This is a genomic window from Rhizobium sp. LjRoot30, from assembly GCF_964253915.1.
Lineage (GTDB): Bacteria > Pseudomonadota > Alphaproteobacteria > Rhizobiales > Rhizobiaceae > Metarhizobium.
The window spans coordinates 112,613-555,885 of the sequence record NZ_CAXUSG020000001.1 but is presented as its reverse complement, the minus strand read 5'-3'; the positions used below and the strand labels follow the sequence as shown (position 1 = coordinate 555,885).

The 443,273-nt window shown below is 62.1% G+C and carries 439 protein-coding genes, 6 tRNA genes, 5 pseudogenes and 1 riboswitch (2 of these 451 running past the window's edge); of the genes and pseudogenes, 222 read left to right on the top strand and 228 right to left on the bottom strand.

The features are described from left to right. Together ACSQ3I_RS02800 and ACSQ3I_RS02795 are read left to right on the top strand one after the other, a co-directional pair. Positions 1 to 268 carry the end of an ABC transporter ATP-binding protein gene (locus ACSQ3I_RS02800; RefSeq protein ID WP_435995835.1) on the top strand. Its footprint begins 482 nt before the window's first position, so the window shows 268 of its 750 coding nt (coding positions 483-750); the start codon falls outside the window, past its left edge; it ends in the stop codon at positions 266 to 268. Further along, positions 268 to 951, top strand: coding sequence for an ABC transporter ATP-binding protein (locus ACSQ3I_RS02795; RefSeq protein WP_435995833.1), 684 nt, complete (start codon positions 268 to 270; stop codon positions 949 to 951). The genes ACSQ3I_RS02800 and ACSQ3I_RS02795 overlap by 1 nt, the downstream gene beginning before the upstream one ends. 22 nt (positions 952 to 973) lie before the next feature. Here ACSQ3I_RS02795 and galE (ACSQ3I_RS02790) read toward each other — a convergent pair whose 3' ends face one another. The 3 genes from galE (ACSQ3I_RS02790) to ACSQ3I_RS02780 form a co-directional block, all read right to left on the bottom strand. Continuing rightward, positions 974 to 1,957 (bottom strand): UDP-glucose 4-epimerase GalE, encoded by a 984-nt coding sequence (gene galE / locus ACSQ3I_RS02790; RefSeq protein ID WP_435995831.1) that lies wholly within the window; start codon positions 1,955 to 1,957, stop codon positions 974 to 976. Between the two features lie 120 nt (positions 1,958 to 2,077). Beyond that, entirely contained in the window at positions 2,078 to 3,292 is a 1,215-nt protein-coding gene (locus ACSQ3I_RS02785) for an adenylosuccinate synthetase (protein WP_435995830.1), read from the bottom strand. Between the two features lie 28 nt (positions 3,293 to 3,320). After that, entirely contained in the window at positions 3,321 to 4,226 is a 906-nt protein-coding gene (locus tag ACSQ3I_RS02780) for a hypothetical protein (protein ID WP_435995828.1), read from the bottom strand. A gap of 142 nt (positions 4,227 to 4,368) precedes the next feature. Here ACSQ3I_RS02780 and ACSQ3I_RS02775 point away from each other — a divergent pair, with 142 nt between their 5' ends. After that, positions 4,369 to 5,037: an NUDIX hydrolase gene (locus tag ACSQ3I_RS02775; RefSeq protein ID WP_435995826.1), complete on the top strand. Its 669-nt coding sequence runs from the start codon at positions 4,369 to 4,371 to the stop codon at positions 5,035 to 5,037. Between the two features lie 9 nt (positions 5,038 to 5,046). Here ACSQ3I_RS02775 and ACSQ3I_RS02770 read toward each other — a convergent pair whose 3' ends face one another. Beyond that, positions 5,047 to 6,996: an ATP-binding protein gene (locus tag ACSQ3I_RS02770; RefSeq protein WP_435995824.1), complete on the bottom strand. Its 1,950-nt coding sequence runs from the start codon at positions 6,994 to 6,996 to the stop codon at positions 5,047 to 5,049. Positions 6,997 to 7,580: 584 nt separating this feature from the next. Here ACSQ3I_RS02770 and ACSQ3I_RS02765 point away from each other — a divergent pair. After that, a complete protein-coding gene (locus ACSQ3I_RS02765; RefSeq protein ID WP_435995823.1) occupies positions 7,581 to 8,852 on the top strand; it encodes a glycosyltransferase in 1,272 nt (423 codons plus the stop codon). A gap of 24 nt (positions 8,853 to 8,876) precedes the next feature. Here ACSQ3I_RS02765 and ACSQ3I_RS02760 read toward each other — a convergent pair whose 3' ends face one another. Beyond that, positions 8,877 to 9,560, bottom strand: a complete 684-nt coding sequence (locus tag ACSQ3I_RS02760) for a GntR family transcriptional regulator (protein ID WP_435995821.1) — start codon at positions 9,558 to 9,560, stop codon at positions 8,877 to 8,879. A 142-nt stretch (positions 9,561 to 9,702) separates the two neighbouring features. On the opposite strand from ACSQ3I_RS02760, the gene ACSQ3I_RS02755 reads away from it, so the two are divergent. The 7 genes from ACSQ3I_RS02755 (at position 9,703) to ACSQ3I_RS02725 (ending at position 16,259) form a co-directional block, all read left to right on the top strand. After that, complete coding sequence (locus ACSQ3I_RS02755; protein WP_435995819.1) at positions 9,703 to 11,217, top strand: aldehyde dehydrogenase family protein; 1,515 nt, start codon at positions 9,703 to 9,705, stop codon at positions 11,215 to 11,217. Positions 11,218 to 11,430: 213 nt separating this feature from the next. Next, the gene (locus tag ACSQ3I_RS02750; protein WP_435995817.1) at positions 11,431 to 12,381 is read left to right on the top strand and encodes a sugar ABC transporter substrate-binding protein; all 951 of its coding nucleotides are present in this window, start codon (positions 11,431 to 11,433) and stop codon (positions 12,379 to 12,381) included. 105 nt (positions 12,382 to 12,486) lie between these two features. Continuing rightward, the gene (locus tag ACSQ3I_RS02745) at positions 12,487 to 13,506 is read left to right on the top strand and encodes an ABC transporter permease (RefSeq protein ID WP_435995815.1); all 1,020 of its coding nucleotides are present in this window, start codon (positions 12,487 to 12,489) and stop codon (positions 13,504 to 13,506) included. Further along, entirely contained in the window at positions 13,506 to 14,243 is a 738-nt protein-coding gene (locus ACSQ3I_RS02740) for an ATP-binding cassette domain-containing protein (RefSeq protein ID WP_435995813.1), read from the top strand. The genes ACSQ3I_RS02745 and ACSQ3I_RS02740 overlap by 1 nt, the downstream gene beginning before the upstream one ends. 80 nt (positions 14,244 to 14,323) lie before the next feature. Beyond that, on the top strand, positions 14,324 to 15,166 hold the full coding sequence (gene kduI / locus ACSQ3I_RS02735) for a 5-dehydro-4-deoxy-D-glucuronate isomerase (RefSeq protein WP_435995811.1): 843 nt from the start codon (positions 14,324 to 14,326) through the stop codon (positions 15,164 to 15,166). Continuing rightward, positions 15,163 to 15,918 carry a 2-dehydro-3-deoxy-D-gluconate 5-dehydrogenase KduD gene (gene kduD, locus ACSQ3I_RS02730; protein ID WP_435995810.1) on the top strand — a complete coding sequence of 252 codons (756 nt, stop codon included), beginning with the start codon at positions 15,163 to 15,165 and terminating at the stop codon, positions 15,916 to 15,918. Before kduI ends, kduD begins: the two co-directional genes overlap by 4 nt. Before the next feature lie 11 nt (positions 15,919 to 15,929). Next, positions 15,930 to 16,259, top strand: a complete 330-nt coding sequence (locus ACSQ3I_RS02725) for a cupin domain-containing protein (RefSeq protein WP_435995808.1) — start codon at positions 15,930 to 15,932, stop codon at positions 16,257 to 16,259. A gap of 94 nt (positions 16,260 to 16,353) precedes the next feature. Here the strand turns inward: ACSQ3I_RS02725 and ACSQ3I_RS02720 are convergent, their stop codons facing one another. Together ACSQ3I_RS02720 and ACSQ3I_RS02715 are read right to left on the bottom strand one after the other, a co-directional pair. Next, the gene (locus ACSQ3I_RS02720) at positions 16,354 to 17,052 is read right to left on the bottom strand and encodes a hypothetical protein (RefSeq protein WP_435995807.1); all 699 of its coding nucleotides are present in this window, start codon (positions 17,050 to 17,052) and stop codon (positions 16,354 to 16,356) included. A 153-nt stretch (positions 17,053 to 17,205) separates the two neighbouring features. Then, complete coding sequence (locus tag ACSQ3I_RS02715) at positions 17,206 to 17,484, bottom strand: Arc family DNA-binding protein (RefSeq protein ID WP_435995806.1); 279 nt, start codon at positions 17,482 to 17,484, stop codon at positions 17,206 to 17,208. Positions 17,485 to 17,783: 299 nt separating this feature from the next. Here ACSQ3I_RS02715 and ACSQ3I_RS02710 point away from each other — a divergent pair, with 299 nt between their 5' ends. From ACSQ3I_RS02710 to ACSQ3I_RS02660, 11 genes and pseudogenes are all read left to right on the top strand, one after another. After that, complete coding sequence (locus ACSQ3I_RS02710) at positions 17,784 to 18,443, top strand: LuxR C-terminal-related transcriptional regulator (RefSeq protein WP_435995804.1); 660 nt, start codon at positions 17,784 to 17,786, stop codon at positions 18,441 to 18,443. After that, a pseudogene (locus ACSQ3I_RS02705) lies at positions 18,430 to 20,007 on the top strand (MASE1 domain-containing protein); the annotation flags it as partial. The gene ACSQ3I_RS02710 and the pseudogene ACSQ3I_RS02705, both read left to right, overlap by 14 nt. A gap of 55 nt (positions 20,008 to 20,062) precedes the next feature. Beyond that, positions 20,063 to 20,239: pseudogene (locus ACSQ3I_RS02700) on the top strand (IS630 family transposase); the annotation flags it as partial. A 452-nt stretch (positions 20,240 to 20,691) separates the two neighbouring features. After that, a complete protein-coding gene (locus ACSQ3I_RS02695; RefSeq protein ID WP_435995802.1) occupies positions 20,692 to 22,584 on the top strand; it encodes a DNA primase family protein in 1,893 nt (630 codons plus the stop codon). Between the two features lie 787 nt (positions 22,585 to 23,371). Continuing rightward, positions 23,372 to 23,776 (top strand): hypothetical protein, encoded by a 405-nt coding sequence (locus ACSQ3I_RS02690; protein ID WP_435995800.1) that lies wholly within the window; start codon positions 23,372 to 23,374, stop codon positions 23,774 to 23,776. 1 nt (position 23,777) lies between these two features. Next, positions 23,778 to 24,521 carry a hypothetical protein gene (locus tag ACSQ3I_RS02685; protein WP_435995798.1) on the top strand — a complete coding sequence of 248 codons (744 nt, stop codon included), beginning with the start codon at positions 23,778 to 23,780 and terminating at the stop codon, positions 24,519 to 24,521. Further along, positions 24,518 to 25,204, top strand: coding sequence for an HK97 family phage prohead protease (locus ACSQ3I_RS02680; RefSeq protein WP_435995796.1), 687 nt, complete (start codon positions 24,518 to 24,520; stop codon positions 25,202 to 25,204). The genes ACSQ3I_RS02685 and ACSQ3I_RS02680 overlap by 4 nt, the downstream gene beginning before the upstream one ends. Before the next feature lie 95 nt (positions 25,205 to 25,299). After that, positions 25,300 to 25,494, top strand: coding sequence for a hypothetical protein (locus tag ACSQ3I_RS02675; RefSeq protein ID WP_435995795.1), 195 nt, complete (start codon positions 25,300 to 25,302; stop codon positions 25,492 to 25,494). Between the two features lie 99 nt (positions 25,495 to 25,593). Beyond that, positions 25,594 to 26,193, top strand: coding sequence for a hypothetical protein (locus tag ACSQ3I_RS02670; RefSeq protein ID WP_435995793.1), 600 nt, complete (start codon positions 25,594 to 25,596; stop codon positions 26,191 to 26,193). A 10-nt stretch (positions 26,194 to 26,203) separates the two neighbouring features. After that, positions 26,204 to 26,734, top strand: coding sequence for an ImmA/IrrE family metallo-endopeptidase (locus ACSQ3I_RS02665; protein WP_435995792.1), 531 nt, complete (start codon positions 26,204 to 26,206; stop codon positions 26,732 to 26,734). Continuing rightward, positions 26,734 to 27,756, top strand: coding sequence for a beta family protein (locus ACSQ3I_RS02660; RefSeq protein ID WP_435995791.1), 1,023 nt, complete (start codon positions 26,734 to 26,736; stop codon positions 27,754 to 27,756). Before ACSQ3I_RS02665 ends, ACSQ3I_RS02660 begins: the two co-directional genes overlap by 1 nt. On the opposite strand, the gene ACSQ3I_RS02655 is transcribed toward ACSQ3I_RS02660, so the two are convergent. Then, positions 27,757 to 28,224, bottom strand: coding sequence for an Arc family DNA-binding protein (locus ACSQ3I_RS02655; protein ID WP_435995789.1), 468 nt, complete (start codon positions 28,222 to 28,224; stop codon positions 27,757 to 27,759). An 83-nt stretch (positions 28,225 to 28,307) separates the two neighbouring features. On the opposite strand from ACSQ3I_RS02655, the gene ACSQ3I_RS02650 reads away from it, so the two are divergent. The 17 genes from ACSQ3I_RS02650 (at position 28,308) to ACSQ3I_RS02570 (ending at position 41,415) form a co-directional block, all read left to right on the top strand. After that, entirely contained in the window at positions 28,308 to 28,487 is a 180-nt protein-coding gene (locus tag ACSQ3I_RS02650) for an Arc family DNA-binding protein (protein WP_435995787.1), read from the top strand. Positions 28,488 to 28,493: 6 nt separating this feature from the next. Beyond that, positions 28,494 to 29,228, top strand: coding sequence for a hypothetical protein (locus ACSQ3I_RS02645; RefSeq protein WP_435995785.1), 735 nt, complete (start codon positions 28,494 to 28,496; stop codon positions 29,226 to 29,228). A gap of 24 nt (positions 29,229 to 29,252) precedes the next feature. Continuing rightward, positions 29,253 to 29,501: a hypothetical protein gene (locus ACSQ3I_RS02640; RefSeq protein WP_435995783.1), complete on the top strand. Its 249-nt coding sequence runs from the start codon at positions 29,253 to 29,255 to the stop codon at positions 29,499 to 29,501. Next, on the top strand, positions 29,501 to 30,595 hold the full coding sequence (locus tag ACSQ3I_RS02635; RefSeq protein WP_435995782.1) for a tyrosine-type recombinase/integrase: 1,095 nt from the start codon (positions 29,501 to 29,503) through the stop codon (positions 30,593 to 30,595). Before ACSQ3I_RS02640 ends, ACSQ3I_RS02635 begins: the two co-directional genes overlap by 1 nt. A 220-nt stretch (positions 30,596 to 30,815) precedes the next feature. Next, on the top strand, positions 30,816 to 31,169 hold the full coding sequence (locus ACSQ3I_RS02630) for a hypothetical protein (RefSeq protein ID WP_435995781.1): 354 nt from the start codon (positions 30,816 to 30,818) through the stop codon (positions 31,167 to 31,169). Continuing rightward, positions 31,150 to 31,551, top strand: a complete 402-nt coding sequence (locus ACSQ3I_RS02625) for a hypothetical protein (protein ID WP_435995780.1) — start codon at positions 31,150 to 31,152, stop codon at positions 31,549 to 31,551. The genes ACSQ3I_RS02630 and ACSQ3I_RS02625 overlap by 20 nt, the downstream gene beginning before the upstream one ends. After that, complete coding sequence (locus tag ACSQ3I_RS02620) at positions 31,538 to 32,842, top strand: AAA family ATPase (protein ID WP_435995779.1); 1,305 nt, start codon at positions 31,538 to 31,540, stop codon at positions 32,840 to 32,842. Before ACSQ3I_RS02625 ends, ACSQ3I_RS02620 begins: the two co-directional genes overlap by 14 nt. 271 nt (positions 32,843 to 33,113) lie before the next feature. Continuing rightward, entirely contained in the window at positions 33,114 to 33,368 is a 255-nt protein-coding gene (locus ACSQ3I_RS02615) for a hypothetical protein (protein WP_435995778.1), read from the top strand. Between the two features lie 554 nt (positions 33,369 to 33,922). Beyond that, positions 33,923 to 34,984: a hypothetical protein gene (locus ACSQ3I_RS02610; RefSeq protein WP_435995777.1), complete on the top strand. Its 1,062-nt coding sequence runs from the start codon at positions 33,923 to 33,925 to the stop codon at positions 34,982 to 34,984. Positions 34,985 to 35,249: 265 nt separating this feature from the next. Beyond that, positions 35,250 to 35,651, top strand: coding sequence for a hypothetical protein (locus tag ACSQ3I_RS02605; RefSeq protein ID WP_435995776.1), 402 nt, complete (start codon positions 35,250 to 35,252; stop codon positions 35,649 to 35,651). Beyond that, on the top strand, positions 35,644 to 37,026 hold the full coding sequence (locus ACSQ3I_RS02600) for a phage portal protein (protein WP_435995775.1): 1,383 nt from the start codon (positions 35,644 to 35,646) through the stop codon (positions 37,024 to 37,026). The genes ACSQ3I_RS02605 and ACSQ3I_RS02600 overlap by 8 nt, the downstream gene beginning before the upstream one ends. Positions 37,027 to 37,040: 14 nt before the next feature. Then, the gene (locus ACSQ3I_RS02595; RefSeq protein ID WP_435995774.1) at positions 37,041 to 38,801 is read left to right on the top strand and encodes a phage major capsid protein; all 1,761 of its coding nucleotides are present in this window, start codon (positions 37,041 to 37,043) and stop codon (positions 38,799 to 38,801) included. Next, entirely contained in the window at positions 38,801 to 39,022 is a 222-nt protein-coding gene (locus ACSQ3I_RS02590; protein WP_435995773.1) for a phage head-tail joining protein, read from the top strand. Before ACSQ3I_RS02595 ends, ACSQ3I_RS02590 begins: the two co-directional genes overlap by 1 nt. After that, the gene (locus tag ACSQ3I_RS02585) at positions 39,019 to 39,390 is read left to right on the top strand and encodes a DUF2190 family protein (RefSeq protein ID WP_435995772.1); all 372 of its coding nucleotides are present in this window, start codon (positions 39,019 to 39,021) and stop codon (positions 39,388 to 39,390) included. The genes ACSQ3I_RS02590 and ACSQ3I_RS02585 overlap by 4 nt, the downstream gene beginning before the upstream one ends. A 1-nt stretch (position 39,391) precedes the next feature. Further along, positions 39,392 to 39,754, top strand: a complete 363-nt coding sequence (locus tag ACSQ3I_RS02580; protein WP_435995771.1) for a hypothetical protein — start codon at positions 39,392 to 39,394, stop codon at positions 39,752 to 39,754. Positions 39,755 to 39,823: 69 nt separating this feature from the next. Continuing rightward, positions 39,824 to 39,979, top strand: coding sequence for a hypothetical protein (locus ACSQ3I_RS02575; RefSeq protein WP_435995770.1), 156 nt, complete (start codon positions 39,824 to 39,826; stop codon positions 39,977 to 39,979). Further along, on the top strand, positions 39,979 to 41,415 hold the full coding sequence (locus ACSQ3I_RS02570; RefSeq protein ID WP_435995769.1) for a WD40 repeat domain-containing protein: 1,437 nt from the start codon (positions 39,979 to 39,981) through the stop codon (positions 41,413 to 41,415). The genes ACSQ3I_RS02575 and ACSQ3I_RS02570 overlap by 1 nt, the downstream gene beginning before the upstream one ends. Positions 41,416 to 41,603: 188 nt before the next feature. Here ACSQ3I_RS02570 and ACSQ3I_RS02565 read toward each other — a convergent pair whose 3' ends face one another. Continuing rightward, complete coding sequence (locus tag ACSQ3I_RS02565) at positions 41,604 to 41,909, bottom strand: hypothetical protein (RefSeq protein WP_435995768.1); 306 nt, start codon at positions 41,907 to 41,909, stop codon at positions 41,604 to 41,606. Positions 41,910 to 42,108: 199 nt separating this feature from the next. Between ACSQ3I_RS02565 and ACSQ3I_RS02560 the strand changes: the two genes are divergently transcribed. From ACSQ3I_RS02560 to ACSQ3I_RS02550, 3 genes are read left to right on the top strand one after another with little or no spacing between them, the layout of a single operon-like run. Next, positions 42,109 to 42,603 carry a hypothetical protein gene (locus ACSQ3I_RS02560; protein ID WP_435995767.1) on the top strand — a complete coding sequence of 165 codons (495 nt, stop codon included), beginning with the start codon at positions 42,109 to 42,111 and terminating at the stop codon, positions 42,601 to 42,603. Continuing rightward, a complete protein-coding gene (locus tag ACSQ3I_RS02555) occupies positions 42,551 to 44,302 on the top strand; it encodes a phage terminase large subunit family protein (protein WP_435995766.1) in 1,752 nt (583 codons plus the stop codon). Before ACSQ3I_RS02560 ends, ACSQ3I_RS02555 begins: the two co-directional genes overlap by 53 nt. Before the next feature lie 17 nt (positions 44,303 to 44,319). Continuing rightward, a complete protein-coding gene (locus ACSQ3I_RS02550; RefSeq protein WP_435995765.1) occupies positions 44,320 to 44,676 on the top strand; it encodes a hypothetical protein in 357 nt (118 codons plus the stop codon). On the opposite strand, the gene ACSQ3I_RS02545 is transcribed toward ACSQ3I_RS02550, so the two are convergent. The 3 genes from ACSQ3I_RS02545 to ACSQ3I_RS02535 form a co-directional block, all read right to left on the bottom strand. Beyond that, positions 44,673 to 44,909 (bottom strand): hypothetical protein, encoded by a 237-nt coding sequence (locus ACSQ3I_RS02545; RefSeq protein ID WP_435995764.1) that lies wholly within the window; start codon positions 44,907 to 44,909, stop codon positions 44,673 to 44,675. The two genes, ACSQ3I_RS02550 and ACSQ3I_RS02545, sit on opposite strands and share 4 nt — an antisense overlap. A 739-nt stretch (positions 44,910 to 45,648) precedes the next feature. After that, on the bottom strand, positions 45,649 to 45,984 hold the full coding sequence (locus ACSQ3I_RS02540) for a hypothetical protein (RefSeq protein ID WP_435995763.1): 336 nt from the start codon (positions 45,982 to 45,984) through the stop codon (positions 45,649 to 45,651). Positions 45,985 to 46,438: 454 nt separating this feature from the next. Further along, on the bottom strand, positions 46,439 to 46,975 hold the full coding sequence (locus tag ACSQ3I_RS02535; protein WP_435995762.1) for a hypothetical protein: 537 nt from the start codon (positions 46,973 to 46,975) through the stop codon (positions 46,439 to 46,441). A gap of 129 nt (positions 46,976 to 47,104) precedes the next feature. Here ACSQ3I_RS02535 and ACSQ3I_RS02530 point away from each other — a divergent pair, with 129 nt between their 5' ends. Both ACSQ3I_RS02530 and ACSQ3I_RS02525 read left to right on the top strand, forming a co-directional pair. After that, complete coding sequence (locus ACSQ3I_RS02530; RefSeq protein ID WP_435995761.1) at positions 47,105 to 47,671, top strand: hypothetical protein; 567 nt, start codon at positions 47,105 to 47,107, stop codon at positions 47,669 to 47,671. Positions 47,672 to 47,967: 296 nt separating this feature from the next. Then, complete coding sequence (locus ACSQ3I_RS02525) at positions 47,968 to 49,032, top strand: tyrosine-type recombinase/integrase (RefSeq protein ID WP_435995760.1); 1,065 nt, start codon at positions 47,968 to 47,970, stop codon at positions 49,030 to 49,032. 84 nt (positions 49,033 to 49,116) lie between these two features. On the opposite strand, the gene ACSQ3I_RS02520 is transcribed toward ACSQ3I_RS02525, so the two are convergent. From ACSQ3I_RS02520 to ACSQ3I_RS02475, 10 genes are all read right to left on the bottom strand, one after another. Continuing rightward, positions 49,117 to 49,192 (bottom strand) — tRNA-Phe (locus tag ACSQ3I_RS02520). Between the two features lie 238 nt (positions 49,193 to 49,430). Then, positions 49,431 to 49,637: a DNA gyrase inhibitor YacG gene (gene yacG / locus ACSQ3I_RS02515; protein WP_435995759.1), complete on the bottom strand. Its 207-nt coding sequence runs from the start codon at positions 49,635 to 49,637 to the stop codon at positions 49,431 to 49,433. A gap of 2 nt (positions 49,638 to 49,639) precedes the next feature. Beyond that, the gene (locus ACSQ3I_RS02510; RefSeq protein ID WP_435995758.1) at positions 49,640 to 50,260 is read right to left on the bottom strand and encodes a Maf-like protein; all 621 of its coding nucleotides are present in this window, start codon (positions 50,258 to 50,260) and stop codon (positions 49,640 to 49,642) included. Positions 50,261 to 50,297: 37 nt separating this feature from the next. Further along, complete coding sequence (gene infA, locus ACSQ3I_RS02505; protein WP_004117876.1) at positions 50,298 to 50,516, bottom strand: translation initiation factor IF-1; 219 nt, start codon at positions 50,514 to 50,516, stop codon at positions 50,298 to 50,300. Positions 50,517 to 50,646: 130 nt separating this feature from the next. Continuing rightward, on the bottom strand, positions 50,647 to 51,120 hold the full coding sequence (locus tag ACSQ3I_RS02500) for a low molecular weight phosphatase family protein (RefSeq protein ID WP_435995757.1): 474 nt from the start codon (positions 51,118 to 51,120) through the stop codon (positions 50,647 to 50,649). A 4-nt stretch (positions 51,121 to 51,124) separates the two neighbouring features. Continuing rightward, on the bottom strand, positions 51,125 to 51,601 hold the full coding sequence (locus ACSQ3I_RS02495; protein ID WP_435995756.1) for a UPF0262 family protein: 477 nt from the start codon (positions 51,599 to 51,601) through the stop codon (positions 51,125 to 51,127). A 3-nt stretch (positions 51,602 to 51,604) separates the two neighbouring features. Then, on the bottom strand, positions 51,605 to 52,903 hold the full coding sequence (gene hisD / locus ACSQ3I_RS02490; RefSeq protein ID WP_435995755.1) for a histidinol dehydrogenase: 1,299 nt from the start codon (positions 52,901 to 52,903) through the stop codon (positions 51,605 to 51,607). A 39-nt stretch (positions 52,904 to 52,942) separates the two neighbouring features. Further along, positions 52,943 to 53,377: a DUF2948 family protein gene (locus ACSQ3I_RS02485; RefSeq protein ID WP_435995754.1), complete on the bottom strand. Its 435-nt coding sequence runs from the start codon at positions 53,375 to 53,377 to the stop codon at positions 52,943 to 52,945. A 122-nt stretch (positions 53,378 to 53,499) separates the two neighbouring features. Then, positions 53,500 to 54,792 carry a UDP-N-acetylglucosamine 1-carboxyvinyltransferase gene (gene murA / locus ACSQ3I_RS02480; protein ID WP_435995753.1) on the bottom strand — a complete coding sequence of 431 codons (1,293 nt, stop codon included), beginning with the start codon at positions 54,790 to 54,792 and terminating at the stop codon, positions 53,500 to 53,502. 110 nt (positions 54,793 to 54,902) lie between these two features. Then, the gene (locus ACSQ3I_RS02475; RefSeq protein WP_435996267.1) at positions 54,903 to 55,112 is read right to left on the bottom strand and encodes a hypothetical protein; all 210 of its coding nucleotides are present in this window, start codon (positions 55,110 to 55,112) and stop codon (positions 54,903 to 54,905) included. Between the two features lie 217 nt (positions 55,113 to 55,329). On the opposite strand from ACSQ3I_RS02475, the gene ACSQ3I_RS02470 reads away from it, so the two are divergent. Next, a tRNA-Thr gene (locus ACSQ3I_RS02470) sits at positions 55,330 to 55,404 on the top strand. 51 nt (positions 55,405 to 55,455) lie between these two features. On the opposite strand, the gene ACSQ3I_RS02465 is transcribed toward ACSQ3I_RS02470, so the two are convergent. Both ACSQ3I_RS02465 and ACSQ3I_RS02460 read right to left on the bottom strand, forming a co-directional pair. Next, positions 55,456 to 57,498, bottom strand: coding sequence for a DUF4214 domain-containing protein (locus ACSQ3I_RS02465; RefSeq protein ID WP_435995752.1), 2,043 nt, complete (start codon positions 57,496 to 57,498; stop codon positions 55,456 to 55,458). Between the two features lie 228 nt (positions 57,499 to 57,726). Next, the gene (locus ACSQ3I_RS02460; RefSeq protein WP_435995751.1) at positions 57,727 to 58,140 is read right to left on the bottom strand and encodes a BA14K family protein; all 414 of its coding nucleotides are present in this window, start codon (positions 58,138 to 58,140) and stop codon (positions 57,727 to 57,729) included. A gap of 295 nt (positions 58,141 to 58,435) precedes the next feature. Here ACSQ3I_RS02460 and ACSQ3I_RS02455 point away from each other — a divergent pair, with 295 nt between their 5' ends. Beyond that, positions 58,436 to 59,494, top strand: a complete 1,059-nt coding sequence (locus ACSQ3I_RS02455; RefSeq protein ID WP_435995750.1) for a dipeptidase — start codon at positions 58,436 to 58,438, stop codon at positions 59,492 to 59,494. Between the two features lie 10 nt (positions 59,495 to 59,504). Here the strand turns inward: ACSQ3I_RS02455 and ACSQ3I_RS02450 are convergent, their stop codons facing one another. Next, positions 59,505 to 61,466: a putative bifunctional diguanylate cyclase/phosphodiesterase gene (locus ACSQ3I_RS02450; protein ID WP_435995749.1), complete on the bottom strand. Its 1,962-nt coding sequence runs from the start codon at positions 61,464 to 61,466 to the stop codon at positions 59,505 to 59,507. A 309-nt stretch (positions 61,467 to 61,775) separates the two neighbouring features. On the opposite strand from ACSQ3I_RS02450, the gene ACSQ3I_RS02445 reads away from it, so the two are divergent. The 4 genes from ACSQ3I_RS02445 to ACSQ3I_RS02430 are packed head-to-tail and all read left to right on the top strand — an operon-like array spanning position 61,776 to position 65,764. After that, positions 61,776 to 62,945 carry a hypothetical protein gene (locus ACSQ3I_RS02445; protein WP_435995748.1) on the top strand — a complete coding sequence of 390 codons (1,170 nt, stop codon included), beginning with the start codon at positions 61,776 to 61,778 and terminating at the stop codon, positions 62,943 to 62,945. After that, complete coding sequence (locus ACSQ3I_RS02440) at positions 62,942 to 63,859, top strand: NAD-dependent epimerase/dehydratase family protein (RefSeq protein ID WP_435995747.1); 918 nt, start codon at positions 62,942 to 62,944, stop codon at positions 63,857 to 63,859. Before ACSQ3I_RS02445 ends, ACSQ3I_RS02440 begins: the two co-directional genes overlap by 4 nt. Continuing rightward, entirely contained in the window at positions 63,825 to 65,000 is a 1,176-nt protein-coding gene (locus ACSQ3I_RS02435; RefSeq protein ID WP_435995746.1) for a class I SAM-dependent methyltransferase, read from the top strand. Before ACSQ3I_RS02440 ends, ACSQ3I_RS02435 begins: the two co-directional genes overlap by 35 nt. Next, on the top strand, positions 64,997 to 65,764 hold the full coding sequence (locus tag ACSQ3I_RS02430; RefSeq protein ID WP_435995745.1) for a cephalosporin hydroxylase family protein: 768 nt from the start codon (positions 64,997 to 64,999) through the stop codon (positions 65,762 to 65,764). The genes ACSQ3I_RS02435 and ACSQ3I_RS02430 overlap by 4 nt, the downstream gene beginning before the upstream one ends. Before the next feature lie 258 nt (positions 65,765 to 66,022). On the opposite strand, the gene ACSQ3I_RS02425 is transcribed toward ACSQ3I_RS02430, so the two are convergent. The 7 genes from ACSQ3I_RS02425 to mscL all read right to left on the bottom strand — a co-directional run bounded on the left by ACSQ3I_RS02425 (position 66,023) and on the right by mscL (position 72,797). Then, on the bottom strand, positions 66,023 to 67,249 hold the full coding sequence (locus ACSQ3I_RS02425) for a methyltransferase domain-containing protein (protein ID WP_435995744.1): 1,227 nt from the start codon (positions 67,247 to 67,249) through the stop codon (positions 66,023 to 66,025). Beyond that, positions 67,246 to 67,806 carry a dTDP-4-dehydrorhamnose 3,5-epimerase family protein gene (locus tag ACSQ3I_RS02420; RefSeq protein WP_435995743.1) on the bottom strand — a complete coding sequence of 187 codons (561 nt, stop codon included), beginning with the start codon at positions 67,804 to 67,806 and terminating at the stop codon, positions 67,246 to 67,248. The genes ACSQ3I_RS02425 and ACSQ3I_RS02420 overlap by 4 nt, the downstream gene beginning before the upstream one ends. Further along, on the bottom strand, positions 67,803 to 68,882 hold the full coding sequence (rfbG, locus tag ACSQ3I_RS02415; RefSeq protein WP_435995742.1) for a CDP-glucose 4,6-dehydratase: 1,080 nt from the start codon (positions 68,880 to 68,882) through the stop codon (positions 67,803 to 67,805). Before rfbG ends, ACSQ3I_RS02420 begins: the two co-directional genes overlap by 4 nt. A 1-nt stretch (position 68,883) precedes the next feature. Further along, positions 68,884 to 69,654 (bottom strand): glucose-1-phosphate cytidylyltransferase, encoded by a 771-nt coding sequence (gene rfbF, locus ACSQ3I_RS02410; protein WP_435995741.1) that lies wholly within the window; start codon positions 69,652 to 69,654, stop codon positions 68,884 to 68,886. A 202-nt stretch (positions 69,655 to 69,856) separates the two neighbouring features. After that, positions 69,857 to 70,891: a UDP-glucose 4-epimerase GalE gene (gene galE / locus ACSQ3I_RS02405; protein ID WP_435995740.1), complete on the bottom strand. Its 1,035-nt coding sequence runs from the start codon at positions 70,889 to 70,891 to the stop codon at positions 69,857 to 69,859. A 178-nt stretch (positions 70,892 to 71,069) separates the two neighbouring features. Next, positions 71,070 to 72,236, bottom strand: coding sequence for a pyridoxal phosphate-dependent aminotransferase (locus ACSQ3I_RS02400; protein ID WP_435995739.1), 1,167 nt, complete (start codon positions 72,234 to 72,236; stop codon positions 71,070 to 71,072). A gap of 135 nt (positions 72,237 to 72,371) precedes the next feature. Beyond that, positions 72,372 to 72,797: a large conductance mechanosensitive channel protein MscL gene (gene mscL, locus ACSQ3I_RS02395; protein WP_435995738.1), complete on the bottom strand. Its 426-nt coding sequence runs from the start codon at positions 72,795 to 72,797 to the stop codon at positions 72,372 to 72,374. Between the two features lie 198 nt (positions 72,798 to 72,995). On the opposite strand from mscL, the gene ACSQ3I_RS02390 reads away from it, so the two are divergent. Next, positions 72,996 to 76,499 carry a hybrid sensor histidine kinase/response regulator gene (locus ACSQ3I_RS02390; RefSeq protein WP_435995737.1) on the top strand — a complete coding sequence of 1,168 codons (3,504 nt, stop codon included), beginning with the start codon at positions 72,996 to 72,998 and terminating at the stop codon, positions 76,497 to 76,499. A 102-nt stretch (positions 76,500 to 76,601) separates the two neighbouring features. Here ACSQ3I_RS02390 and ACSQ3I_RS02385 read toward each other — a convergent pair whose 3' ends face one another. Both ACSQ3I_RS02385 and ACSQ3I_RS02380 read right to left on the bottom strand, forming a co-directional pair. Continuing rightward, positions 76,602 to 78,608, bottom strand: coding sequence for a DEAD/DEAH box helicase (locus tag ACSQ3I_RS02385; RefSeq protein WP_435995736.1), 2,007 nt, complete (start codon positions 78,606 to 78,608; stop codon positions 76,602 to 76,604). A 232-nt stretch (positions 78,609 to 78,840) separates the two neighbouring features. Then, positions 78,841 to 79,734, bottom strand: a complete 894-nt coding sequence (locus tag ACSQ3I_RS02380; protein ID WP_435995735.1) for an NAD(P)-dependent oxidoreductase — start codon at positions 79,732 to 79,734, stop codon at positions 78,841 to 78,843. A 209-nt stretch (positions 79,735 to 79,943) separates the two neighbouring features. Between ACSQ3I_RS02380 and ACSQ3I_RS02375 the strand changes: the two genes are divergently transcribed. Further along, entirely contained in the window at positions 79,944 to 81,149 is a 1,206-nt protein-coding gene (locus ACSQ3I_RS02375; protein ID WP_435995734.1) for an amidohydrolase family protein, read from the top strand. Between the two features lie 211 nt (positions 81,150 to 81,360). Here ACSQ3I_RS02375 and ACSQ3I_RS02370 read toward each other — a convergent pair whose 3' ends face one another. From ACSQ3I_RS02370 to ACSQ3I_RS02360, 3 genes are all read right to left on the bottom strand, one after another. After that, positions 81,361 to 83,571 carry an FAD-dependent oxidoreductase gene (locus ACSQ3I_RS02370; RefSeq protein WP_435995733.1) on the bottom strand — a complete coding sequence of 737 codons (2,211 nt, stop codon included), beginning with the start codon at positions 83,569 to 83,571 and terminating at the stop codon, positions 81,361 to 81,363. A gap of 13 nt (positions 83,572 to 83,584) precedes the next feature. Beyond that, the gene (locus ACSQ3I_RS02365; RefSeq protein ID WP_435995732.1) at positions 83,585 to 84,793 is read right to left on the bottom strand and encodes an acetyl-CoA C-acetyltransferase; all 1,209 of its coding nucleotides are present in this window, start codon (positions 84,791 to 84,793) and stop codon (positions 83,585 to 83,587) included. Between the two features lie 155 nt (positions 84,794 to 84,948). Continuing rightward, on the bottom strand, positions 84,949 to 86,742 hold the full coding sequence (locus ACSQ3I_RS02360) for an acyl-CoA dehydrogenase C-terminal domain-containing protein (RefSeq protein WP_435995731.1): 1,794 nt from the start codon (positions 86,740 to 86,742) through the stop codon (positions 84,949 to 84,951). Positions 86,743 to 87,114: 372 nt separating this feature from the next. On the opposite strand from ACSQ3I_RS02360, the gene ACSQ3I_RS02355 reads away from it, so the two are divergent. The 3 genes from ACSQ3I_RS02355 to ACSQ3I_RS02345 all read left to right on the top strand — a co-directional run bounded on the left by ACSQ3I_RS02355 (position 87,115) and on the right by ACSQ3I_RS02345 (position 91,127). Continuing rightward, a complete protein-coding gene (locus ACSQ3I_RS02355) occupies positions 87,115 to 89,625 on the top strand; it encodes a ligase-associated DNA damage response DEXH box helicase (RefSeq protein WP_435995730.1) in 2,511 nt (836 codons plus the stop codon). Positions 89,626 to 89,650: 25 nt separating this feature from the next. After that, complete coding sequence (pdeM, locus tag ACSQ3I_RS02350) at positions 89,651 to 90,376, top strand: ligase-associated DNA damage response endonuclease PdeM (RefSeq protein WP_435996265.1); 726 nt, start codon at positions 89,651 to 89,653, stop codon at positions 90,374 to 90,376. Between the two features lie 283 nt (positions 90,377 to 90,659). Continuing rightward, positions 90,660 to 91,127, top strand: a complete 468-nt coding sequence (locus ACSQ3I_RS02345; RefSeq protein WP_435995729.1) for a cupin domain-containing protein — start codon at positions 90,660 to 90,662, stop codon at positions 91,125 to 91,127. 128 nt (positions 91,128 to 91,255) lie between these two features. Here ACSQ3I_RS02345 and ACSQ3I_RS02340 read toward each other — a convergent pair whose 3' ends face one another. From ACSQ3I_RS02340 to ACSQ3I_RS02320, 5 genes are all read right to left on the bottom strand, one after another. Continuing rightward, positions 91,256 to 92,056, bottom strand: a complete 801-nt coding sequence (locus ACSQ3I_RS02340) for a TIGR02186 family protein (RefSeq protein WP_435995728.1) — start codon at positions 92,054 to 92,056, stop codon at positions 91,256 to 91,258. After that, positions 92,056 to 92,982 carry a sulfite exporter TauE/SafE family protein gene (locus ACSQ3I_RS02335; protein WP_435995727.1) on the bottom strand — a complete coding sequence of 309 codons (927 nt, stop codon included), beginning with the start codon at positions 92,980 to 92,982 and terminating at the stop codon, positions 92,056 to 92,058. Before ACSQ3I_RS02335 ends, ACSQ3I_RS02340 begins: the two co-directional genes overlap by 1 nt. Positions 92,983 to 93,204: 222 nt before the next feature. Beyond that, the gene (locus ACSQ3I_RS02330; protein WP_435995726.1) at positions 93,205 to 97,029 is read right to left on the bottom strand and encodes a peptidoglycan-binding protein; all 3,825 of its coding nucleotides are present in this window, start codon (positions 97,027 to 97,029) and stop codon (positions 93,205 to 93,207) included. Between the two features lie 239 nt (positions 97,030 to 97,268). Beyond that, a complete protein-coding gene (locus ACSQ3I_RS02325) occupies positions 97,269 to 97,904 on the bottom strand; it encodes a YitT family protein (RefSeq protein ID WP_435995725.1) in 636 nt (211 codons plus the stop codon). Positions 97,905 to 98,124: 220 nt separating this feature from the next. Then, positions 98,125 to 99,057: a class I SAM-dependent DNA methyltransferase gene (locus tag ACSQ3I_RS02320; RefSeq protein WP_435995724.1), complete on the bottom strand. Its 933-nt coding sequence runs from the start codon at positions 99,055 to 99,057 to the stop codon at positions 98,125 to 98,127. A 189-nt stretch (positions 99,058 to 99,246) separates the two neighbouring features. Between ACSQ3I_RS02320 and ACSQ3I_RS02315 the strand changes: the two genes are divergently transcribed. Genes ACSQ3I_RS02315 through ACSQ3I_RS02305 form a run of 3 tightly spaced genes read left to right on the top strand, consistent with a single transcriptional unit; the run spans position 99,247 to position 101,411 of the window. Then, positions 99,247 to 99,513, top strand: a complete 267-nt coding sequence (locus ACSQ3I_RS02315; RefSeq protein ID WP_435995723.1) for a DUF6460 domain-containing protein — start codon at positions 99,247 to 99,249, stop codon at positions 99,511 to 99,513. Beyond that, positions 99,510 to 100,016 (top strand): CAP domain-containing protein, encoded by a 507-nt coding sequence (locus ACSQ3I_RS02310; RefSeq protein WP_435995722.1) that lies wholly within the window; start codon positions 99,510 to 99,512, stop codon positions 100,014 to 100,016. The genes ACSQ3I_RS02315 and ACSQ3I_RS02310 overlap by 4 nt, the downstream gene beginning before the upstream one ends. A 33-nt stretch (positions 100,017 to 100,049) precedes the next feature. Next, positions 100,050 to 101,411, top strand: coding sequence for an MATE family efflux transporter (locus ACSQ3I_RS02305; RefSeq protein ID WP_435995721.1), 1,362 nt, complete (start codon positions 100,050 to 100,052; stop codon positions 101,409 to 101,411). On the opposite strand, the gene ACSQ3I_RS02300 is transcribed toward ACSQ3I_RS02305, so the two are convergent. Both ACSQ3I_RS02300 and ACSQ3I_RS02295 read right to left on the bottom strand, forming a co-directional pair. After that, the gene (locus tag ACSQ3I_RS02300; protein ID WP_435995720.1) at positions 101,387 to 102,475 is read right to left on the bottom strand and encodes a quinone-dependent dihydroorotate dehydrogenase; all 1,089 of its coding nucleotides are present in this window, start codon (positions 102,473 to 102,475) and stop codon (positions 101,387 to 101,389) included. The two genes, ACSQ3I_RS02305 and ACSQ3I_RS02300, sit on opposite strands and share 25 nt — an antisense overlap. Further along, a complete protein-coding gene (locus ACSQ3I_RS02295) occupies positions 102,472 to 102,819 on the bottom strand; it encodes a DUF952 domain-containing protein (protein WP_435995719.1) in 348 nt (115 codons plus the stop codon). Before ACSQ3I_RS02295 ends, ACSQ3I_RS02300 begins: the two co-directional genes overlap by 4 nt. A 119-nt stretch (positions 102,820 to 102,938) precedes the next feature. On the opposite strand from ACSQ3I_RS02295, the gene ACSQ3I_RS02290 reads away from it, so the two are divergent. From ACSQ3I_RS02290 to ACSQ3I_RS02270, 5 genes are all read left to right on the top strand, one after another. Continuing rightward, the gene (locus tag ACSQ3I_RS02290) at positions 102,939 to 103,364 is read left to right on the top strand and encodes a hypothetical protein (RefSeq protein WP_435996263.1); all 426 of its coding nucleotides are present in this window, start codon (positions 102,939 to 102,941) and stop codon (positions 103,362 to 103,364) included. A 72-nt stretch (positions 103,365 to 103,436) separates the two neighbouring features. Beyond that, entirely contained in the window at positions 103,437 to 104,084 is a 648-nt protein-coding gene (locus ACSQ3I_RS02285; protein ID WP_435995718.1) for a response regulator, read from the top strand. 116 nt (positions 104,085 to 104,200) lie between these two features. Beyond that, entirely contained in the window at positions 104,201 to 104,866 is a 666-nt protein-coding gene (locus ACSQ3I_RS02280) for a S24 family peptidase (RefSeq protein WP_435995717.1), read from the top strand. 11 nt (positions 104,867 to 104,877) lie between these two features. Next, positions 104,878 to 105,738, top strand: coding sequence for a hypothetical protein (locus ACSQ3I_RS02275; protein ID WP_435995716.1), 861 nt, complete (start codon positions 104,878 to 104,880; stop codon positions 105,736 to 105,738). Between the two features lie 62 nt (positions 105,739 to 105,800). Continuing rightward, positions 105,801 to 106,214, top strand: coding sequence for a tellurite resistance TerB family protein (locus tag ACSQ3I_RS02270; protein WP_435995715.1), 414 nt, complete (start codon positions 105,801 to 105,803; stop codon positions 106,212 to 106,214). A 9-nt stretch (positions 106,215 to 106,223) separates the two neighbouring features. Here the strand turns inward: ACSQ3I_RS02270 and ACSQ3I_RS02265 are convergent, their stop codons facing one another. Beyond that, positions 106,224 to 107,102, bottom strand: a complete 879-nt coding sequence (locus tag ACSQ3I_RS02265; protein ID WP_435996261.1) for a transporter substrate-binding domain-containing protein — start codon at positions 107,100 to 107,102, stop codon at positions 106,224 to 106,226. Between the two features lie 267 nt (positions 107,103 to 107,369). Here ACSQ3I_RS02265 and ACSQ3I_RS02260 point away from each other — a divergent pair, with 267 nt between their 5' ends. From ACSQ3I_RS02260 to ACSQ3I_RS02240, 5 genes and pseudogenes are all read left to right on the top strand, one after another. Next, the gene (locus ACSQ3I_RS02260) at positions 107,370 to 109,130 is read left to right on the top strand and encodes a glycosyltransferase family 2 protein (protein WP_435995714.1); all 1,761 of its coding nucleotides are present in this window, start codon (positions 107,370 to 107,372) and stop codon (positions 109,128 to 109,130) included. 212 nt (positions 109,131 to 109,342) lie between these two features. Continuing rightward, complete coding sequence (locus tag ACSQ3I_RS02255) at positions 109,343 to 111,343, top strand: methyl-accepting chemotaxis protein (RefSeq protein ID WP_435995713.1); 2,001 nt, start codon at positions 109,343 to 109,345, stop codon at positions 111,341 to 111,343. Positions 111,344 to 111,450: 107 nt separating this feature from the next. After that, the gene (locus tag ACSQ3I_RS02250; RefSeq protein ID WP_435995712.1) at positions 111,451 to 111,588 is read left to right on the top strand and encodes a hypothetical protein; all 138 of its coding nucleotides are present in this window, start codon (positions 111,451 to 111,453) and stop codon (positions 111,586 to 111,588) included. Positions 111,589 to 111,629: 41 nt separating this feature from the next. Further along, on the top strand, positions 111,630 to 112,640 hold the full coding sequence (locus tag ACSQ3I_RS02245) for a DUF3626 domain-containing protein (protein ID WP_435995711.1): 1,011 nt from the start codon (positions 111,630 to 111,632) through the stop codon (positions 112,638 to 112,640). 39 nt (positions 112,641 to 112,679) lie between these two features. Beyond that, positions 112,680 to 112,793 (top strand): annotated as a pseudogene (locus ACSQ3I_RS02240) (short-chain dehydrogenase); the annotation flags it as partial. Between the two features lie 146 nt (positions 112,794 to 112,939). On the opposite strand, the gene ACSQ3I_RS02235 reads toward ACSQ3I_RS02240, so the two are convergent. The 3 genes from ACSQ3I_RS02235 to ACSQ3I_RS02225 form a co-directional block, all read right to left on the bottom strand. Then, entirely contained in the window at positions 112,940 to 113,686 is a 747-nt protein-coding gene (locus ACSQ3I_RS02235) for a F0F1 ATP synthase subunit A (RefSeq protein WP_435995710.1), read from the bottom strand. 461 nt (positions 113,687 to 114,147) lie between these two features. Further along, the gene (locus tag ACSQ3I_RS02230; RefSeq protein ID WP_435995709.1) at positions 114,148 to 114,729 is read right to left on the bottom strand and encodes a hypothetical protein; all 582 of its coding nucleotides are present in this window, start codon (positions 114,727 to 114,729) and stop codon (positions 114,148 to 114,150) included. 151 nt (positions 114,730 to 114,880) lie between these two features. Further along, a tRNA-Gly gene (locus tag ACSQ3I_RS02225) sits at positions 114,881 to 114,954 on the bottom strand. Positions 114,955 to 115,086: 132 nt separating this feature from the next. Between ACSQ3I_RS02225 and ACSQ3I_RS02220 the strand changes: the two genes are divergently transcribed. Further along, positions 115,087 to 115,536, top strand: coding sequence for a hypothetical protein (locus tag ACSQ3I_RS02220; RefSeq protein WP_435995708.1), 450 nt, complete (start codon positions 115,087 to 115,089; stop codon positions 115,534 to 115,536). A gap of 36 nt (positions 115,537 to 115,572) precedes the next feature. Here ACSQ3I_RS02220 and ACSQ3I_RS02215 read toward each other — a convergent pair whose 3' ends face one another. Then, positions 115,573 to 116,670 carry a 2'-deoxycytidine 5'-triphosphate deaminase gene (locus tag ACSQ3I_RS02215; protein WP_435995707.1) on the bottom strand — a complete coding sequence of 366 codons (1,098 nt, stop codon included), beginning with the start codon at positions 116,668 to 116,670 and terminating at the stop codon, positions 115,573 to 115,575. Positions 116,671 to 116,743: 73 nt separating this feature from the next. Further along, positions 116,744 to 116,822, top strand: a riboswitch (SAM riboswitch). A gap of 45 nt (positions 116,823 to 116,867) precedes the next feature. Between ACSQ3I_RS02215 and ACSQ3I_RS02210 the strand changes: the two genes are divergently transcribed. Next, on the top strand, positions 116,868 to 118,052 hold the full coding sequence (locus tag ACSQ3I_RS02210; protein ID WP_435995706.1) for an O-succinylhomoserine sulfhydrylase: 1,185 nt from the start codon (positions 116,868 to 116,870) through the stop codon (positions 118,050 to 118,052). Between the two features lie 218 nt (positions 118,053 to 118,270). Further along, a complete protein-coding gene (gene apaG, locus ACSQ3I_RS02205; protein ID WP_435995705.1) occupies positions 118,271 to 118,663 on the top strand; it encodes a Co2+/Mg2+ efflux protein ApaG in 393 nt (130 codons plus the stop codon). A 114-nt stretch (positions 118,664 to 118,777) separates the two neighbouring features. Here the strand turns inward: apaG and ACSQ3I_RS02200 are convergent, their stop codons facing one another. The 3 genes from ACSQ3I_RS02200 to ACSQ3I_RS02190 all read right to left on the bottom strand — a co-directional run bounded on the left by ACSQ3I_RS02200 (position 118,778) and on the right by ACSQ3I_RS02190 (position 122,123). Then, positions 118,778 to 119,764 (bottom strand): Hsp33 family molecular chaperone, encoded by a 987-nt coding sequence (locus ACSQ3I_RS02200; RefSeq protein WP_435995704.1) that lies wholly within the window; start codon positions 119,762 to 119,764, stop codon positions 118,778 to 118,780. A 220-nt stretch (positions 119,765 to 119,984) separates the two neighbouring features. Next, positions 119,985 to 120,902, bottom strand: a complete 918-nt coding sequence (gene argF, locus ACSQ3I_RS02195; protein WP_435995703.1) for an ornithine carbamoyltransferase — start codon at positions 120,900 to 120,902, stop codon at positions 119,985 to 119,987. Positions 120,903 to 120,923: 21 nt separating this feature from the next. After that, a complete protein-coding gene (locus ACSQ3I_RS02190) occupies positions 120,924 to 122,123 on the bottom strand; it encodes an aspartate aminotransferase family protein (protein WP_435995702.1) in 1,200 nt (399 codons plus the stop codon). 415 nt (positions 122,124 to 122,538) lie between these two features. Here ACSQ3I_RS02190 and ACSQ3I_RS02185 point away from each other — a divergent pair, with 415 nt between their 5' ends. Beyond that, the gene (locus ACSQ3I_RS02185) at positions 122,539 to 123,060 is read left to right on the top strand and encodes a GcrA family cell cycle regulator (protein ID WP_435995701.1); all 522 of its coding nucleotides are present in this window, start codon (positions 122,539 to 122,541) and stop codon (positions 123,058 to 123,060) included. A gap of 106 nt (positions 123,061 to 123,166) precedes the next feature. Continuing rightward, the gene (locus ACSQ3I_RS02180) at positions 123,167 to 123,670 is read left to right on the top strand and encodes a hypothetical protein (protein WP_435995700.1); all 504 of its coding nucleotides are present in this window, start codon (positions 123,167 to 123,169) and stop codon (positions 123,668 to 123,670) included. Between the two features lie 3 nt (positions 123,671 to 123,673). Here the strand turns inward: ACSQ3I_RS02180 and ACSQ3I_RS02175 are convergent, their stop codons facing one another. Beyond that, positions 123,674 to 126,382 carry a bifunctional diguanylate cyclase/phosphodiesterase gene (locus tag ACSQ3I_RS02175; protein WP_435996259.1) on the bottom strand — a complete coding sequence of 903 codons (2,709 nt, stop codon included), beginning with the start codon at positions 126,380 to 126,382 and terminating at the stop codon, positions 123,674 to 123,676. 168 nt (positions 126,383 to 126,550) lie between these two features. Next, entirely contained in the window at positions 126,551 to 126,943 is a 393-nt protein-coding gene (locus tag ACSQ3I_RS02170; protein ID WP_435995699.1) for a PRC-barrel domain-containing protein, read from the bottom strand. Positions 126,944 to 127,124: 181 nt separating this feature from the next. Between ACSQ3I_RS02170 and ACSQ3I_RS02165 the strand changes: the two genes are divergently transcribed. Both ACSQ3I_RS02165 and pgi read left to right on the top strand, forming a co-directional pair. Beyond that, positions 127,125 to 128,822: a long-chain-fatty-acid--CoA ligase gene (locus tag ACSQ3I_RS02165; protein WP_435995698.1), complete on the top strand. Its 1,698-nt coding sequence runs from the start codon at positions 127,125 to 127,127 to the stop codon at positions 128,820 to 128,822. Positions 128,823 to 128,973: 151 nt separating this feature from the next. Continuing rightward, entirely contained in the window at positions 128,974 to 130,599 is a 1,626-nt protein-coding gene (gene pgi / locus ACSQ3I_RS02160) for a glucose-6-phosphate isomerase (protein WP_435995697.1), read from the top strand. Positions 130,600 to 130,854: 255 nt separating this feature from the next. Here pgi and ACSQ3I_RS02155 read toward each other — a convergent pair whose 3' ends face one another. The 3 genes from ACSQ3I_RS02155 to ACSQ3I_RS02145 all read right to left on the bottom strand — a co-directional run bounded on the left by ACSQ3I_RS02155 (position 130,855) and on the right by ACSQ3I_RS02145 (position 135,301). Further along, entirely contained in the window at positions 130,855 to 132,909 is a 2,055-nt protein-coding gene (locus ACSQ3I_RS02155; protein ID WP_435995696.1) for a bifunctional aldolase/short-chain dehydrogenase, read from the bottom strand. A 71-nt stretch (positions 132,910 to 132,980) separates the two neighbouring features. After that, positions 132,981 to 133,952, bottom strand: a complete 972-nt coding sequence (locus tag ACSQ3I_RS02150) for a sugar-binding transcriptional regulator (protein WP_435995695.1) — start codon at positions 133,950 to 133,952, stop codon at positions 132,981 to 132,983. Positions 133,953 to 134,107: 155 nt separating this feature from the next. After that, a complete protein-coding gene (locus ACSQ3I_RS02145) occupies positions 134,108 to 135,301 on the bottom strand; it encodes an MFS transporter (protein ID WP_435995694.1) in 1,194 nt (397 codons plus the stop codon). 118 nt (positions 135,302 to 135,419) lie between these two features. Here ACSQ3I_RS02145 and ACSQ3I_RS02140 point away from each other — a divergent pair, with 118 nt between their 5' ends. Further along, positions 135,420 to 136,232, top strand: coding sequence for an AraC family transcriptional regulator (locus ACSQ3I_RS02140; protein WP_435995693.1), 813 nt, complete (start codon positions 135,420 to 135,422; stop codon positions 136,230 to 136,232). A 12-nt stretch (positions 136,233 to 136,244) separates the two neighbouring features. Here the strand turns inward: ACSQ3I_RS02140 and cydX are convergent, their stop codons facing one another. The 6 genes from cydX to ACSQ3I_RS02110 all read right to left on the bottom strand — a co-directional run bounded on the left by cydX (position 136,245) and on the right by ACSQ3I_RS02110 (position 143,224). Continuing rightward, complete coding sequence (gene cydX, locus ACSQ3I_RS02135) at positions 136,245 to 136,367, bottom strand: cytochrome bd-I oxidase subunit CydX (protein ID WP_435995692.1); 123 nt, start codon at positions 136,365 to 136,367, stop codon at positions 136,245 to 136,247. 14 nt (positions 136,368 to 136,381) lie between these two features. Next, on the bottom strand, positions 136,382 to 137,536 hold the full coding sequence (cydB, locus tag ACSQ3I_RS02130) for a cytochrome d ubiquinol oxidase subunit II (RefSeq protein WP_435995691.1): 1,155 nt from the start codon (positions 137,534 to 137,536) through the stop codon (positions 136,382 to 136,384). Positions 137,537 to 137,542: 6 nt separating this feature from the next. After that, entirely contained in the window at positions 137,543 to 139,123 is a 1,581-nt protein-coding gene (locus ACSQ3I_RS02125; protein WP_435995690.1) for a cytochrome ubiquinol oxidase subunit I, read from the bottom strand. Between the two features lie 74 nt (positions 139,124 to 139,197). Next, positions 139,198 to 140,883 (bottom strand): amino acid ABC transporter ATP-binding/permease protein, encoded by a 1,686-nt coding sequence (locus ACSQ3I_RS02120; protein ID WP_435995689.1) that lies wholly within the window; start codon positions 140,881 to 140,883, stop codon positions 139,198 to 139,200. Next, positions 140,883 to 142,646 carry a thiol reductant ABC exporter subunit CydD gene (gene cydD / locus ACSQ3I_RS02115; protein ID WP_435996257.1) on the bottom strand — a complete coding sequence of 588 codons (1,764 nt, stop codon included), beginning with the start codon at positions 142,644 to 142,646 and terminating at the stop codon, positions 140,883 to 140,885. The genes ACSQ3I_RS02120 and cydD overlap by 1 nt, the downstream gene beginning before the upstream one ends. Before the next feature lie 5 nt (positions 142,647 to 142,651). Continuing rightward, positions 142,652 to 143,224: a GbsR/MarR family transcriptional regulator gene (locus ACSQ3I_RS02110; protein WP_435995688.1), complete on the bottom strand. Its 573-nt coding sequence runs from the start codon at positions 143,222 to 143,224 to the stop codon at positions 142,652 to 142,654. Here ACSQ3I_RS02110 and ACSQ3I_RS02105 point away from each other — a divergent pair. Beyond that, the gene (locus tag ACSQ3I_RS02105; RefSeq protein WP_435995687.1) at positions 143,223 to 143,372 is read left to right on the top strand and encodes a hypothetical protein; all 150 of its coding nucleotides are present in this window, start codon (positions 143,223 to 143,225) and stop codon (positions 143,370 to 143,372) included. The genes ACSQ3I_RS02110 and ACSQ3I_RS02105 overlap by 2 nt on opposite strands. A gap of 223 nt (positions 143,373 to 143,595) precedes the next feature. Continuing rightward, the gene (locus ACSQ3I_RS02100; protein ID WP_435995686.1) at positions 143,596 to 144,981 is read left to right on the top strand and encodes an alpha/beta hydrolase; all 1,386 of its coding nucleotides are present in this window, start codon (positions 143,596 to 143,598) and stop codon (positions 144,979 to 144,981) included. Here the strand turns inward: ACSQ3I_RS02100 and ACSQ3I_RS02095 are convergent. The 4 genes from ACSQ3I_RS02095 to ACSQ3I_RS02080 are packed head-to-tail and all read right to left on the bottom strand — an operon-like array spanning position 144,944 to position 147,914. After that, a complete protein-coding gene (locus tag ACSQ3I_RS02095; protein WP_435995685.1) occupies positions 144,944 to 145,327 on the bottom strand; it encodes a hypothetical protein in 384 nt (127 codons plus the stop codon). The genes ACSQ3I_RS02100 and ACSQ3I_RS02095 overlap by 38 nt on opposite strands. After that, on the bottom strand, positions 145,324 to 146,682 hold the full coding sequence (gene accC / locus ACSQ3I_RS02090) for an acetyl-CoA carboxylase biotin carboxylase subunit (protein WP_435995684.1): 1,359 nt from the start codon (positions 146,680 to 146,682) through the stop codon (positions 145,324 to 145,326). Before accC ends, ACSQ3I_RS02095 begins: the two co-directional genes overlap by 4 nt. Before the next feature lie 3 nt (positions 146,683 to 146,685). Beyond that, positions 146,686 to 147,138, bottom strand: coding sequence for an acetyl-CoA carboxylase biotin carboxyl carrier protein (gene accB, locus ACSQ3I_RS02085; protein ID WP_435995683.1), 453 nt, complete (start codon positions 147,136 to 147,138; stop codon positions 146,686 to 146,688). A gap of 14 nt (positions 147,139 to 147,152) precedes the next feature. After that, positions 147,153 to 147,914 (bottom strand): LamB/YcsF family protein, encoded by a 762-nt coding sequence (locus tag ACSQ3I_RS02080; RefSeq protein ID WP_435995682.1) that lies wholly within the window; start codon positions 147,912 to 147,914, stop codon positions 147,153 to 147,155. 134 nt (positions 147,915 to 148,048) lie between these two features. Between ACSQ3I_RS02080 and pxpB the strand changes: the two genes are divergently transcribed. The 5 genes from pxpB to ACSQ3I_RS02055 all read left to right on the top strand — a co-directional run bounded on the left by pxpB (position 148,049) and on the right by ACSQ3I_RS02055 (position 152,933). Beyond that, entirely contained in the window at positions 148,049 to 148,735 is a 687-nt protein-coding gene (gene pxpB / locus ACSQ3I_RS02075; protein WP_435995681.1) for a 5-oxoprolinase subunit PxpB, read from the top strand. Further along, positions 148,732 to 149,748: a biotin-dependent carboxyltransferase family protein gene (locus tag ACSQ3I_RS02070; protein ID WP_435995680.1), complete on the top strand. Its 1,017-nt coding sequence runs from the start codon at positions 148,732 to 148,734 to the stop codon at positions 149,746 to 149,748. Before pxpB ends, ACSQ3I_RS02070 begins: the two co-directional genes overlap by 4 nt. After that, a complete protein-coding gene (locus ACSQ3I_RS02065) occupies positions 149,745 to 150,995 on the top strand; it encodes an NAD(P)/FAD-dependent oxidoreductase (RefSeq protein ID WP_435995679.1) in 1,251 nt (416 codons plus the stop codon). Before ACSQ3I_RS02070 ends, ACSQ3I_RS02065 begins: the two co-directional genes overlap by 4 nt. Before the next feature lie 64 nt (positions 150,996 to 151,059). Beyond that, on the top strand, positions 151,060 to 152,112 hold the full coding sequence (locus tag ACSQ3I_RS02060) for a 4-hydroxyproline epimerase (protein WP_435995678.1): 1,053 nt from the start codon (positions 151,060 to 151,062) through the stop codon (positions 152,110 to 152,112). Between the two features lie 98 nt (positions 152,113 to 152,210). Then, positions 152,211 to 152,933, top strand: a complete 723-nt coding sequence (locus ACSQ3I_RS02055; protein WP_435995677.1) for a Crp/Fnr family transcriptional regulator — start codon at positions 152,211 to 152,213, stop codon at positions 152,931 to 152,933. A gap of 4 nt (positions 152,934 to 152,937) precedes the next feature. Here the strand turns inward: ACSQ3I_RS02055 and ACSQ3I_RS02050 are convergent, their stop codons facing one another. Both ACSQ3I_RS02050 and ACSQ3I_RS02045 read right to left on the bottom strand, forming a co-directional pair. Beyond that, complete coding sequence (locus tag ACSQ3I_RS02050) at positions 152,938 to 153,525, bottom strand: hypothetical protein (RefSeq protein WP_435995676.1); 588 nt, start codon at positions 153,523 to 153,525, stop codon at positions 152,938 to 152,940. 424 nt (positions 153,526 to 153,949) lie between these two features. Continuing rightward, positions 153,950 to 154,888 (bottom strand): tetratricopeptide repeat protein, encoded by a 939-nt coding sequence (locus ACSQ3I_RS02045; protein ID WP_435995675.1) that lies wholly within the window; start codon positions 154,886 to 154,888, stop codon positions 153,950 to 153,952. Positions 154,889 to 155,071: 183 nt separating this feature from the next. Here ACSQ3I_RS02045 and ACSQ3I_RS02040 point away from each other — a divergent pair, with 183 nt between their 5' ends. Further along, positions 155,072 to 155,710, top strand: a complete 639-nt coding sequence (locus tag ACSQ3I_RS02040) for a FecR family protein (protein WP_435995674.1) — start codon at positions 155,072 to 155,074, stop codon at positions 155,708 to 155,710. On the opposite strand, the gene ACSQ3I_RS02035 is transcribed toward ACSQ3I_RS02040, so the two are convergent. From ACSQ3I_RS02035 to ACSQ3I_RS02020, 4 genes are all read right to left on the bottom strand, one after another. After that, positions 155,711 to 157,591: a CHASE2 domain-containing protein gene (locus tag ACSQ3I_RS02035; RefSeq protein WP_435995673.1), complete on the bottom strand. Its 1,881-nt coding sequence runs from the start codon at positions 157,589 to 157,591 to the stop codon at positions 155,711 to 155,713. It abuts the gene before it with no gap. Positions 157,592 to 157,606: 15 nt separating this feature from the next. Continuing rightward, the gene (locus ACSQ3I_RS02030) at positions 157,607 to 158,311 is read right to left on the bottom strand and encodes a Crp/Fnr family transcriptional regulator (protein ID WP_435995672.1); all 705 of its coding nucleotides are present in this window, start codon (positions 158,309 to 158,311) and stop codon (positions 157,607 to 157,609) included. 138 nt (positions 158,312 to 158,449) lie between these two features. Next, positions 158,450 to 158,677, bottom strand: a complete 228-nt coding sequence (locus ACSQ3I_RS02025) for a hypothetical protein (protein WP_435995671.1) — start codon at positions 158,675 to 158,677, stop codon at positions 158,450 to 158,452. A gap of 123 nt (positions 158,678 to 158,800) precedes the next feature. Next, the gene (locus ACSQ3I_RS02020) at positions 158,801 to 160,051 is read right to left on the bottom strand and encodes an ROK family transcriptional regulator (RefSeq protein WP_435995670.1); all 1,251 of its coding nucleotides are present in this window, start codon (positions 160,049 to 160,051) and stop codon (positions 158,801 to 158,803) included. A gap of 244 nt (positions 160,052 to 160,295) precedes the next feature. Between ACSQ3I_RS02020 and ACSQ3I_RS02015 the strand changes: the two genes are divergently transcribed. The 8 genes from ACSQ3I_RS02015 to ACSQ3I_RS01980 all read left to right on the top strand — a co-directional run bounded on the left by ACSQ3I_RS02015 (position 160,296) and on the right by ACSQ3I_RS01980 (position 167,500). Then, positions 160,296 to 161,321: a sugar ABC transporter substrate-binding protein gene (locus tag ACSQ3I_RS02015; RefSeq protein ID WP_435995669.1), complete on the top strand. Its 1,026-nt coding sequence runs from the start codon at positions 160,296 to 160,298 to the stop codon at positions 161,319 to 161,321. A 203-nt stretch (positions 161,322 to 161,524) separates the two neighbouring features. After that, positions 161,525 to 162,607, top strand: coding sequence for an ABC transporter permease (locus tag ACSQ3I_RS02010; RefSeq protein ID WP_435995668.1), 1,083 nt, complete (start codon positions 161,525 to 161,527; stop codon positions 162,605 to 162,607). Then, positions 162,607 to 163,389 carry an ATP-binding cassette domain-containing protein gene (locus ACSQ3I_RS02005; protein WP_435995667.1) on the top strand — a complete coding sequence of 261 codons (783 nt, stop codon included), beginning with the start codon at positions 162,607 to 162,609 and terminating at the stop codon, positions 163,387 to 163,389. Before ACSQ3I_RS02010 ends, ACSQ3I_RS02005 begins: the two co-directional genes overlap by 1 nt. Next, on the top strand, positions 163,390 to 164,013 hold the full coding sequence (locus ACSQ3I_RS02000) for a nucleoside triphosphate hydrolase (RefSeq protein ID WP_435995666.1): 624 nt from the start codon (positions 163,390 to 163,392) through the stop codon (positions 164,011 to 164,013). 92 nt (positions 164,014 to 164,105) lie between these two features. Continuing rightward, entirely contained in the window at positions 164,106 to 165,146 is a 1,041-nt protein-coding gene (gene pyrC / locus ACSQ3I_RS01995) for a dihydroorotase (RefSeq protein WP_435996255.1), read from the top strand. A 136-nt stretch (positions 165,147 to 165,282) separates the two neighbouring features. Continuing rightward, on the top strand, positions 165,283 to 165,630 hold the full coding sequence (locus ACSQ3I_RS01990) for a DUF805 domain-containing protein (RefSeq protein WP_435995665.1): 348 nt from the start codon (positions 165,283 to 165,285) through the stop codon (positions 165,628 to 165,630). Between the two features lie 175 nt (positions 165,631 to 165,805). Then, positions 165,806 to 166,495 (top strand): orotate phosphoribosyltransferase, encoded by a 690-nt coding sequence (locus ACSQ3I_RS01985; protein ID WP_435995664.1) that lies wholly within the window; start codon positions 165,806 to 165,808, stop codon positions 166,493 to 166,495. Positions 166,496 to 166,573: 78 nt separating this feature from the next. Beyond that, complete coding sequence (locus ACSQ3I_RS01980; protein WP_435995663.1) at positions 166,574 to 167,500, top strand: carbohydrate kinase family protein; 927 nt, start codon at positions 166,574 to 166,576, stop codon at positions 167,498 to 167,500. 15 nt (positions 167,501 to 167,515) lie between these two features. Here ACSQ3I_RS01980 and ACSQ3I_RS01975 read toward each other — a convergent pair whose 3' ends face one another. From ACSQ3I_RS01975 to ACSQ3I_RS01955, 5 genes are all read right to left on the bottom strand, one after another. After that, entirely contained in the window at positions 167,516 to 167,800 is a 285-nt protein-coding gene (locus ACSQ3I_RS01975) for an addiction module antidote protein (protein WP_435995662.1), read from the bottom strand. Position 167,801: 1 nt separating this feature from the next. Continuing rightward, complete coding sequence (locus tag ACSQ3I_RS01970) at positions 167,802 to 168,095, bottom strand: type II toxin-antitoxin system RelE/ParE family toxin (RefSeq protein WP_435995661.1); 294 nt, start codon at positions 168,093 to 168,095, stop codon at positions 167,802 to 167,804. Positions 168,096 to 168,205: 110 nt separating this feature from the next. After that, positions 168,206 to 169,258 carry a substrate-binding domain-containing protein gene (locus ACSQ3I_RS01965; protein WP_435995660.1) on the bottom strand — a complete coding sequence of 351 codons (1,053 nt, stop codon included), beginning with the start codon at positions 169,256 to 169,258 and terminating at the stop codon, positions 168,206 to 168,208. A 59-nt stretch (positions 169,259 to 169,317) separates the two neighbouring features. Further along, positions 169,318 to 170,373 (bottom strand): ABC transporter permease, encoded by a 1,056-nt coding sequence (locus ACSQ3I_RS01960; protein ID WP_435995659.1) that lies wholly within the window; start codon positions 170,371 to 170,373, stop codon positions 169,318 to 169,320. Beyond that, positions 170,374 to 171,882, bottom strand: coding sequence for a sugar ABC transporter ATP-binding protein (locus ACSQ3I_RS01955; RefSeq protein ID WP_435995658.1), 1,509 nt, complete (start codon positions 171,880 to 171,882; stop codon positions 170,374 to 170,376). 146 nt (positions 171,883 to 172,028) lie between these two features. Between ACSQ3I_RS01955 and mtnK the strand changes: the two genes are divergently transcribed. The 6 genes from mtnK to ACSQ3I_RS01925 all read left to right on the top strand — a co-directional run bounded on the left by mtnK (position 172,029) and on the right by ACSQ3I_RS01925 (position 177,958). Continuing rightward, positions 172,029 to 173,291 (top strand): S-methyl-5-thioribose kinase, encoded by a 1,263-nt coding sequence (gene mtnK, locus ACSQ3I_RS01950; protein ID WP_435995657.1) that lies wholly within the window; start codon positions 172,029 to 172,031, stop codon positions 173,289 to 173,291. Next, positions 173,288 to 174,382 carry an S-methyl-5-thioribose-1-phosphate isomerase gene (gene mtnA, locus ACSQ3I_RS01945; RefSeq protein WP_435995656.1) on the top strand — a complete coding sequence of 365 codons (1,095 nt, stop codon included), beginning with the start codon at positions 173,288 to 173,290 and terminating at the stop codon, positions 174,380 to 174,382. The genes mtnK and mtnA overlap by 4 nt, the downstream gene beginning before the upstream one ends. A 4-nt stretch (positions 174,383 to 174,386) precedes the next feature. After that, positions 174,387 to 175,322, top strand: a complete 936-nt coding sequence (locus ACSQ3I_RS01940) for a 1-deoxy-D-xylulose-5-phosphate synthase N-terminal domain-containing protein (protein ID WP_435995655.1) — start codon at positions 174,387 to 174,389, stop codon at positions 175,320 to 175,322. 2 nt (positions 175,323 to 175,324) lie between these two features. Beyond that, a complete protein-coding gene (locus ACSQ3I_RS01935) occupies positions 175,325 to 176,326 on the top strand; it encodes a transketolase family protein (RefSeq protein ID WP_435995654.1) in 1,002 nt (333 codons plus the stop codon). After that, positions 176,326 to 177,450, top strand: coding sequence for a RuBisCO large subunit C-terminal-like domain-containing protein (locus ACSQ3I_RS01930; protein WP_435995653.1), 1,125 nt, complete (start codon positions 176,326 to 176,328; stop codon positions 177,448 to 177,450). The genes ACSQ3I_RS01935 and ACSQ3I_RS01930 overlap by 1 nt, the downstream gene beginning before the upstream one ends. Before the next feature lie 109 nt (positions 177,451 to 177,559). Further along, positions 177,560 to 177,958, top strand: a complete 399-nt coding sequence (locus ACSQ3I_RS01925) for a (R)-mandelonitrile lyase (protein ID WP_435995652.1) — start codon at positions 177,560 to 177,562, stop codon at positions 177,956 to 177,958. A gap of 59 nt (positions 177,959 to 178,017) precedes the next feature. Here ACSQ3I_RS01925 and ACSQ3I_RS01920 read toward each other — a convergent pair whose 3' ends face one another. Continuing rightward, positions 178,018 to 178,257 (bottom strand): DUF2188 domain-containing protein, encoded by a 240-nt coding sequence (locus ACSQ3I_RS01920; RefSeq protein WP_435995651.1) that lies wholly within the window; start codon positions 178,255 to 178,257, stop codon positions 178,018 to 178,020. 61 nt (positions 178,258 to 178,318) lie between these two features. Beyond that, positions 178,319 to 178,579 carry a hypothetical protein gene (locus ACSQ3I_RS01915; protein ID WP_435995650.1) on the bottom strand — a complete coding sequence of 87 codons (261 nt, stop codon included), beginning with the start codon at positions 178,577 to 178,579 and terminating at the stop codon, positions 178,319 to 178,321. Between the two features lie 145 nt (positions 178,580 to 178,724). On the opposite strand from ACSQ3I_RS01915, the gene ACSQ3I_RS01910 reads away from it, so the two are divergent. Next, a complete protein-coding gene (locus ACSQ3I_RS01910) occupies positions 178,725 to 178,892 on the top strand; it encodes a hypothetical protein (protein ID WP_435995649.1) in 168 nt (55 codons plus the stop codon). 63 nt (positions 178,893 to 178,955) lie between these two features. Then, positions 178,956 to 179,450, top strand: a complete 495-nt coding sequence (locus tag ACSQ3I_RS01905; protein WP_435995648.1) for a pyridoxamine 5'-phosphate oxidase family protein — start codon at positions 178,956 to 178,958, stop codon at positions 179,448 to 179,450. A 78-nt stretch (positions 179,451 to 179,528) separates the two neighbouring features. On the opposite strand, the gene ACSQ3I_RS01900 is transcribed toward ACSQ3I_RS01905, so the two are convergent. The 4 genes from ACSQ3I_RS01900 to ACSQ3I_RS01885 form a co-directional block, all read right to left on the bottom strand. Further along, positions 179,529 to 182,669, bottom strand: a complete 3,141-nt coding sequence (locus tag ACSQ3I_RS01900; protein WP_435995647.1) for an efflux RND transporter permease subunit — start codon at positions 182,667 to 182,669, stop codon at positions 179,529 to 179,531. Between the two features lie 26 nt (positions 182,670 to 182,695). Then, a complete protein-coding gene (locus tag ACSQ3I_RS01895) occupies positions 182,696 to 183,820 on the bottom strand; it encodes an efflux RND transporter periplasmic adaptor subunit (RefSeq protein WP_435995646.1) in 1,125 nt (374 codons plus the stop codon). Between the two features lie 70 nt (positions 183,821 to 183,890). Next, positions 183,891 to 184,493: a TetR family transcriptional regulator gene (locus ACSQ3I_RS01890; RefSeq protein WP_435995645.1), complete on the bottom strand. Its 603-nt coding sequence runs from the start codon at positions 184,491 to 184,493 to the stop codon at positions 183,891 to 183,893. 165 nt (positions 184,494 to 184,658) lie between these two features. After that, positions 184,659 to 185,864 (bottom strand): multidrug effflux MFS transporter, encoded by a 1,206-nt coding sequence (locus tag ACSQ3I_RS01885; protein WP_435995644.1) that lies wholly within the window; start codon positions 185,862 to 185,864, stop codon positions 184,659 to 184,661. A 208-nt stretch (positions 185,865 to 186,072) separates the two neighbouring features. Between ACSQ3I_RS01885 and ACSQ3I_RS01880 the strand changes: the two genes are divergently transcribed. Continuing rightward, a complete protein-coding gene (locus tag ACSQ3I_RS01880; RefSeq protein ID WP_435995643.1) occupies positions 186,073 to 186,762 on the top strand; it encodes a TetR/AcrR family transcriptional regulator C-terminal domain-containing protein in 690 nt (229 codons plus the stop codon). Positions 186,763 to 186,872: 110 nt separating this feature from the next. Beyond that, positions 186,873 to 187,226: a DUF1428 domain-containing protein gene (locus ACSQ3I_RS01875; RefSeq protein WP_435995642.1), complete on the top strand. Its 354-nt coding sequence runs from the start codon at positions 186,873 to 186,875 to the stop codon at positions 187,224 to 187,226. 98 nt (positions 187,227 to 187,324) lie between these two features. On the opposite strand, the gene ACSQ3I_RS01870 is transcribed toward ACSQ3I_RS01875, so the two are convergent. Continuing rightward, on the bottom strand, positions 187,325 to 188,566 hold the full coding sequence (locus tag ACSQ3I_RS01870; RefSeq protein WP_435995641.1) for a class I SAM-dependent methyltransferase: 1,242 nt from the start codon (positions 188,564 to 188,566) through the stop codon (positions 187,325 to 187,327). A 361-nt stretch (positions 188,567 to 188,927) separates the two neighbouring features. Here ACSQ3I_RS01870 and ACSQ3I_RS01865 point away from each other — a divergent pair, with 361 nt between their 5' ends. Beyond that, the gene (locus tag ACSQ3I_RS01865; protein WP_435995640.1) at positions 188,928 to 189,386 is read left to right on the top strand and encodes a YbaK/EbsC family protein; all 459 of its coding nucleotides are present in this window, start codon (positions 188,928 to 188,930) and stop codon (positions 189,384 to 189,386) included. 6 nt (positions 189,387 to 189,392) lie between these two features. On the opposite strand, the gene ACSQ3I_RS01860 is transcribed toward ACSQ3I_RS01865, so the two are convergent. Both ACSQ3I_RS01860 and ACSQ3I_RS01855 read right to left on the bottom strand, forming a co-directional pair. Beyond that, positions 189,393 to 189,749 carry a cupin domain-containing protein gene (locus ACSQ3I_RS01860; RefSeq protein ID WP_435995639.1) on the bottom strand — a complete coding sequence of 119 codons (357 nt, stop codon included), beginning with the start codon at positions 189,747 to 189,749 and terminating at the stop codon, positions 189,393 to 189,395. A 21-nt stretch (positions 189,750 to 189,770) separates the two neighbouring features. Further along, the gene (locus tag ACSQ3I_RS01855; RefSeq protein ID WP_435996253.1) at positions 189,771 to 191,153 is read right to left on the bottom strand and encodes an NAD(P)/FAD-dependent oxidoreductase; all 1,383 of its coding nucleotides are present in this window, start codon (positions 191,151 to 191,153) and stop codon (positions 189,771 to 189,773) included. 267 nt (positions 191,154 to 191,420) lie between these two features. On the opposite strand from ACSQ3I_RS01855, the gene ACSQ3I_RS01850 reads away from it, so the two are divergent. Together ACSQ3I_RS01850 and ACSQ3I_RS01845 are read left to right on the top strand one after the other, a co-directional pair. Next, a complete protein-coding gene (locus tag ACSQ3I_RS01850) occupies positions 191,421 to 192,779 on the top strand; it encodes a DUF4214 domain-containing protein (RefSeq protein ID WP_435995638.1) in 1,359 nt (452 codons plus the stop codon). A gap of 103 nt (positions 192,780 to 192,882) precedes the next feature. Then, positions 192,883 to 193,095 (top strand): hypothetical protein, encoded by a 213-nt coding sequence (locus ACSQ3I_RS01845; protein WP_435995637.1) that lies wholly within the window; start codon positions 192,883 to 192,885, stop codon positions 193,093 to 193,095. 54 nt (positions 193,096 to 193,149) lie between these two features. Here ACSQ3I_RS01845 and ACSQ3I_RS01840 read toward each other — a convergent pair. The 4 genes from ACSQ3I_RS01840 to ACSQ3I_RS01825 all read right to left on the bottom strand — a co-directional run bounded on the left by ACSQ3I_RS01840 (position 193,150) and on the right by ACSQ3I_RS01825 (position 198,500). Next, a tRNA-Arg gene (locus ACSQ3I_RS01840) sits at positions 193,150 to 193,226 on the bottom strand. A gap of 169 nt (positions 193,227 to 193,395) precedes the next feature. Beyond that, a complete protein-coding gene (locus tag ACSQ3I_RS01835) occupies positions 193,396 to 194,880 on the bottom strand; it encodes an ATP-binding protein (RefSeq protein WP_435995636.1) in 1,485 nt (494 codons plus the stop codon). Between the two features lie 26 nt (positions 194,881 to 194,906). Beyond that, positions 194,907 to 196,328 carry a dihydrolipoyl dehydrogenase family protein gene (locus ACSQ3I_RS01830; RefSeq protein ID WP_435995635.1) on the bottom strand — a complete coding sequence of 474 codons (1,422 nt, stop codon included), beginning with the start codon at positions 196,326 to 196,328 and terminating at the stop codon, positions 194,907 to 194,909. A 171-nt stretch (positions 196,329 to 196,499) separates the two neighbouring features. Next, positions 196,500 to 198,500, bottom strand: a complete 2,001-nt coding sequence (locus ACSQ3I_RS01825) for a methyl-accepting chemotaxis protein (protein WP_435995634.1) — start codon at positions 198,498 to 198,500, stop codon at positions 196,500 to 196,502. 437 nt (positions 198,501 to 198,937) lie between these two features. On the opposite strand from ACSQ3I_RS01825, the gene rpmH reads away from it, so the two are divergent. From rpmH to yihA, 5 genes are all read left to right on the top strand, one after another. Continuing rightward, positions 198,938 to 199,072 (top strand): 50S ribosomal protein L34, encoded by a 135-nt coding sequence (rpmH, locus tag ACSQ3I_RS01820; protein ID WP_109458303.1) that lies wholly within the window; start codon positions 198,938 to 198,940, stop codon positions 199,070 to 199,072. 33 nt (positions 199,073 to 199,105) lie between these two features. After that, positions 199,106 to 199,495, top strand: coding sequence for a ribonuclease P protein component (gene rnpA, locus ACSQ3I_RS01815; RefSeq protein ID WP_435995633.1), 390 nt, complete (start codon positions 199,106 to 199,108; stop codon positions 199,493 to 199,495). Continuing rightward, positions 199,495 to 201,303 carry a membrane protein insertase YidC gene (yidC, locus tag ACSQ3I_RS01810; protein ID WP_435996252.1) on the top strand — a complete coding sequence of 603 codons (1,809 nt, stop codon included), beginning with the start codon at positions 199,495 to 199,497 and terminating at the stop codon, positions 201,301 to 201,303. The genes rnpA and yidC overlap by 1 nt, the downstream gene beginning before the upstream one ends. A gap of 158 nt (positions 201,304 to 201,461) precedes the next feature. Next, on the top strand, positions 201,462 to 202,379 hold the full coding sequence (locus tag ACSQ3I_RS01805; protein ID WP_435995632.1) for a DMT family transporter: 918 nt from the start codon (positions 201,462 to 201,464) through the stop codon (positions 202,377 to 202,379). Between the two features lie 82 nt (positions 202,380 to 202,461). After that, entirely contained in the window at positions 202,462 to 203,121 is a 660-nt protein-coding gene (gene yihA, locus ACSQ3I_RS01800) for a ribosome biogenesis GTP-binding protein YihA/YsxC (protein ID WP_435995631.1), read from the top strand. A 3-nt stretch (positions 203,122 to 203,124) separates the two neighbouring features. On the opposite strand, the gene msrB is transcribed toward yihA, so the two are convergent. The 4 genes from msrB to ACSQ3I_RS01780 form a co-directional block, all read right to left on the bottom strand. Further along, the gene (gene msrB / locus ACSQ3I_RS01795) at positions 203,125 to 203,613 is read right to left on the bottom strand and encodes a peptide-methionine (R)-S-oxide reductase MsrB (protein WP_435995630.1); all 489 of its coding nucleotides are present in this window, start codon (positions 203,611 to 203,613) and stop codon (positions 203,125 to 203,127) included. 69 nt (positions 203,614 to 203,682) lie between these two features. Next, complete coding sequence (locus ACSQ3I_RS01790) at positions 203,683 to 204,240, bottom strand: fasciclin domain-containing protein (RefSeq protein WP_435995629.1); 558 nt, start codon at positions 204,238 to 204,240, stop codon at positions 203,683 to 203,685. Between the two features lie 211 nt (positions 204,241 to 204,451). Then, complete coding sequence (locus ACSQ3I_RS01785; protein WP_435995628.1) at positions 204,452 to 205,168, bottom strand: anti-sigma factor; 717 nt, start codon at positions 205,166 to 205,168, stop codon at positions 204,452 to 204,454. Then, positions 205,165 to 205,704 (bottom strand): sigma-70 family RNA polymerase sigma factor, encoded by a 540-nt coding sequence (locus tag ACSQ3I_RS01780; protein ID WP_435995627.1) that lies wholly within the window; start codon positions 205,702 to 205,704, stop codon positions 205,165 to 205,167. The genes ACSQ3I_RS01785 and ACSQ3I_RS01780 overlap by 4 nt, the downstream gene beginning before the upstream one ends. Before the next feature lie 171 nt (positions 205,705 to 205,875). Between ACSQ3I_RS01780 and argB the strand changes: the two genes are divergently transcribed. Next, positions 205,876 to 206,763 carry an acetylglutamate kinase gene (gene argB, locus ACSQ3I_RS01775; RefSeq protein WP_435995626.1) on the top strand — a complete coding sequence of 296 codons (888 nt, stop codon included), beginning with the start codon at positions 205,876 to 205,878 and terminating at the stop codon, positions 206,761 to 206,763. Between the two features lie 18 nt (positions 206,764 to 206,781). Here the strand turns inward: argB and ACSQ3I_RS01770 are convergent, their stop codons facing one another. From ACSQ3I_RS01770 to ACSQ3I_RS01760, 3 genes are all read right to left on the bottom strand, one after another. Continuing rightward, positions 206,782 to 207,552 (bottom strand): isocitrate lyase/PEP mutase family protein, encoded by a 771-nt coding sequence (locus ACSQ3I_RS01770; RefSeq protein WP_435995625.1) that lies wholly within the window; start codon positions 207,550 to 207,552, stop codon positions 206,782 to 206,784. Further along, a complete protein-coding gene (locus ACSQ3I_RS01765) occupies positions 207,553 to 208,098 on the bottom strand; it encodes a methylated-DNA--[protein]-cysteine S-methyltransferase (protein WP_435995624.1) in 546 nt (181 codons plus the stop codon). 71 nt (positions 208,099 to 208,169) lie between these two features. Next, on the bottom strand, positions 208,170 to 209,072 hold the full coding sequence (locus tag ACSQ3I_RS01760; protein ID WP_435995623.1) for an EamA family transporter: 903 nt from the start codon (positions 209,070 to 209,072) through the stop codon (positions 208,170 to 208,172). Positions 209,073 to 209,173: 101 nt separating this feature from the next. On the opposite strand from ACSQ3I_RS01760, the gene ACSQ3I_RS01755 reads away from it, so the two are divergent. Both ACSQ3I_RS01755 and ACSQ3I_RS01750 read left to right on the top strand, forming a co-directional pair. Further along, positions 209,174 to 209,875 carry a pyrimidine 5'-nucleotidase gene (locus tag ACSQ3I_RS01755; protein ID WP_435995622.1) on the top strand — a complete coding sequence of 234 codons (702 nt, stop codon included), beginning with the start codon at positions 209,174 to 209,176 and terminating at the stop codon, positions 209,873 to 209,875. A 102-nt stretch (positions 209,876 to 209,977) separates the two neighbouring features. Further along, positions 209,978 to 210,553 (top strand): EF-hand domain-containing protein, encoded by a 576-nt coding sequence (locus ACSQ3I_RS01750; RefSeq protein ID WP_435995621.1) that lies wholly within the window; start codon positions 209,978 to 209,980, stop codon positions 210,551 to 210,553. 71 nt (positions 210,554 to 210,624) lie between these two features. Here ACSQ3I_RS01750 and ACSQ3I_RS01745 read toward each other — a convergent pair whose 3' ends face one another. After that, positions 210,625 to 211,488 (bottom strand): LOG family protein, encoded by an 864-nt coding sequence (locus ACSQ3I_RS01745; RefSeq protein WP_435995620.1) that lies wholly within the window; start codon positions 211,486 to 211,488, stop codon positions 210,625 to 210,627. A gap of 164 nt (positions 211,489 to 211,652) precedes the next feature. Between ACSQ3I_RS01745 and dapD the strand changes: the two genes are divergently transcribed. After that, on the top strand, positions 211,653 to 212,510 hold the full coding sequence (dapD, locus tag ACSQ3I_RS01740) for a 2,3,4,5-tetrahydropyridine-2,6-dicarboxylate N-succinyltransferase (RefSeq protein ID WP_435995619.1): 858 nt from the start codon (positions 211,653 to 211,655) through the stop codon (positions 212,508 to 212,510). Between the two features lie 104 nt (positions 212,511 to 212,614). Here the strand turns inward: dapD and ACSQ3I_RS01735 are convergent, their stop codons facing one another. Continuing rightward, on the bottom strand, positions 212,615 to 213,940 hold the full coding sequence (locus ACSQ3I_RS01735) for a DUF4214 domain-containing protein (protein WP_435995618.1): 1,326 nt from the start codon (positions 213,938 to 213,940) through the stop codon (positions 212,615 to 212,617). Positions 213,941 to 214,350: 410 nt separating this feature from the next. Here ACSQ3I_RS01735 and dapE point away from each other — a divergent pair, with 410 nt between their 5' ends. Together dapE and ACSQ3I_RS01725 are read left to right on the top strand one after the other, a co-directional pair. Continuing rightward, entirely contained in the window at positions 214,351 to 215,544 is a 1,194-nt protein-coding gene (dapE, locus tag ACSQ3I_RS01730; RefSeq protein ID WP_435996250.1) for a succinyl-diaminopimelate desuccinylase, read from the top strand. Continuing rightward, positions 215,531 to 216,127, top strand: coding sequence for a hypothetical protein (locus ACSQ3I_RS01725; protein WP_435995617.1), 597 nt, complete (start codon positions 215,531 to 215,533; stop codon positions 216,125 to 216,127). Before dapE ends, ACSQ3I_RS01725 begins: the two co-directional genes overlap by 14 nt. Here the strand turns inward: ACSQ3I_RS01725 and arsC are convergent. From arsC to def, 6 genes and pseudogenes are all read right to left on the bottom strand, one after another. Then, on the bottom strand, positions 216,115 to 216,537 hold the full coding sequence (arsC, locus tag ACSQ3I_RS01720) for an arsenate reductase (glutaredoxin) (RefSeq protein WP_435995616.1): 423 nt from the start codon (positions 216,535 to 216,537) through the stop codon (positions 216,115 to 216,117). The genes ACSQ3I_RS01725 and arsC overlap by 13 nt on opposite strands. Then, positions 216,515 to 217,321, bottom strand: a complete 807-nt coding sequence (truA, locus tag ACSQ3I_RS01715; RefSeq protein WP_435995615.1) for a tRNA pseudouridine(38-40) synthase TruA — start codon at positions 217,319 to 217,321, stop codon at positions 216,515 to 216,517. Before truA ends, arsC begins: the two co-directional genes overlap by 23 nt. Then, the gene (gene fmt, locus ACSQ3I_RS01710; RefSeq protein WP_435995614.1) at positions 217,321 to 218,256 is read right to left on the bottom strand and encodes a methionyl-tRNA formyltransferase; all 936 of its coding nucleotides are present in this window, start codon (positions 218,254 to 218,256) and stop codon (positions 217,321 to 217,323) included. The genes truA and fmt overlap by 1 nt, the downstream gene beginning before the upstream one ends. 20 nt (positions 218,257 to 218,276) lie before the next feature. Continuing rightward, a pseudogene (locus ACSQ3I_RS01705) lies at positions 218,277 to 218,700 on the bottom strand (type II toxin-antitoxin system VapC family toxin). Next, a complete protein-coding gene (locus ACSQ3I_RS01700; RefSeq protein ID WP_435995613.1) occupies positions 218,697 to 218,981 on the bottom strand; it encodes a FitA-like ribbon-helix-helix domain-containing protein in 285 nt (94 codons plus the stop codon). The pseudogene ACSQ3I_RS01705 and the gene ACSQ3I_RS01700 overlap by 4 nt, the downstream one beginning before the upstream one ends. 65 nt (positions 218,982 to 219,046) lie before the next feature. Continuing rightward, positions 219,047 to 219,562 carry a peptide deformylase gene (gene def / locus ACSQ3I_RS01695; protein ID WP_435995612.1) on the bottom strand — a complete coding sequence of 172 codons (516 nt, stop codon included), beginning with the start codon at positions 219,560 to 219,562 and terminating at the stop codon, positions 219,047 to 219,049. A gap of 162 nt (positions 219,563 to 219,724) precedes the next feature. Between def and ACSQ3I_RS01690 the strand changes: the two genes are divergently transcribed. The 3 genes from ACSQ3I_RS01690 (at position 219,725) to ACSQ3I_RS01680 (ending at position 224,453) form a co-directional block, all read left to right on the top strand. Further along, the gene (locus ACSQ3I_RS01690) at positions 219,725 to 220,945 is read left to right on the top strand and encodes a DNA recombination protein RmuC (protein ID WP_435995611.1); all 1,221 of its coding nucleotides are present in this window, start codon (positions 219,725 to 219,727) and stop codon (positions 220,943 to 220,945) included. Positions 220,946 to 220,997: 52 nt separating this feature from the next. After that, complete coding sequence (locus tag ACSQ3I_RS01685; protein WP_435995610.1) at positions 220,998 to 221,897, top strand: ribokinase; 900 nt, start codon at positions 220,998 to 221,000, stop codon at positions 221,895 to 221,897. A gap of 219 nt (positions 221,898 to 222,116) precedes the next feature. Continuing rightward, complete coding sequence (locus ACSQ3I_RS01680; protein WP_435995609.1) at positions 222,117 to 224,453, top strand: methyl-accepting chemotaxis protein; 2,337 nt, start codon at positions 222,117 to 222,119, stop codon at positions 224,451 to 224,453. A gap of 83 nt (positions 224,454 to 224,536) precedes the next feature. Here the strand turns inward: ACSQ3I_RS01680 and ACSQ3I_RS01675 are convergent, their stop codons facing one another. Then, on the bottom strand, positions 224,537 to 225,478 hold the full coding sequence (locus tag ACSQ3I_RS01675; RefSeq protein WP_435995608.1) for a nucleoside hydrolase: 942 nt from the start codon (positions 225,476 to 225,478) through the stop codon (positions 224,537 to 224,539). Between the two features lie 206 nt (positions 225,479 to 225,684). Here ACSQ3I_RS01675 and ACSQ3I_RS01670 point away from each other — a divergent pair, with 206 nt between their 5' ends. Together ACSQ3I_RS01670 and ACSQ3I_RS01665 are read left to right on the top strand one after the other, a co-directional pair. Beyond that, complete coding sequence (locus ACSQ3I_RS01670; protein WP_435995607.1) at positions 225,685 to 226,116, top strand: Hsp20 family protein; 432 nt, start codon at positions 225,685 to 225,687, stop codon at positions 226,114 to 226,116. Between the two features lie 47 nt (positions 226,117 to 226,163). Further along, positions 226,164 to 226,421: a DUF1150 family protein gene (locus tag ACSQ3I_RS01665; RefSeq protein ID WP_435995606.1), complete on the top strand. Its 258-nt coding sequence runs from the start codon at positions 226,164 to 226,166 to the stop codon at positions 226,419 to 226,421. Positions 226,422 to 226,433: 12 nt separating this feature from the next. Here ACSQ3I_RS01665 and trmB read toward each other — a convergent pair whose 3' ends face one another. From trmB to ACSQ3I_RS01570, 19 genes are all read right to left on the bottom strand, one after another. Then, positions 226,434 to 227,135 carry a tRNA (guanine(46)-N(7))-methyltransferase TrmB gene (gene trmB, locus ACSQ3I_RS01660; protein ID WP_435995605.1) on the bottom strand — a complete coding sequence of 234 codons (702 nt, stop codon included), beginning with the start codon at positions 227,133 to 227,135 and terminating at the stop codon, positions 226,434 to 226,436. A gap of 8 nt (positions 227,136 to 227,143) precedes the next feature. Further along, on the bottom strand, positions 227,144 to 228,382 hold the full coding sequence (gene metK / locus ACSQ3I_RS01655; protein WP_435995604.1) for a methionine adenosyltransferase: 1,239 nt from the start codon (positions 228,380 to 228,382) through the stop codon (positions 227,144 to 227,146). A 173-nt stretch (positions 228,383 to 228,555) separates the two neighbouring features. Continuing rightward, complete coding sequence (locus ACSQ3I_RS01650; RefSeq protein ID WP_435995603.1) at positions 228,556 to 228,975, bottom strand: helix-turn-helix domain-containing protein; 420 nt, start codon at positions 228,973 to 228,975, stop codon at positions 228,556 to 228,558. A 132-nt stretch (positions 228,976 to 229,107) separates the two neighbouring features. Further along, positions 229,108 to 230,718, bottom strand: a complete 1,611-nt coding sequence (gene lnt, locus ACSQ3I_RS01645; protein WP_435995602.1) for an apolipoprotein N-acyltransferase — start codon at positions 230,716 to 230,718, stop codon at positions 229,108 to 229,110. Between the two features lie 96 nt (positions 230,719 to 230,814). Continuing rightward, positions 230,815 to 231,996: a hemolysin family protein gene (locus tag ACSQ3I_RS01640; RefSeq protein WP_435995601.1), complete on the bottom strand. Its 1,182-nt coding sequence runs from the start codon at positions 231,994 to 231,996 to the stop codon at positions 230,815 to 230,817. 12 nt (positions 231,997 to 232,008) lie between these two features. Continuing rightward, complete coding sequence (gene ybeY, locus ACSQ3I_RS01635) at positions 232,009 to 232,515, bottom strand: rRNA maturation RNase YbeY (RefSeq protein ID WP_435996248.1); 507 nt, start codon at positions 232,513 to 232,515, stop codon at positions 232,009 to 232,011. A gap of 17 nt (positions 232,516 to 232,532) precedes the next feature. Next, the gene (locus ACSQ3I_RS01630; RefSeq protein WP_435995600.1) at positions 232,533 to 233,588 is read right to left on the bottom strand and encodes a PhoH family protein; all 1,056 of its coding nucleotides are present in this window, start codon (positions 233,586 to 233,588) and stop codon (positions 232,533 to 232,535) included. A gap of 107 nt (positions 233,589 to 233,695) precedes the next feature. Beyond that, positions 233,696 to 235,099 carry a tRNA (N6-isopentenyl adenosine(37)-C2)-methylthiotransferase MiaB gene (miaB, locus tag ACSQ3I_RS01625; RefSeq protein ID WP_435995599.1) on the bottom strand — a complete coding sequence of 468 codons (1,404 nt, stop codon included), beginning with the start codon at positions 235,097 to 235,099 and terminating at the stop codon, positions 233,696 to 233,698. Between the two features lie 70 nt (positions 235,100 to 235,169). After that, a complete protein-coding gene (locus ACSQ3I_RS01620; protein ID WP_435995598.1) occupies positions 235,170 to 235,967 on the bottom strand; it encodes a lysophospholipid acyltransferase family protein in 798 nt (265 codons plus the stop codon). Between the two features lie 31 nt (positions 235,968 to 235,998). After that, on the bottom strand, positions 235,999 to 236,427 hold the full coding sequence (locus ACSQ3I_RS01615; protein WP_109458656.1) for a Fur family transcriptional regulator: 429 nt from the start codon (positions 236,425 to 236,427) through the stop codon (positions 235,999 to 236,001). 140 nt (positions 236,428 to 236,567) lie between these two features. Then, positions 236,568 to 237,062, bottom strand: coding sequence for a GNAT family N-acetyltransferase (locus ACSQ3I_RS01610; protein WP_435995597.1), 495 nt, complete (start codon positions 237,060 to 237,062; stop codon positions 236,568 to 236,570). A gap of 6 nt (positions 237,063 to 237,068) precedes the next feature. Continuing rightward, the gene (gene tsaB, locus ACSQ3I_RS01605; RefSeq protein ID WP_435995596.1) at positions 237,069 to 237,728 is read right to left on the bottom strand and encodes a tRNA (adenosine(37)-N6)-threonylcarbamoyltransferase complex dimerization subunit type 1 TsaB; all 660 of its coding nucleotides are present in this window, start codon (positions 237,726 to 237,728) and stop codon (positions 237,069 to 237,071) included. 25 nt (positions 237,729 to 237,753) lie between these two features. Further along, entirely contained in the window at positions 237,754 to 238,320 is a 567-nt protein-coding gene (locus ACSQ3I_RS01600; protein WP_435995595.1) for a NifU family protein, read from the bottom strand. Between the two features lie 168 nt (positions 238,321 to 238,488). Then, positions 238,489 to 238,980: a universal stress protein gene (locus ACSQ3I_RS01595; protein ID WP_435995594.1), complete on the bottom strand. Its 492-nt coding sequence runs from the start codon at positions 238,978 to 238,980 to the stop codon at positions 238,489 to 238,491. Between the two features lie 84 nt (positions 238,981 to 239,064). Further along, positions 239,065 to 240,129, bottom strand: a complete 1,065-nt coding sequence (gene trpS, locus ACSQ3I_RS01590) for a tryptophan--tRNA ligase (RefSeq protein WP_435995593.1) — start codon at positions 240,127 to 240,129, stop codon at positions 239,065 to 239,067. A 134-nt stretch (positions 240,130 to 240,263) separates the two neighbouring features. Further along, a complete protein-coding gene (locus tag ACSQ3I_RS01585; protein ID WP_435995592.1) occupies positions 240,264 to 240,683 on the bottom strand; it encodes a VOC family protein in 420 nt (139 codons plus the stop codon). After that, positions 240,676 to 242,271 carry a murein biosynthesis integral membrane protein MurJ gene (gene murJ / locus ACSQ3I_RS01580; RefSeq protein ID WP_435995591.1) on the bottom strand — a complete coding sequence of 532 codons (1,596 nt, stop codon included), beginning with the start codon at positions 242,269 to 242,271 and terminating at the stop codon, positions 240,676 to 240,678. The genes ACSQ3I_RS01585 and murJ overlap by 8 nt, the downstream gene beginning before the upstream one ends. After that, entirely contained in the window at positions 242,268 to 245,171 is a 2,904-nt protein-coding gene (locus tag ACSQ3I_RS01575; RefSeq protein ID WP_435995590.1) for a [protein-PII] uridylyltransferase, read from the bottom strand. The genes murJ and ACSQ3I_RS01575 overlap by 4 nt, the downstream gene beginning before the upstream one ends. A gap of 98 nt (positions 245,172 to 245,269) precedes the next feature. Beyond that, the gene (locus ACSQ3I_RS01570; RefSeq protein ID WP_435995589.1) at positions 245,270 to 246,268 is read right to left on the bottom strand and encodes a helix-turn-helix domain-containing protein; all 999 of its coding nucleotides are present in this window, start codon (positions 246,266 to 246,268) and stop codon (positions 245,270 to 245,272) included. Positions 246,269 to 246,393: 125 nt separating this feature from the next. Between ACSQ3I_RS01570 and ACSQ3I_RS01565 the strand changes: the two genes are divergently transcribed. Next, a complete protein-coding gene (locus tag ACSQ3I_RS01565; RefSeq protein ID WP_435995588.1) occupies positions 246,394 to 247,437 on the top strand; it encodes an alpha/beta hydrolase family protein in 1,044 nt (347 codons plus the stop codon). 178 nt (positions 247,438 to 247,615) lie between these two features. Here ACSQ3I_RS01565 and mutS read toward each other — a convergent pair whose 3' ends face one another. After that, the gene (mutS, locus tag ACSQ3I_RS01560; protein WP_435996246.1) at positions 247,616 to 250,273 is read right to left on the bottom strand and encodes a DNA mismatch repair protein MutS; all 2,658 of its coding nucleotides are present in this window, start codon (positions 250,271 to 250,273) and stop codon (positions 247,616 to 247,618) included. Between the two features lie 196 nt (positions 250,274 to 250,469). Here mutS and ACSQ3I_RS01555 point away from each other — a divergent pair, with 196 nt between their 5' ends. Beyond that, positions 250,470 to 252,755: an NADP-dependent malic enzyme gene (locus ACSQ3I_RS01555; RefSeq protein WP_435995587.1), complete on the top strand. Its 2,286-nt coding sequence runs from the start codon at positions 250,470 to 250,472 to the stop codon at positions 252,753 to 252,755. Between the two features lie 195 nt (positions 252,756 to 252,950). Here ACSQ3I_RS01555 and ACSQ3I_RS01550 read toward each other — a convergent pair whose 3' ends face one another. The 5 genes from ACSQ3I_RS01550 to ACSQ3I_RS01530 form a co-directional block, all read right to left on the bottom strand. Next, complete coding sequence (locus tag ACSQ3I_RS01550; RefSeq protein WP_435995586.1) at positions 252,951 to 253,826, bottom strand: GNAT family N-acetyltransferase; 876 nt, start codon at positions 253,824 to 253,826, stop codon at positions 252,951 to 252,953. A gap of 90 nt (positions 253,827 to 253,916) precedes the next feature. Beyond that, positions 253,917 to 256,250, bottom strand: coding sequence for an ATP-binding response regulator (locus ACSQ3I_RS01545; RefSeq protein ID WP_435995585.1), 2,334 nt, complete (start codon positions 256,248 to 256,250; stop codon positions 253,917 to 253,919). A 55-nt stretch (positions 256,251 to 256,305) separates the two neighbouring features. Continuing rightward, the gene (gene lspA / locus ACSQ3I_RS01540; RefSeq protein WP_435995584.1) at positions 256,306 to 256,800 is read right to left on the bottom strand and encodes a signal peptidase II; all 495 of its coding nucleotides are present in this window, start codon (positions 256,798 to 256,800) and stop codon (positions 256,306 to 256,308) included. After that, on the bottom strand, positions 256,797 to 257,657 hold the full coding sequence (locus ACSQ3I_RS01535; RefSeq protein ID WP_435995583.1) for a TrmH family RNA methyltransferase: 861 nt from the start codon (positions 257,655 to 257,657) through the stop codon (positions 256,797 to 256,799). The genes lspA and ACSQ3I_RS01535 overlap by 4 nt, the downstream gene beginning before the upstream one ends. Beyond that, positions 257,654 to 258,823, bottom strand: coding sequence for a class I SAM-dependent methyltransferase (locus tag ACSQ3I_RS01530; protein ID WP_435995582.1), 1,170 nt, complete (start codon positions 258,821 to 258,823; stop codon positions 257,654 to 257,656). Before ACSQ3I_RS01530 ends, ACSQ3I_RS01535 begins: the two co-directional genes overlap by 4 nt. 67 nt (positions 258,824 to 258,890) lie before the next feature. Between ACSQ3I_RS01530 and ACSQ3I_RS01525 the strand changes: the two genes are divergently transcribed. Beyond that, entirely contained in the window at positions 258,891 to 259,349 is a 459-nt protein-coding gene (locus ACSQ3I_RS01525) for a CoxG family protein (RefSeq protein WP_435995581.1), read from the top strand. Between the two features lie 12 nt (positions 259,350 to 259,361). Here the strand turns inward: ACSQ3I_RS01525 and ACSQ3I_RS01520 are convergent, their stop codons facing one another. The 3 genes from ACSQ3I_RS01520 to sppA form a co-directional block, all read right to left on the bottom strand. Continuing rightward, a complete protein-coding gene (locus tag ACSQ3I_RS01520) occupies positions 259,362 to 259,712 on the bottom strand; it encodes a DUF1049 domain-containing protein (RefSeq protein WP_435995580.1) in 351 nt (116 codons plus the stop codon). Positions 259,713 to 259,785: 73 nt separating this feature from the next. Beyond that, entirely contained in the window at positions 259,786 to 260,091 is a 306-nt protein-coding gene (locus tag ACSQ3I_RS01515; protein WP_435995579.1) for an integration host factor subunit beta, read from the bottom strand. Between the two features lie 27 nt (positions 260,092 to 260,118). Next, the gene (gene sppA / locus ACSQ3I_RS01510) at positions 260,119 to 261,066 is read right to left on the bottom strand and encodes a signal peptide peptidase SppA (RefSeq protein ID WP_435995578.1); all 948 of its coding nucleotides are present in this window, start codon (positions 261,064 to 261,066) and stop codon (positions 260,119 to 260,121) included. 187 nt (positions 261,067 to 261,253) lie between these two features. Between sppA and lptC the strand changes: the two genes are divergently transcribed. From lptC to ptsN, 6 genes are all read left to right on the top strand, one after another. Further along, positions 261,254 to 261,922, top strand: a complete 669-nt coding sequence (gene lptC / locus ACSQ3I_RS01505) for an LPS export ABC transporter periplasmic protein LptC (RefSeq protein ID WP_435995577.1) — start codon at positions 261,254 to 261,256, stop codon at positions 261,920 to 261,922. 11 nt (positions 261,923 to 261,933) lie between these two features. Further along, positions 261,934 to 262,500: an LptA/OstA family protein gene (locus ACSQ3I_RS01500; RefSeq protein WP_435995576.1), complete on the top strand. Its 567-nt coding sequence runs from the start codon at positions 261,934 to 261,936 to the stop codon at positions 262,498 to 262,500. 17 nt (positions 262,501 to 262,517) lie between these two features. After that, on the top strand, positions 262,518 to 263,327 hold the full coding sequence (gene lptB / locus ACSQ3I_RS01495) for an LPS export ABC transporter ATP-binding protein (protein WP_435996244.1): 810 nt from the start codon (positions 262,518 to 262,520) through the stop codon (positions 263,325 to 263,327). 156 nt (positions 263,328 to 263,483) lie between these two features. Then, a complete protein-coding gene (rpoN, locus tag ACSQ3I_RS01490) occupies positions 263,484 to 265,046 on the top strand; it encodes an RNA polymerase factor sigma-54 (protein WP_435995575.1) in 1,563 nt (520 codons plus the stop codon). A gap of 228 nt (positions 265,047 to 265,274) precedes the next feature. Further along, positions 265,275 to 265,850: a ribosome hibernation-promoting factor, HPF/YfiA family gene (gene hpf / locus ACSQ3I_RS01485; RefSeq protein ID WP_435995574.1), complete on the top strand. Its 576-nt coding sequence runs from the start codon at positions 265,275 to 265,277 to the stop codon at positions 265,848 to 265,850. A gap of 79 nt (positions 265,851 to 265,929) precedes the next feature. Further along, complete coding sequence (gene ptsN / locus ACSQ3I_RS01480; protein WP_435995573.1) at positions 265,930 to 266,394, top strand: PTS IIA-like nitrogen regulatory protein PtsN; 465 nt, start codon at positions 265,930 to 265,932, stop codon at positions 266,392 to 266,394. A 142-nt stretch (positions 266,395 to 266,536) separates the two neighbouring features. Here the strand turns inward: ptsN and grpE are convergent, their stop codons facing one another. The 3 genes from grpE to ACSQ3I_RS01465 all read right to left on the bottom strand — a co-directional run bounded on the left by grpE (position 266,537) and on the right by ACSQ3I_RS01465 (position 268,836). Further along, positions 266,537 to 267,160 carry a nucleotide exchange factor GrpE gene (gene grpE, locus ACSQ3I_RS01475; protein WP_435995572.1) on the bottom strand — a complete coding sequence of 208 codons (624 nt, stop codon included), beginning with the start codon at positions 267,158 to 267,160 and terminating at the stop codon, positions 266,537 to 266,539. Between the two features lie 110 nt (positions 267,161 to 267,270). Then, positions 267,271 to 268,359 (bottom strand): heat-inducible transcriptional repressor HrcA, encoded by a 1,089-nt coding sequence (hrcA, locus tag ACSQ3I_RS01470; RefSeq protein ID WP_435995571.1) that lies wholly within the window; start codon positions 268,357 to 268,359, stop codon positions 267,271 to 267,273. A 93-nt stretch (positions 268,360 to 268,452) separates the two neighbouring features. Further along, a complete protein-coding gene (locus ACSQ3I_RS01465) occupies positions 268,453 to 268,836 on the bottom strand; it encodes a GFA family protein (protein ID WP_435995570.1) in 384 nt (127 codons plus the stop codon). Positions 268,837 to 269,018: 182 nt separating this feature from the next. Between ACSQ3I_RS01465 and rph the strand changes: the two genes are divergently transcribed. Genes rph through hemW form a run of 4 tightly spaced genes read left to right on the top strand, consistent with a single transcriptional unit; the run spans position 269,019 to position 272,018 of the window. Further along, positions 269,019 to 269,735 (top strand): ribonuclease PH, encoded by a 717-nt coding sequence (rph, locus tag ACSQ3I_RS01460; protein ID WP_435995569.1) that lies wholly within the window; start codon positions 269,019 to 269,021, stop codon positions 269,733 to 269,735. A gap of 21 nt (positions 269,736 to 269,756) precedes the next feature. Beyond that, positions 269,757 to 270,179: a VOC family protein gene (locus ACSQ3I_RS01455; protein WP_435995568.1), complete on the top strand. Its 423-nt coding sequence runs from the start codon at positions 269,757 to 269,759 to the stop codon at positions 270,177 to 270,179. Positions 270,180 to 270,187: 8 nt separating this feature from the next. Further along, the gene (rdgB, locus tag ACSQ3I_RS01450) at positions 270,188 to 270,832 is read left to right on the top strand and encodes an RdgB/HAM1 family non-canonical purine NTP pyrophosphatase (protein WP_435995567.1); all 645 of its coding nucleotides are present in this window, start codon (positions 270,188 to 270,190) and stop codon (positions 270,830 to 270,832) included. Then, positions 270,822 to 272,018 carry a radical SAM family heme chaperone HemW gene (gene hemW, locus ACSQ3I_RS01445; RefSeq protein ID WP_435995566.1) on the top strand — a complete coding sequence of 399 codons (1,197 nt, stop codon included), beginning with the start codon at positions 270,822 to 270,824 and terminating at the stop codon, positions 272,016 to 272,018. Before rdgB ends, hemW begins: the two co-directional genes overlap by 11 nt. A 15-nt stretch (positions 272,019 to 272,033) precedes the next feature. Here hemW and ACSQ3I_RS01440 read toward each other — a convergent pair whose 3' ends face one another. Then, positions 272,034 to 272,960 (bottom strand): DMT family transporter, encoded by a 927-nt coding sequence (locus tag ACSQ3I_RS01440; protein ID WP_435995565.1) that lies wholly within the window; start codon positions 272,958 to 272,960, stop codon positions 272,034 to 272,036. A 145-nt stretch (positions 272,961 to 273,105) separates the two neighbouring features. On the opposite strand from ACSQ3I_RS01440, the gene gcvA reads away from it, so the two are divergent. The 3 genes from gcvA (at position 273,106) to ACSQ3I_RS01425 (ending at position 275,078) form a co-directional block, all read left to right on the top strand. Further along, entirely contained in the window at positions 273,106 to 273,999 is an 894-nt protein-coding gene (gene gcvA, locus ACSQ3I_RS01435; protein WP_435995564.1) for a transcriptional regulator GcvA, read from the top strand. Positions 274,000 to 274,118: 119 nt separating this feature from the next. After that, positions 274,119 to 274,850, top strand: a complete 732-nt coding sequence (locus ACSQ3I_RS01430; protein ID WP_435995563.1) for a class I SAM-dependent methyltransferase — start codon at positions 274,119 to 274,121, stop codon at positions 274,848 to 274,850. A gap of 75 nt (positions 274,851 to 274,925) precedes the next feature. Beyond that, positions 274,926 to 275,078 carry a hypothetical protein gene (locus ACSQ3I_RS01425; protein ID WP_435995562.1) on the top strand — a complete coding sequence of 51 codons (153 nt, stop codon included), beginning with the start codon at positions 274,926 to 274,928 and terminating at the stop codon, positions 275,076 to 275,078. On the opposite strand, the gene dnaA is transcribed toward ACSQ3I_RS01425, so the two are convergent. The 3 genes from dnaA to mutM form a co-directional block, all read right to left on the bottom strand. Then, positions 275,068 to 276,606, bottom strand: coding sequence for a chromosomal replication initiator protein DnaA (dnaA, locus tag ACSQ3I_RS01420; protein ID WP_435995561.1), 1,539 nt, complete (start codon positions 276,604 to 276,606; stop codon positions 275,068 to 275,070). The genes ACSQ3I_RS01425 and dnaA overlap by 11 nt on opposite strands. Positions 276,607 to 277,442: 836 nt before the next feature. Then, a complete protein-coding gene (gene rpsT, locus ACSQ3I_RS01415) occupies positions 277,443 to 277,709 on the bottom strand; it encodes a 30S ribosomal protein S20 (RefSeq protein ID WP_435995560.1) in 267 nt (88 codons plus the stop codon). Between the two features lie 203 nt (positions 277,710 to 277,912). Beyond that, a complete protein-coding gene (gene mutM / locus ACSQ3I_RS01410; protein ID WP_435995559.1) occupies positions 277,913 to 278,803 on the bottom strand; it encodes a bifunctional DNA-formamidopyrimidine glycosylase/DNA-(apurinic or apyrimidinic site) lyase in 891 nt (296 codons plus the stop codon). Positions 278,804 to 278,952: 149 nt separating this feature from the next. On the opposite strand from mutM, the gene ubiE reads away from it, so the two are divergent. From ubiE to ACSQ3I_RS01395, 3 genes are all read left to right on the top strand, one after another. After that, positions 278,953 to 279,729 carry a bifunctional demethylmenaquinone methyltransferase/2-methoxy-6-polyprenyl-1,4-benzoquinol methylase UbiE gene (ubiE, locus tag ACSQ3I_RS01405; protein ID WP_435995558.1) on the top strand — a complete coding sequence of 259 codons (777 nt, stop codon included), beginning with the start codon at positions 278,953 to 278,955 and terminating at the stop codon, positions 279,727 to 279,729. A 48-nt stretch (positions 279,730 to 279,777) separates the two neighbouring features. After that, positions 279,778 to 281,349 (top strand): 2-polyprenylphenol 6-hydroxylase, encoded by a 1,572-nt coding sequence (gene ubiB / locus ACSQ3I_RS01400; RefSeq protein WP_435995557.1) that lies wholly within the window; start codon positions 279,778 to 279,780, stop codon positions 281,347 to 281,349. Positions 281,350 to 281,697: 348 nt separating this feature from the next. After that, complete coding sequence (locus tag ACSQ3I_RS01395; RefSeq protein ID WP_435995556.1) at positions 281,698 to 282,210, top strand: DUF1993 domain-containing protein; 513 nt, start codon at positions 281,698 to 281,700, stop codon at positions 282,208 to 282,210. A 24-nt stretch (positions 282,211 to 282,234) separates the two neighbouring features. Here ACSQ3I_RS01395 and ACSQ3I_RS01390 read toward each other — a convergent pair whose 3' ends face one another. Next, positions 282,235 to 283,434 (bottom strand): LysR family transcriptional regulator, encoded by a 1,200-nt coding sequence (locus ACSQ3I_RS01390; protein ID WP_435996242.1) that lies wholly within the window; start codon positions 283,432 to 283,434, stop codon positions 282,235 to 282,237. A 109-nt stretch (positions 283,435 to 283,543) separates the two neighbouring features. Here ACSQ3I_RS01390 and ACSQ3I_RS01385 point away from each other — a divergent pair, with 109 nt between their 5' ends. From ACSQ3I_RS01385 to ACSQ3I_RS01365, 5 genes are all read left to right on the top strand, one after another. Further along, a complete protein-coding gene (locus ACSQ3I_RS01385) occupies positions 283,544 to 285,127 on the top strand; it encodes an aromatic amino acid lyase (RefSeq protein WP_435995555.1) in 1,584 nt (527 codons plus the stop codon). 27 nt (positions 285,128 to 285,154) lie between these two features. Continuing rightward, positions 285,155 to 286,531 carry a dihydroorotase gene (locus tag ACSQ3I_RS01380; RefSeq protein WP_435995554.1) on the top strand — a complete coding sequence of 459 codons (1,377 nt, stop codon included), beginning with the start codon at positions 285,155 to 285,157 and terminating at the stop codon, positions 286,529 to 286,531. Positions 286,532 to 286,535: 4 nt separating this feature from the next. Further along, the gene (locus ACSQ3I_RS01375; protein ID WP_435995553.1) at positions 286,536 to 287,825 is read left to right on the top strand and encodes a Zn-dependent hydrolase; all 1,290 of its coding nucleotides are present in this window, start codon (positions 286,536 to 286,538) and stop codon (positions 287,823 to 287,825) included. Continuing rightward, on the top strand, positions 287,806 to 288,894 hold the full coding sequence (locus ACSQ3I_RS01370) for a DUF917 domain-containing protein (protein WP_435995552.1): 1,089 nt from the start codon (positions 287,806 to 287,808) through the stop codon (positions 288,892 to 288,894). Before ACSQ3I_RS01375 ends, ACSQ3I_RS01370 begins: the two co-directional genes overlap by 20 nt. Before the next feature lie 199 nt (positions 288,895 to 289,093). Continuing rightward, on the top strand, positions 289,094 to 290,755 hold the full coding sequence (locus ACSQ3I_RS01365) for a urocanate hydratase (RefSeq protein WP_435995551.1): 1,662 nt from the start codon (positions 289,094 to 289,096) through the stop codon (positions 290,753 to 290,755). A 51-nt stretch (positions 290,756 to 290,806) separates the two neighbouring features. Here the strand turns inward: ACSQ3I_RS01365 and ACSQ3I_RS01360 are convergent, their stop codons facing one another. From ACSQ3I_RS01360 to ACSQ3I_RS01320, 9 genes are all read right to left on the bottom strand, one after another. Next, a complete protein-coding gene (locus tag ACSQ3I_RS01360) occupies positions 290,807 to 291,898 on the bottom strand; it encodes a hypothetical protein (RefSeq protein WP_435995550.1) in 1,092 nt (363 codons plus the stop codon). Then, entirely contained in the window at positions 291,895 to 293,031 is a 1,137-nt protein-coding gene (locus tag ACSQ3I_RS01355; RefSeq protein WP_435995549.1) for a cache domain-containing protein, read from the bottom strand. The genes ACSQ3I_RS01360 and ACSQ3I_RS01355 overlap by 4 nt, the downstream gene beginning before the upstream one ends. 247 nt (positions 293,032 to 293,278) lie before the next feature. Then, a complete protein-coding gene (locus ACSQ3I_RS01350) occupies positions 293,279 to 293,851 on the bottom strand; it encodes a glyoxalase superfamily protein (protein ID WP_435995548.1) in 573 nt (190 codons plus the stop codon). Positions 293,852 to 294,055: 204 nt separating this feature from the next. Beyond that, complete coding sequence (locus tag ACSQ3I_RS01345; RefSeq protein ID WP_435995547.1) at positions 294,056 to 295,306, bottom strand: cysteine desulfurase-like protein; 1,251 nt, start codon at positions 295,304 to 295,306, stop codon at positions 294,056 to 294,058. Between the two features lie 79 nt (positions 295,307 to 295,385). After that, entirely contained in the window at positions 295,386 to 296,069 is a 684-nt protein-coding gene (locus ACSQ3I_RS01340; RefSeq protein ID WP_435995546.1) for a GntR family transcriptional regulator, read from the bottom strand. A gap of 99 nt (positions 296,070 to 296,168) precedes the next feature. Further along, entirely contained in the window at positions 296,169 to 296,468 is a 300-nt protein-coding gene (locus ACSQ3I_RS01335) for a CcdB family protein (protein ID WP_435995545.1), read from the bottom strand. Further along, on the bottom strand, positions 296,468 to 296,698 hold the full coding sequence (locus tag ACSQ3I_RS01330) for a type II toxin-antitoxin system CcdA family antitoxin (protein WP_435996240.1): 231 nt from the start codon (positions 296,696 to 296,698) through the stop codon (positions 296,468 to 296,470). Before ACSQ3I_RS01330 ends, ACSQ3I_RS01335 begins: the two co-directional genes overlap by 1 nt. A 57-nt stretch (positions 296,699 to 296,755) precedes the next feature. Further along, positions 296,756 to 298,582: a translation elongation factor 4 gene (lepA, locus tag ACSQ3I_RS01325; RefSeq protein ID WP_435995544.1), complete on the bottom strand. Its 1,827-nt coding sequence runs from the start codon at positions 298,580 to 298,582 to the stop codon at positions 296,756 to 296,758. Positions 298,583 to 298,657: 75 nt separating this feature from the next. Beyond that, positions 298,658 to 299,920, bottom strand: coding sequence for an MFS transporter (locus ACSQ3I_RS01320; RefSeq protein WP_435995543.1), 1,263 nt, complete (start codon positions 299,918 to 299,920; stop codon positions 298,658 to 298,660). A gap of 205 nt (positions 299,921 to 300,125) precedes the next feature. On the opposite strand from ACSQ3I_RS01320, the gene ACSQ3I_RS01315 reads away from it, so the two are divergent. From ACSQ3I_RS01315 to ACSQ3I_RS01300, 4 genes are all read left to right on the top strand, one after another. Beyond that, positions 300,126 to 300,680, top strand: coding sequence for a helix-turn-helix domain-containing protein (locus tag ACSQ3I_RS01315; protein ID WP_435995542.1), 555 nt, complete (start codon positions 300,126 to 300,128; stop codon positions 300,678 to 300,680). A 21-nt stretch (positions 300,681 to 300,701) separates the two neighbouring features. Continuing rightward, positions 300,702 to 301,229: an N-acetyltransferase family protein gene (locus ACSQ3I_RS01310; RefSeq protein ID WP_435995541.1), complete on the top strand. Its 528-nt coding sequence runs from the start codon at positions 300,702 to 300,704 to the stop codon at positions 301,227 to 301,229. Positions 301,230 to 301,335: 106 nt separating this feature from the next. Then, positions 301,336 to 301,731 carry a hypothetical protein gene (locus ACSQ3I_RS01305; RefSeq protein ID WP_435995540.1) on the top strand — a complete coding sequence of 132 codons (396 nt, stop codon included), beginning with the start codon at positions 301,336 to 301,338 and terminating at the stop codon, positions 301,729 to 301,731. A 120-nt stretch (positions 301,732 to 301,851) separates the two neighbouring features. Continuing rightward, on the top strand, positions 301,852 to 302,877 hold the full coding sequence (locus ACSQ3I_RS01300; RefSeq protein ID WP_435995539.1) for a histone deacetylase family protein: 1,026 nt from the start codon (positions 301,852 to 301,854) through the stop codon (positions 302,875 to 302,877). A 199-nt stretch (positions 302,878 to 303,076) separates the two neighbouring features. Here the strand turns inward: ACSQ3I_RS01300 and ACSQ3I_RS01295 are convergent, their stop codons facing one another. After that, a complete protein-coding gene (locus ACSQ3I_RS01295) occupies positions 303,077 to 303,907 on the bottom strand; it encodes a tetratricopeptide repeat protein (RefSeq protein WP_435995538.1) in 831 nt (276 codons plus the stop codon). 130 nt (positions 303,908 to 304,037) lie between these two features. Here ACSQ3I_RS01295 and ACSQ3I_RS01290 point away from each other — a divergent pair, with 130 nt between their 5' ends. From ACSQ3I_RS01290 to ACSQ3I_RS01270, 5 genes are all read left to right on the top strand, one after another. After that, positions 304,038 to 305,429 (top strand): leucyl aminopeptidase family protein, encoded by a 1,392-nt coding sequence (locus ACSQ3I_RS01290; RefSeq protein ID WP_435995537.1) that lies wholly within the window; start codon positions 304,038 to 304,040, stop codon positions 305,427 to 305,429. A 159-nt stretch (positions 305,430 to 305,588) separates the two neighbouring features. Beyond that, entirely contained in the window at positions 305,589 to 305,939 is a 351-nt protein-coding gene (locus tag ACSQ3I_RS01285; RefSeq protein WP_435995535.1) for a MarR family transcriptional regulator, read from the top strand. A gap of 240 nt (positions 305,940 to 306,179) precedes the next feature. Then, on the top strand, positions 306,180 to 307,031 hold the full coding sequence (locus tag ACSQ3I_RS01280) for an NlpC/P60 family protein (protein ID WP_435995533.1): 852 nt from the start codon (positions 306,180 to 306,182) through the stop codon (positions 307,029 to 307,031). A gap of 100 nt (positions 307,032 to 307,131) precedes the next feature. Beyond that, positions 307,132 to 307,482, top strand: a complete 351-nt coding sequence (locus ACSQ3I_RS01275; protein ID WP_435995531.1) for a hypothetical protein — start codon at positions 307,132 to 307,134, stop codon at positions 307,480 to 307,482. Positions 307,483 to 307,573: 91 nt separating this feature from the next. Continuing rightward, positions 307,574 to 308,605: a hydroxyacid dehydrogenase gene (locus tag ACSQ3I_RS01270; protein ID WP_435995529.1), complete on the top strand. Its 1,032-nt coding sequence runs from the start codon at positions 307,574 to 307,576 to the stop codon at positions 308,603 to 308,605. Positions 308,606 to 308,741: 136 nt separating this feature from the next. On the opposite strand, the gene ACSQ3I_RS01265 is transcribed toward ACSQ3I_RS01270, so the two are convergent. After that, a complete protein-coding gene (locus tag ACSQ3I_RS01265; RefSeq protein WP_435995527.1) occupies positions 308,742 to 310,097 on the bottom strand; it encodes a DUF4214 domain-containing protein in 1,356 nt (451 codons plus the stop codon). A 233-nt stretch (positions 310,098 to 310,330) separates the two neighbouring features. Next, positions 310,331 to 311,686, bottom strand: a complete 1,356-nt coding sequence (locus ACSQ3I_RS01260) for a DUF4214 domain-containing protein (protein ID WP_435995525.1) — start codon at positions 311,684 to 311,686, stop codon at positions 310,331 to 310,333. 525 nt (positions 311,687 to 312,211) lie between these two features. Here ACSQ3I_RS01260 and ACSQ3I_RS01255 point away from each other — a divergent pair. The 4 genes from ACSQ3I_RS01255 (at position 312,212) to ACSQ3I_RS01240 (ending at position 314,966) form a co-directional block, all read left to right on the top strand. Then, positions 312,212 to 312,835 (top strand): MarR family winged helix-turn-helix transcriptional regulator, encoded by a 624-nt coding sequence (locus ACSQ3I_RS01255; RefSeq protein WP_435995523.1) that lies wholly within the window; start codon positions 312,212 to 312,214, stop codon positions 312,833 to 312,835. A 158-nt stretch (positions 312,836 to 312,993) separates the two neighbouring features. Next, the gene (locus tag ACSQ3I_RS01250; RefSeq protein WP_435995521.1) at positions 312,994 to 313,542 is read left to right on the top strand and encodes a carboxymuconolactone decarboxylase family protein; all 549 of its coding nucleotides are present in this window, start codon (positions 312,994 to 312,996) and stop codon (positions 313,540 to 313,542) included. 63 nt (positions 313,543 to 313,605) lie between these two features. Then, complete coding sequence (locus ACSQ3I_RS01245) at positions 313,606 to 314,175, top strand: redoxin family protein (protein WP_435995519.1); 570 nt, start codon at positions 313,606 to 313,608, stop codon at positions 314,173 to 314,175. Between the two features lie 101 nt (positions 314,176 to 314,276). Next, positions 314,277 to 314,966, top strand: a complete 690-nt coding sequence (locus tag ACSQ3I_RS01240) for an MOSC domain-containing protein (RefSeq protein WP_435995517.1) — start codon at positions 314,277 to 314,279, stop codon at positions 314,964 to 314,966. 27 nt (positions 314,967 to 314,993) lie between these two features. On the opposite strand, the gene ACSQ3I_RS01235 is transcribed toward ACSQ3I_RS01240, so the two are convergent. The 6 genes from ACSQ3I_RS01235 to ACSQ3I_RS01210 all read right to left on the bottom strand — a co-directional run bounded on the left by ACSQ3I_RS01235 (position 314,994) and on the right by ACSQ3I_RS01210 (position 320,448). Further along, the gene (locus ACSQ3I_RS01235) at positions 314,994 to 315,467 is read right to left on the bottom strand and encodes a VOC family protein (protein WP_435995515.1); all 474 of its coding nucleotides are present in this window, start codon (positions 315,465 to 315,467) and stop codon (positions 314,994 to 314,996) included. A gap of 163 nt (positions 315,468 to 315,630) precedes the next feature. Then, positions 315,631 to 316,851 (bottom strand): MFS transporter, encoded by a 1,221-nt coding sequence (locus ACSQ3I_RS01230; protein ID WP_435995513.1) that lies wholly within the window; start codon positions 316,849 to 316,851, stop codon positions 315,631 to 315,633. A gap of 41 nt (positions 316,852 to 316,892) precedes the next feature. Further along, positions 316,893 to 317,792: a dihydrodipicolinate synthase family protein gene (locus ACSQ3I_RS01225; RefSeq protein ID WP_435995511.1), complete on the bottom strand. Its 900-nt coding sequence runs from the start codon at positions 317,790 to 317,792 to the stop codon at positions 316,893 to 316,895. Positions 317,793 to 317,813: 21 nt separating this feature from the next. After that, complete coding sequence (locus ACSQ3I_RS01220) at positions 317,814 to 318,446, bottom strand: LysE family translocator (protein WP_435995508.1); 633 nt, start codon at positions 318,444 to 318,446, stop codon at positions 317,814 to 317,816. Positions 318,447 to 318,578: 132 nt separating this feature from the next. Beyond that, positions 318,579 to 320,018 (bottom strand): PLP-dependent aminotransferase family protein, encoded by a 1,440-nt coding sequence (locus tag ACSQ3I_RS01215; RefSeq protein WP_435995506.1) that lies wholly within the window; start codon positions 320,016 to 320,018, stop codon positions 318,579 to 318,581. 151 nt (positions 320,019 to 320,169) lie between these two features. After that, positions 320,170 to 320,448 carry an Arc family DNA-binding protein gene (locus ACSQ3I_RS01210; protein ID WP_435995504.1) on the bottom strand — a complete coding sequence of 93 codons (279 nt, stop codon included), beginning with the start codon at positions 320,446 to 320,448 and terminating at the stop codon, positions 320,170 to 320,172. A 354-nt stretch (positions 320,449 to 320,802) separates the two neighbouring features. On the opposite strand from ACSQ3I_RS01210, the gene ACSQ3I_RS01205 reads away from it, so the two are divergent. From ACSQ3I_RS01205 to ACSQ3I_RS01190, 4 genes are all read left to right on the top strand, one after another. Then, entirely contained in the window at positions 320,803 to 321,897 is a 1,095-nt protein-coding gene (locus ACSQ3I_RS01205) for a helix-turn-helix transcriptional regulator (protein ID WP_435995502.1), read from the top strand. 316 nt (positions 321,898 to 322,213) lie between these two features. Further along, complete coding sequence (locus ACSQ3I_RS01200) at positions 322,214 to 323,245, top strand: extracellular solute-binding protein (protein WP_435995500.1); 1,032 nt, start codon at positions 322,214 to 322,216, stop codon at positions 323,243 to 323,245. Between the two features lie 118 nt (positions 323,246 to 323,363). Then, positions 323,364 to 324,749, top strand: coding sequence for an amidase (locus tag ACSQ3I_RS01195; protein WP_435995498.1), 1,386 nt, complete (start codon positions 323,364 to 323,366; stop codon positions 324,747 to 324,749). An 18-nt stretch (positions 324,750 to 324,767) separates the two neighbouring features. Beyond that, on the top strand, positions 324,768 to 325,526 hold the full coding sequence (locus ACSQ3I_RS01190; protein ID WP_435995496.1) for a TetR/AcrR family transcriptional regulator: 759 nt from the start codon (positions 324,768 to 324,770) through the stop codon (positions 325,524 to 325,526). Between the two features lie 204 nt (positions 325,527 to 325,730). Here the strand turns inward: ACSQ3I_RS01190 and ACSQ3I_RS01185 are convergent. Further along, positions 325,731 to 325,817, bottom strand: a tRNA-Leu gene (locus ACSQ3I_RS01185). Between the two features lie 80 nt (positions 325,818 to 325,897). Then, a complete protein-coding gene (locus ACSQ3I_RS01180) occupies positions 325,898 to 327,331 on the bottom strand; it encodes a phosphomannomutase (protein ID WP_435995494.1) in 1,434 nt (477 codons plus the stop codon). Between the two features lie 259 nt (positions 327,332 to 327,590). Here ACSQ3I_RS01180 and ACSQ3I_RS01175 point away from each other — a divergent pair, with 259 nt between their 5' ends. Next, complete coding sequence (locus tag ACSQ3I_RS01175; protein ID WP_435995492.1) at positions 327,591 to 327,956, top strand: BA14K family protein; 366 nt, start codon at positions 327,591 to 327,593, stop codon at positions 327,954 to 327,956. 62 nt (positions 327,957 to 328,018) lie between these two features. Here the strand turns inward: ACSQ3I_RS01175 and ACSQ3I_RS01170 are convergent, their stop codons facing one another. Then, entirely contained in the window at positions 328,019 to 328,312 is a 294-nt protein-coding gene (locus ACSQ3I_RS01170; RefSeq protein ID WP_435995490.1) for a SelT/SelW/SelH family protein, read from the bottom strand. Positions 328,313 to 328,491: 179 nt separating this feature from the next. Here ACSQ3I_RS01170 and ACSQ3I_RS01165 point away from each other — a divergent pair, with 179 nt between their 5' ends. Then, positions 328,492 to 328,932, top strand: coding sequence for a DoxX family protein (locus ACSQ3I_RS01165; protein ID WP_435995488.1), 441 nt, complete (start codon positions 328,492 to 328,494; stop codon positions 328,930 to 328,932). A 120-nt stretch (positions 328,933 to 329,052) separates the two neighbouring features. Next, positions 329,053 to 329,796: a type 1 glutamine amidotransferase gene (locus ACSQ3I_RS01160; protein WP_435996238.1), complete on the top strand. Its 744-nt coding sequence runs from the start codon at positions 329,053 to 329,055 to the stop codon at positions 329,794 to 329,796. Positions 329,797 to 329,871: 75 nt separating this feature from the next. Here the strand turns inward: ACSQ3I_RS01160 and pheT are convergent, their stop codons facing one another. The 5 genes from pheT to infC form a co-directional block, all read right to left on the bottom strand. Continuing rightward, positions 329,872 to 332,295, bottom strand: coding sequence for a phenylalanine--tRNA ligase subunit beta (pheT, locus tag ACSQ3I_RS01155; protein WP_435995486.1), 2,424 nt, complete (start codon positions 332,293 to 332,295; stop codon positions 329,872 to 329,874). A 25-nt stretch (positions 332,296 to 332,320) separates the two neighbouring features. Next, positions 332,321 to 333,403, bottom strand: a complete 1,083-nt coding sequence (pheS, locus tag ACSQ3I_RS01150) for a phenylalanine--tRNA ligase subunit alpha (RefSeq protein WP_435995484.1) — start codon at positions 333,401 to 333,403, stop codon at positions 332,321 to 332,323. 130 nt (positions 333,404 to 333,533) lie between these two features. Beyond that, positions 333,534 to 333,938: a 50S ribosomal protein L20 gene (gene rplT / locus ACSQ3I_RS01145; protein ID WP_435995482.1), complete on the bottom strand. Its 405-nt coding sequence runs from the start codon at positions 333,936 to 333,938 to the stop codon at positions 333,534 to 333,536. A gap of 43 nt (positions 333,939 to 333,981) precedes the next feature. Further along, a complete protein-coding gene (gene rpmI / locus ACSQ3I_RS01140; protein WP_109458430.1) occupies positions 333,982 to 334,185 on the bottom strand; it encodes a 50S ribosomal protein L35 in 204 nt (67 codons plus the stop codon). A gap of 213 nt (positions 334,186 to 334,398) precedes the next feature. Then, the gene (gene infC, locus ACSQ3I_RS01135; protein WP_435996236.1) at positions 334,399 to 334,935 is read right to left on the bottom strand and encodes a translation initiation factor IF-3; all 537 of its coding nucleotides are present in this window, start codon (positions 334,933 to 334,935) and stop codon (positions 334,399 to 334,401) included. A 183-nt stretch (positions 334,936 to 335,118) separates the two neighbouring features. On the opposite strand from infC, the gene ACSQ3I_RS01130 reads away from it, so the two are divergent. Both ACSQ3I_RS01130 and ACSQ3I_RS01125 read left to right on the top strand, forming a co-directional pair. Further along, positions 335,119 to 335,922: an alpha/beta hydrolase gene (locus ACSQ3I_RS01130; RefSeq protein WP_435995479.1), complete on the top strand. Its 804-nt coding sequence runs from the start codon at positions 335,119 to 335,121 to the stop codon at positions 335,920 to 335,922. A gap of 123 nt (positions 335,923 to 336,045) precedes the next feature. After that, positions 336,046 to 336,648: a transglutaminase-like cysteine peptidase gene (locus ACSQ3I_RS01125; protein ID WP_109458427.1), complete on the top strand. Its 603-nt coding sequence runs from the start codon at positions 336,046 to 336,048 to the stop codon at positions 336,646 to 336,648. Positions 336,649 to 336,725: 77 nt separating this feature from the next. Here ACSQ3I_RS01125 and mbfA read toward each other — a convergent pair whose 3' ends face one another. Beyond that, a complete protein-coding gene (gene mbfA / locus ACSQ3I_RS01120; protein WP_435995477.1) occupies positions 336,726 to 337,709 on the bottom strand; it encodes an iron exporter MbfA in 984 nt (327 codons plus the stop codon). A gap of 220 nt (positions 337,710 to 337,929) precedes the next feature. On the opposite strand from mbfA, the gene pcaF reads away from it, so the two are divergent. Then, the gene (gene pcaF / locus ACSQ3I_RS01115; protein WP_435996234.1) at positions 337,930 to 339,135 is read left to right on the top strand and encodes a 3-oxoadipyl-CoA thiolase; all 1,206 of its coding nucleotides are present in this window, start codon (positions 337,930 to 337,932) and stop codon (positions 339,133 to 339,135) included. Positions 339,136 to 339,634: 499 nt separating this feature from the next. Then, the gene (locus ACSQ3I_RS01110) at positions 339,635 to 340,630 is read left to right on the top strand and encodes a diguanylate cyclase (RefSeq protein ID WP_435995475.1); all 996 of its coding nucleotides are present in this window, start codon (positions 339,635 to 339,637) and stop codon (positions 340,628 to 340,630) included. Here ACSQ3I_RS01110 and ACSQ3I_RS01105 read toward each other — a convergent pair. The 3 genes from ACSQ3I_RS01105 to ACSQ3I_RS01095 form a co-directional block, all read right to left on the bottom strand. Beyond that, positions 340,627 to 341,031 (bottom strand): GFA family protein, encoded by a 405-nt coding sequence (locus ACSQ3I_RS01105; RefSeq protein WP_435995473.1) that lies wholly within the window; start codon positions 341,029 to 341,031, stop codon positions 340,627 to 340,629. The genes ACSQ3I_RS01110 and ACSQ3I_RS01105 overlap by 4 nt on opposite strands. A gap of 6 nt (positions 341,032 to 341,037) precedes the next feature. Then, on the bottom strand, positions 341,038 to 341,469 hold the full coding sequence (locus tag ACSQ3I_RS01100) for a DUF3237 family protein (protein ID WP_435995471.1): 432 nt from the start codon (positions 341,467 to 341,469) through the stop codon (positions 341,038 to 341,040). Positions 341,470 to 341,585: 116 nt separating this feature from the next. Then, entirely contained in the window at positions 341,586 to 342,230 is a 645-nt protein-coding gene (locus ACSQ3I_RS01095; RefSeq protein ID WP_435995470.1) for a glutathione S-transferase family protein, read from the bottom strand. Between the two features lie 261 nt (positions 342,231 to 342,491). Between ACSQ3I_RS01095 and ACSQ3I_RS01090 the strand changes: the two are divergent. Next, a pseudogene (locus tag ACSQ3I_RS01090) lies at positions 342,492 to 343,316 on the top strand (class II glutamine amidotransferase). On the opposite strand, the gene ACSQ3I_RS01085 reads toward ACSQ3I_RS01090, so the two are convergent. Next, the gene (locus tag ACSQ3I_RS01085; RefSeq protein ID WP_435995469.1) at positions 343,297 to 343,677 is read right to left on the bottom strand and encodes an MmcQ/YjbR family DNA-binding protein; all 381 of its coding nucleotides are present in this window, start codon (positions 343,675 to 343,677) and stop codon (positions 343,297 to 343,299) included. The pseudogene ACSQ3I_RS01090 and the gene ACSQ3I_RS01085 sit on opposite strands and share 20 nt — an antisense overlap. Beyond that, complete coding sequence (gene coaBC / locus ACSQ3I_RS01080; protein ID WP_435995468.1) at positions 343,674 to 344,894, bottom strand: bifunctional phosphopantothenoylcysteine decarboxylase/phosphopantothenate--cysteine ligase CoaBC; 1,221 nt, start codon at positions 344,892 to 344,894, stop codon at positions 343,674 to 343,676. The genes ACSQ3I_RS01085 and coaBC overlap by 4 nt, the downstream gene beginning before the upstream one ends. Between coaBC and ACSQ3I_RS01075 the strand changes: the two genes are divergently transcribed. Together ACSQ3I_RS01075 and ACSQ3I_RS01070 are read left to right on the top strand one after the other, a co-directional pair. Next, complete coding sequence (locus ACSQ3I_RS01075; protein WP_435995467.1) at positions 344,893 to 345,039, top strand: hypothetical protein; 147 nt, start codon at positions 344,893 to 344,895, stop codon at positions 345,037 to 345,039. The two genes, coaBC and ACSQ3I_RS01075, sit on opposite strands and share 2 nt — an antisense overlap. 98 nt (positions 345,040 to 345,137) lie before the next feature. After that, entirely contained in the window at positions 345,138 to 345,857 is a 720-nt protein-coding gene (locus ACSQ3I_RS01070; protein WP_435995466.1) for a Crp/Fnr family transcriptional regulator, read from the top strand. An 81-nt stretch (positions 345,858 to 345,938) separates the two neighbouring features. Here the strand turns inward: ACSQ3I_RS01070 and ACSQ3I_RS01065 are convergent, their stop codons facing one another. The 5 genes from ACSQ3I_RS01065 to ACSQ3I_RS01045 form a co-directional block, all read right to left on the bottom strand. Further along, on the bottom strand, positions 345,939 to 346,229 hold the full coding sequence (locus tag ACSQ3I_RS01065; protein WP_435995465.1) for a hypothetical protein: 291 nt from the start codon (positions 346,227 to 346,229) through the stop codon (positions 345,939 to 345,941). Between the two features lie 134 nt (positions 346,230 to 346,363). After that, on the bottom strand, positions 346,364 to 347,293 hold the full coding sequence (locus ACSQ3I_RS01060) for an MYG1 family protein (RefSeq protein WP_435995464.1): 930 nt from the start codon (positions 347,291 to 347,293) through the stop codon (positions 346,364 to 346,366). 141 nt (positions 347,294 to 347,434) lie between these two features. After that, entirely contained in the window at positions 347,435 to 347,917 is a 483-nt protein-coding gene (gene greA, locus ACSQ3I_RS01055; RefSeq protein ID WP_435995463.1) for a transcription elongation factor GreA, read from the bottom strand. Between the two features lie 92 nt (positions 347,918 to 348,009). Then, on the bottom strand, positions 348,010 to 348,690 hold the full coding sequence (locus ACSQ3I_RS01050) for a response regulator (protein ID WP_435995462.1): 681 nt from the start codon (positions 348,688 to 348,690) through the stop codon (positions 348,010 to 348,012). 1 nt (position 348,691) lies between these two features. Next, positions 348,692 to 350,914, bottom strand: coding sequence for a sensor histidine kinase (locus ACSQ3I_RS01045; protein WP_435995461.1), 2,223 nt, complete (start codon positions 350,912 to 350,914; stop codon positions 348,692 to 348,694). A 411-nt stretch (positions 350,915 to 351,325) separates the two neighbouring features. Between ACSQ3I_RS01045 and ACSQ3I_RS01040 the strand changes: the two genes are divergently transcribed. Then, positions 351,326 to 352,186, top strand: coding sequence for a DUF4214 domain-containing protein (locus ACSQ3I_RS01040; protein ID WP_435995459.1), 861 nt, complete (start codon positions 351,326 to 351,328; stop codon positions 352,184 to 352,186). A 61-nt stretch (positions 352,187 to 352,247) separates the two neighbouring features. Here ACSQ3I_RS01040 and ACSQ3I_RS01035 read toward each other — a convergent pair whose 3' ends face one another. Together ACSQ3I_RS01035 and ACSQ3I_RS01030 are read right to left on the bottom strand one after the other, a co-directional pair. Continuing rightward, positions 352,248 to 353,036 (bottom strand): 5-oxoprolinase subunit PxpA, encoded by a 789-nt coding sequence (locus ACSQ3I_RS01035; RefSeq protein ID WP_435995457.1) that lies wholly within the window; start codon positions 353,034 to 353,036, stop codon positions 352,248 to 352,250. A 122-nt stretch (positions 353,037 to 353,158) separates the two neighbouring features. Further along, complete coding sequence (locus ACSQ3I_RS01030; RefSeq protein WP_435995455.1) at positions 353,159 to 354,088, bottom strand: LysR family transcriptional regulator; 930 nt, start codon at positions 354,086 to 354,088, stop codon at positions 353,159 to 353,161. Between the two features lie 255 nt (positions 354,089 to 354,343). Here ACSQ3I_RS01030 and ACSQ3I_RS01025 point away from each other — a divergent pair, with 255 nt between their 5' ends. Then, positions 354,344 to 354,574, top strand: coding sequence for a tautomerase family protein (locus ACSQ3I_RS01025; RefSeq protein WP_435995453.1), 231 nt, complete (start codon positions 354,344 to 354,346; stop codon positions 354,572 to 354,574). Between the two features lie 177 nt (positions 354,575 to 354,751). Next, positions 354,752 to 355,285 carry a GNAT family N-acetyltransferase gene (locus ACSQ3I_RS01020; protein ID WP_435995451.1) on the top strand — a complete coding sequence of 178 codons (534 nt, stop codon included), beginning with the start codon at positions 354,752 to 354,754 and terminating at the stop codon, positions 355,283 to 355,285. A 134-nt stretch (positions 355,286 to 355,419) separates the two neighbouring features. Here the strand turns inward: ACSQ3I_RS01020 and ACSQ3I_RS01015 are convergent. Beyond that, positions 355,420 to 355,509: transfer RNA gene (locus ACSQ3I_RS01015), tRNA-Ser, on the bottom strand. Then, a complete protein-coding gene (locus tag ACSQ3I_RS01010) occupies positions 355,487 to 355,768 on the bottom strand; it encodes a hypothetical protein (RefSeq protein ID WP_435995449.1) in 282 nt (93 codons plus the stop codon). Before ACSQ3I_RS01010 ends, ACSQ3I_RS01015 begins: the two co-directional genes overlap by 23 nt. On the opposite strand from ACSQ3I_RS01010, the gene ACSQ3I_RS01005 reads away from it, so the two are divergent. The 11 genes from ACSQ3I_RS01005 (at position 355,755) to ACSQ3I_RS00955 (ending at position 366,698) form a co-directional block, all read left to right on the top strand. Beyond that, positions 355,755 to 356,033 carry a hypothetical protein gene (locus tag ACSQ3I_RS01005; protein ID WP_435995447.1) on the top strand — a complete coding sequence of 93 codons (279 nt, stop codon included), beginning with the start codon at positions 355,755 to 355,757 and terminating at the stop codon, positions 356,031 to 356,033. The two genes, ACSQ3I_RS01010 and ACSQ3I_RS01005, sit on opposite strands and share 14 nt — an antisense overlap. A gap of 23 nt (positions 356,034 to 356,056) precedes the next feature. Further along, complete coding sequence (gene msrA, locus ACSQ3I_RS01000; protein ID WP_435995445.1) at positions 356,057 to 356,722, top strand: peptide-methionine (S)-S-oxide reductase MsrA; 666 nt, start codon at positions 356,057 to 356,059, stop codon at positions 356,720 to 356,722. Positions 356,723 to 356,945: 223 nt separating this feature from the next. Then, positions 356,946 to 357,938 carry a BMP family lipoprotein gene (locus tag ACSQ3I_RS00995; protein WP_435995443.1) on the top strand — a complete coding sequence of 331 codons (993 nt, stop codon included), beginning with the start codon at positions 356,946 to 356,948 and terminating at the stop codon, positions 357,936 to 357,938. Positions 357,939 to 358,165: 227 nt separating this feature from the next. Beyond that, positions 358,166 to 359,674, top strand: a complete 1,509-nt coding sequence (locus ACSQ3I_RS00990) for an ABC transporter ATP-binding protein (protein WP_435995441.1) — start codon at positions 358,166 to 358,168, stop codon at positions 359,672 to 359,674. 7 nt (positions 359,675 to 359,681) lie between these two features. Continuing rightward, positions 359,682 to 360,788, top strand: coding sequence for an ABC transporter permease (locus ACSQ3I_RS00985; protein WP_435995439.1), 1,107 nt, complete (start codon positions 359,682 to 359,684; stop codon positions 360,786 to 360,788). Between the two features lie 10 nt (positions 360,789 to 360,798). Next, positions 360,799 to 361,770 carry an ABC transporter permease gene (locus ACSQ3I_RS00980; protein ID WP_435995437.1) on the top strand — a complete coding sequence of 324 codons (972 nt, stop codon included), beginning with the start codon at positions 360,799 to 360,801 and terminating at the stop codon, positions 361,768 to 361,770. 3 nt (positions 361,771 to 361,773) lie between these two features. Next, positions 361,774 to 362,166, top strand: coding sequence for a cytidine deaminase (locus tag ACSQ3I_RS00975; RefSeq protein ID WP_435995435.1), 393 nt, complete (start codon positions 361,774 to 361,776; stop codon positions 362,164 to 362,166). Beyond that, the gene (locus ACSQ3I_RS00970; protein ID WP_435995433.1) at positions 362,163 to 362,951 is read left to right on the top strand and encodes a purine-nucleoside phosphorylase; all 789 of its coding nucleotides are present in this window, start codon (positions 362,163 to 362,165) and stop codon (positions 362,949 to 362,951) included. Before ACSQ3I_RS00975 ends, ACSQ3I_RS00970 begins: the two co-directional genes overlap by 4 nt. A gap of 100 nt (positions 362,952 to 363,051) precedes the next feature. Then, positions 363,052 to 363,822 (top strand): deoxyribose-phosphate aldolase, encoded by a 771-nt coding sequence (gene deoC, locus ACSQ3I_RS00965; RefSeq protein ID WP_435995431.1) that lies wholly within the window; start codon positions 363,052 to 363,054, stop codon positions 363,820 to 363,822. A gap of 4 nt (positions 363,823 to 363,826) precedes the next feature. After that, positions 363,827 to 365,146, top strand: a complete 1,320-nt coding sequence (gene deoA, locus ACSQ3I_RS00960; RefSeq protein ID WP_435995429.1) for a thymidine phosphorylase — start codon at positions 363,827 to 363,829, stop codon at positions 365,144 to 365,146. Positions 365,147 to 365,291: 145 nt separating this feature from the next. Next, positions 365,292 to 366,698: an adenylate/guanylate cyclase domain-containing protein gene (locus ACSQ3I_RS00955; protein ID WP_435995427.1), complete on the top strand. Its 1,407-nt coding sequence runs from the start codon at positions 365,292 to 365,294 to the stop codon at positions 366,696 to 366,698. Positions 366,699 to 366,716: 18 nt separating this feature from the next. On the opposite strand, the gene ACSQ3I_RS00950 is transcribed toward ACSQ3I_RS00955, so the two are convergent. The 13 genes from ACSQ3I_RS00950 to ACSQ3I_RS00890 all read right to left on the bottom strand — a co-directional run bounded on the left by ACSQ3I_RS00950 (position 366,717) and on the right by ACSQ3I_RS00890 (position 380,756). Further along, positions 366,717 to 367,241: a TIGR02281 family clan AA aspartic protease gene (locus ACSQ3I_RS00950; RefSeq protein WP_435995425.1), complete on the bottom strand. Its 525-nt coding sequence runs from the start codon at positions 367,239 to 367,241 to the stop codon at positions 366,717 to 366,719. Positions 367,242 to 367,378: 137 nt separating this feature from the next. Beyond that, on the bottom strand, positions 367,379 to 368,008 hold the full coding sequence (gene upp, locus ACSQ3I_RS00945) for a uracil phosphoribosyltransferase (RefSeq protein ID WP_435995423.1): 630 nt from the start codon (positions 368,006 to 368,008) through the stop codon (positions 367,379 to 367,381). Between the two features lie 172 nt (positions 368,009 to 368,180). Continuing rightward, positions 368,181 to 370,577 (bottom strand): phosphoketolase family protein, encoded by a 2,397-nt coding sequence (locus ACSQ3I_RS00940; RefSeq protein ID WP_435995421.1) that lies wholly within the window; start codon positions 370,575 to 370,577, stop codon positions 368,181 to 368,183. Positions 370,578 to 370,703: 126 nt separating this feature from the next. Further along, positions 370,704 to 371,528 carry an EamA family transporter gene (locus ACSQ3I_RS00935; RefSeq protein WP_435996232.1) on the bottom strand — a complete coding sequence of 275 codons (825 nt, stop codon included), beginning with the start codon at positions 371,526 to 371,528 and terminating at the stop codon, positions 370,704 to 370,706. A 167-nt stretch (positions 371,529 to 371,695) separates the two neighbouring features. After that, the gene (locus ACSQ3I_RS00930) at positions 371,696 to 372,682 is read right to left on the bottom strand and encodes a type II secretion system F family protein (protein ID WP_435995419.1); all 987 of its coding nucleotides are present in this window, start codon (positions 372,680 to 372,682) and stop codon (positions 371,696 to 371,698) included. Positions 372,683 to 372,698: 16 nt separating this feature from the next. Then, positions 372,699 to 373,703: a type II secretion system F family protein gene (locus tag ACSQ3I_RS00925; RefSeq protein ID WP_435995417.1), complete on the bottom strand. Its 1,005-nt coding sequence runs from the start codon at positions 373,701 to 373,703 to the stop codon at positions 372,699 to 372,701. Positions 373,704 to 373,715: 12 nt separating this feature from the next. After that, a complete protein-coding gene (locus ACSQ3I_RS00920; RefSeq protein ID WP_435995415.1) occupies positions 373,716 to 375,209 on the bottom strand; it encodes a CpaF family protein in 1,494 nt (497 codons plus the stop codon). Positions 375,210 to 375,341: 132 nt separating this feature from the next. Continuing rightward, positions 375,342 to 376,631 (bottom strand): AAA family ATPase, encoded by a 1,290-nt coding sequence (locus ACSQ3I_RS00915; RefSeq protein WP_435995413.1) that lies wholly within the window; start codon positions 376,629 to 376,631, stop codon positions 375,342 to 375,344. Between the two features lie 32 nt (positions 376,632 to 376,663). Beyond that, on the bottom strand, positions 376,664 to 377,383 hold the full coding sequence (locus ACSQ3I_RS00910) for a CpaD family pilus assembly protein (protein WP_435995411.1): 720 nt from the start codon (positions 377,381 to 377,383) through the stop codon (positions 376,664 to 376,666). 13 nt (positions 377,384 to 377,396) lie between these two features. Further along, positions 377,397 to 378,971 carry a type II and III secretion system protein family protein gene (locus ACSQ3I_RS00905; protein WP_435995409.1) on the bottom strand — a complete coding sequence of 525 codons (1,575 nt, stop codon included), beginning with the start codon at positions 378,969 to 378,971 and terminating at the stop codon, positions 377,397 to 377,399. Next, complete coding sequence (cpaB, locus tag ACSQ3I_RS00900) at positions 378,968 to 379,777, bottom strand: Flp pilus assembly protein CpaB (RefSeq protein ID WP_435995407.1); 810 nt, start codon at positions 379,775 to 379,777, stop codon at positions 378,968 to 378,970. Before cpaB ends, ACSQ3I_RS00905 begins: the two co-directional genes overlap by 4 nt. 182 nt (positions 379,778 to 379,959) lie before the next feature. Then, entirely contained in the window at positions 379,960 to 380,472 is a 513-nt protein-coding gene (locus ACSQ3I_RS00895; protein ID WP_435995405.1) for an A24 family peptidase, read from the bottom strand. 104 nt (positions 380,473 to 380,576) lie between these two features. Beyond that, entirely contained in the window at positions 380,577 to 380,756 is a 180-nt protein-coding gene (locus ACSQ3I_RS00890; protein WP_435995403.1) for a Flp family type IVb pilin, read from the bottom strand. Between the two features lie 393 nt (positions 380,757 to 381,149). Between ACSQ3I_RS00890 and ACSQ3I_RS00885 the strand changes: the two genes are divergently transcribed. The 5 genes from ACSQ3I_RS00885 (at position 381,150) to ACSQ3I_RS00865 (ending at position 385,173) form a co-directional block, all read left to right on the top strand. Continuing rightward, positions 381,150 to 381,557 (top strand): pilus assembly protein N-terminal domain-containing protein, encoded by a 408-nt coding sequence (locus ACSQ3I_RS00885; protein WP_435995401.1) that lies wholly within the window; start codon positions 381,150 to 381,152, stop codon positions 381,555 to 381,557. 108 nt (positions 381,558 to 381,665) lie between these two features. After that, positions 381,666 to 382,298, top strand: coding sequence for a TadE/TadG family type IV pilus assembly protein (locus ACSQ3I_RS00880; RefSeq protein ID WP_435995399.1), 633 nt, complete (start codon positions 381,666 to 381,668; stop codon positions 382,296 to 382,298). Continuing rightward, positions 382,298 to 382,891: a TadE/TadG family type IV pilus assembly protein gene (locus tag ACSQ3I_RS00875; protein WP_435996230.1), complete on the top strand. Its 594-nt coding sequence runs from the start codon at positions 382,298 to 382,300 to the stop codon at positions 382,889 to 382,891. The genes ACSQ3I_RS00880 and ACSQ3I_RS00875 overlap by 1 nt, the downstream gene beginning before the upstream one ends. A gap of 96 nt (positions 382,892 to 382,987) precedes the next feature. Then, a complete protein-coding gene (locus ACSQ3I_RS00870) occupies positions 382,988 to 384,208 on the top strand; it encodes a phosphopentomutase (protein WP_435995397.1) in 1,221 nt (406 codons plus the stop codon). Then, positions 384,205 to 385,173 carry an adenosine deaminase gene (locus ACSQ3I_RS00865; RefSeq protein ID WP_435995395.1) on the top strand — a complete coding sequence of 323 codons (969 nt, stop codon included), beginning with the start codon at positions 384,205 to 384,207 and terminating at the stop codon, positions 385,171 to 385,173. Before ACSQ3I_RS00870 ends, ACSQ3I_RS00865 begins: the two co-directional genes overlap by 4 nt. Positions 385,174 to 385,197: 24 nt before the next feature. Here the strand turns inward: ACSQ3I_RS00865 and ACSQ3I_RS00860 are convergent, their stop codons facing one another. Both ACSQ3I_RS00860 and ACSQ3I_RS00855 read right to left on the bottom strand, forming a co-directional pair. Further along, the gene (locus ACSQ3I_RS00860; RefSeq protein WP_435995393.1) at positions 385,198 to 385,557 is read right to left on the bottom strand and encodes a VOC family protein; all 360 of its coding nucleotides are present in this window, start codon (positions 385,555 to 385,557) and stop codon (positions 385,198 to 385,200) included. An 11-nt stretch (positions 385,558 to 385,568) separates the two neighbouring features. Next, a complete protein-coding gene (locus ACSQ3I_RS00855; protein ID WP_435995391.1) occupies positions 385,569 to 387,152 on the bottom strand; it encodes a peptide chain release factor 3 in 1,584 nt (527 codons plus the stop codon). An 85-nt stretch (positions 387,153 to 387,237) separates the two neighbouring features. On the opposite strand from ACSQ3I_RS00855, the gene dut reads away from it, so the two are divergent. Both dut and ACSQ3I_RS00845 read left to right on the top strand, forming a co-directional pair. Further along, on the top strand, positions 387,238 to 387,702 hold the full coding sequence (dut, locus tag ACSQ3I_RS00850) for a dUTP diphosphatase (RefSeq protein ID WP_435995389.1): 465 nt from the start codon (positions 387,238 to 387,240) through the stop codon (positions 387,700 to 387,702). Further along, the gene (locus ACSQ3I_RS00845; protein WP_435995387.1) at positions 387,702 to 388,601 is read left to right on the top strand and encodes a GNAT family N-acetyltransferase; all 900 of its coding nucleotides are present in this window, start codon (positions 387,702 to 387,704) and stop codon (positions 388,599 to 388,601) included. Before dut ends, ACSQ3I_RS00845 begins: the two co-directional genes overlap by 1 nt. Before the next feature lie 12 nt (positions 388,602 to 388,613). On the opposite strand, the gene ACSQ3I_RS00840 is transcribed toward ACSQ3I_RS00845, so the two are convergent. The 4 genes from ACSQ3I_RS00840 to ACSQ3I_RS00825 all read right to left on the bottom strand — a co-directional run bounded on the left by ACSQ3I_RS00840 (position 388,614) and on the right by ACSQ3I_RS00825 (position 391,850). Beyond that, positions 388,614 to 390,206 carry a Na/Pi cotransporter family protein gene (locus ACSQ3I_RS00840; RefSeq protein ID WP_435995385.1) on the bottom strand — a complete coding sequence of 531 codons (1,593 nt, stop codon included), beginning with the start codon at positions 390,204 to 390,206 and terminating at the stop codon, positions 388,614 to 388,616. Positions 390,207 to 390,344: 138 nt separating this feature from the next. Next, the gene (locus ACSQ3I_RS00835; protein ID WP_435995383.1) at positions 390,345 to 390,647 is read right to left on the bottom strand and encodes an STAS domain-containing protein; all 303 of its coding nucleotides are present in this window, start codon (positions 390,645 to 390,647) and stop codon (positions 390,345 to 390,347) included. A 34-nt stretch (positions 390,648 to 390,681) separates the two neighbouring features. After that, positions 390,682 to 391,218: an ATP-binding protein gene (locus ACSQ3I_RS00830; RefSeq protein ID WP_435995381.1), complete on the bottom strand. Its 537-nt coding sequence runs from the start codon at positions 391,216 to 391,218 to the stop codon at positions 390,682 to 390,684. A 173-nt stretch (positions 391,219 to 391,391) separates the two neighbouring features. Further along, a complete protein-coding gene (locus ACSQ3I_RS00825; RefSeq protein WP_435995379.1) occupies positions 391,392 to 391,850 on the bottom strand; it encodes an Lrp/AsnC family transcriptional regulator in 459 nt (152 codons plus the stop codon). 114 nt (positions 391,851 to 391,964) lie between these two features. Here ACSQ3I_RS00825 and ACSQ3I_RS00820 point away from each other — a divergent pair, with 114 nt between their 5' ends. The 3 genes from ACSQ3I_RS00820 to cysK all read left to right on the top strand — a co-directional run bounded on the left by ACSQ3I_RS00820 (position 391,965) and on the right by cysK (position 394,704). Continuing rightward, positions 391,965 to 392,885, top strand: coding sequence for a DMT family transporter (locus ACSQ3I_RS00820; protein WP_435995377.1), 921 nt, complete (start codon positions 391,965 to 391,967; stop codon positions 392,883 to 392,885). 77 nt (positions 392,886 to 392,962) lie between these two features. Continuing rightward, positions 392,963 to 393,580, top strand: coding sequence for a LysE family translocator (locus ACSQ3I_RS00815; RefSeq protein ID WP_435995375.1), 618 nt, complete (start codon positions 392,963 to 392,965; stop codon positions 393,578 to 393,580). A 155-nt stretch (positions 393,581 to 393,735) separates the two neighbouring features. After that, a complete protein-coding gene (cysK, locus tag ACSQ3I_RS00810) occupies positions 393,736 to 394,704 on the top strand; it encodes a cysteine synthase A (protein ID WP_435995373.1) in 969 nt (322 codons plus the stop codon). An 81-nt stretch (positions 394,705 to 394,785) separates the two neighbouring features. Here cysK and ACSQ3I_RS00805 read toward each other — a convergent pair whose 3' ends face one another. The 9 genes from ACSQ3I_RS00805 to rsmI all read right to left on the bottom strand — a co-directional run bounded on the left by ACSQ3I_RS00805 (position 394,786) and on the right by rsmI (position 403,847). After that, positions 394,786 to 396,318 carry a YifB family Mg chelatase-like AAA ATPase gene (locus tag ACSQ3I_RS00805; RefSeq protein WP_435995371.1) on the bottom strand — a complete coding sequence of 511 codons (1,533 nt, stop codon included), beginning with the start codon at positions 396,316 to 396,318 and terminating at the stop codon, positions 394,786 to 394,788. A gap of 178 nt (positions 396,319 to 396,496) precedes the next feature. Next, complete coding sequence (gshB, locus tag ACSQ3I_RS00800; RefSeq protein ID WP_435995369.1) at positions 396,497 to 397,444, bottom strand: glutathione synthase; 948 nt, start codon at positions 397,442 to 397,444, stop codon at positions 396,497 to 396,499. A 198-nt stretch (positions 397,445 to 397,642) separates the two neighbouring features. Continuing rightward, the gene (locus ACSQ3I_RS00795; protein ID WP_435995367.1) at positions 397,643 to 398,140 is read right to left on the bottom strand and encodes a cupin domain-containing protein; all 498 of its coding nucleotides are present in this window, start codon (positions 398,138 to 398,140) and stop codon (positions 397,643 to 397,645) included. Between the two features lie 82 nt (positions 398,141 to 398,222). Then, positions 398,223 to 399,344 carry a sn-glycerol-3-phosphate import ATP-binding protein UgpC gene (locus tag ACSQ3I_RS00790; RefSeq protein WP_435995365.1) on the bottom strand — a complete coding sequence of 374 codons (1,122 nt, stop codon included), beginning with the start codon at positions 399,342 to 399,344 and terminating at the stop codon, positions 398,223 to 398,225. A gap of 12 nt (positions 399,345 to 399,356) precedes the next feature. After that, positions 399,357 to 400,199 (bottom strand): sn-glycerol-3-phosphate ABC transporter permease UgpE, encoded by an 843-nt coding sequence (ugpE, locus tag ACSQ3I_RS00785; protein ID WP_435995363.1) that lies wholly within the window; start codon positions 400,197 to 400,199, stop codon positions 399,357 to 399,359. A 12-nt stretch (positions 400,200 to 400,211) separates the two neighbouring features. Continuing rightward, the gene (locus ACSQ3I_RS00780; RefSeq protein WP_435995361.1) at positions 400,212 to 401,093 is read right to left on the bottom strand and encodes an ABC transporter permease subunit; all 882 of its coding nucleotides are present in this window, start codon (positions 401,091 to 401,093) and stop codon (positions 400,212 to 400,214) included. Between the two features lie 71 nt (positions 401,094 to 401,164). Continuing rightward, the gene (locus tag ACSQ3I_RS00775) at positions 401,165 to 402,463 is read right to left on the bottom strand and encodes an extracellular solute-binding protein (protein WP_435995359.1); all 1,299 of its coding nucleotides are present in this window, start codon (positions 402,461 to 402,463) and stop codon (positions 401,165 to 401,167) included. 114 nt (positions 402,464 to 402,577) lie between these two features. Then, positions 402,578 to 402,946: a YraN family protein gene (locus ACSQ3I_RS00770; RefSeq protein ID WP_435995357.1), complete on the bottom strand. Its 369-nt coding sequence runs from the start codon at positions 402,944 to 402,946 to the stop codon at positions 402,578 to 402,580. Continuing rightward, the gene (gene rsmI / locus ACSQ3I_RS00765) at positions 402,936 to 403,847 is read right to left on the bottom strand and encodes a 16S rRNA (cytidine(1402)-2'-O)-methyltransferase (protein WP_435995355.1); all 912 of its coding nucleotides are present in this window, start codon (positions 403,845 to 403,847) and stop codon (positions 402,936 to 402,938) included. The genes ACSQ3I_RS00770 and rsmI overlap by 11 nt, the downstream gene beginning before the upstream one ends. A 251-nt stretch (positions 403,848 to 404,098) precedes the next feature. On the opposite strand from rsmI, the gene dnaN reads away from it, so the two are divergent. From dnaN to ACSQ3I_RS00730, 7 genes are all read left to right on the top strand, one after another. Next, positions 404,099 to 405,217, top strand: a complete 1,119-nt coding sequence (gene dnaN, locus ACSQ3I_RS00760; protein ID WP_435995353.1) for a DNA polymerase III subunit beta — start codon at positions 404,099 to 404,101, stop codon at positions 405,215 to 405,217. Between the two features lie 237 nt (positions 405,218 to 405,454). Beyond that, positions 405,455 to 406,093 carry a phospholipid N-methyltransferase PmtA gene (gene pmtA / locus ACSQ3I_RS00755; RefSeq protein WP_435995351.1) on the top strand — a complete coding sequence of 213 codons (639 nt, stop codon included), beginning with the start codon at positions 405,455 to 405,457 and terminating at the stop codon, positions 406,091 to 406,093. After that, positions 406,075 to 406,677, top strand: a complete 603-nt coding sequence (locus ACSQ3I_RS00750; protein ID WP_435995349.1) for a histidine phosphatase family protein — start codon at positions 406,075 to 406,077, stop codon at positions 406,675 to 406,677. The genes pmtA and ACSQ3I_RS00750 overlap by 19 nt, the downstream gene beginning before the upstream one ends. Next, positions 406,664 to 407,356, top strand: coding sequence for an orotidine-5'-phosphate decarboxylase (gene pyrF / locus ACSQ3I_RS00745; protein WP_435995347.1), 693 nt, complete (start codon positions 406,664 to 406,666; stop codon positions 407,354 to 407,356). The genes ACSQ3I_RS00750 and pyrF overlap by 14 nt, the downstream gene beginning before the upstream one ends. A gap of 24 nt (positions 407,357 to 407,380) precedes the next feature. Beyond that, positions 407,381 to 407,668 carry a DUF1330 domain-containing protein gene (locus ACSQ3I_RS00740; RefSeq protein ID WP_435995345.1) on the top strand — a complete coding sequence of 96 codons (288 nt, stop codon included), beginning with the start codon at positions 407,381 to 407,383 and terminating at the stop codon, positions 407,666 to 407,668. A 112-nt stretch (positions 407,669 to 407,780) separates the two neighbouring features. Beyond that, positions 407,781 to 408,761 (top strand): complex I NDUFA9 subunit family protein, encoded by a 981-nt coding sequence (locus ACSQ3I_RS00735; protein ID WP_435995343.1) that lies wholly within the window; start codon positions 407,781 to 407,783, stop codon positions 408,759 to 408,761. Positions 408,762 to 409,065: 304 nt separating this feature from the next. Next, positions 409,066 to 409,230, top strand: a complete 165-nt coding sequence (locus ACSQ3I_RS00730; protein ID WP_165823403.1) for a hypothetical protein — start codon at positions 409,066 to 409,068, stop codon at positions 409,228 to 409,230. A 50-nt stretch (positions 409,231 to 409,280) separates the two neighbouring features. On the opposite strand, the gene ACSQ3I_RS00725 is transcribed toward ACSQ3I_RS00730, so the two are convergent. Then, a complete protein-coding gene (locus tag ACSQ3I_RS00725; RefSeq protein ID WP_435995340.1) occupies positions 409,281 to 410,087 on the bottom strand; it encodes an undecaprenyl-diphosphate phosphatase in 807 nt (268 codons plus the stop codon). A 148-nt stretch (positions 410,088 to 410,235) separates the two neighbouring features. Here ACSQ3I_RS00725 and ACSQ3I_RS00720 point away from each other — a divergent pair, with 148 nt between their 5' ends. The 9 genes from ACSQ3I_RS00720 to ACSQ3I_RS00680 all read left to right on the top strand — a co-directional run bounded on the left by ACSQ3I_RS00720 (position 410,236) and on the right by ACSQ3I_RS00680 (position 420,378). Continuing rightward, a complete protein-coding gene (locus tag ACSQ3I_RS00720; protein WP_435995338.1) occupies positions 410,236 to 410,928 on the top strand; it encodes a glutathione S-transferase family protein in 693 nt (230 codons plus the stop codon). A gap of 25 nt (positions 410,929 to 410,953) precedes the next feature. Next, positions 410,954 to 412,111: a tRNA epoxyqueuosine(34) reductase QueG gene (gene queG, locus ACSQ3I_RS00715; RefSeq protein WP_435995336.1), complete on the top strand. Its 1,158-nt coding sequence runs from the start codon at positions 410,954 to 410,956 to the stop codon at positions 412,109 to 412,111. Next, a complete protein-coding gene (locus tag ACSQ3I_RS00710; RefSeq protein WP_435996228.1) occupies positions 412,111 to 413,001 on the top strand; it encodes an SDR family oxidoreductase in 891 nt (296 codons plus the stop codon). The genes queG and ACSQ3I_RS00710 overlap by 1 nt, the downstream gene beginning before the upstream one ends. Before the next feature lie 417 nt (positions 413,002 to 413,418). After that, positions 413,419 to 413,778: a septal ring lytic transglycosylase RlpA family protein gene (locus ACSQ3I_RS00705; protein WP_435995334.1), complete on the top strand. Its 360-nt coding sequence runs from the start codon at positions 413,419 to 413,421 to the stop codon at positions 413,776 to 413,778. Between the two features lie 110 nt (positions 413,779 to 413,888). Continuing rightward, positions 413,889 to 415,178, top strand: coding sequence for an RsmB/NOP family class I SAM-dependent RNA methyltransferase (locus tag ACSQ3I_RS00700; protein ID WP_435995332.1), 1,290 nt, complete (start codon positions 413,889 to 413,891; stop codon positions 415,176 to 415,178). Positions 415,179 to 415,308: 130 nt separating this feature from the next. After that, positions 415,309 to 416,589, top strand: a complete 1,281-nt coding sequence (locus ACSQ3I_RS00695) for an imelysin family protein (protein WP_435995330.1) — start codon at positions 415,309 to 415,311, stop codon at positions 416,587 to 416,589. A gap of 45 nt (positions 416,590 to 416,634) precedes the next feature. Continuing rightward, entirely contained in the window at positions 416,635 to 418,176 is a 1,542-nt protein-coding gene (locus tag ACSQ3I_RS00690) for a di-heme oxidoredictase family protein (protein WP_435996226.1), read from the top strand. Continuing rightward, entirely contained in the window at positions 418,176 to 419,282 is a 1,107-nt protein-coding gene (locus tag ACSQ3I_RS00685; protein WP_435995328.1) for an imelysin family protein, read from the top strand. The genes ACSQ3I_RS00690 and ACSQ3I_RS00685 overlap by 1 nt, the downstream gene beginning before the upstream one ends. Before the next feature lie 4 nt (positions 419,283 to 419,286). Further along, positions 419,287 to 420,378: a DUF1513 domain-containing protein gene (locus ACSQ3I_RS00680; RefSeq protein WP_435995326.1), complete on the top strand. Its 1,092-nt coding sequence runs from the start codon at positions 419,287 to 419,289 to the stop codon at positions 420,376 to 420,378. Between the two features lie 139 nt (positions 420,379 to 420,517). Here ACSQ3I_RS00680 and ACSQ3I_RS00675 read toward each other — a convergent pair whose 3' ends face one another. Continuing rightward, entirely contained in the window at positions 420,518 to 421,066 is a 549-nt protein-coding gene (locus ACSQ3I_RS00675) for an N-acetyltransferase family protein (RefSeq protein WP_435995324.1), read from the bottom strand. A gap of 81 nt (positions 421,067 to 421,147) precedes the next feature. Here ACSQ3I_RS00675 and ACSQ3I_RS00670 point away from each other — a divergent pair, with 81 nt between their 5' ends. From ACSQ3I_RS00670 to guaA, 4 genes are all read left to right on the top strand, one after another. Continuing rightward, positions 421,148 to 421,600, top strand: a complete 453-nt coding sequence (locus ACSQ3I_RS00670) for a TspO/MBR family protein (RefSeq protein ID WP_435995322.1) — start codon at positions 421,148 to 421,150, stop codon at positions 421,598 to 421,600. Between the two features lie 130 nt (positions 421,601 to 421,730). Further along, positions 421,731 to 422,114 (top strand): PaaI family thioesterase, encoded by a 384-nt coding sequence (locus ACSQ3I_RS00665; RefSeq protein ID WP_435995320.1) that lies wholly within the window; start codon positions 421,731 to 421,733, stop codon positions 422,112 to 422,114. After that, on the top strand, positions 422,111 to 422,749 hold the full coding sequence (locus ACSQ3I_RS00660) for a 5'-methylthioadenosine/S-adenosylhomocysteine nucleosidase (RefSeq protein WP_435995318.1): 639 nt from the start codon (positions 422,111 to 422,113) through the stop codon (positions 422,747 to 422,749). Before ACSQ3I_RS00665 ends, ACSQ3I_RS00660 begins: the two co-directional genes overlap by 4 nt. A 144-nt stretch (positions 422,750 to 422,893) precedes the next feature. After that, the gene (guaA, locus tag ACSQ3I_RS00655) at positions 422,894 to 424,456 is read left to right on the top strand and encodes a glutamine-hydrolyzing GMP synthase (protein WP_435995316.1); all 1,563 of its coding nucleotides are present in this window, start codon (positions 422,894 to 422,896) and stop codon (positions 424,454 to 424,456) included. A gap of 103 nt (positions 424,457 to 424,559) precedes the next feature. On the opposite strand, the gene ACSQ3I_RS00650 is transcribed toward guaA, so the two are convergent. The 5 genes from ACSQ3I_RS00650 to ACSQ3I_RS00630 all read right to left on the bottom strand — a co-directional run bounded on the left by ACSQ3I_RS00650 (position 424,560) and on the right by ACSQ3I_RS00630 (position 429,265). Further along, positions 424,560 to 425,348 carry a hypothetical protein gene (locus tag ACSQ3I_RS00650; protein WP_435995314.1) on the bottom strand — a complete coding sequence of 263 codons (789 nt, stop codon included), beginning with the start codon at positions 425,346 to 425,348 and terminating at the stop codon, positions 424,560 to 424,562. Between the two features lie 504 nt (positions 425,349 to 425,852). After that, complete coding sequence (locus tag ACSQ3I_RS00645) at positions 425,853 to 426,611, bottom strand: iron ABC transporter ATP-binding protein (protein WP_435995312.1); 759 nt, start codon at positions 426,609 to 426,611, stop codon at positions 425,853 to 425,855. Further along, positions 426,608 to 427,555 (bottom strand): iron chelate uptake ABC transporter family permease subunit, encoded by a 948-nt coding sequence (locus ACSQ3I_RS00640; protein WP_435996224.1) that lies wholly within the window; start codon positions 427,553 to 427,555, stop codon positions 426,608 to 426,610. The genes ACSQ3I_RS00645 and ACSQ3I_RS00640 overlap by 4 nt, the downstream gene beginning before the upstream one ends. A gap of 13 nt (positions 427,556 to 427,568) precedes the next feature. Further along, positions 427,569 to 428,531, bottom strand: coding sequence for an ABC transporter permease (locus tag ACSQ3I_RS00635; RefSeq protein WP_435995310.1), 963 nt, complete (start codon positions 428,529 to 428,531; stop codon positions 427,569 to 427,571). 179 nt (positions 428,532 to 428,710) lie between these two features. Then, positions 428,711 to 429,265: a DUF922 domain-containing Zn-dependent protease gene (locus ACSQ3I_RS00630; RefSeq protein ID WP_435996222.1), complete on the bottom strand. Its 555-nt coding sequence runs from the start codon at positions 429,263 to 429,265 to the stop codon at positions 428,711 to 428,713. A 169-nt stretch (positions 429,266 to 429,434) separates the two neighbouring features. Here ACSQ3I_RS00630 and ACSQ3I_RS00625 point away from each other — a divergent pair, with 169 nt between their 5' ends. Then, positions 429,435 to 430,127 carry a 2'-5' RNA ligase family protein gene (locus tag ACSQ3I_RS00625; RefSeq protein ID WP_435995308.1) on the top strand — a complete coding sequence of 231 codons (693 nt, stop codon included), beginning with the start codon at positions 429,435 to 429,437 and terminating at the stop codon, positions 430,125 to 430,127. Positions 430,128 to 430,199: 72 nt separating this feature from the next. Here the strand turns inward: ACSQ3I_RS00625 and ACSQ3I_RS00620 are convergent, their stop codons facing one another. Further along, positions 430,200 to 431,150 (bottom strand): aldo/keto reductase, encoded by a 951-nt coding sequence (locus ACSQ3I_RS00620; protein WP_435995306.1) that lies wholly within the window; start codon positions 431,148 to 431,150, stop codon positions 430,200 to 430,202. 233 nt (positions 431,151 to 431,383) lie between these two features. Between ACSQ3I_RS00620 and ACSQ3I_RS00615 the strand changes: the two genes are divergently transcribed. Further along, positions 431,384 to 432,370 carry a Gfo/Idh/MocA family protein gene (locus ACSQ3I_RS00615; RefSeq protein ID WP_435995304.1) on the top strand — a complete coding sequence of 329 codons (987 nt, stop codon included), beginning with the start codon at positions 431,384 to 431,386 and terminating at the stop codon, positions 432,368 to 432,370. 6 nt (positions 432,371 to 432,376) lie between these two features. On the opposite strand, the gene ACSQ3I_RS00610 is transcribed toward ACSQ3I_RS00615, so the two are convergent. The 4 genes from ACSQ3I_RS00610 to ACSQ3I_RS00595 are packed head-to-tail and all read right to left on the bottom strand — an operon-like array spanning position 432,377 to position 434,786. Beyond that, entirely contained in the window at positions 432,377 to 432,706 is a 330-nt protein-coding gene (locus ACSQ3I_RS00610; RefSeq protein ID WP_435995302.1) for a hypothetical protein, read from the bottom strand. Next, positions 432,706 to 433,068 (bottom strand): EamA family transporter, encoded by a 363-nt coding sequence (locus ACSQ3I_RS00605; RefSeq protein ID WP_435995300.1) that lies wholly within the window; start codon positions 433,066 to 433,068, stop codon positions 432,706 to 432,708. The genes ACSQ3I_RS00610 and ACSQ3I_RS00605 overlap by 1 nt, the downstream gene beginning before the upstream one ends. 10 nt (positions 433,069 to 433,078) lie before the next feature. After that, a complete protein-coding gene (locus ACSQ3I_RS00600; protein WP_435995298.1) occupies positions 433,079 to 433,774 on the bottom strand; it encodes a class I SAM-dependent methyltransferase in 696 nt (231 codons plus the stop codon). Between the two features lie 19 nt (positions 433,775 to 433,793). After that, on the bottom strand, positions 433,794 to 434,786 hold the full coding sequence (locus ACSQ3I_RS00595) for a glycosyltransferase (protein ID WP_435995296.1): 993 nt from the start codon (positions 434,784 to 434,786) through the stop codon (positions 433,794 to 433,796). A gap of 126 nt (positions 434,787 to 434,912) precedes the next feature. On the opposite strand from ACSQ3I_RS00595, the gene ACSQ3I_RS00590 reads away from it, so the two are divergent. Then, positions 434,913 to 436,763 carry a hypothetical protein gene (locus tag ACSQ3I_RS00590; RefSeq protein ID WP_435995294.1) on the top strand — a complete coding sequence of 617 codons (1,851 nt, stop codon included), beginning with the start codon at positions 434,913 to 434,915 and terminating at the stop codon, positions 436,761 to 436,763. 39 nt (positions 436,764 to 436,802) lie between these two features. Here the strand turns inward: ACSQ3I_RS00590 and ACSQ3I_RS00585 are convergent, their stop codons facing one another. Continuing rightward, positions 436,803 to 438,107, bottom strand: a complete 1,305-nt coding sequence (locus ACSQ3I_RS00585) for a phage head spike fiber domain-containing protein (protein ID WP_435995292.1) — start codon at positions 438,105 to 438,107, stop codon at positions 436,803 to 436,805. Continuing rightward, the gene (locus ACSQ3I_RS00580; protein ID WP_435996220.1) at positions 438,107 to 438,370 is read right to left on the bottom strand and encodes a spike base protein, RCAP_Rcc01079 family; all 264 of its coding nucleotides are present in this window, start codon (positions 438,368 to 438,370) and stop codon (positions 438,107 to 438,109) included. Before ACSQ3I_RS00580 ends, ACSQ3I_RS00585 begins: the two co-directional genes overlap by 1 nt. Positions 438,371 to 438,652: 282 nt before the next feature. On the opposite strand from ACSQ3I_RS00580, the gene xseA reads away from it, so the two are divergent. Together xseA and ACSQ3I_RS00570 are read left to right on the top strand one after the other, a co-directional pair. Beyond that, a complete protein-coding gene (gene xseA, locus ACSQ3I_RS00575) occupies positions 438,653 to 440,263 on the top strand; it encodes an exodeoxyribonuclease VII large subunit (protein ID WP_435995290.1) in 1,611 nt (536 codons plus the stop codon). A 2-nt stretch (positions 440,264 to 440,265) separates the two neighbouring features. Beyond that, positions 440,266 to 440,856, top strand: coding sequence for an NAD(P)H-dependent oxidoreductase (locus ACSQ3I_RS00570; RefSeq protein WP_435996218.1), 591 nt, complete (start codon positions 440,266 to 440,268; stop codon positions 440,854 to 440,856). Positions 440,857 to 440,932: 76 nt separating this feature from the next. Here ACSQ3I_RS00570 and ACSQ3I_RS00565 read toward each other — a convergent pair whose 3' ends face one another. Next, the gene (locus ACSQ3I_RS00565) at positions 440,933 to 441,415 is read right to left on the bottom strand and encodes a MarR family winged helix-turn-helix transcriptional regulator (protein ID WP_435995288.1); all 483 of its coding nucleotides are present in this window, start codon (positions 441,413 to 441,415) and stop codon (positions 440,933 to 440,935) included. Between the two features lie 100 nt (positions 441,416 to 441,515). Here ACSQ3I_RS00565 and ACSQ3I_RS00560 point away from each other — a divergent pair, with 100 nt between their 5' ends. Continuing rightward, complete coding sequence (locus ACSQ3I_RS00560; RefSeq protein WP_435995286.1) at positions 441,516 to 442,409, top strand: EamA family transporter; 894 nt, start codon at positions 441,516 to 441,518, stop codon at positions 442,407 to 442,409. Between the two features lie 34 nt (positions 442,410 to 442,443). Here the strand turns inward: ACSQ3I_RS00560 and ACSQ3I_RS00555 are convergent, their stop codons facing one another. Then, positions 442,444 to 443,273: the 3' portion of an aminopeptidase gene (locus tag ACSQ3I_RS00555; protein WP_435995284.1), read on the bottom strand. It continues 421 nt past the right edge of the window; the window shows 830 of its 1,251 coding nt (coding positions 422-1,251); its start codon lies beyond the right edge, outside the window — the gene reads right to left on this strand; its stop codon occupies positions 442,444 to 442,446.

Here is a 443,273-nt window from a genome sequence, read left to right as displayed (position 1 = left end):
CGCGCTGGCTCTCGATTCGAAAGCCTTCCTGCTCGACGAACCGATGGCCGGCATGGGGCCGGAAGGCTCGAAGGCGCTGACGGGTTTCCTCGACGGCCTCCGGCACGAAGCGCCGATCCTGCTGGTGGAGCACGACATGGACGCCGTCTTCGCGCTTGCCGACCGGATTTCGGTGCTCGTCTACGGCAAAATCATCACCACCGGCACGGTGGAGGAAATCCGCCGCGACCCGGCGGTGCGCAGCGCCTATCTCGGAGACCACGCCTGATGCTGCTCGAAGTCGCCAGTCTCCAGGCCTTCTACGGCGCCAGCCAGGCGCTTTTCAACGTCGACCTGACGGTTTCCGAAGGCGAGGTCGTGGCGCTGATGGGCCGCAACGGCATGGGCAAGACCACCACCATCCGCGCCGTCTGCAACCTGACGCCGCCGCGCGGCGGTTCCGTCCGCCTCGCCGGCACGGATCTCAGGGGTCGCCGGCCACACCACGTCGCCCGCCTCGGCATCGGTCTCGTTCCCGAGGGGCGGCGCTGCTTTCCCAATCTCACCGTCGAGGAAAACCTCGTTGCCGCCGCCCGTTCCGGCACCTGGACGCTGGAGCGGGTCAACACGCTCTTCCCGCGCCTGAAGGAGCGCCGCGACCAGATGGCGCTGTCGCTCTCCGGCGGCGAGCAACAGATGCTGGCCATCGGCCGGGCGCTGATGACCAATCCTCGCCTGCTGATCCTCGACGAGGCGACCGAAGGGCTTGCCCCCGTCATCCGCCAGGATATCTGGGCGGCGATCCGCACCCTGAAGCAGGACGGGCTTTCCATCCTCGTGGTCGACAAGACCCTGCCGGAATTGCTGCCCGTTGCCGACCGCTGCACCATCCTGGAAAACGGCCGCTCGGTCTGGACCGGCCGCCCGGCGGACCTCGACAAGACGCTGCAGGATCGCTTCCTGGGGATCTGACTGCCCGCCGGCAAGCCGCCGCTCAATGTCCGTTGGAGGCCTTGTGCCAGTTCCAGGCGGTCTCGACGATCTGGCGCAGGTCGTAGCGAGGTTGCCAGCCGAGCAGCTCGAGAGCTTTGCGGTTGTCGGCCACCAGCGTCGGCGAATCCCCTTCCCGTCGTGAGGACAGCGTCACCGCGAAATCCCGCCCTGAAATCTGCTGCACGGTGTCGAGCAACTCCTGCACCGTCGTTCCGGTGCCGGTGCCGAGGTTGACCGCCACGGACTGGCCTCCCGAGAGGAGATGCTGCAGCGCCCGCACATGCGCATCGGCAAGATCGAGCACATGCACATAATCGCGCACGCAGGTGCCATCGCGGGTGTCGTAGTCGGTGCCGAAAACCGTAAAACCGTCGCGGCGACCGAGTGCCGCTTCGATGGCGAGCGGGATGGCATGCGTTTCCGGCGTATGCCATTCGCCGATGCGCCCTTCGGGATCGGCGCCGGCGGCATTGAAGTAACGCAGGATGACGGAACGCAGACCGTCGTTGAGACCGAAATCGGCCAGCGCCTGCTCGACGATCCATTTGGTGCGGCCGTAAGGATTGATCGGCGCCTGCGGATGCGCCTCGTCCATGGGACGCTGCTGCGGCAGGCCATAGGTGGCGCAGGTCGAGGAGAACACGAAGGCTTCCACGCCCGCCTGCCGGGCGGCGGCCAGCAGCGTCAGCGTGCCGACGACATTGTTGTCGTAGAAGGCCGCCGGTTCGCGAATGGACTGACCAACCTCGATCAATGCCGCAAAGTGCAGGATGGCGGCAGGCCTGTATCGGGCCAGCACGTCGTCGAGGCGGGCGCGGTCGCGGATATCCCCCTGCTCGAACGGCCCCCATTTGACGAATTCCTGGTGGCCGTTGCTGAGGTTGTCAAAAACGACTGGCGTAAAACCCTGTCTGGCCAATTCCAGGCAGGTGTGGGAGCCGATGTAACCGGCCCCCCCGACCACCAGTATGGTTTTCTCGTTCATGGCGTTGCGGTCTCTGCAGATGACGTTACGCCAGCGTTAGACGATTTCGCTTTACCGAGTGTGAAGCCATGAACGGCCCGGTACGTTTGTTGCGGCTTCTCGCGCTATAGACCGGGATTTTCAGCCGGCCCGGGCAAAATCCCCCGCCTTGCGGAAACAATGGCGGCCGGCACCCCAGCTTTCGCCCAGAAGCGGGAGAGCGGCTCCGTGTGCGATGCGCCGGCCAGCATCTTGCGGATCGATGACCATCTGCCCGCCATCATCCATCAGGGAGAAACCTTCGCCTGCCTGATCGAGGCACGTCACCGTCAGATCGGGCGCCACGGCAACGGCGCTTGCCGATTGCAGATCATGTGCAATCGCCGCTCGAAGCACGGCAAGATCGAGCGGTGCAAGCCGCAAGCGACCTTGCCAGGCATTCGGCGCATTGGTGGGATCGACCATATCGATGCCGGCGAGGCGATCGACCTCGTGCGCCAACGGCCCGGCGCCGTGCCGCGTCACGTAACAACGGGTGACGTAGTGGGCGCCGATCCCGTCGATCCCGGCTTCACGAGCAATCGACTGCATGTTTCGCAGACCGGTATTCGACCGCGTCACATGCGGAAACGCACCATAATCCTGATCGAGCAGCAGGCCCTGTGCCCCCTCGAAGATTACCTGGCCCTTTTCACCCAGACGGCTGTCGGGCCACAGCGTGACATGGTCGAGATAGGCTTCGCAATCGAGGAGGAAGCGGCCGATCACCATCTCGATGTCGACATGGCGCATGATCTCGTCGGGCAGTCCGTCCAGGCCGAGGCCAAGAAGCCTTCGGGGCACCCATTCCGTCCAGATCCGCTGCAGGCGGCCGGCAAGGCCCGGCCGCAAGAGATCGCCGGTGCGGAGGGCAAACTCCGGCCGCAGGCATCGCTCGATGGCCTCGCCGAAACCCAGTCCGCAGCTGCCGTGGCGCGCTATCCCGCGCGACAGTTCGACCGCCTGGTTGATCATCATGTCGAACGGCGTCGTGACGATTGCGCGGGGATCGGCGCTTACCGCAAGCTCAGCACCAAGTTCCTTGAGCGCCTGCCGCTCACCGAGGAAAAACATCGGGTGAGCAACGAAGAAAGCACTGAGATGGGTGGGAGCGCCGGCCAGCGCCCCCGAGCCGAAATGGTGAAACACGTGCCGGTGCCCGTCAGGCGCCACAACCGTATGCCCCGCCTGGGCGCCGCCATTGCTGCGCACGACGATGGCATCCGTCGTGACGGAGGCAAGCCTGTCGGTCAGAAGGCCCTTGCCTTCATCGCCATATCCCGCACCGATGACTGCCTGTGCCTGTCTTGCCGCCATGACGGCCTCCTTTTCATCAAGCCATCGTTCAGCGGAAGTAACGGGCAAGCCCGCGCCGGCCCAAATCCTTGACCGCCTTGGCGACGACCGCCGAGGCCGTGCCGCCCCAGCTTGCCGCCACATCCTGCGGATCGCGGCCTTCGTTGATCTCGATGGTCGAGACCACCAGTTCGGCGATGCGGCGGTAATCGTCGAGGATCAATGTCCGCTCTCCGAGCAACGGCCGCCAGCTGCGCAGGACGCGGTCGAGCCCGGTTGCCGCATAACCTTCACGGATGACGATGTGGAACACCTCGTAGCTGCGCTGCGCCAGCGCCAGGCATTGCCGCGCATCGAGACCACGCGGTGCCTCGGCGCCGAAGATGCGGGTGATCTGCTGCTGGGTCAGCCCGTTGTGGATCGGCTCGTCGCCGATGGTGAAGAGATAGCCCTTGCGGCCGTTGCGCTCGAAGCAGTCCGTCGACGTCTTGAGGGCGGCGAGCAGGTGCGCCAGGCTGTAGCTCTCGCCGTTGTTGCCGCCGCCGTTGCCCTCCAGCCAGAGGCTGCGGATCTGGTCGGCAAGCGAGATATCGGCCTCGAACTGCGTCGCCTGCAGCGGCGCCTGATCCGTATAGGCATCGCCGATGGCGGCGACCATGATGTGCGGATCCGAGACCGGCTTGCGGTCGTAGATCTCCGAGGTGAGCGTGATCAAGCCGTTGCGCATCAGCTCGTGGGCGATCATGCCCATCGACCCCGTGACATCCGATGCCAGGATGATCGGCGTCGAAGCCGGGTTGATGGCACTGTCGCGGCTTTCGCGAACGGCGAAGACGGCGGGATCGAAGCGTGGATCGATCGTGGTGGCGACAAAGACATCGTCCCGGCTGCGGCCGTCGACATGATCGCGATTGTAGGCTGCCCAATCCTCGGTGCTGAAACGTCCCATTCCCATGGTCTTGCTCCTTTCGGTTTTGCCCGCGTCGTTTTCGGCGCGCCTTCATCATATAAACTTGCAAAATGTAATTTGCAAGTTGCTAATTGCAAATTGCTCACTCATCGACTCGTGCTAAGGAAGGCAAAACGAGGAGAGCGCCATGCAGCTGGATTACGAACGGCCGATCGTCACGGTCGATATCGTGCTGATGACGATTTTCGAGGGGGCACTTGCGGTGGCTCTGCTTGCCCGCGACAAGGAGCCTTTCAAGGGCAGGCCGGCGTTGATCGGCGGTTATGTGCATACCGACGAGGATAGCGACGCCGAGGCAGCGGTGCGGCGCATCCTCAAGGCCAAGGCTGGTCTCGAAGGGCTGTTCTTCGAGCAGCTGTGCAGCTTCGGTAGCCACGACCGGGACCCGCGGGGCTGGTCCGTATCGATCGCCTATTTCGCGTTGGTGTCGCACGGCTTGCTAACAGAAGGCACAGACAAAAACCTCCTCTTGCGCCCGGCATCGGCGCCGGGCGAGCTTCCCTTCGACCATGAAAGGATCGTTCTCGCGGCGCGCGAGCGGCTGCGCGGCAAAGGCGCCTATTCGACGATCGCCGCCCGCCTTCTCCCCGACGTCTTTACCATGTCCGAGCTGCAGGGCACCTACGAGACGGTGCTGGGCGAAACGCTCGACCAGAGCGCCTTCCGCCGCAAGATGAAAGATCTGGACCTGCTGGAAGAGGTGGAAGGCGAAAAACGCCAGACGCTGGTGGCGCGCCGCCCGACGACACTCTACCGCCTCAAGGCCGCGCCTTCGGTCTTCGACCGGCGCATATGATCTGGCGGATCAACGCAGGATCTTGGCGATCTCGCGCGAAAGCTGGTCCTGGGTATAAGGTTTGCTCAGTCGCGGCAGGCTCAGCCCGGAGCCGGGCGGCAGATCGGCATAACCGGTCGCGAGCAGGAACGGCAGGTCCGGCCTGAGGCCGCGAGCGGCCTCCACCAGTTGCGCACCGTTCAGGCCCGGCATCGAGTAATCGGTGATGACGAGTTCGATATCCCTGTCCTTGCCGATCAATTCGAGAGCCTGCACGCCGGAATTGGCTTCCATCACCTGGTGCCCCAGGTCCTCCAGCATATCGACGGTGCTCATGGCGATCAGCAGGTCGTCGTCGACGACAAGGATCTTGGCCGGTTTGGCCGCACTTTCGGCCGCCTCCGCATGGACCTTCGGCACCTGCCGCACCGTCTGGGTGCTGGCGGGCAACCACAATTCGGCGGTCGTCCCCTTGCCGGCGACACTGGACAAGACGAAGGCACCCTTGAGCTGAAGGGCAAGGCCATGGATCATCGACAGGCCAAGGCCGGTGCCCTTGCCGATATCCTTGGTGGAAAAGAACGGTTCGATCGCCCGGTGCAGCGTTTCCGGATCCATGCCCTTGCCGTTGTCAGTGACGCTGAGGCAGAGATAGTTGCCAACCGGCAGATCCTCCGCCGGCTGGGCATCCGGCTCCTCGCGCAACCCGATGCGGATCGTTCCCCCTTCAGGCATGGCATCGCGGGAATTGACGACGAGATTGAGCAGGGCCAATTCGACCTGGTTGCTGTCGGCCAGAGCCGGCGGTGTATCCTTCGGCAGTCGGACGCTGATTTCGACGTCGCCGCCAACCGAGCGGTTCAACAATTCCCGCATGTTTTCGACCAGCGCCGCCAGATCGACGGCTTCGACCTTGAGTTCCTGCCGGCGGGCAAAAGCTAGCAGGCGCTGCGTCAACGACGCGCCGCGCCGCGCGCCCTGCAGCGCAGCCTCGATAAGCCGCAACGCCTTGGGATCGTCGGCGAGATGCTTGCGGAGCAGGTCGAGGTTACCCATCACCGCCATCAGCAGGTTATTGAAATCATGCGCCACGCCGCCGGTCAGCTGGCCGATCGCCTCGAGTTTCTGCGATTGCCGCAACTGTTCTTCGGCACGTTCGCGCTGCGCCACCTCGGCCACCATGGTGACCTGCACCTCCCAGAGTTCCGCCGTGCTTTCGGTCACGCGCTCCTCGAGGATTTCTTTCTGCCGGAGCTGCCATTCCTGCTCCAGGCGCCGTTCCGTGATATCCGATCCGACGCCGACCAGGCGCGACGGCGTCCCGCTGCGGCTGCGGACGACACGGCCGCGGACTTCGGCCCAATGCGGGCTGCCATCCGGCCAGATCGTGCGGTATTCGATCAGGTAGTCCTCGCAGGTCTGCAGCGTGTGCAGCACGTTTTCGCGCACCCGCTCCCGGTCTTCCGGATGCACGCTGCGCAGGAGGTCGTCATAGGTCAGGCTGTCCGCCGGTCCGCGGCCGAACACGGATTTGAAGCCATCGGAGGCCGTCAGGTTCCATGTCTGCGGATCGAGTTCCCAGGTGCCGAGCCGACCGGCCAGCAACGCCGTCTTCAGCGTCAACTCGTTTTCCCGCATTTCCTCCATACGGGCTCTCGCCTCATATTGCCGCCGACGGTTTTTCTGGGCCGAACGGGCGGCGCTGACGAAGCTGGTGGTATGGAAGGGTTTTTCCAGGAAAAACACGTGCCCGAGAACTTCCGCCAGCCGTGCCGCGGCCAGGTCGCGCTCCACCCCCTCCCCCTTGGCGGTCAGGACGATGAACGGCAGGTCGGACCAGCCGGGCTGCGACAGGACCCAATTGTGGATCGGGGTCAGATCGTTCGGGCACAATGCCTCGTCGGCCATGACGGCAAACAGGATATCGTCGCCGAGCGCATCGAGAAATTCCGGGAAATCTGATGCGACGCGTGCGGTCATGCCGTGGGTGCGCAGCAGAGAGACGATCGTGGTGTCGCCACGCTCAAGGGGATCGAAAACCAGGACACTGTTTTGGAGATCAGGAATCGGACCGGCTCCCGGATTTTGGAAAGAACACGGCGCCTTTCGCAGACCATGGTCTGGTCCACACAGACGAGGAAACACGCGAGAAAGCGATCCGCGCATTCCAGGCCTTCGTGGACGGGCCGAAACCGGCCATCGGCTTTGCCTGTACTTTTACCATCTGTCTCCCATCGGCAACGCGCAGGCCGAAGCGGCAGACGCCGCTCGACTGCCTTGTCAGGCACGACTTGAAAGGCAGAGATAAACTGTTTCTTTCCGTTCGAACAGATGCCGGTGCCAAAACGGCAGCGGCCGCGAATGACATGCCGGAGCGGGCGGAATGGGAGTGCCCATGCCGGCCTTTCCGCCGGGTTCTCCGGGGACCAACAGGTTCACGACAGGTTCAGCCGCTAACGGTGGGCAAAGTCGCTTTGTGCCTGCGGTCATGTTTGCGTCCGCAAAGCAGCGATCCTGTGCGGCCCGACTGATATGTCGGCTCTTTCCAGATACGGAGATACGTGATGGCACCGTTGCTATCGATTTGCGTCCCCTCAAGAAATCGCCAGAAATATTTCAAGAAGACGATCGAATGGATGTTGAAGTCGACACTCGACAACGTCCAGTTCGTCTTTACCGACAATTCCGACGATCCGGGCATCATGAACACGTACATGGCCGACATCGTCGCCAATGATCCGCGCGTCGTTTTCCTGCCTTCCGTCGAGACAACGCTTTCCATGGTCGACAACTGGGAGCGCACTGTCGCAGCGTCGACGGGAGACTGGATTGTCGTTGTCGGCGATGACGACTACGTCGATCCCAACGTTGCCACAATGATAGAATCCGTGACCAAGGTGGAGCCGAACCTGGAAGGTTTTGCATGGAGCATCATCGGATATCACTGGCCTTATGAGGGACGCGAGAAACAGTCCGTTCTGGTCTCGCTCGAGCAATACGTCTACAAGGTGTCACACACGGATCTCTTTGGGCGCATGTTCGGCTGGCGCGAGGCGACCCATACACCGACCTCGGGTTTTTCGATCTATCACACGGCCATCTCCCGCTCCCTGCTGGAAAAAATCAAGCGCACCTATGGTGGCCGTTATTTCGAGCATCCCGTCGTCGACTATGACAACGCCTTCAAGGTGATCTGCTCCGGTCGTAATTTTGCGGTATGCGGCCGACCTTTTTCGATCATGGGCAGCTGCCCGGAAAGCAACTCATTCAGCATCGGCAAGATGGAGCTTTTCAAGAAGACCACGACGAAATTCATCGAGGAAGCCGGTCGTGATTTCGAAGATGACCCCGATGTCCGCGACTTCCCGTTCAAGAGCATTCTGGGTACTCCAGCCACGATCATGCAGGCGCAGAACTGGTTCAAGCAAAAATACAAGCTGAAGTACGAAGGTTGGGAAAAGCATTTCGTCAAGGCCTGCGCCAACGAAGTCTTCGTCTACCCTGATCGCGAAGCCTATGATCTCGCCTGCGAAGGTTATCGCGCCGCCCTGCGGGCGTGGAAAGGCGGAAAACATCTCAAGGACTTCGAGCCGAAATTCCAGGGCGACGGCTGCGGTGTCTTTGCGACCGGCTTTACGTCGGACAGCGTCTATATCGACAGCAACATCGCCGCCACACCGGGTGAACTTTTCTCCATCGTCGAAGACATGGTCGTCGCCGCCAAGGACATAAAAGTCGATCAGACGGGCCTCAGGTACTACATGGGGAACGACAAATCGCAAGAGCCCGAGACCGGCAAGGCCGCTTACAAGAAAGCGGGCTCGCGGCATCGGTAAGCTGCGCCCCCGCTCCGGCCGGCACTATTCGAACAATTCCGGATTGTCGGCCTCGATTTGCGGCAGATCGGCAAGGATGCCGTTGAGGTGGCCGCGCATGGCACCTGCCGCCGCTTCGGCATCTCTTGAATCGATTGCGACGATGATCGCCTCGTGTTCGGCGATCAGCCGCAGCATCGAATCCGGATGGCGAAGCTGCAGGTTGCAGACCCGGTCCATATGGGCCTTGATGTCCGATATGGCGTTCCAGGCGAGGCCGCAGCCCGCCCCTTCCGCAATCGCGATGTGAAACTGCTCGTCCTCTCGACGGAAGGCATTGTGATCGTGTGCCTCCATTGCCGCCTTCTGCCGGGCGAGAATGGTGTCGATCCGTCGCCGCGTCCAGCTGTCGAAGCTTTCGCTCGCCCGCCGTGCCACGGCCACTTCGACGGCCTCGCGCACGAAACGCGCCTCCATCATCTGCCGCGCCGAGATGCGCACCACCACCGTGCCGCGGTTCGGCCTTATATCCACCAGCTTCGACTTTCCGAGCGCAATCAGCGCCTCGCGCACCGGCTGCCGCGACACGCCCATGCGCGTGGCGATTTCCTGCTCTGACAGGCGCGTTCCGGGGGAGAGTTCCAGCCGGATGATCGCCTCGCGCAGGTCGCGCTCGACCTGTGTCGCCGCCGTTTCGCCGGTCTCCGCCCTCAGGGTTTCAATGTTCATGTCTTTTGCCGCCGCCGTAGATTGACATCCGATTTAAACCACCATACAGTACCATACAATTCAAACGCAACAGAAATCCGGTGGCCCAGATACCGGAGAAACAGGGAGAGGCCGGAGCCCCGCATCCGGTCTGAAAACGCTATTGCTGTCCAATTTCATCGCACCCGATTCCAGTGATCCGAGACTCGGTATTAAAGCCCGCTACCAGATGCTTGTCGATGGCAAGTCCGTCGATGCCTCTTCGGGCAAGACGATCGACCGTGTAAGCCCTGGCCACACCGGCGCCGTGGTCGGCACATGGCCGGACGCTTCCGCCGACGATGTGCGGCTTGCCGTCGCTGCCGCCCGCCGTGCCTTCGATACCGGCCCCTGGCCGCGTATGTCGGGCGCCGAACGGTCGCGGCTGATGTTCAAGGTCGCCGACCTTATCCTCGCCCGCCAGGAAGAGCTTGCGGTGATCGAAAGCCTCGAGGTCGGCAAGCCGATCGCGCAGGCGCGCGGCGAAATCGGTTTCTGCGCTGACCTCTGGTCCTATGCCGCCGGCCAGGCCCGCGCCCTCGAAGGCCAGACCCACAACAATATCGGCGACGATCGCCTGGGCCTGGTGCTGAGGGAGCCGGTCGGCGTCGTCGGCATCATCACGCCTTGGAACTTCCCCTTCATCATCGCTTCGGAACGCGTACCGTGGGCGATCGGCGGCGGCTGCACCGTCGTGCTCAAGCCGTCCGAATTCACCTCGGGCACCTCGATCCGCATGGCGGAACTGGCGCGCGAAGCCGGCATTCCAGATGGTGTGTTCAACGTCGTCACCGGCTACGGCGATCCGGCCGGACAGGTGCTTGCCGAAGATCCGGGCACGGACATGGTGGCTTTCACCGGCTCGGTCCGCGTCGGCACGAAGCTCGGTGAAATCGCTGCCCGCAGCGTCAAGCGCGTCGGCCTGGAACTGGGTGGCAAAGGGCCGCAGATTGTCTTTGCCGATGCCGATCTCGAAGCAGCGGCCGACGGCATCGCCTACGGCGTCTACCACAATGCCGGCCAGTGCTGCATTTCCGGCAGCCGGCTCTTGGTGCAGGAAGGCATTCGCGACGCGCTGATGGAGCGTCTGCTCGATATCTCCCGCAAGGTGACGTTTGGCGACCCGTTGAACGAGCGCACCAAGATCGGCGCGATGATTTCGGAAGCGCATGCGCAGAAAGTGCATTCCTATGTCGAGGCAGGCGTTGCTGCAGGGGCAAAACTGCTGCTCGGTGGGGAAAGGGTCGGTCAGGAGGCCGGTCTCTATTATGCGCCAACCGTGTTTGCCGGCGTGACACCGGATATGTCGATCGCCCGGGAGGAGATTTTTGGGCCGGTGCTTTCGACGTTGACCTTCAAGACCGCCGATGAAGCCGTGGCGTTGGCGAATGCCAGCGAATTCGGGCTTTCGGCCTCGGTCTGGTCGACCAATCTCGAAAACGCCCTGCAGAGCATCCGCCGCATCCGGGCGGGCCGCTGCTGGATCAACAGCGTCATCGACGGAACGCCGGAAATGCCGATCGGCGGCTACAAGAAGAGCGGCCTCGGCCGTGAACTCGGTCGCTACGGTTTCGACGAGTATTCGCAATTCAAGGGCGTGCACGTCACGCTCGGGCGCCCGGCGCCCTGGTTCGGATAACCGGCCACGTACCTGTGGCGAAAGCAATTCCAGCGAAGGCGTAGGAGGCGGCTTTGCGTCCGAAATTGCGAAAAACAGGGAAATTGGGCCTTTCGCGTTTCGCAGAAAGGCCTGGGAGGAAAATCTCGGCTGGCGTGATCTTTGGTCGGAGCCCGCCAGCCGAGACTTGGGTCTTTCGACCCCGCATTGCACATCCAAAGGGAGGATACGCAAATGAAATTGACCAGGTTGAGAACCGCAGCACTGGCTGCGGGCCTTGCCACCATGATGACATCGACGGCAGTCGCCGCCGACGTCAAGGCCACGATGATCATCTACCTCGATCCGAGTGTCCAGTTCTTTAATCCGGTGGTCAAAGGCGCGCAAGATGCCGCCGCCGCCTTCGGCGTCGATCTCGACGTGCAGTATGCCAATAACGATCCCGTTCGCCAGAACGACCTCATCGAAAGCGCGACGGCCAGCGGCGTCGACGGTATTGCCGTGGCGATTTCGTCGTCAGATGCCTTCGACGACAGCATCTGCGCGGCGGTCAAGGCCGGCATCGTCGTCATCGGTTTCAACAATGACGACCTCGAAGGCGCCAAGGGCAATTGCCGCCAGGCCTATGTCGGCATGAACGAATTCGCCTCCGGCTACGAACTCGGCAACCGGATGATCAAGGAATTCGGCCTCAAGTCCGGCGACGTGGTGTTCAATCCGCGTGAAATTCCGGAAGCGAGCTTCGCGGTCGCCCGTGGCGGCGGCATCGAGAAGGCGATGAGCGAGAACGGCATCAAGGTCGAGACGGTGCGTGCCGGCCTCGATCCGGCCGAGGCACAGAACATCATCGCCCAGTTCCTGATCGCCAATCCGAACGTCAAGGCGCTGTTCGGCACAGGCTCGGTGACCTCCACCGTCGGTGCAGGCGCCATCAAGGATGCCGGCGTCAAGATCCCGTTCGGCGGCTTCGACCTCGCGGTCGAGATCGTCAATGCGGTCGAGAGCGGCGCGATGTTCGCCACCATGGACCAGCAGCCCTACCTGCAGGGTTACCACCCGATCGCCCAGATCGCGCTTGCGAAGAAATACGGCCTGACCCCGACGGATGTCGATACGGGACAGGGCGCCTTCCTCGACAAGTCGCGCATCGGTTCGGTCAAGCCGCTGATTGGCAGCTATCGCTAAGAAAGCCCGTCTTTGCCGAAAGGCAAAAGCTCAAGGCCTTTGTTCAGTGGGAACCTGCCGGCGGTGCCGGCCGGTTCCCCGTCCCCAACGATCGGGTACAAGACCGTGACTCCTATTCTTGCAGACAGTGCCGCGCCAAGGTCGCGGACCCAAAGACAATCCATCCTCAGACAGATCATGAGCATGCCTGCGGGCGCGATCTTCCTCGTGTTCGTGACACTTCAGATCGCCTGCATCGCCGGCGCGCTCGCCTTTCCGGATGATTTCCGCTATCTCTCACCGCAGAACCTGACGATCCTGATGAAAGCGGTTCCCGTGCTCGGCTGCCTGGCGCTTGGCGCCGGCGTTCTGATGATCTCAGGCGAATTCGACCTGTCGATCGGTTCCGTCTACACCTTCACCGCCATCCTGATGGCAACGCTGGTCAATGCCGGCATGAGCGCCTTCCTAGCGGCACCGCTCGGTATCCTTGCCGGCGTGCTCATCGGGCTTCTCAACGGCCAGATCACCCTGCGCTTCGGCTTGCCGTCGTTCATCGTCACCCTGGGCGGGCTGTTGTTCTGGCGCGGCGCCGTGCTTCTTTATAACGGCGCGGTTCAGGTGCGCTTCGATCCCGAGCCCGCCTTCTCCGGCCTGTTTGCCGGCACGCTGCTCGGCATCAATGCCGCCTTCATCTGGATCATCCTGTTCGTCGTCGGCTTCCATCTGCTGCTGCACCGCCACCGCTTCGGCAACCACGTCTTCGCCACCGGCGGCAATCCCGGCGCGGCAACGGCCATCGGCATCAATACCGGCCGCGTCAAGCTTATCGCCTTTGCGCTGGCCGGCGGCATGGCGGCGGTGGCCGGCATCCTCGCCACCGCCCGCGTCGGCAGCGTCCAGCCCGGACAGGGCGCCGGCCTGGAACTGCAGGCGATCGCCGCCTGCGTCATCGGCGGGTTGTCGCTGCGCGGCGGACGCGGCTCGATCGTCGGCATCTTCCTCGGCGTACTATTGATCCACACCATCACCGATGTGCTGCTTTTGCTGCGGGCACCGGGCTTCTATCTCGACATGTTCATCGCCACGCTGATCGTGCTGGCTGCCATCTTCAACCATCTCATCGAACGGCGGGGGCTTGCGTGATGGCCGGAGCCAATCTTCTCGAACTTCACAACATCTCGAAAAGTTTTGGCGCGCTGACCGCGCTCCGGAACCTCAGCTTCCATGTCGGCGAAGGCGAAGTCGTCGGCCTGCTCGGCGACAACGGCGCCGGCAAGTCGACCACCGTCAACCTGATCTCCGGCATCCATAAGCCGACCGACGGTTACCTGAGCATCGACGGCAAGCAGACATGCTTTACCTGCCGCTCGGACTCGGCCGATGCCGGCATCGAGACGATCTACCAGCACACCGCGCTGGTCGACTCGCTCTCCATCACCCGCAACATCTTCATGGGGCGGGAACTGACAGATGCCTTCGGCTTTCTCAAGCAGAAGGAGATGCGCGACATCGCCATGGAGGTGCTGAAGAATGCCGTGCATATCTCCGGCATCGATTCCCCGGATACGCTGGTTGGCAATCTTTCCGGCGGCCAGAAGCAGGCCGTTGCCATCGCCCGCGCCGTGCATTTCAAGAAACGTATCCTGCTGCTGGACGAACCAACCTCGGCGCTTTCGGTGCGCGAGACCGAAGCGCTTCTGAACCAGGTGCTGCGACTGAAGGGCGAGAACGTCTCCAGCGTGCTGGTGACCCACAATCTCTATCATGCATACCAGGTCTGCGACCGTTTTGTGATCATGAGCCACGGCACCAAGGTTTTCGACGTCCAGAAGGCCGATACCACCATCGGACAGCTGACCGAATACGTCGTGCTGACCTAGAACATTTCCGCTTTGCGCAATTCCGGCCACAGGCTGCCGGAATTGCCCCAACCCATTCCAGAATACGAGAGGCAAATGCCGTGACCATTTCCGTAAACATACGCCAGGTCGTCGGACCCGAGGATGCGGCAAGACGCGATACGCAAGGCCTGCGCGACGGCTTCGTCATCGAGGAACTGTTCCGCCCGGGTGCGATCAGCCTCACCTACAGCCATCTCGACCGGATGATCGTCGGCGGCGTTTCACCGGTGGCGGACGCCCTGACGATCGACCGTGTTGCCGAGACAGGCACGGATCAATTCCTCGACCGCCGCGAAGTCGCACTCATCAATATCGGCGGTCCGGGTACGATCTCGGTTGGTGGTACCGATCATGCGCTCGGCTTTCAGGAGGCGCTCTATGTCGGTATGGGCGGCGGCGCGCTGACATTTCGTAGCGCCGATCCAGCGAAACCGGCGTTGTTCTATCTCCTGAGCGCACCGGCCCATCGCACCTGCCCGACCGTGCTCATCACCCGCGACATGGCCAAGAAGGTGGTGCTCGGCTCCGCCGAGGAATCGAACGCCCGCACCATCAACCAGTATGTGCATCCGGATGTCTGCGAGAGCTGCCAGTTGCTCGTCGGGCTGACGATGTTCGAGCCGGGCTCGGTGTGGAACACCATGCCGGCGCATGTGCATGACCGGCGCATGGAGGTCTATCTCTATTTCGGCATGCAGGAGACGACCCGCATCTTTCACTTCATGGGGGAGCCTGGCGAGACGCGGCATCTCGTTCTCAAGAACCATGAAGCGGTCCTGTCGCCGGGGTGGTCGATCCACTCCGGCGCCGGCACCGGGCGCTACGCCTTCATCTGGGCCATGGCCGGCGACAACATGAGTTTTACCGACATGGACAAGGTGCCGATGGAAGCGCTGCGATGACCATGTTCGATCTCAGCGGCCGCTGGGCGATTGTCACCGGCGCCAATACCGGCATCGGCCAGGCGATTGCTATCGGCCTTGCCCGCGCCGGCGCCGATATCGTCGGCGTCGGGCGATCCGGCATGCAGGCGACGGAAACGGAGATAAAGGCCGTTGGTCGTGCCTTCCTCTCCATCAACGCCGATCTTTCCAAGACAGGCGAAGCTGCCAAAGTCGTCGAACGGGCGCTGGCCGCGGGCGCCACACCCGATATCCTCGTCAACAACGCCGGCATCATCCGACGCGCCGATGCACTGGATTTTTCCGAAGAAGACTGGGATGCGGTGCTCGATGCCAACCTGAAATCGGTCTTCTTCCTCTGCCAGGCTTTTGCAAGGGCGGCTATTTCGGCAGAACGCCCGGCGAAGATCATCAACATCGCCTCGCTCCTGTCGTTCCAGGGCGGCATTCGCGTGCCGTCCTATACCGCGGCCAAGAGCGGCCTTGCGGGACTGACCAAGCTCATGGCAAACGAGTGGGCGGCGCGCGGCATCAACGTCAACGCCATCGCCCCGGGTTATGTCGAGACCAACAATACCGCCGCACTGCGGGCCGATGCCGAGCGCAGCGCCGATATTCTCAAACGCATTCCGGCCGGGCGCTGGGCGCGGGCTGACGACATGGCGGGTGCCGCAGTCTTCCTCGCGTCACCGGCCGCGGATTATGTGCATGGCGTCGTCCTGCCGGTGGACGGCGGATGGCTGGCACGCTGAAAGGACAGAACATGCAAACCAACCACACCCTGCCCGAAGACACCGTCTGGACGGAGGTCTCGCCCGGCAACCGCCGCGCCGTGCTCAGCCATCGCCCGGAAATGATGCTCGTCGCCTTCAGCTTCGACGAAGGCGCCATCGGCGCGCTGCATTCGCACCCGCATACGCAAGTGAGCTACGTCGCCGAAGGCAGCTTTGAGGTCACGGTGGACGGCGTCACCACCCGACTCGACGCCGGTAGCAGTTTTATCGTTGCCCCCAACCTCGTCCACGGCGTGGTGGCTCTCGCCAAAGGTATGCTGATCGACACGTTTACGCCACGCCGCGACGATTTTCTGTGATTTACGACGAATGCAGGCTGCCTTTATTGTCAGCCTGCGCTTACATTTTGACGACACCTATCGGGAACCTGCGCAAAAACTCGGGTGCGTTGGATCAGATATCGTCCCAGCCTTCCTGGTTAAACATGTATCCCAGTTCGGCCTTGTTCTTGCCCTTGAACGCCTTGGCGGCCTGCGCCCGCAACTGACCAACGGTCAGGCTGGTATTGATATTGCGAATGGCGATAACGCCGCTGGTGCTGCCGAGATCATTGCTGATCGCATTTGTCGCACACACCAGCACCATCACGCATTTCTTCTCCAGAGCATCGCCGATGTGATTGCTCTTGAACTCCTCCCACGTCACCTTTTTCTTGGCGCCAAGCGCCAGGAACGCCTTGTTCATCTTCTTCTTCGTTTGAACAAAACCGCTATGGCCCATCGAGGGGCCGATATCCCCCTGCTGGGTACCCGCGCCCTTGTAGTAATGCACGCGGCTCAGGAAAGCGGCGATGTTAAAACTGCCGTGGAGGACGCCCTGCGCGCCACGATGACCGGTCCAGCGGACCAGTTTGGCACCGAGGGTCAAACCTTTCATGAGTTTCGAACCGCCGCCGGCGCTGTAGCGCATGGCAACGACGGCCAAACCGGTCCGGCCTTTGATCGCCTGGTCCTGGTTGATGTTGTCGAGCCCGCGCAGCATGGTATCGACATCCTTGGCGGCCAAAAGCACGCCGTAGTCCTTGCCGATCTTGTCCAGAAGTTCGTCTTCATCGGCAGCATGACCGAGGCCAGCTCCGTCGTCGACCAGCACGATCTTCGGCCAGATGGCACATTCATAGGGATCGACCCCTTTGCCGAGCATGCCGGTAATCGGCATGTATGCTTGCATGACGCGCATGTTGTCCCCCAGCCCAAGTCGGATCGGCGCACATCCCGACCCGACATCCTTCGAAAATGGAACTCGTTACTCCCCGGCGATCCGGAACACCCCGTTCGACGGGTAGTTTTCACTCGTTTTCTCGATATGAAGGCGAAACTGTTCTTCCAGGGAAGACAGCCGTTCCTTCATGACCTTCAGGCCTTCACTCGCCGTTTCGAGGCGATCCCCAGGCTCCAGAGACCTCTGCAATCGCGTCAGTATCTCGGCGGTCATCGATCGGTTGTTGAGCGTTGCCGACTTCAGCAACTGACGCCGCATGGTCTCCGGTATGCGAAGTCGAAGATAATAATCGTTCGTGAGCATATGCATTCCAATGCAATCTATTGGCGAAAGCATTTAATCCGCCTTCAAGACAATACTTCTACTTTGCCGGGCCACCTCCCTACGGAAATCAACCAAACATCATGTCACATCATCTTTTTAAGGAGATCGATCTTGCTGTCCGCCTCGATCATTCACATCATGAGGCTCAACTAATACTGTGCTCTTATAAACAGTCTATAGGGCAAAACCCTAGAGATTAACTTTCGCTTAACTGGTATCGCTAGGCTATACGGCTCGACGCTGGCGAGGCGCGCCGGCATGTATCGGAGGGGATCGACGTGGCAGCAAACGGCAGGCCTGAGCGCTCATTTTCGCTGTTTCTCATCGACGATCATCCGATCATCAAGCTCGGTCTGTCGCTGGCACTACAGGGTGAGAGCCGCCTGAGGTTGACCGGAACGATCACCAATCCCTGGATGGGCCTGGGCGCGCTCGAAGCTGTGAGGCCCGACGTCGTACTGGTCGATCTCGTCTTCGACGGCAAGGCCGAGACACGGCTCATCCGCGAATGCCGCATGCTGCTGCCCGATGCGCTGATTGTCGTCTTCTCCTCCTTGCCGCGGCATGCCTACGAGCGTGAAGTCATCGAGATGGGGGCGGACGCCTTCATCGGCAAAAGTTCGGATATCTCCGTCGTGATCGAGACGATCGCCGACATGGCGGGGGGCACCCGGAAGCCCGTCACGCGCCCTCACCCGGCTCCAGACGGCATAGATGTCGTCATCGACGGTATTCACATCACCCAGCGCGAAGCAGCCGTGGCAAAGCGGCTCGGCGCAGGCCTGTCCATTTCCCGGATTGCCGCCGATCTTTCCATCAGCCCGAATACGGTGAGTGTCCATCGCGACAATATTCGCAAGAAACTGAATTGCCGCGACATGACGGAACTCGTGGCGCTGCTGGCGCGCTACAACGGGACGATCCATGACCGCACCTGAGACCGCCAGCCATTCCGGAAACGCAGCAACACGGTCGATGTCCGATATGTTCGGCCGCGTCGGTGGTCTCACCTTGGGCGACCTCGGTTCCTTCTTGCTGTTCACCGGCTTCTATTGCCTGCTCGGCGGCATGGCGTTTTCGACAGCCTATGTCCAGGCCAATGCCGCCGCCGTCTGGCCGCCGACGGGTTTTGCCGTCGGCCTGCTCTTGGCCCGCGGCCGCAGGTTCTGGCCGGCTATCCTGCTGGGGTCTTTCCTGCTGAACGCCTCCGTCAATGTTTTCGCCCGCGATGGCGCCACGCTTGCGACCGATCTTGCCGTCGCCCTGTTCATCGCCCTCGGCAACACATTCGAGGCCGTGATCGGCGCGTGGCTTGCGCGACGTTTTTCGGGAGGTCGCGACTTTCTGTCCAATCCTGACGGGCTCGTGACATTCTCCATCGTCGTTGCCCCGCTCGCGGCGCTCGTCAGCACGCTCGCCGGTGTTTCCGCCAGCTGGCTTGGCGGCATCACCGTACCGGGCACGATCATCGAGGCGCTGATGACCTGGTACATCGCCAATGTCGTCGGCCTGCTGATCTTCACCGGCCCCACCCTGCTGTTGCTGACCGGCGCGATCACCCTGCCGGACCGGCGCCGGATTCTGGAAGCACTGCTGCTTGTCGCCTGCCTGATCTTCATCAGCCAGGCGATATCGGGTATCTACCTCACGGAAATGCTGAACGGCTGGCTGAAAGCCTACATGGTCATTCCGCTGCTGCTCTGGGCGAGCTTTCGTTTCGGCACGCCGGGAGCGCTGTTTTCGGTGGTATTGGTTGTCTCCATCACCGCGGTCGGCACGATGCGCGGCTTCCAGGTGTTTGCCGCCGAAACACCGTCCCGCTCACTGCTTTATCTGCAGATCTTCCTCGCCCTCCTCTCGGTCATGGCACTCTCGATTGCGGCCACCCGTGCGCAGGTGATCCGTCTCCAGGAAGGCCTGGAGGCCAGGGTGCGCGACCGGACCAGCGAGGTGGAACGCCTCCTGCATGAAAAGGACGTCTTCACCACCGTCGTCGCCCATGACCTGCAGAGCCCGCTCTACGGCGTGCGCAACGCGCTGCGCGCCGCGATGGATGCAATCGACCACGGACGCATCCAGCTTGCCGACATTGCAGCGGCGATGAAGATCATGGAGGAGACCTGCACGACACTTGCCGACCGCGTCGAAGTGTTGCTGGCGCCGGCCGCCAACACAGACACCCTGCCTCCTACCGCCGGTGTGACCCGCATCGGCGACCTGGTCTCCAACATCGTCGCGGCCCACCGGTTGGCCATCGACCGGAAGACGGCAACGGTGGCGTTTTCCGGGGACAGGATGCTGGCATTGCGGCGTCCGGCCGAGGTCGAGCACATTCTCGATATCCTGATCGAGAATGCCATCCGCTACTCGCCAGCCGGCTCGAAGATAGAGGTCGCCGCCTACCGGCATAGCGGCCGGATCGAAATTCTCGTCTCCGACAATGGCCAGGGCATACCGGCCGCAGAGATCCCCCGCCTTTTCCTGCGCCGGGAAAACAACGGGGAACCGAACGGCAGCCCGCGTCACGGGCTCGGCCTGCATCTGGCAAGCGAAATGGCACAGCCCGGACTTCAATCCCATAGAAAAGGCCTTTTCCAAGCTGAAGGCACTCCTGCGAAAAGCTGCCGAGAGAACCGTAACCGGACTATGGGACAGGATCGGAAAGATCATCGATCTGGTCGAGCCGCAAGAGGCTCGAAACTACTTCAACTCTTGCGGATATGATCCAACATGACAGGGAAACGCTCTAGGGTCGGCTTATGGGGGGCATCTTTTCAGCCACCCTGCGCTATATAGCAACGGCGCCAATCAATGCGAATGCCGGATTGCCAGACGCCGAGACCGTCGAAGTTTACCGAGGAAATTGCCGGTATGATCTGCAGGCTATGGGCAGACGGCGAAAGCTTGTGGGCAAGATCAATCAGCCAAAGCTAATTTACCATTATCACCATTGCACATAAGAAATAAATGGTGCCCGGAGGCGGATTTGAACCACCGACACGCGGATTTTCAATCCCGTGTCATTCGCCCAATTTCAGTACGTTATGGACTGAAAACTGTCAAACTGACTTATCGAAATCAATACGTTAGCTCCAATTTGTCAAACCTGATCAGCCGCAAGATCTCTATTGGGTTGGTCTTTTCTTTTTGGCGGAACGCGCGCTCACTTTGTCAATGTGGTCCAGCATGACTGGTCGTGCGCTGCCCCCACTCATCGCAGCCGAAATCGCGGCATTCCAAAATGGTGACGGCCCGTACCGTTCGATTTCATCCAGAGGCATGCCTCTCGCCCTGCAGGAAAAGCTTCTTGAATGGGCGGTTCGTCGTCTTGCTTACGATGACGCCGCATTCGATGAGGCTGCTCGGATGCGCGGCGAAACCCTCGGCTTGCCGAGGGTCTTTACGCCGGCCATAGAGGACGGCACACCGAATATGGGTGTCGTTGAAGAATGCGCGGCGCTCGACCATAGCGACACCGACAACGGCAGACGATTGATTTCGCATTTTGGCTCCAATCTCGTTGTTGTCGCACAGGAGAAAGCGAAAGAACCTTTCTACGCTGTATGGGCTGGCAATCACTGGGATGTTGCGTCGGGCCGTCTCAAGGCGGAAGCGCTTGCGCAGCGGATCGGCGATCTAGTTGGCCTGGAGGCGCAGTATCTTCAGCCTGATGAGAACGAACGCAAGGCTATCGAGGCGGGCCGAAAATCTGAAAAAGTTCCCGAACCGGATCGAAAGGAAAGTGACCGCGAGCGCATAGCGACGGCCACCGCTCTGCGCCTGGCCCTGGAGAAACGCCGCAAGCGCCGGCACGATCATGCTGTCTCATCCAAGAACGTTGCTCGTATCCGCGCAATGCTTGCTTGTGCGGCTCCTCACATCGTTCGCCGGCCCGACGACTTCAACGCCAATCCTCGCAGGGTGGCGGTGCAGAATGCGACGATCACTTTCGCACCTGTGATCGAGAAGCGGATCAATCCGCGATATCTTAGCGCGGAAGAGACGCCGAACGTGCCGGCTGAGATTAACGTATGCACTGAGTCTCGCCTGATCGTGAAGCAAGGCCATCGGCGCGAAGACCTCATCACGCATGTGATCCCAATCGCATACGATCCCAACGCGACCGCGCCGCGATGGCTTCATTTCCTCAACACGATGTTGCCAGACGATGATGTGCGCCGGCTTGTCCAGGTCAGCTCTGGCCTCGGCCTGGTTGGGCTGACAGTACAATATTTATTCTTCCACTATGGCGACGGCGCCAACGGCAAATCCGTCTACATGGAAACCCTCTGCCGGCTCCTGGGCGACGTTGCTGTTACGCTGCCATCAACGTCCCTCATTGGTGAAAGCGGGTCTTCTGGCGGAGCCAGTCCCGACCTGGCGCGGCTTTATGGACGTCGACTGTTGCGGGTCAAAGAGCTGCCGGAAGGTGAGGATCTAAAGGAGGCGTTGGTGAAAGAGCTGACTGGCGGCGAGACCGTTACGGCTCGTGACCTCTTCGCCGGATACATGGACTTCAAGCCACTCTTTGTCGGCATGATGAGCGGTAATGGATATCCGCGCATTACCGGCATCGATGACGGCATATGGCGGCGCATGGCCGTCATTCACTGGCCCGTCAAGGTGCCGGAGGCAGAGCGACGAGAGTTCGAGGAAATGCTTAACTCCTTCGTTCCCGAGTATGCGGGCATCCTCAATTGGCTGATCGAGGGCGTCCATATCTTCCAGCGTGAAGGCCTCGTACTCCCCGCGGCTGTGCGCAAAGCGACCCAAGACTATCGCGATGACATGGACCGCACAGCAGCCTTTGTAGCGCGCTGTGTCGTGAAGGATGACACAGCGTCTCCATTGCAGGCGAAGGAACTCTATCACGCCTATTGCAACTTCTCAGCCGACGAGGGCGGCAAGCCTATGAATAACACCGCCTTCGGGAGGGTCATGGGCCGCAAGTTCACCAAAGACACGACGGGACGGGTGGTCCTTTATCGCGGGATACGCCTCATCAACGTGCCTCTCGGAGACGATCCATACGGCGGCCGCTTCGACAGTGACTTCGATCCGGAGAGCTTCGAACGATGACCGATCAAACCCCGAAACCCCTCGCCGGAGTGCGTCAAGCGGCTGAAAACACCCGTTTTCCTGCGAGGGTTTGCGATAGTTCAGCGGTAGTTTTGCGATAGTTTTTGATAGAAATTGCCCTTTCTATTCAATGAGTTGACGAGGGTTGCGATAGTTTTCGCGCGTATACACATATAGAAAAACATTGGAGGCATTCCTCCAAATAAAAAAATGCTTACGTTATGCGTGGAAAACTATCGAAACCCTCGTTAAGCCATTGTTTTAAATCAATAAAACTATCGAAAAAACTATCTCCAAACTATCACAAACTATCGCAAGTTGAATATTGGATAGAAGGTGAAAGTGATGAGAGCAATCAAGCCTAGCCCTTGTTGGCTGCCAATCCTTGATTGGAACCGCAGCGTATCGACGCTGACCGGAAAGCGAACTCGGAGAATGATCGCTGACCAGACGCGGATCGACAGCGATGGCCCCTTAGGGGGGGGTAGGTCAAAGTCTGGAGACCCGGAGGGGTCGTTACCGCATGGGTGGCACTGACAGGTTTTTTCTTCATCCGATTAATTTTCGGGAAAGTGGTCCTAGAGGCCGCAGAAAGCCCTTCATCAGCGATGTATCCCGCCAACACATTGAAAAGATTGGCGAAAACAATCGATGGATTGGTCCATGGCAAAAAAACGGTTATTAAATTTCGATGGCACGACAGGCCCCAAACCCTGTCACATCTGCGGCGTTGGCCTGCGATATCCTGCTCGGTCGGAGCGATCTGTGTGCTCGCCGGAATGTGGACGTGAGCGCAGTCGTCGCGCCTCTACGGGATACCGTGCGCTTGGAAAGGAACTTCTGGCCGGAATGGCCGATGATCTCGATGATTTTCGAGCGGCGATCTTGCGGAGGCTTGGCCGTGAAAAATAATCGCGCTGATGAGGCCTTGACCATCAATAAGCGTGCCGAGCGCCAGCGGCAGTATCGTCAAAGACAAAAGGCGCAAAAATCCATGGTCGCCGTCGAATTGGACTTCGACTTGATCGAAGCGTTGATCGAAGCAGGTCTTCTGCAGGACCGACATTCGGAAAATCGGGTGTCGGTAGCGGCTGCGATTGGGGCCGTCCTCGATCAATGGAAAAATACCGTTATGCATAACGCTGCAAGGGCGGCCGCATGGCGTATGATGTGTTCAACGAAGGAGAAGTGACATGCTGGATCAGATCAAAAACAAGTTTGCGCCGTCTGTGCTTCAGGCCGAACGCGATGCTTTGCAAACCGAAATTGATGCAACGAACGCGAAGATGGAAGCGCTGCGCGTCGAGGCGGCGGAGTTGACGGAGGCAAACTTCGCCGCGCCTACCGCCCGAATTGAGCGCCGCATTGTTGCGCTGCATGACCAGCGGAATGCTCTGCACGAAAGTGTTCGGCCGATCCGAGCGCGTCGTGCCGAATTGGATTTGCTCCTCCGTCCGACGCCCGTGAAGGACCAGTTGATTTCCGTCAAGATGCCTCCGGAGCTTGTCACCGCTCAAAAGCGTCTGGATGACGCCCGGAATAAGCGCGAGGCGTTGCGCCGGGAGATTGCGACGGAAGCCGCAACGGCAAAGGGCGTAAACCACCGTGGCGACGAAATCGCCGCTCTTGAAGCTAAGATCAAGTTGTTGCGTGGCGAACGTGAGCGAGCTGCGGAAGCATACAATTCTGAGGTAGCGTTGGCGCTGCAGCCCATCGTCGAAGCGGCGGCCTCGAAGCTGCTCAGGGCCGCCTTGGATGCTCAAGAGGCAATGCTGGTGCTTCATGAGGCGTCCGCTTATGCGCCGCCCCATGTGCCAGGAGCGGGGCTGGGCGCGCTCGCTCGCATGCCGTACGTCAACTGGACGCCATGGAAAGAGACCAGCGTTCTGGCGCAGCAGCTGGGCGGGAATGTTACCTTCGAAGAGGCATACAAATGAAGATTTTCGTTCAGGGTTACGCTCTCCCGTGGGACCGCCCCGCTTTTGTCGACGGACTGGTCGAAACGGTTGCCCCGTGCGCTGTGGCCGCCCAAACGCCACGCAATATCCGGATGCTCTACGGCTCGCACGCTGAAGAAGGCCAGCGGGTTTACGCGCAGACGCGCGACGGTACGTTGCAGTTCTTCCAGGACGATTACGGCCTTGGTTTCTATGCGGCGCTTGACGACGCATCGCCTGCGGTCCGATCAGCGGCCCGTGCGATCGGGTCTGGGATGGTCAGCCAGTGTTCTGTGAATTTCGTCAACATGAGCCGGCGCGAAGACGGGCGGGTCATCTGGGCCGCAATCGATCACGTAGCCCTAGTGGCGCAAGGGGCTTACAGCGACACGGCTTGCTGGCTGGCTGATACACCGATCAATCAGCGTCATGAAGACGTGCGGGCGCATAGCCTCATGTGGATTGAAGGATTTCTAAACCATTCGCGGCGCCGAGGTGCGGCCGGACAGGGCCTCGACATCCCTGCTTCCAACAGGCCTCTCCTCGCCTCGGCGCCGCGGAGCCGGCCATCGGTTCCGGAGAGCGTGCGCAACTTGCTAGACGATCCCACGTATCAAGCCTGGGCAAGAGAAAGTGCAAGGCTCTTGAAGGATCATCGTGACAAAATGAGAAGGGAACTGTAGCTCGCGTTTCCCCCGCTCGATGGATTGTCGATTCCGCAAACTCGATGCCCTCCCACACATCGCTAATTGCATCGATTAACTTCCGGATACTACCAATGCTTATCGACCTGTCGAAAAATGACCGTGCTAAAGTCCTTGTGGCATTCGAGCGCGAAGTGTTCAGGGATGCGAGGCGGTTTGGCGCCACTTGGCGAGAGTTTCAAGAGGGATTGATGCTCGCGCGTATCGCGGCGGCGTTGCCGTCGCGGCACATCCCTTCGAACGACAACCTTCCTAAATCTGCTAATTGATGTCAGATTGGATCGTGGTGTAGCAAACGACAAACGTTCTCACTATGTTCTTGCTGAACGAGACGTGCTATGCCCTTCATGCGGACGTGGCTATGAGGGATGAGCGACTTGAAGAATATGGCGGCGTGCTTCCTGGGAGGATTCTTCGGATCGTTCCTGTTTCTCATATTCGCTGTCTATTTTTTTGGAGATCCGTTCCACGATTGGTTTTCGTCCGCTTATGGAATTTTTTCCGCCGACAAACAGCAGCAGTTGACGACGCTGGATCGCGTCAAGATATACGATCTGCTGACAAGGGGCCTGATCGTCCCTTCGGACGGAATTATTTCCAATCTAACCGATCTTTACGGCAACATGATTCAAGCGCTCATTGGCGTCTTGGCTCTAGCGACGGTTTTGGCGGCGTTTGCCGTTCGATGGCAATCGATACAGTCTGCGCAGGAATTTGTGGACCAGAAAGCCGACGCGCACTTTGCCTCGGAAGAGTTTAAAGGGCGAATAAGAACTGCGGTCCAGGACTATGTAGATACGCTTGACCCTAACACCAATCCGCAGGTCGCATCGGCTAGTGGATCATGGGTGGTACTCCAGGAGATCGCCAACCTCAGAGATCGTTTGTCAACGATCGAGCGAAATCTAAGGCGGTCGGCTTCCCCTGAGGAAGCTGAGGACGACTTTTTAGAAGAAGAAGAACTGTGAAGGACGTACAATGGCTGTGTTAAGGAAATCTGTTTCCGCGCCACGTGACCCGCGTGAATATGATCCGAAGATTGCAGCAACTGACGCGCGGAAAATTGCTCAACATAACCTGTTGACCACGATTCCTATGGACGTCCGTGGGCTGGCGAACGCTCTGGGCCTTCGCGTTGCTTCAATGCCGATGGATGAGAATGTCTCTGGATATCTCGAGAAAGAAGGATCGGGATGGACGATCGGCGTGAATTCTCTCCATCACATAAATCGACAAAGATTTACGATCGCGCACGAAATCGGTCACTACTTTCTACATCGCGACCGAACGATATTCCGAGATGGATTACTGTTTCGTCAGGCCGGAGACATCGCTTCACACGAGCGGGAAGCCAACCTTTTTGCCTCTCTCCTGTTGATGCCTGATGTTGAATTTAGACAAGCATTGACGCAGAATAATATACCTGTCGTTGCAGAAAAATTCGGCGTTTCCCAGCAGGCGGCGAACTTCAGAGTAAAAACGTTGGGTGAAGGGGCAGTTTACGGTTGATGTATTATCCCAACTTGAAGACCACCGATTCGGAGTTGCGCGCGTTAAGGCACATTTCTGACGATGTGAAGCGCCGGATTACTCCTGTCTTCGAGTTGACGCGGTCACGAAAGACATCCAAAAATCCGCTTGGTTCGCTAAGCCGTCGCGCGGAACAGTTGAACGAGGTCTATAGCGGACATCCGTTCATCCTCGATCTGTGCACCGAAGCCACCCTGATGAACTCGGAAACGGAAGCGCTCTTCGACGAGAGCGGGGGGTACTCCAACTGGGTTTTGTTTCTACAAGCTAATTTTAGAGAAAATATTGTTCCGTGCGTGCTGTACGTCGAAGGCGGATCGAAGAAAAACTTCCAAGATCAAGTGATAATGCTCCGTGAGCTTTATCGCACTGTCTGCATTCGCACATCTGTCGCGGATGAAATTGCTTCGACTTTGTACGAATGGACTTTAGAGGTCGCGCCAGAAGAAAATATAATCCTATGCCCGATACTGTATTATGTCAGCGCCTCTGAAGTTCCCACCACCAAAGCGGCGTGCGTTTTTTATGTAACCTCCGTGATTGGTAACCGAGCTCCAGGCGTTCTCATCTTTGCAGGATCATCCTTCCCGCGCACAGTTACCGAGTTGCCGGGTTGCGCAGATGCCGCAGGTCGTTTCCCTCTTGCCGAGCTGTCTTTAGAGGCCGACCTCAAGCAAACATATCCAAACCTGCCTATCGCGAATTGCGACTTCGCTTCTGTCCATCCACGGAGGTACGAAACGAAGGGCGGGACGTGGGTCCCACGAATTGATTACGTTGTGGGCGATGAATTCCGTTATTCACGCGTTCGTGGCAATCAGGGTGGATACGCGGCGGCAGCGATGAACATCGACATGCACTCGCTAACCCGTCTTCCCAAATGTTGGGGAACGGATCAAATATCGAGCGCTAAGTCTGGTCATGTACCAGGCGCAAGTCCGTCGTTTTGGATATCCGTCCGCATCAATTGCTGGATTACGATGAGAGCGGCGAGAAGCTAGTCATTTTTTGCTCTCAGATCGGTCGACAAGATCGTATCCCCAAGCGTGTGCACTAGCCCTCAGCCGTGAAAGCCAATTCTCTTCTCGCTCACGCATATCGTCATCCAGCATGGGTCCGCCTTGGCCCTCGGCTTGCCGCATTACGTCTCGGACACGGTCAAGGAACTCTCGCAGATCTTGAATGCGATTGACCTTATAGGTCTCGTATCCGGTCGTTAACACGTGCATCCATCCGCTGGTGGCGATCGAAGGATGAGCGCTTAGATCTTTCATGGCATTTATAAAAATTTGGTCTACGGCATCGCCAGGTGCCTCGCCGCCGGCCAAGGACGCCTCAAGCCGAGTCACGATCTCAACGTTCAAAGACCGACCGTTCTTCTCCGCGTGCTGTTTCAAAAGATCGCGCATGCCGTCCGGAAACCGGAGCATGTATTGATCTTTCCAAGATCTGTTTGGTTCGTCAGCCATAGGTATCCAATGGATGTTTTTTTGTCTTGACGCAATAGATACCCAGTGGCTATATGTCGTATATATCCACTGGGTAGGTCATTATGCAGAATAGAACATTGAAAGACCAGTTCATGTTGCGCCTTCCTGACGGATGGCGCGAGACGTTGAAGGACAAAGCTGAAAGGAACCATCGCTCACTCAACAGTGAAATCCTGGCTGTTTTGGAACCGCATGTATCAGTAAGCCATCCAAATGAAAAAGCCGACGCACATCGAGCCTAGGAACTCGTGCGTCGGCTTTTTGGTATCAACATCTCTTTTAGGGAGAGCGTCGAAATGCAAGGTCACAATACACAAGCCGCACAAGAGAATGCAAGCTTTTCACGTCGCAATTTGCTCGGAGGGGTAGCTTTAACCGCCGCAGGCGCTGCGGTAGCTGAACTGGCAACAAGTCATTCGTTGTGCCGTGGGGCCCCGGTGGCCGCCTATACCCCCATCGGGATCGAGGCACCGATAAATCCTGAGAGCGAGCTGGAAGCGTGCATCTCGCAGCTTAGAACCATCCTATCGAAAATGCCGATGAGCCATGACGACGAAAACCTAAGCTTCTCGGCAAAGGACGGTGATGGAACTGCCGTGAGCGTAAAGATCTATCGCTCACGAAAGCGCGACGAGCAAAGCGACCCCCTTCTCTCCGCTATCGCGTCGTTCTTAGCGGGCGAGGTAGCTTTTGGCGCCATCAAGGAAAAAGACTGGGACGCCCACGGCGGCGAGGCAAGTGTGATCAGGGAAACATTCGGAAGGCCAATGGAAATCCTTGAGGATTGGGATCGCCCCGCGATCACTCTGGACGGTGCTATCGCGGCTCTCCGCTTGGCCGATAGGGAAAATCGCACACATGGCGAGTGTGACGTCTCCGTCGCAATGGTTCGCGCGGCCGCGGCCTTTTTCGAACGGCAAGGTCACTCAACTGAAACGGGGGCAAGCGCGCGGGTCGGGATGGCCGGTAAGGTTTACGGCTAGAGCCGAGGAGATGGAGGCTTACATATGACTACTGCAACGATAAACTTGAATGTCATGCCTCGCCGCATGCTCACCCTAAGGGAGGCGGCGAAATACGTCGGCCTTGATGTGAAGCGATTTAACTCGGCTTGCGCGGTGCCTGCCATCGATTTGCCCGGCGGCATCAAGCAGTATGACATTCGCGATCTTGACCTCTGGGTTGACCACGTCAAGGCCGGTTCCTCCGACCCCGATGATGCAATTCTGAGCCTACTGGATAAGAAGGCCAGCTAATGTCGCGGGAACTCAAAAAGCGCGAAAACAAGTACAAGGGCTGGCAGATCTGGAAAGATCGGAAGCCTCCCTTCAAATGGCGCGCCCGCCGTCGCGAGACGAGAGACGTGATCGATTGCACGAAGTTTGTGCCCTACTCCCTCGCCTTCGACATGGAAGTACATCGCATCAATGAGATGCACAAAAAGCGGGAAACCAAGCCGGGCACGCTCGGCATGCTGATCAAGAGATACCGCGCAAGTCCGCGCTTTCAGAAGCGGGCAATACGCACGCAAGCAGATTATCAAAAGGTCTTCGACTGGCTCCAGCCGATTGAGAACACAGCGCTGGAAAAGTTCACGCGCGGTTTCGTGGCAAAGATCCGCGACAAAGCAGAGCAACAGCACAAGTTCCGTTTCGCGAACATGGTGAGGTCAGTTCTCTCTCTCCTGTTCAGCTGGGGCATGGAATACGAATATGTGAAGGAAAACCCTGTCGAGCATGTGAGCCTTGCGGAGCGTCCGAAAGATCTCCGCGACATGAATAGGCCCTGGACTGATGCGGAACGCGAAGCAGTGCTTGCAGCCCTGCCCGATCATATGTTGCTTCCGATGAGCCTCATGATGTTCTACGGCCTCGATCCCCAAGACGCGTTGGCATTGCCTAAAACGGCGATATCCGTCGCTGGCGTCGATACCCGCCGTCACAAGACCGGCCAACCCGTTTACTTGCCAGTATTTGAGCCCGTAGAGGATGCGCTCGCTCGCTCTCCGAAGCACGACGCCATAACCCTCTGCGCGAACAGTCGCGGCCAGCCTTGGACCTACAATGGCTTCAGCACCAATTGGGACAAGCTCAAAAAGAGGCTGCAAGAGCAAGGAAGGGTGCAGGCCGGCCTTACTCTCAAGGGCCTGCGCCATACCGTGGCAAACATCCTTCGCGAGATGGGGAAGGACTACGGAACCATTCAGCTGGTTCTCGGCCAGGCCACCGAAGCGATGGCTAAGCACTACTCCCGGCGCGCGGATATGTCGAAGCAGACAGCTGCGGCTGTGGCTGATTTCGGGGCCGAAGTGAACAGACGAAAAACGAAAGTTGTCAAACCCGGCGAATAAATCTGTCAAACCCGGATTTATGAGAAAGGACTGATATAGTGGAAAACACCAGACATAATAAGGGCTTAGAATGGTGCCCGGAGGCGGATTTGAACCACCGACACGCGGATTTTCAATCCGTTCTCAAGCGGGCAATTTCAACACCTTTCCAGTGCTGAAAACGTCTAGAACGGCAACCGCGATCAAGCGGTTAGCTTAACTTTGTCTAGAAAAGTATGCGTTGGTTCCGGCCCTGCATATCGAACCGTCGACCCTGTTGCAGGTCGGAAATGTAATCAGCAGCAACATCACCACCACCACCCTGCCGGCAATCGCCGGCGGGCGCAAACCCATGGAGATAGCTCTGAGAGTCCTTTCACCTCGCCCGGCACCACCGGGCGGCAATACTGTTGCACGTTTTGATCTTGAGACCGACGACGGGATCAGAATTCGAGACCTCAAGCTTGTTGAGAGCGCAGGCGGCTGGCGTGTCTACGGACCAAAGCACCACGGCCAGTCGATCATTACATTTCCCGCGGGCCTCGTCGACCGCATCGCAACGGAGGCCCTGCGCCATGTTGGAACCGCCACTTAATCTTGCCAGCCGCTTGATCGAGCACGCCGGCCAGCAAGGCACGCTAGAGTCGAGAATTGCCGCATATCTGCGCATGCGATCTGGCGTTACAGTCATTGAACTGATGCGTGATATTCCGGGATTCACCGGCGATAAGACTTGGGTATTCGCAGATCAGAACATCGTCATTTGGCCGTATGTCTCTGAAGCCGCTATACTGGCCATGACGTCGCTCATTGCGTCCGACAAGGTAAAGCCAACGCCTACCAGTTGGCTGGTGTATAACTTTGACGGCCAGATCCTCGACATGCCTACCGCCACTCGCATCAAGCGCTACAACGAGCCGCATTGGCTGCCTATCGTCTTCGCTGGCAACAAAGAGGTGATTGATGGCGAAGGCTAAGGAGAAGGCGCCGCGACGGCTCGAAGTCTCCGACCTGGTCCTCGAGTTTCAAAATGCGCTGATCGAGTTGGAAACTGGCAAAGGTCCGAAGGGCGACTATGCCGAGATGCTGACTACTGCCGCCACTAGGCTGGAAGCAGGCATTCAGGATCATGTCGAAAAGCGAGTCCAATATCGCCTGCGGTTTACTCAGCCGGCGAATGACAACAAACAGTACCCCGGCATTATCTCCAGCGCTGCATTCGTCAAGGACTTCGTTCCGCCGGATTACGCGCTGGACGGGGTGTTTCAGTCGCGATTCTTCTACAGCCTGACCGGCACGACCGGCACGGGAAAGACGGCCGTCCTCCTGCTGCTGGCCGCCGCTACCGCGTTGGGCATGCCAGTCGGCGGCAGAGACGTGAAGCCCGGCCGCGTCTGCTATCTGGCGGGCGAAAATCCCGACGATGTTCAAATGCGCTGGATCGCGGCAGGTCATCATCTCGGATTCGACCCAGAAGACATCGACGTTCACTTTATGAAAGGCACCACAGATGTTGCGGAAACAATCGAGTTGATCCGTAAGGACGTGGAAGCTCTAGGCGGTGCCAGCCTTGTCATTGTCGATACCAGCGCCGCATTCTTCTTCGGCGATGACGAGAACTCCAACACAGACGCCGGCCGTCATGCTCGGAACCTGCGACAATTGACGACGCTGCCCGGCGAGCCTGCCGTGCTGGTAGCAACCCATCCGACCAAGAACGCCAGCAGTGATAGCCTACTGCCCCGTGGGGGCGGCGCATTCATAGCGGAGGTGGACGGCAACCTCACGCTAACGAAGTCCGACGGGCTGGTGAAGCTTCATTGGCAAGGCAAGCACCGCGGGCCGGATTTCGAGCCGGTGGTCTTCAAGCTGGAATCGGTAACGGCGCCCACCCTTGTCGACAGCCGCGGCAGACTGGTGCCGACCGTCCTTGCCAAGGACATGTCCGAGAAAGAAGTCGGTGCGGTGAAGCGGCAGGCATTTAGTGACATGGACGCGGTGCTGCTCGAGTTTGATCGAGATCCCACGCAGTCCACAAGGGGCATCGCGGAGCGCCTCGGCTGGCGGAACAAGGACGGTGAGCCTGATCGCAGACGAGCGCAAACGGCCGCCGACAAGGCCAAAGCCCAGAAGCTTCTGAAGTTCGAAGCGCGGAAATGGAAGCTTACTGATGCCGGCCAAGAGGCAGTCGTGGATGCGAAAGCACGCCGTCATGCTGAGCAGCAATCAGCCGAATTCGCCGAGCGGATGAGGCGGAAAATGGGCTGATCGAACTGCACGGTTCGATCGGTGCAGCGCCTTGTATCACAAGCCGTGTTTTGAACGCTGCACCGATGTTGCACCGGCTGCACCGAAGCGTGAAAAAAACGAGGAAAATGCAATGAAATCAACCTGCACGGTCGGTGCAGCTCAATCTTAAAAACATCACTGCGCGAGGGGGGATTTATCCCCTCTCGCAGCTGCACTGCACCGAAGGATTCCTTAGTACGGTGCAACGGTGCAGCGGGTGTCTTTGAAGCCAAATCCAAGGAGGTTATTGATGTATTTCGATGAGCGAACCCAATGCTATTTACACCGTGTCCATTATGATTTTGACGAGCAGAGAGGAATCCTCATCATGGGCCGTAGTAGCTGCACGGACATGAGCGGGGCGATCAGACTTTTCGAGGCAATAGATCCTGGCGTCAGGTTGATTGAGACATTTGCAGAGAATGTACCCGATACGATCTATAGAAAGCACACCGAACGTTTTGGCGGATGGCGCGCCTACAGCCCACGCAACCAGGCAGCTTGACCGCATCCCGCGCGCCCGCGCGAGGAGTGACTTTGCGATCTATCTGTCCACCGTTGACAGATGGTCGCTCGGCATCATTAAACCGTTTAATGATAGCTCTTTGCGAACCCTCCCGACGAACATGCTGGAGACGCCGGCAGCCTTGGCAACCCTAACATCATTCCAACGCATCCATTCCGCATCTTGCAACAGCGTCATGACGGCACGCCGCTTGTCTTCGTTGGTTGCGGCGAAGTTGGCGAATTTATCCGATGGGCAGCGTGCGGATAAGGTTGAAGGTGTATCAATTGATACAGCTTCCAACATGCTAAATGTAGGACGCGCCAGCGTAGCGCGTGCGCGAGAGGTTCATGCTAACGCCACTCCCGAACTTCAACGGGCAGTAGAGCAAGGCAAAATGGCCGTCATTCACATTTCTTGCAAATTGTCAATAGACACGACATAATTAAATCACAATCATGTGCTAGTCAGCAAAATGGCGGCATTCAACACCGCCTTCACGCACTAAGCGGAAGACCGGGAACCGGCACCGCAATCCACCTTCAGAGAGCTACATGACCTATACACACCCGGCACTGTCGTGGCTGATCAAGCACGACCCTGAGGCTGCGCTCGCCGTCTTCCATCGGCTGCGCGATGAATACTACACTTATGGCATCGAGCCGCAGACGAACGGACACGATCCTCGGGAGCGGAATGCAGACGATGCAGAAACGCACGATGCCCCGGACACCGAGTTCACGGGCGAGACCATGAGCGAGACTGCGCAGGACGGCCCCGACGAGATTTGGCCGGAAATGCTTCACGAGGTGAAGTCGGACATCCACGAGATGTTGCGGAGCGCGGGCGGCATTGCCTGGCCATGGTGCGGCGTCCGGCGAAAGCGGCGCGGCAAGACGACATGGATCGGCGAGCCTTGGAACTATGTGTTCCCGGACAAGCCCGCGCTCGCCGGCAGACATATGGTCGCGCTGAAGGGCCTGACATTTTTCACCCGGCCCAACGCTCGACGTGGGTTCGAAGGCGGCATGCTTCTTAGCTACATGGACGACGCGGGAAAGGTCGAGATGCCCGCCTTGAAGGCGACCAAGCCTCGCGGCGGCAAACGCCCGCACCGGGGCGACCCGGCCGGATATCTGGCTTTGCCTGGCGCGGTAGCATCGCCCCTCGCGGCAACTGGATTGCAGAGGCCGCTATCGGGTGAACCAGCGCTCGCGCCCATGTTCGACCCGCAGGCTGGCACGCAGGAAGCCCGCTCTATCCTCAGCGAATTTGGCATTGACGGCGGCGTTCCATTTGACCAGTTGCCGTTCCCGGCCAAGAAGCTGCCAGACGGCATTGCCAAGAATGCTCGATTCATCGGCGGCATGTCCGGCCGCTGCCAGACTGCATCTCATGGCACGATAGGAAATTGGGAGCCGGCGGAGCCGCTTTCAGGCGTATCTGCGCAGGTCGTCGAGGAGGTTGCTAACAGAGGCACGCTTGCCTCGATCGGCATAAAGCTTGGATATCGCGGCGGATATGCAGATCGGGCTGGAAAGCGGGCACTGCTCGAGGCTGGAAAAGCCCTCGTCGCTGCTAACCAAAATAACATTCCGAAAAAAGATGCGGCATGATGTGCCAAATCCGCCGCGCTGGGCGCGTATAAGATAGGGAAGTAGCTCTCCCCACCTTCGGCCCGCCCCGCGCGGGCTTTTTCTATTCCCAATCGGCGGTCGCTTCTCCCGCTGGTCGCTGCCGCGTGCGCGCTTCGGCTGCTGCACCGGCAAAGTTTCATTCCGCAAAAAATTGCGGATTTCCACCGCTCGCCCCGCTTGGGGCGGGCTTTTTTTGTTCCTATCGAGCCTCTTGATCGGGGCAAACTTTAAAAACGAGGTCGCGATGCGTACTCTTCCGGATTACTGGGCTCAGCCCACTTTCGACGCTGCGGCCTCCGCAAGGATTGCCGACGTCGCCTATGATACGTTTTTCGCCTGGCAGCGCTTGGCCCGTGCCATGGGTTTCAAGTTTGGAGACCAACGCCGCCGGTACTGGTCTTTCCGCCCTGCGGATCTTTACGCGCTTCTGATCTTGGCGGCGCTCAGCAAGCTTGGCGTCCCAATCGGAATGCCGCAGATCAAAGCCGTCTTCCACTTCACATTCGATGAGGACGGCAAGCCAAGAGCTCCGCCGGGTCCGTTTGTCCAGCTGTCCGCCGATGAGCGGGCATGGGTCCAAGTAGATGCGCTTCGAATATTCGACGACGTAGTCGCAGGTTACATCGAAGGAGTCGAGCATGCTTAAACGTCTTCGCGATTGGCTTTCCTCCCGCTCCTACCTTGCCGCTGGCGGTGGTCGGCGTGGTGCCAGCATGCAAACGATGCCTGCACCGCTAATCTCGGCCTACACGGCTCGAGGGCCGATAGCGGCGCGGGCGCGGTTCGCCGTCGGAAACAATCCAATGGCGCAGGGCGCGGTTCAAGCCTGGGCCGCGCAAGCGATAGGTGCTGGTATCAAGGCGTCGAGCCAACATCCCGACAAGCCGGTGCGGGAGGCACTTAATAGTCGCTTCACGGCATGGACGGACGAGGCCGACGACGAAGGCCGCACCGACTGGTTTGGGCTTCAGACTGCGCTCTTCCGCAGCATGGTGACGGCCGGTGAAGGCCTCGCCCTTATGCTCAGCACGAAAGCAGGCTTGCGCATTCGAATTCTGGATCCGGAGCAACTTGACGCTTCCTATAGCGCAACCCTAGCCAACGGCGTAAGGATTGTGCAGGGGGTCGAATTCAATGCTGACGGGCAGCGCGTCGCCTATCACATCTTTTCGCATGCCATCGGCACAGAGACGGCCCTGACACGGGAACGCAAGCGTATCCCGGCGGAGGACGTCCTGCACCTTTACAGGCAAGACTGGCCGGGACAGGTCCGCGGGCTCTCCTGGTTCGCACCCGTGCTGGTACGGCTCGCCGATCTCGACGGATGGCGTGATGCGCAGATCATGCGCCAACGCGTGGCGGCGATGTTGGCGGGGTTCGTCGTTACGACAGACGGCTCAGGCGCGCCATTTGACGGGACGCAACAGGGGACTAATCTCGTGGGGGGGCTTGAGCCCGGCGCCATAAAGTTTCTTGATCCGGGGCAAGACATCAGGTTTTCCGAACCGGCCAAGATCGGCGCGGAAGTCGTTGACTTTGCGGTCACCTGCGAACGCGATGTGGCTACAGGTTTGGGATTGCCCGCGCACGCTTTCGGCGATGTCACCCGTGCGAATTACTCGAGCCTGAAACAGGCGACTACGGCTTTCAAGGCTCGCGTCGAACAAGTGCAGTGGTCGACATTCATCCCCCAGGTCTGCGTTCCAGTCTGGCGGCGTTGGGCGACCATTGAAGTGTTGTCCGGAAGCATCGGCACCACAGTAACAGAGTCCTTCCCTGTGAAGCATACCTGCCCGCGGTGGCCGAGCCTTGAACCGGTCAAGGATGTGACGGCCGACAACATGGAACTAGCGGCCGGCCTCACCACACGGCGCGCCCTGCTTGCCGCTCGCGGCGAAGACATCGAGCAGGTGGATGCGGAACTAGCTGCAGACAATAAGCGCGCTGCGGAACTAGGGCTGAACTTCAGCACCACGCCAAAACCCGTCAACGATAACGAACCGGTCGAGCAGGCCGCTTAACAACGGAGCAAATCATGACCGATACCAACGGGCCGCTTACGCGGGCCGCACCCTTACGCGCGTCTAGTTGGAATGCCGAAACCCTCACCTTCGACTTGGTCCTGTCTTCTGGCGCAGCCGTAGAGCGAGGCGGGTTCGACGAAGTTCTGGATCTCGCCGGCGCGGCCTGGCCGGAATCCATCCCGCTATTGGCTGATCACCGAAGCGACCTCGACAACGTCCTCGGAGATGTGACGAACATCAGGCGCGAAGGTGACCAGATTGTCGGGACTGTGCGGCTATCCAAGCACGCGGAAAAAGCCAAGCGCATTGCGGCCGAACTTTCGGACGGCCGTTCATTCTCAGGCTCCATCGGCTACAAGGTCGAAAAATGGGCCGAGAGTAAACCCGCGGGGAAACGAACGCTCACCGCGAAAAACTGGCGAATTTACGAGGCCAGTCTGGTCTCGCTGCCCGCCGACCCAGCCTCAAAAATTAGGGAACTCCCCATGACTGAATCCACCACTCTGGCTCCGGCCACCCTTACGCGCGCCCAGATTAACGCCGAAGTGCGCAGCATTGCGAAGACGGCTGGCCTTGACGCAGCCTGGGTCGACAAGCACGTCGATGCTGACGACGTGAACCTGGACGCCGTCCGACAGGATGCGTTCGCGGCGATGCAGGTCCGCACGTCGACCACGTCGAGCGTCCGCACTATCTCAATCGGCACAGACCACTACGACCCTGTCGAGATCCGTTCGGCCATGGCTGACGCATTGGCACATCGCCTGGCACCGAACGCCGTCAAGCTTGAGGGCCGCGCCACCGAATTCCGCTCGCACCGTATCCTCGACATGGTCGGCGATCTCGCCGTTGCACGCGGCGAACGCGTTAATCTCCGCGACCAGGATGGCCTCCTGATGCGCGCAGTCGGCGCCCATTCGACGAGCGATTTCCCCCTGTTGCTGGCCGACGCTGTGAACAAGAGCCTTCTCGGCCAGTACGCCCTCGCGGCACCGACGTACCGGAAATGGGCCGCCCGAAAGCCTATTGCAGACTGGTCCGCGCACCATTTTCTGCGCATCGGCGACGTGCCGGGCTTCAAGGAAATCGTCGAAGGTGCGGGCGTAAAATATGGGACCGTGTCGGAAAAATCAGCTTCCGTCAGCGCCAAGGAATATACGTCCGGCATCGCCATCGGCCGCCGCGCGCTGATGCAAGACAATTTGTCCGCGCTGGCCGACTTCTCCTCCGGTTTTGCGATCCGTGCCGCGTCGGATGAGAACACCCTTGCTTATGCTGTGCTCGCCGCGAACGCCAATCTGCCCGATGGCATCGCCCTTTTCGCATCCGGTCACGGCAACCTCGCCGCGTCCGGCACGGCGATCGACGCTGCCAATGTCGGCCTGGCCGTCAAGGCACTCCGCGCGCAGAAGAGCCTGGACGGTCTGCAGTTGAATCTCCAGCCGGCAATGTTGCTGTGCGGCCCGGCCAATGAGGTCGCCGCCCGTCAGCTTCTCGCCGCTGTCAGCCCGACGAAGAGCGCGGACGTGAACGTTTGGTCCGGCTTCGCCGAGCTCATTGTCGACGCCAACATTACCGACAACGCTTGGTACATTTTCGCGTCGCCGGCCACTGCCCCGGTTGTGGTCTGGGGACACGTCGCGGGAAGCGAGGGACCGCAGGTCCGTGCCGAACGAGATTTCGATACGCAGAGCGCCAAGATTGCCGCAACTCTTGATTTTGCTGTTGGCGCCATCGACCATCTTGGTGCGTACCGGAACGCAGGCACGTAATGGAAGATCTCATCGCTCAGCGGGCGGCCCTTGTGGCCGCCCGTTCCTCGGGGGAACTTGAAGTCGAGTTCGCCTCAGGGGGCACGCGCCGACGGGTTGTTTATCGCTCAATGGCCGAAATCATTGCGGCCATAGCCGCTATCGACAGGGACGTGGCGGCCATGAATGGCACCCGCGTCACGACATTCCTCCCCTCATTCAAGACAGGTTTTGAATCGTGAAAAACTTCATCGCTGAATCCGATATTGTCGAAGTTACCGCGCCCGCAGACGTTGCCTCCGGCGACATCGTGGCGGTGGGTGGTCTGATCGGCATCGCAGTCTCGTCCGCGCTTTCTGGCAAGACGGTGGCCCTTAAGACCACCGGGACATTTGAGCTCAAGAAGACCAGCAATCAAGCCTGGTCCTCTGCCGGCCTGACGATCTACCGCGACGCATCGACCGGCCTGGCAACCACCACGGCGTCGACGAACCCGCCGATCGGCGTAAACCTCGCCGTGGCCGCCAATCCGAGCGCCACCGGCACGGTTCGGTTGAACGGCGTGTTTGGCCTGCCGTCTGCTGCACAGATGGCCGCCGGCGACGCTTGACGTGGACTGGCAAACGCTCGAGGCGGCCGTCGACACGGCCGTCTTCGCCACCTGGCAGGAAGCGGTTCGCCTGTCGTTCCTCAAGAACGGTGTCGTCGATCCAGTCAGGCCGCCGAGGGATATCAAGGCGATTCTGCATCATCCTGGGCTGGACGGCGCGCTCACGCTGGGCGGCGGAATGTTGACCAGCGTGGCGGCTTCTCGGCACTACTTGGTGATCGAGCGGGCGAAATACCCCGGCCTGATCATTCGTGCCCAAGACCGGGTGCGCGCCACCGAACGGCCCGGCATGCCGTGGTACGAAGTGTCGAAAGTTAACGACAGGCACTCGGGCATCATCATTCTGGAGCTCGGCGAGGCGTAGCCCCGCCATCCACCCCCAGCCGCCGGCGCCCGCCGCGCGGCTTTTTCTTTGCCTATAAGGAGAGCCTGAGTGGCCACCGATAAAAACTCCCCGCCCGCCGAAAGCGACGATGAAATCCAATCCACCGTCATTACGGAAACCAATCCGCCTCAGTCGGGTGACCAGGCGCCCGCCGCCGAGGACGGCACAATCCATGATGCTCGCATCGACGGGGGCACGTACTGATGGGTGCCATTCGCTTTCCTCGCGGGTTGAAATCCGCGCTGACCGCCCTTATCGGCTCGTCCAGTTTGCTTCCGGGTGAGGTGAAGTATACCACCGACGAAGAACGACTGTATCTCGCAACGTCAGTGAATGCTGCGAAGCCAGTTCTCACGGCCGCCAATCTGGGTACCACAGGGCAGGTCTACACCAGCAACGGGCCATCGGCCGAACCGTCGTTTCAGGATGCCGCTGGTGGGTTCAACGTCGGTGATGTTCTCTACACCACCACGATCCTTAGCTCGCCGTGGCTTCTCTGTGATGGCCGCAAGGTCAGCCAATCCACTTACTCAGGCCTGTATGCGATCACGGGGCACCAGAATTCGCCTGTTCGATATCCTTGGCTTCCTGTCAAGATCGCCGATCCGGCGACTTTGCCTAATGCTGCACAAGGAAATGGTGCGGCCTGGTCTCCTGACGGGAAATTTATTGCGATTGCCCATTCAACCAGCCCATTTGTAACAATCTACGATTTCACTTCTGGCGTGCCGATCAAAATAACTGATCCTGCCACCCTGCCTGCCGGTACCGGAACCGATTGCACATGGTCTCCCGACGGCCGATATCTGGTTGTCGCACACGCAACATCGCCTTATGTGACGATCTATGACTTTAGTAGCGGAGCGCCAGTAAAGATAGCAGACCCTGCCACCCTCCCTGCTGGAAATGGATCTGGATGCGCTTGGTCTGCTAGTGGTCGATATCTTGCTGTAGCCCACAGCACGTCTCCATTCATCACGATCTATGATTGGGCGACAGGCGTACCCGTAAAAATCACCAATCCTGGCACCTTACCTACGGGTAATGGCGCGGCCGTTGGCTTCTCCCCGAACAACAGGTATCTCGCTGTTGCGCACAGCACGTCTCCTTTCATCACCATTTATGATTGGGCGACAGGTGCACCGGTCAAAATTACCAATCCTGCAACGCTGCCTGCATCTGTCAGTGCTGGGGTTGGGGCCGCAACCTTTTCTCCCAATAGCCGGTATTTGGCGATTACACAGAATACCAGTCCGTGGATCATAATCTACGACTTTAACACCGGTACTCCGGTAAAAATGACCGATCCAGCGGCAATTCCAGCAGCATCCGCATCTGGTGCCGCTTGGTCTCCTGACGGTAAAGTTCTGGCGATCGGCCATTCTTCCTTCGCCACTCCTTATGTGAGTTTTTATGATTTCACTTCTGGCGTGCCAACAAAGATAGCTGATCCAGCCAATGCGCTTCCAGGTACAGCCAATGGGATGTCGTATTCTCCAGACAGTAGGTACATCGCAATTTCCCACAATTTGACGCCATATGTCACCATCTACGATGGGGCAGAGCGACCAGCATCTGATTTCTACCTGCCCAAAATCGACAGCAACGGCGGCGTAAAAGCCTATATCAAGGCTGCCTAACGCTCACAGCTTCCTACAACATCCCCGCCTGCGAATGGACGCAGGCGGTGGATGCTATAGCAGCGCAGATTGGCGAACCAGGTGAGTGACAAGGCCAATGCCGCTATTGAGGCAGGTGCGGCAATCGGTGGGGGCTTTTAATCAAAACCAGCTGCGCCCTCGCCAAGAAGGCGCAGCACCGAGCAAGACTAGAGAGCCATCGCGCGTTCAACGCTGCATCCGTTTTCTTGTAGTCGCCGCGCAGTGATGCGGGTTTCGTCGAACAATGGTTTTAGCTTCGGATTCTTTTCGTACTCGACTGCCAATACGATTAGATCTGCATTCCTCAACTTCGGATCGGCTCGCACTGCAGTGTTCAGCCGTTTTTGAGCCGACGCATAATCCTGCTCAAGTTGAGTACAAGATGCTTGTGCTGTCGAAGTGTTATTGCCCGCCGTCTCGCAGCCCGCCAATCCTACCATCGCGCCGAGAAGCGCAACCCACGTTATCCTCATGAAATGTCTCCGTCGAAGTGTAATATGCAAGACCGACAATGCAGCTTCTGCGTGTCACGTCAATAGTTCGGTCTTGCTTAAGAGGCACCCCTCCATTGGGTCCTCCCCCGCCTCAAGCCTACTGCGGAGCCGCAGCCGCCCGCTTTGCCTCGATGCAAATTTTTCCTATGGCGTTTCCTTCCGAAAGGAATGAATAATTATGCACATGAAACCCCCTGCGTTAGCGGGCCTTTTGGGCATTTCGACGCGCCGTTTGGGGCAACTGGTATCGGAAGGGATCGCGGTCAAAGTGGATCGCGGCCTTTTCGATGCGGCTGCGACCATTCAAAACATGCTTGCCCATGCCAGCGGCAAAGCCGCCGGCGCGTCGGTTGAGCTCGACCTCGACCGTGAACGTGCACGCTTGGCAAAAGAGCAAGCCGACGGTCAGGCCCTCAAAAATCAGGTTACACGCGGTGAGTTGCTTGATGCCGGCGATGTCGAACGGACATGGGCCGATGCTTGTCGCCGGCTGCGGTCGGAAATGCTTGCCGTTGTCGGCCGGGTTCGCGCCGCCACCACCATTGAAGCAGCCGACGCTGCTGTAATAGATCGAGAAATTCGTGACGCACTCACCGCACTTGCCGGCGGCGAAGACGATCTTGGCCAGGGCGCTAAGGAGTCTGCGCCCGCCACCCAAGCTTATCCTCTCTGAATTCATCGAGCGCAATATCCGGCTGCCTGACGACGTGTCGCACGCGGCCGGCAAGATGCGCTTGTATCCGTTCCAGAAAGGCATTGCTGACGCCATCGGCGATCCTCTGATCGAGCGCGTCAGCATCCAGAAGTCTGCCCGCATCGGTTACACAAGCCTGTTGATCGGCGCGATCGCGAACTTCGTTGCGAACGATCCGGCGCAGATCATGGTCGTTATCCCGGTCGACAAGGACGGCCGAAAACTTGTCGTCGACGTGATGGAACCGATCTTCCGCGCGTCGCCTGCATTGGCCGGCAAACTCACCGGTGACGACCAAGACGTCAATCGCAACACCATGATGTCTCGTCGCTTCTCCGGCGGCAGCCTGAACGTCGTGGCAGCGAAGAGCCCCAACAACTTGCGCGGTTCGAACGTCCGCGTGCTCTTCCTCGATGAGGTCGACTCGATGGCACAGACCGTCGAGGGCGATCCAACCTTGCTTGCCGAAGGCCGGACGTCGTCATTCGCTGACCGAAAGATCGTGCGTGGATCCACGCCGGTCAACGCGGCTACTTCGCTCATCTGTGATGCCTACGAGAAATCCGATAAACGGATATTCGAGGTCAGGTGTCACGAGTGCCATGGGTTCTCACAGATCAACTGGGAGGACATTCGCTGGCCTGCAGGCGAGCCGGAAAAAGCGGAATGGTGCTGCCCACGGTGCGGCGGGTTTGTCGATCATCGCTTTAAATCCAGTATGGTTGCCCACGGCCGCTGGCGGGCCACCGCCCCTGAAGTAAAGGGGCATGCCGGTTTCTATATCAACACGCTTGTCTCGCCACTGGCGAACGCATCGTGGGCAATCCTTGCCAAGGAATTCGAGGAAAAGAAAGACGACCCTGACAAGCTGCGCACGTTCAAGAACCTGGTGCTCGGGCTGCCCTGGGAAGACGGCGGGGACGATATCGATGAAGCGGAAGTCGCCAGTCGTGCCGAACCGTTCGGTATCGGAAACATTCCGGATGAAGTGCTCTATTTAACCATGGGAGTCGACGTCCAAGACGACAGGCTCGAGGCGACCACGGCCGGGTGGGACCGCGACGGCACGATGTTCATCCTCGACCATGCGGTGATTTACGGCTCGCCTGATGATGACCATACATGGTCCGAACTCGATGCCCTGATAACGGCGAGACACGCTCATCCTCTTGGCGGCACGATTGGCATTGACGCTGTCGCAGTTGACTCCGGTGACGGCGATTGGACGCAAAAGGTGTACGACTTCTGCCGGCCTCGGGCACGCCGTCGCGTCATGTCAATCAAAGGGATGGGAGGCAGTCGCCCCGTCATTGTTGCTACCAAGAACAAAGACGCCCGTGGCTTGTTTATTGTGGGTGTCGACGTCGTGAAGACGACGCTCATGAACCGCGTGAGTCGCAATACAATGCTGCGGTTCTCGACCAGCCTTGAGCCTGTTTGGTTCGAACAATTTCTCAGCGAGCGGAAGGTCATCCGGTATGTCGGCCAGCGCCCGCTTGCCAAATGGGAACGCCTACCAGGACGCGCTGCCGAGGCACTCGACGCCACGGTTTACGCTTATGCCGCCCGGCAGGTCATTCCATCCAACTTCGACGCTCGCGCCGCTGAACTGCGGCAGGAACCTCAAATCGCTGCAAAGCCGCGGGTGATCCAATCCGCGTGGCTGAATGCGGCTTAAACACAAGGAATGAAAAGATGAACATCAGTAATATCAACCTTATCGCCGAAAAAGGTTACGTTATGGGCTTCGACGTCAGCTTCCATGATGCCGGAGTCCGTTTCCACCAGATTTCTCTGATGCGGCCCGACAAGGCGCCGGATGAGCTTTGGCTCTATTTCCCGAAAAGCGAAATCTCAGTCGTGTCGATGACGAGGGCCACCAAGCGCAAGGTCGGTGAGGCCGCTGCGGATATTTACAACAAATTGCGCGGGACGAACCTGAAATTCACGTTGCCGCAACGGGTGGACGAGCCAGTCCTCAACGCTGGCCTTAAGCGCATGCTGCGGATCAGCGCGGAGGAGGAAGAGACTTTGCGGAAGGCGGGCGTCTAGGGAAATGCGAACTTGAATGATTGGAAATGGTGATCGGCGCTATGCTTGTCTGTGGAGTCGAGCATACCGCCGTCAATGTATCTCGATAGACTTTGCTTCGATCGAGTTGCGGCGGTGCGCAGGTATTCGGGCGCTTCGCGACTGAGTTCGATCTCTTCCACCAGTCGCAGCTTTTCCCTGTAATTTGCTGCGCTCTTTGCGCGTTCGTTCCATTCCGCGAGTTTTGTTTGCATTGATTCCTCCCTGGTTGGATAGGCGGCCAGTTGGCCGCCTACCTCGTTAAGCGCAGACTGTAGAGATCAGCGTCGCTACAGCCAACAGAAACCGAGCGTTTACTCGGATCTTGAATCCCTTCCCATTCAGGAAGATGAATTCCATGGCTTTCTCCAATGAGAAGGCCGGGCGCGCTCCGGCGGTGAAACCGAAGGCAGTTGCAACTGTGTGAGAATTCATCAATTGCCCGCAAGCAACTCGCCAGTAACGTTGGCGAAGCGAGGCCCCTGATAACGCTAAGGGGGAACGAAGCCTCCCGTGACGTGGAAGGAGACGAAACACCCATTGGCGTAAGGGTGAGACGACGGCGGCGCACCGCCGAAGCCCGCAGGCTTGTTTGAATACAATTTAGCTAAATGTATTTTGGATTGCAACCAAAAATGAAGCCCCACCTCGCATGCGGACGAGGTGGGGCTCAGCGCGCCATCAGGGCGGATAGGCGCGCGGGATCGCCGCTCGGCCGGGGGGCCGGTGGTGCAACGGCGGGGATGGGGGATTAGGCGGCTTCCCCTGGCATTACGTGCCTGGGGAATATGATTGCGCTGGCAATCTTCGGTAAGAATTCCGCCGCGATGGTCATTACTAAGAACCCGTCATCATCGAACAAATCGATGGCTCGGAGATGTTCGTTGTGTCGGGCAAGGAATCTGACGTCGCCAACGATGACGGTCGAACCTTCCGGGGATACATCGCGCCAATTCATGCCGCTTCGGCCTCCTGCGGATCGAGGCCAAGCAGGCGCCGGTACATCGCGACGTCATCGGCGCGCATCGTTTCGATGCGCAGAATGCGGAGGCTGCAGAGGTCTTCGAGCGAGACATCCACATGATGCCCGCGACCATTAAAAAACATACATTCGATTTCGCCCGTCGGGGAGTAACCCAAGATGGTGACGATGCCGCGATAGCCGTCGGCCTTTTCGAAGGTGATGGAATCGCCGATGCCGAAAAGTGGCGGATCGGGTGAGAAGAAATGTTCCAGTATGCCGGCCAGCGGCGGGACCATCGGGAGAGCGTGTTGTCTAGGGGTGTTCATCTGGCGCCACCTCTCGGTAGTAGGCGGCGCGGAAGGACCAATCTATCGGGCAGGTGAATAGGCTCAGGCGCGCACATTTGGTGCTCCTTGGTTGATGTTCTGCGTCAAATTGAGTACGGTGTATCAATACCGGGATAATTTCGGTACGTCAACCTAATTTTGAAGCAGTGTATCGAAAATGACTCCCGTTCAATGTAAGATGGCGCGAGTAGCGCTTGATCTCGGCGTGCGCGACCTCGCTGCCTTAGCAAAGGTTGCGCCTGGGACAGTGTCGAGGTTCGAGGCGGGCGAGGAATTGAAGGAACGTACTGTCGATGCTCTGCAGGCCGCCCTTGAGGCCGCAGGCGTTGAGTTCATCGAGGGCGGAGTGCGGGTGCGGCCTACGGAGTGAATCTGTCGCCGCCAACACCTACCATCGGCACCAACGGAACTAAACGCAAGCAGCGCCAGCTGTTCAATCTGACACGAGATTGCCGACGTGCCCGATCGTAACCTGACTGAACTGCGAGACGAATTGCAGGTCAGCGAACGTGCGCTTGGTCTTGGATCGATAGTCGATCTTGCCCTGACTATTTAGAAGTTGCCACTCGATCCTCGCGGACGGGTTCGGGCCGTAAATCGAAACCTCTATCGTTCCACCTTCGGGACCGGCGAACAATTCTCGGTCTCTCGGTGCCGCTTCCAAGAGGGCTGCAAGCGCATCGCCGAAGGTATGGCCTCGCTCCACGTCGCCGAAATCGAGAGGCTGTGACGACACCAACCCCCGATACTCGCGGACCGTCTTGGCGCTGTCCTTGACGTTCCGGCTGCCGGCGACGGCGATCAGAAGGTTTGCGGCGTCTTCGAACGTGACCTTTGCTACGGCGAGCCCGCGACCGCCCGTTGTTCGCAGTTCGGCGACCGAAAGATTCCGGTCATGCTGGACAACAGTCCCCTCCGGAACCCCGGTGATTTCCGCGACTTTCGCGACAAGCTGTTTCGGCGTGGCCATGTAGTCCTCGATACTGATGCTGATCAGTCACTACCACAATTCTCAAATGCGTAAAACGGAAAAGAGATTGACAGATCGCCTCTTTTCCTTATTGTGCAAAACGCAAATGAGTCTGAAGAAGGAGAAATCATGACTGAATTATCGAAGACTGAAATCGCAACTGCACTCGTCCTCGGCCTCACGGCCATGGACAATCCTCCGAACCGGAAATGGGATGAAAAGCGATCGGAAGAAGAGCGCGACGCAGCTCGCCGGCTTGCAGCACATATCCTTGCGACAGTCCCGGACATGGCCGAACTGGCCACGATCTGCGTCGGCATCTGGATCCAGCAGACGCCGCAGGTGATGAAGGAAAACCGCGACTTCTACCACGGCCCGGATATCTTCCGCGAGAACGAGCACTATCAGTATCCGGATGATAGCGGATGGACCGAAGAGAACGATGTGGACACCCCGACATGGGCGGAGCGTGCCGGCCAGAAGGAGCTTCAGGAGGTCTTCAACGACAAGGCCGTCCTAGAACTGCACCGGCTCCACGAGCGACACAAGCGGCAGAAGGCTGAAGCCGCGCAAGAGAAGCGGCGGGCCAAGGCCGCAGAGAAGCGCGCGGCCGAGCAGCGGGATATCCGCCAGCGGCAGGTGGTCGCACAGATGATGCGTTCGGCCACCGCACCCTCGTCTGGCCTGATGCACTAAGGAGGCGGCCATGAACAGACTCCAAGAGGGTTTGGTTCTTGTAATTAACGAGAACGCCTGATGCGTGTCGCGGCTAATGATAACATCCCCCTGCGTCTTCTCACGAAGACGCAGGCAGCCCGCTATTGCGGGTTAAGTGTTCCGACTTTCGGTTCCGTCTGCCCGGTGCGAGCGATCGCACTGGGCGTCGGCGTTCGTATGGAGCGATATGACGTCATCGAGCTTGACAGTTGGATAGACGGCCTGCGCAATGATGGCAGACCGGTCAGAACCGCTGACGCCCTTCTGGAGGCACTATGACGGGAACGGTTGTTCGCGTGAAAGGTATCAAGCGGTACTTCGAGCCGAAGGCCGGGAAGTGGTATGCCTATCACCGCAAGTCTGGTCGGCGTCTGAAGTCGGAATTCGGAACGGCGGAATTCTTCGCCGAACTGGATGCGATCAATGCCGAGACCAAGAGCCAGGAGGCGAAGCCGGGTACGCTCGGCGCGCTGATCGAGTCGTATCGCAGATCGGCAGGATTTCAATCTCTCAAAACGCGGACGAAATCTGACTATCAGAAGGTGCTTGAATATCTGAAACCCTTGGGGCCATCTCCCCTGTCGGAACTGACGCAGGGGTGGGTCGCACGGCTGCGCGATAAGACCTTCGAGAAGAGGAAACGCAAGTTTACGAATTACACGCTGACCGTCCTGTCCATCCTATTCGAGCATGGCATCGAACAGGAGATGATGGCGGCGAACTCGGTCGGCAAGGTCAAACGGGTGCGCAAGGCCACCGACGCGCCGGAAGCGAACCGACCATGGATGGACTTCGAGCGCGATGCAGTATCCAACGCCCTCCCTGCCCATATGCGCCTGCCAATCATGTTGATGATGTATTGCGGCCTTGATCCGCAGGACGCGCTGCTGCTGCCTCGCACAGCGGTTTCTGACGGTCGCCTTGATACCCGCCGCGGCAAGACAGGTGTGCCGGTATGGGTGCCTCTGCCGTCTCCGGTGATCGATGCTCTGGCATCCGAGCCGAAGCATCCCGCAACGACGTTGACGCTGTGTGCGAACAGCTATGGCAAGCCGTGGACCGTTTCAGGGTTCAGGGCATCATGGCGACCGATTCGTCAAAAGCTGGAAAAGGATGAGAAGGTCCAGCCAGGACTAACGCTCAAGGGTCTTCGCCATACCGTTGCAACGATTCTCCGCGAGATGGGGAAGGATCACGCGACCATCGCCGAGATGCTTGGACAGAAGACCGAGGCCATGGCGAAGCACTATTCGCGCCGTGCCGATATGTCGAAGAAGATGGCGGAGACTGTCAGCGAGTTCGATGCGGAAGTGAACAGACGGAAAACGAAAAGCGTCTAGAACGGCAGAAAATAGCGTCTAGACGCGACATCAGGTGAGTGAAATCAAGGAGCTAAAAAATGAGCAAAACCAAGCCGTTAGTAATGGTGCCCGGAGGCGGATTTGAACCACCGACACGCGGATTTTCAATCCGCTGCTCTACCAACTGAGCTATCCGGGCATCGAGGCAGGAACTGCCTTTCGGACTTTCGTCCGGCGGGGGCTTGGTTTCCCCCGGAAGCGAGCGGGGTTATAGCATCCTATTTTTTCATGTCCAGCACCAAATGACACTTTTTTGGCAGGAAATTTTTGTTTGTCGGAAATGCTCCACAGGAAGATGCAAAACACCGGCGCATAGATGCCGCGGAAGGCATGTTTCCGCGGCATTTCAAGATGTTAGAAAAATGCGGAGCGAGGCCTCAGTCCTCGTCGGCACCATCCGCCTTGGTTTCGTCTTCGGAAACCGGGATGGCATAGGAGCCGTTCAGCCAGCGCGACAGGTCGAGCGAGCGGCAGCGATCGGAGCAGAACGGGTAATGTTCGCGCACGGACGGACGCCTGCACTCCGGGCAGGGCATGGTCTTGCGCAGCGGCTCGACCTTGGCCTTTTGAGGATCGCCGGTCATGGCTAACCCTCGATCCAGCGGCGCTGCACATCGAACCCCTCGCCTTCAAGAAGCAACGTGGTTTCGTAAAGCGGCAGGCCGACGACGTTGGTATAGGAGCCGACCAGCTTCTGCACGAAGCAGCCGGCAAGACCCTGGATGGCATAAGCACCCGCCTTGCCGCGCCATTGGCCGGAGGCGAGATAACTTTCGATGTCGAGGCCGGAGAGGCGCTTGAAGCGCACCTTGGTCTCGACGATCTTCTGGCGAAGCCGGCCGTCCGGCGTGACGATGCACACGCCGGTATAGACCCAGTGGCTGCGGCCGGAGAGCAGATGCAACGCCGAGGATGCCTCGTCGACATATTCCGCCTTCGGCAGAATGCGGCGGCCGACGGCGACGACGGTATCGGCGGCGAGGATGAAGCTGCCCTGCCAGGCGAGGTCGCCCTTCACCTGCCGGAAAGCAGCGTCGGCCTTTTCGCCCGAAAGCCGGCGAGCGAGCGAGCGCGGATGCTCGGATTTCTTCGGCGTCTCGTCCAGGTCCATCGGCATCAGCCGCGCAGGTTCGATCCCAGCCTGGTTGAGCAGGTCAAGGCGGCGCGGCGAGCCGGAGGCCAATATCAATCTGTGTTTCAGCACCATGCGCACCCGACAAGGCAGCCGCCATCAGGCGGCAAGGTCATTTGAAGCGGTAGGTAATGCGGCCCTTGGTCAGGTCATAGGGGGTCATTTCCACCAGAACCTTGTCGCCGGCAAGCACGCGAATGCGGTTCTTGCGCATGCGGCCAGCGGTGTGCGCGATGATTTCGTGTTCGTTTTCCAGCTTGACGCGGAAGGTTGCGTTCGGCAGCAATTCCGTGACGACGCCCGGGAATTCGAGGACTTCTTCTTTAGGCATGTATAAGGTTTCTTCCTGTGGGTTACAGAGGTGGCGCCGGCCTTGCCGGGGCGACTTCCAAAAATTTGGCGGAAACTACACAATCGACAAGGGTTTGTGAACCTTGTTGATCGCGCTTTCTCGATTTGTCTCAGGCTGTTTCGGCCTTGACGCCGTTCTTTCTCAATAAACGCTGTTCGATCAGCACTGCAAGATGATTTCTTACATCGCGGTATGCGGAAAGGATTTGTTCGCGCGTTCCGGCTGCCACGGTCGGATCCAGAGTGGGCCAGTAGACCACCTCGACGGCGTTGGAACGCGTCAGTTCGAGTGCTGCGTGGTGCGCCTCCGGCGCCAGGGTGATGATCAGGTCGAAAAAGTCGTCCTCGAGATCGTCGAGCGTCTGCGGCTGGCGCTTACCCAGCGACAGGTCGATTTCCTCCATCACCACGTCGACGAAAGGATCACGCTCCCCCAAACGGACACCTGCCGAAGCGACATAGGTGCCTGACGGTAACATGCTGCGTGCCAAAACCTCCGCCATGGGAGAGCGGATGGCGTTCATGCCGCAGATGAAGAGGATCGATTTCGGTATCTTGGCAGGTTCCTCTGATGCCACGGACATCGCCTCAGCCACGCCAGTAGAGAACGCAGATCAGCGTGAACAGCCGCCGGGCTGTATCGAAATCCAGCTGGATCTTGTTTTGCAGCCGATCCATCAGGGTCTGCGAGCCTTCGTTGTGAATGCCCCGCCGGCCCATGTCGATGGCCTCGATACGGCTTGGCGTTGCCGAGCGGATCGCCTCATAATAGCTTTCGCAGATCATGAAGTAATCCTTGATCGTGCGCCGGAAGGGCGTCAGCGACAGGATATGCGTCGCCACATCCTCGCCGGCTTCCGATTTGATCGCCAGCACCAGCTTGGAATCGACCAGCGACAGATAGAGCCGGTAAGGCCCGCCGGAATGGCCGACGGGTTGGAAGGAGTTTTCTTCGATGAGATCGAAGATCGCCACGGCGCGTTCATGTTCCACATCCGGGGTCGAGCGGCCGATCGTGTCGTCGAGGACGACATCGCAGAGCCGGAAATTGCCCGATCCCGCCATGGCTCAATCCCCGAGGTTGAGCCGGATCGCGACCGACCGGGCGTGGGCGTCGAGACCTTCGGAATGGGCAAGCGTGATCGCCGCCGGGCCGAGCGCCCGCAACTGATCGGCGCCGAGGCGCAATATCGAGGTGCGCTTGACATAGTCGAGCACCGAGAGGCCGGAGGAAAACCGCGCCGAGCGCGCCGTCGGCAGCACGTGGTTGGAGCCGCCGACATAATCGCCGATGACTTCCGGCGTGTGCCGGCCGACGAAGATTGCGCCTGCATTGCGGATTGCGGCGAGCAGCGGTTCGGGATCGGCGACGGCAAGCTCCAGATGTTCGGCGGCGATGCGGTCTGCCAGCGGAACGGCGGCGGCAAGATCCGGCACAAGGATGACCGCGCCAAAATCGCGCCAGCTGGCGGCTGCCGTTTCGGCGCGACCAAGTTGACGGATCTGGCGCTCGACGGCGGCTTCGACGGCATGGCCGAGGGCGGCATCGTCGGTGATGAGGATGGACTGGGCGCCGCGGTCATGCTCGGCCTGCGCCAGAAGATCGGCGGCCAGCCATTCCGGATCGTTGTCCTTGTCGGCGATGACGAGTACTTCGGAAGGGCCGGCGATCATGTCGATGCCAACCGTACCGAAGACATGGCGCTTGGCGGCGGCGACATAGGCATTGCCGGGGCCGACGATCTTCGCCACCGGGGCAATCGTTTCGGTGCCGTAGGCGAGTGCAGCAACCGCCTGGGCGCCGCCGATGCGGTAGATTTCCTCGACGCCGGCGATACGGGCGGCAGCAAGCACCGTCGGATTGATCTCGCCCTTCAGCGCCGGCACGACCATGACGATGCGCGGCACCCCCGCCACCTTGGCCGGCAGCGCGTTCATCAGCACCGAACTCGGGTAACTGGCCGTACCGCCCGGCACGTAGAGGCCGACGGCTTCGATGGCGGTCCAGCGCGATCCGAGGCCGACGCCGATATCGTCTTCGTAGATATCGTCCTTGGGAAGCTGGCGGGCATGATGTTTTTCGATGCGGGCGGCAGCAAGCTCCAGCGCGGCGATGATCTTGGGATCCACGGCGGCGAAGGCCGCATCGATTTCCGCCTTGCCGACACGCATCGGTGTCACGGCAAAATCCAGTCCGTCAAAGCGGGCGGAATAATCGGCAAGGGCCGCATCGCCGCGTGCCCTGACGTCGTCGATGATGGCGCGAACCACCACGTTGACGTCTTCGGATACTTCGCGCTTGGTGGTGAGGAAGGCGGCAAATTGCGCTTCGAAATCCTTGGACGCCTGCTCCAGCCAGATAGCCACTTCTACTTCATCCCCCGTAAAACAAAATTCCCGCCGGACTCAGCTCTCGTGACTCGGCAGCGAACCGGTTTCCCACGCCGTGCCCGTATCTGCAAGCTGCGCTTCGATGCATTCGACATCAAGCTCGATCGTTGCCTTGCCGGACAGCGTCAGCTCGATCTTGCCGTCCGGCCCCTCGCCGTCAGGCAGGAAGCGGATGGCAAGCAGGGAGAGAACCTCGTCGGCCTTGTGCCGGTCGACGCCCGCGGAACGGACGTTGCGAACCCGCTTGAACACGAGCAGCGCGCGGCGACGTTCGAAGGTCTTTGCCGCCTCCTCCACTGCATCCCAGGCAAAACGGTTGGCTGCCAGGCTGAAAAGCCCGGATTTTGCCGAAAACGACAGATCCCCCACCTTGAAGACGGCATCCTGCATATGCGCCGAGATAACCGCCAGGTCCTCTTCATCGAGTGCCAGGAGCTTGAGATGGGTCATACGCACACTTTCCGGTTTGCCTGTCGCGACGGGAGGGCGGGGCCTTGTCCCTTAAAGGACATAAGGCGCCCGCACCCAAACCGCAACACGCAAGCCCGGCGGAAGGAACGACCGGCGGAAAATTAATCGCTGACGCGTTCGACGATGGCGCCGCAGCGGGTCAGTTTTTCTTCCAGACGTTCGAAGCCGCGGTCGAGATGGTAGACGCGCGACACCATGGTCTCACCTTCCGCGGCAAGCCCGGCAATAACCAGCGAAACGGAGGCGCGCAGGTCGGTCGCCATGACCGGCGCACCACGCAGCCGCTGCACGCCCTCGATCTTGGCCGTCTGGCCGGAGAGCGAGATCTTGGCGCCGAGACGGGCCAGTTCCTGAACATGCATGAAGCGGTTTTCGAAGATGGTTTCGGTGATGTGGGAAACGCCCGCAGACTTCGTCATCAGCGCCATGAACTGCGCCTGCAGGTCGGTCGGGAAGCCGGGGAAGGGATCGGTGACGATATCGACCGGCTTGATGCCGCCGCCATTGCGCACCACACGAATGCCGTCAGCCGTGTCGGTGATCTCGGCGCCGGAGCGGCGGATGGTTTCGAGCGCGGTTTCGAGCAGGTCGGCACGCGTGCCTTCCAGCAGCACATCGCCGCCCGCCATCGCCACGGCCATGGCATAGGTGCCGGTCTCGATGCGATCCGGCAGGACGCGGTGGCGCGCACCCGACAGCGAGGTGACGCCCTCGATGGTGATCGTCTGCGTGCCGGCGCCGGTGATCTTGGCACCCATGGCGTTGAGGCAGTTGGCGAGATCGACGACTTCAGGCTCGCGGGCGGCATTGCCGATCACCGTCGTGCCGCGGGCAAGGCTTGCCGCCATCATCATCACATGCGTGGCGCCGACCGAGACCTTGGGGAAGGTGTAGCGCGTGCCGATCAGACCGCCCTTGGGCGCCGTCGCATTGATGTAGCCGCCGTCGATTTCCATCGTCGCGCCGAGCGCCTGCAGGCCCTCGATGAACAGGTCTACGGGACGGGTGCCGATGGCGCAGCCGCCAGGGAGCGAGACGCGGGCCTTGCCCTCGCGCGCCAACAGGGGTCCGATGACCCAAAAACTCGCCCGCATCTTGGACACGAGGTCGTAAGGCGCGGTGGTATCGGCAATCGTGCGGCAGGTGAAGTGGATGGTGCGCGAATAGCCGTCGGTCTGGCGTTCGCGGCGGCCGTTGACGGCGATGTCGACGCCGTGATTGCCGAGAATACGGACCAGCTGCTCGACATCGGCCAGGTGCGGCACGTTTTCGAGCGTCAGCGTATCGCTGGTCAGAAGCGAGGCGATCATCAGCGGCAGGGCCGCATTCTTGGCCCCGGAAATCGGAATGACGCCGTTCAGCGGGTTGCCGCCGATAATTCTAATACGATCCATATAGTATACCCAACGGGCCCCCGCCCGCCTTTCCCTGGTGACCATGCCTTGTGAAGATGGGCGTCCTTAGACGAAATCCCCGGCGGCGACAATTCAATCGGCGTGAGGAATCACGATGATTCGTCCAATTTTGCGGCAGGAAGGCCAATCGCCTCATCCGCCGCACCGGCCCGGCGTGCCCGGGATTGCTGCTTTCGGCGCTGCAGATTTTCACGAAGCTTGGCCGCAGCCCGCTCGCGACGCAGGTCCGCACCGGTTTTCTGCGCCGTTTTCGCATCCGGCGCGGGGTCCGCGCCATCACCGTCAACGATGGCCGCCATCTCGCTTGCAGCGGGCCTGGCGGATGCCGGAGAGAAATTTTTCTTGTGTTCGATCATGCCGCCTGAATAGCGGAAATCCGGGCATTTCAAAAGGCCGCCGCATTTTTTCCTGCCGTATCGGCAAATTATTTGACGTTTGCGCCTTGCGCTTCATCCGCAGCTATGGCAATAGCCGCCTCGCTTGCAACGAAGCGCTCACAAGCCGCGAAACAAGCCTGCTGCCGTAGCTCAGTGGTAGAGCACACCCTTGGTAAGGGTGAGGTCGGTGGTTCAATCCCACTCGGCAGCACCATTTTCTTTTTATGGAAAATTTGAAAATCCCGTCCAATTGCTCTCTGGCTCGTTAGGCGTACCAGATGCCGTCTGCGATGTTGGGCGCAACCCCCGCGATGTTCTCTGCACTCTCCGAAAAACCTGCCAATACCATGGCTTTGGAAACGCCGCCGTCGAGTTGCCCGACCCAATAGGTGACGCCGTCTGGTTCGCCGTCACGACCCAGGACGTTCTCGTAGAGCCGGTCGACGAAATCGAAGTTCGATGGGTTTGTGCCGTAAACGGAACCGAATTCAGCGGAAGCAACAAAACCAGTCGCGACATCGATAAGGGACATGCCGGCATCCATAGACTTGATCCAGAATGACAAGCCGCCGGTATCCGGGGTCCGATCGAAAGCCGCTTGATAGATCCGGTAGGACTGGCCGGCATTGCCGTTGATGTCAAAGGCTAGAATACGATCTGCAAACCCTGCGCGCTCTATTGTTGTTAGAACGTCGTGCTCTGCATTCGGCTTCTGTACATCGATGGAGCCATCGGCGAGGCGCGAAACCTTATATTCACTGCTGTCTAGCGTGTAGCGAACTGTGTCGAGGCCGCTGCCTCCGTCGAGGCGGTCATTCCCTTTGGAGCCGACGAACGTGTCGTTGCCATCAAAACCAGCGATATCGTCGCTTGTGGCAAGTCCCCCGAGCGTTTCGGATCCGCTGCGGCCGAATGCATTGGTCGAGATGCCTGTGTATGCCGTCAGTTCAAACTGTTCGTTTGTGGGCGTATACACTAGGCCGAAGTAATCCAATCCATATTGGCTGTCGAGATCGACTGGGAAAAGTCGCGGGATGGGAGAGGAATTGTAGTCTTCGAAGCCCGACACCTGATTCGAGTCCACGATGGCTAAGATTGACCGGTCTATCCAAGTGAAATGGCCACTTCCGTCATTGAGGGCGATTGAAGTTCCGGAATCATTCAATCCTTGACCGTTGTTCGTCGAGTCCCAGATGTCCAGATCCCCGTCGTGATCGACATCAACTATACTCAGTTCGCCTTCGCCGGAATTCTGATCTCGAGAAGAATTATCGATACGGCCCGACGTTTCATCCTTAAAACCATGCCCCTGCTGATTGATCAAAATCTGGACCGAACGACCGATATAGTAGGGTTCGGCACGGGTTTCTGCCAGGATTATGTCGTTCCAGCCGTCATGATTGATGTCGGCAATCTGCGTGTGGTTGAACTTGGTGTTCTGCGAGCCGAACAATCCGGTTGGCAATTTCTCGATGTTCCACCCGGCGGCGCCGTTCGCCCAGCGCGAATAGAGCACATAGGCAGGGTTGCCCTCGGAATAGGCCACCACGATGTCATCGACACCGTCTCCGTCGAGGTCTTCGATTGCAGATGACATTGGGTAGGCTATGTCGAGCTTCCCTTCAGCTGGCAGAAGTTCGGAATGCGTTGTGAAGTGACCACTTCCATCATTGAGGAAAAGTACCTTGATGGAATAAAAGTCTACGTCACCATCACCATCAATATCACCAGCCGACATATCATGCCCTGAAGCGTAACCTTCAGGGGGGCCTCCGTTTTCCTGGCCTTGAATCCATGCGCTGGCATCGACTACCTTGCCGCCGGGCTGCGAAAGCACCAGCGTGACAGGGTCATATTGATTTGTGTAGGTACCGTCGGGATTGCGTTGGACAATCCCCGTTCCAGCGATGACGAAATCATCGACACCATCGCCATTAAAATCCGCCACGACCGGCCGGTATGGCATGTGCACCTGCGGAACCGCTCCTATGAACGCCTGGTTTGCCGGCTGTAGCACTCCCGTGCCATCGTTCAGGAACAAGGTGGGCACAAGGTTTAAGTTATTCGGCACGGTATGCGGAGATGCAGCCCAGGATACGAGCAGGTCTTGATGGCCATCGCCGTTGAAATCCCCAGCAGCCGTTCCGGATTGCCCTACATAAAACAATCCAGGTGGATGGTAATCTGTGGGGTTCGGGTAATAATATTCCGGATGCATCGTATTCGTTTGATACGAATAGAAGCCGAACTGGAAAATCCTGAAGCTGTCAGTGTCCGAAGGCATATTCAGAGTGCTGATCGATGCCATTTCCGTATCTCCTCCATTCGTCACTTGGCAAAGTAACTGGAAATATCGTCTGACGCACATCCAAAAATTGTTCAAATACTGCCGAAAACGGAGCGGCTTTTGATCTTCCAGCTCTCCCAGACTGTCTTAAGCTATGTGGATAACCCGCCAGGCGCGGAAATGTAGCGACCAGGCAATTGACGCCTGCGCTTGAAAAGGTCTCCGGCCCGAAGGCCGGAGACCGCTCGCTCAATAATAGGGCGAGAGGCATTCTGCGCGGTAACCCGCCCGCGGGACGTAGGTATTGTCGGAAGAACGATAGCTGCGATAGCGGGCATAGCACCAGTCGTAGTGGCGCGGGTTGATGCCTTCGTAGGAACTGCGCCGCTCGCTGGCAATTGCCCCGCCGATGATGGCGCCGGCGCCGAAGGCAGCCATCGGATACCACCAGCCGTCGCTGTGGCGATGATAACCATGGCGATAAGAACGATATCCCCGATGTCCGCCATACCAGCCGTGACGTCTGCGATGATACTGCACCGCCTCGACATCACCCGATATCACAGGTTTGATCGGCTGGACGACCGGCGCCGCAAAAGCAGCTTCGTAGCCCGTCGTCAGAGCCATCAGCACGGCAAGGGCCGAAATCGCAATCTTTTTCATTGCTACCTCCTTATGTTGAACGAACGCAGAATGGTACCAGGCCTATAAACCCAGCATGAACAAACGATTACAATTTGTCCATGCCGACACGCGGTTCTGGCACATCACAAAGTAGAGACGTTCCTGAGTGGCTTTTCAATCAATGCCTGTCGAAAATCGGCGAGCGGAGGTTTGTTGACAATAAATCGGCCATTGCCGTTTTTTCGCCCTTGCGGCGTTTTAGCCGGGGGCCTTACCATCTCCCGATGTAAAAAGACCGATTGCAAGGTGTTTCGAAAATGCGAGCGAATTTTTGATGCAATGGATATTTGACGGCCATAACGATGTGTTGCTGCGGCTCTGGCAGACATGGCAATCGGGCGGCGATCCCGTCGCCGAATTCGTCGACGGCACCTCGGCAGGCCATATCGACGCGCCCCGTGCCAGAACAGGCGGCCTGGCCGGCGGCATCTGCGCCATCTACATTCCCTCCAGCCATCTCGCCCTCAAGGAGCCGGATGGGCATGGCCGATACGAGACGCCGCTGGCCACGCCGCTCGACCGGCCACCCTCTCTCGACATCGCCCTGCAGAAAGCGGCCATTGCGCTGCGGCTGGATCGCGCCGGAGCCTGGCGCCTGTGCCGCACCACGCACGAGATCCGCGCCGCGATGGAAGCAAATGTATTTGCCGCCGTTCTGCACATCGAGGGCTGCGAGGCGATTGCCGCCGACCTGACCGCACTCGACGTTCTTTATGCCGCCGGCCTGCGCTCGCTGGGGCCGGTGTGGAGCCGCCACAACATTTTTGGCCATGGCGTTCCCTTCGCCTATCCGAAATCCCCGGATACCGGCCCCGGCCTGACAGCTGCCGGCTTCGATCTCGTTCGCGCCTGCGACACGCTCGGCATCGCCATCGATCTCGCCCATATCACCGAACAGGGTTTTTGGGACGTGGCGAAAACCTCCACCAAGCCGCTGATCGCCAGCCATTCGAATGCCCACGCGCTGACGCCCGTCGCCCGCAACCTCACCGACAGGCAGCTCGACGCGATCCGCGAGCGCAACGGCCTGGTGGGCCTCAATTATGCAGTGACGATGTTGCGGCCGGACGGCCAGGAGAATGCGAAGACGCCGATCTCCGACATGGTCCGCCATATCGATTACCTGGTCGAGCGAATGGGGATAGACTGTGTCGCGCTTGGTTCGGATTTCGACGGCGCCACCATTCCCGACGAGATCGGCGATGCCGCCGGCAACCAGAAACTCATCGACGCGCTCGCGGCCGCCGGTTATGGCGCCGATGACCTGCGCAAGCTGGCCCGCGACAACTGGCTGAGGGTTCTTGCCGTCACTTGGGGCGAGGTGGCGGCCTGACGGCCGCCACCTACCCCGTGAGGCGCGCTTCGTCTGCGACGATCCCGCCGCCCATCGTGATGCCTTTCAGCGCCACCGACAGCGGCTGCGGCCGCGCGAAAAAATATCCCTGCCCCAGTTCAACGCCGGAAGCCTGCAGCGCCGCACGGATCTCCTCCGTCTCGATGCCTTCGGCCACCGACTGGATGCCGAGATTGTTGCAGAGATTGGCCACAGAGCGGATGATGTTCATGCTTCGTTCGTCGCGATCGCATTTCAGCACGAAACTCTTGTCGATCTTGATCTTGTCGAACTCCAGCCGATGAACGTGGCTGAGGCTGGAAAACCCGGTTCCGAAATCGTCGAGCGAGATAGAGGCGCCTGCCGAACGCAGCATGCGCACCACCTCCGCCGCCGTGTCGAAATCGCTCAGCAGCGCCGTCTCGGTGATTTCCAGATCGAGGCGCGACACATCGACACCGGATTGCCGGATCTGCACCAGAAGCGCCAGGGCCGTCTCGCGATCGCAGATGTCGCGGGCCGACAGGTTGAAAGCCAGTCGGAGGTGATCCGGCATGACCTTCATGGCATCGAGGGCCTGGGACAGCAGGATCGACGTCATCCGGCTGACGATGCCCGTCCGCTCGGCGGCGGGAATGAAATCATGGGGGCTGACGGGGCCGAGCCGTGAACTGTTCCAGCGGGCGAGCGCCTCGAAACCCACAAGCCTGCTGCCATCCAGCGTCACCACCGGCTGGAATTCCAGCGAGAGTTCGCGGCTGAAATCCCCGGCCTGGAGTGCAAAGTCGATGGCATGGCGCCGCTTGAGCAGTTGCTGGTGGTCGCTGGAGAAAAACTCGACGGACCCGCCGCGCTTGCTCTTCATCTGGTAGAGGGCGAAATCGGCGCGTTCGTAGATCTCTTCCGACGTTCCCGTCCCACCTTCCGGATAGGCAATGCCGCACGATCCGGAGAGCCGGATCGAACCGCCGGGGATTTCGAAGGGGTCGCGCAACGTCGTGCAGAAGGCTTGGCCAAGGGCCGCCGCATCCTCCCTGCTGGTGCTGCCGGGAAGGATGAAACCGAATTCGTCGCCACCCAGCCGGGCAACGCTGCCCTCGCCCTGGCTGAGCGCATGGAAGCGCGTGGCGGCTTCCTTGAGCACGAAATCGCCGGCGGCATGGCCGAAGATGTCGTTGACCGGCTTGAAGCCGTCGAGGTCGACGAGGCCGACGACCGGCGGGTGGCGCGGATCGGCGCCGATCATGCCGTCGAGCTGCTGGAAGAAACTGCGGCGGTTGGCAAGGCCGGTGAGCTGGTCATGCAGCGCGTTGCGGCTGTTGACCGCGTTCAGCTGTTCGGTTTCTTCCTGCTTGCGTTCGAGGGCGGCCGTCAGCTCCACCAGGCCGGAAAAATTGTCGAAATAGCTCAGGATGACGCTGACGAAGGCCACGGACAGGAAGGCGACGCTGAGGGCCGTGGCGATGAAGACGGCGTTGCCGGAAAACAGGAAGGTCACCACCATGAACGAAAAGGTGATCGCCGTGGTGATCAGCGCCGCGGACGGCAGGTGCATGAGGCAGAAGATGCAGGAAATACCGGTGACGACGAGGAAATAGGCAATCTGTCCCTGCTGGTAAGCGTCGCCGTACTGATAAAGCCCGACGGCCCAGGAGGCGAAGCCGAGCGTCAGGATACCGGCCAGCCTCTCCGTCCGCCGCAGGTAACGATAGGCCGCCTCCGGCGTCACCGGCACCCGCCCGCGGGTCTGCCACCACAACAGCCGGACGATACACAGGACGGACATCAGGACCGGCAGGTAAGCGGCCAGCCAGAGCGGCGCCGTCCCTATGTGGGTCATCGAAACAGCAACGGCATTGATGATCAGCAGCGTATACAGAATGGGAACGCGTGTGCTCAGAGCCTCGAACTGCGCCAAGATAAGCTTCGGATCGTCACGTCGCGGCACGAATATTGATCGGATGCGCCCCATCCATCTCTTCTCCCATTCGAATATATCTAAACGCGGAAAAATTTATATTCTCTTATTGCAATTTTTTACTTTGCATCAACCATTTCACGCCCTGAAAAACCGATAATATTAAGATGAACGAATATACGAACAAGCGGTTTGCCCGCCCTTTTGCGCATGCTGAAATCTCCCTCTGCGCAAAGCTTCGCTCAAGCTTGACGGCATACACAAGGCTGCCATGAGCGGGGAAATCCGCTGTGAATGCACCTGTTCCGGCATCGCTCACGGCAGCAACCCAACGCGCGGTGAAGAGAAACGAAAAGCAGTCCCATGACGAAACTTTCCATCTGCATACCCGTTGAGCCCGGCAACCCTCCACCCGTCCGTCTTGCCACGGAGCTGCTCCACAATGCGGCATCGGATATCGAAATCATCGTGGCGCCTTACGGCGACACCTGCGCCGATGCCGAAGAGCTGTATGCCCTTGCGAAAAAGGATGCGCGGCTGCGCATTCTGCCGTCTGCACCGTTGGAAATCTCCACCGCCAATCTCTGGATCGGCACGGTTGCTGCCATGACGGGAGAATGGGTTACGGTGGTACGGCCGAACGACATCCTCGACCCGGATGTCGCGCAGTTCATCGTCCACGCCGAAGAAACCGTTCCCGGCCTCGACGCCTATGGCTGGAATTCGTTCCAGATCGATGCCGCTGCGCCGCGCAACGTCAACACGGCGGTCGCGATACCGATCCAGCACCACACGCGGGAAATCAGCCGGGACGACATGCTGGAAACCTTCTTCCAGTGGAACGAATCCAGCAACGTGCCGAAGATGCCCTTCGGCATCTATCACGCGGCGATCAAGCGCTCCCTGCTCGAAACCGTGCTGGCCAACTCCGGCGAGCGCAGCTGGCTCACAGCCTATCCGCAATATGAATGGTCGGCACGGGTGTTGCTGTATGCGGCAAAGTTCGGCTTTTCTTCCCGACCGCTTTCCGCAAGCGACGTCACGCCGTACCGGCCTGTGGACGCGCCCTCCGCCGTCGCGGGGTTCCCGTTCAACAGCAACATCGGCATCACCGCGGCCATTGCTGAAACCCAGGCGCGCGTTCTCCACGATCTCGACATAGAATGGTCCGGGTTCAACGAGAACTTCATTCGCGCCTGCATGCTCGACTGCATGTTCGTGCACGACGAGACGGCGTTCGAGGAGAAGGCCCAGGCCTATTATGCCGCGATCTGCGAGCTTGAGGGTGGCCGCCTGGCTTCGTCTTTCCGCCCGCCCTATCTGGCCGAGCCGCAGGCCGACCCGCGGCGCGGCCTGCATGACCGCCTATTGCTGGTCAACCGTTTCATCGGCAATGCCGTCACCGCGGAAGAATTCTTCAAGGTGGTCCGTTCGATGCTGACGCCGATCAGCCTCGTGAAGGAGGAACTGGACGCATTGAAGGTGCCGACCGTTGCGGCGAATGTCGCGTTTGGCGGGTCGCACGCGGCATGAAGGTGTTGCTGACCGGCGCAGGCGGATTTATCGGCCGCCACGTTCTCGACGCGCTGGACAAACAAGGCATCGAAACGATCGCCGTCGGTCGCCGGAAGCCCGACACCTGGTCCGGCGGCGTTTTCGAGGTCGCCGATCTGCTTGAAATCGACGACTTCGACGCATTTGCCGGCAAGATCGGCGCCACGCATCTGCTGCATCTCGCCTGGTATGCGGAACACGGCAAATACTGGAACTCGCCGCTCAACCTGCGCTGGAGCGAAGCGACGACGCGACTGGTGGAAGCCTTCTGCAAGGCAGGCGGGCGGCAGGTGGTGATCGCCGGCACGTGCGCCGAATACGACTGGTCTTATGGGTTCTGCCGCGAGGCGGAGACCCCGATAGAACCGGCCACCCTCTACGGCAGCGCCAAGGATGCCACCCGACGCCTGGCAATAGCGATCTGCCGCGAGCATGGCGTGCCGTGCGCCTGGGGACGGATCTTCCTGACTTATGGCATCGGAGAAGCGCCGCAAAGGCTTGTGCCGGCGCTGGCAGACGTCTTCCGGGGAGAACGCGATCCTTTTGCCATCGACAAGGATTGCTTCCGCGATTTCCTCCATGTCGCCGATCTGGCCGCAGCCTTTACCGCGCTGCTGACCGGAGGCGCAAACGGCGTCTACAACATCAGTTCGGGGGAACCCGTCCGGCTGGGCGATGTCGTCGGCTGGATCGCCGGCATCCTTGATGGCGACGCGGAGCGTGTCTTGCGGCTGACAAGCGGAAGGCCCGGACAGCCGCCGCTTCTCGTCGGTGAAAACCGGAAGCTCAAGGAACTCGGCTGGCGGCCCGCCATCACGATGCAACAGGGATTGAGAGAGCTTATTGCAAGGAATACCCATGGACATGCACACATGCCCCGTATGTTCGGGTAATCGGCTGACGTCGTTCTTGCGGCGCAGCCATGTCCCGACATTCCAGAACCTCGTCATGGCCGAACAGGCCGCAGCAAAATCCATCATGCGCGGCGAACTCGATCTGATGGCCTGCGAAGACTGCGGTTTCGTCTTCAACCGCGCCTTTGCACTGGCGCCGATCGACTACGACGAAGCCTATGACAATACCCAATCCTATTCCTCGTTCTTCGACGACTACCTGAACGACCTCGTCAGAATGCTGGTCGAGGAAAAGGGTGTCAAGGACTGCCTGATCGTCGAAGTCGGCTGCGGCAAGGGACAGTTCCTGCACAAGCTCGTCAGCTATCCCGGTGCCAACAATCGCGGCATCGGTTTCGACCCGACCTATGTCGGCCCGGACGAAGATCTCGACGGCCGGCTGCAATTCCAGCGCCGTTACTATGACAGCAGCTGCACCGACATCAAACCCGATTTCGTCGTCTGCCGCCACGTGATCGAGCATATTCCCGAACCGCGGATGATCCTGAAGGCGGTACGCGACGCGCTGGACACCTCGCCGGATGCCCGCGTCTTCTTCGAGACGCCGTGTGTGGAGTGGATCCTGCGCAACCGCGTCGTCTGGGATTTCTTCTACGAGCATTGCTCGATCTTTACCCAAAACTCCCTCGCCTTGGCTTTCGAGCGCAGCGGTTTCGTCGTCGACCAGGTCCATCACATCTTCGGTGGCCAGTACCTGTGGCTGGAGGCGCGTCCCACCACCGAACCTGCGCCGGCTGAACGGGAAACAACAGGCGAGACAGCAAAGCTCGCCACTGCCTACGGCCTGCACGAGGCCGAGCAGCGCCAGGTCTGGCTCGAACGGCTCCGTGAACTCAAGCAGGGCGGCAAGGTCGCCCTGTGGGGTGCCGGCGCCAAGGGCGCGACATTTGCCAACCTCGTCGATCCCGAGCGCGAGTTCATCGACTGCGTCATCGACCTGAACCCGAACAAGCAGGGCCGCTTCATTCCCGGCACCGGCCACCCGATCGTCGCACCCGCGTCGGTCGAGGCCCGCGGGGTGGCGAGCGCCGTGCTCATGAATCCCAATTATCGCGAGGAGAACCTGCGTCGATTGGCCGATTCGAATATCAAACTCGCCCTGATCGACTGGAGTGAATGATGAAGCTTATCCTCGACACCGACGCCAAGAGCTTGACGCTTGAGGACGCTGGAACCGTCAAGACACTAGACCTGTATTCCCGGGAGGCTTTCGAGGCGATTTCCCGGCAATGGGTGCGCGTGGGCTGGAACCAGAAGTACCAATACACCTTCAGCTGGATGGGCCGGCCGGTGATCCAGCTTCCCGAAGACATGGTGCGGATGCAGGAAGTCATCTTCTCGCTGAAGCCGGATGTGATCATCGAGACCGGCGTGGCACATGGCGGCTCGCTGATCTTCTATTCGAGCCTGTGCAAGGCCATGGAGAAGGGCCGCATCGTCGGCATCGATATCGAAATCCGGCCGCACAACCGCGCCGCCATCGAAGCCCATCCGCTGTCCGACCGCATCACCCTGATCGAAGGCTCGTCGACGGCGCCGGAGATCGTCGCGCAGGTCAAGGGACTGGTGAAGCCCGGCGAAACCGTGCTGGTGATCCTCGACTCCGACCATAGCTATGCCCATGTGGCCGACGAGCTTGAAGCCTATGCCGATCTCGTCACGCCCGGCTCCTACATCGTCGCCACCGACGGCATCATGTACGATCTTGCCGACGTGCCGCGCGGCACGGCCGACTGGACGACGAACAATCCGACGTTTGCCGCCCGCGATTTCGCCGAAAAGCATGCCGAATTTGTCATCGAGCAGCCGGCCTGGCCGTTCAACGAAAGCAGCCTCGGCGAAAACATCACGCATTGGCCGGGCGCCTGGCTCAAGCGGGTGTGAGACAAAACCATTCCCGGCCGGGCAGTGTGCATCGGCCGGACGACAGGATTTCAAAAAGGCCGCCCGCAGCGGCCTTTTTTCGTTGCGGCAACAAAAAAAGACGCCGCGGAGGCGACGTCTTGAATTCGAACCAGATGCGAGCCGATCTGTGCCTCGGAGGCGGGTGGTACCCGGCCTATTCGGCAGACAGGTCGGTGACGATCCCCAGATCGTCGGTCGATCGCGACGACCGTTCCGGGATTTCCGGGATCAGCGAGACTACTCGACCTTCAGTGTCGGGATCGCCGTCACGAACGTCCCACCCCAGTCTCTGATATACGAAAGCTGTTCCTTGATTTCTTTCTGCAGGTTCCATGGAAGAATAACGACCCTTTCCGGCTTTTGTTCTTTCAACACGTCTTCGGACACGATGGGAATTCTGCTGCCGGGCAGGAAGGTGCCCTGCTTGGCAGGATTCTTGTCGACGACGAACGACAGGAGATCCGGCTTGACGCCGGCGAAATTCAACAGCGTGTTGCCCTTCGCCGCCGCGCCGTAGGCCGCAACCTTCAGGCCCTGGCGCTGGCAATCGATCAGGAAGGCGAGGAAATCGTTGCGCACGCGCTGCGCTTGCGCCTGGAAGGCGGCGTAATAGGAAAGATCCTTCATGCCGACCGCCTGTTCGCGGTCGAGCAGATCCTGCACGGCCGGCCGGCGCGGATGGGCCTGCGCATCGGCGCGGCAAGCGAACACACGAAGACTGCCGCCATGCCAGGGCGTCGTCTCGACGTCGAAGACGAAGAGGCCGTTCGCGGCAAAGATCCGCTCCACGGCGGTCAGCGAGAGATAAGAATAGTGCTCGTGATAGGCCGTGTCGAACTGCGCTTCGCCGACCATGTTCATCAGATGCGGGAATTCGAAGGTCGAGACGCCGTCGGGCTTCAGCAGCGTGGCGAAACCGCGGACGAAATCGTTGATGTCGGGCACGTGCGCCAGCACGTTGTTGGCGGCCGTCAGGTCGGCGGCCCAGCCTTTCGCCACCAGGCTCTGCGCCAGTTCGACGCCGAAGAACTCCTCGACCACCTCGATGCCCTTGTCGCGCGCAGCCGCTGCCGTGCTGGCGGTCGGCTCGACGCCGAGACAGGCGATGCCGGCCTCCTTGACATATTGCAGCAGGTAGCCGTCATTCGAGGCGACTTCGACGACCTTCGAGCCGGCGCCGAGCCCGAAGCGCTCGGTCATGGCCGCGACATAGGTTTTCGCATGGCTCAGCCAGGACGAGGAAAACGAACTGAAATAGGCGTAGTTTTCCGAGAAGAAGGTTTCGCGAGAGGCGAAGTCCTCCGTCTGCACCAGGAAACATTCCGTGCAGGTTCGGATGACCAGCGGGTACCAGAGTTCCGGTTTGTCGAGCCCGGCCGCGGCGACATAGGAATTGGATGGCGGCGCCGTGCCGAGATCGAGGAACGGCGCCATGGTCTCGTTGGCGCAATGACGGCATTTCATGCAGCGACTCCCCGATACTCAGGCGACAGCAAAGGATGCGCGCGATCACGCATCGACAGGTTGGAGACCGGCAGGGGCCAGTCGATGGCGAGCGCCGGATCCTCGGCGTGCAGGCCGGCTTCGGCCTCAGCCCTGAAGGGCGCCGAATGCAGATAAATCATGCGGACATCGTCGGTCAGTGTCTGGAAGCCATGGGCAAAGCCCTGGGGGATCAGCAGCGAACGGGTATTTTCACCCGACAGTTCCACCGCGAAATGCTTGAGGAATGTCGGTGATCCCTCGCGCAGATCGATGGCAACGTCGAGCACCGCGCCGGCAACGCAGGTGACCAGCTTGGTTTCGGCAAACGGCGGCAGCTGAAAATGCATGCCGCGCACGGTGCCGGCCTTTTGCGTACCGGTTTCGTTGACCTGGGCGACCGGACCGAGCCAGCCGGCCTCTGCCAACTCCTCGGCACAGAACAGCCGTGTCAGGAAACCGCGATCGTCGCCCAGCCTGGCACGTTCGAGCAGCGCCAATCCTTCGATCGGCGTATCACGTCGCAGGAAACGGCTCATACCGCCACCTTGAGCGGCTGCCGGATGGCGTCTTCATAGGCGGCAATATCGGCCAGGCAGAGCGCCTCGGCGGAAGAACCGCCTTCGTATCGGCGATACCAGTCCATCGTCCGGCGAACCGTTTCGCCGAGATCCCAGCGCGGCACGAAACCGAGGGTTTTTGCTGCCAGGCTGCTGTCGAGCATCAGGTAACCGGCCTCGTGAGGGCCTTCCGTGCCGTCGCCGAGCACCATGTTGCCGGTGCCGTAGGCGGCACGGGCCACCTCGAGAACCTTGCCGACGGTTGCCGCCGCGCCATGATCCGGGCCGAAGTTGAAATGCCTGTCGAGCCCCGGGTTCGACCATAGCCGTTCCGCCAGCGTGATGTAGCCGTGCAGCGGCTCCAGCACATGCTGCCAGGGACGCACGGCGCCGGGACGACGTACGTCGAGGGTGCCGCCGCTGCTCCACGCGCGCACGGCATCGGGGATGAGACGATCTTCCGCCCAGTCCCCGCCGCCGATGACGTTGCCGGCGCGAGCAGTCGCGAGACCAACATTGCGGCCGAGGAAAAACGAGGATCGATAGCTGCTGGTGACGATCTCCGCTGCTGCCTTGCTGGCGCTGTAGGGATCGTAGCCGCCGAGTGGATCGGTCTCGACGAAGGCGCGGCCGGTCTCGGCGTTCTCGTAGACCTTGTCGGTCGTCACCACGACGATCGAGCGGATGTCGGGAGAGATGCGCAGGACATCGAGAAGGTTGGCGGTGCCCTGGACGTTGATGTCGTAGGTCGCCGCGGGATCGCGATAGGCGGCCCGGACCAGCGGCTGGGCGGCGAGGTGGAAAACGATCTCCGGCCGCACCGCCATGACACGCGCGGCGACGGCCAAGCGGTCGCGAATATCGAGTATGCCGTCCTCGCCGGTGCCATCGTGACCGAGCAGGCGATGGAGGGACGGCGTCGTGGATGGTGCCAGCGACAATCCGCTGACATGGGCACCACGTTCTGTCAGCCAAAGCGACAACCAGCTCCCCTTGAAGCCGGTATGCCCCGTCACCAGAACGCGTTTATCCTTCCAGAACGACGTCGTCACCATCTCACCATTTCTTCCAGGGGGGATTGCCGCTCTCCCAGAGCGTTTCGAGGTGGGTCTTGTCGCGCAGCGTATCCATCGGCTGCCAGAAGCCTTCGTGGAAATAGGCCCTCAACTCACCGTCGTCGGCCAGGCTGCTCAAGGGCGCGCGCTCCCAGATCGTCGCATCGTCCGGAATGCGGTCGATGACCTTAGGCGACAATACGAAGAAGCCGCCGTTGATGAAGCCGCCTTCGCCTTCCGGTTTCTCGACGAAACCCTGGACCTCGTCGCCGTGCAGCTTCAGCGCGCCAAAACGCGCCGGCGGCCGCACGGCCGTGACGGTCGCCAGCTTGCCGTGGTTCTTGTGGAAGCGGATGGTATCGGCAATGTCGACGCTGCAGACGCCGTCACCATAGGTGAAGCAGAAGGCTTCCTCGTCCCGCAGATAGGAGGCGACACGCTTGAGGCGGCCGCCGGTCATCGAGTGCTCGCCCGTATCGACCAGCGTCACCCGCCAGTTTTCGGCGTTCTTGCGATGGAACTGCAGCCGGTTCTCGGCCAGGTCGAAGGTGATGTCCGACATGTGCAGGCCGTAATTGGCGAAATATTCCTTGATCACATACCCGCGAAAACCGCAGCAGACGATGAAATCCCGGATACCGTAGCTGTGGTAGATCTTCATGATGTGCCAGAGGATCGGCCGCCCGCCCACCTCGACCATCGGCTTCGGCTTGAGCTGGGTCTCTTCGGACAGGCGCGTGCCCAGGCCGCCGGCAAGGATGACGGCCTTCATGACTGCACTCGCATCGATGGCAAAGACAATTCAGCAGGATTGAGAAATCTCATCCCGCGTCCGAAAAGCATCATGATTCGTCAACCCGGTGAATAATTTCATTCCGGGGTCGAACCTAACGGCCGAAGCTGTTGTCAAACTGGAGCGTGGCGCGGCGCATGCCGCCGCAACCTTTCCCCGAAGCGAAGGAAAAACGATCCACTCAGAAACGGGCCGAAGCCAGCATCTGCTGCATGCTTTCGATGTCGTAGCTGTTCTTGCGCCCCAAGTGCTCCTCCCATTCGAGGGCGTTGCGCACGATGCCGTCAAGATCGTCGAACGACGGCACCCAGCCCAGCGTTTCACGCGCCAGCGCGGAATCGGCGACGATGCTCGCGGGATCGCCGGCCCGGCGCGGCGCATAACGGACGTCGAAGCGCCGCCCATGCACCCGCATGACCGCCTGCAGCACCTGCAGGACGGAATAACCCTGGCCGTATCCGCAATTTGCCGTGAGCGAAACACCGCCGCGCCGCAGATAATCGAGGGCGCGCAGATGCGCCTCGACCAGATCGCTGACATGGATGTAGTCGCGCACGCCGGTGCCATCGGGCGTGTCATAGTCGGTGCCGTAAACATCGACGCCGGTGCGGCGGCCAAGCGCTGCCTCGCAGGCGACCTTGATCAGATGGGTGGCACCCATCGTCGATTGTCCCGTCCGGCCCTTCGGGTCGGCGCCGGCGACATTGAAATAACGCAGGGCGACATAACGGAAGGCATGCGCCTGCGCCGTATCGCGCAGCATCATCTCAGACATCAGCTTCGAAACGCCGTAGGGGCTTTCGGGCCGGGGCGTCACGCTTTCCAGCACCGGAACGGCGCTCTCCTGCGTTCCATAGACGGCGGCCGTCGAGGAGAAGACGAAATGCGGGATGCCGGCCTTGACCGCAGCCGACAGCAGCATGCGGGTCTTGCTGGTGTTGTTCTCGTAATATTCGAGCGGATGCATGATCGATTCCGGCACGACGACCGAGCCGGCAAAATGGATGATCGCGTCGATGTCGTTTTCCGCAAACACCTGCTGCAGCAACGTCTCGTCGCCGGCGTCGCCCATGTAGAAGCGCGCTTCGGGCGCGACCGCCCAACGGAAGCCGGTGGAAAGCCGGTCGAGGACCACGACATCCTCACCCGCATCCAGAAGCGCCCATACCATGTGACTGCCGATATAGCCTGCGCCACCCGTCACCAGCACCGCCATGATTTATACTTCCCTGTTCGTTTTTATTGGGAAGCATCAAAGCGCGGGTTTCTTTTCAAATTCGTTCGGAAATGCCTGTTTCCGCCGGCTGCGGCCGGTTTGTTTGGCGATGTGGCAAACGGTTGCTTGGGGAATTCGCTCGAATTTTAGCGAACTCCCCTGATAGGTCCAAAACCTGTCAGCGCGCTTGGATATAAGCGGCAAGGCGCGCGGCAGCCTCCTCGATATGCGCCGGGTCGCGCAGGAAGCAGGCGCGCATGAACAATTCGCCGCCCGGCCCGAAGGCCGTGCCCGGCGCAAGGCCGACACCGGTCTTGTCGACGATGTCGATGGCCGCCGCCCGGCTGTCGGTGACACCGTCGATCTTGAGGAAGGCATAAAGCGCGCCGTCGGGCTTCAGTGTCTCGACGCGGTTGGTGGCGATCAGCGCGTCGCAGAGGATATCGCGGGCTTTCGCGGCCTTTTCGATGTTCATCTTCACCAGGTCGTCGCCCTGGTCGAGCGCGGCAACGGCGCCGCGCTGCATGAACTGGGCAACACCCGACGTCGAATATTGCACCAGGTTTTCGATCACCTGGCCCATTTCCGGCGGTGCGACGATCCAGCCGACGCGCCAGCCGGTCATCGACCAGTTCTTCGAAAACGAATTGACGAAGATGATCTTGTCGCCGCTTTCCATGACATCGAGGAACGACGGCGCGCGGGCACCAATGTAATAATAACGGGCATAGATTTCGTCGGCGAGAATCCAGATGTCGTGCTTGCGGGCAAGCGCCAGGATAGCAGCGAGATCTTCACGGGTCGCGGTCCAGCCGGTCGGGTTCGACGGCGTGTTGATGAACATGGCCCGCGTCTTCGGGGTGATCGCCTTTTCCAGGCGATTAAGATCCAGCGACCAGCTGCCGTTGATAAAATCCAGCGTCACCGGCACCGAGCGGGCACCGGCGATATCGAGGGCGGCGGCGATGTTCGGCCAGGCGGGCGACAGATAGATCATCTCGTCACCCGGAGAGGTCAGCGCCTGGACCGACAGCTGGATCGCCTGCATGCCGGAACCGGTGACGTAAAAATGCTCCATCGGCAGCGACGTGCCGAAATGTCGGCTGTAGTAGTTGGCCAGCGCCTGGCGCAGTTCCGGAATGCCGCGCTGCCAGGTGTAGAAGGTTTCGCCGGCAAACATCGCATCGGATGCCGCCTGGTTGATGAAGCCGGGCGTCGGCAGGTCGCCTTCGCCGACCCAGAGCGGAATCAGTCCGTCACGGCCGCGGGCATAGTTGACGACTTCGACGATGCCACTTTCAGGGGCTTCGAGTGCACGCGGGCTCAGGCTGTTCAGAATCGACATGGGTTCTCTCCGATTTCCGGTCTTCATAACCGAGGATCGTCAACAAATCCCATGATATTCCCTGAGCGACGGATCGATTCTGTTGATGAATCGCAACAGTCCGGCCGGACGACCGGCCGGACTGCCTGGCCATCCTTATTTGGTTTTCAGGAGATCGCGGATCTCGGTCAGCAGTTGGATATCGGCCGGCGGCGGTGCGGCAGCCTCTTCCTTCTTTTCCTGCCGTTCGACCGACGCGCGCAGCTTGTTGACGCCCTTTACCATCAGGAAGATGATCCAGGCCAGGATCATGAAATTGATGACGACGGTGATGAAGTTGCCGTAGGCAAAAACGGCGCCCTGCTCGCGGGCAGCGGCCAGCGACGTGGCCGTGACGGAAGAACTCAATGGAATGAAATAGTTGGAAAAGTCGAAGCCGCCGAAGATGACGCCGACGATCGGCATGACGATGTCATTGACCAACGAGTTGACGATCAGGCCGAAGGCACCGCCGATGATGACACCGACGGCAAGGTCCATGACGTTGCCGCGTGCGATAAATGTCTTGAATTCATTGAGCATTCGATAGGCCCCCTGTTGCAATCGATCCGGACCGGCGCAGAAGAAGCGTCCTTCCGGATATTCTAACATGCCGATCGAAGTACGAACCGGCCCGAATGTAAATAGGTCTCTTGGACTTAAGGCCTAGAGGCGGGCAATTTTCAAGCGCGCCGCTTTGTCCTATCCTCAACTTTCCTGCACGGCGGGAACGGAGGGGGAATGCTGCCAGGCTGGGTCATATTCGCATCGGCGATCGGCTATCTGCTGCTGCTTTTTGCGGTCGCGAGTTACGGCGACCGCGTGAGTCAGGTCAGGGGAGCCGCGAACAGGGGCCGGCCGATCGTCTATGCGCTGAGCCTTGCCATCTATTGCACCTCGTGGACCTATTTTGGCGGGGTCGGCCTGGCGGCGGAACGCGGATTGGAATTTGCGGCGATCTATATCGGCCCGATCCTCGTCTTCACGCTCGGCATGCCGGTGCTCCGGCGCATCACGGAACTTGCCAAGGCGGAAAAACTGACCTCCGTGGCGGATTTCATCGCCGCGCGCTACGGCAAGAATTCGACGGTCGCCGGCATCGTGGCGATGATCTGCCTGGTCGGCGCCGTTCCCTACATCGCCCTGCAGCTGAAGGCGGTTTCCAGTTCCGTCTCCGCCATCGTCAATCCTTCCGATTACGGCATCGGCAGCGGCAATCTCTATTTCGTCGACCTGCCGCTGATCGTCACGCTGGTGCTCGCCTGCTTTGCGGCGATGTTCGGCACACGGCATACCGACGCCACCGAACACCAGGACGGCCTCATCCTGGCGATTGCGATGGAATCGCTGGTGAAGCTGGTCGCCTTCGGCACGGTCGGCATATCGGTGCTCTTCCTTTTCTTTGACGGGCCATGGGACCTCTGGGCGAAAGCCTCCGAGAATGCGCGGGTCATGGCGGCACTCAGCTATGAGACGCCGCTCAGCCGCTGGATCACGCTGACCATCCTTTCCGCCTTCGCCATCATCCTCCTGCCACGGCAATTCCATGTCACCGTCGTGGAAAACCGCACCAAGGGCGAACTGAAGCTCGCCGGCACGCTGCTGCCGGTCTATCTCGTCGCCATCAACATCTTCGTGCTGCCGGTCGCCATCGGCGGCGTCATGGTCTTCGGCGGCAGTGGCGACGCGGATATCTACGTGCTGTCGCTGCCGCTCGCCAATGCGATGCACACGGTGTCGCTGATCACCTTCATCGGCGGGTTTTCTGCGGCAACTGCGATGGTGATCGTCGAATCGGTGGCACTGGCCATCATGATCTCCAATGACCTGGTGATGCCGATCTTCCTGCGCCGGAATTTTTCCGACGACAGCCAGCGCAAGAATTTCGCCCGCTCGTTGCTCAACATCCGGCGCACGGCGATCTTCGCCGTGATGCTGCTTGGTTACGGCTATTACCGCTCGACGGACTCGACCACAGGGCTCGCCTCCATCGGTCTGCTCGCTTTTGCCGCCATCGCCCAGATCGCACCGCCGCTGATCGGCGGCCTGGTCTGGCGACGCGCCAATGCCCGCGGCGCCATCGCCGGCCTCATCAGCGGTTTCGTCATCTGGGCCTATCTGCTGTTCATGCCAAGTCTCGGCGGGCCGGACTATTCCTACGTGGCGCCGGCCGTGCTCGGCTTCATCTTCCCCGGCATGACGCTGTTTACCGATCCGGGCGCCGATCCACTGGTGAACGCGGTGACGCTCAGCCTGCTGGTCAACTGCACCGCCTTCATCATCGGCTCGCTGACGCGCAACCCAAAACCCGTCGAGCGCATCCAGTCCGGCATCTTCGTCAAACGCCATTCGCGCTCGCAATTCGCCACCCGCGGCTGGAAGACCCGCGTCAGCGTCGGCGACCTGAAAGCGGCAATCGCCCGTTATCTCGGCGACGAACGCATGGAGCGCTCCTTCGGCACCTATGCCCGCACCGCCGGCCGGCCGCTTCTCGACGACCAGCCGGCCGACATGGCCCTGATCCATTTTTCCGAACAGTTGCTCGGCAGCGCCATCGGCTCGTCTTCGGCCCGCCTCGTCCTGTCATTGATCCTGCAGAAGGCCGAAGACGCCTCCTCGGACACGGCATGGCTGCTCGACCAGGCCAGCGAAGCGCTCCAATACAATCAGGACATGCTGCAGACAGCGCTTTCCCAGATGGACCAGGGCATTGCCGTGTTCGACAGCTCCAACCGGCTGACCATCTGGAACCGCCGTTTCCGCAATCTGCTCGACCTGCCCGAACATGTCGGCCAGGTGGGTTTTCCGCTGGCCGACATCGTCGCCATCCTCTCCGAGCGCGGCGACATTCCGGTGAGCGACCAGAACCATGTGGTGCGCAACTTCCAGACCCTCGACAAGCCGTTTTCACTGGTGCTGAACGGTGGCCAGACGATCATCGAAGTTCGCTCCAACGCCATGCCGGACAAGGGCATCGTCGCCACCTTCACCGATATCACCCAGCGCGTCGCCGCCGACAAGGCGCTGAAGCAGGCCAACGAAACGCTGGAGCAACGCGTCGCCGAACGCACCGGCGAACTGACCCGCGTCAACCACGAACTGGCCGAAGCCCGCGCCAGCGCCGACGAAGCCAATATCGGCAAGACCCGCTTCTTCGCCGCCGCCGGCCACGACATCCTGCAGCCGCTCAATGCCGCCCGCCTCTACTCGTCATCGCTGGTGGAACGCATGGGCAATTCCGACAACAGCACGCTGGTGCGCAACATCGATTCCGCGCTGGAATCGGTCGAAACCATCCTCGGCGCCGTTCTCGACATTTCCCGCCTCGATACCGGGGCGATGAAACCGCGGCTTGCCACCGTGTCGCTCAACGACCTGCTTGGCCGCATCGAGACGGATTTCGCCCCGATCGCACGCGAGAAAAAGCTGAAGCTCGTGATCATGCCGACCTCGCTGCATGTGCGCTCCGACCCCAACCTGTTGCGGCGACTGATCCAGAACCTCGTATCCAACGCCATAAAATATACGCTGAACGGCAAGGTGCTGGTCGGCGCCCGGAGGCAGGGCAACCAGGTGGTCATCCAGGTGCTGGACAGCGGGATCGGCATCCCCTCGTCGAAATTCCGCACCATCTTCAAGGAATTCGCCCGTCTCGACGAGGGCGCGCGCACCGCCGCCGGCCTGGGGCTTGGCCTGTCGATCGTCGACCGCATCTCAAGGGTGCTCAACCACCCCGTCAACCTGCATTCCATCCCCGGCCGCGGCACGGATTTCCGGGTGCGCATGCCGCTCGACCTCTCCGTTCCGGCCGCTGCCCCCGCCTCCGCATTGCCCGCCGGTGACACCGCGTCGCAAACGCTCAAGGGTTTCCGGGTGCTGTGCATCGACAACGAACCGAAGATCCTCGAAGGCATGCAACTGCTGATCTCAGGCTGGGGCTGCGAGGTAAAAACCGCCGCCTCGCTGGCGGAGGCGAATGAACGCCTGACGGGCGACAGCATGCCGGACCTGATCGTCGCCGACTATCATCTCGACAGCGGCGACGGCATCGCCGCGATCCGGGCGCTACGGATATTCTTCAAGGCGGATATCCCGGCCCTGCTGCTGACGGCCGACCGCAGTGTCGAGGTTCGCGCCGAGGCGGAACGCCACACGATCGCCGTGCAGCACAAGCCGGTCAAACCCGCAGCTTTGCGCGCCTATCTCACCCAGGTTTCCGGGCTGAAGCGCGCTGCCGCCGAGTGAGCAGAAATGGAAAACGGCGGAGCCGGCCTAAACCGTTCCGCCGCGTTTCCTCATAGCTTCCCCGGCATCCTTGCGATGCCGAAGCTGCAGCCGCAACCCGTCTTATTCGACGCGGGTCTTGGCGTTTTTCTTTTTCGGCTTCTTGGCCACTGGCGCAACACCGGCCGTATCGGCCTTCGGCTTGGCCGGCTTCTTGGTCCACGGCTTGTCATCCCGGCGTTCGGAAAAACTCCGCTCGGCGGATGCTTCCCGCGGCTTGCCACCGAACGACTTCTTCGGCCGCTCCGGGCGGTCACCGAACGGCTTGTCGTCGCGGCGCTCGGAGAAACCCCGATCGGCAGATGCCTCACGCGGCTTGCCGCCGAACGGCTTCTTCGGCCGTTCGGGACGATCGTCGAACTCCCGCGGCTTGGACGGTTTTCCGAAGGCCTTGCGATGGTCGCCATCGCCGGCTTCCGGCGGACCCTTCAGCGCCGTGACGCGAATGCCTTTTTCGATGGTGCGGTTCGGGCCGATCGCCGAGAGGAACTTTTCGGCGCTTTCCACCGACAGTTCGACGTGCGTTTCCTGCTGCTGCATACGGATCGCGCCGATGTCGCGCTTGGTCAGGTTGCCGGCGCGGCAGAGCATCGGGATCAGCCAGCGCGGCTCGGCATTCTGCTTGCGGCCGACGGAGAGCGAGAACCAGGTGCTTTCGCCGAATTCCTGGCGGTTGCGGCGCGGTTCGTCGCTGCCCTTGAAACCCTCGTTCGGGTTGTGGCGATCGTCGCGGCTCGTGCGGCGGCCCTGGTCGAGGCTCATCTCGATCAGTTCCTCCGGCGCCGAGCGACCGGTGTGATAGAGGCGCACGAAGGCGGCGGCGACCTGTTCGGCGCCGTGACGCGCCAGAAGATCGGCGACAAAGGTCTTTTCTTCGTCAGCCATCGGTTCGCTGAGCGACGGATCGGCAAGAAGCCGCTCGCCATCACGCTGGCTGACCTCGTCGGCAGACGGCGGACGTGCCCATTCGGCGGCAATGCCGGCGTTCTGCAGCAGGCGCTCGGCGCGGCGGCGGCCGTTCTGCGGCACGATCAGGGCACTGACGCCCTTGCGGCCGGCACGACCGGTGCGGCCCGAGCGGTGCAGCAGCGTGTCCGGATTGGTCGGCAGGTCGGCATGGATGACCAGTTCGAGGTTCGGCAGGTCGATGCCGCGCGCGGCGACATCGGTGGCGATGCAGACGCGGGCGCGGCCATCGCGCATGGCCTGCAGCGCGTGGGTGCGTTCGCTCTGGCTGAGTTCACCCGACAGCGCCACGACGGAAAAGCCGCGATTGCCGAGCCGCGCCGTCAGATGGTTGACGGCAGCACGCGTCGAGCAGAAGACGATGGCGTTCTTCGCTTCATAGAAGCGCAGGGCATTGATGATGGCATTCTCGCGATCGGCCGGCGCCATGACGAGGGCGCGATATTCGATATCGACGTGCTGTTCGCGGGCTGCCGTGGTTTCGACGCGTACGGCGTTGCGCTGGTAGCTTTCGGCCAGCTTGGCGATGGCGCGCGGCACGGTGGCCGAAAACATCAGCGTGCGGCGGTCTTCCGGCGCGGCTTCGAGGATGAACTCCAGGTCTTCGCGGAAACCGAGGTCGAGCATCTCGTCGGCTTCGTCGAGCACCACGGCGCGCAGGTCGCTCATGTCGAGCGCATCGCGGCGGATATGGTCGCAAAGACGGCCGGGCGTGCCGACGACGATATGGGCGCCGCGTTCCAGCGACCGGCGTTCGGTACGCATATCCATGCCGCCGACGCAGGAAACCACGGTGGCACCGGCGAATTCGTAGAGCCATTCAAGCTCGCGCTTCACCTGCAGCGCCAGTTCGCGCGTCGGCGCGATGACCAGCGCCAGCGGCGTCGCCGCCGGGCCGAATTTCTCGTCATCGCCCAAAAGCGTCGGCGCCAGCGCCAAGCCGAAGGCAACGGTTTTGCCGGAGCCGGTCTGCGCCGACACCAGCGCGTCGGCTACGCCGAGCTCGGGGTCGATCACGGCCTTCTGCACCGGCGTCAATTCTTTGTATCCGCGTTTGTCCAACGCCTTGGCAATCGCCGGGACGATGCCTTCGATCTCTGTCATGGTTTTTTGATCTTTCGGAATTCTGTTCTTCAGCGCCTTCAGGCAGGGAGGCCGGAAGGCATCAGCATCACGGCAAGCATATCACGAGCCATTCATTGCCGCGGCTCATAGCGTGGATGTGCGGAATTGTCGAGCGGCGATTGCAAGATCGTCGCCCGTCCATCGGCCGAAGGTTAAGAAACGGCCGTCCGGCGGCCGTTGCTGCAGGAAACGGGGAGAGCCGCTCTTCGCCTCAGGAAGCGTCGCCGCGGTTGAGGTCCTTGACGATATCGGTGAGCATCGGCACGTAGTCGTCGCCGTGGCCGGTGCCGACGGCTTGCGCAAAACTGTTTCGCACCGCTGCGCCGACCGGATTGGCCGCACCCAGCGAATTGGCAAGGCTTGCAAGATAACTCATGTCCTTGAAGCCGTTGCGGATCGCAAATTTATGGGCGTTCGGGTCCCGCTCCAGGAACCAGCGGGAAAACGTCTGGTAGAAACCACAATCCATGCGGCCACCGCGGATGACGCTGTCGAAGACCTGCGGCGTCACGCCGGATTTTTCGCCGATCATCAGCGCCTCGGCATAAAGGGCGGCATATCCCATCGAGAGAAAATTGTTGAGCAGCTTCATCGTGTGGCCGGAACCGGTCGGGCCGGTGTGGATGACGCGGCCAGCAAAAGCATCGAGCACCGGCCGGATGCGAGCGATGACGGCATCGGCACCGCCGACCATGACGTCGAGCGTGCCGGCCGCCGCATCCGCCGGCGTGCGCCCGAGCGGCGCATCCACCAGGGTGATGCCCTTCTCCGCCAACGATGCGGCAAGCCGCGTCGTGACCGAGGGATCGGAGGTCGAGCAATCGACGACGACCAGTTCGCGGCCGGCGGCAGCAAGCCCATCCGGCCCGTCGATCACCGCCTGCACCTGCGGCGAACCGGTGACGCAGAGGACGACGACATCGGAGACAAGCGCCAGTTCCCGGGCGGTTTTCGCCTCGCTGACACCGGCAGCGATCAGGTCTTCCACCGGCGCGCGGTTGCGATGGCCCATGACAGTGAGCGGCCAGCCCTTGGTAACGATGTTTTTCGCCATGCCGTGGCCCATCAGGCCGACGCCGATAAAGCCGATGCGTTCTTTTTCCATGTGCTCTCTCCGCCCTGTTTTGTTCGCCTGACTACAAGCTGGCCCTATCAGTTACACGAGGCTGGCAGCCACGACAGCAGAAAACTGAGCGCGGTCAAGGCGACAGGTTGAAAGCGGAATGGTCGCGGAGCAATATCAGTCAACCACAGCGCCCTCCCGCCAGAGGGCCGCCGCGGCATGCATCCCCGCCACAACCCGCAGGAGACATCTTGAAACCCGCCGACACGCTTTTCACCAATGCCCGGTTTGCCGATGGTGCGCTGACCGATTTTGCCGTCACGGCCGGCCGCATCGTTTCGATCGAGCCGGCAGGCAAAGCCGGTCCGCAACCGGCCGGCGAAACCGTCAATCTCGGCGGACTGCTGATTGTACCCGGTTTCGTCGAAGGCCATATTCATCTCGACACCAGTTTTTATGGCGATGCCTGGAAGCCACACCGACCCTGCACCAACGGTTTTGACGTGCATGAACGTGTCGCCTTCCAGGCTGAAAACATGGCCAAGGCAGCGCCGATGGCGGAACGGGCGCGCAAGCAGCTCGACCTCTGCATCGGCAACGGTTCGACCGTCATGCGCAGTCATGTGATGGTCGACGGTTCGGTCGGGCTCAAATCGCTGGAGACGATCCTCGCCGTGCGCGAGGAATACCGCGACCACATCGATATCCAGCTCGTAGCCTTTCCGCAGAGTGGCATCCTGAAAAGCCCCGGCACGCCGGAGCTGATGGACGCGGCGATCGAGCTTGGCGCCGATCTTGTCGGCGGCCTCGATCCGGCCAGCTTCGACCGCGATGTCGAAAAACATCTCGATGTCGTCTTCGGCATCGCCGAAAAGCGCGGCGTCGATATCGATATCCACCTGCATGATTTCGGCACGCTCGGCATCTTCGAACTGGAGCAGATCGCGGCGCGCACGACGGCACTCGGCATGGCCGGCCACGTGGCCGTCAGCCATGCCTATTCGCTGGGCGACGTTTCCGCCGATCTTGCCCGCAAGACCGGCGACCTGCTGGCGAAGGCCGGCGTGGCCATCATGACCAATGCGCCGGGCGACCACGGCTTCCCACCGGTAGCGATGCTGCGGGAAGCCGGCGTCACCGTCTTCAGCGGCAGCGACAACATCCGCGATTCCTGGTGGCCGTATGGCGACGGCGACATGCTGAGCCGCGCCTCGATCATCGGTTACCGCTCCGGATTCTACACCGACGAGGAATTGGCACTCGCCTTCGACGTCGTCACCGAGGGCAGCGCCAGGGCTTTGCGGCTGGAAGGTTATGGATTGACGGTCGGCAGCAAGGCCGATTTCGTAACGCTGGCAGCCGAGCACGTGCCGGAGGCGGTGATCGGCGTTCCGAAGGGGCGTGCGGTCTACAAGGCAGGGCGGCTGGTCGCTCGGGATGGTGTGGTCGTTCGTTGAGGGGGTTCACGACTTTCGTTAAGAAGGCCCCTCATCCGCCTGCGCCCTGCTGACCCTTCTCCCCGCCTGCGCGGAGAAGGAGGTATGCCGCACCCGTTTTCCCAATCAGTGACGTAGAGTGGGGCAAGTCCCCTCTCCCCGTTGTACGGGGAGAGGGTTAGGGTGAGGGGCAGATCCGCCAGCGTCGGCTGAAACTGCACCCCGTATCCACTCAGGCAGCCGCCGCCTTCGCATAGGGATCAAACCGCCCATAGAAGGTCTCGCCCTTCGCCGCCATCTCGCGCAGCAGCGGCGTCGGCTGGAAATGATCGCCGTAGTCGGCAGCCAGCCGATCGCAAAGCTCCACGAAAGTCTTGACGCCCATGCCGTCGATGTAAGAGAGCGTCCCGCCGGTATAGGGCGCAAAACCGAAGCCGAGGATGGAGCCGACATCGGCTTCGCGCGGATCGATGACGATGCCTTCCTCCATGGTGCGGGCCGCTTCCAGCGCCACGGTGACCAGCAGGCGCTGCTGCAGCAGCTTGACGTCGAATTCCTCCGCCTTGCGTTGCGGATAGAGGTCCTTCACGCCCGGCCACAGTGCTTTCTTGGCCGGTTTCGGCGGGTAATCGTAAAAACCCTTGGCGTTCTTGCGGCCGCGACGGTCGAATTCGTCGACCATCTTGTTCATCAGCGCCATATGGCCCGGCTTGACGGCGCCCTCGCCGAGATCGGCGATGTAAGCCTTCATGATCTTCTGGGCGAGATCGACGGCGATTTCGTCCGTCAGCGACAGCGGGCCGACCGGCATGCCGGCCATCTTGCCGGCATTCTCGATCATTGCTGCCGGCACGCCTTCGGCCAGCATGTCATAAGCTTCGTTCATGTAGCGGAAGACGCAGCGGTTGACATAGAACCCGCGGGTATCGTTGACGACGATCGGCGTCTTCTTGATCGCCGCGACGTAATCCAGCGCCACGGCGAGCGCCTTGTCACCGGTTTGTTCGCCAAGAATGACTTCCGTCAGCATCATCTTCTCCACCGGCGAGAAGAAGTGCACGCCGATGAACTGTTTTGCGCGCTTGGAGTTTTCCGCAAGGCCGGTGATCGGCAGCGTCGAGGTGTTGGAGGCGAAGATGGCATCCTCCGGCAGCACTGCCTCGACCGCCTCGATGACCGCCTTCTTGACGTTGCGATCCTCGAACACGGCCTCGACGACCAGTTTTACGTCGCGCAGGCCCTCGTAGTCGGCGGCAGGCGTGATCAGCGAGAGCAGCTTTTCACCCTCTTCCTTGGTCATCCGTCCCTTGCCGACGCTGTCGGCCACCAGCTTTTCCGAAACGGCCTTGCCCTTGGCGGCTGCTTCCAGGTCGCGGTCGATCAGGGTGACCGAAATACCGGCGGCGGCGCTGACATAAGCGATGGACGCGCCCATGAAGCCGGCGCCGACGACGCCGATCTTCTTCAAGTCCGATTTCTCTATGCCGGCCGGGCGGCGGGCGCCTTTGCCGAGCTCCTGCATCGAGATGAACAACGAGCGGATCATCGAGAAGGCTTCGGTGGTCTGCAGCACCTGGGTGAAATAACGCTGCTCCACCTTGAGCGCCGTATCGAAGGGAAGCTGCAAGCCTTCATAGACACATTTGACGATGGCGAGCGCGCCCGGATAGTTGCCATGCGTCTCGCGGCGCAGGATGGCGGAAGCGGCTGGCCAAAGCTGGGCGGCAGCTGGCGTCCAGATGCCGCCGCCGGGAACCTTGAAACCCTTCTCGTCCCAGGGGGCGACGGGTTTCAGGCCGTCCTTGATCATCTGCTTGGCGGCCGCGATCAGCTGGTCCGGCTCGACCACCTGATGCACCAGGCCCATGGCCTTGGCGCGGCTTGCCGTCAGGCTGGAGCCCGTGGTCATCATCTGCAGCGCATCCTGCGCATTGGTCAGCCGCGGCACGCGCTGGGTGCCGCCGGCGCCCGGGAAGATGCCGACCTTGACCTCGGGAAGCGCAATCTTGACCGACTTGGCACTGGAGGCGACGCGGCCGTGGCAGGCGAGCGACAGTTCGAAGGCGCCGCCCATGCAGGTGCCGTTGATCGCCGAGACCCACGGCTTGCCGCAGGTTTCCAGCTTGCGCCACAGCCAGGTCATGCGGCCGGCGACATCGAACAGTTTCTGGATGGCGTTGTCGGGATCCTTCTCTTTCTCCTCGAGCATCATGGTGAACATGCCCTTGATCATGGAGAGATCGGCGCCGCCGGAGAAGGACGACTTGCCGGAGGTGAAGACCGCGCCCTTGACGGCAGCATCGGCGACCACCTGGTCGATGATCGCGTCGATTTCGTCCATCACCTCGACGGTGAAGACGTTCATCGACTTGTCGGGCATGTTCCAGGTGACGAGGGCGATGCCGTCGGCATCGGTTTCAACGGTGAAATTCGTGTAAGTCATTGCTCGTCCTCCCTCAAACCCGTTCGATGATCGTCGCGGTGCCCATGCCGGCGCCGATGCAGAGCGTCACCAACGCGGTGTTCAGGTCGCGGCGTTCCAGTTCGTCGAGCACGGTGCCGAGGATCATCGCGCCGGTGGCACCAAGCGGATGGCCCATGGCGATGGCGCCGCCATTGACGTTGATGCGGTCGGGCTCGATGTCGAAGGCCTGCATGTAACGCAGCACCACGGCGGCGAAGGCCTCATTGAGTTCGAAGAGATCGATATCGGCAAGCGTGAGGCCCGAGCGCTTCAACAGCTTTTCGGTGACATCCACCGGTCCGGTGAGCATCAGCGCTGGATCGGAACCGATGTTTGCAAAAGCCCTGATCCGCGCCCGGGGTTTCACGCCCATCGTCTCGCCGCCCGCCTTGGAGCCAAGCAGCACGGCAGCAGCGCCGTCGACGATGCCGGAGGAGTTGCCGGCGTGGTGGATGTAGTTGATGCGCTCCACGTCCGGATGCGCCTCGATGGCGACGGCGTCGAAGCCGCCCATTTCGCCCGGCATCTGGAAGGACGGGTTGAGGCTCGCCAGCGCCTGCATGTCCGTGCCGGGACGCATGTGCTCGTCCCTGGCGAGGATGGTCAGGCCGTTCTGGTCCTTGACCGGGATGACCGAATTCTTGAAGTAGCCGCTATCCCACGCATGCGCGGCACGGCGCTGGCTCTCGACGGCATAGGCATCGACGTCGTCGCGGGTAAAACCGTATTTGGTGGCGATGAGATCGGCCGAAACGCCCTGCGGCATGAAATAGGCCGGGAAATTCACCGAAGGATCCATGTACCAGGCACCGCCGGACATGCCCATGCCGATGCGCGACATGCTCTCGACACCGCCGGCGACGACGATATCGTCTGCCCCTTGCGCGATCTTGGCGGCACCGAGATTGACGGCATCGAGGCCGGAAGCGCAGAAGCGGGAAATCTGCATGCCCGGCGCCCGGAAGGAATAACCGGCCTCGAAGGCGGCGGCCTTCGGAATGACGGCGCCGGCCTCATAGACCGGATCGACGCAGCCGAAGATGATATCGTCGACCTTGGCCGTATCGATGCCGCTGCGGTCGCGCACCGCTTCCAGCACACGCGCCGCCAGCCGCGGCGTCGGCACCTCGTGCAGCGCGCCATCCTTCTTGCCGCGACCGCGCGGGGTGCGCACATGGTCGTAAATGAAGACTTCGGTCATTTTCCATCTCCCTTCGGCAAGGCCGCTGGCCTGCCGTTCATACCGTCCGTGTCATGGCACAACACTGCGATGACACTATTTTTTGCGAGAATCGCACCCGGTGCGTGATTCCTCCAGAGCCAATCTGGGCTTTTTGCAAGCCCAAACCAACCGGCTCAAAAAGCCTCCGCCGCAAGCGCCATCATGCTGTCGGCGCCGGCCTCGATGCGGGTCTTGCGCAGCGCGGTTTCCGGCAGGATGCGTTCCATGAAGAAGCGGCCGGTCAAAAGCTTGTTGCGGTAGAAATCCGCCCGCTCCTCGCCGGCGGCAAGGCCTTCTTCCGCGGCCTTGGCCATCTTCGTCCACATGTAGCCGAGCACGACGAGGCCGAAGAGGTGCATGTAGTCGGTGGAGCCGGCGCCGGCATTGTCGGGCTTGGCCATGGCGTTCTGCATGAACCACATGGTCGAGGCCTGCAGGTCGTTCAGCCCCTTCTTCAGCTGCTTGGTGAAGGAGGCGAGCTTTTCGTCATTGCGGTTTTCCTCGCAGAAATCGCCGATTTCCTTGAACAGCGCCATGACGGCGCGGCCGCCGTTGAGGCCGAGCTTGCGGCCGACGAGATCGAGGGCCTGGATGCCGTTGGCGCCTTCATAGATCATGGTGATGCGCGCATCGCGGACATACTGGCTCATGCCGTGTTCCTCGATGTAGCCGTGGCCGCCGAAGAGCTGCTGCGCCGCGACGGCGTGATCGAACCCCTTGTCGGTCAGCACACCCTTGAGGATCGGCGTGACGAGGCCGAGGATATCATCGGCCGCCTGCCTTTCGGCGGCATCGGCGGACCGGTGGGCAATATCGGATTTCAGCGCCGTCCACAAAAGGAAGGCGCGGCCGGCCTCGTTGAAGGCACGAATGGTCATCAGCGAGCGACGGACATCGGGATGGACGATGATCGGATCGGCCTTCTTTTCCGGTGCCTTGGCGCCGGAGAGCGAGCGGCCCTGGATGCGCTCGCGGGCATAGCTGGCGGCATTCTGGTAGGCGATCTCGCCGATCGACAGGCCCTGCAGGCCGACGCCGAGGCGGGCTTCGTTCATCATCACGAACATGGCGTTGAGGCCCTTGTTCTCGGCGCCGATGAGGTAACCGGTCGCCTCGTCGTGATTGATGACGCAGGTGGCGTTGCCGTGGATGCCCATCTTGTGCTCGATGGCGCCGCAGGACACGCTGTTGCGCTGGCCGGGCGTGCCATCGTCATTGACGAGGAATTTCGGCACGATGAACAGCGAAATGCCCTTGGTGCCTTCCGGCGCGCCCTCGATGCGGGCGAGCACCAGATGGACGATGTTGTCCGTCATGTCGTGTTCGCCGGCGGAGATGAAGATCTTCTGGCCGGAAATCCTGTAGCTGCCGTCCGCCTGCGGCACGGCCTTGGTGCGCAACAGGCCGAGGTCGGTGCCGCAATGCGGCTCGGTGAGGTTCATGGTGCCGGACCAGGTGCCGGCGACCATCTTCGGCAGGTAGGTGCGTTTCTGCTCCTCGGTTCCGTGCACGAGGATGGCAGCGATGGCGCCCTGGGTCAGGCCGGGATACATCATCAGCGACATGTTGGCGGCGGAATTATATTCGCCGACCGCCGCATGCAGCGTATAGGGCAGTCCCTGGCCGCCGAACTCTTCCGGCACGGCAAGACCGATCCAGCCGGCCTCACAATAAGCGTCGTAGGCTTCCTTAAAACCTTTCGGCGTGGTGACGGAGCCGTCGTCGTGGCGCTTGCAGCCTTCGAGATCGCCGGTGCGGTTCAAGGGAAAGAGCACTTCTTCGGCCATCTTCGCCGCTTCGCCGAGGATCGCTTCCAGCATGTCGGGGGTCGCGTCGGCAAAGCCGGGAAGGTTGTTGTAGCGTTCGAGCCCCAACACCTCGTTGAGGACAAAAAGCGTATCGTTCACCGGGGCCTTGTAGACGGGCATCGTTCCTCTTCCTCCACCACTCTTGTCCGGATGCCTGATCCGGACCTCCAAACTGATACAAAATATTGACGTGCGCGTAAACGTAAATTCGCTAAGCCGTTGTCTCTCCTCGACCGCAGAAATTCCTCGGATGCCCGCGACTGATCCGAAATGGTACAGGCAGAGTGTTAAAAGCTGCTATCGACGATGAATGCCGGCGCGAAAACGCTTAATTTTACGTGACGGCGGCCGAACGTCGCACCGCCGGGTTTTTCGCCACGCGGGATGGTGGGAAATCCACGCCGGCGGCCAAACAGCGCAAAGGGCATTTATCCATCGCGAAGGCGTGGCCGGCCCTTCTTTTTCCACCCACGCTTGCCTAGGTTATGCGGCGTGAATCAGATCGACACCGAAGCTTCCGTTACACTTCCCCTGCCCTTCACCCGCTGGTTTGCGGAAAAAGGCTGGCGGCCGCGTGCCCACCAGCTTGAGCTTCTTCACCGCGCCGAGGCCGGCGACAGCACGCTCCTGATCGCCCCCACCGGCGCCGGCAAGACGTTGGCCGGTTTCCTGCCGTCGCTCACCGACCTGACGCGGCGCGGCAAGATCCCGCCCGGCTCCGCCTTTACCGGCATCCACACGCTCTACATCTCGCCGCTCAAGGCGCTGGCCGTCGATATCGAGCGCAACCTGATGAAGCCGGTGGAGGAAATGGGCCTGCCGGTGACGGTCGAGAACCGCACCGGCGACACGCCGGTCGCCAAACGCCAGCGCCAGAAACTCAATCCGCCCGATATCCTGCTGACAACGCCGGAACAGGTGGCACTGCTGCTCGCCAACAAGGAGGCGGAACGCTTCTTCAAGGACCTGAAATACGTGGTGCTCGACGAGTTGCATTCGCTCGTCACCTCGAAGCGAGGCCATATGCTGTCGCTCGGCCTCGCCCGCCTGCGAAGGCTGGCGCCCAAACTGCAGACGATCGGTCTTTCGGCCACCGTTGCCGAGCCGATGGAACTACAGAAATGGCTGGTGGCGCAGATGCCTGATGAGGACAGGCACGCCGGGCTGGTGCTGGCGGAAGGCGGTGCCAAGCCTGATATCTCCATCCTCAAGACGGAAGAACGCATCCCCTGGGCCGGGCATTCCGCCAAATACGCCATTCCCGACGTCTACAAACAATTGCTCGACCACCAGACGACGCTGCTCTTCGTCAACACCCGCAGCCAGGCGGAGATGCTGTTCCAGGAACTCTGGACCGTCAACGACGACAACTTGGCCATCGCCCTGCATCACGGTTCGCTCGATGTCGGCCAGCGGCGCAAGGTCGAGGCGGCGATGGCGGCCAACAAGCTGCGCGCCGTGGTCGCCACCTCGACGCTCGATCTCGGCATCGACTGGGGCGACGTCGATCTCGTCATCCATGTCGGCGCGCCGAAGGGGGCGTCACGGCTTGCCCAGCGCATCGGCCGTGCCAACCACCGGATGGACGAACCGTCGAAGGCGATCCTGGTGCCGGCCAACCGTTTCGAGGTAATGGAGTGCCAGGCCGCGCTCGACGCCAATTACATCGGTGCGCAGGACACGCCGCCGGTCGGCGCCGGCGCTCTCGACGTGCTCGCCCAGCATGTGCTCGGCATGGCCTGCGCCGAACCCTTCGACATGCTGGAGCTTTATGACGAGGTGATCAGCGCCTCGCCTTATGCCGACCTCTCCTGGGAGACGTTCGAACGCATCGCCGATTTCGTCGCTACCGGCGGTTACGCGCTCAGGACCTATGAGCGTTATGCCCGCATCCGCAGGACACCGGAAGGGCGCTGGCGGGTCTCCAATCCGCAGGTGGCGCAGCAATACCGGCTGAACCTCGGCACCATCGTCGAAAGCCCGATGCTGAACCTGAAGATGGTCAAGCGCGGACAGGGCGGACGGATCGGTCGCGGTGGGGCGACGCTCGGCAAGGTGGAGGAATATTTCCTCGAACAGCTCGCCCCCGGCGATACCTTCATCTTCGCCGGCAAGGTGCTGCGGTTCGAGGGCATCCGCGAAAACGAGGCGCTGGTGAGCCAGGCCTTTTCGCTCGATCCGCGCATTCCCGCCTATGCCGGTGGAAAATTCCCGCTCTCCACCTACCTCGCCGACCAGGTGCGCGGCATGCTCGCCGATCCCGACCGTTGGCGCCAACTCCCCGATCAGGTGCGCGACTGGCTGGAGATCCAGAGGGACAAGTCGATACTGCCGAAACGCGACGAGCTGCTGATCGAAACATTCCCGCGCGGCAGCCGCGCCTACATGGTCGCTTATCCCTTCGAGGGGCGGCTGGCGCACCAGACGCTCGGCATGCTGCTCACCCGCCGGCTGGAACGCATGGGGGCAAAACCGCTCGGTTTCGTCGCGACGGATTATTCGCTGGGCATCTGGGGGCTGGAGGACATGGGGCTGATGATCGCCAACGGTCGGCTCAGCCTCGCCGAATTGTTCGATGAGGACATGCTGGGCGACGACCTGGAGGCATGGCTGGCGGAATCCTTCCTGCTCAAGCGCACCTTCCGCAATTGCGCGGTCATCGCCGGGCTTATCGAGCGGCGCCATCCCGGCAAGGAGAAGACCGGCCGGCAGGTAACGGTTTCGGCCGACCTAATCTACGACGTGCTGCGCAATCACGAACCCGACCACATCCTCCTGCAGGCGACGCGGCAGGATGCGGCAAGCGGTCTTTTGGATATTTCGCGGCTTGGCGATATGCTGAAACGAATCAAGGGCCATATCACCCACCGCGCGCTCGATCATATTTCGCCGCTCGCCGTGCCGGTGATGCTCGAGATCGGCAAGGAGGCCGTGCCGGGCGAAGCGCAGGACGCATTGCTTGCGGAGGCCGCCGACGACCTGATCGCCGAGGCGATGGCCTGAACAGGACTGGAACCGAACCGCCGTGATGAACCGTCTGGCGCTTGCGCGCGACATGATTCCAACGCCGGCCGAAAGCTGCGCGGAAACCACCGTCAACGGCGTTGCCGCCGTCTGCGATCCGCTTGGTGCGCTCTATCTGCCGGATAGCGGTATCGTCGTCGTTTCCGACCTGCATCTTGAAAAAGGCGCCGCTTTCGCCCGCCGCGGCATGATGCTGCCGCCCTATGACACGCTGGCGACGCTGACGGTGCTTTCCGCCGTCATTTCCCGCTACGACCCGAAAATCGTGATTTCCCTCGGCGACAATTTTCACGATCGCATCGGTTCCGCGCATATGCCGGAGGAATTCCGCGGCCTGATCACCACCATGGCCTGCGGCCGCGAATGGATCTGGATCAACGGCAACCACGATCCTGACGGCACGGTGGACCTTCCCGGCACCTGCGCCGACGAACTGCATTACGGCAGCCTCGTCTTCCGCCACGAGCCGCGCCAGGGACTTCAGAAAGGCGAAATCGCCGGCCACCTGCATCCCGCCGCCACCGTGCGCCGGCGCGAAAAGGCCATCCGCCGCCCCTGCTTCGCCACCGACGGCAGCCGTCTGCTGATGCCGGCTTTCGGACTGATGAGCGGTGGCCTCGATCTGCGTCACAAGGCGATGCGCGGCCTGTTCGACAAGACGGCGCTGGTGGCCCACCTGATGGGCCGCGACCGGATCTATTCCGTCCGCTTCGGCAACCTGCTCGGCTGACATCCCCCCATTTTTAACGGGTTTTTGCCCATTCCAGCCCGTCGCCATAACGCCGGAGCAGTTTTTTCCCGGTCTCCTCGGTGACAGGATCAGGCCGGTTTTGTTGCGATCATGGTGATACCGGGCGCATCCAAGGGTTGTCGTTCGCCCGGCGAAGTTCGAAGAGCCGACACCTTCACAGGGCGACGAGGAGACGGCTTCGACGCCACGGTCACACGGAACCGACCTGTTCCAGGGACGTGACCGCCAGCGTTTCAGGCGACCCGACCACAAGGATGACATCATGTCCGACAGACACAATGCCGATGAAATCTGGTTCCTCTCTTCGCGTGTCACCGTTGCCATGCCGAAGGCCGAAAACTCCGAACGCATTTCGCTGCTGGTGCACCACACGCCGTTCGGCGATGCACCGCCGCTGCATATTCACTACGGCGAAGATGAAATCTTCTACGTTCTCGACGGCGAGATCCAGTTCGAGGTCGATGGCAAGACGATGACGCTGCGTCCCGGCCAGGCGGTCTGCGCCCCACGTGACGTACCGCATCGCTACCGGGTCGTCTCCCCCAACGGCGCCCGCTACCTGACGGTGACGCGGGGCGGCTTCGAGGACATGGTCCGCTCGGTTTCACGCCCGGCGGAAAATGCCGGCCTGCCCCCGCATGAAGCGCCGAGCGAAGAGAAGAAGCTGCAGCTTGCCACCGCCTGCTTCGCGCATGGCATCAACCTGATCGGGCCGCCGCTGGCTGCATAACCGGCATTGCCGGTCTTCCCGCGTAAAACCCAACGAATGAGCACCCGCATCGGCAATCCCGGTGCGGGTGTTTTCGATAACTGCGGCCGTAACCGACATCGAGGATGGCGGCAGGAGAAGGCGCCCGATCAATCCTTGCGGAACAGGATGCTTGCCGACCAGCCGGTGATGATCGCCATCAGCACGGCAAACAGGCCATAAGCGAACGGCGTTTCACGCGCCGCATCGGTGATCGCCTGCTCGATGCCGGTTTTCACCACCCGCAGCGGCAATTGCTGCTCGCCGACAAAAACCCCGCTCTTGAACAGGAAGGCGCGGACGGTGTGGACGCCGTTCGGAATGTTGGCCGGCAGCTTCAGCGTGGCGCGAAACAGCGTCGGGCTGACGAAACGCACGCCGCTCGTATCGCGCTCGTAGAGCCCGTGGGTCTGCTTCAGCCGGCGATAGGCATCGCGGAACTCCCCGAGATTGGCAGCATTGCCGACAAAGCCGATCGGTCGCAACGGAATATGGCTGAGGCCGACGCCGCGCTCGTTGAGTTCCTGCTCCACGGCAATCGTGTCGACCGCGCGCGTACTGGAAATCGAATAGGATTCCGGCACCATCTCGAAGGTCATGGCGCGGCGGTTGACCCATATACCGAACAGGCGTTCCTTCTTGCGGACAGTGGTATTGTCCTTCGGTCCCTCGAGCGCCACGATGATGTCGTACTGGCCGATGGCCATCAGCAATTCATCGGCATAATCGACAGTACCGAAGATGGTGAGGTCGGCGCCGTGGAAATCCGAAGTGATGGCGATCTCGCTGGTCGACATGCCGATCTGCAGCCGTTCCTTGCTGTCGACGGCTTCGCCGAGCACCGGCATCTGCGCCAGCGACGGGAAAGCGAAAAGCAGGGTCGCGATGGCGATGGCTGGAAGGCGGATCATCAGTTTCCGGCGCCTCCGATCGCGATCGAATAGAGGTCGCTCGGCGTGACGACAAGCGCCACGGCCAGACGCAAGCCGACGGCAAGCACCAAGAGGCCAAGCAGCGCGCGCAGCTGTTCGCCGCGCAGTTTCTGGCCGACACGCACGCCGTATTGCGCGCCGATGACGCCGGCCACCATCAGGATGAAGGCGAGAACGATATCGACGGAATAGTTGGTGGTTGCCTGCACCACCGTCGTATAGGCGGTGACGAAGATGATCTGGAACAGCGATGTGCCGACGACGACGTTGGTGGGGATGCGCAGCAGATAGATCATCGCCGGCACCATGATGAAGCCGCCGCCGACACCCATGACCGAGGTGAGGATGCCGATGCCGAAGCCGAGGCCAATGATCGGGATGACGCTCAGATAGATCTTCGACTTCTTGAAGCGCATCTTCAGCGGCAGCCGGTGCACCCAACTATGCTGGCCGGGCTTCTTCAGCGTCACCGTCTCGTTACGGCGGGCGCGGCGCATGGCGTTCAGGCTTTCGAGCAGCATCAGCCCGCCGACCGTGCCGAGGAAAACGACGTAGAGCAGTGAAATGAACAGGTCGAGCTGGCCAAGGCTGCGCAGCAGCGAGAAGATCCAGATGCCGACCGTGGCGCCCACCAGACCGCCGACCAGGAGCACCGAACCGAGCTTTATATCCAGCGTGCCGCGCCGGAAATGGCTGAGCGCGCCGGAGACGGACGAGGCGACGACCTGGTTTGCGCCGGTGGCGACGGCAACGACGGGGGGAATGTTGTAGAAGATCAGAAGCGGCGTGATCAGGAAGCCGCCGCCGACACCGAACATGCCGGACAGAAAACCCACCGCTGCGCCCATGCCCAGGATAACGAAGATGTTGACCGACAATTCTGCGATCGGCAGATAGATCGACACGGCAGGACCTCAAAAACAGGTATCAACCCGCCGGCAGCCGGCGGGTTATCTGGCGGGTATGCAAGGCTGAAACCCGGACCCTTGGAAGTAAGGCGCAAAATGATTGCCAAATCATGGCCATGCCATTGATTGAGCCACAAAATCGTCTTGCGCCCCTGAGGCCGGGGTGTCAATTCTCGGAAACGTCCTAAGCCGTCTTTTTTCCGATTTTATGACAGGGCATCATTTGTTGCGGGCAAGCAGCTCCTTGACCAGCGCGTCGGTGATCTTGCCGTCCGGCTCGTGGCCGATGGACTTCTGGAAGGCCTTGATGGCGTTCACGGTCTTCTTGCCCATTTCGCCGTCCGGCGTGCCGGCGTCGAAACCGTTGTTGTTGAGGATCGCCTGGATGTTGCGCACCGCCTTCTTCATGTCGACAGAGGCCGTCTTCACGCCCTTGCCGACCCATTCGTCCGGGATATTGACGGAGTTGGCATCGGCGTTCAGCGGCTGCGGTTTCCAGAGGTCGACCTGGGCACGGGCATTTTCGAGCTGCTCCGGCCGCATGGCGTTCGCCACCTCGTCCCGCTTCTGCGCCGCATCCTTGTCGCCGTCCTTGGCGGCGATGGCAAACCACTTGTAGGACTGTTCGAGATCCTGCTTCACGCCGTTGCCGCGGGCATAGAGGATCGCCAGGTTGAACTGGCTGTCGGCGACGCCGAGATCGGCAGCCTTGACGAACCAGGACACCGCCGCATCGAAATCCGGCTTGCCTTCGACACCGGTCGCCAGCAGGACGGCAAGGTTGTGCATGGCGCTGGCGTTGCCCTTGTCGGCCGCCTGCTGGTAATAGGATTTCGCCTTGGCGAGATCACGTTCGACGCCGGTGCCTTTCTCATAAAGATTGGCAATGCGGTATTGCGCCGGTGCAAAACCCTTGTCGGCGGCGCGCTGGTACCATTTCGCCGCCTCCGCTAGATCGACGGCAACACCACGGCCTTCCGTGTAGCGCGCGCCGATTTCGAACAGCGCGGCCGGATCGCCGTTCACGGCCGCATCGCTCAGCGATTTCGGCGTGATGGCATCAGGCACGACGATGGCGGTTTCCTGGGCCGGTTCGGCGCCGGCCGTCGCAGCGGTCGACGGTTCCTCGATGCTATCGCCGGCGACCGGCAGTTCGCTCGTTGCGCTGGCGGTGGCATTCAGCGGCGCATTTTCAGCACCCGTATCCGCAGGGATCGCCTTCGTGTCGGTTGGAAGCGTATCCGTCGCCGTGGAATTGCCGGGATTTGCCTCGGTCGCCTGGGTGGCCGACGCGCTCGATTTGTTGTCGGCGGTTGCAGCCGCCGGATCGGCACCGGTGGTAACGGACGGCGTGGACTTGGTCGTCGTTTCGACGGCGACAGGAGCCTTCTCGCCGCGAACCAGCGTGTTGACGAGCGGAACGGCCATCAGCGCCAGCAGGATCGCGCCGACAGCCATCAGGATCGGGCGGCGGTGCTGGGAAAATTTTGCGCTGAAGCCGGCGCCGCCCTTGCCGGCGTTGAGCCGCTGTTGGGCCTGGTCGACTTCCTGGGCCGCAGCCTGGGCGGCACGGCGGGCAGCTGCGATGTAATCGGCGCGGTCGACCTCCGGGGTGGCGGCGACGCGCTGGCCGTTCTGGCTGGCGCGGACGCGCTCCAGGATCTTCTTGACGTCGGGCGCGCCGGAACCGGGCTCCAGAAGTTCGTTGGCATCGTCGGCAGGGATGATGTCCTCCGGCGCCAGGGGCGGCGTCGGTTCGATCGTCGCACGCTCGGCAACGACCGGCGCCGGCTTGCGGCCAAGAAGCCGCTTGCCGAGGCTGACGAGCAGGCTGCCCTTGCTCGGCATCGCCTTTTCGATGGTAACGGTTTCCATCGCCTGGACGATGTCGGCATCGACCTCTTCCTGCGGCATCGTGCGAATGACCGGCGAGGATTGGCCGTCGGTGCTCGGCTGAACATCGCGGTGCGGATAGGCGGAGAGCCCGGTGTCGAGACCGTCGAAATCGTCGAGACCGGACTTACCGCCAAAAGGGCGGGCAGTTTCCTCATAAACGGGTTCTGCAAAAACCGGCTGCGCCGCCTTCGGCATGACCGGCTCCGGCCGACGCTCGAAGGAGCGGTCTTCCAGCGAGCGGAAACGGTCGTCCATGGTTTCCAGGCGGCCGGCGATCTGCACGAGCGTGTCGTGCAACGCTTCGAACGTCTGCTGCGTGCGGCTCTCCGAGTGCCGGGTCAGGTCTTCGAGGTTACGAAGATCGTGGGCCAGCGCCGTCAGGGCCGACATGTCGGCGGGTGCGGCCGCGCTGCTCGTCATGCCGTTGCGGGAATAGGCCTCGACCACTGCCTCGGCTGCCTGGCGGGCCGCCTCGATGATGTATTCGTCGCTCGTCGCCATGTAATCTTCGAGCGCCGCCATGCGGCTTTCGACTGCCGGCGACAGGCTGTCCTGGCGCGGCTCGCTGATCAACAGCGACAGATGCGCGATCTGGTCTTCGAGCGCCTTCAGCGCACGGTTGTCGGAGGCCGGAGCGGCCGTCGTCTCGTCGAGGCGCGTGGCGATGTCGAGCAGCTGGCCTTCGATCCGCCGGAAGGCGTCATCATCCATCAACGGAACCGGAGCCGGCTGCGGATGGAATTCCATGTCGTCGATGCGGCGGGCGAGATAATCCAGCCGCTCGGCCAGCACGTCGTTGACCGACCCCTGGTCGAGCGCGTCGATCTTGCGGGAGATGTCGGAGAGATAGCCGGTCAGTTCGGATGCTGCCGGCGCCTTCTGGGAGCGCTCAAGCAGCATCGAAAGCTGGTCGAGCCGTTCCTCCAGGCGCGATGCGGCTTCGACATTGGCGAACTCTTCCACGCGCGCCGTCAATGCCTCGATGCGGGCGCCGAAGGCTGCGGCGGGATCGGGGCGGTTGATGGCAGCGCGGCCGATATCGTCGATCTGCTCCGCCAGTGCGTTGAGGCGTCCTTCCAGGCGCTGCACCAGCGACGGATCGAAGGCATTGGCCGACCGGTTGCCGGCAACGATGGCGCGGCTGATCTCATCCAGGCGCAGATCGAGCCCGGCGAACTGTTCGGCGATGGCACGATCGTTCGGCTGCATGCGGTCGCCCAACGTCTCCAGCGCCGAAGCGATGGAAATCATCTTGTCCTCGAGCACACGGATTGCCGGATCGTGGCTCATATTGCCGAGATGCGACTTGATATCGTCGAGCCGGTAGGCCAGCGACACCAGTTCTTCCTGCAGCGGCACCGGATCGAGCGCCTGCAGCCGGTCTTCGACGCCGTGCCAGCGCGTTTCCATGCGGCGCACGGAGTCTTCCCGCGCCAGCCCATCCAGCAGGACGCGCAGGTCCTGAAATTCGGTCTGCAGGCCGACGATCTCGCGATGCGGTGCCCCCTGGCCACCCAGCTGGTCGATGCTTTGGGCCAGGCGGGCGAGATCATCACGGACATCGGCGGCAAAATGCTGGTCCTGGGCGCTGGCCTTGATATTGCGCATCTCGGAACGCAGGGCGCCGACCTCGCGCGAAACCCCTTCGGAAATGTCGCGCTTCAGCTCCTGGCGCAGGCTGACGAGCGCCTGGGCGATTTCCTTCATCTGGTGATCGGCAGCGGCGGCCTGCGGCTGCGCGGCCATCGATGGCTGGCGGCGCTGTTCCGGCTGCGCGTAGGTTTCGCGCGTCGTGGTGCGGCGCTGTTCCTGCGGACGGTGTTCGGAGGGGCGGACGTCCTGACGTGTTTCGGCGCGGACCTGCTGTAGCGGACGGTCGCGGCTGGAATCGAGCAGGCGCTGACGCTGGCGGATTTCGGCAAGCGGATCGGGCCGGACATCGCGTTCGGCGGCAGGTTCACGATAACGGGCAGCGGGTTGTTCCGGGCGTTGGCCGTAGTCGGCCTGGGGCGGGCGTGGCCGGCTGTCGGCACGCGCCGGCGCACCCATCAGCCCTTCGATCCGCGCTTCCAAGCCCTCGATCGTGCGGCTCAGCGCATCGAGGGACGATGTGTCGCCATGACGGGGATGGTTGCGCGATCCGTTCATATTCCTGCTCGCTTCGACGGTTACGCCCGGTTTTTCCGGGCCTTATCTGGTCACGCCCCCGATAGCTGCCCTAATGGCGCCTCTTCGGGAGGTCGATCAGTGGCGTCCGTCGACGCGAGACTCACAAATTGCACGGCGCACCACTACGGCGCACAATCCGATAAACGTGGTAAACAAGGCGTTAATTGTCGTAGAAATTTTTTAACGATTGCTGAAAAACAGCCTGATGGCGCTGATGCCTAGAGGGCGATGTAGCGATCCGAACGATGGTTGATGGCGACGAAAAGATTGAGCACGACCGCGCCGAGCACCGAATAGAACACCACGCCGGGCGTCGTGACGAAAAAGGCGGCGGCCAGCACGCAAAGATCGATGGCAAGCTGCGTCAGGCCGGCGCGGATGCCGAACCGCTCCTGCAGGTAAATGCCGAGAATGCCGACGCCGCCGAGGCTGGCGCGGTGGCGATAGAGTGCCAGCAGGCCGAAGCCGAGAAGCAGGCCACCGAGGAGCGCCGCCCAGGCCGGATGGATCGAGGAAATCTGCAGGAACCGCGACTGGACGTCGGCCAGAACCGAGGTCAGGCCGATGGCAATGAACGTCTTGACCGTGAAGGCAAGCCCAAGGCGCTTCCATGACAGATAGAAGAACGGCAGGTTGAGCAGGAAGAAGGCGAGGCCGAAATTCACCCCGAAGGCATAATGCAGCAGGAAGGCCACGCCGGCGGTGCTACCGGTGAGAAGGCCTGCTCCTGCAAGGCAATACAGGCCCAGCGCCGCAATCAGGCTGCCGGCAAAGATGCCCTGGACGTCTTCGAGCGGTGCGTGGCGGGTGGCGCTGCCGTTGCCCAAACCGAGGGCGTTGATAAGCTGCGTCATGACGGCGGTCTCCTGCGTCGGGCATGATGGTGTGGCCGGGCGATCAAACCCAGCCGGAAAAAGAAAACGTGCTGCCGGCATCCGGCGGCGGTGCGCCACGGGGTGCGTCAGGCTTCCGATAGGATCGGGGAACGGTTTGAATTCTTGCAGGTTTTTCCGGTTTCGCAAGCAAAATAAGTAAGCAATGCTGACCTATTTTAAATTTGCAAGAAAAGTTCTCTCAGGCGGTTCTGCGCGTAAGGAACAGAATGCCGGCGACGGGTTTGCCGCCATCTTTGCGAATGGTGCTGCGGCGGATTTCGACAATGTCGAAACCGTGACGGTCGCAAAGGCCGCGAACATGGGCTTCGCTATGGGCATACCGCAGCGAAGGCGCCAGGTGAAATCCCTCCGGCGATCCGGCATCTTCGACGGAGAAGGCAAAGGTGGCGTCCGGCGCGGCCAGCGTGGCGACAAGCGCAAACGTGTTTTCCAGGTTGCCGAGATACATCAGCACATCGGCTGCGGTGATCAGGTCGGCACGATGGGCGGCGTGCCCGGCGAAGAGGCCGGAGGCATCCGCATCGAGCGACAGGTCGGCCACGGCCAGATGGTCGTAGACCTGCTTTTCCGCCGCCTTCGCCAGCATGTTCTGCGACAGGTCGAAACCTTCGAGGCGGTCGACGCGGCTGCGGATTTCCGGGCCGAGCAGGCCGGTGCCGCAACCGAGATCGACGGCGAGGCGATAATGTTGGCCGGTGGCAGAAACCAGGTCCGCCAGCTTGCGCGGTACGCTGTAATCGAGCTTTTCCACCAGCGACGTTTCGAAGTGGTCGGCATAATCGTCGAAAAGCCGCTCGACGTAGCGGCTCGGCGGCTGGTCGGGCGTGGCCGCCTCCCCCAGCAGGGCGAGCTTGAGACCGGCGCCGAAGACATCGGAGGCATCGAACTCCACAACCTTGCGGTAAGCGGCGGCGGCGCCTTCCTTTTCCCCGGCCTTTTCCCGGTAGGAGCCGAGCCTGAACCAGCCGGCCGCCCAGGCGGGTGCGAGTTCCAGCGCCTGCTCCATCAGTTCCGCCGCGGCGGCGGGTTCGCCGCCCTCGTCGAGCATCTTGGCATAATCGGCGCGGCGGTCGGCGGTGATATCGCCGGACGAAAGCTGGCTGGGCTGCATAGGAAGGGTCCCGGAAGCGTCTGGCTCGCGCAAGCCGGTTCCGATAGGGTCGCGGCGCTTGGGCGAGATTCGCCGCATTTGGCGGGCGCCATAAAAAAACTCAAGTCCTATTTCAGAGGGCAGCAGCAACGGCAATTGATGCGGGCATCCGTGCCAGGCGTTTTTGCCGCAGAACAGACAGGAGCGGGCATGTCCGACCAGGTAAACAGGGTGCTGGGTGATACGCCGGCGCGCACGATACTGAAACTGATCGTGGTCTCGCTGATCGTCGGTTTCATCATGGCCGTATTCGGCATCGTGCCGATGGATATCCTCAACGGCATCCGCGACTTCGTCCTCGACCTCTGGCATACCGGCTTTGCCGCGCTCGGCAACGTCGGCAACTATCTACTGCTTGGCGCCACCATCGTCATTCCCGTCTTCATCCTGCTGCGCATCCTGAGTTTTCGCCGTTGAGCCAGACATCCCTGCTTCTCTGCCGCCGTCGTCTCATCCTGCTTTCCGGGCTTGGCCTCGCCTCTGCACTGGCCGGCTGTTCCACCACCTCGGTGCTTTCCAGCAACGATGACGGCGCCAGCGGCGACGAGACCGCCGATGCGCTGCCGATGGTCAATTCCCTGCGCGCCAGAAAGGGCCTGTCGCCGCTTGCCGTCGATCCGGTGGCCTCGCAGGCGGCGGCCGATCAGGCAAAACGCATGGCCAAGGCCGGCAAGATGTCGCATCTCATCGGCTTCAACGACGATTTCGGCAGGCGCATGAAGGATCACGGCGTCGCCCTGCCGGCGGCCGAAAACATCGCCGCCGGCCAGGACGAAACGGGACGCGCCGTGCAGGCCTGGATCGACTCGCCGAAACACCTGCACAACATGCTGGGCGATTTTCGCGGCCTCGGCGTGGCGGTGGCCCGCAACAGCTCTTCCGGAAACCGGCCTTATTGGGCCATGGTGCTGTCGAGCTGAGGCGATTCTGTCCGGCGCAAGCGAGGCAGAACGATGCATTCCCGCACGAACGGACAAACCGTCACCACCAATCCGCTGGCCTTCGAGGTGACACACCGGCTGGTGCTGTCGATCGCCATCCCGATGACGCTCGGCTTCATGACCACGCCGCTGCTCGGCCTGACGAATACCGCCGTAGTCGGCCATATGGGGATAGCGGAAGCGCTGGCCGGGCTCGCCATCGGCGCCATGCTCTTCGATCTGATCTTCGGCAGCTTCAATTTTCTGCGCGCCTCGACCACCGGGCTGACGGCGCAGGCCTACGGGCGGCGGGATACCCGCGAGCAGCAGGCGATCTTCTGGCGGGCACTGATCCTGTCGTTTGGCTGCGGCGCGGCGCTGCTCATCCTTTCGCCGCTGCTTCTGCGCGCCGGGCTGGCATTGATGGGAGCGGAAGCAGCGGTCGCCGATGCCACCGCCACCTATTTCTCCATCCGCATTCTTGCCGGACCGGCAGCGCTCGCCAACTATGCCATCCTGGGCTTCGTGCTCGGCCGCGGCCAGGGCGCCCTCGGCCTGCTGCTGCAATCGATCATCAACGGCATCAATATCGCCCTGTCGATCTATCTCGGCCTCCATCTCGGCTGGGGCGTCGCCGGTGTTGCCTGGGGAACGGCAGCGGGCGAGACGGCGGGCATGCTGGCGGGGTTGTTCCTCGTCATCAGGCGTTTCGACGCTTCGCAACGGCCGACGCGGGCGGAGATTTTTTCGCGGCACCGGCTGGCGGCGCTGTTTGCCCTCAACCGCGATATCCTGATCCGCACCTTCGTGCTGATCGGCTCCTTCACGCTGATGACGCGCATCGGCACCGGTTTCGGCGCGGTGACGCTGGCGGCCAATGCGGTGCTGATGAATTTCTTCCTGCTGGCCGGCTATTATCTCGATGGACTTGCCAATGCCGCCGAACAGATCACCGGCCGGGCGATCGGCGCGCTTTACCGCCCTGCCTTCGAGCGCGGGCTAAAGCTGACGCTGCTCTGGTCCTTCGGGCTGGCGGCAGCCGGCAGCCTGTTCTTCCTGCTGGCCGGCCCCTGGCTGATCTCGGTGCTGACCACGGCGCCGGACGTGCGGCAAGCGGCGGAAACCTACCTGCCCTGGGCGGCCGCCACGGGGCTTACCGGCGCGCTCGCCTTCCTGATGGACGGTGTCTTCATCGGCGCCACATGGTCGGCCGACATGCGCAACCGCATGCTGATGTCTTTCCTCGGTTATCTGGCGGCGCTGGCCGTCTTCGTGCCGCTGTTCGGCAATCACGGCCTGTGGCTGGCGATGAACGCCTTCCTGTTCTTCCGTGGTATCTTCCTGGCGATGCTCTTGAAGAAGAGGACCGATCAGACCTTCCGGTCCGCCCAGTAATCCAGCCGGCTGTCGCGCAACTCCCGGATCGAGGCGACACCTTCGCGGTCGAGCAGCGCCGAAAGCCCGCGGACGATGCGGGCCGGCAGGCCGGGTCCTTCATAGACCATGCAGGAATAAAGCTGCACCAGATCGGCGCCGGCGCGGATCTTTTCGAGTGTCGTTTCCGCCGAAGAGACGCCGCCGACGCCGATGATCGGCAGGTCGGGGCCGAGGCGCTTGCGCATGCCGGCCAGCACGGCGGTCGATTTTTCAAACAGCGGCCGGCCGGAAAGCCCGCCCGCTTCTTTCGCCTGCGTCTGGTCGCTCAGGCCCTCGCGCGACAGCGTGGTGTTGGAGACGATCAACCCGTCAAGCGCATGCGACAGCACCTCGGCGGCGATATCGTCCATGCCTTCCGGTGTCAGGTCGGGCGCGATCTTCAGGAACACGGGAACCGTTCGACCCGCCTTCGCCGCTTCCGCATTGCGGGCGGCCAGAACGGCGGAGAGCAGCTGGTTCAGGCTATCGCGCGCCTGCAGGTCGCGCAGGCCGGGCGTGTTGGGTGACGAAATGTTGGCGGTGAAATAACGCGCCACCGAATAGAAGGTGCGGATGCCGGCGACGTAATCGGCGATGCGATCCTCGCTGTCCTTGTTGGCGCCGATGTTGACGCCGACGATGCCGGAGATTTTTGCCGCCTGCAGACGGGCAAGCGCTGCGGCATGGCCTTCATTGTTGAAGCCGAGGCGGTTGATCACCGCGCCGTCCCGCTCCAGGCGGAAGATGCGCGGCTTCGGATTGCCGGCCTGCGGCTTCGGCGTCACCGTGCCGATTTCGGTAAAGCCGAAACCGAGGCGCAGGAGGGCGGCCGGTACTTCGGCATTCTTGTCGTAACCGGCGGCCATGCCGAGCGGATTGGCGAAGGTGAGGCCGGCGACGGTCTGCGAAAGTCGCGGATCGGCGGGCAGGCTGCAGGCCGGCAGCAGGCCGGATTTCAGCGCCGTGATCGACAGGCCATGGGCGGCTTCCGGATCGAAGAGAAACAGACCGCGCTTGCCGAGCAATTTGAACGCATCGATCATCGGTCAAGCTCCGGGAAAACATGGAGGCCATCGGCGCCGATTGGCAGCGGCTTTTCCCAAAGCACGGCCGAGAGCGGCAGGTCGGCGTAAAGATGCGGGAAGAGGTCGCCGCCGCGCGACGCCTCGAAGCGCAGGGCCTCGCCGAGGGCATCCGCATCGATCGCCACGAGCAGAAGCCCGGTCACGCCAGCGAAATGCAGCCGCGCCGTCTCTTTCGCTTGGGGGCCGGTGGAAAAATGGATATAACCATCCTTGAGATCGATGGCGGCGCCATGAAAAACGCCAGTTTGCCGCGCTTCATGCCACAGGGTTTCCGGCACGATCTTGTAGACAACTGCGGTCATGGCTTACTCCTTTGGCGATGACAGGCATTTGCCGAAACGAGGCGGCTTTGTCCACGCCTGCCGGACGGATTTTACGCTCGAACGCATAATTCTCGGAGGATGACATGATACGATACGGCATGATGCTTCTCCTGGCCGGCTTTTCGCCGCTCGTCGCGCCCCTGGGGGCGCAGGCGCAGGAAGAGGAAGCCGGACGCTTCCAGCTGGAGCGCACGGAAAAGGGCATCGTCCGCCTCGACACGCAATCGGGAACGCTGACGCTCTGCCACGAAAAGGACGGCAACCTCGTCTGCCGCATGGCCGCCGACGAACGCGCCGCCTACGAAGAGGAGCTGGACCGGCTGACCAAACGCGTCGAGGCACTGGAAAAAGGCGTACCATCTGGTCAAACAGGTGAAAAAACCCTCGGCCAGTCGCTTCCCAGCGATGCAGACATTGACCGCAGCTTCGCAATCATGGAAAAAATGATGAAGCGTTTCATGGGGCTGGCGGAAGAACTGAACCGGGAAAAGCAGGGCGACAGGCTGCATCCCCAGAAAACGTGATCCGGCAGGAGGATGGCCGGACGAAAGAGGCCGGCGAGTGAGGGAGACCAGCTCTTGGGAGGAGCCCCCGACATGCAATCCCTGACGATCATCATCGCGGACGATCATCCGCTGTTTCGCGGCGCGCTCCGCCAGGCGGTGGCCAGCATCGACGGTGAGCAGAAGATCGTCGAGGCCGGCGATTTCGATGCCGCCCGCCGCGCCGCCGAAAGCCATGTGGATGCCGACCTGATGCTGCTGGACCTCGCCATGCCGGGTGTCAGCGGCTTTTCCGGGCTGATGGCGCTGCGGGCCGAATTCGCCCACCTGCCGATCGTCATCATTTCAGCCACCGACGATGCGGTGACCATCCGCCGGGCACTGGAACTCGGTGCCTCCGGCTTCATCTCGAAATCCTCCGGCATCGAAGAGATCCGCGACGCCATCCAGGTGGTGCTGCGCGGCGACATCTCGACGCCGAGCTTCTACCAGGGCGGACAGGAACACGATCCTGACGTCGCCGACCTCATCAACCGCCTGAGAACGCTGACGCCGCAGCAGAGCCGCGTGCTGGGCATGCTGGCGGAAGGACTGCTCAACAAGCAGATCGCCTACGAGCTCGGTGTGTCCGAAGCAACGATCAAGGCGCATGTCTCGGCCATCCTGCTCAAGCTCAACGTCGACAGCCGCACCCAGGCGGTGATCCAGCTCGGCAAGATCAACGTGGCCATGGTCGCCTGATGCAGCCGCCCGGAAAACAGGATTTTATTCCTCTTTCTCTTTACTCCCGACCCAGGCTTGGTTAAAGTCGGGCCACGGACAGCGCCGGCGGCTTTTGTCCGCCTGGGAACCCGACCATGTTTTCACATGACACCATTTGGAGCGCCATCGACCGGCTCGCCGAACGGCATCAACTGACCCCTTCGGGGTTGGCACGCCGTGCCGGGCTCGATCCGACCTCCTTCAACAAGTCGAAGCGGCTGAGCGCCGACGGCCGGTTGCGCTGGCCATCGACGGAATCCATCGCCAAGGTTCTGGAGGCGACAGGGGCGACTATCGACCAGTTCATGAGCTACATGCACCCGGCGCAGGTCGGCGGTTCCCTGCCGGAAGGCGCCTTTCCGCCGCAGAGCGGCACCATCCCGCTGCTCGGTTTCGCCCAGGCCGGCACTGGCGGCTTTTTCGACGATGGCGGCTTTCCGGCCGGCCAGGGGTGGGATGTCGTCGAGTTTCCGTCTTCCCCCGACCGCCGCCCCGGTGTTTATGCGCTCGAAGTCCAGGGCGACAGCATGTTGCCGCTCTACCGCGACGGCGACGTCCTGATCGTCGAGCCCGGCGCGCAGGTGCGGCGCGGCGACCGCGTGGTGGTCAAGACGCGCGAGGGCGAAGTGATGGCCAAGGTGCTGATGCGCCAGACGGCACGATCGATCGACCTGGTGTCGCTCAACCCCGACCATGCCAACCGCAGTTTCGACCTGACCGACGTCGAGTGGATCGCGCGGATCATCTGGGCCAGTCAGTAGGATTATTTTCCGTGAAAGCTTTTCTGACGACCACGTTGACGGGGTTTGCCGGCATCCTGATCTGGGGTTTCCTGCTGATCAACGGCGCGCAGCACATCGGCACCAGCCCCGAGGTCCCGTCGGAGATCACCACCGACACTCTGTCGGTCGAGGAACTGCAGCAACTGGGAGACGAGACTGCCGATCCGTCCGCCGAGCCGGCCGAAAACCCGGACGAACAGCTTCCCACGCCCGAGGGTACAAGCGAGGTTTCCCCCGATGGAACGGCCGAAAACACGGCCAAAGACACATCGGTGACGACGGAGCCACTGGCTGAACCCGGCGCTATCAGGCCTGTCGAGCCGGAAACTTTCGCCTCGCCGCTTACCGACGGCGCAACACCGCTCGAACGGGTGGAAGGTCCGGCAGACAAGGTGGTTGAACCGGTCAAGAAGGAAAAACCCGTCCTGATCCCGCGTCCCAACACGGTCAACGCCGGCACATTGACTTCGGGCAAGCGGACGATGATCCTGACCGGCCTGGTGCCGACCGATATAGAAAGACAATGTCCCGATGCTTCGGGCCAGCAATGGCCCTGCGGCGTGGTCGCCCGCACGTCGCTGCGCCTGTTTCTCCGCAACCGCTCCGTCAATTGCGACTTGGCGGGAGAGGAAGGGGCGGGAGAGGAAGGAACTGGCGAAGTCGCCACCACCTGCCGGCTGGGCGAGCGCGATATCGGCGAATGGCTGGTGGAGAATGGCTGGGCCGAGGCGGAAAAGGGATCGGCCTTCGAAAAGCTTGGGCAAGAGGCGAAGGCCGCCCGCCGCGGCCTCTACGGCGACGACCCGCGCCGGGCGGCCACGCCGGTTACGACCGACACCACCGAGCCATAAGGCCGCCCTTGCAATCGCGGCGGCTTGTGCCTATTTCCCCGAACAACGGAAGGGGAACTCGCATGGCCGGCAAACTGGGCACACATGACGCCTTGATCTACGTGATGGTGATGGCATCTGCCGTCGACAGCTCGATGAGCGACGACGAACTGGCGAGGATCGGACAGTTGCTCAAAGCCCTGCCCGTCTTCGAGGGTTTCGACGAGGACCGGCTGATCGATGTCTCGCAGGCCTGCGCCGAACTGGTTTCCGGTCCGGAAGGCCTCGACATCGCCCTGGAGACCATTCGCGACACCCTGCCCGCGCGGCTTTACGACATGGCTTACGCGCTGGCCGTCGAGGTCATGGCTGTCGATGAGGCCGTGCTGCCGGAGGAAATCCGCCTGCTGCAACTGCTGCGCGACCGTCTCTCCTTGGACAAGCTCACCTGCGCTGCTATCGAACGCAGCGCTATCGCCCGTTACCGCCGCGGCTGACATCCCCCTTCAATAGAGCCCATAAGGGAAATAGCGCAGATAGATCTCCTGCAGGCGGCCGTTGCGCGACAGCGTCAACAGCGCGTGGTCGATGGCGGCAGTCAGCACCGCGCCGTCTTTCCGCAACATCACCGTCATTCCTTCGCTGAGAAAGAACTCGGAGAAATAGGGGCCGTCGAGAAAGGCGCAGCAATTTGCGGAAGCCGGGCCTGAGGTCCAGAAGGAAAGTTGCAATCCATCGGAGAAAACGGCATCGATCGCACCCGTCTTCAGGGCCTCCATCATGGCGTTGCGATCCGCGAAGCCTACCGTCTTGAGCCCGGGAAAAAACGCCTTCAGCATCGCCGCATGGCGCGTGCCAGTCACAATCCCGACCGGATGACCCGCAAGATTGGCGGCCTTTTCACCGGGCAGGCTGACCTTGCGGTTGCGCACGAAACGCGCCGGCAATTCCATGAACGGGCGGGAAAAGGAAAAACGACGGCGCAGCTCGGGCGTGACCGCCACGCCGGCAATCGCCGCCTCGGCCTGCCCGCTTTCCACGGCCGCTTCGATTTCCGCAAACGGCAGCGCCTGAATCTGACATTTTTCGGCGATCTTCAACTCGTTGCAGATTTCCCGCGCCAGATCGACCTGGAAGCCGGCAAGGCGGCCGGTCTGATCGATGAAGTTGAACGGAGCGAAATCCACGGTGGTGACGAAGCGAACCCGGCCGATTTCCGACAGATCGGGCTTCGCCAGACGCTCCCTTGCATCGAACAGCACCGGCAGCCGGTTCCCGTCCATCGTCTGGGCAGCGACGGCCCCGGTCAGAAGCAACACAGAGAAAAGCGCGCTTAACGTGTATTTCCCCCATATTTCTAGGGATGCAAGAACAGGGCGTCTCATTATGATCCAGACATAGAAGGCATGAGCGTCATCGCGTTGGAACGGTGTATCAAAGTCATGCGTATTGGGGAATATCCGCAACAATCGGGACGCAAGACGGATCAGGATGAACGGGACGCGGCCGGACCTCAGCCGCCGCCGAATTCCGCCGATCCGTTCGATGACGTCGAAGCACAGATCCTGCTGCAGCTGGGGTTTGGAAAACCGCTGGTGGCCGCCATGGCGGAGCGGGCCGAACGCTACGGCACGACGATCGAACAGGAACTCTTGAGCGACGGCTGGGTCGATCCGCAAGCCTACTACGCCGCATTGGCGCGCATGCTGCGCCTGCCCTATCTCAGCCAGGTGCATGCCGAGGGCATTACCGACATTCGTCATCTCGACACGCAGCTGGTCCAGCCGTCGACCATCCGCCTGCAGCATGCCCGGCAGCCTCCCGTCACCATCATCGTTCCCGAAGCGCGGCGCATTCCGATGATCCTCGGCATGCTGGAGCGGCTGCCGGCTCTCAGGCATTCGCTGGCCGTCGCCGCCGGCGAAACCGTCCGTCGGGCCGTCTGGAAGGCCGGTGCGCCACGACGCCTGCAGGAGACGGTCGGCGGCCTATTCGATAAAACTCCGCGGTTCAGTGCCAGGATCGTGCTTCTGGGGCGACAGGGTTTTTACACCGGCGTTGCCGTGACGGCTGTGGCGATCGGCACGCTGATCGCCCCTAGCCTGGCGCTGCTGATCCTGCATGTCTTGATGTCCAGCCTCTATTTCATTTCGCTCTGGCTGAAGGCTTTTGCGATCCGCCATTGCCGGGAACCGGCGCAACCGATCGCGCCGCTGCCGGAAAAGCGAAACCTGCCGGTCTATACGGTCATGGTCGCGCTCTACCGGGAAGCAGCCGTTGCCGGGCAACTCGTTGCCATCCTGAAGCGGCTCAACTGGCCACCGTCGTTGCTCGATATCAAGCTGGTCTGCGAGGCGGACGACCGCGAAACGATAGAGGCGCTGGAAGCGCTACGGCCGGGGCCGCAATTCGAGATCGTCGAGGTGCCGGCGATGCATCCACGCACGAAACCGAAGGCCCTCACCTATGCCCTGCCCGCCGCCCGGGGGACGTTTCTCGCCATCTACGATGCGGAAGACCGGCCGCATCCCGATCAATTGCTGGAGGCTTACGGACGGTTCGCCAGGGCGCCGCCCGAACTTGCCTGCGTCCAGGCGCCGCTGATCATCACCAATGCCCGCGATTCCTGGCTGAGTGCCTTGTTCTCCCTGGAATATTCCGCCCTGTTCCGTGCCTTGCTGCCGATGCTCGCCCGGGCCGGCATGCCGCTGCCGCTCGGCGGCACCTCCAATCACTTCCGAACGGCCGTGCTGCGTGCCGCCGGCGGATGGGATCCGTTCAACGTCACGGAGGACGCCGACCTCGGCATGCGGCTCTATCGTTTGGGCTACCGTGCCGACGTCATCTTCCGCCATACGCTGGAAGATGCGCCGACGACGCTGAAGAGCTGGTGCGGCCAGCGAACCCGCTGGTACAAGGGCTGGCTGCAAACCTGGCTGGTGATGATGCGCAACCCGCGGCAGTTGCGACGCGAAATGGGATGGAAGGCCTTCGCCATTTTCCAGCTGATGATCGGTGGCATGCTGGTTTCCTCGCTTGCCCATCCTTTCATCCTGCTCTTCTTCTTTTTCACGCTGGCCGCGCTGCTGGAAAGCCCGGCAACCGGCATCCACATGCTGTCGAAAACCCTGTTCACCATCGATATCGTCAACATCCTCGGCAGCTATTCGGCGTTTCTCGCCGTTGGCGCCGCGGCGATGATCCATCATGAAAAGCGGCTGGTCGGCTGGCGCTGGATGCTGATCCCGGTTTACTGGATGCTGGTTTCCTTCTCCGCCTGGCGCGCCGTGGTCGAGTTGAAGACCCGACCATTCTTCTGGCACAAGACGCCGCACCAGCCGCACGCGCAAGGCCGCCCCGCTGCACGTCTCCGACCATATTCGCACCCGCAAAATGTGCGGATACCCCGTTAGCATGACATTAAACCTATTAGGCTTATCTGAATTAGCGACATCGGACGACCATCGCGGCCGGACGATCATGACGGCTGTCGCTTTCGCCTTTCACCGGGCATGTCCCCACAGTTTTTTGAATGCGGCAGCTGCAATCGCCAAGTCAAACCTGCGTCATCCCGATCGCCGTTTTTTCTGGTCGATGCATATTATTGAGGACCGGAGTCCAACCTATGTTGAAGAATGCGAAGATAAAAACCAAAATTCTTGCCGTCATCCTGCTGCTGGGCGTGATTTCCGTCATCGGCCTGCTGCATCTCAGCAACGAATTCGGTCAGGCCGACAGCGCCTATACGAACTTCCTGTCCAACGATAGCGTCGCTGCGATGGAAACGTCGCGCGCCAGCGGTGGAACCATGGTTGCCGCGCTCCAGATCGCACGCGTGCAGGATTTCGCTCCGGATTCGCCGGAATTCAAGGCTGCCGTCGAGACACACGACAAGTTCATCAACACCGCCAAGGACCGCATGACCAAGGTCATGCAGCTTGCCCCGTCCACGAAAGACGTCGATGAAGAAATCATCCGCCGCCTCGATGCGCTGAGCGCCCTCGGCCACAAGGTCTTCGAGGCACAGAAGGCCGGCGATGCCGCCGCCGTCGAAAAAGGCCAGGCCGAGACGGACGCATTCCTCGACGACATGGTGAAACTTTTCGTTTCGAACAACAACGCCATGTCGAAGTCGATCGAAACCGGCACGCAACAACTTTCCGACGAAATCAACAGCACGATCACCATCAGCCTCGTGATGCTGCTTGCCGGGATCGCTCTGTCGATCGGCGTCGGCCTGGTGCTGGCGCAGGTCGGCATCACCACGCCGATGGCCCTGCTGCGCGGCCGCATGACCTCGCTTGCCCAGGGCGAGACCAGCGAAGAAATCCCCGGCCTCGACCGCAAGGATGAAATCGGCGACATGGCAAAAGCCGTCGCCATCTTCCGCGACGGCGCTGTCGAGCGTATTCGCCTCGAGCGGCAGAGCGAAAAGGACCGTGCATCGAGCGAAACGGAACGCGCCGAGCGCGAGACGCAGAAGGCTTCCGAAGCCGCCGACCTGCAGCGCGCCGTCACGGCTCTCGGCGGCGGGTTGCGTCGCCTTGCCGACGGCGACCTGTCCTTCCAGATCGACACCGCCTTCGTCGCCCATCTCGATCAGCTGCGCCTCGACTTCAACGACTCGCTGAACAAGCTCAATCAGGCCCTGAGCGCCGTCGGCGGCAACGCCCGCTCGATCAATGCCGGCGCCGATGAAATCCGCACCTCGGCCGACAACCTGTCGAAGCGCACCGAACAGCAGGCCGCCTCGGTGGAGGAAACGGCTGCGGCTCTCGAACAGATCACCACGACCGTCAAGGACGCGGCGCGCCGTGCCGAAGAGGCCAGCCACCTGGTGGCCCAGACCCGCACCGGCGCTGAAAAATCCGGCCAGATCGTGCGCGATGCCGTCAACGCCATGCAGCAGATCGAACAGTCGTCGAGCGAGATTTCCAACATCATCGGCGTCATCGACGACATCGCCTTCCAGACCAACCTGCTGGCGCTGAATGCCGGCGTCGAGGCGGCCCGCGCCGGCGAAGCCGGCAAGGGATTTGCCGTCGTAGCCCAGGAAGTCCGCGAACTGGCCCAGCGTTCGGCCAACGCCGCCAAGGAAATCAAATCGCTGATCACCGCGTCCGGAACCCACGTGGCGACCGGCGTCAACCTGGTCGGCGAAACCGGCAAGGCGCTCGATGCCATCGTCAGCGAGGTGCAGGAAATCAACCGCCACGTCCACGCCATTGCCGAAGCCGCGCGGGAACAGTCCATCGGGCTGCAGGAAATCAACACCGCCGTCAACACGATGGACCAGGGCACCCAGCAGAACGCTGCCATGGTCGAGGAAACCACGGCGGCCACGCATACGCTGGCAACCGATGCCGCATCGCTGACCGAACTGCTCTCGCAGTTCAAGATGACCGGCACCCATGGCGGCTTTGCTTCCAGCCATACCAGCCGCCCGGCCCCCCGCCCGATCGCTCCGGTTTCCCGTCCCGTCGCGAGCCCGGTCCGCGCCGCAACGGAAACGACCCGCCCCGCTCCTTCGCCGGCCCGCCGTCTCGGCCAGACCCTCGCCAACGCCTTTGGCGGCGGCTCCTCCACGCCGGCGGTCAAGCAGGAAGCCGACTGGACGGAATTCTGAGACCAGAGTCCAGACACGAGATACCAGCCACGGGCGGTCGAAAGACCGCCCGTTTTCGTTTGTGCATCCGGCTGACCCGGCAGGCGCAAGGCGTCTTATAAAGCGCCATGACGACCACTGCCGGAGAAGCAAAATTCATCCTGTCGCAGAAATATCGATTGCCGTGCGGCAAGGCGCTTGAGAATGGCGAGGGACAGGCTATCCTCCACTCGCGCCTGCCCAAAGATATGAAAATTACCGCCTGACCGCGATATTGCACCCATATTTCTCATTCTTAGGATCGACGATGGCCAATCCCCCAATTCCGACGACTGCCGAAAGAAATGCCGCGCTTGGACGACTGGCTCGCAACGAGACGGTCGGGCTGACAAACCGCAGACAGCTTGAAAGCTACGACTTCGTCGAGGATCTGGCGGTCAAGCGGCTCGTCACGCAAAAACTCTGCACCGCGGCAACCGCGGATTTCATCTATGGCGCAATCATCAAGCTTCTCGAGGATGCGCGCCTGACGATTTCGCTCAAGGCACCGAACTGGTTCTACCACGAGAACACATCCAAAACCTACGGCAACTTCTGGGAGCGCGGCGTCAGCGGCGCCTCGAGCGATGCGAAAAAGCGCGATGCCGCCGAAAACTCGATGTTCGGCTACAGCAATCCGGTCACCGATGCGGACCCGAAGGTCAAGGCCGCCCAGAACCGGCTGCTCACCTTCGGCACCTCGCCTTCCGCCACCTTCGAACCGGCCATGCGGCCCCGTTATGCCGCGGTGGATTTCGCTTATTGCATCAATGGCGGGTTGTCGAAATACGGCAAGAGCTTCCTCGTCCTCAAGGACCACATGAAGCACAATTCGACATTCACCCATTGCGATTCCTTCGAGGTCGACATGGATCTCATCGGACGCAAGGACGAATATTTCGGCACGAAACTCAACCTTCAGGATGTCGCCTGCAGCTATTTCCAGCTCGGCTTCATCGTGCTCTTCTGCCATCCGGCGGTTCTGAAGAAACTGCATGCCTATGCGACGAGAGAAGCCCAAAAGGGCAGCGAGACCAATCTTCTCGGCGGCATGATCTATATCGAGGCACAGATGCACGCCGACATCCAGTTCAGCCGCGACGTCGCCGAACTGAACATCAGCGGCCAGGACTGCTCTTCCGGCCCGGTAAACCACCCGAAATCGAAAAATTTCTTCGGCAAGAAGACCGTCTGGGACAAGGACGACATCGCCCGCGTCAAGAAGAACGCCAAGAAGTTCGCCGCAAGCAACGCGCTCATCTATAACGACGTGCCATAGGACAGACGACCTCTGGCTCGTCTCTTCGCGGACTTTTGCCGTCTGGGCCGACCGGAAGGACTGCCGCGTGCCGCCCTGTTCCTCGGCTCTGATACCGCAGGTTTCGTCAACGGCGTGGAGCTTCACGCCGACGGCGGCATGAGTTTGATCTGAGGGCGGCGCCGGAATGCGGAAAACCGTATTCCCTCCTCCGTCCCTCAGCGCGATCGGCCCCCTCGCACACAACGGGCCGCTGATGCCCGTAGCCAAGGTGAGCTGACAGCCCCATAGTTCCAGTTGCCAAGCTTACCGCACCGTTTCTAGTGCCCCGGATGCAAGGCGTCGTTCAGATACATGCATGTCAGCATCGTGAAGACGTAAGCCTGGATGGCCGCCATCAGGAACTCCAATGCGGTGATGGCAACAGTCATCAGCAGCGGCAGAATGGCTCCGGCCACGCCGACCATGCCAAGGCTGCCCAGAGAGACCACAAAACCTGCAAAAACCTTGAGTGTGATGTGGCCGGCCAGCATGACGGCAAAAAGGCGCACCGAATGGCTGATGGGACGAGAGAGATAAGAAATGATCTCGATCGGGATGATCAGCGGAGCAAGGACTGCTGGCACACCATCCGGCTTGAACAGGCGAAGGAAGCCGAAACCGTGCTTGTAGATGCCGTAAAGCGTCACGGTGAGGAACACCATGGCTGCCAGGCCGAACGTCACGATGATCTGCGCCGTCACGGTAAATGCGTAGGGAAACATGCCGAGCATGTTGGCTGTGAGAATGAACATGAAAAGCGAGAAGACGAGGGGAAAGAACCGCATCCCCTGTTCTCCGGCATTGTCCCGCAATGCCTTGGCCACGAACTCGTGGAGAAGTTCGGCACTGGATTGCCATCTGCCGGGAACGAGTAGTTTTCGGCTGGTTGCAAGCAACAGGAATGCCGTAGCGATGGCGATCGTCAGCAGCATGTAGGCGGAAGCATTGGTAAAGCTGAGGTCTATGCCTCCGATGTTGATCTCGACGATCTTCCTGATTTCGAACTGTTCGATGGGGCCGGCCATTGGGTGTCCTCTGACGCGCTGTGGCCACGGCGAAGCCAACGCGCACCAAGACACCGCCACAGCGTTGCCGGGCGTAGGTGGATCGCGGGCCAGTGATTTCTACGGGAAGGGTGACGTTGCGCATTCGGGCGGCCTCTGATCTCGTCAACGAGATTTTGGGGCCGTCCCCGGAATGACTCATGGCGCAGGTCGTCCTGCGCGCTGGCTTGATAGCCGTCTCCTCGCCCAATTGCAACGGCATACTGTGACCGGCTTGAACACTGAAGATTAAGGGACGGCCAGCGTGATCTCGCGGCAGCAACGTGACGTCAATCGGTCGCCCGACCCCGTTCTATAGATAACGGCAGTCGCGTCCTGACGCCCTTGTGACAGTTTGGAGAACGAACGTCCAATGCAAATTTATGCCGGGCGGCAGGCACTCCCCTGTTCATGGCGCCTCGCCCGACTTCATGCCGTGTCGATCAATAGATGCCGATCTTGTCGGGATCGAAATTGACGGCCTTCAGTTCCTTGCGAAGACGGGATACCTGGCCGGCGAATTTGCCGTTGGGCTGATAGTTGCCATCCTTTTCATAGCCGCAGCCGCCATCGAATCCCTGGCTTCTGTCGCCGAGCATGCCGACGACCTGCATCAACGGCTTGTCGAAGAGCGTGCCGCCCACTTTGGTGTCACCGACCTTTTGCTTCAGCGCTCCGAAAAAACCACCGATACCGCCGCCGTGGTTGGCTCTTTTTTCGGCGAAATTCCGGCCAACGGCCCTGATTGCGCTGTTGGTACTATCATTGACGGACTGCGTCATCGCATCTGAAATATTGACCACGCCCAGATAGGCGTTCGCCTCCAATTCAGCAGGGATGCCGCCGTTGATGAACCAATTGTTGAGAAATTCAGCCTGCCGTTTCAACCGGCTCTCCCGGTAAGCCTCCACGAGGAGGAAGAACACAGCCTGGTCCTGGATATATTTTTGCGTGCAATAACAATAGAAGGTGTGACGTCGGCTGGGCGTGTTGGTAAAACTGCGAAATTCGTCAATGCCGGCCAATAGATACGCTCCAAAACAATTATTAACGATTGCAGTTTTCTGGCGTCCAGAAACTAACAAACCGTTAAAAAATGGAGCATTTTCCCAAGCGTTCGGGTGTGTCGGTGAGACCCCGAAACGCAAAGGTGAAGACCGCGTTTCGCCGGGAAGCTGGAGCGGGTGAAGGGAATCGAACCCTCGTATTCAGCTTGGGAAGCTGCTGCTCTACCATTGAGCTACACCCGCGGCAGGGCACTTTTCCAACAGTTCCGGAAAGCTGTCAAGCGCCGGGAAAAACCGGCATGTTTCTCGCGAGACAGCCCGATGGCGGCAATCGTGGTGAGATCGTCTCAGAGACAAGGATCGGAGAAGAGATCGATGCCTACCATGCTGCAACGCCTTGGATCCTGCACCGTCGGTTATCTTTGGGCAGCCTTCATGGCTGCCATCGCCCTGACGATCCTGCGCGCGGCCAGCGATGTTTCGACCGGAACCATGAGCCCTGCGGACGTGGCGCTCGCGGTACCCTATTTCGCGGCAGTGATGACGGCGACGATTGCCGTTGCGGCATTCGTGCCGGCTGTTATTGCCATAATCATCGGTGAAGTGTTTTTCAGCCTGCGCGCGCCGGTTCGGCTTGGCTACACGCTCATTGCCGGCATGGCTGTCGGTTTTTTCCTAGCCATGAAGCCTGAGTTGCCGATCTGGTCGGCGCTCACCATGATCGACGCGGAAGCGCTCTTTCGCATCGCAAGTGGCGGGATCGGCGGGGTGGCCTTTTACCACTTCAGCAAACAACCGGCAAAAAGCGGCATCCAGCCGATTTGAGCGGGGAACGACTGACGCCTGTTGCCGGCGTCGACATTATGGCAGGCGGAAATGTTTGGAGAGTTTCAAGCCCTGCGCCTGATAGTTGGAACCAAGCCCCGTGCCGTAAAGCCCTTGCGGACGCTCCAGCATGTGTTCGTAGACGAGTCGACCGACGATCTGGGCGTGTTCCAGGATAAACGGCACCTCGTGGCTACGCACTTCCAGCACGGCTTTTGCCCCGGCGCCGCCGGCATCGGCATGGCCGAAACCGGGATCGAAGAAGCCGGCGTAGTGGACGCGGAATTCGCCAACCAGCGTATCGTAAGGCGTCATTTCCGCGGCGTAGAGCGGCGGCACATGCACGGCCTCGCGCGACACGAGGATGTAGAACTCATCCGGATCGAGGATCAGTTCGGCGCGCCCGCGGCTATACAGCGGCTCCCAGAAATCGAGGACGTCGTGCGCCGACTTGGCGTCGACGTCGATGACCGCTGTGTGGTGCTTGCCGCGATATCCGATCAGGCCGTCCGGGCCGGTGCCCTTGAGGTCGATCGATACGGCGATGCCGCCGTTGGACACGTTCGGCGCCTCGCTGGCAACAAGGGTTTCATTGTCGTGAAGCGACAGGAGATCGGCGTCGTTCAGCAGCGCGTGGCCGATACGGAAGCGGATCTGCGACAGACGCGAGCCGCGGCGCACGACGATCGGAAAGGTGCGCGGCGAGATTTCGAGGTAGAGCGGGCCGTTGTAGCCGGCCGGGATCTTGTCGAATTCCTGCGCCCGGTCGGTCATCACCCGGGTGAAGATGTCGAGCCGGCCGGTCGAGCTTTTCGGGTTGGCCGAGGCGGACATGTCCGTCGGCAAGTCGAGGCTTTCCATCAGCGGCACGATGTAGACGCAACCGGTTTCGAGCACGGCGCCATCGGCAAGGTCGATCTCGTGCAGCTTCAGTCGCGTGAGCTTGTCGGCGACGAGGTGGCCCGGCCCCGGCATGAAGCTGGCGCGAACGCGGTAGGCTTTCGAACCCAGCCGAAGATCGAGGCTTGCCGGCTGCACCTGGTCGACATCGAGCGCTGCCTCGCTCTTCAGCCGGCCGGCCGCAAAAAGCGCCCGGATGGCGCCATCCGCCAGAATGCCTGTCTTTCTCGTCATTGCCTCTTTCCTTTTGGCGCCGACAAAATCAAACTCGAGGAATTGACGCAAGCCGGGATCGGCAGTATTCAGAGCTTTATCCCGTGGTGATTTGGCCGGTCGGCTTGCAGCCACGTTAAACAAGTGGCTAAAAGGACCGGGTGCAAAACCGGTTCGCTTTCGCGACCGGTTTTTTTGTTTTGGAAAGTGATGACGGCATGAGCAACAAATGGCGCCCGGCAACACAACTCGTCCACGGCGGCACACAGCGCTCCCAGCACGGTGAGACGTCGGAAGCAATCTTCCTGACCCAGGGCTTCGTCTACGACACCGCCGAAGCGGCCGAAGCCCGCTTCAAGGGCGAGACGGACGGCTTCATCTACGCGCGTTACGGCAGCCCGACGAACGACATGTTCGAGAAGCGCATGTGCGCGCTGGAAGGCGCCGAAGATGCGCGCGCGACGGCCTCCGGCATGGCTGCGGTTTCATCCGCCATCCTCTGCCAGGTGAAGGCCGGCGACCATATCGTTGCCGCCCGCGCCCTGTTCGGCTCCTGCCGCTGGGTGGTCGATACGCTGGCGCCAAAATACGGCATCGAATGCACGCTGGTGGACGGCCGCGACCTCGCCAACTGGGAAAAGGCGATCCGCCCGAACACCAAGGTGTTCTTCCTGGAAAGCCCGACCAACCCGACGCTTGAGGTCATCGACATCGCCGGCGTTGCCAAACTTGCCAACCAGGTCGGCGCCAAGCTTGTCGTCGACAACGTCTTTGCCACGCCGCTCTTCCAGAAGCCGCTGGAGCTTGGCGCGCATGTGGTGATCTATTCCGCCACCAAGCACATCGACGGCCAGGGCCGCTGCCTGGGCGGCATCGTTCTGTCCGACAAGCAGTGGATCGACGAGAACCTGCACGACTATTTCCGCCACACCGGCCCGGCCATGTCGCCGTTCAACGCCTGGACGCTGCTGAAGGGGCTTGAAACCCTGCCGCTGCGCGTCAAGCAGCAGACGGAGAGTGCCGCACGGATCGCCGATTTCCTGGCGGACCACAAGGAAATCGCCAAGGTCATCTATCCCGGCCGCAAGGACCACCCGCAGGCGGATATCATCGCCAAGCAGATGAGTGGCGGCTCGACGCTGGTGGCGATCGAACTGAAGGGCGGCAAGGAAGCGGCCTTCCAGCTGCAGAATGCCCTGCAGGTGGTGAAGATCTCCAACAATCTCGGCGACGCCAAGAGCCTGATCACCCATCCGGCGACGACGACGCACAAGAACCTGACGGACGAGGCACGCGCCGAACTCGGCATCTCCGCCGGGACGGTCCGGCTGTCCGCCGGCATCGAGGATACCGACGACCTGCTCGCCGATTTCGAGCAGGCGCTGTCGCGCGTTTCGGCCTGAGCCGGAGCCGCACAGAGCGGCTGGATTCGCCATAAAACCGCATGCGCCGGCATCCCGCCGGCGCATCGGCGATGCGATATATCTACCAATATTAACCTTTACCGGCCATAATGGCGCCGAAGTGGTTCAAAACAATACGAGAATGGCGTAAAACCATTTTCGTAGCCGTCGCACTGACGGCAAGACATCGCAGACGCGTATTGAGTAAAGGTGTGGGCATGTATCGCGCCCTGACAAGGGACATAGAGGTGGTTGTCGAACCATTCTATCTGGAGGAGCAATCCGATCCGGAGGATAGCCGCTATGTCTGGGCGTATCGCATCGTCATTTCCAACCACTCGAAAGACAGCGTCCGGCTGCTGAACCGCTACTGGCACATCACCGACCAGAACGGCCAGGTCGACGAGGTCAGCGGCCCCGGCGTCGTCGGCGAACAGCCGCGCCTGGAACCCGGCGATACCTACGAATATTCCTCCGGCTGCCCGCTCGACACGCCGTCAGGCATGATGTTCGGTCGCTACCAGATGGAAACCGACGACGGCGAACTCTTCGACGTCACCATTCCGGCATTTTCCCTGGATTCCCCCGGCCTGGCACGGACGTTGAACTGACCGCGAGATATCCGCGCGCACCTGCCGCCTGAAAGCGGCCTTCATTCGGCAAAGAGCTGGGCAGGCATCGGCCAATCCAGACGATTGGCCGATCGAAGTGCAATGGCGAAACCGTTACAGGGAAAATTCCGTCGGCTCGTAGTGGTAGGTGGTCGAGCAGAATTCGCAGGAAACGGAAATCCGTCCATCCTCGATGCTGCCTTCGATCTCTTCGGCGGAGAGGCCCTGCAGCACGCCCTTGATGCGATCCCGCGAACAACTGCAGCGGTCATGCACGGCCTGCGGCTCGTGCACGCGGACCCCGCGCTCGTGGAAGAGGCGATAGAGCAGCCGTTCGCTGCCGACCTGCGGGTCGGTCAGTTCATAGGCGCCGATCGTCTCCACCAGCACTAGCGCTTCGGCCCACAGGTCGTCCTCGACCCCGCCGGGATGCGACGTGTCGCCGTCACCACCGTGCAGGTCGAGCTGGCGCATGCGCTCCGGAGCCTGCGGCAGGAACTGCGCGATCAATCCGCCGGCACGCCAGTGATGATGCGACTTACCATCAGCATCCCGCTCGTAGAGTTCCGCAACACCAAGGCGGACACGGGTCGGGATCTGCTCCGACTGGCGGAAGTAGACGCCGGCGATCTCTTCGAGGCTGGAGCCGTCCAGCGGCACGATGCCCTGGTAGGGCTGCGTGAAACCGCCTTGATCGATGGTGAAGGCAAGGATGCCCGTTCCGAGCAGCTGCTGCGGCTCGGTGCGTCCGGCGGCAACCGCCTCCTGCAGCGCCGCTTCGTCGAAACGGGCGTAGGCGCGCACGCTCTCGGGCGTCCTGAAATCGACGACGAGCAAATCCACCGGTCCGTCGCCCTTGGTCTGCACCGTGAACTTGCCCTCGAACTTCAGCGAAGTGCCGATCAGCACCGTCAGCACAATCGTTTCGGCAAGCAGCTTGGCAACCGGCAGTGGATAGTCGTGACGGGCGAGGATCGTATCGAGAATGGGGCCGAGTTGGACCGCGCGGCCGCGCACGTCGAGGCCTTCCACCTGGAAGGGCACAACGCGGTCGTCTCCGGCGAAACCGAATTCGCCCAGTTCGGTAGCAGATACTGCCATGATGAATACTCCTTACACGGCGGTCGTGACCGCCGGATGAAGTCTGCTGGAGCAATTCCAGGAGAAGCGCGGAACGGTTTTCCGTCCGGAATTGCGTGAAACAAAAAGATGGGGCTTTGCCGGAAAACCTTTGTTCGCCGGCAATGCCCTAAGTGGTATCGTTGCGCCGCCCGGTCAAGCGCCGGGTGTCAAAAAATCGGCTCCGTGCCGACGGCCGGAATTACAACGCGCCCAGGCACCATGCGAGAACCGATTTCTGCGCGTGCATGCGGTTTTCGGCTTCGTCGAACACCACGGACTGCGGCCCGTCGATTACCTCGTCGGTCACCTCTTCGCCGCGATGGGCAGGCAGGCAATGCATGAACAGCGCCTGCGGGTTCGCCTTCTTCATCAGCGCGGGATTGACCTGGAACGGTTGGAAGACATTGTGTCCGCGCGCCTTGTGTTCCAGGTTCATGGAAATCCATGTGTCCGTGACGACGCAATCGGCATTCTCGACGGCGCGGTCGGCATCATGGCACAGCATGATGTCGCCGCCGTTTTCACGTGCCCAGTTGAGGATCCGGTCGTTCGGCTCGGAACCCAGCGGCACCGCCATGTTCATGCGATAACCGAAACGGGCCGCCCCCTCGACGAAGGAGTGCAGCACGTTGTTGCCGTCACCGGTCCAGGCGATGGTCTTGCCGGCGACCGGGCCGCGATGCTCCTCGAAGGTCATGATGTCGGCCATGATCTGGCAGGGATGCGTATCGTCCGTGAGACCGTTGATGACAGGTACGGTGGCATGCTCGGCCAGCTCGATCAGCCGGTTGTGGTCCGTCGTGCGGATCATGATGGCGTCGACGTAACGCGACAGGACCTTTGCCGTATCACCGATCGTCTCGGCGCGACCGAGCTGCATTTCGGTGCCCGACAGGAAGATCGTCTCACCGCCGAGCTGGCGCATGCCGACATCGAAGGAAACACGCGTGCGCGTCGACGGCTTTTCGAAGATCATCGCCAGCATCTTGCCCTGAAGCGGCTTGTCCGCGGTTCCGGCCTTGGAGGCGGCTTTTCGAACGCGGGCATCGTCGATAATGCTGCGCAGATCGGTCGCCGTCATGGCCGAGAGATCGAGGAAATGCTTCGGAGCTGCCATTTTATCGTCCTGTATCCAGTATCAAGCGGATTTCTTGAGGTTTTCCTGTTGCAGTTTGCCGGCGGCACGCTCGATGCGCGCAAGCCCCTCGCGGGCCTCTTCCGCCGTGGTGGTCAGCGGCGGCAGCAGGCGGATGACATTGTCGCCCGCCAGCACGCCGAGGATATGCTGGTCACGCATCGCCAGCAGCAATTCGCCCGACGGCACGCGCGCCTTGATGCCAAGCATCAGGCCTTCGCCACGGACATCTTCGATGATGTCCGGGAAACGGTCCTTGAGCGAGGCGAGGCCCTGGCGGAAGACGAGGGCAACATCGCTGACATGCTGGAGGAAACCCTCTTCCAGCACGACGTCGAGAACGGCGTTGCCGATCGCCATGGCCAGCGGGTTGCCGCCATAGGTGGTGCCGTGGGTGCCGGCGATCATGCCGGACGCGGCATCGGCGGTTGCAAGGCAGGCGCCGAGCGGAAAGCCGCCGCCGATGCCCTTGGCCACCGCCATGATGTCGGGAGCGATGCCCGGCCATTCATAAGCGAAGAGTTTGCCGGTACGGCCGACGCCGCACTGGACCTCGTCGAAAATCAACAGCAGGCCGTGTTCGTCGCAGAGACTGCGCAGAGCCCGCAGAAACTCGGGGCTGGCCGAACGGATACCGCCCTCGCCCTGCACCGGCTCGATCAGGATACCGGCGGTCGCTTCGGTGATGGCCGCCTTGACGGCGTCGAGATCGCCGAACGGCACCTGGTCGAAGCCCGGGGCCTTGGTACCGAAACCTTCAAGATATTTCGCCTGGCCGCCGGCGGCGATGGTGGCGAGCGTGCGGCCGTGGAAGGCGCCCTCGAAGGTGATGATATGGAACCGCTCGGGGCGGCCCTTGGCATATTGATAACGCCGCGCCGTCTTGATGGCGCATTCCAGTGCCTCGGCGCCCGAATTGGTGAAGAACACCTTATCGGCGAAGGTGTTGGCCGTCAGCCGGTCGGCAAGTTTCTCCTGGCCGGGGCTCTCGTAGAGATTGGAGAGGTGCCAGAGCTTCTCGCCCTGCGTCTTCAGGGTCTCGACCAGATGCGGGTGGGAATGGCCGAGCGCATTGACCGCGATGCCCGCCGCAAAATCGAGATAACGCTCGCCGTCCTCGGTGATCAGCCATACCCCCTCGCCGCGTTCGAAACGCAGCGGAATGCGGTTGTAGGTCTCAAAAAGCGGCGTGGCCTGTGCCATGAGCGCTGCACTCCTTCAGAAGAGCATGGACGGTCTTGCGATCCGACCGGATCTTAAAATCAAAAATGCCGCCTTTCGGCGGCGCTGCACTATCTCCATTTACCCGCCGGATGTCAACCAAACTGCGGCCTGAAGGCCGGCGGAAGAGCATGCCGGTTGCAACCCTGGAGCGATGCTGCAACCGTTGCAAAATTGACTCGCTTGTCGAGCAAGTTGGGGAAAACCGCGAAATCGATTCCGGATGATTCCGGCGACTCTTGTCACGGAGTCAGCCTCACACTAGGTTAAAGTTCAATTACTAGACTGCATGCGGCGGAACTAGTCACCAAAAGTATTGAAGCGTTCCGCTCCGGAGATGATCCGGGGCACGAGGATGGATTCTGCCATCAATTGGAACGCGACGGCGGAGAGAAGCATGAACTGGACAGACGAGCGTGTCGAGAAACTAAAGAAGCTGTGGTCCGAAGGGCTGAGCGCGAGCCAGATCGCCGCACAGCTTGGCGGCGTCAGCCGTAACGCCGTCATCGGCAAGGTCCACCGGCTCAACCTGCCCGGCCGCGCCAAGGCCGGCAGCGCGCCCGCGAGCGCACGCACCCCGAAGAGAACGCCGACAGCACCGCGTGCGCCGAGCTTTACGCCGCGCGTTGCCACCCGGACCGTTGCCCGCCCCGCCGGCGCAACAATGGTTCACGAGGAAATGGAAGTCGAGGGCGTCGAAGAGACCCGGTACGTTTCCAAGAGCAATGTCGTCGTGCCGATTTCCCGCCGCCTGGGCCTGACGGAACTGACGGAGCGCACCTGCAAGTGGCCGGTCGGCGATCCGCTCAAGGACGATTTCCATTTCTGCGGCGGCGAGTCTCCCGACAGCTCGCCCTATTGCACCTATCACCAGCGTCTCGCCTACCAGCCGGTGGCCGAACGCCGCAAGGCACGCTGAGCCGGCACGAATAAATCGTTTTCGAAATACGTTGCGCGCAGAAGGGATGCTTTCTGCGCGTTTTTCGTTGCGATAGCGTATCCGGGATAGGCGGCGGAGTTCACGGATGGCGCAGGAGGAAAATCAGGTCTGGCCGACACTGATGTGCGGCGGCCTCATGCTTGCCGGTATTTTCATGCCGGTCGGCGGCTGCAACATGCTGCCGCCCGCCCGCGCCGACCTCCTCGCGGTGGAGCAGGTCGGCCCGCCCTCCGTCTCCCTCGAACTGGTGGAAGAAACCCGGCGACGCGGAAGCGTCAGTTACCGCGTTCAGCATATCGGGCTGCGAAGCGGCAGGAACGCGTGGCTGGTCACGCCGCCCCGCGGAAACTGGGTGGAAGGGTTAGATTATGTCGGCCCCAAGGAGACGGTGCATTTCCTCATCGATCCCCATGCGGGTATCGTCTACGAGGCCATCCTGAACGGCAGGGTCCTGCTCTCCTTCGATGCGGCACATGCCGCACGTCGCGGACGCGGGCTGGCGACGATCTATGTCGGGCTGGCGCTGCTTGCCGGCGGCGCCTTTGGCCTCTATCGCACGCATCGCAGCCGGCCGCTGCCTTCGGCATGAGGCTCAGGCCGGCAACTTCAGAAGATCGGGCCGGCTGCTTTCCCATTCCTTCAGCCAGTTTCTCTGGCGGGCGAAATCGAGGAAATCCGGGCCGCTCATCGGCCGGGCAAAGGCGTATCCCTGCAGGTGGTGACAGCCGAGGTCCCGCAGCAAGGCCGCATGCGCCATGCTTTCCACCCCTTCGGCGACGATTTCGATGCCGCAAGCCTGGCCGATATCGATGATCGACTCGACGAGTTGGCGCCCCGTCGTCGATTGCAGGATGGGCCGGATCAGCTGCCGGTCGATCTTCAGCCGCCGCGGCGTCAATTTCAGCAGGCTGATGATCGAGGCGTGACCGGTGCCGAAATCGTCGATCTCGATATCGATGCCGAGTTCCTTCAGCTTCTGGATATTGCCGATCAGCAATTCGTCGTGTTCGTCGAAGGAGATGGACTCCAGAAGCTCGAAACAGACCGACCCGGGCCGGATACCGAGACCGGACAAGCGGTTGAAGAGGTTCTGGTCGTGCAGGCGTTGTGCCGAGATGTTGACCGAAACCTTCGGGATATCGAGGTCGTTGATCGCCCATTGCCGGAAGTGGAGAAGCGCCTGCTCGAGGACGATCTCGTCCAGCCTGGAGACGACATTCAGGCTTTCGGCGATCTTCAGGAAGGAGAAGGGCGGCATGATGCCCTTGCCGGGATGGTCCCAGCGCACCAGGGCCTCGACGCCACTGATCTCCAGCGTGTGGGCATCGAACTGCGGCTGGAAATAGGCGATGAATTCGTTCGCATCCAGGCCGCGGAGGATTTCGTCGGCCGTCTGCTTGGTGTGGATGACCGAGGAACGCAGCGTGTCGGTAAAGAACTCGCTGCGATTGCGGCCCTTGCGTTTCGCCTCGTACAACGCGATGTCGGCATCGACCAGCAGTTGTTCGAGCCGTTCGCTGCCGTCGCCCTCCGAGGCAATGCCGATGCTGGCGCCGGCGCGGCATTCATGGCCTTCGAACAGGATCGGCGTACTGAACGCGTCGATGATCTGCCGCGACAGGGTTTCGTAGTAGCCGCTCTCGTTGGGCACCTCGGAAACCACGACAAATTCGTCGCCGCCGATGCGCGCCACGAAATCGCGTGCCGGCAGGTGCGCCGTCAGCAGTCCGGCGACATGCTTGAGAATTTCGTCGCCGGCCGCGTGGCCGAGCGTGTCGTTGATTTCCTTGAAACGATCGAGGTCGATATGCAGGATGGTCAGCGGCTGCCTCATTGCGGCGTTGGCTGCCTTTTCCGACAGGAGCTGGTCGAGAAACCGGCGGTTCGGAAGATGCGTCAGGGCGTCGTGCAGGGAATTGTATTCCATCTGCCGGCGCGCTTCCTCAAGCTCGCCATTGTGCTGTTCGGCCCGGCGCTTTGCCTCGCGCAGCTCGTCCTGGAGCAGAATATCATTCGTCACGTCCCAATTGACGCCGATGATCTTCTGGTCACCATCGCCGTTGACGTAGCCCACGCCGATCGCACGGACATGGCGTACCTCGCCGCTTTTCAGCAACAGCCGGAATTCGTCCTCATAGTTCTTGCCCTCGAATGTCAACAAGAACTCCTGCTCGCTCCTCTCGGTATCCTCCGGATGGAGCGCATTTTTCCAATCGCTGCTGTCACCGTTCGCCTGATCCTGCGGCAAATCGTAGATCTCGTGCATCCGCTCGTCCCAGAGGAGACGGTTGGTTTTCACATCGAGTTCCCATATGCCGATCTTGGATGCCTTGATGGCGATTTCCAGTCGCTGCGAGATTTCCTTGAGTTCATCCTTGCGCTGCTGCAAGGCGACGATGTTGCGCTGGCGTTCGCTCATAAGCCGCCCGCCCCAGATCATCGGCGCCAGAACAACGACGCCGACGAGCGCGATCAGCAGGCGGAAGGTCCAGATGTCAGGCGGAAGCTGGTTCCAGCCGCCCTTGGGAACAGCTCCCATCCGCCATGTCTCGCGGCCGAGCTGCACGCTCATGTCCACCGGCCTGTCCTGAAATGTCTGAGCATCGCCGAAAAAAGGCACGCCGTACTGGCCGGCCGCATCGTTGCTCGCCAGGGCGATGTCGATCGGTAGGTCTTCGGCAAGAAGCCCGACATCACGGAAAAGCCGGTCTAGATCGATGACGGCGGAGACAAGCCCCCAGAACTTGTGCTCGTGCAGCGGCGTATCGACGAAGACCGGATAACGTGCGATCAGGGCGGTGCCGCCCTGTATTAGCTTCACCGGCCCGGTGATGATGAGTTGACCTGTATCGCGAACCCGCAGCGCAGGTCCACTCTGGGCAAGGTTTTCCCGATAGTCGAAGCCGATGAGCCTTTCATTGCCCTTGATCGGATAAATCATGCGGATGACGAGATCCGGCGCCGCGGCGATATGGCGGATCTGGGTATCGTTGCGCAGGATGCGCTCCGTCAGCTGCGCAAACACGTCCTGATCGATCGACGATTCCATCTCCATCATCGCGACGAGGCCCTGCACGAGCTGGACGTTGCCGTTGATCTTGCCTTCAAGCCGGGCGCGAATGAGGCTGAGTTGTTCGGTAACGGAGGAGCGCAGATATTCCTGCGTGATATGACGTTTCTGGCTGTCGGCGAACCAGGCGCACAGCATGACCATCACGAAAACGATGACAGCAGGCATATAAGGCCAATTGGACGCTTGTTTCAACGCCTTGCCGAAAGAGCCCGTCGCTCGCGTCTCCATTGCCGTCATGCCGAAGATCCAATCGCTGTGCACCGCAATCTATTTCAAGGAAATCTTAAAATTCCGCCCATCATTATACCGTCGTCGCAAATATCGGTAGCTACAGTTGCTTCAATACGCAAAGCCCCGCTGAAAGCGGGGCAAGAATTGCAATCATCGTCGGACGGATTACATCCAATAAGGCGGAATTCCGTAATAATCGTAGATACGGCGGTCCTTTTCACCATACCAGCTATCGTCGTTCTCATCCCGGAAGCGGGGAGCGTTCTCGATCTGCTCGCGGGTCAGGTCAACGCGGTAACCATTCAGGCTCTCGTCATAGGTGAGCTTTTCCCATGGCAGCGGATAATAATCGTCGCCAAATCCCAGGAAGCCGCCGAAGCTCAACACGGCATAAGCGACCTTGCCACCGCGTTTTTCAAGAATGACGCGCTCGATGGCGCCGATATGCTTGCCGTCGGCGCCGTATACCGCCGTTCCTTCCACCTTGTCGCTGGCGATCAGCGAACGGGTTTCGCGGATGGTCGGGTCCTGGCGCAGTGGCGGATTTTCGTGCAGCATGGCACTGCTCCTTTGTTCATGATGTGTTATTCGACAATGGTTTAACGTGGCGGGACGCAGAAGGTTCCTGTCTTGTGTCAAATCCGCGGGACTTGCACCTTGGCGGCAATCGCCTAAGCTGGCCTTGGAAAGGGAGGACTTTCCGGGACATGGACACAGGCATGACAGGGAGCGAGGCAGCATGAGCGAGATTTCCAGCCCAGGAACCGTCATTCCGATGGAAAAACCCTGGCTTGCCTCCTACCCGAGCATGATTCCAGCCGACATCGTGCCGCCGAAAGAGACCTCGGTTGCCGACCTCCTGGAAAAGAACTGCAAGCTTTATGCCCCGCGGATTGCCTTCACCAGCATGGGCAAGGACCTGACCTTCCGCGAGCTGGAGGTCCATACCCACAAGATCGCCGCCTGGCTGCAATCCACCGGCCTGCAAAAGGGCGACCGCGTCGCCGTGATGATGCCCAACATCCTGCAGAACCCCATCGCAGTCTACGGCATCCTGCGGGCAGGACTGGTGGTCGTCAACATCAACCCGCTCTATACGCCGCGGGAACTGGAATACCAGCTGAACGACGCCGGCGCCAAGGCGATCTTCGTGCTTGAAAACTTCGCCCATACGGTCGAACAGGTCCTGCCGCGCACTGCCGTCAAGCATGTGGTCGTCGCCAGCATGGGCGACATGCTCGGCCTCAAGGGCGCCCTCGTCAATTTCATCGTCCGCAAGGTGAAGAAACTCGTTCCGGCTTGGTCGATCGCCGGCCACCACCGCTTTCCCGACATCCTGCAGGCAGGCGAAAAACTGCCATTGAAACCTGTTGCGCTCACCGGAAACGATATCGCTTTCCTGCAATATACCGGCGGCACGACGGGGGTTTCCAAGGGCGCGGTGCTGACGCATGCCAACCTGCTCGCCAACAAGGACCAGATCATTCTCTGGCTGCGGGCGGCCTTCCGCAAGACACCGCAGCCGGAAACCCTGCGCTTCGTCTGCGCCCTGCCGCTCTACCACATCTTCGCCTTGACGGTGAATTCGCTGATGGGCCTTTCGGTCGGCGGGCACAATGTGCTGATCGCCAATCCGCGCGACATCCCGGCCTTCGTTTCCGAGATGCGCAAATACAAGTTCCACATCTTTCCGGGCCTCAACACGCTGTTCAACGCGATGATGAACTGCCCGAATTTTCCGAAGATCGATTTTTCCTCGATGATCCTCGTGCTCGGCGGCGGCATGGCGGTGCAGCGTCCGGTCGCGGAACGCTGGTTCGAGCGAACCGGCACGACGATCACCGAAGGTTACGGCCTGTCCGAGACCTCGCCCGTCGCCACCGCCAACCGTTTCGATTCCAGCGAGTTCACCGGCTCGATCGGCTTGCCCTTGCCCTCGACGGACATCGCCATTCGCGACGATGCCGGCAACGACCTGCCGCTCGGCATGATGGGCGAGATCTGCATTCGCGGCCCGCAGGTAATGGCCGGCTACTGGCAGAAACCGGACGAAACCGCCAAGGTGATGACGCCCGACGGCTACTTCCGCTCCGGAGACATGGGGTTCATGACGCCCGACGGCTATACCAAGATCGTTGACCGCAAGAAGGACATGATCCTCGTTTCCGGCTTCAACGTCTATCCGAACGAAATCGAGGAAGTGGTGGCGATGATGCCGGGCGTGATGGAAGTGGCTGCCATCGGCGTTCCCGACGAACATTCCGGCGAGGCGGTGAAACTCTACATCGTCAAGAAGGACCAGGCGCTGACGGAAGCCGACGTGAAGACCCATTGCACGGCCAACCTGACCAACTACAAGCGGCCGCGCTTCGTCGAGTTCCGCACCGAACTGCCCAAATCGCCCGTTGGAAAGATCCTGCGCAAGAACCTGCGGTGACCGCCCGTCATCCTCATGTCAGCGGCCTGAGCTAACACGCCGTGTCACGGCGCAGATTTTTGCGTTTCGACAGGGGCCGAACTTGATTTGCCGTGGCGAATACGACTAGTTTCCGCAACCATTCCATGGACCTCGCCAAGGAGCCATCACCATGCAAGCGATCGTCGAACAATTGAAAAAAACTGCCGCGGAAACCAGCGCCACGGACATTCGTGCCGCCTTCGCGGCCGATGCCGAGCGGTTTGCCCGCTTCAGCGTCTCGCTGGACGATCTGTTGATGGATTATTCGAAGACGGCGGTGAACGACAAGATTCTTGCCCTTCTGCTTGAGCTTGCCGAAAAGGGCGGCGTCGCTGAAAAGCGCGAGGAGATGTTTACCGGCAAGGCGATCAACTTCACCGAAAACCGCGCCGTTCTGCACACCGCGCTGCGCAACCGCGGCAACACGCCGGTGCTGGTTGACGGCAAGGACGTCATGCCCGATGTCAACGAGGTGCTTGCCGCCATGGGCGCCTTTGCCGACGGCATCCGCTCTGGCGAGTTGAAGGGTGCTACCGGCAAGGCGATCACCGATGTCGTCAATATCGGCATCGGCGGCTCGGATCTCGGCCCGGTGATGGCGACGCTGGCGCTCGCCCCCTTCCATGACGGCCCGCGGCTGCATTTCGTCTCCAACATCGACGGCGCCCATATTGCCGACACGCTCAAACTGCTCTCTGCCGAAACGACGCTGTTCATCATCGCCTCGAAGACGTTTACCACCATCGAGACGATGACCAATGCGCAGACGGCGCGCAACTTCATCGCGGCAGCGCTCGGCGAAGACGCCGTCAAGCACCATTTCGCCGCCGTCTCCACCGCGCTCGACAAGGTCGATGCCTTCGGCATCGCCAGCGACCGCATCTTCGGCTTCTGGGACTGGGTCGGCGGCCGCTACTCGATCTGGTCGGCCATCGGCCTGCCCCTGATGATCGCCGTCGGCCCGGAAGATTTTGGCCGTTTCCTCGACGGCGCGCATGCGATCGACACGCATTTCCGCACGGCGCCGGCGGAGAAGAACCTGCCGCTGCTGCTCGGCCTCATCGGCTTCTACCATCGCAACGTGCTGGGTTACCCGACGCGGGCGATCCTGCCCTACGACCAGCGCCTGTCGCGCTTCCCGGCCTATCTGCAGCAGCTCGACATGGAATCGAACGGCAAGGGCGTCACCATCGACGGCACGCCGGTCGATGGCAATTCCGGCCCGGTCGTCTGGGGCGAGCCCGGCACCAATGGCCAGCACGCCTTCTACCAGCTGATCCACCAGGGCACGAGCGTCATCCCGGCGGAATTCATGATCGCCGCCAATGGCTTCGAGCCGGAACTGCGCCACCAGCACCAGCTCTTGATGGCCAACTGCCTGGCGCAATCGGAAGCCTTGATGAAGGGCCGGACGCTGGCGGAAGCGAAGGCGCAGCTCACCTCCAAGGGCATGGATGACAAAAAGGCGGATTTCATCGCGCCGCATCGCGTCTTCACCGGCAACCGCCCGTCGATCACCTTCGTCTACGACGAACTGACACCGTTCGCGCTCGGCCGGCTGATCGCGTTGTACGAGCACCGCGTCTTCGTCGAAGGCGTGCTCTTCCGCATCAACTCCTTCGACCAGTGGGGCGTCGAACTCGGCAAGGAACTGGCGACGGGACTGCTGCCGGTCGTGGAGGGCAAGGAAAGTGCTGCAGGACACGACTCCTCGACGCAGGGGCTGGTCGCGGCTTTGGCAAAGGCCGCGAAGTAGGTTTGGCTGGCATATTGGGATGATGGAGCGGGGCTGGGAGGCCCCGCTTTTTTGATGGGTTTAGCCGCGGTGTCGACGGCATGCGATGGTACCTGCCCCTCACCCTAACCCTCTCCCCGCACGCGGGGAGAGGGGACGTGCCCCACCCAAGGTCAAAGCCAGGCAAAACGGTGCGGCATATCCCCTTCTCCCCGTCAAAACGGGGAGAAGGTGCCGGCAGGCGGATGAGGGGCCGGCGCCAACCTCAAGAAGGTCTTACCGCATCGCCGCGGCAATGTTGCCGCCATCGACGGTCGTCACGTCCGCTGTGGTCCGTTCGGCCAGCGCATGGTGAACGAACGCCTGCGCCACGTCGTCGGCCGTCACTTCGAGGCCGAGCAGGTTGCCGCCCATATAGTCCTTGACCGAGAGGCCGCGGGCGGCGGCGCGGTTGGCGATCATCTCGTCGTTCAGCAGGCCAGAGCGGATACGGTCGGCATTGACGGCGTTGACGCGGATGTGGTCGGCGCCGTGCTCAAGCGCGTACTGGCGCGACAGGAACAGCGTTGCCGCCTTCGGCAGGCCATAGGCGCCGAACTTGGCGCCCGGATTGACCGCCTGTTTGGAAGCGTTGAACAGGAGGACGCCGCCGGTACCCTGCTCCTTCATGATGCGCACGGCATTCTGCGCCACCGTCTGGTGCGAGAAGAAGTTGAGTTCGAAACTCTTGCGCAACAGGGCATCGTCCATCGTGGCGATCGGGCTTTCCCAGGCAGCGCCGGCATTGGAGATGACGATGTCGACGCCGCCATAGGTTTCGACCGCTTTGTCGAAGGCGGCACGCACCGAGGCCGGATCGGTGACGTCGCAACCGACGCCGATCGACTGGTTGCCGGCGGCCTTGGCCGATTCCGCCGCCTTGGCGCCGTCGAGATCGAGCACCACCACATGCGCGCCTTCACGGGCGAACGCCTTGGCAATGGCCGCGCCAATGGCGCCGGCACCGCCGGTGACGACGGCCACTTGGCCGGTAAACGGCTTCGGCTTGGCGCCGGCCAGCTTGGCCTGCTCCAGCGACCAGTATTCCAGCTCGAACAGATCCGGCTTGCTCACCGGCTCGAAGGTGCCGACGGATTCGGCATCGCGGGCCGTCTCGATCCAGGTCTCGGCGACGTCGGCGGCGATCTTGGCGTCCTTCAGCGTACGGCCGTGGCCGAACAGGCCGAGGCCGGGCACCAGTGTCAGGCGCGGCATCGGGTCGAGCATGATCTTCTTGACGCCGCCGCGGCCGTCATTGGCCTTGAAGTAGTTGGTATAGTCCTCGACGAAACCGGCGGTGCGCTCGGCAATCACCTTTTTGTAGTCGGCAAGATTGCCGGCGTCCGGTGCCGGCAGAACCATCGGCCCGGTCTTGATGCGGATCGAAAGATCCGGCGTCGACACGCCGCGGCGGGCCATATCCTCTACCTCAGCCGCATTGACGAAGGCGAGGATATCCGGCGAGGTGCGGAACTCGCTGACCATGCGGTCGTAACGGCCCTCGCCCTTCGATACGGCAACGGCGCCGCGCAGCATCGGAGAGATATCGTTCGGCTTGGCCAGATTGGCCGGCAGGGTGACCGGCGTGAACGGGTTCTTGCCGTTGGCGCGGACATAATCTTCGGCGACCGTGACGTAGTGGATCATCAGGTCGTAGGCTTCCTTGGCGGTGGCGCCGAAGGTGAAGATGCCGTGCTTGTCGAGGATCAGGCCTTCGACGGTCGGGTCCTGATCGAAGACTTCGGCAGCGAGCTTGGCGAGGTCGAAGCCCGGCATGACGTAGGGCACATAGCCCATCTTCGGACCAAACACTTCGCGGCTGCGCTTGTCGCTGTCGGCGAGGTCGGCAATCGCCAGAACGCCGGTCGAATGGGTGTGATCGACGAATTTGTGCGGGATGAAGGCGTGCAGCAGCGCTTCCACAGAGGGGTTCGGCGAGGCGGGGTCGATCAGGTTGGCGCGCTGCAGTGTCACCATGTCCTCGTCGGAAAGTTTTTCGAGCTTGCGGGCCTTGAGGAGCGGATCGATCTTGACAGCCGGCAGGCCGGCGGGCTCGATGATACCCATGTCCCAGCCGCTGCCCTTGACGCAGAGCACATCCCATTCGTCGCCGACGAGATCCTTGACCGTGGTCTTGACGGAGGTATTGCCGCCACCATGCAGCACGAGGCGCGGCTCGCCGCCGAGCAGGCGGGTCGTATAGGTGCGTAAGGCGAGATCGCGGTTGATGCCCTTTGCGGCATAGGCCGCCACCATGGCTTCCGCGTCACTGTCTTTCCAGAGATTCTCCACGTCGAATTCCTCCCTCATGAAGTTTGAAAGGCCCGGACCGGCCGGGCGGATGATGATTGTTTGCCCGGCGGCTACTCCGCCACGCGTCGGTTGCCGCTGACGGTCCAGCGGTCCAGCAGGCGTCTTGCCATGCTGGCGGTGACGACGAGATGGGAGACGAAGCCTCCGTTCAATGCCGAGACCAGCGGTTCGAATTTCGCATCCTCCTCGACCACCATCATCCGCTTGGGGATGGAACGGATCGAAGACAGATCGGCGGAAATGCAGCGGCGATTATGGGCGCAATCCATGCGCTGGCCGTTGCGGTCGATAACCTGCCCGGCGATGACGCCGCCGGCGCCGGCTTCTGCAAGCGCCTGCATCTCGTCCGCCGTCAAGGCGCCGCAGCGCACCAGGTGGCTGTCGCTCTCGCAGCCGCCAACGGAATAAAGCACGAGGTTGCAATCGGAAATCGATGCCAGCTGCTCACGGATGACGGGCTCGTTGCGCAGTGCCGTGGCAAGTTCTTCGGAGCTCAGCACCAGCGGCGCATAGATGTTGATGCCCTCGGCGTTCAGCCGGCGGGCGATTTCCGTCGTGCACTGGTCCGGCCGGTAGTTGTAGGGCGCACCGAGATTGCCGCAGAGCTGCACGACGGTCACGTCCTGCAGGTCGGCATTGGGCATGACGTCGGCGATATGATAGACCGTGCGGCCCCAGGCGACGCCGATCCTGTCTCCCTTGTTGATCAGTTCGAGGAAGACAGCTGCGGCGACCACCGGCATTTCCGAGGCCGGGTCCATGGCCTGCCGGTCTTCCGGAACGATCCACACACCCTTCAATCCGATGGCATCCTCAAGCTCGCGTGCCAAAACGTCTTCGGCAAAAAGCTGCGTCGAGGTGGAGATGGTGACGACACCGTTTTCACGGGCGCGGCGCAGGTACATGGCAACGGAAGCGCGGGAAATGTCCAGATGCTTGGCCACTTCATCCTGCCTCAGACCATGCGTATAATAAAGCCAGGCGGCTTTGTGCATGATCTGGTCGGCGGGCCGGATGGGCATGAAACGTCCTCAAGAAAAAGTCTTTCGACATTATTCACGGGCGCTGACAAAAGTCAAACCGCTCTGGCGAAAGAAAAGCACCCATAGAAAAACCAGCCATGGCTTACGCACATGGCTGGCTGGCGGTGGAGGCGGTATCGCTGTGGCGATTGCGGTCAGTGACGCGGAATACGCGGCAGGAAGACGGTCAGCAGCCCTAAAAGCGGCAGGTAGGAGCACAGGCGGTAGACGAACTCGATGCCGTGCGTATCGGCAAAACCACCGAGCGCGGCAGCCCCCAGGCCACCGAAACCGAACGCAAATCCGAAGAAGATGCCGGCGATCATGCCGACGCGGCCCGGTACCAATTCCTGGGCGAAGACGACGATTGCGGAGAATGCCGACGCGAAGATCAGGCCGATGAGCACGACGAGGATCATCGTCCACTGCAGATTGGCGTAAGGCAAAAGCAACGCAAACGGGATGACGCCGAGGATCGAGAACCAGATGACGAAGCGGGCGCCGAAACGATCGCCGATCGGTCCGCCGAGGAAAGTGCCAACGGCGGCCGAACCGAGGAACAGGAACAACATCAACTGCGCATCGCGAACCGAAAGGGCAAACTTGTCGATGACATAGAAGGTGAAGTAGCTCGACAGGCTGGCCATGTAGACGTTCTTGGTCGCCGTCAGCAGCACCAGCAGCAGGAAGGCGAGGACGACCTTGTTCTGCGGCAGCGGCAGGGCACGGCTCGGCGCGCCCTTGCTCGCCGAAGCGCGGCGATGAGCGGCATACCAGTTGCCGACCCAGGTCAGGATCACCATGCCGAGCATGGCGATGGCCGAGAACCAGGCAACCGTATGCTGGCCGAGCGGCAGCACGATGAAGGCGGCGAGCAGCGGACCGATAGCCGAGCCGGCATTGCCGCCGACCTGGAAGAGCGACTGCGCAAAGCCGTGGCGACCGCCGGAAGCAAGGCGTGCGACACGCGAGGATTCCGGATGGAAGATCGCCGAGCCGAAGCCGATCAGGCTGGAGGCGATGAGCAGCAGGGCGAAACTATCGGCATAACCGAGCAGCAGCAGGCCGACCAGCGTGCTGCCCATGCCGACCGGCAGCGAAAACGGCATCGGCCAGCGGTCCGTCACCATGCCGACGACCGGCTGCAGCAGCGACGCCGTGACCTGGAAGGTCATCGTCAGCAGGCCGATCTGGATGAAGTCGAGATTATAGTTTTCCTTGAAGATCGGATAAAGCGACGCCAGCAACGACTGCATGATGTCGTTGAGCATGTGGCAGACGCTTACCGCCACCAGAATGGAAAACGTCGTCTTCTCGAACCGGGCCTCGGTGCCGGCAACAACCGCCATAGTCTATTTCCTCCGTGATTCCGCTTGTTGTCGCGGACATTCAACCACGGCTTTCTACCTGCCTTGCCACTGGCCTGCTTTTGTGTTTTGGTCCAATTCTTTCGCGATTGGGCCAAAAATGGAAAAGCTCGCTGCCAAAACGCTCTCCGCGCTGAACGACGACCACTATCGCAATCTGGCGTGGATGGAGCAGTCGGAGGCGGAAGTGCTGGTGCACAGCACCGAGATCCCCACCGGTTATACCGTGCCGGTGCATCATCACCGCCGCACGCAGATCCTCTGCGTCTTTCGCGGCGTCGTGCTGGTGGCGACCGAAAACGGCCGGTGGATGATCCCGCCAGGCCATGCGCTATTGATCCCGCGCGGCCTTGCGCATGCCGTGGAAATGTTGAGCGACGTCTCGATGCGCTCGATCTACATTTCGCCGCGGGAGGGCCAATCCGTGCCGGAGGCGCCGAAGGTCCTTGAAGTGACCGATCTGGCCCGCAGCCTGTTGCTGGAGGCCTTGAAGCTGCGCGAGGCGCCGGCAGGCCACGGCAAGGCGAAGCTGGTCTATGCCCTGTTGCTGGAGGAAATGGAGAGCCTGCCGGAACGGCCGCTCGGCCTGCCCTTCCCCCTGCATGAACGGCTGGCGGACCTTTGCCGCCGCTACCTGCGCAATCCGGCGCCGGATGCGCGCATCGACGACTGGGCGGAAAACCTGGCGATGAGCCGACGGACCTTCACCCGGCTGTTCCGCGAGGAAACGGGCCTGAGCTTCGTCACCTGGCGACAGCAGGCCTGCGTCTTCGCAAGCCTGCCGAAGCTGGCGGAGGGCTGGCCGGTCACCCACGTGGCGCTGGAAGCGGGATACGAGAGCGTGCCGGCCTTCACGACGATGTTCAAGCGCATGCTCGGAACATCACCGCGCTCCTATTCGATGCAGCACTGACGGGCTGTTGCGTCATTCCTTCGGTGGTTCCGCCGTCTTCTTGCGTTGATCGTCCATCAGCTCGTACCACATGGCGTTGAGCACGGCGAAGGCGGCGGCCAGGGGCAGGCCGAGGATCCAGGCAAAATACCACATAATCTTCTCCTTTCTCAGTAAGCGTGACCGCCCTTTTCGGTGACAGAAGCCTCGTCGACCTTGCCCCAGAGCACCTTGTAGACCCAGCTGGTATAGACAACGATGATCGGCAGGAAGAACGTCGTGACCGCCAGCATGATGAACAGCGTCAGGTGGCTGGACGAGGCATCCCAGACGGTGAGGCTGGAGCGCGGATCGAGCGACGACGGCAGGATGAACGGGAACATCGAGACGCCGACCGTCGAGATGATGCCGAAGATCGACAGCTTGCTGAACAGAAGCGTCGAGACTTCGCGCCGGGCACGCAGGCCGAAGAAGGCGGCGAGCGCGCCGAGGAAACCGAAGGCCGGCGCCAGCCACAACCAGGGACGGGCGGAATAATTGGCGAACCAGGCGCCGCTTTCGGTCGCGACCGTCTTGAACAGCGGATTAGAGGGGCCGGCCGTGCTAATCTCGCTGGTGATGCGATAGCCATCGACGCCGGCCCAGAGGCAAAGGCCGCCGAGGGCGAAGAGCACGATGGTGACCAATGCCGCGACGCTGCCGAAACGGCCGGCGCGTTCCGCCACCGGACCGCTTGCCTTCAACGCCAGCCAAGCGGAACCGTGCATGATCAGCATGGAAACCGACAGCAGGCCACAGAGCAGCGCGAAGGGATTGAGCAGGCCGAAGAACGAGCCTTCGTAGAAGATCCGCATGTCGTCGGCAAAACGGAAGGGCACGCCCTGCAGCACATTGCCGACAGCGACACCGAAGATCAGCGACGGCACGAAACCGCCGACGAACAGCGCCCAGTCCCAATTGTTGCGCCAGCGGGCGCTGTCGCGCTTCGAGCGGTACTTGAAGCCGACCGGCCGCAGGATGAGCGCAAAGAGGATCGCGAACATCGCCAGGTAGAAACCGGAGAAGGAGACGGCGTAGAGCGGCGGCCAGGCGGCGAAAATGGCGCCGCCGCCGAGGATGAGCCAGACCTGGTTGCCTTCCCAGACCGGGCCGATGGTATTGATGGCGATGCGCCGCTCCGTATCCGTCTTGGCGACGAAGGGCAGAAGCGTGCCGACGCCGAGATCGAAACCGTCGGTGACGGCAAAACCGATCAGCAGCACGCCGAGCAGCAGCCACCAGATGAAGCGCAGGGTTTCATAATCGATGAGTTCGTGCAGGATCATGGCTGGTCACTCCGCGGCCGGGACGATGGTTTCCGAGATGAGCTTGGCTTCCGGTTCGTGGTCCGGTTCCGGACCCTGCTTGATCGCCTTGATCATCAGCGTCATCTCGACGACGATCAGCACGGTATAGAGCGCGGCAAAACCGACGATGGTGAACAGCACCGTGCCGGCGCCAAGGCTGGAGACGGCCATGGCCGTCGGCAGCACGCCTTCGATCACCCACGGCTGGCGGCCGATCTCGGCGACGATCCAGCCGGCCTCGATGGCGATCCAGGGCAGCGGGATGGCAAAGACGGCCACCTTCAGCAACAGCGGATAACGATCGAGCTGCCGCCGTGCCGAAAGCCAGAAGAAGGTGGCGGTGAGCAGGATGAAGAACATGCCGAGCCCGACCATGATGCGGAACGCAAAGAACAGGGTCGGCACATGCGGGATGGTGTCCATCGCCGCCTGGCGGATCTGCTCGTCCGTCGCCTGGCGCGGATCGTCGATGTAGCGCTTCAGCAGCAGCGCATAACCGAGATTGTGGCCAAGGTCTTCGAAGGAGGTGCGGACATCGGCGGCAACTTCGGTGTTGATGGGCGTCGCACGGATCTTCGTCAGCGCGTCATAGGCCTTTATGCCGTCGCGGATGCGTTCTTCCGCCTTCAGTTCGAGCTGGTCGATGCCCGGGATGACCGTCGTCAGCGAGCGGGTGCCGATCAGGCCCATGGCCCAGGGGATATGCACCGCGAAGTGGGTTTCGCGCGCTTCCTGGTCCGGGAAGCCGAAGGCGGTGAAGGCAGCCGGTGCCGGTTCCGTTTCCCACATCGCCTCGATGGCGGCGAGCTTCATCTTCTGGTTTTCGGTGGCGAGGTAGCCGCTCTCATCGCCGAGCACCACCACCGACAGCGAAGCGGCAAGGCCGAAGGAGGCGGCGACCGTCATCGAACGCTTGGCAAGCTCGATATGCCGGCCCTTGAGTACGTACCAGGCCGAAACGCCGAGCACGAAAATGGAAGCACAGACATAACCGGCCGAGACCGTATGGACGAATTTCGCCTGCGCCACCGGGTTGAACACCACGTCGTAGAAACTGGTGATTTCCATACGCATGGTCTGCGGATTGAGCGCCGAGCCGACCGGGTTCTGCATCCAGCCGTTGGCGATCAAGATCCACAGCGCCGAAAAATTCGAGCCGAGCGCCACCGCCCAGGTGGCGACGAGATGGCCGACCTTGGAGAGCTTGTCCCAGCCGAAGAAGAACAGTCCGACGAAGGTCGCCTCGAGGAAGAAGGCCATCAGGCCCTCGATCGCCAAGGGCGCGCCAAAAATGTCGCCGACATAATAGCTGTAGTAACTCCAGTTCATGCCGAACTGGAATTCCATGACGAGGCCGGTGGCGACGCCCAGCACGAAATTGATCCCGAACAGGGTGCCCCAGAACTTCGTCATCTGCCGCCAGATCTGGCGGCCGGTCATGACATAGACGGTTTCCATGATCGCCAGCAGGACCGAGAGCCCGAGCGTCAGGGGGACGAACAGAAAGTGATAAAGCGCAGTCAGTGCGAATTGAAATCGCGATAAGTCGACGATGTCGAGTTCCATAGTCTTTCTCCCATGGCCCCACGGGGTGCAAGAGTTCCGCAACGCCGGACAGCGACGCGGGCAAGCGTGCGCGCTCAGTCCGGCCGCAGGCCTTCGAGCGCCATTTCGAACGCCGCCTCTCCACGGCGCGAAATTTCGATGATCCGTCCACGGTCGATATGGACGATGCGATCGGCGATGGCCGCCTCCCGGCGCAGATGCGTGGCGATGACCGCGGTCTTGCCTGCGGCGCGTGCCTTGAGGCGGGCGAGCACGTCGCAGGCCGTCGGCCCGTCCAGCCCGTCGGTCGGTTCATCCAGCAGCCAGAGCGGCGTATCGCGCAGGAAAAGCCGCGCCAGGGCCAGGCGTCGCGATTGTCCGCCAGACAGGCCCAAACCGCCCTCGCCAAGAGAAATGTCGAGGCCGCCAAGCGCGACGATATCGTTCTTCAGGCCGGCATCGGCCAGTGCTTGCCACAGCCTGCCATCGTTGGCGTCGGGATCGGCGAGCTTCAGGTTGTCGCGCAGCGTATCCTCGAACAGTTCGGTGCGTTGGGTCATCAACGTCGCCGGCAGGCTTGCGATGGCGCCCTGCAAGGCGGGGATCTCGCCCGCGGCAAGACCGAGCAGAGTCGTCTTGCCGCTGCCGCTCGCGCCGATGATGGCAAGACATTCGCCGCGCTCGACGGCAAGCGAAAGATCGCGGAAAACCGGACGCGGCGCACCGGGATGGGCAGCCGTCACGGCATCGAAGCGCAAGGCTTCGCCGGCGGCCGGCTGTTGCGGCGACGGTACATCGGCTGCAGCCTGGAGCCGCGGCGCGATCCGCCGGGCGGCCAGAAGACTGCGGCCGAGCTCCAAGGCCCCGCGACGCAGGCCGGCAAAGGGTTCGATGGCAGCGAGCGTCAAAAGCACGCCGAAAGCGGCAACGGGAGCGGTGATCGCGCCCGCTTCGGCGAGTGCGGCAACCGCCAGCAGGACACCGCCGGTCAGACAGGCGCCGAGCATGCCGAGTGTCGCCATCGTGCCGGTTTCGATCCGGTTCAGGCGGTCCTCCGCCTTGGCCAGACGTTCGTCGGCATGGACGGCTGCCGCGCGTGCGGCGGCAAGCCGACCGGCCATGACGAGATCGGTGCGCCCCGAGACCATGTCGATGGTGCGCGAACGCAGCGCCTCCAGCGCAATCAAGCGCCGGCCGGCCGGCCGCAATGCTCTTCCGGCCGCAACGAAGAGGATTGCGCTTCCGGCGACCAGCAGCAGCAGACCGACGGCAAGACCGAGCGGCAGGCTGAGGAAACCGAGGGCGATGCCGGCCGTCAGCGCCGCACAGAAAGCCACCAAGCCGGGGACGAGCACACGCAGATAGAGGCTGTCGAGCGCATCGATATCCGCCGTCAGGCGGAAAAGCAGCCGGGCCGGCCGCTTGACGAGGTCGCGGGCGGCACCCGGCGCCGACCAGCCACGGAACAGCTTCTCCCGCAAAGTGGCGAGGATTTTCAGCGTCGCATCATGGGTGACGAGCCGTTCGCCGTAACGCCCGGCGGTGCGGGCGATGGCGAAGAAGCGGATGCCGGCGGACGGCGCGAAGACGTCGAAGGCCAGCGCTGAACCGGCAGAAAGACCCGCCAGCGCCGTTGCCGTGACGAACCAGCCGGAGAGCCCGAGCAGGGCGAGGCCGGCAAGCATCGTGCCTGCCGCCAGCACGGCACCGAGCAGGAGGCCGCGGCGCTGCACACGCAGGAACAGCGAAAGCACGGGGTAAAGATCGCCAAGACGAAGCATCAGACGGCCTCTTTCTGCCATGAGGAAAGATCGACGATCCTGTCCATGCGCGCTGCAAGCAGCGGATCATGGGTGGCGACGATCAGGGTGCGGCCTACCGACAACGCCAGAAGGCCCTCGACGATCTCAGCAGCCGTCTGCCGGTCGAGATGGGCGGTGGGTTCGTCGGCCAGCACGAGGCCGGCATCCTGGCCGGCGGCGGCGCGGGCGAGCGCCAGACGCAACACTTCGCCACCCGAGAGGCCGACGCCGTTTTCGCCGAGTGGCGACGGGCCGTGATGACGGGCGATCTCCTCGAAGGACACCGTCCGCATCGCTTTTTCGAGACAGGCTCCATCGACCCCCGGCCGGCCGAGCCTGATATTGGCATCGACGCTGCCGGCGAAGATATGCGGCTTCTGGCCGACGAAGGCGATGCCGTGGCGCAAACGATCCGCCGTCTTTGCCGTGAGTTCGGTGCCGCCAATGGTGATGCGGCCGCTATCGGCCGCCGCTAGGCCGGCGATCAGGGCGATCAGGGTCGACTTGCCGCAGCCGCTCGGCCCGAGCAGCGCCACCCGTTCGCCGGCCGCAATCGCAAGCGAGACGGCCTGCAACACTGGTTCGGTGCGGCCAACATGGGTGAAGCTCAAGGCCTCGATGCGAACCGCAGGGGCCGGACGACAGATGGCGGGAAGCGTCGCCGCGGCATCGCTTCCCAGGAGCGCACTGCCCTTGACGGCGAGTTCATCGAGGGCTTTCAGCGCCGCTTCGCCGGCGGCGCGATCATGCCAGACGGCAGCAAGTTCGCGCAGCGGCTCGAAGAAGGCGGGGGCGAGCAGCAGGATGAACAGGCCTTCGGCCAGCGACAGTTGCCCGCCCCAGGCGCCGATATCAAGGTGCCCGAGCAGATGGAAACCGACATAGACCGCCATCAGCGCCACGCCGAGGGCGGCAAACAGTTCCAGCACCGCCGACGACAGGAAGGCGATACGCAGCACCGCCATGGTGCGCCGGCGCAACGAATCCGCCTCCTCGGCCAGCCGGATCGCGGTGCGATCGACGGCGCCGAGCGCGCGGATGGTGGCAAGACCGCGCAGGCGGTCGAGGAGGAAGGCGTTCAGGCTGCCGGTCTTGACCAGTTGTTTTTCACTGGCCGCCTGGGCGCGCCAGCCGATCAGCGCCATGAAAATCGGGATCAGCGGGCCGGAAATGAACAAGACGAGTGCCGCCATCCACGAGAACGGCAGCACGGCCGCAACGATCGCCAGCGGCACGACGGTGGATTTCAGCCGCGCCGGCTGGAACCGCGCCAGATAGGGCACGATCATGTCCGCCTGCTCGGCAACGACGCTGGCCGCAAGGCCGGAAGCCGGCGCCGCCCTGTCGAGCGGCGAACGGGCGGCAAGGCTTTGCAGCGCATCGGCACGCTTCTTCGACAGGATGGACCGCGCATCCAGAAAGGCCAGCCGTGCGCCAAACGCCTCTAGCAGCGCCTTGAGACAGCCGACACCGACGACAATCGCCACCGGTGCGAAAACATCCTGCAGACTGCCGTTTTCGGCAATGCCGCCAATCGCATAACTGATGGCTGCCGCCTGCGGCAACCAGAGCAATGCCGCGGCGACCTGCAGCCAGGCCGGCCGGCGGGACTGCGGCCCTGCCGCCTTCCTCGCCTTTCGCGATGACTTGCCGCTGGGAGGGGCAATTGCGTCACGCACCCGCGGCTGGGCGTTGTCGGCAATATCGTCGAGATCTGCGGGCAATCTGGCGCTCTGGTCCATGGCGGTCATTCCTTTTCCGGCGCGCGGCGCACACGCCCCAGCGAGACGATCTTATCCTTGGTATCCAGAAGTTTCGTGACCTTGGCGCCGAGCGACAGCAACATGGCCAGCCGCTTGGTCTCGAGCTGCTTGACGTCGTCGTACCAGGTGGTCAGCTGGTCGATAAGCACATGCATCTCCCCCATCCGCTGCTGCGCATGGCGCTCCGCCTCGCTGGCCGGTTTCTGCATCAGGATTTCGCGGAGTACGGAAAGCGTCGGATCGACTTCGCGTTTCTTCCGCTCTTCGGCCAGCGTCCGCAGGATCTGCCAGACATCGTCCGGCGTGGTGTAGAAATCGCGGCGATCGCCCGGTCGATGACGCAGCAGCACCAGGTTCCACGCCTGCAATTCCTTGAGGCTCATCGAAACATTGGAGCGGGAGATGTCGAGCGCATCGGTGATCTCTTCGGCGCAGAGCGGCTCGGGAGAGACGTAAAGCAGCGCATAGATCTGGCCGACGGTGCGGTTGATACCCCATCGGCTGCCCATTTCGCCGAAATGCAACACGAAGGCCTGGACGAGAGGAGGGAGATTCATGATTTTCATTTCGTCTGAATTTTCAGAAATTTCTGAAATTCTTGTAATCCATGAACCAGAACTTTGCAATTTGCATTTTCCGCTGCGTCAAAGTGTGCCGCCCCTGCCGCTACAGCATTCCTTAAACCGCAAGGGGATCGAGGATTAAATTATGCAGCAGGCATAAAGCGCTACATCGATGGTCCATGGCGCACGGCACCAGGGTATCGTCCGGTTTCCTTACGCATCTGTGCCTTGGCCCGGCGGCGCGGACCTTGATGCATGTCAAGTTCCGCAGCTTTGTTGATGTTGCGCGCCGCCTCTAGAAAATTCGACCGTCCGCCTATATGACTTGCCGGGCGGGCGTCCCGTTCACAGGGGTAATGCGTTTGATGCAAAACATCGTCGCCGGGCGTTTCGGCGCTTTTCAAGGAGATTTGGCCCGGCTTTGCGGCGCCGTCTTCGTCGTCGGTGCCCTGCTGGTGCTGTCGGGCTGCGGCGGACGGCCGATCGGCGTCATGCAGCCGACCGGCCAGCAACTGCCCGGCACCACCGCCGTCGATCTTCTCATCGCCACGACGCGCGCGCCCTCAGAGGACTCGGCGATCCTGTTCACCGGCGAACGCGGCACCGGCCTGCGCATCGACGCGGTAAAAGTTTCCATTCCGCCCGAGGTCAACCGCAAGATCGGCCAGGTGCAGTGGCCGGAAAAACTGCCGGGCGATCCGCTGCGCGACTTCACCACCGTTTCGGTCGAGCCGATCGAAAGTGCTGCCGAAAGCTCCGCCTGGGTGCATCGCAACCTGAAGCCCAATCGTCGTGTCATGGTGTTCGTCCACGGCTTCAACAACCGATACGAAGACGCCGTCTATCGCTTCACCCAGATCGTCCACGATTCAAATGCGGACGTGACGCCGGTCGTCTTCACCTGGCCGTCGCGCGCCAGCATCTTCGACTATAACTATGACAAGGAAAGCACCAACTATTCCCGCGACGCGCTGGAAGAGCTGCTGCAGCGACTGGCCGACGACAAATCCGTCGGCGAGGTCACGGTCATGGCCCATTCGATGGGCACCTGGCTTGCCGTCGAGGCCTTGCGCCAGATGGCGATCCGCGACGGGCGCGTGCCGGCCAAGATCAACAACGTCATCCTTGCCTCGCCCGACCTCGACGTCGACGTCTTCGGCCAACAGATGGCGAGCCTGGGCAAGCAGGGACCACATTTCACCCTGTTCGTCTCGCAGGACGACCGGGCGCTGATCGTATCGCGGCGCATTTCCGGCAATGTCGACCGGCTCGGCCAGATCGATCCGTCGCAGGAGCCCTACCGTTCGGCGCTGGAGCAAGCGGGCATCACCGTCATTGACCTGACCAAGCTCAAGACCGGTGACAGCCTCAACCATGGCAAATTTGCCGAAAGCCCCGAGGTCGTACAGTTGATCGGCCAGCGCCTCGTCGCCGGCCAGACGATCACCGACAGCGAAGTCGGTCTCGGCGAGGCTGTCGGTTCGGTGGCGCTGGGGGCGGCGCAGACGGTCGGCAATGCGGCCAGCGTCGCCGTCAGCACGCCGATTGCCGTCTTCGACCCGCGGACGCGCCGCAACTACGGCCGGCAGGTGGAACGGCTCGGCAGTTCCGTCGGCAATACGCTGACCTCGGTCGATACGGTCGGACAGGCGGTCGATGTCGGGCAATCGTCCGAGGTGCGCAGCGTGGCGATCGGCGGCGACTGCTCGGCGATCAGAGATAGGCGAAGAGCGGGCTGCAATAGCCGGTAACAGCGCCTTCGGCGACCAGCGGCTGGCCGATGCGGCCATCCTGCGGTGCAACCACGGGCCGCAGCAGCGCGCCGACCTGCAGGTAAGCGACAATATCGCCCTTGCGCACCGGGCGCGGCGCGGCAGCGGCCGGCGCATCGTCGAGCGGGTGGCGCAAGCGGAACAGGCCGGCATGCGGCGCCTGTATCTTCGCGCGGGAAATCCGTGCCGCGGGCTCCGGAGACGGCAATGCGGCGGACCGGCCCACCGGGAGCGACACCCTGCCCTTCGCATCCTCGTACAAGACCTCGGCGATGCCGTGGCGGCGCATCAGCGCTTGTAGCGTTTCGACCTCGCTACCACTCATGACTGCCCTCCCCAGCCGCCCTGCAGCAACCGTTCCAGATGGTGGATATCGAAGCCGCCGGCGAAAAAGCCCGGCTCGTCGAGCAGGCGAAGATGCAGCGGGATCGTCGTGCGGATGCCATCGATGGTGGCCTCCTGCAGCGCCCGGCGCATGCGGGCGATGGCCTCGGCACGCGTCGCGCCATGGGCGATGATCTTTGCCACCAGCGAGTCGTAATGCGGCGGCACGCGGTAGCCGGAATAGAGATGGCTGTCGACGCGGATGCCGGGACCGCCCGGTGCCACGAACTGCGAGACAAGCCCCGGCGACGGCGTGAAGCGGAAGGCGTCCTCGGCATTGATCCGGCATTCGATGGCGTGGCCGGAAAAAGCCACATCCTCCTGCACCAGCGACAGGCGCTTGCCCATGGCGATGCGCAGTTGCTCGCGGACGATATCGACGCCGGTGACCATTTCCGTCACCGGATGCTCCACCTGCACGCGGGTGTTCATCTCGATGAAATAGAAGGCGCCGTTCTCATAGAGGAACTCGAAAGTGCCGGCACCGCGATAGCCGATGGCGATGCACGCCTCGGCGCAGCGGCGGCCGATGGCATCGATAACGTTGCGATCGATGCCGGGGGCCGGACTTTCCTCGACGAGTTTCTGATGGCGACGCTGGGCGGAGCAATCCCGCTCGCCGAGATGGATGGCGTTGCCGTGCCCGTCGGCCAGCACCTGGATTTCGACATGGCGCGGGAATTCCAGGAATTTTTCGATGTAGATGTCGCGGTTGCCGAAGGCGCGGCCTGCCTCTTCGCGGGTCATGGCGGCGGCTTCCACCAGGGCAGTTTCGGAACGGACGATGCGCATGCCGCGCCCGCCACCGCCGCCGGCCGCCTTGATGATCAGCGGATAACCGATGCCGGCCGCAACGGCACGGATAGCCTGCGCATCCTCCGGCAGGGCGCTGTCGGGACCGGGAACGCAAGGCACGCCGGCGGCAATCATCGCCCGCTTGGCGGCCACCTTGTCGCCCATGGTACGGATCGCAGCGGAAGGCGGGCCGATGAAGACGAGGCCGGCCGCCTCGACCATTTCCGCAAAACCGGCATTTTCGGAGAGGAAGCCATAACCCGGATGGACGGCGTCGGCACCGGTGAGCCGGGCGGCCAGTAGGATCTCACGGCCGTCGAGATAACTTTTTGCCGCCGGCGGCGGGCCGATGCAGAGGGACTGGTCGGCTAAAGCCACATGCCGCAGGTCGGCATCCGCCTCTGAAAACACGGCGACGGTTTCCAGGCCCATGTCGCGGCAGGCGCGCTGGATGCGCAGGGCGATTTCGCCGCGATTGGCGATCAGCACGCGGCGGATCACGGCTCAGGCCTCTTTTTCGATGAGGAACAGCGGCGTGCCGGCCTCCACCGACGCGCCGTCTGCCACCAGGATCGCCGTGATGCGACCGGCGCAATCCGCTTCGACCGGATTGAAGGTCTTCATCGCTTCGAGCAGGCCGAGCGTCTGGCCGTCCTCGATGCGGTCACCCTCCTCGACAAAGGCGGCGGCATCGGGGGCCGATGCCCGGTAGAAGGTGCCGATCAGTCCGGCGACCACCTTGTGTTCACGACCGGCATTTTCATGCGGCAGCGCCAGCACTTCGGCAATCTGCGCCTCCGCCGACATTTCCGGCGTTTCGGCTCGCTCGCCGACAGGCCCGGCGCCGCGAACCGATTTCGCCAGGCGAATGCGCACACCGTCCTGCGTGACGTCGAGTTCTTCGAGCGCGGAGTTTTCCAGCAGGCGCATCAGTTTTTCGATAAGAATGAGATCCATGCTTGGCACCCGGCTCAGATGAAATTGCGGACGGTGATGCCGGCGGCTTCCAGCCCGTCGCGCACCGTGCGGGCGATGGCGACGGCAGACGGCGTATCGCTGTGGACGCAGATGCTTTCGATCGGTGTCTCGAGGCGCTTGCCGGTGATCGTCTCGATGGCGCCGTCCCTGACCATGCGGGCGGTGCGAGCAGCCGCTTCCGCCGCATCATGGATGACGGCGCCGGCAATGCTGCGGTGAACGAGATGGCCTTCGTCGGTATAGGCGCGGTCGGCAAAGATCTCCGAGCGCACGGAAAGCCCCATGTCGCGCGCCTGGCGCTCCTGGTGGCCGAGCGCGATGGTCAGGCAGATCAGCGTCGGGTCGACCGCCTTGATGGCATTGTTGACGGCGCGGGCGACGGTTTCGTCCTGCTGCGTCAGGTTGCCGAGCGCGCCGTGCGCCTTGACATGGGTGATCGGATGGCCGGCATAGGCCGATAGCGCCTGGGCCGCGCCGATCTGATAGGCGACCAGCCGCTCGATCTCGCCGGCGGAAAACGGAATGTTGCGGCGACCAAACCCCCAGAGGTCGGGAAAGCCCGGATGGGCGCCGACGGCGACGCCCCGCTCCTTGGCAAGCGCGAACGTCGTCGCCATGATTTCCGGATCGCCGCCATGCAGGCCGCAGGCGATATTCGCCGAGGAGACGATGGACAGCATCGCCGCGTCATCGCCCATCTTGTAGGCGCCGAAGCCCTCGGCCATGTCGGAATTCAGATCGACGCTGAGCGCCATGGTGTTTCCATCCCTGTTCTTTTGCTGCCATGATCCTAGAACCATCCGCAGGGCGCTGACAACGTCGGGCCGGCCGATAAAAATCGATAGGCAAGCTTCGTGAACTGATATATCAGAGAGACGACGAGGGACATGTGAGGCAGGAAGCGCCGGTGCAGGCAGGTCGCAACACACCGAGATTGAGCATGGAGGGCGCTGGCGCCATCCTTCTCGATTGCGCCGGCCAGGCCTTCGACGACGATGCGCAGGCCCTGATCTGGGCCGTGGCGGCCGAGTTTCGTACCCACGCCGGCGTACACGAAACCGTGCCCGGCATGAACAACCTGATGATCGTCTTCGATCCGCTCCGCCTGGCACCCGAGGCTCTGGAGCAGGCCATCCTGCATTGCTGGCAGACGATCGTTGCCGATGCCGTCAGCGGCAGGACCATCGACGTGCCGGTGACCTATGGCGGGGCGAAAGGCGAGGATCTCACCGCCTTCGCCGCCGCGAAGGGCATGAGCGTCGAGGCGCTGGTCGCCGCGCATGTCGCGCCGCTCTATTCCGTCGCCGCCGTCGGCGCCATGCCCGGTTTCGTCTACCTCTCCGGTCTCGATCCGCGGCTGGCGATGCCGCGCCGGGCCAATCCGCGCATGAAGGTGGAGGAAGGCTCGGTTATCATCGGCGGCGCGCAGGCGGGCATCATGCCGCTCACCGCGCCCTCGGGCTGGCACATTCTCGGCCATACGGATTTTTCGCTCTTCGACCCGATGAAGGATCCGCCCGCCGCCTTCCGGCCGGGCGACCGCATCCGCTTCACCGTCCGGGAGATCGTCGCATGATAGAGATCCTGTCGACGGGCGCGGCGAATTCGGTGCAGGATCTCGGCCGTTTCGGTTATCTCGATGCCGGCGTCGGCCGCTCGGGCGCCATGGACGGGCTGGCGCTGGAGATCGGCAACCGCATGCTCGGCAACGCGCCGGATGCCGCCGGCATCGAGGTGACGCTTTTCCCCTTCCGCCTGAGGTTCGAAACCGCAACCACGTTTGCCGTGACGGGTGCGGATTGCCCGACGCGGCTCAACGACCGCCCGCTGCCGCCGTGGTGGGCGATGCGCGCGGCGGCCGGCGACGTGCTGCAACTCGGCCTGCCAAAATCCGGAGCACGTGCCATGGTCTGCCTCGCAGGTGGCATCGACGTCCCGCCGGTTCTCGGATCGCGGGCCACCGACCTGAAAAGCGGCTGGGGCGGTTTCGAGGGGCGTGGATTGAAACGCAGCGACCGGCTGGCGCTCATGCCATCGGCAGGCGGCGGCCTTGCCGACCTGCCCGCCGGTTTCGGCATCGATCCGACGGAGATCCGCGGACCAGTGGCGGACACGGGAGAGGCGCAAGAAACAACGGTCCGCGTTCTGCCGAGCGCGGAATTTGCCGAGTTTACCGACGAGGCGCGCAACGCCCTCTTCGCCAGCGCCTGGCAGCTGACCAACGACGCCAATCGCCAGGGTTTTCGCCTGCAGGGACCACATCTGGCGCTGTCGAAAAAGCTTGAACTGTTTTCCCACGGCATCATGCCGGGCACCGTGCAGGTGCCGCCCTCCGGCCAGCCGATCATCCAGCTTGCCGAGGCCAACACCTGCGGCGGATATCCGAAGATCGCCAATGTCATCGAGGCCGATCTCTGGCGGCTGGCACAGGTGCCGGTCGGCCGGGCGATCCGCTTTGTCGAGATCGACCGCCCGGCAGCAATCGAAGCCCTACGGCGCCGGCGGGCGATGATCGACGATATCGCAGCCCTTGCAGCACTTGCCCGCAAGGACATCAAACACCCGAAAAAGAGCGGAACCGCCGAATGAGTCCCGAACAGAACACTTCCGTCATCGTCGTCGGCGCCGGTATCGTCGGCGCCTCGATCGCTTTGGAGCTGCAGAGCCGCGGGCGGCAGGTGACGCTGATCGACAAGGGCGAACCGGGGCGCGGCACCTCCTTCGGCAACATGGCAAGCATCGCGCTCGATTTCGCCGCCGGTTCCGGACCGACGACCTGGAAACGCATCCCGCGCTGGCTGCTCGATCCGGAAGGCCCGGTCTGGCTGCGCGCCTCCTACGCGCCAAAAATGATCCCCTGGTTCCTGCGCTTCCTCGCCGCCGGACGGCCGGCGCGGCTGCGCGAGATCGAGGATGCCGGCATGAGCCTTTCGGCGCATGCACTGGCCGACATGCAGGCCATGCTGCAGGCGATCGGCGCGCCGGAGCTGATCACCGATGAGGGCTGCCTGGCGATCTATGAGACGGAAGCGGAATTTGCAGCCGACCGCGGCCATCTGGAGCTGCTGCGCCGCTACAAGCTGGATCATGAGGTGCTGAGCGGCAGCGCCATCCGCGACCACGAGCCGACGCTTTCGCCCGGCATCGCCAAGGCGCTGCTTCTGCCGGACAACAAATCGATCCGCAATCCTTACCAGCTGGTGGTGAAAACCGCCGAGGCCGCCCAGGCGCTCGGGGCACAATTCCGGTCCGGCGCGGTGCGCACCGTCGAGAAGAAGCCGGGCGGCGGCGTTGTCGTCATGCTCGAAAACGGCGAACGGCTGGAGGCCGGTGCTGCCGTGCTGGCTGCCGGCGTGCACACCCGCTTCCTGGCGGATGCGCTGGGCGAGCCGATCCCGCTCGAAACCGAGCGTGGCTACCATACACAGATCATGAAACCCGGCATCGCCATGCGTTACGCGATCATCTGGCCGCATCGCGCCTTCATGGTGACGCCGACGGCGGGCGGTATCCGCGTCGGCGGCAATGTCGAGCTGGCCGGCCTCGACGCCGCGCCGGATTATCGCCGCCCCCGGGTGCTGGTGCGCCACGCCCAGCGGGCATTGCCGGGGCTCAAGGCAGAAGAGACGACGGAATGGATGGGGCACCGCCCGGCGCTGCCCGATACGATCCCGATCATTTCCGCCTCGTCGAAACTACCCGGCGTCTGGTACGCCACCGGCCACGGCCATCTCGGCCTCACCTATTCGGCGACGACGGCGCGGCTGGTCGCAGACATGGTGACCGGCAAGAAAACCGACGTCGACATGGTGCCCTTCCGTATCGATCGATACTGAGCCGGCCAATACACAACAACATGAACGGCGGCCCCGGCGCCGCGGCTGAACGGGAGTTTAAGCAATGAGATGGAAGCGGACGATCCAGCTGCTGGACGTGCATGCCGAGGGTGAAATCGGCCGTGTCGCAATCGGCGGCGTGCCGAAAATTCCGGGAGATACCGTCGCCGAACAGCTGCACTGGCTGAACAACGATCCGAAGGGCGACGAACTCCGGCGCTTCCTCGTTCTCGAGCCGCGTGGCGCGCCGATCGGCTCCGTCAACCTGCTCCTGCCGCCGAAACATCCCGATGCCGACGCGGCCTTCATCATCCTACAGCCGGACCAGGCGCATGCGAGTTCCGGCTCGAACTCCATCTGCGTCGCCACGGCGCTGCTGGAAGCGGGCATCGTCGAGATGCAGGAGCCGGAAACGGTCGTGACGCTGGAGACGGCGGCCGGCTTGGTGAAGGCGACCGCCACCTGCCGCGACGGTCGCTGCGAAAAAGTCAGGTTGACCATGGTGCCCTCCTTCGTCCACGAGCTCGACGTGGCGCTCGACACGCCGGAATGGGGCCGGATCAGCATCGACCTGTGTTACGGCGGCATTTTTTACGCGCTGGTGGATGTCGGCCAGGTGGGGCTGACCATAGAGAAGGCCAATGCGGCAGCACTCGTTCAGGCCGGCATGGCGCTCAAGGAGCGGATCAACCGCACCATCTCCGTGGTGCATCCGGAAATCCCGGCAATATCCGGCGTCGCCTACGTGATGTTCCGCGATGTCGATCCGGATGGCGCGGTGCGCACCTGCACCACCATGTGGCCCGGCCGCGTCGACCGCTCGCCCTGCGGCACCGGCAGTTCCGCCAATCTGGCGACCTTGCACGCGCGCGGTAAGGTCAAGGTCGGCGACATCCTGAAATCGCGTTCGACCATCGGTTCGGAGTTCGAGGTCAGCCTCGCTGCCGAAACGACGGTGGCCGGCAGGCCGGCGATCATCCCCACCATCACCGGCCGCGGTTTCACCTTCGGCCTGTCGCAGGTAGCGCTCGATCCGTTCGATCCGATGGCGGCAGGTTTTGCCCTGACCGACGTCTGGGGACCGTCTGCAGGCGAAATCGGCGACGCAGCGAAATAAACCGGGCACCTCGTCCGTCATAAGTTCTAAGAGTTTCAGCCGGACCGCCTCGCCCGAAAGGGCAGAGACGGCCGGCACCAGCGAACGAGAGAACTGTTGTGTCGAACGATATCCTGCTTTTCCCCCTGCGGAAGCAAACCATCAGCCTTCGTGTCTCCTCGATCTTTGCCAGTCTTTCAGAGGAGGAAGACCGGGCCTGGTCGCAACGTTGCCATACACGCTGTCTCCGCGCCGGTGAAAACCTTGTGGACTATGCCGACGAGTCGACCGATCTTTTCCTGCTGCAAAGCGGCGAAGTCCGCGCCGTCCTGCGCTTTGGCGTCGGCAAGGAAGCGATCGTCGGCGTCTTCCGCCGGCATGAACTGATGGGCGAGCTTTCCGCCATCGACGAGATGCCGCGCGCTGCCAGCCTGACGGCGGTCAACGATTCCGTCATCACCGTCATTCCATCGGCCGTGTTCCACGAGATTCTCGGCACCAAGCCGCAGGTCAACAAGGCTGTGTTGCAGCTTCTTTCGCTGCGCATGCGACAGCTGAACGACCGGGTATCGGAACTGTCCTTCCTCGATACCAAGCACCGGCTCTACAACACGTTGCTGCGGCTTTCCCGCATCCGCATGGACGGTGGCGGCGAACGGGTGATTTCACCGCCGATCGTGCATTCGGAACTGGCCGAACACATCGGCTCCAGCCGTGAGACGGTGTCGCGCGAAATGGCCCGCCTGATGCGTGAAGCCCTCGTCGAGCGCACCAGCCGGGCGATCATCCTCAAGGACCCGGGCGAGTTGTCGAGCCGGATCTCGCGGGCATTGCAGAACTGACGCGTCAGAATATGCCGAGCGCGGCCGTATCGAACTTCAAGGCCTCCAGCTTTGTCCTGAAAGCCGGCAGATGTTGCTGGAATATCGGATTTGGCTGGTAGGAGCCGTTGGGCTTGAATTTTCCGGCAGAGCCGTAAACCTGCTGGTTGGCACCCATGTTGCCACTCAGATCCACCGCCGCAATATCAAGAAGGTCGTCAAAAATATCGGGGTGGATGCCGGTCGCGTCGCGACCGAGCTTGCCACCGATGAAATTGACCAGGCCGCTCTTCTTGATCTTCGCAATGCTGCTGCGCCCGACGCTATCCACCTGATCGACCACGGACTGACCGAAAGCTTTCCGGTCGAAAGCGGTCGCCTCGATATTGAGTCCGCCCGCAACGAACGTGTTGACGGCGATGCCAAAATCCTTCTCTTCAAGATAGGCTTCTTTCAGAAAGATCGCCTGCCGCTTCTTGCCGGTCTTGCGAAACTCGTTGACCAACAGGAAAAACGTCGCTTCCCCCGTGCAGTAGACCAGAGTGGAGAAATTGAAAAAGGCGCGACGCCGCGCTCTCGTGGTCGTGTACCCAAGTATTTCGTTGATCGCCAATGTTTCTTTCATGTTTCCTGCAGGCCTCTCGAAACGTCAACCAAGCTCAAGCACGGCTTGAGCGGCACCCCATCACCGTCAGCGTAAAATCGGACTTCCGGCGCCGCATCATCGGTGCCGAGCCGATATGCGGACGCACGTTTCAACGCCGCGGTTGCGCCGCAGCCTGAAGAATTTTCCGAAATCCGATGTGTCCGACCATTGCGTAGATGGTGCGGCATTGTTCCCGCAATGATTTGATCTTGCAATCAATTCTGCGTAGTAAGCGCGCCTTAGGAACGTCTAATTTTGGGTGATAACCGATCACCGCAAGCGCTGAGGCGGGATGAGGCCGAGCCTTTACAGGCGTGAGCAATCGTCACGCAAAAAATCGCGGAAGAGGGACACCTCTCCCGCGATTGCTCTGTCTCAAGATAGGGACGGATCAGATACCCGTGTCGTCCTTCGAGATCGAACCCACGGCTTCCGGGTCGATCACCGGCATGTTGGCGCCGCTGTTTGCCTGCATCTGTTGCTGCTGTTCCTTCAGCGCCGCAATCATCGCACCGATCGTTTCGAATTTCTGCGCGGCGAACTGGTCGCCCTTCTCGGCAGCGGAACGATAGAGGTCGGCAGCGGCCATCAGGTTGGATTGCGTGCCTTCGCCGCCTTCGTACATAAGGGCAAGGTTGACCATGGCATCCACCTGGCCCTTGGCGACTGCGACCTTGTACCACTCGATGGCGCGGGCATTGTCTTCCGGCACCAGATTGCCTTCGTCGTAGATCACCCCCAGATTGTAGGCCGCCGGGCCATAATCCTTGGAAGCTTCTTCGAACCAGCGGATGGCCTGCGCCGCATCGACCTGCGTGCCGACGCCATCCCGGTAGAGAACAGCGAGATTGTAGGCCCCCAGCACACTGCCGTCGGTTGCAGCCTGGGTGAACAGCGCGAATTCCTGAGCCACGTCCCCCATGCGACCGTAGAGGAAACCGAGATGCACCTTGGCGATGGTGTAGTTGTCGTCCGCTGCCGCGGCATAGGCCGTCATCGCATCGGCGACATCGCCGCGATTGTCGAGCGCGCGGCCAAGCTGGAACGAAAAGCGCGGATTGCCCGTTTCAGAGAAAGCGATGCGGCAGGCGGTGACGGCATCTTCACCGCTCTTGAGCGCCGCTTCCTCGACGGGTTTGAACGCGATGTTGCGGCTCATGTCATAACGGCTGCCGGCAAGGCGGTCGCAGTCGTCCTGACTGGTTGCGGGAGCCGCCTGCGCCATGCCGATCGAAGCGACAAACGCCGCCGCGAACACCGCGCCGACACCAGCGGCGCGCGAGATGCAAGCCTTCGAATGCGATGCGGTATGAGCGGAACCGGCGGACATTGCTTTTTTCTCCGTTGTGTTGACTGTGCCCGAATTTAACAACGTATTAACGTGCGATGTTGTTCCCTGCGGGACAGGCCGGAGCGCGAAAATATTTTAGAACACGCTAAGGTGCCGACAGTTCGAGCTTGCGCTCCGACACGGCCGAAGTATCGTGGCGCACAACAAGCGGCGGGGATGATCATGACCATGGAAAACGGACAACACAAAGCGGCAACCATCACCCGGCGCACCTTGATGGCCGGCGCCGGCGCCATGGCGATCCTGCCGGCATGGACGCCGGCTTTTGCCGCCGCCATCGGCGAGACCGTCAAGGTGAGCGGCGAGGTGACAAGGCGCCAGGAGAAGGCGGAAGACCGCCTAGCGGCCGGCGCGCCGCTGATGGACAACGATCTCGTGGTCACCGCCACAGAGAGTTTTGCCGACCTGAAACTCGGCAGCGACACGAGGGTGCTGCTCGGCGGCGACACGGAACTCCTGATCGACAGTTTTATCGCCGGACAGGGCGGTACGCTGGAACTCGGGGCCGGCGCCATGATGTTCGATCGTCCGGAAGGTCTCGCCAAGATCGATGTCAGCGTGCGCACCACCTTCGGCATGATCGGCGTGCGCGGCACGAAGTTTTTTGCCGGACCGAGCCGCGGCCGTTTTGCCATCTTCGTCGAGCACGGCAAGGTCGCCGTCACCAATGGCGGCGCGACCCGCGAGGTGAGCAAGGGCCAGGGCGTGGAAATCGCCTCTGCCGATGCGCAGCCGAGCGAGCCGGTCGATTGGGGCGCCGAACGCATTCGCGAGGCCTATGCGCTGGTCGGCGCCCGCTGATCAGGCTTCTGCGGCCGGCAGCCGCTTCGGCGGCTCGGGGCTGAACAGTTCCATCTCGCCGAACCCGCGGATCTGGTGGATGCCGAGGCTGACCAGTTCGCTCGAGGATTGCCCGGCCGCCTGCGGCCCGATGCAGATCTGCGTGCCGAGAAACTTGTTGGCATCCTGTAGCCGGGCGGCAAGGTTGATCGATTCACCATGGGCGGTGTAATCCAGCTTGCCGCCGTGCCCGACCTCCCCCAGAACGGCGATGCCGGTCTCGATGCCGAACCGGGTGCGGCCGAAATCATGGTCGCGAAAGCGCGGCCGCGTGCGCATTTCTTCCGTCAGCCGGCGCATTTCTTCGGCGCAGCGGATCGCCCTGTTGACGTGATCGTCGAGATCCTCCGGCGCATTGAACAGCGCATGCACGGCATCGCCGACGATCTTGTCGACCATGCCGCCATGATCGGCGACCAGCGCATTGACCTCGGAATAATAGGTATCGAGCATGGAAACGAGATCGTGCGGCCCGACGCGCTTCGTCAGCGACGTAAACCCCTCGATATCCGTAAACAGCGCCGTCACCTGGCGCTCCTCGCCGGCCACGCGCGCAAGATCGGGATTGTCGAGATACCGATCCACCACCGAGCGCGGCAGGTATTGGCCGAAACGCTGGCGCGCCAGAGCCTCGACGCGGCGGATATGGGCGAACTGCGCGACGCTGGTGACGATCAGCACGAAGGCGAGCGCCAGTGTCAGCCTGAAACCGTCGGCGAGGATGGCTGTCGCAATGTAGAGGGCGAAGGTCCCTCCAAGCACGGCGACGATGGCGGCGATCCCGACGGCGGCTGCCGTCACCGGCCGCAGGCGGATCGCCACCAGCGTGATGACAAGACCGCAGATCAATGTCGCGAGCGCCTCGAACGGCACGTAGCTGTCGTCACGCTTGGGAATGAAGCCGGTCATCAAAGCGTTGACGATATCGGCATGGATCTGCAGCGACGGTTCGAGTGGCATGGAGGCGCTGGCCCGGAGGCCGCCGAGGTTGGGCAGGCTGGAGCCGATCAGCACCACCTTGCCGGCAAACCGCTCCACAGGCACCTTTCCGGCAATGATCTCGCCGGCGGAAATCGTCCGGCCCGCAATCGTCGTCTCCTGCGCCGCGACGAAACGCAGGCTGCCGTCGTCGCTGAAATCGATGATCGTGTCATCGAGTTTCAGCCGCGGCGGATCGCCGCCGAGGATCGGCGTGCGCACATGCCGCGCCAGACGGAAGATTTCGAGCGCCAGCGCCGGATAGGCGTCGTTGCCGATGATCGAGAAGGCCTGCACCTGGCGGACCTTGGAATCCTCGTCACCGACGAGAAAATTGGCAGCGGTGGAGCGTGCCGCCTCGGCAAGCACCGGGCAGGAACTTTCCGCCCCGTCGATGAACCAGAGGTCGGGAACCGCCAGCGGCCGACTGATCGCCAGCGGCGGGCGCGGACGGGGCGTATCCTTGGCGATATCGGCGATCAGGAAACCGAGCACCACCGGCGCCTGCCGCATCGCCGCCGCCAGCACCTGGTTCGTGGCATTGACCGGATCGCAGTCACCGCTGAAGACGAGATCGAAACCGATGGCCGCCGGCTTGGCCTCGGCAAGCGTGCGCACCAGCGCCGCCGTTTCGCTGCGGTTCCAGTCGGCGTTCGGCGCGGCCTGATAGGCGGCGCGGTCGATATCAACGGCAACGATGTCGGGCGAGACATGCTGCGGCGCCAGCTGGGTCAGCGAATCGAAAAACAGTTCGCGCTGCGCCTCCATTGTCTCCTGGGGGATGGCGAACACCGCAAGCGCCGCCAGCAGGCTCGCGGCGATGCCGAAATGCAGGGGTCTGAGGCGAAAGGGACTTACCGCCATGGTGTGGCTGCGAAATTATGCCTCATCAGGTTCGGCAACCCGAATGAGCCGGTCGACATGGCAGGAGATGATGCCGTCCTTGCGGGAAATTGCACCTGCCTCTTCCAGGGAAACGATTGCCCGGTTCATCTTCGGCCGGCTGCAGCCGACGATGGCGGCGATTTCCGTCTGGCTGAGTTCCATCTGCAGGTTGGCGCGGTCGGGCAGTTCCATGCCGTGGATCTGCTTCAGCGTCGCCAGGAAGAAGCGGGCGACGCGGGAGTCGAGATCGTAGAGCGCCATGGTTTCCAGCCGCTCGGTGGTTTCGCGGATGCGGGCGCAAAGGAAGCGGATGACGGTTTCGGCGGTTTCCGGCCGTTCGGTGATGATTGGCAGCAGGTCGCGCTTGGCGAGCACATAGCCTTCCGTCGCGGTCACTGCCGTGGCATCGGCCGACCGCGGCTCGCCGTCGAGGATCGCCATTTCACCGAGAATGGTGCCGGGCTCCATGTGGCGGATCGCCAGTTCCTTGCCCTGCGGCGTGATCAGCGACAGCTTCACCCGCCCGCTGAAGATGGCGATCATGTAGTTGCCTTCGTCGCCGCGCTGGAAGATCACCGTGCCGGGCGACCATTTGCGATAGGTGGCGATGGCGGCGATCTCGGCGATCGTTTCCTTGTCGAACTCCTCGAAAATCGGGAAGGAACGCCAGAAGGCGGGACTCTTGTTCACTTCACTCATGGGACTCTTTCCGCCTGTTGCCGCATTCGCAAGGACTGGATGTGCAGAAAGAAGTTTTTGCCCAGTCCATCGCTTGTTGCAACAGAAAAACATACGCAGTCTGCGTACAGCCCCTTGGCCACGCGCGTGGCCTCCAGCTCAGCTGCAGATGCGCACGCGGCTTTTCATCGGTCCTGTTGCCGTCTCCGGCCTGTCGAGGGTGCGCGTTTGACAGGCGGTCGGAGCGCGAAAACTCGCATCGGCATCGACGCGAATATCGTCATGCGCGTCACCGAACAATGCGTGAAAGAGGCGGCCGGGCATATCCGGCGCAGTCAGCGCCAGGGCGGCGGCGGTAATCATGGCAGCAGTCAGCAGCAGGCGCATGAAGCCGTTTCCTTCGATCGGTGGCCAAAGGGCAAGATTTTGCCCTGGCTCCTCTCTGTCAGATTCGAGCGGCAACCGGCTGTTCCCGCGGGAACCGACCCCTGACCATCGCCGCCTGACCGGTCACCCCGGCTCGCCGCCGCTCTCGATTTCCTTGAAAAGCACGTTCTGATCGAGGAGATAGCGGGCAAAGATCGGTAGACAAGCACCCCCGATCGCCCGCGCCTGCGCGCCGACCGCGCCTTCCAGCAATTCCGGCATGATGACGCCCTGCAGATCGAGGCGCCCGACCGCCCGGACGGTCGCCGCCACCAGCCGCGCGCGCACCCAGGCGGGAAAGCCGCCATCGATGACGGCGGCGGAAAAATCGATGATCGAGGCGGCGGAAACGATCGCTTGCGCCAGGGCCGTCGCGGCATCCTCGATCCAGGTTTCCAGCGGCTCGCCGAAATCGATCCAGTCGTCGGCCGAATACCACAGCGGCTGCGGATCGAGACCGCGCTGGCGCAGCATGTTCTCCAGCACGAAGATCGAGGCAACTTCCAGCAACTGGCTCGTCGCGCCGTCGCCGCCGCGCACCGGTAGCGAGCCTACCGAGCCGGCCGTGCCGCTGCGCCCGACAAACAGCGCCGAATTCAGCACCACGCCGCCACCGATGAACGAGCCGATGAAGAAATAGATGAAATCCGGATAGGACGGTCCGACGCCGAACACCAGTTCCGCACCGCAGGCGCTGGTGGCGTCGTTCTGCAGGAAGACCGGATAGGGGATGGCGGCGGAAACCGAAGCCTGCAGATTGAAGGACCGCCAGCTGTCCATGGCGCCGGCCGGCGCCCCCACCTCCTCCGCCCAGTTCCACAATTCGAACGGCGCGGCAATGCCGATGCCGGCCAGCCGCCGGCGCTGCTCGCCGGTCATCTGGCTTTCCAGATCGCGGATGCCGGCGGTGATGAAACCCATGATGTCCTGCGGCAGCGGATAGGCGTACGTCTGGTGCAGCTGCAGCCGGATGCGGCCGACGAAATCCATCAGCACCAGATCGGCGCTGCGCCGGCCGATCTTGACGCCGAAGGAATAGACCGCGTCCGGATTGAGGTGCAGCGGGATCGACGGCTGCCCCACCCGGCCACGCACCGGCGCGCCGCGGATCAGAAGCCCGTCCTTTTCCAGCGACCGCATGATCACCGACACCGTCTGCGCCGAAAGCCCGGTGCGCCTAGCGATCTCCGCCTTCGACTGGCTGCCGTGCCGGCGGACGAGCGACAGCACAAGCCGCTCGTTATAGGCGCGCACCCGCACCTGGTTGGCGCCGCCGGTCGGATCGAGCACCGGCAGCGGCGAGGACATGGCGAGACCATCCTCCAGCGACGACATGGATTTTTTCCTCCCGCATTGGCTTGCCGCCAGTGCATTATTTTCCGGAAGAATGCCACAATGGATTAATAATTCAATTGGATTTATTTATTGACAGGCCGGATTTCGAATGCTCTAAATTGCAACGTGGAGCAGAGCGCGGGCCGGAGGAGGTCTGGGCAAGCCATCGGTGAAAGTTTGCCGGCGGGCTGTGCGACACGACATTTGCCGGGATGCCGGCCTCAAAAACTCTTGGGAGGAGTTCATGAAAAAAACGCTGTTTTCGGCTGCCTTCGGTGCCCTGTCTCTGGGCGTCGCCTTCGTCGCGCCGGCGCAAGCCGCCGACGTTTCCGCCTGCCTGATCACCAAGACCGATACCAACCCCTTCTTCGTGAAGATGAAGGAAGGCGCGACCGCCAAGGCGCAGGAACTGGGCGTCACGCTGAAGGCCTATGCCGGCAAGGTCGACGGTGATTCCGAAAGCCAGGTGGCGGCGATCGAAACCTGCATCGCTGATGGCGCCAAGGGCATCCTGATCGCGGCTTCGGACACCAAGGGCATCGTGCCGCAGGTGCAGAAGGCCCGCGATGCCGGCCTGTTGGTCATCGCACTCGACACGCCGCTGGAGCCGGCCAATTCTGCAGACGCGACGTTTGCCACCGACAACCTGCTCGCCGGCAAGCTGATCGGCCAATGGGCCGCGGCAACACTCGGCGACAAGGCCAAGGAGGCCAAGGTTGCTTTCCTCGACCTCACCCCGTCGCAGCCCACCGTCGACGTGCTGCGCGACCAGGGTTTTATGATCGGCTTCGGCATCGACCCGAAGGACGCCAGCAAGATCGGTGATGAAGACGATCCGCGCATCGTCGGCCATGACATCACCAACGGCAACGAAGAAGGCGGCCGTACCGCCATGGAAAACCTGCTGCAGAAGGACCCGACCATCAACGTCGTGCACACCATCAACGAACCGGCTGCTGCCGGCGCCTATGAAGCGCTGAAGGCCGTCGGCCGCGAGAAGGACGTGCTGATCGTGTCGGTCGACGGCGGTTGCCCCGGCGTCAAGAACGTTGCCGACGGCATCATCGGCGCAACGTCGCAGCAGTATCCGCTGCTGATGGCGGCGCTCGGCGTCGAGGCGATCAAGAAGTTCGCCGACAGCGGCGAAAAGCCGAAGCCGACCGAAGGCAAGGACTTCTTCGACACCGGCGTTTCGCTGGTGACCGACAAACCGGTCAGCGGTGTCGAATCGATCGACACCAAGGTCGGCACGGACAAGTGCTGGGGCTAAACCCGGCTTGCGGCCTTTTCACTGGGGGCGGCCTGCCCGCCCCCTCTTTCGCCGCCACCTTTCATTTTGACAAAACGCCTGAACCGTGAGCAGACTTCCCCTCCTGCCATGGCGCACCGTGACCGGTGTGTCCTGTCATAAGGCAGGGATGGGAAGAGGAGCCCATCATAAAAACAACGGTTTATGAGGCGGGAGGAGCTTTCATGAGCGAGCCGACAGCAGTTTCGCAGCCAGCCCAGGAGTTCGAGAAGGTCCTGAGCGACAGTTCGCGGCAACTCGCATCGTTCGACACTGACGACAAGACAGCCATCCAGAAATTGCAGCATTTCCTGCATTCGCATCCGGCCGGCGTGCCGCTGATCGTGCTCCTGCTGTCGATCATCATCTTCGGCTCGATCCTCGGTACGAAGTTTTTCTCGGCCTTCTCTTTGACCCTGATCCTGCAGCAGGTAGCGATCACCGGCATCGTCGGGGCGGCGCAGACGTTGGTGATCCTGACCGCCGGCATCGACCTGTCCGTCGGCGCCATCATGGTGCTGTCGTCGGTGGTCATGGGCCAGTTCGTCTTCCGTCTCGGCCTGCCCGTCGAGATCGCCATCCTCTGCGGCTTTGCCGTCGGCGCATTGTGCGGCTTCATCAACGGCTGGCTGGTGGCGCGCATGAAGCTGCCACCCTTCATCGTCACGCTCGGCATGTGGCAGATCGTGCTCGCCTCCAACTTCCTCTATTCCGCCAACGAGACGATTCGCGCCCAGGACATCAGCGCCACCGCGCCGCTCCTGCAGATCTTCGGCGCCAACATCCGCATCGGCAACGCCGTCTTCACCTATGGCGTCATAGCCATGGTGCTCCTGTCCATCGGTCTCTGGTACGTGCTGAACAAGACCGCCTGGGGCCGCCACGTCTATGCCGTCGGCGACGACCCGGATGCGGCCGAGCTCGCCGGCGTCAACGTCAAGAAGATGCTGATGTCGGTCTACACGCTCTCCGGCCTCATCTGTGCGCTGGCCGGCTGGGCGCTCATCGGCCGCATCGGCTCGGTCTCGCCGACCGCCGGCCAGTTCGCCAATATCGAATCCATCACCGCGGTGGTGATCGGCGGCATCTCGCTGTTCGGCGGGCGCGGCTCGATCCTGGGCATGCTGTTCGGGGCGCTGATCGTCGGTGTCTTCCAGCTCGGCCTGCGCCTGATCGGCACCGACCCGCAATGGACCTATCTCTTGATCGGTGTGCTGATCATCGCCGCCGTTGCAATCGACCAGTGGATCAGAAAGGTAGCAGGCTGATGGCGTCCGAACCCATTCTCACCGCCCGCGGCATCGTCAAGCGCTACGGCCGGGTGACCGCCCTCGACAATGCCGATTTCGACCTGCACAAGGGCGAAATCCTCGCCGTCATCGGCGACAACGGTGCCGGAAAATCCTCGCTGATCAAGGCGATCTCCGGCGCCATCCGGCCCGACGAAGGCGAGATCCGCCTCGACGGCGAAGTGGTGAACTTCCGCTCGCCGATCGAGGCCCGCAAGGCCGGCATCGAGACGGTGTACCAGAACCTCGCCTTGTCGCCGGCACTCTCCATCGCCGACAACATGTTTCTCGGCCGCGAGATCCGCAAATCCGGACCGCTCGGCAAGGTTTTTCGCATGCTCGACCATGCGGCGATGGAAAAGATCGCCCGTGACAAGCTCTCCGAACTCGGCCTGATGACCATCCAGAACATCAACCAGGCGGTGGAAACGCTCTCCGGCGGCCAGCGCCAGGGCGTGGCGGTGGCGCGTGCCGCCGCCTTTGGCTCGAAGCTGATCATCCTCGACGAGCCGACCGCCGCACTCGGCGTCAAGGAAAGCCGGCGGGTGCTGGAACTGATCCTCGACGTGCGTTCGCGCGGCCTGCCAATCGTGCTGATCTCGCACAATATGCCGCATGTCTTCGAAGTCGCCGACCGCATCCACATCCATCGCCTCGGCAAGCGGCTTTGCGTCATCAATCCGAAGGATTATTCGATGTCGGATGCGGTCGCCTTCATGACCGGCGCAAAAGCCCCGCCACCGGAAGCCATGGCCGCATAAATGACGTCCGTACCAGAGATCGCGGCGGAAATCGTCCGCCGCAGGGGCGATGCCCCACGCTTCATCGTCGCCATCGCCGGCCCGCCCGGCGCCGGCAAGTCGACGCTCGCCGATGCCTTGCGCGAAGCGCTCGTCGCAACGGGCGAGACCGCCGAAGTGTTGCCGATGGACGGATTCCACATGGACAACGGCATATTGGAGGCGCGCGGCTTGCTGCCGCGCAAGGGCGCGCCGGATACGTTCGACGTCCGCGCCTTCCTCGACATCCTGGAAGCGGTGCGCCGCGCCGACGAGGAAGTGCTGGTGCCGGTGTTCGATCGCTCGCGCGAGATCGCCATCGCTTCCGCCCGTGCCATCTCACCGGACACGCGTTTCGTGCTTGTCGAAGGCAATTACCTGCTGCTGGACGAGGCGCCGTGGTCGAAGCTCGACGGCCGTTTCGATTTTTCGATCTTCGTCGGTCCTGCTTATGAAGTGCTGGAAAGCCGCCTGCGCGAACGCTGGGTCTTCTACGGGCTGGACGAACAGGCCATCCAGTGGAAGCTCTACGGTAACGACCTGCCGAACGGCAAACGCATCACCGAGAATTCCCGGGCTGCCGATATCCGCATCGAGATATTCTGACGATCCGCGCGGCGATCCATTGTTGTGAAGCGGGCCGTCTTGATGGTATCGGAACCGGACGACATCAGGAAGCCGACACCATGACCACGCCGATCACCGAACTCACCATCCGCCGCCCCGACGACTGGCACCTGCATCTGCGCGACGGCGCCATGCTGGAAGGCGTGATCGGCGATACCAGCCGGCATTTCGCCCGCGCCATCATCATGCCGAACCTGGTGCCGCCGGTGGTGACGACGGCGGATGCCCGCGCCTATCGCGAACGGATCATGGCTGCCCTGCCAAAGGGCGACCGTTTCGAGCCGCTGATGACGCTTTATCTCACCGAACACACCAGCCCCGACGATGTCGAAGAGGGCAAGAAGAGTGGCCTGATCACCGCCGTCAAACTGTATCCCGCCGGCGCGACGACCAATTCGCATGGCGGCGTGCGCGACATCGAAAAAGCGATGCCGGTGCTGGAGCGCATGGCGAAGATCGGCCTGCCGCTCTGCGTCCATGGCGAGGTGACGACGCCGGAGGTGGATATCTTCGACCGCGAGGCGGTATTCATCGAAACCGTGCTCGATCCGCTGCGCCGGCGCCTCCCCGACCTCAAGGTCACCATGGAGCATGTGACCACGGCCGATGGTATCGACTACATCAAGTCGGCCAAAAGCAACCTCGCCGGCTCGATCACCACGCATCACCTGATCATCAACCGCAACGCCATCCTGGTCGGCGGCATCAAGCCGCATTATTACTGCCTGCCGGTCGCCAAGCGCGAGAACCACCGCCTGGCGCTGCGGGCCGCCGCCACCTCCGGCGACGCCCGTTTCTTCCTTGGCACCGATTCCGCCCCGCATGTCGATCCGCTGAAAGAATGCGCCTGCGGTTGCGCCGGCATCTACACCTCGATCAACACCATGAGCTGCCTCGCGCATGTCTTCGAGGAGGACGGCGCACTCGACCAGCTGGAAGCTTTCGCTTCGCTCAACGGCCCGGCCTGGTACGGCCTGCCGGCCAACGAGGAAAAGATCACCCTGCGGCGGCAGGCGGATGCCGTTTCGTTTCCGGCCAAAATCGAGACCGGCGCCGGTCCAGTCACGGTTTTCGATCCGATGTATCCGCTTTTCTGGCAGGTCGTGGGCTGAATTTCGCTGGCGGCGCAGATAATTTCGTAAGCACGCAAGAATATTTTTGGGCCGCGATACGTTTCCCTCTGGCAATCCACGGCGATGCGCATAGTATCGCCGTGGGGTAATGCTTGTTTTCGCTTAGGGGGAAAATATGACCTTTACTGAAGCCGTAAGCTCAGCTCTTTCCAAGTATGTCGTTTTCTCGGGCCGCGCCAGCCGCTCGGAATATTGGTGGTTCGTCCTTTTCAACATCATCGTCAGCATCGTCGCCGCCGGTATTGATGCTGCCCTGGGTATCCAGGCGATCGGTGCACTCGTTTCGCTCGCCCTTTTGCTTCCCGGCATCGGTGTTGGCGTACGTCGTCTTCACGATATCGACAAGAGCGGCTGGTGGTTGCTGATCGCCTTCATCCCGCTGATCGGCTTCATCGCGCTGATCTATTTCTTCGTGCAGCCGAGCCAGCCCGGCGACAACCGTTTCGGCCCGCCGCCGGCCTGAGGCTGACAGCGTTCCATCGCAACCCGTTTTCAGCAGATGCGGTCCCCACCGCATCTGTTTGACGTTTGGGCCTCCGCTTCTGCGTGCTTGAGAGACGATAAATTCCCGCTCTTGCGGCTGGAAACCTCCTGCGCCACCTGCTATGCGCAACGGAACCAGACGAAGGAGAGCGCCGATGTTCCAGACGATTTTCCCCGAACGCGCCGTGATGGCCGAACTGATGGCGAAGATGCTCTGGGAGATCAAGGCGGTGCATTTTGCCGCCGAGAAACCCTACAAGCTCTCCTCCGGCATGATGAGCCCGGTCTACATCGACTGCCGCAAGCTGCTCTCCTATCCGCGCATCCGCTCGACGATCATGGATTTTGCCGCCAGCACGCTGCTGCGCGACGCCGGCTTCGAACAGTTCGATGTCATCGCCGGCGGCGAAACGGCGGGCATCCCCTTTGCCGCCCTGCTGGCCGAACGGCTCGGCCTGCCGATGATCTACGTGCGCAAGCAGCCGAAAGGCCACGGCCGCAATGCCCAGATCGAGGGCCACATGCCTGAGGGCGCCCGCGTGCTGGTCATCGAGGACCTGACAACGGCAGGCGGCAGCATGTTCAATTTCATCGACGCCATCCGCGCCGCCGGCGGCGTGGTCGAGCACGGCATCGCCCTGTTCTATTACGGCATCTTCCCCGAAGCCGTCGCCCGCTTCGAGACCGGCGGCGTGACCTTGCACCATATCGCCACCTGGCGCGACGTCCTCGCCGCCGCGCGCAGCAAGGCGCTGTTCGACGACAAGACGCTGGAGGAAGTCGAGGCCTTCCTCAACGGCCCCCTCGCCTGGTCGGGCCGCAATGGTGGCGTCAGCACCCTGTAGAGGTTGCCGAAATCCCGCTGGCTTTCGGCTCGCGAATGAATTAAATCGATTGAATGATCGCATGAACGGGAGGCGGGAATGATCATCTGCTGTGGCGAGGCGCTGATAGACATGCTGCCGCGCGAAACGACGCTCGGTGAAAAAGGCTTCGCCCCCTATGCCGGCGGCGCCATCTTCAATACGGCGATCGCGCTCGGCCGCCTCGGCATCAAGACCGGTTTCTTCACCGGCCTTTCCGACGACATGATGGGCGACATCCTGCGCGAGACGCTGGCCGCCAGCAACGTCGATTCCAGTTTCTGCGCCATCTCGTCCCGTCCAACGACCATCGCCTTCGTCAAGCTGGTCAACGGCCAGGCGACCTATGCCTTCTACGACGAAGGCACCGCCGGCCGGATGATCACCGAAGCCGACCTGCCCGATCTCGGCGACGACTGCGAGGCGATGCATTTTGGCGCCATCAGCCTGATCCCGGAACCTTGCGGCAGCACCTACGAAGCGCTGATGAGCCGCGAACACCAGAAACGCGTCATTTCTTTCGACCCCAACATCCGTCCGGGTTTCATCAAGGACAAGCCGAAACATCTCGACCGCATGCGCCGCATGGCGGCGATGTCCGACATCATCAAGTTTTCGGATGAGGACCTCGACTGGTTCGGCCTCGAAGGCGATCACGATACGCTGGCCGCGCATTGGCTGGCCCAGGGCGCCAAACTCGTCGTGCTGACGCGTGGCGCCGAAGGGGCAACGGGCTACACGACATCCTTCAAGGTGTCCGTTCCGAGCGAACGCGTCACCGTTGTCGATACAGTTGGGGCTGGCGATACATTCGACGCGGGCATCCTTGCTTCATTGAAGATGCAGGACCTGCTGACCAAGGCCAAAGTCGCCGCGCTTTCCGAAGACGCCGTCCGTCAGACACTGGCCCTCGGCGCCAAAGCCGCCGCCGTCACCGTTTCCCGTGCGGGCGCCAATCCGCCATTCGCCAGCGAGATCGGGCTTTAATTACATCGGGCACAGTCAGCGCGTGGTCGCGTGAAGTGACAGGTTGAGCGCTTTCATCACGCCGAGCAACGTCGAGAGTTTTGGGTCGCCCTCGGCGCTCAGCGACTTGTAGAGTGCCTCCCGGGTAATGCCGGCTTCACGCGCCACATGCGTCATACCCCTCGCCTTGGCGATGACACCGAGGGCTGCCGCGATGTAGGCAGCATTGCCGGTCTCGAATGCATCGCTCAGCAGCTCCGCCTGGGCTTCCGCACCCTCCAGATATTGGGAGGGATCGAAGGGTATGGTTTGAATTGCCATTTTACATCTCCAGATCAGCGGCCATGCTTTTTGCACGGACGATATCCTTGGCCTGCGTGCTCTTATCGCCGCCGCACAGCAAAACGACGAGGACATTCCCGCGCCGCACGAAATAGAGCCGGTAACCGGGACCGTGGTCGATCCGCAGTTCGCCGACGCTCTCAAAAAACGTGGCATCGCCGAAAAGCCCTGCCTTAAGCCGAACGATACGCTGGGCAATACGTTCCTGCGCTCGACGATCCGTTAGATCATCCAGCCAGTCCCGAAAGAATGTCGTCTGGCGAACCTCGATCACATGTAATCTATAGTTCACACTGCAAAATACTGCAAGGGCGCTCCGCGAACAGGACGGCGCAAACAAAAAAAGGCGGCCCGAAGGCCGCCCCAAGTCTCCTGGGAAAACTCTTACTTGGCGTTCGGGTTCGGCATCCATGCCGGCATGGCGACGTCAGCGTGGGCGAACTGCGGCAGCTTGGCGCCGAGTTCTTCCATGCTCTTGATGTCGTTGTCGATCAGGTCCTTCTGGGTGATCAGCGTCGGCGGAACGATGACGCTCTTGCCCGGATCTTCGCCAGCAAGCAGCATGGCGAGCGCACGGACTGAAACCTGGCCGACAACAGCCGGGTTGGTGGCAGCCGTTGCAGCCCAGGCAGAACCCGGCTCGCGCATGGCGGCGATATCAGAGGTCGAGATGTCGGCCGAATAGATCTTCACGCTGGAAGACAGGCCGGCTTCGTCGACGGCGATCTTCACGCCCTTGGCGAATTCGTCATAAGGCGCAAACATCACGGTGATATCAGGGTTGGCCGAAACGACCGAACGGGCCTGGTTGGCAACCGAGTTAGCGATCGGGTTGTCCATCGTGCCGAACATCGCGGCTTCGTTGATGCCCGGATACTTCTTCTTGAATTCCTTCCAGGTCTCGTCGCGGCGGTCGAGCGGTGCGATACCGGCGACGTAGACGTAACCGGCCTTCCAGCTTTCGCCGTTATCCTTGATCGCCTGCTCGAGAGCGAGGCGGGCGAGGTCGCGGTCGGACTGCTCGATCTGCGGGATCTTGTCGTTTTCGACGTTGACGTCGAAGGCGACGACCTTGATGCCGGCGTCAACGGCGCGCTGTGCCGCTTCCTTCATCGATTCCGTCAGGCCGTGCTGGATGATGATGCCCTGTACGCCAAGCGCGATCGCCTGGTCGACCATGTCGGCCTGCAGTGCGGCATCCTGGCGGCTGTCGAGCACGCGCAGGTCGACGCCGAGCGCCTTTGCCTGGGCTTCGACACCGGCGAGGTAGGACTGGAAGAAGTCACCGGTCGACAGGTAACGCACCAGGGCGATCTTCACGTCGCCGGGCTTGTCGAAGGGGGCCGGCTTGTCGGCAGCGAAAGCAACGCCACCCAGCGCCGAAGCGCCGATGAGGCCGAGTGTCAGTTTTCCAAGCAGTCTGCGCGTAATCGTCATAGGGCTCCTCCACATTAGACGTTTTGTTTGTTGGTAGTCTCTTGAGGCCTTCTCCCGCCTCAGCGCTTGCGCTGCGACAGCGCGAAGGTAAAGACGAGGGCAACCACCAGGACGCCGCCCTTGACGAAGTCCTGGGTATAATAAGGCGCATTCATCATCGTCAGGCCCTGCAGCAGCACGCCGACGAACAAGGCGCCGATGGCGGTGCCGAAGGCGTTCGGCTTGGCGGCGCCGAGCACGGCAAAGCCGATGAGTGCTGCGGCAACGGAATCGAGCAGCAGGTTATTGCCCGAGGCGATATCCCCGCGGCCGAGACGGGCAGCGAGCAGGATGCCGCCGATGGAGGCGAAGACGCCCGAGATCACATAGGCGCTGATCTTGTAGGAATTGACCGGCGCGCCGGCCAGCGCCGCAGCCCGCTCGTTCGAGCCGACGGCATACATCATGCGGCCGAAGCGGGTATATTCGAGGAAGAACCAGATCAGGATGGCGAGCACGATCAACACCACCACCGAAACCGGCAGAAGGTTCGGCAGGATGAGATCGAAGCGGTGGCGGCCGAGCGCCAGGAAGGCGGGCGAGAAGGTGCCGTTGGCGACCGTTCCGTCCGGCAGCGACATGCCAGTGGCAATCGAGCGTCCTTCGGTCGGAATGCGCTGCAGGCCAACCAGCAGGAACATCATGCCGAGCGTCGCGAGCAGATCCGGCACGCGCATGTAGACGATCAGGAAACCGTTGATCAGGCCGACGATGATGCCGATCAGGATGCAGACCAGCGTCGCCGTCAAGGCATCGCCACCCATCACCACCATGACGTAGGAGGAGGCCATCATCGCCGTCGTGGCGACCGAGCCGATCGACAGGTCGAAACCGCCGACGACAAGCGTCGCGGTAACGCCGAGGGCCAGGATGCCGGTGATAGACACCGACTGCAGGATGAACACGGCGCTCTGCGGCGAGGCAAAGCCGTTGGTCGAAACGCAGAAGAACAGGATGAGGCCGAGCAGCAGGACGAGGAAGCCATATTTGATGGCAATTTCACGTGCCGACATGCCGGGCGCCGTCTGCGCCGTATTCGTCACGGTGACCGAAGTCTTCGACTGTTCCATACTCATTCAACCAACCATCTGATGCTGACCGGCAATTTCGGCCAGAAGCTTATCCACGTTGATGCCGGCATTGCGGTGCTCGCCGACGATCGTTTGTTCCGACATCACCAGAATGCGGTCGGCAATCTCGAAGGCCTCGTCGAGCTCGGTCAGGAAGACCAGCGTCGCGCGGCCGTTTGCCGATGCCCTGAGCTTGGCGGCGATGTCGCGCCGGGCGGCGATGTCGACGCCCTGGAAGGGTTCGTCGAGGATCAGCACCCGCGAGGCCTGCGTCAGCCAGCGGCCGACCATGACCTTCTGCTGGTTGCCGCCCGACAGCGTGTTCATCTCGTCGCGCTCGCTGCGGCAGACGACGCCGAGCGAAGCGATCTGCGTGCGGGCAAGGTTGCGCTCGCCGCGGCGATTGGTGACGCCGAAATTCGAAATCCGCTTCAGGAAGGGCAGGCTGATGTTTTCGTAAATATTGAAACCCGGCACGATGCCGTTTTCACCGCGATCCTTGGCGACCAGGAACACGCCCTGCTCGATGGCCTGACGCGTGCTCTTCGGTGCATATGTCTTGCCGTCCAGTGTCATGCCGCCGCCGGCGGGCTGGCGGGCGCCGAACAGGGTTTCGGCAAGCGCAGTCTTGCCGACGCCGACGAGGCCGGTAATGGCCACCACCTCGCCATCGCCGAGCGTCAGGGAGAAGGGGCGGGAATTGGCTGCCAGCCGCAGGTTTTCCGCCTTCAGCACCGGAGCCGTCGCCGTCTGCACGACGATCTCGCCGGCGCTGACCTTCTTGCCGAGCATGGCGTTGACCGCACCTTCGTAATCCAGCTCCGGACCTTCGAAGACGCCGGTGATACGGCCGTCGCGCAGGCTGACGATGGTATCGGCCAGCCGGCGGATGTCGGACATGCGATGCGATATATAAAGAATAGCGACGCCGCGGGCGCGCAGGCGCTCGACCACCTGGAACAGCCGCTCGGCTTCGGCCGATGACAGCGAGGAGGTCGGCTCGTCGAGGATCAGCACCTTCGGCTCATGCGCCATGGCGCGGGCAATCGCCACCATCTGCCGGTCGGCGAGCGAAAGATCGGCGATGTTGGCGGAAAGATTGATCGTCAGCCCCATGCGGTCGGCAACGGCCTTGGCCTCGCGGCGCACGCGGCGGGGATTGAAGATGAAGGCGGCACCCTTGCCGTTCAGGCGGTCAAGCGTCAGGTTCGTCGCAACATCGAGATCGGCGACGACGCCGTCATTGATATTCTGGTGCACGGTGACGACACCGGCACGGATGGCTTCCGCTGGTGTCGAGGGCGCAAAATCCTTGCCGGCCAGCGTGATGCGGCCTGCATCCTTGTCATAGACACCGCTGACGATACGCACGAGCGTGGATTTGCCGGCGCCATTGGCGCCCATCAGCACGGTAACCGCACCGGCGCGCAGCTCCAGATCGACGCCGCCCAAAACCTGGACCGGCCCGAACGACTTGCGCAGATCGTCTACGCGGAAAACCGCCTCTTGTACCATATGCTCCTCCCGTATCGTCATCTAGGACGGCATCTAATCAAATGTCAAGCCCATTGACATTTGACAGAATGCTGTCCTACGAAAAGAAATATCAAGGCATGCCGCGTCCCCGATTGCCGCATGCCACGACGGGAGGAAACAGACAAATGAGCGTATTCGAGGCATTGAATGCCGAGACGCTGCCGGTGCGCCTCGGCAGCAACCAGGCCCTCACGGATCGTATCGGCGAAGACACCAGCAAGTGGAGCGTACGCGAAGTCGGCGACGGCAATTTGAACCTCGTCTTCATCGTCGACGGTTCCAAGGGCAGTGTCATCGTCAAGCAGGCGCTGCCTTACGTGCGGCTGGTCGGCGAAAGCTGGCCGCTGCCGCTGAAGCGCTCCTATTTCGAGTATCACGCCCTGATCCGCCAGGGGGAACGCGATCCCGGCATGGTGCCGGAGGTGCTGTTCTTCGATCGCGAACAGGCGATCATCGTCATGGAATTTTTGACGCCGCACATCATCCTGCGCCGCGCCTTGATCCAGGGCCAGCAACTGCCGCGCATCGCATCCGATCTCGGCCTTTTCCTGGCGCGTACGCTGTTCCGCGGCTCAGACCTCGCCATGGAGACGCGCAAGCGCAAGGAAGACGTGGCGCTGTTCTCAGACAATGTCGAACTCTGCGACATCACCGAGAACCTCGTCTTCTCCGATCCTTATTATGAAGCCAAGCTGAACCACCACACGACGCCGCAGCTTGATGGTATCGTGGCGGAACTGCGCGCCGACCGCGACCTGAAGGTCGAGGCGCAGCGGCTGAAGCACTTGTTCGCCGCCAATGCCGAGACGCTGCTGCACGGCGACCTGCACACCGGCTCCGTCATGGTGACGCCGCAGGAAACCCGGGTCATCGATCCGGAATTCGCCTTCTACGGCCCGATGGCCTTCGATGTCGGCATGCTGCTCGCCAACTTCTGGATGAGCTATTTTTCGCAGTCCGGCCACGAGAAGGACGGCGACCGCGAGAGCATGCGCGAATACCTGCTCGATGTCGTCATCGATATCTGGGATGTCTTCCGCGACGAATTTTCCCGCCTGTGGCGCAGCGAGCGCAAGGGCATTCTCTACCAGGCTGCCCTCTTCGAGGACCGCGGCGACAGCCTGGGCGCCGAACAGGCCCTCGACGAGGTGCTGCAGTCGATCTGGGTCGATATGCTCGGGTTTGCCGGTGTCGAGATGCACCGCCGCATCCTTGGCCTCGCCCACAATGCCGATTTTGAAACCATCGCGGACGCCGACCAGCGCGCCCGTTGCGAAACCAAGGCGCTCAAGCTCGGGCGCCACCTCGCCGTCAACCGCCGCAAGATCCACAGCGTGGCTGAGATCAATGCGCTGGCAGAACGGCTCGAACAGGAGATAGTCGCTTGAAAGTCGGAGACCGCCACTACCGCACCATCTGGCTGAACGAAGACGGACGCTCCGTCGACGTCATCGACCAGCGCTGGCTGCCCCACGAATTCCGCGTCGTGACATTGAAGACCGTCGACGACGTCGCCGTCGCCATCCGTGACATGTGGATCCGCGGCGCGCCGCTGATCGGCGTCACCGCTGCCTATGGCGTCGCCATCGCCATGCTTTCGGATGCCAGCGACGAAGCACTGGACAATGTCTGGGAGGTTCTCAACGAAACCCGCCCGACCGCCATCAACCTGCGCTGGGCGCTGGACGAGATGCGCAATTTCCTGCGCAAGGTGCCGGTGTCCGAACGCGCTGCAGCCGCTTACAAAAAGGCGGGCGAGATCGCCGAGGAAGACATCGAGCTCAACCGCTCGATCGGCGCCAACGGCCTGAAGGTCATCCGCGAGATCGCCGCCCGCAAGAAGCCGGGCGAGCCGGTGAATATCCTCACCCACTGCAACGCCGGCTGGCTGGCGACCGTCGACTACGGCACGGCGACGGCGCCGATCTACATGGCGGTCGAGGATGGCATCAAGGTCCACGTCTATGTCGACGAGACCCGCCCGCGCAACCAGGGCGCCCAGCTGACCGCTTGGGAAATGAATGGCCACGGCGTGCCGCACACGCTGATCGTCGACAATGCCGGCGGTCACCTGATGCAGCACGGCGACGTCGACATGGTGATCGTCGGCACCGACCGCACCACGGCAAACGGCGACGTCTGCAACAAGATCGGCACCTACCTCAAGGCGCTCGCCGCCAAGGACAACAATGTGCCCTTCTATGTCGCCCTGCCCTCGCCGACCATCGACTGGACGGTGCATGACGGTGTGAAGGAAATCCCCATCGAGGAGCGCAACAGCGACGAAGTGACCTTCGTCCAGGGACGCAACGGCGACGGCTGGATTTCAACGGTGCGCGTCTCGCCGGAAGGCAGCCCCGCAGCCAATCCGGCCTTCGACGTCACCCCGGCGCGGCTGATCACCGGCCTCATCACCGAGCGCGGCATAGCAAACGCCTCGCCCGAAGGCCTGAAAGACATGTTCCCGGAACGGAGCTGAACCCATGACCCTCTCGAACCAGCAGAAGACGGAAGACGTCGCCGCCGGCATTCGCAAGCGCGTCTTCCTGCACACGATGCGCAACAATGGCGGTTATCTGAGCCAGGCGTGTTCGGCGGCGGAAAGCCTGGCTTTCCTCTACAACGAAGCCCTGAAGCTCGGTGAGCCGACGCTGCCGAAGGTGCCGCTGCCCTTCGCCGGCGTGCCTTCGGCGCATAATCCGGACGCCTTCACCGGTGCCGGCTATCACGGCGCCTTCGCGCCGGAATATGACCGCTTCATCATCTCGCCGGCGCATTACGCATTGGTGATCTATTCCGCCCTCATCCAAATGGGCCGCATGGACGAGCATGCGCTCGACCACTTCAACCGTGATGGCGGCTCGGTCGAGATGATCGGCGCCGAGCACAGCCCCGGCATGGAAGTGACGACGGGTTCGCTGGCGCAGGGTCTTTCGATGGCCGCCGGCGTTGCCTGGGCGCGCAAGAAGAAGGGCGAACCCGGCAAGGTCTGGGTCTACATGTCGGACGGCGAATTCCAAGAAGGCCAGACCTGGGAATGCCTGGCGGCGATGAGCTACCACGGCATCGACAATGTCCGCGTCGTCGTCGACGTCAACCGCCAGCAATGCGATGGCGCCATGTCGTCGGTGCTCGATCTCGGTGACCTGGCTGCCCGCGTCGCCTCGTTTGGTGTCACCTGCCGTTCGATCGACGGGCATGATCTCGATACCTTCCGCAAGGCGGCCGACAGTGCCGAGCCGGGCAAGCCGCTGATCATCCTCGCCAATACCTCGCCCTATCAGGGCATGGACTTCCTCAAGAAGCGGTTCCCGCGGCTGCACTATGTGCGCTTCAAGTCCGCCGAGGAACGCCAGGAAATGCAGACCGCCATCGCCGCCGAACTGGGCGTCGACGAAGCCGAAATCGCGAGGGCCTGATCATGGTCGAAATCGTCAATCGTCCCTATGCCAAGGCGTTCGAAACCTTCGCCACGGCTCGTCCCGAAGTGCTCTGCCTGTCCGCCGACCTGACATCGTCCTGCGAGGTCGACGGTTTTCGCGACCGGCACCCGGAGCAGTTCCTGACACTCGGCATGGCCGAGCAGAACATGCTGTCCTTTGCCGGCGGCCTGGCGATGCAGGGCTATCGCCCCTTCATCCACACCTTCTCGGTGTTCCTCTACCGGCGGCCCTATGACCAGCTGATCAACTCCATCGCCTATTCCAACCGCAAGGTCCGGATGATGGGTTTCCTGCCGGGCATCGCCACGCCGGGCGGCATCACCCACCAGGCCATCGAGGACATTTCGGTGATGCGTGCCATCCCGAACATGACGATCCTCGAATGCGGCGATGCCACCGAGGTGGAAACCGTGCTTGAGGTCGCCGACAGCGTCAACGGCCCGGTCTATGTCCGTGTGCTGCGTGGCGAGGTTCCCCGCTTGTTCTCGACGCCGTTCGAGCTCAACAAGCTCCGGACGCTGAGCGAAGGCGACGACGTGCTGGTCGTCACCTCGGGCATCTGCACCGAAGAGGCTCTGCGTGCCGCCGAACCGCTGAAGAGCCGCGGCGTCGGCATCCATCACCTGCATGTTTCGACCCTGAAACCCTTCGACCGCGAAGGCCTAATCAAGGCCGCCAAGGGAAAGAAGGGTGTCGTGACGCTGGAGAACCACACGATCAACGGCGGCCTCGGCTCGCTGGTGGCGGAAATCCTCGCGGAAGAAGGGCTTGGCGTCAAACTGCGTCGCCTCGGCCTGCAGGACACCTTTGCCCACGGCGCTTCCAAGCCCTACCTGATGAAGAAGTATAAGCTCGATGCCAGCGCCCTGGTGGCGGCTATCGGTGACGTGCTGGGCAAGTCGCTCGATATCGACGATGCCGAGCTGGAAGCCGTGCGCCTCGACACGGTGCATTCGGCGCAGAAGGCGGAGGCGCTCTGATGGCACGCTTTTCCGTTACCTACTGGGTCGGCGCCAACGACGAGGCGGAAGCCCGCCAGCGGGCGCTCGACATCGCGCTGGAACAGACCGTCGAGATCCCGCGCGATGCCGTTCCGGCCGGTTACGTCGAGGATGAAATCCTCGGCAAGCTGGAAAGGCTGGAACCGGCGAGCGACGGGCGTGGCGGTTTCTTTGCCGACATCTCCTATAGCGACGACGATGTCGGCGGCGATTTCCTGCAGCTGCTCAACATCGTCTTCGGCAACTCCTCAATCAAGACCAACATCCGCGTCGAGGACATCACGCTGTCGCCGGGCATCCTTTCGCTCTGCGCCGGTCCACGCTTCGGCATGCCGGGCCTGCGCGAGATCTGCGGCGTCGACAAGGGGCCGCTGCTGATGTCGGCGATCAAACCGGTCGGCCTGTCGAGCAAGGAACTCGGCAAGCTGGCGCATGATTTCGCGCTTGGCGGCATGGACTTCGTCAAGGACGACCATGGACTTGCCGACCAGCACACCTCGCCCTTCGTCGAGCGGCTGAAGGCCTGCGTCGACGGCGTCAACGAGGCGAACGCCAAGACCGGCGGCAAGACCACCTACGTGCCGAACATCACCGCTCCGGCGATGAAGCTGTTCGAACGCGCCTGGATGGCCAAGGAACAGGGCGCCGGCGGCGTGATGATCGCACCGGCGCTCGCCGGCTACGACATCATCCACAGCCTCGCCGCCGATCCGGATTTCGGCCTGCCGATCGTTTCGCACCCGACTTTTGCCGGGCCGAACATGATCACGCCGACCACCGGTTTCTCACACCGCTTCTACTTCGGCCTGCTGCAGCGGCTGATGGGCGTCGATGCCGTGGTCTACCCGAATTTCGGCGGCCGTTTCGGCTTCACGCTGGCGGAATGCCAGTCGATTGTCCGTGGTTCGCAGGCGGAGTTCGGCGGTTACAAGCCGATCGCACCGGCGCCGGGCGGCGGCATGAGCCTCGCCCGCGTACCGGAAATGCGTGATGCCTATGGCGACCGGGTCATGTACCTGATCGGCGGCGCGCTGATCCGCGAACGCAACAATCTCGCCGACGCCAGCCGCCGGCTGGTCGATGCAGTGCGCGCTGACGGCTGATACGCGTTCTTTCACGGACCGGAGGATTGCTGCTTGCGGCGGCCATCCTCCGGTCTATGTATGTCGGCACCGCCCATCGTCTGCTGCGGCGAAACCGAAGGAACCGATCATGGATATCAAGAGCGCCAAGGACCGCCCGGCACGCGCCGCCTCGAAGGATTATTTTACCGGCGACGTGTCGATCACGCCGGTGATCGAGGCGGAAGCGCCGGCCCGGCTTCGCGCCGCCAGCGTCCATTTTCCGGCCGGCGCACGCACGGCCTGGCACACGCATCCGTTGGGGCAGACCCTTCTGGTGACCGCAGGCCGGGGCCTGGCGCAAAGTTGGGGCGGGCCAGTGCGTTCGCTTGAGGTCGGAGACGTGGTGTGGTTCGCGCCGGGCGAAAAACACTGGCATGGGGCAGCACCCGACAGCGACATGACACATGTCGCCATGCAGGAAGCGCAGGACGGCAAGGTGGCCGACTGGATGGAACTGGTGACGGATGCGGAGTATGGCGCCGGCTAGTCGTCAGCAAACTATCGGCTGGCGGCGGTGCCGCTTGTGAACGCAGGCGAACACCAGCCCTATTTGTCTTCGACCTCGACCTGCGGGCGGTCGCCGCCCTCGACACTCTCGCGATGCCACCTGCCGTCGCTCGACTGATAGTCGATTTCGGCATTCTGGCCGCCGACCTGTTGTTTCGCTGCGGCCTGCTTGGCCGCCGCCAGGGCGGAATCATGTGTCGGGAAAGGTTCGGACCAGACGTCGCCCAGCCTGTAAGCCCAGCCGCCATCGTGCTGGGCGATATGATATGTAATCTGCATGCTTTTCTCCCATTCGGCCGATAAACGAAAACCGGACGGGAAAGTTCCGCGGACGCGCCCGTTATCGTGGCCAGTAGGCGTCGGAGCGGAAGTCCGCGGGAATGGGGTTCAGGCCGGCCAGCGCTTCGGCGGTATAATTGATCTGCAGCACGAGATACCGCACCGCAGCCGGCACGGGAACGCCGGTCGCGAGATAGCGGGTATGCAGGTTGTCGAAGCCGGCAGCCTTGACGCGCCGCCTGGCTTCGGACGCCACGTCCTCGGGACGCGGTTCGCCCACCGCTGCGGCGTCCTGTTCGGCCAGACCGCCCCTGATCACCATGAAATTCACCGCATTCGCCTCCGCATTCGCCTCCAGGGAGTTGATGCGGCAGATGATCGGCTGCCTTGCTTGTCCCGGCCTGATGCCGGAACAAAACCGGCCGTGCGGCCGTTGGAAACCATCATCCAAGATGGAAGGTTGTATCATGTCCTATCCCGTGGAGCCGGTCCCCGGCAATCCGATCCCACCCATACCGCCGCCGGCAGAACCGGTGCCGCCGATCGGCGAGCCGGAGCCCGAACGCCTGCCCGACGAAGTGCCCAATCCCAACCCGGATGAGAACGACAGGCCGGAGAAACGGCTGACGGCGTGAGGAACATTGTTTCGTCTTCCGTCGTTCGATGATGTCCCGCAGACAGAAAGAAAGGAAACACCGATGTCGACACCCAAGGAACTGGAAACGAAATTCTGGAAGGCGCTGAAATCCGACCGCACCGTGATGCTCGGCCTCGAAGGCCACAGCGACGAACATCCGCGGCCGATGACGGCGCAGATCGACGGCGACAAGGGGCCGATCTGGTTCTTCACGGCGAAGGATACCGAACTGGCGGAAGAGCTGAGCGGTATCGAGCAGGCGCTCTTCACCTTCGCCTCCAAGGACCACGACGTCTTCGCTACCGTGCATGGCCGGCTGTCGCTCAGCAACGACCGCGACATGATAGAGCGCTTGTGGAACCGCTATGTCGCCGCCTGGTTCGAAGGCGGCAAGGACGATCCCAACCTCGCGCTGCTGCGTTTCGATGCCGAACATGCGGAAATCTGGCTGGATGAATCGAGCCTGTTCGCCGGCATCAAGATGCTGCTCGGCGCCGACCCCAAGAAGGAATATCAGGACAAGACCGCAGAGGTGACGCTCAAGGAAGCGCATTGACGCCTTGCCCGCCGATAAAAAGGAGAGGCCTTCGGTTCGCTGAACCGAAGGCTTTTTGCTTGCCTTTGAAAGAACCGTTTACTCAGCGGCAATGGCCGGCGGGACGGAGACGGCAGCCTTGTTCTCGTTACCGGGAACATTGGCCTCCTCCTTCTTCTTCGGCTCCTTGCCGAAGAACAGCGCGTAAGCCGCCGGCAGCACCAGGATGGTCAGCACGGTGGCGACGAGGATGCCGCCCATCATGGCGTAGGCGAGCGGTCCCCAGAACACGCCGCGCGAGATCGGGATCAGCGCCAGCACGGCGGTGAGCGCCGTCAGCATGATCGGCCGGAAGCGGCGGACGGCGGCACCGATGATCGCTTCCGATCGTTCCATGCCGGCGGCGATATCCTGGTCGATCTGGTCGACGAGGATGATCGAGTTGCGCATGATGATGCCGAGCAGTGCGATGACGCCGAGGATGGCGACGAAGCCGAAGGGCGCACCGCTGATCAGCAGCGCCGCAGCGGCGCCGATGATGCCGAGCGGGCCGGTGGCCAGCACCAGCATCGCCTTGCCGAAATGCTGCAGCTGGATCATCAGCAGGACGATAATGACGGCGAGCATGACCGGCGCCTTGGCGGCGATCGACTGCTGGCTCTCGGCAGAATCTTCCGCCCCGCCCTGGATCTCGACCTTGTAGCCGGGCGCCAGGCCGTCACGGATGCCCTGCAGATCGCTGTAGAGCTTCATCGTCACATCGTTGGGCTGGACGTCATCCGGCAGCGTGCCGCGCACGGTGATGGTCGGCAGGCGGTCGCGACGCCACTCGATCCCCTGTTCCATGACCGGCACGACGCGGGCGACCTGCGACAGCGGCACGAAACCGCCGAAATCGGTCGGGATATAGAGCGAGTCCACCGACGACAGCAGGTGGCGGCTCGCATCGGGTTCACGCGCGACGATGGAGACGGTTTCTTCGCCGTCGCGGAAATCATCGAGCGGGGCACCGGACATGGAGGCCTGCAGCATCTGACGAATACGTTGCGAGGTAACGCCGAGCGCGCGGGCACGGTCCTGATCGATCTCCAGGCGCATGCCCGGCACCGGCTCCAGCCAGTCGTCGTGGATGGCGCCGATCTCAGGGTTTTCGTGGAACTTCGCCTTGACCTGGTCGGCGATGCGACGCACCTCATCGCGATCCGGTCCCATGACGCGCATCTGCACCGGCCAGCCGGTCGGCGGGCCGAGGAACAGGCGGTCGACCTTGCCGCGGATCGACGGGAAGTCTTCTGCAAGGATGGTGCGCAGCTTGGCGATCAGCCGTTCGCGGGCCGGTTCGTCATTGGCCATGACGAGCAGCTGGGCAAAGTTCGGATTGCGCAATTGCTGGTCGAGCGGCAGGAAGAAGCGCGGCGCGCCTTCGCCGATATAGGTGGCGATGAACTTCTTGTCCGGATCGTCGATGATACGGGCTTCCAGCGCCTTGGCCTGGTTTTCGACTTCCTTGATCGAGGTGCCCTCGGGCAGCCAGAGATCAACGAGAATTTCCGGCCGCGAGGACTGCGGGAAGAAGTTCTGCGGAATGAACTGGAAGGCCCAGAGGCTGGTGACGAAAGTGACGATGGTCATGGCCAGCACGATGATGCGATGGCGGACCGCCCAGGTGACAGTGGCGCGCAGGCGGCGATAGAAGCCGGTATCGAAGACATCGTGATGATCGCCGGCATGATGCCGCTGCTTGAGGATCATGTAGCCGAGCCATGGGGTGAAATAGACCGCCACGAACCACGAGACGACCAGCGCGATGCCGACGACGTAGAACAGCGTGCGGACATATTCGCCGGCGGTCGACTCGGCAAAGCCGACCGGAATGAAGCCGGCGGTGGTGATCAGCGTGCCCGTCAGCATCGGGAAAGCCGTGGAGGAATAGGCAAAGCTCGCCGCTTCCAGCTTGACCAGCCCCTCCTCCAGCTTGCGCTCCATCATCTCGACGACGATCATTGCGTCATCCACCAGAAGGCCGAGCGCGATGATCAGCGCGCCGAGCGAGATGCGCTGCAGGTCGATGCCGAGTTCGTACATGATGGCGAAGGTGGCCGCGAGCACCAGCGGGATGGTGATGGCGATCACCAGACCGGAACGCCAGCCGATGGAGAGCAGCGACACGACGAGCACGATGACCAGAGCCTCGCCGAGTGCCTTCATAAACTCGCCGACGGCCTCACGCACCACATCGGGTTGGTTGGAAACCTGATCGACATGAACGCCGTAGGGCAGCGCCTCCTCGAAGCGGGCATAGGTGGCCTCGACCGCCGTTCCGACATCCGTCACCTTGAAGCCGGGGGCCATGACGACGCCGATCTGAACGCTGTCGGCGCCATTGAAGCGGAACTTGCGCTGGTATGGGTCTTCGAGACCGGACGAAACCGTGGCGATATCACCGAGGCGGGTGACCTGACCGCCGGCGCGCAGGCGCAACTCGCGGATATCCTCCGCCCTGGTCACGTCGCCTTCGACGGAAATGCGGACGGAGCGGGTGCCGGTATCGACGGAGCCGGCAGGATCGACGGCATTCTGGCCCTTGATGGCGTTCTGGATGTCGATAAGCGTCAGGCCGCGCTCGGCCAGCGCCTTCGACGAGACGTCGATATAGATCTTCTCCGGCTGGTCGCCGATGATCACGGCCTTTTCGACGCCCGGCGTCGTCAGCAGCATGTCGCGCGCCTGAATGGCGAATTTTTTCAGCTCGGGATACGAGAAGCCTTCGCCACTCAGCGAATGCAGGGTGATGAAGGTGTCGCCGAACTCGTCGTTAAAATAGGGGCCGAGCAGGCCTTGCGGCAGCTCGTTCGAGATGTCGCCGACCTTCTTGCGCACCTGGTAGAAGGCGTCCTTGACCTCAGCCGTATTGGTATCGCCCTTGACCTGCAGGGTGATGATGGCGCTGCCGGCACGGGTGTAGGAGCGGACCCAGTCGAGGTGCGGGGTTTCCTGCAGCTTGCGCTCGATCTTGTTGACGACCTGGTCTTCCATCTCCTGGATCGAGGCGCCGGGCCAAATGGCCTGGACGACCATGACGCGGAAGGTGAAATCCGGGTCTTCCTTCTGGCCCATGCGCATCAGGCCCATGACCCCGGTGACGATGATCAGGCCGAACAGGAAGCGGGCAATGCTCGGATGCTGGATTGCCCACCGCGACAGGTTGAACGGGCGCTTTTCTTCAGAGGTCTTGGCCATCGGCTTGGTTCCGCGTGGGGGATTGGTTAGCGCAACAGTTCGGTCGCACCGGTCTTGTCGGCGAAGGCGGCTTCGTCATGCGTGCCGGCCAGCTTCACCTTGAGGTTTTCGCTCATGAACTGTGTACCGGCTGCCACGACGGCATCTCCAACCTTCAGGCCTTCGGCGATGCGCACACCGTCGCCGGCAAAGCCGGCAACCTTGACTTCGCGGCTGCGTACCGTGCCGGTGCTGCGGTCGACGATCCAGACCAGCGATTTTTCGCCATCCTTGGCCAGAGCGCTCAGCGGCACCGTCATGACGGCTTCCGCAACTGGCGCCGACGCATTGACCGTCGCCGTCATGCCGAGGCGCACGCGCGGGTCGTCCGAAAGGCTGACACGAACAGCAAAGGTACGCGATGCCTGATCGGCGCTGCCGGCGACTTCCCGCACCTTGCCGTCGAGCACCAGACCGGCATCCGACCAGAAGGTGGCCTTCACTGCCTTGCCAGCCTCGAAATGGGCGATCTCTGTTTCCGGCACGGCGATCTGCACTTCCTTCTCGCCATCGACGGCAACGGTGACGACAGGCGTGCCGGCGGAAACCACCTGGCCGCTATCGGCGTTGACGGCAACGACAATGCCGTCGCGATCGGCAGAAAGCGTGGTGTAGTCGATCTGGTTCTTTGCTTGCTCCAGCGCCGATTTGGCGGAATCGCGGGTTGCGACAGCCTGATTGTAGGCAAGCTGCGCCTGCTCCAGCTGGGATTTCGGCGAAACGTTCTGGCGGAAGAGTTTTTCGGCACGATCGAGCGACAGTTTTGTCGTCTCCACCTGCCGCTCGGCCGCATCGAGGCTCGATTGCGCGCTCGATGCCAAGAGGCCGTAATCGACGGCGTCGACACGCGCAAGCGCATCGCCCGGCTTGACGCGATCACCGACATCGACCAGGCGCTCGGTGATCTTGCCGGCAACGCGGAAGCCGAGGTTCATCTCGGTGCGTGCCTTCACGGAGCCGGAGTAATCGAGGTCACGCGTCGTCTGCGTTGCGGAGATTTCCACCACCTTGACCGGGCGGATGATTTCCTTCGTCTCGACCTTCTCCTCGGAGCAGGCGGCCAGGGCAAGCATGGAAACGACGGCAAAAGCAGCAGCAGGTCTGATCGTCATGAGACTTCCGGCGGCGCTTGGGCCACCCTCCTTATACGGAAAACAACGGATTTCGGCGCAGGACGCGCCCTTATTTCTTCAAGGCACGAATGGCGTATTCGATGAGTTCTTCGGGTGTGGCGCGATTTTCCTTCGCGAGACACTGCGCCACCATCTGCGGATGGCAGAGCGTGACCGTCGCCGCACCGAAACAGCGCGACGCCATCTCGGCGTCCTGCTCGACAAATTCGCCGGCGGCGATGCCTTCGCGAATGACCTCGGCAATCAGCCTGTGTATGCGATCGACATGTTTTTCGATGACATGCCAGTCGCGCTCGATGGCGATGACGACCATTTCATGGACCTTTTCTTCGTCCATCATGGTTTCGAGCGTCATCTTGTATTGGGCATGGACATAACGGCGCAAACGCTCACTGGCGCTCAGCGGCAGCTTGGAGATGTCGTAGGCCATCTGATAGCTCGCGGCGAGCATGCGGCCGCAGATACCCTGATGGATTTCCATCTTCGAGGCGAAGAAACGGTAGATGTTGGCCGGGGACATGCCGAGGTCGCGCGCAATATCCGCCACGTTCGTCTTGGTATAACCGTAGTGCCGGAAAAGCCGCTCGGCGGCATCCAGAATCCGGGTGACGTTTTCCTGGCGCGAAATGTCCTGTTCGATGATTTCTGTCATGATTGGCGTCTTTCGATTTACGACTGACGAATTTCAATTTTCGTCAGTCGTAAATCGAAAGATGCACTTTGTCAAATAAACGAAGGTCGCAGGTCCGTGTCTCAGGCAAAAAAACAGGCCCGGATTTTTGATCCGGGCCTGTGCTTTTCGGGGAAGAGGAAAGACTTATTCAGCAGCGGCTTCCACCGCCATACGGCGCCGGCCCATCGTCACCTGTGTGACGACGAAGGCCGCAATCGCGCACAGCGCGATGCCAGCCACCATCGGCAGGGCCGTGCCGTCGAAGAACAGGCTTGCGATGACCATGGCGACAGCGGCCGTGACGAAATGCAGCGTGCCCATCAGCGCCGAGGCCGTGCCGGCAATGGCGCCGTGTTCTTCCAGCGCCAGCACCGAGGTCGTCGGGATGACGAGGCCGAGGAAACCGTAGCCGACGAACAGGAAGGTCGCCAGCACCGGCAACTGGTTCATGCCAAGGCCCATGACGACAAGCATGGCCAGCATCGTCAACGCATATCCGCAGACGGCGATGCGCATGACGCGGACGAGGCCGAAACGCTCGCCGAGATAACCGGTCATCTGCGACACGGTGAAGAACGACACGGCGTTGACCGAGAAGGCGATGCTGTATTGCGTCGGCGTCAGGCCGTAATGCTCGATGAGCACGAAGGGCGAGTTGGCGAGGTAGACGAGGAAGCTCGAAATGCCGAGGCCGCCGATGAAAGTGAGCGTCAGGAAGTTGCGATCCTTCATCAGCAGGCGGTAGGCGGCAAGTGCCGTACCGAGGCCGCTTTCGGCCCGGTGTTCTTTCAGCCGGGTTTCCTGAAGCTGCGTCGAGAGCAGGATCAGGCCGATGAAGGCAGCGATCATCACCGCCCAGAACACGCCGCGCCAGCCGTAGAATTCGATCACGGCACTGCCGGTCAGCGGCGCCAGGATCGGCGAAACGCTGAACACCAACATCAGCAGCGACATCAGACGGGCAGCCTGTACGCCGGTATGCATGTCGCGGACGATGGCGCGCGGAATGACCATGCCGGCCGCCCCGCCGATGCCCTGGAGGAAGCGGAAAGCGATCAGCGTTTCGATATCGGTTGCCAGCGCGCAGCCGATGCTGGCCAGCGCAAACAGGCCGATGCCGAAGTAAAGCGGCGGCTTGCGGCCCCACATGTCCGACAGCGGACCATACAGAAGCTGCGAAATGGCGAAAGGAATGAAGAAAAACAGCAGGCTGAGTTGAACGACACCGTGGTCGGCATTCAGGTCCGCACCGATGGTCGGCAGGGCCGGCAGATACATGTCGATGGCGAAAGGCCCGATGGCCGACAAGAGGCCAAGGATCAGCGCCACGCGAAAGAATGAAGTCGTCATGATGATGTCTTTCCGAAAAATGCAAACCGGAAACGAAGGTTTCGCCGGCGCAAACGTCTTCAGAGGTTCAATGAATGTGAATTCGCGGCGACCACGCAGCCGGGGAAGCTGCACCCAATCACGGCAAAACAGATCGTCCATAAACTTGGACAGTGATGTCAAATTAGACAGTATTGTCTAAAACGTCAAGGCGCATTATCTTGGCATAATGAAAAGACACGATGACAAGCCGTCGAAGGCCGGTCGCCCGGTTCAGCGCGGCCAATGCGCCAAGCGCCTCTCCATTCTGGAGGCTGCGGCGGAAGTGTTTTGTCGGGAGGGATTTTCCGGCGCGAGCATCGACGAGATTGCCGCCGAGGCCTGCGTGTCACGGCAGACAATCTACAATCATTACCGCGAAAAGGGAACCCTGTTTACCGCCGTCGTCGAAGACGTCATGGACCGCAGCAATGCGGCCTTGTTTTCCGTGCTCGCCACCTTTCCCGACACCGCCGACAACCTGGAAAACGAGCTGACGACCTTTGCCGTCCGGCTCAACCAGAGCTGCCTGTGCAATCACGACGGCAAGTTTCTGCGCAAGCTGGTCTATTCCGAGGGCGAGCGCTACCCGCATTTGTTCGAGAGTTGGCGGCAGCATGGGCCGGGCAAGGTGGGCTCGGCGCTTGCCGCTTTGTTTTCACGGCTGGCGCACAAGGGCGTGCTTGTGATCGATGACCTCGATCTTGCGGCCCGGCAGTTCCTGGCGCTCGTCAATGCCGACCTGCAGATGACCGTGCTTTTCGGAGAAACGCCCTCCGACGAACTTCTGGAGCGGACGGCACGACATGCCGTGCGGACGTTCCTGCGGGCTTACAGTGTGCAGCGCCCCGCTCCCCTCGCAGCTTCCCTCGAAGCCTGAACACGCGACCGGCACCGTAAAACACTCCCCCGATAAAAATTTTGCCCTTGATGTCGGCGGACAGGCGCCATCTCCGTCCTATGTTCAAACAGAAGGAAGAGGAGACGAACATGCCTTATGTCGATGGTTTCATTCTCGCGGTTCCGAAGGCGAAACTGGACAGCTACAAGGAGATGGCCCGCGTCGCCGGCAATGTCTGGCGCGAACATGGCGCCCTGTCCTATGTCGAGTGCCTGGCCGACGATGTGCCCTATGGCGAACTGACGTCTTTTCCGCGGGCGGTGCTCTGCAAGGAAGACGAAATCGTCGTCTTCTCCTGGATCACCTACGCCTCGCGGGAAGCGCGCGACGACATCAACAAGAAGGTCATGGCCGACCCGCGCCTGGACAGCGAAAAATGGGAAATGCCCTTCGACGGCAAACGCATGATCTATGGCGGCTTCCAGTCTTTCCTGGATCTTTAGAGCATTTCCGCCTTTCTCTGAAACGCGAAAACACTCTATCTCTTTGTTTCTACGCAATTCCGGACGCAAAACCGCTCCGCACTTTTGCTGGAATTGCTCTAGACCGATAGATTGAGACCCTTCTCACGCTCGATGTAATCGCGCTGCCGGTCGGTGATGTAATCCCGCACGATCGGCGCCGCATCCCGCGAGCGAGAAAGCTGCATGTGAAAGACGAGCTGGCTGCCGGTGCGGAACATCATTTCCGCGCTGATCAGATAAAACTCCCACATGCGCGCAAACCGCTCGTCATACATGGCCACGACCTTGTCGCGATTGTTCTCGAAGCGCTCGCCCCAATGGGCAAGCGTCGTGGCGTAGTGCACGCGCAGGAATTCGAGATCGGTGACCCAGAGGCTGTTCTGCTCCACCACCGAAAACACTTCGGACAAAGCCGGTGAATAGGCGCCCGGAAATATGTACTTGCGCAGCCATGCGCTCGCCATGCCGGGCGGGCTCATATGGCCGATGGAGTGCAGCACCGCCACGCTGTCATCCGGCATCAAGGCGTTCAGCTTCTTGAAGAACTCGTCGTAGTGATGCACGCCGACATGCTCGAACATGCCGACGGAGACGATACGGTCGAAGGGGCCGGTGACATCGCGGTAATCGCGAAGCTCGAATTTGACCCGGTCGGACAGGCCTGCCGCCCTGGCCCGCTCGGTTGCCAGCGCCTGCTGCTCCTTGGAGAGCGTGACACCCAGCACCTCGACATTTTCGAGGGCTGCAAGATACATCGCCAGATCACCCCAGCCGCAGCCGATATCCAGCACTTTCATGCCGGGCCTGAGACCGAGCTTTGCTGCCAGAAGCCGCAGCTTGTTGCGCTGTGCCTGCTCCAGCGTCTCGCCCGGCTCGCGGAAATAGGCGCAGGAGTAGAGCATGTTCTCATCGAGGAACAGCTTGTAGAAAGCATTGCCGAGATCGTAGTGGTGGGCGACGTTCTGCTGCGCCTGCCCCTTGCGGTTCGACTGCTGCCGCTTGCGGAACCGCATCTTGATCGCCCGCAACACCTTCTGGATCGGATAGGAGCCGAGCGACAGGCGGTTGATCGAAAAGAGCTGCAGGAAATCGCGAAGCGTCGAGCCCTCCTCGAAGCGCAGCGTACCGTTCATATAGGCCTCGCCCGCAGCAAGCTCGGAATTGAAGACCAGGCTTCGATAGAGTTTCCTGTCGGTCAGCCGCATGGTGACCTCCGGTCCGGGGCCTCCCGAAAACACATGCCTCCTGCCATCGGCGTCGACCACATTCAACCGACCTTTACGAATGAATGACTTCATCATGTGGGAAAGCGGAAACATGCGCGACCCTTCCGGAAACGAAACCGAACGAAGACCAGCATCGTAACACCGCGAAAACAAATCGCACGGTTTAAATTCGCATGGGAAAGAAGGGAAAACCGGCAAAAAAAGCCAGAAACGTAAAAGCCCGGCGCGGGAGGAGGATGCGCCGGGCTCTTAAACCTGGCTGACAACTGGGAGGAGGAGGTGTCGTCAGCCCTATCGAGCGGCACTGGGAGGAGGAGTGCGCCGCTTCGATGATGTGACTATACACGATAATGGATTAAAAAATAGTCACTACATTGCAGCGCAGCATTGCAAAATATGCATGGCTTTTTCTTGGAGCTTGAAACCGGAAATTTCCACCTTTATTGATTCGACCATGAGCCTCGAATCCGTCCGCTCCTTTTTCCAGGAGCACGATCCCAGCATCTCCGTCATTGTCACCGAAGCCAGCTCGGCAACGGTCGCGCTGGCTGCCGAAGCCCATGGCGTCGAGCCGGCGCAGATCGCCAAGACCATCTGCCTGCGTATCGGCGACCGCACCGTTCTCGTCGTGCTCGGCGGAATGGCGCGGCTCGACAACAAGAAATCCCGCGACGCGCTGGGCGGCAAGCCGCGCATGCTCGATGCCGAAGACGTGGTCAAGGCCACCAGCCATCCGGTCGGCGGCGTTTGCCCTTTCGGCCTGCCGCAACCCCTGCCCGTCTATTGCGACGTCTCCCTGAAGGCCTATGACATCGTCGTGCCGGCGGCGGGCGCGACCAACGCCGCCGTGCGGATCACGCCCGAACGCATGGCGGAACTGACCGGCGCCGAGTGGGTCGACGTCAGCCAGTAAACCGACTTACCCCTTGTGGTGCAGAACATACAGCTTGCGTGTGTGCTCGTGGATGGTCCATTCACCCTTCCAGCCGAGCGGCAAAACCAGAAGCTCGCCCGGACCGACTTCCTGCGTCCGCCCGTCGGCCCCGTGCAGGGATACACGGCCGGAGACGATGTGGCAGATTTCCGAATTGTTGTCGCGCGAGGCGGTGAAGCGGCCCGGCGTGCATTCCCACACGCCAATCTCGACACGTCCATCCTCCGAAGCCCAGAGATCCTTGGCGGCTTCGCGCTGGTTGCCCTCGAAGGAGGTCGGCTTGGGCGCAAGCTCGCCCAGATCGATGTCGGCGAGATGGGCAAAAGTCAGAAAATCAATCATCCTGTTATCCTTGAAAAGAGATCAATGGCCAGTCAGCCGGTCGGCAAAAGCGGCGAGCCGCGAGCTATGCGGCAGGCCCGCAGCCTCGCGTTCATCGGCGATACGATAAAGCTGATACATGGAGTGGACGCCGAGCCAGCGCAACGGCTCCGGCTCCCACTTGCGCACGGAACGATTGACCCATGGCAGAGCCGTCAGTTCCGTGTCGCGGCCAAGCACCAGGTCGCAGAGGGTGCGGCCGGAGAGATTGGACGACCCGACGCCGAGACCGACATAACCGCCGGCCCAGCCGATGCCGGTTTCCCGATCCAGCCCCGCCGTCGTGCACCAGTCGCGCGGAACGCCGAGCGTGCCGCACCAGGCATGGTCGATACGCAGCCCCTTGGTCTGCGGAAACAGCTTGTAGAGAATGGCACGCAGTTGCTCGATGGTCGCAGCCTGCGTCTGCCCGCGAACATCCGTGCGGGAACCGAAACGATAAGGAACGCCGCGGCCACCCATGGCAATACGGCCCTCGCGGGTGCGTTGCGCATAACAATAGGCATGCGCCATGTCGCCGAGCAGTTCCCGCCCCTGCCAGCCGATCTCCTGCCAGAGCGCTTCCGGCAACGGTTCGGTGACGATGAGCGCGCTGTTGAGCGGCAGCCAGAGCCGCCTGTGGCCGGCGATGCCGGCGGTAAACCCTTCCGTGGCGCGGATGATGATCGGCGCCCGGACGGTGCCCCGCGCCGTGTCCACGCGCCCCTTGGAAATCGCGGTGACCGCCGTCTGCTCATAGATGGGCACGCCCAGCCGTTCCACGGTCGCCGCCAGCCCTCGCACCAGCTTGGCGGGCTGGACACGGGCGACGCCATGTTTCATCACCCCACCCATGGCATTGTGGACGTTGACGGTGCGCCGCGTTTCGCCGGCGTCGAGCCAATCGACGCTCTTGCCGTTCTCCCACGCTGCAAAATTCCGATAGTATGCCTCGAGGCGTTCGAGCTGTGCCTTGTTCGTCGCGACCTGCAGGTTGCCGGTGCGCACGATGTCGGCGTCGATGCCCTCCGCCTCGGTGACGGCGACAACCTCGTTGACGGTGCCGGCCATCGCCTTTTCCATGGCAATGACGGCGCCACGCGACGACGTCGCCATGTAACGCTCGCGCGACCAGCCGAAATCGCCCGAAAGCCAGCCGCCATTGCGGCCGGAGGCGCCGTACCCGGCAAACTCCTTCTCGACGATGACGATGCGAAGTGCCGGGTCCGCCTTGCGGAGATAGTAGGCAGTCCAGAGGCCGGTATAACCCGCGCCAACGATGCAGACATCCGCATCGCGGTCACCCGGCAAGGGCGCACGGTAACCCGGCACCCCACCGATATCGGCATACCAGAAGGACACCGCACCATTCACGCCTGCACCCATCGTCACATCCATCTTCCCCGATCCGGCCCGGGACCGCTGCATCCGCGAAGACGCCTTCCGGCATCATGAATACAGCCTCCGGCCTCGACATGCTTGGTACGCCACCTCTGGTATTTTTGAAAGACATGCGAGACGGGTAAGTCGGCGATCAGACGGCGATCGACTGCCTCTGCCAGCAAAATGACGAATGCACAATGTTATCACACACGGATTGAGCGCCCCGAAAAATAGGCTTAATCTCTGGCAGATTTTTCTGCAGGGGGAACAATGGATTATTCGCTTGTTACGCAGGGCATCAAATGGGGTGGCAGCTCTTACGGCACATCGGGCGGAGTGATCCAGTGGTCCCCCTGGAGCGCAAACTTCGGCGGTGAAGCATTTTCTTTCAACCAGGCCCTCAACTCGGCGATGATCGCCGAGATCAACCAGGCCATGCGCGCCTGGGAGGCCGTCGCGAATGTCCGATTCCAGCAGACATCGGACAGCGCATCCCTGAACACGTCAGGCCTCCGCATCGGCCTAGGGCCCGGAGACGGCGCCGGGGGGACGGAAGGCCTGGCAAGACGCTATGCGCCGGGCAGCGACAACATCACCAAGGCGGCACAGATCTGGCTGGACAACGGCGAGGGCTGGCACACCGTCAATGGCCGCGTGGTCGATTCGGGCGGTAACAGTTTTTACCAGGTCGTCCTGCACGAAATCGGTCATGCCCTCGGGCTTGCCCATTATGACGGCGGCCTCAGCGTGATGAACACCGCCATCAACAACCTCACCCAGCTACAGGCCGGCGACATTGCCGGCATCCAGTACATCTACGGCTCGAACAACGCATCGCCGGACCTCGTCTCGAACATTCGCAACGTCGAAGCCGATGCCAGGACCGGCGCGACCAAACTCATGCCCGGCGAACTGATGCTGGTCCACTACTCGCTGACCAACCAGTCGACGACCACGGCCACGGAGGCGAAGACCGTCGGCTTCTACCTGTCGACGGATGCCACGATCGATTCCAGCGATATCAGCCTCGGCAGCCTGACCCTGTCGGACAGCATCGGCACACTGACACAGCTTGACGTCGCCACTTATGTCAGAATCCCGACCAATCTCGCGCCGGGAACCTATTATCTCGGGATCGAAGCCGACCAGACAAAACAAATCGCCGAATCCAACGAAGGCAATAATTTCTCGCAAGGATTCACGATCAGGATCGGCAACGACATCCAGCCGCTCACCCATGACGAGGTCGTTTCTTTTGCGAGGCTCTACAATGCCGGTTTCGGCCGCGATTTCGATACGTCGGGCCTGAACTACTGGATCGACATGGCCGAAGGCGGCCAGGCCCTGAGCCAGATCGCCCTCAACTTCCTCTACAGCCAGGAATTCACGCAACGCTACGGCAGCGTCGCAACGATGGGTAACAGCACCTTCATCGACGTCATGTACCAGAACGTCCTGCACCGCGCCGGGGAGGCTGCCGGCGTCAGCTACTGGATAGGCAGGCTGGACCAGGGGCTTTCCAAGGAGGCGATCCTGCAGGCATTCGCCGCGAGCGCCGAAAATATCGATGCAACACAGAATCTCGAAGGCATCCGGGAAGTATCCTCCGGCTATTGGGATCTGGTCTGATCCTGAAGCAATGACGCGATGAAACTGCAAACCGCCATGTTATTGTAGCCCACCCACATCGGGGTGGGCATCACGCCGCGGCGAAGCGCAACGGAGTTTCAAAATGGCAGCCATCGAGGAAGACCCGCCAACGGCCTCCCCCTCGCATCCCGAGGAAATCAAATCCACATTCGATCTGCGTGTGGGGAACCATATTACCTTGCAGGGCAGCGCCCGAATCACGCCGGCCGGCGTGATCTGCACCGGGATAGCCGTGACAGCAATGACGTTTGCATTGGGTTACCTTATATCGTCCGCGAGGCATCGCGCAGGTTAAGCCGAGGCACTTGAAAAGTGCCTGCTACGATATCGGGAAACATAAAGGAAAGAATGGCGCACCCGAAGAGATTCGAACTCCTGACCCCCAGATTCGTAGTCTGGTGCTCTATCCAGCTGAGCTACGGGTGCGCGGTGCAGATGGTCAATTCCGTCTGCGTGGCGATCCTCTAAAGGCTCCCGTTGGGGAATGCAAGAGCAATTTCGCAAAAAACGTCATTTTATCTCGAAGAGTTCGACAAGCGTATGAAATCAAGCGTTTCCGGCAGATGCAAAGAGCCTGGCGTGGAGGCGGCCGCGCTCAGGCCCGGGCGCGGTATGCTTCCAGTGAAACAGGGCGGTCCGGAATTTCGATGCGGAACAGGGTGCCGGGAGACGGTTTTTCCGCAAGGGCGATGGTGCCGCCGTGCGCCAGCACGAGTTCGCGGGCAATCGCCAGCCCGAGTCCGGTGCCGCCGGAACGGGCCGAGCCGCGAAAGGCCGCAAACAGGTTTTCGCGCGCCTTCGGTGGCATGCCGGGGCCGGTGTCGTCGATATCAATGCTGACGACGCTGCCCAGCCGCTGCGCCGAAACGGTGATGCGGCGAACGACGCCGGTTTCGCCGACGCGGTGATTGACCAATGCCTGGTGCGCATTGCGGCAGAGATTGTGGATGATGCGGAAAAGCTGCTCGTTGTCGGCATCGACCGTCAGCTCCGGCGCGATCGTCTCGACGAATTCGATGCCGGCCTCGGCATCGATCGCCAGGATATCCTTCACCTCCTGCAGGAGCATCACGAAGGCGATCGGACGCCGGCGGGGGGCTGCCTCGGACGCCTGGCCGTATGCCAGAACCTCGCTGGTGTATCCGACGGCGCGGTCGATGGTACGCAGCAGTTTTGGTGCAAAACTTTTGACCAGCGGATCCTCGGCATGCACCAGGCGGTCGGACATCAGTTGCGCTGACGCCAGGATGTTGCGCATGTCGTGGTTGATCTTCGAGACCGCGAGGCCGAGATCGGCAAGGTTCTTCTGCTGCTTCAGGGTTTTCTGCAGTTGCGTCTGCATGGTGGCGAGGTGGCGACCGGCAAGCGCCAGCTCGTCATGCCCCTGCTCGGGCATCATGATTCGTCCGGGATCCTGCGGGTTTTCGGAAAAGGTCTGCATGCTGTTGGTCAGGCGCCGGATCGGGCGGATCATGATCCGGTTGATGGTGAAGAAAATCAGCGTCGCGGTGATCAGCGAGATCAGGATCGACAGCACCAGCATGTTGCTGGAATAGCGCAGCATGGCCTTGCGCAGGCTGGCATCGGTCATGACGATCTCGATCATCATGTCGCTTTCGCCGACCGGCCCGAAGATGCGGATGGTGCGGTTGCCGCCGAACAGCAGCGTTTCCACCGCATCCTTCACCGCCGTCAGCTGGTCCATGTCGGCGATGTTGTACTGGCCGTCGACTTCCGTGGGGATATCCGATGCCGCCAGCAGCTGCGAGGTGCCGTCCTTGCGCAGCACGATCGCCTTGGTGCCGGTGGCCATCAGCGTGTCGTCCTGGACGCTGCGCGGCAATTCGGCGGGCTGCAGGCCATCGATGACCACCGCGGCGGCGGCGGCCGTGTTGAGCCTGTCCTCCAGCCAGCGCAGCCGCATGGTGGCAACCGACGGCGCAAAGATCAGCACCTCCGCCAGCATGACGAAAATGACCGTCAGCCACAGGAGCTTGCCGGAAAGGCCGGCGAACATGCCGCGCAACCCGCCCTTGACGCAGGCGCGAGGCACCGGGTTTTCCGGCATATGTTCAGACATCGGCATCTCCGCCATCCCCTGACGCCTCAGCCCAGACGAGCGAGGAACCGGATCAGAAATCGGGTCCAGGGCTTTTGCATCAGGGGCCTATCATACGAAACCGCCGCGCTTTTTCCAATCTCGGAAAAAGTCGGACAAGGCGGCACATGGGATCGGATGTCGTTCAAGGCAAGTCCCCTGGCGATCACCAGCGACCAGAAATCGATCAGTTCTGCTGCATTTTCGCCAACGATCGTCACCCCCAGCACCTTTTCCCTGGTGCTGACGAGAATACGGACAAGGCCGGCGGTGCGGCGCTCGGCCCGCGCGCGGTCGTTTTCGGCATAGGGCCAGCGCAGCAGGCGGATAGCGCCGTAGCGTTTGCGCGCCTCCTCGACGCCAAGGCCGATTTCGGCAATCTCCGGATCGGTCCATACGATACGGGGAACACGATGGGGTTCGGCGCGGCGCGCCAAGCGGAACAGCAACTGTGGCAAGATTGCCGCCATATGCTGCCGGGCGGCGGCAAGCGAGGTCTCGCGCCCCGTCGCTTCGCCGATAGCATAGACGCGCCGGTTGCGGCTGCGCAGGCCGGGGCCGACGACAATGCCACGTTCGTCCGCCTTGATGCCGGCAGCGGCGAGGTCGAGACCGGCGACGTCGGCACGCCGGCCCGATGCCACGAGCAGGTGGCTGCAATCGAAAACGGCGGGGCCATCCGCGCCGTCGCCATGCACCCGGATTGCCGACGGAGCCCGCTCGACATGTGTCACCGTCATATCCTCGATCAGCACGATGCCTTCGGAGCGCAGATGGTGCAGCACGAGGGCGGAAGGTTCGGGGTCACATTCCGACAGTGCCCTCCCCTCGTCGATGACGGTCACCTGCACCCCCAGCCGCCGGAAACCCTGGGCAATCTGCAGGCCTTCCGCGCCGGCGCCAAGCACCAGCAGCCTGTCCGGTACCGCCTTGACATCCAGGATCGTATCCATGGTCAGGCACTCGAGCGTGGAAAGGCCGGGAATATCCGGAATGATCGGCACGGATCCGCCGGTGATGACGAAACGGCGCGGGCGGACGAGATAATTGCCAGCCTCGATGGTGCGGCGATCGGTAAAGCGCGCCTGGGAGCGGAGGACCCAGATGCCGCGCGCCGCCAGCCGCTCGGCGGAGGCGTTCGGGGCGGCCGCGGCCATGGCGTCGGCGATGTGCGCGCGCAGCGCGGCGAAGTCGACCGAAACGGGACCGGTGGCGATGCCGAGGGCCGATGCCCCTCCGATGGTGGCGACGTGGCGCGCGGCGGCGGAAAAGGCCTGTAGCGCGATATCCCGCCCCACGCCCTTTTCGCCCCAGCGTTCGGCTTCGACCAGAACGACGGACGCGCCGAAGGCCACGACCGACAGCGCCAGTTCAATTCCGACGGGGCCGCCGCCGATGATGCAGATGTCGGGCGAGAGGAGTTCCGCCATGGTCGCTGAGAATCCAACAGGGAGGGGAAAGACTAGCGCCGATCTTATCTGCCGGAGGAATAGCTTCGCAAGCCTCGGCGCAACCCTAAAATGAAACCGCCGGAACCGATGGCATGGACCGGTTCCGGCGACGATGGGTTTGGGCTGTTTAAAACAGCCGCGGCGCAAGGGTCAGAATTCTTCCCAGCTCTGGGCAGCCGCGGCCGACTGGCCGCCGCCGAATGCACGAGCGACTGTTCCGGCCATCCGCCGCGCCGGCGAGGTGACGGCGCGGTGCTGTTCCCGGTTCGCCAGAGCCGGCTGGCGCGAGGACCCGCCATCGACCTTGAAGCGTACGACCAGGCCGACGAGGCCTTCGGCTTCTGCCGAGAGCTTGTGCGTCGATGCCGAGGTCTCCTCGACCATCGCGGCGTTCTGCTGGGTGACCTGGTCCATCTGGTTGATGGCGGTATTGACCTCCTGCAGGCCGGTCGACTGTTCGCGGGCCGAAACGGCGATGGCATGGATGCGGTCGTTGATGCCGTTCACCTGGGCTTCGATCTGCGACAGCGCCTCGCCGGTCGCCTGTACCAGCTTGACGCCGGACTGCACTTCGGTGCCGGATTTGGTGATCAGGGTCTTGATGTCCTTCGCAGCGGTGGCGGAGCGTTGCGCCAGTTCGCGGACTTCCTGGGCGACGACGGCAAAACCCTTGCCGGCTTCCCCGGCGCGCGCAGCCTCGACGCCGGCATTCAGCGCCAGCAGGTTGGTCTGGAAGGCGATCTCGTCGATGACGTTGATGATCTGGCTGATTTCGAGCGAGGCTTGCTCGATGCGGCCCATGGCGTCGATGGCGTTGCGCACCACGGAGGCGGACTGCGCCGCGCTCTGCTTGGCATCGCCGACCATGGAGGTGGCCTCCTGGGCACGCTCGGTGGAATTTTTGACCACGGCGGTGATCTGGTCGAGCGCGGCAGAGGTTTCTTCCAGCGCCGCTGCCTGCTGCTCGGTGCGCTTGGAAAGATCGTCGCTGGCGTGGCGCAGTTCGCTGGTGTTGTCGTTGATCGTCGATGACGTTTCGCGGACGGAACGCATCGTCTGGCACAACGAGGCGAATGTCGTGTTGACGTTCGCCTGCAACTCGGCAAAGGCGCCCTGGAAGTCACCTCGCATGCTCTGCGTCAGATCGCCCTCGGCGAGGCTGGCGATGACGCGCCGCGTCTCGCCGACGCCGGTGTCGACCGAAGCCAGCAGCGTGTTGATGTTGCGGGCGAACCGGTTGAGGTTCTCGTCACCGTAATCCTTGTCGATACGCGGGCTGAAATCGCCGGCGGCGGCAGCCGAAACCACCTGCGACATGCTCGCCTGCAGATCGTCGCTGCGGGCACGCAGGGCGGCCTCCTGGGCGTTCATGCGCTGCACGGCGAGGCCGTTTTCCTTGAACACCTGCAGCGCCTTCATTATGTCGGCGATTTCGTCCTTGCGGCCGGTCGCCGGGATATCGACACCGAAATTGCCGTTGGCGACCTGGTTGATCGCATCGGTCGCGTGGCGCAGCGGAACACTCAGGTGATAGGTGCCGATGTAGAAACCCATGCCGATGCCGATGCCGATGCCGACGACGGTGATGCCGAGCACGACGAGGAAGATGAAATGCCGGAATGCGGTGATCGCCTGTTCCTGGGCCATCAGAGCTGCGATGTCGGTCTCGACGACCTTGTCGATCTCCGCCTGGTAGGCCTTGCGGTTGGCGCGGTTGGCGTCGTTGTTGCCCTGCTCGTTGGCCGCCGCCGGTCCGACCTCGACACCGAGACGCGCCGTTTCCATCCGGAAGACCCGGAATTGCTGGGCGCCCGCGACGAGGCTGTCGAACGAGGCCTTCTGTTCGGCGCCGATGATCGGCCGCCATTCGGCAATCACCTTGTCCATCTTGTCGAGGCTGGAAAGAATGCCGTCGGCAAACTTCTTGGCGTCTTCCGGCGACTTGGCACCGTAAACACCACGGGAATCCATGACGACGGCCGTCACCAGCCTGTTGAGCTGCTCACCGCGAAAGGCGCGCTCGGAGGCAAGGCTGAACTCCTGCACGCGGTTGCCGTATTCATTCATTGCGACGAAGGCGGTTCCGCCGATGATCAGCGCCGCCAATCCCATGACGAAAACAAGAAGATTAATTTTGCCGCGGATAGACAAGGGGGAACTCCCGAGAAGAGACGCAACGCAGCGACATGCTGGTTGGGCTCATCATGCGGAAAATTTGTTAATCTTAAGTTTCCTCTAAAAATGCACGTTTTACGGTAATAGCAGGCAAATAAATCCGGTATCTCCGCTTGTAGTGGTCCTTTTTGCATCGATTCGGCGCAGTTTTCCGGAAATCGGTTTCAGAAATTGATATTTGGCAAAAATGGCGGCGCGGTCGCTGGTTAACAAAAGCTGCGAAATGTCGCACTGTCCCGTCCTGCCCGATGCATCGCCATGACTGTTGATTGACTTGCACGCCCTTCATCCCTATAAGGCGCGCACGTTCGGCCATGCTATCCATGCCTCGGGCAAGGCAAGGCCGTGCGTTTTCCAAACGCTCTTGCACAGTGCAACATTAAGAAGGGCCGCACTCCGCGGTAGTCAAATAAATGAAGCGTACTTACCAGCCGTCCAAGCTTGTCCGCAAGCGTCGCCACGGTTTCCGTGCTCGTATGGCCACCAATGGCGGCCAGAAGGTTCTCGCAGCCCGTCGCGCTCGCGGCCGCAAGCGTCTCTCGGCTTAATCGCCGGGCTTGCCCGAAAAGAGACGCGGGCGAATGACGCATGATGCACCAAAATCAACTGCCGGGCGGCTGAAAAGCCGGCCGCAGTTTCTTGCTGTCCGGGAGGGGGAGAAGCTTCGGGGGAAATATGTCCTCATCGAAGTGCTCGACCACAAAACCCCCGAACAGGCGCCGCGTGTCGGTTTTACCGTTACGAAGAAGCAAGGCAATGCGGTGGAACGCAACCGCATGCGACGACGCCTCCGGGAAGCCGTGCGGCTTTCCGCCCAGTTTGCAATGAAGCCCGGACATGACTATGTGATCGTCGCCCGGCGGGATGTTCTCGAAACGCCTTTCGAGAAACTTGCCGGCGAGCTGACCGACCGCATCGCGAACGGGCCGAAACCGAGGCCGTCCGGAGCGGCACGCCCCAGGAAGGTATGATGGAAAAGAACCGCAATTACTTTATAGCGATTGCCCTGTCCGTGCTGATCGTGCTCGCCTGGCAGTTCCTCTACATGAACCCGCGCATCGAGGCGCAGCGCAAGGCCGAAGAGGCCATGCAGGCGCAGCAGGCGGCCCAGCAAAGCCAGCAGACGCAGACGACCGGCCAGACCGCCGATACGCCGGCCGGCACCGCCTCCGGCACTCTGCCGGGTTCGAGCCAGGCCACCGCGACGGCCAGCCGCGAGGAAGCACTGGCGAAGTCTGCCCGCGTCGTCATCGACACCAAGTCGCTCTCCGGCTCCATCAACCTGACCGGCGCCCGCTTCGACGACCTGAAGCTCAAGGGTTACCGCGAGACGGTCGATCCGCAGAGCCCGATCATCACGCTGTTCAATCCGGCCGATACGCATGACGGTTATTTCGCCGAACTCGGTTACGTTCCGGATGCAACGTCCGGCACCCTGCCCGGCCCGACCACGACCTGGACGGTTGCCAGCGGCGACAAGCTGACCGAAACGACGCCCGTCACGCTGAGCTACACCAATGAAAAGGGTGTCGCCTTCACCCGCACGATCGCCATCGACGACCGCTACATGTTCACGGTTACCGACAAGATCACCAATGCCGGCAGCGATCCGGTAACGCTGGCCTCCTACGGCCGCGTCACCCGCTACAACAAGCCGACGACGCCCTCCATCTACGTGCTGCACGAAGGTTTCATCGGCGTGCTCGGCGAGCAGGGCCTCAACGAGACCAAGTACAGCGCGGTCGAAGAAGCGCCGGTCACCCCGCCGAAGGCGACGGGCGGCTGGCTCGGCATCACCGACAAGTATTGGGCTGCCGCGATCATCCCGCCGCAGACCACGGCTTACGAAACCCGCTTCTCGCACTTTACCGACGGCCAGCCGCGCTACCAGGCAGACTTCAAGGACGACGCGACGACGCTGTCGGCCGGCCAGTCTGCCGAGGTCAAGAACCTCGTCTTCGCCGGCGCCAAGGAAGTTCCGGTCATCGACCGCTACGAGGCGGAATACTCCATTCCCCGCTTCGACCGCATGATCGACTGGGGCTGGTTCTACTTCATCACCAAGCCGATGTTTAAGATGATGGATTTCTTCTATCGCTACTTCGGCAACTTCGGCATCGCCATCCTGATCACCACCATCGTCGTCAAGGGCCTGTTCTTCCCGCTTGCCAGCAAGCAGTACGCTTCGATGGCGAACATGAAGAAGGTCCAGCCGAAGATGGAAGAGCTGAAGGCCAAGTTCGGCGACGACCGGATGGGCCTGCAGAAGGCGATGATGGAGCTCTACAAGGAAGAGAAGATCAACCCGGTGGCCGGCTGCTGGCCGATCCTGTTGCAGATCCCCGTCTTCTTCGCGCTCTACAAGGTCATCTACATCACCATCGAAATGCGTCATGCGCCGTTCTTCGGCTGGATCCAGGACCTTTCCGCCCCCGATCCGACGACGCTCTTCAACCTGTTCGGCCTGCTGCCCTACGACGTGCCGCCCTTCCTGCATCTCGGCGTCTGGCCGCTGATCATGGGTGTCACCATGTGGCTGCAGATGCGCATGAACCCGACGCCGCCGGACCCGACCCAGGCGATGCTGTTCAACTGGATGCCGGTTATCTTCACCTTCATGCTCGGCAGCTTCCCGGCCGGTCTGGTGATCTACTGGGCCTGGAACAACACCCTGTCGATCCTGCAGCAGTCGCTGATCATGAAGCGTCATGGCGTCAAGATCGAACTCATCGACAATATCCGCGGGCTGTTCCGACGAAAGCCGGCAACCACGAAATAGCGACAAAAGCCCCTGATCGTCAGGGGCTTTTTCGTTTCCGGCCATTGTTGCCATCCACTGGCCCGATGGAAAAAGCGCGACACCGGCTTGTCGCGAAACCACCGGCCCGCTATGGCGTTTGCGCGTATCGTCAATGGCATTCGCGGGAGGATGAACGGATGACGGAGGGGACGACCTCGGCCGGAGTGCAGCACGGTTCGGTCTACAGCGAACGCCTCGGTGTCGCCCTGGTCTTCGGCTCCGCCTTTTTCTGGAGCTTTGGCGGCGCCATCGCCCGCTTCCTGCATATCGACGACAACTGGACCATCGTCTTCTGGCGCTGCCTGTTTGCCGGACTTTTCCTCATCGCCTTCATGCTGGTGCGTGACGGGCCGGCGGGCACGGTGAAACTGTTTCGCGACATGGGATGGCCGGGGATCACGGTCGGGCTGTGTTTCACGATTGCCGCCACCTGTTTCATCATCGCCATCTCGCACACCACCATCGCCAACGTGCTGCTGCTCGGCGCCGGCGTGCCGCTGTTTGCGGCCCTGATCACCTGGATCTGTTTTCGCCAGAGGGTATCGCTGTTTACCTGGTGCGCCATCGCGCTTGTCATCGTCGGTGTTGCGGTGATGGTCTCCGGCTCGTTTACCGGCGCCGTCTCGCCGATTGGCGATGCGCTGGCACTGCTCACCGCCTTCGTCTTCGCGCTCGCCACCGTGATCACCCGCCGCTATCCGCATGTGCGCATGACCCCGGCCACCTGCTTCGGCTGCCTTGCCGCCAGCGCCTTTGCCGCCACCCAGGCGTCGAGCCTCACTGTTACCAACGGCGAGTTGGGACTGCTGTTCATTTTCGGCGCCTTCAACCTCGGGCTGGGCATGATGCTTTTCGCCATGGGCGCACGCCTCATTCCTTCGGCGCTGGCTGCCTTGCTCGGCACGGCCGAAACCATGCTCGGCCCCGTCTGGGTCGCGATCATCCACGGCGAGATCCCGGCACTGCGCACGGTGGTCGGCGGCCTACTCATCCTTGCCGCTTTGCTCGGCTATCTCACCGCCGAATTCCATCGCCAAGCGAAGCTGAAGGGCTGAAACGGCCGAGATGGGTTGACTTTGCCGGCCAAAACGGTGAAGCCGAAGCTAATAGGCAAAATTGACAAAATTGACAGGACGCATGGCCGGACATACCCCAGCAGCAGACAAGCCGATTTTCGGTCGCCCATGGATCTTCATCCGCGGCGTGCCGTCGATGCAATTCTTGCCGCCGGAAGGGCCGCTGGAAGTGGCTTTCGCCGGCCGCTCGAATGTCGGAAAGTCGTCGCTGATCAATGCGCTCGTCGGCCACAAGGGTCTGGCGCGCACATCGAACACGCCCGGCCGCACCCAGGAGCTCAACTATTTCGTGCCTGACGGTTATTCCGGCGAAGGTGACGACCTGCCGCCGATGGCACTCGTCGACATGCCGGGCTACGGTTACGCCCAGGCGCCGAAGGCGCAGGTGGACGCCTGGACCAAGCTCGTCTTCGATTACCTGCGCGGCCGTGCCACGCTGAAGCGCGTCTATGTGCTGATCGACTCGCGCCACGGCATCAAAAAGAACGACGAGGACGTGTTGACCCTGCTCGACAAGGCGGCGGTCTCGTACCAGATCGTTCTGACCAAGACCGACAAGATCAAGGAAGCCGGCGTGCCGCGGCTGGTCGCCGAAACGCTCGAAAAGATCAAGAAGCGCCCGGCCGCCTATCCCGCCGTCATCGCCACCTCGTCGGAAAAGGCCAAGGGCCTCGACGAATTGCGTCAGGCAATTGCCGAAACCGTCGGCCTGCCCTTCTGAGGATCAGGCGGGCTTATCTGGCGCAAACATCAGCGCAAGACCGTTGATGCAATGGCGCTTGTGGGTTGGTGCCGGGCCATCGTCGAAGACATGCCCGAAATGGCCACCGCAGCGGCGGCAATGCACCTCGGTGCGGCGCATTCCAAAGGTCGTGTCTTCGCGAAACCGCACAGCATCCGTCAGGGACTGCCAGAAGCTCGGCCAGCCCGTGCCGCTGTCGAATTTCGTCTCCGATGAATAGGCGGCGAGATCGCAACCGGCGCAATGGAAGATACCCTTGCGTTTTTCGTTGTTCAGCGGGCTGCTGAACGGTCGCTCGGTGTCTTCTTCCCGCAGCACGGCGTAGCGGGGTTCGGCGAGGATCTTGCGCCATTCGGCCGGCGTCTTGTCGATTTCAAAATGCTCTGCCGCCAGGACCGGTCGAGCGAACCGCATCTCGGACAAGGCGGAGAACACAACACCTGCCAACAGCAGGAAACGGCGCGTCATCATCTTGGCCTCCTGGCGACAACGGTAGTCCTGCCGCCCCCCAACTCCAAGGGGCGGCAGGTTAGGTCGAAATCACATCTTCGGCAACAGAACCTTGTCGATGACATGGATGACGCCGTTCGACTGCTTGACATCGGCGATGGTGACGTGGGCGACGTTGCCCATCTCGTCGGTGAGCGTGATCTTGCCCATGTCTTCCTTGGCCTTCAGCACGCAGCCACCAACCGTCTTGACGTCATGGGTGCCGCCATCGTCCTTGATCATCTTCTCGATCGCCGAGGACATGGCATCGGCAGCCACCACGTGGCATGTCAGGATCTTGGTGAGCTGATCCTTGTTCTCGGGCTTCACCAGCGTTTCCACCGTGCCTTTCGGCAAGGCGTCGAAGGCCGCGTTTGTCGGTGCAAACACTGTGAACGGGCCTTTGCCCTGCAGCGTTTCGACCAGGCCGGCGGCCTTGACGGCGGCGACCAGCGTCGTGTGGTCCTTTGAGTTCATGGCGTTTTCGACGATGTTCTTGTCTTCGAACATCGCAGCCCCGCCAACCTCGGGGTTTTTCGCCTGAACGGCAACGGCTGTGGCGGTCATCATCGTCGCGAGCACGACGGTACGCATCGCAGCATTGAACATGCTTCGTTCCTCTTCTCTTTTGCTTGTCATGAAGCGCCGGGCACACTCCTGTTCGTGCCAGCGATCTGCGTTCCCTCTCAGCGGGAACACAAACATTGACGAGTGGGAGAAGAAAAGAGTTTCACGCGGCTGCGATATTTTTTGCGATCACGCTTGGTGGACCGCACCATCCCAACGGATAAACAATTGTCGGGCAATGGAATGCCGCGGATTATTCCGCCTGTGCCGGACCCAAAGCAATCACCGGACCTGTCGCCTTGCCTGTCGGAGAGCCGCCGAAAGGTTCGACGCTGACGGCAAGAACGACGCCGGCGCCAAAGCGCTGGCGCATGTTGTCGGGCACGACGATTTCGCCCTCGCCCGTCTGCGGCAGGATACCCAGCGATTGGGCCGGGTCCTCGCCCTTGATCAGCCACAACTCGAGCGACTTCTCTTCGGGCTTGCCGGCAGCCACCGGCATGACCTGCAGGCGGCCGCTTGCCGTATCGTAACGGGCAACGAGGCTGACGGCATTGCCCTCGCCGCTCATCTGCGCCACCAGTTGACGCCCGCGCGGCGGAGCAAAGAGGTCGGAATTCAGAAGCGCAAATCCGCTGGAGACAAGCATGGAGGCCAGCGTCAGGCCGCGCCAGAAGACCAGCGAATTCCACAGGCCGCCGGGACGGGCACCGGCAACACTTCCGGCACCGCGGATGCGCTTTTCGATGCGCGGATAGATCCGCGCCGGCGGCTGCTCGCTGTCGTAGTCGTCATTGAAGGTCGACAGGTTCTCCTGCCAGCGATAGACGATCGCCGCAAAATTGCGATCCCGCAGCATGCGCGCCTCGACCTTGCGGCGGTCGTCGCTCGAGAGCACGCCGAGCACATATTCGCCGGCGAGTACTTCGTCGCGGGAGCGGTCTCCCATGCTGCGATCGGACGATGTCATCTGTCCATGCACTCTCTCAGTTTCAGGAGGCTGCGCCGCAGCCAGGTTCGTATCGTGTTCAGAGGAACCGCATACTGATCCGCCAGTTCCTGGTAGCTCAATCCGTCGACATAAGCACGCTTCACCGCGGTAGCGCGATCAGCTTCCAACTCTTCCATACACCTGTCAATCCGTCGCCCCTCGCCCTTGATAAGCGCATGGCTTTCCGGGTCCGGTTGCGGATCGGCCAGATCATAAGCCTCTTCGATATTGTCCGCCACCGGCCGGCGGGCCCGAATCACGTCGATGGCGTGATTTCGAGCGATTGCCGCAAGCCAGGCAAGGGCCGTATCGCTTTCGACGGCAAAACGATCCGCCCGCTGCCAAATCTTGACGTAGATTTCCTGAAGCGCCTCTTCGGCATCGGCGCGGTCCGACAGAATACGCAGGCAGATGCCGAAAAGTTTCGGGCTGGTCATCGCGTAGAGGGCGGAAAAGGCCTCGCGATCACCGAGAGCAACACGGCTGATCAGTCGGCTGGCATCATCGCTGGACATGAAAACGGGAAACCCTTTTGCGCGGCCTCATTCATATTAGCGTAGCGCGTCGATGTGACAAGGTTTGCGCTGCCGACCTATACCTTTTTGCCGGCCTCAAAGTTTCACCGTGATTATTCCCTCTGTCACAAAGTTGAGATAAAAGGCCGCGATCAATCGACGAGGACCTCCATGACCGCTTCCGACAGCGAAAAGCAGGCGCAACTTCTGGCCCAGGCGCTGCCCTTCATGCAGCGCTACGAAAACAAGACCATCGTGGTGAAGTACGGCGGCCACGCCATGGGCGATTCCGAACTCGGCAAGGCATTTGCCGCCGATATCGCATTGCTGAAGCAGTCTGGCGTCAACCCGATCGTCGTTCACGGCGGCGGCCCGCAGATCGGCGCTATGCTCTCCAAGATGGGTATCGAGTCGAAGTTCGAAGGCGGCCTGCGCGTCACCGATCAGAAGACTGTCGAGATCGTCGAGATGGTGCTGGCCGGCTCGATCAACAAGGAAATCGTCGCGCTGATCAACCAGACCGGCGAATGGGCGATCGGCCTGTGCGGCAAGGACGGCAATATGGTGTTTGCCGAAAAGGCCAAGAAGACCGTTGTCGATCCCGATTCCAACATCGAGCGGGTGCTCGATCTCGGTTTCGTCGGTGAAGTGGTGGAAGTCGACCGGACGCTGCTCGACCTGCTCGCCAAGTCGGAAATGATCCCGGTCATCGCCCCGGTCGCCCCCGGGCGCGACGGCGCCACCTACAACATCAACGCCGACACGTTTGCGGGCGCCATCGCCGGTGCCCTGAATGCCACGCGCCTCTTGTTCCTCACCGACGTTCCCGGCGTTCTCGACAAGAACAAGGAACTGATCAAGGAACTGACGGTTTCGCAGGCCCGCGCGCTGATCAAGGACGGCACGATCTCCGGCGGCATGATCCCCAAGGTCGAGACCTGCATCGACGCGATCAAGGCCGGCGTGCAGGGCGTCGTCATCCTCAACGGCAAGACCGCCCATTCCGTGCTTCTGGAAATCTTCACCGAGCACGGTGCGGGAACGCTGATCGTTCCCTGACCGTTTTGATGTTGCCTGTCAGGCCGGGGCATAGACCGCCGCGGCCTGGCCCTTCAGCCATTCGATCATCGCCCGGTAGGGGAATGGACCGTAGCTGACGCGAGCGACGCCCGCCTTCGACAGCGTGGCGATATCCGGAGCGCCGGGTTTCATCATGATGTTCACCGGCAGGCCGGACGCGGCGCAGACCTTTTCGATGAGCTGCACATCCGCGAGCCACGGAACGAAAAAGCCGCTGGCTCCCGCCTCTGCATAGGCCTTGCCGCGGGCGATTGCCTCATTGACGAGCCCGGCATGCTTGGCCCCATCGCTTTCCTTCAGGAAGAGGTCGGTGCGGGCATTGATGAAGAACGACAGGCCGCGGCTATCCGCCAGGTCCCGGATCGCCCGGATGCGCGCCGACTGGGCCTCGACAGCGTAGAGCCCCGTCCCACCGACGATCTGATCCTCGAAATTGATGCCGATCGCGCCGGCATCGATCAGCTTGCCGACATTGGCGGCCGCCCCTTCCGGGTCTTCCGAATAGGCGCCTTCGAAATCCACCGACAAAGGCAGGTCGCTGGCTGCAACGATCGTTTTCGCCGTGGCGACAAGCGCCTCAAGCGGGATCTTCTGGCCGTCGCCAAAGCCTTGCGCCGCCGCCACCGACCAGCTTCCGGTCGCCAGCGCCGGCGCTCCGGCCTCCGCCACCGCCTTGGCGCTGCCGGCGTCCCAGACGTTGTAGAGAACCAGCGGATTGCCCTTGCGATGCAAGTCACCGAACAGTTTCGCCTTGTCTGCCTGTGTCATTCAAAAACCCTCCGCAAACAGCCCGACGGGCCGCATTTGTCCTTCATGGCGCAACAGCCATTTCTTCCGCCACAAACCGCCGCCATATCCGGTCAGCGAGCCGTCCGAACCGATGCAACGATGGCATGGGATGATGATGGGAATACGATTGACGTGGTTCGCCTCGCCGACGGCGCGCGCGGCAGAAGGTTGATTGAGCGCGCGGGCGATATCGCCGTAAGAACAGGTTTCGGCCAGGGGCACGAGCAGAAGCTGCTCCCAGACCTGCCGCTCGAAGGCCGAGCCTTCGTAGAACAGCTTGACGTGAAACTGCGCCGACTTGCCGAGAAAATAATAACGCAACTCGTCCAGAGCCTGTGCCAGCGCCGGACTGTCGCCGTCCATGCGGATGACCGCGCCGAGCTTGCGACCGACGCGCAGGACCGGATCCGGCTGTGCTTCTTCGTCATGGAACTCGATCGCATATAGATGCGTATCGCTCGCCACCACCAGGAGCGGGCCGATCGGCGTTTCGAGCCATTTGGCTGACAGGTCCGCCTTTGCCATATCCCGCGCCTCCCTCGCCGACGATGCCGCCTTTCATAGCCTGCCTTATCTGGCGCTTCAATCGGAAGGAATCAATGGAACAGCAGGCCGACGATGCCACCGACGATCAACAGGCAGCCGATGATTTCCATGCGGTTCACCCGCTCGTGGAACAGGAAGAACGAGGCCATGAAGGTGAAGACCAGTTCGATCTGGCCGAGTGCGCGCACATAGGCCACCTGCTGCAGCGTCATCGCCGTGAACCAGCAGACCGAGCCGAGCACGCCGGCAAGCCCCACCAGCGAGGAGGAACGCCAGGACCGCGCCACCTGGACGATCTCGCTCTTGTCCTTGAGCAGCATCCAGACGAGCATGAAGACGGTCTGGAAGGTGGTGACGCAGGCGAGTGTCACTGCGGCAGCCATCACCGGGTTCGGCGCTTCAAGCGAGAGCGACGCCGAACGATAGGATACCGCTGAAATGCCGAAGACGGCGCCGGAGGCGATGCCGATCAGCGCCGTGCGGCCGGTCAGCGCCGTTACAAGGTTGCGCAAGGAGAGCGGCAGGCGCGCCATGGAAATCAGCATGACGCCGAAGACGCCGACGATGATCGAGGCGACGGCGCCAATCGTCAGCCGTTCGCCGAGCAGCACAAAACCGAAGATCGCCGCCTGCACCGGCTCCGTCTTCGAATAGGCCGTGCCGACGGCGAAATTGCGCAGCGAAAACAGATGGACGAGCAGGATGGTCGCGAAGATCTGCGACAGGCCACCGATGACCGACCAGATCGCGAAGGTCCAGTTCAAGGCCGGAAAGGCATAGTGGCCGATCAGGTGCAGGCCGAGCACATAGACGATGGCGACAGGAAAACCGTAGCCGAAACGCACGAAGGAGGCGCCACGCGTTCCGAGCGACCCCTGCAGGTGTTTCTGCAGGGCCGAGCGCAGATTCTGCAGGAAGGCAGCGGTGATGGTAATCGCGATCCAGGGTTCCATGAACCGGCGGTATCATGCGGCAAAAAGGCCGCCAAGGCCGGTTCGGGCGAAAAAAGGAGTAAACATTTTGTTTGTTTGCCGAGCCGTGCCATAAGGGCGCCATGAGCAAGATCACCACCGCCCCGACCGCTGCCGATTTCGACCATGTCCGTGAATGGGTGTTCGATCTCGACAACACGCTTTATCCGCATCACATCAATCTGTTCTCGCAGATCGACCGCAACATGACCGCTTACGTTTCGGCGCTGTTGCAGATGGAGCCGGAGGAAGCGCGGGTTCTGCAGAAGCAGTATTACCTCGAGCACGGCACGACGCTGCAGGGGCTGATGATCCACCACAAGGTCGATCCCAACGATTTCCTCGAGAAGGCACACGCCATCGACTATTCGTCGCTGATGCCGCAGCCGGAACTGGCGGCGGCGATCAAGGCCCTGCCCGGCCGGAAATTCATCTTCACCAACGGCAGCGTCAAGCATGCGCAGGATACGGCCCGCGCGCTCGGCATCCTCGACAATTTCGACGACATCTTCGACATTGTCGCCGCCGACTTCGTGCCGAAACCGGCCGGCAGCACCTATGACAAGTTCATGGGCCTGCACCGCGTCGATACCGCCCATGCGGCGATGTTCGAGGACTTGCCGCGCAACCTGCAGGTTCCCAAGGCGCTTGGCATGCGCACCGTCCTTTTGGTACCGCAAAATCTCGAACATGCCTTCGAACGTTGGGAAATCGCCGGTGAGGATGACGATCACATCGACTATGTGACCCAGGACCTGACAGCCTTCCTGACGAAGCTCATCTAACCCAACATTACCGAAATTTCATATAGATTACCAATGTTTAAGTGGGCATCACCCGATGCCCGACCTATCTTTTCCTTATCGACAAACGAGGAAGGAAAAGAGATGAACGGTAAGAAACTGGTACTGACGGGCCTTTCTGCGGCACTCGTGCTCGGCGTTGCCGCCGAAGCTTTTGCCGCCCCCCGTCATGGCGGTCGCATGTCGCCCGAAGTGGCCTATGTCCGCATGCTGAAGCAGGACGACGCCAACAAGGACGGCCGCATCACGCCGGAAGAAGCCAAGGCCGGCGCCGAAAAACTCTTTGCCGCTATCGATGCCAACAGCGACGGTTCGATCACGCCCGGCGAATTCCGCGCCTATCGCAAGGAGCAGCGCGAACAGCGTCGTGCCGAATGGAAGAAGATGAAGGCGGAACGCGAGACCGCCCAGAACGACGACGCCAAAATGCCCGATGGCGACCGCGACGGCATGAAGCCGCGCCACCATGGCAACCGTCATGACGAAGGCCGCCACGGCAACAAGTGGGGCAAGGGCGCGATGCTGTTCCGCGTCGCCGACACCGACGAAAACGGCCAGTTGAGCAAGCAGGAGGCGGCCGATGCCGCCACCAAGATGTTTGCCCGCCTCGACCGCAACAAGGACGGTGTCATCTCCATCGACGATATGCCGAACCGGTAATCCAACCCCCGTTCCCGGTTCGACAAAGCCCGCTCCGATCAGCGTCGGGGCGGGTTTTTCGTGTGTGAAAATCAGGCAAGCTCGTAGAAGCTGCCGATCACCTTCCAGGCTTCGTCCGCCGTATCGACGAAATGCAGAAGCTTGACGTCTTCGGGCGCGATGGTGCCGAAATCGGCGAGCGCCTCGAAGTTGATCATCTTGTGCCAGAAATCCTTGCCGAACAGGATCAGCGGGATCGGTGCCATGCGGCCGGTCTGGATCAGCGTCAGCGCCTCGAACATCTCGTCCAGCGTGCCGAAGCCGCCGGGAAACACCGTGATCGCCTTGGCGCGCATCATGAAATGCATCTTGCGGATGGCGAAGTAGTGGAAATTGAAGCTGAGTTCCGGCGTCACATAGGCATTCGGCGCCTGTTCGTGCGGCAGCACGATGTTGAGGCCGATCGAGGGAGCCCCGACATCATCAGCGCCGCGATTGCCCGCCTCCATCACCCCCGGCCCACCGCCGGTGACGACGACATATTCCTGGTAGGACGATTTCGCCGCATGTTCGGAGCAGAGCCGGGCGAACTTGCGGGCTTCGTCGTAGTAGACCGAAGCCGCTTCGAGGTTGTGGCGCTGCGTCTCGTTGCGCGCAGCCCAGGCCTGCATGCCGGGCGCCGGGATGCGCGCACCGCCGAACATCACCACGGTCGACTTGATGCCGCGCTCGGCCAGCGACATTTCCACCTTCAGCAGTTCGAGCTGCAGCCGCACCGGACGCAGTTCCTCGCGGCAGAGGAAATCCTCGTCGGCATAAGCAAGACGGTAAGCGGGCGATTCCGATTGCGGTGTCTTCGGCACGCCGGCGGCGCGCTGCTTGTCGGTGGAGCTGTCCTTGAGCGGATCCCAGACCCCGTCCTTGCGCCGCAACTTGCCGTTCTTCAACTTCGCCATTTCCAATGCCTTTCACGCGCTGCCGGCGTCTCGAACCGGGCAGCATCTGCCGGAAAAATGATTTCATTTTGCCGGATCATACTGTAGAGCAAGTGGCCAAAATTCGGATTTCGACCCCGGTTTCCCCACCCTCCAAGATAGACCGCGAAGTTTAAGGAATTCTCATGACCATCGCCGACCTCGCCTCGCTCGAAAAGACCGTCGAAGCCGCTTTCGACAACCGCGACAGCGTCAACACCTCGACCCGCGGCGAAATCCGGGATGCCGTCGAAACCGCGCTCAACCTGCTCGACAGCGGCAAGGTGCGCGTCGCCACCCGCGGCGAGGACGGCGCCTGGGCGGTTCACCAGTGGCTGAAGAAAGCCGTGCTGCTCTCCTTCCGCCTCAACCCGATGGAAATCGTCAAGGGCGGTCCGGGGGAAAGTGTGTGGTGGGACAAGGTGCCGTCGAAGTTCGACGGCTGGAGCACCAACGAATTCGAGAAGGCCGGTTTCCGCGCCGTGCCGAACTGCGTCGTGCGCCGCTCCGCCTACATCGCCCCCAACGCCATCCTGATGCCGTCCTTCGTCAATCTCGGCGCCTATGTCGGCGAAGGCACGATGGTCGATACCTGGGCGACGGTCGGCTCCTGCGCCCAGATCGGCAAGCATGTGCACCTCTCCGGCGGCGTCGGCATTGGCGGCGTGCTGGAGCCGATGCAGGCCGGCCCGACGATCATCGAGGACAATTGCTTCATCGGCGCCCGCTCGGAAGTCGTCGAAGGCTGCATCGTCCGTGAAGGCTCGGTGCTCGGCATGGGCGTCTTCATCGGCAAGTCGACCAAGATCGTCGACCGCGCCACCGGCGAGATCAGCTACGGCGAAGTGCCGCCCTATTCCGTCGTCGTCGCCGGCTCGCTGCCGTCCGACAAGACCATGGCCAACGGCCAGCCGGCGCCAAACCTCTATTGCGCCGTCATCGTCAAGCGCGTCGATGCCCAGACCCGCTCGAAGACCGGCATCAACGAACTGCTGCGCGATTGATCGTTTCTCGAGGGGCTGAACCAGCCCCTCGCACTGCCCTGAGCCGGGTTTGTTACATCTGGACGGCATCGCTTTCACGCGTTGCCGTATGATTTGAACCCGGATCAAGTGTACCAGATGCCGTCGCTGATGGCGGGCGCCACGCCGGCGACGTTTTCGGGACTTTCGGAAAAACCGGCAAGCACATCAGCACGGGTCAGATCGGCCGCCATGCGCCCGGTCCAGTAATCGACACCCGCAGCTTCCCCGGCGCGGTTGAGCACGTTCATGTAGAGTTGCTCGATGAACGCCTGGTTGGACATGTTGGCGCCATAGGTGACCATAAATTCCGTCGACGAGATGAAGTCGTGGGCGACGTCCTTCAAGCTCATCCCGGTATCCATCATCTTGATCCAGTAGGAGATGCCGCCGGCATCCGGCGTGCGATCGAAAGCCGCCTGGTAGATGCGGTAGGCCTGGCCGGCCGTGCCATTGATATCGAGCGCCAGATAACCGTCGTTGAAATGGATGCGCTCGATGCCGGTCAGCGTTTCCACACTGCCATCCGGCTTATAGACTGCGACGATGTCCGATGCCAGCCGCTGGATGGTGTACGTATCGCGCGTGACTTCATAGCGGTGGAAATCGAGCGGCCCGCCGCCCGTGGAGCCGCCTCCGCCAAAAACCGTATCATCCGGCAAATCCACCAGATTGAGCTTGTCTTCGTTGGCAACCGTGTAGCCAAGATCCTTCAGGATCGCCAGGTCGAGCTTGCCAATCTGCCAGCGGTTTCCCTCGTAGTTTCCCCACTCGAACATCAGGCCCGACTGGGCATCGCCGGTTGCCGCATAATGGTCGCGGCTGCCCATGGTCGCGAGCGCCAGATCCTGCCCGAGAAGCGCCTTGGTGTTGGCGCCGGTGAAAAAATACTGGCCGCCGCGTTCGACGGTCAGCTTGTCGAAGGCCGACTTCGACGCTCCGTGTTGCGCCGTGGACCAGAATCCCAGCCCGTGAAAAACCTCATGCACGTAGATCGAGAAGAAGTCGTGCGTGCCCGTTGGAACATGCGGATGGACGGAGGGATTGGGGTCCGGATCGAAATAGAGTGAATAGCCGTAGTTGGTCAGGGCACCGGAGGTGTTTGGCTCGATATGGGCGCCGGCATCGGGCTCACCGCTTGATGCATCCTTGCCGGTCAACGCCTCGTACATGGCGTGCGTCACACCGTCACCGGTGAGATTGCCGACCGCAGGCAGAAGCCCGCTTCCCTTCGGAGCAGAAAACTCGACGACGAAATCGAGAGTACCCTTCCACGAAACGTAGTCCGATATGTAATTGATCGCAGCAATTGCATTCTTGGTAATTAAATCGAAATACGCCCCGTAGTTTCCGGATTGTCCGGTAATCTTGAACGTATAGCTATTCGCGAAATGACCAGATGTTGTTGCCATTGCCGGACCTCCCTCCGCATACAGCATTAAAACACACACGCAAGAATATTCTAGTGATTTACATCACAAGTATTTCATCAAGACGCCTTTGTTAATATTACGTATTTTTAAAATTCGAAAGTCAATATGTATTTCCGGAATTATCAATTAGACTGGAGAACCAATATGCCTTTCCCAGGGATCTTTCGATGGGATCGGCATTTTCCGTCACTGCGCATTTGTGTGTATGGCTGGGAAAAATGGGGTGGCAGGCAACTTGGCAGCTTCCTGGTCGCGCGACCGACAACCCGATCCGACGCTTTTGCGGCCGGATACGCGTGACAGTCCGGCGAGGATCGGGTACACCACCCCGACACTGATATAGGTATGACAAGGCGGCCCCAAAAGGCCCGGCAATGGCTTTAATCCTCATGCTTCCCACCGATCCTATCGCCAATCTCCAGACCCTCATCCGCTGCCCCTCCGTGACCCCTGCCGAAGGCGGGGCGCTGAGCGCGCTCGAAACCATGCTGACGCCACTCGGCTTTGCCGTCGAGCGGGTGATGGCGACGGATGAGGATACGCCCGACATCGAGAACCTTTATGCCCGGCTCGGCGGCGACGGCCCACACCTGATGTTTGCCGGCCATACCGACGTCGTGCCGGTCGGCGATGCCGGCGCCTGGACCCACCCTCCCTTCGCGGCGGAGATCGCCGGCGGCGAGATGTTCGGCCGCGGCGCCGTCGACATGAAGGGTGGCATCGCCTGCTTCATCGCCGCCATCGCCCGCCACGTCGAGAAGAACGGCGCGCCAAAAGGCTCCGTCTCCTTCCTGATCACCGGCGACGAGGAAGGTCCGGCGATCAACGGCACGATCAAGCTTTTGCAGTGGGCCGCCGCCAAGGGCGAACACTGGGATGCCTGCGTCGTCGGCGAACCGACCAATCCGGACAGGCTGAGCGACATGATCAAGATCGGCCGGCGCGGCTCGCTGTCCGGCAAGATCACCGTCAACGGCGTGCAAGGTCATGCCGCCTATCCGCATCTCGCCGACAATCCGGTGCGCGGAATTCTGCAACTGACGCAGGCGCTGCTCGACCCGCCTTTCGACCAGGGCACGGCCGATTTCCAGCCGTCGAACCTGGAAGTCACCAGCGTCGATGTCGGCAACCCGGCGACCAACGTCATTCCCGCCAAGGCGACAGCGAGCTTCAACATCCGCTTCAACGACACCTGGACAGCCGAAACGCTGCAGGCCGAGATCGCCGGCCGGCTGCAGCGCGCCGCGGCCGATACAAGGCTGCGGCCCGGCCGCGAGCCGGTGTCCTATCAGCTCGCCTGGGCCGAACGGCCGAGCCATGTGTTTCTCACCCGCAACAACGCCTTGATCGATTCGCTGTCAGGCGCCATCGAAAAGGTGACGGGCCAGATGCCGAAACTGTCAACGACGGGTGGCACCTCGGATGCACGTTACATCAAGGATTATTGCCCGGTGGTGGAGTTCGGACTAGTGGGCCAGACCATGCACATGGTCGACGAACGGGTGGCCGTCGCCGACCTCGAAACCCTGACCCGCATCTACGAGACCTTCATCGAGCGCTGGTTCGACAATGCCGTCCTTTAAGGAAATCCAGATCTACCTGAAGGGACTGCTGCTGCTGATCCGTCTCGATCCGCGCGGTTTCGGTTATCTCGACCTGACCGACCGCGGCGCCATGCGCTCCTTCTGGGCGATCCTCTGGTGCCTGCCGGCGACGGCGATCAGCTGGCTGTGGTGGCACTCCGCCTTCCTGCGCGCCTATCCGCCGGGAACGCGCACCGGCCTGCCCTTCTTCATGCGGCTTGCCATGGTCGAGATGGCCAACTGGATCGTGCCGCTGGTGCTGGCCGGCTTTCTCTGCCTGCTCTTCGGCCTCGGCAAGCGTTTCCACGCCATCGTCGTGGTATCCAACTGGCTCGCCGTGCCGCTCGCCTACGTCTACGCGCTGATCATCCTGATGGTGCTGGTGCTGCCGGGAACGGAAGGTTTTGCCTCGCTGCTCTGGCTCGGACTGCTGATCACGCTGGTCTTTTCGCTGGTGCGGCTGTTGCGGATGATCTGCGGCCAACAGCCGCTGATGATCACCACGCTCATTCTCGTCCTGCTGGTACCGACCATGCTGCTTTCCGATCTGCTGCAGCAATATCTCGGCGTCTACCCCGCCTGATCCCTGCCGGCGAAAGCCACGACTTCGCCGTCTTCCTTGGTGAACGGGCCGATATCGGGATTGGCGAGGATCTCCAGCACCACCTCCGAGGGACGACACAGGCGCACGCCTTTTTCCGTCACCACGATCGGCCGGTTGATGAGGATCGGATGTGCCATCATCGCATCGAGAAGCGCTGCGTCCGTCAGACCCGGATCGCCGAGGCCGAGCTGCGCATAAGGCGTGCCCTTTTCCCGCAGCAGGTCGCGCGGCGACATGTCGAGCGCGATCAGCAGCGCCACCAGCTCCTCCCGCGAGGGCGGGGTAACGAGATATTCGACGACCTCCGGCTCCTCGCCCGACTGGCGGATCATCGCCAGCGTGTTGCGCGAGGTGCCACAGGCCGGGTTATGGTAGATCCGCACCGTCATCCATCTGTCCTTCGTTGCCGCGCCGTTCGGGAATGACGGCGGGATAATCGACCTGCAAAAAATACAGCCCTTCCGGCGGCGCCACCGGGCCGCAGGCCGTGCGGTCGCGGGCCTCCAGCGCAAGGCGCACATCCTGCGGCGTCATCTTGCCTTCGCCGGCGAGTTTAAGCGTGCCGGCAAAGGAGCGGATCTGGTTATGCAGGAAACTCTGCGCCGAAGCGCGGATCTCGATAAGCTCGCCGTCACGCGTCACGTCCAGCCGGTCGAGGGTGCGCACCGGGCTGCGGGCCTGGCAATGGGCGGAGCGGAAGGTGGTGAAATCATGGTGGCCGACCAGCATCTGCGCCGCCGCGTGCATCGCCGTGTGATCGAGAGGTTTCGGCACCCACCAGGCACGTCCGGCCTCCAGCGCCAGCGGTGCCGGGCGGGAGATGATACGATAGAGGTAATGCCGCTTCATTGCCGAAAAGCGTGCGTCAAAATAATCCGGCACGGCGTCGGCATCGATGATCGAGACACGCTCGCCCGCCATGCCGAGATGGGCGTTCAGGGCGTTGCGCAGCTTGTAGGGCAGCCAGCTGCGTGCCAGGTCGAGATGAATCACCTGGCCTTTCGCATGCACGCCGGAATCGGTGCGGCCAGCGCCGCGGATCGATACGGTCTCGCCGGTCAGCGACAGCACTGCCGCCTCCAGCGCGCCCTGCACGGAGGGGCCGTTGTCCTGCCGCTGCCAGCCGACATAAGGCGTGCCGTCATATTCGACGATCAGGCGAAACCGCGGCATCAGCCGAGCCTCGTGCCCGCAGGCAAGGATGTGCCGCGCAAGAAATCCGCTGCCGCCAACGGCTTGCCACCGGCCTTCTGCAGCTTGGTCAGCGTGACCGCGCCTTCGCCGCAGGCGACCGTCAGGTCGTTGCCTATGACCGTGCCGGCAGCACCCGCGCCATTGCCCATTTCGCTCGCCAGAACCTTGATCCGTTCCGGCTTGCCACCGATCTCGGCCTCGAACCAGGCACCTGGGAAAGGCGCAAGCCCGCGAACATGGTTATGCACGTCGCGGGCGGGCCGTGAAAAGTCGATGCGCGTCTCGGCCTTATCGATCTTGGCGGCGTAGAGCACGCCGTCCGCCGGCTGCGATGTCAGCGGCAGGTCACCCATCTCCAGTTTGACCATGGCCTCGGCGATCGCCTTGGCGCCGATATGCATGAGCCGATCATGCAATTCGCCCGCCGTCATGTTTTCCTCGATTGCGACCTCGCGGGTCAGGGCGACGGGGCCGGTATCCAGCCCCTTGTCCATCTTCATCACCATCATGCCGGTCTTTTCATCGCCGGCCATGATCGCCCGCTGGATGGGGGCGGCACCGCGCCAGCGCGGCAGCAGCGAGGCATGACCATTGTAGCAGCCGTCGCGCGTGCCGGTGAGGATTTCTTCCGGCAGCAGCAGGCCATAAGCAACGACAATGGCGACGTCCGCATCGAGATCGCGAAATTTCTTCCGCTCTTCCGGATCCCTAAAATTGACCGGCGTGAACACCGGAATACCGAGCAGTTCGGCCGCCTGATGCACCGGCGACTTCTGCAGGTCGAGCCCGCGGCGCCCACCCGGCCGCGGCGGCTGGCTATAGACGGCCACGACCCGATGGCCGGCATCGACCAGCAGGCGGAGGGTGGGGACGGAAAATTCCGGCGTGCCCATGAAGATGATGCGAAGAGACATGCTATCCCGCCTGTTGACTATCAGCCGCTTTCAAACGGGTTTACGAGCCGAAGATCAAGCCCCTGGAAGTCTTTTGTGTTGCGCGTCGCCAGCGTGGCGCCATTGACGAGGCAGATTGCGGCGATCATGGCGTCCTGCACGGAGATGGGGCGGCCATGAGCTTCTCGACGTGCCCTTATCTCGCCGGAGAGGGTCGCCGAAGCGATATCGTACCCCGCCACACGGTCAAGAAAGAGCTCGCTCATCAGTCCTTCGATGACGCGAAAGTAACGACAGGAGCCGGTCCGGAGGCGAATTTTTTCGGCGCCGTAAATCTGCTCCATGACGACGACGCTGCATGAATAAAGTTCCAGCTTTTTGCTGCCGATGAAACCAGGCAACCACGCTCCCATCAGGTGATTCCCGGCCCATTTCGGAGACGATGTTGGTGTCGAGAATAATCATTCGAAGTCTTCGAACGGCCGGCCGAAGTCCTTCTTGCGTTCGGCTTCGACCTCATCCATCAGATCGGCATATTCGTCACCGATGGCGCCTTCTCTTTCGAATATCGCCCGAATGGTCTCGGCGACGGACTGGCTATCGGCAGGCTCCGGCCGCTTGCCCGCCATCGCTTCGCCGATCAGGGCCTTGGCTTCGTCGGACAGGCTGCGGCCATTGGTCTGCGCCAACTCAATGATGCCGCGCTTCAATGCGTCGTCGATGTTGCGGATCAGCAGGTCGCCCATCGCCACCTCCTCGTGATATCGACGATATCATAAGCAGTCGGCGACCTGTTTTCAACAATCGGACGTCAGACGGCCTTGGCCTTGGCGGCCTTGGTGAACTTCTTCACCACCATTTCCCGCTTCAGCCGCGAGATGTAATCGATGAACAGTACACCGTTGAGATGGTCGATCTCGTGCTGCAGGCAGGTGGCGAGCAGGCCGTCGGCTTTTACGGTCTTCTCCGTGCCGTCGCGGTCGAGATACTTGACCTCGATCTCCGCCGGACGCTCCACCTCGGCGTAATAATCCGGAATGGAAAGGCAGCCTTCTTCATAAACGGAGCGCGCATCCGATGAAGACAGGATCTGCGGATTGATGAAGACCTGCGGCTGCTTGTCCTCGCCTTCCTTGGCAAGGTCGATCACCAGCAAACGCCGCGGCACGCCGATCTGGATGGCGGCAAGGCCGATACCCGGCGCGTCGTACATGGTTTCCAGCATGTCGTCGGCGAGCCGCGTCAGTTCGGCATCTACGCGCTCCACCGGTGCGGAAACCTGTCGGAGAAGGGGATCGGGCAGGATGATAAGGGGCTTGATCGTCATGCGCCCTCCATAACCCATCTTTTTTCGCGAGGGAATTCTCCGCATGCGGCATCGTGGCGTTTTTTTGACGGCGACAGGACTATCCCCGATCTTCATTTGGAGATTCAGGAAATGTTCACGATTTGATCTTTTCAATGGCTTTTGTTCTGGTAGAATCTTCGAATGGACAAAACCCTATTTTCGCAACCCGTTTTCGAAATCGTCACATCGAGCGGCACGATCCCCGTCAGTGTGTTGGCGCTGTTTCTGGTGCTGTTCGGGGCCGCGGCCGTCCTGGTCCTCTTCCTCCGGCGTCGCAATGGAGGGGACGCAGACGCGCATGCTTTCGAAACGGAAACACGGCTGGCCGAACTTTTGCGTATCCAGTCGGAAATGCAGGGGCGCATGGCGGCGATGGCCGAGGTCTTCGGCTCACGGCAATCCGAACTCAACCAGGCGATCAGCCAGCGGCTGGACGGCATGAGCCACCGGATCGGCGCGACGCTGACGGAACAATCGAAACACACGCATGAAAACCTGCGGCGCCTGCAGGAGCGCCTGGCGGTGATCGACGCGGCGCAGAACAACATCCAGTCGCTGGCCAAGGATGTCGTCGGGCTGCAGGCGATCCTGTCCGACAAGCAGACGCGCGGCGCCTTCGGCCAGTCGCGCATGGAAACCATCATCGCCGACGGGCTGGCGCAGGGCGCCTATGCCTTCCAGCCGACGCTCTCCAACGGCGCGCGGCCGGATTGCACCATCCGCATGCCGAACGGCGTGCCGCCCCTGGTCGTCGATGCGAAGTTCCCGCTGGAGGCATGGAACGCCGCCCGCAAGGCGCAAACGCCCGAAGCCGCCAAGGCGGCGGCGCAGCAATTCCGCCGGGACCTCGACGTGCATGTGCGTGACATCGCCGAAAAATATCTGATTGCCGGCGAGACGCAGGACATCGCCTTCCTGTTCGTGCCCTCGGAATCGATCTTTGCCGGCATTCACGAGCATCATGAGGCAATCGTGCAGAAGGCCCACCGGCTACGGGTGGTGATCGTCTCGCCGTCGCTGCTGATGCTCTCCATCCAGGTGATCCAGTCGGTGCTGAAAGACCAGCGCATGCGCGAACAGGCACATGTCATCCAGGGCGAGGTGGCGCATCTGCTCGACGATCTGCTGCGCCTCGACGAACGGGTTGTGAAACTGCAGTCACATTTTTCGGCAGCGCAGAAGGACGTCGAGATGATCGCGACGTCGAGCGGCAAGATCGCCAAGCGGGGCGCCAAGATCGGCGCACTCGACTTCACCGAACCCGCCGAGGAGCGCAGCCGGATCGCCGAAACGGACGTGCCGGTGCGTGCCGTCGAAAGCCGAACCGGTTTTCTGAAGCTCAGGGTGGTTGACGAGGATTGATGCGGTCGGGCAGTGTCGCGCACAATCATCGGGAAACGGGAAGCGACTTTACATGATCACGGTCTTCGGCTCCATCAACATGGACCTCATCGCCACGACGGAACGCCTGCCGAAGCCGGGTGAAACCGTGGCGGGCAACGGCTTTTCCACCGCTGCCGGCGGCAAGGGCGCCAACCAGGCGCTCGCCGCACGTCGTGCCGGCTCGGTCGTACGCATGGTCGGCGCGGTCGGGCGAGACGAATTCGCCGAACCGGCACTGGCGCTGCTGAAGGAAGCCGGCACCGATCTGTCGGGTGCAAAACCGGTGGACGGTCCGACGGGTATTGCCGTGATCCTCGTCGGCGGCGATGGCGAAAACGTCATTGCCGTCGTTCCCGGCGCCAACGGCACGCTGACATCAGCCGATGCCGATGCCGCGCTGGCGCCGATGAAGGCCGGCGATATCCTGATGCTACAGTTCGAAATCCCGGTCCCGGCCGTCGAATATGCACTGGTAAAAGCGAGGGAAAAAGGCGTCGTCACCGTCATCAACACCGCCCCGCTGATTGCCGAAGCATCGCGTCTCGCGCGCCTTGCCGACATCGTCATCGCCAACGAGACGGAATTCGAGCGTCTTGCCGGCGAGGACGGTATGGACGACGCAAGGCGCGAGGCGACGATGAGAACCCTGCATGCGCAAACGGGCCAGACGCTGATCATCACCCTTGGCGCTGACGGCGTAATCGCCATCCGCGACGGCATCGTTTCCCGCAGCGCCGGCCTAGCCATCGATCCGGTCGACACTGTCGGCGCCGGCGATACGTTCTGCGGCTATTTCGCGGCCGGGCTGGATGCCGGGCTGGATTTTGCGGCGGCCCTGCGCAGAGCCGCGGTCGCAGGCTCCCTCGCCTGCCTGAAACCAGGTGCCCAGCCTTCCATTCCGCTTATCGCGGAGGTCGAGCGTCATCCGTGACGCCGCATGCCGGCAGGAGAAATGCAGAATTGTCATAACCTAAGGAAAACGAATCGCTTTTTAAGCAAATTTAACGGGTTATTTCGTAGGGTCGGCCTTAGACGCCGCCTCGATCCCTCTCAAGCAGCGGAACAAAGGCGGCACGCCCCATGATAGGGCAGTTTACCCGTTCATTCCCTGCGCCGGATCGGCTCCGGCCTCCCCTGCTTTGAGGCGACAATGTCTATTTTCAGAGTGAAGTCACTTGCGGCCAAGCTGATGGCGGTCAGCGGCTTGGCAATTGCAATGGTCCTCCTGGTGTCCAACCTGCTCTTGATCTCGCAATCGCGTGAGCGCGTGCAGACCCTGACCATGGCCCAGGCCGATGCGGAAGCCAAGGCGATCGCCAATCAGATCACCGCCAAGGTGGGCGAGCTGACGGGCGCTGCGCGTTCGATGGCCGGCGTTATCAGCCGCAGCCACGAAGGCAAGTCTCTGGACCGGCCGGGCGTCATCAACATTCTGAAAGCCAATGTCGAGCACAACGCTTTTGCTTTCGGCAGCTGGTTCGCCGAAGAGCCGAAAGCCTTCGATGGCCGCAAGGAAGAGGTTGCCAACAACAAGGAACTCGGCGGCAACAAGAACGGCGTATTCACGCCATACTGGACGAAAACCGCAGCTGGCGGCTATGAATTCTCGACCTTCAACGAAGATTATGCTGCTGCCTGGTACGCCACTTCGGCAAAATCGATGAAGGGCGGCATCAGCCCGCCATACAAGGCGGAAGAAATCACTGTTCCCACCGCCATGACCTCCGTCACTTTCCCGGTCATGTCCGGCGGCAAGCTGATCGGGGTTTCCGGTATCGATATTTCGCTGGCGGCACTTTACGACGACTTGAGCAAGCTTCACCCGTTCGGCACGGGCCGCGTGCTGTTGCTCTCTCAGACCGCTCAATGGGTCGTCGCTCCCACAGCAGAGATGATGATGACCGACTATGCCGATGCCGGCAGCGACGTCGTCAAGAATGCCCTGGCCACCAGCAAGGGCGGCGTCATCGAAGGCCTGACGATGACGGATGGCGAAGGTTTCAGCCGCGTCGTCTATCCGTTCGCACTGCCTGACCTCAACACCAGCTGGGTCGTCATCGTCGACGTGCCGCATTCCGCCATTGCCGCTCCGGTGCAGGCGCAGACCTACATGATGGTCATCGGCGCTATCCTCGTCCTGGCAGCCGTGATGCTGGCGCTGTATTTCGCCGCCCGCTCGTTCATCCAGCTGCCGCTCAAGGCGCTGCTGCGCGATGTCACCCATCTCAGCGAAAACAAGTATGACGAGCCGGTCACCGGCCAGGACCGCGCCGATGAAATCGGCCTCGTCGCCAAGTCGCTGGAAGGCTTCCGTCACACGCTTGCCGATACCCAGCGGCTGCAAGCGGATGCGGAAATGCAGCGCAACGCCGCCGAAAATGAGCGCCAGCGCTCCGAAACGGAACGCAACGGTGCAGCCTCGCTGCAGCGCCACATCGTCTCGACCGTGGGTGAAGGCCTGGCGCAGCTTTCGAACGGCAACCTCGCCTACCGCATCGAGGCAGACTTCCCTGGCGACTATGCAACGCTCAAGCGCGATTTCAACGCCGCCCTCTCGAGCATCGAAGAAACGATCAACACGCTGAACAACACGGTACACAACATCGGCGGCGGCACCGGCGAAATCAGCCGCAGCGCCTCCGATCTTGCCCGCCGTACCGAGCAGCAGGCCGCAAGCCTGGAAGAGACTGCCGCAGCGCTCAACGAGCTGACGGTGCAGGTCAACTCCAGCGCCGACAACGCCCGCGCTGCCGCCGTCAGCGTCAACACCGCCTGCGAGGATGCCGAACGTTCCGGCGAGGTGGTGCAGAAGGCGATTGCCTCGATGCAGGGCATTGAGCAGTCGTCGCAAGAAGTCTCGCGCATCATCGGCGTCATCGACGAGATCGCCTTCCAGACCAACCTGCTTGCCCTGAATGCCGGTGTCGAAGCCGCCCGTGCAGGCGAAGCCGGCAAGGGTTTTGCCGTCGTTGCCCAGGAAGTCCGCGAACTCGCCCAGCGCTCCGCCAACGCCGCCAAGGAGATCAAGACGCTGATCAACGCCTCGGCCGGCCAGGTGCAGGACGGTGTGGCCCTCGTCGGCCGTGCCGGCAACGCGCTGGACAAGATCGCCGGCCAGGTCATGGAGATCAACGGCCTGATCCGCCAGATTTCCGCTTCCGCCAGCGAACAGGCTGTCGGGCTGAAGGAAATCAACTCGGCGATGAACCAGATGGACCAGGTGACGCAGCAGAACGCGGCGATGGTGGAAGAACAGACCGCCGCCAGCATGACGCTGAAGGAAGAGGCCGACGTGCTGAAGTCGCTCGTTGCCCGCTTCCGTACCGGTGGCGTCGATCATTCCGCCGCCCTGCGCCAGACCGCACAGCACATGCGTGCCCCGGCACGCCCGCCTGCGACACCTGCGCGGGCTCCTGCACGCCGCAGCGTCCCGCAAAGCCAGGGCTCGGCTGCACTGGCCGCCAAGGACGACTGGGAAGAATTCTGAGAAGAATTCAATCACTGAACGACAAAGCCGCCGGATGCACTCCGGCGGCTTTTTTCATGGGAGCCTGGAAATCGTTGCGGCCGTCAGAGACGGGCAAAACGCTCGGTCAACAGGGCGAAGAAACCATCGGCGTCGACCTGGCGCATGACCTTGGCATTGTGTTTGCGATCGGTCACCTGCCACCAGTCGACCACGGTCATGCCGACCGTCAGCGGCGATTGCAGCTCGATCTCGACATTGCAATCGCGCCCGCCGAACAGCTCCGGCTTGAGAAGGTAAGCGATGACGGTCGGATCATGCAGCGGGCCGCCGTCGGAACCGTATTTTTCGATGTCGAAGCGCTCGAAGAATTCCAGCATTTCCACCATTGCGATAGCCGGCCGGCTGCCGATGGCGCGCATGCGCTCGACACGGCTTTTCAGCGTCAGCAGCTGGTGCGTGACATCGAGCGGCATCATGACGATCGGGATGCCGGAGGCGAAGACGGCCGCCGCGGCTTCCGGGTCGACGTAGATGTTGAATTCGGCGGCCGGCGTAATGTTGCCGCCTTCGAAGAAACCGCCGCCCATCATCACCAGTTCGCGCACACGCGGCGCAATATCGGGCGCCTTCTGCAGAGCGAGCGCGATGTTGGTCAGCGGGCCGAGCGTGCACAGCGTCACGCTGCCTTCCGGCTCGCGCCGCAGGGTCTCGACGATGAAATCGACGGCGTGCTGGCTTTCGAGAGCCATCGTCGGCTCGGCCAGTTCCGGGCCGTCCAGCCCGGTCTTGCCGTGCACGTGCTCGGCCGTTACCAACGGCCGGCTGACCGGCTTGTCGGCGCCGGCGAAAATCCTGATGTCGCGGCGGTCGCAGAGTTCGCAAATGATGCGGGCATTGCGCGCCGTCAGCGCCAGCGGCACGTTGCCGGCCACGGTGGTGATGCCCAGCACCTCCAGTTCATCGGCACTGCCCAGCGCCAGAAAGATGGCGGCGGCATCGTCCTGCCCCGGATCGGTGTCGATGATGATCTTGCGTGGCGCCATGTCGTACTCCCCTGAAATGTGACAGGGTTTGATGGGCGTCCATCACCTGATTTGTCAAGCTATGCATGGCATGGATCAGCAGGCTTTTCTGGCCGTAGCGCAGCGGAGGTTCTTGCGCTTAAAAGCCCCCGCTCCCATATTGGAACGCACCGGATGCTTCAAAAGAAGGTCCGGCGAAGTCGCTTGACCCTGCAAGGACTGTGAGAATGAGCCGCATTACACCTTTTGCCAGCCCGCTGCTGCTGGGCTTCGACACGATGGAAAAGACGCTGGAACGCATCGCCAAGGCGAGCGACGGCTATCCCCCCTACAATATCGAACGCATCCGCGCCAATGCCGCCGTCGAGGCGCCGGAGAGGCTGCGAATCACGCTGGCCGTTGCCGGTTTCTCCGAAGAGGAGCTGGATGTCACGGTGGAGGAAAACCAGCTGGTCATCCGCGGCCGCCAGGCCGATCCCGGCGAAAGGGACTATCTCTACCGTGGAATCGCCGCCCGGCAGTTCCAGCGCATGTTCGTTTTGGCTGACGGAATGCATGTTCTCGGTGCGAATTTGCGCAATGGCCTGCTGTCCGTCGATCTTGTTCGCCCCGAACCCGAACGCATGGTGAAGAAAATTAACATTTCGGTCTCACAGTAGGACAACGGCAATGCTGCCGTGACTCCCTCAGTTGCGGAGAACTGCGAATGTTGATGAAAGAAGCCACCGCGCGTCTGACCCTTGCCGAACTTGCCCACCTGGGCTCCGGTGAAGTCGGTTATATCCGCAAGATGCGTTACGACGAGGTCAATCGTTGTTTCCCCGAAGCCCCTGAAATCGACCCCAGCCTGGATCTGTGGGCTCTTTTCGGCGCCGACGGCACCCCGCTGTTGCTGACGGACAATCGCTCCAGCACCTTCTTCAAGGCTGCTGAAGACGAACTCAGAACAGTAAGCCTTCACTGAAAGTGAGCGGGATCAGACCCTTTTGAACGTCAGATAGGCGGACGACCGCCCCTCGCGCTTGGCCTTGGCTTCGTATCGTGTGCCGGGCCAGCCCGCGAAAGGGGTCAGCCAATCGGCGGCATTTTTCGCAGTCCATTCAAAGCCGCCATGGTCGCGGCATTTGAGCAGCGTCCAGTTGACATAGGTGTCGATGTCGGACGCAAAGCAGAATACACCGCCGGGCTTCAGGACCCGATGGAAGCGATCGAGGTTGACCCTCGACACGAAGCGGCGCTTCCAATGCTTTTTCTTCGGCCACGGATCCGGATACAAGAGGTCGATCTGGTCGATCGATGCGGCCGGCAGCCAATCCAGAACCTGCGTGGCATCCTCATCATAGACCCGAACATTGTTCAGCCCGAGTTCGCCGACGCGCGACAGAAGTTTCGCCATGGAGTTGACGAAGGGTTCGACGCCGATGAAGCCGGTCGAGGATGTCTCGCCGGCGCGGTGCAGCAGGTGCTCACCGCCGCCGAAACCGATCTCCAGCCGGATGCGACCGACCGGCGATGAAAAGAGCTGCGCCAGATCTCCCGGCGCAGGTTCGTCGAGATCGATCTTCAGAGAGGAAAGCCCCGTCTTCAACGCTTCCGCCTGCTGGCCGCGCAGGGCTTTGCCCTTGCGGCGTCCAAAAAAGGCTTCCGTGGCGCGGGCGCGGCGTTCCGTCTCCGTCATGGGATCGATCAGTCCTTCACTGCTTCTTTCAATGCCTTGGCCAGGTCGACCTTCTCCCAGGAGAAGGAACCGTCACGGCCGGCCTTGCGGCCGAAATGGCCATAGGCGGAGGTCTTGGCATAGATCGGCTTGTTGAGGTCGAGGTGGCGGCGGATGCCCGACGGCGACAGGTCCATGACCTTGCGGATGGCATCTTCCACCTGGTCTTCCTTCACCTTGCCGGTGCCATGCAGGTCGACATAGACCGACAACGGCTGGGCAACGCCGATGGCGTAGGAGAGCTGGATGGTGCAGCGGTCGGCGAGACCTGCGGCAACGACGTTCTTGGCGAGGTAACGGGCGGCATAGGCTGCCGAACGGTCGACCTTGGTCGTGTCCTTGCCCGAGAAAGCGCCGCCGCCGTGCGGAGCGGCACCGCCGTAGGTATCGACGATGATCTTGCGGCCGGTCAGGCCGGCGTCACCATCCGGGCCGCCGATGACGAACTTGCCCGTCGGGTTGATGTACCAGTTGCAATCGTCGGCGATCTTCAGGTCGGCCAGCGCCTCGCGGATGTAGGGCTCCACGACGGCGCGGACCTTGGCCGAATCCCAGCTTTCGTCGAGGTGCTGGGTGGAAAGGACGATCGAGGTCGCTTCGGCCGGCTTGCCGTCGACGTAACGCACGGTCACTTGGCTCTTCGCGTCCGGACCCAGCTTGCCGACGTCGCCTTCGCCCTTCTTGCGGGCGGCGGCGAGCAGCTGCAGGATGCGGTGCGAATAATAGATCGGCGCCGGCATCAGTTCCGGGGTTTCGCGGCAGGCGTAACCGAACATGATGCCCTGGTCGCCGGCACCCTCGTCGCCCTGCTTGTCGGCGGCGCTGTCGACGCCCTGGGCGATGTCGGCGGACTGCGAATGCAGGAGAACGTCGATCTTGGCGGTCTTCCAGTGGAAACCGGCCTGCTCATAGCCGATGTCGCGGATGGCCTTGCGCGCCGCGGATTTGAACTTGGAAGGGTTGATGACGCTGTTGCCATCCTTGTCGGCCTTCAGAAGGCTCGGCGGCAGGCGGACTTCGCCGGCGATCACCACCCGGTTGGTGGTTGCCAGCGTCTCGCAGGCGATACGGACGCTCCACGGATCGACACCGGTCTTGGCAGCTTCGCGATAGACCAGATCGACGATCTCGTCGGAAATACGGTCACAAACCTTGTCCGGGTGACCTTCGGCAACAGACTCACTGGTGAACAGATAATTAGCGCGCATGCGGGATTCCCCTCAAAGAATAGGCCTTGCAGTTGTTAGTCAGTTCGACGTCGAAAGACAAGCACAGAAGGACATAAATATATCTTTATATGGGCCGAAATTTAGCAAAAAACCGCATAAAAACGCAAACAGCGGCCAAAATTGACCGCTGCGCGTCGTGATGGAAATTTGGCTTATTCGGAATCGGCTTCCGCGGCCAGTGTCTTGACCAGATCGACCAGCTTGCGGCGGACCTTCGGGTCGGCAATCTTGACGAAGGCGCGATTGAGCTGCAGTCCTTCGGAAGAAGAGAGGAAATCGACCACATAGTTCGGGCTCGATGCTTCCGCCAATCCGCCCTGAGGCGCCTGCTGCTCGCCGGGAGCATCCTCGAAGAAGAAGGCGACCGGCACGTTGAGGATGCTGGAGATGTTCTGCAGGCGGCTTGCGCCGACCCTGTTCGTACCCTTTTCGTATTTCTGGATCTGCTGGAAAGTGATGCCCAGGCTTTCACCCAGTTTCTCCTGGCTCATGCCCAGCATCGTGCGACGGAGACGAATCCTGCTCCCGACATGGATATCAATCGGATTCGGCTTCTTTTTATTCTCGATCATTCGATTTTCCTAAAAAAGTTCCTACGGCCAACAACTCCGGTCGCCCCCCAGGAGGCCCTAACGCCCGTCGCATATAGAATACAATCGCTTGCAGCATGCGATATCGATACCGGTCCGCGGCACTATGCAATTCTAGGGGTTTTTGGTCAATTCACCGCCCTTGATAAAACCTTGACGCGAGATAGCAGCGATCAAGGTAGCACCAAAGATTATCAACCAAAAGTTATTCTTTCGGGAACCTGCATCGAAGGAACTCGCCACCTTGCCACCCATGGTAGCTTCAATTGTGGCTTTTTGATTAAAATCCAGCCCGGCGACGACCTGCCCGCGGGCATCGATGACGGCAGAAATTCCGCTGTTTGCGCTGCGAATCAACGGCACGCCTTCTTCCACCGCCCTGATCCGGGCCTGCTGGAAATGCTGATAGGGACCCGGCGTATCGCCGAACCATGCGTCGTTGGTGACGTTGAGGATGGCATCCGCCCTGCCGATATCCGGGGTGATTTCTTCTGGAAAAATAGCCTCGTAGCAGATGAGTGGATAGAAGCTTGAGCCGCCCGGCAGCGTCAGCAGCGTGCGACGCGCGGCAGCCGAAAAACCTCCGGGCATGTCGGCGATCGCCTTGTCGACCCCGAGGCTGCGCCAGAGATCTTCGAACGGCAGATATTCGCCGAACGGCACAAGATGCACCTTGTCCGACGCGCTGACGATCTGGCCCTTGTCATCGATGGCGTAAACGGAATTGTAATATCGCGGCTCCAGCCCCGGTCCCATGTCCTCGGCGCGGACGGCGCCGGCAATCAGCACCTGCCCCTCTTCCAGCGTATCGGCAATGCGGGTCAGCGCGTCCTCGTTTTCGGTGAGGATGAACGGCACCGAGGTTTCGGGCCAGATGATGATATCGGGTCGCTTCTCGCCCTCCTTGAGCGGCGAGACCGACAAGGCGAGGTGCTCCTCGAAAATCGAATTACGCTCGGAATCGTCGATCTTCTTCGCCTGGTCGATCATCGGCTGGACAAGGCGGACGGTGACCGCCGGCTCGGGGCTTTGCGGTTCCGGCTGGTTCAGCACATAGGCGCCGTAACCGAGATGGGCAAGGAACAGCAGGGCCGCAAGGCCGATGCCCGGCACCAGGCCGCGGCGCGTTCCGAAAAGCGCAGGTGCCGCAAAAATGAAGACCGCCAGCGTCGAGACGCCGAACAGGCCGACGACATGCACCGACTGCATCATCAGCGGCACGGGCATGATGCCGTAACCCACCGCATTCCAGGGAAAACCGGTGGCCAGGAAACTACGCAGCCATTCGGCCAGCCCGAAACCGAGTGCAAGCGCTGCAATCCGCCCCATGCCATCCGACCAGAGGATCCGGGCAATGACGGCGGCCAGGCCGTAATACAACGCCAGGAAGGCCGGCAGGCCGAACACGGCAAGCGGCAGAGCCCAGGCGAACTCCTCCGCATCGATCATCAGCGCATGCCCGAGCCACCAGAGGCCGGCGACGAAATAACCGAAGCCGAACAGCCAGCCGGTCCAGAAGGCCGAGCGCAGGCGGCTGAAGATACCTCCCGCCGGATTGCCCGTCGCCCCGTCGATCAACCAGACCAGCAGGGTGAAGGAAACGAAGAGAGCCGCGAAAACATTGAACGGCGGCAGAGCCAGCACGCCGAATGCTCCCGCCGCCAATGCCAGAAGGGCGCGCTTGACGCCCCAGAGAAGCATGATCCTGCCTGCCAGCCGCTGCACACCCTACCCCGAAATTGATTGTCCCGAATCAGTTCGCAGGCAGTCTTTCAAAATCCGGAGCTTTTGTCGTGAGGGCTGACGGCGATCCCGGATCTCTCAGAGTTCCGGGGGACGCGGTGTCGCCGCATGCGGATCGGCAATCGCCGGCGGTGTGTCGAGGATGTCGTCGCGAAGAGAGCCGCTGCCCTCCTCTTCGCCGACCTTCTCCCGGCGGCGCGCGGCAGCACGCTTGCGGGTGATGCGGACGCGCTTGATGCGGCGCGGATCGGCATCCATGATATGAAACTCGAAGCCTGGCACCGCCTGCACCACCTCGCCACGCACCGGGATGCGGCCGAGTTCGGAGAAGATCAGCCCGCCCAGCGTATCGACATCCTCGATCTGCTCGTGGACGTCGAAATCCGATCCGATCGCCTCGGCGATCTCTTCCAGTTCGATACGGGCATCGGCCAGGAAGACGTCATCGGAAAGGCGTGTGAAGCGCGCCTGCTCGTCGTCGTGCTCGTCGTCGATGTCGCCGACCACCATTTCGACGATGTCCTCGTGCGAGACGAGGCCGTCGGTGCCGCCGTATTCGTCGATGACGAGTGCCATCTGGGTGCGGTTGGCCTGCATGCGCTGCAACAGTTCCGACGCCAGCATCGACGGCGGCACGAAGAGGATCTTGCGGATAATGCCGGCATCGGCAACCGCCTTCTCCAGATCGACACGGCTGAGATCAAAGGCGGCTTTTGGCGCACGCGCCGGCTTTTCGGCCTTCTCGGTGCCAGGAGGGGCGGCGCTGGCCACCGGACGGCCCGAACGGCGCTTGTTGCGCGCCTGCTTGGCGACGTAGGACATCAGATCGCGGATGTGCACCATGCCGCGTGGATCGTCGAGCGTATCGGCATAGACCGGCATGCGCGAGCGACCGGATTCCTCGAACAGGATCATCAGTTCGCCGATGGTGATCGTCTGGTCCACCGCCTCGATATCGGCACGCGGCACCATGACATCCTCAACGCGCACTTCGCGGAAACGCAGGATATTGTGCAGCATCGCCCGCTCCTCGGGCGAAAAAACGTCGTTGCTGACCGCATCGGTCATCAGCGCATCGGCGATGTCCTCGCGCAATCGCGAAGCCTGCGCCGGCCGCAGCAGGCGCGCCGCGCGCGCCCAGAAGGAAGTGGTTGTTTTCTGGCCATGTTCCGCTCGCTGCGGACTGTGGCCTTCGTCAGACGAGGAGGCGTCCCCGTCATCTTTGGCCTCTCGGGCCGGTCTTATCGAAAAATCGCTCATCGTTCCAAACTGTCAAACCGGGTCCTGACCCGTATATGGGTCAGATAGGCCAAGAGACGCCAGAATGCGAGTCTCAAGGGCTTCCATTGTTTCTGCTTCTTCCGTCTCCAGGTGGTCGTACCCGAAGAGATGCAGGAAACCGTGCACAAGCAGATGCGTCAGATGTTCGTCGAAACTCTTCTCCAGGTCAACCGCTTCCCGCTCGACGGTTTCGCGGGCGACGACGATATCGCCCAGCATCGGCCCCGGCTTGCCGCCGGGAACCAGCGGAAAAGCCGGAAAAGACAAGACGTTGGTCGGCTTGTCCTTGTCGCGCCATTCCGCATTGATTTCACGGATGGCCGCATCGTTGGTGAAGACGAGCGAGACTTCCGGCGGCATTTTCGGGAAGGGTTGCTTCTCTTCCCGCGCCAGGAACTGTGCCGCAGCCCCCAGAACACGGGCACAAAGCGCCTCTAGCACGGCCTCTTCCGGCCATGCTTCGTCTTCGATGCTGATCTGTATGTCGAGTTCGGGCATGGTATCTTGGACCGGCATCACCGATCCATCTGCTCGCTCTCATCGACGACGGCGTATTCCGCGTCGTAAGCCCTGACGATGCGTGCCACCAGCGGATGGCGCACAACGTCGGTATCCTTGAAGCGGATCACCGAGACGCCATCGACACCCTTGAGGATCTGCAGCGCCTCGACCAGGCCCGACTTGACGCCGCGCGGCAGGTCGATCTGGCTGGGATCGCCGGTGATGATCATCCGGCTGTTTTCGCCGAGACGCGTCAGGAACATCTTCATCTGCATCGACGTGGTGTTCTGCGCCTCGTCGAGGATAACAGCCGCATTGGCCAGCGTACGCCCGCGCATAAAAGCGAGCGGCGCGATTTCGATGACGCCGGCGGTGATCGCCCGTTCCACCTTGTCGCCGGGCATCATGTCGTAGAGCGCGTCGTAGAGCGGCCGAAGGTAAGGATCGACCTTTTCCTTCATGTCGCCCGGCAGGAAGCCCAGGCGCTCGCCCGCCTCGACGGCAGGGCGCGACAGGATGATCTTTTCGACGGCACCGCGTTCGAGCAGCTGGGCGGCATGGGCGACGGCGAGATAGGTCTTGCCGGTGCCGGCCGGGCCGACGCCGAACACCAGCTCCAGCCGCTCCAGTGCCCGCATATAAGCGTCCTGTGTCGGCGTGCGGGCAGAAATGGTCTTCTTGCGCGTCGAGATCTGCGCCATGGTGAGCTTGGCCTTGCGCTCCATCGTCGGCAGCGTCAGCTGGTCGTCGGCGGCCTGCGCCATGCGGATGGCGCCCTCGACGTCGGACAACTCGACGGAACCGCCGTTCTGCAGCCGGTCATACAGGAAATCGAGCGCCCGGCGCGCATGGTTGGTGGCAAGCACGTCGCCGGAAATGGCAACGGAATTGCCGCGGGCGGTGGCGGTGATCTGGAGCTTTGCCTCCAGGAGCTTCAAATTCTGGTCGAACTGACCGAATAGCTCGCTGGCAAGCCGGTTGTTCTCGAACGTTAAGACGAAGTGATTGGCGTCTGTCACGGGCGGGCGGGACTGGCGCGATGAGGAAGTAACCAATTCGTGTCCGTTCAAGCGGTACGGCTCCTTTGATCTCGGTTCTGTTAAAGGTAGTCCTCGCCCGGCCCTTTGTGAAGGTGTTGCAGCGCAATCCCCTCATATTTCGCCGTTGCGAACCCCTTTCACCCCGCGACCAGTTCGGAAAACAGACTGTTCGGACCGGTCCCGGTGATTCGTACCTTGATAATGTCACCGATTTGCGATGCTTTTGCATCAACATTCACAGATTGCAGCCAGGGCGAGCGGCCGATGAGTTGGCCCGGCATGCGGCCCGGCTTTTCCAGCAGGATGTCGATTTCCTTACCGACGCAGCCTTCGTTGAAGGCGCGCTGTTGCTCGAACAGCAGCGCCTGCAGCCGCTCCAGCCGCTCGGTCTTGACCTCGTCGGCAACCTGATCGCCGAGTTCGGCGCCAGGCGTGCCGGGACGGGTCGAATATTTGAACGAGAAGGCCTGAGCGTAATGCACGGTTTTGATCAAGGCCATGGTCGCCTCGAAATCGGCGTCCGTCTCGCCCGGGAAACCGACGATGAAATCGCCCGACATGGCGATATCGGGGCGCACGGCGCGGATGCGCTCGATCAGCGTCAGGTATTCCGCCGCCGTGTGCCGGCGGTTCATCGCCTTCAGGATGCGGTCGGAACCGGCCTGAACCGGCAGGTGCAGATACGGCATCAGCACGCGCAGGTCGCGATGCGCCTCGATCAGCCGGTCGTCCATGTCGCGGGGATGGCTGGTGGTGTAGCGCAGCCGGGCGATGCCGGGAACGTTCGCCAGTTCGTAGAGCAGGTCGCCGAGCGTCAGGCTTTCGCCGTTGCGGCCCTGACCGTGCCAGGCATTGACGTTCTGGCCGAGCAGGGTGATTTCGCGAACGCCGCCATCCGCCAGCTTCTTCGCTTCATCGAGGATCTGGGCAAGCGGCCGCGACACTTCCGAACCGCGGGTATAGGGCACGACGCAGAAGGTGCAGAACTTGTCGCAGCCTTCCTGAACGGTGAGGAAGGCCGTGACACCGCGGGCGCGGATTTTTGCCTTGTCGGTGGCCGGCAGGTGTTCGAACTTGTCCTCGACGGCATAATCCGTCTCCACCACGCGGTCGCCGGAGCGGGCGCGCTTCAGCGCCTCCGGCAGGCGGTGATAGGTCTGCGGCCCGATGACGACATCCACCGCCGGCGCCCGGCGCAGGATTTCCTCGCCTTCGGCCTGGGCGACACAGCCGGCGACGCCGATCATGAATTCCCGGCCTTCGGCGGCACGCGCCTTCTTCATGTCGCGCAGGCGCCCAAGGGCGGAATAAACCTTTTCCGCCGCCTTCTCGCGGATATGACAGGTGTTGAGCAACACCAGGTCGGCATCCTGCATGTCTTCGGTCTGCACATAGCCGTCGCGGGCCAGCGCATCGGCCATGCGGCCGGAATCGTAGACGTTCATCTGACAGCCGTAGGTCTTGACGAAAACCTTGCGGCTGTTGCTGCCGTTGCGGACGGAAACGTCCGGAGCGTCGAGGGAGGCGATATCCTGGGTCATGGCCGCTATTTAGTGGCTTTTCAGCGAAGTGAAAACGAAAAAATGCCCGGAAACCCGCGGATCTGCGGTGTCATGCGCTCGGACGGCCGCGCAAGGCGGCGGACAACATGCGGCGGATGCGCTTTTCGACAGCCGCCGAGACATGTTTGCGATTGCTCTTGTCAGTGTAGTCGATGCTCTCGCCGAAGGTGACATCGACCTCGATCGCTGCCGCTTTCATCAGGTCGAGCAGATGCGGCACCAGTTCGACATCGCCCGGCCAGGCCGAAATCGGCCGGGAGTAACGCCCCATCGGCATGCCGTGGATGCCGGTATAGGCGATGGCAACGGGCTGCACATGCACCATGCCCGTCGGAGAACTCGGCACGGCGGAGGCGGCGGCACCGAAAAGCGAGGATTTGACCTCGAGCAGCCGGTTGCCATCAGAGGTCGTGCCTTCCGGAAACAGCACGACGATTTCGCCGCCCGCCATACGGTCGCCGATTTCCCTGGCCTGATCGCCGGTTCGCCGCTTGTCCTCGCGCACCACGAAGACACTCTGCTGCCAGCGGGCCAGTGTGCCGAAGACCGGCCAGGTTTTCACCTCGGACTTGGCGATAAAAACGACGTCGGCGATCGACGACAGCACGAGGATGTCCTGCCACGAGGCATGGTTGGCGGCCAGCATCAGCGGCCGGCGGCGGTCAATGCGGCCATGCACCCGCACGCGGATGCCGAGAACCCAGCAGGCGACCTTGTGCCAGATCCGCGGAATACGACGGCTGACCTTCCAGCCGAAGCGGATCGCGAGCAGATGGACCGGCAACAGGACCAGCGTGACGAGGCCAAGCACGAAAAACGAAAAACCGATACGCAGCCAGTTGATCAATCCCGATCCCCGCATCCCGGCACCGCAACCGTCACCGGTCGTCCTTCTTCAGCGGAACGCCGTAGAGTTCCAGCCGGTGATCGACGAGCTTGAAGCCATGTTCGCGGGCGATACGCTCCTGCAGCGCCTCGATCTCCGGCGAGCGGAATTCGATGACGACGCCGGTCTTGAGATCAATCAGATGATCGTGATGTTCTTCCGGCACCGTCTCGTAGCGCGAGCGGCCGTCGCGGAAATCGTGCCGGGCGATGATGCCGGCGTCCTCGAACAGTTTTACGGTGCGATAGACGGTCGAGATCGATATCTTGGCATCCACCTGCACCGAGCGGCGATACAGTTCCTCGACATCGGGATGGTCTTCGGATTCCTCGAGAATCCGGGCGATCACCCGGCGCTGGTCGGTCATGCGCATGCCACGTTCGGCGCAAAGCTCTTCGAGCGATTTTGAAACGTCTGTCATGGCCTGGAGCCTTGCCTTATCCATCGATCCGAACACGGACAGAGCATTTCCGGTGAAGGCTGGCCACCTCAGATGCTCTATCTCTTTGTTTTTACGCAATTCCGGACGCAAAATCGCTCCGCGTTCTTGCTGGGATTGCTCTAGCGAAGATCACGCTTCATGACAAGCGCCGTTGTCCGCACGCCGTTCTTATCGGTGTAGTAGGCCGGTCGTTCTCCCACCTTCTGGAAGCCCATTTTCCGGTAGAGCCCGAGGGCAGGATGATTGCCGTCGTCGACCTCGAGAAACAGGCTTTCGCCGCCGCGGGCGCGAACCTCGCGGATCGCCGCCTGCATCAGCCGCCAGCCGAGGCCGAAGCGGGCCGCCTTGAGATGAACGGCGATCGTCAGGATTTCCGCCTCGCCGGCCACTTCGCGGGTGAGCACGAAACCGGCCAACGGCGGCTTGAAGAAACCGTTGAGCTGGCGCGCGACGAAACCGAAGACATTCGGCTGCATCAGCAGGCTATGGAATTCCCCGTCGTTCCATGGCCGCGGGAAGCGCTCGCCATGCAACGCCGAGACGAGGCGACAATCCTCGCTTTCCATCTGGACGATTTCGAATTCGGGTTTGCGGGTGAGATAGGCTTCCAGCACGTCTTCTTACACTCGGGAAAGGGCAAATCCCGACTGCGGCTTGGCATCGGGAGCACGGAGATAGAGCGGCCTCGGTTTCTCCGCTCCTGCTGGTATCTCTGCCGCGAGTCGCGCCACGAGGGCAACAGGAAAATTGTCAGGTTCTCCGCCCGCCGCTTCACCCGACAACAATGGTGCGCCGGAACCGGTGACATCTGCATCGTATTTTCCAGGCAGGCCGGCGGCATCGGCAATCGCCAGTTCGGCGGCATCGGTCAACGGACGGCCATCCGCTGCAAAGACCTGGGCATACACTTCGCCACGCTTGGCATCCATGGCAGCCACCACGTTTCGGCCGGGCGCTGCCTGCCGATGCCGGGCGGCCAGAGCCGCCAGTGTCGTCACGCCGACAGCCTCGATGCCGAGCGAGAGTGCGAAGCCGCGCGCCGCAGCCACACCGACCCGAATGCCGGTGAAGGAGCCCGGACCGATGGTGACGGCCACACGCTGCAACTGCTGCAGATCGAGGCCCGCTGTCGCCAGCGCTTCGTCGACGATCGCCATCAGGCGCTCGGCATGGCCCTTGCCGATGGTCTCGACCACCTCGGCCAGAACCGTGCCGGCGGTGCTGTCATAAATGGCGGCGGAGCAGTTTACCCCCGCCGTATCGAGAGCGAGCACGATCATCCGCGACGAACCGGCAGACGCAGCATCAAACAGCTTCCACTTCCCGGACTTCCGGCACGAAGTGGCGCAGCAGGTTCTGGACGCCATGCTTCAGCGTCGCCGTCGACGACGGGCAGCCGGCACAGGAACCCTTCATGTTGAGGAAGACAGTGCCATCGCGGAAGCCGCGGAAGGTGATGTCGCCGCCATCCTGGGCAACGGCCGGGCGGACCCGCGTTTCCAGAAGCTCCTTGATGGTCTCGACGATGGTCTCGTCGCCGTCATCGAAGAATTCTTCGCCGTCGGAGAGATCGGCGCCTGCCTGGGCGCCTGCACCCATGACAGGCGCGCCGGACATGAAATGCTCCATGATCGTGCCGAGGATCGCCGGCTTCAGGTGCTGCCACTCGGCGCCGTCCTTGGTGACGGTGATGAAATCATAACCGAAAAACACCCCGGTGACGCCCGGCACGGCAAACAGCCGCGTCGCCAGCGGCGAGGCCATGGCATCGTTCGGATTGCGGAAATCCGCGGTGCCTTCGTCCATCACCACCTTGCCGGGCAGGAACTTGAGCGTCGAAGGATTGGGGGTCGCTTCGGTCTGAATGAACATTTTTCTCTCCATGCGGACCGGTTCAAGGCGCGGCCGCTGTGCTTCATTTGAAGCACGATCTTTTCGACCTGGTTTCGCTCCGGTCGGATCGTGCTCTAGAATTCTTCAAAAATAAGCCGATCGGAGACCGGCTTCAAGCCCGTAGCGGGGATTTGTCGTCCGCCCGCATCAGCAGAGCGCGTCGATTTCTTCGTTTGTCAGCGTATCCGGCAGGATCGTCACCGGGATGGGGAAAGCCGAGCCGCGCCCGGCGACGGAGGAGACCAGCGGTCCCGGCCCTTCCTTGGCCGAACCGGCGGCGAGAACCAGGATGGCGATATCCCGGTCCTCCTCGATCAGCCCGACGATCTGCACGGCAGCGCTGCCTTCCCGGATGACCATTTCCGGCTCGATGCCGATGGTTTCGCGCACGGTCTGGGCCGCCTTGGCGAGGGTGGCTTCGGCTTCCTCGCGCGCCTCGGCGCGCATGATCTCTTCGACGCCCAGCCATTGCTGGAAATCGCCCTCGGGGATCACGTAGAGGAGGATGAGACCGCCGTTGGAATTCTTGGCGCGGCGCCCGGCATAATGCACCGCGCGCTGACATTCTGGGGTACCGTCGATGACGGCCATGAACTTGCGCCTGTGACCTTCCAGGCGCGAAAGACGTTTAGATACCATGCTGCAAACTTTGCCACCGGACGGGGGCGGATTGCAATATCCGATTTGGGCAGACGCCGGCGGCCTGCCCAAACGGTTCGGACATTACTGCAGGAATCCGATGATGTCGCGCACTTCCTTCATGGTTTTTTCGGCGCGGGCGCGGGCGCGCTCGCCACCATCGCGCAGGATGGCGTCGATGTGCGACGTGTCGTCCATCAGGCGACGCATCTCGCCGGTGATCGGCGACAGCACGTTGACTGCAAGGTCGATCAGCGCCGGCTTGAAGACGGAGAACTGCTGGCCGCCGAATTCGGCCAGAACGTCCACCTTCGACTTGTCGGCGAGCGCGGCATAGATGCCGACGAGGTTGTCCGCCTCGGGGCGGCCCTTGAGGCCTTCGGATTCGCTCGGCAGGCCATCCGGATCGGTCTTCGCCTTGCGGATCTTCTTGGAGATCGCGTCCTCGTCGTCCATCAGGTTGATGCGCGACAGGTCAGACGGATCGGATTTCGACATCTTCTTGGTGCCGTCGCGCAGGCTCATCACGCGCGGTGCCGGGCCGTCGATCAGCGGCTCGACCATCGGGAAATAGGCATGCACCGGCTCGTCGCCGACGGTGATATCCGTGCCGTAGCCGGCCTTGCGGATATGCGCCTGATAATCGAGGTTGAACTTCATGGCGATGTCGCGGGCAAGCTCCAGGTGCTGCTTCTGGTCGTCGCCAACCGGCACATGCGTGCCGCGATAGACGAGGATGTCGGCGGCCATCAGGCTCGGATAGGCGAGCAGGCCGAGCGAGGCGTTCTCGCGGTCCTTGCCGGCCTTGTCCTTGAACTGCGTCATGCGGTTCATCCAGCCGATGCGGGCGACGCAATTGAAGATCCAGGCGAGTTCCGCATGCTGCGGCACGGCCGACTGGTTGAAGACGATATGCTTGACCGGATCGATGCCCGAAGCGATGAAGGCGGCGGCAATCGAGCGGATCTGGCCGGGCAGGTCCTCATGGACGAGCTGGGCGGTGATCGAATGCAGGTCGACGACGCAATAGATGCAGTCGTTGCCGTCCTGCAGGGCGACGAACTTGCGGATCGCGCCGAGATAATTGCCGAGATGGAGATTGCCGGTCGGTTGTACGCCGGAGAAGACGAGCTTCTGGAATTCACCCATGATCTAGATGTCCTCGATTAGGCTGGTGGAGGGCCCCAGGGCAGACGCCCATGTTGCTAACGTCGCGGCTTATGCACGGCGGCACGGCCGCAATCAAGGGGCGGCGTGGAACCGCTGAAAATAAAAGGTTTTGGCTATTCGGCAGGGGCAGCAGGTTCGATGAGATCCCAGAGATTGCCGTAAGGATCGGCGAAAACGGCAACCGTGCCATAAACCTCTTTTCTTGGCATCTCGCGAAATTCCACACCGTGGGCGACCATCTTCGCATGGTCGCGGGCAAAATCCGGCGTTTCGAGGAAGAAGCCGACCCGACCGCCGGTCTGGTTGCCGATCGCCGCCTGCTGCTTGGCGCCTTCCGCCTTAGCCAACAACAGGCCGGCGCCGGCTGCGCCGGGCGGGCGCACCACCACCCAGCGCTTGCCCTCCGGCTGAACGGCATCGGAGACGCAATCGAAACCCAGCGCGCCGCAATAAAAGGCAAGCGCCCGGTCGTAATCGTCGACGACGAGGGTGACGAGGAAAACGCCGGCAGGAGCCGAAGAGGTCTTATTCATCGCTGGCGGCCTCCGGTGCCGGTTTTGCGCCCTTGCGCTTGAGGTTGCGGCGGACCATGCCGAGGTTTGCGCCGCCGCTGGCGAAGGCGATGCCGAAATAGACGACCATGGCGGCCGCGATCAGCGCCGCAAGCGTGCCGGCGCGAACCGAAAGCGGTGCTGCGGCGGAAAGCGGATAGGCCAGCCAGTCGATGGCGAAATAGATGGCGGCAGCCATGACGGCGGCAGCCAGCACCAGACGGGGAATGCGGGTCAAAAGCGGAATATCCCGCCCCCAGTGGCCGCGCCAGACCAGCGTGCCAAACAGCAGCACCGCATTCACCCATCCGGCAACGACTTCGGCGATGGCGATGCCGGCGCCGCCCAGCCGCGGGAACAGGGTGAGCGCCAGGGTGACGTTGGCGGCAACGGAAATACCGGCAAAGATCATTGGCGTGCGGGTGTCTTCACGGGCGAAGAAGCCGGGGATGAAGGCTTTGATCAGCACGAAAGCCGGCAGGCCGAGGCCGTATATGCCGAGGATATGCGAAACGATCAGCGTCGATTCCGAGGTAAACCGGCCGCGCTCGAAAACGAGGCGGACAATCGGCTCGGCCATCACCAGAAGGGCAGCGGCAGCCGGCAAAGTGAGGAACAGGGTGAATTCAACCGAGCGGTTCTGCAGGTTGTCAGCTTCCTGTCGGTGGCCACCGCGCAAGGCGCGAGCCAGTTCCGGCAGGAGCACGGTGGCAACAGCGATGCCGACGACGCCGAGCGGCAGCTGGTAGATGCGGTCGGCATAGACCAACGAGGACACCGCGCCCTCCTTGCCCGAGGCGATATTGGTGTTGATCAGCAGGTTGATCTGGGTGATGCCGCCGGTGATCGCCGCCGGCAAGGCAAGCACCAGCAGGCGTCGTACGTTGGCGGTGAAGCGCGGCCGGCGGAAACCGATCTTGATACCGGCATTGCGCACCGCGATCCAGACGATGGCCAATTGCACGAAGCCCGAGGCCATCACGCCCCAGGCCAGCGCATGGCCGACCATCACCGCATCCATGCCGCGATACCAGGCGTAAGCCAGCACGGCGATCAGGATGATGTTGAGGAAGACCGGCGCAATCGCCGCGGCGAAATAGCGATGCAGCGAATTCAGCATGCCGCCCATCATCGACGCCAACGACATGCAGGCGAGATAGGGGAACATGATGGTGGCGAGCGAAACCGTGTTTTCGAATTTCAGCGGATCGCTCAAGAAGCCCGGCGCCACGACGGTGCGCACCAGGAACGGCATGGACAGCTCCATGGCGATGGTCAGCACCATCAGCACCGTGAACAGGACGCCGAACACCTCTTCGGAAAAGCGGCGGGCACCATCCATGCCCTGCTGCTCGATCTCCTTGGCAAACAGCGGCACGAAGGCGGAGTTGAAGGCGCCTTCGGCAAACAGGCGACGAAACGTGTTGGGAAAACGGAAGGCGGCATTGAAGGCATCGGCCATCGGGCCGGTACCCAGCGCCGCGGCCATCAGGCTTTCACGGACGAAACCAAAGATGCGGCTGCCCAGCGTCGCCCCGCCGACGGTTGCGAATTTCTTGACCAGGCTCATGCGTCGGACTTCGTCTTTTTCGCCACGGGCGCAGACCGGACAACCATCGGCGCGATGATGCCGGACGGCATCCGTGCCCTCACTTCGTCCTCCTGCTCGCTCATGACGGCCTTCAGGCGGGCGATGACATTGGCGCGCTTGTTCTCGTTGACGAGCTTCTGGCCGACGAGATCCGTGACATAGAAGGTGTCGATGACCTTTTCACCAAAGGTGGTGATGCGCGCCGAATGGATGTCGAGCGACAGATCGGAGAGCACGGCGGTGATTTCCGACAGCAGGCCGGGCCTGTCCAGGCACTCCACCTCGACGACGGAAAACTTGTTCGACAGCGTATTCGAGATCACCGCCGAGGGCGGGATGACGAAGGCACGGTTCTTCTTGCGGTTCTTGGTGCGCGTGGCGATGACTTCCGGCAGGCGCTTGGCGCCGGAAAGCACGTCCTCGATCATCTTGCCGATGGTGGCGGCGCGGCGCATTTCGTCCTCGTCGTTGGGGAATTCGCGGTTGACGAGGATGGTATCAAGCGCCCGGCCATCGGACGTCGTAAAGATCTGCGCGTCGGCGATGTTGGCGCCGGCGGCCGCACAAGCACCGGCGATGACGGCAAGCAGGCGCGGATGGTCGGGCGAGAGCACGGTGATCTCGGTGATCGCGTGGAAGGAATGGGTGCGCACCATCGTCGCCAGCGCCTTGCCAGCCTTGTCGGCCTCGCGGATGAACGCCGCATGGCGCACCTGGTCTTCCAGTGGCACGGAGAGCAGATAGGGCTGGTAATGCAGCTTCGAATAGGTCTTGCGGTCCTTCTGGCTCCAGTCGTCCAGCGCATTATAAAGGTCTTCGGCCGCCGCCTTGGCGCGTTCCTTGCGCGAGACTTCGGAAAAGCCGCCGGCGAGCAGCAGCTCGGTTTCGTAATAGAGCGTGCGCAACAACTGGCCCTTCCAGCCGTTCCAGACACCCGGACCGACGGCGCGGATATCGCAGACGGTGAGCACCAGGAGCATCTTCAGGCGGTCGAGCGACTGCACCCGCTCGGCGAAATCGGTGATCGTCTTGCGGTCGTTCAGGTCGCGGGTCTGCGCCACCATCGACATGGTCAGGTGTTCCTCGACCAGCCAGACCACCATTTCCGTCTGCTTCGGGTTGAGGCCGAAGCGCGGCGCAAGCTTGCGGCAGACACGGGCGCCTGCGATCGAATGATCCTCCTGCCGGCCCTTGGCGATGTCGTGCAGAAGCACGGCGACATACAGCGTCTCGCGATCCTCGATGCCCGGCATCAGCTTGGTGATCAACGGATGGATGTCGTCCGCCCTGCCCTTCTCGATCTCCGACAGCACCTCGACGGTGCGCAGCAAGTGTTCGTCCACCGTATAGTGATGATACATATTGAACTGCATCATCGAGACGATCTTGCCGAATTCCGGAATGAAGCGGCCGAGCACGCCCGCCTCGTTCATCCGCCGCAGGATCAGCGCCGGGTCGCGCGGCGACGTCAGGATCGACAGGAACAGCCGGTTGGCCTCCTCGTTCTCGCGCAGCGCATTGTCGATCAGCGAGAAGGAGCGGGTGAGCCGCCGCAGAGCATCCGGATGGAACTCCAGACCGTGGATGTCGGCGACATGGAACAGCCGGATGATGCTGACCGGGTCCTTCTTGAAGACGTCAGGGTTGGCGAGCGCGATGCGGCCGCGATCCTCGACGAACTCGATGGTGCCGGGGATCTTGCGGCTGCGATGGGCAAAACGGCTGATCATGCCGGTCAACCCCGGTGTCGCCTTGGCTTGCTGTTCTTCCAGCGCGGCGCAGAAGATTCGGGTGAGATCTCCGACATCCTTGGCGACCAGGAAGTAGTGCTTCATGAAGCGCTCGACGGCCGAAAGGCCGGGGCGCGAGTGATACCCCAGCGCCTCGGCGATTTCCCGCTGGATATCGAAGGACAGCCGTTCCTCCGATTTGCCGGTCAGGAAATGCATGTGGCAGCGCACCGCCCAGAGGAAATCTTCCGACTTGAGGAACAACGACAATTCCTGCTTCGAAAGCACGCCGAGCTTCACGAGGTCGGCGGCATCGCGCACATGGTAATAATATTTGGCGATCCAGAACAGCGTGTGCAGATCGCGCAGGCCACCCTTGCCTTCCTTGACGTTGGGCTCGACGAGATAACGCGTGTCGCCGGCCTTGCGGTGGCGGGTATCGCGTTCCGCCAGCTTAGCGGCGATGAATTCCGGGCCGGTGCCGGCGGTGACTTCCTTGTCGAACCGGCTTTCGAGTTCCTTCACCAGCGCCGCCGCGCCGCAGATGTAACGCGTTTCGAGGATCGCGGTGCGGATCGTCATGTCTTCCTTGGAAAGGCGGATGCACTCCTCGATGGTGCGCGAGGAATGGCCGACCTTGAAGCCCATGTCCCAGAGAATGTAGAGCATGAACTCCACCGCCTTGCGCATGGCATCGGTGGGCTTCGGCGGGAAGAGGAACAGCAGGTCGATGTCGGAGCCGGGTGCCAGCGTATCGCGGCCATAACCGCCGACGGCGCTGACGGCGATGTCATCGGGCTTCAGCGGCTGGATATGGGCGATGACGAAGCCATAGAGCGTGGCGATCAGCTGGTCCTGCAGCCACGAAATCCGATAGGCGCAGTTGAGGCCGCCGCCTTCCTGCAGGAAGATCTGTTTTGCTTTTTCCCGGCCCTCGCTGCTTGCTTTCTTCAGCGTAACAAGCAGTGCCGAGCGCAAGGCATCCGATTTCGGCGGATGTTTTAGCGTCAGCGCCTCGCATTCGGCCCGGAGCGCCTCGACGTCGAGAATGGCGGAAAAATCGAGATGATCTCTAAGCATGGCGGGCCGGCCGGCCTCCTGATTGCCGATCGCGGCCAGGACCTGGCGCGAGGTACGTTGCGTCTGCATGCGGGTAGCGCCTCATTGTGGCTGTGGGCAGGCTGGCGCCGAGGATAGTGCGGAAGCCTTGCCAACTCGTTTCCTATATAGGTCGCGCCGCCGCCTTATCACAACCGCTTGCCGCTTGCACGCCATTGGCGCGGGCTTGCGCCGGTGACGCGCCGGAATTCCCGGTTGAAGTTGGACTTGGTGCCGAAACCCGAAGCGAACATGATGTCTGTCATCGGCGAGGACGTATCGCGCAGCAGCCGGCAGGCTTCCGCGACACGACGGTTGTTGACGAATTGCGACACATTGATGCCGGCGGCGCGATTGATGACGGCCGAGACCTCGCGTGACGGCATGCCGGCCTTGCGGGCCAGCTTGGCGAGGCTGAGATTTTCATCCTTGTAGATTGCGCCCTCATCCAGCGCCGCCGTAACCTGCGCCAACAGGGCCTGGTCCATATCGCTGACATGCCCCACCGGCGCTGCGACCGGCGTGGCGGCCGGCAGGATGTCACCGGAGAGATAGTAGATCAGCAGCCCGGCAACGACGGCGAGGTTCATCAGGCCCACCGCCGACGGCACATCGCTATTGCCGTAATGGGTCGTATACAGCGCCAGACCCGCATCGCTGACGGCAAAGAACAGCATCAGGCCGGCCGTCAGCCGCGCTGCCCTGAGCACCGGCCCGGCGCGGTGGAACGGCGCCGCCACCATGGCGCCGTCAGGAACCAGCGTCAGGCGGAACAGCGCGATGCCATAGAAGGAGAAGAGGAAAAGCAGCAGTGGATCGACCCAGTTGGTATCGACCATCATTGCGGAAAGCATCGCCAGCGGGCCGGCGATATGCAGCCATGGCCTTTGCGGCGGCGGCTCCGCCAGCGCCCGGAAGGCCAGGAAAGCGAGCGGCGGCATGATCGAGGCCGTGACCGGCTGCACCGGCTCCAGCACCTGAATGCCATAGCCGAAACGCAGGCCAACAATCATGCCCTGCAGCGCATAGAGCAACAGGAAGGCAATGAAATAGCCACGCGACCCTGGCGCCTCGACACCCCTCAGGCTGCGATAGAGCGTCAGCGCCACGGCAAGGCCGACGATGAAGGGCAAGGGAACGGAAAGCACGCTAGGAACCCGTAAAGAGGACGACCGACATCATGATCCGGGAGACCTCTATCACGTTCGAGGTCGAAAGAACGAGGGGTATGGCATTTTCTCCCGAGCATCCTCAACCACACTAGGAATGCACGATGCTCCACACTCTCGTCATCTCGGTCTTCACCGTCGCCACGACGCTGATCGACGCCCTGACCCCGGCCGCCGCCTTCGAGGCCGGCACGAAATGGATCACCATCACCCCATCGCACCGCGCGGCTGCCGAATCCGTGCTGATCACCTACCCCGCCAAACAGGATGGCGATGCCTACACGCTTGGCGCCGACGATCTGTGGACCGGCGTGCCGGCCCGGCGCAACGCCACGCCCGTTCAGGAAAAATTCCCGCTGGTGATCCTTAGCCACGGCTCGGGCGGCAATGCCGCCTCGCTCGGCTGGCTGTCGACCGAGCTTGCCCGCAACGGCTTCATCGTCGCCGCTCCCAACCACCTGCACAGCACGTCAGGCGATTCCATTCCGGTCGAAAGCTTCAAGATCTGGGAGCGGCCGCAGGATATTTCCGCCCTGATCGATACGCTGCTCGCCGATCCGGACTGGTCCACGGTCATCGACAAGGACCGCATCGGCGGCATCGGCTTTTCGCTTGGCGGCACCAGCATGATGCTGGCGGCCGGCGCGCAGGCCTCGCTCAGTGCCTTCGGCGATTATTGCCAGACGGCGGACGGCAAGGATGGCCGCTGCAACTGGTTTTTGCGCGGCGGCGTCGATTTGTCGAAGGTGGACCGCACGGCATTCGAAGGCAGCTATCGTGACCCGCGCCTTTCCGCCCTCGTCGCCGTCGATCCCGGTTTTGCCATGGCCTACCAGCCCGACAGCCTGAAGACGATGGCCGTGCCAACACTGGTGATCAATCTCGGCGAGGGTGACGCCATCATGCCCGGCGTCCGTTCCGATCAGATGTTCAAGGAAATTCCAGGCGCCAAATATGCGGCCATTCCCGCCGCCACGCACTTCACCTTCCTCGGCGTGTGCAATCCGAACGGTGCCGAGGTGCTGAAGCGTTACGGCGAGGAAGAACCGATCTGCGAAGACGGCGGCGACATTCCGCGCGTTGAACTGCACAAGCAGATCTTCTTCCAGACCGCCATCTTCCTGCGCAAGACGTTGCTGGAGAAGTGACGAGCGGTTCGCGGGAGGCCCCTTATCCGCCCTGCCGGGCACGTTCTCCCCGTTTCACGGGGAGAAGGGGGATATGCCGCACCAGTTTCCCCAGTCATCAGCGTCACATGAGGCAAGTCCCCTCTCCCCGTTTCACGGGGAGAGGGTTAGGGTGAGGGGCAACAGCACCGGAGCACAACTATCGCTTCTCGGCATCGAGTTGCTTCTTCAGGTCATACAACGCATCCAGCGCCTCACGCGGCGTCATGTCGTCGAGCGCCAAGCCCTTCAGCGCCTCCTCGACCTTCGAGGGGCCGGCACGTTTCTGTTCCTCGCGGCGCACGGCCACCTGGAACAGCGGCAGGTCGTCGATCAGCTGGCTTGCCGGGTTCTTGCGGTCGGCATCCTCCAGCTTGGTCAGCACGTCGCGGGCACGCGACACCACGGAGGCCGGCAGGCCGGCAAGACGGGCCACCTGGATGCCGTAGGAGCGATCCGCCGCCCCCGGTCCGACCTCGTGCAGGAAGATGACGTCGCCATGCCATTCCTTCACCCGCATCGTCGCATTGGAGAGACGGGAGAGCTTTTCCGACAGCACGGTCAGCTCGTGGAAATGCGTGGCGAACAGGCCGCGGCAGCGATTGATCTCGTGCAGGTGCTCCACCGCCGCCCAGGCAATCGACAGGCCGTCGAAGGTGGCGGTGCCGCGGCCGATTTCGTCGAGGATAACCAGCGAACGTTCCGTCGCCTGGTTGAGGATCGCCGCCGTCTCGACCATCTCGACCATGAAGGTGGAGCGGCCCCGCGCCAGATCGTCGGAGGCGCCGACGCGGGAGAACAGCCGGTCGACGACGCCGATATGGGCCGAGGTCGCCGGCACGAAGGAGCCCATCTGCGCCAGGATGGCGATCAGGGCATTCTGGCGCAGGAAAGTCGACTTACCGCCCATGTTCGGACCGGTCAGCAGCCAGATCGCCCCCAGCGCCTCGCCGTCCTTCGGCGACAGGTCGCAGTTGTTTGCAACGAACGGATTGGCGGATTGCCGCCGCAGCGCCTGCTCGACCACCGGATGACGCCCACCCGAAATGGCGAACATCGTCGAGGCATCGACCAGCGGACGACAATAATTCTGCTCCTCGGCCAACAACGCCAGCCCTGCCCCGACATCGATGGCGGCAAGCGCCCGGGCACCGGCCTTGATCTTTTCCGCTTCGCCGACGACGGCTTTCACCATCTCGTCGAAAGCGGCAAGTTCGATCGTCAGCGCCCGGTCGGCGGCGTTGGCGATGCGGCTTTCCAGATCGGCAAGCTCGGTGGTGGTGAAACGCATGGCGCTTGCCATGGTCTGGCGATGGATGAAGCGGGCCTTGGCTTCCGGCGTATCGGTCATCGTGCCGGCGTTGCCGGCGGTAACTTCGATGAAATAGCCGAGCACGTTGTTGTGCTTGATCTTCAGCGACTTTATGCCGGTTTCTTCGGCATATTGCAGTTGCAGGCCGGCAATCACCCGGCGCGATTCGTCGCGCAGCGCCCGCACTTCGTCGAGCTCCGGATTGGCGCCCCGGGCGAGAAAACCACCGTCGCGCTTCAAAAGCGGCAATTCGTCGGACAGCATCCCGCCCAGCCAGGATTCGAGCCCGGACGGCAAGGCGGCAAGCCCGGCCACGGCCTCCTGCAGCTCTTCCGGCAGCAATCGTTCGCCAAGGAAACGCGCCACCTGCGCCGCGGCTCCGAGGCCGTAGCGGATGGCGCCGAGATCACGCGGGCCACCGCGGTCGAGCGCCAGCCGCGACAGGGCGCGGGGCATGTCCGGCACGTGTTTCAACGCATCGCGCAAGTCGCCGCAGAGCGAGGGTTCGCTCATCAGGAAGCCGATGGAATCGAGCCTGCGGCCAATTGCATCGGCATCGGTGAGCGGCGACATCAGCCGTTCGGCAAGCAGGCGCGCGCCGCCGCCGGTGACGGTCCGGTCGATCGCCTTCAGCAGCGAACCGTTGCGGTCGCCGGCAAGCGTGCGGGTCAGTTCCAGGTTGGCGCGGGTGGCGGGATCGATGAACAGGGTGGAGGCGGCACTTTCGCGCTCCGGCCGGCCGAGCGGCGGGCGCTCGGCGATCTGGGTCTTCTCCACATAGGCGACGGCGGCCGCCGCCGCTGCATGCTCGGCGCGGGAAAAGCTGCCGAAACCGTCGAGCGTGCCGACGTTGTAATACCGGGCGATGCGGGTTTCCGCCGTGGCGCTGTCGAAGAGCACGGCCGGTTGCGGCACGACGACGCGGCCCAGCACGTCGAAGGCGGGTTTCAGCTCCGGATCGTGAAACAGCGTATCCGCAACAATCAGCTCCCGCGGATCGATGCGCAGGATATCGGCCAGCAGCCGGCCCGCCTCGGTTTCCGCCAGGCGGAAGACGCCGGTGGAAATATCGATCCAGGCCAGCGCCATCACCGCACCGCTGCCGCCGCGAATGCGGGCAAGCGTCATCAGGTAATTGGATTCCGAAGGCGAAAGCAGCTTCTCCTCGGTGATCGTCCCCGGCGTCACCAGCCGCACGACATCGCGCCGGACGACGGATTTAGAGCCGCGCTTCTTCGCCTCGGCCGGATCTTCCACCTGTTCGCAGACGGCGACGCGAAAACCGAGAGAAATCAGCTTCTGCAGGTAGTCGTCGGCGGCATGCACCGGCACGCCGCACATCGGAATGTCCTGGCCAAGATGCTGGCCACGCTTGGTCAGCGTGATGCCCAGCGCCCGCGAGGCATCGACGGCATCCTCGAAAAACAGCTCGTAGAAATCGCCCATGCGATAGAACAGCAGCGAGCCGGGATTGTTGGCCTTGATCTCGATATACTGCTCCATCATCGGCGTTGCCGATGCCCGGCTTTCGTCGGAGGCGAGCGTGGCTGCCGTCAACGGCTCCGCGATGGGGGAAAAACTGTTTGTCACGATCTAGCTGTTTTCATGTCGGGAAAGTCATGCAACATAACGGCCCGAGTGGAACGAACACAATAAGAAGGACGGTCGATCAAGCGGCTGCCCACAGCTAGGTAGAGGAAATATGTCGGAAGCAGACAAGGGCCGGCGGACACGCGCCATCGTGACGGAACAGGAAGCGCTGGATTTTCATTCCCAGGGACGGCCCGGCAAGCTGGAGATCACGCCCACCAAGCCGATGGCGACGCAACGCGACCTGTCGCTCGCCTATTCCCCCGGCGTTGCCGTTCCCGTCAAGGCGATCGCCGCAGATCCGGCCACCGCCTACGACTATACAACACGCGGCAACATGGTGGCGGTCATTTCCAACGGCACGGCGATCCTCGGCCTTGGCAATTTGGGTGCGCTGGCCTCCAAGCCGGTGATGGAAGGCAAGTCCGTGCTCTTCAAGCGGTTTGCCGATGTCGATTCCATCGACCTCGAAGTCGATACGGAAAATGTCGACGAGTTCATCAACTGCGTGCGTTACCTCGGCCCCTCCTTCGGCGGCATCAACCTTGAAGACATCAAGGCGCCGGAATGTTTCATCATCGAAAGCCGCCTGCGCGAGCTGATGGACATCCCCGTCTTCCATGACGACCAGCACGGCACCGCCATCATCGCCGCCGCCGGCCTGATCAACGCGCTGGAGCTGACCGGCCGCGACCTGAAAACCACGCGCCTCGTCTGCAACGGCGCGGGTGCCGCGGCCATCGCCTGCGTCGAGCTGATCAAGTCGATGGGCTTCAACCCGGAAAACATCATCCTCTGCGACACCAAGGGCGTCATCTACCAGGGCCGCACCGAAGGCATGAACCAGTGGAAATCGGCGCATGCGGTCAAGACCGACCGCCGCTCATTGGAAGAAGCGATGAACGGCGCCGACGTCGTTTTCGGCTTGTCGCAGAAGGGCGCCTTCACCGAAGACATGATCCGCTCCATGGCACCGAAGCCGATCATCTTCGCCATGGCCAATCCCGACCCGGAAATCACCCCGGAAGAAGTCGCCCGCATCCGCGACGACGCGATCATGGCGACCGGCCGCTCGGACTATCCGAACCAGGTCAACAACGTGCTCGGTTTCCCCTACATCTTCCGCGGCGCACTCGACGTGCGCGCCTCGACGATCAACGACGCGATGAAGATCGCCGCCGCTCGGGCGCTGGCAAGCCTTGCCCGCGAGGATGTGCCGGACGACGTCGCCGCCGCCTATCAGGGGGTTCGCCCACGGTTCGGGCCGCAATACATCATCCCAGTGCCCTTCGATCCCCGGCTCATTTCGGCAATCCCGATGGCCGTGGCGAAGGCGGCGATCGATAGCGGTGTCGCCCGCCGCGATATTCCAAGCCTGGAAGCCTATGGCCGCGAACTGTCCGCGCGCCGCGATCCGATCGCCTCGACATTGCAGCGGCTTTATGAGCGCGTGCGCCGCCATCCCAAGCGCGTCGTCTTCGCCGAGGCGGAGGAAGAGCAGGTCATGCGCGCGGCGATCTCCTACGCCAACCAGCAGCTCGGCACCGCCGTGCTGCTCGGCCGCGAGGACCTGATCCGCGCCACGGCGGAACGCGCCGGCATCGAACTCGACCGTCCGGGCATCGAGATCGTCAACGCCCGCATTTCCACACGTGTCGAAGCCTATACCGACTTCCTCTATGCCCGGCTGCAGCGGAAAGGGTATCTGCTGCGCGACGTGCAGCGGCTGATCAAGACCGACCGCAACCATTTTGCGGCCTGCATGGTGGCGCTCGGCGATGCCGACGCCATGGTGACGGGCACGACCCGCAACTACTCCACCGCGCTGGAAGAAGTGCGTCGCTGTATCGACGCCAAGCCGGGACACCGGGTGATCGGCGTTTCGCTGGCGCTGACCCGCGGCCGCACGGTGTTCGTCGCCGATACGGCGGTCCACGACATGCCGTCGGCAGAAGAGCTGGCCGATATCGCCGAGGAAGCCGCCGGGATTGCCCGGCGCATGGGTTACGAGCCGCGCGTGGCAATGCTTGCCTATTCCACCTTCGGCCATCCGACCGGCGAGCGTTCCGAGCGTGTCCGCGAGGCGGTGAAGATCCTCGACCGTCGTCGCGTCGACTTCGAGTATGACGGTGAAATGGCTGCCGACGTGGCGTTGAACGGCAAGGTAATGGAGCAGTACCCGTTCTGCCGGCTCTCCGGCACGGCCAACGTGCTCGTCATGCCCGCCTTCCACTCGGCCTCGATCTCGACGAAGATGCTGCAGGAACTCGGTGGCTCCACCGTCATCGGCCCGCTGCTCGTCGGCCTCGACAAGTCGGTGCAGATCACCTCAATGGGCGCAAAGGACAGCGACATCGTCAACATGGCGGCCATCGCCGCCTACAATGCCGGGACCTGATCGTTTTTGAAGGTGCCGGTGAGGGCCATTTTCCCGGCACCGTCATGCTCGGCCTTGTGCCGATCACGCCAGACATGCCTTTATCGTCAACGACTTAGGATACGACGGCAGATCCTCGGGCCAAGCCCGAGGGTGACGGAAGAGAGGTTTTTGCGTTTATCAGCAGCTGTGCAGCCGTTCGGCTAACGACAGGCTTCAGCTCGCAAAGCGACCGGCATCGGCGCCGTAATAATTGATGTAGCGATCCGAAATCGAAGCGATCGGCAGGACGATCAGCACGTCGGTCGTGTTGAAGGCATGGTCGATGACCGCACCTTCGCCCACCATGGCGCCGAGGCGCAGATAGCCCTTGATCAGCGGCGGCATCGCCATCAGCGCCTTGCGGGCGTTGATGCCTTCAGCCGGCATCAGGTCCATATTGTGGTAAAGCTCCGGACGTGCCTTGACGGCCCACGCGTCGCGGGCGGCGACATTGTGGTGCAGGAAGGACAGGGCCAGCGCATGTTCTTCCGGAAACACGCCATGGAAGGAGGCGCAGCCGAACATGGCGCTCATGCCGTGCTTCAGCGCATAGGCCCAGTTGCCCTGCCACAGCAGTTCGACCGTACGCTTGGTGCGGTAATCCGGCAGCACGCAGGAGCGGCCCAGCTCCATGAACCGCTTGTCCGGGTGGTTTTCGATCAGCTGATCGATCATGAATTCCGATGCGGAATAAAAACCGCCCTTGGCCAGCGCAATCTCCTGACGCAGCAGTCGGTAGGTTCCGACGATCTGGTCCTCGATGTCGCCTTCGATGGCATTGTCGACCACAAGCAGATGATCGCAGATCAGATCCCAGCTGTCGAAGTCGCGGCGCAGGCGCATGGCATCGGGGGAGATGGTGGCGTTCATCTCTTCGACGAACACCTTGTAGCGGATGCGCTGTGCAGCCTCGATCTCACGGTCGTTGCGGGCCAGACGCGTTTCCAGCGTGCCGATCCGCCCCAGAACATCCGTCCCTGCCGGCTTGGCAGTGGTGCTGGTCTGCACTTGATCGGCCGATATATCGCGGTTCAAAAGCTCTAAGGTCATGGCGATTCATCCGCTACCATTGCACTCAGCGTCATAAACCACTTCTATGCGACAATAAAGTGACATCCCGTCGCGGAGCGACGGACGCCCTCACTTTGCCTCGGTCCACACCGTGCGCATCGGGCCGAGTGCCTGCACTTCGTCCAGCAGGCGGACCGGATCGATCGGCTTGGTGAACATACGGTTGGCGCCATTGAGCAAGGCCAGACGCCGCACCTCCTCGCGCCCATCGGCCGAGAGCACGATGACCGGCACGGCGACGTGGCCCTGCTGGCGCTCCGTGGCGCGGATGCGGGCAAGCGCTTCCATGCCGTCGCCGCCCGGCATGTTGAGATCGGTGATGATCAGATCCGGAAATTCCGCTTCGCCGACGGCATCGAGCAGGGCTGCGAAATCCTGCACCAATCGAACCTTGTGGCCGCCCTTCTCCAGGGTTGCCCGCACCAGCATGGCATTGATCGGATCGTCTTCTGCCAGCAGGATAGACAGGCCGGTTGCCGGCTTCTGCACCACCGGCGCTCCCAGGCCCGGCTGGTTGTCGTTGAGCGCGTCGCGCTTTTCCATGCCGCGCATGCGGCCGCGCAACACATCGACCAGCGAGCGCTCGCGCAACGGCCGGATAAGCCAGGCGTCGAAAACGCCCTGGGGCTGGGAATTGCGTTCCTCCGGATTGACCAGGAAAATCGAGCGCAGCCGCGCGACATCGGCGCGGCCAGCCACCTGTTCGTAGAAAACAGCAGCCAGGCGATGATCGACGATGACATCGGTAAACGGCGTGCCGGCTTCCTCCGCCTGCAACAGGGCTGCTTCCGTCGCCGCGAGGCTAGACGCCAGCACCGCGCGTCCGCCGAGCGCTTCGATCGTCGTCAGGATCGCGCGGCTGGCGGGGCCGGTCGGCGCCATGACGAGCACGGCATTGCCGCGCAACTCGCTCTCGCGAAGCGAACGGCTACGGTTCTCGCCCTTCAACTGGTGCGGCAGGCGGATGGAAAAGATACTGCCCTTGCCTTTTTCGCTGACGGCGCTGAGCGAGCCACCGAATTCACGCATGATGCGCGCCGAAATCGACAGGCCGAGGCCGGTACCGGCGCTCTTGTCGCTGGCATTGCCGGCCTGCTCGAATTCGCCGAAGATACGCGCCTGCTCTTCCGCAGTCATGCCCGCACCGGTGTCTTCGACGGTGATCACCAGATGCTGACCATCGAATGTGGCAGCAACGAGCACGCCGCCGGCATGGGTGAACTTCACGGCATTGCCGATGACGTTGAACAACACCTGGCGCAGCCGGGCGGGATCGAAATTCAGCACGTCGGGAATATCGGGCGAGACAGCCGAGGCGATCTCGATTTCCTTTTCATGGGCACGGTGCGACAACATCTCCACGACCCCTTCGATCAGGTGCCGCACCGATTCCGCCCGCGGATGCAGGTGGAATCGGCCGACTTCGATGGTCGAGAAATCGAGCAAGTCCTGCACCAGTTGCGACAGCGCCTGGCCGGATTCACGGATGCCGTTGACATAATTCATCTGCTCGGCGGTCATTTTGGTCTGGCCAAGCAGATGGCCCATGCCGAGAATGCCGCTGAGCGGCGTACGGATTTCATGGCTGACGGTCGCCAGCAGGCGGGATTTTGCCGCCGATGTGTTTTCCGCCTTGATGCGGGCCGCTTCGCGGCTCTTTGCCGACAAGCGCTCCTCGGTCACATCGCGGGCGATGCTGCGGATCTTGAGCTGGCCTGTGGTGGCATCGCGGGCGATGACATCGTGCCAGACGAAGATGCGCTGGCCGAAGGGCGTGGCGATCTCGACGTCGAAACGATAAGGCTCCGCTTCCGGCCGGAAGGCCAGACCGATCTCCTCGCAGCTGCGCCCCTCAGGCGCAACGCAGCCGGTCAACGTACGAAACGTGTCGTTGGCGTAGACGATACGGCGGTTCATGTCGCGCACCAGCGCGATGTCGCCGAGCGCATCGTGGATGGAGCCGAGCAGGCCGACATTCTCGTCCTGCTCCCAGCGCTGGTCCTGCCAGATCTCTTCCTGGCGCTTCTGCGCCGCCGCCAGCGGCTTTTCGGCCCACGGGACCATGACAGGCGTCGGCCGCTGGAGAACGTAAATCAGCGCCGCGCCGAAAAGCACCGCGCCGAGCGCGCCGCAAAGGGTGTAAAAACCGGTGCCCAGCCCCATGGCGAGGATGAATGCCGCAACCAGCATGCCGCCGCCGCCGAGCCAGAGACGGGCCACCCCGTCGCCATCGCCTTCCGTCGCCGGTGGCGCCACCAGATCGGGTTCCGCGGCATGCACTTCGTCGTAACGGGCGAAGGCCGGGGAGACGACCGTCTGGCCGTCATCCTGGGGGACATGCGAACCGCCAGCCGGGCCGAAGGCCGCTGAAAGGCGTTTTTGAAGCTGTGCCAGGTTGCTCATATATCCTGGCTAACATGCAGCTCGTTCCCATAGACTTCAGGAGAATGGTAAAATTTTAGTTTTTTTTCGCTTTTGGCCGCATGAACTCGTCGACGACCACCAGACAGGCGCCGACGGTGATGAAACTGTCGGCGAGATTGAAGACGGCGAACGACCACGATCCGGTGTGGAACAGCACATAATCGATGACGTGGCCGTAGAGAAACCGATCAAGCAGATTGCCGAGCGCCCCGGCGATGATCATGGCAAAGCCGGTATGGGCAAACCGGTGATCGGCGGGCGTGCGCCGCCACAGCCAGACGACAAAGATGACGATCAGAATGCGCATGCCGACGATGAACCAGCCGTCCATGCCCGACAGCATCGAAAAGGCGACGCCGAGATTATAGGTGCGGTAGAGATACAGGAACGGCACGACCGGCACCGCCTCCTGCATCGGCAGATAGGTATCGACGGCAATCTTGATCGCCTGGTCGAGAACCACGGCAATCAAGATAAAAATGAGGATCGGCAGGGGGCGAGCGAACAGAAAGGGTTTCGTTTCATTCATGCCAGCGCATCCAGCGTCAGCAGATGGCGCCGGACCTCGAAGAGCATCACGGCGGTGGCGACGGCGAGATTGAGCGAATCGGCGCGGCCGGCTTGCGGGATGCGGGCAAGCGCATCCGCTTCCTTCGCCAGCGCTTCCGGCAGGCCGGACTGTTCGTTGCCCATCAGCAGCACCACCGGCTTCTTCTTGTAGTTGATCGTGCGGTAATCGACGGCGCCGGCCAGATGTGTGCCGACGATCTGCGTGCCCGAGGTTTTCTTCCAGGCCAGGAATTCTTCCGGCGTCGCCCGGGCGAGCGGGACGGCGAAGACCGAACCCATGGTGGCGCGCACCGTTTCCAGCGAAAACGGATCGGTGCTTTCACCGACGAGGATCACGCCGGAGGCACCGGCGGCATCTGCCGTGCGGATGATGGTGCCGAGATTGCCGGGATCACGGACGCGGTCGAGCGCCACATAGGTCTCACCCTCCTGCGGCTTGATGCCCTTGAGCGCCGTCCAGCGCTGCTCGAAGATGCCGACGACCATCTGCGGATTGTCGCGGCGTGTCACCGAGGATAGTACCTTTTCGGAGACCTCCAGCACCAGACCGCCGGAGGCGACGGTTTTGACCGCCACCTGCTCGACCGAAGGCTTGCCCTTGGCCGCCTTGGAATAGATCAGCGTCTTGATCGTCCAGCCGAGTTCCAGCGCGTCGATGACCAGCTTCAGCCCTTCGGCCATGAAGGATTTCGTCTCGTCGCGGCTCTTCTTCTGCGAGAGCGCCTTGATATCCTTGATGATCGGGTTGGAAAGGCTGGTGACTTCCTTCACCTGGCCGACGCGGCGCGCGCCGCCGTCACGAAAATCGTTGTTCATTTCGGCACCCAGCGGCTGAATAGCGATGTGGAGAGCGCGCGGCCCGGCGTCTTGCCGTCCAGCCCCGCCTCGCGGATGACGAGTTCGCCCGACTCCACCACACCGCCGCGGCCGCGCATGGTCTCGCGCATCAGCTCGTGGATGGAATAGAAGCTCGCCCGGATGGAGTAAGCCGTCAGCACCAGGCCGTGCGCCTTCGGCGACAGGAGTTCGCGGCAGATGTCGAGCATCAACGGCAGGTGCTCGAACAGGTGCCAGACCTCGCCGTTCGGCCCGCGGCCGAACTTCGGCGGATCGGTGAGGATGATGTCGTAGCGGTTGCCGCGGCGTTCCTCGCGCTGGATGAATTTCATCGCATCCTCGCAGATCCAGCGGATCGGCAGCTTGTCGAGCCGGCCGAGCGACTGGTTTTCGCGCGCCCAGCCGATCGCCTTCTTCGAGGCGTCGACATGCGTCACCTCGGCACCGGCGGCAGCCGCCACCAGCGAGGCGACGCCGGTGTAGCCGAAGAGATTGAGCACTTTCAGCGGACGACCGGCGGCCTCCACCTGCTGCTTCACCCAGCTCCAGTGGACGATCTGTTCGGGAAAGACACCGACATGGCGGAAGGAGGTGAAGCGACCGAGGAAATCGATGCCGAGCAGGCTGAGCGGCCAGGTCTCGCCCAGCGCCTCGCGGGGAAACCGCCAGCGGCCCATGCCGTCCTCGTCGGTATCGCCGGTGAAGATGGCATCCGCCTTTTCCCAGACATGCGCCGGCAGGCCTTTCGGCCACAGCGCCTGGGCTTCCGGGCGGACGATGCGGTAAGGCCCGTACTGTTCCAGCTTCTCGCCGTTGCCGCTGTCGATCAGGTGAAAATCGCCGGCGCCGGTCGATTCCAGGATGACCGGCACCCGCTCGGGCGGACGTTCGCCGGTGCGGACCGTCAGCGGCCGTTGCTCGACTTCGGGAACCTCGCTCGACCGGGCGACCGAACGGCTTTCGCCGCCGGGTGCGGTCCGCGCGGGCCGGCCTTCCGGGCGCGGCGAAAAGCTTTTCTGCTTCGGCGCGCCGCCTTGGGCGGGCTTTCCAGCCGTGCCGGCCGTTCTTTTCGGCCCTGGCCGCCGTTCTTTGTTCTTCACGGGCTTTTCCGTCTCAATCTCTATACAGAAGGCAGCAAATAGCATTCTGCCGCCGCTTGGCAAAGCGGTTTCCGATCTGCATAGTTTGCTGGAAATGGAGGAGGTAGACGCCATGGACATGACCGGTGAAGAACGGATCGCCGCACCGCGCGATGCGGTATGGGCAGCACTCAACGATCCCGAGATCCTCAAGCAATGTATTCCGGGCTGTCAAAGCCTGGAAATGAAGTCGCCGACCGAGCTTTCCGCCGTGGTCAAGATCAGGATCGGACCTGTCTCCGCCTCGTTTACGGGCGATGTGATCCTCTCCAACATCAATGCGCCGGAAAGCTACACGATTTCGGGCGAAGGCAAGGGCGGCATCGCCGGTTTCGCCAAGGGCGGGGCCGACGTGAGCTTGAAGGAAGAGGGTCCGGAAACGCTGCTCGTCTATGACGTCAAGGCGCAGATCGGCGGCAAGCTTGCGCAGCTCGGGGCCAGACTGATCGATTCGACCTCGAAAAAGCTGGCGCAGCAGTTCTTTACCGATTTCACGGCGGCAGTGCAGGCCAGGGTCAATGGCGCAGCCTGACCGGGCCGCGCCTCACTTTGCCGGCAGCTGGCCGTAACCGGTGGCTTGGGCAGCAAGCTGTTCGGCACGCTTCTTGTGCGTCTCGGCTTCGCCCTGCAGCTTGATGGCCACCTTGGCCTCATTGCGCGCCCGCTTGCGATACCGCCCCTGCGACAGCCAGGTGGCGCAGGAACCGATCAGCAGGCCGGCGATGAGGGCAACGAACAGGAAAACGAAGAACGGCGCGGTGATGCCGAGGACCTGGTCTTCCGGCCGGAACGGGTTGAGCGCCATCGTGACGCTCTGGCGGTTGGCGACCGAAAGGACGACGAGCAGGATGCCGAGCGGCAGAAGGATGATGAGATTGATGATTTTTTTCGTCATGGCCTTCTGTCCTTACAGCGCTTCCGTGGCGGCAGCGGGGCAAAAATTGAGATAGGGCTGCCGGCCGGAACGATCAATCGTCGTCGTCGATGTCGGCGCTGCCCGGGTTGAGGCGTTCGCGCAATTCCTTGCCGGTCTTGAAGAACGGCACCCATTTTTCCTCGACGAAGACGGCATCGCCGGTGCGCGGGTTGCGCCCCGAACGCGACGGACGGTTCTTCACCGAGAAGGCGCCGAAACCGCGCAATTCGACGCGATTTCCGGCCGCGAGCGCGTCGGTGATCTCGTCGAGCACCGCGTTGACGATGTTTTCCACGTCGCGGTGATAGAGATGGGGATTGCGCGCGGCCACAATCTGCACCAATTCCGACTTGATCACGATAGCCCCCTCAAATAATTAGTTTTTTCAATGGCGCCCAACCTGCCAAACTGAAATAAGACCGTCAAGAAACAACTTGTCCGTTGCACTCGAACCGAGGGTGTTGTCGCCGTAGCCGAGCAGGTTCAGCACCGTCGAAATCGCACTGGCGAAACCGAAGGCCGAGCCCGTGCGGGGCGCCTCCCATTTGACGATCTTGAGATCCTTGTCAATGCCGCGACCGGTGAGATAGGTGCGGATCGCCTCCTCGCCGCCGAGCGTATCGATCAGCTTGGCCTTCAGGGCCTGGCGGCCGGTGAAGATGCTGCCGTCGGCCAGGCGCAGCACCTCGTCGCGCGGCAGCTTGCGGCGGTCGGCGACGAGATCGACGAACCAGTCGTAGCTGTCCATCACCATGGCGCGAATCATCGCCTTGGCTTCTTCGCTGGCATCGTGGAAGGGCGACGGCTCGGCCTTGAGCGGCGCCGACTTGATCTCCTCCAGCGACACGCCGATCTTGTCCAGCAGCTGCTTGGTCTGCGGATACTGGAAGATGACGCCGATGGAACCGGTGATCGAGGTCTCGCCGGCAATGATGGTATCGCCGGCGGTGGCGATCATGTAGCCGGCGGAGGCTGCCAGGGTCCGCACGTCGGAAACGACCGGCTTCTTCTCGGCCACGGCGCGGATCGCCTTGAAGACACGCTCGCCGCCATAGGTCGTGCCGCCCGGCGAAGAGATGGAAACGACCAGCGCCTTGACGCGATCGCTGTCGCCGATCTTCTTCAGCCGCTCCAGAAGCTCTTCGTCATCCTGGATCAGGCCGGAAATCTCGATGCGGGCGATATGCGGCGAACCGCTGCTTGCCGCCATGTCGCCGCCGGCCAGCCGGAAAGCGACGATGCCGAGGCCGATGACGAGAACCGCCGCGGCAATGCGCCAGAAGCCGAGCTTGCGGCGCAGCCGGCGCCGGTCCGCTATCGCCGATTGATCCATAACGTCCATCCTTTGCGAAAATCAGGTGCTGTCATTCATAGTCCGGGGGCCCCGCCGATCAACGGCACGCTCACGGATTTTTTCACCTTTTATTGTTTGTTGCAAAAAAATCTCCATATTGGCAAGCGGTCGCAGCGCGCATACGTAGCGGCGCAAGCGCCCGCGGAATTGGAACGAGAACGAGATAATGCTGAATACGCTGAACAATTCGGGACTTGCCGATGCCGGCTCGCGACCGGTTCGCGACGCCTATGCTTTGGCGCTGCAGCATTCCGCCCGCGTTCGCCGCCTGAAAATCCTGCTGCCGATCGCCGCCGTCGTCATTTCTTTCGTCTTCATCGGCGTTTCGCTTATCCGCGCCTATCTGCCTGATAACATCACGATCGAATCGGCCAAGATCGAAAACGGCAAGGTCGTCATGGAGAAACCGGCCATTTCCGGCCGCAATGGCGACGGCATCAGTTATTCGATGGCGGCACTCCGGGCGTTGCAGGATATTCGCAACCCGGCGATGATCACGCTCGAGACGATCAAGGCCGCCGTGCCGGTGAACGACAAGATCATTGCCCGCGTTGCCGCTGCCGAAGGGGTCTACGACCGCGACCAGGACCGGCTCGAAATGACGAAACCCTTTACCATCACGCTCAACACCGGCCTGGAAGCCAAGTTCGAATCCGCCCACCTGGATATCAAGGCCGGCAAGATGAGCAGCGACGACCCTGTTTCCATTCACTACAAGCAGGCTTCGATTCTTGCGCAGCGACTGGATATGTCGGATAAGGGGCGCGTTATCACCTTTGAAGGCAACGTTCGGGTGAATGTCGACCCGTCCACCATTCGCAACCAAGGCAATTGAGAGCTGCGTCCATGACAGCATATTGCATATTTACCCGTTATACTGCGGCGGCCCTTTTTGCGGCTCTGTCGGTCGCCCCTGCTTTCGATGCGCTTGCGCAGCAGACCACGGGTTCGATGAACAACCTGAAGCTTTCCAACGACAAGCCGATCCAGATCGAAAGCGACAAGCTTGAAATCAAGGAGCAGGAGAACCTGGCGCTGTTCACCGGCAACGTGAAGGTGGTTCAGGGCGAAATGACCCTGCAGGCCGGCACGATGACCGTCTATTACCGCAAGAACGGCGGCGACGACACGTCGGTTGCCTCGGGCAATGCCGATATCGACAAGATCAACGTGAAGGACAAGGTTTTCCTGAGTTCCGGCACCCAGCAGGCGACTGCCGATTCCGGCGTCTTCGACATGGCGAGCCAGACCTTCGTGCTCGAAGGTAAGCGCGTGGTCCTGTCCGAAGGCGCCAATGTCTTCACCGGCTGTAAGCTGACGGTGCTCATGGAAACCGGCCGGGCGACGCTCGACAGCTGCGGCGGCCGCGTCAACATCCAGCTCGACCCGAAGTCGCGGCAGAAGAAACAGTAAACCGGCAGGTCGTGACCATTTCTCCCCTTTCAAAATTGTTCGGCAAGTCCGGATCGCCAGCGGCAGCGGCCGATGCGGCAGCGCCGACCGACAAGGCGCGCTACGAAGGCACGCTGATCGCCCGCGGCCTGACGAAGACCTACAATACGCGGCGTGTCGTCAACGGCGCCTCGCTGGTGGTGCGCCGTGGCGAGGCCGTCGGCCTGCTGGGGCCGAACGGTGCCGGCAAGACCACCTGTTTCTACATGATCACCGGCCTGGTGCCGGTCGACGAAGGCTCGATCGAGATCAACGGCAACGACGTGACGTCGATGCCGATGTATCGCCGCGCCCGTCTCGGCGTCGGCTACCTGCCGCAGGAAGCCTCGATCTTCCGCGGGCTGACGGTGGAGGAAAACATCCGCGCCGTTCTGGAGGTGCACGATTCCAACAAGAAGCGCCGTGAGCAGAAACTCGACTCGCTGCTTGAGGAATTTCACATCCAGAAGCTACGGAAATCGATGGCGGTGGCGCTGTCGGGCGGTGAACGCCGGCGTCTCGAAATCGCCCGCGCGCTGGCGACCGATCCGACCTTCATGCTGCTCGACGAACCCTTTGCCGGCGTCGATCCGATTTCGGTGTCCGACATCCAGAATCTCGTCCGGCACCTGACGGCCCGCGGCATCGGCGTGCTGATCACCGACCACAATGTCCGCGAGACGCTGGGCCTGATCGACCGTGCCTACATCATCCATGCCGGCGAAGTGTTGACGCATGGCCGAGCCAATGACATCGTCAATAACCCGGAAGTCCGCCGCCTCTATCTCGGCGACAAGTTCAGCCTCTAGCACTGTCCTTGTGTGACAGAAATTCGACGGGCGCCCCACTCCCTGCTTGACCAAACCAAATAAAAAAGCAATTTTTGGGCCAGTTGCAATTTCGCCTGGATTTTGTCCTGAGAAAGCGAAATTCCGACCGAGCTGAAGGGGAGTTTCGCGTCCGTCATGGCATTGTCCGCCAGTCTCTTCCTGCGCCAGAGCCAGTCGCTGGTGATGACCCCGCAACTGATGCAGTCGATCCAGCTGCTTCAGATGACGCATTTCGAACTCAACCAGTTCATCGCCCAGGAAGTTGAAAAGAATCCACTGCTCGATTTTGCGCCATCGGATGGTGAATTCGGCGGCACGCGGGACGATGACGGTCCTTTTTCCGGCGCCGACGAGCCCGCTGGTAGCGAACCGGCGGAACCGCGCGGCAGCGATCTGGCCTCCGACTGGTATGAAAGCGAACACACCGGCACGGCCGATCGGCTGAGCAGCCAGCTCGACACCAATTTCGACAGCGGTTTTTCCGACGAGGGCGTGGCGCCCCGCCCCGATGCCCCTGAACTGATGAGCCAGTGGAAGTCGATGCCCGGCAGCGAAGGCGGCGAAAGCGCCGACCTCGACGATTTTGTTGCCGGCCAGACGACGCTGCGGGATCATCTCAACCAGCAGATTCCCTTCACCCTGACCACGGCTGCCGACCAGCTGACCGCCCAAATCCTGATCGACCAGCTCGACGAAGCCGGTTACCTGCAGGCGGACCTGCGGGAGGTCGCCTTGCGGCTTGGCCGCAGTGTCGGCGACGTAGAGACGGTGCTGGAGGCGTTGCAGACCCTCGACCCTCCGGGCGTCTTTGCCCGCTCGCTTAGCGAATGCCTGGCCATCCAGCTGCGGCAGCGCGACCGGCTCGACCCGGCAATGGCGGCGCTGGTCGACAATCTCGAGCTTCTGGCCCGGCGCGATTTCCTGTCGCTGAAGCGCATCTGCGGCGTCGATGAAGAAGACCTGCTCGACATGTTGACCGAGATCCGCAAGCTCAACCCCAAGCCGGGCAGCAGCTTCGAAACCTCGGTTTCGGAAGCGATCGTGCCCGACGTGGTCGTGCGGGCAGCGGCAAACGGCAGCTGGCTGGTGGAACTCAATCCGGATACCTTGCCGCGTGTGCTCGTCAACCAGTCCTATTATGCCGAGGTCGCCAAACACAAGCATCGGCCGGGCGAAGACCATGCCTTCATGTCCGAATGCCTGCAGACCGCCAACTGGCTGACCCGCAGCCTCGACCAGCGGGCAAAAACCATCATGAAGGTGGCGACCGAGATCGTCCGCCAGCAGGACGCCTTCCTGGTCCACGGCGTCGACCAGCTTCGCCCGCTCAACCTCAAGACGGTGGCCGAGGCGATCAAGATGCACGAATCCACCGTCAGCCGTGTCACCTCGAACAAATACATGCTGACGCCGCGCGGCCTGTTCGAGCTCAAATATTTCTTCACCGTGTCGATCGGTTCGGCCGAGGGCGGCGATACCCATTCGGCCGAGGCCGTGCGCCACCGCATCCGCGCCCTGATCAACCAGGAAACGCCGGAGGCCGTGTTGTCCGACGACGACATCGTCGACCTGCTCAAGCAGGCCGGCATCGACCTGGCGCGGCGGACGGTGGCCAAGTATCGAGAGGCCATGAACATTCCCTCCTCCGTGCAGCGCCGGCGGGAAAAGCGCGCCCTTTCGAAGGTCTCCGCCTACTGAGACAACCTCCCCGATACCTTAAAAAACATTTAACGACCCTTGACTCCCAAGGCACCGGGCGCTAGAAGCGCGCCGCAATTGGAACAGGAAAACCTAGCTCCCGATCATTTCCCCACTTCACGGTTAAGTTTAGCGGCGCAAAACAATGTTCGCCGCGTGAAACGCTTGGATGAGCGAAGCCGTTGGCGTAAACTGGTACTCGCAAATCACGACAAGAAGGAAAATTCCATGAGTGTGCGTGTATCCGGGAAACATATGGAGATTGGTGAAACGTTCCGTTCGCGGATCGAGGACCACATCGGCGACGCCGTAACCAAATACTTCGACGGGGGGTATTCAAGTCAGGTTACAGTTGAAAAGTCCGGTTCGCGTTTTGCAGCGGATTGTAAGATCCACCTGGACAGCGGGGTCAACCTGCATGCCACGGGTGAAGCGAACGATCCGCAAGCAGCGTTTGACGGAGCAGCGCAGCGCATCGAGAAGCGTCTGCGGCGCTACAAGCGAAAGCTGAAAGACCATCATCATGCCGGAACCAACGGCAGTGGCATAGAAGTTGCATATACCGTCATGGATGCGATCCCTGACGAGCAGGAGGAAATTTCGGAGGATTATGCACCGACGATCGTCGCCGAAAGCAGCAAGTCGCTGAAGACGATGTCGGTCGCAAGCGCCGTCATGGCGCTCGATATGACGGATGAACCGGTCTTCATGTTCCGAAGCACCGGCAAGGAAGAACTGAACATCGTTTACCGTCGTCGAGACGGGAATATCGGCTGGATCGATGCCGCCAGTGTAAAGAGCTGAGATTGAAATAAGGGGGATGCCCGGTCGAACCGGCCGGGCATCCCGCCCCCTCTTTCTCGGCACATGAAGGACAAAGAGAATGGCGTTGGCAGACCTCCTGCGACAAGATGCGATTATTCCTGCCCTGAAGGTGAATTCCAAAAAGCAGCTGCTTCAGGAGCTGGCGGCTAGGGCCGCAAAGCTCACCGGACTGCCGGAACGGGAAATCTTCGACGTAATTTTGCAGCGTGAGCGTCTTGGCTCCACCGGCGTCGGTAACGGCATCGCCATCCCGCACGGCAAGCTGAACGCCATCCATTCGATCACCGGCATTTTCGCCCGGCTGGACCAGCCTGTCGATTTCGAGGCGCTGGACGACCAGCCCGTCGATCTCGTCTTCCTGCTGCTGGCGCCGGAAGGGGCGGGTGCGGACCATCTCAAGGCCCTGTCGCGGATCGCCCGCGTGCTGCGCGATCAGGATCTCGTCGCCAAGCTGCGCGCCACGGATTCCGCCTCGGCGATCTATGCTTTCCTCAACCAGGAAGAGACGTCCAACGCCGCCTGAGGCGCACGCTCCGGCCAGCGGAAGCCGGAGCCATCCTCATCGCCTGTAAACCGGTCCGCCATTCACTCGCATAAGAAACGCGACATGTGATCGCCGGGTTACCCGGCGGCAGGAGAGCCGATGGCTCTCCGCCGTTTCAACCTCAGGCGTCGCCTTCGTTGATGCTGGCCGTGCCCGGCTCCGACGGCTGGGCTTCCGCCTTGGCGCCGCCCTTGGCAACGCCGACCATGGCCGGGCGCAGAACGCGGTCGCCGATCGTGTAGCCGGCCTGCACCACCTGCACGACGGTGTTGTTCGGCACATCGGGATTGGGGATTTCGAACATCGCCTGATGGAAGTTCGGATCGAACTTCTGGCCTTCCGGCTCCAGCTTGCGCACGCCATGGCGCTCAAGGGCCGTGAGCATCGACCGTTCGGTCATGTCGACGCCTTCGATCAGGGCATTGAGGCCGCTTTCGGCTGCCGCCCGCTGGTCGGCGGGGATGGCATCGAGGGCGCGGCGCAGATTGTCCGAAACGCCGAGCATGTCGCGCGCAAAAGCGGTGACGGCATAGGCCTTGGCATCCTTCACGTCGCGTTCGGTGCGCCGGCGAAGGTTGTCCATCTCGGCGGCGAGGCGGAGGAATTTGTCGCGCAGGTCGGCATTTTCAGCCTTCAGCGCCTCGGTCGGATCGAAGGTGCCGTCTGCAGCCGCAGTTTCGGCGGGATCGGCCTCGTTGTGGTTCACAGCGGCGTCCGGGCCGTTCGTAGGGGTCTCGTCGGTCATGACGTATCTCCAGTCACTGTTTTGGGATTTGAGCCCGATATCGAGGTTTGGCGGGAAAAAATCAAGGGTTTACCCGAAGTTTCGACCGCGACTGCGCCCGTCCGTCGCCGCTACAGCAACGTCCGCGCCATGCGCCCGACAATCTGGGCGGTGTAATCGACCATTGGAACAATGCGCGAATAGTTGAGCCGCGTCGGGCCGATGACGCCGACGGCACCGACGATGCGGTCCTCGCCGTCCCGATAGGGCGCGACGATCAGCGACGAGCCGGAGAGCGAGAAGAGCTTGTTTTCCGAACCGATGAAGATGCGCACGCCCGGACCGCTTTCGGCGAGATTGAGGATCTCGATCAGGCTGTCCTTCTTCTCCAGGTCGTCGAACAGCATGCGCAGCCGGTCGATGTCTTCGGCACCGGCCACGCCTTCGAGCAGATTGGCGCGGCCGCGGACGATCAGCCGCGTCGGCTTGTCGTCGTCCTGGCCGCCCGACCACACCGCCAGGCCACGCTCGACCAGGTCCTGGGACAGGCTGTCCAGCTCCTGCCGCACTTCGTTCTTCAGGACCTGCAATTGCTTGCGCAGATCCGGCAGCGTCTGGCCGGTCATGTGGGCATTGAGGAAATTGGCGGCTTCGGTGAGTTGCGACGAGGTGACGCCGGCCGGCAGCTCGATGATGCGGTTTTCCACCTGGTCATGGTCGCCGACCAGCACCGCCAGCGCCTTGGTCGGCTCCAGCCGGATGAACTCGACGTGCTTGAGCACCTGATCCGACTTGGCGGTGACCACCAGGCCGGCGCCGCGGGACATGCCGGACAGCATGCGGCTTGCCTCGTTCATCAGGCCTTCCACGGTCTGACCGCGCTGCACTGGTCCCATCTGCCGGTCCATGCTGGCGCGGTCTTCCTGCGAGAGCGCGCTGACCTGCATGAAGGCATCGACGAAGAAACGCAGGCCCATCTGGGTGGGAAGCCGGCCGGCGCTGATATGGGGGGAATAGATCAGGCCGAGCTCTTCGAGATCGCCCATGACATTGCGCACGGAAGCCGGCGAGAGCGACATCGGCAGCAGGCGGGAAAGGCTGCGCGAGCCCAGCGGTTCGCCGTTTTCGAGATACTCCTCGACGATCCGCCGGAAGATTTCCCTTGAGCGATCGTCCAGCGCTGCGCTCACATCCCTGTCCGGCGTCTGCCCTAAACCCATATTTCCCGAAAAAACCGTATCGTTGATCCTGTAGGGAATATAGTCATGCCGACGCCGATCACAAAGGGAAATGTGAAGGATGCCGCATCGGCCTCAGATATGAGTCCCGGCTTTCCACCAGGCGGTTTCAGGCGGTTCGAACGAATGCGACAGCGGCTTCAGGCTCTCCGCCTCCTTGTTGTCGAAACTGCCGAGCACAAGGGCCACGACCGGTGCATCATCGATGGCGCCGAGGGTACTGCCGCAGCGCGGGCAAAAGGAGCGGCTGGAATAATCCGAAGACCGATAGACGCTGGGCGCCCCGCCCTCACCCACCCAGTCGACGGCTTCACTCGGAAACTCCACCCAATACAGCGTCAATCCGCCGGAATGGCGCTGACAAAAGTCGCAGGAGCAGCTGTGTGGATTGCCCGGCTGGCCTTTTGCGGAAAAACGGATATGGCCGCACAGGCAACCGCCCTCATGTGTTTCGCTCATCGTTCCTCCCGACAGTATGTGCAAACACACTGACGCTGGCATGCACGTCGTGCCGATTGCAAGGGCGATACCGTTATCTCGACGGACCTCCGAAGGCGGATTCCCTTCTGCGGCGGTGCCTTTTCCTTTGCAAAAAGCGCCGGCCAGCCGTAGAAGGCGTCTCACAACAGCAGGAGTTTCACATGCGGCCTTCAGGCAGAAAAACGGACCAGATGCGCAAGGTTTCCTTCGAGCGCGGTTTTTCCAAACATGCGGAGGGATCCTGTCTCGTCAAGTTCGGCGACACTCATGTGCTCTGCACCGCAAGCCTTGAGGACAAGACGCCGCCGTGGCTGCGCAACAGCGGCAAGGGCTGGGTGACGGCCGAATACGGTATGCTGCCGCGCGCCACCGGCGAACGCATGAAGCGCGAAGCCGCCACCGGCAAGCAGGGTGGCCGCACGCAGGAAATCCAGCGGCTGATCGGCCGCTCGCTGCGCGCCATCGTCGATCTCGAAGCGCTCGGCGAACGGCAGATCACCATCGATTGCGACGTCATCCAGGCCGACGGCGGCACCCGCACCGCCTCGATCACCGGCGCATGGATTGCCCTTCACGACTGCCTGAAATGGATGGAAGGCCGCAACATGGTCAAGGTCGAGCGTGTCCTCAAGGATCACGTCGCCGCCATTTCCTGCGGTATCTTCGCCAACCAGCCGGTCATCGACCTCGACTACCTGGAGGACTCGGCCGCCGAGACCGATGCCAACTTCGTCATGACCGGGGCCGGCGGCATCGTCGAGATCCAGGGCACGGCAGAAGGCAAGCCGTTTACCGAACAGGAATTTTCGACGCTGATGCAGCTTGCCCGCAACGGCATCGCCGAACTGGTGACGCTGCAGAAGCAAGCGGTAGCATAAGGAACGCACAGGCGAAGCGCCATGAGCCAGCCGTTGATCGAAGCCATGCTTGAGACCGCGCTTTACGCGGCGGATCTGGACGCGGCGGAACGGTTTTACGGCGGCATTCTCGGCCTTGAAAAAATTGCCCGCGTCGGCAACCGGCATGTGTTTTATCGTTGCGGCCCCGGCGTGTTGTTGATCTTCAACCCGCTGGAAACGGTAAAGCCGCCGGAAGACGGCGCCGCCTTGCCGGTGCCGCCGCACGGCACGAGCGGCGCGGGCCACGCCTGTTTCCGGTTGGCCAAGGAGAATTTTTCGGCAACGATAGTGGCGCTTGAAACCGCCGGCATCGCCATCGAAGCGGATTTCACCTGGCCGAATGGCGGCCGTTCCATCTATTTCCGCGACCCGGCCGGCAACAGCCTGGAATGCGCCGAGGCCCGTATCTGGGGAATCGAATAGGAAAGACCATGCGCAAGCTCGACACCAAGACCATCGTCGTCGCCAGCCACAATGCCGGCAAGATCCGCGAGATCGCCGACCTCATCGGCCCCTTCGGTTTTTCCGCCAAGTCGGCGGCAGAGTTGAAGTTCGAAGAGCCTGACGAGACCGGCACGACGTTCGAGGAAAATGCCGCCATCAAGGCGCTTGCCTCCGCCAAGGCCTCCGGCCTTCCGGCCCTCTCGGACGATTCCGGCATCGTCATCGATGCACTCGGCGGCGCACCGGGGGTCTATACGGCCAACTGGGCCGAGCGCGAGGATGGCAGCCGCGACTTCGCCATGGCGATGGAGAAGGTGGAGAAGGCGCTGCAGAAGGCCGGCGCCACCCATTTCGAAACCCGCACCGCCCGCTTCGTCAGCGTGCTCTGCCTCGCCTGGCCGGATGGCCATATCGAGCTGTTCCGCGGCGACGTGGAAGGCCATGTCGTCTGGCCACCGCGCGGCACGCAGGGGTTCGGTTACGATCCGGTGTTCCAGCCGGTCGGTTATGACACGACCTTCGGGGAAATGAGCGCCGAAGAGAAGCACGGCTGGAAGGCCGGCGATCCGCAAGCACTGTCGCACCGCGCCCGCGCTTTCAAAATGTTTGTCGAGACCTGCCTTGAAGCCTGATCATCCTTCCTTCGGTTATGGAGACCTGTTGCCCGATACCGGCGAGCCCGGTTTCGGGGTCTACGTGCATTGGCCCTTCTGTGCGGCCAAATGTCCCTACTGCGATTTCAACAGCCATGTGCGCCACCAGCCGGTGGACCAGCCGCGTTTTGCCGCCGCCTTCCTGCGTGAGATGGAGTGGATGCGCAAGCTCAGCGGCCCGAAGACGGTGACCAGCATCTTCCTCGGCGGCGGCACGCCGTCGCTGATGGCGCCGGAGACGGTGGAGGCCATCCTCGACGGCATCGCCCGCCACTGGCACGTGCCGGACGGCATCGAGATCACCATGGAGGCCAATCCCTCCAGCGTCGAGGCGACCCGCTTCCGTGGTTACCGTGCCGCCGGTGTCAACCGCGTGTCGCTTGGCGTGCAGGCGCTCAACGATGCCGACCTGAAATTCCTGGGCCGGTTGCACAATGTCGAGGACGCGCTGAAGGCGATCGGGCTGGCCCGCGACATCTTTCCGCGCATGTCCTTCGACCTGATCTATGCCCGGCCGCACCAGACGGTGGAGGCATGGGAGGCGGAGCTGCGGCAGGCGATCTCTTATGCCGTCGATCACCTGTCGCTCTACCAGCTGACGATCGAGGAAGGCACACCCTTCTTCGGGTTGCACAAGGCCGGGAAATTCATCGTGCCTGACGGCGACCAGTCGGCGCTGCTCTACGAGGCGACCCAGGAGATTACCGCTCGCGAAGGCCTGCCGGCCTACGAGGTGTCCAACCATGCCCGCCCCGGCGCCGAAAGCCGCCACAACCTGACCTACTGGCGTTACGGCGATTATGCCGGCATCGGCCCCGGCGCCCATGGCCGCCTGACGCGCGGCCGGGACAAGCTGGCAACCGCCACCGAGCGCCGGCCAGAGACCTGGGTGGAACAGGTTGAGAAAAATGGCCACGGCATGGTCGACGAAGAGCTGCTCGGATATGAAGAACAGGCCGATGAGCTGCTGCTCATGGGCCTGCGTCTGAAGGAAGGCGTCGATCTCGCCCGCTGGCAGCAGCTGTCGGGCCGCGATCCCGATCCGAACCGCGAACAGGCACTTCTCGATCACGGTTTTATCGAGCGACTGGGGAATTCGCGGCTGCGCTGCACCCCATCCGGCATGCTGATCCTCGATTCCGTCGTCGCCGATCTCGCCTGCTGAGGCACGACACCCGTCTCAAGACGATGCCGGACGGCGCTTCCAGAGCTGGGCGATACGCCCGTCGATGGCGGCAAGACCGACGGCAATCATCGCCATGCCGGCAAAATGTTTTGCCTGCAGCTGCTCGCCGAGAACCAGAGCACCGAGCAGGATAGCGCTCACGGGGATGAGAAAAGTCACCAGCATCAGGTTCGTGGCGCCGGCCGTCGCCAGGATCCGGAAGAACAGCACATAGGCGATGGCGGTCGACAGGAGGGCAAGGCCGAGCAGCGCCGCCAGCGTCTCCGTGCCGGGTGCGGCAAGCGTCCAGGGCTGATCGACAATCAGCGTCACCGGCAACAGCATGATTGCCGAGGCTGTGACCTGTCCGGCCGCCGGCAGCATCGGCGCCATACCCATGCGCTTGAACCGCCGGCCAAAAATGCCGGCAACGGAATAAGAAAGCGCGCCGCCGAGAACCGCAAGCTGGGCGAGCGTGTTGTCGCCGAGGCTTCCAAGCACGGCAGGCCCAATCATCAACGCCACGCCGGCAAACCCCGTCACCACCCCCACGAGCCGGCCGGCGGTCATCTTTTCGTCGTCGGTCAGGAGATGTGCGACGATAACGGCAAACAGTGGCGTCGTCGCATTGAGGATGGAGGCGAGGCCGCTGGCGATATGGGTCTGCCCCCAGACAATCAGCAGGAAGGGGATGATGTTGTTGAGCAGCCCCATGCCGAAGAAGGCAGCCCAGGACTTGCCGTCGCGCGGCATGCTCTGACCGCTCATGCGCAGGATCAGATGCAGTGCCAGGGCCGCAAGCGCCACGCGGGCCGTGACGATCGTGAAGGGCGGTAACGCCTTGACCAGGATGCCGTTGAACAGGAACGAGCCTCCCCAAAGGATGGAAAGCCCGACGAGCATCAGCCACTCGACCGTTCCCATGGGTTTTTGCTGCGACATGACGATCTCTCTTTCGATTTAGATTTTCTCGAAAATTCTATTGGCGATACGGCTTTGCAAAATGCCGATTTTTATGCATTATCTCGCCATTCCTATCGCCTGACAAAGGAGATATTCTCGCCCTATGATCGAGATTTTCTAAATCATGAGTGATCTTCTCCCCTCCCTGTCGTCGCTCCGCGCCTTCGAGGCCACGGCGCGGCATCTGAGCATGACGCTGGCCGCCGAAGAGCTGCGCGTCACACCGGGCGCCGTCAGCTTGCAGGTACGTGAGCTGGAGACCACGCTCGATATCCAGCTGTTCACCCGCCGGCCGCGCAGCCTGTCGCTGACGGTGGAGGGTGCCGACTATTTCGCCACACTGCGCACCGCCTTCCGGCTGGTGCGGGAAGCGACGGCTGCGGTGCGGGCGCGCGCCCGTGGTTCGGTGTTGACGGTGACCTGCACCGCCAGCTTCGCGATGCAATGGCTGGTGCCCCGTATCGGCCGCTTCGAGGCGCAACATCCGGGGATTGACGTCAGGATCAGCCCCTCCTACCGGATCATGGATTTTGCCCGCGACGGCATCGACATCGCTGTCCGCCATGGCCTCGGTGCTTATGAAGGCCTCGTCAGCCAGCGCCTGATCGATGACGACATGATCCCCGTGGCGACACCGGCCGTGGTCGCCCGACTTGGCCCTTCACCGTCGGCGGAAGGATTGGCCGGCGCGACGCTGATCCACGACGTCTATCGCCGCGACTGGGAACTCTGGCTCGAAGCGGCGGGTGTCGAACCGGTGCTGGCGGCGCATGGGCCGATATTCGGCGATGGCAACGGGGCCGTGGATGCCGCCAAGGCCGGCCTGGGTTTTGCGCTGGTCCGCCGTTCCTTCATCGAAAGGGAACTGGCGGAAGGGCAGCTTGCCGCCCCTTTCCCCCTCGGCCTGGCCAGCCGCCTTGCCTATCATCTCGTCTATCCGCCAACAGCGCTCGAACGGCCTGCCGTTGCCGCCTTCCAGCGCTGGCTGCTGGCGGAAGCAGCGGGCACGGCTTCCTAGAGCAGTTCCAGCAAAAGCGCGCCGCAATTTTGCGTTCGAAATTTTGTAAAAACAAAAGCTTGGAATATTTTCGCGCTTCAAAGAAAGCGAAAATGATCTGAAGGCGAAGGGGCGTTCTCATGGAAACCATCTACACCGATCCGGCGTTGACGGCGCTCTACGACACCCTGAACCCTGCAGGCGAAGACACCGACTTCTATCTCCGCTGCGCCAGATCCGGCGACCACATCCTCGATGTCGGCTGCGGAACAGGCCTGACAGCCCTTCATCTTGCCCGACACGGATATTCGGTGACCGGTGTCGAGCCGGCTGCCGCCATGCTCGCCATAGCCCGGCAGAACGACGTCGGCAGGCAGGTCGGCTGGGTACAGGCGGATGCACGCACGCTCGACCTGGCGGACCGCTTCGATCTCGCCATCATGACGGGCCATGTGTTCCAGGTCTTTTCCGCTGACGAGGCGCGCGCCGTCCTGGAAGGCGTTTTCCGGCACCTGCGAGACGGAGGCCGCCTCGTTTTCGACAGCCGCAACCCGCTGCACCGCGCCTGGGAAACATGGACGCCGCAGCTTTCGGCCAGACGGGTCCATGTCGACGGATTTGGTATCGTGGAGGTTTACCACGCAGTCACGGCCGTGGAAGGCGAATGGGTTTCGTTTGTCAGCGAGCACCGTTTTCTCGACACCGGTGCGCTCAAGAGCAGCCGAAGCCGCCTGCGCTTTCCCGCTGCATCGGAAATCGAAGCGGTCCTGTCGGAAGCGGGTTTTACCGGCATTGAACTCTATGGCAACTGGCTTGGGGGTCAATGGACGCCCGACAGCGCCGAAATCATCGCCTGCGCCCGCAAATCCTGACAGGTCGTCTTCTGGGGCGATACCAGCAAAAGCGCGTAGCGGTTTTTGCGTGCGGAATTGTTTGGAAACAAAGAGATGGAACGTTTGCGCGCTTCGGGAAAAGGCAAAAATCTGCAGCCACCACAAATCCCGTTGCGGCAGACCGAGGGAAAAATCATCAAAAAGGCAAAAAATTGCCGGACAGCCGCGGTCGAACCGTCGCTGTCCGGCAAGAGTTTTACTCGTTGATCAGCCGCTTCAGCAGCTCGATCTCATGGCTCAGCTTGGTATCGCCGGAGATCAGTTCCTCGATCTTGCGCACCGCGTGCAGCACGGTGGTGTGATCGCGACCGCCAAAACGGCGACCTATTTCCGGGAAGGACCGCGGCGTCAGCGTCTTCGACAGATACATGGCGATCTGGCGCGGCTTGACGATCACGCGCGTCCGGCGGTTCGAGACCAGTTCCTGGCGCGAAACATTGTAGTGTCGGGCCACGATGCGCTGGATATCCTCGATGCGCACCCGCTTCGGCTCGGAGCCGACGAGATGGGCGAGCAGTTCGTCGACCCGGTCGATCGACAGGTTGGGTTCGAAGGAGCGGCGGAAGATCAGCTGGTTGAAGGCGCCTTCCAGTTCGCGGCCGCTGGCAGTGATGTTGCGAGCGACGTGCGAAATGATGTCGCCGGGAATGTCGATCGACGGATCGTCCTTGCGGGCGGACTGCAGGCGCTGCGTCAGCATTTCCAGCCGCATGTCATAATCGGGAACGTCGAGTTCGATCGCCACGCCGCCCTGCAGGCGCGAACGGACGCGCGGATCGAGCGATTCCAGCTCCCAGGGCGCACGGTCAGCGGCCACGACGACCTGCTTGGCGCTGTCGAGCAGCATGTTGAGCAGATGGCAGAACTCGTGCTGGATCATCTTGCCCTGCAGGAACTGCATGTCGTCGATGATCAGGAGATCGATGTTGCGCAACGAGTCCTTCAGCGTCAGCGCGTCATTGTCGCGGATGGCGGTGGCGAAGCGCCACATGAAATATTCCGCCGTCAGATAGACGACACGCGGCAGCCGGGGGCTGTTGACCGCGGCATTGGCGATAGCCTGCAGCAGATGTGTCTTGCCGAGGCCGACCGTCGAATGAATGAACAGCGGATTGAAGCGCACCGCGCCTGCACCGGCTTCGGCGATGGTCTTGGCGGCGGCGAGCGCCACACGGTTCGAGGAGCCTTCCACGAAGGACTCGAAGGTGTAGCGGGAGTCGAGCGGCGAGCCGAACAGCGGGCTCGGGGCCGATGCCGGGCGCTGCGGCACGGCGCCAGCGCTGGCGGCAACCTGGCCGATGCTCTGCGGCACGCTGCGGCGCGGCTGCGCCTGCACCGGCTCGGCGACGGACTGGCTTTCCTCTGCGGCGGGACGGACGCTACGGGTCGCCGTGCGCACCAGGATTTCCACCTTGAGGATTTCCGGGTCTTCCGCCTGGAAGATGCCGGTGATGAGATCGATGTAGCGGTTGTTGATCCAGGATTTGAGGAACGTCGTCGGCACCGTCAGCCGCACGACACTCTTGGAAACGGAATGCAGCTTGAGCCGCGCAAACCAGCTTGCATAGACGTCCTGACCGACCTGAGCCTTCAATCGGGCACTGAATCGATCGAACAGTGCGTTATAGGTCATACCGGTTTTATCCTCCGCCACCTCGGAGCATACCGTATCGAACGGCTTCGGTGCCTTGTCCCCGTCTCCAAGGACACCGGTCGTCATCATATTCACTTGCATTGTCGCCGCCTTCCAAATTCTCGTTGTCGGGCGAAACTGTCCCGCTCGCCCGAGCCTTATTCTTTTCCCCGGTCCGCGCCCCGCTGGCCCGCGCCGGTCATATCACGTTAAGTTGGGTCACCGGGCCAATCCGGCAACACCGACCTAAGGAACCGGCCTTGCCGTTCCTCCTGCGAGTTCGCCCGCTTCCATTCGATCCTCGCCCTCGTCGTTGAGGCTCGAATGTCTTTCATGCCCTCCCTAATCACTCAAAACGTCAGAGGACGCAAAGCCGCAAAACGACCCGCTCGGTATCGTCACCGATACCGTTAAATTCCTGTCAACTATTTGAAGAGACGGCGTAGAACACACCGCTTCCCAGGAGACAAAACCATCCTTCCGCCTGTTCAGCGTCTAACGAGCCAACATTGTGAAGGTGGTGTCCGCGCCCCCTGTTGAGAGGCATTTAGGCAGGATCATATGCCGAGATCAATGATGAATTTTACGCAAAATTAATGGGCGGCCATTGACTCGCGAGCCGCGATTTGGGTGTCACAAAGGCCTTCATCAAGAATCGCTTTTGAATCAAGGAGATTCAAAAAAGGCCCATTTAAAGCTGCGGGAAAAACAAAAAAAATAAAAAATCGCTTGACTCAAAGCCGGGCCCAACTGCCGCAAGGGGAGTTGTATAACCACAGCACAACCTCCAGCAAGCCGTTGAAAATAAAAGACTTTTTATGTCACGCCAGTGACATGCGGCTGTCTTGGAAAATTAACCACGCCGTGGCGAGAGGCCAGAATCCGAAAAGCCCGGTCGCGAGACCGGGCTTATCATTTCACGTCATATTTGACGAAAATTAGACCGACAGAGCCTTAACGCGGCTCGCCAGACGGGACACCTTGCGGGAAGCAGTGTTCCGATGCAGCACACCCTTGGTGGCAGCGCGGGCCAGTTCCGGCTGGGCGGCCTTGAGGGCTTCCTGGGCCAGGGCCAGATCGCCGGAAGCGATGGCTTCCTCAACCTTGCGGACGAAGCTGCGGACGCGCGAGCGGCGGTTCTTGTTGATTGCAGTGCGGCGAGCGATCTTGCGGGTCGCCTTCTTCGCCGAAGTAGTATTGGCCATGGATGCCTCTCTTCGAATTCAAACCAAACTCCGCCATCGCCGCGCCGGTCGTTGCGACCTTTCGTATCAGCCATGCGGGGAGCATTTGTGGAAGGCCGTCCAAGGCTTTCCGAACTGTGGGCGGGCATATAGCTCGAAAGCCGGGCGACGTCAACGCGCAATTTTCAAGAAAGCCCCGGGAACGGCGCATTCTTGCAGCCGGCCTAGTGCTGGCACCGGTCGCAATAGAAGGAAGACCGGCCCGCCTGGACGATGCGCTCCACCGTGCCGGCGCAACCGGGCGTGCTGCAGGCGGTGCCCGCGCGATCGTAGACGGAGAAGGAATGCTGGAAATATCCGAGCGATCCATCCGTCTGGATATGGTCGCGCAACGACGATCCGCCGGCGGCGATCGCATCGGCGATGACATCGCGGATGGCGGTCGTCAAAGCCAGAAGCTCGGGTTTCGGTCCGCCATCTGCCGCCACCAGCGTGCCGGCGGCGCGCTGCGGTTTCAGGTGCGAGCGCCAGAGCGCCTCGCAGACATAGATGTTGCCGAGGCCGGCGATGTTCTTCTGGTCGAGCAGCGCGCCCTTCAGCGGCTGGGTCTTGCCCTCGAAACGGCGGGAGAGATAGTCGGCATCGAGACTGTTGCCCGTCGGTTCCGGCCCGAGATCGCGGAAGGCGGCATAGGTGTCGAGATCCGTCCGCGCCATCAGCTCCATGAAGCCGAAACGGCGCGGGTCGTTATAGATGACGCGCGAGGCGCGCCCCTCCGTCTCCAGATGGAAGATGACGTGATCGTGTTTTTCGTCTTTCGAGCGCGGATGATGGAAATCGCCGGGTATATCGGCGGCAGCCCCCTCCTCGATGCGGAAGGAGCCGGACATGCCGAGATGGGCAATGATCGTCAGGCCGTTGGCGAGATCGATCAGCAGGTATTTTGCCCTCCGGCCGAGCGAGACGATCGTCTGGCCGTACACCTTGGCAGAAAAATCCACCGGAAAGGGAAACCGCAGGTCACCGCGCCGGAGTTCCAGCCGGATGATGCGTGCCCCCTCCATGACCGGCGCCAGGCCGCGGCGGACTGTCTCTACCTCTGGCAATTCCGGCATAGCGTTCCCAACTTCCTGTTCCAACCCGTGGCAATGTGGTCTATAGACCTGCGCGATCTGCCGCAGGCTCTTTCGAGCGCAGAGATAGTGCGGCGGCGGCGTTTTTGCTATCGTTTTTCGACGATGGCCCTGCAAGATGGAGTGACCCGATGACTGAAAGCCGCACCTCTGCCGACGGCGGCATGTCCACCTCCTACGGTTTTCGCGATGTTTCCGAAGGCGAGAAGCAGGGTCTGGTCAACGAGGTCTTCCACAAGGTTGCCAAACGCTACGACATCATGAACGACGTCATGTCGGCCGGCCTGCACCGGGTCTGGAAGGACGGCATGGTCGCGGCACTCAACCCGCGCAAGGATGCTTCCTACAAGGTGCTCGACGTTGCCGGCGGCACCGGCGATATCGCCTTCCGCATCGTCGAAGCCTCCAACCGGCTGGCGCAGGCCACCGTGCTCGACATCAACGGTTCCATGCTCGGTGTCGGCGCCGAACGCGCCGCCAAGAAGAAGCTTTCCAACAACCTGACCTTCGTCGAGGCTAATGCCGAGGACCTGCCGTTCGAAGCCAACACCTTCGACGCCTATACGATCGCCTTCGGTATCCGCAACGTGCCGCATATCGACGTGGCGCTGAAGGAAGCCTACCGCGTGCTGAAGCGCGGCGGACGACTGCTGGTGCTGGAGTTTTCGGAAGTCGACATGCCGCTGCTCGACAAGGTCTATGACCAATGGTCGTTCAAGGCGATCCCGCAATTCGGCAAGATGATCACCGGCGAGGCCGAACCCTATCAATATCTGGTGGAATCGATCCGCAAATTCCCGAACCAGCAGGATTTTGCCGCGATGATCCGAGAGGCCGGTTTTTCGCGCGTTTCCTTCACCAATTATACCGGCGGCATTGCCGCGCTGCACTCCGGCTGGAAGCTCTGACGGCATGGCCAGAACACGTTTGATGCCGATAACGGGCGGTCCGGCGCGATGAGCACGTTCGGAGCCTATTTCCGCCTCGCCCGCGTCGGCTGGGTTCTGGTGCGCGAGGGCGTGGTTTCGGCCTTACCCTCCGAAGGCATGCCGCCGATGGCCGTGCTGGTCAAATCGGTCGCCGGGCTGCTCGCCCGCAAGCGCCCCTCCGAGGAGCGCAGCGACCGGCTGGCGCGTGCCGTCGAGCGGCTCGGGCCATCCTACGTCAAGATGGGGCAGTTCCTCGCGACGCGGCCCGATGTCGTCGGCGCCGACTTCGCCGACGATCTGGCCGGCCTGCAGGACCGCATGGCCTTCTTCCCGGTCGCAGCTGCAAAAGCATCCGTCGAAGGCTCGCTCGGCCGGCCGGTCGAGGAGCTTTACAGCCATTTCGGCGATCCGATCGCCGCAGCCTCCATCGCCCAGGTGCATCCGGGCGAAGTGGAGACGCCGGACGGCAGACGCAAGGTGGCGATCAAGGTGATCCGCCCCGGCGTGCGCCAGCGTTTCGGCCACGATATCGAGGTCATGTATCTGGTGGCGCGGGTGCAGGAGACGTTCATTCCATCGTCCCGACGTCTGCGGCCGCTGGAGGTTACCCGCACGCTGGAGCAGACCACCAAGGTGGAGATGGACCTGCGGCTGGAGGCGGCCGCCCTTTCCGAAATCGCGGAAAACACCGCCAAAGACCCCGGCTTCCGTGTGCCAAAAGTCGATTGGGAGCGCACCGGCCGCGATGTCGTTACCATGGAGTGGATCGACGGCATCAAGATGTCGAATGTCGAGGCGCTGAAGGCCGCCGGACACGATCTGAACCTCATCGCCGACCGGCTGATCCAGTCCTTCCTGCGCCATACGCTGCGCGACGGTTTTTTCCATGCCGACATGCATCCCGGCAATCTGTTCGTCGATGCGGCCGGTGATATCGTCGCCGTCGACATGGGCATCGTCGGGCGGCTCGGCAAGAAGGAGCGCCGTTTCCTGGCCGAAATCCTCTACGGCTTCATCACCCGCGATTACCTGCGGGTTGCCGAAGTGCATTTCGAAGCCGGCTATGTACCGGGGCATCACGACGTCGCGAGCTTTGCCCAGGCGATCCGCGCCATCGGTGAGCCGATCCACGGCCAGCCGGCGGAAACTATCTCCATGGGCAAGCTGCTCACCCTGCTCTTCGAAGTCACCGAACTCTTCGACATGGAGACGCGGCCGGAACTGGTGATGCTGCAGAAGACCATGGTGGTGGTCGAAGGTGTCGCGCGCATCCTCAATCCGCGCTTCAACATGTGGAAGGCGTCGGAACCCGTCGTCGGCGACTGGATCCGCACCAATCTCGGCCCCCAGCGCGTTCTGACCGACATGCGCGACGGGTTGAAGGCGGCGCTCAAGCTGGCGGAAGCAGCCCCCGAAATCGTCGCCAAGACCGAGAAATTTTCGCGCGAGATCACCGCGATGAGCGAAAATGGCCTGCGCTTCGACCCGGCGACGGCCGAGGCCATCGGCAAGTCGGAAGCCCGGCATGGCCGCTCCGGGCGCGTGGCGCTGTGGCTGATCGCGCTCACCTTGCTCTACGTCGCCTGGCAGGTGACGTAAGGCCCCGGCGACATCTCCTCTTCCCCTTCTCCCCAGCGGAGAGAAGGTGGCCCGAAGGGTCGGATGAGGGGGGAAACACAGCAGGACTTTCCCTCGTGGCGCCCCCTCATCCCGCTGCCGCGACCTTCTCCCCGCGGGGGAGAAGGGGCAAGCGGCACCCTCTCATGCCATCTCCGATCACCCTGCTCCCCATCGGGTGACCCCCACCAAAGAAAATCCCCCTGGGATGACGGATTACGACGTGCTGGCCATCGCGGAACGGTGCGGCGCTTCCTATATGCACGCCGTCGGTCACCAGGCAGCAGGCTTGGCCACCGGCACGTCAACAGCGGCCCAAAAGGAAGCCTCATGTCCATTTCCGTCTACGATCTCACCGTGCCGCTGTTCCAGCGCGGCCTCGACGTTCTCTCGCACTATCTCGACAAGATCGAAGCCTACGCTGAGGAAAACGGCGTGGACGCCAACGAATTGTTGAGTGCGCGGCTGGCGCCGGACATGAACCCCTTTACCTCGCAGATCCAGCGTGTCACCGATACGTCCAAGAACGCCATCGGCCGCCTCTCCGGCCAGGAAGCGCCGCGCTTCGAGGACAACGAAACCACTATTGCCGAACTTCGAGCGCGGCTGGCCAAGGCGCAGGCCTACTTCGCCACCGTGACGCCGGAGAGCCTGGATGGCAGCGACAGCCGCGAGATCACCGTGCCGCTCGGCCGATCCGCGACCAAGGTGATGTCCGGCAAGGACTATCTGACGAAATTCGTTTTCCCGAATTTTTATTTCCACATCACCACAGCCCACGGTATTTTGCGCGCCCGCGGCCTGCCCGTCGGCAAGATGGATTATCTCGGCCCGATCGCCTGATCCCGTCTGCCCGGCCCTTGGCGCTCAGGCCCGGATGAGGGACAGGAGTTCCATCACCTGCCGCTGAAGGCCCTGCCCTGTGCGAACCTTCGGCCAGGCGATCCACAGCGGCAGGCTGTGGGAAGGATGCAGGCTGACCTGCTTGAGTTCTCCGCTCATCGCCGCCAGGGAAACGCTCGGCAGGATGGACAGGAAGCCGTGCCGGCCGACGAGTTTCAGGATCACCGGGATGGAGTCGACCTCGACGATTTCCAGCCGGCGGCCGCTGCCGCGACCGAGAAGTTCCTCCAGCACCGGATCGATCTTCTGCCTGAGCCCGCTGCGCAGGCTGGGGATCGCCACGGGGTGGCGAAACAACAAGGACGTCAGCGACACCGGATCATCGAGCCGGACGCCGTCCATCTCCTCTGCCCTGCCGACGAGCGCCAGCGGCGAGGCTGAGAGCAGGCGGCCATCGAGATCGTCCGGCAGGGTTTCGACATCAAGCAGGACGATGTCGAACAGGCCGCGCCGCAGGCTGTTCAGCAGTTCCTCGGCGATCATCGAAGAAATGAACACCGGCTGGCGCGGGTGGGCGCGGCGCCAGCCGGCGGCAAGATCGGCGAGGAAATCGGCAATCTGGCTGTCCGGCCCGAGCGGGATGACCGAGCCGATGCGCACCACCGTCTCGGTGCGCCGGAAGCGTTCGTCTGCCGCATTGGTCAGGTCGTGCCAGAGCCGTTCAATGCGCCGGATGAGTTCGACGGCACGCTCGCCCGCCTTGGTCGGCACCGCCCCGCTACGGCCGCGCTCCAGCACCGCATACCCCAGCACCGCCTCGACATGGGCGATCTGCCGCGTCAGCTGTGGTTGGCCAAGCCCGAGTTCGCGCGCCGCGGCGCGAATGCTGCCGATGCGTGCCACATGCAGCAGGCGGATCAGCGCGTCGAAACTCAGCATCTTGCCGGCAAGGGCTGCGATGCCGGGCACCGGGCGACCATCGGCGAGAAACAGATCTCCCGCCAGGCTGCTCAGCTCCTGCAGCCGCGGCAGCAGGCGGCCGCCCTCCAGCGTCAGCATCAGCGACGAACCGGTTTTCTGCACCAATGGCATGGCCAGCTCGGCCTCCGCCCGCCGGATGGCCGCCGCCACCGAAGCCGGCGGACGCGACAGGGCGCGTGCCGCGGCACGCACGCTCTTCAGCTCCAGTACGATCGTTGTTGCAAGCAGCGTCGCCGTGTCCATGATCAAGCTTTCGCCTTGGTTTTGTTGCCACATCGTCCGTTCATGATTTGGGATATCCCACAGTCGGGGATGTTTGAATAGTGTTTGCGAAGCAGGAGACGACCGACGCATGACAGGCCCCCATTCCATCATCGAACTCACCGGCCAGCCGCTGGGCTTTGCAGAGCTTATGGAGATCGGTGCCGGACGCGTCTTGCCCGTCGCTTCGCCCGCCGGCATGGCCCGCGTCGAGATGGCGAGAGGCGTTCTGGAAGCCGCCATTGCCAATGGCGTCCCGGTTTACGGCGCCACGACCGGCGTCGGAGCGATGAAGGACGTCGAATGGTCGCCCGACGAACTCGACACCTTCAATCTCGGCCTGGTGCGAGCCCATCATTTCGGCACCGGCGCACCTTTTCCCTGTTCGGTGGTGCGCAATGCCATGGCGATCCGTGTCAACACGGCGCTCACCGGTTATGTCGGTTGCTCGACGGATCTGGTGGAGGCCTATCTCAGCCTGCTCGCCGCCGATGTCATCCCGGTGGTACGTCGCACCGGCTCGATCGGTTGCGCCGATATCGGCCTGATGGGTCAGATCGGCGCGGTGTTGACCGGTGTCGGCGAAGCACGCTTCCGCGGGGAGCGGATGTCGGCCGAAGCTGCGTTCAGGGCCGCCGGCCTCGCGCCGCTGCGCATGGCCCCGCGTGACAGCCTCGCCTCGCTCAGTGTCAATGCCGTCAGTTTTGCCGCTGCCGCGGAAGCGACCCGCGACGCGGCCACCGCCATCCGTATGATGCTGGCGACGGCGCTGATGTCGGCCGGTGCGCTCGGTGCCTCGCGCCATCCGTGGCAGGCGGTCGTGCATGTCGGCACGGCCCGGGAGGCCCTGATCGGCTCCTGGCTTTGCCGCGCCTCGGAAGACTGGGACTGGCCGGTTGCCACCCATATCCAGGACCCGCTCAGCCTGCGCATGATCGCCCAGGTCTTCGGTGCCGTGTTCGAAAGCCTGCTGACGGCCGGCCACAAGATCCTCGCCGCCACCGGCCGCTCCGACGACAACCCCGTCGTCGTTGAGGGCAAGGTGCTGACGTCAGGCGGCTCCCTGCCGCTCGACGTGACCATCCTGCTCGAAGCCGCCGCCATCTGCATGGCACATGCGGCGCGTAACTCTTTCAACCGCTGCGTCCTGCTCGGCAACGGCCAGCGGCGCAACCTGCCGGTCAACCTGGTGCCGGAAGGGCGCATCGCCACCGGTTTCGGCCCGGTGATCAAGCTTGCCGGCGAGATTTTTTCGCGGGTACTGTCGATGTCCAACCCGGTGTCGGCGCAATCGCTGGTGGTCGCTTCCGGCATGGAGGACGAGGCCGCCTTCCTGCCGCTGGTGATCGAACGCTTCGGCCGGCAGGTGGAGGCAGTCAAGCGCCTCTCCGCCCTGGAGGCCCTGCTCTCGGCCCAGGCAATGGACATTCTCGGCGACAAGCCCGGCGGCGTGCCGAAGATGCTCTACGACATCGTGCGCAAACATGCCGATTTCTACGTCGTCGACCGGCCGCTCTCTTCCGAGGTGGAAGCCATCGAGGAAGAACTGTCGTCGGAACGGGTTGTCGGAGATCTCGCCGCCCAGGTGCCGATCGCCTCGATCGATGATTTTTTCGCGCTTTGCCCGCATCCGCGCGATGCCAGCCCGCGGCGGCTGGATGCGCTCTCTGCCTAAACCTTCGAACCCGAAAAGAGGAAAGACATGGCTGATTTCGATCTGGTTCTGAAGGGGACGGTGGTGCTGTCCGACCGGGTGGTGGATGCCGGTTACGTCGCTGTGCGCGACGGCAAGATTGCCGAGGTCGGCCAGGGTATCGCGCCATCGGCGAAGGAACGGCACGACCTCGGCGCCGCCTTGATCCTGCCGGGTGCCATCGACGCCCAGGTGCATTCGCTGTCGCAGAAGAACCAGGAGGATTTCATCTGGTCGACGCGCTCGGCGGCAGCCGGCGGCGTGACGACCATCGTCGACATGCCGTATGACGAGGGCAACCTGGTCTGCTCTGCAGAGGCGGTGAAGACAAAAGTCGATCATGCCGGCCCGCAGGCCCGCGTCGATTTTGCGCTCTATGGCACGATCGATCCGGAGGAAGGTCCGGCGCGCATCGCCGAAATGGTGGCGGCCGGTGTTTCCGCCTTCAAGTTTTCCACCTTCGGCACCGACCCGAAAAGGTTTCCCCGTATCCCTCCGGCACTGCTCGACGCCTGTTTTGCGGCAATAGCCCCGACCGGCCTGACCGCCGGCGTGCATAACGAGGACGACGAGGCGGTGCATGCCTACATGGCCAAGGTGAAGGCATCGGGCATCACCGACTGGCGCGCCCACGGCCTGTCGCGGCCGCCGATCACCGAACTTCTGGCCATGCACACCATCTTCGAGACCGGTGCTTCGACCGGCTGCCCCTCGCATGTGGTGCATTGCTCGCTCGGCCGCGGCTATGACATCGCCCATGCCTATCGCCGCGACGGTTTCGAAGCGACGGTCGAATGCTGCATCCATTACCTGACGCTGGACGAAGAAAACGACGTCAGGCGCCTGGGCGGCAAAGCCAAGATCAACCCGCCGATCCGACCGCGCGCCGAGGTCGAAACGTTGTGGCGCAAGGTCAGCGAAGGCAAGGTCTGGCTGGTTTCGACCGATCATGTCAGCTGGTCCGAGGAACGCAAGACCAACCCCGACATGCTGGCCAATTCCTCCGGCGTGCCGGGCCTTGAGGTCATGGTACCGCTGTTCGTCAAGGGTGCGCTGGAGCGCGGCATTCCGCTGTTCTGGGCCGCACGCCTGATGGCGGAGAATCCGGCTAAGCATTTTCGCCTCGACCATGTGAAGGGTGCGCTTACCCCCGGAAAAGACGCCGACATCGTCGTATTGACCCCGGAAGAAACGGTCTATGACGCCGCCGCCAGCGGTCACAACATCGTCGGCTGGAGCCCCTATAACGGCATCCGCCTGCCCTACCGCGTTTCAGGAACCTATCTGCGCGGCAAGCTCGCTTTCGACGGCAGCAAGGTGCTGGCCGAGCCGGGCACCGGTGCCTTCGTCCGCCCGCCGCTCAATCGTGTGCTGGCCGGAGCCTGAGCCGATGAGCCGCAACCTGCCTGTCGATGCCGACCGCATCGCCGAAGATATCGATGCGCTTGCCGCAATCACCGAGGAAGGCCAGCCTTATACCCGCCGCGCCTTCTCGCCGCTGTTTCTCAAGGGCCGCGCCTACATAGAAGCGCGCATGAAGGCGGCCGGCCTCGAAACCCGCATCGATGCCGGCGGTAACCTGATCGGCCTGCGCCGCGGCCAGAACCCGGCGCTCGGCACCATCATGCTCGGCTCACATTCCGACACGGTGCCGAACGGCGGCCGTTTCGACGGCGTGGCCGGAGTGATCGCCGCGCTGGAGGTTGCCCGCGCCCTGGAGGATCAGGGCATGGCGCTCAACCACAATCTGGAGATCGTCGATTTCCTGGCGGAAGAAGTCTCGATCTTCGGCGTCTCCTGCGTCGGCAGTCGCGGCATGACCGGGCAGCTTCCCGATGCATGGCTCGGCCGCACGACCGAAGGCCGAACCCTGCATCAGGCGATCATCGACATGGGCGGCAATGCCGGCGTGCTGGCGCGGCAATCGCGCCCCGATATCGCCGGTTTCCTGGAGCTGCATATCGAGCAGGGGCCGATCCTGGAGATGGAAGGCCGCGATATCGGCGTGGTCACCGCGATTGCCGGCATCACCCGCATCGAGGTGACCGTCGAAGGCCGCGCCGACCATGCCGGCACGACGCCAATGACCGGCCGGGCCGATGCGCTCGTCGCCGCCTCGCAACTCGTGCTCGACATCCGCCAGGCGGCCACCAGCCTCGGCACCGGCCGGACCACCCATTTCACCGCCACCGTCGGCGAATTCCGCATCGAGCCGAATGCCGCCAACGTCGTGCCGTCGAAGGCGGTGCTGCTGATCGATGCCCGCGCCGAACTGCGCGACGACATGCTGACCTTCATGCGCTGGCTGGGAGAAACCGCAAAGCGGATTTCCGACGACTACGGCGTGTCCGTGCTGCCGCCGGTGACGATTTCCGACAACCAGCCGACACCCGGCCATCCGGACCTGCTCGCCATCCTCGACCGCGCCGCCGATTCGGTCGGCGCCAGCCATCGCCGCATGGCCTCGGGCGCCGGCCACGATACCGCCTGGATCGCCAAGGTGGCGCCGGCGGCGATGATTTTCGTGCCGTGCAAGGACGGCCGCAGCCACTCCGCCGATGAATGGGCGGAAAATGACGATATCGCCCTTGGCGCCGCGGTGCTTCTGCGCGCCACGCTGGCCATGGATGAACTTCTGCCCACACTTCAGGAGAACCGGAATGGGACGCATACTCGTTGAGAAGGATGTCGAGGCGGCCGTCAAGGGCGGCTCCGTCTATGCTGCCGGCGGCGGCGGCTGGGCCGACCATGGCCGCATGCTGGGTTATGCCGCGGTTGCCATCGGCAAGCCGGAACTGGTGTCGATCGACGAACTGGGTGACGACGAGTGGATCGCCACCGCCGCCGCCATCGGCGCCCCGGCCTCGACCACGCCGTGGGAAATGCGCGGAGTCGACTACGTCAAGGCAGTGCAGCTTCTGCAGGAAGCGCTCGGCGAAAAGCTCTCTGGCCTGATCATCGGCCAGAACGGTCGTTCCTCGACGCTGAACGGCTGGTTGCCCTCCGCCATCCTCGGCACCAAGGTGGTCGATGCCGTCGGCGACATCCGTGCCCATCCGACCGGCGACATGGGGTCGATCGGCATGGCTGGCTCACCCGAGCAGATGATCCAGACCGCCGTCGGCGGCAATCGCGACGAGAACCGCTACATAGAACTGGTGGTGCGCGGCGCCACCGCCAAGGTCTCGCCGATCCTGCGTGCCGCCTCCGACCAGTCCGGCGGCTTCATCGCCTCCTGCCGCAATCCGTTACGCGCCTCCTATGTGCGCACGCATGCGGCACTCGGCGGCATTTCCCTGGCGCTGACGCTGGGAGAAGCGATCATCGCTGCGGAAAAGAAGGGCGGTGCAGCCGTCATCGACGCCATCTGCAAGACGACGGGCGGCACGATCCTTGCCGAAGGCACCATTACCAGGAAGGACGTCGTCTACACCAAGGAAGCCTTCGACATCGGCACCATCACCGTCGGCAGCGGCGACAAGGCGGTGACCATGCATGTGATGAACGAATATATGGCGGTGGAGGATGCCGGCGGTGCCCGCCTTGCCACCTTCCCTTCCGTCATCACCACGCTTTCGCCCGAGGGGGAACCCTTGAGCGTCGGGCAGCTGAAGGAAGGCATGAACGTGCACATCCTGCATGTGCCGAAGGAGATCATCCCGCTATCGGCCAGCGTGCTCGATCCGACCGTCTATCCCTCGGTGGAAAAGGCGATGGGGATCGATATCGCGAAGTATGTGTTTGCTTGACGCCGGCTCAGTATCACGCGCGGCCGTGCCCCTCACCGTCACCCTCTTCCCGTAAAACGGGGAGAGGGGACTTGCCTCACGCAGCGTTGAATGTGGCGGAAACGGTGCGGCATAACCCCTTCTCCCCGTCAAAACGGGGAGAAGGCGCCGGCAGGCGGATGAGGGGCCGCGCCACCATAAAACAACAAGGACACCACCCATGCCTAAGCCCAACCCGCGTCATCCGAACTTCCCGATCCCCGGCGGCCCGGCTTTGCGCGCCAAGGGCTGGCGGCAGGAGGCGCTGCTGCGCCTCTTGGAAAACGTGCTCTCCGTCGGCGAGGACCCGGATAACCTCGTCGTCTACGCCGCGCTCGGCAAGGCGGCGCGCAACTGGGCGGCGCATCGCGGCATCGTCAAGACGCTGATCGAGATGGACGAAGACCAGACGCTGATCATCCAGTCCGGCAAGCCGATCGGCCTGGTCAAGACCCATGCCAAGGCGCCGCTGGTGATCATGGCCAACTGCAACATCGTCGGCCAATGGGCGAAAGCCGAGTATTTTTACGAGCTGCAGCGCAAGGGCCTGATCTGCTGGGGCGGGCTGACGGCCGGCGCCTGGCAATATATCGGCAGCCAGGGCGTCATCCAGGGCACCTACGAAATCTTCATGCGCATTGCCGAAAAACGCTTCGGCGGCGAACTGGCCGGCCGCTTCATTCTTACTGCCGGCCTTGGCGGCATGGGCGGGGCGCAGCCGCTCGCCGGCCGCATGGCGGGTGCGGCGATCCTCTGCGTCGACATCGACCCGGCCCGTGCCGAGGCTCGCAAGAAGATCGGCTATCTCGAAGAGATCGCACCCGACCTCGATGCGGCGCTGGCGATGATCGATGCCGCCGTGAAGGATAAGCGGCCGCTGTCGGTCGGCCTGGTCGGCAATGCCGCCGACATCTATCCAGAAATCGCCCGTCGCGGCATCGTGCCCGATATCGTCACCGACCAGACCTCGGCGCACGATCTTGTCTATGGCTACGTGCCGAAAGGCATGGGGCTGCAGGAAGTGCGTTCGCTGCGCGAGGACGGCCAGGGGCAGCTGATGGCGGCAAGCCGCGCGTCGATCGTCGACCACGTGCGCGCCATGCTGGATTTCCAGGCGAAAGGTTCGGAAGTCTTCGACAACGGCAACCTGATCCGCACCCAGGCGCGTGAAGGCGGGGTCACCAATTCCTTCAACATTCCGATCTTCACCGAAGCCTATCTGCGCCCGCTGTTCTGCCGCGCCATCGGCCCCTTCCGCTGGATGGCGCTGTCGGGCGAAGAAAGCGACATCGCCCGCATCGACGACCTGCTGCTGGAAATGTTCCCGGACAACAAGATCGTCACCAACTGGGTGCGACTGGCTCGCCAGTATATCCCCTTCGAAGGCCTGCCGGCCCGCATTGCCTGGCTCGGCCATGGCGAACGCACGGCGCTGGCCCGCGCCGTCAACGCCCTCATCGCCAAGGGCGAATTGAAAGGCCCGATCGCCTTTTCCCGCGACCATCTCGATGCCGGCGCCATGGCGCATCCCAACATCATGACCGAACGGATGAAGGACGGCTCCGATGCCATCGCCGATTGGCCGCTGCTCGACGCGATGATGCTGTGCTCCTCGATGGCGGATCTCGTCGTGGTCCATTCCGGCGGCGGCGGATATGCCGGCTACATGACCAGTTGCGGCGTCACCATCGTCGCTGACGGCACAGTCGAAGCCGACGAACGACTGGACCATGCGCTGACCAACGACACGGCGCTCGGCGTCATGCGGTACGCCGATGCCGGTTACGAAGAAGCGCTGGACGAGGTGGACAAGAAGGACGTGCCCTACATCCGCCTGGGATGATGGGTTCGCAACGCTGACGGCGCCTGACGGCGCCCGCCCTCCGGCGGCCGTTCAAACGGCCGCCGTCAGCATGAAAGCCGCGGCGGTGATGGCCACGAGAACCGGCACGGCCCACATGATCACCAGATAGGCCTGTTCCTGCACATAGGGGCCGAAGACCCGCGCCAGCACATTGAAGCGCCCGAAGAAGATGTTGACGAAAAGCGCCGTCGCCAGGGCCAGATAATTGAGCGCGAAAAGCCGGTTGACCGTATTGTCCCCGTCCGCCAGCACGACATAACTGCTGTAGACGGTAAAATTCAGCGCGATCACGGCAAACAAGCCACCGATGATGATGTTGACCAGCTCGAAGGCATCCACCTGGAAGACGCCCTCCTCCATCCGGTTCAGCCAGATCGCCAGGAGCGGGATCAGGAGCGAGGCAAGCAGCGGAATGAAGATCGACGCGACCACCAGGCCCGGCTGCCGCGCCACGGTCAGCGATGCCGTCACACGCGCTTCGCTGCTGTTATACCAGCTGGAGATCGGGCTGCTCCGGAGATCGACAAGGCCGATGCTCCAGCCGGGCAGGCCCGCGCCCACCGAAGGACGGCTGAAATCGATATCCGACTGGTCGAACTGCAACGTCACCAGACCGATCGGCACGCCGCGGATAGCGACATCCGTGAAAAGTTGCTGCCGATCAAACGGAAAACGCGCGACATCGACGTCAACGGCGAAATCGGCCGTGACCCGATGCAAAAGTTCGACGTTGCCGTCGGGATAGACCCGCAAGCCATAGGACGAAAACGCTGCTTCGCCCTGCTGGTTGGACAAGACCACCGGCGGCACCCAGATTTCCTTCATGCGTGTTTCCGCTGCAGCATCACGATAGGTGTCCGGGGGAATGCCGAGAATGGGGCCGGATTTTGCCAGGCGCCCGTCGAACCAGCTCAGGCGCACGTCCACGGTGGCGCGGAAGGTGCCGGCGTTCTCATCGAAACCGAACAGTTCGACGAAAGCGACGCCGGCCTTGATGACAACAGGCAAGCCCTTGTCGCGCGGCAGATCGGGACTGGCCGCCTGCGCGGCGGCAAGCCAGCCGCCAAAGAACACCAGCAACACTGCCGCCAGGGACCGGGAGAGCCAATGCATGATTGTCATATCACCTTACCCGCACCCAACCGACGCAACCGAATGCGCTCGTACATGGCTGCAAACACCTGCAGTTCCTTCGGAAAACGCTCCGCCCCCTCGAGCGGTGGCAGAAGCTCGTTGGAAGATACCGCCTCGAAGCAATCTCCCAGGACCTGCAGCGGCCGCATGAGAAAGCCGCGCAGGACGACGATGACGACACCGATCAGCAACACGATCGATATCGCGGCGATGACGGTTTGCCACACCAGCGAACGGCCGACCGAAGCGCGCGAGGCGCTGAAATCCGACGATACGGCGATGACACCGATCTGCGTGCCGGAGCTGTTGTTCAGCGGAATCAGCAGCACGCCGCGGGTCATGCCCTGCGCCAGACGCGTGTACGGCGTCGGCTCGCTGACCACGGCAAGATCCGACGCCGTTGCCAGCTCTGACATCAGCGCGGCATTGGTTGCCTCGAAACGCATGAACTTGCCGACGCGGTTCTGGTCGCCCAGCCGTTCCGGGCTGACACCCTTGGCGAATTGCCGCAACACGCCTTCATCGATAAATAAGGCGAGATCGAAGCCATAGGCGTTTTTCAGGCCCGCAAGCAGCGGCCCGAAGCTGATGCCGACCTCGAACGTGCCCCACGGCTTGCCGTTGCTGTCGGTCACCGGCGCGACACCGAAGATCGCCGGACCGTTGCGGGCGACGGACGGTCCTTTTCTCGGCTCGCGATCACGATTGACGGCAACGACCAGCGGCCGGGAAGCGGTCAGGTCGTCGCCAAAGGTGGCGGGGTCGTGCAGGCGCAGGAAAGAGAGAGCCGGCGGCTGGTGGAACTGCGCCTGGTCGACGCCGTGCCGCGCCTTCTGGTTCTCGAACATCTTGCCGAGTTCCGCCTGCAGGCCGGCGCGATCATTGGCCGTTAGGAGACGCTGTACGGCCGGCAGATCACCAATCAGCTCGGCACGTGCCAACGCCTTGTTCTCGGCATCGCCGATGGCTGTCTGGACGATGTTGCCCATCAGTTCGAACTGCTTTTCTTCGACGGCTGCGGTCATGCCGGCAAAGAGCTGGCTGGAAATGGCAGCGGCAACCGCGATGACGATTGCTATGGCGATCGACAGGATGATCGGCGCGTCCCGACGGAATTTCATTCAACCTCCCCCGACCGCCGGCAGGCGCGGCGGCGCATGGTCAATACATACGGATCAGATCGGTTGAGGGTATTCTATTTCGTCGGCACGGAAACGACGCAGCGCCTGACTTTTTTTGCGTTTTACGCCACAAATCGTTTTGTTTCGGCCTGTTTACGGTCGCGCTGCAAGCAGGTCACGGGGCCCCGGCCGCGCCGGAACCCCGCATAAGACGCTCGTGCGGAACCCGTCTGCGCAAGTGCGCTGATCAGGCTTGGCCGGCCTGTTCGTTTTCCTGCTTTTCGCAGAAGGCGATCTTGTTGTTGAACGGATCGATCACCGTCATTTCCAGTCCCCAGGGTGCTTCTTCCACACCGGGCTTCATGTAGCGATAGTGTTTGCCGATCAGTTCTTCGCGGAACGCCCGGACCCCGGTCATCCACACGAAAGCCTTTGCCCCGGGAGATGCGTCGCCCGCATGTTCGGAAAGATGCATGATCAGCCCGCTGCGGGACACCTGGCAGTAGAGCGGGAAATTCTCGCCGAAACGATGCTCCCAATCGACGGTGAAGCCGAGGAAATCCCGATAGAATTCCATCGCCTTTTCGACCGAAAAAATCCGGAAGATCGGGATCGGCGGGGTGATGGCAATCTTTTCCACCGGCTTCGTCGGTACCGCTTCGGTTGCCTCTATCCGGGCGGCGAGAATATTCCAGTCATCGCAACCGAACTGGCCGGCGACGATTTCGAGGGTCTCGCTATGTGTGACGGTAACGTTGCGGTCGGCAAAGGCCTGCCGCAGAACTTTGGCCATGAGTTTGGCATCGCGAAAATCGCGCATATTTCATCCTTCCTCTCGGTAGACGACACCGCCAGTGCCCGCATTGCTGACCCGTCTACCATCGGATGCCATCAGGCAAGGACGAAAGGGTTTTTGCTATATTCGGATGTATTCACCAAACGCATGAGGCGTCGCGGGACGGCTGGCCACATCCGGCCAAGACGGACGATATGCGGTCAGCAGCCGGGACGCAAGAGGGATGGATCAGCGCCGACGCGCTATGATCTTGCCCAGCGCTTCGCTGAAACGCCTAACCTCGTCCAGCGTGTTGTAGTGCACCATGGAAATCCGCAGAGCGCCGGTTTCCATCGTCAGCCCGAGGCGTTTCATCAGCCGCGGCGCAAACATGTGCCCGTCGCGCAGGCCGATACCTGCCTGGCCCATGTCCTCGGCGATCACCTGCGGCGTGATGCCGGGAATGGAAAAGCAGATCGTCGGGACGCGGCCGGCGACCTTATCTTCGTCCGAGATGCCGTAGATCACCGCGCCGTGCTGCTTCAGCGCCTGCAACAGCGCCTTCGTCAGCACCATTTCATAGTCTCGAATGGCGCCCATGGCGGCGGCAAGCGCCGCACGGCGGGAATTTGCTTCCGGCAGGAAGCGGCGGCCGAGCGCTTCGAGATAATGGACGGCGGCATTCATGCCGGCGACGTTCTCATAGGTGAAGGTGCCGACCTCGATCTTGTAGGGCGGCACGTCGGGGATAAAATCCTCCTTGAAGGTCGGCAGCCGGACGAGCGCATCGTAGCGGCCCCAGAGGAACCCCATGTGCGGCGAAAAATTCTTGTAGCCGGAGCAGACGAGATAATCGCAATCCCAGGCCTGCACGTCGATCAGGCCGTGCGGACCGTAGTGCACGCAATCGAGGAAGACTTCCGCGCCCGCGGCATGGGCGATGCGGCCAACTTCGGCGACATCGACGATGGTGCCGATCGAATGCGCCGTCACCGTGCAGGCGACCAGGCGGGTCCTGTCGTTGACGAGCGGTTTTAGATCTTCGGGATGCAGCGTGCCGTCCTCGCGCATCTTCCACCAGACGATTTTGGCGCCGTCCGCCTCCAATGCCAGCCAGGTGGCGATGTTGGCGTCGTGATCCATGTCGGTGACGACGATTTCGTCGCGTTCATCAAGCATCTTGGCGATGCCGAGGCTGACCAGGCGGATGAAGGAGGTGGCATTCAGGCCGAAGGAGATTTCTTCCGGGCGATAGGCATTGACCAGCAGCGCCACGCTTTCGCGTGCTTCCGCAAGATTGCGATCGACGCCCTGGCTGTGCTGGTACTTCGCCATGCGCTGGACGTTATAATCGACCAGATGAGCGGCAACGGCATCGACCACCGACTGCGGCACCTGCGATCCACCGGCATTGTCGAGGAAGATGAAATCACCCGCCTTTTCCAGAGCCGGAAACAGTTTTCGGATGTCATGCACAGGAAAATCGATCTGGGCGGCCATGGCAAAATCTCCTCGAAATGAATTTTTGATCATTTGATCACAAGAAATTTTAGAGTTCAAGCATTTCGATTTAGGACCCTCATGAATCGGGGCAGAAGCGTTGCAGGATATCCGCGGTCCAGGTGATGTCGTGAACGATGGCTTCGCGCACACAACCGAAATCGCCAGCCTTTAGCGCGGCCAGGACGGCGTCGTGCTGCCCCGAGGCCTCGATCTCGCCGGAACGGATCAGCTGCTCTACCGAGGTCTGCAAAAGCCGCATGTAGGGGCCGAAGCGCAGCCACAATGTCTCGATCAGTTGCAGCAGCACCTCGGAGCCGGAGGCGCGATAGATGACAAAATGGAACTCGTAGTTCTTTGCCATCAGGTCATAGACATCGCGGTCGCGGCCGATGGAACGCTGTTCGGCGACGATCGCCTCCAGCCCGGCAAGGTCGCGCGCCGTCAGTCTGGGCGCGCCGAGTTCCGCCGCCAGCCCTTCGACCGCGACGCGGGCACGGGCGAGATCCTCCAGCCGCGCCACCGTCACCGCCGGCACGCGGGCCGAGCCGTTCTGCGCCAGTTCCAGCGCTTTTTCGGCGCCGAGCCGCCGCAATGCCTCGCGCACCGGCATGTTGCTGGTGCCGAACCGCTCCGCCAGCGAGGCAATGGTCAACACCTGCCCGGGATCGAAGCTGCCGGCCATCAACGCATCCCTGAGCCGCTGGTAGACGGCGTCCTGCACGGTCACGCGTGGAGGGATGGGGCCGGGGGCAAGGGTCACGTCAATCGCTCCGTCGCAATTCGATATCGGCAAGGGAGATGCCAGATCGGGCGGCGGAAGGCAAACCGGATCGGCGCCGTGTTGCGACCCGGGGAGAGATCAGAAACCCTGGAAGAGGAAATCGGTGGCGGCGATGATGATGTCGCGATGAGCCGAAAGATCCGCCACCTCGTCACCGATGTCCTGAAGAGGCATGGCGAGCATGCGCTGTGTTGCCATGACGTAACTCTCCTCACCGATCGTAAAGCGGGGATTGAGGCGCGCCATCGTCCATGACAGCTCGGCGACCGGATAAAGAGGCGCGATAATACGTACCCTCAAATCGCTGAGGATATCCGCCTGCAGATCGAGCGCCAGAATATGGCTGGATTTTATTCTGTAGGCGTGAAACCGCGCCATCAGAAACGGCGGTATTCTGCAAAAGGCAGGCCGTGTTTCTCGATGTATTCGTTTTCCAGACGAATGGCCTCGGCATTTTCCAATCGCCACAGGCGCTCACGCTCGGCCTTGATGGCCTGCGTTATACCTTCCTCCGCGGCACGCGAGACATTGATGTTCAAGTCGCGGGCCTGCGAAACAAGATCGCTGTCCAAAGACAGATTGGCCGCTTTACGCGCTGACGGTGTCATACCCAACCTCATCGTTCATGCGCATACTATATGCGCATGAACATGGATTGGAAATCCTCACTCGTCGCCCATCTTCAGTGCGGCGATGAAGGCTTCCTGCGGAATTTCCACCTTGCCGAACTGGCGCATGCGCTTCTTGCCTTCCTTCTGCTTTTCCAGAAGTTTGCGCTTGCGGGTGGCGTCGCCGCCGTAACACTTGGCCGTCACGTCCTTGCGCAGCGCGCGAACGGTCTCGCGGGCGATGACCTTGCCGCCGATCGCCGCCTGGATCGGGATCTGGAACATGTGCGGCGGGATCAGTTCCTTCAGCTTCTCGCACATGGTGCGGCCGCGGCGGTCGGCAGCGGAGCGGTGTACCAGCATGGACAGCGCATCGACCGGCTCGCCGTTGACGAGGATCGACAGTTTCACCAGGTCGCTCTCGCGGTAATCGGCGAGATTGTAGTCGAAGGAGGCATACCCCTTCGAGATCGACTTCAGGCGGTCGTAGAAATCGAAGACCACTTCGTTGAGCGGCAGTTCGTAGGTCAGCATGGCGCGGCTGCCGACATAGGTGAGTTCGGTCTGGATGCCGCGTCGATCCTGGCAAAGCTTCAGGATACCGCCGAGATATTCATCCGGCGTCAGGATCGTCGCCTTGATCCAGGGCTCGCGGAATTCTTCGATCTTGACGACATCGGGCATGTCGGCCGGATTGTGCAGCTCCTTCTCGGTGCCATCCGTCATCGTCAGCTGGTAGACGACCGAGGGGGCCGTGGCGATCAGGTCGAGGTCGAACTCGCGGGAGAGGCGCTCCTGGATGATTTCCAGATGCAACAGGCCGAGGAAGCCGCAGCGGAAACCGAAGCCGAGGGCCGCCGACGATTCCATTTCGAAGGAGAAGGAGGCATCGTTGAGGCGCAGCTTGCCCATGGCGGCGCGCAGTTCCTCGAAATCGGCGGCGTCGACCGGGAAGAGGCCGCAGAAGACCACCGGCTGCGCCGGTTTGAAGCCCGGCAGGGCTTCCGCCGTCGGGCGCTTGTCTTCGGTGATCGTATCGCCGACGCGGGTATCGGCCACTTCCTTGATCGAGGCGGTGATGTAACCGATCTCGCCGGGGCCGAGGCTGTCGACATTGACCATCTTCGGGGTGAGCACGCCGACGCGCTCCACCTGGTACTTGGCGTCCGTGCCCATCATGCGGATGGTCTGGCCCTTGACCAGAACGCCGTCGATGATGCGCACCAGAACCATGACGCCGAGATAGGTGTCGTACCAGCTGTCGACCAGCAGCGCCTTCAGGGGCGCCTTCTCGCCGCCGGCGCTCTTCGGCGCCGGCAACTTGTTGACGATGGCTTCCAGCACGTCGGGGATGCCGAGACCGGTCTTCGCCGAAATCAGCACCGCGTCCGAGGCATCGATGCCGATGACTTCCTCGATCTGCTCCTTGATGCGGTCGGGTTCGGCCGCCGGCAGGTCGATCTTGTTGAGCACGGTGACGAGCTCGTGATTGTTGTCGATCGCCTGGTAGACGTTGGCGAGCGTCTGCGCCTCGACACCCTGCGAGGCATCGACGACCAGCAGCGAGCCTTCGCAGGCCGACAGCGAGCGCGACACTTCGTAGGCGAAGTCGACGTGGCCGGGCGTGTCGATCAGGTTCAGCACATAGGTCTCGCCGTTCTTCGCCTTGTAGTGCAGGCGCACGGTCTGGGCCTTGATGGTGATGCCGCGCTCGCGCTCGATATCCATCGAATCGAGCACCTGCTCCGACATCTCGCGCTCGGCCAGGCCACCCGTCGACTGGATCAACCGGTCGGCCAGCGTCGACTTGCCGTGGTCGATATGGGCCACGATCGAGAAGTTGCGGATATGGTCGAGGGGCGTGCGGGTGCTGTCTGTGCTCATGGTCGCGCATATAGCAGGGGGCTTTCGCGCCGCAAAGCGGAAAGAAAGACTTTGTTGACGATATCGGCCGGAAAATCAGCCACTCCGGGCAGATTCGCCGGCCGGCGGATCGGTCAGGCCGGCAGCATTCGGCACCTGCGCCGTCATCATCTCGAAGGTTTCGCGTTCACCTTCGGGTGCCCTCGGACGCTCCCGCAGCCGCAATGCGACGAAGATCGCGTAGGCGATGGCAAGGGCGATCGCAACGTAGATGAATGTTTTTGGCCCGAATGCAGGGGTCAGCAGCGTGACGGCAAAGGGTGCAAGGGTCGCGGAAATCGACCAGGCGAGCAGCTGCGTGCTGGCCAGCGGCACGAAGTCCTTGGGATCGGTGCGGTCGTTGCCGTGGGCGTTGGCGATCGAATAAACCGTCTCCACGGCACCAGCCCAGATGGTGAAAACCAGCATCAGCAGCAACAGGCTGGCAAAAGACACGAACAGCGAGGCGATACCGGCAAAGGCGATCAGCGTGCAGACGCCGATCAGCACGTAACGGCGGTCGATGCGATCGGACATCACGCCCATGGGATACTGGATGAAGATCAGGCCAAACTGCATGCAGAACATCAGCAACGCCACATCCTGCTGCGACACGTTGTTTTCTGCGGCATAGATCGGCGTGAACCCCTGCACCACCATCGACAGCCCGCCGGCAGCAAGCACGCCGACGAAAGCCACCGGCGAATTGCGCCAGGCCATGGCGATATCGACGCTGACCTTGGCCGGGGCGGGCGGGATCGGCAGGCGCGTCAGGCTGATGGGGATGATGCCGAGCGTCGTGAACAGCACAGTCAGCATCGGCGCCACGTTGCCATCCGCCGGGATCTGCCCGAAAATCCAGGCGCCCGTGCCGATGCCGATGACATAGGTCATGTAGAAGACCGACATCGCCTTGCCGCGCCAGGCGTTCGACGAGGCGTGATTGAGCCAGCTCTGGGCGATGATGAAATTGGTATTGGCCGCAGCGCCGTAAAGTCCGCGGGCGAAAACCCAGAGCAGAGGATTGACGCCGAAGCCGATCAGGATGGCCGACAGGATCACCACGGCAAACGAGCACGGCAACAACCGCGCATGGCCGACGCGGCGGATCAGCAGTCCGGCCACCGCGCAACCGACAAAACCGCCGAACGCAATCGCCGTCAACGTCGCGCCGGCGATCCAGGACGGCGCCTCGTTGCGGGCCAGCAGGAAGGGCACGTAGGCCAGCATCATGCCGTTGCCCAGCGCGACGCCGGTCATCGACACGATGATGCTGAAGATCGACAGAACCGATCCGCTTTCCTCTCTGGCCTCGCTCATTTCTTCCTCCTGGCAGGCCTGCACCTCTCAAACGCGAGATACCCTGCCCGCGACTCACATGCCCGTCGCCCAACCATACCGGCGGGAACGCCTCGGCAGTATCGTGACAGCGGCATCGGGAAAATATTTTCAGGGTCGGCTCGTCCAGCTTGATTCCATCAAATGAAGATGCAATTCTATGATAATGGAATCAAAAGAAACCAACATGGAAATCGCCATCGGCGCCCGACTGAAGGCGCTGCGCGCCCTAAGTGGCATGACGCTCGACGATCTGGCTGCCGCATCGAATGTTAGCCGGGCAATGATTTCCCGTATAGAGCGCGCCGAGGCCAGTCCGACGGCGTCCCTGCTCGCACGTCTCTGCGAAGCGCTTGGCCTTTCGCTCTCCGCCTTCTTTGCAGACGACCAGCAGGCCTCTTCGCCGCTTCGCCGGCATGCGGCGCAAAGGCTCTGGCGCGATCCGCACACCGGCTACCTGCGCCGCTCGGTTTCTCCGGAAGGAACACCCTCCAGGGTCGATATCGTCGAGGTGGAGTTTCCGGCCGGCGCTCGCGTCAGCTTTCCGCCGCGCCCCGAAAGCCGGGCCATGACCCAGCACATATGGCTCTTCGAAGGACAGTTGCAGATGACGATCGGCGAGACGGTGCATCTGCTGCAACCCGGTGACTGCCTTTACATGGATATCGGCGACACCTTCGATTTCCACAATCCGGGCGAGACGCCCGCCCGTTACGCCGTGATTTTCGACCGCGGCCGCTGAACCTTTCAAGGAGTTCCTGCCATGACCATCTTGCGTCTGCTGACCGGTGCGCAGGCCCGCGCCGCAATCCCTGCGCTTTGCGACGTACTTGCCGACTGTGTCGAGGGCGGCGCCTCCGTCGGCTTCATGCAGCCCTATACGGCTGCCGACGCCGAACCCTATTGGCAGGGTGTCGCCGAACAGGCCGAGGCCGGCACGACCCTGTTGATGATCGCCGAAACGGACGGCGAGATCGTCGGTACCGTCCAGGTCGGCGTGGCGCAGATGCCGAACCAGCCGCATCGCGGCGACCTCAAGAAACTGCTCGTGCACCGAAAGGCCCGCGGGCTGGGCCTCGGCCGATTGCTGATGACGGCCATCGAACAGGAGGCGGCCAAGGCGGGCAAGACGCTGCTGGTTCTCGACACGGCAACCGGCAGCCCGGCGGAATCGATCTATCCGCGGCTCGGCTGGACACGCGTCGGCGTCATTCCCGATTACGCCATGTGGCCGGAAGGCGGATTTTGCCCGACCACCATCTTCTACAAACATCTCTCCGGGCTGGTTTAAACCCAAAAAAAAGCCATCGCCACAGCGGGTTGGACCGTTTTCCGCCGCCCGGGGCCATGCTAAGAATTGGGGGCAGGCAACCGCCTGTGTTTTGGGGATCTATACTATGAAAAATACATATTCTGTGCGGCGCCTGATTTCGGCTGCCGCTGGCGTGGCCGTGCTGTCTTCCGCACTGCTCGGTTTTGCCTCCAGTGCGTCGGCAGCGGACGTTACCTTCGTGATGCGCAACAGCCATCCGAACGCAGTCGAAGTCGAGCTTTACAGCCAGGACCGCAGCCATGTCTGGCCGGGCGATAACCAGGTTTATTACCTCGACGACGGCGAGTCGAAGACCATGTCGCTCGCCTGCAACGAAGGCGAAAAGATCTGCTATGGCGCCTGGGTTTCCGGCGACAAGAACACCTATTGGGGCACGGGCCCGAACAACGCCGAAGCATGCTCGGATTGCTGCTACACGTGCACGGGCGGCGAGACGGAAGAAATCAACCTCGTCCCGTAATCTATTTTCGCCGGCCGGATGCCTCTTTCGGGCGCCCGGCCGGCCTTTCTGCGCAAGCGACTTGCCTTTGCCTTCGCAACGGGGCTAACCTGATTTGATCAAAATCATCAGGGTCTTATTATGCGAGTCATTTATTCCGAAGATCATAAGCTCAGAGATGCCAAGACCGAATTGCACGGCGGCCTGCTGGTCAAGCCGTTCGAAGGTCCGTTCCGCGCCGAATGGATCCTGCAGGCGGTAAAGGAAGAGGGATTTACCGACGTCGTGGCGCCCGACAGCTATTCACTGGAAACGGCGGAAAAGGTGCACGACAAGGATTTCCTGTCTTTCCTCGAAACCGTGTGGGACCGCTGGGTGGAAGCGGGCTTCGAGGGTGAGGTGATCCCGACCTCGCTGCCCTACCGCCGCGCCCGCCACAAGATCCCCAACAATATCGATGGTGTCGTCGGCTATTACGCCAATGCGTTGGAAACCTCGATCACCCAGGGCACCTACAAGGCGGCGATCGCATCGATGAACTGCGCCCTGACCGGCGCCGACTGGGTGAATGCCGGCAACCGCTTCGCCTTTTCGCTCTGCCGTCCGCCAGGCCACCATGCCGGCATCGATCTCTACGGCGGCTACTGCTTCATCAACAACGCCGCCGTTGCCGCCCAGCGCTTCCTCGACCACGGCGCCAAGAAGGTCGCGATCCTCGACGTCGATTTCCACCACGGCAACGGCACCCAGGATATCTTCTACGAACGCAACGACGTGCTGTTTGCCTCCCTGCACGGCGATCCGGTCGACGCCTTCCCCTATTTCCTCGGTTACGCCGACGAGACGGGCGCCGGCGCCGGCGAAGGCTACAACCACAACTACCCGATGCCGCCCGGTACCCCGTGGAGCGTCTGGTCGCAGGCGCTCGACGATTCCCTCGCCAAGATCAAGGCGTTCGGCGCGGAAGCCATCGTCGTTTCATTGGGCGTCGATACCTTCGAGAAAGATGCCATCAGCTTCTTCAAGCTGAAGACCCCGGACTATATCACCATGGGCGAAAAGATCGCCAAGGCCGGTGTCCCGGTGCTCGTCTGCATGGAAGGCGGCTACGGCGTCAACGAGATTGGCATCAATACCGCTAATGTGCTGAAGGGGCTGGAAGCTTAGACGGCTGGTTCCAGAGGGTGGTAGTTAGCCCCTCATCCGCCCTGCCGGGCACCTTCTCCCCGCAGGCGGGGCGAAGGGGATATGCCGTGCCGTGTTGCCAAACTCGACGCTGAGCGGGGCAAGTCCCCTCTCCCCGTCAAAACGGGGAGAGGGTTAGGGTGAGGGGCAAAACCCCATCCCGCTACGCTTCAAAAGCGCCTCAGTTCGTCCCGTTTTCGATAGCCGGCTTACCATTATCAGCAAGCTGCTTCCAGGAATTCTGCTGCGACAGCATCGAGCGCAGATAGGCGACGTTGGCGTCCGCCTGCTGCTGCGAAAGTTCGCGCCGGGCAATCTGCTCTGCCTCGTCGAAACGGCCCTGCAGGCCGACCACCAGCGCCAGGTTCTGGCGCACGCGGCTGTCGGCAGTCGCCTGCTGCGAGGCGGAGCGCAGATAGGTTTCGGCGGTCTTCAGGTCACCGGCCAGCACGTAGGACATGCCGAGGTTGGAAAGGATCGACGGCTCGTTCGGCTGGATGTCGAGCGCGTCGCGATAGCGGCCTCGCGCCTCATTGGCCCGGCCCAACTGGTCGAGGATCGCACCTTCGGCGGACTTCAGCCGCCAGTCGGGCCGATCCGGCGTCTGGGCGCGGCCGATGGTGGCCAGCGCCTGTTCCAGTTGCCCGGCGGCAGCCTGCGCCTTGCCATAGGCGGCGAGAACGTCGCGGTCGGTCGGATTGGCAATCGCCACCCGCTGCATGACGGCCAGGGCCTGGGCATTCCTGCCGCTCATGCGCAGGACATTGGCATAACTCATGCCGATCTTCGGGTCCTTGGGGTTTTTCTCGTAGGCCTTGCCGATATTTTCGCCGGCACTGGCCAGTTCCGTGCTATTCATTTCCTCGACCGGCTTCGACATGCGCGGGATCGAACCCGTCGTCAGTTCCTTCCGCGACGATGCGCAGCCGGCAAGTGTCGCGGCGATCAACACCACGGCAACCCCTTGAAGAAGCTTCGACCTGCGTGAAACGATGCGTGCGGAAGATGCCATGGCCCTGCCTTCGATAGCGATTCTGCGCCATTTCGCGAAGTTTTTCGGCGCAACCTTCGATCCAGCAATAATCTGTTAACCCTAACAGAGTGTTAATGCAGCGATTCCCCAGCCAGTCCGAAGGTTGATCATGGCCCCCTACCAGTACATCGAACGCCCCTCGCCCTTTACCGCCAAGGGTGGCAGTTCGCTTCCTATCTTTGCCGTGACGCCGGCCCATATCGAGACCGGCACCATCGATCCGGTGGCCCTTGACTGGGCGGAAAAAGCTGGCTTCAAGGCCGAAACCGGCTCGCTGCTGTTGATCCCCACCAGCGACGGCCATCTGGGCGGCGCCCTGTTCGGCCTCGGCAAGAACCCTTCGAAGGCGCCGTTCCTCACCGGCAAGCTCGCCCGCTCGCTGCCCGCCGGCGAATGGCATATCGAAACCGCACCGCTCACCGCCAACCGGCTGGCACTCGGCTACGGCCTCGGCAGCTATCGTTTCGACCGCTACAAATCCGAACGATCGGCCGGCCCGACACTGCTCATCCCCCAGGATGCCGACGCCACCGACATCAAGCGCCAGCTGGCCGGCGTCTTCCTCGCCCGCGACCTAATCAATACGCCGACCAACGACATGGGCCCGGTACAGCTCGAAGCCGCCTTCCGGGCGCTCGCTGCCCATTACGGCGCCGAAACCAGCGTCATCACCGGCGCCGAGCTGCTCGATCGCAATTTCCCGCTGGTTCACACCGTCGGACGCGCCAGCGCCGATGCACCGCGCCTGCTCGAAATGCGCTGGGGCAAGAAGGGCCACCGCCGTATCACGCTGGTCGGCAAGGGCGTCTGTTTCGATACCGGCGGCCTCGACATCAAGCCGGCCTCCTCCATGCTTTTGATGAAGAAGGACATGGGCGGCGCCGCCAATGTCATGGGCCTGGCGCTGATGATCATGGATGCCAAGCTGAAGGTCGACCTGCGCGTCATCGTTCCCGTCGTCGAAAACTCGATCTCCGCCAATGCCTTCCGCCCCGGCGACATCTATCGCAGCCGCAAGGGCCTGACGGTGCAGATCGACAACACCGATGCCGAAGGCCGGCTGATCCTAGCCGATGCGCTGGCTTATGCCGATGAGGAAGAGCCGGACCTGCTCGTCGACATGGCGACCCTGACGGGTGCGGCCCGCGTGGCGCTCGGCCCCGACCTGCCGCCATTCTTCACCGACGACGACCAGCTTGCCGACGATCTCACCGACGCCAGCATCGAGACCGACGATCCGATGTGGCGCATGCCGCTCTACATGGGGTACGACCGGGATATTTCCGCCCGGCTTGCCGACCTCACCAATGCGCCATCGGGAGGCATGGCCGGTTCGATTACCGCCGCACTGTTTCTCAAGCGTTTCGTGACGCAGACGAAGAGCTGGGTGCATTTCGACATTTTCGGTTGGGCGCAGAGCGAACGGCCGCACTCGCCGATCGGCGGCGAGGCACAGGCGATCCGCGCTCTCTACCAGCACATCCGCCGCAGCCTGCGCTGAGGCCGGAAACGGCACGTTGCCGGGCAAGCCGTCGCCTCTTGCCAGGGCATCGGCTTTCCCGGACAATAAAGCAATTCCAGCAAAACTGCGCAGCGGTTTTGCGCCCGGAATTGCGTGAAAACGCGTTGACACTGGGGTCTGGAGAGGACGGAGTACCGTGTGAGCTTGGAATTGACGGCGTCGCAGGCGCTTGGCCTGTGGCATGGGGTGATGCTGGAGCAGGTGCGCCAGGACGGTTTCGACCTGACCCTGCGGCAGATGGCGATCCTGCTGCACATCTACCTGGTGCCGCCGCCACACACCGTGCGCGGCCTGGCGGCTACGCTCGGCGTCACAAAACCGGTGATTACCCGGGCACTCGACACGATGGGCGAACTCGGCCTCGTCGACCGGGTGCGCGACGATATCGATCGCCGCAACGTCATCATCAAGCGGACCGTCAAGGGCGCGCTTTACCTCGAAGCCCTGGGCGATCTGGTGATGACGCAGGGCCGCTCGCTCACCGCCTGACCAAACATAAAGCATGCCGCGCAAAAGTGTGCAGCGGTTTTGCGAAACGACATGCGAAAATAAGGAGCTAAAGCGTGAGAGCGAATCTGAAAGATCGCGACACGCTTTGGAGCAATTCCAGCAAAAGTGCGGAGCGGTTTTGCGTCCGGAATTGCGTAGAAACAAAAGGATAGAGCGTTTTCGCGTTTCCGAGAAAGGCGGAAACGCTCTAGTCCCCAGGCCACCGCCGGAAAGGAACCGATGTTCGACCGCCGTCTCCACGCCTTCCGGCCCGATCTTGCCGAACAGGACCTTGAAGGCCGCGTCGAAGCCACCCGCTTCGTTCGCGGCGACACGGCCCGTATCGCCACACCTGTCGTCGCCCTGCGGCCTCGCCCCGACGCGGCAGCCGGCATCGATACCGAACTGCTGCTCGGCGAAGAGGTGACGGTTTTCGATCGTGCCGACGGCTGGGCCTGGGCCAAGGCCGGCGAGGACGGTTATGTCGGCTATCTGCCGGAAGCAGCGCTGGCAACGGAGGTACCGGCACCGACGCACCGCATCGCCGTGCCGCGCAGCTTCGTCTATCCACGTGCCGAGTTGCGCAGCCCGGTGGTCAAGGCGCTCTCCATGGGCAGCCGCATCAGCGTTATCGGCGAAGAAGAGACCCGTGGCACGCGCTATTTCCTGCTGGCGGACGGCGGCGCCGTCATCGCCGCGCATTGCCTGCCGGTCGAAACGGTACTCGACACGGATCCGGTGACGATTGCGCTCCGTTTCCTTGAAACCCCCTACCTCTGGGGCGGTCGCTCCGGCTTCGGCCTCGATTGCTCCGGCCTCGTGCAGCTGTCTCTGATGATGGCCGGCCGCAAGGTGCCGCGCGACACCGACATGCAGGCCGCCTTTCCCGCCGAAGACCTGGAGCGTCACGATCTCCGGCGCGGCGACCTCGTCTTCTGGAAAGGCCATGTCGGTTTCATGGAGGATGAGGCGACCCTGCTGCATGCCAATGGCCACACCATGACTGTCGCGCGCGAAAACTTCGACAAGGCCGTCGAACGGATCGGCTGGCTCTACCAATACCCCACCGCCTACCGGCGGCTTGTATTCTGAGGCTTGCGCCATCAAATAGATGTGCGTTCCCGTGATCGGCCATATCGGCTAGTTCTACGGAAAAAGAGGCTGGCCGGATGTGGCCGGAAAGACGAAACCAATGCCTTCCTTGCGCCATGCGGCAGCTCTTGTCGCCCTTGCCCTGCTTTGCTCCACCCCGGCGCTGGCGACCGATTTCAGCCGCCAAGCCGTCACCGCCGGCGACACCTATCGCGACCTGCCCGGTGTCAAGGAGCCGAAGACGACCTTCACCGACAATGACGGCTTCGAATGCCGCACCGAAATCGGCGAGCGGCGTTATTACCGCCGCGATCCCTTCTATCGTTTCGGCGAACCCGGCGTCGTCTACAGCTGCAATCGCAATGGCGTGACGGTCGAAAGCTTCGACCCACCGTCACGCGGCGGCCGGTTCCCAGGACAAAAACAGGTCGGCTGGCCCTGGCAGGAGTAAACGCTTCCGGCTGCTTGCTTTTTCGTCGCAAAATTCCGATCCTGCCCGCCATATCGGGAAAATCCGCTGGGAGAGCGGACGGGAGGAATGAATGTCTGACGATCGCAAGCCGCTGGTCATCTCGGCGCCGGCGCCGCGCACCCTGGATCTGATTTTCAGCGACGAGGCGCGTCGTGCGCTTGACGCCGGCTACCGGATCGTCGAGGCCGATGCCGACGACATCGCCGGCCTGCCGGACGACGTGCTGCAACAGGCGCGCTACATCATCGGCCAGCCGCCGCTTTCGGAAGACACGCTGGCGCGACTGAAGAGCCTGCGTTGCGTTCTCAATGTCGAGAGCAACCTTTTCAACAACATGCCTTATGAGATCCTGTTCCAGCGCGGCATCCATGTCGTCACCACTGGCCAGGTGTTTGCCGAGCCGGTTGCTGAGCTCGGGCTTGCCATGGCGCTCAACCTCGCCCGCGGCATCGTCGAGGCCGATGCTGATTTTCGCGTCGGCAAGGAGCTTTGGGGCGGCGACGGCAACCGTTCGGCCCGGCTGCTCAGCGGCGCCGACATCGGCATCGTCGGCTTCGGCGATCTCGGCAGGGCGCTGAACCGGGTGCTGTCAGGCTTTCGCGCCCGCATCCGCGTCTTCGACCCCTGGCTGCCGCCATCGATCCTTGCGGACAACAATGTCGAACCGGCGAGCCTGGGAACCGTTTTGCAAAACAGCGACTTCGTGTTCGTCGTCGCCTCCGTCACCACGGAAAATCAGGGATTCCTGGGGGCGGAAGCCTTTGCCAGCATGCGCAAGGGTGCAGCTTTCATTCTGCTCAGCCGCGCCGGCGTCGTCGATTTCGATGCGCTGATCGCCGCGGTCAGGAGCGGCCATATCGTTGCGGCCAGCGACGTCTTTCCGGAAGAACCGCTGCCGCTCGACCATCCGGTTCGGCATCAGCCCGGCTTCCTGCTCTCCGCCCATCGCGCCGGCGCGCTCGACAGCGCCTTCAAGAAGATGGGCGACATGGTGCTGGAAGACATGGCCCTGATGGACCGCAACCTGCCACCGATGCGCTGCAAACGCGCCGAGCGGGAAACGGTTGCCCGCATGCGTTCGAAGCCGGTGACGGTGAACTGAGCGGGAATGGCTCGTGCCGTTTTTCAGACCATGATTTTGCACAAACACTGAAGAACCGGCCCGGGCTGATAAGCTCAACCAGGGCCGGTTCGTTTATTCAAGAATGATCGTGAGCGTGGAATAATCCACGCTCCTGTCAGACGTACCAGATGCCATCGGCAATTGCGGGTGCAACGCCTGCAATATTCTCAGTGCTTTCGGAGAAACCGGCCAGAACCGACGCCTTCGAAGCGCCGCCGTTCATCTGGCCTTCCCAATAGCTGATGCCTGCGGCCTCGCCGGCACGGCCGAGCACGTTCTCGTAAAGCTTGGAAATGAAGCCGGCATTGTCTGTTACACCACCATAGACGGAGGCAAACTCCTGTGAGCCGATGAAACCCGCAGCAACATCGAGAAGCGAACGCCCGGCATCGATCGTCTTTATCCAGAAAGAGAGGCCGCCCGCATCCGGCGTCCGGTCGAAAGCCGCCTGGTAGATCCGGTAGGCCTGTCCGGCATTGCCGGATATGTCCAGCGCCAAGGTGCCGTCGCTGAAGCCCAGTCGCTCAACGCTGAAGAGCGACTGGGTCTGGTCGCCGAAACGAATGGTAATCGCTTCGGCCGATCGGTCATACTGGAACTGCGTCATGCTGGAGCGGGCCACAGAATTGTGAACCAGATCGAGCCCCGGCCCGGCATTGGCGGAAAACGACTGAGCATGCGCATAGATGATGTCGTCGCCAGCATAGGTGACGATCGCATCATGCCCGCCACCGGTTTCGATGACGTCGTTCGCCCGCGTCCCACGCATATATTCGCCGGCAGCGGTACCTGTCTGCCGCAGGGTTTCACTGGCAGCATCCCAGGACCAGGCATAGGGATAGGCCGCATCCGCCGAGGCATTGCCGAAAAGGACCTGGACAGCCTGGTAATCGAAGCTTCCAAGGCGCGGCGTATAGTCATTGTAGGTCATGACCGTATAGTTGCCGTTGTCCAGCGAGGGATCGAGAATGACGTCAGGTTCCGTGTCGAAAGGATGCTTCAGCCCCAGCGCGTGACCGATCTCATGCAAGGCGACGTGGGTGAAATCATCGTTGCTGTAGGTGAGCGTATCCGTGTTGAAGCGGACAACACCTGCGCCGTCGTCGCCCTTGCCGCCGTAAACGGAGAACGAGCCGTCGGCGTTGACGTAAGCCCCACTTGTCGGCAGCCCGGCATCGGCAGCACTCTGACTGTCTTCGAGCGTATAAAAACCGAAATTGAGATCGCCTTCATGGGCTTTGGTTTCAATGAGGATCACACCGCTGGCCGACGCCCAGGTATCGAGCGCCGCACGAATGAGGCCCTGCTTGCCGGCATCCATGGCGCCGGCAAACGGATTTTTCTCCGGCTCGAGATTACCGGCAGCGGACGAGGTGACGAAAGAATAGGTCAGGATGACCGGCTTCGCCTGAAGCGTCGGATACCAATAGTAACCGGACAAGAGTGCGGTGTAGTCTGTAACTGTTGCCATGATTTCCCCTGCAATTTCGGCGGACCCCGATCCGCGCGGCAACCATCAAGAGATATCCGGACGCGGACAATGTCTACACACGAAATCCGGACGATTCGGCTATTTTTGGTGTGATCTGCGACACAGCCCAGCCCGGCGCGGACGCGCGCGCCATCAATGCCGGCCTTTGGTCGTACTTTCTGCGATACTGGCCAGGCACTGCGGCGACTAAATCGCCGCAGTGCCTGTTTCGCTTAGACGTACCAGATGCCGTCCTTGATCGCCGGTGCAACGCCGGCAATGTTTTCTGGGCTTTCGGAAAAACCTGCAAGCACCGATGCCTTCGACATGCCGCCGTTCATCTGCCCTTCCCAATAGGTGACCCCGGCCGCTTCGCCGGCACGGCCAAGCACGTTCTGATAAAGCTTGGAGATGAAGCTGGAATTATCGACATTGGCGCCATAGACAGTCGCAAATTCCTGCGAGCCGACAAAGCCTGCTGCCACGTTGACCAGGGATTGCCCGCCATCGATCGACTTGATCCAGAAGGTCAAGCCACCCGAATCCGGGGCGCGATTGAAGGCTGCCTTGTAGATGCGGTAGGCCTGACCGGCATTGCCGGCAATATCCAGGGCCAGCGTTCCATCGGCGAAGCCGAGGCGTTCGACGTTGATCAGTTGCTGCACCTCGGCGCCGAAGCTCAACGTGGCAGTCTGGTTTGCGGCATCATATTGCAATACCGAACTGCCGCGGGTCAGCGAATTGTTGTTGACATAATCCAGACCTGGTCCGGCATTTGCCGAAAAGCCTTGCCCCTTTGCGAAGATGATGTCGTCGCCAGAATAGGTGACCACCGCATCCTTGCCGCCGTTGGTCTCGATGATGTCGCGCGCACGTGAACCGCGGATGTATTCACCAGCAGCGGTACCGGTTTGCCGCAGGATCTCATTGGCGGCATCCCATGACCAGGGGAACGGATAAGAAGCATCCGCCGCGCCGTTGCCGTAAAGCGACTGCACCGCCGGGAGGTCGAGGCTCCCGAGGCTCGGTGTGAAGTCGGCGTAGGTCATGACGGTAAACGTACCGTTGTCCATCGTCGGATCGAGGATGACATCGGGATTCGTATCGAATGGATGCTTGAGGCCGAGCGCATGACCGATCTCGTGGAGAGCGACATGTGTAAAATCATTGTCGCTATAGGTTAGCGTCTTGCTGTCGAAACGAACGACGCCGGCACCATCGTCACCCTTTCCGCCGAAAACCGAAAAGGTCCCGTCCCCATTCACGAAAGCACCGCTTGTCGGCAGGCCCGCATCGGCGGCACTCGTACCGGCAGAAAGCGAATACACGCCGAAATTCAGATCGCCCTCATGCCCTTTTGCCTCGATCAAAATGACGCCAGTGGCCGATGCCCAGGTATTGAGGGCCGCGCGCACCAAATCCTGATGTTTGGCATCCAGAGCCGAAACGAACGGATTCTTGCTCGCCTCAAAATTCCCCGTCGCTTCCTTCGTAACGAAGGAATACGTCAATATCACAGGCTTTGCCTGCACGGTCGGATACCAGTAAGATCCCGAAAGCAATGCTGTATAGTCTTTAACTGTCGCCATGTTTCCACCCCTCCATTGAGCGGATTAATGCTCATGTTCGAAACCTAGCATAACTGATGTGAATTTGTATTCCTTTTATAATAAATTTTATTCAGATTGTGATTTTCGTCATATTTCAAAACCAACTCCGTAATTTCATATCTAAATTTCAAATTTCTACGGTAGAATTATATATAAATATTCATAAGAACACGAAATTATTCACAATACTATTTTGTCATATAAAAATTTTTCAAAAAATTCGAAAGACATACTATTTTTATGCCTTGTTCAAATTTGCATAATACAAAGTATTTTTTGTATAAACATGAAGTTTTAGACCTATCCGAATTTTCCGAAAACCAAGGGGACACTTATCAGCGGGGATTTCTGCTAAAATTCAGGACGTGTATTTTTAGGATCGAGCCGCTGCCGGCCAACCGCATCGCCCGCCATACCCCGAGATTCTTCACGATTGCGGCCCTTGCAATTAAATAGGAATCCTATATATATCCCTCCATGGAAACGCCGAAGAACCCGACCTCAATGCAGCACCGAATTCGCGAAGGCCTGTCGCGGGTTGCGATGGTCATGCGCGCCGACGACTGGAACCGGGCAAAGCGCGCCGGCATCAACCCGACGCAGCTTTCGATCCTCGAACTTCTCGAGGGACGCGCAGACGGGCTTGGCGTCAAGGACATCGCCTTCCATCTCGGCGTGTCGCAGCCGACGGCCACGGACTCGATAGGCGCCCTAGAACGCAAGGGTTACGTCGAGAAGCGGCAGACGGAGAATGACCGGCGCGGTGTCAGGGTCGGGATCACGGATGCGGGTCTTGCAGCTTTTCATGCCGGCGAGGCGACAGAAGGTCTCGCAGAGCAGGCGACGGAGGCACTCGCGACGCATGAACAGGAAGACCTGCTGCTGATGCTGGTCAAAATGATCCGGCAGTTGCAGGTCATCGACGCCATACCGATCCAGCGCATGTGCACGAGCTGTCGCTATTTTGCGCCTTTTGCCCATGCCGATGCGGCCCGGCCGCATCATTGCAACTTCGTGGACGCGGCCTTCGGTCAGCGGGATCTCCGCATCGATTGCCGCGAGCACGAGACCGCCGATGCCGCAATCCAGTCTGCCACCTGGGCTGCGTTTGAAAACGGCCAGGCCTGATCCCTGCGTTGCCGGCATTCGTCGGTGACACAGACCAGACAGGACCGATGCTCGCGAATGATCCGGCAGGGCTGTTCCTGCCAGATGCAACATCGGCCCGGTGACTGCCATCACCGGACCGACAACTCCTTCCCTCCAGGCTATTGAAAGGAAAGAACATGGCAAGGATTACTCTTATCGACCCGTCGAATGCAACGGGAACCACCGGTGAACAGCTGGCGCAGATCAAGTCCGCATTCGGCTTGGTGCCCAATATGTTCAAGGCAGCGGCGAATTCGCCGGCAGCCCTGAGCAGCATGTGGGGGTCGTTCGGCGCCCTTGGCGGCGGTCGCCTCGGTGCCAAGCTCGGCGAACAGATCGCAGTTGCCATCGCCGATCGCAACAATTGCAGCTATTGCCTTGCCGCCCACACCGGCCTCGGCCGCAAGGCCGGCGCCACGGTTGAGGAAATGGCCGAGGCGCAGGCAGGCCGTTCGACGGATGCACGCACGGCTGCCGCCCTGCAGTTCGCCATCGCCGTGGTCGACAAGCGGGCCGGCATCCAGGCCTCCGACGTCGATGCGCTGCGGACGGCCGGTTTCGATGACGAAGAGATCGTCGAGATCATCGCCCATATCGCCCTCAACCTGTTCACCAACTACCTCAATGTCGCACTCGACGTTCCGGTCGACTTTCCGGGTGTGAAGCTGACGCGCGCCGCCGCCTGAGCCGCCATACCTGACGGGCGGATCGTCCCCTCCGGTCCGCCCACACCGAAAGGATTTGACATCATGACCAGTCTTCATGCCCCGCTCGCGCCTGAAATCGCCGCCAGCGAATGGTTCAACACCCCGGCCCCGCTTTCGCTGCAGGCGCTCCGCGGCCGGCCGGTCTTCCTTCACAGCTTCCAGCTTCTCTGCCCCGGCTGCGTGGCGGAAGCCATCCCGCAGGTCCAGCGCATCGAACGCGTCTTTGCCCATACCGACCTGCAGGTCATCGGCCTTCACACCGTCTTCGAGCATCACGCGGCAATGACGCCGGTGACGCTCCGGGCCTTCCTGCACGAATACCGGCTGAAATCACCCGTCGCCGTCGATCTTGCGGAAGACGGATCGGACATTCCGGTGACCATGCGGCGGTTCGGGCTGCGCGGCACGCCCTCGTCGGTGCTGATCGGCCGTGACGGCGCCATCATCCACCAGGCGTTCGGCGTCGAGGACGACATCGTCGTCGGCGCAAGGATCGCCATGGCGCTGTCAGCACGCATCCCGGAAATCAAACCGGCCCCGGCATCCGGCCAGGAGGATGGCTGCGCCGACGGCACATGCGTGGTTTCGCCCTCCACGCAGGATGCTGCCTGAAGTGGCAATCATAAAGCAGATCGCGGCCGGCCAGCCAGTCGTCGTCACGGCCTCCATGGCCGGCCGGCCGCCTCGATGCTGCGGATCCTGAAGGAGAAATCATGACGAAATTTCCGCTCCTCGGACTGCTGGTGGGCAAAGCCGCGCCCCTCGGACCGCGCGGCGCCTTGAGCGGCATCGCCAAGGTGCCGGTTGCGGACAGCCTCACGCTGTCGGAAACCGGCTTCGATGGCGATGTGCAGGGCGATCCCATCCGGCACGGCGGGCCGGAGAAGGCCGTGCATCACTATCCGTTCGACCATTATCCGGACTGGACGGAGGGACTCGGCCCGCATCCTCTGCTCAGCCGTCCGGGCGCCTTCGGGGAAAATCTTTCGACCACCGGATTGAAGGAAAATGCCGTAGCGATAGGCGACGTCTTTGAACTTGGCACGGCGATCGTCGAGGTTAGCCAGGGCAGGCAGCCTTGCTGGAAGCTCAACGAACGCTTTGGCACGGCGGCAATGGCGCGGGCGGTCCAGTCCACGGGGCGGACGGGCTGGTACTACAGGGTGCTGCAGCCCGGCATCGTCACACCCGAAGACCGGCTGACACTCGTGGAGCGGCGGTCGCCGGAATGGACCGTTGCCCGGATCTGGCGCGCCTTCTACATCGACCCGCTCAACCGCGCCGAGCTTTCCGGCATTGCCGCGCTAGAACGCCTTGCCAACGGTTGGCGCACCCATGCCAGCCGCCGGCTGGAAACCAACAGTGTCGAGGACTGGAACAAGCGCCTCACCGGCATGGGCTAAGAGAATGTCTCCGCCGGCGCGGAAAAATCAGCCGCGCCGGGCTGCCTCGATAGCTGCAACGTCGATCTTCTTCATCGTCATCATCGCGTCGAAGGCGCGTTTCGCCTCGGCGCCACCGGCCCTCATGGCCTCCATGAGAACACGGGGCGTGATCTGCCAGGAAATCCCCCACTTATCCTTGCACCAGCCGCACTCGCTTTCCTGGCCGCCATTGCCGACGATGGCATTCCAGTAGTGATCGGTTTCTTCCTGGTTTTCCGTCGAGATCTGGAAAGAAAAGGCCTCGCTGTGCTTGAAGGCCGGGCCGCCGTTCAAACCAATGCAGGCGACCCCGGCAACCGTGAATTCGACGACAAGCACATCGCCCTGCTTGCCATCCGGAAAATCGCCGGGAGCGCGTATGACAGCGCCGACGGCGCTATCCGGGAAGGTTTCGGCGTAGAAACGGGCAGCCTCCTCGGCGTCCTTTTCGAACCACAGGCAGATTGAATTCTTGGCCATTGCAGTACCCTTTCATCCTGGTTGCAGGTCGCCGTGGACGACCGATACCTTGAAGACGCCCGAGTTTACGGCAATCCGACATCAGACCGAAAATTGTTTTGCAATGCCGGGCAGCCAGGCATCAAGCGAGCGATGCCTGTCGATGTAACACCCGCTTTGCCGGTCATTTTGCCTTCGAACGCGGCGTGTCCTCGATCCTCGGGAGGAACCACGTCAAAAGGCCGGCAAGCGGCAGGAACGAGCAAAGCCAGTAGACCGCTTCAATGCCGATGCTGTCCGCCAGACCGCCCAGGATGGCGGCGGCGATGCCGGCGAGCCCGAAGTTCAGCCCGTAGAACAGGCCGCCGATTAGGCCGATGCGGTTGGGCATCAGTTCCATCGCGTAGATCAGGATCGAGGCGAAGGCGCTCGCCATGATCAGGTTGATCAGGATCGACAAGACCACCGTCCAGTAAAGATCCGCATAGGGGAGCAGCAATGTCAGCGGCAGGGGGCCGAGCACGGAAATCCAAATGATCCGGTAACGACCGATCCGATCGCCGACGATGCCGCCGATCAGTGCGCCCGCCGCCGATGCGAGCAGGAAGACGAACAGCATGATCTGCGACATCTGCACCGACGTCCCGAAGCGATCGATCAGGTAGAATGTATAAAACGACCGGAAACTCTCCATGTAGGCGTTTTTCGAAAACATCAGGAGCGTGAGGACGACAAGACCGACTGCCACGGTTGCCGGCGCATGGCGATGCAGCTTTTCCACCGAGCCTGCCGCATTCGCCTTGCTCTGGGCCAGTTGCCGGATCAGCGCGTGTTGTCCGGCAGTCCAGATCATCAGCGCCATCGCGACAAGTGCCGCCAGCGCAAACCAGGCCAGGCTCGACTGCCCGTGCGGCACGATGAACAGGGCAGCGAGCAGCGGTCCGAGCGCGCCGCCGAACTGGCCGCCGACCTGGAAGATGCCCTGCGCCAGGCCCTGACGGCCGCCGGACGCATAGCGAGCCATGCGTGTCGCCTCCGGATGGAAAATCGAGGAACCGATGCCGATACAGGCCGCAGAAACCAGGATGAGGGCGTAACTCGACGAATAGGCAAGCCCGAGGACACCGGCAAAGGTGAAGACCATCGCGACCGCCGTCGAGTAGGGCATCGGATGCTTGTCGGTGTACAGGCCGACGACCGGCTGCAGCAGCGAGCCAGCCGTCTGGAATGTCAGCGTGATGATGCCGATCTGCACGAAATCGAAACCATGCGCCTCCTTGATGACCGGATAGATCGCCGCGATCAGGGACTGCATCATGTCATTGAGGAGATGTGCCAAACCCAGGATGAAAAGGACGCCGAGAAATGCCTTGGGACGCTGGGCGGTCATGGTGGTCGAAGTCATTGGATGCGGGCCTGAATGCTATGGCGAAAATCGCCCGGATATCATGTGAAATGCTTCCGGAGGCCGATCAACGCCGCGGTGATGCGATCGCGGGCCGTATCCGGCAAGGGAAGAACGGGCCGTGGAGGTTCGACTTTGCACAGGTCGAGAAGTTCGGCAATCACATAAACCACCCGGAAACTGCCGAATTCCCTGAACAAGCTCCACAGCGGCTCAAATGCCGCATTCAGCCGTTGCGTTTGCGCCACGTCGCCGGATTGCGCCGCCCTTGCCAGGGCCAGCGTCTCGACCGGCAATAACCCCGCGGCCACGGAATACCAGGCATCGCTCCCGGCCAGAATGGCCGCAGCACAGTCCCAATCGCCGCTGTAGCCGATCCGGAACGACGGCGGCGTCGTTGAGCGGATCGCGTCCAGTTCGCCGGCAAAATCTCCATCTGATGGCAGGGGCATTTTTACGGCCACGATGTTCTCCACCTTCGACAGCCGGCTAATGAGATCCCTGGAGAAGGTGAACCGGGTGGTTCCCGGATTGTTGTAGATCGACAGCGGCAGTTCTCCGGCCTCGGCAACGGCGGCAAAATGCGCGTAGACTTCGTCGTCACGCAGCGGCGTGTAGGAGACCGGGGCGAGAAGCAGGCCGTTTGCGCCTGCTGTCCTTGCATCCCGCGCCAGCGCCTGGGCATCGTCCGTCCGGAGCGCCCCGACACCGACGATGACGGGTACACGACCGCCCACCGTCGTCACTGCCGCTTCCACTGTCTTGCGCCGCTCCTCCCGCGTCAGGAAGGCATAAGCGCCGGTACTGCCGAGCAGGCCGATCGAATCGACCTTGGCCTCTACGAGAGGCTTCAGAATGCGGGCAAGGGCCGCGGTATCCACACGGCCGGAGGAATCGGCGGGCGTGATCGGAAAGGCCGACAGGCCTTCGAAGAGCGACATGATGTTCCTTTCAAATGCGGGTCAAATGCGGAAGAGGAGGAGTTTCAGTCCGGCGAATCCGAAGGACACCGCAAGGGTGCCCTCGATCCAGCGGCGGGCGCGGCGATAGAGGCGAACCATCGGGCCAGTCGAGAAGACGATGGCATAACCGCAGAAAATCGTGACGCTGAGAACCGCGCATCCCGCCAGGATGACGACGACGCTGGACGGGGACGAGCCGGGCCCCAGACCCAGCGTCATCAATGCGATCCAGGCCAGGATCGATTTCGGGTTCATCAGATGCATCAGCAGGCCACGCCTGTAGAGCGCTGCCATGGATACCTTCGCACGGTCCTGGTCCGTTGGAGAAGCCTTGTCCGGGGAAACGGCCGCACGCGCCGCCTTGAAGGCGAGGAAGAGGAGGTAAAGACCGCCCAGGGCCTGCAGGACGACGAGCGCACCGGGATAGTTTTTCAAAACCGCCGAAACACCGGTCGCCGCCATCAGCCCCCAGAAAACCGAACCGCTGACGACACCCGATGCCACGGCGAGCCCGGCCCGCCGTCCGTCGTTCATGGCGACACCCATGATCCGCATGTTGCTCGGGCCCGGACTTCCGGCGGCGATGATGTAGGCCGTAAAGACGATCAGCAGCTGGTGAATGTCGACGGGCATAAAACATGGTTTCCGGGGTTGGTCATCCTCGCGCACTGCGCCATGCGGATGCATAGCCGATCCGGCTGGCAGACTAGAAGCGCCAGTTTCGCACGGAAAACATGGTCCAGTTCGATCTATTGGCTTTTGGCGCTACGACGGAAGAACCTTCGCAAGCAACCGAACGCCATCGGGAATGAGACGCGCCGGCATCGACGCGTAGCCGAAGACGAAACCGGCACGGCGGTCGGTGAGACGCGAGAACAGGCGCGATACCGGATAGATGCCGATGCCTGCCGCGCGGGCCAGATGAGCAAAGTTCTGTTCGTCGCCAGTTCCAAACCCCTTGAACCAGACGACGACATGCAGGCCTGCCGACGTGCCGACGATCTCCACCCTGTTACCGAAGATGTCTGCCATGGCGCCCAGGAAAGCGGTCCGCCGTTCGGAGTTCATCCGCCTCATCTTGCGGACATGCCGTTCATAGGCGCCGGTCTCGATCAGCGATGCAAGCGCCTCCTGCTCGAAGGTGGCGCCGTGGCGGTCGATGATCTGCTTGCAGCGGATGAACGGCTCGACAAGCGCCTCGGGCAGAACCAGATAACCGAGGCGCAAGGTGGGCGACAGCGTCTTGGACACGGTGCCGACGTAAATCACCCGACCGCGGCCGGAGAGATAGAGCGGCGGGATCAGCCGGACATCGTAGCGATATTCGCCGTCATAGTCGTCTTCGATGATGTACGCATTGCCGGCTTCGGCCCAATTCACCAGCTCGCGACGGCGACCGACGGACAGAACGCCGCCCAGGGGAAACTGATGGCTGGGGGTCACGAAAGCAAGCGCGTGCCCACCCGGCTCCGGCAGCATGCCGGTATCGATGCCATCCTCGTCGCACGCGACAGGTGTCGGCGCCGCGCCGAGGGTCACGAAGACGTTTCGGGCCATGGCGTAGCAGGGTTCCTCGATCACCACCCTGTCACCCGGATCGACGAGCACGCGGGCGCACAAATCGAGGGCCTGCTGCGAACCGTTGACGACGACGATCTGGTCGGCATCGCAGCGAATACCCCGCGCACGCCAAAGATAGCCCTGCAACGCATGCCTCAGCGCCATGCTTCCCGCCGGGTGGCCGTAACCCAGCCGCTCGCGGCGGGCGAGCACCGCGGCCGTCACGGCTCGGCGCCAGGCGAGCCTCGGGAAATCGTCGGGCGCCACGTCGCCGTAGCGGAAGTCGTATTTCAGCCGTCCCGTTGCCGGCAGCTGGAAAGGAAGGCCCATCAGGCGCGAAGCATAGGCCGAAAGCCTGCGGCCGGAACCACTGGACTGCGCAGGCTGCTCGACCTTGCCACCCGCGATGTTGCGGGCAACCTTCGCCTTGGCGCCCTGGCGAACGGTCACATAGCCTTCGGAGATCAGTTGGTCGAACGCCGTGGTGACGGTGGTGCGCGAAACCCCGAGTTCCTCGGCCAGCGCCCGCGTGGAGGGAAGATTGTCGCCCGGGGCATAGACACCGTTGGCGATCTGCTCCCGCAGGCCGAGATAGATGCCCCGTGCCGTTCCCGCCCTGTCCTTGCCGTCCCGCAACTGGACCACTCCATTCCCTGAAAACCAGCGTCGTCGCTCATGACAGCTGCCGGCAACAACAACATCAAGTCAAGGGAAGTCTGCTCAAGGCCACCCGTTTGGGGCCTTGCGGCCGCAACCCGTGACACAGCAGGGAACTTTCAGCGAAAATGGCGGGCCGCTACTCTCCGGCGATCCGGAATGCCTTGCGCGACGGATAATGTTCGTTCGCTTTCGCTATATGGCGACGGAACTGCTCTTCCAGGGACAACAAACGTTCCTGCATGGCCTGCAATTCGTCATCCGCCGTTCCAAGGTTGTCACCCGACTCGAAAGACGTCTGCAACCGCGTCAGTATCTCAGCCGTCATCGACCGGTTGTTAAGCGTTGCCGACTTCATCAATTGGCGGCGCACGGTTTCCGGTATGCGAAGCCTGAGATAATATTCGTTGTTGGACATCAACATTCCAATGCAAGCTGTGAGTGGGTGCCGTCTTCCGCATCGCCGCCGAGTCCAGCCCGTCACCGATCGGAACGATCTTTGCCCAGATGGCGTATTCCAAGGGATCATCCCCATGATGAACCATGGAAATCACCGCTGAGGACTGTCTGAACGTCCCAAGGCTGTAGTCAAGACGGATGTGAGTAATTTGGACGTTGGGATAAATATATGGGACGGGCGGTACAGAGACCGGACCGATCTGCGGGAAGTCGGCAACGAATGGCGGAGATAAGTCTGGCTTAGCGCTTGAAAAGCGTCGAACGCGACGCCTATTATTTTTTACTTGCCTTCAATCGCGCCGTCGAAAGTTTCATGACAAAACATTCGCTCCCCAACGTCGTCTCGACCATAGATTGTTTCAGGACAATCTTCCCGGAAAGCGACCCCCAGGCCGCGACGGCCTACGGCAAAATGGTGCTGCCTCTGTTCGAGTTCGACGTGCCGGAACTTGGGCGAAAGGCACCGTTTTCCTGCGAGTCGGAGATCTATTGCCTGCCGGACGTTACGGTATCGCGCGCAAGGGGGACCGCCTCGCGGTACACCCGGACGGTCCGGACGATTGCCAGGTCGGCGACCGACGACATCCTGGTCGTTTGCTACACCAGCGGTCACTTTACCTATCGGATCGGCGACAAGACCCGCCGCGTCGAGCAGGGAGAGCTGGCGTTCTTCGATCTTTCCCAGGAGATCGTCATCGAGGCGCCTGCCGTCAAGAATATCAGCCTTGCCATTCGACGGCGCAAACTGGAACCTGCCGTCCCGTTGCTCGACAGCGCCCATGGTTTTGTCGTCCCGCCCGGCGCGCTGTCGAAGCTTCTGGTGGGCATGATGGAACACACCATGGAAATCGGGCCGACGATACACGTGCCGCAAGCCCGCCCGATCGCCGAGGCGATTATCCTGCTCGTCAATGCCTGCCTCGAAACCCTGTCGCAGCCGAGGACGACGTCCGACATACAGAGCGGCTCGGTGTCGCTTGCAAGCGTGAAGTCGGCAATCGAACGTCGGTTGACCGATCCCAATCTCGGTGTGCAGTCGTTGCTGGAAGAATTTGCCATGACGCGCTCGACCCTTTACCGCGCCTTCGAGCCGCTTGGCGGTGTTACGGCCTACATCACCGAGCGACGGCTGCGCCATGCTTTCCGCCGCCTGACCGATCCGTCCGAAAAGAACCTGCGCGTTTCGCATATGGCCTTCGAACTCGGCTTTACCCACGCCTCGGCCTTCACACGCTCCTTCAAGGCGCTATTCGGCCTGGCGCCAAAGGATATTCGCACACTTGCCATCCGGCCGGCGGGTGGGGACATCCCGTTCCTGGTGTCGCCGGAAGCCATCCCCTATATTCATCCTCTTATGCCGGAGCTGGTCGAAGCGGGTTCAAGGGTTCCCCTCGGACGCAAGTCCTGATGCTCCTTCAGAAGACCGATGATCTGTCCGTCGCTGAAACGGAAACGTTTCATTCTCTGTTTCCTTCTCCGAAGAACAGACTGACCTCAAATCGGGGACGTTCCAGGGGAACAGGTCATCGTCCTCTGATTGATGCCATACCGTTTCGGAAATGCATCCCTCCAGGCATGGGAAAATAATGCGCCATCAAAATCCGGGATCGAACCGACAATTCAAGGCCTGAGCGGGCGTGAAATTTTATTTGACTGAATATTCAGTTTTATTTTTAATGAAGCAATCGCCAGACGCGAGCCGCCCTTAATCCGGAGGATTCTTCATGCGTTCAATTGTGACTGCTGCAGCCTGGATTTTTGCACTGCTGCCGATCGGGACCGCCCAGGCCGAAGGTGTTCTGAATATTTATAACTGGGGCGAATATACGAGCCCGGAGCTCATCAAGAGGTTTGAGGCGAAGTACGACGTCAAGGTGACCATTACGGACTTCGATTCGAACGACACCGCGCTCGCCAAGGCGCGTCAGGGCGGGAATGACTACGACGTCGTCGTGCCAAGCTCGACGTTCGTCAAGATCTGGATCGATGAGGGCCTCCTGTTGGAAACGCGCGCCGACCAGATGGAAAACTTCAAAAACATGGATCCGCGCTGGGTGAATGTAGATTTCGATCCTGGTCGCCACTACACGGTGCCGTGGCAGTGGGGAACGACCGGCGTGCTGGTGAACACGTCGGTGTACTCCGGCGATCTCAACACGTCGGCCATCTTCCTGGACCCACCTGTCGAATTGCAGGGTAAGATCAGCGTCCTGCCCGAGATGGGCGACGTCATGGCGCTGGCGATCTATTTTGAAGGTGGCGAAACCTGCACCGGCGACAAGGACATCCTGCGCAAGGTTCGCGATCGGCTGATTGCCGCCAAGCCCAAATGGCTGTCGCTCGATTACCCCAGCATCGATCGTTATGCGGCCGGCGACTATGATGCTGGCGTCAACTGGAGCGGGGCGTCGATGCGTGTGCGGTTTGCCAATTCGCACTTCGCCTACGGCTATCCGAAAGAGGGCTATCCGATCTGGATGGACAATGTCGCGGTATTGAAGACGGCTCCGCACGTCGAGAACGCCAAGCTGTTCCAGAACTTCATCATGGATCCGGAAAATGCCGCCCTGATCTCGGCCCATGCGCGTTACGCGAACGGCATTGCCGGGTCTGAAAAATTCATGCCCGCCGAGATGAGGACCGCGCCGGAAATCGTCGTCCCGGCCGAGTTCCTGGACAAGGGCAAGTTTACGCCGGCCTGTCCGTCGGAAATCAATGAAATGTACATGAAAATCTGGACCGAGGTCATGAAGTGAGCGCGCGTCGCTGCCTGATAGGCGGAACCGGCGACAATTGGCCAAACGAAGACAATTTCCCTTTTCGGAGCGATCAATGAGTGACCTTGAACTGTGTTACCTGCCAGCGCATGAAGCCTTGCGCCGGTTCAAAAGCCGCGAACTTTCCCCTGTGGAGTTGATGGAGGCGACGATACGTCAGGCAGAAAGGGTGAAGGACTCGGTCAATGCCTTGACCTACACCCATTTCGACGAGGCCATCGAGCGGGCGCGGCGGGCCGAAACGAAGTATGCAAGGGGTGCGCGAACCGGTGCCCTGGAAGGTCTACCCGTCGGCATCAAAGACGAGAGCGAGATCAAGGGCAAGCCGACTTCGATGGGCTCTTTGATCCACAAGGATCACGTCGCCGACCGGACTTCGACGATGAATGCCCGGATCCTGGCCGCCGGCGGCATCACGCATGCCCGCACCGCAACGCCCGAGTTTTCTTGCTCCGGCGTTACCTGGTCGCGTCTTTGGGGCGTAACCCGCAATCCATGGAATCGCGAATTCACGCCCGGCGGTTCGTCTGGCGGCGCCGGAGCCTCCCTGGCGTCGGGAACGTCATCGCTTGCGACCGGGTCTGACATCGGCGGCTCGATCCGCATTCCGGCATCCGCCTGCGGCGTGGTGGGCTACAAGCCGCCTTATGGCCGCAATCCAGATGACCTGCCGTTCAATCTCGACTTCTTTTGCCACACCGGTCCGATGGCGCGCACTGTCAAGGACGCGATCCTGCTTCAGAACGTGATGGCAGGTCCCAGTCCCCATGACATTACGACGCTGCGGCCGAAGTTGCGCCTGCCGCTTGACTACAAGCCGATCAAGGACTGGAAAATTGCCTTTTCAATGGATCTCGGGATCTTCGAGGTCGATCCCGAAATTCAGAGAAACACGCTTGCGGCGCTCGATGTCTTCCGTTCCCTGGGGGCCACCGTTGAAGAAGTCGACCTCGGTTGGAAACCGCAAGACCTTCAGGCGGGCCTTGCCTACCTGCAACATATCTTTGGCGGCTATCTGTCGAATCTCCTGGACGAGCACGGTGACAAGATGACCACATACGCCAGGCAGTTCGCCGAGCGTGGCCGCAAGTCGAAGGCGACGGATTACGTCGCCAGCCTCGAGGTTATCGGCAACATGTATCTGACGCTGGGACCGATCCTGGAACGCTACAACGTGCTGGTCTGCCCAACCACGGCACTGCCCGCCGTGCCGGCGGACTTCGACCAATCCACCGGCTCGGTCGAGATCAACGGTAAACAGGTAAACGCCATGCTCGGATGGGCGATGACAACGCCGTTCAACATGCTGTCCCGCTGCCCGGTTCTTTCGGTACCCTCAGGGAGGGCCAGCAGTGGGGTGCCGACAGGGATCCAGATCGTCGGACGCACCTATTGCGATGCCGACGTGTTTCGCGCTGGCCTCGCCTACGAGACGGCGCAAGGGGGCTGGTATCACGATGCGGCAACCCGCCCGGTCCTTTAACCGACTCCTCAACGACAGTTGACCGTCGAAATCCATTGGCCGATAAAGGCGTCGGCCGATTTGGAAAGCAGCGCTTTGACGAGGAAACCCTCCATCCCCGATCCGTTAGAGGAGCAGCCGGCTGTCGTTTCCGCCCCTATGACCAAGGCGGGAAAGGCGGATCGCCGTCACCTGCGTGGGATTGCCAGTTCCCAGCGGATCATCGATACGACGATCCAGCTCATTGCCGAGGACGGTATCGCCAGTCTCACCATGCAGCGGATCGCAGAGCGAATCGGTTCCTCCAATGCGCTTGTCGTCTTCCACTTCGGCACAAAGGAGAAACTCCTTCGTGCCGTGCTGGAATATCTCAACGATCAGTTTGCGCGGCTATGGGAAGAGACCGTATTGGCGCCAGGGCTTTCGGCGGCGGAACGTGTTGTCGCTGCCATGGACTGCGCCTGGCACTTCCGGGGGCAACATCCAGACTGGGTTGCTGTCTGGGTGTTGTTCAGCAGTGATCGCCAGACCGTGCAACTCGATCGGATGATCAGCCTGCCCAGCGATCGTGCCTATGTCGCCCAGGTGCGCGAGTTCCTTGCTGATGTCGCCCGCGACGGAGGCTATAAAGGCGTCGACGTGGATACGTTGACTGAAGGTCTCAACTATCTGGTGCAAGGCGCATGGTATTGGGACACATTCAATCCTGAGCGGAGCGGATCCGATGCCGTCAGGAAAAACGCTTTCATCCTGTTGCGTCAGGCTTTTCCGCACAGTTTTCCTGTCGACAAGATGTGAGCCAAACAGGGCCAATTTTGCCCACGGCCGCGGGCTTCGGAGTGTCCGTGAGCGCCATTGTTGGGACGCGCCTGTATCAACGAAGCCACCAACAAATCAGCTGGATGCAACGGGACAACCCCGGACGCCAAAAACACAAAGCCCCGGATAACCGGGGCTTTGTGCGATATTTAGCATCGTACTGGACGATCTAAATCGGGAACTTGGTGCCCAGAAGAGGACTCGAACCTCCACACCCTTTCGGGTACCAGCACCTGAAGCTGGCGCGTCTACCAATTCCGCCATCTGGGCGACGAGGAGCGATGTACGGGGGTAGCCCTCCGGTGTCAACAGGGTTTTTGAAGTTTTTGCGTCAACGGCAAAAAAACTTGTCAAACAGCCCTGCCAGACCAATCCCGAATCAACTCAAGTCCCTGATGCAATAGCGATTTCGCCGCATCCACAGTTTCTGCCTCGACATAACAGCGCATCTCCGGGGCGTTTCCGGAAGGACGAAGATGGACGATTCGGCCATTGCCAAGCGTTACCCGCAGCCCGTCGATATCGCTGGTGGCAGCCACCGTGCCGAGTGGCGCCAGGAAGGTTTCCAGTGCCGCTCGAGACCCCCGCAGCTGCGCCATCAGCGCCGCGCTGGTTTCGACGGGGAAGTTTTCCAGCCGGTCGGCGTCGGCGAAAGGAAGGCGATAGCCGCCGGCAAAGGCCGACAAGGCTTGTCCGGCATTCTTCGCCTCGAAAAGCACCGCCAGGACCGGCAGGACGCTATCGCGCGTCGGCAGCGGGGCAAGCGTCACGCCGTTGATGGTGAAGGGCGATGCCGTCAGCAGGCCGCCATTGGCTTCGAACCCCATCACACCGCTTACGCCGGCCGCCAGTGCCTCGTTCATGCCGGCGATGACGAAGGGGGAACCGACCCTGGTGCGCACCACGGAGAAGGTGCCCGCAGCCTCGATGCCGGAATTGGAGGTCACCGGCGTCGCCACCACCGCAGCCTTCAGGAAGTTGGCGGTGATCAGGCCGAGGAGATCGCCGCGCAGCGGTTCGCCCGTTTCGTCGGAGAGCAGCGGCCGGTCGCCATCGCCGTCGGCCGACACGATAGCATCGAGCCGATGCTGGACGGCCCACGCCTTCAGCAGCGCCACCGTTTCCGGCGAGACCGCTTCCGTATCGACGGGGATGAAGGTTTCGGAGCGGCCGAGCGCCACCACTTCGGCGCCAAAATGCTGCAGCAGATCGACGAACAGGTCGCGGGCGACCGTGCTGTGCTGGTAGACGCCGATTTTCAGGCCCGCCAGCACGCCCTTAGGCAACAACGCGGTGTAACGCGCCCGGAAGGCGGCCAGCGCTTCCCCGGCGGCGTCACGGCCGCTGCCGGAAGTTTCGTCGATGGCGGCTTCATCGGCGCGTAGCGCTTCCGCCTGGGCGCCGATCGCCACTTCGTCGCTTTTGTCGATTTCGCCATCGGGGCGGTAGAACTTGATGCCGTTGCGATCAGCCGGAATATGCGAGCCGGTGATCATCAGCGATGCTGCCTTGCGGCCAAGGCCGTAAAGCGCCAGCGCCGGCGTCGGGATCGTGCCGCAATCCACCGGGATAAAACCCGCCCGCTGCAGCGCGCCAAAACAGATCGCCGCGATCTCCGGGCTCGAATCGCGAAAATCGCGGCCGACAAGCATCTCGTCGCCCGGCTTCGCATGGCCGCTCTCCAGCATGTGGCGGGCAAAGGCGGTGGCGTAAAGCGCCGAAGCCCGGCCCTTGAGATCAATCGAAAGGCCGCGCAGGCCGCTGGTGCCGAATTTCAGGCTCACAAATCGGACTCCCATAAGGCAGCCCCCGGAGCGCGCGTGCGATTGTCCGTGAGGAGCTGCATCCATCAACACAACAGGGCGATGCCGCTTTCGGAAGGAAGAGACAGGCCCTGAAAAACACGCGTTCCTTATGGATCAACCGGGGCACACAATCAATCGCAGCCGCCCGTCCCGATCCGCACGGCAAATAAAACCGTATCGGCAAACGTTGCAATCACAGGGGATGCTAAGGGGTTTCCCCACCAACGAACGAGAGGTTATGACCATGTCGATCTTCCGCAAGTTGATCACCGCCTGTGCCGTCAGCCTGACCGCACTTCTACCCTTGCCGGCTGGTGCGGCCCCGATGGGCCTGCCCTCACCGGTTCTCGACCGGCAAAGCGATGTCAGCGAAGCCCGTGTCATCTGCGGCTATTACGGCTGCCGCCGCGTCTGGCGGCCGCATTACGGCCATCGCCATTACCATCGGCCGCGCTACTACAGCCGTGACTACTACCGGCCGCGCCATGGCTACAACCGCCATGTCCGCTGGTGCCTGAACCGCTACCAATCCTACAATCCGGCAACGAACCGGTTCCTGACCTATGGCGGCGCCTACAGGATCTGCCGTTCGCCTTGGGGCTGACGCTTCTCCAGCATGCCGGACTGGCGCATCGACGCCGGTCCGGCTGAGCACCAGGCCTTTCTTCAGCTTTCCTGCGACACCCTGTCTGTGTGACCGAGATCGCGGCCGGGCTCGATGATGTCGCGCACCCGCTGCTTCAGCTCTTTCGGGCCGGGGAAACCGCCGTCACGCTTGCGCTCCCAGACGAGCGCGTCATCGACACGGATCTCGAAGTTCCCTCCAGTGCCGGGCAGAAGCGCCACTTCGCCAAGCGAATCGCCGAAAGTGGAGAGCAATTCCTGCGCCATCCAGCCGGCGCGCAGCAGCCAGTTGCACTGGGTGCAGTAAAGAATTGTGATGCGTGGTTTCTCGGTCATCGGCGTCGATCCTCATCTGGTTTTCTTCATCTAAGCACCGCTGCCGTCACCGGCAACGACTGTTCACGCCGGCCTCACAGAAAATTCAACCGGATCACTCAAGTTTTTACCGGGGCCAGCTTGCCCGCACCGCGATGTTTTCGCACAGCATGGGGCAGATTCGAACAGAAGGAATTGAAATGACCGAAGAACGCCCGAAACTGATCATCCCGGCACTGGGATCACTCTATGCCGCGCTGACCCCATGGGCGGAAACGCTGCTGCGCGTCCTGGCGGGCGGTCTTTTTGCGGTGCATGGATATGGCAAGATCCTCAACCCCTTCGGCGCGACGGCTATGGTCGAAGGCTTGGGTTTTTATCCGGGCGTCTTCTGGTCGCCGCTGTTGTCCGCCACCGAGTTTTTCGGCGGCATCCTGCTGGCCATCGGCCTGCTGACCCGTCCGGCGGCCGTCGCCGCCACCATCGTGCTTCTGGTGACCGTTTACGTGCATGGTTATCTGCGCGCCGAGGGGCTGATGGGGGCCGAAAAGTCGATCCTGTGGGCAGCGATCACCCTGTACTTCGCCTTCCGCGGCGCCAACCGCCATTCGGTGGATGCCAAGATCGGCCGGCAATTCTGAAGCCCGGCGCTCGCCGCTCTTGAACCGCGTTGCCGGACATGATCTTGTCTTCCTCAAAATGCCCCGCTGCGTCGTCATCGGGGCAATTCGGATAGTGAAATGGCAAGAGGTGGCATGAGCATGCGCGTGGCAGTGGTTGAAAACACCGTGGTTTCCCATCTGGGCCAGGTCGGCGTCGCTCTGTCGGAAGCCGGCGCGAAGGTCGAGATCTTCCAGCCCTGGAATGGTGGTGGCTTGCCCGTTCTCGACGATCACGATGCCCTCGTCGTGCTCGGCGGCGAGCAGAGCGCTCTCGACGACCACAGCCATCCCTACCTGCCGGCGCTGGCCGCGCTGATGCGCGGTTTCGGCGATGCCGGCAAATCGGTGCTCGGTATCTGTCTCGGCAGCCAGATCCTGGCGCGCGGTTATGGCGGCGACAACATTCTCGGCAAGACGGTGGAGTTCGGCTGGCACGACATCCGCACGACGCCGGCCGGGCAGGATGACCCGGTGCTTTCGGCCGCGGGCGAAAATTTCCCGATCTTCGAATGGCATAGCGATACTTTCACGCTGCCGGAAGGCGCAGTGCACCTGGCATCCAGCGGCGGGGTGAATAACCAGGCCTTCCGCATGGGCCGCGCCGCCTATGGCACCCAGTTCCATTTCGAGGCCAGTACCACCGTCGTCGACGATTGGCGCCAGAAGTTGCCGCAGGTGATGGAAAAGCTGCAGCCGGGCTGGCTGGAGCAGCATCCCGAACTCGCCGTCTCGCGCGGCGTTCCCGCCGATGCGGCAGGCCTGGCGTTGGCCCGCGCCTGGGTTGCGACTATCAATGTGGCAGAAGCCGCAGAAACACAGAAGGAATTGCTGGCGGGCGAATGACATCCTCCCAGCCACAAAAGAAAAAAGCGCCGCCCCAAAGAGGCGGCGCTTCTTTTTTGACAATGACGTTGCGCCTCAGGCGCGCAAAACGCCGCCCGTCGACTTCGTGACGTTGGCAACGATCTTGCCGGTCAGCGCCTCGAAATCCTCGTCCGTCAGCGTGCGCTCGACCGGCTGGATCACCACCTCGATAGCCACCGACTTCTTGTCGGCGCCGAGCGAAGCACCTTCGAACACGTCGAAGACATTCACAGAGGCGATCAGCTTGCGGTCGGCGCTGGAGGCGGCCTTGAGGATGGTGCCGGCTTCGACGCTACGATCGACCACGAAGGCGAAGTCGCGCTTGACGGCCTGGAAGGGCGAGAGATCCAGCGCCGGCTTGGTGCGGGTCGCCTTCTTCTTCGGCTCCTGCATGGCATCGACGTAGACTTCGAAGCCGCACAAGGCACCCGACACGTCGAGCGCTTCCAGAGTCTTGGGATGGAACTCGCCGAAATGGCCGAGGATCACCTTCGGTCCCATCTTGATGGTGCCGGAACGGCCGGGGTGATACCAGTCGGGGCCGCCCTGCTCGATCTGCACGTTGGTCATCGGCATGCCGCAGGCTTCCAGAACGGCGAGCGCATCCGCCTTGGCATCGAAGACATCCACCGGCTTGCCACCGCCCTTGGTGACGTTCGACCACATGCGGCCGGAGCCGGCAAGCGAGGCCGTACCACGGCGGATACCGCCGGCAACGCGGCGCTGGCCGTCCGGCGTGTCCGTCTCATAGGTGCCGGAGACTTCGAAGATCGCCACATCGCCATACCCCTTGTCGGCATTGCGTTGCGCGGCCGACAGCAGGCCCGGCAGCAGCGAGGGACGCATGTCGGACATGTCGGCGGCGATCGGGTTGGCGAGCTTCAGCGTCGGCTTGCCGCCGCCGAACAGCTTTGCCTGCTCCTCGGAAATGAACGACCAGGTGACCGCTTCCAGCATGCCACGCGAGGCAAGTGCCCGCTTGGCGGCGCGGGTGCGGATCTGCAGCGTCGTCAGGATCTTGCCATTGACGGCCGCATGGTTGGAGAGCGGCGCCGGGCGGATATTGTCGACGCCGTGGATGCGCAGGACTTCCTCGACGAGATCGGCCTTGCCATCGACATCGGGGCGCCAGGACGGAACGGTCACGGGAACGACCGAGGCCGAACCCTGCGGCCCGAAACCGAGACGTTTCAGGATATCCAGGCTCTCTTCCGCCGAAACCTCCAGGCCGGTCAGCCGCTTGACTTCGGCAAGCGGGAACTCGACCACCTTCGCCACATGGCCCTTGTAGCCGACGACTTCGGCCTTGGCAGCCGTGCCGCCGCAGAGTTCGAGCACCAGCTCCGTGGTCCGCTCCAGGCCCGGAACCATATATTCCGGATCGACGCCACGCTCGAAGCGGTAACGGGCATCTGTGATGATGCCGAGCGTGCGGCCCGACTTGGCGATGTTCATCGGATCCCAGAGCGCCGATTCGATCAGCACGTCGACAGTGCCTTCGTCGCAGCCGGAATGTTCGCCGCCCATGATGCCGCCGATCGATTCGACGCCGTTGTCATCGGCGATGACGACGTTGCTGGGCGACAGCTTGTATTCGCGCTGGTCGAGCGCCAGCACCGTCTCGCCTTCCGTGGCGCGACGAACGGTGAGATTGCCCTTTACCTTGGCGGCGTCGAAGACGTGCATCGGCCGACCCTGGTCGAAGGTCATGTAGTTGGTGATATCGACCAGCGCATTGATCGGCCGCAGGCCGATGGCGATGAGCCGCTGCTGCATCCAGTTCGGGCTCGGGCCGTTCTTGACGCCGCGCACCAAACGCAGCGCGAAGCCGGGGCACAGCTTTTCGTCGTCGAGATCGATGACGAGCTTGACCGTCGTTTCGCCTTCCGTGGAGAAAGACGGCGCCGGCCGCGTTTTCAGCGTTCCGAGACCGGAAGCGGCGAGATCGCGGGCGATGCCGTAGATCGAGGTGCAGTCCGGCCGGTTCGGCGTCAGGTTGATTTCGATGATCGGATCGTCAAGGCCGGCATAAGCGGCGAAGGAGGTGCCGACCGGCGCATCCGCCGGCAGATCGATAATGCCGTCGTGATTGTCGGAAATGTTGAGTTCCTTTTCCGAACACATCATGCCGCGGCTTTCGACGCCGCGGATGGTGCCGACGGCCAGCGTCACGTCGATGCCCGGCACATAGGTGCCCGGCGCCACGAAGGCGCCGATCAGGCCGGCACGCGCATTCGGCGCGCCGCAGACCACCTGCACCGGATCGCCGGAGCCGGTATCGACCTTCAGCACCTTCAGCCGGTCGGCCTGCGGATGTTGTTCGGCTTCTAGGATGCGGGCAATGACGAACGGCTTGTAGATGGCCTTGTCGTCGACATCCTCGACTTCCAAGCCGATCGAGGTCAGGCGTTCGCAAATCTGTTCAAGGGAAGCATCCGTTGCCAGATGCTCTTTCAGCCAGGAGAGTGTGAATTTCATCGTTTCTGATCCTTACACACGCGGCTCAAACACTCAGGCCGCCGAACAGCGTCGGCATGTCGAGCGGGCGGAAGCCGTAATGGTTCATCCAGCGAACATCGGCGTTGAAGAAATCGCGCAGGTCGGGCATGCCGTATTTCAGCATGGCGATACGGTCGAGGCCCATGCCCCAGGCAAAACCCTGGTATTCGTCAGGATCGAGCCCGCCGGCGCGCAGTACGTTGGGATGCACCATGCCGCAGCCGAGGATTTCCATCCAGTCCGTGCCTTCGCCGAATTTTACGATCGGGCCGGAACGGTCGCACTGGATGTCCACTTCGAAGCTCGGCTCGGTGAACGGGAAGAAGGACGGGCGGAACCGCATCGTCACCGACGGCACCTCGAAAAAGGCCTTGCAGAATTCTTCCAGCACCCAGCGCAGGTTGGCGACGTTGGCCGCCTTGTCGACGACGAGGCCTTCCACCTGGTGGAACATCGGCGAATGGGTCGCATCCGAATCCTGCCGGTAGGTCTTGCCGGGGATGATGATGCGGATTGGCGGTTTTTGCGCTTCCATCGTGCGGATCTGCACCGGCGAGGTGTGGGTGCGCAGCACCTTGCGTTCGCCCTTTTCATCCGGCTGGAAGAAGAAGGTGTCGTGCATCTCGCGGGCCGGATGGCCTTCCGGGAAGTTCAGCGCCGTGAAATTGTAATAGTCGGTCTCGACGTCAGGGCCTTCGGCAATCGAAAAACCCATGTCGCCGAAGATGGCGGTGATCTCATCGACGATCTGGCTGATCGGATGGATACGGCCGCGCTCGGCCGGCGACGAGCGCACCGGCAGGCTGACATCGAGCGTTTCCGCCTTCAGCCTTGCGGCAATCGCCGCATCCTTGAGGTCCGCCTTGCGGGCGGCGATCGCCTCGGTGACTTCGTTCTTCAGCGCATTGATGGCCGCACCGCGCGTCTGGCGCTCGTCGGCGGACATGCTGCCCAGCGTCTTCAGGAGTTCGGAGACCGACCCCTTCTTGCCAAGCGCTCCAACGCGGACGGCCTCGATGCCGGCCTCGTCTGCGGCCGCTGCAATCTCCGTCAGGAGCGATGATTTCAAACTGTCGAGATCGGACATTTTCAGAATTCCTGCCGAGCGATGATCCGAACGCACCTATCGCGTTCCGGTGACGGAGACATGAAAAAACCCGCGCCAGCCCTGCCAGCGCGGGTTTCCCAATACTATCGAAAAGTCTGGGAAGCGCTGGTTACTTGACCGCGCCTTCAAACTCGTTCGGGGTGCCCGTGTCCTTGAGGTAGGCGAGCGCCTTCTTGGACGCTTCGACGAGCGCGCCGAAAGCGGCCGGCTCATGGATGGCCATGTCGGACAGGACCTTGCGGTCGACTTCGATGCCAGCCTTGTTCAGGCCGTCGATGAAGCGGCCGTAGGTCAGGCCGAAATCGCGGACGGCAGCGTTGATACGCTGGATCCACAGGGCGCGGAAGTTGCGCTTCTTGGCGCGACGGTCGCGCGTTGCGAACTGCTTGGAACGGTCAACCGCAGCCTTTGCAGCGCGGATGGTGTTCTTGCGGCGGCCGTAGAAACCCTTGGCGGCCTTGAGGACTTTCTTGTGCTTGGCGTGAGCCGTTACGCCACGTTTTACGCGTGCCATGTCATGATCTCCTTAAATCTGATCCAAAAAGTGCGAAAGAGTCTCAGAGACCGTTCGGCAGGTAGTTCTTGATGACCTTCTTACCATCGGGTTCGGCGAGAACCATGGTACCGCGGGCATCGCGAATGAACTTGTTGGAACGCTTGATCATGCCGTGGCGCTTGCCGGCGGCTGCAGCCTTGACCTTGCCGGTCGCGGTGATCTTGAACCGCTTCTTGGCAGAGGATTTCGTCTTCATCTTGGGCATTTTGCTACTCCATTGTTTTTGTATCGAAGCGGACAGACGAAGTCAGCTTCAAGCATAAAGAACGGCCACGGCATGCCCTGCCGGACCGTTCGGACGCGCGCTTATAACCGCGCTTTCATAAAAGTGCAACCGGCCCTTCATGGATTTTAGGAGAACGGCCGGAAAACAAAAAGCCGCCCCTTCGGACGGCTCGTGCATTATGTGGCGGCGGCCTTATTTCGGCGCCAGGACCATCATCATCTGACGGCCTTCGAGCTTCGGCTCGGCCTCGACCTTGGCGATACCGAGCGTATCTTCCTTGACCTGCAGCAAGAGCTTGAGGCCCAGTTCCTGGTGGGCCATTTCACGGCCGCGGAACTTCAGCGTCACTTTTACCTTGTCGCCTTCTTCGAAGAAGCGATTCATCGCCTTCATCTTCACCTCATAGTCATGGGTGTCGATGTTCGGACGCATCTTGATTTCTTTGACTTCGACGATCTTCTGCTTCTTGCGGGCTTCGGCGGCTTTTTTCTGCGTCGAATACTTCAGCTTGCCGAGATCGAGAATCTTGCAGACCGGCGGTTCGGCGTTGGGCGAGATTTCTACGAGATCGAGGCCAGCTTCTTCCGCAAGCTTAAGCGCCTGGTCGGTCGCGATGACACCGAGATTCTGGCCTTCGGCATCGATAAGCTGAACTTTCGGGATACGGATTTCCCTGTTGGCGCGCGGCCCGTCTTTGACTGGGGCATCGGCTTTGAAAGGTCTGCGAATGGTCGTATTCTCCTTTGATGGATCGGAATTGCGGCGGCACGCGTGAGCCCGTCAACGCAATTGACGGCAATGTCGTGATTGCCACGGTGAAGTCAATAGCATGCTTCCAGGAAAAAAGCACCTCCTGTAAGGGTTTTCGCGAATCTGCTTTAAAAAGAGCGCGTCTTTTACCGGAGTTATGACATGGTTGCTTCCGCTTTGCCGTCCGATCCGCAATTTCTGACTGTCGGGACTGGCGGCTTATCCCGCCGGATCGCCATGCATATCCGCGCCGCCGCAGGCAAGCAGGGACCGACGCTGGTGTGGCTGTCGGGCTATCGTTCCGACATGGCCGGCACCAAGGCGGTGGAGATGGACGGGCTTGCCGAAGCGCTCGGCCTTGCCGCCATCCGCTTCGACTATTCCGGCCACGGCCAGTCCGGGGGTGAATTCACCGATGGGACCATCAGCCGCTGGCTGGAGGAGGCGCTGGCGGTCATCGCCCATGTGGCGCCGGAGCGTGTCCTCCTCGCCGGATCGTCCATGGGCGGCTGGATCGCCCTCAGATTGTTGCAGGAACTGAAAAAGGCCGGGCGCCCCGCCGTGCATGGCATGGTGCTGATCGCGCCGGCGCCCGATTTTACCGCCGAGCTGATCGAACCCAATCTCTCCGAAACCGAACGGACGTCGCTGGCCGAGCGCGGCTATTTCGAGGAGCCGTCGGACTATAGTCCGGAACCGAACATCTTTACCCGCGCGCTGATCGAGGACGGGCGGCAGAACCGCGTGCTTGCCGGCATCATCGAAACCGGCTGCCCGGTGCACATCCTGCAGGGCATGCAGGATGCCGACGTTCCCTACACGCATGCATTGAAACTCGTCGAGCACCTGCCGGCCGACGATGTGGTGCTGACACTCATCCGCGACGGCGACCATCGCCTGTCGCGGCCGCAGGACATCGAACGCATGCGCGACGCTATCCGGGAGATGGTGACGGGATCCGCCTGATTCGTTGCATATTAACCATAGTCGTTGATGTTCTCCATTAACGGTTCGGTAATGATTGACACTTCGCCCCCAAGACCCTTAACTTTTTATTAAGACTTGAGGGGCGACGACATGAAAGCTGTAATGAGTGCGAGGGGACTGCTGGTGGCTTTTGTAGCCGTCATTGCATCCGCGACCATCGCCGTGCCGGCGCCCAAGCCGCATCCCGCCATGATCACCGGCGGCGTGACCTCCCAGCCGATCGGCCACTACGAATTCTGCCAAAAATATCGCGATGAGTGCAATATTCGTAACCGCAACACGGCTGCGCCGCATGTCACCGAATTCGGCTGGTCGCTGGTCGAGAAGATCAACGTCGACGTCAACAAGACGATCACGCCGATGACCGACCAGGAACTGTTCGGCCGCGACGAGGTCTGGGCCTATCCGACCGATGCCGGCGATTGCGAGGATTTTGTCCTGCTGAAGCGCCGCAAGCTGATGGAGCGCGGTTTTTCGGCCTCCGACCTGCTGATCACCGTCGTTCGCAAGCCTGATGGCGAAGGTCATGCCGTGCTGACGCTCCGCACCTCCGAGGGCGATTTCGTGCTCGACAACCTCGTCGACGAGGTCAAGCTCTGGTCGGAAACGCCCTATACTTTCCTGAAGCGTCAGGCGACTTTCAACACCGGCCGCTGGGTTACCATCGAGAACGGCACTGACGTCATGGTCGGCGCGCTGCAATAAGGCTTGCATCCGGCGATTTGTTTGAGAGGCCTGTCCTGCGAGGGGCAGGCCTTCTTGTTTTGCACGATATCCCCGCCTCAGCCGTTGCCGATCACTATCCCCGCCGCCAGCACCAGCGAGCCACCGAGCACCACCTGGAAAACGGCGCGCAGGAAGGGTGTCTCCATGTAGCGGTTCTGGATGAAGGCGATCGCCCAGAGCTCGACGAAGACAACGACGGCGGCAATCGCCGTAGCCGTCCAGAAATGCGGGATGAGATAGGGCAGGGCATGGCCGAGGCCGCCGAGCGCGGTCATGATGCCGGAGGCAAGGCCACGCTTGAGCGGCGAACCGCGACCGGAAAGCTTGCCGTCATCATGCGCCGCTTCCGTGAACCCCATGGAGATGCCGGCACCCACGGAGGCGGAGAGGCCGATCAGAAATGTCTGCCACGTGTCCTGGGTTGCGAAAGCGGCAGCGAAGATCGGCGCCAGCGTCGAGACTGAACCGTCCATCAGGCCGGCCAGGCCGGGCTGGACATAGGTCAGCAGGAATTGCCGCCGCGCCGTCTCGTCCTCTTCGATGCGGGCATCTTCCGGGCGGTGTTTTTCGCCGAGCATATGGGCGATGTCCTTGTGCCCTTCCTCCGCCACGGCAAGATCACCGAGTAGTTTTCGGATGTCGGCATCGCCGGTGGCGGAAGCAGCTTCGCGATAAAAGCGTATAGCCTGCTCCTCCATGCGTTCAGCCTCGGCACGGATCTGCTCAAGCGACTGGTTGGCGCGCAGCCAATCCGGCTTGCGTTCGTAAAAGCCACGGACATGGTCGCGCCGGATCAGCGGAATGCGCTCGCCGAACCGCCGGCGGTGCATGTCGATCAGCACGTTGCGATGGGTATGCTCGACCTCCGCCATGTCTTCGAACACCTTGGCCGAATGCGGATATTGTTGCCGCAACTGGTCGGCGTAAGCGAGGTAGATCCGCGCATCGTCTTCTTCCGAAGCGATCGCCAGGGCGAGGACCTCTTGCTCGCTGAGCGATGAGAACGGGCGTTTGTGGCGAGAAAACAGGCGGTCCAGCATGGGATCAACTCCAATTTAGAATAATTCTAAACTTAATGATACACCTGTGCGGCGTCAAGACGCTGCCGTCGCACGGTGCCAGCCATCGCACGCGGATCGATTTGCCGGTGAGGCATTGACGGCAAAGCCGTGGAGAGGGTTATGTGGCGGCGAAAATCGAAGAGGGTGCCGCATGGCACACGAAAAGGCCCGCCGGGCCATGCAGGAAAGAAGTGCGATCATGACCGAAGCCTATATCTGCGACTACATCCGCACCCCCATCGGCCGTTTCGGCGGCTCCTTGTCGTCGGTGCGAACGGACGATCTGGGCGCCTTACCCTTGAAGGCACTGATGGAGCGCAACGGCAGGGTGGATTGGGAAGCAGTCGACGACGTCATATACGGCTGCGCCAACCAGGCGGGCGAGGACAACCGCAATGTCGCCCGCATGGCGGTGCTTCTGGCCGGCCTGCCGCAATCGGTGCCGGGCACGACGATCAACCGGCTCTGCGGTTCCGGCATGGATGCGATCATCGCCGCCGCCCGTGCCATCAAGGCCGGCGAGGCCGAACTGATGATCGCCGGCGGCGTCGAAAGCATGTCGCGCGCACCCTTCGTCATGCCCAAGGCCGAGACCGCCTTTTCCCGCCATGCCGAAATCCACGACACGACGATCGGCTGGCGCTTCGTGAATCCGGTGATGAAGAAGCAATACGGCATCGATTCCATGCCGGAGACCGGCGAGAACGTCGCCGACGAGTTCAAGGTGAGCCGCGAAGACCAGGACGCCTTTGCCGTACGCAGCCAGGCGAAGGCCGCCGCGGCGCAGGCAAACGGCCGGCTCGGCAAGGAAATCGTCGCCGTGACCATCCCGCAGCGCAAAGGCGACGCGATTGTCGTCGACAGGGACGAGCATCCTCGCGCCACCAGTGTCGAGGCGCTTGCCAAGCTGTCGACGCCCTTCCGCAAGGAAGGCGGCACGGTGACCGCCGGCAATGCTTCCGGGGTCAACGACGGGGCGGCAGCACTGATTGTCGCATCCGAGGCGGCGGCGAAAAAATATGGCCTGACGCCGATCGCCCGGGTCCTCGGCGGCGCGACGGCCGGCGTTTCGCCGCGCATCATGGGCATCGGCCCGGTTCCGGCGTCGCAGAAACTGATGGCGCGGCTTGGTCTCAGCCAGGACAAGCTCGATGTCATCGAACTGAACGAAGCCTTCGCCAGCCAGGGCCTTGCGGTTCTCCGCCAACTCGGCATCGCCGACGACGATGCAAGAGTGAACCGCAATGGCGGCGCCATCGCGCTCGGCCATCCGCTCGGCATGTCGGGTGCTCGCATCACCGGCACGGCGGCACTGGAACTGGCCGAAACAGCTGGCCGTTACGCGCTCTCCACCATGTGCATCGGCGTCGGCCAGGGCATCGCCATCGTCCTGGAAAGGGTCTGAACCGTCTCGCCCACAACCGGTGGCCGGCTTTCCGGCCGCCGGTTGTGAGCGCCGCCTTTTTGGAGGCGACAAACCTCAAATAATAAATGCCTTCTTTTTAACCTCTACCGAAACTCATGCGTGTATTTCGCTGACCCGCGACATTGGACTGGATTGTGGGAAGGGCTGCCCAAATACACAACAGCCACTCTCTGCCGCGCAGCCCTCCGAAAATCAAAAATCAAGAAATCTTCATTTAATATTTTGAAATTAAACGATTTTCCCTACAGATGAATGTCAAGAAATGGTCGTGAAATGCCGTTCTCCGCAATGCGGGCAGAAATGGAAACGAGCGAAAGCCCCATTTTTAGCCATGGGACAGGAGCCTGGCAGGCGTGCAAACCAGCAGCAAAGAAGAACCTTGGCGCCGATTGACACGGCGACACTTAAATTGCCAGATGTCTAATATTTGTAGCGAGATGTACTAGTGTTAGTACCTCCGAGGGGGAAAGGAGGGGACATGGTTACGAACATTATTCGTCTCCCAGTCCAGTTTGTTGACGAAGTTGCTGCCACCCAATCGGCGGCCGAAATACCGCAAGTGGTTGCCCGATGGTTTAAAAGCATGTTCCACGCCGACCGGGCATCCTTCACGCTTGCTGACGGAAAAGCGCACCTCAGACTGCTCGCATTGGAAGGCAATCAGGCGATTCCGCAGGACATGCCCGTTCCGATCGAAGGGACGATGGTCGGGCGTGTCTACCAGACGAGAGTGGCGGAAATCTGCAATGATCTGACCGCTTCAACGGACCTCGACTGCAAGATCCTCGCGCAGCATGGAATTCTGTCCTGTCTCGACGCCCCCCTGTCGAGCGGCGAGCATTGCTACGGCACGATCAACATCGGTCGTGCCCAGTTCGATGCGTTCGACCAGGAGACCAAGGAGCAACTCGAGGCGATGGCACGCTTGATCGGCTCCGTCATGCATGCGCACCGGCAGGCAGAACTGCTGCGGGAGGCGGCGGAACGCGACCCGCTGACAGGCGCTCTCAACCGCCGCGCCTTTTCGAAATTTATGGATGCGGGCCAAAAGAGCGGCGACGCGAAGGGTTTTGGTGTTGCCCTGATCGATCTCGACCATTTCAAGAATATCAACGACAGTTTTGGCCACGATACCGGCGACAAGGTGCTTATTCACGTCAGCCAGTTGCTGCACGTGGTTTGTCGCAAGGGGGACCTGGTCGCCCGTTTTGGCGGCGAAGAATTCTTCATCGCCGTCAGCGAAACCGAGACGGCAAGCTTCAGGGCGCTGCTGCTCCGCCTCTTGGAGACGCTACGCAACACGCCGCTACACACGGGGCATGGCCCGGTCTCTGTCACCGCAAGCATAGGCGCCATCTGTGTCGATCAGCACCCTGAGAGCTTTGACGAGCTTTATGCGAAGGTCGACAAAGCCCTCTACAGAGCCAAAAACCTCGGCCGAGACCGAGTGGAGTTTGCGCACAGCGGCGACTAGTCCCCTGGCCTGCGTGGAAGCTGTCCAATTTCCTCTACCCATGGAAGGGCGGAGCGGCACCAGATCTGCCGTCGTGGACGCAGATCCTGCCGCTGCCGGATCGTGCCGAGGCGAATTGCGATCTCAGGATCGTCCGAACGATCGCTGCAACGGTAGATCGGCGAACCACATTCGGGGCAGAAGAACTGCAAGCTGACCCGACCGCTGTCGCCGGTCTTTGCATATTGTTTCGGTGCGTTGGACAGCAGCCGGAAATCCTGCCGCCGAGCCGCGACGCTGACCCGGTATGCCGTTCCGGTCAACATCTGGCAATCGGTGCAATGACAGATCGAGACCGACGCCGGATCGATTTCCGCCTCGTATCGCACGTATCCGCAATGGCACTGGCCGTCGATCCGCATGTCGCCTTACACAACCTCATAAATTGTCGCCCTCGCGAGCGTTCCCTGGGAATCGGTGAGCAAAGTCCCGACGAAATGGCCGTGGCGCAGCCAGGTATAGGGCCCCTCCTCCACCTCGAACTGCGGCACCGTCTTGCCGACAAAATTGCCGTCGGCATCCTGCCTGCAGGTGCCGGCATTGATCAGGGAGAGCAGCACGCCGTCGTCGGTCTTCAGCGTATAACGCGCCCAGATGTCACAAATGCCGTCCGGCCGGGTCAGGCACCAGTCCGCGCCGCCGGGCAGGACGATGCCGTTGAGGCGCGGCCCGGTCACCGCACCGCCGGTGATCGGGATCACCTCGCGGATGCCGGAACCGACATTGCCGATCATATAGGGCTCGGCAATGGTGACGGCCAGTTCGGCGACGAGGGAAAGGCGTGGTTCTGCCATGGTCATCTGCGTTTCTCTGGAACGTATAGTGGTTTTGCGGAGGTCCGGCGTACAAACGCTCTATCTCTTTGTTTTGCCGCATTGTCCGACGCCGAAGCGATTCCGCTTCGGCTGGAAATGCTCTATGCGCTTTCGCCGGCCTGTTCCCCGTCGAAATGCGCGCTGTGGATCGGCGCCACCAGCGGTCGTTCGCGCACCGCCGCCACCAGCCGTGAAAGCTTGGGGCATGCGCCGGAAAACCAGGCGCGATCCATCCAGCTCGCCAGATTCCAGAGGTAGATGTCGGCCATGCTCGGCTGCGCCCCGAACAGGAACGGGCCGGTGCCGATGGCATCCTCGATCATCGCGTAGTGGCGCTGCACATAGGCATAAGCATTGCTTTCGACGGCCTTGATGCCGGCGGCATCGTCAGTGTAGCGGTCGGAATAGAAACGGCGCAATTCGCCCTCGTAGATGTTCACCGCCATGAACAGCAGCCAGCGATCGTGCTGGGCGCGGGCGGCAGACCCCGGCGGCGGGGCAAGGCCTGCGGCGGAGAAGGCATCGGCGAGATGCAGCATCATCGCGGCACTTTCGGTCATGACGGAGCCATCGGGCAATTCCAGCGCCGGAACCTGTTTGCGCGGATTGATCGCGGTGAATTCTGCAGAGAGATGTTCCCCCTCGCCGGTGTTGACGGTTACCGCGACATAGTTCGCGCCGCTTTCCGCCAGCGCCGCCTCGACGGCTGCGCTGCCCGATCCCGCCGACCCGTAAAGCCGATACATGCTGCTCTCCCATCCATATTCTTGTTGGCTGGAACTCTAGCCGATGCCGGCATGATGGGAAGCTATGTCGGCCTTTCTCCACCGGCGATTATTCGCCTGGGCAGGCTCTGGGACGCCATTTTGCCCATTCTCCGCATGCCAAGCCTGGCAAAACCACGATTCTGCCGGGATTCCGGAAGAGAAACGGATTGTTTTAATGCTTCGTTAGGCATTTTTTACAAAGCTGATATTTCATCTCTCGCCACTGGACCGGAGTGAACCATGTGCCGATGGGCCGCCTATCGCGGAGATCCTCTCTATCTTGAGGAACTCGTTTCTTCGCCTGCGCATTCGTTGATCGAGCAGTCTCATTGCGCCACGCGGGCAAAGACGGCAACGAATGGCGACGGTTTTGGTGTCGCCTGGTACGGCGACAGGCCGGACCCCGGCCGCTATCGCGACATCCTGCCCGCCTGGTCGGACTGCAACCTGCGCAGCATCGCCCGGCAGATCCGCTCGCCGCTGTTTCTGGCGCATGTGCGGGCGGCAACCCATGGCGGCACGCGGCGGGACAATTGCCATCCCTTCATCCACGAAAACTGGTCCTTCATGCACAATGGCCAGATCGGCGATTTCGCCCGGTTGCGGCGGCCGATGGAAACGATGCTGGATGACGAGCTGTTCCAGGCCCGCACAGGCACGACGGATTCCGAACTGATCTTCCTGCTGGCGCTGCAGTTCGGCCTGCGCAGCGATCCCCTCGGCGCGATGGCCGAGACACTTGCCTTCGTCGAACGGCTGTAGAAACACCTGACCGGCGACGTGCTGGTGCGCTTCACCACCGCCTTCTCCGATGGCAAGTCGCTCTATGCCGTGCGTTACGCCAGTGACGCCAGGGCGCCGACCCTCTATGCCGCGCCGATCGGCAAGGGCGGCGGCTATTGCCTGGTCTCGGAACCGCTCAACGACGAAGCCGATACCTGGGTGGAAATCCCCGACGGCAGCGCCGTGATCGTCAGCGAAAACGGGTTGGAAACCGCGCTGTTTTCGCCGGCGGAAAAGACGCCCGGCCGAGGCGCTGCGGCCTTCATGCAAGCGGCAGGCTGATCGCCAGTTCGCCGCGGCGTTTCTTGGTGAGGCCGGCGGCGACGAGTTCGTAGGAGCGGCGGATGTAATGCCGCAATTCGTCTTCGCCGAGCGGCGCGGACCGGCCGATCGACACCCATTTGCGCTTGGCGAAATAGGCGGCCTGGCCGATCTCCTCGATCGCCGTCAGGATCTCAAAACTTTCTTCGCTAACCTTGATGACGATCTTGTCGCCCCAGTTGCAATTGCTGTCGCCAAGGGCGGCAAACACCTTGTCGTCGACCTTGGCGACATGCGATTCCCACTGGTCGACGAACGAGACGGCCGGCAGGCCGGACAGGAAAGCGTCGAACCCATCGCGACTGAACAGATCCGTGCTCATGCGCCGGCCTTCCTGCCGAGTGTTTCGGCAATCAGTGTCGCAAGGCGTTCGGCCACCGCATCCTTTGGGAGGTCCGGCCAGTCGGCGACGCCGTCGCGGCTGATGATCTTCACCCGGTTGCGGCTGCCGCCCATGATGCCGGTCTCCGGCGAGACGTCGTTGGCGACGATCATGTCGGCACCCTTGCGCTCGAGCTTTGCCCGGCCGTTTTCTTCCACCGACTGGGTTTCGGCGGCAAAACCGACCACCAGCGCCGGCCGGTTTTCATGATGGCCGACCGTTTTCAGGATATCCGGATTTTCCGCAAGCAACAGCGGCGGCGGTGCCTCGCCCGGCTGCTTCTTGATCTTCTGTCCCGAAGAGGAGGCGACCCGCCAGTCGGCGACGGCGGCCACCATGACGGCGATATCGACGGGCAGGCGCGAGATCACGGCGTCACGCATCTCCTCGGCGCGTTCGACATGGACGGTGGTCACGCCGGCCGGGTCGGCGATGGTCACCGGGCCGGAGACCAGGGTTACCTCGGCGCCGAGCGCCGCCAGCGCGGCGGCAATCGCATGGCCCTGGCGGCCGGAGGAGCGGTTGGCAATATAACGCACCGGATCGATCGGCTCGTGCGTCGGCCCGGACGTGACAATCGCCGTGCGGCCAGCGAGCGGCTTCGGCCTGATGTCGAGAAGGCTTTCCACGGCAGCGACGATCTCGAGCGGTTCCGCCATCCTGCCAATACCGGCTTCGCCGCTTTCGGCCATCTCGCCGGCGGCAGGACCGATGAAACGGATGCCGTCATTTTTCAAGGTCGCGACATTGCGGCGCGTGGCGGCAGCAGCCCACATCACCGGGTTCATCGCCGGGGCGATCAGTACCGGCTTGGCGGCGGCAAGCAGCACGGTGGAGGCGAGATCGTCGGCCAGGCCGTTGGCCATCTTCGCCATCAGGTCGGCCGTGGCAGGCGCCACCAGGATCAGGTCGCAGTCGCGCGCCAGCCGGATATGGCCGACATCCTGCTCGTCCTCGCGGGAAAACAGGTCGGTAAAGACATGGTCGGCGGCCAGCGCGCCGACCGCAAGCGGCGTGATGAACTGCTGCGCACCGGCCGTCATCAGCGGCCGAACGCCGGCACCCCGTTCGCGCAGGCGGCGGATCAGATCGAGGCTCTTGTAGGCCGCAATGCCGCCGGAGATGATGAGGAGGATACGCTTGCCGGAAAGTGTCATGAAAAAGATCCGCGACCAGAAACAGGCCGCGACCCTACTGCATAATCGCGACAGGCGGAATCGCGATCGCATTGAAAATCACATGCGCAGGCCGCCGGATAAACGAAAACTGTCCGCAAAATCGCCAAATGATCGAAAGGCTTAATATTTAACGGGAAATCCTTCACGACATATAAAAGTTAAATGTGCGCCCGCTCCACATGCATTACCCGACGCGCCATATACCTATTGGCGGGACATACTTTGATCGAGTCGCTGTTATTGAATCTGTCGAATCGCGACGTGCTGACAAACGCGGAACAGGCGATCCTCAGGCAAATCGTGACCCGAGACCGGTTTTTCCTCGTCGACGAGGATATCGTCAGTGAAGGTTCGCGCCCGACACAGAGCGCCGTGCTGCTGGACGGGTTTGCCGCGCGCTACAAATTCATGGCCGATGGCACGCGACAGATCACGGCGCTGCATGTCGCCGGCGATTTCATGGACCTGCATGCCTTCCTGCTGAAGACCATGGATCACGGCATCATCGCACTGTCGCCGTGCCATGTCGGTTTTGCCGACCATTCCTACCTGAAGGATATTACGGAATCCCAACCGCATCTGTCGCGGCTTTTGTGGCTGGATACGCTGATCGACGGAGCCATTCATCGCGAATGGATCGTCGCCATGGGGCGGCGCTCGAAGAGGGCACATCTTGCCCATCTGGTCTGCGAACTTTTCGTGCGGCTGAAGGCGGTGAAGAAGACGGATGACTTCAGCTTCCATTTTCCGCTGACGCAGGTGGAACTCGCCGATGTGCTCGGCATATCCGTTGTCCACCTCAACAAGACGCTGCAACCGCTGCGTCGGGATGGCCTGCTGACGTGGGTCAACCAGACCATCACCATTCTCGACTGGCCGCGCCTGGAAGCGCTGGCACAGTTCGATCCGACCTATCTCAGCCAGAGAGTGGAGAGCCGCTGACGCCTTGCGTCCGGCCTTCGGGCACCGGCGTTCGGGCAGCAGGCGTATTGCCCGTCGCCCGCGCCATCCTGCGACCGCGTGTCAGTGGATCGCCGTGCTCGGCATCTGGTGGGGATGGCCGGCCTTGAACTTGGAGATGATGGCAGCCGCCTGCTGCAGCACGCGTTCGGCCGTATCGGGATCGTTGCGCGACAGCTCTTCCACATTGATACGGATCGCCTCCGCCATGTTGTTGGAAAGCTGCGCGAATTGCTTGTCGCCCTCGACCAGCGCCTCACGGGCATTGCCTTCCAGCGTCTGGGCAATCGTGACGAAGATTTCCTCGCGTTCGGCGACGCTGAGGTCTCGGATGGTTACTTCTCTGCGTTCCATATCGGCCACCTACTTTCAAAGTCCTTGTGACGTGCCGAGCTCATGAAGCCTCGGTAAGCTTCACTTAAGAAGTCTTGCGCGCCGTTCAAGGGCCAAAGGGGTGGTCAAGGATTGGCGATGACAATCCCGGCTGGTCAGGAAGCAGACGACAACGCCTCACGAACGGCCAGCTCGGCCATCGCCAGAGCCGCCTCACGGGTTTTGGCAGCGGCGATGAACAGACCCTTGTGACAGAAGCTTGCGCCCTCGACGCCGCAAACCGCTTCCAGCTCGCCGTTGCTCAACCCGGCCCAGGCCGCCGGCAGGTCGGCGCGCAGCTCGAAACCCTCGTCGGCGCGGCGGATGCCGGTCAGGCACCAGTCCCTGTCGCGCGGGTGGACGACGAACAGCAGGTGATCGGCGCCGGCCTTGACGATGGCCGCGCGGAACGGCATGCCCATCGGCAATTCGACGACATGCGAAGGACCGGCCGCCTCGATGGCCTGGAAGACCAGGCTTTCTGCCCGCAATTTCGCGGCACTCTGCGCCAGGCCCGCTTCCACGAAACTGCGCGCAATGGAAAGCGCCGCCTGGAAGGCGCGGTCGTCCGCACCCGGCTCGTTGTCGTCGAAGACGGGCTTCAACGTTTCGATCAGTGCCGGAAACGTCAGGTCAGCCAACGGGCCGGCGACGGAAGGATTGAGCGCGCCATTGTCCATCAGGTCGACCGGCAGCACGAATTTGGCATCGAAGGACGCATGCATCATTTCGGCATGCGCGTCCGGCACGCCGAGGGCGGAAAGGTAGGCACGGCCGTAGTGTTTCCAGATCAGTCCGAAGGAACTGTAGGGTTGGCCATCTTCGCGCACTGGCGCGCCGCGCTGGTGGTGATCGAAGATCCCGCCTTCCGCATCATAGGCGCCGCCTACGTCATAGATGATCCGGTCCGCGCCGGCGGTGATCCATTCGGGCGCGCGGCTGCGGACCAGCCGGGCCTGCGGGAAAAGCCGGGTCAGGACGACGCTGGACAGAAGTTCGTCGGCATGGAAGCCACCGGAATGGGTGACGAGGAAATCTGGAATCATGCGGCAATGAGCCTTCGTTCGTGGCAGGACCGGTTTCTGTGCACCGTGGATAGCCTGTGTTGCCGGCCGTCTCAATGCGCCAATTGCCGGGAACGCGTTTTTCATCCGCGCTGTTGCCGGCTTGAGAGCATGAGGATGCGTTCAGGCGATGGCGACGATCTCGATTTCCTGACCGCTGACGGTGACGACATCCCCGACGGCCTTGCCCATCAGCAGCCGCGCCACCGGCGACACGTAGGAAATCGAGCCGGCCTTGGGGTCGGCCTCGTCCTCGCCGACGATACGATAGGTCTGCACCCGCCCGTCGTCCCGGTGGAACGTCACCGTGCTTGCGAAGGCGACGATATCGGCGGATGCCGGATCGGGCATGACCTGGGCGGTGCGGACGCGCTCGGTGAGATAACGCAGATCCCGGAGCGGTCCGGACGCTTGCCGTCGCCGCTCGTTCACATCCTCGATCGAACCTGACGCATCATAGGCTTCGCGTGCCAGCCGCAATTGATGCTCCAGCGCCTGCAAGCCGGCCTGGGTCACCAGGTTGGGGTGGGGCGAGATGGGGCGGTCGGGCAGAAGGGTTTCGGAAGCAGCTTCGGCACTCTCTTCCTTGACGAAGGCAACGCTCAATATCGGACTCCGTTTGCGGCGCAGTAAACCGACGATACTAGGGTAAAAGCCGCCCGTTTGCCAGAACCTTGCCCGCCGGCATCACGCCTCCCCTAGACAAGGCCGCGACGGCTCGCCTCGAGTGCCGCCTCGGCCCGGGTGGAGATGCCGAGCTTGCGATAGATCGCCTTGATGTGGGTGGCGCAGGTATTGCGGGAAATGCCGAGCGCGACGCTGATATCCACCGCGGTCAGGCCCTTGCCGAGCAGGCGGAGGATCTCGACTTCCCTTTGCGTCAGCCGCTCGGTGCTCTCTACCGTCTCCTGCGCCGGCACCTGCGGCAGTTTTCCACGGAAATAGGCAAGGATACGATGGGCGATCTGCGGCGAGATCGGCGGTTCGTCCTGCTCGATGCGCCGGATCTGCTCCACCAGGCTTTCGGTCCGCACCCCCTTGAGCACATAACCGCGCGCACCGGCGGCCAGCGCATTGAACAGCGTCGCGTCGTCCTCGAAGATCGTCACCACGACGGGAAGCGTTTCCGGAAAACTGCGGGCGATCCGCTGAATGATGGCGATGCCGCTGCCATCGGGCAGGTTGATGTCGACCAGCGCCAGGTCGATCTTGCGTCCATGCGCTTCCGCATCGGCCAGGATGGCTTCGGCCTCCTCGCAGGTGGCGGCAGGCAACGGATTGGCGCGGTCGAAATGATGACGCAGCGTGTCGCAGATCCACTGACGGGTTTCCCGGTTGTCTTCGACGACGATGACATTGCGAGCCGAGACCACGTCCATGTTATTCCCCCGCACCGGTCGGTGCCAACGGCAGGACCAATCGCAGCACGAAGCGGCCGTCACGCCATTCCGTCTCGGCGCTGCCATTGAGCTTCGTCGCCCGGAGCCGGATGTTGTCGGATCCGAGGCGCCGCCCTTCCCGATAAGGCGCGGCATCTTCGGGGGCGCCGGAAGCATTGCTGATTTCGTGAATGAGCTGCCCTTCGTTCTCCTCGGTCCGCACCGTGATCTTGCCGGGCAGGCCGTGCTTCAGCGCATTCGACAGCGCTTCACGATGCGCCGCATTAAAATTGCGATGGACCTGGTAGGCGAGGATGCGTTCCGAATCGTCGGCGGCGGTGAGCGGCCAGTCCAGCGAAAAACCGTGCATTTCGGCGCGGTTGCGCGTTTCATGGCGCAGATGCCCGATGAATTCCGACAGCACGACATCGCGGCCGACAAGCCCACTGGAAATCTGCCGGATATCCGAAAGGGCATCCATGATCGATTCCTGCCGGTGCGCCTCGTTGCGGGCATGCAGCCCCGACAGCAGCCGGGCGCCGACATCGTCGTGCAGATCCATGGCGATGCGCTGGCGCTCTTCCAGCACACCCTGCTCGTAGGAAAGGCGATCGCTTTCGGCGGATTGCACCAGGCCGGCAAGCTGCTCCACCAGTTCCAGGTCGCGCTTGTTGAACAGCCGGCCCCCCCTTTCGGCCAGCCGCAGCGTCATGGCGCGCGACCAGGGATAGGCCGGAATGGCAAGGCCCAGCCCCTCTTCCAGCAGGCCGGGTTTGCCGTCATCCGACCGGCCGAGGAATTCGCTGGCCATCGGATTGAAATGCCCGGTGATCATGCGCACCCAGTTTTCCTCCTTGCCGGTGGCCGAAGGCTGGAATGCCACCGCATTGGTCTGGCGGTAGAGACCGACGATCTCCGGCTCACGCTGGGCCAGCACGCGGCGCAGCGCCAGATCGCGAAATACGATGTAGACAAAACCGGCCAGAAGAACCGCGGCGCCCAGCGAATTGGACGGCGACAACCGCAGCGCAAAGGCGATCGCCAGGTCTGCGGCAACGATCAGCATGATCGCGAGCGTATAAAAGCCTAGGCGATAGGCCCAGCGGCCAAGATCGAACAGGCGATACCGTGCAATACCGACAGCGGTTCCGGCATAGATCGCTGCCAATGGAATGAAGGCGACGCTCTGCGACAGCACGACATCCAGCCCCATGACGGCCGGTACGGTGACGAACAGCACGAAGGAACCGGCACCGGTCAACACCGACATGCCGAGCCACAGCATCACGGCGCGGTCGGCGGGATTGCCGCGTGTAGCGCGATACTGGGCAACGACCAAGGCAACGATGCCGATCAGAAGCAGGACGATGCCGTTATGCGGCGTCACCCAGGCGTGCGGCAGAAGCTGCAGGCGATAAGCGACGATGAGCAGCGCGCAGACGAGCGGCACCGGCCACAGCCGCCGCCAGTCGACGAGCCGGACGGGATAGCTGGCAAACAGGTAGATGACGCCGATGCCGAACAGGAACGTGCTGATCTGGTTGAAGACCGACAGTGTCCTGAAAAGGGAGACATCCAGCGCGATATCACGCGAGCTGTAGATCGCCGCGGTCAGCGCCGCGACTGCCGCTCCGAGCCCCGACACGGCAAAGGCCAGCGCCGGACCGTTTCCGGGGCGCAGGGTCACCAGAAATGCGGCAATCAGCAGCATGCAGGAGGCCGCGCCGATCTGAACGAAGAAATCCGATCCCAGTTCGGGCAGATCACGATCCGGCGCCGGCAATATCTGCGTGGCGGCCAGCGGCGCATCGACACCGGCTCTGTGAACGACCGTGAACGGACCACGCAGGATATCCGCCAAAACGCCCTGACGCGCCATGAACCGGGTGCTGGCCGCATAGGAGGCGAACATGTCCGGTTCTTCGATGAAATCGTCCGCCTCGAAGACGATGGCGTCGTCCGGTCGTTCCGCCGCATATCGTTCGAAGCCGGCGGCAGAAGAAAGGTCCGGGACCTGGACGCCGGATGCGCCGCGCACAAGACCGAAAATCGCGGCGGGGCGGCCATCGACCACGCCGGCAAAACCGCCATCCGCCAATCGCTTCTCGGCAACCGCCAGGCCGAGATGGCTGGCCGGCTGGTTCAAGGCGAGCGCACAGGTGAAAAAGATCGCAAGCGCGATCATGACGATGAACAGGAAAAGCCGGGAGACGGGAGCGAGCATCGTTGACTTAGACCCGTCTTGAATTTCCTGGCCTGCGGGCCGGGATGAAACCACTGCCGGAATCATTCTGCCGCTGCAAAGCGCCACCATCCTCCACACCCGACCAATCGGGCGATTGCCTACGGAAGAATTTACAATCCTTCATTGCATATGCTCCACTGCCGCCCAAAAGCACCTCTCCGCGGGGCATCGTGCCCGACCGCTGCGGCATCGCATCCTAAGATTACCTTAACGTCTTGAGAAGCTTTGACAACCGTATCTCTTCAGTAGAACGAACAACATCATTCGCGCTCCGGCCCTGCATCACCCGTTCGGGTGAGGTGACGTTGTTTTGCCGTAAATTGCACGGCTGTAAAATTGACAGGAAAAACCGCCGCGTTTCTACTCGCCGCAACAAAAGGAGGCTTGAAAATGGCAGTAGAAATGACAATCGGCGATCTCGCCGGTTTTATTCAATTGGCGAAATCGGGTGTCGCCGGTCTCAATATTACGGATTTCGGCGCACTCTTCGACAAGGTGGAGGAACTTCTCAAATCCTTCAACCAGTGGACCCCCGAAATCGAAAGCAATCTTGATCTCGCCCGGCAGGAACTGGAAAAGAACCCGCAACTCTTCGAGATCGGCAAAGCCGAATTCATTGCCTCCATCGACGCCCTGCTTGCAAAATATCCCTCGACGACGCTGCTGAAGGATATTCCGGAATTCAACACCGGCGGCCCGGTCGATCCCGGCCCGGCGACCGGCGATCTCGACTTCGCAACCATCGCCAAGATCTTTTCCGACGTCAGCGTCACCTACGATGCCGCGACGAACAAGGTCACGGTGCATGGCGCCGGATACGAGTTCCAGCAGGTCGGCATCGAGCGCCTGCAGTTTCAGGACGGCATCCTCGCCTTCGACTTCGATGGCTCCGCCGGCCAGTCCTACCGCATCTACCAGGCCGCCTTCGACCGGACGCCGGATACGGCGGGACTGTCCTACTGGATCAAATCCATGGATGGCGGCAAGGCGCTTCTGGAGGTCGCGTCGGGCTTCATCGGCTCTGCCGAATTCAAGTCGATCTACGGCGCCGATCCCACCAACCTCGAATTCGTGCAGAAACTCTATGAAAACGTGCTCGGCCGCGCCGGCGAAACCGCTGGTATCAGCTACTGGGCAGGCCGCCTGAACGACGGCGTCTCCAAGGCGGAGGTGCTGGTCGGCTTCTCCGAGAGCAACGAGAATGTCACCGGCGTTTCCACCGCCATTGCCGACGGCATCTGGTACGCTTGAGGATAAGGCGGGACCGCAGGCAAACCTGCGGTCCCGCTCTCTGCTTTTCGCTGGCCCGAACTCAGGCCGCGGCACTGGCCGCCGCGGCCGAAGGCGGCGCGATCTCGATGCCGTTCGACATCAGGGTTTCCCGGATGGCGACGAGCAGCTCGACCGAACCCGGCGTATCCGAGTGCACGCAGACGGATTCGAAACCGACATCGATATCGTCTCCGTCGGCAGGGCGAACCTTGCCTTCGAGGCAGGCGCGCAGCACCCGTTCAGCCGCCTTTTTCGGATTGTAGTCGTCGGGTTTGCGCGTAAAGACAATTTTGCCGGTCGTATCGTATTCACGGTCGGCGTAGAACTCGCGAACGACCGGATGCCCTTGCCGTGCTGCGATCCTGTAGGTTTCGGAAGCGCCCATGCAGTAGATGAACGTGTCGGGCGCAACGCGACGCATGGTGTCGACGAATAAGGTGGATGCGGCCGTATCCGCGGCCAGGGCCATATAGAGCGCCCCATGCGGCTTGACGTGCTGCAGGCTTGCGCCGTGCAGCCGGGCGAATTCCCGCAGCGCCCCGATCTGGTAGACGATGTCGTTGACCATCTCCTCGGCGCTGGCCTCGATTCTGCGGCGGCCGAACCCCTGCAAGTCTCGAAAACCGGGATGAGCGCCGAGCGCGACATTGTTGCTGAGTGCCCGGCGAATGGACAGGTCCATGAGGCTCGGGTCGCCGGCATGGAAGCCGGTGGCGATGTTTGCCGAGCTGATGAGCGTCATCAGCTGTTCGTCGTTGGTGGAACCGAGCTGCCAGCGCCCGAACCCTTCGCCCATGTCGCAGCTAATGTCGATTGTCTTGCGGCTCATGCCCTATCCCCTTGCTTCAATATGAGAAAGCAAGGCTACAGGCGGGGGGTGCCGTTTGATAATCTTATTGCGGGATATTGAAATTCGGAATTTCCGATAATGAACGCCCGCCCCGGACCACCTCAATGCGGCTCGTCGTAAACAATGCCGCCCACGATGCCCGAACCGGCACGGCAGACATCGACGAAGACTTTCGCATCGCGGCTGAGCCCGGCGCTGCGGTTCCAGACGAGGCCGATATCCATGCTCGGCACAAGGTCGGAAATGGAGGCGGCAGCGAGCCTAATGCCATCGAGCGACCAAGGCCGGTAGACCATGTCCGACAGGATGGTGACGCCGAAACCTTCGGCCACGACGTTGCGGATGGCCTCCATCGAGGTGGTGCGGAAGACGACATTCGGCTCCAGGCCGGCACTCCGGAAATAGGCCAGCGTCGTCTCCTCGGCATCGTCCACGGCCAGCATGATGTAGGGTTCGGCCTGAATGTCGCGCAACGAGATGCTCTTGCGGTCCAGCAAGCCGTGATTTGCAGGCAACCACAGCCGTCTTTTCGACCGTACCAGCAATTCGGTCTCGATCCGGTCGCCGCTCTCCAGCGGTGACAGCAGGCAGACGGCCAGGTCTACTTCGCCTGACAGGACCCGCCGCTCGATTTCCGGCCGCTCGAACTCGACGAGGTTGACCTCGATGCCCGGAAAGATCCGCCGGAAGCGCGACAGAAGCGGCGTGACGAAATACCCCGCCACGGTGTGGGTGCATGCAAGCGTCAACTGCCCCGCCATATCGCGCTGAACCTGCTGCGGCGCCAGCATCGCATCCACGGCGGCGGCAAGCACGGTCTGGGCATGCTGCAGGAAGATCGCGCCCTCATAGGTCAGCGTCACGCCCTTCGGGCTGCGATTGAACAGTTTGACACCCATGTCGGTTTCGAGCGTCTTGATCGCCTCCGTTACCGCCGGCTGCGACGTGAACAGGGCCGCGGCCGCCTTCGATACCTGCCCGGTTTCGGCAACGGCAACGAAAAAGCGGAAGTGACGAAGAGAAACGCGCATGTATCAGATCCATAGGCCTTCGGTATCACGGCGCGCCGTAGCGGACGGTTGCGCCAATTGCCGGACTATGGCCTGCTCTTGATCGTCCGTCGAGGCGAACGGCACTTTTACGCTGCAAACGCCTCCATAAGAAAAGCGGATAAGATGGCAGCGGCAAATCCGATTGGGAATGGCAGGCGCAACCGGCTAACCAGTTTTCGGCGGGCCGCCCACGGCCCGACGGGACCCGAGCCGGCTGCAAGAGGGAGATCCATCATGCCTTTCATTCGTGTCGATTGGTTTCCGGGCCGCACACTGGAGCAGAAACGGGAACTGGCCGAAGTGCTCACCCGCGAATTCGCCCGCATCGCGAAATGCAAACCGGAAACGATCAATTTCATCTTCACCGACGTGAGCCGGGAAGACTGGGGCCGCAACGGCAAGCTGTTCTGCGACGCATACGAATACGAAAACGAGCCCGAGCCGGACGGCGAAGGCACTGCCTGAGCCCGGCAGCCCCTTCTGCAAGCGGGCCGGATTGAGGGCCAGGTGCGCCTCGCCCTTGTTACCGATGCCCGGCTGCCCTGCCCCGATGCGGTTGCGCGCAACCCGTTTTATCGGCAGGCTCATTGACCATTTTATACGACCGTCGCAAATTGCCTGAACATGGATGGATGTTCGACAATGGCCGTTCTGCAGACGAAGCACCTCACGCTCAGCCCCTGCTCTCCCGATGACTGCACCGATTTCATCGCACTCGAGCGTGACCCCGAGGTCATGCTCTTCCTGAACGGCGGACACGCGGTCGATCGCGACCGGGCCGATCCGAACGCGACGTTCCTGATGCCCAGCGGAACGGAGCCTTACGTCTGGACGGCGCGCCGCACGGGCAACGGCGCCTTCGTGGGGTGGTTCTGCCTTTGGCCGGAGAACGACATGCTGGCCGAACTCGGCTACCGCCTGCGCCGGATGGACTGGGGCCAGGGCCTGGCCTCGGAAGGCGCATCGGCTCTCGTCGACTGGGGTTTCGAAACCGGCGGCTACGACAGGATCGTGGCGACCACGATGACGGTTAACCAAGCCTCGCGACGCGTGATGGAAAAGATCGGCATGATTTACGCCCGCACTGTTCCCAGCGACTCACCCGATGCCATTCCGGGAAAGGAGCATGGTGAAGTATGGTACGAGTTGGCGCGCTCCGGTTGGAACGACAGATAGAGCGCTCAAGCAGCGTTCGCCCAGGCGCCTCACGGCCATCTCCGAAGAAATGGCCAACAAAAATTGCCCAACCTGTCGGGAGAATAGACAGGAAGCCAAATTAGCAGCAAAAATCAATCGCTTGAAATGGAAAATGGCGGACAGGGAGGGATTCGAACCCTCGGTACGCTTTCACGTACACACGCGTTCCAGGCGTGCGCCTTAAACCACTCGGCCACCTGTCCACTGCTGGCCGTTGCGTGCAAGCAATCGAACCGAACGGGCGCGGTATATAACGAGGATCGTTGCGGGATCAACCGGAATCTGACGGTTTTTTGCAGATCCTGTAACAAAACTGTTTTTTCTGCCGCATTGCGCAATGCGAACACCGCCCTTATCATCCCCGCCGGACGGAAAGAGCGTCGCCCGGCGGCGCGGGACAAGGGACTCGATGGGCTTTTTCTTTCGCTTCTTGAGCATGATTTGCCTGGTGTTGGCCGTCATTGCCGGCACCATCGATTCGATCCAGTCCGTCTCCGCCTCCGACATGGTGTTGACCTCCTTCGGCAGCGCCTGGCTGGACCTCAGCCCCGTGACGCTGATGTATGTCGAGGAGATGGTGGAACACTACCTGCACCCCTGGGTCTGGAACCCGGCGCTGAGCTGGGTGCTGTTCCAGCCGACTTTTGCGGTCTTTCTCGTTCTGGCGCTCGCTTTCTGGATCATCGGGTACCGCCGGGAAAATGCCGATAACGGGTTTGCCGTATAGCGGCCACGGACGAAGGAAAGACGATGTTTCTTGTCGAGATGTTCAGCCGCAAGACGACGATGCCGACGGCGCAGGCAGCACTTGCCGGCCGCAGCGAGGCAATCGCCACGGCGGCAGCGCATTTCGTCAACGGGCGGCCGCTGAAAGGACCGTGCCCGGCAGGCTTCGAAACCATCCATCTGGGAATGGGGTGCTTCTGGGGCGCCGAACGGCTCTTGTGGAAAACCCCGGGCGTATGGCTGACCGCAGCCGGTTATGCCGGCGGTTTTACGCCGAACCCAACCTACCAGGAAACCATCACCGGGCTTACCGGCCACACCGAAGTCGTCAAGGTGGTCTACGATCCCTCCGAAACCACAACCGAACGACTACTGAAGCTGTTCTTCGAAGAGCACGATCCGACCCAGGGCATGCGCCAGGGCAACGACATCGGCACCACCTACCGCTCGGCGATCTATACGACGACACCGGAGCAGCTGGAATCCGCCATGCGGATGCGGGAGATTTTCCAGGCGGCCCTGAAGGCTGCGGGCCGTACATCGAAGGTGACGACCGAGATCGCGCCGGCAGGCGAATTCTATTATGCCGAAGACTACCACCAGCAATATCTCGCCAGGAATCCGGGAGGCTACTGCGGTCTGCGCGGCACCGGCATCGCCTGCCCCGTCCTCGAGCGAAACGGCGGCTGAAAGCGCTTTCGAGGGCGAAAACCTGTGTGTTTGGGGCCAGTTTCGCTTTTCCCACATTTCTTTACCAAGCGAAAAATTTCTGGTGAATTTTTCTACGAGCCATGCAAGGATGATCGTACACCGAGCCTCTGGAAAAGAGGCCGGCAGTTCCGCAGACAGGCCTGACAACAAAAACAGGCGTGCGGGAGGACCCAAAAAGATCAATAGCAACAAGGGCTGCACAATGAAAAAATCCCTCTTCGGTCTCCTTGCCTTGGCTGCCATGTCGACAACGGCTCTTGCCGCCGACATCAAGCCGGCGCTGGTCTATGGCACCGGCGGCAAGTTCGACAAATCGTTCAACGAAGCGGCCTATAACGGCGCCGAAAAGTTCAAGGCGGAAACCGGTGTCGAATACCGCGATTTCGAGCCGACCGGCGATACGCAGGGCGAGCAGGCGATCCGCAACTTCGCGAGCCGCGGCTTCAACCCGGTTGTTGCCGTATCCTTCGCCTGGACGTCTGCCATCGAGAAGGTTGCCGCTGAATTCCCCGACACCAAGTTCGTGATCGTCGACTCCGTCGTCGACAAGCCGAACGTCCGTTCCGTCGTCTACAAGGAAGAAGAGGGTTCCTATCTCGTGGGCGTCGTGGCAGGCCTGGCCTCGAAGACCGGTAAGGTCGGCTTCGTCGGCGGCATGGACATTCCGCTGATCCGCAAGTTCGAATGCGGCTACGAGCAGGGCGCCCGTGCGGCCAATGCCAAGATCGAAGTCTTCCAGAACATGACCGGCACCACCGGTGCTGCCTGGAACGATCCGGTGCGCGGCGGCGAACTGACGAAGAACCAGATCGACCAGGGCGCAGACGTGATCTACGCGGCAGCCGGCGCCACCGGCCTCGGCGTGCTGCAGACGGCCGCCGACAACAAGAAGCTGTCGATCGGCGTCGATTCCAACCAGAACCACCTGCATCCGGGTTCGGTCTTGACCTCGATGGTCAAGCGTGTCGACCTCGCCGTCTACAACGGTTTCGCTGACACCAAGGGCGACAAGTTCACGGCCGGCATCCAGGCACTCGGCGTCAAGGAAGACGGCGTGGGCTGGGCGCTCGACGACAACAACAAGCCGCTGATCACGCCGGAAATCCAGGCTGCGGTCGACAAGGCGAAGGCCGACATCATTGCCGGCACCGTCAAGGTCCACGACTACATGAGCGACAATTCCTGCCCGAAGTGACAGGTTTTTGACGGGGCGTGGGGCGGAGCAATCCGCCACACGCCTTTTTTGTATGTCCCGGGCTTTCCCGAGAGGCGGCCGGTCGGCCTGATGGCGATACCGGCACGGATTTAGGCAGGGGATGATGCGTCCGGCGCCACGGCAGGCTTGCGGCCCTGCGTGACCGCCGACGACGTATATTCCGTCTGAAACGCCCTTTGGAATGTCCAGCTCTGGAGCCGCACAACGTGAGCCAAGCGCCCGCCATAGAACTCGTGGGCATCGACAAGAAGTTCGGTGCCGTCCACGCCAACAAGAACATCAATCTGGCCGTCGCCAAGGGCTCGATCCACGGCATCATCGGCGAAAACGGCGCCGGCAAGTCGACGCTGATGTCGATCCTTTACGGTTTCTATCATGCCGACAGCGGCGAGATCCGCGTCGGCGGTACGCCCGTCACCATCCGCGACAGCCAGGCGGCGATCAATGCCGGCATCGGCATGGTGCACCAGCACTTCATGCTGGTCGAGAATTTTACCGTGCTTGAAAACCTGGTGCTCGGCGCGGAAGGCGGCATGCTGCTCGCCGGCGGTGTTGCCAAGGCACGCGCCGAGCTGAAGCGGCTGGCAAACGACTACGGCCTCGAAGTCGATCCCGATGCTGTCATCGAGGAACTGCCGGTCGGATTGCAGCAGCGCGTCGAAATCCTGAAGGCCATGTATCGCGGCGCCGAGATCCTTATCCTCGACGAGCCGACCGGGGTGCTGACGCCGGCGGAGGCCGATCACCTGTTCCGCATCCTCGGCGTGCTGCGCGACCAGGGCAAGACCGTCATCCTCATCACCCACAAGCTGCGCGAGATCATGGCGATCACCGACACGGTGTCGGTCATGCGCCGCGGCGAGATGGTGGCGACACGCAAGACGGCCGAGACCACCGTCGAAGAGCTGGCCGAGCTGATGGTCGGCCGCCGCGTGCTGCTGCGCGTCGAAAAGGGCGAGGCCAAGCCTGGCGACGTGGTGCTGTCGGTGCGCAACCTCACCGTCAAGGACGGCCGCGGCGTCACCATGGTCGACAATGTTTCCTTCGACGTACGCGCCGGCGAGATCGTCGGCATCGCCGGCGTGGCCGGCAACGGCCAGTCGGAACTGCTGGAGGCGATCTCCGGCATCCGTGCGCCATCCTCTGGCGAAATCCTGATCGACGGCCAACCGATCGGCCGGGCCGATCCGGCACGGCTGCGCGATCTCGGCCTTGCTCACATCCCGGAAGACCGCCACCACATGGGCCTGGTGCTGCGTTTCGAGGAATATGAAAACGCCATCCTCGGCTATCACCGCGATCCGAAGTATGGCGGCCTGTTCCTCGACCTCGACGCGATCAAGAAGGATGCGGTCGAAAAGATCGAAAAATACGACATCCGCCCCCCCAATCCTCGGCTGCGGACGGCGAATTTTTCGGGCGGCAACCAGCAGAAGATCGTCGTCGCCCGCGAGATCGAGCGCGATCCGAAACTTTTGCTGATCGGCCAGCCGACCCGCGGCGTCGATATCGGCGCCATCGAATTCATCCATCGCCGCATCATCGACATGCGTGACGCCGGCAAGGCGCAATTGCTGGTCTCGGTCGAACTCGACGAGATCCGCGCCCTTTCCGACCGCATCCTCGTGATGTTCGCCGGCCAGATCGTCGGCGAAAAGACGGCGGATGCCGGCGAACAGACCCTCGGCCTGATGATGGCCGGCATTGCCGCGTGAGGCCCCGATGAACACCGCATCTCTCCCCCTTCCCGGCTGGATCACCTTCGGCCTCATTCCGATCATCAACCTCGTGCTGGCCTTCTTCTTTTCCGGCCTCGTCGTCTGGTCCATCGGTGAAAACCCCTTCGTGGCACTGCAGTTGATGCTCGAAGGCGCCCTCGGCAGCGGCGAAGGCATCGGTTTTACGCTGTATTACGCCACCAACTTCATCTTCACCGGGCTTTCGGTGGCCGTCGCCATCCATGCCGGCTTGTTCAACATCGGTTCGGAAGGCCAGGCTTACGTCGGCGGGCTGGGTGCTGCGCTGGTGGCGCTGTCGCTCGATCATTACGTGCCTTGGTACGTGACGATGCCCTTCGCGATCCTGGGTGCCGCCCTGTTCGGCGCCGGCTGGGCCTTCATCCCGGCCTTCCTGCAGGCCAAGCGCGGCAGCCACATCGTCATCACCACCATCATGTTCAATTTCATCGGCGCGGCGCTGATGGTCTACCTGCTGGTCAACGTGCTGATCGTGCCGGGCAAGATGGCACCGGAAACCCGCACCTTCCTCGAAGGCGGACAGTTGCCGAAGCTCGACTGGTTGATGGCGCTGGTGGGGCTGAAGCTCGGCCCTGCGCCCTTCAACGTCTCCTTCCTGGTGGCGCTGGTGATGTGCGTCGTCGTCTGGGCGCTGATCTGGCGCACCAAGCTCGGTTACGAGATGCGCACGCTGGGCATCAGCCCGTCGGCGGCGGTCTATGCCGGCATTCCTTATGCCCGCACGGTCATCATCGCCATGCTGATCTCCGGCGGCCTGGCAGGCATGATGGCGCTGAACCCGGTGCTTGGCTCCTCCGGCCGCCTGCAGGTGGAATTCGTCGGCGGCGCCGGCTTCGTCGGCATCGCCGTGTCGCTGATGGGCCGCAACCATCCGGCCGGCATCGTCCTTGCCGCCATCCTGTTCGGCATACTCTACCAGGGCGGCGACTGGGTGTCGTTCGAAATGCCGAACATCACCCGCGAGATGATCGTGGTCATTCAGGGTCTCGTCATCCTGTTTGCCGGCGCGCTCGAATACATGTCCCGCCCGGCACTGGCGCGGCTTTATTACTCCATGGCCAGGAAGGCGTGAGGCGAAAGAGATGGATTTCTTCGATATTCTCGTCAGCATCCTCGGCTCCACCATCCGGCTTTCCGTGCCGCTGGTGTTCACCGCCTTGGCAGGGCTGTTTTCCGAACGCGCAGGCGTCTTCGACATCGGCCTTGAGGGCAAGATGCTGGCGGCCGCCTTCTCCGCCGCCTGCGTCGCCTATATCACCGCCTCGCCCTGGCTCGGCCTGGTCGCCGGCATCGGCGTCTCGGTGGCCTTCTCGCTGGTGCACGGTTTTGCCTCGATCACCAACCGCGGCAACCAGATCGTCTCGGGCGTCGCCATCAACTTCGTGGTGGCGGGCCTGACCATCGTGCTTGGACAGGCCTGGTTCGGACAGGGCGGCCGTACACCGCAGCTGCTGCCGGAAGGCCGGTTTTCGCCGATCATCCTGCCCGGCGTGGAGGCACTGCGCGACATCCCCGTCATCGGCCCGCTCTATGCCAACGTCATCTCCGGCAACAACATCCTCACCTACATGGCCTTCCTCGCCGTGCCGATCTCCTGGTGGATCCTCTATCGCACCCGTTTCGGCCTGCGCCTGCGCGCCGTCGGCGAAAATCCGGGCGCGGTGGATACGGCCGGCATCTCGGTTACCTGGCTGCGTTACCGCGCCGTCATCTGCGCCGGTATCCTTTGCGGCTTCTCCGGCACCTATCTGGCGGTGGCGCAATCGGCGGCCTTCATCAAGGACATGTCGGCCGGCAAGGGTTATATCGCGCTGGCGGCCCTGATCTTCGCCAAGTGGAAGCCGGTACCCGTCATGTTCGCCTGCCTGCTGTTCGGCTTCCTCGACGCCTTCGCCAATTTCATGCAGGGCAAGTCGGTGCCGCTGATCGGCGAGGTGCCGGTACAAATCTTCCAGGCACTGCCCTATGTGCTCACCTGCATCCTGCTTGCAGGCTTCATCGGTGTCGCCAATCCGCCCAAGGCAGGTGGCGTGCCCTATACGAAGGAACGTTGATCGATGTCACAAGACCTGTTTGCTGCCGCCAAGGGGGCGATGGCCTTTGCGCACGCCCCTTATTCGAAATTCCCGGTCGGCGCGGCGATCCGCGCCGAGGACGGCAAGATCTATACCGGCGCCAACATCGAGAACCTCTCCTTCCCGCAGGGCTGGTGCGCCGAACCGACGGCGATCAGCGCCATGATCATGGGCGGGGCGAAACGCATCGTCGAGATGGCCGTCATCGCCGAAAAACTCGCCTCCTGCCCGCCCTGCGGCGGCTGCCGCCAGAAAATCTCGGAATTCGCCACGGCCGAAACCCGCATCTACCTCTGTGACGAGGCCGGCGTGACGCAGACCATGACGATGAACGAAATGCTGCCGGCCAGCTTCAAGACGGAAATCCTCGGATGACCGCCGGCGCGCTGATTTCCGGCAGGCTCGGCGCCTTCAAGCCGCGCCACGCCATCATCCTCGGCTCCGGCCTCGGCTCGCTGGTCGATGCGGTGACGGATGCGGTGCGCATCCCTTATGCCGATCTCTCCGGCTTTCCCGTCAGCGCCGTCTCCGGCCATGCCGGCGAGCTGGTAGCCGGCATGCTCGGCAGCGTACCGGTGTTCATCCTCTCCGGCCGGGTGCATTATTACGAAAAGGGCGATGCCAACGCCATGCGCCGGCCGATCGAGATCCTGAAGGATCTCGGCGTCGATACGCTGATCCTGACCAATTCCGCCGGCTCCCTTCGGGAAGACCTGCCGCCCGGCTCGGTGATGCAGATCACCGATCATATCAACTATTCCGGCATGAACCCGCTGATCGGCGAGGAAAGCGACGCCCGTTTCGTCGGCATGACCACCGCCTACGATGCCGAACTCGCCGCCCGCATGCGTGCCGCGGCCGAGCGCTGCGGCGTGCCGCTGCAGCAGGGCGTCTACATGTGGTTTTCCGGCCCGAGCTTCGAGACGCCGGCGGAAATCCGCATGGCGCGCATTCTCGGCGCCGATGCCGTCGGCATGTCCACCGTGCCGGAGGTGATCATCGCCCGTTTCCTCGGCCTCAAGGTCGCGGCCGCCTCCGTCATCACCAATTATGGGGCGGGCATGACCGGCGGCGAACTGAGCCATACCGAGACAAAGGACATGGCGCCGATCGGCGGCCGGCAGCTTGCCGCCATCCTTGCCGAGATGATTATCGGTTGACATGCAGGCGGGAGCCGGGTGTTCTTCGGCTCCAACTTATCCAGAAGTTTGCCTTGAGGCCCTCGATCCCAAACATCGAGGTAGGGAAGGACAACCGATCATGGAGCATCACAGCCTGCGGGAAACCGCAGCCGTCGGCCTGTCGCTTCTCGACCTGACCGAACTCGACGAGGCGGCCTCGCCGGAGGCCATCGACGCCTTGTGCCAGAGGGCGCAGACGCCCTTCGGCAATGTCGCGGCCATCTGCATCCTGCCGCGCTTCGTGCCGCGGGCGCGACTGACGCTCGGCAACAGCCATGCGATCCACATCGCCGCAGTCGTCAATTTTCCCGATGGCGGTTTCGAATTGGCCGACGTCGTCTCGGAGGCGCGTCAGGCGGTGGCAGACGGCGCCGACGAAATCGAACTGGTGATCCCGCACCGGACGCTGGCGCAAGGCGACGGCGAGGCGGTGCGGGAGATGGTCGCGGCCGTGCGCGAGGCCTGCCCGGCAAGCGTGCCGCTCAAGGCGATCCTGCAGACCGCCGAATTGAAGGATACGGCCCTGATCGGCAAGGCGGTGCTTCTTGCCATCGCCGCCGGCGCCGAACTGGTCAGCACATCCGCCGGCCATGGGCCCGATGGCGCAACGCTGGAGGCCGCCGATATCCTGCTGCGTGCCATCCGCGAAAACGGCGGCAAGGTCGGCTTCAAGGCCGCCGGCGGCATCGAGACGGTGGCCGACGCCGTTCTCTATCTGCGGCTTGCCGAAACCATTCTGGCCTCGGACTGGGCCATGCCCTCGACCTTCCGCTTCGGCGCCGCCGGCCTCCTCGACGATATCGTCGCCATCCTCGGCAGCCCGCCCCCTGCCCTTCGCTCGACAGGATAAGTTTATGATCCCGCAAGAAATCATCCGCCGCAAACGCGACGGCGAAAAGCTCGATCGCGAGGACATCGCCGCCTTCATCGGCGCCATGGCGCGCAACGAGATCGCCGAGGCACAGGTCGGCGCCTTCGCCATGGCCTGCTGGTTCCGCGGCATGACGGCGGAAGAAACCGTGGCGCTGACGCTCGCGATGCGTGATTCCGGCGAGGTTCTCTCCTGGCAGGGCATCGGCCGGCCGATCGCCGACAAGCATTCCACCGGCGGCATCGGCGACAATGTCTCGCTGATGCTGGCGCCGATCGCTGCCGCTTGCGGCCTGGCGGTGCCGATGATCTCCGGCCGTGGGCTTGGCCATACCGGCGGCACGCTCGACAAGCTGGAATCCATCCCCGGTTACGGCATCATGCCGGATGCGGCGCTGTTTCGCCGCACGGTGGACGAGATCGGCTGCGCCATCATCGGCCAGACGGCAGCGCTGGCGCCAGCCGACAAGCGGCTCTATGCCATCCGCGACGTGACGGCGACGGTCGATTCCGTGCCGCTGATCACCGCCTCGATCCTTTCCAAGAAGCTCGCAGCCGGGCTGGAAACGCTGACGCTCGACGTCAAGATCGGCAACGGCGCATTCATGACCACGGCCGAGGAGGCGCAGGAACTGGCGCAATCGCTGGTCGACGTCGCCAACGGCGCCGGCGTGCGCACTGCAGCACTGATGACCGACATGAACCAGCCGCTGGCCGATGCCGCCGGCAATGCGGTCGAGATGCGCAACTGCGTCGATTTCCTCAAGGGCCTGAAGAGTGGTACGCGGCTCGAAACCGTCGTGCTTGCCTTCGCGGCTGAGATGCTGGTGCAATCCGGACTGGCGATCTCGCCTGCCGATGGCGAGCGGCAGGCGGCGCGCGCCTTGCAGTCCGGCCGGGCGGCGGAGATTTTCGGGCGGATGGTGCATGCGCTCGGCGGGCCGGCGGATTTTGTCGAGAGGTCGGAGACCTACCTGCCCAAAGCCCCGGTGGAGATCGCCGTCACCGCCGAACGCGATGGCTGGCTTTCCGCCTGCAATGCCCGCGACATCGGCATGGGTGTCATCGAACTCGGCGGCGGCCGCAGGCTGCCGACGGATGCCATCGACCACCGCGTCGGCTTCGACCGCATCACGCCGCTCGGCACCTGGCTGCAGCGCGGCGACCTGATCGCCATGGTGCACGCCGCGGACCAGGCGAGCGGCGAAAAGGCGGCGCAGGATCTTGCCGGCAACTACCGGCTATCGGACACGCCGCCGGACCTGCCGCCGGTCATCGTCAAACGGGTGGACAAGTCCGCGTAACTGCTCTTCCCCGGGCAATTCAGGACGCGCGCGGCCCATTCTTTTGGTCGGCTTGCAAGCGCGATTTCTCTGCGGAAAAACCCGTGATATAATCGCATTTTCTGATGTAGATCGCCGCAGAATTCCGTGCACAGGAGCCTATTCCATGAGCGAGGTGGACGTGCTTTTTGCCGCCCTGCGACAGGCGGCCGACCCGCATACTGTCGAGTCCATTGAAAATGCGGTGCGGCATGGCGCGGATCGCGATCTTCATCGCATCAATGCGCTTGCCTTTGCCGATGATCACGATCTCGACCAGGAAAAAACGATCGCCGCCTTTCTGCACGCGGCACGCATCGGCGCCTTCGAGATGACCTGGAATGTCCTCTGTCCGGGATGCGGCGGCGTGCTGGAAACGGGCACCACCCTGAAAACGGTCGACCGGGAAACGTATCACTGCGCGCTTTGCGCCGCCGGTTACGAGCCTACCCTCGACGAGATGGTCGAAGTGACGTTCACCGTCAGCCCAAGGGTGCGCAGGATTGCCGGCCACGATCCCGACCGGCTGCCGCCGCTGGAATATTATCGCCAGATGTTCTTCAGTTCCGGCGTCGACCTGCCGAAGGATTTCGAGGCGCAGTTCGGGCGGATATTGCTGGAGATCATCGAACTGGATCCGGGCGAGAAGGCATTCGTCTCGCTGCAGTTGCCTTTGCAATTCGTCATCATCTTCGATGCCGTGACGCATTCGGCGCAGTTCATCGACGTGCAGGGCGAACCCGCCGTCGAGCGCCAGAACCTGTCGATGGTCTTCAGTTACGGGCATGCGCCGAACGAAACGATTTCCCTGCGGCCAGGCCTGCTGCGGCTTACCCTCGAGAACCATACCGATCGCCGGGTGGTGCCGAATGTCTGCGTGGCTGGAGACGAGTTGCACCATCTGCTGGCCAGCCGACGCGCTTTCCTGACCGCTAAGCGCCTGCTGACCAACCAGAGTTTTCGGGATATCTACCGGACCGATACGCTCGACATCAACCAGCGGCTCAAGATCACCAGCCTGACCTTTCTCTTCACCGATCTCCGGGGATCGACGGCGCTCTACGAGCGTGTCGGTGACCTCGCCGCCTTCGATCTGGTGAGACAACATTTCAAGGTGCTGCATGAAATCGTTGCCACGGAGGCCGGCGCCATCGTCAAGACCATAGGCGATGCGGTGATGGCGACGTTTCCGCGCCCGGATCGCGCCGTTGCTGCCGCGTTGCGGATGCGCGAGGCGATGTCGCGCCTCAACACCGAGCGGGGCAGCGAAGACCTGCTGTTGAAGATCGGCATCCATGAAGGGCCGTGCCTGGCCGTCAACCTCAACGACCGGCAGGATTATTTCGGCCAGACGGTCAACATCGCCTCCCGCGTGCAGGCGCTTGCCGATCCGAATATCATCCTGACGACGGAAGCGATTGCCGGGGATGCCCATGTCTCGGAAATCCTGCGCCGCGGCGGCATCACGTCCATTTCCCGCATGGAGGCGCTGCAGGGCATCGAGCGGAAGGTGAAAATCTTCGCCCTGCCCTGAGATCTGCGGCGGTTGCCCTTACTGCTTGAGTTGCAGTGTGCCGTCGGCAACGCGGTAGGAATCGAGTTTCTTCAGAAAACTCATGCCGACGAGGGTGCCCGACAGTGCATTGTCGCGCAGCACGAAGGCCTCGACGTCACGTACGCGGATGCTGCCGATCTCCATGCGGTCGAGGGTAATGTGCGCGGCCTTGGTCTGGCCGTTGGCGGTATTGACCGCATATTTGAAATCAAGACCGTTGCCGGAGAAGCCCAGGCGCCGGGCGGTGCTTTCGTTGATGGCGACATAGGTGGCGCCGGTATCGATCAGCCCGTCAATATTCTTGCCGTTGACGCGGAAGGTTCCGGCATAGTGGCCGCGCTCGTCGGCCTGCAATTGCACCGTGCCGCTTGCGGCCGGCGTCAGCGTGACCGGTTGCGCTTCCTGCGTCGCTACCGCTGCATCAGGTGTTCCCGTATCACCCGCCGGTGTCTGCAATAGCGAAGGCACCTGGGTCGCCGCGAGAGCGGCAAAGGCGGCGATGACGATCACGCGGGTCAGCACGGGGCACGGCTCCTGGATGCGAAGGACAATCCGAAATCCCTAACCGCAAACGCCTTTCGACGCCGCTAAATTGCACATGAAAAGGCCCGGAGCGCTGGGCGTCCGGGCCGGATTTTCCGCCAATGGTTAAGACGGGCTTACTTCGTGCCGTACATGCGGTCGCCGGCATCGCCGAGGCCGGGAACGATATACCCCTTCTCGTTCAGGTGGCTGTCGATCGAAGCCGTATAGATCGGGATATCAGGGTGGGCAGCATGGAAATTGGCAATGCCTTCCGGCGCCGCGAGCAGGCAGAGGAAGCGGATGTTCTTGGCACCGCGCTCCTTCAGCTTTTCCATCGCCGCAATCGAGGAATTGCCGGTCGCCAGCATCGGGTCGACGACGATGATCAGCCGCTCGGAAATATCTTCCGGCGCCTTGAAGTAATATTCAACCGGCTGCAGCGTCTCGTGGTCGCGGTAGACGCCGATATGCGAGACGCGGGCGGACGGAACGAGTTCCAGCATGCCTTCGAGCAGGCCGTTGCCGGCGCGCAGGATCGAGGCGAACACCAGCTTCTTGCCTTCGAGCAGCGGCGACTGCATCGTCGTCAGCGGTGTCTCGATCGTCTCCATGGTGAGTTCGAGATCGCGGGTCACCTCGTAGCAGAGCAGGGTCGAGATTTCCCGCAGCAGCCGGCGAAAACTGGCTGTCGAGGTTTCCTTGCGGCGCATGATGGTCAGCTTGTGCTGCACCAGCGGGTGATCGATGACTGTAACGCCGTCCATGAAAATCCACCTTCCAGGCTGTTGCGCGATGTCATGTTTCTTTCACGGAAAACGCCGCGGCTGCAAGAGAGGATGCGTTTTTTGACGCTTCATCCCCAGATGCGAAGGGTAAAAATTACCGGATGGCGAGCGCGGCCAGCCGGGGAAAAAGCCGGCCGGCCGCGGGATTGCCCTATCCCTTGTCGTATGGCCACACCCAGCTCTGGATTTCCGGCATGTCTTCACCGTGTTCGCAGACATAGCGTTTGTGCTCGCCGAGTTTGGCGGTCAGCCGGTCGACAGTGTCTTTTGCTCGCGCCGCCAGGCCCGGCACCCGTTCGATGGCGGCGAGTGCGAGGTGATAGCGGTCGATCTTGTTCATGACCGCCATGTCGAAGGGTGTCGTCGTCGTGCCCTCGTCGACGAAACCGTGCACATGCATGTTGTCGTGGTTGGTCCGTTTGTAGGCCAGCCGGTGGATCAGGTAGGGATAACCGTGATAGGCGAAGATCACCGGCCGGTCGCGGGTGAACAGCTGGTTGAACAGCGTGTCCGGCAGGCCATGCGGATGCTGTTCCGGCGATTGCAGCGTCATCAGGTCGACGACGTTGACGACGCGAATGCGCAGGTCCGGCAGCGCCTGGCGCAAGAGGTCGACGGCGGCGAGCGTTTCCATGGTCGGCACGTCGCCGGCGCACGCCATCACCACGTCGGGTTCGAAACCCGGCTCCTCGGTTCCCGCCCAGTGCCAGATGCCGGCGCCGTCTTCGCAATGGCGGATCGCCTCGTCCATCGACAGCCATTGCGGCTCCGGCTGCTTGCCGGCGACGATGACGTTGATGCGGTCATAGGTTTTCAGGCAATGATCGCCGGCCCAGAGCAGCGTGTTTGCGTCCGGCGGCAGGTAGATGCGCACCACATCGGCGGTCTTGTTGGCGACGAGATCGACGAAGCCGGGGTCCTGATGGCTAAAGCCGTTATGATCCTGCCGCCAGACATGCGAGGTCAGCAGGTAGTTGAGCGAGGAGATCGGCCGACGCCATTCCAGCCCACGCGAGACTTTCAGCCACTTGGCATGCTGGTTGAACATCGAATCGACGATGTGGATGAAGGCCTCGTAGCAGGAAAACAGCCCGTGGCGGCCGGTGAGCAGGTATCCTTCCAGCCAGCCCTGGCACAGATGCTCGCTCAGCACCTCCATCACCCGGCCGCGGCGGGCCAGGTGTTCGTCATAGGGCTCCAGATCGGCCATCCACACCCGGTCGGTGACGGCGAAGACGTCGCCCAGCCGGTTCGATTCGGTTTCATCGGGGCCGAAGATACGGAAATTCGCCGACGCCTCGTTGAGCGTCAGCGCGTCGCGCAGGTAACCGCCGAGCACCTTGGTCGACTGCACCATCTCGCCGCCGCGCCTCACCACCTTGACGGCGTGGTCGCGGATGTCAGGCAGCTTCAGCTCGCGGCGGAGCTGGCCGCCATTGGCATGCGGATTGGCGCCCATGCGCCGGCTGCCATGCGGCGCCAGCGCCTTCAGCTCGGGTATCAGCGCGCCCTTTTCGTCGAACAGCTCTTCCGGCCTGTAGCTGCGCATCCAGTCTTCGAGGATCTTGCGGTGGCCGGCATCCTTGCGGCATTCGGCGACGGGCACCTGGTGCGAGCGCCAGAACCCTTCCACTTTCTTGCCGTCCACCTCCTTCGGGCCGGTCCAGCCTTTCGGGCTACGCAGGACGATCATCGGCCACCGCGGCCGCGTCACCGCCTCGCCTTGCGAGCGGGCGATCGCCTGGATTGCAGCGATATGGTCGAAGGCATGATCGAAGGCGGCGGCCATCTGCTGGTGCATCACCGCCGGGTCGCTGCCCTCGACGAAGATCGGCTCGTAACCGTACCCGCTGAACAGCTGCTGCAGTTCTTCGTCCGGCAGCCGCGCCAGCACGGTCGGATTGGCGATCTTGTAGCCGTTCAGGTGCAGGATCGGCAGAACGGCGCCGTCATGGGCGGGATTGAGGAACTTGTTGGAATGCCAGGCGGCGGCCAACGGCCCGGTTTCCGCCTCGCCGTCGCCGACGACGCAGGCGACCACGAGGCCGGGATTGTCGAAGGCGGCACCATAGGCATGCACCAGCGCGTAGCCGAGCTCGCCGCCCTCATGGATCGAACCCGGCGTCTCCGCCGCCACATGGCTCGGAATGCCGCCGGGAAAGGAGAACTGCTTGAAGAGGCGGCGCATGCCCTCCTCGTCTTCGCCGATCTCCGGATAGATCTCGCTGTAGCTGCCTTCGAGATAGGTGTTGGCCACCATGCCCGGCCCGCCGTGACCCGGGCCGCAGATGTAGATGACATCGGCATCCCGCGCCTTGATGATGCGGTTGAGATGGGCATAGATGAAATTGAGGCCGGGCGTCGTGCCCCAATGGCCGAGCAGGCGCGGCTTGACCTGTTCGGCGGCAAGCGGCGCCTTGAGAAGCGGGTTGTCCAGCAGATAGATCTGCCCGACGGAGAGATAGTTGGCGGCGCGCCAGTAGCGGTCGATCAGGCTGAGGTCGTGCGGCGAAAGCACGTCGGTCTTGAGGGTCGGCTGAAGCGGCATGAAACGTCTCCTCGGTGGGGGCGATACGATTGCTGCAACCTGGCTCGGAGAGCCTTGGCCTTCCTTGATATAGATCAGCTTTGCCGTTTGTCGCCAATTGTCAGACCTGACACTGGCTGGATGCCCTCAACGATCGCCCGCTGTCGCGCCGACGCTGGCGGCGACGACAAGTGCCGTGCCGAGCATTTGCAATGCCGTCATCGGCTGGCTGAGGATGAGGAAACCGGCAAGCGCGCCGAAGGCGGGCTCCAGGCTCATCAGGATGCCGAAGGTGGCGGTCGGCATGCGCCGCAGTGCCGTCATTTCCAAAGTGTAGGGCAAGAGGGGCACCAGGATCGCCAGCCCTGCCATGCCGAGCAGACCCTCCAGCGAGATGCCGGACAGCCCGTCGGCAAAACCGAACGGCGTGGCGACGATGGCCGAGACGGCAAGGGAAATCGCCAGGCCTTCGAAACCCTGGAAGGCCGCCCCGACCCGCTTGGTCAACAGGATATAGCAGGCCCAGCCGGTGGCGGCGCCGAAGGCGAACAGCACGCCGGCAAGATTGCCGGTCCAGCCCTCGCCGTCATGGGCGAGCAAAAGCACGCCGGCCCCGGCAAGAAGCGGCCAGAACAGCCGCCGGCTGAGACCGTAACCGAACGTCGCCACGGCGAGCGGCCCGAGGAAATCGATGGCGACCGCCAGACCGAGCGGAATGCGCTGCATGGCGGAGAAGAAGCAGACGGTCATCGCCACGGTGGTGACGCCGAGCAGCAGCGCGCCTTTCCACTGTTCCCAGCTGTAACGCGCCAGGCGCGGCCGCACGACGAGACAGAGAAGCAATGCGGCAAAGCTCAGCCGCAGCCAGGTCGTACCCATCGGCCCATGTGCGGCCAGCGCCGGCGCCGAAAGGGCCGAACCGAACTGGATGCATGCCATCGACGCGATGCACATGGCGGCGCCGAGAAACATGCCGCCAGCCGGCGAACCGCGCTCCGCCAAACCCTCAATCGCTGCTTCCTGCCGTCCGTCGCTCACGCCTTACGCCTCCTGCCCGCCGTCTTCCATAGGCGGCACGGCGACGCACGGCAATCGCGTTCGGTGAATGCTGCGATGAAAAGAACTTATGCTTGGCCGGATCAGAACTTGTCGGCCACCTGGATGCCGGCCGGCCCGAGGATGACGGCGACCAGCACCGGCAGGAAGAACAGGATCATCGGCACGGTGAGCTTCGGCGGCAGGGCGGCGGCCTTTTTCTCTGCCTCGTTCATGCGTTCGTCACGGCTTTCCTGCGCCAGCACGCGCAGCGCCTGCGCAACGGGCGTGCCGTAGCGGTCAGCCTGGATCAGCGCCTGGGTGACGTTCTTCACCGCATCCAGCTGGGTGCGGGTGCCAAGATTTTCGAGTGCGACGCGCCGGTCGCTGAGGAAGGAGAGTTCGGCTGTCGTCAGCACCATTTCTTCGGCGAGCGCCGGCGATTGTTCGGCCATTTCTTCCGAGACGCGACGCATCGCCGCTTCCATCGAATTGCCGGCTTCGACGCAGATCAGCATCAGGTCGAGGCCATCCGGCCAGGCGCGCCTGATGGAATGCTGCCGCTTCGACATCCGGTTCGATACGTAGATGTTCGGCGCGTAGAAACCGGCATAACCGATCACCACCGTCACCAGGATACGCACCGGCAGCGGCTTGTCGCCGAGATTGCCGAGAACGAAAACCCAGACGATGCCCAGCACCAGGAAGATGAAGGGCAGGATGAAACGCGCTGCAAGAAACATGTTGAGCGCGTTTTGCGAACGCAGGCCGGCAGCCCGCAGCTTGTTCATGGTGTTGGCGTCGACAAGCGCTTCCCTGAGGTTGAAGCGCTCGACGATCTGCTGCGCCGACTGGCTCTTCTGCGCCCGCAGCGAGGCTTTCGGCGTCGCCTGGTCGACATTCATGCGGGCGCGTTCGCGGGCACGAATCTGGTCGCGTTCGACGGAGACCGCCCTCATTCGCTTGCCCAGCTCGCCGCGTTCGAAGAACGGCATGGCGAAGGAATAGAGCGAGGCGAAAACGGCGATCGCCACCAGCACCGCCAGGATCGTGGTGGGGTCGGTCAATCTGGCGGCGAGATCTGCGGTCATAGGGATTCCAATCCGATCAAATGTCGAAGCTGACCATGTTTTTCATGACGAAGATGCCGATGGACATCCAGATCGCCGAGCAGACGAGAATGAGGTGGCCGCGCGGATCGGTAAACAGAAGCATGATGTAGCCGGGCGAGGTCAGGTAGACGAGGAAAGCGACGATGAAGGGCAAAGCGCCGATGATCGCCGCCGAGGCCTTGGCTTCCATCGACAGCGCCGCCACCTTCGCCTTCATCTTCTTGCGCTCGCGCAGCACCTTGGCGAGGTTGCCCAGCGCTTCCGACAGGTTGCCGCCCGCCTGGGCCTGGATGTTGATGACGATGGCGAAGAAGTTGACTTCCTGCAGCGGGATCGAGGTGTGCATGCGGGTACAGGCATCGGGAATGCTCATGCCCATCTGCTGCGACTCGACCACACGCCGGAACTCGGACCTGACCGGTTCCTGGCCATCGGCGGCAATCATCCGCAGCGCGTCGTTCAGCGGCAGGCCGGACTTGATGGCGCGCACCATGACATCGAGCGAATTCGGAAATTCTTCGAGAAACTTGTTCTTGCGCCGGCGGATGAGAAAACCCACCACCCAGCGCGGCAGGCCGATGGAGGCGGCGAAGCCAAGGCCGACCGCCACCAGCAGCGACGCTCCCAGGACGAAGGCAACGATGAAGGCAAACAGGCCCAGGCCGACGCTGCCCAGGTAAAAATGCTTCATCGTCAACGGCAGGCCGGTCTGCACCAGCCGTGTCTTCATCCCCGCCGTCTTGGTGCCCTTCTGGTTGCGCTTTTCCATCTCCTTGATGGAGTCCTGCATCGACTTGCGGCGCTTGGACAGTTCGTCGACGCGATCGCGCGCCGCCTTCATCTTGGCGGTATCGGTCTCGGCGGACTTGACGCGATTAACGCGACCCTCGGTCTTCTTCTGGGTCTCGATCGAGGAAAACAGCACACCATAGGCGAGCGCGCCGGCAGCGATGGCGACCAGCGCGATAAGTCCCAATATGGACGGATCAATTCCGAACATGCCCCGGTTTCCTTATCTCGACTTGTCTTCCATCGCGTCCAAGGCCGCGGCAAGGCGCCGCTCCTCGTTGAAATAGCGGGCCCGGTCCCAGAAATGCGGCTTGCCGATGCCGGTCGACTTGTGGCGGCCGATAAGACGGCCGTTGGCGTCTTCGCCTTCCAGCTCGTAGCGCATCAGGTCCTGGGTGATGATGACGTCGCCTTCCATGCCCAGCACCTCGGTGATGTGGGTGATGCGGCGCGAACCGTCGCGGAGGCGGGCGGCCTGGATGATGACGTCGACCGAACTGGAGATGATTTCGCGCACCGTCTTGGCCGGCAGCGTGAAACCGCCCATGGCGATCATCGATTCCATACGGTTCAGGCATTCGCGCGGCGTGTTGGCGTGGATCGTGCCCATCGAGCCGTCGTGACCGGTGTTCATCGCCTGCAACAGGTCGAAGACTTCCGGTCCGCGCACTTCGCCGACGATGATGCGTTCGGGACGCATACGCAGGCAGTTCTTGACGAGGTCGCGCATGGTGATCTCGCCTTCGCCTTCGATGTTCGGCGGGCGGGTTTCGAGGCGCACGACATGCGGCTGCTGCAGTTGCAGTTCGGCGGTGTCTTCGCAGGTGATGACGCGTTCGTCGGTGTCGATATAACGCGTCAGGCAGTTGAGCAGCGTCGTCTTGCCCGAGCCGGTGCCGCCGGAGATGATGACGTTGCAACGCACCCGGCCGATGATCTGCAGCACGGTGGCGCCATCCGGCGTAATGGCACCGAACTTCACCAGCTGGTCGAGGTTGAGCTTGTCCTTCTTGAATTTACGGATCGTCAGGGCCGGGCCGTCGATGGCGAGCGGCGGGGCGATGACGTTGACACGCGAGCCGTCCGGCAGGCGCGCGTCGCAGATCGGCGAGGATTCGTCGACGCGACGGCCGACCTGGCTGACGATGCGCTGGCAGATCGACAGAAGCTGCGAATTGTCGCGGAAACGTATTTCCGACGGAATCGACTTGCCGCCGACTTCGATGAAGGTCTGGCCGGCACCGTTGACCATGATGTCGGCGATGTCGTCGCGTGCCAGCAGCGGCTCCAGCGGGCCGTAACCGAGCACGTCGTTGCAGATATCCTCGAGCAGCTCTTCCTGCTCGGAAATCGACATCGCAAAGTTCTTGATGGTGATGATGTCGTTGACGATGTCGCGGATTTCTTCGCGGGCGCTTTCGGTGTCGAGCTTGGCGAGCTGCGACAGGTCGATCGTGTCGATCAGCGCCGAGAAGACCTGCGATTTGGTGTCGTAATAATCCTCGGCGCGTGCCGGGCGGCGGCGCGTGGTGGACGCCTGCAGTGGCGGCGGAGCCACCTGCTGGCGGGCTGCCGACGCCGGCTCGACCGGTGTGGCCGCGGCTATGGCGGCGGTGGCCGGAGGCGGGGCGACATCGGCCTGGGGTATCGCCTGCGGCGGCGGGGCGACGCTGCCGCCGCCTTTTCCAAAACCATCGCTGCTACGTTTGCCGAACATGAGAATGACCCAATCTACCAGACTTTAAAGCGTGTCGCGATCTTCAGATCCGCTTTCACGCTCTAGCTCTTTGTTTCCGCATGCCGTTTTCGCAAAACCTCTGTGCAAAATCTTACGCGACATGCCTTGGTGTTACTTGCGTCCGAGAAGGCCGAGGACCTTACCGAGCCCGCCCTTCTTCGGTTTCTTGACGCTGGCGCGCCCGGTGACGATATGCGCCAGCTGCGAGAAGGTTTCCGCCGTCGGCGACTTCGCGTCGATCTCCGAAATCATCCGCCCGCTGTTGGCGGCATTGCCGAACAGCTGCGGATCGAAGGTAACGATCGCCACGGGATCGGTTTCCAGCGGTTCGCAGAAATCGGACGTCGAGATTTCCGGCCGCTTCGGCATGCCGACCTGGTTGAGGATCAGGTGCGGCGGCCTGTCGTTGGGCCTGAGCTTCTTCAGCGCGTCCAGCATGTTCTTGGTGTTGCGCAGGTTGGCGAGATCGGGGGCTGCGGTGATCACCACCTCGTCGGCGCCGGCCAGAACCGTGCGCGTCCAGTCGGACCACATATGCGGCACGTCGAGCACGGTGACCGGCGCAGTGCGCTGCAGGATCTCCAGCACCGGCAGGAAGGCGTCGCTCTGGAAATCATAGGGGCGGTCGAGCATCGACGGCGCTGCAAGAAGCGAGAGATGTTCGGAGCACTTCGCCAGCAGGCGGTCGAGGAACATTTCGTCGAGACGGTCCGGCGAAAACACCGCCTCGGCCATGCCCTGCGTCGGGTCCTGGTCGAAATCTATGTTTGCCGTGCCATAGGGCAGGTCGAGATCGGCGAGGATCGTTTCGGTCGAAAACAGGTTGGAGATGCCGAAGGCGCAATTGTGGGCGATGGTCGAGGAGCCGACACCGCCCTTGGCGCCGATGAAGGCGATCGAGCGGCCGAGCGGTTCCGCCTCGGGATCGACGAAGATCGTCGAGATCGCCGCCAGCGTGTCGGCCATGGAAACCGGCATCACCATATATTCGGAAATGCCGTTGCGGATCAGTTCGCGATAGAGGCCGATATCGTTGTAGCGGCCGATCAGCACCACCTTGGTCGAGGGATCGCAGACCTCGGCCAGCGGCGCGAGCTCGGTCAGCAGGGTCGCCGGCTCGGCGGTGGTTTCGAGAATGATCAGGTTCGGCGTCGGCACCGAAGCGAACATGTTGGCGGCGGCCGAGATGCCGCCGGCATTGACCCGCATGTTGACCTTGGCCATGCGCCGGTCCTGGCTGCATTTCTCCATCACCCGCTGCATCGCCTCGCTTTCGCAGAAGGCATGCACGGAGATGCGCGGCAGAGGACGCAGGTGCTCGATATCACTCGGGCGCGTCTGATCCTCGCCGTGCGGGCCGGCGGCGTCGCCGGATTTGATGTCGTATTCGATCGCGCTCATCTGTTTCTTCCTGGCCTTCGCCCGTGCCGTGCTTATTCCGCGGTGGCGGTGCTTTTTCCTTCACGATACAATCCGATCACCGTCGTCCGGCGCTTTGCATCGATCGGGGTCATGCCGCGCGGCGCCACGAGATCCATCGGATTGGCGATCTGGGCCGCAAGGTTGTTTTGTGAAGCACAGCCGAAATTATAGTAGTTCTTGTTTTCGGCGGTGTTGTTGGTGATGTCTTCCGGCCACTGGCCGCATTCGTTGGTCATGGCGGTGATCGCCACGTAGCTGAGGCGGATCGGCGCGGCGTCGCCATCAGGAGAAGCACCGTAGGCCGTCTCGACCATCTTCGGCCGCGGCACGCCTGCTTCGGCCATGACCTGACGCAGTTCGCGGCGCAAATGATAGGCCGCCGCGGCATTGGCCGATCCTTCCGGATACTGGATCTGGAAGACGCCGGAAGCGTCGGTGCGGTAATTCGCCAGGAAACCATGGATCGCATCGCGCGTACCGACCGTCAGGCGTCGGTCGCCAGAACCGACCGGAATGTCGAGCGTATGCTCGACCTCAGCCAGCGAGATGGGGTGGCGGGTGCGATAATCGTCGGGGATCGCCCCGGTCGACATCCGGTCACGATTGTTGCCGCAGCCGGCGAGCATGCCGGCCGATGCCACGATCAGGGTGATGGCGGCAGCGCGGAGGAATGGGCGGATCGGCTGCTTGAGCATGTCTTTTCCGGAAATCGTGTTTGTGAAATTCGTCATCGTTCCGCCCGCCCTACTTGTAGATGAAGCCGATCGTGCCATGGTAACGGCTGCCCGGAAGGGTGTTTTCCTTGCGGCCGTAGACCTTGTTGACACGATTGAGGAAGAAGGCGGCGGCATCGTTTTCCGGCTGGAAATTGTCGTCCGGCCGGGAAAGCTGGTTGCGGGCGACGGGACGCACCAGATAAGGCGTGGCAATGATCACCATTTCGGTCTCGTTGCGCACGAAGTCGCGGCTGCGGAACAGCGTGCCGATAACCGGGATTTTCGACAGGCCCGGCAGGCCGGACACCGCCTGGCGCAGATCGTCACGTACCAGGCCGGCGATGACGATGGAGCCACCCGAAGGCAGCTCGACGCTGGTGGAGGCCTCACGCTTGCGCAGGCCGAGATAGGTGACGCCCGGCACGTTGTTGCTTGCGGCGGAGACGAAGGAACCTTCGAAGGTCGGCTCGGAGACGTTGGTCTCGATCTTGAGGCTGATGCGCCCCGCCGATAGTACCACCGGCGTGAAGTTGAGTTCGACGCCATATTCGGTCGTTTCGTTCTCGCGCTCGATGACCGGCTTGCCGGTGTCGGGGTCCTCGGAGATTTCCTGCCCAGAGGCCAGGCGGAACTCGCCGCCTACCTTGAAATGCGCCGCCTCGCCAGAGATCGCCGTCAGGCTGGGTTCGGCCAGCGTGCGCATCACGCCAGCCTGCTCCATGGCGTTCATGGAGGCAGCGATATCGACGCCACCAAAACCGCCGGTCAGGTAGTTGCCGGCCACCCAATCGACGGAGGCCCCGAGATTGGTGGGGTTGCGGAAGCTGATCGCGCCGTCGCTGCCGCCGATCGAGCCGCTGAAACCAAGCTGCTTCATGACGGAACGGGTGACTTCGGCAACGGTGACCTTCAGCATCACCTGGTCTTCACCCTCGATGGTGAGCAGGTTGACGATCTGCGATTCCTGCCGGTCTTCGGCGAAGATCGCCACGGCGCCATCGCCGTTGCTGTTGCTCGACGCGACCTGGTTGCGCGTCGTCGCCTCACCGCCCTTGAGGAAGGCGGAGGCGAGCTTTTCGGCCTGGGCGGCATCCTGTGGCGTGCGCACGCTGCCGGTCAGAACGATGTTGTCGGAAACGATCTCGACCTTGATGTCGGATTCCGGGATGAAGCGCTTCAGATTGGCCTGCAGCCCGGAAATGTCGCGCTCGATCTCGATGTCGAGGCTGACGATCTCCTCGCCGCCGGGACCGAAAACGAAAATATTCGTCTGCCCGACCGTCTTGCCGAACAGGTAGATGCGCCGCGAGGTGCGGGTCACCGCATCGGCCATTTCCGGATCGGATACCAGGATGTCGTGGGCATCGGTCGGCAGGTCGACGACGATCGCCTTGTTGAGGCCGAGCTTCACCCGCTTCTTGACGCCCGGGCCGGACTGCGCGATGCGCAGCACGGTGTCGCTGGCATAAGCGACACCCGCCTTCGGAAGTCCTGGCACGATCCGGCCCGGCAGCCCCGAAAGCGCCAGGCAGAAGGAAAGGCCGCCGGCAATGGAAGCGCGGATTTTGTGTTTTGTCGTGTTCACTGTCTCGCTCCCGCTCATTGTGCTCTCGTCTCGCTGGCCTTGACGATCGAACCGGACTTGATCACCTGGATCGACGGCGTACCGGTATCGCCGCTCAGCAGGTAATCAGCCGCATCGGTATCCTCTTCCTGGGCATCGGCAACGGAGCGCAGGGCGAGCGACAGCCGGTCGGCCATCTGCTGGGCAACGGAAATCACCTTGGCCTGGTCGGGCGTCAGTTCCAGCGTCGCGGTGGTGCCGACCACCGTTTTCGAGCCGTCGTTCTTTTCCTCGATCTGCTGGTCGATCGCGAGCACGCGCACGTTGGAAAGAACCGTCTCGGTCAGGTATTTGGTGTCTTCGCCCTTGCGCACCATGATGACGTCCACCCGGTCGTTGGGCAGGATGAAACCGCCGGCGCCGGTCGAGACGGAGATGTCGGTGGCAACGGCACGTTTTCCGGAGGGCAGCAGCGACGACATGATTCGGCTGTTGGCATCGGCGATCTTTTCCGACCGGACCGGTTCACCCTCGAACATCGGCAGGCGGACCACGGCACCGCTCAACTCGGTCAGGGCGTTCGGACGGTTGGGTTCGGTGATGACGCCTTCGACGACGCTGCCTTCCGGCCAGGCCATCCAGCGGATCGAATCTTCGTTCAGGCGGGAGCCGACCGGCAGGTTGACCGCCGAAACCAGAACGTTGACCGTCGGTTCCTTCTTGATGATCGCCTGGGCCTGCTCGACCACCTTCGATTTGCCGCCGGCGAGCTTCATGGCCAGGATCCCGGCCAAGCCCGCCGCCGAAATGGCGACAGCAAGGATGATGATGCGAGCGGGTTTCATGGTCATTCCTCAAGGGGATTCAGAATTGCTCCCCGCAGAAGACCAGCAAAAGGTATAATTATGGTTAATAAGATGCTTACAGGTCTGGTTAACGGAATGTCACCGGGCGTTCCGGCCGCATGCGCGCGCCGCCGTCGCAGCCGAGGCTACCGGCTAACACCTTGGCGTTTTGGGGTAAAGGATCAGTGCAGGCGCGCCAGGGCCGCCAGGACGAGGGGCGAGGACGGATAGGCCAGGAAACCGGCAATGCCGATGGCGACGCCATACGGTATTTTCTTGGCGGCAAACAGCGAGGGCGGCAGCGGCACGCCGGCTGCAAGCACCGAATTGGCATGGGCCCGGATCATCAGCACCAGGATCGTCACCAGCCCGCCGATGAAACCGACATAGATCATGAACACCGCCAGCGACGGGTTGAAGCCGAACCAGACGGCCGCAGCCGTCAGAAGCTTCGCATCGCCGCCGCCCATGACATTGGCGGCAAACAGGCCGAAGCAGATGGCGAAAACCAGGAGGCCGGCGGCCAGATGCTGGCCGATTTCCGCCAGCCCGAGGCCGGCAAACGGCGCAACGATGAGAAAGGCGGCAAGCAGGATCACCGAAACGCGATTCGGGATCGTCATCGTGAAGAGATCGGTGAAGGCGGCAATCGCCAGGCACAGCGGAAAGATGACAAAAATCGCAGCGCCGGTCATCGTTTGCCTTTCGATCCCGAAGGTTTTTGGACATGCCGAAAGGGCCGCCTGTAAAAGACGGCCCGCCCGGATAGTGTCGTCGTCGGACGCGAACTAAACGGCTATCACGGCGTGTTGTTAGCGTTCATCGTCGTCGAAAGGTTGGTAAAGGTGTCGCCGATGCTGTTACCGAGCGCGGTTGCGCCGGTGATGAGGGCTACCGAAATCAGGGCTGCGATCAGGCCGTATTCAATGGCGGTCGCGCCAGACTCGTCCTTCAGGAAACGTGCGAAAAGCTTGGTCATGACTCTATCCTACTCCACTTGTTTGTTCAGCACTTCCGCCAACTGTTTCCGTTGATCGGATCGACTGCAAACTAGCGAACGGCCATTGCCATCGCCTTAAGGAACGCGGTTACCAAAACATTAACCGGAGATTGAAGAGGGCATGGTAAACATCATTTAAGAAAATTACGCTGCATTTTAAATATATCCGGAAAGCCTGCATTTCCACAATCTGTAGAGCAGCTGTCGATACATGATTGCTCCGACAAGATACACTCTTGCTGCCCATATGCGTCCGATATTCATACATTTGACCCAAAAGAAGGCTGCTGGGAAGTCATTTAACCCTTCATTCACCATTTCCGGTCATTTTGATCGCTGTTATCGACCAGACAATCGCAGAAAAGGCGTCGAATGTTGTTCCGCAACGGTATCGCGATGTTCGTCTTCCTCGCCGCAGCCGCATCGGCCGCCGCAGACGACGGCATACTGCGCGTCTATATGGACCATGCCCGGGTACTGAAGCTCGACCGGGCGGTCAGCAAGGTCATCATCGGTAACTCTGAAGTTGCCGACGCCACCGTTGCCGATGCCAAGACGATCGTACTGACGGGAAGAAGTTTCGGCACCACCAATCTCGTGCTGCTCGATGCCGACGGCAACGCGATCGTCGACGAGCGCATTCTGGTATCCATCGACGAGGACAGCACCGTGCGGGTTTTCCGGCGGACGGATCGCTCGGTGCTGTCGTGCACGCCCAATTGCGAGCAGCACGCCGCGCATGGAAGCGCTGCCACCGCCACCCAGGCGACCGCTCCCTGATAGACGGCATTCCTGTGCCGATACGGAAATTGCCGGCGACCAGTGAAACGGAAAATCAACGAACGCTTCCTAAAATCGCAATGTTCGAGATGTTCCGGATAGAGCCTGATGGGTCGCAATTACCAGGAAGACGAAAAGAAGACGCCGTCCCGGTCCGTTCTGCGCCGCACCGCTCGCCGATTTGCGCGCTCGGATGACGGCGCGGCGGCTATCGAGTTCGCTATCCTCGCCTTCCCCTATTTCCTGATCGTCTTTGCCATTCTCGAAACCTTCGTCGCCTTCACCGGCGAACAACTCGTCACCAATGCCGTCGACTCGATGGCGCGCAAGCTGCGGACGGGCCAGATCACCTTCGGCATGGGCCGCACCACCGATATGAACGAGAAGCAGTTCCGCACGGAATTCTGCGACGAGATCTCGATCCTGATCACCTGCTCGACCACCGAACTGACCACGCCGAACAAGCTCTATATCGACATCCGCTCGTTCGGAACCTTTGCGTTGATCCCGAAAACCATTCCGCGGATTTCGTCCGACCGCTTCGCCGACATCGATACAACGAGCTTCAAGTTTAATCCCGGCGGTCCTGGCACCATCAACATGTTCCGGGCCTATTACCGCTGGCAGATCATGACCGACATCGTGCGGCCCTACATTACCAATGTCCGGCCGACGAGCGGCATGCCGACGGATTTCCTCATCATCGCCACATCCGCCTTCCAGAACGAGGCCTACCCGTGATGCGTGCCGCCGCCCACCTTTCCAGGATCGCCGCCAGCGCCGGCCAACGCTTCGGGCGCCTGTGGCGTGACAGGCGCGGCATCGGCGCGGTGGAGTTCGCGCTGCTCGCCCCGGTGCTGCTGATGCTTTACATCTGCGCCTTCGAGCTGACCGTCGGCCTGAGTGTTGCCAAGCGCGCCACAAGGGCAACCGGTACCATCGCCGACCTGGTAACGCAGCAGAGCGAGAAGGTGAACAAGGCTTTCCTGGCGACCATGGTCGATGTCGCCGACAGCATCTTCGTGCCCTTCACTTCATCGAACCTGACATTGAAGATCAGCGGCATCACTATCGATGCCAGCAACGCCGCAAAGATCACCTGGTCGTGGCAGAAGGGCGGCACCCGGCCCTATGCGGTCGGCGCCTCCGTCGTCGTGCCGACCGAGATGCAGAAGCCCAGCACTTTTCTGATACGTGCAGAACTCTCCGCACCGCATGATTTGATGATGTTCATGGCCAATGCGTTCTCCATGACGACGACGCAGATCACCATCAAGCGTGAATATTTCTTCCGCCAGCGCGTCGGCGATTCGATCAGCTGCACCGACTGCTGAACCCGCGCATCCCCCAAATTGCAAAGTCTTTCGCCAGCCGCTATGGATGTCGCTTTCGACGGCGCGAAATGCTGCCGGGTTGCTGCAGGGTGGTAGATGGCACGCGCCTTTCTGTTCGTTCTTGATTCCTTCGGCGTCGGCGGGGCGCCCGATGCGCCGGCCTATGGCGATGATGGCGCCAATACGCTCGGCCATATCGCCGAATATTGCGCCGCCGGTGCCGCCGACCGTGCCGGCCTGCGCAGCGGTCCCTTGAAACTTCCCAACATGTCGGCGCTCGGCCTCGTCCACATCGCCAAGATGGCGAGCGGCGCCGCACCGGCGGGCATGCCGGTGCCGGAACGCATCTTCGGGCTGCACGGCGCTGCCTCAGAAATCTCGCGCGGTAAAGACACCCCGTCCGGCCACTGGGAAATCGCCGGTACGCCGGTTACATTCGACTGGGGTTATTTTCCGACTGAAGGCGATGCCTTTTCGCCCGATCTCGTCGAAGCGATCTGCGAAGCAGCCAATCTTCCCGGCATTCTCGGCAATTGCCATTCCTCCGGCACGGAAATCATCGCCCGCTTTGGCGAGGAGCATATCCGCACCGGCAAGCCGATCTGCTACACCTCGTCGGACTCGGTCTTCCAGATCGCCGCCCACGAGAGCCATTTCGGGCTGGAAAAGCTCATCGATCTCTGCCGCATCGTCCGCGCCCTCATCGATCCGCTGAACATCGGCCGCGTCATCGCCCGGCCCTTCGTCGGCGAGACAGCCTCGACCTTCGAGCGCACCGGAAACCGCCGCGATTTTTCCGTTCCGCCGCCGGAACCGACCCTTCTCGACCGGCTGGCCGCGGCAGGCCGCTCCGTGCATGCCGTCGGCAAGATCGGCGACATCTTCGCCCACAAGGGCGTCACCCGCCTGATCAAGGCGAACGGCAATGCGGCGCTGACGGAAGCGACGCTGCGGACCATGGACGAGGCAAGGGACGGCGATCTCGTCTTCACCAACTTCGTCGATTTCGACATGCTCTACGGCCATCGCCGCGACGTGGCCGGTTATGCCGCGGCGCTGGAAGCCTTCGACCGGCGCCTGCCGGACATCCACCGCAAGATGAAGAACGGCGATATCGTCGTGCTCACCGCCGATCACGGCTGCGATCCCACCTGGCGCGGCAGCGACCATACGCGCGAGCGCGTGCCGATCATGCTCTTCGGCCCCGGCATCCGCTCCCGCTCGATCGGCATCCGCCCGACCTATGCGGATATCGGCGAAACCATCGCCCAACACCTGGGAATCCCAGCCGGGACCCATGGAAGGAGTTTCCTGTGACGTCGCATCTGAAAAAAGTCGAGCTGCATTGTCATCTGGAGGGTGCTGCGCCGCCGGACCTCGTCGTCAGCCAGGCCGCCCGCTACGGCATCGACACCGCCGCCTTCCTCAAGGACGGCAGCTATGTCTGGAACGATTTCGCCGAATTCATCCGCTGCTATGACGCCGTCGCCGCCGTCTTCAAGACGGAAGCGGATTATGCGCTTCTGACCGAAACCTACCTGCTCGAACTGGCCGGGGTGAACACGATCTATAGCGAGCTGTTCGTTTCTCCCGACCACGGGGACCGCATCGGGCTCGGGGCGGACGCCTACATGGCCGGCGTGACCGCGGGCATCCTTTCGGCGAAGGAGAAGACCGGCATCGAGGCCCGGCTGGTGGTTGTCGGCGAGCGACATTTCGGGCCGGAGAGCGTCATCGCGGCGGCCGAATATGCCGCCCGGAGCGACAATCCGCTGATCACCGGTTTCAACATGGCCGGCGAGGAGCGCATGAACCGCGTCTCCGACTATGCCCGCGCCTTCGATATCGCCCGCGATGCCGGCCTCGGCCTGACCATCCATGCCGGCGAGGTCTGCGGCGCCTTCAGCGTTATCGACGCGCTCGATCTCGTGCGCCCGTCGCGCATCGGCCACGGCGTGCGCGCCATCGAGGATGCCGATCTGGTCAAGCGCCTCGCCGATCTCGGCACCGTGCTGGAGGTCTGCCCGGGCTCGAACATCGCACTCGGCGTCTTCCCGGATTTCCATGCGCATCCGCTGCGGGCGTTGCGTGATGCCGGCGTCAAGGTGACGATCAATTCCGACGACCCGCCGTTCTTCCACACGTCGCTGAAACGGGAATACGAGATCGCCGCCGATATCATGGGCTTTTCCGACGCAGAGATCGACGCGATGACACGCACCGCCGTCGAAGCCGCCTTCGTCGACGAGGCAACCCGCGCAAGGCTGCTCGCAGCGCTCTGATTTCCGGCGAGCGCCGTCGGCGCTTCAGGCCTCGTGTGCGTGCGAAAGAATGTTGACGAGATTGCCGAAGGGGTCGTGAAGGAAGAAACGCCGCACGCCCCAGGGTTCGTCGGTCGGTCCGTAAACGATAGCGAGACCGGCAGAGACGGCGCGATGAAATACCTCGTCGATATCGTCGACTTCGATCGAAAGCGCCGGCACCGGCGTGCCGGAACCGCCTTCGCTGGCAATGCTGACCTGAACCGGCGAAAGCGCATCGCCGGCGAAGGTCACTATCCATCCATGATCCATCGCCACATCAAGGCCGAGAAGATCATGGTAGAAGGAGCGGGCCAGCGACGGATCGTCCGCCCTCAGGTTGGCAACGATACGACGCACGGCCATGGCACCCTCCCTCACGCCGCCTTGACGGCGTGATACTCCTTGATTGCCACCATGCGGATCGCCGGATAACGCTCCGACTCATAGCGCAGCGAAAACGCATCCTGCGCCAGGAAGACCGGATCGCCGTCGAGATCGCGGGCGATGTCGCCGCGCCTCTGGGTGACGAATTTTTCCAGTTCGGCCGGCTGGTCCGCCGAGATCCAGCGGCAGACGGAGAAACGCGACATTTCGAAGGAGACCGGCAGGCCGTATTCCGCCATCAGCCGCTCCTTGAGCACGTCAAGCTGCAGGGCGCCGACGACGCCGACGATGGCCGGCGAACCGTCTTCCGGCGAAAACAGCTGCACGACGCCCTCTTCGGCCATCTGTTGCAGCGCTTCCTTGAGCTTCTTCGCCTTCATCGCATCCTCCAGCCGCACGCGGCGCAGGATTTCCGGCGAAAAGTTCGGTACGCCCTGGAAGACCAGCGATTCGCCCTCGGTCAGCGTGTCGCCGATGCGCAGCGTGCCGTGGTTCGGAATCCCCACCACGTCGCCGGCATAGGCCGTATCGGCCAGCTGCCGTTGCGAGGCGAAGAAGAATTGCGGCGCCGTCAGGCCCATCTGCTTGCCGGTGCGTGCGAGACGCGCCTTCATGCCGCGCTCCAGCTTGCCGGAGCAGACGCGGGCAAAGGCGATGCGGTCGCGGTGGTTCGGGTCCATGTTTGCCTGGATCTTGAAGACGAAGGCGGTCATCTTGTCCTCGGCGGCATGCACCGTGCGGATGTCGGCCACCTGGTCGCGCGGCGGCGGCGCAAAATCGCCGAGCGCGTTGATCAGGTCGCGCACGCCAAAATTGCGCAACGCCGAACCGAAGAACACCGGCGTCATGTGGCCTTCGAGAAAGGCCTCGCGGTCGAAGGGCCGGCAGGCCTCGCGGGCGAGCTCCAACTCGTCGACCAGCGCCGCGCGCTCGTTTTCCGGCAGGTGATCGGCAACGCTTTGCGGGCCGTTGACCTTTTGCGGCTCGACCTGCGTGTCCGAGCCGCGGAACGTGTTGTTGGCGAGGTTGTAAGAGCCGCAGAAGGTCTTGGAGCGGCCGACCGGCCAAGTCACCGGTGCGGTATCCAGCGCCAGCTTTTCCTCGACCTCGTCGAGGATCTCGAACGTATCGCGGCTCTCGCGGTCCATCTTGTTGACGAAGGTGATGATCGGGATGTCGCGCATGCGGCAGACCTCGAACAGTTTTAGCGTCCGCGGTTCGATACCCTTGGCGGCATCGATGACCATGACCGCGGCATCCACCGCCGTCAGCGTGCGATAAGTGTCGTCGGCGAAGTCTTCGTGGCCGGGCGTGTCGAGGATGTTGAAGACGTTGCCGTCATATTCGAAGGTCATCACCGAGGTAACGACCGAGATGCCACGTTCGCGTTCGATCTTCATCCAGTCGGAGCGCGTCTGCATGCGGTCCTTCTTCGCCTTGACTTCGCCGGCGAGCTGGATGGCGCCGCCGAACAGCAGCAGTTTTTCGGTGAGTGTCGTCTTCCCGGCGTCCGGGTGCGCGATAATCGCAAAGGTGCGGCGGCGGGAAACCGCCTCGGCGAGAGTTTCGGCCATGTCTGAAATTCCTGTTCGTTGGCCGGTTATCTAGCGTTTCGTTCCCCAATATGCAATTGACCGGCGATAAACAAAGGAAGCGCAGATGTCAGACGTTCTCGGCCCCACCCTCCGCCTCATCCGCCTGCCGCATGGCGAAGGTGTGGAACTGCCCGCCTACGAGACGCGCGGCGCCGCCGGCATGGACCTGAAGGCGGCTGTTGCCGAAAACGAACCGCTGGTGATCGCTCCGGGCCGCCGGGCGCTGGTGCCGACCGGCTTCGTCTTCGAGATCCCCGAAGGTTTCGAGGGGCAGGTGCGGCCGCGCTCCGGCCTTGCCTTCAAGCACGGCATCACTTGCCTGAACACGCCCGGCACCATCGACAGCGATTACCGCGGTGAGGTGAAGGTGCTGCTGGTGAACCATGGCGACGAAGATTTCACTGTTACCCGCGGCATGCGTATCGCCCAGATGCTGATTACGCCGGTGGTGCAGGCCCGCATCGTCGAGGCCACGGAAGCGAGCGAGACCGACCGGGGCGCAGGCGGCTTCGGCTCGACAGGCGTGTGATGGACAAGCCCGTCGCCACGCAGGAGCTGATTTTCCGCCAGGACTATTTTGACGATCCGGCTGGCTGGCAGGCGATTGCCGACCTGTTGAAAGACATTTTTGGCGTCGATATCAGCCCGCTGAACGTTTTGGGCGGCCACGACCGCAGCAACATGCCGTCCGCCTGGTTCGATACGGATGGCCGCTGCGTCGCCAATTTCAGCGCCTTTTCGATGCCGCTGATGATTGAGGGCCGCAGGGTCAAGGCGGCCGGCCTGCAATCCGGCGCGGTGCGGCCGGAGTATCGCGGTCGCGGCCTGTTCCGCGAACTGACCCGCATCACGCTGCAACGCTGCGAAGAGGCGGGTTACGAAGTGATCGTGCTCTACACCGACAAACCCGGCCTTTACCTGCCTTCAGGTTTCGTCACCGTGCCGCAATTTCGCTTTTCCGGCCCGGCGCCGGCTGCGGCAGGCATGGCCGCGACGGCCCGGCGACTGGATGTTCGCCAACCGACGGACCTCGCCCTTGTCCGCACGGCGCTGGCGAACCGGACACCGGTTTCCAATCGTTTCGCCGTTGCCGACCAGTCATTGATGTTCCTGCTCAATGCCTATCTGGTCGAGGATGTCAGCCTGTCCTTCATCGAAGCGTTTTCCGCGACAGTCGCCTGGCGGACGGCAGAGGACGGCCGGTTCGAATTGCTTGACATCGCCGCACCCACCATACCGCCGCTCGCGGCGATCCTGGCTGCCCTCGGGCAAACACCGGTTCACGCCACCGTGCATTTCCCGCCGGACCGGCTCGATTGGCAAGCCACGCCGGCAAAGGATGAGGGTGACCTGGTGTTCATGATGCGCTGTGCGCCCGGCCTCATCCCGGCCGAGCCGTCCTGCCTGTCGCCGATGGCCGAGTTCTGAGCGGTCTTCGGCTCAGGCCGGCTGTTCCTGGTCGGCAAGCTGCGCTAGCAGCCAGAAGGCCCGCTCCGCCAGATTGGTGACGATCAGGATCGTGCCCTTCTGGGCGGTGGACAGATTGGCGTCGTTGGCGAGATAGGCCTGGCGAAGCCGCTGGATGACGTCGCCGCGATTGCGGGTGATGGCGTGAAATAGCGCCCCGTCTTCCTCGTTCTGATCGGCGATGGCATCAACCATGGTCAGCATCGCCGCATCGAGGCCCTCGATGACATTGTCGATCAGCTGACGGGAAAGCGGATGATCGCTGCTAAGCAGCGCGGTCCTTGCGAGCTCGACACAGGTCTCGTTGAGACCGTCGAGCAGCCGTTGCGCGTTTATGCTGAGGTTCAGGCGGTCATAACCGCTGACACTGAAAGAGACATCGCCAAGCTGGCGCAGGAATGTGTGAATTTCCGTCGAGACCGCGGAAAAATTGCTGTTGCGCCGATCGATCGAAGCCCGCGCCTCCTTGCCCTGCCCGCCGCGCGCCGTTTCGAGAAGCTGTGGCAGATAACCGGCAAGGCGATGCTGCTCCAGCCGCACCAGGTCGAGAGCGGATTCCGGATCTTCGATCGCCTCGTGATGAATGAAGGCCGGCACGCCGTCATCCTCGTCGGCCAGCGTCGGGAAGCGCCGCGCCAGAAAGCCGCGGATCGGCGGCTGCAGCGACAACATCACGATGGCACCGATGATGTTGAAAGAAAGCTGCACGAAGGCGAGTTGCAGGGCGACGGGGGTCGCCACCGCCTTGACCAGCCGCTCGATCAGCGGGATCTCGCTATATTGCTCCACGAAGAAAAACAGCACCATCAGGCAGACCGTGCTGCCATTGAACAGCACCTGGTACATGGTGACCTGTTTTGGCCGGCCCTTGAGATGCGACGACAGCAGCAGGCTCTGGCAGCTGGAACCGAGGTTGCAACCATAGATCGCCATCATTGCCTGCTCGAAACTCAGGCCGCCGGCAACCGCCAGCGTGATCGTCAGCAGGATGACCGAGTTGCTGGACTGGGCAATCAGCGTCAGGCCGGCGGAAACGAGCAGCGGCAGGAAATAGGAAGCGCCGGCCAGTGACAAGAGACTGACGAACCAGGGTTCGCTGGTCAGCGGCATGACGCCCGATTGCAGCATCTGCAGGCCGAACAGCACGAGCCCGACGCCGAAAATCGCCGACATGAAGGTGCGCAGGCTGGCGATGCGCTCGAAGGTGAAAGACACGCCGGTGATGCCGAGCACCAGCAGCACGAACAGGTGGATATCCAGCGTCGCCAGCATGACCAGCAATGTGGCGCCGACATTGGCGCCGGTGATGATCGGCAAGGCACTGCCGACGGTCAGCAATCCGCTGGCAATCATGCTCGCCAAAATAAAAGTGACGGCCGTGGTGCTTTGCATGACGCCGCCGGCGAAGATGCCGAGCACGACGCCCGCCGTCGGCCGACGCGTCCAGGCCGCAACGATCTGCTTGAAGCGCCGGCTCGTCAGCCTTTTGAGGTTCTCCTTGAGCTGGTACATGCCGGCAAAGAAGATTCCGAGCCCCCCGAGGGCTGCGGCAACGGCGAGAAACATAAAACGACATTCCCAGCGAAGGACGAAAAACGGGCGCCGGCAAGGGGCCGGCCAAAACGCCACTTTCCCGATTAAGACCGCGTGCACAAGTGCCCCGGGCGGCTTGCGACGCTCAGGACAGACGTTTTCTGGGTATTGTCATCTAATCTTCAAAATCGTCGAAAAACCGGAGATGTCGAAGACCTCCCGTACGGAAGGTCGCAGGCCCGACAAGGCAAGGTCGCGATTGGCGGTCCGCAGCTGTTTCGCCGTTGTCAGCAGGGAACGCAGGCCGGCGCTGGCGACAAAATCGACATCGGACATGTCGATGACAATGGCGCCCGCAGATCCGTTCATGACCTCTGCCATCTGGCCGTCGAAGCTTTTGGTGCTCAACGTATCGAGCCGGCCGCTGAGGCGGACGAGCAGATGATCGGGATGCTGTTCCTGACTGACGTTCATTCCTGCACTTTGAACAAGACCTGCAGGCGACGCCTCAGGCGAGATGGACACCCATTACCAATCGGTTATAGCCGTCAATTTGGCAATATGAAAATTCGTCGAGAAGCTGGCGCATCAAGCGGATGCCGTGACCGCCCAGGGATGCGGTTTCAACCGAGGTGGCCAGCGGCGCAAGATCCGAAGACGACGGATCGAAGGCGACACCGTTGTCGCTGATCGTCAGCCACACCTTGCCTGCGGAGCGTTCATAGGCAACACGAATGAAAGGTTTGACCGATCGGTCGGCGGGAAAACCGTGATTGATGATGTTTGCAAGAGCCTCCTCGAGGCCGAGCTGCAGCTTGAAGAGCGGCCTTTCGGCCCAGCCGTCCCGGATTGCCAGATCTTCGATCCATGTCGAGGCGCGGCCGAGTTCCTCGATATCGACGGCAAGCCAGAGCTCGTCGTCCTTGCCCCTGGGAACACCAACCTCTTTTTCCGTCACCGGCAATTCCTCGACACCACTGGAAAATTTTGGAAAGAAGGACTTCACCCCACCGCCGGCTAGATCGATCACGCCATCATCCATCATAGGTCAGAATCTCCGTCGCGACACCGTGTACATCGGCCATACTTTGCCGGGGTCAAGGTTTGGGCGGCACGATATCGCCCAAGCTTGAACGGTTTACGGCAGGATCGCTGCTGACGACCTTCAGATGAAAACGCCGTAAATGCAGCATTAACAGGCGCCGCGGCGGGACGGCCTCAGCGGGAAAGCGGCGGCAGGCGACGCTTGACCGGCGAGGATTTGACGAGGGACGTATTGGTCTGCGCCCGTTCGGCGATCTTGTCGAGGACGCGGTCAAGTTCGCCGATGGAGCGCACCACCAGCCGCGCGATAAAACAATCGTCACCGGTGACCTTGTCGCATTCGATCACCTCTGGCGTTTCCTGGATCATCCGCTCGACACTGTGGAGATGGCCCGGCATCGGCCGCACCCGCACGATCGCCTGCAGCGGATAACCGATCGCCACCGGATCGACGGCGATGGTAAAACCTTCGACGACGCCACGCTCCTCCAGTCGCCGCAGACGCTCCGCAGCACTCGGCGACGACAGGCCGACAGCCTGCGCCAGTTCCTTCAGCGACATGCGGGCATTGTCCGAAAGCACGCCGAGAATGCGGCAGTCGATGCTATCGAGGGAGACATCTTCGTTAGGCATTTTTATAAATCTACCTTCGATGATTAGGTTTTTTTCCGAATTACCCACATTCAGAATAAGGAAAAACCGCATTCGCTGCAATATCCTTATCTCATCCGAAAAGGAGCGGTTGGGATGAGCAACGAAACACGGCGCGGCGTCCTGGAAATGAGTGCGGCGATGACAATCTCCGGCACGATCGGCTGGTTCGTCGTCACGTCGGGCGTACCGGTCATCGACGTGGTGTTCTGGCGATGCGCCATCGGAGCGCTCTGCCTGCTCATCGTCTGTGCCGTGCTCGGTTATCTGCGACCCGGCATCATCACCGGGCGGCAATTCGCGATTGCCGTGGCCGGCGGCGTGGCGATCGTTGCCAACTGGCTGCTGCTGTTCGCCGCCTATCCGCATGCCTCGATTGCTGTCGCCACTACCGTCTACAACACCCAGCCTTTCATGCTGCTGGGCCTCGGCACGCTTTTCTTCGGTGAAAAAATCACCCTGGCGCGGCTCGGCTGGCTGCTGCTGGCGTTTTTCGGCATGATCGCCATCGTCCAGGGCAAGGCGCAGGCGCCGGGCGAACAGGGATCCTATCTCACAGGCATCCTGCTGGCGCTGGGCGCCGCCCTCTTCTATGCGCTGGCCGTCATCGCCGCCAAATGGCTGAAAGGTGTTCCGCCGCACCTCATCGCCCTTATCCATGTGACGACAGGCACCGCGATGCTCGCCCCCTTTCTCGGTTTCGACGTCATGCCCTCAAGCAGCGATGTCTGGCCGCTTCTGATCACGCTCGGGATCGTCCACACCGGCCTGATGTATGTGTTGCTCTACGGCGCCATCCAGCGGCTTCCGACACACCTGACCGGTGCCCTCTCCTTCATCTATCCCATCGCCTCGATCCTCGTCGACCGCATCGCCTTCGGCCATCAGTTGCACCCCATGCAGATCGCCGGCGCCGCCGTCATCCTGTTTGCCGCCGCCGGCATCAATCTCGGCTGGACGGTTTTTCGAGGCGGCTCCGCCGTCGCCGGAACCACGGCGGGAAGCGCAAAAAAGTAACGGCCGTGTCCTAGCGCCATGTCTTGCTTGCCGGGCGGATTTCTGCAATGCGAAAGCCTCATTTCCGGAGACACGACATGACCTTCACCGCCCTGTTCGCCTATTGCGTCGCGCTGTTTATCGCCGCCGTCATTCCCGGCCCCGGCATCACCGCGCTTGTTGCGCGGGCGCTGGGTTCGGGTTTCAGGGAAACCTTGTTCATGGGCCTCGGCATCATCCTCGGCGACATGGTGTACCTGACGGCCGTCATTCTCGGCCTTGCCTTCGTCGCCCAGACCTTCACCGAGGCCTTCATCGTCATCAAGCTCGCCGGTGCGCTTTATCTCGTCTACATCGCTTGGAAACTCTGGACCGCCGGACTGCTGCCGCAGGATATTGCCGCAAAACGCTCCAGCAATCCGGCGCTGGCCTTTCTCTCCGGCCTGCTGATCACGCTCGGCAATCCGAAAAGCATGCTGTTCTACGTCGCCCTTGCGCCGACGCTGATCGATATCCGCAGCATCGGCCTGCAGGAATATGCCGTCCTCCTGACCGCCACCTTCTTTGTCCTGCTGGTCGTGCTGCTTCCCTACATGGCGCTTGCCTCTCGTGCCCGTGCGCTGCTCAAGCGGCCGCGCGGCCTTCAGGTGCTCAACCGCATGGCCGCCGCGATCCTTGCAGGCACGGCAACCTTCATCGCCGCCCGCGCTGCCTGAGACCGAAAAACCGGAAGACACGATGCGGGCCGGAGTCCGGCGCTGTCTCCCGATCGTTTTCCTTGCATTGTCGGGCGCTTGCGACAGCAAACCTCTGGCGGAACGGCGGAATTGATCCTACCTTGCCGCCAACCACGACGAACAGGGAGAAAACGATGTCTGAACCTCGCAAGCCCGGCCGCGGCCGGGTCTACGCCTCGATCACCGAAACCATTGGCGATACGCCGATCGTCCGGCTGGACAAGTTTGCCAAGGAGAAAGGCATCAAGGCCAATCTTCTCGCCAAGCTGGAATTCTTCAACCCGATCGCTTCGGTGAAGGACCGTATCGGCGTGGCGATGATCGAATCGCTGGAGGCCCAGGGCAAGATCACCCCCGGCAAGACGACGCTGATCGAGCCGACCTCGGGCAATACCGGCATCGCACTCGCTTTCGCCGCCGCCGCCAAGGGTTACCGGCTGATCCTCACCATGCCGGAAACCATGTCGGTCGAGCGCCGCAAGATGCTCGCCCTGCTCGGCGCCGAACTGGTGCTGACCGAGGGACCGAAGGGCATGAAGGGGGCGATCGCCAAGGCGGAGGAACTGGCCGCCGCCGATCCGGACGCACTCATCCCGCAACAATTCGAAAACCCGGCCAACCCGGAAATCCACCGCAAGACCACGGCAGAGGAAATCTGGAACGACACCCAGGGTTCGGTCGACTTCCTCGTCTCTGGCATCGGCACGGGCGGCACGATCACCGGCGCCGGGCAGGTGCTGAAGACAAAGAAGCCTTCTGTACAGGTCGTTGCCGTCGAGCCGGCCGACAGCCCGGTTCTCTCCGGCGGCAATCCCGGTCCACACAAGATCCAGGGCATCGGCGCCGGTTTTGCCCCAAAAGTCCTCGATACGACGATCTATGACGAGATCGTCAAGGTGAGCAACGACGAAGCCTTCGAAAATGCCCGGCTCGTCGCGCGGCTCGAAGGCGTGCCGGTCGGCATTTCTTCCGGCGCAGCGCTGGCAGCGGCGACCGTCATCGGCCAGCGCGAAGAAAATGCCGGCAAGACCATCGTCGTCATCATCCCCTCCTTCGCCGAGCGTTATCTTTCGACCGCGCTGTTCGAAGGCCTGGTCGGCTGATCCAGAATATCTTCCGGCGGTGTGGCGCTTCCGCGCCCTTCCGCCGGCAAGATGATGCCCCGCTTACGCTTACGCTTACGCTTACGCTGCCGCCGACAGCCGTTCGCCGGCGATGCGGTAAGAAATGGCTTCGGCCAGGTGGATGCGGCCGATGACCTCCTTGCCATCGAGATCGGCCAGCGTGCGCGCCACCTTCAGCACCCGATGATAACCACGGGCAGAAAATTTCAGCTTCTCCGCCGCGTCGCGCAGCAGCTGCAGCCCGGCCGCATCCGGCTCGGCCAGAACCTCGATCAGTGCTGTGGAGCAGCGGGCATTGGTGGAAATGGCAGCCACGCCGGCCGCCAGGAAACGTTCCCGCTGCATCTCCCGGGCGCGGGCGACGCGGGCGGCCACCGTGCTGCTCCTCTCCGCCGCCATCGGCCGGAGAAGGTCGGTCGCGGCCACCGCCGGCACATCGATGCGGATATCGATACGATCCATCAGCGGCCCGGAAATCCGCGCCTGGTAATCGCTCATGCAGCGCGGGCCGCGAGCGCAGGTGTGGCCGGGTTCGCCGGCCATGCCGCAGCGGCAGGGGTTCATTGCCGCCACCAGCTGGAAACCCGCCGGATAAGAAACCCTGTGGTTGGCACGGGCGATAAAACATTCGGCGGTTTCGAGCGGCTGGCGCAGCGCGTCCAGCACCTGCGGTGAAAACTCCGGAAACTCGTCGAGAAACAGCACGCCGTGATGGGCAAGCGAGGCCTCGCCCGGCCTGGCGCGTAAGCCGCCGCCGATCAGTGCCGCCATGGTGGCCGAATGGTGCGGCGCGCGATAAGGCCGCCGGTCGGAAAGTTTTCCACCCGGCAACTGGCCGGCGATCGAATGGATCATCGACACTTCGAGAAGTTCCGGCGCTGACAGCGGCGGCAGGATCGACGGCAGGCGTGCCGCCAGCATCGACTTGCCGGAGCCGGGCGGCCCGACCATCAACAGGTTATGCCCACCGGCTGCCGCCACCTCCAGCGCCCGTTTGGCGCTTTCCTGGCCCTTGATATCGGCAAGATCGGGCAGGTTGGTGGCATTGGCGCGAACCGCCGGTTCCGGCCGCGACAGCACCTGCGTACCGCGAAAATGGTTGGCAAGCGCGATCAGGCTGCGTGGCGCCAGAAGCTCGACGCCCTCGCCGGCCCAGGCCGCCTCAGCCCCGCTTTCGCTGGGGCAGATCAAGCCCTTGCCGACCGCGTTCGCTGCGATGGCAGCCGGCAAGGCACCGGCAACGGGCGCCAGCGTGCCGTCGAGATTGAGTTCGCCGATGACGACGTAACCCTGCAGCGCATCGCCGGGAATAGCGCCCAGCGCCGCCATCAGCCCGAGTGCGATCGGCAGGTCGAAATGCGACCCCTCCTTGGGAAGGTCGGCAGGCGCCAGGTTGACGGTAACCCGCTTGGGCGGCAAGGCAAGGCCGGAGGCGTGCAGCGCCGCCTGGACCCGCTCGCGGCTTTCCGCCACCGCCTTGTCCGGCAGGCCGACGATCTGCATGCCGATCTTGCCGGGCGCCAGCATGACCTGCACATCGACGGGCACGCCTTCGATACCGTGGAATGCAACCGTACTGACGCGTGCCACCATGTCTCCGCCCCTTTTGCAACTAAAAGACCCGGTTTTACAGCTTTAGCGGGCCTGTCGATACAATCTGGCATGGAAAATGGAATAAAACAAGAACATCAGAAGAACAATTTCCCGCACCTCGCGCATTGGAGTTGCGCGAGGTTGTATGAGCGGAACAAAGGAGCTGAAACGGCCGCGACTACGCCCGTTTGCTCTCGATGGCATCCCAGAGCAGGCTGGCGATATCGGCGCCACCGAACTTCTTGACCTCACGGATGCCGGTGGGCGAGGTGACGTTGATTTCGGTCATGTAGTCGCCGATGACATCGATGCCGACCAGCAGGAAACCGCGGGCTTTCAACGCCGGGCCGATGCGCTCGCAGATCTCCAGTTCGCGCGCCGTCAGTTCCGTCGCCTCGGCCCGGCCACCGACATGCATGTTGGACCGGCTGTCATGCTCGGCAGGAACACGGTTGATGGCGCCGACGGGCTTGCCATCCACCAGGATGATGCGCTTGTCGCCCTTGCGCACCGCCGGCAGGTACTGCTGGGCGATGAAGGGTTCGCGGAACATCTGGCCGAACATTTCCAGCAGCGAGGAAAAATTGCGGTCGTCGCGCGAGGAATGGAAGACGCCGGCGCCGCCGTTGCCGTAGAGCGGCTTGATGATGATGTCGCCCATCTCGGCGCGGAAGCGGGCGATCTCGCCGACATCACGGGTGATCAGCGTCTGCGGCATCAGGTCGGCAAATTCGGTGACGAAGATCTTTTCCGGCGAATTGCGCACCCAGGCCGGATCGTTGACCACCAGCGTCTTGGGATGGATGCGCTCCAGGAGATGTGTGGAGGTGATATAGGCCATGTCGAAGGGCGGGTCCTGGCGCAGCAGCACCACGTCCATGGTCGCAAGATCGACGCGTTCGGCCGGGCCGAGTTCGAAATGGTCGCCCTTGACGTCGCGCAGCACCATCGGCTCGACGCTGGCATAAACCTTGCCGTCGCGCAGGCTGAGGCGATCGGGGGTATAATGGAACAGCTTGTAGCCGCGCGCCTGCGCCTCGAGGCTCATGGCAAAGGTGGAATCGCCGGCAATGCTGATGCCGGATACATGGTCCATCTGGACCGCTACATTCTTGATCGTCGCCATGGGCTGCTCCCGTTCGATGCCGGCTTTATCTAGGATAGGCAGGGCATGAACGCAACGGGCGACGCATGCAGCACGTACAATCTTCCCGCAGGCTGGTTAGAATATTTCCGCTTTTCTCCGAACCGCGAAAAATCTCCAACCTTTTGTTTTTGCGCAATTCCGGCCGCAGAACCGCTGCGCACTTTTGCTGGAATTCCTTTAGCCGGCGAAACCCCTCGGCGGCTTGGAACGCAGGAAATTGGCGAGGCGATATGCCATCGCGACCGGCACCGGAAACGGTTTGCGGACGAAGGCAATCTTCTTGACGTAGTCGTCGACCCGCCAGGTCGCCCAGGTCCGACCGCTGAAATAGCCGATGTCGCCGGTCCGAAGGACACGCTCCGAACCGTCCTCGGTTGTCACGTGGACCTCGCCTTCGAGGATGACCACCGTTTCGTCCCAGTGAAAATACCAGCGGAAATGCCCGGCGGTGCAATCCCAGATCGCCGTCATCGCTGCCTCATCGGCGCTCCAGGAATGCTCGGCAATGCGCGCCTGCGGCTCACCTTCGATGATCCAGGAGGGTTCGATCGGGGACGGCTTCATTTCCATCCCCTCGACCGGGGCGGAGACGAGCGGCTGCACAGTGCCTGCCGACAGCGGCAGCGTCCGCACCGCCATTGCCGCGGCACTCGCCAGCATCAACTTCAAAACCATGATTCACCCCTGCATCAAACGACCCGTTGCCGCCAGTCTAGCGGCAAGGCGTAAGAAGTCGGTTCAAACGATCTGTCGTTTTTTAACGATCAATCGCCGAAAGTGCAACTACAGGCGTGCTACCTGCCTGAATCACAGCGTCAGACGTGCGGCTGCCGATCCGTTTTCCGGTCTCATTGGAGAAGAAGTGCAGTCGTTCGGGGGCGATCGCAAGGTTCATCACATCAGCCAGCTCGGTTTCCGGCGGCAGGGCAACGGTCAGCGGCTGGTCACCCAACGTGCCATGCACGAGCCGTTGCGACCCCAGTTCCTCGACGTAATCGACCCGAAGGGCAAACGATGCCTCCCCCTCTCGGGCGATCCGCAGATCTTCGGCACGCAGGCCGACCGTCAGCGGTCCGGAGGCGGGGGCGAAGCCGTTCAGCTCGAACACCGCCGGGCCGATCGCCAGCCGGTCACCATGAAGGTCGCCCTTCACCAGGTTCATGGCCGGCGAGCCGATGAAGCTGGCGACGAAGGTCGAGGCCGGGGTATGATAGACCTCCAGCGGCGCGCCGATCTGCTCGATCTGGCCGCCGTTCAGCACCACGAGGCGGTCGGCCAGCGTCATCGCCTCCAGCTGGTCGTGGGTGACGTAGATCGAGGTGGTGCCGAGGCGGCGCTGCAGCCGCTTGATCTCGCCGCGCATCGAAACACGCAGCTTGGCGTCGAGGTTCGACAGCGGTTCGTCGAAGAGGAAGGCGGCCGGCTTGCGGACGATGGCGCGGCCCATGGCGACACGCTGGCGCTGGCCGCCGGACAGTGCGCGCGGGCGGCGCTCCAGATAGGGTTCGAGCTGCAGCATGCGGGCCGCCTCCGCGACGCGTTCGGCGATCTCCGCCTTCGGCGTGCCGCGGTTCTTCAGGCCGTAGGCGAGGTTTTCGTAGACCGTCATATGCGGATAGAGCGCATAGTTCTGGAACACCATGGCGATGTCGCGGTCGGCAGGATCGACGTCGTTGACGACACGATTGCCGATGCGCACCGCGCCTTCCGAAATCGTCTCCAGCCCGGCAACCATGCGCAGCAGCGTGGATTTGCCGCAACCGGACGGGCCGACGAGCACGATGAATTCGCCGTCGGCAATGTTGATGTCCACCGAGCGGACGGCGGTCACGCCGCCGGTATAGATCTTCGAGACCTGGTTGATGTCGATCGTCGCCATCGGCGCGTTCCTTTACTTGTCGCTTTCGGTGAGGCCCTTGATGAACCAGCGCTGGAAGATCACCACGATCATCACCGGCGGCAGCATGGCGAGCACGGCGAGCGCGAAGGCCTCGTTGTAGTCAGGGATCTGCGAGCCGATCCAGACCTGCAGGATGGATTTGATGCCGCGCATCAGGGTGAAGAAGCTCTCGTCCGTCGTCATCAGCATCGGCCAGAGGTACTGGTTCCAGCCGTAGACGAACATGATGATGAAGATCGCCGCCATCATGGTGCGCGACAGCGGGATCAGCACGTCGATGAAAAACTTGAACGGGCCGGCGCCGTCGATGCGCGCCGCCTCCAAGAGTTCGTCCGGCACCGACTTGAAGAACTGCCGGAAATAGAAGGTGCCGGTGGCCGACGCCAGAAGCGGCACGATCAGGCCGGTATAGGTGTTGATCAGGCCGAGCTGGGTCATCACCTGGTAGGACGGCATGATGCGCACTTCGAGCGGCAGGAGCAGCGTCGTGAAGATGATCCAGAAGGCGAGGTTGGCCATGCGGAAGCGGAAATAGACGATGGCATAGGCAGCGAGCATCGACAGGATGATCTTTCCGAGCGCAAACCCGATGCCGAGGATGAAGGAATTCATCACCATGCGCGCACCGGTGACCTGGCCGGTGAAGCCGCCCTGACGGGTCAGCACCGTGGTGTAGGTCTCGGCAAAATGACCGCCCGGCGACAGCATCAAGCCCTCGCTGTGGATTTCCGCCGCGGTATGCGTCGATGTCATGAAGGCGACGATGACCGGCGTCATCAGGAAGAGAACGCCGCAGATCAGGATCAGATGGTCGAAGAACCGTGTCTTGTGCATGGCCGCGCTCCCTCAGGTGTAATGCACGCGCCGCTCGATGAAGCGAAACTGCAGGATGGTGAGCACGAAGACGACGACCATGAGGATGACCGACTGGGCCGACGACCCGCCGATGTCGTTGCCGCGGAAGCCGTCCATATAAACCTTGTAGACCAGCGTGATCGGGTTGTTGGCGGCCTTGTCCTTCACCATGACGTCGATGATGCCGAAGGTGTCGAACAGCGAATAGGTGATGTTGATCACCAGCAGGAAGAAGGCGGTCGGCGCCAAGAGCGGCAGCACCACCGTCCAGAAGCGTCGGAAGCTAGAGCGGCAATCGATGGCGGCGGCCTCGCGCACGGAGACGGGCACGCTCTGCAACCCCGACAGGAAGAAGATGAAATTGTAGGGGATCTGTTTCCAGACCGCGACGACCACCATGGCGAAGGCGGTGTCGAAATAGTTGAGCCCGACCTTCATGTCCCAGCCGAAGAAAGCGGCGATCTTGACGAAGGGGCCGATATGCTGGTCGAAGAACATCATGCCGATCAAGCCGGCGACCGGCGGGGCGATGGCATAGACGGAGATCAAAAGCGTCTTGTAGGTGGCATTGCCGCGAATGACCGCATCGGCCTTGACGGCAAGCAACAGGCCAAGCGACAGCGAAAAGAAGGTGACGAGGCCGGTGAACACCACGGTGAAGCGGGCGATCTTGCCGTATTCGGCGCTGGCGAAGGCATCGGCATAATTGCTGAGACCGACGAAGGTCGAGCCAAAACCGAAGGGATCTTCCAGATAGAAGGACGACTGGATCGCCTGCACCGACGGCCAGTAGAAAAAGATGAAAATGACGGCGAGCTGCGGCGCCAGGAAGACGTAGGGCAGATAGGGCGACGAAAATTGCACGCGCTTCATGGTTGAGCCTTCAAAAAACGGTTCCGGAAGCGAGACGCCTCCGGAACCCTTGATTTTCAGAGGTTTGGAATTCAGCCGGCCGTCTTGGCGAAGCGGGCGAGAAGTTCGTTGCCTTCCTTCTCGATCGTCTCGAAGGCTTCCTTGACGGTGGTTTCACCGGCGAAGATGCGGCCGTATTCGCGTTCCATGATTTCGCGGATCTGCGGGTAGAAGCCGAGGCGGTAACCCTTCGACCATTCGCCCGACGGCAGCATCAGCTGCTTGATGCCGACTTCGGCAGCCGGCTTCTCGTTGTAGTAGCCTTCAGCCTTGGCAAGTTCGTAAGCAGCCTTGGTGATGGCGACGTAGCCGGTGGCCTGGTGGTAGAACTTCTGCACATCCGGCGAGGTCAGGAACTGGAAGAAGTCGGCGACGCACTTGTTTTCCTCGTCGGACTTGCCAGCCATGGCGAACAGGGCAGCACCACCGATGAAGGTATTGGTGCCGGCGCCCTTGATCGAACCCCAGTAGGGCAGGAAGGTTGCCGAGAACGGCATCTGGGCAGTCTTCTGCAGGCCACCGAAGGAGCCCGAAGAACCGATCCACAGCGCGACCTTGTTTTCTTCGAACGGCTTCTGGTTGTCGGACCAGCCGGCGCCGTAATAGGCGAAGTAGCCGTTGTCCGACCAGGACTTCAGCTTGTCGAACATCATGACGAGGTTCGGGTCGGTGAGGTGCATCTTGGTGTCGACGACACTGTCGTAACCGTTGTTGTTCGAAGCGAACTGGATGTTGTTGCGCGAGAAGAAGTTCTCGGTGAATTCCCAGGTCAGCTGCGACTGGACGAGCGGGATGAAGCCGGCTTCCTTGAGCTTCGGAGCGATGGCTTCGAACTCTTCCCAGGTCGAAGGTGCTTCGACGCCGGCCTTCTTCAGGGCTTCGTCGTTGATGTACATGATCGGCGCCGAAGAATTGAACGGCATGCCGACGAACTTGCCGTCAGCGGCAGCGTAGAAATACTTCACGCCTTCGATGAAAGCGTCGCGGTCGAAGGTGTAGCCGGCCTTGGTGATCAGGTCTTCGGCCGGGATGACAGCGCCCTTGGCGTTGATGATCGTCGCCGCACCGGCGTCGAAAACCTGCAGGATGTTCGGCTGTTCGCCCGAACGGAAAGCGGCGATGCCGGCGGCGAGCGCCTCTTCGTAGGTGCCCTTGGAAACCGGGGTCAGCGCGCAGGTGGTCTGGGCAGCGTTGAACTTCTGAGCGACTTCGTTGATCACTTCGCCGTTGCGGCCGCCCATGCCGTGCCACCAGGTGATGTTGGTTGCGGCAAACGACGACGTGGCCGTGAAGGTGACTGCGAGTGCAGCCATCGAGATGTTCTTGATCATGGAAAAATCCTCTCCGCCATTGGTTGGGGTGAGGAGACGCAATAGTGAGGGCGTGTGACGACGCGTTGATGCTTTTATGTCAGTTGAGTTACATTTGCCGTCACATCGAGGAGGTCAGAAGGCGTCGCGAAAATGGCGCGGCCAGCGGCCCGGCAGCACGGCGACGATGTCGTATCGCTGCGACAGACTGGCGGCATCGGCCTGGCGGGAAAGCCAGATATCCGAGGCGGCACGGATCCGTTGCTGGGCGGCAAAACTGACGGCATCGACGGCCAGCCCCTCCTCGCGTCGCGCCTTGACCTCGACGAAAACGGCGACATCGCCGCGCCGGGCGATGATGTCCACCTCGCCTGCCCTGGTGCGGTAACGAAGGGCAACGATGCGATAACCCTTCAGCAGAAGATAGGCAGCGGCAATATACTCGCTCGTGCGGCCGCGACGTTCCGCCTTTTTGCGTTTTTTGCCGAGGGGATCAGCGGCCATCCTTCATGTCCAGAAGACGCTGGTACAGGTCCTTGCGCGGCAGGCCGGTGATCCGGGCCGCTTCGGTTGCTGCCTTGCCCGCCGGCCGGTCGGCGACGAGCGACACGAGCAAGGCATCGACATCCGCCACCTCGGGTGCGGCTGCCGGCGGCGGCGGGCCGACGACCAGCACGATCTCGCCCTTCACCGTCCTTTCGGCATAATCCTCGGCAAGCGAGGACAGCGTGCCACGATTGAACTCCTCGAATGTCTTGGTGAGCTCACGGCAGACGGCGGCCGGGCGTTGCCCGCCCAGAACATCGGCAGCGGCGACAAGCGTGGCGCCGATGCGGTGTGGCGATTCGAAAAAAATCAGCGTGGCTGGGGCGTCCACGAGTTCGGCGAGCCGATCCCGCCGCGCCTTGTCCTTGCTCGGCAGAAAACCGGCAAACAGGAAGGCGTCGTTGGGCAGGCCGGAGCCGACCAATGCCGCCAGCGGCGCCGAGGCGCCCGGGATCGGCACGACGCGGTGGCCGGCATCGATCGCCAGTTGCGCCAGGCGGTAGCCGGGATCGGAGACCAGCGGCGTGCCGGCATCCGAGACCAGCGCCACCGAACGGCCGCCGCCAAGGGCTGCCAGAAGCCGCGGCCCAGCCTCGTCGGCATTGTGCTCGTGATAGGCGTAGGGCTTGTTGCGGATGCCGTAGCGGTCGAGCAGCACGCGCGTCACCCGCGTGTCCTCGCAGGCCAGCACATCTGCGCCGGCCAGCGTTTCCAGCGCCCGCAAGGTGATGTCGCCGAGATTGCCGATCGGGGTGGCGACGAGGTAGAGCGCCGGCTCGATCGGCCGGGCCGGCACGGCGACATTGTTCAGCCTGTAGCTGCGCGCCGCATCGGTCGGCCCATCGAATTCGTCTGCCACGCGTCTTTCTTTCGTCCATGATACGGTAAAGCGTCTTTATGGGGGAGGCCGACGCCTGCTGCAAGGCGGTTTCTCATGTGGATCAGCGTGCAAATGCCGGTTTTGACACGTTGCAGTGCCGCATGGCCCTTGCATTTTCAGCTAAAACTCTGCCATTTTGCCCGTCCACATGATCCGGCCTGCAGCCGGAGGATACATCTGCGTGCGATCGGCTCCAGCCGGTACGCACTGGTCGAAAGCGGTAGCATCTCATGCGTATTACTCTTGAGCGGTCCAATCTCCTGAAATCGCTGAACCACGTCCACCGCGTGGTCGAACGTCGCAACACGATCCCGATCCTGTCGAACGTGCTGCTGCGCGCCGACGGCACCGCACTTGCCATGAAGGCCACCGACCTCGACCTCGAGATCACCGAAGAAACCCCCGCCAATGTCGAGCAGGCGGGCGCCACCACCGTGCCGGCGCACCTGCTCTACGACATCGTCCGCAAGCTGCCGGATGGCGCCGAAGTATTCCTCGCCACCACGCCCGACGGCGGCACGATGACAATCGCCTCCGGCCGCTCGAAGTTTTCGCTGCAATGCCTGCCGGAAGCCGATTTCCCGGATCTCACCGCCGGCACGTTCAGCCACACGTTCAAGCTGGCCGCCTCCGACCTGAAGATGCTGATCGACCGGACGCAGTTCGCCATCTCGACGGAAGAGACGCGCTATTACCTCAACGGCATCTTCTTCCACACCATCGAAGCGCAGGGCGACCTGAAGCTGCGCGCCGTCGCCACTGACGGCCACCGCCTGGCACGCGCCGACATCAAGGCGCCGTCCGGCTCGGAAGGCATGCCCGGCATCATCATTCCGCGCAAGACCGTCGGCGAACTGCAGAAGCTGGTCGACAATCCGGAAGCGACCGTCACCATCGAGGTATCGGATGCCAAGATCCGCCTGTCGATCGGTTCGATCGTCATGACCTCGAAGCTGATCGACGGCACGTTCCCCGATTACCAGCGCGTCATCCCGACCGGCAACGACAAGGAAATGCGCGTCGATTGCCAGACGTTTGCCCAGGCCGTCGACCGCGTCTCGACGATTTCGTCCGAGCGCGGCCGTGCCGTGAAGCTGGCGCTGACCGATGGCCAGTTGCTGCTCACCGTCAACAATCCGGATTCCGGCAGCGCCACCGACGAACTCGCCGTCTCCTATGAGAGCGATGCGATGGAAATCGGCTTCAACGCCAAGTACCTGCTGGATATTACCGCCCAGCTTTCCGGCACGGACGCCGTCTTCCTGCTGGCCGATGCCGGTTCGCCGACGCTGATCCGCGATACGGCCGGCGATGACGCGCTTTATGTGCTGATGCCGATGCGCGTGTAGTTCGCCGGCGAACACCACACCGACACTTCCCATTTTCTCGTGACGGCCGCATCGGATATCCGGTGCGGCCGAACCGTTTCCTGCGATGTCGTGTCGGCTTTGGCACCGCAATGGCAAATGCCCCGGTGCATAAATTAACGATCCTGCCAACAACGGCTGCAATCCGACTTGTTTTTGCCGCAGATCCGAACAATCTAAACGACAGGTTAAGAACCGGAACGATTGGGTAGGGACAACATGACGTTGCGCGTGAAGGTGAAGGAACACATAAGTCGGAAATTCGACAACGAAATCCGCTTCTTCCGCGGCTGGATGACCGGCCCCCGTTCCGTCGGCGCCATCATGCCGACCTCCGGCCGCATGGCGCGGCGCATGGCGAGCCTCATCGATACCGACTCCGGCCTGCCGGTCCTGGAACTCGGCCCCGGCACCGGCGTGATCACCAAGGCGATCCTCGAGCGCGGCGTGCCGGCGGACCAGGTCGTCTCGGTCGAATATTCCACCGATTTCTACCAGCACCTGAAAAAGAGCTATGAAGGCGTCAACTTCATCAATGGCGATGCCTTCAACCTCAAGGATACGCTCGGGACCTTGCGCGACCAGACCTTCGATTGCGTCATTTCCGGCATCCCGCTTCTGAATTTCCCGATGCATATGCGGGTGTCGCTGCTCGAAGACCTGCTCGACCGCATGCCGCCCGGCAGGCCGGTGGTGCAGTTCTCCTATGGGCCGGTTTCGCCGATCATCGCCCAGCCCGACCGCTACCACATCAAACATTTCGATTTCATCGTCCGCAACATTCCGCCGGCGCAGATCTGGACCTACACCCGTGGCGGCGAGGCAGCGCATCGCAAACCATGTACGCGCTGTATCTGACCCATCCGCAGGTGCGGATCGATCCCGACGTGCCGGTGCCGGCCTGGGGATTGTCTGAGACCGGCGTTTTGCGCACACGGCGGACCGCCAAGGCGCCATGGGTCGCCGGCCTGAAACGCATCGTCAGCAGCGACGAAACCAAGGCGGTTGAAACGGCTGGCATCCTGGCGGAGGCAGCCGGCATCGATGTGGAAATCGTTGCCGGCATGCATGAAAACGACCGTTCCGCCACCGGCTTCCTGCCGCCGCCGGAGTTCGAAGCGGCTGCCAATCAGTTCTTTGCCTATCCGGACGACAGTTTTCGCGGCTGGGAGCGGGCGCGTGACGCCCAGGCCCGCATCGTTGCCGCCGTGGAAGCCATTCTGGAAAATCACGATCCGGCCGCGCCCATTGCCTTCATCGGGCATGGAGGTGTCGGCACGTTGCTGAAATGCCGCCTCTCGAGCCAACCGATCGGCCGTGAGGCCGACCAGCCCGCCGGTGGCGGCAATCTTTTTGCCTTCGACCTTGCCTCGCGGCGCATCTCGTGCGACTGGACGCCCATGGAAAACTGGCAGGGATGGCAAACAGATGATCGCACGTGACCGTTTGATCGTCGGCCTCGACGTGCCCACCGTTCAGGAAGCCGAACGGCTGGTGGCGACGCTTGGCGACGACGTGCTTTTCTACAAGATCGGCTACCAGCTCGCATTCGCCGGCGGATTGGAATTCGCCCGCGACATCGCCCGGGACGGCAAGAAGGTCTTCCTCGACATGAAGCTGCTCGATATCGACAACACCGTTGCATCGGGTGTCGAGAACATCGCCAAGATGGGCATGTCGATGCTGACGCTGCATGCCTACCCCAAGGCGATGCGTGCCGCCGTCGAGGCTGCGAAGGGCTCCGGCCTCTGCCTGCTCGGCGTCACCGTGCTGACCTCGATGGACGAGCAGGATCTGACGGACGCCGGTTACGAATACGATCCGCACACGCTGGTGCTGCGCCGCGCCGAACAGGCGCGCCTCGCCGGCATGGGCGGCATCGTCTGCTCGGCGGAAGAATCGAAGGCGGTGCGTGCCGTGATCGGCCCGGACATGGCGCTGGTGACACCCGGCATCCGCCCGGCTGGCGCCGACAAGGGCGATCAGAAGCGGGTGATGACGCCCGCCGACGCAATCCGCGCCGGCTCCAGCCATCTCGTCGTTGCCCGGCCGATCGTCAAGGCGGCAGAGCCGCTTGCGGCGGCCCGCGCCATTCTCGCCGAGATGACGGACGCATTATAAAAAGAAGCAATCGGAGGAAACAGCATGGCAAAAGGTTACTGGATCGCCCGCGTCGATATTCATGATCCCGAGCGCTACAAGGATTATGTCAGCGCCGCCAAGGTGGCCTTTGAGAAATACGGAGCGAACTTCCTGGCCCGCGGCGGCGCCTATACCGAGCTGGAAGGCCCAGCGCGCATGCGCAACGTGGTGATCGAGTTTCCGTCCATGCAGCAGGCGGTCGATTGCTACAATTCGCCGGAATACCAGATCGCCGCCAAGATCCGCCAGGAAGTGGCGACGGCGGAAATGGTGGTCGTCGAAGGCATCTGAACCGCAGGCTTCCTTTCGCAACTGCGGCGTGATGGCTCTTCACCTTGCCGGGCGATTGGGCTAAGGAGAAATCCACAGCCACAATACGCTTTGCCCTTCAAGGAGCCAGACCATGACCTTGTCCAACCTTCCGCCGCTCGTCACCGTGTTCGGAGGATCGGGTTTCGTCGGGCGGAGCATCGTGCGGGCGCTGGCCAAGCGCGGTTATCGCATCCGCGTCGCCGTGCGCCGTCCCGATCTCGCCGGCTTCCTGCAGCCGATGGGCAATGTCGGCCAGATCTCCTTCGTTCAGGCCAACCTGCGTTATCGCGCCTCTGTGGATGCCGCTGTCGCCGATGCCGACCATGTGGTCAACTGCGTCGGCCTGCTGTTCGAAACCGGCCGCAACACGTTTGACGCCGTGCAGGATTTTGGCGCCCGCGCCGTGGCCGAAGCGGCTCGCGCCCGCGGCGCGTCGCTGACCCACATTTCCGCCATCGGCGCCGACGCCAAGTCGGAATCGGCCTATGCCCGCTCCAAGGGCCGCGCCGAAGCAGCGATCCTGTCGGTCAAGCCGGATGCGGTCATTCTGCGCCCGTCGATCGTTTTCGGCCAGGACGACGGCTTCTTCAACAAATTCGCCCGTATGGCGCAGACCATGCCGGTCCTGCCGCTGATCGGCGGCGGCAAGACCAAGTTCCAGCCCGTCTTCGTCGAGGACGTGGCGGAAGCGGCGGCCCGCGCCGTCGACGGCAAGCTTGCGCCCGGCGCGACCTATGAGCTGGGCGGCACCAACGTGATGTCGTTCAAGCAATGCCTGGAAACCATTTTGCGCGTTGTCGATCGCAAGCGCAGCTTCGTGCCGCTGCCATTCGGCGTGGCGTCCTTGATCGGCAGCCTCTGTTCGCTGGTGCCGTTCATTGCCCCGCCGCTCACCTCCGACCAGGTGACGCTCTTGAAGAGTGACAACGTCGTCTCCAAGGCCGCGACCGACGAGGGCCGTACCCTTTCGGGCATCGGCATCACGCCCGCCATGCTCGATCGCGTTCTGCCGTCCTATCTGGTGCAGTACCGTCCGGCCGGCCAGTTCACCAATTCCGGCAGCGCCGCCTGACATTCATCAAAACTGTCATTCGTCAAAATCGTGATTCGATTGCACCCGCCTCGTTCCCACGAGGCGGGTTATTTATTTCAGGCAAAAAATATCTCAGGAACGGCGTTTTCCGGCCCGTTTATGGAACCCGGCGAGCCCTCAAGAGTTGCACAAATACCGCACCCGAGGAATCGTATCGTTAACCTCGAGTTCAGCAAGATCTACTATTGATGTTTGTGGCCCCACACCATAAACAGCCCGGCGTCCGTGCCGGCGCGTGTTTACCCGGTGCGGCGCCATACTCCTGTTCTGAAAGGCATTTTCCATGGGGAAGTCTATCGCACTGTTCTTTGCGTGTGCGGCTCTGGTCATTCTTGCGGGCTCTTTCATGGCGCCCGGCACCGTCGCTGCGCTGAAGAGCGAATGCGCTCCCGCCTATGGCGTCGATCCGTGCAGCACGGGTTCGATCGGCACAACTGCTGCCAAGTAAGAACAGCATCGTCAGGGCCGATCGTTTGACCGGCCCTTTTGTTTGCCCCGTTACCCCATGAGGAACAGGCCGATAAGGCCGGCGGCGCCGACCAGGATCCGCCACCAGGCAAACAGCGAATAACCGCGGCGGGAAACGAAGCCCAGCAGCGACCGCACGACAAAGAGGGCCGAGACGAAGGCCATGACGAAACCGACGGCAATGATCGTCGCATCGTCGAAACTCAGTGCATCGCGGTTCTTGTAGAGATCGAGAACAAAAGCCCCCAGCATGGTCGGCATGGCGAGGAAGAACGAAAATTCCGCCGCCGAGCGCTTGTCCGCGCCCATCAGCAGCGCACCGACAATGGTGGCGCCGGAACGCGACGTGCCCGGGATCATGGCAACGCACTGGCAGAGCCCGATCTTGAAGGCCAGCGACAGCGGGTAGTCCATGACATCGCGGTATTTCGGCCGGAACTGCATGCGATCCACCACCAAGAGCACGAAACCGCCGAGGATCAGCACGATGCAGATCAGCACCGGCGTTTCGAACAGGATGGTCTTGATGAAATCATGGGCAAGTGCGCCGATGACGGCGGCCGGCAGGAAGGCGACGAGCACAGCCGCAACGAAGCGGCGCGCCCGCGGATCAGAGGGCAGGGCCAGGACGATCTGCAGCAGCTTGCTGAAATAGACGAGGAGGATGGCGAGAATGGCGCCCAGCTGGATCAGGACGGCAAAGGTATTGCCCGGCGACTTGAAGCCGAGGAAATGTCCCGCGAGAAGGACATGGGCGGTGGAAGAAACGGGGATAAATTCCGTCAGGCCTTCGATAAGGCCAAGAATAAGAGCGCTGATAATAGATTGGTCAGCCATGTGTGGTCCTCTGGGGCTGCTGGACGGCCTGATTCGCTTGTCTTAGCGATGCCAAACTCATATAGCTTCACCGCATGAGTCATGGCCAGAGCGCTTCAAGCGAGTGCGGAATGGCCGGACAACAAGGCAAATCAACGACCGAGTCTCAATGCCAACGCTGTATCATCATCCCATGTCCTCCGCCTCCCGCTTCGTCCGGCTGATCTTGACGGAATACGGTTTCCAGGCCGATCTCATCGAGGAGCAGACCTGGGAGAAGCGACGGGATTTCCTGGCGCTCAATCCGGCCGGCACCCTGCCGGTCTATGTCGACGACAGCATGCGGGCGCTCTGTGGCGCCATGGTCATCTCTGAATATCTCGACGAGACGCACGGCGTGCTGAAGCGCGACCGGCGCCTGCTGGCCGAAGATCCGTTCCAGCGCGCCGAAATCCGCCGGCTGGTCGAATGGTTCATGCAGAAGATGGAACAGGACGTGACGCGGCCGCTCGCCCGCGAGCGCGTGTTCAAGCTGCAGATGACGGCAGAACAGGGCGGCGGCGCACCGGATTCGAAGGTTTTGCGCACGGCGCGTTCAAATATCCGCCAGCACATGCGTTATCTCTCCTGGCTGGCCGGCTCCCGCCCCTGGCTTGCCGGCGATCGGCTGAGTTATGCCGATCTTGCCGCCGCCGCCTCGATTTCGGTGCTCGATTATCTCGGCGAGATCGACTGGTCGGAGGCGCCTGCCGTCAAGGACTGGTATCAGCGCCTCAAATCCCGCCCTTCCTTCCGCGCCCTGCTCGTCGACCGCGTTCGCGGCCTGACGCCGGTATCGCATTACGCCGATCTCGATTTCTGATCCGATTTCTGGCACAAGGCAAAGTATGCCGCCTGCAGGAACCGAGGAAAAGCAACAGCGACGCCGCGAAAGCCTGACGGCCTTCTTGCGCGCCGAGGCGCAGGCGCAGGGTTTTGACCTCTGCCGCATCACCGGCCCGGCTTCCATTCCGCAGGCGCCTGCCCGGCTTGCCGAATTCATCGATGCCGGCCGCCACGGCACGATGGACTGGATGCCGGAAACGCAGGCGCGCCGCGCCGATCCTGCCGTGTTGTGGAGCGAGGTGCGCTCCATCGTCGTCTTCGGCCTGAACTACGGTCCCGATGAAGACCCGCGCGGCATTCTCGACAAGCCCGACAAGGCGGCCATTTCCGTTTATGCCCGCAATCGTGACTATCACGACGTCATCAAGGGCCGGCTGAAGGAGATCGCCACCCGCTTTGCGGCACGGGCGAAGGAGGACGTCAAGGTTTTCGTCGATACCGCGCCGGTGATGGAAAAACCGCTGGCGGCCGCAGCCGGCCTCGGCTGGCAGGGTAAACACACCAACCTCGTCAACAGGACACACGGGTCCTGGCTGTTTCTCGGCAGCCTGTTCACGACGGCCGATCTCGTGCAGGACGAAGCGGAGCGGGATCATTGCGGCTCCTGCCGCGCCTGTCTCGACGCCTGCCCGACGGATGCCTTCCCTGCTCCTTACAAGATCGATGCGCGGCGCTGCATCTCTTACCTGACCATCGAACACAAGGGCGACATCGATCCGGCTCTGCGCGTGCGGATGGGCAACCGCATCTATGGCTGCGACGACTGTCTTGCCGCCTGTCCCTGGAACAAGTTTGCCGAGGCGGCCTCGGAGATGAAGTTTCGGGCGCGCGAAGACCTAAAGGAGCCGTCTATCGCCTTCCTTTTGACGCTGGATGACCCGACATTCCGCAGTTTCTTCAGCGGTTCGCCGGTCAAACGCATCGGCCGGCACCGTTTCGTCCGCAACGTACTGATCGCCGCCGGCAATTCCGGCGACCGCAGCCTGATCGAACCCTGCCTGGAGCGCCTCGGCGACGAGATGCCCATGGTGCGGGCCATGGCCGTCTGGGCGCTGTCACGTTTGATGCGGCCCGAAGAGTTCAAAACCCTTGCCGAACGGCGGGAAATGGAACAGGACTCCTCGGTCTTGGCGGAATGGGAACGGGCAGGAAAAGCATGATGCATATGACGGTTTTTGGCGCCGGTTATTCCGGCAAGGCGATCGCCGATCTTTACCGGCAGGCAGGACACACCGTTTCTGGCACCACCCGGTCGGTGGAAAAATTCGACAATCTGCAGGCGCTCGGCATCGAGCCGCTGCAATTCGACGGAACCGACATCAGCCCCGAACTGCGGCAGGTTCTGACGAAAACGACCCATCTTCTGCAATCCATCGCTCCCGGTCGGGACGGCGATGCGCTGCTGCGGCTTGCCGGCGATGATCTGCGCAACCTGATGCCGCAGTTGCAATGGATCGGCTATCTTTCAACCGTCGGCGTCTACGGTGACCACAAGGGCGGCTGGGTGACGGAAGAAACGCTCTGCAAGCCGGTCTCCGCCCGCTCCGTCGAGCGCGTCGAGGCGGAAACGAGCTGGCTGGCTTTGGGGGAGAGGATCGGCGTGCCAGTCGCGATCCTGCGGCTTTCCGGGATCTACGGACCGGGCCGCAACGCTTTCGCCAACCTGGCAAGCGGCACCGCCCGCCGGCTGATCAAGCCCGACCAGGTGTTCAACCGCATCCGCGTGGAAGATATTGCCGGCGCCACCGTCTTCCTCGCCGACCGCCTGCTTGGCGGTCTCTATAATGTCACCGACAACGAACCCTGCGCTCCGCAGGACGTGGTCACGGAGGCGGCACGGCTGATGGGCGTCGAGCCGCCGCCGGAACAGGCCTTCGAGACGGCGGAACTGTCGCCGATGGCGCGCTCCTTCTACGGCGAGAACAAGCGGGTTTCGAATGCCCGGCTGAAGGAACTGGGCTTCGCCTTCCTTTATCCCAACTACCGCATGTCGCTGCAGCAGCTCTGGTCGTCAAATACATGGCGCAGGGAGGCTTCCGAGCCGGCCTGAACCGCGCTGTTTTTCACTGCGCGCAAAAACATTGCACACAACGGAAAGAGTTGAAAATTCCCTCTTCCGGTAAATTGAGAGTCAAATCTACCTCCCCGGAGATAGGCTCAGGGACGAAAAGACGCGTTTCCGGGCCTCAAAATTCATGTCAATAGAAAAAAATTTTAGCGCGATTTTGTGATCGACAGCACCTGCGGTGTGCCGCGCAAAATTCTTCTCATTTTCGACTGAATCTATTTAACTTTTTCCATGTTTTTGGAAAAATTTTGCGGATTTTCGGTTGCCGGCTAAATATCACAAATATTACAATCCGTAACATTGCGTGATGGAACAAGGCACTTTTTCGCCATTTTTGGCCGTCTTTTCCTCCCTCCCATTCCAACGCGGTTAATGCCGCCTTGAAGGGGACCTACCGATTTGAAGAGATTTTGCCGTTCTGTCGTCACTGCCGCTGCCGTTTTTGCCTGTTCGTCGGCATTGGTCGCCGAAGCCCAGGCCGCCGGATGCGGCGGTGCCTCATGGTACGCGCTTGGCTCGAAAACCGCCTCTGGAGAGCGCATGAATGCCAAGCTTCTCACCGCCGCCCACCGCTCGCTCAGGTTCGGCACCAAGGTGAAAGTCACCAACCGCAACAACGGCCGCAGCGTCGTCGTTCGCATCAATGATCGTGGCCCGTTCATCCGCGGCCGTGTTCTCGACCTGTCCAAGGCCGCTGCCCAGAACATCGGCATGGTCCGTTCCGGCACCGCCAAGGTCTGCTACGAAGTGATCGGCTGATCCGCCGGTCTTTCGAAATGCTTGCTCTTGCGTCCAATCGCAGGTACCACCCGGCTTGAACGGCCGTTCAGGACAGATCCGGGGCCTTAAGGGACACAGGAGACGATTTCATGCGATTGGGCGGACGGTTGGCAGGAGCCATCGAGGTGCTTGCCGACATCGAGGCGCGCAAGCGGCCTGTGGCGGACGCCCTGAAGGATTGGGGCCTTGCCCATCGTTTTGCCGGTTCCGGCGATCGCGCCGCCATCGGCAATATCGTCTACGACGCCCTGCGCATGCGGCTTTCGCATGCCTGGCTGATGGACGACGACAGCCCGGCCGCCCTCGGGTATGCCGTCATGCTGCGCCAGTGGGGCGAAACCGCCGAAACACTGGCCGCGGAACTGGACGGCGACCGCTTTGCCCCCGAACCGCTCAAGCCCGAATGGCTATCCGCCTTTTCCAGCCGCTCGCTCGACGACGCGCCGGCCCATGTCCAGGGCGACATTCCCGAATGGGTGCAGCCGTCGCTGGAAGCAAGTTTTGGCGCCGACTGGCTGCGTGAAGCCAAGGCGCTGGCGGAACGCCCGACGCTCGACCTGCGCGTCAACACCCTGAAGGCCGGCCGCGACAAGGTGCTGAAGGCGCTGGAACGTTCCTCGCCACAGGCTGCCCGCATCGCCCGCCAGGGCATCCGCATTCCCGCCGGCGAAGGCCCGTCCCGGCTTCCCAACGTCACGGCCGAGCTTTCGTTCCAGAAAGGCTGGTTCGAGGTGCAGGACGAGGGGTCGCAGATCGTTGCCGATCTTGCCGATCCGCATGACGGCGAACAGATCCTCGATTATTGCGCCGGCGGCGGCGGCAAGACGCTCGCCATGTCGGCGGCGATGCACAACAAGGGTCAGGTGCACGCCTATGACGCCGACCGCAAGCGCCTGGCGCCGATCATCGAACGATTGAAACGAGCCGGCACCCGCAACGTGCAAGTCCATGACAGCCGCAACGGCCTGCAGGGTCTTGCTGGGCGCTGCGACCGTGTGCTGGTCGACGCGCCCTGCACCGGCACTGGCACCTGGCGGCGCCGCCCCGACACCAAATGGCGGCTGACGGCAAAGAACCTTGACGAGCGCATCTCCCAGCAGCAGGAAGCGCTGGAGCAGGCGGCGGAATTCGTCCGTCCTGGTGGTTCGCTGCTTTATATTACCTGCTCGATCCTGCCGGAAGAAAACGAGCGGCAGGCGCAGCGCTTCTGCGAGGCCCATCCCGACTATCGCATCGTTCCGGCGCTCGATACCTGGAAGGCGCATTTCGGAGACGCAGCGCCCAAGCCGCGCTCTGCCGACGGCAAGACCGTGACGCTGACGCCGGCCAGCACTGACACGGACGGTTTCTTCTTCTGTCATATGCAGCGTAACGGTTAACCGGCATTTCTCCGGCTTGCTACTCGTTTGAAATCATTCCAAACTAGAGCGTTTGACACCAGTTTGGTTTTGCGCGAAGACAACCTGTCCGATTGAGGGGACGGCGAAAAACGCCGTCACAGGAGAGATCATGATCCGGAAAACCGTTCTGCGCGCCGCCCTGGCGCTTCTGGCTGCTTCGGCGGCCTATTCTGCCTTGCCCGCCAAGGCCGCGACCGACCCGGCCGCCGTCGTCAAGCACTACGCCGAAGTGGCGCATGCGAAATACGAGGACTCGCTGACAACAGCGAAGGCGCTGGACAAGGCGATCGACGCCTTCCTCGCCAGCCCGACCGAAGAGACGCTGAAAGCCGCCAAGACCGCCTGGATCGCCGCGCGCGTGCCCTACCAGCAGTCGGAAGTCTACCGCTTCGGCAACCCGATCGTCGACGACTGGGAAGGTAAGGTCAACGCCTGGCCGCTGGATGAAGGCCTGATCGACTATGTCGATGCCGGCTACGGCACGGAAAGCGACGAGAACGCCCTCTACACGGCAAATGTCATCGCCAACAAGCAGATCAAGATCAACGGCAAGGACGTCGACGCGACCAACATCACGCCGGAATTCCTTTCGGGCACGCTGCATGAGGCGGGCGAAGTCGAGGCCAACGTCGCCACCGGCTACCACGCCATCGAATTCCTGCTCTGGGGTCAGGACCTGAACGGCACTGGCGCCGGTGCCGGCAAGCGCCCGGCGACCGATTACGACCAGAAGAATTGCACCAACGGCAATTGCGACCGCCGCGCCGCCTACCTGAAGTCGGCCTCGACGCTGCTCGTCTCCGACCTGCAGGCGATGGTCGATGCCTGGGCGCCCGAAGGCGAAGCGACCAAGAACGTCAGCGCCGATCCGAAGGCCGGCCTCACCGCCATCCTGACCGGCATGGGTTCGCTCTCCTACGGCGAGCTTGCCGGCGAACGCATGAAGCTCGGCTTGCTGTTGCACGATCCGGAAGAAGAGCATGATTGCTTCTCCGACAACACCTACAACTCACATCTCTACGACGCCGTCGGCATCGCTTCGGCCTATACGGGCGAATACACCCGCGCCGACGGCACCAAGCTGACCGGTCCGTCGCTTTCGGCGCTGGTCGCCGAAAAGGACAAGGCGCTCGACGCCGAGATGACCGCAAAACTCACCAAGACGCTCGACGCCATGCATGCCATGGCCAAGCGTGGCGAGACCAAGGAAGCCTACGACCAGATGATCGGCGAAGGCAATGCCGAGGGCAACGCCGTGGTGCAGGCCGCCATCGACGGCCTGATCGACCAGACGAAGACCATCGAGCGCGTCATCACGTCGCTCGATCTCGGCAAGATCCAGCTTGAAGGTTCCGACAGCCTGGATAATCCTAACGCCGTCTTCCAATAAGCGAAAAGGCGGGTCACGGCCATCCCGACCGTGACCCGGACCCCCATGAACCGCATCCCGGCCCGTCGCATCCTCGCCCTGCCGCTTGCCGTTCTCCTCAGTTCTGCCGTGCTGGCCGCTGCCGAGGCAGGCAGCAACGATTTTCCCACGACCCGTACCGATCTTTCCGCCAAGGATTTCGCCCGCGTGGCAAAGGTGACGGCGAAAACCACCAATTTTTCCAAGGCGGAGGCCTATGAGGCGATGCAGGGCGGTGGCGGCACGTCGATCGATCCAGCCGATGCCGATGCCTTTTCGCATGTCTCCGCCAATCTGGCCGTCGAGAAACAGCAGGATTTTCATCTCGGCAATGCGCTGTTTCGGAAACTCTGGGTCTCTTCGCCTTCCTCGACGCAGGCCTCCGATGGGTTGGGGCCGCTGTACAACGCCCGCTCCTGCTTCAGCTGTCATATCCGCGACGGCCGCGGCCATCCGCCGGAAGGCGGACGCGACGCCATTTCGATGCTTCTCCGCCTCGCCCGGCCGGCCGCAACGCCGGCGGAACTGGCGGCGCTGAAAAACCACGTGGCGCTGAATTTTCCCGATCCGGTCTATGGACGGCAATTGCAGGATCTCGCCGTGCCGGGACTGGCCGCCGAAGGGCGGATGGCGATGCGCTACGACGAAGAACCGGTGACGCTCGCCGGTGGCGAAGTCGTCTCGCTACGCCGGCCGCATTATTCCGTCACCGATCTCGCCTACGGGCCGCTCGATGCAGCGACGACGCTGTCGCCCCGCGTGGCACCGACCATGCTCGGGCTCGGGCTGATCGAGGCAATCCACCCCGCCGACATCCTCGCTGCCGCGGACCCGGACGACCGAGACGGAGACGGCATTTCCGGCAAGGCGGCCCTGGTGCGCGACAGGACAGACGGCAGCATAACGCTCGGCCGTTTCGGCTGGAAGGCTCAGAACGCCACGGTGCGCGACCAGACGGCCGCCGCCTTTGCCGACGACATCGGCCTCTCGACCTCCATCGAAAAACGTCCCTACGGCGATTGCACCGAAAAACAGACGGCGTGCCTTTCGCTGGAAACCGGCGAGCAGGAAAGGCTGGGCGGCGCCGAGGCACCGGATCCGGTGCTCGACCTCGTCACCTTCTATTCCCAGAACCTCGCCGTGCCGGCCCGCCGCAAGGCAAGCTTTCCCGAGGTGCTGAAAGGCAAGCAGATCTTTTACGAGAGCGGCTGCACAGCCTGCCACGCGCCAAAATTCGTCACGCGCCGCGATGCGCCGGACAAGGCCTTCGCTTTCCAGCTGATCTGGCCCTATTCCGATTTCCTGCTGCACGACATGGGCGAAGGATTGGCGGACGGCCAGCCGGTCGGCCTTGCCGACGGGCGGGAGTGGCGCACGCCGCCGCTTTGGGGTATTGGCCTGACGAAGACTGTCAACGGTCACAGTTTTTTCCTGCATGACGGCCGCGCCCGCAATCTGACCGAGGCCATCCTCTGGCACGGCGGCGAGGCGGAGACCGCCCGCAAGACCTTTTCCGGCCTGCCGAAAGACGATCGGCAGGCGCTCATCACCTTCCTGGAGTCGCTCTGATGCGCCTGTTGCCCTCTTTGCTGATCAGCCTGTCGCTGGCCTTCTCCCCGCTTTTCGCCCATGCCGAAGAAGACGCGGCAGGCCCGGCGGCCACGCTTGACGAAAAGACTGTCGAAGCGGTCATGACGCGTGCCGTCGATGAGGTGATCCGCCCCGGCTACCGCGATTTCCATGCCAGCGCCGGCAGGCTGACGGCGGCGATGAACACGCTGTGCGGCGAAGCCTCCGCGCCGGCATTCGACGCCGCCAGGGCCGCCTTTGCCGACACGATCAAAGCCTGGTCGCGCATCGAGATCGTCCGCGTCGGTCCCGTCATCGAGAAGAACCGCTTCGAGCGCATCCTCTTTTATCCCGACCGCAAGAGCACCGGCCTCAAGCAGGTGCAGGCGACGCTGGCGAGCGGCGACGAGAAGGATACCGATGTCGATTACGTCGCGACCAAGAGCGTGGCAATCCAGGGGCTTGGCGCACTGGAATACATCCTGCACGGCACCGGCGCCGAAACGCTGACGCAGGAAAAATCCGGTTTCCGCTGCCGTTACGGTGCGGCCGTCGCCGGCAATATCGAAAACATCGCCGCCGGCCTGGTCGACATCTGGGAAAAACCAGACGGCATCCAGGCGGCGTGGAAACATCCGGGACCGGACAATCCGGAATTCCGCACCGGCGGCGAAGCGATCACCGCGCTGCTCGGCATCCTCGTCCACGGCGTCGAGACAGTGCGCGACCAGCGGCTGGAGATCTTTTACAAGGGCTCGCAGCCAAAGCCACGCACGGCCATCTACTGGCGCTCCGGCAACACATTCGTCTCGATTGCCGCCAACCTGCAGGGGCTGAAGACCCTGTTCGATACGTCGGGTATTTCAGACCTGCTGCCGGCAGAGAAAAAATCCGTCACCGGCGAGATCGATGCGCTGCTCGACGGGCTTCTGGCCACGGCGCCGGGCATCGATGCGGATGTCGCCAAAGCCGTGGAGGACCCGGCCGGGCGCCAGAAAATCGAATTGTTGATGGCGGAAACGCGCGACCTCATCCTACGCCTCAACGACGATCTCGGTGGCGCGCTCGGATTGACGGCCGGCTTCTCCTTCTCGGACGGAGACTGAAACCTTGCGTGGCGCGTTGATCGACCGGCGCGATTTCGTCAGGGCGGCGGGCCTGACCTTCCTGGCCGGACTATCGCCCCGGGCGGCGTTTGCGCTCGGCCGCAGCGACGCCGTCTTCGCCTCCGCCTATCGCGGCGCCGATGGTGGCTACGGCATCGCGACGCTGACCGAACGCGGCGAGATCGTCGACAGGTTCGACCTGCCCGCCCGCGCCCACGGCATGGCCTTCAGCCCGGCGACCGGCCGCACCGTCGCTTTTGCCCGCCGGCCCGGCACCTTCGCGATGGTCCTGGACCTCTCCGGCCGTTCGGAACCCGTGATCCTCTCGGCGCCAGAGGGGCGGCATTATTTCGGCCATGGTTGCTTTTCGCCGGATGGCCGGCTGCTGTATGCCAGCGAGAACGATTTCGAGGCCAATAGCGGCATGATCGGCATCTACGATGCGACGGCCGGTTTTGCCCGCACCGGCGAATACTCCGCCTTCGGCATCGGGACCCACGACCTTACCATTTCCGACGACGGCCGCATGCTGATCGCCGCCAATGGTGGCATCGAGACCCATCCGGATTTCGGCCGCACCAAACTCAACCTCGACCACATGGAGCCGTCGCTGGCCCTGATCGACGCATCGAGCGGCGCGCTGATCGAACGGCACGGCCTGCCGCCGTCCTTGAGACAACTTTCCACCCGGCATGTCGATGTCGATGCCGGCGGCCGCGTCTGGTTCGCCTGCCAGTACGAGGGGCCGCGCAACGACCTCCCGCCGCTGATCGGCCATTTCGCCAGGGGTGAGGACCTCGCTTTCGTGTCGCTGCCGGAGGATGTGACCATCGGGCTTGGCAACTATGTCGGCGCCATCGCCGTCAACCGCCGCGACGGGCTGGTGGGTATCACCTCGCCGGCCGGCGGTGGCATGGCGGTGACCCTCGACGCCAAGTCCGGACGGGTGACGCAAAGCCGCACCCTTGCCGATGCCGCCGGCGTGGCGCCGGCTGCGCACGGCTTCGCCGTCTCCTCCTATCGCGGTGCGTTTCAGGACCGCCACAGCCCTGTTGCCTGGGACCAGCACATCGTCCGGCTGGCGGCGCGAGGCTGAGCGCCTTGGCGCCATTCCAGCAAAAGTGCTGAGCGTTTTCGAATTTCGGAGAAAGGCGGAGAAAGGCGGAGACGCTCTATCCTTTTGTTTCCACGCAATTCCGGACGCAAAACCGCTACGCACTTTTGCTGGAATTGATCTATGCCATCTCCAGCCCGAACTGTCCGGCCAGATCGTCCCAGGCATAACCGACCTGGCCGAGCGTGACGCCGCCAATGGTCACCGGCGCTCGGCCGACAGGCACGGCACCAAGCCGCGAATAAAAACGGCGATTGGGATTGTCGGCCAGCACCCAGACCAGCATGGACCGGCGATCGCGCTGGACCGCATCGAAAGCGGCGGCACGCACAAGCCCCTGGCCGATGCCGAAACCCTGGAAGGCATCGAGCACATAGAGCGAATAAAGCTCCGCCCCATAAGGCATGCGCGGCACGCGCGAAGGGCCGCTGCTGGCAATGCCGACGATGCGGCCATCCTGCCTGTGCGCGGCAACGAGATAACTCGCGTCCGGTGCCAGCATCCGCCGGCGATGCCGCTGCATCTGCTCCTCGACCGTCATGGCATCGAGAAACGCACTCGGCAGCATGTCGGCGAAAGTGGAACGCCAGGTGGCGACCAGCACTTCGGCAATGCCGTGAAGATCGGCTGCCCGACCCTTGCGAATCTCGATGTCGGCCCTGTTGCTCATGGCGGAAGTAGACCATATTTTTGCGCCGGTCCCAAGCTTGCGGCGCTGGATTGCGCTTCGTGCCGCGCTAATTTGAAGCGCATGAGAACAATCGCGACCCATGCCCTCTTCATCGCCGCAGCACTCGGCGGCGGCCTCCTCATCGGTTCCATCTTCCTGCCCGGCGAATGGTACCAATCGCTGGCAAAGCCATTTTTCACGCCACCGAACTGGCTGTTTGCGCCGGCCTGGTCGATCCTCTACGTGCTGATCGGCATTGCCGGCGCCCGCACCTTCCTGCGGGAAAGGGCATCCCCGCCGATGGCGCTCTGGCTTTCTCAGATGATCCTGAACTTCCTCTGGTCGCCGGTCTTCTTCGGTGCCCAACGGCCGGCGCTGGGTCTCGGCATTATCATCCTGCTTTTGCTATCCATCCTTCTTTTCATCGTCCGCCGCTGGCGTCTCGACCGCGTTTCGGCCCTGCTTTTCGTGCCCTATGCACTGTGGGTAGGTTTTGCGACACTCCTGAACGCATCCATCGTTTATTTGAACTGATTTCACAATTCGACCGCTTGTCCTGACATCGGCCGCATGCCAATTTCGCACGTGCGAAGGGGACGGGGGTTCGGTGATTCACGGCGATTTTCAACAGCGGATTCGCAACAGTTTTGCGCGGCAACGCGCCATGGAGACGATCGGGGCGGAACTGACCCGCGTCGAACACGGCTCCGTGGAGATCGAGCTGAATTTCGATCCGAAACTGACGCAGCAGCACGGTTTCCTGCATGCCGGGGTGATTTCCGCGGCACTCGATTCCGCCTGCGGTTATGCCGCCTACAGCGTCATCGATCCGGATGCCTCGATCCTGACCATCGAATTCAAGGTCAACCTCATGTCGCCGGGCCGCGGGGAACGTTTCCTGTTTCGCGGCGACGTCACCAAACCCGGCTCGACCATCATCGTCGCCGATGGCCGAGCTTATGCGATCAGCGACGGACCAGCCAAATTGATCGCCTCGATGACCGGAACGATGATGGTCATCCGCGGGCGCGAGGGGATAACGGGATGAAGTTCGAACTGAAGGAAGTGTCGGGGAAATCGATCCTGTTCGTCATGGCGGCGAATGCGGAATACGGGCCGTTCCTGAAATCGCGCATTTCGCCGCTGATGACCGGCGTCGGCCCGGTGGAAGCGGCGATCATGCTGACCAGGGCGCTCGCGGCGCTGGAGGCCAGCGACGACCTGCCGAACCTGGTCGTTTCGCTCGGCTCGGCCGGCTCGCCGAAACTGACGCAGACCGATGTCTACCAGGTGACATCCGTCTCCTACCGCGACATGGACGCCTCGCCGCTCGGCTTCGAGCGCGGCCAGACGCCGTTTCTCGACCTGCCGGCCGTGCTGGAAATGCCGCTGCGCATCCCCGGCATCCCCGAGGCGACGCTCTCCACCGGCGCCAATATCGTGTCGGGCGCCACCTATGAGACGATCAATGCCGACATGGTCGACATGGAGACCTATGCGGTGCTGCGCGCCTGCCAGCTCTACCGGCTGCCGCTGATCGGCCTGCGCGGCATTTCCGACGGCAAGGAAGAGCTGACCCACATCGGCAGTTGGACGGAGTACCTGCATATCGTCGACCGCAAGCTCTCCTATGCCGTCGACAGCCTGTTCACGGCGCTGGAAGACGGCGTTTTCTGGTTCTGAGCAGTTCCAGCAAAAGTGCCGTGCGGTTTTGCCTCCGGGATGCGGGAAAACAGGTGGCGAAACACCGTTTTTTCGGCACAATCAGGACAATATAAATCCGTTCCGGCGATTGCATGCCGTGGTACTTTTCTTTAAAGGCTCGCCATGACCCAGACAGCACCGTCCGACACCGTCCTCATCATCGATTTTGGCAGCCAGGTCACGCAGCTCATTGCCCGGCGCGTGCGCGAAACCGGCGTTTATTGCGAAATCGTGCCGTTCCAATCCGCCGAAGAAGGTTTCGCCCGGCTCAAGCCGAAGGCGATTATCCTGTCCGGCAGCCCGGCCTCGACGGTCGACGAAGGTTCGCCGCGGGCGCCGCAGGCGATCTTCGACAGCGGCCTGCCGATCTTCGGCATCTGCTACGGCCAGCAGACCATGTGCATGCAGCTCGGCGGCAAGGTGGAAAGCGGCCATCACCGCGAATTCGGTCGCGCCTTCCTGGACGTCGAGAAGGATTGCGCCCTGTTCGACGGCGTCTGGTCGCTCGGTTCGCGCCATCAGGTGTGGATGAGCCACGGCGACCGCGTCACCGCATTGCCGGAAGGTTTTGAAGTCGTCGCCACGTCGCCGAACGCGCCTTATGCCTTCATCGCCAACGAGGCGAAGAAATATTACGCCGTGCAGTTCCACCCGGAAGTGGTGCATACGCCCGATGGCGCCAAGCTGATTGCCAACTTCGTACACAATATCGCCGGCCTCAAGGGCGACTGGACGATGTCGGCCTACCGGGCCCGCGCCGTCGAGGCGATCCGCAACCAGGTCGGCAACAAGCGGGTGATCTGCGCCCTGTCCGGCGGTGTCGACAGTTCCGTCGCAGCCCTTTTGATCCACGAGGCCGTTGGCGAACAGCTGACCTGCATCCTCGTCGACCACGGCCTGATGCGCAAGAACGAGGCGGCCGATGTCGTCGCCATGTTCCGCGAGCACTATAATCTGCACCTGCTGCACGTCGATGCCTCCGACCGCTTCATCTCGGCGCTGGAAGGCGAAAGCGACCCCGAAACCAAGCGCAAGACCATCGGCCGCCTGTTCATCGAGGTGTTCGAGGAAGAGGCGAAGAAGCTCGGCGGCGCTGAATTCCTGGCGCAGGGCACGCTGTATCCGGACGTGATCGAAAGCGTCTCCTTCACCGGCGGCCCTTCGGTCACCATCAAGAGCCACCACAATGTCGGCGGCCTGCCGGATCGCATGAACATGCAGTTGGTCGAACCGCTGCGCGAGCTGTTCAAGGACGAGGTGCGCGTGCTCGGCCGCGAACTCGGCCTGCCCGACAGCTTTATCGGCCGCCATCCCTTCCCGGGTCCAGGCCTCGCCATTCGCTGCCCCGGCGGCATTACCCGCGACAAGCTGGAGATTCTGCGCGAGGCGGATGCGATCTATCTCGACGAAATCCGCAAGGCCGGCCTCTACGACGCCATCTGGCAGGCCTTTGCCGTGCTCCTGCCGGTGCAGACCGTCGGCGTCATGGGCGACGGCCGCACCTACGAATTCGTCTGCGCCCTCCGCGCCGTCACCTCGGTGGACGGCATGACGGCGGATTTCTACCACTACGACATGGAATTTTTAGGTCGCGCCGCCACCCGCATCATCAACGAGGTGCGTGGCATCAACCGCGTCGTCTACGACGTGACCTCGAAGCCGCCGGGCACCATCGAGTGGGAATGAGCAAGGCATCGCCTGCGATTGCACGCTATTGGTCTCCGTGAACGACTGAGACCAAAAGGATAGAGCGTTTTCGCGTTTCTGAGAAAGGCGGAAACGCTCTGAGCTACGGCGCACGGGTGACGGTGATTATTCGGATTTGCGTCTTGTCGAGACCGCGGCCCATGGCACGCACGACAGTGACAGACTTCTCGGTGATCTGGCGCGTCATGCCGTCCTCGACCTCATACATCACGCGCTCGTCGAGAGAGACCTCCATCTGCCTGACGATGCTCTCGATCTGGGCAGGGGTTGCCTTGTCGCTTGTATTTGCCATTACCCGTGCGGTCAGGGATCGAACGATGGCATTCACCGAGTCTGGATCATAGACCGTCGTGTTGGTAAAAATGCGCCGCCCACGATCCGGGTCTGCTTCGAGGAACTGGAAGGTGGAGCTGGTTTTCAGTGTGCCGCCGCCCAGCGGGCTGGTTGTGGTATCCGAGGAATGCCTGGTTTCACCGAGCGCCATGCCGGTGTTTTGCGCCATGGCAAGCTGCGGAAGGTCGTCCAGATAGGATTGGGCGGCCGATGCGGGATCGGCGAAAATGAAGCCGGACATGATCTGATTGAGCACCGCCACGGTTTCGGGCTTGTCCTTGAACGGCGCGGTGATCCGGTCGGCCGCGGCGAGCAAGGCGGCCTTGGCTTCCTCGAGATTGTCGACGCGAACCGGCTTGCCGCTCAGGTCAGTGGTCGCTCGAACCGGAATATTGTCGAGCGCCTGCGTTGCCGAACGAATGAGCGGCAATCGTGAATCGTCGCCCTCTCCCGTGGTGCCACGCCGGATATAGGTGATGCGGAAGCCATCCGGCGTTTTTTCATCGATGGTCAGTTCGGCGCGGGACACGATCTTCAAGGTGCGGCTTCCATCCGACCTTGTCTCGATGGTGTCGCGCCTCGTCTCAATGATCCAGCGGCTTCCCACCGGCGGATCGAAAAGCGGCTCTGCAGCCTCGGCCTGCCTCCCCTGCGCAAAGTGCAACATCAAAAGGGTGACAAAGGCGAGCCCGATGGATCGCACACACGATAGATATGAGATAGTCAGTCGGCGCATGCGATCCTCCAGGGTTGGCTATGGAGTGAAATCGACGGAACGCACGGATCGAGTCGGACTATCTCCCGCGTTCCTCACCCAACGATCGTTCCCGAAAGTTCGGGTTTTGAGATTATTCCGAAAAATGCAATGATTTCAAACCGCGCCGCTTTGACGAACTGGCCGACGTCAGGCTTGCATCAAGGGTATTTTTAACGATGTTATTTCAACACGTTAAATCCATCCATCGATAATATTGGGGAATAATGGCTTCCATTCGGCCAGAGCAGTATAGGCCCTGCGCCTCCCTGAGACAGAGCGGCCAACCTACCGGAAATACGTTGCGATGCGCTGGCCGTCGATCATGTGGATGGCAAACGACGTACCGTAGATGGCTTCGAGCACCTCGGCGCGAACGATCTCTTCCGGGCTTCCCTGCTCGGCGACACGGCCGCCTTTCATGGCGATGATGCGGTCGGAATGGCAGGAGGCGAAATTGATGTCGTGCAGCACCACGACGACGGTCTTGCCGAGATCTTCCGCCGCGCGGCGCAACAGGCGCATCATCGTCACCGCATGTTTGATGTCGAGATTGTTGAGCGGTTCGTCGAACAGCATGTAATCGGTATCCTGGCAGAGCACCATGGCGACGAAAGCGCGTTGGCGCTGGCCGCCGGACAGCTCGTCGAGGAACCTTCCCTTCAGCTCTTCGAGGTCGAGATAGGCGAGCGCCTGGTCGATATGGCGGCCGTCATCCACCGTCAGCCGGCCCTTGTTGTGGGGATAGCGGCCGAAGGCGACGAGATCGCGCACCGTCAGCCGCGCGGTCATGTTGTTGTCCTGCCGCAGGATCGACAGGCGTCGCGCCAGCACATCGCCGGGCGTCTTCGTGACGTCCAGTCCGTCCACCGTCACCGTTCCGGCATCCATGCCGATCAGACGGCTGATCATCGACAGCAGGGTGGATTTTCCCGCGCCGTTCGGGCCGATGATCGAGGTGAGGCCGCCGGAAGCCAGTGTCAGGCTGACGCCGTCGACGACAAGCGTGTTGCCATAACGTTTCGAGACGTTGTCGATGCGGATCATCTGGCCGCTCCCCGGATCAGCAGAAGGATGAAGAACAGGCCGCCGACAAATTCGATGACGATGCCGAGTGCCGTGTCGAAGGCGAAGATGCGTTCGAGCACGATCTGGCCGCCGACCAGCGCGATCATGGCGAACAGCACGGCGGCCGGCAAAACATGGCGGTGCCGGCTGTCCGGCATCACCTCGTAGGCAAGGTTTGCGACCAGCAGGCCGAAGAAGGTGACCGGGCCGACCAGCGCCGTCGAGGCCGAAACGAGCACGGCGACGACGACGAGGATGATCGTCGTGACGCGGCGATGCGCGACGCCGAGCCCGATCGCCATCTCGCGGCCGAGCGACAGCACGTCGAACGTATGGGCGACGCGCCAGGCGACGAGCATGGCAACGGCGATCATCAGCGCGGCGATGCCGAGAAGGTCGCTTTCCACCGTGTTGAAGCTGGCGAACAGACGGTCCTGCAACACGATGAAATCATTGGGATCGATGATCCGCTGCATGAATTGCGACAGGCTGCGGAACAAGACGCCGAAGATGATGCCGACAAGCAGAAGCTGGTGCAGGCTGCGCCCGGCGCCGGAAAACAGCCAGCGATACAGCACGCAGGAAAACGCGATCATCGCGCCGCACTCCACCAGGAACATCAGCCGCGGATCGGCAGACGAGACCCGCGCTGCGCCGAACGCCAGGATGAACCCCGTCTGGATCAGCGCGTAAAGCGCGTCGAAACCCATGATCGACGGCGTCAGGATGCGGTTGTTGGTGATCGTCTGGAACAGCACGGTGGAAACGGCGATGGAAAAGGCGACGAGCAGCATGGCGGCAAGCTTCTTGCCGCGGAAAGGCAGGATGAAACTCCAGCTGCCCTTGGCGCCGAGCGTCATGAACAGGACGCAGGCCACCAGCGCGATGGCGCCGGCCACCAGCAGGATTCCAAGCGGCGGCATCTGCCGCTTCGTCTCAGGCGACACCGGCTTGCCTCCTCAAGACGAGATAAAGGAAGAAGGCGCTGCCGACGGCGCCAAGCACAGTGCCGACCGGGATTTCGAACGGTGCGATGACCACCCGGCCAACGATATCGCAGGCAAGCACCAGACCCGAGCCGCACAAGGCCACCCAGGGCAAGGATTTTCGCAGGCTGTCGCCGGTCACCATGCTGACGATGTTGGGTACGATCAGGCCGACGAAGGGCACCATGCCGACGGTGACGACGACGCAGGCGGTGACCACGGAAATGATGACGAGGCCGAACGCCGTCACGCGGCGGTAGTTGAGCCCGAGATTGGTGGCGAACTCCTCACCCATGCCGATGACGGTGAACCGGTCGGCGGCGACATAGGCAAGCAAGGTCAGGAACAACGAAACCCAGAGCAATTCGTAGCGGCCGCGCAGCACGGCGGAAAAGTCGCCGGTAGTCCAGCTGGCCAGCGATTGCAGCATGTCATAGCGATAGGCGAAGAAGGTGGTGCCGGCATCGACGACGCCGCCGAGCATGATGCCGATGAGCGGTACCATCAGCGGCGAGCGCAACGGGATTTTCCGGAGGACGAGCAGGAAGATGGCGGTGCCGGCCAGCGCAAAGCCGGTGGATACCAGCATGCGAACATAGACCGGCAGCCCGGGCGCCAGCAGGAGAATGAAGAGCATGCCGAGACTTGCCCATTCGACCGTGCCCGCCGTGGAGGGCTCGACGAACCGATTGCGCGCCAGCATCTGCATGATGGTACCGGACACAGCCATGCCGGCACCGGCGAAAATCAGCGCCAGAAGGCGCGGAATGCGGCTTTCGAACAGCACCAGCATCGCGGTTCTGTCGCCCGACCAGAGAGTGGCCAGAGACACGTCGCTGACGCCGACGAAAAGGCTCGTCACAGCCAGCACGACGAGAAACAGCAATGCGAGGAAGAACTTGAACGACAGCATCGTGACGGCGACATGTGTGGAACGGCAAACGGCCAGAATGGCCGTCCGGCCCCATCAGCCCTTGTTCAGCGCCGATGTCAATCGGTTCGCGGCATTCTGTCGGGGCGGCAAGGCGGCCGTGGAGCCCCGATGCCGGGATCGCGTGACCGGCCGCCGGCCATTCGCTTTGCTTGCACCGGTCAATCGTTGACGAGCTGCAGGATGAGGTTGTGGACGTTGCCGCCGGGACTGAGTTCGACGCGGTCGAAATCACGGCCTTCCTGGCGTTGCGCCTGGGACAGTCCGCCGAGCCGCGTGTTCATCTCATCCTTGATCTTGCGGCATTTGGGATCGTCGGGAACGGTCAGGCCGATGGTGGCGGCTTCGATCTTGTGCACCATCGCCTTGATGGTGTCTCCGTGGACGCGCTCATGGGCGGCGACACCGTCGATGAAAATCTCCCATCTCTGGCGCAGCCCCTCCGGCAAACGGCCGGCCACCTTCGGCAGTGTATAGGTGATGATCAGCTTCGGCCTCGCCGTGGCAAGCACGCAGGCATTATCGCGCGTTTCGTATTTCCGCGTCCATGTCAGCTTGAAGGTGGTGTGGGCGATGACACGCCCGCCGACGCCGACATTCGGGCCGCGCTCGCCGATCGACTGATACAGTGCTGCGCCGGTTTGCCCCGATATCGAATAGGTCTTCACCTGTTCCACCGCCTGCCATTCGGCCTGCGCAGCATTGGGCAACAGCATCAGAAAAGGCACAAGCAGACCATGCAGGCTTATTTTCACGTGAATCCTCGGGACATCATCAAGATTGCGGCAAACCTAAAGGGCGGGCGGCCCACTTTCAATCAAGGTGACGCGGTATTTCGTGAGAAAATGTTCACTTTTTGTTCTTTATGTCTATCCGGAAGCGGTTATGATCGGTTCTTTCTCAGGGAGGTCACGCGTCATGCCCAGGAAATCCAGCCCCCGATCCGCCGCAGGACAGCAGGAGATGTTTTTGCCAGGTGCCGGCAAGCGGAAGCCGCCGCCGCACCTGCCTGACAAGACCGGTCTGCAACGGATCTTCGTTGCCCTGATGCCGGGCATGCAGGCTGCCGCCAGGGCTTACGCCATCGCCGAAACGATGAGCCATCAACAACGCCTTGCGGCCAGTCTGCGGCCGCTGCACATTCTTCACAGTACTCTCTGCTTCATCGGTGATTATCCGAAGACACCGTATCCGGTACTCTTTGCCGCCAGCGAGGCCCTATCCAGACTTGATGCCCCGGATTTTGAGGTCAGGCTCGACCATACGGTCGATTTTCGTGTCAAGAATCGGCAGAGAGCATTGGTGCTGTGCAGCAACCACCCGAATGATGCCTTGTCGTTTTCGCAGCGACAGGTGGTGGAGGTGCTTTCGGAAGCCGGGGTGATCTCCTCGAAGCCGGGTGGCTTCACACCGCACATGACCTTATTTTATCACCAGCGGCAAACGCCGATCGAGACGCGGCGGCTGGACGAACCGATCGTCTGGAGAGCCGGTGGCTTTCGCCTGATCGAAAGCTTTTACGGCCAGACGCGGTATGTCAATCACGGTGACTGGCCGCTATCGCTGGACCATGACTGACACCGAGAGGCTGGCCAGATCGGCCGACGTGACGTTCGGCGGTCGTTTGGCCGCCGAACGTCGCTCCTCAATTTATGCGCCGGCCTTGTCGAGCAAGGCAATCGCGTCTGCCGGAAGCGTCAGGGTGGCCGCCTTTACCAGGCTTTCGAGCTGCGGCAGGCTGGTGGCGCTGGCGATCGGTGCTGTCACCGCCGGCTTGGCCATCAGCCAGGCAAGCGCGATTTCCGCATGTTTTGCGCCGGTTTCGGCGGCGATTTCATCGAGAGCCGCCAGGATACGCAGGCCCTTGTCGTCGAGGTATTTCTCGACGTCGCTGCCGCGTGCCTTGCCGGCCGTATCGTCCTTCGTCCGGTATTTGCCGCTGAGGAAACCGGAGGCCAGGCTGAAATAGGTGATGACGCCGATTTCTTCTGCCTGGCAGAGGTCGGCTAGCGCACCCTCGAAGCCGCCGCGGTCGTAGAGATTGTATTCCGGCTGCAGCACGTCGTAACGCCCCAGGCCGTTTTTCGCAGCCGCATCGAGTGACGCCTGCAATTGCCCGGCATCGAGGTTGGAGCCGCCGATGGCGCGGATCTTGCCCTGTTCCTTCAGCTTCGTATGGGCGGCCAGCGTTTCTTCGTAAGGCACCGAGGCATCCGGCCAGTGCGACAAATAGAGGTCGATGTAATCCGTCTGCAGGCGCTTCAGCGAATCCTCGACGGCCTGCACGATCCATTTCTGCGACAGGCCCTTGCGGCCTTCGCCGAGATCGGAACCAACCTTGGTGATAATGATCGCCTTGTCGCGCGAAACCGCGCCGCTCTTCAGCCACTTGCCGATGATGGTTTCCGATTCGCCGCCCTTGTTGCCCGGTGCCCAGGACGAGTAGACATCCGCCGTGTCGACCGTGTTGAGGCCGGCATCGAAGAAACCGGAAAGCAGGTCGAAAGACGTCTTTTCGTCGGCCGTCCAGCCGAAAACATTGCCGCCGAACACCAGCGGGGCGATCTTGAGGCCGGTTCGCCCAAGGGGACGCAAATTCATGATGAAAACTCCAGGATGAGAACGGACTGAAAGACCCGGCAACACCGGGCAGCGCAGACTAGCGGCGCTTTTTGCCAAATGCCATTCTCATTCCCGTGAAAGCATTTGGCCTGTGAAAGCATTTGGCCCGAAAGCATTTGGCCCGCGAAAGCGATGTCGATCGCTGGCCGCCATTGCATCACCCCCTGCCCCTGCCTATGGTGCGGCCAAAGACCAGCCAGGGAGATGAAAACATGCTGCGCTTCGGAATTCTGTCCACCGCCAAGATCGGCCGCGAACTCGTGGTGCCTGCCATCCAGGACGCCGAAAACTGCGTGGTGACCGCCATTGCCAGCCGCGACCTTGCAAGGGCGCGCGAAATGGCTGACCGCTTTTCCGTGCCGCATGCCTTCGGTTCCTACGAAGAAATGCTCGCCTCCGACACGATCGACGCCGTCTACATTCCGCTGCCGACCTCGCAGCATGTCGAGTGGTCGGTCAAGGCGGCGGATGCCGGCAAGCATGTGCTGGTGGAAAAGCCGCTGGCGCTGAATGCCGATGAGATCGACGTGCTGATCGAAGCCCGCAACCGCAACAACGTGCTGGTGACGGAAGCCTATATGGTGACCTACGCGCCGGTATGGCTGAAGGTGCGTGAACTGATCAAGGACGGCGCAATTGGCGCGCTGAAGCATGTGCAGGGCGCGTTCACCTATTTCAACCGCGATCCCGGCAACATGCGCAACGTGCCCTCACTCGGCGGCGGTGGCCTGCCCGATATTGGCGTCTACCCGACGATCAGCACCCGTTTCGTCACCGGCAAGGAGCCGAAGCGCATCCAGGCCGTCACCGAGCGCGACCCGGAATTCGGCACCGACATCTATTCCAGCGTCAAGGCGGATTTCGGCGATTTCGAGCTGACCTTCTATATCTCCACCCAGCTGGCGCATCGCCAGGTGATGGTGTTCCACGGCACCGAGGGTTACATCGAGGTGAAGTCGCCGTTCAACGCCGACCGTTATGGCGCCGAAGAAATCGAACTCACCAACCGCAACCACAACGAATCCCGCGTCTTCCGCTTCCAAGACAGCCGGCAATACAAGTGCGAGGCGGAAGCTTTTGCCCGCGCGGCCGGCGGCGAGGATCAGGAAGTGGTGACGCTCGAAAGCTCGAAGCTGAACCAGAAGGTCATCGACGCCATTTACCGCGCCAGCGAGAAGGATGGCTGGGAGACGGTTTGAGCCGTCTTAACTCCGGCTGACGAAGCGGACGTAACCGAACAGCGCAAAGGCGACGGCGGCCAGCGACGACAGGAGGCGCGCCGTCACAGGCTGTATATCCGGTGAACCGAAGACCAGGGCGGCGAACAGGCCGTAGCCGAACAGCGCCGTCAGCAGCAGGAGATAGCGCGCTCTTCTTCCGGCGGCGATGACCCACATCGCCGCCATGGCGGCGGCAAGCGCGGCAAGGCCGGGCAGAAACGCCGTGCCACCGCTTCCCGCATGCAGCAGATGCAGCACCAGCGCCTCAAGCAGGAAACCGGCGATCAGCGCGAAGATGAAACGGGCAAGGCGCATCAGGCGTTGATCGCGATCATGCCGGCGACGATCAGCACGGCGCCGAAGGCATAACGCAAGGTCACGGCCTCGCCCAAGAAGACCTGCGCCAAAAGCGGTACGAAGCAGAATGTCAGCCCCATGAAGGAATAGGCAATCGTCAGCGGCACCGATTTCAGCACGTAGATCCAGACCAGCGTGCCGAAGCCGTAGAGCGCCAGGGCGGCGAGCAGCAGCGGGTTGAATGCCAGCTGCATGAGACTGCGTGCGCTGAAATCGCCGGCAGACGCGCTGGTCAGTTTGAACAGCACCTGCCCGGCCGCAATCAGCAGCGGCGTGCCCAGAAGCCCGACCCATGTGGCGAGAGGAAGGGAGGAGAACATCGGCCGCTCCTCAATCCCGGTCTTCACGGTAAAAAATATCGCGGCCGATATCGATGCATTCGTGGATCGCCGGCACCGGATGGACGGCGCGCAGGAAGGAATGCGTGTAGGGAAAAAAGTTGAAGTGCGGATTGAAGGTGTAGCGGTATTCCCGCTCCCGCGGCACGACGATGATCAGCCGCCGACGGGCAATGCGCCGCAATTCGGCAATTGCCTGCCTGTAATCCAAGAGGTGCTCGATGACATGGGTGCAGACCACCGTGTCGAACTCGCCGTCGGCAAAGGGCAGGGCCTCGATCTTGGCGGCAACATATTCGATGCCCGGCAAGGCCGCCGCGTCCTCGACGACAAAATCGACGCCGGTCAGGCGCGAAAGCTGCGGATGCGCCGCCTGGATGTGGCTGAGCAGTGCACCAGTGCCGCAGCCGACATCGCACAGGCTGTCGCCAACCACGGAGGCATTGATACGGCGGATGGTGGCGGCGGAATTGTCGGTGCCCTGGTGCACACGCGGATGGTTTCGATAGAGCGTTTCGTATTCGGCCTCGGTCAGGAAGGGTGCGCGTTCGCGAAAACGGGCGAGATGATTGATGTGGTCACCCCAGGCGAGGCGCGCCATCCAGCGAAAGGCAGCGGAATCACGCAGGATCGGCGGCATGACGTCTTCGATGACGAAGCGGATGCGGTTGGTGGTTTCCCGGTTCATGGTCGCGCTCCACGGCCGCTCATGCCGCCCTCACCGTTTCGTCGGCTACGGGTTCCGCAGCGGCGGCGGGCCGCAACCGGCCGACCGGCAGGCTCATATAGTGGATGCGCATCTGCTCCGCCCGGCCCCTGGCGACGGAATCGAGGATGGTGCCGGCGGTGAACATCATGAAGGAAATCATCATCAACGCCATGGACAGAACCCATGTCGGCTGACGGTTCACCAGGCCGGTGGCGAAATATTCGAGCAGCACCGGCGTCATGAACACGGTGCTCGTCGCCATGAAGGCGACACTGAGCGCGCCGAAGAAGGCGAAGGGCCGCGTCTCCTTCATCAGCATCGCAAACATCCAAAGGATCTTGGCGCCGTCCTTGAAGGTCGAGAGCTTCGAATGCGAGCCCTCCGGCCGGCGGCCGTAATCGAGTTCCAGCTCGCTCACCGGCAGTTTCAGCCGCGAGGCATGCACCGACATTTCCGTTTCGATCTCGAAACCGGCGGAAACGGCCGGGAAACTCTTGACGAACCGGCGCGAGAAAGCGCGGTAACCAGAGAAGATATCTGTGAAATCGCTGCCGAAGATCATGCGGTAGAGGCGGTTGAACAGCCGGTTGCCGATGGCATGGCCCTGGCGTCCGGCATCGGCATGCACGCCGCGGCGGGTACCGACCACCATGTCGGCGCGCTCGGTCAAAAGCGTGCGGATCAGGTCTTCGGCATCGTCGGGCGAATAGGTGCCGTCGCCATCGGCCATCAGGTAGACGTCGGCCTCGATGTCAGCGAACATGCGGCGCACGACATTGCCCTTGCCCTGGCGCCGCTCGCGCACCACCGTGGCGCCGGCCAGCATCGCCTGTAGCGCCGTACCGTCGACGGAATTGTTGTCGTAGACATAGATGCGCGCGTCCGGCAGCGCCTCGCGAAAGCCGCGCACGACGGCGGCGATGGTGCCCGCCTCGTTGTAACAGGGCAGCAGAACCGCGATATCCAGGGCACCGGCGTCAGCAACAACCATGATTTCTACCTGCAACTCAAGAAAACCATCGGCAAACTGCGCGCGACGTCTGGATTTTACTATTTCTTGAGAAGGTTAAGGCATGGTTTCCGTCACCTTCTTGCATTGCGTTAAAGGACCGGCAGCATGGCGAATGCGGCACTGACGACGGAAACTGCCGGCCGAGGTGCGGCTTCGCGCCCGGCATCCGGGCGCCTGCTCGCCCAGCTGCGGTTTGCCGTGGTCTTTTACGGCATCATCACCATGCTGGTGCTCGCCGCGCTGAACCTGCCGGGCTCCCATGACTATGTCGGCGCCGACAATGACGATGTCACGCGGCTGATCGAGGTTCGCGACCTGCTGGCCGGCCAGAACTGGTTCGACATGCAGCAGTACCGGCTCGGCCTCGAAGGCGGCACGCCGATGCACTGGTCGCGCCTCGTCGACCTGCCGATCGCCAACCTGATCTCGTTCTTCGACCTGTTCCTGCCGCATACGGCGGCGGAAGCCGCAGCGCTTGCCGCCTGGCCGATGGGCTTGGCCGTCGCGCTGCTTTTCGTCATGGGGCTTGCCGGCCGGCGCATTGGCGGCACCGCGGTGATGCATGCGGCGATGGGTCTGACCGCCATCTATCTCATCACCAGCAACCGCTTCCTGCCGGGCGCCATCGATCACCACAATGTCCAGCTGCTGCTGATGACGATCATCGCCGCCATGCTGGTCGATCCTGAGCGCCGGCCGGCGAGTTTTGCGATTGCCGGGCTTGCGGTGGCGCTGGCGATTGCCGTCGGCGTCGAGACCGTGCCGCATGTCGCCGTCGCCTGCCTGATCGTCGCCGGGCTGTGGGCCTGGCATGGCGCCGATATCGCCCGCCCGACGCGCGCCTTCTGCATCGCGCTCGTCATCGGCATGTCCGTCGCCTTCTTTTCGACCGTCCCGCCTAGTCTTTATGGCCTGGTGACCTGCGACAGCCTGTCGCTCGGCTTTTATGGCCTGACCTCGGTCGGCGCCACCATGCTGTTTGCCTCGACCTTTGCCGCCAACGGTTTTTCGATGCCGGTGCGGCTGGCAGCACTCGGCGCTTCCGGCATCATGGTGCTCAGCGCGCTGGTGACGCTGGCGCCGCAATGCCTCGGCAATCCACTGAGCGACCTCGATCCGATGATCGTCAATCTGTGGCTTGCCAATGTCAGCGAAGCGCAGTCGCTGTTCCAGCTCACCCGATTGGATCCAGGCTCGGTCGGCGGTTTCTACGGCACGGGGATATTTGCGCTCTTTGTCTGCGCCTTCCGCATCTGGCGGCGGGACAGGGTTGAAATGCATGCCGTGCTCGGCGCCCTGCTGCTCGTCAGCGTCGCGGTGGCGATCTTCCAGGTGCGCGGGGCGGCCTTCCCCAACCTGCTCGCCATCCTGCCGCTCGCGCTGCTTCTGATGGAGATCCGCCGCATCGCCAATGCCGATCCGGAAAACATGGGGGCGGGTTTCGTTTACATCGTCATGGCGTTTCTCTGCGTACCCTCCGCCTGGGCGCTTGGCGGCGTTTTGGGCGCCCAGGGCGTCAAAGGCCTTGTCGAACGTTCGCCCTTTGCCGAAGCCAAACCCGGCCCGCGCTGCATGTCGCAAACGGCACTGGCGCAGCTTTCGGCACTGGAGCCGGGTGTCGTGGCGTCATCCATCGAGCTCGGCGCGGCGATGCTGCGTTTTACGCCGCACCGCATCCTGTCGGCTCCCTATCACCGCAACCAGGGTGGCATCTTGACGGAGATGTATATCGGCCTGTCCAATCCGCAGCAGGCCCAGTCCTTCTTGCGCGGCGCCGGCGTCACCGTGATCGCCTATTGCCCCGGCGACTGGCAGACACAGCATTTTGCCGAACTGGAACCACAGGGACTGTATGCCGATCTGGCACGCGGAAAAATCCCCGCCTATCTGGAAGCACTGCCGGCTGCCGAAGGTTCCGACCTCCTGCTTTACCGTGTTCGGCCGGAAGAGAAATGATTTGATCGCGCCCGGCCGGATTGCCGGACGTGGCGCATCTCAAAGATGCGCCACCGCCTTGGCCGGCAATGCGGTATCTGTCATGCGGAACGGATAGACTGCAATGAAATCATAGTGGCCGGAAGAGACGTTGCCGCTCTCAGCGCGACCGAGATAACTCTTCGACAGGGTCGTATCGAGCGTTACCGCCGTATTTTGCACCGTCCCGCCATTATAGGATCCCGCTTTGCCCGACCCGTTCCAGGCAGCGGCAACGCCGAAAGGCGGCAGGGGAGCGGTAGCCGATGCCAGGGTGACAATGCTGCTCGCGCCAAAAACGAGGCTGTTCTGCGTGCTGTTGAAGCCGATGAGCCGCGACATGGCAGATCCGCCGACAAAGGCGCCGAACGCCCCGCGCATCCCCTGCCCGCGGATAACGATGCCGGCGGCGGCGCGCTGCAGCACCGCTTCGGCAGTTGGCGAGAAGCGGCAGACATCGCCGCTGCGTGTCACGGACGCCGTTGTCGTCGGCACGTAGGACGATGGCGCCGGGCCGCTTTCCAGCTGCAATCCGTCGAAGAACATTGTGCCGGCACCGCTGAAATGCTGCAGCAGCAACGCCGCGCCGGCCGGCGCAAAACTGAAGCCGACACGGTAATAACCACCGGGAAAGGCCGTGACAAAAGGTGTGGCCGAACCACTTCCGGTGCTGGCGGCAGTGCGGCTGGACCAGGTGACGGTGATTTCGTAGCCGGTGGTATTGGCGCTGTCATAGGCCTGCAGCCGGGATTGCGCCGCCGTTCCCGGTTTCATCCACGCCCAGAAACAATAGGTCTGGCCGGCGGTGACCGAAACCGACTGGGAATAACGGGCATCGGCAGATGCACCCGTCAGCCGGAAGGCATCGTTATCGCCGAAGAGGCTCGGCTGGCCGCGGACGGATGCCATGTCGACGGCAGTCCAGGGCGAAGCCGCGAGATTGCGCGACTGCAGCAAAAGGTTGGCCGCCTGCGCCTCGACCAAAAACTGCCGGCTGCCGTTCGACCAGTCGAAACGTGGACTGTCGGCAGCTGCGGTGCGGACCGTGCCGTCGGCATCAAGATAGGTGGCCGTCCCGGCGCGGGTAAAAAGAAAGAGATCCGCGAAGGCGACCGGGCGGACGGCGTCGCCGATCGCGGTTGCGGTGGCCGCGGCAATGCTTGATGGCGCTAGGCTGGTGAGCGCACAGGCGTTTCGCCGGGCATCGAAGGCAAAGGCCGGCGGTTTGGCCGGCCCGCCGGCAAGATCGGCAGCAAGGGCAGCCGGCCGCGCCCAGAAGGGCAGCGAACGCCCGGAACCGGTCAACGAGATCTGGGCATCGACCATCAGACCAGACCCACGATATCGGTGGCAGTGGTGCCGGTGGCGCGCACGCGCACCGCCCTGAGCGGCAGGATCGAGCCGGCAAAGACATTGGCCAGCGTCAACACCTCACCCGACAACATCGTGACGCTGAGATTGCCGCCGCCGCCGACATAAAGCGCCCGGACCGTCTCCGTGAGATCGGTCGCATCGTTCGGCGTGATCGAAAAGCCCGAGCTTGCAGGCCCGGACAGCGAGGCTTGGGTATTGGCAAAACGGTCGACCATCGAAAGCTCCTTGGACATGACGGTCCCTCATGATGCGTTCTGCCGAAGCCGCGGGGATCGGCGGGGACGATCTTTTCGGCGCAGCACACGATGCTTCGCTCACGGCGCACCCCAACCCACTGACAAGATTGAGATCGTTCAGCAGGTGCACGGAGGGCACACAGAACGACATCCGTTGTGACAGCGAAAATCTTCCCCGTGCGCCCCGCTTTTTCGGTGAAGAGGCGGACGGGCCGGAGGTTTGCTGCTGACCACGGCGCGGTCATCGGCTAGGATGGCGCCATGGCCAATCTCTTTGACGTCGACACCCCTTCGAACCTGACCGAATACAGCGTTTCGGAACTCTCCGGCTCGATCAAGCGCACGGTGGAAACGGCGTTCGACCAGGTGCGGGTGCGCGGCGAAATTTCCGGCTATCGCGGCCCGCATTCCTCCGGTCATGCCTATTTTTCGCTGAAGGACGACCGCGCCCGCATCGATGCCGTGATCTGGAAAGGTTCGATGAGCCGGCTAAAGTTCCGGCCTGAAGAAGGCATGGAGGTCATCGCCACCGGCAAGGTCACCACCTTTCCGGGCTCATCGAAATACCAGATCGTCATCGAAAGCCTGGAGCCGGCCGGCGCCGGCGCGCTGATGGCGCTGATCGAGGAGCGCAAGCGCAAGCTTGCCGCCGAAGGCCTGTTCGATCCCGAACGCAAGCGGCGCCTGCCGTTTCTGCCGCGGGTGATCGGCGTCGTCACCTCGCCGACCGGTGCGGTCATCCGCGATATCCTGCACCGTATTTCCGACCGCTTTCCGGTGCGGGTGCTGCTCTGGCCGGTCAAGGTCCAGGGCGAAGGGTCCGGACAGGAGGTCGCCAATGCAATCCACGGCTTCAACGCGCTTTCGCCCGATGGCGCCATTCCGCGACCGGACGTGCTGATCGTCGCCCGCGGCGGCGGCAGTCTCGAAGACCTCTGGAGCTTCAACGACGAGATCGTCGTCCGGGCGGCGGCGGAAAGCCGGATCCCGCTGATCTCAGCCGTTGGCCACGAGACCGACTGGACGCTGATCGATTATGCCGCCGATGTGCGCGCGCCGACCCCGACCGGAGCGGCGGAAATGGCCGTACCTGTGAAGGCCGAGCTGCAGTCGCAGCTTGCGGCACTTTCCGCCCGGCTGCAGGGCGGCACCGGCCGCCACATGGACCAGCGCCGCCAGAACCTGCGTTCGCTGGTGCGGGCGCTGCCCTCGCTCGACCAGTTGCTGGCTCTGCCGCGCCGGCGCTTCGACGAGGCCGCCGCCGGCCTGGGGCGTGGCCTGTCGCTCAATACCCTCAACAAGCGCCGCGGTTTCGAGCGGTTCGCCGCCCATCTGCGGCCGGAGTTGCTGACCGGCCGCATTAACGAACGCCGCCAGACGGTGAACGACCGGATGATCCGCATCGAGCGCTTCATCGAGCGTCGCGCCGCCGAACTCGGTTCGCGGCTGAAGCGGGCGGATGCCGTGCTCGGGCTGGTGCCGGCACGCCTCGATACCCAGGTGGCGCGCTTCCGCGACCGGTTGTCCAATCTGGGACGGCATGCCGACAGCACGCTCGCCCACCAGCTTCGCCGCTGGCGCGCCGACGTGCTGGCGCAGGACCGGGTGCTGCAGTCGCTGTCCTACAAGAACGTGCTGCTGCGCGGCTATGCGGTGATCCGCGATGCCGACGACAGGCCGGTGTCGCGGGCGGCGGCGCTTGTCGCCGGCGCGGCGATCTCCATCCAGTTCGCCGATGCCCGCGTGAGCGCCGTTACCGGCGGCGAAGCCGGCCCGCCGCCGCCAGCTGACACGCCGCCTGCAGCGCCCCGCAAGCGCAGCGCAAAGCCGGCCACGCCCGAAAAACCGCCGGAGCAAGGGAACCTGTTTTGACCATGCACCTGCTTCTGGTTTTAGCCCATCCGCTGGAAGACAGCTTTGCCGCCGCCGTCGCCCGCACGGCGAAGGAGACGCTGGAGGCCGGCGGCCACAGCGTCGATATGCTCGATCTCTACCGCGAGGGTTTTGACCCGAGACTGACGGAAAGCGAGCGGCGCAGCCAGTACACCGTGCCCTACGACGGTTCCGCAGTTGAGGACCTCGTGGCACGTTTGCGGGCGGCGGAAGGCCTGATCTTCGTCTTTCCGCAGTGGTGGTTCAATTTTCCGGCAATCCTCAAGGGCTTCTTCGATCGCGTCTTCGCCCCCGGCGTCGCCTTCGATCACGATCCCGATGGCGGCCGCATCGTGCCGAAACTGGGCAACATCAAGCTGTTCTGGGCGCTGACGACCACCGGCTCACCCTGGTGGATCGTGCATCTCTACATGGGCAATCCCGTGCGCCGCATCCTCCGGCGCGGCATCGCGGCCTTCTGCGCCAAGGGTGTCGATTTCCGCATGATGAACCTCTACGACATGGACCGCAACACGGATGCCAAACGCAAGGCGCATCTGCAGCGGATCCGGCTGGCCCTGTCGAAGATTTAGAGCAAGTCCAGCAAAACTGCGGAGCGGCTTTGCGTCCGGAAGCGCGTGAAAACAGACGGATAGAGCATTTCCGGCCTTACTCGAACGCAGCCAGCAGCTTGCGCAACAGCCCGTCGAGCGCCGCCTTCTTTTCTGCCGGCAGGCTTTCGACCAGCCGGTGCTGGTTGGCGACATGGTCCGTCACCGTCTTCTCGACCAGGGCAAAACCCTTTTCCGTCAGGGCGATGAGCACGCTGCGGCGATCCTCCGGATTGACCACGCGCTCCACCAGCCCGGCCTTTTCCAGCTGGTCGATACGGTTGGTCATCGTGCCCGAGGTCACCATGGTTGTCGCCAGCAAATCCCCCGGCGACAGGCGATAGGGCGCGCCGGACCGTCGCAAGGTCGCCAGCACGTCGAAACTCGACGACGACAGGCCGTTTTCCTGCAGGACGACCTCGACCTCGCGGGAGAGATGGGTCGAAAGCCGCTTCAGCCGGCCGAGGATGCCCATGGCGGTGACATCGAGGTCCGGCCTCTCGCGCCGCCACTGATCCAGAATTCTGTCGACGTGGTCCATGCATCGTCCCTCGGTGATCCTTTTCCGATAAGACCGGGACATCTTGACGTCAAGATATTTGTCGCTATGCTGAATTTATCTTGAGATCGAGATTATTGAGATGAAGACAAATTCGAGCCATGTCGTCGACGTGCTGCTGACCGCCATCGCCCCGGCGATCTGGGGCAGCACATATTACGTCACCACCAGTTTCCTGCCGACGGGTTATCCGCTGACCGTATCGCTGCTGCGCGCCCTGCCGGCAGGCCTGCTGCTGTTGCTGCTCGTGCGCCAGTTGCCGCAAGGCATCTGGTGGGGGCGGACCTTCGTGCTTGGCGCGCTCAACTTTTCCTTCTTCTGGGCGATGCTGTTCGTGTCCGCCTACCGCCTGCCCGGCGGCGTGGCCGCCACGGTGGGCGCCGTGCAGCCGCTGATCGTCATCGCGCTGTCGCGCATCGTGCTGGCAAAACAGATACGGCCGCTGGCCGTCGTGGCGGGATTGACGGGCATTGTTGGTGTCGCGCTGCTGGTGCTGACGCCCCGGGCGGCGCTCGATCCGATCGGCATCGTGGCCGGGCTCGCCGGTGCGGTATCGATGGCCTTCGGCACGGTGCTGACCCGGCACTGGAAACCGCCGGTCTCCAGCCTCACCTTCACCGCTTGGCAGCTGACGGCCGGCGGCCTGCTTCTGATCCCGCTCGTGCTGTGGCTGGAGCCGGCGCTACCGGCACCGACAATGGGAAATGTGCTGGGCATGGCCTATCTCGGCCTGATCGGCGCTGCCTTCACCTATCTTCTGTGGTTTCGCGGCCTCTCACGCATCGAGCCTTCGGCGGCAGCCTCGCTCGGGTTCCTCAGTCCGCTCGTCGCTACCCTGCTGGGCTGGCTGCTGCTCGGACAGAGCCTGACGCCGCTGCAGATCGCCGGTTTTGTCGCCGTGCTGGCGAGCGTGTGGATAAGCCAGCAGGCAAGCCTGCCCGCCGGCGCCAAACCGGCGGGTAGCCGCGCCGGCTGAGGTGCCGGCCGACCGTCGACGATGAGAAGCGCCGTTACCGCGCCCATTCGCCCTTGCGCATGACAGCAACGCGGCTGCCGTCCGCCGTCACGCCGTCGATATCCACGTCGCCGGAGCCGATCATCCAGTCGATGTGAATCAGGCTGGAATTGCCGCCCTGCGTGGCGATCTGTTCCGGGCTGAGCGAGGCGCCATCGAGGAAGCACTTCGAATAGCACTGGCCGAGCGCGATGTGGCAGGAGGCGTTTTCATCGAACAGCGTGTTGAAGAACAGGATGCCACTTTTCGAGATCGGCGAGGAATGCGGCACCAGCGCCACTTCGCCGAGACGCCGCGCACCCTCGTCCGTATCCAGCACCTTGTTCAGCACTTCTTCGCCACGGCTCGCCTTGGCCTCGACGATGCGGCCCGCCTCGAAACGCACGCGGATGTCGTCGATCAGCGTGCCCTGGTGCGACAGCGGCTTGGTGCTCGATACGTGTCCTTCGACCCGCAGCGCATGCGGCGTGGTGAATACCTCTTCGGTCGGGATGTTGGGATTGCAGGTGATGCCGTTCTTGGCGGTGGAGGCGCCGCCGTGCCACTCGTGGCCATCGGCCAGGCCGACGGTGAGATCGGTGCCGGGACCGGTGAAATGCAGCGCGGCAAAACGCTCGCCGTTCAGCCAGGCGGAACGCTTGCCAAGATCGGCGTTGTGGGCCGCCCAGGCGGCGATCGGGTCGGCGACATCGACACGCGAGGCGGCAAAGATCGCATCGGCCAGCCGGCGCACCGCCTCATCCTCGGCCAGGTCAGGGAAGACCTGCTTTGCCCAGGAGGGATTGGGATAAGAGACGATGTTCCAGTTGATGTCGAAATTCGAGA

What these genes read in the sequence shown, in the direction of transcription:
- ACSQ3I_RS02795 (WP_435995833.1), top strand. Translation starts at nt 268, where the DNA reads ATGCTGCTCGAAGTCGCCAGTCTCCAGGCCTTCTACGGCGCCAGCCAG.
- galE (WP_435995831.1), bottom strand. Translation starts at nt 1,957, where the DNA reads ATGAACGAGAAAACCATACTGGTGGTCGGGGGGGCCGGTTACATCGGC.
- ACSQ3I_RS02785 (WP_435995830.1), bottom strand. Translation starts at nt 3,292, where the DNA reads ATGGCGGCAAGACAGGCACAGGCAGTCATCGGTGCGGGATATGGCGAT.
- ACSQ3I_RS02780 (WP_435995828.1), bottom strand. Translation starts at nt 4,226, where the DNA reads ATGGGAATGGGACGTTTCAGCACCGAGGATTGGGCAGCCTACAATCGC.
- ACSQ3I_RS02775 (WP_435995826.1), top strand. Translation starts at nt 4,369, where the DNA reads ATGCAGCTGGATTACGAACGGCCGATCGTCACGGTCGATATCGTGCTG.
- ACSQ3I_RS02770 (WP_435995824.1), bottom strand. Translation starts at nt 6,996, where the DNA reads ATGACCGCACGCGTCGCATCAGATTTCCCGGAATTTCTCGATGCGCTC.
- ACSQ3I_RS02765 (WP_435995823.1), top strand. Translation starts at nt 7,581, where the DNA reads ATGGCACCGTTGCTATCGATTTGCGTCCCCTCAAGAAATCGCCAGAAA.
- ACSQ3I_RS02760 (WP_435995821.1), bottom strand. Translation starts at nt 9,560, where the DNA reads ATGAACATTGAAACCCTGAGGGCGGAGACCGGCGAAACGGCGGCGACA.
- ACSQ3I_RS02750 (WP_435995817.1), top strand. Translation starts at nt 11,431, where the DNA reads ATGAAATTGACCAGGTTGAGAACCGCAGCACTGGCTGCGGGCCTTGCC.
- ACSQ3I_RS02740 (WP_435995813.1), top strand. Translation starts at nt 13,506, where the DNA reads ATGGCCGGAGCCAATCTTCTCGAACTTCACAACATCTCGAAAAGTTTT.
- kduD (WP_435995810.1), top strand. Translation starts at nt 15,163, where the DNA reads ATGACCATGTTCGATCTCAGCGGCCGCTGGGCGATTGTCACCGGCGCC.
- ACSQ3I_RS02725 (WP_435995808.1), top strand. Translation starts at nt 15,930, where the DNA reads ATGCAAACCAACCACACCCTGCCCGAAGACACCGTCTGGACGGAGGTC.
- ACSQ3I_RS02715 (WP_435995806.1), bottom strand. Translation starts at nt 17,484, where the DNA reads ATGCTCACGAACGATTATTATCTTCGACTTCGCATACCGGAGACCATG.
- ACSQ3I_RS02695 (WP_435995802.1), top strand. Translation starts at nt 20,692, where the DNA reads ATGACTGGTCGTGCGCTGCCCCCACTCATCGCAGCCGAAATCGCGGCA.
- ACSQ3I_RS02685 (WP_435995798.1), top strand. Translation starts at nt 23,778, where the DNA reads ATGCTGGATCAGATCAAAAACAAGTTTGCGCCGTCTGTGCTTCAGGCC.
- ACSQ3I_RS02680 (WP_435995796.1), top strand. Translation starts at nt 24,518, where the DNA reads ATGAAGATTTTCGTTCAGGGTTACGCTCTCCCGTGGGACCGCCCCGCT.
- ACSQ3I_RS02675 (WP_435995795.1), top strand. Translation starts at nt 25,300, where the DNA reads ATGCTTATCGACCTGTCGAAAAATGACCGTGCTAAAGTCCTTGTGGCA.
- ACSQ3I_RS02670 (WP_435995793.1), top strand. Translation starts at nt 25,594, where the DNA reads ATGAGCGACTTGAAGAATATGGCGGCGTGCTTCCTGGGAGGATTCTTC.
- ACSQ3I_RS02665 (WP_435995792.1), top strand. Translation starts at nt 26,204, where the DNA reads ATGGCTGTGTTAAGGAAATCTGTTTCCGCGCCACGTGACCCGCGTGAA.
- ACSQ3I_RS02660 (WP_435995791.1), top strand. Translation starts at nt 26,734, where the DNA reads ATGTATTATCCCAACTTGAAGACCACCGATTCGGAGTTGCGCGCGTTA.
- ACSQ3I_RS02655 (WP_435995789.1), bottom strand. Translation starts at nt 28,224, where the DNA reads ATGGCTGACGAACCAAACAGATCTTGGAAAGATCAATACATGCTCCGG.
- ACSQ3I_RS02650 (WP_435995787.1), top strand. Translation starts at nt 28,308, where the DNA reads ATGCAGAATAGAACATTGAAAGACCAGTTCATGTTGCGCCTTCCTGAC.
- ACSQ3I_RS02640 (WP_435995783.1), top strand. Translation starts at nt 29,253, where the DNA reads ATGACTACTGCAACGATAAACTTGAATGTCATGCCTCGCCGCATGCTC.
- ACSQ3I_RS02635 (WP_435995782.1), top strand. Translation starts at nt 29,501, where the DNA reads ATGTCGCGGGAACTCAAAAAGCGCGAAAACAAGTACAAGGGCTGGCAG.
- ACSQ3I_RS02625 (WP_435995780.1), top strand. Translation starts at nt 31,150, where the DNA reads ATGTTGGAACCGCCACTTAATCTTGCCAGCCGCTTGATCGAGCACGCC.
- ACSQ3I_RS02620 (WP_435995779.1), top strand. Translation starts at nt 31,538, where the DNA reads ATGGCGAAGGCTAAGGAGAAGGCGCCGCGACGGCTCGAAGTCTCCGAC.
- ACSQ3I_RS02615 (WP_435995778.1), top strand. Translation starts at nt 33,114, where the DNA reads ATGTATTTCGATGAGCGAACCCAATGCTATTTACACCGTGTCCATTAT.
- ACSQ3I_RS02610 (WP_435995777.1), top strand. Translation starts at nt 33,923, where the DNA reads ATGACCTATACACACCCGGCACTGTCGTGGCTGATCAAGCACGACCCT.
- ACSQ3I_RS02605 (WP_435995776.1), top strand. Translation starts at nt 35,250, where the DNA reads ATGCGTACTCTTCCGGATTACTGGGCTCAGCCCACTTTCGACGCTGCG.
- ACSQ3I_RS02600 (WP_435995775.1), top strand. Translation starts at nt 35,644, where the DNA reads ATGCTTAAACGTCTTCGCGATTGGCTTTCCTCCCGCTCCTACCTTGCC.
- ACSQ3I_RS02595 (WP_435995774.1), top strand. Translation starts at nt 37,041, where the DNA reads ATGACCGATACCAACGGGCCGCTTACGCGGGCCGCACCCTTACGCGCG.
- ACSQ3I_RS02590 (WP_435995773.1), top strand. Translation starts at nt 38,801, where the DNA reads ATGGAAGATCTCATCGCTCAGCGGGCGGCCCTTGTGGCCGCCCGTTCC.
- ACSQ3I_RS02570 (WP_435995769.1), top strand. Translation starts at nt 39,979, where the DNA reads ATGGGTGCCATTCGCTTTCCTCGCGGGTTGAAATCCGCGCTGACCGCC.
- ACSQ3I_RS02565 (WP_435995768.1), bottom strand. Translation starts at nt 41,909, where the DNA reads ATGAGGATAACGTGGGTTGCGCTTCTCGGCGCGATGGTAGGATTGGCG.
- ACSQ3I_RS02560 (WP_435995767.1), top strand. Translation starts at nt 42,109, where the DNA reads ATGCACATGAAACCCCCTGCGTTAGCGGGCCTTTTGGGCATTTCGACG.
- ACSQ3I_RS02550 (WP_435995765.1), top strand. Translation starts at nt 44,320, where the DNA reads ATGAACATCAGTAATATCAACCTTATCGCCGAAAAAGGTTACGTTATG.
- ACSQ3I_RS02545 (WP_435995764.1), bottom strand. Translation starts at nt 44,909, where the DNA reads ATGCAAACAAAACTCGCGGAATGGAACGAACGCGCAAAGAGCGCAGCA.
- ACSQ3I_RS02540 (WP_435995763.1), bottom strand. Translation starts at nt 45,984, where the DNA reads ATGAACACCCCTAGACAACACGCTCTCCCGATGGTCCCGCCGCTGGCC.
- ACSQ3I_RS02535 (WP_435995762.1), bottom strand. Translation starts at nt 46,975, where the DNA reads ATGGCCACGCCGAAACAGCTTGTCGCGAAAGTCGCGGAAATCACCGGG.
- ACSQ3I_RS02530 (WP_435995761.1), top strand. Translation starts at nt 47,105, where the DNA reads ATGACTGAATTATCGAAGACTGAAATCGCAACTGCACTCGTCCTCGGC.
- ACSQ3I_RS02525 (WP_435995760.1), top strand. Translation starts at nt 47,968, where the DNA reads ATGACGGGAACGGTTGTTCGCGTGAAAGGTATCAAGCGGTACTTCGAG.
- yacG (WP_435995759.1), bottom strand. Translation starts at nt 49,637, where the DNA reads ATGACCGGCGATCCTCAAAAGGCCAAGGTCGAGCCGCTGCGCAAGACC.
- ACSQ3I_RS02510 (WP_435995758.1), bottom strand. Translation starts at nt 50,260, where the DNA reads ATGGTGCTGAAACACAGATTGATATTGGCCTCCGGCTCGCCGCGCCGC.
- infA (WP_004117876.1), bottom strand. Translation starts at nt 50,516, where the DNA reads ATGCCTAAAGAAGAAGTCCTCGAATTCCCGGGCGTCGTCACGGAATTG.
- ACSQ3I_RS02500 (WP_435995757.1), bottom strand. Translation starts at nt 51,120, where the DNA reads ATGTCCGTGGCATCAGAGGAACCTGCCAAGATACCGAAATCGATCCTC.
- ACSQ3I_RS02495 (WP_435995756.1), bottom strand. Translation starts at nt 51,601, where the DNA reads ATGGCGGGATCGGGCAATTTCCGGCTCTGCGATGTCGTCCTCGACGAC.
- ACSQ3I_RS02485 (WP_435995754.1), bottom strand. Translation starts at nt 53,377, where the DNA reads ATGACCCATCTCAAGCTCCTGGCACTCGATGAAGAGGACCTGGCGGTT.
- murA (WP_435995753.1), bottom strand. Translation starts at nt 54,792, where the DNA reads ATGGATCGTATTAGAATTATCGGCGGCAACCCGCTGAACGGCGTCATT.
- ACSQ3I_RS02475 (WP_435996267.1), bottom strand. Translation starts at nt 55,112, where the DNA reads ATGGCGGCCATCGTTGACGGTGATGGCGCGGACCCCGCGCCGGATGCG.
- ACSQ3I_RS02465 (WP_435995752.1), bottom strand. Translation starts at nt 57,498, where the DNA reads ATGGCATCGATCAGCACTCTGAATATGCCTTCGGACACTGACAGCTTC.
- ACSQ3I_RS02460 (WP_435995751.1), bottom strand. Translation starts at nt 58,140, where the DNA reads ATGAAAAAGATTGCGATTTCGGCCCTTGCCGTGCTGATGGCTCTGACG.
- ACSQ3I_RS02455 (WP_435995750.1), top strand. Translation starts at nt 58,436, where the DNA reads ATGCAATGGATATTTGACGGCCATAACGATGTGTTGCTGCGGCTCTGG.
- ACSQ3I_RS02450 (WP_435995749.1), bottom strand. Translation starts at nt 61,466, where the DNA reads ATGGGGCGCATCCGATCAATATTCGTGCCGCGACGTGACGATCCGAAG.
- ACSQ3I_RS02445 (WP_435995748.1), top strand. Translation starts at nt 61,776, where the DNA reads ATGACGAAACTTTCCATCTGCATACCCGTTGAGCCCGGCAACCCTCCA.
- ACSQ3I_RS02440 (WP_435995747.1), top strand. Translation starts at nt 62,942, where the DNA reads ATGAAGGTGTTGCTGACCGGCGCAGGCGGATTTATCGGCCGCCACGTT.
- ACSQ3I_RS02435 (WP_435995746.1), top strand. Translation starts at nt 63,825, where the DNA reads ATGGACATGCACACATGCCCCGTATGTTCGGGTAATCGGCTGACGTCG.
- ACSQ3I_RS02430 (WP_435995745.1), top strand. Translation starts at nt 64,997, where the DNA reads ATGATGAAGCTTATCCTCGACACCGACGCCAAGAGCTTGACGCTTGAG.
- ACSQ3I_RS02425 (WP_435995744.1), bottom strand. Translation starts at nt 67,249, where the DNA reads ATGAAATGCCGTCATTGCGCCAACGAGACCATGGCGCCGTTCCTCGAT.
- ACSQ3I_RS02420 (WP_435995743.1), bottom strand. Translation starts at nt 67,806, where the DNA reads ATGAGCCGTTTCCTGCGACGTGATACGCCGATCGAAGGATTGGCGCTG.
- rfbG (WP_435995742.1), bottom strand. Translation starts at nt 68,882, where the DNA reads ATGGTGACGACGTCGTTCTGGAAGGATAAACGCGTTCTGGTGACGGGG.
- rfbF (WP_435995741.1), bottom strand. Translation starts at nt 69,654, where the DNA reads ATGAAGGCCGTCATCCTTGCCGGCGGCCTGGGCACGCGCCTGTCCGAA.
- galE (WP_435995740.1), bottom strand. Translation starts at nt 70,891, where the DNA reads ATGGCGGTGCTGGTGACGGGTGGCGCAGGCTATATCGGCAGTCACATG.
- ACSQ3I_RS02400 (WP_435995739.1), bottom strand. Translation starts at nt 72,236, where the DNA reads ATGTCGATTCTGAACAGCCTGAGCCCGCGTGCACTCGAAGCCCCTGAA.
- mscL (WP_435995738.1), bottom strand. Translation starts at nt 72,797, where the DNA reads ATGCTCAATGAATTCAAGACATTTATCGCACGCGGCAACGTCATGGAC.
- ACSQ3I_RS02390 (WP_435995737.1), top strand. Translation starts at nt 72,996, where the DNA reads ATGCTGCCAGGCTGGGTCATATTCGCATCGGCGATCGGCTATCTGCTG.
- ACSQ3I_RS02385 (WP_435995736.1), bottom strand. Translation starts at nt 78,608, where the DNA reads ATGACAGAGATCGAAGGCATCGTCCCGGCGATTGCCAAGGCGTTGGAC.
- ACSQ3I_RS02380 (WP_435995735.1), bottom strand. Translation starts at nt 79,734, where the DNA reads ATGGAAAAAGAACGCATCGGCTTTATCGGCGTCGGCCTGATGGGCCAC.
- ACSQ3I_RS02370 (WP_435995733.1), bottom strand. Translation starts at nt 83,571, where the DNA reads ATGACTTACACGAATTTCACCGTTGAAACCGATGCCGACGGCATCGCC.
- ACSQ3I_RS02365 (WP_435995732.1), bottom strand. Translation starts at nt 84,793, where the DNA reads ATGACCGAAGTCTTCATTTACGACCATGTGCGCACCCCGCGCGGTCGC.
- ACSQ3I_RS02360 (WP_435995731.1), bottom strand. Translation starts at nt 86,742, where the DNA reads ATGCCCGTCTACAAGGCCCCGGTGAACGATACGCTTTTTGTCCTCAAC.
- pdeM (WP_435996265.1), top strand. Translation starts at nt 89,651, where the DNA reads ATGAACCGTCTGGCGCTTGCGCGCGACATGATTCCAACGCCGGCCGAA.
- ACSQ3I_RS02345 (WP_435995729.1), top strand. Translation starts at nt 90,660, where the DNA reads ATGTCCGACAGACACAATGCCGATGAAATCTGGTTCCTCTCTTCGCGT.
- ACSQ3I_RS02340 (WP_435995728.1), bottom strand. Translation starts at nt 92,056, where the DNA reads ATGATCCGCCTTCCAGCCATCGCCATCGCGACCCTGCTTTTCGCTTTC.
- ACSQ3I_RS02330 (WP_435995726.1), bottom strand. Translation starts at nt 97,029, where the DNA reads ATGAACGGATCGCGCAACCATCCCCGTCATGGCGACACATCGTCCCTC.
- ACSQ3I_RS02325 (WP_435995725.1), bottom strand. Translation starts at nt 97,904, where the DNA reads ATGACGCAGCTTATCAACGCCCTCGGTTTGGGCAACGGCAGCGCCACC.
- ACSQ3I_RS02320 (WP_435995724.1), bottom strand. Translation starts at nt 99,057, where the DNA reads ATGCAGCCCAGCCAGCTTTCGTCCGGCGATATCACCGCCGACCGCCGC.
- ACSQ3I_RS02315 (WP_435995723.1), top strand. Translation starts at nt 99,247, where the DNA reads ATGTCCGACCAGGTAAACAGGGTGCTGGGTGATACGCCGGCGCGCACG.
- ACSQ3I_RS02305 (WP_435995721.1), top strand. Translation starts at nt 100,050, where the DNA reads ATGCATTCCCGCACGAACGGACAAACCGTCACCACCAATCCGCTGGCC.
- ACSQ3I_RS02300 (WP_435995720.1), bottom strand. Translation starts at nt 102,475, where the DNA reads ATGATCGATGCGTTCAAATTGCTCGGCAAGCGCGGTCTGTTTCTCTTC.
- ACSQ3I_RS02295 (WP_435995719.1), bottom strand. Translation starts at nt 102,819, where the DNA reads ATGACCGCAGTTGTCTACAAGATCGTGCCGGAAACCCTGTGGCATGAA.
- ACSQ3I_RS02290 (WP_435996263.1), top strand. Translation starts at nt 102,939, where the DNA reads ATGATGCTTCTCCTGGCCGGCTTTTCGCCGCTCGTCGCGCCCCTGGGG.
- ACSQ3I_RS02285 (WP_435995718.1), top strand. Translation starts at nt 103,437, where the DNA reads ATGCAATCCCTGACGATCATCATCGCGGACGATCATCCGCTGTTTCGC.
- ACSQ3I_RS02280 (WP_435995717.1), top strand. Translation starts at nt 104,201, where the DNA reads ATGTTTTCACATGACACCATTTGGAGCGCCATCGACCGGCTCGCCGAA.
- ACSQ3I_RS02270 (WP_435995715.1), top strand. Translation starts at nt 105,801, where the DNA reads ATGGCCGGCAAACTGGGCACACATGACGCCTTGATCTACGTGATGGTG.
- ACSQ3I_RS02265 (WP_435996261.1), bottom strand. Translation starts at nt 107,102, where the DNA reads ATGAGACGCCCTGTTCTTGCATCCCTAGAAATATGGGGGAAATACACG.
- ACSQ3I_RS02255 (WP_435995713.1), top strand. Translation starts at nt 109,343, where the DNA reads ATGTTGAAGAATGCGAAGATAAAAACCAAAATTCTTGCCGTCATCCTG.
- ACSQ3I_RS02250 (WP_435995712.1), top strand. Translation starts at nt 111,451, where the DNA reads ATGACGACCACTGCCGGAGAAGCAAAATTCATCCTGTCGCAGAAATAT.
- ACSQ3I_RS02245 (WP_435995711.1), top strand. Translation starts at nt 111,630, where the DNA reads ATGGCCAATCCCCCAATTCCGACGACTGCCGAAAGAAATGCCGCGCTT.
- ACSQ3I_RS02235 (WP_435995710.1), bottom strand. Translation starts at nt 113,686, where the DNA reads ATGGCCGGCCCCATCGAACAGTTCGAAATCAGGAAGATCGTCGAGATC.
- ACSQ3I_RS02220 (WP_435995708.1), top strand. Translation starts at nt 115,087, where the DNA reads ATGCCTACCATGCTGCAACGCCTTGGATCCTGCACCGTCGGTTATCTT.
- ACSQ3I_RS02215 (WP_435995707.1), bottom strand. Translation starts at nt 116,670, where the DNA reads ATGACGAGAAAGACAGGCATTCTGGCGGATGGCGCCATCCGGGCGCTT.
- ACSQ3I_RS02210 (WP_435995706.1), top strand. Translation starts at nt 116,868, where the DNA reads ATGAGCAACAAATGGCGCCCGGCAACACAACTCGTCCACGGCGGCACA.
- apaG (WP_435995705.1), top strand. Translation starts at nt 118,271, where the DNA reads ATGTATCGCGCCCTGACAAGGGACATAGAGGTGGTTGTCGAACCATTC.
- ACSQ3I_RS02200 (WP_435995704.1), bottom strand. Translation starts at nt 119,764, where the DNA reads ATGGCAGTATCTGCTACCGAACTGGGCGAATTCGGTTTCGCCGGAGAC.
- argF (WP_435995703.1), bottom strand. Translation starts at nt 120,902, where the DNA reads ATGGCAGCTCCGAAGCATTTCCTCGATCTCTCGGCCATGACGGCGACC.
- ACSQ3I_RS02190 (WP_435995702.1), bottom strand. Translation starts at nt 122,123, where the DNA reads ATGGCACAGGCCACGCCGCTTTTTGAGACCTACAACCGCATTCCGCTG.
- ACSQ3I_RS02185 (WP_435995701.1), top strand. Translation starts at nt 122,539, where the DNA reads ATGAACTGGACAGACGAGCGTGTCGAGAAACTAAAGAAGCTGTGGTCC.
- ACSQ3I_RS02180 (WP_435995700.1), top strand. Translation starts at nt 123,167, where the DNA reads ATGGCGCAGGAGGAAAATCAGGTCTGGCCGACACTGATGTGCGGCGGC.
- ACSQ3I_RS02175 (WP_435996259.1), bottom strand. Translation starts at nt 126,382, where the DNA reads ATGGAGACGCGAGCGACGGGCTCTTTCGGCAAGGCGTTGAAACAAGCG.
- ACSQ3I_RS02170 (WP_435995699.1), bottom strand. Translation starts at nt 126,943, where the DNA reads ATGCTGCACGAAAATCCGCCACTGCGCCAGGACCCGACCATCCGCGAA.
- ACSQ3I_RS02165 (WP_435995698.1), top strand. Translation starts at nt 127,125, where the DNA reads ATGAGCGAGATTTCCAGCCCAGGAACCGTCATTCCGATGGAAAAACCC.
- pgi (WP_435995697.1), top strand. Translation starts at nt 128,974, where the DNA reads ATGCAAGCGATCGTCGAACAATTGAAAAAAACTGCCGCGGAAACCAGC.
- ACSQ3I_RS02150 (WP_435995695.1), bottom strand. Translation starts at nt 133,952, where the DNA reads ATGCCCATCCGGCCCGCCGACCAGATCATGCACAAAGCCGCCTGGCTT.
- ACSQ3I_RS02145 (WP_435995694.1), bottom strand. Translation starts at nt 135,301, where the DNA reads ATGGCGGTTGTTGCCGGCACCGAGGCCCGGTTCGAGAAGACGACGTTT.
- ACSQ3I_RS02140 (WP_435995693.1), top strand. Translation starts at nt 135,420, where the DNA reads ATGGAAAAGCTCGCTGCCAAAACGCTCTCCGCGCTGAACGACGACCAC.
- cydX (WP_435995692.1), bottom strand. Translation starts at nt 136,367, where the DNA reads ATGTGGTATTTTGCCTGGATCCTCGGCCTGCCCCTGGCCGCCGCCTTC.
- cydB (WP_435995691.1), bottom strand. Translation starts at nt 137,536, where the DNA reads ATGATCCTGCACGAACTCATCGATTATGAAACCCTGCGCTTCATCTGG.
- ACSQ3I_RS02125 (WP_435995690.1), bottom strand. Translation starts at nt 139,123, where the DNA reads ATGGAACTCGACATCGTCGACTTATCGCGATTTCAATTCGCACTGACT.
- ACSQ3I_RS02120 (WP_435995689.1), bottom strand. Translation starts at nt 140,883, where the DNA reads ATGCTTCGTCTTGGCGATCTTTACCCCGTGCTTTCGCTGTTCCTGCGT.
- cydD (WP_435996257.1), bottom strand. Translation starts at nt 142,646, where the DNA reads ATGGACCAGAGCGCCAGATTGCCCGCAGATCTCGACGATATTGCCGAC.
- ACSQ3I_RS02105 (WP_435995687.1), top strand. Translation starts at nt 143,223, where the DNA reads ATGATTTTCATTTCGTCTGAATTTTCAGAAATTTCTGAAATTCTTGTA.
- ACSQ3I_RS02110 (WP_435995688.1), bottom strand. Translation starts at nt 143,224, where the DNA reads ATGAATCTCCCTCCTCTCGTCCAGGCCTTCGTGTTGCATTTCGGCGAA.
- ACSQ3I_RS02100 (WP_435995686.1), top strand. Translation starts at nt 143,596, where the DNA reads ATGCAAAACATCGTCGCCGGGCGTTTCGGCGCTTTTCAAGGAGATTTG.
- ACSQ3I_RS02095 (WP_435995685.1), bottom strand. Translation starts at nt 145,327, where the DNA reads ATGAGTGGTAGCGAGGTCGAAACGCTACAAGCGCTGATGCGCCGCCAC.
- accB (WP_435995683.1), bottom strand. Translation starts at nt 147,138, where the DNA reads ATGGATCTCATTCTTATCGAAAAACTGATGCGCCTGCTGGAAAACTCC.
- ACSQ3I_RS02080 (WP_435995682.1), bottom strand. Translation starts at nt 147,914, where the DNA reads ATGGCGCTCAGCGTCGATCTGAATTCCGACATGGCCGAGGGCTTCGGC.
- ACSQ3I_RS02070 (WP_435995680.1), top strand. Translation starts at nt 148,732, where the DNA reads ATGATAGAGATCCTGTCGACGGGCGCGGCGAATTCGGTGCAGGATCTC.
- ACSQ3I_RS02065 (WP_435995679.1), top strand. Translation starts at nt 149,745, where the DNA reads ATGAGTCCCGAACAGAACACTTCCGTCATCGTCGTCGGCGCCGGTATC.
- ACSQ3I_RS02060 (WP_435995678.1), top strand. Translation starts at nt 151,060, where the DNA reads ATGAGATGGAAGCGGACGATCCAGCTGCTGGACGTGCATGCCGAGGGT.
- ACSQ3I_RS02045 (WP_435995675.1), bottom strand. Translation starts at nt 154,888, where the DNA reads ATGTCCGCCGGTTCCGCTCATACCGCATCGCATTCGAAGGCTTGCATC.
- ACSQ3I_RS02040 (WP_435995674.1), top strand. Translation starts at nt 155,072, where the DNA reads ATGACCATGGAAAACGGACAACACAAAGCGGCAACCATCACCCGGCGC.
- ACSQ3I_RS02035 (WP_435995673.1), bottom strand. Translation starts at nt 157,591, where the DNA reads ATGGCGGTAAGTCCCTTTCGCCTCAGACCCCTGCATTTCGGCATCGCC.
- ACSQ3I_RS02030 (WP_435995672.1), bottom strand. Translation starts at nt 158,311, where the DNA reads ATGAGTGAAGTGAACAAGAGTCCCGCCTTCTGGCGTTCCTTCCCGATT.
- ACSQ3I_RS02025 (WP_435995671.1), bottom strand. Translation starts at nt 158,677, where the DNA reads ATGCGCCTGCTGCTGACTGCTGCCATGATTACCGCCGCCGCCCTGGCG.
- ACSQ3I_RS02020 (WP_435995670.1), bottom strand. Translation starts at nt 160,051, where the DNA reads ATGTCGTCGCTGGAGGATGGTCTCGCCATGTCCTCGCCGCTGCCGGTG.
- ACSQ3I_RS02015 (WP_435995669.1), top strand. Translation starts at nt 160,296, where the DNA reads ATGAAAAAAACGCTGTTTTCGGCTGCCTTCGGTGCCCTGTCTCTGGGC.
- ACSQ3I_RS02010 (WP_435995668.1), top strand. Translation starts at nt 161,525, where the DNA reads ATGAGCGAGCCGACAGCAGTTTCGCAGCCAGCCCAGGAGTTCGAGAAG.
- ACSQ3I_RS02005 (WP_435995667.1), top strand. Translation starts at nt 162,607, where the DNA reads ATGGCGTCCGAACCCATTCTCACCGCCCGCGGCATCGTCAAGCGCTAC.
- ACSQ3I_RS02000 (WP_435995666.1), top strand. Translation starts at nt 163,390, where the DNA reads ATGACGTCCGTACCAGAGATCGCGGCGGAAATCGTCCGCCGCAGGGGC.
- ACSQ3I_RS01990 (WP_435995665.1), top strand. Translation starts at nt 165,283, where the DNA reads ATGACCTTTACTGAAGCCGTAAGCTCAGCTCTTTCCAAGTATGTCGTT.
- ACSQ3I_RS01985 (WP_435995664.1), top strand. Translation starts at nt 165,806, where the DNA reads ATGTTCCAGACGATTTTCCCCGAACGCGCCGTGATGGCCGAACTGATG.
- ACSQ3I_RS01980 (WP_435995663.1), top strand. Translation starts at nt 166,574, where the DNA reads ATGATCATCTGCTGTGGCGAGGCGCTGATAGACATGCTGCCGCGCGAA.
- ACSQ3I_RS01975 (WP_435995662.1), bottom strand. Translation starts at nt 167,800, where the DNA reads ATGGCAATTCAAACCATACCCTTCGATCCCTCCCAATATCTGGAGGGT.
- ACSQ3I_RS01965 (WP_435995660.1), bottom strand. Translation starts at nt 169,258, where the DNA reads ATGACGATTACGCGCAGACTGCTTGGAAAACTGACACTCGGCCTCATC.
- ACSQ3I_RS01960 (WP_435995659.1), bottom strand. Translation starts at nt 170,373, where the DNA reads ATGAGTATGGAACAGTCGAAGACTTCGGTCACCGTGACGAATACGGCG.
- ACSQ3I_RS01955 (WP_435995658.1), bottom strand. Translation starts at nt 171,882, where the DNA reads ATGGTACAAGAGGCGGTTTTCCGCGTAGACGATCTGCGCAAGTCGTTC.
- mtnK (WP_435995657.1), top strand. Translation starts at nt 172,029, where the DNA reads ATGAGCGTATTCGAGGCATTGAATGCCGAGACGCTGCCGGTGCGCCTC.
- ACSQ3I_RS01940 (WP_435995655.1), top strand. Translation starts at nt 174,387, where the DNA reads ATGACCCTCTCGAACCAGCAGAAGACGGAAGACGTCGCCGCCGGCATT.
- ACSQ3I_RS01935 (WP_435995654.1), top strand. Translation starts at nt 175,325, where the DNA reads ATGGTCGAAATCGTCAATCGTCCCTATGCCAAGGCGTTCGAAACCTTC.
- ACSQ3I_RS01930 (WP_435995653.1), top strand. Translation starts at nt 176,326, where the DNA reads ATGGCACGCTTTTCCGTTACCTACTGGGTCGGCGCCAACGACGAGGCG.
- ACSQ3I_RS01925 (WP_435995652.1), top strand. Translation starts at nt 177,560, where the DNA reads ATGGATATCAAGAGCGCCAAGGACCGCCCGGCACGCGCCGCCTCGAAG.
- ACSQ3I_RS01920 (WP_435995651.1), bottom strand. Translation starts at nt 178,257, where the DNA reads ATGCAGATTACATATCATATCGCCCAGCACGATGGCGGCTGGGCTTAC.
- ACSQ3I_RS01915 (WP_435995650.1), bottom strand. Translation starts at nt 178,579, where the DNA reads ATGGTGATCAGGGGCGGTCTGGCCGAACAGGACGCCGCAGCGGTGGGC.
- ACSQ3I_RS01910 (WP_435995649.1), top strand. Translation starts at nt 178,725, where the DNA reads ATGTCCTATCCCGTGGAGCCGGTCCCCGGCAATCCGATCCCACCCATA.
- ACSQ3I_RS01905 (WP_435995648.1), top strand. Translation starts at nt 178,956, where the DNA reads ATGTCGACACCCAAGGAACTGGAAACGAAATTCTGGAAGGCGCTGAAA.
- ACSQ3I_RS01900 (WP_435995647.1), bottom strand. Translation starts at nt 182,669, where the DNA reads ATGGCCAAGACCTCTGAAGAAAAGCGCCCGTTCAACCTGTCGCGGTGG.
- ACSQ3I_RS01895 (WP_435995646.1), bottom strand. Translation starts at nt 183,820, where the DNA reads ATGACGATCAGACCTGCTGCTGCTTTTGCCGTCGTTTCCATGCTTGCC.
- ACSQ3I_RS01890 (WP_435995645.1), bottom strand. Translation starts at nt 184,493, where the DNA reads ATGACAGAAATCATCGAACAGGACATTTCGCGCCAGGAAAACGTCACC.
- ACSQ3I_RS01885 (WP_435995644.1), bottom strand. Translation starts at nt 185,864, where the DNA reads ATGACGACTTCATTCTTTCGCGTGGCGCTGATCCTTGGCCTCTTGTCG.
- ACSQ3I_RS01880 (WP_435995643.1), top strand. Translation starts at nt 186,073, where the DNA reads ATGAAAAGACACGATGACAAGCCGTCGAAGGCCGGTCGCCCGGTTCAG.
- ACSQ3I_RS01875 (WP_435995642.1), top strand. Translation starts at nt 186,873, where the DNA reads ATGCCTTATGTCGATGGTTTCATTCTCGCGGTTCCGAAGGCGAAACTG.
- ACSQ3I_RS01870 (WP_435995641.1), bottom strand. Translation starts at nt 188,566, where the DNA reads ATGTTTCCGCTTTCCCACATGATGAAGTCATTCATTCGTAAAGGTCGG.
- ACSQ3I_RS01865 (WP_435995640.1), top strand. Translation starts at nt 188,928, where the DNA reads ATGAGCCTCGAATCCGTCCGCTCCTTTTTCCAGGAGCACGATCCCAGC.
- ACSQ3I_RS01860 (WP_435995639.1), bottom strand. Translation starts at nt 189,749, where the DNA reads ATGATTGATTTTCTGACTTTTGCCCATCTCGCCGACATCGATCTGGGC.
- ACSQ3I_RS01855 (WP_435996253.1), bottom strand. Translation starts at nt 191,153, where the DNA reads ATGGGTGCAGGCGTGAATGGTGCGGTGTCCTTCTGGTATGCCGATATC.
- ACSQ3I_RS01850 (WP_435995638.1), top strand. Translation starts at nt 191,421, where the DNA reads ATGGATTATTCGCTTGTTACGCAGGGCATCAAATGGGGTGGCAGCTCT.
- ACSQ3I_RS01845 (WP_435995637.1), top strand. Translation starts at nt 192,883, where the DNA reads ATGGCAGCCATCGAGGAAGACCCGCCAACGGCCTCCCCCTCGCATCCC.
- ACSQ3I_RS01835 (WP_435995636.1), bottom strand. Translation starts at nt 194,880, where the DNA reads ATGTCTGAACATATGCCGGAAAACCCGGTGCCTCGCGCCTGCGTCAAG.
- ACSQ3I_RS01830 (WP_435995635.1), bottom strand. Translation starts at nt 196,328, where the DNA reads ATGGCGGAACTCCTCTCGCCCGACATCTGCATCATCGGCGGCGGCCCC.
- rpmH (WP_109458303.1), top strand. Translation starts at nt 198,938, where the DNA reads ATGAAGCGTACTTACCAGCCGTCCAAGCTTGTCCGCAAGCGTCGCCAC.
- rnpA (WP_435995633.1), top strand. Translation starts at nt 199,106, where the DNA reads ATGACGCATGATGCACCAAAATCAACTGCCGGGCGGCTGAAAAGCCGG.
- yidC (WP_435996252.1), top strand. Translation starts at nt 199,495, where the DNA reads ATGGAAAAGAACCGCAATTACTTTATAGCGATTGCCCTGTCCGTGCTG.
- ACSQ3I_RS01805 (WP_435995632.1), top strand. Translation starts at nt 201,462, where the DNA reads ATGACGGAGGGGACGACCTCGGCCGGAGTGCAGCACGGTTCGGTCTAC.
- yihA (WP_435995631.1), top strand. Translation starts at nt 202,462, where the DNA reads ATGGCCGGACATACCCCAGCAGCAGACAAGCCGATTTTCGGTCGCCCA.
- msrB (WP_435995630.1), bottom strand. Translation starts at nt 203,613, where the DNA reads ATGATGACGCGCCGTTTCCTGCTGTTGGCAGGTGTTGTGTTCTCCGCC.
- ACSQ3I_RS01790 (WP_435995629.1), bottom strand. Translation starts at nt 204,240, where the DNA reads ATGTTCAATGCTGCGATGCGTACCGTCGTGCTCGCGACGATGATGACC.
- ACSQ3I_RS01785 (WP_435995628.1), bottom strand. Translation starts at nt 205,168, where the DNA reads ATGACATCGTCCGATCGCAGCATGGGAGACCGCTCCCGCGACGAAGTA.
- ACSQ3I_RS01780 (WP_435995627.1), bottom strand. Translation starts at nt 205,704, where the DNA reads ATGTCCAGCGATGATGCCAGCCGACTGATCAGCCGTGTTGCTCTCGGT.
- argB (WP_435995626.1), top strand. Translation starts at nt 205,876, where the DNA reads ATGACCGCTTCCGACAGCGAAAAGCAGGCGCAACTTCTGGCCCAGGCG.
- ACSQ3I_RS01770 (WP_435995625.1), bottom strand. Translation starts at nt 207,552, where the DNA reads ATGACACAGGCAGACAAGGCGAAACTGTTCGGTGACTTGCATCGCAAG.
- ACSQ3I_RS01765 (WP_435995624.1), bottom strand. Translation starts at nt 208,098, where the DNA reads ATGGCAAAGGCGGACCTGTCAGCCAAATGGCTCGAAACGCCGATCGGC.
- ACSQ3I_RS01760 (WP_435995623.1), bottom strand. Translation starts at nt 209,072, where the DNA reads ATGGAACCCTGGATCGCGATTACCATCACCGCTGCCTTCCTGCAGAAT.
- ACSQ3I_RS01755 (WP_435995622.1), top strand. Translation starts at nt 209,174, where the DNA reads ATGAGCAAGATCACCACCGCCCCGACCGCTGCCGATTTCGACCATGTC.
- ACSQ3I_RS01750 (WP_435995621.1), top strand. Translation starts at nt 209,978, where the DNA reads ATGAACGGTAAGAAACTGGTACTGACGGGCCTTTCTGCGGCACTCGTG.
- ACSQ3I_RS01745 (WP_435995620.1), bottom strand. Translation starts at nt 211,488, where the DNA reads ATGGCGAAGTTGAAGAACGGCAAGTTGCGGCGCAAGGACGGGGTCTGG.
- dapD (WP_435995619.1), top strand. Translation starts at nt 211,653, where the DNA reads ATGACCATCGCCGACCTCGCCTCGCTCGAAAAGACCGTCGAAGCCGCT.
- ACSQ3I_RS01735 (WP_435995618.1), bottom strand. Translation starts at nt 213,940, where the DNA reads ATGGCAACAACATCTGGTCATTTCGCGAATAGCTATACGTTCAAGATT.
- dapE (WP_435996250.1), top strand. Translation starts at nt 214,351, where the DNA reads ATGCTTCCCACCGATCCTATCGCCAATCTCCAGACCCTCATCCGCTGC.
- ACSQ3I_RS01725 (WP_435995617.1), top strand. Translation starts at nt 215,531, where the DNA reads ATGCCGTCCTTTAAGGAAATCCAGATCTACCTGAAGGGACTGCTGCTG.
- arsC (WP_435995616.1), bottom strand. Translation starts at nt 216,537, where the DNA reads ATGACGGTGCGGATCTACCATAACCCGGCCTGTGGCACCTCGCGCAAC.
- truA (WP_435995615.1), bottom strand. Translation starts at nt 217,321, where the DNA reads ATGCCGCGGTTTCGCCTGATCGTCGAATATGACGGCACGCCTTATGTC.
- fmt (WP_435995614.1), bottom strand. Translation starts at nt 218,256, where the DNA reads ATGTCTCTTCGCATCATCTTCATGGGCACGCCGGAATTTTCCGTCCCC.
- ACSQ3I_RS01700 (WP_435995613.1), bottom strand. Translation starts at nt 218,981, where the DNA reads ATGGGCGACCTGCTGATCCGCAACATCGACGACGCATTGAAGCGCGGC.
- def (WP_435995612.1), bottom strand. Translation starts at nt 219,562, where the DNA reads ATGACGATCAAGCCCCTTATCATCCTGCCCGATCCCCTTCTCCGACAG.
- ACSQ3I_RS01690 (WP_435995611.1), top strand. Translation starts at nt 219,725, where the DNA reads ATGGACAAAACCCTATTTTCGCAACCCGTTTTCGAAATCGTCACATCG.
- ACSQ3I_RS01685 (WP_435995610.1), top strand. Translation starts at nt 220,998, where the DNA reads ATGATCACGGTCTTCGGCTCCATCAACATGGACCTCATCGCCACGACG.
- ACSQ3I_RS01680 (WP_435995609.1), top strand. Translation starts at nt 222,117, where the DNA reads ATGTCTATTTTCAGAGTGAAGTCACTTGCGGCCAAGCTGATGGCGGTC.
- ACSQ3I_RS01675 (WP_435995608.1), bottom strand. Translation starts at nt 225,478, where the DNA reads ATGGCGCCACGCAAGATCATCATCGACACCGATCCGGGGCAGGACGAT.
- ACSQ3I_RS01670 (WP_435995607.1), top strand. Translation starts at nt 225,685, where the DNA reads ATGAGCCGCATTACACCTTTTGCCAGCCCGCTGCTGCTGGGCTTCGAC.
- ACSQ3I_RS01665 (WP_435995606.1), top strand. Translation starts at nt 226,164, where the DNA reads ATGTTGATGAAAGAAGCCACCGCGCGTCTGACCCTTGCCGAACTTGCC.
- trmB (WP_435995605.1), bottom strand. Translation starts at nt 227,135, where the DNA reads ATGACGGAGACGGAACGCCGCGCCCGCGCCACGGAAGCCTTTTTTGGA.
- metK (WP_435995604.1), bottom strand. Translation starts at nt 228,382, where the DNA reads ATGCGCGCTAATTATCTGTTCACCAGTGAGTCTGTTGCCGAAGGTCAC.
- ACSQ3I_RS01650 (WP_435995603.1), bottom strand. Translation starts at nt 228,975, where the DNA reads ATGATCGAGAATAAAAAGAAGCCGAATCCGATTGATATCCATGTCGGG.
- ACSQ3I_RS01640 (WP_435995601.1), bottom strand. Translation starts at nt 231,996, where the DNA reads ATGAGCGATTTTTCGATAAGACCGGCCCGAGAGGCCAAAGATGACGGG.
- ybeY (WP_435996248.1), bottom strand. Translation starts at nt 232,515, where the DNA reads ATGCCCGAACTCGACATACAGATCAGCATCGAAGACGAAGCATGGCCG.
- miaB (WP_435995599.1), bottom strand. Translation starts at nt 235,099, where the DNA reads ATGACCCAGGATATCGCCTCCCTCGACGCTCCGGACGTTTCCGTCCGC.
- ACSQ3I_RS01615 (WP_109458656.1), bottom strand. Translation starts at nt 236,427, where the DNA reads ATGACAGACGTTTCAAAATCGCTCGAAGAGCTTTGCGCCGAACGTGGC.
- tsaB (WP_435995596.1), bottom strand. Translation starts at nt 237,728, where the DNA reads ATGATCGTGCTCGCTCTCGATACGGCGGGGGTAAACTGCTCCGCCGCC.
- ACSQ3I_RS01600 (WP_435995595.1), bottom strand. Translation starts at nt 238,320, where the DNA reads ATGTTCATTCAGACCGAAGCGACCCCCAATCCTTCGACGCTCAAGTTC.
- ACSQ3I_RS01595 (WP_435995594.1), bottom strand. Translation starts at nt 238,980, where the DNA reads ATGGTATCTAAACGTCTTTCGCGCCTGGAAGGTCACAGGCGCAAGTTC.
- trpS (WP_435995593.1), bottom strand. Translation starts at nt 240,129, where the DNA reads ATGGGTGAATTCCAGAAGCTCGTCTTCTCCGGCGTACAACCGACCGGC.
- ACSQ3I_RS01585 (WP_435995592.1), bottom strand. Translation starts at nt 240,683, where the DNA reads ATGAATAAGACCTCTTCGGCTCCTGCCGGCGTTTTCCTCGTCACCCTC.
- murJ (WP_435995591.1), bottom strand. Translation starts at nt 242,271, where the DNA reads ATGAGCCTGGTCAAGAAATTCGCAACCGTCGGCGGGGCGACGCTGGGC.
- ACSQ3I_RS01575 (WP_435995590.1), bottom strand. Translation starts at nt 245,171, where the DNA reads ATGCAGACGCAACGTACCTCGCGCCAGGTCCTGGCCGCGATCGGCAAT.
- ACSQ3I_RS01565 (WP_435995588.1), top strand. Translation starts at nt 246,394, where the DNA reads ATGCTCCACACTCTCGTCATCTCGGTCTTCACCGTCGCCACGACGCTG.
- mutS (WP_435996246.1), bottom strand. Translation starts at nt 250,273, where the DNA reads ATGATGGAGCAGTATATCGAGATCAAGGCCAACAATCCCGGCTCGCTG.
- ACSQ3I_RS01555 (WP_435995587.1), top strand. Translation starts at nt 250,470, where the DNA reads ATGTCGGAAGCAGACAAGGGCCGGCGGACACGCGCCATCGTGACGGAA.
- ACSQ3I_RS01550 (WP_435995586.1), bottom strand. Translation starts at nt 253,826, where the DNA reads ATGACCTTAGAGCTTTTGAACCGCGATATATCGGCCGATCAAGTGCAG.
- ACSQ3I_RS01545 (WP_435995585.1), bottom strand. Translation starts at nt 256,250, where the DNA reads ATGAGCAACCTGGCACAGCTTCAAAAACGCCTTTCAGCGGCCTTCGGC.
- lspA (WP_435995584.1), bottom strand. Translation starts at nt 256,800, where the DNA reads ATGAATGAAACGAAACCCTTTCTGTTCGCTCGCCCCCTGCCGATCCTC.
- ACSQ3I_RS01535 (WP_435995583.1), bottom strand. Translation starts at nt 257,657, where the DNA reads ATGAACAACGATTTTCGTGACGGCGGCGCGCGCCGCGTCGGCCAGGTG.
- ACSQ3I_RS01530 (WP_435995582.1), bottom strand. Translation starts at nt 258,823, where the DNA reads ATGCTATTTGCTGCCTTCTGTATAGAGATTGAGACGGAAAAGCCCGTG.
- ACSQ3I_RS01525 (WP_435995581.1), top strand. Translation starts at nt 258,891, where the DNA reads ATGGACATGACCGGTGAAGAACGGATCGCCGCACCGCGCGATGCGGTA.
- ACSQ3I_RS01520 (WP_435995580.1), bottom strand. Translation starts at nt 259,712, where the DNA reads ATGACGAAAAAAATCATCAATCTCATCATCCTTCTGCCGCTCGGCATC.
- sppA (WP_435995578.1), bottom strand. Translation starts at nt 261,066, where the DNA reads ATGGATCAATCGGCGATAGCGGACCGGCGCCGGCTGCGCCGCAAGCTC.
- lptC (WP_435995577.1), top strand. Translation starts at nt 261,254, where the DNA reads ATGCTGAATACGCTGAACAATTCGGGACTTGCCGATGCCGGCTCGCGA.
- ACSQ3I_RS01500 (WP_435995576.1), top strand. Translation starts at nt 261,934, where the DNA reads ATGACAGCATATTGCATATTTACCCGTTATACTGCGGCGGCCCTTTTT.
- rpoN (WP_435995575.1), top strand. Translation starts at nt 263,484, where the DNA reads ATGGCATTGTCCGCCAGTCTCTTCCTGCGCCAGAGCCAGTCGCTGGTG.
- hpf (WP_435995574.1), top strand. Translation starts at nt 265,275, where the DNA reads ATGAGTGTGCGTGTATCCGGGAAACATATGGAGATTGGTGAAACGTTC.
- ptsN (WP_435995573.1), top strand. Translation starts at nt 265,930, where the DNA reads ATGGCGTTGGCAGACCTCCTGCGACAAGATGCGATTATTCCTGCCCTG.
- grpE (WP_435995572.1), bottom strand. Translation starts at nt 267,160, where the DNA reads ATGACCGACGAGACCCCTACGAACGGCCCGGACGCCGCTGTGAACCAC.
- hrcA (WP_435995571.1), bottom strand. Translation starts at nt 268,359, where the DNA reads ATGGGTTTAGGGCAGACGCCGGACAGGGATGTGAGCGCAGCGCTGGAC.
- ACSQ3I_RS01465 (WP_435995570.1), bottom strand. Translation starts at nt 268,836, where the DNA reads ATGAGCGAAACACATGAGGGCGGTTGCCTGTGCGGCCATATCCGTTTT.
- rph (WP_435995569.1), top strand. Translation starts at nt 269,019, where the DNA reads ATGCGGCCTTCAGGCAGAAAAACGGACCAGATGCGCAAGGTTTCCTTC.
- ACSQ3I_RS01455 (WP_435995568.1), top strand. Translation starts at nt 269,757, where the DNA reads ATGAGCCAGCCGTTGATCGAAGCCATGCTTGAGACCGCGCTTTACGCG.
- rdgB (WP_435995567.1), top strand. Translation starts at nt 270,188, where the DNA reads ATGCGCAAGCTCGACACCAAGACCATCGTCGTCGCCAGCCACAATGCC.
- ACSQ3I_RS01440 (WP_435995565.1), bottom strand. Translation starts at nt 272,960, where the DNA reads ATGTCGCAGCAAAAACCCATGGGAACGGTCGAGTGGCTGATGCTCGTC.
- gcvA (WP_435995564.1), top strand. Translation starts at nt 273,106, where the DNA reads ATGAGTGATCTTCTCCCCTCCCTGTCGTCGCTCCGCGCCTTCGAGGCC.
- ACSQ3I_RS01430 (WP_435995563.1), top strand. Translation starts at nt 274,119, where the DNA reads ATGGAAACCATCTACACCGATCCGGCGTTGACGGCGCTCTACGACACC.
- ACSQ3I_RS01425 (WP_435995562.1), top strand. Translation starts at nt 274,926, where the DNA reads ATGGAACGTTTGCGCGCTTCGGGAAAAGGCAAAAATCTGCAGCCACCA.
- dnaA (WP_435995561.1), bottom strand. Translation starts at nt 276,606, where the DNA reads ATGCAAGTGAATATGATGACGACCGGTGTCCTTGGAGACGGGGACAAG.
- rpsT (WP_435995560.1), bottom strand. Translation starts at nt 277,709, where the DNA reads ATGGCCAATACTACTTCGGCGAAGAAGGCGACCCGCAAGATCGCTCGC.
- mutM (WP_435995559.1), bottom strand. Translation starts at nt 278,803, where the DNA reads ATGCCGGAATTGCCAGAGGTAGAGACAGTCCGCCGCGGCCTGGCGCCG.
- ubiE (WP_435995558.1), top strand. Translation starts at nt 278,953, where the DNA reads ATGACTGAAAGCCGCACCTCTGCCGACGGCGGCATGTCCACCTCCTAC.
- ubiB (WP_435995557.1), top strand. Translation starts at nt 279,778, where the DNA reads ATGAGCACGTTCGGAGCCTATTTCCGCCTCGCCCGCGTCGGCTGGGTT.
- ACSQ3I_RS01395 (WP_435995556.1), top strand. Translation starts at nt 281,698, where the DNA reads ATGTCCATTTCCGTCTACGATCTCACCGTGCCGCTGTTCCAGCGCGGC.
- ACSQ3I_RS01390 (WP_435996242.1), bottom strand. Translation starts at nt 283,434, where the DNA reads ATGGACACGGCGACGCTGCTTGCAACAACGATCGTACTGGAGCTGAAG.
- ACSQ3I_RS01385 (WP_435995555.1), top strand. Translation starts at nt 283,544, where the DNA reads ATGACAGGCCCCCATTCCATCATCGAACTCACCGGCCAGCCGCTGGGC.
- ACSQ3I_RS01380 (WP_435995554.1), top strand. Translation starts at nt 285,155, where the DNA reads ATGGCTGATTTCGATCTGGTTCTGAAGGGGACGGTGGTGCTGTCCGAC.
- ACSQ3I_RS01375 (WP_435995553.1), top strand. Translation starts at nt 286,536, where the DNA reads ATGAGCCGCAACCTGCCTGTCGATGCCGACCGCATCGCCGAAGATATC.
- ACSQ3I_RS01370 (WP_435995552.1), top strand. Translation starts at nt 287,806, where the DNA reads ATGGGACGCATACTCGTTGAGAAGGATGTCGAGGCGGCCGTCAAGGGC.
- ACSQ3I_RS01365 (WP_435995551.1), top strand. Translation starts at nt 289,094, where the DNA reads ATGCCTAAGCCCAACCCGCGTCATCCGAACTTCCCGATCCCCGGCGGC.
- ACSQ3I_RS01360 (WP_435995550.1), bottom strand. Translation starts at nt 291,898, where the DNA reads ATGACAATCATGCATTGGCTCTCCCGGTCCCTGGCGGCAGTGTTGCTG.
- ACSQ3I_RS01355 (WP_435995549.1), bottom strand. Translation starts at nt 293,031, where the DNA reads ATGAAATTCCGTCGGGACGCGCCGATCATCCTGTCGATCGCCATAGCA.
- ACSQ3I_RS01350 (WP_435995548.1), bottom strand. Translation starts at nt 293,851, where the DNA reads ATGCGCGATTTTCGCGATGCCAAACTCATGGCCAAAGTTCTGCGGCAG.
- ACSQ3I_RS01345 (WP_435995547.1), bottom strand. Translation starts at nt 295,306, where the DNA reads ATGGCCGCCCAGATCGATTTTCCTGTGCATGACATCCGAAAACTGTTT.
- ACSQ3I_RS01335 (WP_435995545.1), bottom strand. Translation starts at nt 296,468, where the DNA reads ATGGCGCGGTTTCACGCCTACAGAATAAAATCCAGCCATATTCTGGCG.
- ACSQ3I_RS01330 (WP_435996240.1), bottom strand. Translation starts at nt 296,698, where the DNA reads ATGACACCGTCAGCGCGTAAAGCGGCCAATCTGTCTTTGGACAGCGAT.
- lepA (WP_435995544.1), bottom strand. Translation starts at nt 298,582, where the DNA reads ATGAGCACAGACAGCACCCGCACGCCCCTCGACCATATCCGCAACTTC.
- ACSQ3I_RS01320 (WP_435995543.1), bottom strand. Translation starts at nt 299,920, where the DNA reads ATGAGCGAGGCCAGAGAGGAAAGCGGATCGGTTCTGTCGATCTTCAGC.
- ACSQ3I_RS01315 (WP_435995542.1), top strand. Translation starts at nt 300,126, where the DNA reads ATGGAAATCGCCATCGGCGCCCGACTGAAGGCGCTGCGCGCCCTAAGT.
- ACSQ3I_RS01310 (WP_435995541.1), top strand. Translation starts at nt 300,702, where the DNA reads ATGACCATCTTGCGTCTGCTGACCGGTGCGCAGGCCCGCGCCGCAATC.
- ACSQ3I_RS01305 (WP_435995540.1), top strand. Translation starts at nt 301,336, where the DNA reads ATGAAAAATACATATTCTGTGCGGCGCCTGATTTCGGCTGCCGCTGGC.
- ACSQ3I_RS01300 (WP_435995539.1), top strand. Translation starts at nt 301,852, where the DNA reads ATGCGAGTCATTTATTCCGAAGATCATAAGCTCAGAGATGCCAAGACC.
- ACSQ3I_RS01295 (WP_435995538.1), bottom strand. Translation starts at nt 303,907, where the DNA reads ATGGCATCTTCCGCACGCATCGTTTCACGCAGGTCGAAGCTTCTTCAA.
- ACSQ3I_RS01290 (WP_435995537.1), top strand. Translation starts at nt 304,038, where the DNA reads ATGGCCCCCTACCAGTACATCGAACGCCCCTCGCCCTTTACCGCCAAG.
- ACSQ3I_RS01280 (WP_435995533.1), top strand. Translation starts at nt 306,180, where the DNA reads ATGTTCGACCGCCGTCTCCACGCCTTCCGGCCCGATCTTGCCGAACAG.
- ACSQ3I_RS01275 (WP_435995531.1), top strand. Translation starts at nt 307,132, where the DNA reads ATGCCTTCCTTGCGCCATGCGGCAGCTCTTGTCGCCCTTGCCCTGCTT.
- ACSQ3I_RS01270 (WP_435995529.1), top strand. Translation starts at nt 307,574, where the DNA reads ATGTCTGACGATCGCAAGCCGCTGGTCATCTCGGCGCCGGCGCCGCGC.
- ACSQ3I_RS01265 (WP_435995527.1), bottom strand. Translation starts at nt 310,097, where the DNA reads ATGGCAACAGTTACAGACTACACCGCACTCTTGTCCGGTTACTATTGG.
- ACSQ3I_RS01260 (WP_435995525.1), bottom strand. Translation starts at nt 311,686, where the DNA reads ATGGCGACAGTTAAAGACTATACAGCATTGCTTTCGGGATCTTACTGG.
- ACSQ3I_RS01255 (WP_435995523.1), top strand. Translation starts at nt 312,212, where the DNA reads ATGCAGCACCGAATTCGCGAAGGCCTGTCGCGGGTTGCGATGGTCATG.
- ACSQ3I_RS01250 (WP_435995521.1), top strand. Translation starts at nt 312,994, where the DNA reads ATGGCAAGGATTACTCTTATCGACCCGTCGAATGCAACGGGAACCACC.
- ACSQ3I_RS01245 (WP_435995519.1), top strand. Translation starts at nt 313,606, where the DNA reads ATGACCAGTCTTCATGCCCCGCTCGCGCCTGAAATCGCCGCCAGCGAA.
- ACSQ3I_RS01240 (WP_435995517.1), top strand. Translation starts at nt 314,277, where the DNA reads ATGACGAAATTTCCGCTCCTCGGACTGCTGGTGGGCAAAGCCGCGCCC.
- ACSQ3I_RS01235 (WP_435995515.1), bottom strand. Translation starts at nt 315,467, where the DNA reads ATGGCCAAGAATTCAATCTGCCTGTGGTTCGAAAAGGACGCCGAGGAG.
- ACSQ3I_RS01230 (WP_435995513.1), bottom strand. Translation starts at nt 316,851, where the DNA reads ATGACTTCGACCACCATGACCGCCCAGCGTCCCAAGGCATTTCTCGGC.
- ACSQ3I_RS01225 (WP_435995511.1), bottom strand. Translation starts at nt 317,792, where the DNA reads ATGTCGCTCTTCGAAGGCCTGTCGGCCTTTCCGATCACGCCCGCCGAT.
- ACSQ3I_RS01220 (WP_435995508.1), bottom strand. Translation starts at nt 318,446, where the DNA reads ATGCCCGTCGACATTCACCAGCTGCTGATCGTCTTTACGGCCTACATC.
- ACSQ3I_RS01210 (WP_435995504.1), bottom strand. Translation starts at nt 320,448, where the DNA reads ATGTCCAACAACGAATATTATCTCAGGCTTCGCATACCGGAAACCGTG.
- ACSQ3I_RS01205 (WP_435995502.1), top strand. Translation starts at nt 320,803, where the DNA reads ATGACAAAACATTCGCTCCCCAACGTCGTCTCGACCATAGATTGTTTC.
- ACSQ3I_RS01200 (WP_435995500.1), top strand. Translation starts at nt 322,214, where the DNA reads ATGCGTTCAATTGTGACTGCTGCAGCCTGGATTTTTGCACTGCTGCCG.
- ACSQ3I_RS01175 (WP_435995492.1), top strand. Translation starts at nt 327,591, where the DNA reads ATGACCATGTCGATCTTCCGCAAGTTGATCACCGCCTGTGCCGTCAGC.
- ACSQ3I_RS01170 (WP_435995490.1), bottom strand. Translation starts at nt 328,312, where the DNA reads ATGACCGAGAAACCACGCATCACAATTCTTTACTGCACCCAGTGCAAC.
- ACSQ3I_RS01165 (WP_435995488.1), top strand. Translation starts at nt 328,492, where the DNA reads ATGACCGAAGAACGCCCGAAACTGATCATCCCGGCACTGGGATCACTC.
- ACSQ3I_RS01160 (WP_435996238.1), top strand. Translation starts at nt 329,053, where the DNA reads ATGCGCGTGGCAGTGGTTGAAAACACCGTGGTTTCCCATCTGGGCCAG.
- pheT (WP_435995486.1), bottom strand. Translation starts at nt 332,295, where the DNA reads ATGAAATTCACACTCTCCTGGCTGAAAGAGCATCTGGCAACGGATGCT.
- pheS (WP_435995484.1), bottom strand. Translation starts at nt 333,403, where the DNA reads ATGTCCGATCTCGACAGTTTGAAATCATCGCTCCTGACGGAGATTGCA.
- rplT (WP_435995482.1), bottom strand. Translation starts at nt 333,938, where the DNA reads ATGGCACGCGTAAAACGTGGCGTAACGGCTCACGCCAAGCACAAGAAA.
- rpmI (WP_109458430.1), bottom strand. Translation starts at nt 334,185, where the DNA reads ATGCCCAAGATGAAGACGAAATCCTCTGCCAAGAAGCGGTTCAAGATC.
- ACSQ3I_RS01130 (WP_435995479.1), top strand. Translation starts at nt 335,119, where the DNA reads ATGGTTGCTTCCGCTTTGCCGTCCGATCCGCAATTTCTGACTGTCGGG.
- ACSQ3I_RS01125 (WP_109458427.1), top strand. Translation starts at nt 336,046, where the DNA reads ATGAGTGCGAGGGGACTGCTGGTGGCTTTTGTAGCCGTCATTGCATCC.
- mbfA (WP_435995477.1), bottom strand. Translation starts at nt 337,709, where the DNA reads ATGCTGGACCGCCTGTTTTCTCGCCACAAACGCCCGTTCTCATCGCTC.
- pcaF (WP_435996234.1), top strand. Translation starts at nt 337,930, where the DNA reads ATGACCGAAGCCTATATCTGCGACTACATCCGCACCCCCATCGGCCGT.
- ACSQ3I_RS01110 (WP_435995475.1), top strand. Translation starts at nt 339,635, where the DNA reads ATGGTTACGAACATTATTCGTCTCCCAGTCCAGTTTGTTGACGAAGTT.
- ACSQ3I_RS01105 (WP_435995473.1), bottom strand. Translation starts at nt 341,031, where the DNA reads ATGCGGATCGACGGCCAGTGCCATTGCGGATACGTGCGATACGAGGCG.
- ACSQ3I_RS01100 (WP_435995471.1), bottom strand. Translation starts at nt 341,469, where the DNA reads ATGACCATGGCAGAACCACGCCTTTCCCTCGTCGCCGAACTGGCCGTC.
- ACSQ3I_RS01095 (WP_435995470.1), bottom strand. Translation starts at nt 342,230, where the DNA reads ATGTATCGGCTTTACGGGTCGGCGGGATCGGGCAGCGCAGCCGTCGAG.
- ACSQ3I_RS01085 (WP_435995469.1), bottom strand. Translation starts at nt 343,677, where the DNA reads ATGAGCACGGATCTGTTCAGTCGCGATGGGTTCGACGCTTTCCTGTCC.
- ACSQ3I_RS01075 (WP_435995467.1), top strand. Translation starts at nt 344,893, where the DNA reads ATGAAAAAGATCCGCGACCAGAAACAGGCCGCGACCCTACTGCATAAT.
- coaBC (WP_435995468.1), bottom strand. Translation starts at nt 344,894, where the DNA reads ATGACACTTTCCGGCAAGCGTATCCTCCTCATCATCTCCGGCGGCATT.
- ACSQ3I_RS01065 (WP_435995465.1), bottom strand. Translation starts at nt 346,229, where the DNA reads ATGGAACGCAGAGAAGTAACCATCCGAGACCTCAGCGTCGCCGAACGC.
- ACSQ3I_RS01060 (WP_435995464.1), bottom strand. Translation starts at nt 347,293, where the DNA reads ATGATTCCAGATTTCCTCGTCACCCATTCCGGTGGCTTCCATGCCGAC.
- ACSQ3I_RS01050 (WP_435995462.1), bottom strand. Translation starts at nt 348,690, where the DNA reads ATGGACGTGGTCTCGGCTCGCAATGTCATCGTCGTCGAAGACAACCGG.
- ACSQ3I_RS01045 (WP_435995461.1), bottom strand. Translation starts at nt 350,914, where the DNA reads ATGCTCGCTCCCGTCTCCCGGCTTTTCCTGTTCATCGTCATGATCGCG.
- ACSQ3I_RS01040 (WP_435995459.1), top strand. Translation starts at nt 351,326, where the DNA reads ATGGCAGTAGAAATGACAATCGGCGATCTCGCCGGTTTTATTCAATTG.
- ACSQ3I_RS01035 (WP_435995457.1), bottom strand. Translation starts at nt 353,036, where the DNA reads ATGAGCCGCAAGACAATCGACATTAGCTGCGACATGGGCGAAGGGTTC.
- ACSQ3I_RS01030 (WP_435995455.1), bottom strand. Translation starts at nt 354,088, where the DNA reads ATGCGCGTTTCTCTTCGTCACTTCCGCTTTTTCGTTGCCGTTGCCGAA.
- ACSQ3I_RS01025 (WP_435995453.1), top strand. Translation starts at nt 354,344, where the DNA reads ATGCCTTTCATTCGTGTCGATTGGTTTCCGGGCCGCACACTGGAGCAG.
- ACSQ3I_RS01020 (WP_435995451.1), top strand. Translation starts at nt 354,752, where the DNA reads ATGGCCGTTCTGCAGACGAAGCACCTCACGCTCAGCCCCTGCTCTCCC.
- ACSQ3I_RS01010 (WP_435995449.1), bottom strand. Translation starts at nt 355,768, where the DNA reads ATGACGGCCAACACCAGGCAAATCATGCTCAAGAAGCGAAAGAAAAAG.
- msrA (WP_435995445.1), top strand. Translation starts at nt 356,057, where the DNA reads ATGTTTCTTGTCGAGATGTTCAGCCGCAAGACGACGATGCCGACGGCG.
- ACSQ3I_RS00995 (WP_435995443.1), top strand. Translation starts at nt 356,946, where the DNA reads ATGAAAAAATCCCTCTTCGGTCTCCTTGCCTTGGCTGCCATGTCGACA.
- ACSQ3I_RS00985 (WP_435995439.1), top strand. Translation starts at nt 359,682, where the DNA reads ATGAACACCGCATCTCTCCCCCTTCCCGGCTGGATCACCTTCGGCCTC.
- ACSQ3I_RS00980 (WP_435995437.1), top strand. Translation starts at nt 360,799, where the DNA reads ATGGATTTCTTCGATATTCTCGTCAGCATCCTCGGCTCCACCATCCGG.
- ACSQ3I_RS00975 (WP_435995435.1), top strand. Translation starts at nt 361,774, where the DNA reads ATGTCACAAGACCTGTTTGCTGCCGCCAAGGGGGCGATGGCCTTTGCG.
- ACSQ3I_RS00970 (WP_435995433.1), top strand. Translation starts at nt 362,163, where the DNA reads ATGACCGCCGGCGCGCTGATTTCCGGCAGGCTCGGCGCCTTCAAGCCG.
- deoC (WP_435995431.1), top strand. Translation starts at nt 363,052, where the DNA reads ATGGAGCATCACAGCCTGCGGGAAACCGCAGCCGTCGGCCTGTCGCTT.
- deoA (WP_435995429.1), top strand. Translation starts at nt 363,827, where the DNA reads ATGATCCCGCAAGAAATCATCCGCCGCAAACGCGACGGCGAAAAGCTC.
- ACSQ3I_RS00955 (WP_435995427.1), top strand. Translation starts at nt 365,292, where the DNA reads ATGAGCGAGGTGGACGTGCTTTTTGCCGCCCTGCGACAGGCGGCCGAC.
- upp (WP_435995423.1), bottom strand. Translation starts at nt 368,008, where the DNA reads ATGGACGGCGTTACAGTCATCGATCACCCGCTGGTGCAGCACAAGCTG.
- ACSQ3I_RS00940 (WP_435995421.1), bottom strand. Translation starts at nt 370,577, where the DNA reads ATGCCGCTTCAGCCGACCCTCAAGACCGACGTGCTTTCGCCGCACGAC.
- ACSQ3I_RS00935 (WP_435996232.1), bottom strand. Translation starts at nt 371,528, where the DNA reads ATGTTTCTCGGCGCCGCCATGTGCATCGCGTCGATGGCATGCATCCAG.
- ACSQ3I_RS00930 (WP_435995419.1), bottom strand. Translation starts at nt 372,682, where the DNA reads ATGACCGCAGATCTCGCCGCCAGATTGACCGACCCCACCACGATCCTG.
- ACSQ3I_RS00925 (WP_435995417.1), bottom strand. Translation starts at nt 373,703, where the DNA reads ATGTTCGGAATTGATCCGTCCATATTGGGACTTATCGCGCTGGTCGCC.
- ACSQ3I_RS00920 (WP_435995415.1), bottom strand. Translation starts at nt 375,209, where the DNA reads ATGTTCGGCAAACGTAGCAGCGATGGTTTTGGAAAAGGCGGCGGCAGC.
- ACSQ3I_RS00915 (WP_435995413.1), bottom strand. Translation starts at nt 376,631, where the DNA reads ATGAGCGCGATCGAATACGACATCAAATCCGGCGACGCCGCCGGCCCG.
- ACSQ3I_RS00910 (WP_435995411.1), bottom strand. Translation starts at nt 377,383, where the DNA reads ATGACGAATTTCACAAACACGATTTCCGGAAAAGACATGCTCAAGCAG.
- ACSQ3I_RS00905 (WP_435995409.1), bottom strand. Translation starts at nt 378,971, where the DNA reads ATGAGCGGGAGCGAGACAGTGAACACGACAAAACACAAAATCCGCGCT.
- cpaB (WP_435995407.1), bottom strand. Translation starts at nt 379,777, where the DNA reads ATGAAACCCGCTCGCATCATCATCCTTGCTGTCGCCATTTCGGCGGCG.
- ACSQ3I_RS00895 (WP_435995405.1), bottom strand. Translation starts at nt 380,472, where the DNA reads ATGACCGGCGCTGCGATTTTTGTCATCTTTCCGCTGTGCCTGGCGATT.
- ACSQ3I_RS00890 (WP_435995403.1), bottom strand. Translation starts at nt 380,756, where the DNA reads ATGACCAAGCTTTTCGCACGTTTCCTGAAGGACGAGTCTGGCGCGACC.
- ACSQ3I_RS00885 (WP_435995401.1), top strand. Translation starts at nt 381,150, where the DNA reads ATGTTGTTCCGCAACGGTATCGCGATGTTCGTCTTCCTCGCCGCAGCC.
- ACSQ3I_RS00880 (WP_435995399.1), top strand. Translation starts at nt 381,666, where the DNA reads ATGGGTCGCAATTACCAGGAAGACGAAAAGAAGACGCCGTCCCGGTCC.
- ACSQ3I_RS00875 (WP_435996230.1), top strand. Translation starts at nt 382,298, where the DNA reads ATGCGTGCCGCCGCCCACCTTTCCAGGATCGCCGCCAGCGCCGGCCAA.
- ACSQ3I_RS00870 (WP_435995397.1), top strand. Translation starts at nt 382,988, where the DNA reads ATGGCACGCGCCTTTCTGTTCGTTCTTGATTCCTTCGGCGTCGGCGGG.
- ACSQ3I_RS00860 (WP_435995393.1), bottom strand. Translation starts at nt 385,557, where the DNA reads ATGGCCGTGCGTCGTATCGTTGCCAACCTGAGGGCGGACGATCCGTCG.
- ACSQ3I_RS00855 (WP_435995391.1), bottom strand. Translation starts at nt 387,152, where the DNA reads ATGGCCGAAACTCTCGCCGAGGCGGTTTCCCGCCGCCGCACCTTTGCG.
- dut (WP_435995389.1), top strand. Translation starts at nt 387,238, where the DNA reads ATGTCAGACGTTCTCGGCCCCACCCTCCGCCTCATCCGCCTGCCGCAT.
- ACSQ3I_RS00845 (WP_435995387.1), top strand. Translation starts at nt 387,702, where the DNA reads ATGGACAAGCCCGTCGCCACGCAGGAGCTGATTTTCCGCCAGGACTAT.
- ACSQ3I_RS00840 (WP_435995385.1), bottom strand. Translation starts at nt 390,206, where the DNA reads ATGTTTCTCGCCGTTGCCGCAGCCCTCGGGGGGCTCGGAATCTTCTTT.
- ACSQ3I_RS00835 (WP_435995383.1), bottom strand. Translation starts at nt 390,647, where the DNA reads ATGAACGTCAGTCAGGAACAGCATCCCGATCATCTGCTCGTCCGCCTC.
- ACSQ3I_RS00830 (WP_435995381.1), bottom strand. Translation starts at nt 391,218, where the DNA reads ATGATGGATGATGGCGTGATCGATCTAGCCGGCGGTGGGGTGAAGTCC.
- ACSQ3I_RS00825 (WP_435995379.1), bottom strand. Translation starts at nt 391,850, where the DNA reads ATGCCTAACGAAGATGTCTCCCTCGATAGCATCGACTGCCGCATTCTC.
- ACSQ3I_RS00820 (WP_435995377.1), top strand. Translation starts at nt 391,965, where the DNA reads ATGAGCAACGAAACACGGCGCGGCGTCCTGGAAATGAGTGCGGCGATG.
- ACSQ3I_RS00815 (WP_435995375.1), top strand. Translation starts at nt 392,963, where the DNA reads ATGACCTTCACCGCCCTGTTCGCCTATTGCGTCGCGCTGTTTATCGCC.
- cysK (WP_435995373.1), top strand. Translation starts at nt 393,736, where the DNA reads ATGTCTGAACCTCGCAAGCCCGGCCGCGGCCGGGTCTACGCCTCGATC.
- ACSQ3I_RS00805 (WP_435995371.1), bottom strand. Translation starts at nt 396,318, where the DNA reads ATGGTGGCACGCGTCAGTACGGTTGCATTCCACGGTATCGAAGGCGTG.
- gshB (WP_435995369.1), bottom strand. Translation starts at nt 397,444, where the DNA reads ATGGCGACGATCAAGAATGTAGCGGTCCAGATGGACCATGTATCCGGC.
- ACSQ3I_RS00795 (WP_435995367.1), bottom strand. Translation starts at nt 398,140, where the DNA reads ATGGTTTTGAAGTTGATGCTGGCGAGTGCCGCGGCAATGGCGGTGCGG.
- ACSQ3I_RS00790 (WP_435995365.1), bottom strand. Translation starts at nt 399,344, where the DNA reads ATGGCGACGATCGACATCAACCAGGTCTCGAAGATCTATACCGGCGGC.
- ugpE (WP_435995363.1), bottom strand. Translation starts at nt 400,199, where the DNA reads ATGCACAAGACACGGTTCTTCGACCATCTGATCCTGATCTGCGGCGTT.
- ACSQ3I_RS00780 (WP_435995361.1), bottom strand. Translation starts at nt 401,093, where the DNA reads ATGAAGCGCGTGCAATTTTCGTCGCCCTATCTGCCCTACGTCTTCCTG.
- ACSQ3I_RS00775 (WP_435995359.1), bottom strand. Translation starts at nt 402,463, where the DNA reads ATGATCAAGAACATCTCGATGGCTGCACTCGCAGTCACCTTCACGGCC.
- ACSQ3I_RS00770 (WP_435995357.1), bottom strand. Translation starts at nt 402,946, where the DNA reads ATGGCCGCTGATCCCCTCGGCAAAAAACGCAAAAAGGCGGAACGTCGC.
- dnaN (WP_435995353.1), top strand. Translation starts at nt 404,099, where the DNA reads ATGCGTATTACTCTTGAGCGGTCCAATCTCCTGAAATCGCTGAACCAC.
- pmtA (WP_435995351.1), top strand. Translation starts at nt 405,455, where the DNA reads ATGACGTTGCGCGTGAAGGTGAAGGAACACATAAGTCGGAAATTCGAC.
- ACSQ3I_RS00750 (WP_435995349.1), top strand. Translation starts at nt 406,075, where the DNA reads ATGTACGCGCTGTATCTGACCCATCCGCAGGTGCGGATCGATCCCGAC.
- pyrF (WP_435995347.1), top strand. Translation starts at nt 406,664, where the DNA reads ATGATCGCACGTGACCGTTTGATCGTCGGCCTCGACGTGCCCACCGTT.
- ACSQ3I_RS00740 (WP_435995345.1), top strand. Translation starts at nt 407,381, where the DNA reads ATGGCAAAAGGTTACTGGATCGCCCGCGTCGATATTCATGATCCCGAG.
- ACSQ3I_RS00735 (WP_435995343.1), top strand. Translation starts at nt 407,781, where the DNA reads ATGACCTTGTCCAACCTTCCGCCGCTCGTCACCGTGTTCGGAGGATCG.
- ACSQ3I_RS00730 (WP_165823403.1), top strand. Translation starts at nt 409,066, where the DNA reads ATGGGGAAGTCTATCGCACTGTTCTTTGCGTGTGCGGCTCTGGTCATT.
- ACSQ3I_RS00725 (WP_435995340.1), bottom strand. Translation starts at nt 410,087, where the DNA reads ATGGCTGACCAATCTATTATCAGCGCTCTTATTCTTGGCCTTATCGAA.
- ACSQ3I_RS00720 (WP_435995338.1), top strand. Translation starts at nt 410,236, where the DNA reads ATGCCAACGCTGTATCATCATCCCATGTCCTCCGCCTCCCGCTTCGTC.
- queG (WP_435995336.1), top strand. Translation starts at nt 410,954, where the DNA reads ATGCCGCCTGCAGGAACCGAGGAAAAGCAACAGCGACGCCGCGAAAGC.
- ACSQ3I_RS00710 (WP_435996228.1), top strand. Translation starts at nt 412,111, where the DNA reads ATGCATATGACGGTTTTTGGCGCCGGTTATTCCGGCAAGGCGATCGCC.
- ACSQ3I_RS00700 (WP_435995332.1), top strand. Translation starts at nt 413,889, where the DNA reads ATGCGATTGGGCGGACGGTTGGCAGGAGCCATCGAGGTGCTTGCCGAC.
- ACSQ3I_RS00695 (WP_435995330.1), top strand. Translation starts at nt 415,309, where the DNA reads ATGATCCGGAAAACCGTTCTGCGCGCCGCCCTGGCGCTTCTGGCTGCT.
- ACSQ3I_RS00690 (WP_435996226.1), top strand. Translation starts at nt 416,635, where the DNA reads ATGAACCGCATCCCGGCCCGTCGCATCCTCGCCCTGCCGCTTGCCGTT.
- ACSQ3I_RS00685 (WP_435995328.1), top strand. Translation starts at nt 418,176, where the DNA reads ATGCGCCTGTTGCCCTCTTTGCTGATCAGCCTGTCGCTGGCCTTCTCC.
- ACSQ3I_RS00675 (WP_435995324.1), bottom strand. Translation starts at nt 421,066, where the DNA reads ATGAGCAACAGGGCCGACATCGAGATTCGCAAGGGTCGGGCAGCCGAT.
- ACSQ3I_RS00670 (WP_435995322.1), top strand. Translation starts at nt 421,148, where the DNA reads ATGAGAACAATCGCGACCCATGCCCTCTTCATCGCCGCAGCACTCGGC.
- ACSQ3I_RS00665 (WP_435995320.1), top strand. Translation starts at nt 421,731, where the DNA reads ATGGAGACGATCGGGGCGGAACTGACCCGCGTCGAACACGGCTCCGTG.
- ACSQ3I_RS00660 (WP_435995318.1), top strand. Translation starts at nt 422,111, where the DNA reads ATGAAGTTCGAACTGAAGGAAGTGTCGGGGAAATCGATCCTGTTCGTC.
- guaA (WP_435995316.1), top strand. Translation starts at nt 422,894, where the DNA reads ATGACCCAGACAGCACCGTCCGACACCGTCCTCATCATCGATTTTGGC.
- ACSQ3I_RS00645 (WP_435995312.1), bottom strand. Translation starts at nt 426,611, where the DNA reads ATGATCCGCATCGACAACGTCTCGAAACGTTATGGCAACACGCTTGTC.
- ACSQ3I_RS00640 (WP_435996224.1), bottom strand. Translation starts at nt 427,555, where the DNA reads ATGCCGCCGCTTGGAATCCTGCTGGTGGCCGGCGCCATCGCGCTGGTG.
- ACSQ3I_RS00635 (WP_435995310.1), bottom strand. Translation starts at nt 428,531, where the DNA reads ATGCTGTCGTTCAAGTTCTTCCTCGCATTGCTGTTTCTCGTCGTGCTG.
- ACSQ3I_RS00630 (WP_435996222.1), bottom strand. Translation starts at nt 429,265, where the DNA reads ATGCTGTTGCCCAATGCTGCGCAGGCCGAATGGCAGGCGGTGGAACAG.
- ACSQ3I_RS00625 (WP_435995308.1), top strand. Translation starts at nt 429,435, where the DNA reads ATGATCGGTTCTTTCTCAGGGAGGTCACGCGTCATGCCCAGGAAATCC.
- ACSQ3I_RS00620 (WP_435995306.1), bottom strand. Translation starts at nt 431,150, where the DNA reads ATGAATTTGCGTCCCCTTGGGCGAACCGGCCTCAAGATCGCCCCGCTG.
- ACSQ3I_RS00615 (WP_435995304.1), top strand. Translation starts at nt 431,384, where the DNA reads ATGCTGCGCTTCGGAATTCTGTCCACCGCCAAGATCGGCCGCGAACTC.
- ACSQ3I_RS00610 (WP_435995302.1), bottom strand. Translation starts at nt 432,706, where the DNA reads ATGCGCCTTGCCCGTTTCATCTTCGCGCTGATCGCCGGTTTCCTGCTT.
- ACSQ3I_RS00605 (WP_435995300.1), bottom strand. Translation starts at nt 433,068, where the DNA reads ATGTTCTCCTCCCTTCCTCTCGCCACATGGGTCGGGCTTCTGGGCACG.
- ACSQ3I_RS00600 (WP_435995298.1), bottom strand. Translation starts at nt 433,774, where the DNA reads ATGAACCGGGAAACCACCAACCGCATCCGCTTCGTCATCGAAGACGTC.
- ACSQ3I_RS00595 (WP_435995296.1), bottom strand. Translation starts at nt 434,786, where the DNA reads ATGGTTGTTGCTGACGCCGGTGCCCTGGATATCGCGGTTCTGCTGCCC.
- ACSQ3I_RS00590 (WP_435995294.1), top strand. Translation starts at nt 434,913, where the DNA reads ATGGCGAATGCGGCACTGACGACGGAAACTGCCGGCCGAGGTGCGGCT.
- ACSQ3I_RS00585 (WP_435995292.1), bottom strand. Translation starts at nt 438,107, where the DNA reads ATGGTCGATGCCCAGATCTCGTTGACCGGTTCCGGGCGTTCGCTGCCC.
- ACSQ3I_RS00580 (WP_435996220.1), bottom strand. Translation starts at nt 438,370, where the DNA reads ATGGTCGACCGTTTTGCCAATACCCAAGCCTCGCTGTCCGGGCCTGCA.
- xseA (WP_435995290.1), top strand. Translation starts at nt 438,653, where the DNA reads ATGGCCAATCTCTTTGACGTCGACACCCCTTCGAACCTGACCGAATAC.
- ACSQ3I_RS00570 (WP_435996218.1), top strand. Translation starts at nt 440,266, where the DNA reads ATGCACCTGCTTCTGGTTTTAGCCCATCCGCTGGAAGACAGCTTTGCC.
- ACSQ3I_RS00565 (WP_435995288.1), bottom strand. Translation starts at nt 441,415, where the DNA reads ATGGACCACGTCGACAGAATTCTGGATCAGTGGCGGCGCGAGAGGCCG.
- ACSQ3I_RS00560 (WP_435995286.1), top strand. Translation starts at nt 441,516, where the DNA reads ATGAAGACAAATTCGAGCCATGTCGTCGACGTGCTGCTGACCGCCATC.